Origin of the sequence: Shewanella baltica, assembly GCF_900456975.1 — a bacterium.
Taxonomy (GTDB): Bacteria; Pseudomonadota; Gammaproteobacteria; order Enterobacterales; family Shewanellaceae; genus Shewanella; species Shewanella baltica.
The window spans coordinates 1,268,773-1,730,145 of the sequence record NZ_UGYM01000002.1 but is presented as its reverse complement, the minus strand read 5'-3'; the positions used below and the strand labels follow the sequence as shown (position 1 = coordinate 1,730,145).

Annotated in this window: 381 protein-coding genes, 32 tRNA genes, 3 rRNA genes, 4 pseudogenes and 1 other annotated feature (2 of these 421 cut by a window edge); of the genes and pseudogenes, 181 read left to right on the top strand and 239 right to left on the bottom strand. The window is 46.2% G+C overall.

What is annotated here, in order from left to right:
- Nucleotides 1-905, bottom strand: the start of a protein-coding gene (gene ppsA / locus DYH48_RS07850) for a phosphoenolpyruvate synthase (RefSeq protein ID WP_006081951.1). The gene continues 1,465 nt to the left of window position 1, outside the view; only the first 905 of its 2,370 coding nucleotides appear in the window; it begins with the start codon at nucleotides 903-905; its stop codon lies beyond the left edge, outside the window.
- Between the two features lie 124 nt (nucleotides 906-1,029).
- Between ppsA and ppsR the strand changes: the two genes are divergently transcribed.
- Together ppsR and DYH48_RS07840 are read left to right on the top strand one after the other, a co-directional pair.
- Nucleotides 1,030-1,842, top strand: a complete 813-nt coding sequence (gene ppsR / locus DYH48_RS07845; RefSeq protein ID WP_006081952.1) for a posphoenolpyruvate synthetase regulatory kinase/phosphorylase PpsR — start codon at nucleotides 1,030-1,032, stop codon at nucleotides 1,840-1,842.
- A 182-nt stretch (nucleotides 1,843-2,024) separates the two neighbouring features.
- Complete coding sequence (locus DYH48_RS07840; protein WP_006086250.1) at nucleotides 2,025-3,089, top strand: 3-deoxy-7-phosphoheptulonate synthase; 1,065 nt, start codon at nucleotides 2,025-2,027, stop codon at nucleotides 3,087-3,089.
- A gap of 162 nt (nucleotides 3,090-3,251) precedes the next feature.
- Here the strand turns inward: DYH48_RS07840 and DYH48_RS07835 are convergent, their stop codons facing one another.
- Nucleotides 3,252-6,635, bottom strand: a complete 3,384-nt coding sequence (locus DYH48_RS07835; RefSeq protein WP_115334459.1) for a glycosyl hydrolase family 18 protein — start codon at nucleotides 6,633-6,635, stop codon at nucleotides 3,252-3,254.
- A 367-nt stretch (nucleotides 6,636-7,002) separates the two neighbouring features.
- On the opposite strand from DYH48_RS07835, the gene DYH48_RS07830 reads away from it, so the two are divergent.
- Together DYH48_RS07830 and DYH48_RS07825 are read left to right on the top strand one after the other, a co-directional pair.
- The gene (locus DYH48_RS07830; RefSeq protein ID WP_172481162.1) at nucleotides 7,003-7,491 is read left to right on the top strand and encodes an acyl-CoA thioesterase; all 489 of its coding nucleotides are present in this window, start codon (nucleotides 7,003-7,005) and stop codon (nucleotides 7,489-7,491) included.
- Between the two features lie 195 nt (nucleotides 7,492-7,686).
- Complete coding sequence (locus DYH48_RS07825; RefSeq protein WP_011847015.1) at nucleotides 7,687-8,349, top strand: response regulator transcription factor; 663 nt, start codon at nucleotides 7,687-7,689, stop codon at nucleotides 8,347-8,349.
- Between the two features lie 226 nt (nucleotides 8,350-8,575).
- Here the strand turns inward: DYH48_RS07825 and cysB are convergent, their stop codons facing one another.
- Nucleotides 8,576-9,559 carry an HTH-type transcriptional regulator CysB gene (cysB, locus tag DYH48_RS07820; protein ID WP_006081957.1) on the bottom strand — a complete coding sequence of 328 codons (984 nt, stop codon included), beginning with the start codon at nucleotides 9,557-9,559 and terminating at the stop codon, nucleotides 8,576-8,578.
- Between the two features lie 228 nt (nucleotides 9,560-9,787).
- Here cysB and zomB point away from each other — a divergent pair, with 228 nt between their 5' ends.
- Nucleotides 9,788-10,567: a flagellar motor control protein ZomB gene (gene zomB / locus DYH48_RS07815; protein WP_006086247.1), complete on the top strand. Its 780-nt coding sequence runs from the start codon at nucleotides 9,788-9,790 to the stop codon at nucleotides 10,565-10,567.
- A gap of 226 nt (nucleotides 10,568-10,793) precedes the next feature.
- On the opposite strand, the gene topA is transcribed toward zomB, so the two are convergent.
- A complete protein-coding gene (topA, locus tag DYH48_RS07810; RefSeq protein ID WP_115334458.1) occupies nucleotides 10,794-13,436 on the bottom strand; it encodes a type I DNA topoisomerase in 2,643 nt (880 codons plus the stop codon).
- 330 nt (nucleotides 13,437-13,766) lie between these two features.
- On the opposite strand from topA, the gene astB reads away from it, so the two are divergent.
- Complete coding sequence (gene astB, locus DYH48_RS07805) at nucleotides 13,767-15,101, top strand: N-succinylarginine dihydrolase (RefSeq protein ID WP_115334457.1); 1,335 nt, start codon at nucleotides 13,767-13,769, stop codon at nucleotides 15,099-15,101.
- 107 nt (nucleotides 15,102-15,208) lie between these two features.
- Here the strand turns inward: astB and DYH48_RS07800 are convergent, their stop codons facing one another.
- Nucleotides 15,209-18,838 (bottom strand): invasin, encoded by a 3,630-nt coding sequence (locus DYH48_RS07800; protein WP_115334456.1) that lies wholly within the window; start codon nucleotides 18,836-18,838, stop codon nucleotides 15,209-15,211.
- Between the two features lie 222 nt (nucleotides 18,839-19,060).
- Here DYH48_RS07800 and DYH48_RS07795 point away from each other — a divergent pair.
- The 6 genes and pseudogenes from DYH48_RS07795 to DYH48_RS07770 form a co-directional block, all read left to right on the top strand.
- Nucleotides 19,061-19,276 (top strand): annotated as a pseudogene (locus DYH48_RS07795) (cation:dicarboxylate symporter family transporter); the annotation flags it as partial.
- A 52-nt stretch (nucleotides 19,277-19,328) separates the two neighbouring features.
- Nucleotides 19,329-20,545 (top strand): IS3 family transposase gene (locus DYH48_RS07790; RefSeq protein ID WP_086014843.1). Its coding sequence is split into 2 segments (ribosomal slippage): nucleotides 19,329-19,677 and nucleotides 19,677-20,545, totalling 1,218 coding nucleotides; the frame shifts between segments, so codons are not numbered across the junction.
- Nucleotides 20,546-20,581: 36 nt separating this feature from the next.
- Nucleotides 20,582-21,691, top strand: a pseudogene (locus tag DYH48_RS07785) (dicarboxylate/amino acid:cation symporter); the annotation flags it as partial.
- Between the two features lie 194 nt (nucleotides 21,692-21,885).
- Nucleotides 21,886-22,245, top strand: coding sequence for a hypothetical protein (locus tag DYH48_RS07780; protein ID WP_012587462.1), 360 nt, complete (start codon nucleotides 21,886-21,888; stop codon nucleotides 22,243-22,245).
- 187 nt (nucleotides 22,246-22,432) lie between these two features.
- Nucleotides 22,433-23,107, top strand: a complete 675-nt coding sequence (locus DYH48_RS07775) for a response regulator (RefSeq protein WP_006081964.1) — start codon at nucleotides 22,433-22,435, stop codon at nucleotides 23,105-23,107.
- Entirely contained in the window at nucleotides 23,098-24,447 is a 1,350-nt protein-coding gene (locus DYH48_RS07770; protein ID WP_115334455.1) for an ATP-binding protein, read from the top strand. Before DYH48_RS07775 ends, DYH48_RS07770 begins: the two co-directional genes overlap by 10 nt.
- Nucleotides 24,448-24,544: 97 nt before the next feature.
- Here DYH48_RS07770 and DYH48_RS07765 read toward each other — a convergent pair whose 3' ends face one another.
- Nucleotides 24,545-25,240 (bottom strand): 2OG-Fe(II) oxygenase, encoded by a 696-nt coding sequence (locus DYH48_RS07765; protein WP_107404380.1) that lies wholly within the window; start codon nucleotides 25,238-25,240, stop codon nucleotides 24,545-24,547.
- A 118-nt stretch (nucleotides 25,241-25,358) separates the two neighbouring features.
- Between DYH48_RS07765 and DYH48_RS07760 the strand changes: the two genes are divergently transcribed.
- Nucleotides 25,359-26,624 carry an HD-GYP domain-containing protein gene (locus DYH48_RS07760; protein WP_115334454.1) on the top strand — a complete coding sequence of 422 codons (1,266 nt, stop codon included), beginning with the start codon at nucleotides 25,359-25,361 and terminating at the stop codon, nucleotides 26,622-26,624.
- A gap of 187 nt (nucleotides 26,625-26,811) precedes the next feature.
- Here DYH48_RS07760 and corA read toward each other — a convergent pair whose 3' ends face one another.
- The 4 genes from corA to cobB form a co-directional block, all read right to left on the bottom strand.
- Nucleotides 26,812-27,759, bottom strand: a complete 948-nt coding sequence (gene corA, locus DYH48_RS07755) for a magnesium/cobalt transporter CorA (RefSeq protein WP_006081968.1) — start codon at nucleotides 27,757-27,759, stop codon at nucleotides 26,812-26,814.
- 126 nt (nucleotides 27,760-27,885) lie between these two features.
- Nucleotides 27,886-28,257, bottom strand: a complete 372-nt coding sequence (locus tag DYH48_RS07750; protein WP_006086239.1) for a hypothetical protein — start codon at nucleotides 28,255-28,257, stop codon at nucleotides 27,886-27,888.
- A 358-nt stretch (nucleotides 28,258-28,615) separates the two neighbouring features.
- A complete protein-coding gene (locus DYH48_RS07745) occupies nucleotides 28,616-29,065 on the bottom strand; it encodes an ATP-binding protein (RefSeq protein WP_006086238.1) in 450 nt (149 codons plus the stop codon).
- Nucleotides 29,062-29,793, bottom strand: coding sequence for a Sir2 family NAD+-dependent deacetylase (cobB, locus tag DYH48_RS07740; RefSeq protein ID WP_107947888.1), 732 nt, complete (start codon nucleotides 29,791-29,793; stop codon nucleotides 29,062-29,064). The genes DYH48_RS07745 and cobB overlap by 4 nt, the downstream gene beginning before the upstream one ends.
- Nucleotides 29,794-30,050: 257 nt before the next feature.
- Here cobB and fur point away from each other — a divergent pair, with 257 nt between their 5' ends.
- The gene (gene fur, locus DYH48_RS07735) at nucleotides 30,051-30,482 is read left to right on the top strand and encodes a ferric iron uptake transcriptional regulator (RefSeq protein ID WP_006081972.1); all 432 of its coding nucleotides are present in this window, start codon (nucleotides 30,051-30,053) and stop codon (nucleotides 30,480-30,482) included.
- Between the two features lie 81 nt (nucleotides 30,483-30,563).
- Here fur and DYH48_RS07730 read toward each other — a convergent pair whose 3' ends face one another.
- From DYH48_RS07730 to sdhC, 10 genes are all read right to left on the bottom strand, one after another.
- A complete protein-coding gene (locus DYH48_RS07730; RefSeq protein ID WP_115334453.1) occupies nucleotides 30,564-31,061 on the bottom strand; it encodes a GNAT family N-acetyltransferase in 498 nt (165 codons plus the stop codon).
- Nucleotides 31,062-31,169: 108 nt separating this feature from the next.
- On the bottom strand, nucleotides 31,170-31,577 hold the full coding sequence (rnk, locus tag DYH48_RS07725) for a nucleoside diphosphate kinase regulator (RefSeq protein ID WP_006081974.1): 408 nt from the start codon (nucleotides 31,575-31,577) through the stop codon (nucleotides 31,170-31,172).
- A 424-nt stretch (nucleotides 31,578-32,001) separates the two neighbouring features.
- Nucleotides 32,002-32,874 (bottom strand): succinate--CoA ligase subunit alpha, encoded by an 873-nt coding sequence (gene sucD, locus DYH48_RS07720; RefSeq protein WP_006081975.1) that lies wholly within the window; start codon nucleotides 32,872-32,874, stop codon nucleotides 32,002-32,004.
- The gene (sucC, locus tag DYH48_RS07715; protein ID WP_006081976.1) at nucleotides 32,874-34,040 is read right to left on the bottom strand and encodes an ADP-forming succinate--CoA ligase subunit beta; all 1,167 of its coding nucleotides are present in this window, start codon (nucleotides 34,038-34,040) and stop codon (nucleotides 32,874-32,876) included. Before sucC ends, sucD begins: the two co-directional genes overlap by 1 nt.
- Before the next feature lie 105 nt (nucleotides 34,041-34,145).
- Complete coding sequence (gene odhB, locus DYH48_RS07710; protein ID WP_115334452.1) at nucleotides 34,146-35,336, bottom strand: 2-oxoglutarate dehydrogenase complex dihydrolipoyllysine-residue succinyltransferase; 1,191 nt, start codon at nucleotides 35,334-35,336, stop codon at nucleotides 34,146-34,148.
- Between the two features lie 31 nt (nucleotides 35,337-35,367).
- The gene (locus DYH48_RS07705) at nucleotides 35,368-38,199 is read right to left on the bottom strand and encodes a 2-oxoglutarate dehydrogenase E1 component (RefSeq protein ID WP_115334451.1); all 2,832 of its coding nucleotides are present in this window, start codon (nucleotides 38,197-38,199) and stop codon (nucleotides 35,368-35,370) included.
- Between the two features lie 214 nt (nucleotides 38,200-38,413).
- Nucleotides 38,414-39,121 carry a succinate dehydrogenase iron-sulfur subunit gene (locus tag DYH48_RS07700; RefSeq protein ID WP_115334450.1) on the bottom strand — a complete coding sequence of 236 codons (708 nt, stop codon included), beginning with the start codon at nucleotides 39,119-39,121 and terminating at the stop codon, nucleotides 38,414-38,416.
- 11 nt (nucleotides 39,122-39,132) lie between these two features.
- Nucleotides 39,133-40,899: a succinate dehydrogenase flavoprotein subunit gene (gene sdhA / locus DYH48_RS07695; protein WP_006081980.1), complete on the bottom strand. Its 1,767-nt coding sequence runs from the start codon at nucleotides 40,897-40,899 to the stop codon at nucleotides 39,133-39,135.
- A complete protein-coding gene (gene sdhD / locus DYH48_RS07690) occupies nucleotides 40,900-41,247 on the bottom strand; it encodes a succinate dehydrogenase, hydrophobic membrane anchor protein (RefSeq protein WP_006081981.1) in 348 nt (115 codons plus the stop codon). It lies immediately after the preceding gene.
- Nucleotides 41,241-41,636 (bottom strand): succinate dehydrogenase cytochrome b556 subunit, encoded by a 396-nt coding sequence (gene sdhC / locus DYH48_RS07685; protein WP_006081982.1) that lies wholly within the window; start codon nucleotides 41,634-41,636, stop codon nucleotides 41,241-41,243. Before sdhC ends, sdhD begins: the two co-directional genes overlap by 7 nt.
- Before the next feature lie 415 nt (nucleotides 41,637-42,051).
- On the opposite strand from sdhC, the gene DYH48_RS07680 reads away from it, so the two are divergent.
- The 4 genes from DYH48_RS07680 (at nucleotide 42,052) to DYH48_RS07665 (ending at nucleotide 51,015) form a co-directional block, all read left to right on the top strand.
- Nucleotides 42,052-43,338 (top strand): citrate synthase, encoded by a 1,287-nt coding sequence (locus DYH48_RS07680; protein ID WP_006081983.1) that lies wholly within the window; start codon nucleotides 42,052-42,054, stop codon nucleotides 43,336-43,338.
- Between the two features lie 298 nt (nucleotides 43,339-43,636).
- Nucleotides 43,637-44,701 (top strand): efflux RND transporter periplasmic adaptor subunit, encoded by a 1,065-nt coding sequence (locus DYH48_RS07675; protein WP_115334449.1) that lies wholly within the window; start codon nucleotides 43,637-43,639, stop codon nucleotides 44,699-44,701.
- 12 nt (nucleotides 44,702-44,713) lie between these two features.
- Nucleotides 44,714-47,971 carry an efflux RND transporter permease subunit gene (locus DYH48_RS07670; protein WP_115334448.1) on the top strand — a complete coding sequence of 1,086 codons (3,258 nt, stop codon included), beginning with the start codon at nucleotides 44,714-44,716 and terminating at the stop codon, nucleotides 47,969-47,971.
- The gene (locus tag DYH48_RS07665; RefSeq protein WP_115334447.1) at nucleotides 47,968-51,015 is read left to right on the top strand and encodes an efflux RND transporter permease subunit; all 3,048 of its coding nucleotides are present in this window, start codon (nucleotides 47,968-47,970) and stop codon (nucleotides 51,013-51,015) included. Before DYH48_RS07670 ends, DYH48_RS07665 begins: the two co-directional genes overlap by 4 nt.
- Nucleotides 51,016-51,143: 128 nt before the next feature.
- On the opposite strand, the gene yqfB is transcribed toward DYH48_RS07665, so the two are convergent.
- Nucleotides 51,144-51,461, bottom strand: a complete 318-nt coding sequence (gene yqfB, locus DYH48_RS07660) for a N(4)-acetylcytidine aminohydrolase (RefSeq protein WP_115334446.1) — start codon at nucleotides 51,459-51,461, stop codon at nucleotides 51,144-51,146.
- Between the two features lie 350 nt (nucleotides 51,462-51,811).
- On the opposite strand from yqfB, the gene DYH48_RS07655 reads away from it, so the two are divergent.
- Nucleotides 51,812-52,009 (top strand): DUF2986 domain-containing protein, encoded by a 198-nt coding sequence (locus DYH48_RS07655; protein ID WP_006081988.1) that lies wholly within the window; start codon nucleotides 51,812-51,814, stop codon nucleotides 52,007-52,009.
- Between the two features lie 195 nt (nucleotides 52,010-52,204).
- Here the strand turns inward: DYH48_RS07655 and DYH48_RS07650 are convergent, their stop codons facing one another.
- Together DYH48_RS07650 and DYH48_RS07645 are read right to left on the bottom strand one after the other, a co-directional pair.
- Nucleotides 52,205-53,752: an MATE family efflux transporter gene (locus DYH48_RS07650; RefSeq protein WP_115334445.1), complete on the bottom strand. Its 1,548-nt coding sequence runs from the start codon at nucleotides 53,750-53,752 to the stop codon at nucleotides 52,205-52,207.
- Between the two features lie 48 nt (nucleotides 53,753-53,800).
- Nucleotides 53,801-54,655, bottom strand: coding sequence for an ion transporter (locus tag DYH48_RS07645; protein ID WP_011847031.1), 855 nt, complete (start codon nucleotides 54,653-54,655; stop codon nucleotides 53,801-53,803).
- Between the two features lie 172 nt (nucleotides 54,656-54,827).
- Between DYH48_RS07645 and DYH48_RS07640 the strand changes: the two genes are divergently transcribed.
- The 3 genes from DYH48_RS07640 (at nucleotide 54,828) to DYH48_RS07630 (ending at nucleotide 56,802) form a co-directional block, all read left to right on the top strand.
- The gene (locus DYH48_RS07640; protein ID WP_115334444.1) at nucleotides 54,828-55,340 is read left to right on the top strand and encodes a L,D-transpeptidase family protein; all 513 of its coding nucleotides are present in this window, start codon (nucleotides 54,828-54,830) and stop codon (nucleotides 55,338-55,340) included.
- Nucleotides 55,341-55,522: 182 nt separating this feature from the next.
- A complete protein-coding gene (locus DYH48_RS07635; protein WP_115334443.1) occupies nucleotides 55,523-56,188 on the top strand; it encodes a VOC family protein in 666 nt (221 codons plus the stop codon).
- 353 nt (nucleotides 56,189-56,541) lie between these two features.
- A complete protein-coding gene (locus DYH48_RS07630) occupies nucleotides 56,542-56,802 on the top strand; it encodes a DUF5062 family protein (RefSeq protein ID WP_115334442.1) in 261 nt (86 codons plus the stop codon).
- A 152-nt stretch (nucleotides 56,803-56,954) separates the two neighbouring features.
- On the opposite strand, the gene DYH48_RS07625 is transcribed toward DYH48_RS07630, so the two are convergent.
- Nucleotides 56,955-57,818 (bottom strand): M23 family metallopeptidase, encoded by an 864-nt coding sequence (locus DYH48_RS07625; protein WP_115334441.1) that lies wholly within the window; start codon nucleotides 57,816-57,818, stop codon nucleotides 56,955-56,957.
- A 430-nt stretch (nucleotides 57,819-58,248) separates the two neighbouring features.
- Nucleotides 58,249-59,121, bottom strand: coding sequence for a 6-carboxytetrahydropterin synthase (locus tag DYH48_RS07620; RefSeq protein WP_006081995.1), 873 nt, complete (start codon nucleotides 59,119-59,121; stop codon nucleotides 58,249-58,251).
- A 743-nt stretch (nucleotides 59,122-59,864) separates the two neighbouring features.
- Here DYH48_RS07620 and DYH48_RS07615 point away from each other — a divergent pair.
- The gene (locus DYH48_RS07615; RefSeq protein ID WP_115334440.1) at nucleotides 59,865-60,899 is read left to right on the top strand and encodes a cytochrome-c peroxidase; all 1,035 of its coding nucleotides are present in this window, start codon (nucleotides 59,865-59,867) and stop codon (nucleotides 60,897-60,899) included.
- A gap of 139 nt (nucleotides 60,900-61,038) precedes the next feature.
- Here DYH48_RS07615 and yejK read toward each other — a convergent pair whose 3' ends face one another.
- Entirely contained in the window at nucleotides 61,039-62,067 is a 1,029-nt protein-coding gene (yejK, locus tag DYH48_RS07610) for a nucleoid-associated protein YejK (RefSeq protein WP_115334439.1), read from the bottom strand.
- A 77-nt stretch (nucleotides 62,068-62,144) separates the two neighbouring features.
- Here yejK and DYH48_RS07605 point away from each other — a divergent pair, with 77 nt between their 5' ends.
- Both DYH48_RS07605 and DYH48_RS07600 read left to right on the top strand, forming a co-directional pair.
- Complete coding sequence (locus DYH48_RS07605; RefSeq protein ID WP_011847036.1) at nucleotides 62,145-62,363, top strand: YejL family protein; 219 nt, start codon at nucleotides 62,145-62,147, stop codon at nucleotides 62,361-62,363.
- A 66-nt stretch (nucleotides 62,364-62,429) separates the two neighbouring features.
- A complete protein-coding gene (locus tag DYH48_RS07600; RefSeq protein ID WP_115334438.1) occupies nucleotides 62,430-64,217 on the top strand; it encodes a DUF3413 domain-containing protein in 1,788 nt (595 codons plus the stop codon).
- Between the two features lie 320 nt (nucleotides 64,218-64,537).
- Here the strand turns inward: DYH48_RS07600 and DYH48_RS07595 are convergent, their stop codons facing one another.
- A complete protein-coding gene (locus DYH48_RS07595; protein WP_115334437.1) occupies nucleotides 64,538-65,644 on the bottom strand; it encodes an NADH:flavin oxidoreductase/NADH oxidase in 1,107 nt (368 codons plus the stop codon).
- A 118-nt stretch (nucleotides 65,645-65,762) separates the two neighbouring features.
- Between DYH48_RS07595 and DYH48_RS07590 the strand changes: the two genes are divergently transcribed.
- Nucleotides 65,763-66,629 carry a LysR family transcriptional regulator gene (locus tag DYH48_RS07590; protein WP_011847039.1) on the top strand — a complete coding sequence of 289 codons (867 nt, stop codon included), beginning with the start codon at nucleotides 65,763-65,765 and terminating at the stop codon, nucleotides 66,627-66,629.
- Nucleotides 66,630-66,859: 230 nt separating this feature from the next.
- On the opposite strand, the gene trmY is transcribed toward DYH48_RS07590, so the two are convergent.
- The 25 genes and pseudogenes from trmY to DYH48_RS07470 all read right to left on the bottom strand — a co-directional run bounded on the left by trmY (nucleotide 66,860) and on the right by DYH48_RS07470 (nucleotide 86,458).
- Nucleotides 66,860-67,456: a tRNA (pseudouridine(54)-N(1))-methyltransferase TrmY gene (gene trmY, locus DYH48_RS07585; RefSeq protein WP_006086220.1), complete on the bottom strand. Its 597-nt coding sequence runs from the start codon at nucleotides 67,454-67,456 to the stop codon at nucleotides 66,860-66,862.
- 765 nt (nucleotides 67,457-68,221) lie between these two features.
- A complete protein-coding gene (locus DYH48_RS07580) occupies nucleotides 68,222-69,931 on the bottom strand; it encodes a GTPase domain-containing protein (RefSeq protein ID WP_115334436.1) in 1,710 nt (569 codons plus the stop codon).
- Nucleotides 69,932-69,940: 9 nt separating this feature from the next.
- Complete coding sequence (locus tag DYH48_RS07575; protein ID WP_115336109.1) at nucleotides 69,941-72,046, bottom strand: GTPase; 2,106 nt, start codon at nucleotides 72,044-72,046, stop codon at nucleotides 69,941-69,943.
- A 372-nt stretch (nucleotides 72,047-72,418) separates the two neighbouring features.
- A complete protein-coding gene (locus DYH48_RS07570) occupies nucleotides 72,419-73,675 on the bottom strand; it encodes a Y-family DNA polymerase (protein WP_115334435.1) in 1,257 nt (418 codons plus the stop codon).
- The gene (locus tag DYH48_RS07565; RefSeq protein ID WP_115334434.1) at nucleotides 73,675-74,082 is read right to left on the bottom strand and encodes a LexA family protein; all 408 of its coding nucleotides are present in this window, start codon (nucleotides 74,080-74,082) and stop codon (nucleotides 73,675-73,677) included. Before DYH48_RS07565 ends, DYH48_RS07570 begins: the two co-directional genes overlap by 1 nt.
- 60 nt (nucleotides 74,083-74,142) lie before the next feature.
- On the bottom strand, nucleotides 74,143-74,373 hold the full coding sequence (locus DYH48_RS07560; protein ID WP_115334433.1) for a hypothetical protein: 231 nt from the start codon (nucleotides 74,371-74,373) through the stop codon (nucleotides 74,143-74,145).
- Between the two features lie 425 nt (nucleotides 74,374-74,798).
- Nucleotides 74,799-75,179, bottom strand: coding sequence for a DUF952 domain-containing protein (locus DYH48_RS07555; protein ID WP_115334432.1), 381 nt, complete (start codon nucleotides 75,177-75,179; stop codon nucleotides 74,799-74,801).
- A gap of 57 nt (nucleotides 75,180-75,236) precedes the next feature.
- On the bottom strand, nucleotides 75,237-75,986 hold the full coding sequence (locus DYH48_RS07550; RefSeq protein ID WP_172481161.1) for a trypsin-like serine protease: 750 nt from the start codon (nucleotides 75,984-75,986) through the stop codon (nucleotides 75,237-75,239).
- Between the two features lie 115 nt (nucleotides 75,987-76,101).
- Nucleotides 76,102-76,458: a hypothetical protein gene (locus DYH48_RS07545; protein WP_115334430.1), complete on the bottom strand. Its 357-nt coding sequence runs from the start codon at nucleotides 76,456-76,458 to the stop codon at nucleotides 76,102-76,104.
- 365 nt (nucleotides 76,459-76,823) lie between these two features.
- Nucleotides 76,824-77,012, bottom strand: a pseudogene (locus DYH48_RS23920) (IS91 family transposase); the annotation flags it as partial.
- 2,494 nt (nucleotides 77,013-79,506) lie between these two features.
- On the bottom strand, nucleotides 79,507-79,941 hold the full coding sequence (locus DYH48_RS07535; protein ID WP_115336108.1) for a hypothetical protein: 435 nt from the start codon (nucleotides 79,939-79,941) through the stop codon (nucleotides 79,507-79,509).
- A gap of 81 nt (nucleotides 79,942-80,022) precedes the next feature.
- Complete coding sequence (locus DYH48_RS07530; protein ID WP_006086982.1) at nucleotides 80,023-80,349, bottom strand: hypothetical protein; 327 nt, start codon at nucleotides 80,347-80,349, stop codon at nucleotides 80,023-80,025.
- A gap of 75 nt (nucleotides 80,350-80,424) precedes the next feature.
- On the bottom strand, nucleotides 80,425-80,805 hold the full coding sequence (locus tag DYH48_RS07525; protein ID WP_006086983.1) for a hypothetical protein: 381 nt from the start codon (nucleotides 80,803-80,805) through the stop codon (nucleotides 80,425-80,427).
- Between the two features lie 76 nt (nucleotides 80,806-80,881).
- Nucleotides 80,882-81,265 carry a hypothetical protein gene (locus tag DYH48_RS07520; RefSeq protein WP_115334428.1) on the bottom strand — a complete coding sequence of 128 codons (384 nt, stop codon included), beginning with the start codon at nucleotides 81,263-81,265 and terminating at the stop codon, nucleotides 80,882-80,884.
- 81 nt (nucleotides 81,266-81,346) lie between these two features.
- Nucleotides 81,347-81,667, bottom strand: a complete 321-nt coding sequence (locus tag DYH48_RS07515; protein WP_218565647.1) for a hypothetical protein — start codon at nucleotides 81,665-81,667, stop codon at nucleotides 81,347-81,349.
- Between the two features lie 127 nt (nucleotides 81,668-81,794).
- The gene (locus tag DYH48_RS07510; RefSeq protein WP_256613031.1) at nucleotides 81,795-82,241 is read right to left on the bottom strand and encodes a DUF5086 family protein; all 447 of its coding nucleotides are present in this window, start codon (nucleotides 82,239-82,241) and stop codon (nucleotides 81,795-81,797) included.
- A gap of 86 nt (nucleotides 82,242-82,327) precedes the next feature.
- Nucleotides 82,328-82,624, bottom strand: coding sequence for a hypothetical protein (locus DYH48_RS07505; protein ID WP_115334427.1), 297 nt, complete (start codon nucleotides 82,622-82,624; stop codon nucleotides 82,328-82,330).
- A gap of 91 nt (nucleotides 82,625-82,715) precedes the next feature.
- Nucleotides 82,716-82,976: a hypothetical protein gene (locus DYH48_RS07500; protein ID WP_115334426.1), complete on the bottom strand. Its 261-nt coding sequence runs from the start codon at nucleotides 82,974-82,976 to the stop codon at nucleotides 82,716-82,718.
- Nucleotides 82,977-83,099: 123 nt separating this feature from the next.
- On the bottom strand, nucleotides 83,100-83,552 hold the full coding sequence (locus DYH48_RS07495) for a DUF6985 domain-containing protein (protein ID WP_115334425.1): 453 nt from the start codon (nucleotides 83,550-83,552) through the stop codon (nucleotides 83,100-83,102).
- Between the two features lie 87 nt (nucleotides 83,553-83,639).
- Nucleotides 83,640-84,047, bottom strand: a complete 408-nt coding sequence (locus DYH48_RS07490) for a hypothetical protein (protein ID WP_006086985.1) — start codon at nucleotides 84,045-84,047, stop codon at nucleotides 83,640-83,642.
- Between the two features lie 78 nt (nucleotides 84,048-84,125).
- Nucleotides 84,126-84,563 carry a GNAT family N-acetyltransferase gene (locus DYH48_RS07485; protein WP_028760228.1) on the bottom strand — a complete coding sequence of 146 codons (438 nt, stop codon included), beginning with the start codon at nucleotides 84,561-84,563 and terminating at the stop codon, nucleotides 84,126-84,128.
- 61 nt (nucleotides 84,564-84,624) lie between these two features.
- A complete protein-coding gene (locus tag DYH48_RS07480; RefSeq protein ID WP_115334424.1) occupies nucleotides 84,625-85,140 on the bottom strand; it encodes a hypothetical protein in 516 nt (171 codons plus the stop codon).
- 81 nt (nucleotides 85,141-85,221) lie between these two features.
- The gene (locus DYH48_RS24190) at nucleotides 85,222-85,536 is read right to left on the bottom strand and encodes a MafI2 family immunity protein (RefSeq protein ID WP_502263901.1); all 315 of its coding nucleotides are present in this window, start codon (nucleotides 85,534-85,536) and stop codon (nucleotides 85,222-85,224) included.
- A 107-nt stretch (nucleotides 85,537-85,643) separates the two neighbouring features.
- Nucleotides 85,644-85,976, bottom strand: a complete 333-nt coding sequence (locus DYH48_RS23600) for a hypothetical protein (RefSeq protein WP_147287765.1) — start codon at nucleotides 85,974-85,976, stop codon at nucleotides 85,644-85,646.
- 98 nt (nucleotides 85,977-86,074) lie between these two features.
- A complete protein-coding gene (locus DYH48_RS07470) occupies nucleotides 86,075-86,458 on the bottom strand; it encodes a hypothetical protein (protein WP_115334423.1) in 384 nt (127 codons plus the stop codon).
- A gap of 212 nt (nucleotides 86,459-86,670) precedes the next feature.
- On the opposite strand from DYH48_RS07470, the gene DYH48_RS07465 reads away from it, so the two are divergent.
- Nucleotides 86,671-87,561 carry a tyrosine-type recombinase/integrase gene (locus DYH48_RS07465; protein WP_115334422.1) on the top strand — a complete coding sequence of 297 codons (891 nt, stop codon included), beginning with the start codon at nucleotides 86,671-86,673 and terminating at the stop codon, nucleotides 87,559-87,561.
- Nucleotides 87,558-88,643 carry an IS91 family transposase gene (locus tag DYH48_RS07460; protein WP_115334421.1) on the top strand — a complete coding sequence of 362 codons (1,086 nt, stop codon included), beginning with the start codon at nucleotides 87,558-87,560 and terminating at the stop codon, nucleotides 88,641-88,643. The genes DYH48_RS07465 and DYH48_RS07460 overlap by 4 nt, the downstream gene beginning before the upstream one ends.
- Before the next feature lie 246 nt (nucleotides 88,644-88,889).
- Here the strand turns inward: DYH48_RS07460 and DYH48_RS23595 are convergent, their stop codons facing one another.
- Nucleotides 88,890-89,123 carry a hypothetical protein gene (locus DYH48_RS23595; protein ID WP_147287764.1) on the bottom strand — a complete coding sequence of 78 codons (234 nt, stop codon included), beginning with the start codon at nucleotides 89,121-89,123 and terminating at the stop codon, nucleotides 88,890-88,892.
- Nucleotides 89,124-89,527: 404 nt separating this feature from the next.
- Here DYH48_RS23595 and DYH48_RS07455 point away from each other — a divergent pair, with 404 nt between their 5' ends.
- On the top strand, nucleotides 89,528-90,487 hold the full coding sequence (locus DYH48_RS07455; protein WP_115334420.1) for an integron integrase: 960 nt from the start codon (nucleotides 89,528-89,530) through the stop codon (nucleotides 90,485-90,487).
- A gap of 369 nt (nucleotides 90,488-90,856) precedes the next feature.
- Here the strand turns inward: DYH48_RS07455 and DYH48_RS07450 are convergent, their stop codons facing one another.
- The 11 genes from DYH48_RS07450 to DYH48_RS07400 form a co-directional block, all read right to left on the bottom strand.
- Complete coding sequence (locus DYH48_RS07450) at nucleotides 90,857-91,216, bottom strand: hypothetical protein (RefSeq protein ID WP_006082022.1); 360 nt, start codon at nucleotides 91,214-91,216, stop codon at nucleotides 90,857-90,859.
- Entirely contained in the window at nucleotides 91,206-91,421 is a 216-nt protein-coding gene (locus tag DYH48_RS07445) for a helix-turn-helix transcriptional regulator (RefSeq protein WP_006082023.1), read from the bottom strand. The genes DYH48_RS07450 and DYH48_RS07445 overlap by 11 nt, the downstream gene beginning before the upstream one ends.
- Before the next feature lie 48 nt (nucleotides 91,422-91,469).
- Nucleotides 91,470-92,738, bottom strand: a complete 1,269-nt coding sequence (locus DYH48_RS07440) for a tyrosine-type recombinase/integrase (protein WP_115334419.1) — start codon at nucleotides 92,736-92,738, stop codon at nucleotides 91,470-91,472.
- Nucleotides 92,739-92,963 (bottom strand): hypothetical protein, encoded by a 225-nt coding sequence (locus tag DYH48_RS07435; RefSeq protein ID WP_006082025.1) that lies wholly within the window; start codon nucleotides 92,961-92,963, stop codon nucleotides 92,739-92,741.
- Nucleotides 92,953-93,636 (bottom strand): replication protein P, encoded by a 684-nt coding sequence (locus DYH48_RS07430; RefSeq protein WP_115334418.1) that lies wholly within the window; start codon nucleotides 93,634-93,636, stop codon nucleotides 92,953-92,955. Before DYH48_RS07430 ends, DYH48_RS07435 begins: the two co-directional genes overlap by 11 nt.
- Nucleotides 93,633-94,490 carry a helix-turn-helix domain-containing protein gene (locus DYH48_RS07425; RefSeq protein ID WP_115334417.1) on the bottom strand — a complete coding sequence of 286 codons (858 nt, stop codon included), beginning with the start codon at nucleotides 94,488-94,490 and terminating at the stop codon, nucleotides 93,633-93,635. Before DYH48_RS07425 ends, DYH48_RS07430 begins: the two co-directional genes overlap by 4 nt.
- 150 nt (nucleotides 94,491-94,640) lie before the next feature.
- Nucleotides 94,641-95,363 carry a hypothetical protein gene (locus tag DYH48_RS07420; RefSeq protein ID WP_115334416.1) on the bottom strand — a complete coding sequence of 241 codons (723 nt, stop codon included), beginning with the start codon at nucleotides 95,361-95,363 and terminating at the stop codon, nucleotides 94,641-94,643.
- 165 nt (nucleotides 95,364-95,528) lie between these two features.
- On the bottom strand, nucleotides 95,529-95,855 hold the full coding sequence (locus DYH48_RS07415; protein ID WP_006083868.1) for a hypothetical protein: 327 nt from the start codon (nucleotides 95,853-95,855) through the stop codon (nucleotides 95,529-95,531).
- Nucleotides 95,856-95,860: 5 nt separating this feature from the next.
- A complete protein-coding gene (locus DYH48_RS07410) occupies nucleotides 95,861-96,484 on the bottom strand; it encodes a toxin YdaT family protein (RefSeq protein WP_115334415.1) in 624 nt (207 codons plus the stop codon).
- The gene (locus tag DYH48_RS07405; RefSeq protein WP_147287763.1) at nucleotides 96,481-96,786 is read right to left on the bottom strand and encodes a hypothetical protein; all 306 of its coding nucleotides are present in this window, start codon (nucleotides 96,784-96,786) and stop codon (nucleotides 96,481-96,483) included. The genes DYH48_RS07410 and DYH48_RS07405 overlap by 4 nt, the downstream gene beginning before the upstream one ends.
- A gap of 28 nt (nucleotides 96,787-96,814) precedes the next feature.
- Nucleotides 96,815-97,045, bottom strand: a complete 231-nt coding sequence (locus tag DYH48_RS07400) for a transcriptional regulator (RefSeq protein ID WP_115336105.1) — start codon at nucleotides 97,043-97,045, stop codon at nucleotides 96,815-96,817.
- Nucleotides 97,046-97,152: 107 nt separating this feature from the next.
- On the opposite strand from DYH48_RS07400, the gene DYH48_RS07395 reads away from it, so the two are divergent.
- The 17 genes from DYH48_RS07395 to DYH48_RS07310 all read left to right on the top strand — a co-directional run bounded on the left by DYH48_RS07395 (nucleotide 97,153) and on the right by DYH48_RS07310 (nucleotide 106,017).
- A complete protein-coding gene (locus DYH48_RS07395; protein ID WP_115334413.1) occupies nucleotides 97,153-97,878 on the top strand; it encodes an XRE family transcriptional regulator in 726 nt (241 codons plus the stop codon).
- Between the two features lie 218 nt (nucleotides 97,879-98,096).
- The gene (locus DYH48_RS07390) at nucleotides 98,097-98,858 is read left to right on the top strand and encodes a hypothetical protein (RefSeq protein ID WP_115334412.1); all 762 of its coding nucleotides are present in this window, start codon (nucleotides 98,097-98,099) and stop codon (nucleotides 98,856-98,858) included.
- Nucleotides 98,852-99,724, top strand: coding sequence for a hypothetical protein (locus DYH48_RS07385; RefSeq protein WP_115334411.1), 873 nt, complete (start codon nucleotides 98,852-98,854; stop codon nucleotides 99,722-99,724). Before DYH48_RS07390 ends, DYH48_RS07385 begins: the two co-directional genes overlap by 7 nt.
- Nucleotides 99,725-100,176: 452 nt before the next feature.
- Nucleotides 100,177-100,539 (top strand): forkhead box protein, encoded by a 363-nt coding sequence (locus DYH48_RS07380; protein WP_115334410.1) that lies wholly within the window; start codon nucleotides 100,177-100,179, stop codon nucleotides 100,537-100,539.
- Between the two features lie 140 nt (nucleotides 100,540-100,679).
- Nucleotides 100,680-101,027, top strand: coding sequence for a hypothetical protein (locus DYH48_RS07375; RefSeq protein WP_011847795.1), 348 nt, complete (start codon nucleotides 100,680-100,682; stop codon nucleotides 101,025-101,027).
- A gap of 36 nt (nucleotides 101,028-101,063) precedes the next feature.
- Entirely contained in the window at nucleotides 101,064-101,228 is a 165-nt protein-coding gene (locus DYH48_RS07370) for a hypothetical protein (RefSeq protein WP_012197007.1), read from the top strand.
- Nucleotides 101,229-101,238: 10 nt separating this feature from the next.
- Nucleotides 101,239-101,829 carry an ead/Ea22-like family protein gene (locus DYH48_RS07365; protein WP_115334409.1) on the top strand — a complete coding sequence of 197 codons (591 nt, stop codon included), beginning with the start codon at nucleotides 101,239-101,241 and terminating at the stop codon, nucleotides 101,827-101,829.
- On the top strand, nucleotides 101,826-102,476 hold the full coding sequence (locus tag DYH48_RS07360; RefSeq protein WP_115334408.1) for an ASCH domain-containing protein: 651 nt from the start codon (nucleotides 101,826-101,828) through the stop codon (nucleotides 102,474-102,476). The genes DYH48_RS07365 and DYH48_RS07360 overlap by 4 nt, the downstream gene beginning before the upstream one ends.
- Nucleotides 102,473-102,766, top strand: a complete 294-nt coding sequence (locus DYH48_RS07355) for a hypothetical protein (RefSeq protein WP_115334407.1) — start codon at nucleotides 102,473-102,475, stop codon at nucleotides 102,764-102,766. The genes DYH48_RS07360 and DYH48_RS07355 overlap by 4 nt, the downstream gene beginning before the upstream one ends.
- The gene (locus DYH48_RS07350; protein WP_115334406.1) at nucleotides 102,767-103,045 is read left to right on the top strand and encodes a hypothetical protein; all 279 of its coding nucleotides are present in this window, start codon (nucleotides 102,767-102,769) and stop codon (nucleotides 103,043-103,045) included.
- Nucleotides 103,042-103,272 carry a hypothetical protein gene (locus tag DYH48_RS07345; protein WP_012586784.1) on the top strand — a complete coding sequence of 77 codons (231 nt, stop codon included), beginning with the start codon at nucleotides 103,042-103,044 and terminating at the stop codon, nucleotides 103,270-103,272. Before DYH48_RS07350 ends, DYH48_RS07345 begins: the two co-directional genes overlap by 4 nt.
- Nucleotides 103,269-103,589, top strand: coding sequence for a hypothetical protein (locus DYH48_RS07340; RefSeq protein WP_115334405.1), 321 nt, complete (start codon nucleotides 103,269-103,271; stop codon nucleotides 103,587-103,589). Before DYH48_RS07345 ends, DYH48_RS07340 begins: the two co-directional genes overlap by 4 nt.
- Entirely contained in the window at nucleotides 103,586-103,900 is a 315-nt protein-coding gene (locus DYH48_RS07335) for a hypothetical protein (protein WP_012088954.1), read from the top strand. Before DYH48_RS07340 ends, DYH48_RS07335 begins: the two co-directional genes overlap by 4 nt.
- Before the next feature lie 178 nt (nucleotides 103,901-104,078).
- The gene (locus DYH48_RS07325; RefSeq protein ID WP_115334404.1) at nucleotides 104,079-104,387 is read left to right on the top strand and encodes a hypothetical protein; all 309 of its coding nucleotides are present in this window, start codon (nucleotides 104,079-104,081) and stop codon (nucleotides 104,385-104,387) included.
- A gap of 2 nt (nucleotides 104,388-104,389) precedes the next feature.
- Nucleotides 104,390-104,587 (top strand): hypothetical protein, encoded by a 198-nt coding sequence (locus DYH48_RS07320; protein ID WP_172481160.1) that lies wholly within the window; start codon nucleotides 104,390-104,392, stop codon nucleotides 104,585-104,587.
- 12 nt (nucleotides 104,588-104,599) lie between these two features.
- Nucleotides 104,600-104,827, top strand: coding sequence for a hypothetical protein (locus tag DYH48_RS07315; RefSeq protein ID WP_115334402.1), 228 nt, complete (start codon nucleotides 104,600-104,602; stop codon nucleotides 104,825-104,827).
- Between the two features lie 5 nt (nucleotides 104,828-104,832).
- On the top strand, nucleotides 104,833-106,017 hold the full coding sequence (locus DYH48_RS07310) for a site-specific integrase (protein WP_115334401.1): 1,185 nt from the start codon (nucleotides 104,833-104,835) through the stop codon (nucleotides 106,015-106,017).
- A 160-nt stretch (nucleotides 106,018-106,177) separates the two neighbouring features.
- Here DYH48_RS07310 and DYH48_RS07305 read toward each other — a convergent pair.
- Nucleotides 106,178-106,254: transfer RNA gene (locus tag DYH48_RS07305), tRNA-Pro, on the bottom strand.
- 459 nt (nucleotides 106,255-106,713) lie between these two features.
- Between DYH48_RS07305 and DYH48_RS07300 the strand changes: the two genes are divergently transcribed.
- Nucleotides 106,714-108,948 carry a diguanylate cyclase gene (locus DYH48_RS07300; protein ID WP_115334400.1) on the top strand — a complete coding sequence of 745 codons (2,235 nt, stop codon included), beginning with the start codon at nucleotides 106,714-106,716 and terminating at the stop codon, nucleotides 108,946-108,948.
- Nucleotides 108,949-109,046: 98 nt separating this feature from the next.
- Here the strand turns inward: DYH48_RS07300 and DYH48_RS07295 are convergent, their stop codons facing one another.
- Nucleotides 109,047-110,522 (bottom strand): alpha/beta hydrolase, encoded by a 1,476-nt coding sequence (locus DYH48_RS07295; RefSeq protein WP_115334399.1) that lies wholly within the window; start codon nucleotides 110,520-110,522, stop codon nucleotides 109,047-109,049.
- A gap of 332 nt (nucleotides 110,523-110,854) precedes the next feature.
- Between DYH48_RS07295 and DYH48_RS07290 the strand changes: the two genes are divergently transcribed.
- Nucleotides 110,855-111,397 (top strand): DUF6942 family protein, encoded by a 543-nt coding sequence (locus DYH48_RS07290; protein WP_115334398.1) that lies wholly within the window; start codon nucleotides 110,855-110,857, stop codon nucleotides 111,395-111,397.
- A gap of 202 nt (nucleotides 111,398-111,599) precedes the next feature.
- Here DYH48_RS07290 and nadE read toward each other — a convergent pair whose 3' ends face one another.
- The 10 genes from nadE to dapA all read right to left on the bottom strand — a co-directional run bounded on the left by nadE (nucleotide 111,600) and on the right by dapA (nucleotide 126,024).
- The gene (nadE, locus tag DYH48_RS07285; RefSeq protein WP_115334397.1) at nucleotides 111,600-112,430 is read right to left on the bottom strand and encodes an NAD(+) synthase; all 831 of its coding nucleotides are present in this window, start codon (nucleotides 112,428-112,430) and stop codon (nucleotides 111,600-111,602) included.
- 201 nt (nucleotides 112,431-112,631) lie between these two features.
- Nucleotides 112,632-113,936 (bottom strand): inosine/guanosine kinase, encoded by a 1,305-nt coding sequence (locus DYH48_RS07280; protein ID WP_113940875.1) that lies wholly within the window; start codon nucleotides 113,934-113,936, stop codon nucleotides 112,632-112,634.
- A 480-nt stretch (nucleotides 113,937-114,416) separates the two neighbouring features.
- On the bottom strand, nucleotides 114,417-115,436 hold the full coding sequence (gene hemH / locus DYH48_RS07270; RefSeq protein WP_115334396.1) for a ferrochelatase: 1,020 nt from the start codon (nucleotides 115,434-115,436) through the stop codon (nucleotides 114,417-114,419).
- Nucleotides 115,437-115,547: 111 nt separating this feature from the next.
- Nucleotides 115,548-116,192 carry an adenylate kinase gene (gene adk / locus DYH48_RS07265; RefSeq protein ID WP_006082054.1) on the bottom strand — a complete coding sequence of 215 codons (645 nt, stop codon included), beginning with the start codon at nucleotides 116,190-116,192 and terminating at the stop codon, nucleotides 115,548-115,550.
- 140 nt (nucleotides 116,193-116,332) lie between these two features.
- Nucleotides 116,333-117,196 carry a co-chaperone YbbN gene (locus DYH48_RS07260; protein WP_115334395.1) on the bottom strand — a complete coding sequence of 288 codons (864 nt, stop codon included), beginning with the start codon at nucleotides 117,194-117,196 and terminating at the stop codon, nucleotides 116,333-116,335.
- Between the two features lie 203 nt (nucleotides 117,197-117,399).
- Nucleotides 117,400-119,313, bottom strand: coding sequence for a molecular chaperone HtpG (htpG, locus tag DYH48_RS07255; protein ID WP_115334394.1), 1,914 nt, complete (start codon nucleotides 119,311-119,313; stop codon nucleotides 117,400-117,402).
- A 182-nt stretch (nucleotides 119,314-119,495) separates the two neighbouring features.
- Nucleotides 119,496-122,591, bottom strand: a complete 3,096-nt coding sequence (locus DYH48_RS07250; protein WP_115334393.1) for an efflux RND transporter permease subunit — start codon at nucleotides 122,589-122,591, stop codon at nucleotides 119,496-119,498.
- A complete protein-coding gene (locus tag DYH48_RS07245) occupies nucleotides 122,588-123,670 on the bottom strand; it encodes an efflux RND transporter periplasmic adaptor subunit (RefSeq protein WP_006082058.1) in 1,083 nt (360 codons plus the stop codon). The genes DYH48_RS07250 and DYH48_RS07245 overlap by 4 nt, the downstream gene beginning before the upstream one ends.
- Before the next feature lie 368 nt (nucleotides 123,671-124,038).
- Complete coding sequence (gene bamC, locus DYH48_RS07240; protein ID WP_115334392.1) at nucleotides 124,039-125,136, bottom strand: NlpB/DapX family lipoprotein; 1,098 nt, start codon at nucleotides 125,134-125,136, stop codon at nucleotides 124,039-124,041.
- A 3-nt stretch (nucleotides 125,137-125,139) separates the two neighbouring features.
- Complete coding sequence (gene dapA / locus DYH48_RS07235) at nucleotides 125,140-126,024, bottom strand: 4-hydroxy-tetrahydrodipicolinate synthase (protein WP_006082060.1); 885 nt, start codon at nucleotides 126,022-126,024, stop codon at nucleotides 125,140-125,142.
- A 172-nt stretch (nucleotides 126,025-126,196) separates the two neighbouring features.
- Here dapA and DYH48_RS07230 point away from each other — a divergent pair, with 172 nt between their 5' ends.
- Together DYH48_RS07230 and bcp are read left to right on the top strand one after the other, a co-directional pair.
- Nucleotides 126,197-126,748 carry a glycine cleavage system transcriptional repressor gene (locus tag DYH48_RS07230; RefSeq protein WP_006082061.1) on the top strand — a complete coding sequence of 184 codons (552 nt, stop codon included), beginning with the start codon at nucleotides 126,197-126,199 and terminating at the stop codon, nucleotides 126,746-126,748.
- A gap of 3 nt (nucleotides 126,749-126,751) precedes the next feature.
- Nucleotides 126,752-127,219 carry a thioredoxin-dependent thiol peroxidase gene (bcp, locus tag DYH48_RS07225; RefSeq protein ID WP_006082062.1) on the top strand — a complete coding sequence of 156 codons (468 nt, stop codon included), beginning with the start codon at nucleotides 126,752-126,754 and terminating at the stop codon, nucleotides 127,217-127,219.
- 245 nt (nucleotides 127,220-127,464) lie between these two features.
- Here the strand turns inward: bcp and DYH48_RS07220 are convergent, their stop codons facing one another.
- Complete coding sequence (locus DYH48_RS07220; RefSeq protein WP_006082063.1) at nucleotides 127,465-128,082, bottom strand: LysE/ArgO family amino acid transporter; 618 nt, start codon at nucleotides 128,080-128,082, stop codon at nucleotides 127,465-127,467.
- 125 nt (nucleotides 128,083-128,207) lie between these two features.
- Here DYH48_RS07220 and DYH48_RS07215 point away from each other — a divergent pair, with 125 nt between their 5' ends.
- Entirely contained in the window at nucleotides 128,208-129,143 is a 936-nt protein-coding gene (locus DYH48_RS07215) for a LysR family transcriptional regulator ArgP (RefSeq protein WP_107404355.1), read from the top strand.
- 231 nt (nucleotides 129,144-129,374) lie between these two features.
- On the opposite strand, the gene htpX is transcribed toward DYH48_RS07215, so the two are convergent.
- Entirely contained in the window at nucleotides 129,375-130,238 is an 864-nt protein-coding gene (gene htpX / locus DYH48_RS07210) for a protease HtpX (RefSeq protein ID WP_012089480.1), read from the bottom strand.
- Between the two features lie 286 nt (nucleotides 130,239-130,524).
- On the opposite strand from htpX, the gene pepE reads away from it, so the two are divergent.
- Both pepE and DYH48_RS07200 read left to right on the top strand, forming a co-directional pair.
- The gene (pepE, locus tag DYH48_RS07205) at nucleotides 130,525-131,238 is read left to right on the top strand and encodes a dipeptidase PepE (protein ID WP_115334391.1); all 714 of its coding nucleotides are present in this window, start codon (nucleotides 130,525-130,527) and stop codon (nucleotides 131,236-131,238) included.
- Between the two features lie 518 nt (nucleotides 131,239-131,756).
- Nucleotides 131,757-133,346: a glucan biosynthesis protein G gene (locus DYH48_RS07200; protein ID WP_172481159.1), complete on the top strand. Its 1,590-nt coding sequence runs from the start codon at nucleotides 131,757-131,759 to the stop codon at nucleotides 133,344-133,346.
- A 703-nt stretch (nucleotides 133,347-134,049) separates the two neighbouring features.
- On the opposite strand, the gene DYH48_RS07195 is transcribed toward DYH48_RS07200, so the two are convergent.
- The 12 genes from DYH48_RS07195 to DYH48_RS07140 form a co-directional block, all read right to left on the bottom strand.
- Nucleotides 134,050-134,136: transfer RNA gene (locus DYH48_RS07195), tRNA-Leu, on the bottom strand.
- A gap of 140 nt (nucleotides 134,137-134,276) precedes the next feature.
- Nucleotides 134,277-134,363 (bottom strand) — tRNA-Leu (locus tag DYH48_RS07190).
- A gap of 49 nt (nucleotides 134,364-134,412) precedes the next feature.
- Nucleotides 134,413-134,486 (bottom strand) — tRNA-Cys (locus DYH48_RS07185).
- A 44-nt stretch (nucleotides 134,487-134,530) separates the two neighbouring features.
- Nucleotides 134,531-134,606 (bottom strand) — tRNA-Gly (locus tag DYH48_RS07180).
- A gap of 220 nt (nucleotides 134,607-134,826) precedes the next feature.
- On the bottom strand, nucleotides 134,827-135,375 hold the full coding sequence (gene pgsA, locus DYH48_RS07175; protein WP_006082068.1) for a CDP-diacylglycerol--glycerol-3-phosphate 3-phosphatidyltransferase: 549 nt from the start codon (nucleotides 135,373-135,375) through the stop codon (nucleotides 134,827-134,829).
- A 47-nt stretch (nucleotides 135,376-135,422) separates the two neighbouring features.
- Nucleotides 135,423-137,252, bottom strand: coding sequence for an excinuclease ABC subunit UvrC (gene uvrC / locus DYH48_RS07170; RefSeq protein WP_115334389.1), 1,830 nt, complete (start codon nucleotides 137,250-137,252; stop codon nucleotides 135,423-135,425).
- 103 nt (nucleotides 137,253-137,355) lie between these two features.
- Nucleotides 137,356-138,000, bottom strand: a complete 645-nt coding sequence (uvrY, locus tag DYH48_RS07165; protein WP_006082070.1) for a UvrY/SirA/GacA family response regulator transcription factor — start codon at nucleotides 137,998-138,000, stop codon at nucleotides 137,356-137,358.
- 417 nt (nucleotides 138,001-138,417) lie between these two features.
- Nucleotides 138,418-138,508, bottom strand: a tRNA-Ser gene (locus tag DYH48_RS07160).
- Nucleotides 138,509-139,040: 532 nt separating this feature from the next.
- A tRNA-Ser gene (locus tag DYH48_RS07155) sits at nucleotides 139,041-139,131 on the bottom strand.
- Nucleotides 139,132-139,312: 181 nt separating this feature from the next.
- The gene (locus DYH48_RS07150; RefSeq protein ID WP_115334388.1) at nucleotides 139,313-141,310 is read right to left on the bottom strand and encodes a methyl-accepting chemotaxis protein; all 1,998 of its coding nucleotides are present in this window, start codon (nucleotides 141,308-141,310) and stop codon (nucleotides 139,313-139,315) included.
- Nucleotides 141,311-141,738: 428 nt separating this feature from the next.
- A protein-coding gene (locus DYH48_RS07145) for an IS3 family transposase (RefSeq protein ID WP_115334387.1) occupies nucleotides 141,739-142,967 on the bottom strand; the annotation gives its coding sequence in 2 pieces (ribosomal slippage) (nucleotides 141,739-142,616 and nucleotides 142,616-142,967; 1,230 coding nt in all).
- Nucleotides 142,968-143,522: 555 nt separating this feature from the next.
- A tRNA-Ser gene (locus tag DYH48_RS07140) sits at nucleotides 143,523-143,613 on the bottom strand.
- A gap of 221 nt (nucleotides 143,614-143,834) precedes the next feature.
- Between DYH48_RS07140 and DYH48_RS07135 the strand changes: the two genes are divergently transcribed.
- Both DYH48_RS07135 and fabA read left to right on the top strand, forming a co-directional pair.
- Complete coding sequence (locus tag DYH48_RS07135; protein ID WP_115334386.1) at nucleotides 143,835-145,568, top strand: AAA family ATPase; 1,734 nt, start codon at nucleotides 143,835-143,837, stop codon at nucleotides 145,566-145,568.
- A gap of 74 nt (nucleotides 145,569-145,642) precedes the next feature.
- Nucleotides 145,643-146,158: a bifunctional 3-hydroxydecanoyl-ACP dehydratase/trans-2-decenoyl-ACP isomerase gene (gene fabA, locus DYH48_RS07130; protein WP_115334385.1), complete on the top strand. Its 516-nt coding sequence runs from the start codon at nucleotides 145,643-145,645 to the stop codon at nucleotides 146,156-146,158.
- Nucleotides 146,159-146,281: 123 nt separating this feature from the next.
- Here fabA and rmf read toward each other — a convergent pair whose 3' ends face one another.
- The 5 genes from rmf to rlmKL form a co-directional block, all read right to left on the bottom strand.
- Nucleotides 146,282-146,458, bottom strand: a complete 177-nt coding sequence (rmf, locus tag DYH48_RS07125; protein WP_006082074.1) for a ribosome modulation factor — start codon at nucleotides 146,456-146,458, stop codon at nucleotides 146,282-146,284.
- A gap of 187 nt (nucleotides 146,459-146,645) precedes the next feature.
- Nucleotides 146,646-148,472 (bottom strand): DUF3466 family protein, encoded by a 1,827-nt coding sequence (locus tag DYH48_RS07120; protein ID WP_012089486.1) that lies wholly within the window; start codon nucleotides 148,470-148,472, stop codon nucleotides 146,646-146,648.
- Between the two features lie 28 nt (nucleotides 148,473-148,500).
- Nucleotides 148,501-150,426, bottom strand: a complete 1,926-nt coding sequence (locus tag DYH48_RS07115) for an ABC transporter ATP-binding protein (RefSeq protein ID WP_012089487.1) — start codon at nucleotides 150,424-150,426, stop codon at nucleotides 148,501-148,503.
- A 1-nt stretch (nucleotide 150,427) separates the two neighbouring features.
- Entirely contained in the window at nucleotides 150,428-150,682 is a 255-nt protein-coding gene (locus DYH48_RS07110) for a glutaredoxin family protein (RefSeq protein WP_012089488.1), read from the bottom strand.
- Nucleotides 150,675-152,804, bottom strand: a complete 2,130-nt coding sequence (rlmKL, locus tag DYH48_RS07105) for a bifunctional 23S rRNA (guanine(2069)-N(7))-methyltransferase RlmK/23S rRNA (guanine(2445)-N(2))-methyltransferase RlmL (RefSeq protein WP_115334384.1) — start codon at nucleotides 152,802-152,804, stop codon at nucleotides 150,675-150,677. The genes DYH48_RS07110 and rlmKL overlap by 8 nt, the downstream gene beginning before the upstream one ends.
- Nucleotides 152,805-153,061: 257 nt before the next feature.
- Here rlmKL and DYH48_RS07100 point away from each other — a divergent pair.
- The 6 genes from DYH48_RS07100 to DYH48_RS07075 all read left to right on the top strand — a co-directional run bounded on the left by DYH48_RS07100 (nucleotide 153,062) and on the right by DYH48_RS07075 (nucleotide 153,849).
- Nucleotides 153,062-153,138 (top strand) — tRNA-Met (locus tag DYH48_RS07100).
- A 41-nt stretch (nucleotides 153,139-153,179) separates the two neighbouring features.
- Nucleotides 153,180-153,256 (top strand) — tRNA-Met (locus DYH48_RS07095).
- Between the two features lie 144 nt (nucleotides 153,257-153,400).
- A tRNA-Met gene (locus DYH48_RS07090) sits at nucleotides 153,401-153,477 on the top strand.
- A gap of 47 nt (nucleotides 153,478-153,524) precedes the next feature.
- A tRNA-Met gene (locus DYH48_RS07085) sits at nucleotides 153,525-153,601 on the top strand.
- A gap of 47 nt (nucleotides 153,602-153,648) precedes the next feature.
- A tRNA-Met gene (locus DYH48_RS07080) sits at nucleotides 153,649-153,725 on the top strand.
- Nucleotides 153,726-153,772: 47 nt separating this feature from the next.
- Nucleotides 153,773-153,849 (top strand) — tRNA-Met (locus DYH48_RS07075).
- 184 nt (nucleotides 153,850-154,033) lie between these two features.
- Here DYH48_RS07075 and DYH48_RS07070 read toward each other — a convergent pair.
- The 10 genes from DYH48_RS07070 to DYH48_RS07020 all read right to left on the bottom strand — a co-directional run bounded on the left by DYH48_RS07070 (nucleotide 154,034) and on the right by DYH48_RS07020 (nucleotide 163,959).
- The gene (locus tag DYH48_RS07070) at nucleotides 154,034-154,447 is read right to left on the bottom strand and encodes a hypothetical protein (protein WP_006082079.1); all 414 of its coding nucleotides are present in this window, start codon (nucleotides 154,445-154,447) and stop codon (nucleotides 154,034-154,036) included.
- Nucleotides 154,448-154,692: 245 nt separating this feature from the next.
- A complete protein-coding gene (locus tag DYH48_RS07065) occupies nucleotides 154,693-155,184 on the bottom strand; it encodes a GNAT family N-acetyltransferase (RefSeq protein ID WP_012089490.1) in 492 nt (163 codons plus the stop codon).
- 460 nt (nucleotides 155,185-155,644) lie between these two features.
- Complete coding sequence (gene recR / locus DYH48_RS07060; protein WP_006082081.1) at nucleotides 155,645-156,244, bottom strand: recombination mediator RecR; 600 nt, start codon at nucleotides 156,242-156,244, stop codon at nucleotides 155,645-155,647.
- Nucleotides 156,245-156,256: 12 nt separating this feature from the next.
- Entirely contained in the window at nucleotides 156,257-156,586 is a 330-nt protein-coding gene (locus tag DYH48_RS07055; RefSeq protein ID WP_006082082.1) for a YbaB/EbfC family nucleoid-associated protein, read from the bottom strand.
- Nucleotides 156,587-156,809: 223 nt separating this feature from the next.
- On the bottom strand, nucleotides 156,810-160,223 hold the full coding sequence (dnaX, locus tag DYH48_RS07050; protein WP_115334383.1) for a DNA polymerase III subunit gamma/tau: 3,414 nt from the start codon (nucleotides 160,221-160,223) through the stop codon (nucleotides 156,810-156,812).
- A 37-nt stretch (nucleotides 160,224-160,260) separates the two neighbouring features.
- Nucleotides 160,261-160,812 carry an adenine phosphoribosyltransferase gene (gene apt / locus DYH48_RS07045; protein WP_086010671.1) on the bottom strand — a complete coding sequence of 184 codons (552 nt, stop codon included), beginning with the start codon at nucleotides 160,810-160,812 and terminating at the stop codon, nucleotides 160,261-160,263.
- A gap of 264 nt (nucleotides 160,813-161,076) precedes the next feature.
- Entirely contained in the window at nucleotides 161,077-161,445 is a 369-nt protein-coding gene (locus DYH48_RS07040) for a YbaN family protein (RefSeq protein ID WP_115334382.1), read from the bottom strand.
- Nucleotides 161,446-161,799: 354 nt separating this feature from the next.
- Entirely contained in the window at nucleotides 161,800-162,546 is a 747-nt protein-coding gene (locus DYH48_RS07030) for an HvfC family RiPP maturation protein (RefSeq protein WP_115334381.1), read from the bottom strand.
- On the bottom strand, nucleotides 162,546-163,412 hold the full coding sequence (locus tag DYH48_RS07025) for an HvfB family MNIO-type RiPP peptide maturase (protein WP_115334380.1): 867 nt from the start codon (nucleotides 163,410-163,412) through the stop codon (nucleotides 162,546-162,548). Before DYH48_RS07025 ends, DYH48_RS07030 begins: the two co-directional genes overlap by 1 nt.
- Nucleotides 163,413-163,527: 115 nt before the next feature.
- Nucleotides 163,528-163,959, bottom strand: a complete 432-nt coding sequence (locus tag DYH48_RS07020) for an HvfA family oxazolone/thioamide-modified RiPP metallophore (protein ID WP_115334379.1) — start codon at nucleotides 163,957-163,959, stop codon at nucleotides 163,528-163,530.
- 269 nt (nucleotides 163,960-164,228) lie between these two features.
- Here DYH48_RS07020 and DYH48_RS07010 point away from each other — a divergent pair, with 269 nt between their 5' ends.
- The gene (locus DYH48_RS07010) at nucleotides 164,229-165,182 is read left to right on the top strand and encodes a tRNA-dihydrouridine synthase (RefSeq protein WP_012089496.1); all 954 of its coding nucleotides are present in this window, start codon (nucleotides 164,229-164,231) and stop codon (nucleotides 165,180-165,182) included.
- A 247-nt stretch (nucleotides 165,183-165,429) separates the two neighbouring features.
- Nucleotides 165,430-165,789 (top strand): TraR/DksA C4-type zinc finger protein, encoded by a 360-nt coding sequence (locus DYH48_RS07005; RefSeq protein ID WP_012089497.1) that lies wholly within the window; start codon nucleotides 165,430-165,432, stop codon nucleotides 165,787-165,789.
- Nucleotides 165,790-165,887: 98 nt separating this feature from the next.
- Here DYH48_RS07005 and DYH48_RS07000 read toward each other — a convergent pair whose 3' ends face one another.
- From DYH48_RS07000 to DYH48_RS06985, 4 genes are all read right to left on the bottom strand, one after another.
- Complete coding sequence (locus tag DYH48_RS07000) at nucleotides 165,888-168,548, bottom strand: TonB-dependent receptor (RefSeq protein ID WP_115334378.1); 2,661 nt, start codon at nucleotides 168,546-168,548, stop codon at nucleotides 165,888-165,890.
- Between the two features lie 431 nt (nucleotides 168,549-168,979).
- On the bottom strand, nucleotides 168,980-170,698 hold the full coding sequence (gene ushA / locus DYH48_RS06995; RefSeq protein WP_006086184.1) for a bifunctional UDP-sugar hydrolase/5'-nucleotidase UshA: 1,719 nt from the start codon (nucleotides 170,696-170,698) through the stop codon (nucleotides 168,980-168,982).
- Between the two features lie 363 nt (nucleotides 170,699-171,061).
- A complete protein-coding gene (locus DYH48_RS06990; RefSeq protein WP_006086183.1) occupies nucleotides 171,062-171,733 on the bottom strand; it encodes an alpha/beta hydrolase in 672 nt (223 codons plus the stop codon).
- A gap of 100 nt (nucleotides 171,734-171,833) precedes the next feature.
- Nucleotides 171,834-172,061: a DUF3389 family protein gene (locus DYH48_RS06985; RefSeq protein WP_006082094.1), complete on the bottom strand. Its 228-nt coding sequence runs from the start codon at nucleotides 172,059-172,061 to the stop codon at nucleotides 171,834-171,836.
- A gap of 252 nt (nucleotides 172,062-172,313) precedes the next feature.
- On the opposite strand from DYH48_RS06985, the gene DYH48_RS06980 reads away from it, so the two are divergent.
- A complete protein-coding gene (locus DYH48_RS06980; RefSeq protein ID WP_115334377.1) occupies nucleotides 172,314-174,257 on the top strand; it encodes a M1 family metallopeptidase in 1,944 nt (647 codons plus the stop codon).
- Between the two features lie 239 nt (nucleotides 174,258-174,496).
- On the opposite strand, the gene DYH48_RS06975 is transcribed toward DYH48_RS06980, so the two are convergent.
- Nucleotides 174,497-174,985 (bottom strand): FKBP-type peptidyl-prolyl cis-trans isomerase, encoded by a 489-nt coding sequence (locus tag DYH48_RS06975; RefSeq protein ID WP_006082096.1) that lies wholly within the window; start codon nucleotides 174,983-174,985, stop codon nucleotides 174,497-174,499.
- Between the two features lie 144 nt (nucleotides 174,986-175,129).
- Nucleotides 175,130-176,446 (bottom strand): lytic murein transglycosylase, encoded by a 1,317-nt coding sequence (locus DYH48_RS06970; RefSeq protein WP_172481158.1) that lies wholly within the window; start codon nucleotides 176,444-176,446, stop codon nucleotides 175,130-175,132.
- Between the two features lie 431 nt (nucleotides 176,447-176,877).
- Here DYH48_RS06970 and DYH48_RS06965 point away from each other — a divergent pair, with 431 nt between their 5' ends.
- Both DYH48_RS06965 and DYH48_RS06960 read left to right on the top strand, forming a co-directional pair.
- A complete protein-coding gene (locus DYH48_RS06965) occupies nucleotides 176,878-177,237 on the top strand; it encodes a DUF2750 domain-containing protein (protein WP_006086180.1) in 360 nt (119 codons plus the stop codon).
- 51 nt (nucleotides 177,238-177,288) lie between these two features.
- The gene (locus DYH48_RS06960) at nucleotides 177,289-177,930 is read left to right on the top strand and encodes a hypothetical protein (protein ID WP_012089504.1); all 642 of its coding nucleotides are present in this window, start codon (nucleotides 177,289-177,291) and stop codon (nucleotides 177,928-177,930) included.
- 184 nt (nucleotides 177,931-178,114) lie between these two features.
- On the opposite strand, the gene DYH48_RS06955 is transcribed toward DYH48_RS06960, so the two are convergent.
- Together DYH48_RS06955 and DYH48_RS06950 are read right to left on the bottom strand one after the other, a co-directional pair.
- Complete coding sequence (locus DYH48_RS06955) at nucleotides 178,115-179,059, bottom strand: chemotaxis protein CheV (protein ID WP_012089505.1); 945 nt, start codon at nucleotides 179,057-179,059, stop codon at nucleotides 178,115-178,117.
- 316 nt (nucleotides 179,060-179,375) lie between these two features.
- The gene (locus tag DYH48_RS06950) at nucleotides 179,376-179,990 is read right to left on the bottom strand and encodes a class I SAM-dependent methyltransferase (RefSeq protein ID WP_012089506.1); all 615 of its coding nucleotides are present in this window, start codon (nucleotides 179,988-179,990) and stop codon (nucleotides 179,376-179,378) included.
- A 101-nt stretch (nucleotides 179,991-180,091) separates the two neighbouring features.
- Here DYH48_RS06950 and DYH48_RS06945 point away from each other — a divergent pair, with 101 nt between their 5' ends.
- The 5 genes from DYH48_RS06945 (at nucleotide 180,092) to DYH48_RS06925 (ending at nucleotide 183,730) form a co-directional block, all read left to right on the top strand.
- Nucleotides 180,092-180,643 (top strand): LON peptidase substrate-binding domain-containing protein, encoded by a 552-nt coding sequence (locus DYH48_RS06945; RefSeq protein WP_012089507.1) that lies wholly within the window; start codon nucleotides 180,092-180,094, stop codon nucleotides 180,641-180,643.
- Between the two features lie 145 nt (nucleotides 180,644-180,788).
- Nucleotides 180,789-181,451 carry a sigma-70 family RNA polymerase sigma factor gene (locus tag DYH48_RS06940; protein ID WP_006086176.1) on the top strand — a complete coding sequence of 221 codons (663 nt, stop codon included), beginning with the start codon at nucleotides 180,789-180,791 and terminating at the stop codon, nucleotides 181,449-181,451.
- Nucleotides 181,444-182,175, top strand: coding sequence for a ChrR family anti-sigma-E factor (locus DYH48_RS06935; RefSeq protein ID WP_006086175.1), 732 nt, complete (start codon nucleotides 181,444-181,446; stop codon nucleotides 182,173-182,175). The genes DYH48_RS06940 and DYH48_RS06935 overlap by 8 nt, the downstream gene beginning before the upstream one ends.
- An 820-nt stretch (nucleotides 182,176-182,995) precedes the next feature.
- The gene (locus DYH48_RS06930) at nucleotides 182,996-183,169 is read left to right on the top strand and encodes a hypothetical protein (RefSeq protein WP_006082106.1); all 174 of its coding nucleotides are present in this window, start codon (nucleotides 182,996-182,998) and stop codon (nucleotides 183,167-183,169) included.
- A 300-nt stretch (nucleotides 183,170-183,469) separates the two neighbouring features.
- Nucleotides 183,470-183,730, top strand: coding sequence for a hypothetical protein (locus DYH48_RS06925; protein ID WP_006086174.1), 261 nt, complete (start codon nucleotides 183,470-183,472; stop codon nucleotides 183,728-183,730).
- Nucleotides 183,731-183,822: 92 nt separating this feature from the next.
- Here the strand turns inward: DYH48_RS06925 and DYH48_RS06920 are convergent, their stop codons facing one another.
- Nucleotides 183,823-184,827, bottom strand: a complete 1,005-nt coding sequence (locus DYH48_RS06920) for a pyridoxal-phosphate dependent enzyme (protein WP_115334376.1) — start codon at nucleotides 184,825-184,827, stop codon at nucleotides 183,823-183,825.
- Between the two features lie 285 nt (nucleotides 184,828-185,112).
- On the opposite strand from DYH48_RS06920, the gene DYH48_RS06915 reads away from it, so the two are divergent.
- Entirely contained in the window at nucleotides 185,113-185,520 is a 408-nt protein-coding gene (locus DYH48_RS06915; protein WP_115334375.1) for a YccF domain-containing protein, read from the top strand.
- A 40-nt stretch (nucleotides 185,521-185,560) separates the two neighbouring features.
- On the opposite strand, the gene DYH48_RS06910 is transcribed toward DYH48_RS06915, so the two are convergent.
- From DYH48_RS06910 to DYH48_RS06900, 3 genes are all read right to left on the bottom strand, one after another.
- A complete protein-coding gene (locus DYH48_RS06910) occupies nucleotides 185,561-186,481 on the bottom strand; it encodes an alpha/beta fold hydrolase (protein ID WP_115334374.1) in 921 nt (306 codons plus the stop codon).
- Nucleotides 186,478-187,506 (bottom strand): M14 family zinc carboxypeptidase, encoded by a 1,029-nt coding sequence (locus DYH48_RS06905; RefSeq protein ID WP_115334373.1) that lies wholly within the window; start codon nucleotides 187,504-187,506, stop codon nucleotides 186,478-186,480. The genes DYH48_RS06910 and DYH48_RS06905 overlap by 4 nt, the downstream gene beginning before the upstream one ends.
- Nucleotides 187,507-187,680: 174 nt before the next feature.
- Entirely contained in the window at nucleotides 187,681-188,427 is a 747-nt protein-coding gene (locus DYH48_RS06900) for a substrate-binding periplasmic protein (protein ID WP_006086169.1), read from the bottom strand.
- 270 nt (nucleotides 188,428-188,697) lie between these two features.
- Between DYH48_RS06900 and DYH48_RS06895 the strand changes: the two genes are divergently transcribed.
- Nucleotides 188,698-188,970, top strand: coding sequence for a PGPGW domain-containing protein (locus DYH48_RS06895; protein WP_107948027.1), 273 nt, complete (start codon nucleotides 188,698-188,700; stop codon nucleotides 188,968-188,970).
- Nucleotides 188,971-189,071: 101 nt separating this feature from the next.
- On the opposite strand, the gene DYH48_RS06890 is transcribed toward DYH48_RS06895, so the two are convergent.
- The gene (locus tag DYH48_RS06890) at nucleotides 189,072-190,784 is read right to left on the bottom strand and encodes an AMP-binding protein (RefSeq protein ID WP_115334372.1); all 1,713 of its coding nucleotides are present in this window, start codon (nucleotides 190,782-190,784) and stop codon (nucleotides 189,072-189,074) included.
- Nucleotides 190,785-190,922: 138 nt separating this feature from the next.
- Nucleotides 190,923-191,303 (bottom strand): DUF6508 domain-containing protein, encoded by a 381-nt coding sequence (locus DYH48_RS06885; RefSeq protein WP_006082114.1) that lies wholly within the window; start codon nucleotides 191,301-191,303, stop codon nucleotides 190,923-190,925.
- 277 nt (nucleotides 191,304-191,580) lie between these two features.
- On the opposite strand from DYH48_RS06885, the gene DYH48_RS06880 reads away from it, so the two are divergent.
- The 3 genes from DYH48_RS06880 (at nucleotide 191,581) to DYH48_RS06870 (ending at nucleotide 194,244) form a co-directional block, all read left to right on the top strand.
- Nucleotides 191,581-192,042: an EVE domain-containing protein gene (locus DYH48_RS06880; RefSeq protein ID WP_071939306.1), complete on the top strand. Its 462-nt coding sequence runs from the start codon at nucleotides 191,581-191,583 to the stop codon at nucleotides 192,040-192,042.
- A gap of 90 nt (nucleotides 192,043-192,132) precedes the next feature.
- Nucleotides 192,133-192,477 (top strand): hypothetical protein, encoded by a 345-nt coding sequence (locus tag DYH48_RS06875; protein ID WP_115334371.1) that lies wholly within the window; start codon nucleotides 192,133-192,135, stop codon nucleotides 192,475-192,477.
- A gap of 492 nt (nucleotides 192,478-192,969) precedes the next feature.
- Nucleotides 192,970-194,244 carry an MATE family efflux transporter gene (locus DYH48_RS06870; protein ID WP_115334370.1) on the top strand — a complete coding sequence of 425 codons (1,275 nt, stop codon included), beginning with the start codon at nucleotides 192,970-192,972 and terminating at the stop codon, nucleotides 194,242-194,244.
- Nucleotides 194,245-194,392: 148 nt separating this feature from the next.
- Here DYH48_RS06870 and DYH48_RS06865 read toward each other — a convergent pair whose 3' ends face one another.
- Nucleotides 194,393-195,187, bottom strand: coding sequence for a TIGR00266 family protein (locus DYH48_RS06865; protein ID WP_006086163.1), 795 nt, complete (start codon nucleotides 195,185-195,187; stop codon nucleotides 194,393-194,395).
- Between the two features lie 180 nt (nucleotides 195,188-195,367).
- The gene (locus DYH48_RS06860) at nucleotides 195,368-196,282 is read right to left on the bottom strand and encodes a LysR family transcriptional regulator (RefSeq protein ID WP_115334369.1); all 915 of its coding nucleotides are present in this window, start codon (nucleotides 196,280-196,282) and stop codon (nucleotides 195,368-195,370) included.
- Nucleotides 196,283-196,496: 214 nt separating this feature from the next.
- Between DYH48_RS06860 and DYH48_RS06855 the strand changes: the two genes are divergently transcribed.
- Both DYH48_RS06855 and hppD read left to right on the top strand, forming a co-directional pair.
- The gene (locus DYH48_RS06855; protein WP_115334368.1) at nucleotides 196,497-197,657 is read left to right on the top strand and encodes a homogentisate 1,2-dioxygenase; all 1,161 of its coding nucleotides are present in this window, start codon (nucleotides 196,497-196,499) and stop codon (nucleotides 197,655-197,657) included.
- Between the two features lie 97 nt (nucleotides 197,658-197,754).
- A complete protein-coding gene (hppD, locus tag DYH48_RS06850) occupies nucleotides 197,755-198,795 on the top strand; it encodes a 4-hydroxyphenylpyruvate dioxygenase (protein ID WP_115334367.1) in 1,041 nt (346 codons plus the stop codon).
- A gap of 124 nt (nucleotides 198,796-198,919) precedes the next feature.
- Here hppD and DYH48_RS06845 read toward each other — a convergent pair whose 3' ends face one another.
- Complete coding sequence (locus DYH48_RS06845) at nucleotides 198,920-199,504, bottom strand: sugar O-acetyltransferase (protein ID WP_115334366.1); 585 nt, start codon at nucleotides 199,502-199,504, stop codon at nucleotides 198,920-198,922.
- Between the two features lie 347 nt (nucleotides 199,505-199,851).
- Between DYH48_RS06845 and DYH48_RS06840 the strand changes: the two genes are divergently transcribed.
- Complete coding sequence (locus DYH48_RS06840; RefSeq protein WP_006082123.1) at nucleotides 199,852-200,475, top strand: LysE family translocator; 624 nt, start codon at nucleotides 199,852-199,854, stop codon at nucleotides 200,473-200,475.
- A gap of 121 nt (nucleotides 200,476-200,596) precedes the next feature.
- Here DYH48_RS06840 and DYH48_RS06835 read toward each other — a convergent pair whose 3' ends face one another.
- A complete protein-coding gene (locus DYH48_RS06835; protein WP_115334365.1) occupies nucleotides 200,597-202,009 on the bottom strand; it encodes a GNAT family N-acetyltransferase in 1,413 nt (470 codons plus the stop codon).
- A 108-nt stretch (nucleotides 202,010-202,117) separates the two neighbouring features.
- On the opposite strand from DYH48_RS06835, the gene ggt reads away from it, so the two are divergent.
- Nucleotides 202,118-203,857, top strand: a complete 1,740-nt coding sequence (ggt, locus tag DYH48_RS06830) for a gamma-glutamyltransferase (protein ID WP_006086156.1) — start codon at nucleotides 202,118-202,120, stop codon at nucleotides 203,855-203,857.
- Nucleotides 203,858-204,520: 663 nt separating this feature from the next.
- Here the strand turns inward: ggt and DYH48_RS06820 are convergent.
- Nucleotides 204,521-205,126 (bottom strand): DUF998 domain-containing protein, encoded by a 606-nt coding sequence (locus DYH48_RS06820; RefSeq protein WP_115336103.1) that lies wholly within the window; start codon nucleotides 205,124-205,126, stop codon nucleotides 204,521-204,523.
- Nucleotides 205,127-206,075: 949 nt separating this feature from the next.
- Nucleotides 206,076-207,719, bottom strand: a complete 1,644-nt coding sequence (locus DYH48_RS06815; protein WP_115334364.1) for a dipeptidase — start codon at nucleotides 207,717-207,719, stop codon at nucleotides 206,076-206,078.
- Between the two features lie 409 nt (nucleotides 207,720-208,128).
- Here DYH48_RS06815 and DYH48_RS06810 point away from each other — a divergent pair, with 409 nt between their 5' ends.
- The 4 genes from DYH48_RS06810 to DYH48_RS06790 all read left to right on the top strand — a co-directional run bounded on the left by DYH48_RS06810 (nucleotide 208,129) and on the right by DYH48_RS06790 (nucleotide 212,432).
- On the top strand, nucleotides 208,129-210,333 hold the full coding sequence (locus tag DYH48_RS06810) for a M3 family metallopeptidase (protein ID WP_115334363.1): 2,205 nt from the start codon (nucleotides 208,129-208,131) through the stop codon (nucleotides 210,331-210,333).
- Nucleotides 210,334-210,810: 477 nt separating this feature from the next.
- Nucleotides 210,811-211,287: a hypothetical protein gene (locus DYH48_RS06800; RefSeq protein WP_115334361.1), complete on the top strand. Its 477-nt coding sequence runs from the start codon at nucleotides 210,811-210,813 to the stop codon at nucleotides 211,285-211,287.
- A gap of 311 nt (nucleotides 211,288-211,598) precedes the next feature.
- A complete protein-coding gene (locus DYH48_RS06795; RefSeq protein WP_014615329.1) occupies nucleotides 211,599-212,048 on the top strand; it encodes an acetyltransferase in 450 nt (149 codons plus the stop codon).
- Nucleotides 212,049-212,432, top strand: a complete 384-nt coding sequence (locus tag DYH48_RS06790) for a GCN5 family acetyltransferase (protein ID WP_115334360.1) — start codon at nucleotides 212,049-212,051, stop codon at nucleotides 212,430-212,432.
- Between the two features lie 210 nt (nucleotides 212,433-212,642).
- Here the strand turns inward: DYH48_RS06790 and DYH48_RS06785 are convergent, their stop codons facing one another.
- Nucleotides 212,643-214,787: a M3 family metallopeptidase gene (locus DYH48_RS06785; protein ID WP_115334359.1), complete on the bottom strand. Its 2,145-nt coding sequence runs from the start codon at nucleotides 214,785-214,787 to the stop codon at nucleotides 212,643-212,645.
- Between the two features lie 708 nt (nucleotides 214,788-215,495).
- Between DYH48_RS06785 and DYH48_RS06780 the strand changes: the two genes are divergently transcribed.
- The gene (locus tag DYH48_RS06780) at nucleotides 215,496-217,541 is read left to right on the top strand and encodes a bifunctional 2',3'-cyclic-nucleotide 2'-phosphodiesterase/3'-nucleotidase (RefSeq protein WP_115334358.1); all 2,046 of its coding nucleotides are present in this window, start codon (nucleotides 215,496-215,498) and stop codon (nucleotides 217,539-217,541) included.
- 205 nt (nucleotides 217,542-217,746) lie between these two features.
- The gene (locus DYH48_RS06775) at nucleotides 217,747-218,505 is read left to right on the top strand and encodes a DUF2057 domain-containing protein (RefSeq protein WP_115334357.1); all 759 of its coding nucleotides are present in this window, start codon (nucleotides 217,747-217,749) and stop codon (nucleotides 218,503-218,505) included.
- Nucleotides 218,506-218,808: 303 nt separating this feature from the next.
- Here DYH48_RS06775 and rrf read toward each other — a convergent pair.
- The 6 genes from rrf to gmhB all read right to left on the bottom strand — a co-directional run bounded on the left by rrf (nucleotide 218,809) and on the right by gmhB (nucleotide 225,432).
- A 5S ribosomal RNA gene (rrf, locus tag DYH48_RS06770) occupies nucleotides 218,809-218,924 on the bottom strand.
- Nucleotides 218,925-219,059: 135 nt separating this feature from the next.
- Nucleotides 219,060-221,964 (bottom strand): 23S ribosomal RNA (locus DYH48_RS06765).
- 367 nt (nucleotides 221,965-222,331) lie between these two features.
- Nucleotides 222,332-222,407 (bottom strand) — tRNA-Ala (locus tag DYH48_RS06760).
- 137 nt (nucleotides 222,408-222,544) lie between these two features.
- Nucleotides 222,545-222,621: transfer RNA gene (locus DYH48_RS06755), tRNA-Ile, on the bottom strand.
- Nucleotides 222,622-222,720: 99 nt separating this feature from the next.
- Nucleotides 222,721-224,265 (bottom strand): 16S ribosomal RNA (locus DYH48_RS06750).
- Together the 16S, 23S and 5S rRNA genes with 2 tRNA genes alongside form the textbook arrangement of a ribosomal RNA operon.
- Nucleotides 224,266-224,883: 618 nt before the next feature.
- Nucleotides 224,884-225,432 (bottom strand): D-glycero-beta-D-manno-heptose 1,7-bisphosphate 7-phosphatase, encoded by a 549-nt coding sequence (gmhB, locus tag DYH48_RS06745; protein ID WP_115333712.1) that lies wholly within the window; start codon nucleotides 225,430-225,432, stop codon nucleotides 224,884-224,886.
- Nucleotides 225,433-225,900: 468 nt separating this feature from the next.
- Between gmhB and DYH48_RS06740 the strand changes: the two genes are divergently transcribed.
- Complete coding sequence (locus tag DYH48_RS06740) at nucleotides 225,901-226,572, top strand: GntR family transcriptional regulator (RefSeq protein WP_006082136.1); 672 nt, start codon at nucleotides 225,901-225,903, stop codon at nucleotides 226,570-226,572.
- A 91-nt stretch (nucleotides 226,573-226,663) separates the two neighbouring features.
- Nucleotides 226,664-227,731, top strand: a complete 1,068-nt coding sequence (locus DYH48_RS06735) for a ketoacyl-ACP synthase III (RefSeq protein ID WP_063884811.1) — start codon at nucleotides 226,664-226,666, stop codon at nucleotides 227,729-227,731.
- Between the two features lie 87 nt (nucleotides 227,732-227,818).
- On the opposite strand, the gene DYH48_RS06730 is transcribed toward DYH48_RS06735, so the two are convergent.
- The 12 genes from DYH48_RS06730 to DYH48_RS06675 form a co-directional block, all read right to left on the bottom strand.
- Nucleotides 227,819-228,415 (bottom strand): lecithin retinol acyltransferase family protein, encoded by a 597-nt coding sequence (locus DYH48_RS06730; protein ID WP_115333711.1) that lies wholly within the window; start codon nucleotides 228,413-228,415, stop codon nucleotides 227,819-227,821.
- Nucleotides 228,416-228,659: 244 nt separating this feature from the next.
- Nucleotides 228,660-229,346, bottom strand: coding sequence for an exonuclease domain-containing protein (locus DYH48_RS06725; RefSeq protein ID WP_115333714.1), 687 nt, complete (start codon nucleotides 229,344-229,346; stop codon nucleotides 228,660-228,662).
- 1 nt (nucleotide 229,347) lies between these two features.
- On the bottom strand, nucleotides 229,348-231,195 hold the full coding sequence (locus tag DYH48_RS06720) for a DUF294 nucleotidyltransferase-like domain-containing protein (RefSeq protein ID WP_006082140.1): 1,848 nt from the start codon (nucleotides 231,193-231,195) through the stop codon (nucleotides 229,348-229,350).
- 215 nt (nucleotides 231,196-231,410) lie between these two features.
- Nucleotides 231,411-233,147: a sodium:solute symporter family protein gene (locus DYH48_RS06715; RefSeq protein ID WP_006082141.1), complete on the bottom strand. Its 1,737-nt coding sequence runs from the start codon at nucleotides 233,145-233,147 to the stop codon at nucleotides 231,411-231,413.
- A gap of 11 nt (nucleotides 233,148-233,158) precedes the next feature.
- Complete coding sequence (locus DYH48_RS06710) at nucleotides 233,159-233,425, bottom strand: DUF4212 domain-containing protein (protein WP_115334356.1); 267 nt, start codon at nucleotides 233,423-233,425, stop codon at nucleotides 233,159-233,161.
- Between the two features lie 640 nt (nucleotides 233,426-234,065).
- Nucleotides 234,066-234,686, bottom strand: coding sequence for a thiol:disulfide interchange protein DsbA/DsbL (locus DYH48_RS06705; RefSeq protein ID WP_006082143.1), 621 nt, complete (start codon nucleotides 234,684-234,686; stop codon nucleotides 234,066-234,068).
- 122 nt (nucleotides 234,687-234,808) lie between these two features.
- The gene (locus tag DYH48_RS06700) at nucleotides 234,809-235,672 is read right to left on the bottom strand and encodes an NAD(P)-binding domain-containing protein (RefSeq protein ID WP_006082144.1); all 864 of its coding nucleotides are present in this window, start codon (nucleotides 235,670-235,672) and stop codon (nucleotides 234,809-234,811) included.
- Nucleotides 235,673-235,728: 56 nt separating this feature from the next.
- Complete coding sequence (locus tag DYH48_RS06695) at nucleotides 235,729-236,934, bottom strand: HD-GYP domain-containing protein (RefSeq protein ID WP_115334355.1); 1,206 nt, start codon at nucleotides 236,932-236,934, stop codon at nucleotides 235,729-235,731.
- Nucleotides 236,935-237,159: 225 nt separating this feature from the next.
- Nucleotides 237,160-237,657, bottom strand: coding sequence for a DUF2919 domain-containing protein (locus DYH48_RS06690; protein WP_063884806.1), 498 nt, complete (start codon nucleotides 237,655-237,657; stop codon nucleotides 237,160-237,162).
- A gap of 228 nt (nucleotides 237,658-237,885) precedes the next feature.
- Nucleotides 237,886-239,943 carry an NAD-dependent DNA ligase LigA gene (ligA, locus tag DYH48_RS06685; protein ID WP_115334354.1) on the bottom strand — a complete coding sequence of 686 codons (2,058 nt, stop codon included), beginning with the start codon at nucleotides 239,941-239,943 and terminating at the stop codon, nucleotides 237,886-237,888.
- A 103-nt stretch (nucleotides 239,944-240,046) separates the two neighbouring features.
- Nucleotides 240,047-241,141 (bottom strand): cell division protein ZipA, encoded by a 1,095-nt coding sequence (gene zipA / locus DYH48_RS06680; protein WP_115334353.1) that lies wholly within the window; start codon nucleotides 241,139-241,141, stop codon nucleotides 240,047-240,049.
- Between the two features lie 23 nt (nucleotides 241,142-241,164).
- Nucleotides 241,165-244,581 (bottom strand): chromosome segregation protein SMC, encoded by a 3,417-nt coding sequence (locus tag DYH48_RS06675; RefSeq protein ID WP_037392892.1) that lies wholly within the window; start codon nucleotides 244,579-244,581, stop codon nucleotides 241,165-241,167.
- 221 nt (nucleotides 244,582-244,802) lie between these two features.
- Between DYH48_RS06675 and cysZ the strand changes: the two genes are divergently transcribed.
- Nucleotides 244,803-245,582: a sulfate transporter CysZ gene (gene cysZ / locus DYH48_RS06670; protein ID WP_006082150.1), complete on the top strand. Its 780-nt coding sequence runs from the start codon at nucleotides 244,803-244,805 to the stop codon at nucleotides 245,580-245,582.
- A 173-nt stretch (nucleotides 245,583-245,755) separates the two neighbouring features.
- Here cysZ and DYH48_RS06665 read toward each other — a convergent pair whose 3' ends face one another.
- Both DYH48_RS06665 and DYH48_RS06660 read right to left on the bottom strand, forming a co-directional pair.
- Nucleotides 245,756-246,877, bottom strand: coding sequence for a beta-ketoacyl-ACP synthase III (locus tag DYH48_RS06665; RefSeq protein WP_115334352.1), 1,122 nt, complete (start codon nucleotides 246,875-246,877; stop codon nucleotides 245,756-245,758).
- A complete protein-coding gene (locus DYH48_RS06660) occupies nucleotides 246,874-248,118 on the bottom strand; it encodes an RDD family protein (RefSeq protein ID WP_115334351.1) in 1,245 nt (414 codons plus the stop codon). The genes DYH48_RS06665 and DYH48_RS06660 overlap by 4 nt, the downstream gene beginning before the upstream one ends.
- Before the next feature lie 251 nt (nucleotides 248,119-248,369).
- Here DYH48_RS06660 and cysK point away from each other — a divergent pair, with 251 nt between their 5' ends.
- The 4 genes from cysK to DYH48_RS06640 all read left to right on the top strand — a co-directional run bounded on the left by cysK (nucleotide 248,370) and on the right by DYH48_RS06640 (nucleotide 255,249).
- Nucleotides 248,370-249,338 (top strand): cysteine synthase A, encoded by a 969-nt coding sequence (gene cysK, locus DYH48_RS06655; RefSeq protein WP_006085400.1) that lies wholly within the window; start codon nucleotides 248,370-248,372, stop codon nucleotides 249,336-249,338.
- A gap of 219 nt (nucleotides 249,339-249,557) precedes the next feature.
- Nucleotides 249,558-250,649, top strand: a complete 1,092-nt coding sequence (locus DYH48_RS06650; RefSeq protein WP_006085402.1) for a methyltransferase — start codon at nucleotides 249,558-249,560, stop codon at nucleotides 250,647-250,649.
- A gap of 133 nt (nucleotides 250,650-250,782) precedes the next feature.
- On the top strand, nucleotides 250,783-251,781 hold the full coding sequence (locus tag DYH48_RS06645) for a TDT family transporter (protein WP_115334350.1): 999 nt from the start codon (nucleotides 250,783-250,785) through the stop codon (nucleotides 251,779-251,781).
- A gap of 690 nt (nucleotides 251,782-252,471) precedes the next feature.
- The gene (locus DYH48_RS06640) at nucleotides 252,472-255,249 is read left to right on the top strand and encodes a TonB-dependent receptor domain-containing protein (RefSeq protein WP_115334349.1); all 2,778 of its coding nucleotides are present in this window, start codon (nucleotides 252,472-252,474) and stop codon (nucleotides 255,247-255,249) included.
- A gap of 151 nt (nucleotides 255,250-255,400) precedes the next feature.
- On the opposite strand, the gene focA is transcribed toward DYH48_RS06640, so the two are convergent.
- A complete protein-coding gene (gene focA, locus DYH48_RS06635; RefSeq protein WP_115334348.1) occupies nucleotides 255,401-256,393 on the bottom strand; it encodes a formate transporter FocA in 993 nt (330 codons plus the stop codon).
- A 1,264-nt stretch (nucleotides 256,394-257,657) separates the two neighbouring features.
- Between focA and pflB the strand changes: the two genes are divergently transcribed.
- Nucleotides 257,658-259,940: a formate C-acetyltransferase gene (pflB, locus tag DYH48_RS06630; protein ID WP_115334347.1), complete on the top strand. Its 2,283-nt coding sequence runs from the start codon at nucleotides 257,658-257,660 to the stop codon at nucleotides 259,938-259,940.
- A 63-nt stretch (nucleotides 259,941-260,003) separates the two neighbouring features.
- Nucleotides 260,004-260,744 (top strand): pyruvate formate lyase 1-activating protein, encoded by a 741-nt coding sequence (gene pflA / locus DYH48_RS06625; protein ID WP_063884797.1) that lies wholly within the window; start codon nucleotides 260,004-260,006, stop codon nucleotides 260,742-260,744.
- 37 nt (nucleotides 260,745-260,781) lie between these two features.
- On the opposite strand, the gene yfbV is transcribed toward pflA, so the two are convergent.
- Nucleotides 260,782-261,225, bottom strand: coding sequence for a terminus macrodomain insulation protein YfbV (yfbV, locus tag DYH48_RS06620; RefSeq protein WP_086010619.1), 444 nt, complete (start codon nucleotides 261,223-261,225; stop codon nucleotides 260,782-260,784).
- 141 nt (nucleotides 261,226-261,366) lie between these two features.
- Here yfbV and ackA point away from each other — a divergent pair, with 141 nt between their 5' ends.
- The 5 genes and pseudogenes from ackA to DYH48_RS06590 form a co-directional block, all read left to right on the top strand.
- Nucleotides 261,367-262,566 carry an acetate kinase gene (gene ackA / locus DYH48_RS06615; protein ID WP_115334346.1) on the top strand — a complete coding sequence of 400 codons (1,200 nt, stop codon included), beginning with the start codon at nucleotides 261,367-261,369 and terminating at the stop codon, nucleotides 262,564-262,566.
- A gap of 113 nt (nucleotides 262,567-262,679) precedes the next feature.
- Complete coding sequence (pta, locus tag DYH48_RS06610) at nucleotides 262,680-264,833, top strand: phosphate acetyltransferase (protein WP_071939527.1); 2,154 nt, start codon at nucleotides 262,680-262,682, stop codon at nucleotides 264,831-264,833.
- Nucleotides 264,834-265,314: 481 nt separating this feature from the next.
- On the top strand, nucleotides 265,315-265,749 hold the full coding sequence (locus DYH48_RS06605; protein ID WP_006085408.1) for a nuclear transport factor 2 family protein: 435 nt from the start codon (nucleotides 265,315-265,317) through the stop codon (nucleotides 265,747-265,749).
- A gap of 628 nt (nucleotides 265,750-266,377) precedes the next feature.
- Nucleotides 266,378-266,602, top strand: coding sequence for a hypothetical protein (locus tag DYH48_RS06595; RefSeq protein WP_115334345.1), 225 nt, complete (start codon nucleotides 266,378-266,380; stop codon nucleotides 266,600-266,602).
- Nucleotides 266,603-266,733: 131 nt separating this feature from the next.
- Nucleotides 266,734-266,832: pseudogene (locus tag DYH48_RS06590) on the top strand (N-succinylarginine dihydrolase); the annotation flags it as partial.
- 128 nt (nucleotides 266,833-266,960) lie between these two features.
- Here DYH48_RS06590 and DYH48_RS06585 read toward each other — a convergent pair.
- Nucleotides 266,961-267,878 (bottom strand): class I SAM-dependent methyltransferase, encoded by a 918-nt coding sequence (locus DYH48_RS06585; RefSeq protein ID WP_011847128.1) that lies wholly within the window; start codon nucleotides 267,876-267,878, stop codon nucleotides 266,961-266,963.
- 6 nt (nucleotides 267,879-267,884) lie between these two features.
- Nucleotides 267,885-268,994 (bottom strand): AI-2E family transporter, encoded by a 1,110-nt coding sequence (locus DYH48_RS06580; RefSeq protein ID WP_115334344.1) that lies wholly within the window; start codon nucleotides 268,992-268,994, stop codon nucleotides 267,885-267,887.
- Nucleotides 268,995-269,092: 98 nt separating this feature from the next.
- Here DYH48_RS06580 and folX point away from each other — a divergent pair, with 98 nt between their 5' ends.
- The 3 genes from folX (at nucleotide 269,093) to gltS (ending at nucleotide 272,186) form a co-directional block, all read left to right on the top strand.
- On the top strand, nucleotides 269,093-269,455 hold the full coding sequence (gene folX, locus DYH48_RS06575) for a dihydroneopterin triphosphate 2'-epimerase (protein WP_006082167.1): 363 nt from the start codon (nucleotides 269,093-269,095) through the stop codon (nucleotides 269,453-269,455).
- Between the two features lie 86 nt (nucleotides 269,456-269,541).
- The gene (locus tag DYH48_RS06570; protein ID WP_115334343.1) at nucleotides 269,542-270,435 is read left to right on the top strand and encodes a TIGR01777 family oxidoreductase; all 894 of its coding nucleotides are present in this window, start codon (nucleotides 269,542-269,544) and stop codon (nucleotides 270,433-270,435) included.
- A gap of 527 nt (nucleotides 270,436-270,962) precedes the next feature.
- The gene (gene gltS, locus DYH48_RS06565; protein ID WP_006082169.1) at nucleotides 270,963-272,186 is read left to right on the top strand and encodes a sodium/glutamate symporter; all 1,224 of its coding nucleotides are present in this window, start codon (nucleotides 270,963-270,965) and stop codon (nucleotides 272,184-272,186) included.
- A 119-nt stretch (nucleotides 272,187-272,305) separates the two neighbouring features.
- Here gltS and lepB read toward each other — a convergent pair whose 3' ends face one another.
- From lepB to DYH48_RS06545, 3 genes are all read right to left on the bottom strand, one after another.
- On the bottom strand, nucleotides 272,306-272,968 hold the full coding sequence (gene lepB / locus DYH48_RS06560) for a signal peptidase I (RefSeq protein WP_115334342.1): 663 nt from the start codon (nucleotides 272,966-272,968) through the stop codon (nucleotides 272,306-272,308).
- Between the two features lie 349 nt (nucleotides 272,969-273,317).
- Nucleotides 273,318-275,831, bottom strand: a complete 2,514-nt coding sequence (locus DYH48_RS06550; protein ID WP_006085418.1) for an ABC transporter permease — start codon at nucleotides 275,829-275,831, stop codon at nucleotides 273,318-273,320.
- A gap of 2 nt (nucleotides 275,832-275,833) precedes the next feature.
- On the bottom strand, nucleotides 275,834-276,562 hold the full coding sequence (locus DYH48_RS06545) for an ABC transporter ATP-binding protein (RefSeq protein ID WP_006082172.1): 729 nt from the start codon (nucleotides 276,560-276,562) through the stop codon (nucleotides 275,834-275,836).
- A 79-nt stretch (nucleotides 276,563-276,641) separates the two neighbouring features.
- Here DYH48_RS06545 and DYH48_RS06540 point away from each other — a divergent pair, with 79 nt between their 5' ends.
- Together DYH48_RS06540 and DYH48_RS06535 are read left to right on the top strand one after the other, a co-directional pair.
- A complete protein-coding gene (locus tag DYH48_RS06540; protein WP_115334341.1) occupies nucleotides 276,642-277,199 on the top strand; it encodes an arylesterase in 558 nt (185 codons plus the stop codon).
- Between the two features lie 145 nt (nucleotides 277,200-277,344).
- Nucleotides 277,345-278,412: a DUF3083 family protein gene (locus DYH48_RS06535; RefSeq protein ID WP_006082174.1), complete on the top strand. Its 1,068-nt coding sequence runs from the start codon at nucleotides 277,345-277,347 to the stop codon at nucleotides 278,410-278,412.
- A gap of 95 nt (nucleotides 278,413-278,507) precedes the next feature.
- Here DYH48_RS06535 and DYH48_RS06530 read toward each other — a convergent pair whose 3' ends face one another.
- The 4 genes from DYH48_RS06530 to DYH48_RS06515 all read right to left on the bottom strand — a co-directional run bounded on the left by DYH48_RS06530 (nucleotide 278,508) and on the right by DYH48_RS06515 (nucleotide 285,741).
- On the bottom strand, nucleotides 278,508-279,233 hold the full coding sequence (locus DYH48_RS06530; RefSeq protein ID WP_115334340.1) for an AcvB/VirJ family lysyl-phosphatidylglycerol hydrolase: 726 nt from the start codon (nucleotides 279,231-279,233) through the stop codon (nucleotides 278,508-278,510).
- 7 nt (nucleotides 279,234-279,240) lie between these two features.
- Nucleotides 279,241-281,793 (bottom strand): bifunctional lysylphosphatidylglycerol flippase/synthetase MprF, encoded by a 2,553-nt coding sequence (gene mprF / locus DYH48_RS06525; protein WP_115334339.1) that lies wholly within the window; start codon nucleotides 281,791-281,793, stop codon nucleotides 279,241-279,243.
- A gap of 336 nt (nucleotides 281,794-282,129) precedes the next feature.
- Nucleotides 282,130-283,146 (bottom strand): protease SohB, encoded by a 1,017-nt coding sequence (sohB, locus tag DYH48_RS06520; protein ID WP_115334338.1) that lies wholly within the window; start codon nucleotides 283,144-283,146, stop codon nucleotides 282,130-282,132.
- Between the two features lie 111 nt (nucleotides 283,147-283,257).
- Nucleotides 283,258-285,741 (bottom strand): VolA/Pla-1 family phospholipase, encoded by a 2,484-nt coding sequence (locus DYH48_RS06515; protein ID WP_115334337.1) that lies wholly within the window; start codon nucleotides 285,739-285,741, stop codon nucleotides 283,258-283,260.
- Nucleotides 285,742-286,003: 262 nt separating this feature from the next.
- Here DYH48_RS06515 and DYH48_RS06510 point away from each other — a divergent pair, with 262 nt between their 5' ends.
- Nucleotides 286,004-286,741: a YciK family oxidoreductase gene (locus DYH48_RS06510; RefSeq protein ID WP_006082179.1), complete on the top strand. Its 738-nt coding sequence runs from the start codon at nucleotides 286,004-286,006 to the stop codon at nucleotides 286,739-286,741.
- Nucleotides 286,742-286,886: 145 nt separating this feature from the next.
- On the opposite strand, the gene DYH48_RS06505 is transcribed toward DYH48_RS06510, so the two are convergent.
- The 6 genes from DYH48_RS06505 to rnm form a co-directional block, all read right to left on the bottom strand.
- The gene (locus DYH48_RS06505) at nucleotides 286,887-287,852 is read right to left on the bottom strand and encodes an exo-alpha-sialidase (protein WP_115334336.1); all 966 of its coding nucleotides are present in this window, start codon (nucleotides 287,850-287,852) and stop codon (nucleotides 286,887-286,889) included.
- Between the two features lie 101 nt (nucleotides 287,853-287,953).
- Nucleotides 287,954-288,829 carry a 23S rRNA pseudouridine(2605) synthase RluB gene (gene rluB / locus DYH48_RS06500; protein ID WP_011847141.1) on the bottom strand — a complete coding sequence of 292 codons (876 nt, stop codon included), beginning with the start codon at nucleotides 288,827-288,829 and terminating at the stop codon, nucleotides 287,954-287,956.
- A complete protein-coding gene (gene scpB, locus DYH48_RS06495; RefSeq protein WP_012089553.1) occupies nucleotides 288,822-289,418 on the bottom strand; it encodes an SMC-Scp complex subunit ScpB in 597 nt (198 codons plus the stop codon). Before scpB ends, rluB begins: the two co-directional genes overlap by 8 nt.
- A gap of 3 nt (nucleotides 289,419-289,421) precedes the next feature.
- Nucleotides 289,422-290,210 carry a segregation and condensation protein A gene (locus tag DYH48_RS06490; RefSeq protein WP_011847143.1) on the bottom strand — a complete coding sequence of 263 codons (789 nt, stop codon included), beginning with the start codon at nucleotides 290,208-290,210 and terminating at the stop codon, nucleotides 289,422-289,424.
- A 159-nt stretch (nucleotides 290,211-290,369) separates the two neighbouring features.
- Nucleotides 290,370-290,990: an L-threonylcarbamoyladenylate synthase gene (locus DYH48_RS06485; protein WP_006082184.1), complete on the bottom strand. Its 621-nt coding sequence runs from the start codon at nucleotides 290,988-290,990 to the stop codon at nucleotides 290,370-290,372.
- Nucleotides 290,987-291,847 carry an RNase RNM gene (gene rnm / locus DYH48_RS06480; RefSeq protein WP_041411197.1) on the bottom strand — a complete coding sequence of 287 codons (861 nt, stop codon included), beginning with the start codon at nucleotides 291,845-291,847 and terminating at the stop codon, nucleotides 290,987-290,989. Before rnm ends, DYH48_RS06485 begins: the two co-directional genes overlap by 4 nt.
- 210 nt (nucleotides 291,848-292,057) lie before the next feature.
- Nucleotides 292,058-292,165 (top strand) — a sequence feature (Trp leader region).
- A 98-nt stretch (nucleotides 292,166-292,263) separates the two neighbouring features.
- Here rnm and DYH48_RS06475 point away from each other — a divergent pair.
- The 16 genes from DYH48_RS06475 (at nucleotide 292,264) to xthA (ending at nucleotide 311,018) form a co-directional block, all read left to right on the top strand.
- Nucleotides 292,264-293,958, top strand: a complete 1,695-nt coding sequence (locus DYH48_RS06475; RefSeq protein ID WP_115336102.1) for an anthranilate synthase component 1 — start codon at nucleotides 292,264-292,266, stop codon at nucleotides 293,956-293,958.
- Between the two features lie 9 nt (nucleotides 293,959-293,967).
- Nucleotides 293,968-294,570: an aminodeoxychorismate/anthranilate synthase component II gene (locus DYH48_RS06470; RefSeq protein WP_012089556.1), complete on the top strand. Its 603-nt coding sequence runs from the start codon at nucleotides 293,968-293,970 to the stop codon at nucleotides 294,568-294,570.
- On the top strand, nucleotides 294,567-295,640 hold the full coding sequence (trpD, locus tag DYH48_RS06465; protein ID WP_115334335.1) for an anthranilate phosphoribosyltransferase: 1,074 nt from the start codon (nucleotides 294,567-294,569) through the stop codon (nucleotides 295,638-295,640). Before DYH48_RS06470 ends, trpD begins: the two co-directional genes overlap by 4 nt.
- 4 nt (nucleotides 295,641-295,644) lie before the next feature.
- Complete coding sequence (gene trpCF, locus DYH48_RS06460) at nucleotides 295,645-297,132, top strand: bifunctional indole-3-glycerol-phosphate synthase TrpC/phosphoribosylanthranilate isomerase TrpF (protein ID WP_115334334.1); 1,488 nt, start codon at nucleotides 295,645-295,647, stop codon at nucleotides 297,130-297,132.
- A gap of 188 nt (nucleotides 297,133-297,320) precedes the next feature.
- Complete coding sequence (gene trpB / locus DYH48_RS06455) at nucleotides 297,321-298,511, top strand: tryptophan synthase subunit beta (protein WP_115334333.1); 1,191 nt, start codon at nucleotides 297,321-297,323, stop codon at nucleotides 298,509-298,511.
- 5 nt (nucleotides 298,512-298,516) lie between these two features.
- On the top strand, nucleotides 298,517-299,353 hold the full coding sequence (trpA, locus tag DYH48_RS06450; RefSeq protein WP_115334332.1) for a tryptophan synthase subunit alpha: 837 nt from the start codon (nucleotides 298,517-298,519) through the stop codon (nucleotides 299,351-299,353).
- A gap of 375 nt (nucleotides 299,354-299,728) precedes the next feature.
- Nucleotides 299,729-300,139 carry a glycerate kinase gene (locus DYH48_RS06445; protein WP_115334331.1) on the top strand — a complete coding sequence of 137 codons (411 nt, stop codon included), beginning with the start codon at nucleotides 299,729-299,731 and terminating at the stop codon, nucleotides 300,137-300,139.
- A gap of 250 nt (nucleotides 300,140-300,389) precedes the next feature.
- Nucleotides 300,390-300,674: a DUF2798 domain-containing protein gene (locus DYH48_RS06440; protein WP_115334330.1), complete on the top strand. Its 285-nt coding sequence runs from the start codon at nucleotides 300,390-300,392 to the stop codon at nucleotides 300,672-300,674.
- Nucleotides 300,675-301,521: 847 nt separating this feature from the next.
- The gene (locus DYH48_RS06435; RefSeq protein ID WP_115334329.1) at nucleotides 301,522-303,027 is read left to right on the top strand and encodes a lysine N(6)-hydroxylase/L-ornithine N(5)-oxygenase family protein; all 1,506 of its coding nucleotides are present in this window, start codon (nucleotides 301,522-301,524) and stop codon (nucleotides 303,025-303,027) included.
- Complete coding sequence (locus DYH48_RS06430; RefSeq protein ID WP_115334328.1) at nucleotides 303,027-303,692, top strand: GNAT family N-acetyltransferase; 666 nt, start codon at nucleotides 303,027-303,029, stop codon at nucleotides 303,690-303,692. Before DYH48_RS06435 ends, DYH48_RS06430 begins: the two co-directional genes overlap by 1 nt.
- 9 nt (nucleotides 303,693-303,701) lie before the next feature.
- A complete protein-coding gene (locus DYH48_RS06425) occupies nucleotides 303,702-305,630 on the top strand; it encodes an IucA/IucC family protein (protein WP_115334327.1) in 1,929 nt (642 codons plus the stop codon).
- A gap of 95 nt (nucleotides 305,631-305,725) precedes the next feature.
- Complete coding sequence (locus DYH48_RS06420; protein ID WP_172481157.1) at nucleotides 305,726-307,969, top strand: TonB-dependent siderophore receptor; 2,244 nt, start codon at nucleotides 305,726-305,728, stop codon at nucleotides 307,967-307,969.
- A 141-nt stretch (nucleotides 307,970-308,110) separates the two neighbouring features.
- Nucleotides 308,111-309,241, top strand: a complete 1,131-nt coding sequence (locus tag DYH48_RS06415) for an IucA/IucC family C-terminal-domain containing protein (protein ID WP_115334325.1) — start codon at nucleotides 308,111-308,113, stop codon at nucleotides 309,239-309,241.
- Nucleotides 309,242-309,361: 120 nt separating this feature from the next.
- Complete coding sequence (locus DYH48_RS06410) at nucleotides 309,362-309,907, top strand: septation protein A (RefSeq protein ID WP_012587356.1); 546 nt, start codon at nucleotides 309,362-309,364, stop codon at nucleotides 309,905-309,907.
- Nucleotides 309,907-310,206 carry a YciI family protein gene (locus tag DYH48_RS06405; RefSeq protein WP_006082200.1) on the top strand — a complete coding sequence of 100 codons (300 nt, stop codon included), beginning with the start codon at nucleotides 309,907-309,909 and terminating at the stop codon, nucleotides 310,204-310,206. Before DYH48_RS06410 ends, DYH48_RS06405 begins: the two co-directional genes overlap by 1 nt.
- On the top strand, nucleotides 310,206-311,018 hold the full coding sequence (gene xthA, locus DYH48_RS06400; RefSeq protein WP_115334324.1) for an exodeoxyribonuclease III: 813 nt from the start codon (nucleotides 310,206-310,208) through the stop codon (nucleotides 311,016-311,018). Before DYH48_RS06405 ends, xthA begins: the two co-directional genes overlap by 1 nt.
- A 626-nt stretch (nucleotides 311,019-311,644) precedes the next feature.
- Here the strand turns inward: xthA and DYH48_RS06390 are convergent.
- The 11 genes from DYH48_RS06390 to DYH48_RS06335 form a co-directional block, all read right to left on the bottom strand.
- Nucleotides 311,645-312,502, bottom strand: a complete 858-nt coding sequence (locus tag DYH48_RS06390; RefSeq protein ID WP_115334322.1) for a DUF3800 domain-containing protein — start codon at nucleotides 312,500-312,502, stop codon at nucleotides 311,645-311,647.
- 75 nt (nucleotides 312,503-312,577) lie between these two features.
- Nucleotides 312,578-312,946: a hypothetical protein gene (locus DYH48_RS06385; RefSeq protein ID WP_115334321.1), complete on the bottom strand. Its 369-nt coding sequence runs from the start codon at nucleotides 312,944-312,946 to the stop codon at nucleotides 312,578-312,580.
- A gap of 890 nt (nucleotides 312,947-313,836) precedes the next feature.
- Nucleotides 313,837-315,291 (bottom strand): methyl-accepting chemotaxis protein, encoded by a 1,455-nt coding sequence (locus DYH48_RS06375; RefSeq protein ID WP_115334320.1) that lies wholly within the window; start codon nucleotides 315,289-315,291, stop codon nucleotides 313,837-313,839.
- 104 nt (nucleotides 315,292-315,395) lie between these two features.
- Nucleotides 315,396-315,887 (bottom strand): DUF1097 domain-containing protein, encoded by a 492-nt coding sequence (locus DYH48_RS06370; protein ID WP_006085447.1) that lies wholly within the window; start codon nucleotides 315,885-315,887, stop codon nucleotides 315,396-315,398.
- A gap of 211 nt (nucleotides 315,888-316,098) precedes the next feature.
- Nucleotides 316,099-318,345, bottom strand: a complete 2,247-nt coding sequence (locus tag DYH48_RS06365) for a xanthine dehydrogenase family protein molybdopterin-binding subunit (RefSeq protein WP_115334319.1) — start codon at nucleotides 318,343-318,345, stop codon at nucleotides 316,099-316,101.
- A 1-nt stretch (nucleotide 318,346) separates the two neighbouring features.
- Complete coding sequence (locus DYH48_RS06360) at nucleotides 318,347-318,865, bottom strand: (2Fe-2S)-binding protein (protein WP_172481156.1); 519 nt, start codon at nucleotides 318,863-318,865, stop codon at nucleotides 318,347-318,349.
- Between the two features lie 3 nt (nucleotides 318,866-318,868).
- Nucleotides 318,869-319,606, bottom strand: a complete 738-nt coding sequence (locus DYH48_RS06355) for a nucleotidyltransferase family protein (protein ID WP_115334318.1) — start codon at nucleotides 319,604-319,606, stop codon at nucleotides 318,869-318,871.
- Nucleotides 319,606-320,622, bottom strand: coding sequence for an XdhC family protein (locus tag DYH48_RS06350; protein WP_115334317.1), 1,017 nt, complete (start codon nucleotides 320,620-320,622; stop codon nucleotides 319,606-319,608). Before DYH48_RS06350 ends, DYH48_RS06355 begins: the two co-directional genes overlap by 1 nt.
- Nucleotides 320,623-320,787: 165 nt before the next feature.
- Nucleotides 320,788-321,003, bottom strand: a complete 216-nt coding sequence (locus tag DYH48_RS06345; RefSeq protein ID WP_115334316.1) for a hypothetical protein — start codon at nucleotides 321,001-321,003, stop codon at nucleotides 320,788-320,790.
- Nucleotides 321,004-321,010: 7 nt separating this feature from the next.
- Nucleotides 321,011-322,750: a methyl-accepting chemotaxis protein gene (locus DYH48_RS06340; protein ID WP_012089579.1), complete on the bottom strand. Its 1,740-nt coding sequence runs from the start codon at nucleotides 322,748-322,750 to the stop codon at nucleotides 321,011-321,013.
- A gap of 146 nt (nucleotides 322,751-322,896) precedes the next feature.
- Nucleotides 322,897-323,541 carry an MBL fold metallo-hydrolase gene (locus DYH48_RS06335; protein ID WP_115334315.1) on the bottom strand — a complete coding sequence of 215 codons (645 nt, stop codon included), beginning with the start codon at nucleotides 323,539-323,541 and terminating at the stop codon, nucleotides 322,897-322,899.
- Nucleotides 323,542-323,796: 255 nt separating this feature from the next.
- Here DYH48_RS06335 and DYH48_RS06330 point away from each other — a divergent pair, with 255 nt between their 5' ends.
- Nucleotides 323,797-325,086 (top strand): alpha/beta fold hydrolase, encoded by a 1,290-nt coding sequence (locus DYH48_RS06330; RefSeq protein WP_115334314.1) that lies wholly within the window; start codon nucleotides 323,797-323,799, stop codon nucleotides 325,084-325,086.
- A 205-nt stretch (nucleotides 325,087-325,291) separates the two neighbouring features.
- Here the strand turns inward: DYH48_RS06330 and DYH48_RS06325 are convergent, their stop codons facing one another.
- Nucleotides 325,292-327,409, bottom strand: a complete 2,118-nt coding sequence (locus DYH48_RS06325; protein WP_115334313.1) for a DNA topoisomerase III — start codon at nucleotides 327,407-327,409, stop codon at nucleotides 325,292-325,294.
- 166 nt (nucleotides 327,410-327,575) lie between these two features.
- On the opposite strand from DYH48_RS06325, the gene DYH48_RS06320 reads away from it, so the two are divergent.
- On the top strand, nucleotides 327,576-327,863 hold the full coding sequence (locus tag DYH48_RS06320) for a hypothetical protein (protein ID WP_012089583.1): 288 nt from the start codon (nucleotides 327,576-327,578) through the stop codon (nucleotides 327,861-327,863).
- A 187-nt stretch (nucleotides 327,864-328,050) separates the two neighbouring features.
- On the opposite strand, the gene purF is transcribed toward DYH48_RS06320, so the two are convergent.
- The 9 genes from purF to fabB all read right to left on the bottom strand — a co-directional run bounded on the left by purF (nucleotide 328,051) and on the right by fabB (nucleotide 340,710).
- Nucleotides 328,051-329,565, bottom strand: a complete 1,515-nt coding sequence (gene purF, locus DYH48_RS06315) for an amidophosphoribosyltransferase (protein ID WP_115334312.1) — start codon at nucleotides 329,563-329,565, stop codon at nucleotides 328,051-328,053.
- A gap of 269 nt (nucleotides 329,566-329,834) precedes the next feature.
- Nucleotides 329,835-330,323 carry a CvpA family protein gene (locus DYH48_RS06310; protein ID WP_006082220.1) on the bottom strand — a complete coding sequence of 163 codons (489 nt, stop codon included), beginning with the start codon at nucleotides 330,321-330,323 and terminating at the stop codon, nucleotides 329,835-329,837.
- 115 nt (nucleotides 330,324-330,438) lie between these two features.
- On the bottom strand, nucleotides 330,439-331,191 hold the full coding sequence (gene dedD / locus DYH48_RS06305) for a cell division protein DedD (RefSeq protein WP_115334311.1): 753 nt from the start codon (nucleotides 331,189-331,191) through the stop codon (nucleotides 330,439-330,441).
- Nucleotides 331,184-332,455, bottom strand: a complete 1,272-nt coding sequence (gene folC, locus DYH48_RS06300; RefSeq protein WP_115334310.1) for a bifunctional tetrahydrofolate synthase/dihydrofolate synthase — start codon at nucleotides 332,453-332,455, stop codon at nucleotides 331,184-331,186. Before folC ends, dedD begins: the two co-directional genes overlap by 8 nt.
- 214 nt (nucleotides 332,456-332,669) lie before the next feature.
- Nucleotides 332,670-333,455 carry a tRNA pseudouridine(38-40) synthase TruA gene (truA, locus tag DYH48_RS06295; protein WP_006085461.1) on the bottom strand — a complete coding sequence of 262 codons (786 nt, stop codon included), beginning with the start codon at nucleotides 333,453-333,455 and terminating at the stop codon, nucleotides 332,670-332,672.
- A gap of 102 nt (nucleotides 333,456-333,557) precedes the next feature.
- Entirely contained in the window at nucleotides 333,558-337,010 is a 3,453-nt protein-coding gene (locus DYH48_RS06290) for a FimV/HubP family polar landmark protein (protein WP_115334309.1), read from the bottom strand.
- Between the two features lie 178 nt (nucleotides 337,011-337,188).
- A complete protein-coding gene (locus tag DYH48_RS06285) occupies nucleotides 337,189-338,205 on the bottom strand; it encodes an aspartate-semialdehyde dehydrogenase (protein ID WP_106650935.1) in 1,017 nt (338 codons plus the stop codon).
- A gap of 2 nt (nucleotides 338,206-338,207) precedes the next feature.
- Entirely contained in the window at nucleotides 338,208-339,338 is a 1,131-nt protein-coding gene (locus tag DYH48_RS06280; RefSeq protein WP_115334308.1) for a 4-phosphoerythronate dehydrogenase, read from the bottom strand.
- A 160-nt stretch (nucleotides 339,339-339,498) separates the two neighbouring features.
- The gene (gene fabB, locus DYH48_RS06275; protein ID WP_037391053.1) at nucleotides 339,499-340,710 is read right to left on the bottom strand and encodes a beta-ketoacyl-ACP synthase I; all 1,212 of its coding nucleotides are present in this window, start codon (nucleotides 340,708-340,710) and stop codon (nucleotides 339,499-339,501) included.
- Between the two features lie 138 nt (nucleotides 340,711-340,848).
- Here fabB and mnmC1 point away from each other — a divergent pair, with 138 nt between their 5' ends.
- Nucleotides 340,849-342,975 (top strand): FAD-dependent 5-carboxymethylaminomethyl-2-thiouridine(34) oxidoreductase MnmC1, encoded by a 2,127-nt coding sequence (gene mnmC1, locus DYH48_RS06270; protein ID WP_115334307.1) that lies wholly within the window; start codon nucleotides 340,849-340,851, stop codon nucleotides 342,973-342,975.
- Between the two features lie 94 nt (nucleotides 342,976-343,069).
- Here mnmC1 and DYH48_RS06265 read toward each other — a convergent pair whose 3' ends face one another.
- From DYH48_RS06265 to prmB, 6 genes are all read right to left on the bottom strand, one after another.
- A complete protein-coding gene (locus DYH48_RS06265; RefSeq protein WP_115334306.1) occupies nucleotides 343,070-343,846 on the bottom strand; it encodes an RNA methyltransferase in 777 nt (258 codons plus the stop codon).
- On the bottom strand, nucleotides 343,836-344,120 hold the full coding sequence (locus tag DYH48_RS06260) for a YfcL family protein (protein WP_006082230.1): 285 nt from the start codon (nucleotides 344,118-344,120) through the stop codon (nucleotides 343,836-343,838). The genes DYH48_RS06265 and DYH48_RS06260 overlap by 11 nt, the downstream gene beginning before the upstream one ends.
- Before the next feature lie 5 nt (nucleotides 344,121-344,125).
- On the bottom strand, nucleotides 344,126-345,304 hold the full coding sequence (locus tag DYH48_RS06255) for an ATP-NAD kinase family protein (RefSeq protein ID WP_107948188.1): 1,179 nt from the start codon (nucleotides 345,302-345,304) through the stop codon (nucleotides 344,126-344,128).
- Between the two features lie 99 nt (nucleotides 345,305-345,403).
- A complete protein-coding gene (locus tag DYH48_RS06250; protein WP_115334305.1) occupies nucleotides 345,404-346,579 on the bottom strand; it encodes an MFS transporter in 1,176 nt (391 codons plus the stop codon).
- Nucleotides 346,580-346,670: 91 nt separating this feature from the next.
- Nucleotides 346,671-347,765 carry a chorismate synthase gene (gene aroC, locus DYH48_RS06245; RefSeq protein WP_006082233.1) on the bottom strand — a complete coding sequence of 365 codons (1,095 nt, stop codon included), beginning with the start codon at nucleotides 347,763-347,765 and terminating at the stop codon, nucleotides 346,671-346,673.
- Between the two features lie 124 nt (nucleotides 347,766-347,889).
- Nucleotides 347,890-348,834, bottom strand: a complete 945-nt coding sequence (gene prmB / locus DYH48_RS06240; RefSeq protein WP_107404252.1) for a 50S ribosomal protein L3 N(5)-glutamine methyltransferase — start codon at nucleotides 348,832-348,834, stop codon at nucleotides 347,890-347,892.
- Nucleotides 348,835-348,914: 80 nt separating this feature from the next.
- Between prmB and smrB the strand changes: the two genes are divergently transcribed.
- Nucleotides 348,915-349,445, top strand: coding sequence for an endonuclease SmrB (smrB, locus tag DYH48_RS06235; protein ID WP_115334304.1), 531 nt, complete (start codon nucleotides 348,915-348,917; stop codon nucleotides 349,443-349,445).
- A gap of 114 nt (nucleotides 349,446-349,559) precedes the next feature.
- Here the strand turns inward: smrB and sixA are convergent, their stop codons facing one another.
- The gene (sixA, locus tag DYH48_RS06230) at nucleotides 349,560-350,030 is read right to left on the bottom strand and encodes a phosphohistidine phosphatase SixA (RefSeq protein ID WP_006082236.1); all 471 of its coding nucleotides are present in this window, start codon (nucleotides 350,028-350,030) and stop codon (nucleotides 349,560-349,562) included.
- Between the two features lie 169 nt (nucleotides 350,031-350,199).
- Here sixA and DYH48_RS06225 point away from each other — a divergent pair, with 169 nt between their 5' ends.
- The 3 genes from DYH48_RS06225 (at nucleotide 350,200) to DYH48_RS06215 (ending at nucleotide 358,073) form a co-directional block, all read left to right on the top strand.
- Nucleotides 350,200-352,989: an insulinase family protein gene (locus DYH48_RS06225; protein WP_115334303.1), complete on the top strand. Its 2,790-nt coding sequence runs from the start codon at nucleotides 350,200-350,202 to the stop codon at nucleotides 352,987-352,989.
- A 283-nt stretch (nucleotides 352,990-353,272) separates the two neighbouring features.
- Nucleotides 353,273-357,532 (top strand): EAL domain-containing protein, encoded by a 4,260-nt coding sequence (locus DYH48_RS06220; protein WP_115334302.1) that lies wholly within the window; start codon nucleotides 353,273-353,275, stop codon nucleotides 357,530-357,532.
- A 109-nt stretch (nucleotides 357,533-357,641) separates the two neighbouring features.
- Complete coding sequence (locus DYH48_RS06215) at nucleotides 357,642-358,073, top strand: hypothetical protein (protein WP_006085474.1); 432 nt, start codon at nucleotides 357,642-357,644, stop codon at nucleotides 358,071-358,073.
- Between the two features lie 281 nt (nucleotides 358,074-358,354).
- On the opposite strand, the gene DYH48_RS23915 is transcribed toward DYH48_RS06215, so the two are convergent.
- The 3 genes from DYH48_RS23915 to fadI all read right to left on the bottom strand — a co-directional run bounded on the left by DYH48_RS23915 (nucleotide 358,355) and on the right by fadI (nucleotide 362,466).
- The gene (locus DYH48_RS23915; RefSeq protein ID WP_115334301.1) at nucleotides 358,355-358,555 is read right to left on the bottom strand and encodes a hypothetical protein; all 201 of its coding nucleotides are present in this window, start codon (nucleotides 358,553-358,555) and stop codon (nucleotides 358,355-358,357) included.
- A 474-nt stretch (nucleotides 358,556-359,029) separates the two neighbouring features.
- Nucleotides 359,030-361,150: a fatty acid oxidation complex subunit alpha FadJ gene (gene fadJ / locus DYH48_RS06200; RefSeq protein ID WP_115334300.1), complete on the bottom strand. Its 2,121-nt coding sequence runs from the start codon at nucleotides 361,148-361,150 to the stop codon at nucleotides 359,030-359,032.
- A gap of 5 nt (nucleotides 361,151-361,155) precedes the next feature.
- Entirely contained in the window at nucleotides 361,156-362,466 is a 1,311-nt protein-coding gene (fadI, locus tag DYH48_RS06195; RefSeq protein ID WP_115334299.1) for an acetyl-CoA C-acyltransferase FadI, read from the bottom strand.
- Between the two features lie 262 nt (nucleotides 362,467-362,728).
- On the opposite strand from fadI, the gene DYH48_RS06190 reads away from it, so the two are divergent.
- The 16 genes from DYH48_RS06190 to DYH48_RS06115 all read left to right on the top strand — a co-directional run bounded on the left by DYH48_RS06190 (nucleotide 362,729) and on the right by DYH48_RS06115 (nucleotide 381,342).
- The gene (locus tag DYH48_RS06190; RefSeq protein WP_006082248.1) at nucleotides 362,729-363,685 is read left to right on the top strand and encodes an AAA family ATPase; all 957 of its coding nucleotides are present in this window, start codon (nucleotides 362,729-362,731) and stop codon (nucleotides 363,683-363,685) included.
- Nucleotides 363,686-363,709: 24 nt separating this feature from the next.
- Nucleotides 363,710-364,663: a DUF58 domain-containing protein gene (locus DYH48_RS06185; RefSeq protein WP_115334298.1), complete on the top strand. Its 954-nt coding sequence runs from the start codon at nucleotides 363,710-363,712 to the stop codon at nucleotides 364,661-364,663.
- A gap of 2 nt (nucleotides 364,664-364,665) precedes the next feature.
- Nucleotides 364,666-365,322, top strand: coding sequence for a DUF4381 domain-containing protein (locus tag DYH48_RS06180; protein ID WP_115334297.1), 657 nt, complete (start codon nucleotides 364,666-364,668; stop codon nucleotides 365,320-365,322).
- Entirely contained in the window at nucleotides 365,316-366,338 is a 1,023-nt protein-coding gene (locus DYH48_RS06175) for a vWA domain-containing protein (protein WP_115334296.1), read from the top strand. The genes DYH48_RS06180 and DYH48_RS06175 overlap by 7 nt, the downstream gene beginning before the upstream one ends.
- Nucleotides 366,335-368,434 carry a VWA domain-containing protein gene (locus tag DYH48_RS06170; RefSeq protein WP_115334295.1) on the top strand — a complete coding sequence of 700 codons (2,100 nt, stop codon included), beginning with the start codon at nucleotides 366,335-366,337 and terminating at the stop codon, nucleotides 368,432-368,434. Before DYH48_RS06175 ends, DYH48_RS06170 begins: the two co-directional genes overlap by 4 nt.
- Nucleotides 368,428-370,137 (top strand): BatD family protein, encoded by a 1,710-nt coding sequence (locus DYH48_RS06165; protein ID WP_115334294.1) that lies wholly within the window; start codon nucleotides 368,428-368,430, stop codon nucleotides 370,135-370,137. The genes DYH48_RS06170 and DYH48_RS06165 overlap by 7 nt, the downstream gene beginning before the upstream one ends.
- Nucleotides 370,138-370,209: 72 nt before the next feature.
- Complete coding sequence (locus tag DYH48_RS06160; RefSeq protein ID WP_115334293.1) at nucleotides 370,210-370,773, top strand: sigma-70 family RNA polymerase sigma factor; 564 nt, start codon at nucleotides 370,210-370,212, stop codon at nucleotides 370,771-370,773.
- On the top strand, nucleotides 370,766-371,470 hold the full coding sequence (locus DYH48_RS06155) for a DUF3379 domain-containing protein (protein ID WP_006085484.1): 705 nt from the start codon (nucleotides 370,766-370,768) through the stop codon (nucleotides 371,468-371,470). Before DYH48_RS06160 ends, DYH48_RS06155 begins: the two co-directional genes overlap by 8 nt.
- 157 nt (nucleotides 371,471-371,627) lie before the next feature.
- A complete protein-coding gene (putP, locus tag DYH48_RS06150; protein WP_011847196.1) occupies nucleotides 371,628-373,079 on the top strand; it encodes a sodium/proline symporter PutP in 1,452 nt (483 codons plus the stop codon).
- Nucleotides 373,080-373,432: 353 nt separating this feature from the next.
- Nucleotides 373,433-374,749: an OmpP1/FadL family transporter gene (locus tag DYH48_RS06145; protein ID WP_115334292.1), complete on the top strand. Its 1,317-nt coding sequence runs from the start codon at nucleotides 373,433-373,435 to the stop codon at nucleotides 374,747-374,749.
- A gap of 103 nt (nucleotides 374,750-374,852) precedes the next feature.
- Nucleotides 374,853-375,239 (top strand): VOC family protein, encoded by a 387-nt coding sequence (locus DYH48_RS06140; protein ID WP_011847198.1) that lies wholly within the window; start codon nucleotides 374,853-374,855, stop codon nucleotides 375,237-375,239.
- Nucleotides 375,240-375,385: 146 nt separating this feature from the next.
- Complete coding sequence (locus DYH48_RS06135) at nucleotides 375,386-376,102, top strand: SIMPL domain-containing protein (RefSeq protein ID WP_115334291.1); 717 nt, start codon at nucleotides 375,386-375,388, stop codon at nucleotides 376,100-376,102.
- Nucleotides 376,103-376,273: 171 nt separating this feature from the next.
- Nucleotides 376,274-377,287, top strand: a complete 1,014-nt coding sequence (locus DYH48_RS06130; RefSeq protein ID WP_115334290.1) for an efflux RND transporter periplasmic adaptor subunit — start codon at nucleotides 376,274-376,276, stop codon at nucleotides 377,285-377,287.
- Nucleotides 377,288-377,323: 36 nt separating this feature from the next.
- Nucleotides 377,324-380,566 carry an efflux RND transporter permease subunit gene (locus tag DYH48_RS06125; RefSeq protein ID WP_115334289.1) on the top strand — a complete coding sequence of 1,081 codons (3,243 nt, stop codon included), beginning with the start codon at nucleotides 377,324-377,326 and terminating at the stop codon, nucleotides 380,564-380,566.
- A 42-nt stretch (nucleotides 380,567-380,608) separates the two neighbouring features.
- Nucleotides 380,609-380,821, top strand: coding sequence for a YgaP family membrane protein (locus DYH48_RS06120; protein ID WP_006082265.1), 213 nt, complete (start codon nucleotides 380,609-380,611; stop codon nucleotides 380,819-380,821).
- 104 nt (nucleotides 380,822-380,925) lie between these two features.
- On the top strand, nucleotides 380,926-381,342 hold the full coding sequence (locus DYH48_RS06115) for a rhodanese-like domain-containing protein (protein ID WP_115334288.1): 417 nt from the start codon (nucleotides 380,926-380,928) through the stop codon (nucleotides 381,340-381,342).
- A 339-nt stretch (nucleotides 381,343-381,681) separates the two neighbouring features.
- Here DYH48_RS06115 and DYH48_RS06110 read toward each other — a convergent pair whose 3' ends face one another.
- The gene (locus tag DYH48_RS06110) at nucleotides 381,682-382,173 is read right to left on the bottom strand and encodes a GNAT family N-acetyltransferase (protein WP_006085492.1); all 492 of its coding nucleotides are present in this window, start codon (nucleotides 382,171-382,173) and stop codon (nucleotides 381,682-381,684) included.
- A 1,012-nt stretch (nucleotides 382,174-383,185) separates the two neighbouring features.
- On the opposite strand from DYH48_RS06110, the gene DYH48_RS06105 reads away from it, so the two are divergent.
- Nucleotides 383,186-385,645 (top strand): S8 family serine peptidase, encoded by a 2,460-nt coding sequence (locus DYH48_RS06105; RefSeq protein ID WP_006085494.1) that lies wholly within the window; start codon nucleotides 383,186-383,188, stop codon nucleotides 385,643-385,645.
- Between the two features lie 82 nt (nucleotides 385,646-385,727).
- On the opposite strand, the gene DYH48_RS06100 is transcribed toward DYH48_RS06105, so the two are convergent.
- From DYH48_RS06100 to DYH48_RS06055, 10 genes are all read right to left on the bottom strand, one after another.
- On the bottom strand, nucleotides 385,728-386,273 hold the full coding sequence (locus DYH48_RS06100) for a YaeQ family protein (RefSeq protein ID WP_006085495.1): 546 nt from the start codon (nucleotides 386,271-386,273) through the stop codon (nucleotides 385,728-385,730).
- 159 nt (nucleotides 386,274-386,432) lie between these two features.
- On the bottom strand, nucleotides 386,433-387,344 hold the full coding sequence (locus tag DYH48_RS06095; RefSeq protein WP_012089612.1) for a precorrin-2 dehydrogenase/sirohydrochlorin ferrochelatase family protein: 912 nt from the start codon (nucleotides 387,342-387,344) through the stop codon (nucleotides 386,433-386,435).
- 19 nt (nucleotides 387,345-387,363) lie between these two features.
- Nucleotides 387,364-387,723 (bottom strand): rhodanese-like domain-containing protein, encoded by a 360-nt coding sequence (locus tag DYH48_RS06090; RefSeq protein WP_006082272.1) that lies wholly within the window; start codon nucleotides 387,721-387,723, stop codon nucleotides 387,364-387,366.
- Between the two features lie 128 nt (nucleotides 387,724-387,851).
- Nucleotides 387,852-388,169, bottom strand: a complete 318-nt coding sequence (locus DYH48_RS06085; protein ID WP_006082273.1) for a putative signal transducing protein — start codon at nucleotides 388,167-388,169, stop codon at nucleotides 387,852-387,854.
- Between the two features lie 234 nt (nucleotides 388,170-388,403).
- Nucleotides 388,404-389,351 carry a protein translocase subunit SecF gene (gene secF / locus DYH48_RS06080; protein ID WP_012587306.1) on the bottom strand — a complete coding sequence of 316 codons (948 nt, stop codon included), beginning with the start codon at nucleotides 389,349-389,351 and terminating at the stop codon, nucleotides 388,404-388,406.
- Nucleotides 389,352-389,363: 12 nt separating this feature from the next.
- Nucleotides 389,364-391,214 carry a protein translocase subunit SecD gene (gene secD, locus DYH48_RS06075; RefSeq protein WP_011847205.1) on the bottom strand — a complete coding sequence of 617 codons (1,851 nt, stop codon included), beginning with the start codon at nucleotides 391,212-391,214 and terminating at the stop codon, nucleotides 389,364-389,366.
- Nucleotides 391,215-391,231: 17 nt separating this feature from the next.
- The gene (gene yajC / locus DYH48_RS06070; RefSeq protein WP_006082276.1) at nucleotides 391,232-391,564 is read right to left on the bottom strand and encodes a preprotein translocase subunit YajC; all 333 of its coding nucleotides are present in this window, start codon (nucleotides 391,562-391,564) and stop codon (nucleotides 391,232-391,234) included.
- 26 nt (nucleotides 391,565-391,590) lie between these two features.
- Entirely contained in the window at nucleotides 391,591-392,715 is a 1,125-nt protein-coding gene (gene tgt, locus DYH48_RS06065; RefSeq protein ID WP_115334287.1) for a tRNA guanosine(34) transglycosylase Tgt, read from the bottom strand.
- A gap of 162 nt (nucleotides 392,716-392,877) precedes the next feature.
- Nucleotides 392,878-393,915, bottom strand: coding sequence for a tRNA preQ1(34) S-adenosylmethionine ribosyltransferase-isomerase QueA (gene queA / locus DYH48_RS06060; RefSeq protein WP_115334286.1), 1,038 nt, complete (start codon nucleotides 393,913-393,915; stop codon nucleotides 392,878-392,880).
- A gap of 63 nt (nucleotides 393,916-393,978) precedes the next feature.
- Nucleotides 393,979-394,188 (bottom strand): hypothetical protein, encoded by a 210-nt coding sequence (locus DYH48_RS06055; RefSeq protein ID WP_115334285.1) that lies wholly within the window; start codon nucleotides 394,186-394,188, stop codon nucleotides 393,979-393,981.
- Nucleotides 394,189-394,398: 210 nt separating this feature from the next.
- Between DYH48_RS06055 and DYH48_RS06050 the strand changes: the two genes are divergently transcribed.
- On the top strand, nucleotides 394,399-395,028 hold the full coding sequence (locus DYH48_RS06050; RefSeq protein WP_115334284.1) for an acyl carrier protein phosphodiesterase: 630 nt from the start codon (nucleotides 394,399-394,401) through the stop codon (nucleotides 395,026-395,028).
- A 69-nt stretch (nucleotides 395,029-395,097) separates the two neighbouring features.
- A complete protein-coding gene (locus tag DYH48_RS06045) occupies nucleotides 395,098-395,769 on the top strand; it encodes an RluA family pseudouridine synthase (protein ID WP_115334283.1) in 672 nt (223 codons plus the stop codon).
- Between the two features lie 98 nt (nucleotides 395,770-395,867).
- Here the strand turns inward: DYH48_RS06045 and DYH48_RS06040 are convergent, their stop codons facing one another.
- Nucleotides 395,868-396,308 (bottom strand): hypothetical protein, encoded by a 441-nt coding sequence (locus DYH48_RS06040; protein WP_006082282.1) that lies wholly within the window; start codon nucleotides 396,306-396,308, stop codon nucleotides 395,868-395,870.
- Between the two features lie 351 nt (nucleotides 396,309-396,659).
- Between DYH48_RS06040 and DYH48_RS06035 the strand changes: the two genes are divergently transcribed.
- Entirely contained in the window at nucleotides 396,660-398,039 is a 1,380-nt protein-coding gene (locus DYH48_RS06035; RefSeq protein WP_011847211.1) for a Gfo/Idh/MocA family oxidoreductase, read from the top strand.
- A 192-nt stretch (nucleotides 398,040-398,231) separates the two neighbouring features.
- Here DYH48_RS06035 and DYH48_RS06030 read toward each other — a convergent pair whose 3' ends face one another.
- The 7 genes from DYH48_RS06030 to DYH48_RS06000 form a co-directional block, all read right to left on the bottom strand.
- Nucleotides 398,232-398,756, bottom strand: coding sequence for a CIA30 family protein (locus DYH48_RS06030; RefSeq protein WP_006085503.1), 525 nt, complete (start codon nucleotides 398,754-398,756; stop codon nucleotides 398,232-398,234).
- Nucleotides 398,757-398,830: 74 nt separating this feature from the next.
- A complete protein-coding gene (gene sstT, locus DYH48_RS06025) occupies nucleotides 398,831-400,057 on the bottom strand; it encodes a serine/threonine transporter SstT (protein WP_006082286.1) in 1,227 nt (408 codons plus the stop codon).
- 173 nt (nucleotides 400,058-400,230) lie between these two features.
- Entirely contained in the window at nucleotides 400,231-401,127 is an 897-nt protein-coding gene (locus DYH48_RS06020; RefSeq protein WP_011847213.1) for a chemotaxis protein CheV, read from the bottom strand.
- Nucleotides 401,128-401,267: 140 nt separating this feature from the next.
- Complete coding sequence (locus DYH48_RS06015; RefSeq protein WP_006082288.1) at nucleotides 401,268-401,738, bottom strand: phosphatase domain-containing protein; 471 nt, start codon at nucleotides 401,736-401,738, stop codon at nucleotides 401,268-401,270.
- A 72-nt stretch (nucleotides 401,739-401,810) separates the two neighbouring features.
- Complete coding sequence (locus DYH48_RS06010) at nucleotides 401,811-403,094, bottom strand: DEAD/DEAH box helicase (RefSeq protein WP_011847215.1); 1,284 nt, start codon at nucleotides 403,092-403,094, stop codon at nucleotides 401,811-401,813.
- A gap of 47 nt (nucleotides 403,095-403,141) precedes the next feature.
- Nucleotides 403,142-403,699, bottom strand: coding sequence for a methylated-DNA--[protein]-cysteine S-methyltransferase (locus DYH48_RS06005; protein WP_011847216.1), 558 nt, complete (start codon nucleotides 403,697-403,699; stop codon nucleotides 403,142-403,144).
- 105 nt (nucleotides 403,700-403,804) lie between these two features.
- Complete coding sequence (locus tag DYH48_RS06000; RefSeq protein ID WP_071939597.1) at nucleotides 403,805-405,502, bottom strand: Ada metal-binding domain-containing protein; 1,698 nt, start codon at nucleotides 405,500-405,502, stop codon at nucleotides 403,805-403,807.
- A gap of 172 nt (nucleotides 405,503-405,674) precedes the next feature.
- Here DYH48_RS06000 and DYH48_RS05995 point away from each other — a divergent pair, with 172 nt between their 5' ends.
- Nucleotides 405,675-407,504 carry an ABC transporter ATP-binding protein gene (locus DYH48_RS05995; RefSeq protein ID WP_071939598.1) on the top strand — a complete coding sequence of 610 codons (1,830 nt, stop codon included), beginning with the start codon at nucleotides 405,675-405,677 and terminating at the stop codon, nucleotides 407,502-407,504.
- Nucleotides 407,505-408,096: 592 nt separating this feature from the next.
- Here the strand turns inward: DYH48_RS05995 and DYH48_RS05990 are convergent.
- From DYH48_RS05990 to gltX, 10 genes are all read right to left on the bottom strand, one after another.
- Nucleotides 408,097-408,172: transfer RNA gene (locus DYH48_RS05990), tRNA-Glu, on the bottom strand.
- 212 nt (nucleotides 408,173-408,384) lie between these two features.
- A tRNA-Glu gene (locus DYH48_RS05985) sits at nucleotides 408,385-408,460 on the bottom strand.
- Between the two features lie 118 nt (nucleotides 408,461-408,578).
- A tRNA-Glu gene (locus DYH48_RS05980) sits at nucleotides 408,579-408,654 on the bottom strand.
- 131 nt (nucleotides 408,655-408,785) lie between these two features.
- A tRNA-Glu gene (locus DYH48_RS05975) sits at nucleotides 408,786-408,861 on the bottom strand.
- A 118-nt stretch (nucleotides 408,862-408,979) separates the two neighbouring features.
- A tRNA-Glu gene (locus DYH48_RS05970) sits at nucleotides 408,980-409,055 on the bottom strand.
- A gap of 135 nt (nucleotides 409,056-409,190) precedes the next feature.
- Nucleotides 409,191-409,266: transfer RNA gene (locus DYH48_RS05965), tRNA-Ala, on the bottom strand.
- 104 nt (nucleotides 409,267-409,370) lie between these two features.
- Nucleotides 409,371-409,446 (bottom strand) — tRNA-Glu (locus DYH48_RS05960).
- 131 nt (nucleotides 409,447-409,577) lie between these two features.
- Nucleotides 409,578-409,653: transfer RNA gene (locus DYH48_RS05955), tRNA-Glu, on the bottom strand.
- Between the two features lie 135 nt (nucleotides 409,654-409,788).
- A tRNA-Ala gene (locus DYH48_RS05950) sits at nucleotides 409,789-409,864 on the bottom strand.
- Between the two features lie 104 nt (nucleotides 409,865-409,968).
- Nucleotides 409,969-411,378, bottom strand: a complete 1,410-nt coding sequence (gene gltX, locus DYH48_RS05945; RefSeq protein ID WP_006082293.1) for a glutamate--tRNA ligase — start codon at nucleotides 411,376-411,378, stop codon at nucleotides 409,969-409,971.
- A 615-nt stretch (nucleotides 411,379-411,993) separates the two neighbouring features.
- Between gltX and DYH48_RS05935 the strand changes: the two genes are divergently transcribed.
- From DYH48_RS05935 to DYH48_RS05875, 13 genes are all read left to right on the top strand, one after another.
- Nucleotides 411,994-412,069, top strand: a tRNA-Val gene (locus DYH48_RS05935).
- A gap of 72 nt (nucleotides 412,070-412,141) precedes the next feature.
- Nucleotides 412,142-412,217: transfer RNA gene (locus DYH48_RS05930), tRNA-Val, on the top strand.
- Nucleotides 412,218-412,256: 39 nt separating this feature from the next.
- Nucleotides 412,257-412,332: transfer RNA gene (locus DYH48_RS05925), tRNA-Val, on the top strand.
- A gap of 48 nt (nucleotides 412,333-412,380) precedes the next feature.
- Nucleotides 412,381-412,456 (top strand) — tRNA-Val (locus DYH48_RS05920).
- A gap of 28 nt (nucleotides 412,457-412,484) precedes the next feature.
- Nucleotides 412,485-412,560, top strand: a tRNA-Val gene (locus tag DYH48_RS05915).
- Between the two features lie 28 nt (nucleotides 412,561-412,588).
- A tRNA-Val gene (locus tag DYH48_RS05910) sits at nucleotides 412,589-412,664 on the top strand.
- Nucleotides 412,665-412,692: 28 nt separating this feature from the next.
- A tRNA-Val gene (locus DYH48_RS05905) sits at nucleotides 412,693-412,768 on the top strand.
- A 170-nt stretch (nucleotides 412,769-412,938) separates the two neighbouring features.
- Nucleotides 412,939-413,169, top strand: a complete 231-nt coding sequence (locus DYH48_RS05900) for a hypothetical protein (RefSeq protein ID WP_006082294.1) — start codon at nucleotides 412,939-412,941, stop codon at nucleotides 413,167-413,169.
- A gap of 467 nt (nucleotides 413,170-413,636) precedes the next feature.
- Nucleotides 413,637-414,656, top strand: a complete 1,020-nt coding sequence (locus tag DYH48_RS05895) for a TRAP transporter substrate-binding protein (protein ID WP_006085509.1) — start codon at nucleotides 413,637-413,639, stop codon at nucleotides 414,654-414,656.
- 59 nt (nucleotides 414,657-414,715) lie between these two features.
- Entirely contained in the window at nucleotides 414,716-415,372 is a 657-nt protein-coding gene (locus DYH48_RS05890) for a TRAP transporter small permease (RefSeq protein WP_006082296.1), read from the top strand.
- On the top strand, nucleotides 415,372-416,769 hold the full coding sequence (locus DYH48_RS05885; RefSeq protein ID WP_011847220.1) for a TRAP transporter large permease: 1,398 nt from the start codon (nucleotides 415,372-415,374) through the stop codon (nucleotides 416,767-416,769). The genes DYH48_RS05890 and DYH48_RS05885 overlap by 1 nt, the downstream gene beginning before the upstream one ends.
- Before the next feature lie 129 nt (nucleotides 416,770-416,898).
- Nucleotides 416,899-418,695: a sensor histidine kinase gene (locus DYH48_RS05880; RefSeq protein ID WP_006085511.1), complete on the top strand. Its 1,797-nt coding sequence runs from the start codon at nucleotides 416,899-416,901 to the stop codon at nucleotides 418,693-418,695.
- Nucleotides 418,696-418,699: 4 nt separating this feature from the next.
- Nucleotides 418,700-420,079, top strand: coding sequence for a sigma-54-dependent transcriptional regulator (locus DYH48_RS05875; protein ID WP_115334281.1), 1,380 nt, complete (start codon nucleotides 418,700-418,702; stop codon nucleotides 420,077-420,079).
- Between the two features lie 81 nt (nucleotides 420,080-420,160).
- Here DYH48_RS05875 and DYH48_RS05870 read toward each other — a convergent pair whose 3' ends face one another.
- Together DYH48_RS05870 and DYH48_RS05865 are read right to left on the bottom strand one after the other, a co-directional pair.
- Nucleotides 420,161-420,610: a DMT family transporter gene (locus tag DYH48_RS05870; RefSeq protein ID WP_115334280.1), complete on the bottom strand. Its 450-nt coding sequence runs from the start codon at nucleotides 420,608-420,610 to the stop codon at nucleotides 420,161-420,163.
- Nucleotides 420,611-420,619: 9 nt separating this feature from the next.
- The gene (locus DYH48_RS05865) at nucleotides 420,620-421,054 is read right to left on the bottom strand and encodes a DMT family transporter (RefSeq protein ID WP_006082301.1); all 435 of its coding nucleotides are present in this window, start codon (nucleotides 421,052-421,054) and stop codon (nucleotides 420,620-420,622) included.
- 96 nt (nucleotides 421,055-421,150) lie between these two features.
- On the opposite strand from DYH48_RS05865, the gene DYH48_RS05860 reads away from it, so the two are divergent.
- Nucleotides 421,151-422,089 (top strand): LysR family transcriptional regulator, encoded by a 939-nt coding sequence (locus tag DYH48_RS05860; protein ID WP_011847224.1) that lies wholly within the window; start codon nucleotides 421,151-421,153, stop codon nucleotides 422,087-422,089.
- A 277-nt stretch (nucleotides 422,090-422,366) separates the two neighbouring features.
- Here DYH48_RS05860 and DYH48_RS05855 read toward each other — a convergent pair whose 3' ends face one another.
- Nucleotides 422,367-423,614, bottom strand: coding sequence for an MFS transporter (locus DYH48_RS05855; protein ID WP_071939602.1), 1,248 nt, complete (start codon nucleotides 423,612-423,614; stop codon nucleotides 422,367-422,369).
- Nucleotides 423,615-423,766: 152 nt separating this feature from the next.
- Here DYH48_RS05855 and DYH48_RS05850 point away from each other — a divergent pair, with 152 nt between their 5' ends.
- Nucleotides 423,767-424,648, top strand: a complete 882-nt coding sequence (locus DYH48_RS05850; protein WP_012587291.1) for a LysR family transcriptional regulator — start codon at nucleotides 423,767-423,769, stop codon at nucleotides 424,646-424,648.
- A 97-nt stretch (nucleotides 424,649-424,745) separates the two neighbouring features.
- On the opposite strand, the gene DYH48_RS05845 is transcribed toward DYH48_RS05850, so the two are convergent.
- The 4 genes from DYH48_RS05845 to DYH48_RS05830 all read right to left on the bottom strand — a co-directional run bounded on the left by DYH48_RS05845 (nucleotide 424,746) and on the right by DYH48_RS05830 (nucleotide 431,676).
- Entirely contained in the window at nucleotides 424,746-428,642 is a 3,897-nt protein-coding gene (locus DYH48_RS05845) for a S8 family serine peptidase (protein WP_115334279.1), read from the bottom strand.
- A 734-nt stretch (nucleotides 428,643-429,376) separates the two neighbouring features.
- Nucleotides 429,377-429,778 (bottom strand): YbaY family lipoprotein, encoded by a 402-nt coding sequence (locus DYH48_RS05840; RefSeq protein ID WP_006082308.1) that lies wholly within the window; start codon nucleotides 429,776-429,778, stop codon nucleotides 429,377-429,379.
- Nucleotide 429,779: 1 nt separating this feature from the next.
- Nucleotides 429,780-430,646 (bottom strand): acyl-CoA thioesterase II, encoded by an 867-nt coding sequence (gene tesB / locus DYH48_RS05835; protein ID WP_006082309.1) that lies wholly within the window; start codon nucleotides 430,644-430,646, stop codon nucleotides 429,780-429,782.
- Nucleotides 430,647-430,737: 91 nt separating this feature from the next.
- A complete protein-coding gene (locus tag DYH48_RS05830; RefSeq protein WP_115334278.1) occupies nucleotides 430,738-431,676 on the bottom strand; it encodes an SDR family NAD(P)-dependent oxidoreductase in 939 nt (312 codons plus the stop codon).
- 366 nt (nucleotides 431,677-432,042) lie between these two features.
- Between DYH48_RS05830 and DYH48_RS05825 the strand changes: the two genes are divergently transcribed.
- On the top strand, nucleotides 432,043-432,918 hold the full coding sequence (locus DYH48_RS05825) for a 1,4-dihydroxy-2-naphthoate polyprenyltransferase (protein WP_115334277.1): 876 nt from the start codon (nucleotides 432,043-432,045) through the stop codon (nucleotides 432,916-432,918).
- Nucleotides 432,919-433,097: 179 nt separating this feature from the next.
- Here DYH48_RS05825 and DYH48_RS05820 read toward each other — a convergent pair whose 3' ends face one another.
- Both DYH48_RS05820 and DYH48_RS05815 read right to left on the bottom strand, forming a co-directional pair.
- Nucleotides 433,098-433,913 (bottom strand): DODA-type extradiol aromatic ring-opening family dioxygenase, encoded by an 816-nt coding sequence (locus DYH48_RS05820; protein WP_115334276.1) that lies wholly within the window; start codon nucleotides 433,911-433,913, stop codon nucleotides 433,098-433,100.
- A 61-nt stretch (nucleotides 433,914-433,974) separates the two neighbouring features.
- Nucleotides 433,975-434,457, bottom strand: coding sequence for a DoxX family protein (locus DYH48_RS05815; RefSeq protein ID WP_256613030.1), 483 nt, complete (start codon nucleotides 434,455-434,457; stop codon nucleotides 433,975-433,977).
- Between the two features lie 162 nt (nucleotides 434,458-434,619).
- Here DYH48_RS05815 and DYH48_RS05810 point away from each other — a divergent pair, with 162 nt between their 5' ends.
- Nucleotides 434,620-435,519 carry a LysR family transcriptional regulator gene (locus tag DYH48_RS05810; RefSeq protein WP_115334274.1) on the top strand — a complete coding sequence of 300 codons (900 nt, stop codon included), beginning with the start codon at nucleotides 434,620-434,622 and terminating at the stop codon, nucleotides 435,517-435,519.
- A gap of 155 nt (nucleotides 435,520-435,674) precedes the next feature.
- Here DYH48_RS05810 and gnd read toward each other — a convergent pair whose 3' ends face one another.
- From gnd to DYH48_RS05795, 3 genes are all read right to left on the bottom strand, one after another.
- Nucleotides 435,675-437,201 (bottom strand): NADP-dependent phosphogluconate dehydrogenase, encoded by a 1,527-nt coding sequence (gene gnd / locus DYH48_RS05805; protein WP_115334273.1) that lies wholly within the window; start codon nucleotides 437,199-437,201, stop codon nucleotides 435,675-435,677.
- A 207-nt stretch (nucleotides 437,202-437,408) separates the two neighbouring features.
- Nucleotides 437,409-437,723 carry a quaternary ammonium compound efflux SMR transporter SugE gene (gene sugE / locus DYH48_RS05800; RefSeq protein WP_011847232.1) on the bottom strand — a complete coding sequence of 105 codons (315 nt, stop codon included), beginning with the start codon at nucleotides 437,721-437,723 and terminating at the stop codon, nucleotides 437,409-437,411.
- Between the two features lie 361 nt (nucleotides 437,724-438,084).
- Nucleotides 438,085-440,043 (bottom strand): propionyl-CoA synthetase, encoded by a 1,959-nt coding sequence (locus DYH48_RS05795; RefSeq protein WP_115334272.1) that lies wholly within the window; start codon nucleotides 440,041-440,043, stop codon nucleotides 438,085-438,087.
- A gap of 291 nt (nucleotides 440,044-440,334) precedes the next feature.
- Between DYH48_RS05795 and DYH48_RS05790 the strand changes: the two genes are divergently transcribed.
- The 13 genes from DYH48_RS05790 (at nucleotide 440,335) to DYH48_RS05730 (ending at nucleotide 453,525) form a co-directional block, all read left to right on the top strand.
- Complete coding sequence (locus tag DYH48_RS05790; protein ID WP_006082318.1) at nucleotides 440,335-440,742, top strand: MerR family transcriptional regulator; 408 nt, start codon at nucleotides 440,335-440,337, stop codon at nucleotides 440,740-440,742.
- A gap of 181 nt (nucleotides 440,743-440,923) precedes the next feature.
- Nucleotides 440,924-442,093 (top strand): isovaleryl-CoA dehydrogenase, encoded by a 1,170-nt coding sequence (locus DYH48_RS05785; protein ID WP_115334271.1) that lies wholly within the window; start codon nucleotides 440,924-440,926, stop codon nucleotides 442,091-442,093.
- 116 nt (nucleotides 442,094-442,209) lie between these two features.
- Nucleotides 442,210-443,817, top strand: coding sequence for a carboxyl transferase domain-containing protein (locus tag DYH48_RS05780; RefSeq protein WP_006085530.1), 1,608 nt, complete (start codon nucleotides 442,210-442,212; stop codon nucleotides 443,815-443,817).
- 49 nt (nucleotides 443,818-443,866) lie between these two features.
- Nucleotides 443,867-444,748, top strand: coding sequence for an enoyl-CoA hydratase-related protein (locus tag DYH48_RS05775; RefSeq protein ID WP_012587283.1), 882 nt, complete (start codon nucleotides 443,867-443,869; stop codon nucleotides 444,746-444,748).
- A gap of 14 nt (nucleotides 444,749-444,762) precedes the next feature.
- Nucleotides 444,763-446,805 carry an acetyl/propionyl/methylcrotonyl-CoA carboxylase subunit alpha gene (locus DYH48_RS05770; RefSeq protein ID WP_172481240.1) on the top strand — a complete coding sequence of 681 codons (2,043 nt, stop codon included), beginning with the start codon at nucleotides 444,763-444,765 and terminating at the stop codon, nucleotides 446,803-446,805.
- A gap of 1 nt (nucleotide 446,806) precedes the next feature.
- The gene (locus tag DYH48_RS05765; protein ID WP_115334269.1) at nucleotides 446,807-447,730 is read left to right on the top strand and encodes a hydroxymethylglutaryl-CoA lyase; all 924 of its coding nucleotides are present in this window, start codon (nucleotides 446,807-446,809) and stop codon (nucleotides 447,728-447,730) included.
- 84 nt (nucleotides 447,731-447,814) lie between these two features.
- Entirely contained in the window at nucleotides 447,815-448,519 is a 705-nt protein-coding gene (locus tag DYH48_RS05760) for a CoA transferase subunit A (protein WP_115334268.1), read from the top strand.
- A gap of 126 nt (nucleotides 448,520-448,645) precedes the next feature.
- Entirely contained in the window at nucleotides 448,646-449,302 is a 657-nt protein-coding gene (locus tag DYH48_RS05755; RefSeq protein ID WP_115334267.1) for a 3-oxoacid CoA-transferase subunit B, read from the top strand.
- Between the two features lie 364 nt (nucleotides 449,303-449,666).
- Nucleotides 449,667-450,047: a hypothetical protein gene (locus DYH48_RS05750; RefSeq protein ID WP_006085534.1), complete on the top strand. Its 381-nt coding sequence runs from the start codon at nucleotides 449,667-449,669 to the stop codon at nucleotides 450,045-450,047.
- A gap of 88 nt (nucleotides 450,048-450,135) precedes the next feature.
- Complete coding sequence (locus DYH48_RS05745; RefSeq protein ID WP_106651000.1) at nucleotides 450,136-450,738, top strand: DJ-1/PfpI family protein; 603 nt, start codon at nucleotides 450,136-450,138, stop codon at nucleotides 450,736-450,738.
- Nucleotides 450,739-450,776: 38 nt separating this feature from the next.
- Complete coding sequence (locus tag DYH48_RS05740; protein ID WP_115334266.1) at nucleotides 450,777-451,094, top strand: cytoplasmic protein; 318 nt, start codon at nucleotides 450,777-450,779, stop codon at nucleotides 451,092-451,094.
- A 232-nt stretch (nucleotides 451,095-451,326) separates the two neighbouring features.
- On the top strand, nucleotides 451,327-452,085 hold the full coding sequence (locus DYH48_RS05735; protein WP_115334265.1) for a sulfite exporter TauE/SafE family protein: 759 nt from the start codon (nucleotides 451,327-451,329) through the stop codon (nucleotides 452,083-452,085).
- 219 nt (nucleotides 452,086-452,304) lie between these two features.
- Complete coding sequence (locus tag DYH48_RS05730) at nucleotides 452,305-453,525, top strand: PQQ-dependent sugar dehydrogenase (RefSeq protein ID WP_115334264.1); 1,221 nt, start codon at nucleotides 452,305-452,307, stop codon at nucleotides 453,523-453,525.
- Between the two features lie 338 nt (nucleotides 453,526-453,863).
- On the opposite strand, the gene DYH48_RS05725 is transcribed toward DYH48_RS05730, so the two are convergent.
- The 4 genes from DYH48_RS05725 to DYH48_RS05710 form a co-directional block, all read right to left on the bottom strand.
- Nucleotides 453,864-454,289, bottom strand: coding sequence for an N-acetyltransferase (locus DYH48_RS05725; protein ID WP_012587276.1), 426 nt, complete (start codon nucleotides 454,287-454,289; stop codon nucleotides 453,864-453,866).
- Between the two features lie 57 nt (nucleotides 454,290-454,346).
- Complete coding sequence (locus tag DYH48_RS05720; RefSeq protein ID WP_012587275.1) at nucleotides 454,347-454,934, bottom strand: hypothetical protein; 588 nt, start codon at nucleotides 454,932-454,934, stop codon at nucleotides 454,347-454,349.
- A gap of 856 nt (nucleotides 454,935-455,790) precedes the next feature.
- Entirely contained in the window at nucleotides 455,791-458,868 is a 3,078-nt protein-coding gene (locus DYH48_RS05715) for a transglycosylase domain-containing protein (RefSeq protein WP_115334263.1), read from the bottom strand.
- A gap of 433 nt (nucleotides 458,869-459,301) precedes the next feature.
- Entirely contained in the window at nucleotides 459,302-459,880 is a 579-nt protein-coding gene (locus DYH48_RS05710; RefSeq protein WP_006082333.1) for a thymidine kinase, read from the bottom strand.
- Between the two features lie 542 nt (nucleotides 459,881-460,422).
- Here DYH48_RS05710 and DYH48_RS05705 point away from each other — a divergent pair.
- Nucleotides 460,423-461,373 carry the start of a multiheme c-type cytochrome gene (locus DYH48_RS05705; RefSeq protein ID WP_115334262.1) on the top strand. It continues 1,155 nt past the right edge of the window, so 951 of the gene's 2,106 nt are visible here — the first part of the coding sequence; the start codon lies at nucleotides 460,423-460,425; its stop codon lies off the right edge, out of view.

The following is a 461,373-nucleotide window of genomic DNA, read 5'->3' as shown; positions in this document are numbered from 1 at the left end:
ACAGCTTGTTTTGCCAACTCTTCAACTTCAGCGTCATTGATTGAGAATTGACGGCGTTGCTCGCTTGCAACATCTTCAATTTTCACTTGTTTGCCGTGAGCAGCATCATCTGAATACACCATTTGGATGAGCTTGCTACCGATATTACGGCGCACAACTGCCTTATGACCTAAGGCTAAAATAGGTTTATGAACATAAAATTCATCAGGGTTTACCGCGCCTTGAACAACCATTTCACCCAGACCAAAAGATGAAGTGATAAACACGACATCGTTATTGCCAGATTCAGTGTCCATAGTGAACATCACACCTGAAGCCGCTTTGTCTGAACGAACCATGCGTTGCACGCCAGCAGACAAGGCAACACCGTGGTGTTCGTAACCTTGGTGAACACGGTAAGAAATCGCGCGGTCGTTAAAGAGTGAAGCATAAACGTGCTTGATAGCCGTCAATACAGATTCAAAACCTTTAACGTTTAGGAAAGTTTCTTGCTGACCCGCAAAAGACGCATCTGGCATATCTTCAGCTGTTGCAGAAGAACGTACCGCGAATGACGCTTCGCTAGTTTCAGCGGCAAGTTTATCGTAAGCTTCACGAATGGCTTGCTCTAATGCTGGTTGAAATGGGGTGTCGATAACCCACTGCCTGATCTGTGCACCTACTTTAGCCAGCGCATTGACATCATCTACATCCAGTGTGGCTAGAATGTCATAAATCTTCTGGTTAACTCCGCTTTGTTCAAGGAACTCGTTGAACGCATGGGAAGTTGTCGCAAATCCGCCAGGTACTTGAACACCGGCATTGGCCAGATTGCTGATCATCTCGCCTAGAGAAGCATTTTTACCGCCAACTAAGTTGACGTCACCCATGCCTAATTCTTGATACCAGAGTACGTATTGCTGCACAGTTCTATCTCCGCAAGTTTATTTCAGTGGCCCCTTCACACGAGGGCAGCGGCATTTTACACTCCTGTCGAACACGCGTAAATCTATAATTTTATTTGTAATTTTATTACTACAAGAGGTCAGTATGGCACCAAAAGTATTCTATATCTCCGACGGGACAGCGATCACAGCTGAAGTTTTTGGTCATGCGGTTCTCTCGCAATTTCCATTAGAATTTGAGTCACTTACAATTCCATTCGTCGAAACTTTGACGAAAGCGGAGCAAGTTAAGCGACAAATTAATGATTGTTTTATTACAACAGGTGAGCGGCCGTTAGTATTCCATTCGATCGTAAAAGCGGAGATCCGCGACATCATCTACTCGAGTGAAGGCTTAGATTATGATTTTTTGAATACTTTTGTGGCCCCACTCGAACAACATTTAGGGGTTTCAGCTTCTCCAGTGTTGCATCGCACCCATGGGAAAGCAAATCACGGCTATGAAGCGCGTATCGATGCGATTAATTTCGCCATGGATAATGATGACGGTCAGACCATGAAACACATGGATCAAGCCGATCTGGTTTTACTTGGGGTCTCTCGCTGTGGCAAAACCCCATCGAGCCTGTATTTGTCGATGCAGTTTGGCATCAAAGCCGCGAATTACCCTTTCACCGAAGATGATATGGATAACCTTAAGTTACCCGACGCGCTGAAACGCAATAAGAAGAAACTGTTTGGCTTGACGATTGATCCTGTACGTTTACATGAGATCCGCCAAAGCAGAATGGAGAACAGCCGCTACTCGTCACTCAAACAGTGCCGCTTAGAAGTTAAAGAAGTGGAAATGCTGTTTAAACGTGAACGCATTCCTTATATAGATACAACGAATCATTCAGTGGAAGAAATTGCCACCAAAATCTTGGATGTCACGGGCCTAGAACGCCACATGTTCTAAGCTTGTAGAGCAAAAAGCAGCAAGATAAACCGAGTGAATTTAGCTTAATTGAATCTAACTTGAATCAAATTCATTGCACAGTTGCCGACAATTAACACAATTGGCGCTGTGCAACTCGGTTCGATTCGTTATAATCCGAGGCAATCTGGCGAAAAGCGCCGCACGCAAGCTCGGTATTTTGAATGACCATAAAAACAGACGAACTACGCACTTCCTTATTAGCAAAAGTCATCTCACCTGCGCAACTGGCATCTGAGTTCCCATTAACTCAAGATGCGGCCGATTATCTGGTTCAGCAACGTCGTGAAGTCGAAGCCATTATTATGGGTGAAGATCAACGTCTATTGGTGATCATAGGCCCATGCTCAATACACGATACCAAAGCGGCATTAGATTATGCGCAGCGCTTAGCCGCGTTACATCAAGAATTGAAAGATGATTTGTGTATCTTAATGCGGGTCTATTTTGAGAAACCTCGCACGATTGTCGGCTGGAAAGGATTAATTTCTGATCCCGATCTTGATGGCAGTTTCGAACCAAACAAAGGCTTACGTATTGCTCGCGAGTTGCTGCAACAAATCACTGAATTAAAATTACCTATCGCCACCGAATTCTTAGATATGGTGAACGGTCAGTACATCGCCGATCTCATTACTTGGGGCGCAATTGGCGCACGCACCACTGAAAGCCAAGTTCACCGTGAGATGGCCTCGGCACTGTCTTGTCCTGTTGGTTTTAAAAACGGTACCGATGGCAATATCAATATTGCCGTCGATGCAGTGCGCGCTGCGCAAGTTCCACATATTTTCTATTCACCGGATAAAGATGGCGCGATGGCGGTCTATCGCACCCACGGTAATCCGTTTGGTCATATCATTCTGCGCGGCGGCAAAACGCCTAATTACCACGCCGAAGATATCGAAAAGGCACGGCAACAACTTGCCTCTGTTGGGGTCACTCAACGTATGGTGGTTGATTTCAGCCACGGTAACAGTGAGAAGAACCACCTTAAGCAGCTTAACGTGGCTGATGAAATCATGGCGCAAATGCGGGCAGGCAGCACTGCCATCGCAGGTATTATGGCTGAAAGCTTCTTACAGGAAGGCAACCAGAAAGTCGTTGCAGACCAGCCACTCTGTTATGGCCAAAGCATCACAGATGCCTGCTTACATTGGGATGACTCAGAAGTCCTGCTACGTAAACTAGCAGCTGCTTCCCGCGAGCGAAAAGCATTGTTAGCAAAATAAGCCTAACGCTTGAAAAATATGTCCGAAGCGATATACATTTTCCAATAAAAAAAACCGATCTTTGATCGGTTTTTTTATTAAGAGCGGTTTAATACCCAATGTAATAGCCAGCAACACACTGCGACTAACGCCTTTGCGTTCTTTTATTAAACATAAACAATGTTATAGATTACACACAAACGCCCAATCTGCAGAAGCTCCAGGTGCCGCGTTGGTCCACCACTTAGCTTGGTAAACAGCGCGACTGTTTTTCATCCGATCGCCCGTTGCTGCATGACTTGGATTTCCCTGATAGTCCTTTTGCGGGAAATTTGGATAAGCAGGAATACCCGCAGTATCAACACTCGCCGCTTCACAACTATCCACCACAGGTACTTGGCATTCAGGTAAACTTGGATTTGCAGCACAATCCAAAGGTGGAACAACGGAACTCGCCGCACCAAATCCATATCGAGTGCCATTAAAACTTACAGTAAAGTTTGATGGCATAGAGACAGGCAAATAGTACTTAATCGTGCCGTCAAACGTTGCCCCAGGCGCGAGACTTTTCCAGGTTGGCAAGATAAAGCGCACATGGTGGAAATCATTCTCCAACCCGCCCACGTTATTTCCTGCCACATTGGAACCATCCGTTACCACAGTTAACCCCATACCCGATTGATCGGCAATTTCGGCTGAAGTTGAAGTTGAAATATCAAATTCAAACTCCGCACCGCCGGGTATAGTCACTTGGCTATTATTGGTGATGGTTAAGGTTGGCGTAATCGGATAGTTACTGTCGCCCACTTTATAGCCAGATAAGCTTGCCGTTAAGGCCAATGTTTGTGATGGCATTACCTGATTGCTGGTGCGATTGCCATACGGGGTTGCTTGCGCAAATCCGTTGTACGCAATGCTGGTCATAGTATCACCGACAAAGAACTCACCCTGACCATTGTTACGCTCTGGATACCAGCCGAAGTCACCTGCTAATTCCCAGAACATGACGCCGCCAATGCCGTTATCGACCACATATTTCACTTTGCGCGCCATAGCTTGCTCATCTTCAGTAGACAGATACACCTTTTTGGTCGGGTTCCATAACCATGAAGATTCCGCCACAGCGTCATAGTGGCGCTCATAGGTACCCGTCAGTCGATCGGCGACATTCGTTTGCGGATCTAATCCATAAAGGCTTAAATAACTGCCGCTGATACCGAGCTCCAAGTTTTTAGCATGCCACATAGGGTTAGAGCCTGCGAACATCTCATCGCCACGTACATCACTATCGTGCCAGAGGTTATCAATTCCTTGAGCACCGTAACCACAGTTTGACGCCCCATCACCCGTACCCACAGGACAAGCCGTTTGATCCGGATATGCCGCTAAGCCCCATAGGCCGTTAGTGCCACCACTGACATTTTGCCAACCACGCGTATAGTAAGGAATACCGATATTGATCCGCCCTGCTGGCATAGAACCGCGGAAATAATGGTATGCCCAATCGGTATTGAGATAACCAATGCCGCCATATTGCGCCGTACTATAAACATCCCAATGCGCAAGCTCTGCATCTGTACCAGTGTCAAACAGCGCCGCATTGTGACCGACAAAATCATTCCACGCGCCGTGCAAGTCATAGCTCATAATATTGACGTAATCGAGATAACGAGTCATCTGATACGCCTCCATCCCACGTAACAAATAGCCCGATGCTGGCGCAGCAACGGTCAACATATAGTGCTTACCATCTTGCTTGCTGGCTGCATCGAGTTTTTCACGCAGGGTTTTCATCAGTAGTTCGTACTGTTTAAACAAGGTCGCACGCTTTGGCTCTGACATCGAAAAATCATCAGGATTACCGGATTTAGCCATTGATGTCGCGTACTCATAGTCGATATCCGCCCCATCAAAGCTGTAAGTACGTAAGAACGTCACCACAGAATCGGCAAAGGTTTCAATCCCTTGCGTCGTCTGAGTCATCTCATAGAAACCACCACTGGCAACACGATTACCGTTATCATCAAAATAACCGCCCGTTTCAGCCCAGCCACCAATCGAGATTAAAGTCTTAACGTTTGGATGGCGTTTTTTATACTTATTGAGTAAGTTAAAATGGCCTTTGTAATTAAACTCGGGATCCATCTCAGCGCCTGCAACGCCCGGCCACTCTAATCCTGTTGCCACGTTCGTGACACTATTGGGGTCGCCAATAGAGACCTTGTTATTCGAATCAATATGCGCAAATGCATAATTGATGTGAGTAATTTTATCCCACGGAATATCACTTGCGAGATAACTCGGCTGGCCATTTTTACCCGTGCGCCACGAAGTAAAGTAACCGATAACGCGGCGGGCGTGATCGCTACCCATTTTTTCGCGGCCCTGTTCATCGTACACATCGCAATAGACTGAATCACCCACTAAACCTTCAGGACGGCAAGCCTCATTATCGGTTGGTGCTTGACCTACTCGGCCGATGACAGCGGTTGATAATGTTGTCAGGCCAAGATTATCGATAGCCTCAGCGGTGAAACGAATGTCGCCGTTTTCAAAGGTAGTCCATTGTGCACTGTATGGCGCGGTTGCATCTTCAGCAACGAGCACACCGTTAGCATAAAAGCGCACGCTGGCCACATCGCCATCACTGTCAGTCGCAGTTGCTGCGAGTGATAACACCGTGCCTAAATCTGTTTGAAAGTTGGCCTGCGGCGCGGTTAATGTCACGCTTGGCGCTTGATTAGCTGCGACAACATTGAGTTTGATGATTGCCGACAAGCAACTGGCATTGTGACTATCGTAGGCACGGGTTTGTATTTGATGCTCACCGACTCCAACGGCCTGCGACGTTGCCGAATAGGGTGCACTGTTATCAGTCGCAATCAATTGACTATCAAGATAAAACTCAACTTTAGTAATGCTATCACCCGTATCAGGATCACTCGCATTCGCAGTAATGGTTACTGAGTCGCTAACAGTGACAGCGCTGTCATTGAGAGGTGACAAAATTTCTGTCGAAGGCGGTAAGTTTTCACTCGTAGCATTGATAACGGTTAGCACAACACTTTTCTCGGTCGTCGCACCTTTGTCATCGGTCGCTACCGCTTTAAGCTGAACAATGCCGATCGCATTAGTCGTCCAAGGGCTCGTTACCGCCTGACCATTGGCAAACCAATTTACGCTCGCAACAGTACCGTCAACATCAGATGCATCGGCCTGCAGCACGACAACATCCCCTAAATTCACACTCACATTGTTTTGCGGCTGCAAGATAACCAGTGTAGGCGCTTGGTTTTGCGCTCCATCACACACGCCTTTGTTTTCCCATACGCCCCACTGCCCTGTTTGGCTCGGGTTTTCATTCTGGGTCCACCACTTATTTTGATAGAGATAATTATCGTAGGTTACAGGCGTGACGGTTGCATAGATTTGGCTACTGTTCCAAGCTGCTATGTCTTGGCAACTCACTGCTGCAGCCGTTTGAGAATAACTGAAACCCGCCATAGCTGTGGCCATTAACCACGCGAATCGCTGTTGCTTCATTACCCAAGGTATATTACAGATCATGTTGAAATCCTCTTTTATTATAGTATGTTACCGAAATAGTCCTTTACACGAGCACATACAACGTCAGATGACAACAAAGGGGTTACTGCGGAATATTCAAGGTAGCTCAATGTAAGTAATTTGTTAACCTTTAAAGTGTTATATTAAATAACTAGATATGACAAATTTTAAAAATCACATTACTTTTAATGGCTTATACTTAAACAATGAGTTTAAAATATTATCTGCTATGCATAGCCGCTTAAAAGGTTAGTAATAAACCGACAATAAAATCTGCTAGAGGCTCAAAGTGAAGTGGTTTTCTATCTTTAAGAATTAAAAATCTCTATAATTCAGCCTTATTTGCTGCATTACCTTAGGTTGCTGTATGTCGCTTACGCCCATTTCTCCAAACACCGAAAATACCTCACGAACCGAAACCCCAGAAGCACAATTTCCTGAAGCGATTCAAACGCGAATCGACTCCTCTGAAGCGCGGGTAATCAAAGCGGTATTTCCATCCATCACCAACCATCACAATACGTTATTTGGTGGCGAAGCTTTAGCGTGGATGGATGAAACGGCCTTTATTGCTGCAACTCGTTTTTGCCGTAAAACCTTAGTGACTGTGAGTTCCGATAGAATCGATTTTAAAAAACCTATCCCCGCAGGCACATTAGCCGAACTGATCGCGCGGGTGATCCATGTCGGTAACACTTCATTGAAAGTTGAAGTGAACATCTATGTCGAAGACATGTATCAAGATCACCGAGAGCATGCCATACGTGGTGTGTTCACCTTTGTTGCGGTTGACGAACAACGAAATCCCACTCAAGTGTGGACATACGAGTCGTTTTTTAGACGATGTAAGCTATAGAACGGCCCGTTATCTCGGGCTTTTCATTACTATCGTGCGATTCGAATCTATTTTGCAAAACACCGACCAAAGTCTAACAACCAGAAACATATCAAAATTTTGTCTTTATTCATGAATAAAGCAATAGGATCCTTGATTACTTTTCTGTTACATTGAGTTCAATCTTCACGCGCACCGAACATAATCATAAAAGCCATGAAGCTAGAAAACTTAAATATTATTATCGCAGACGATCATCCATTGTTCAGAAATGCACTACGTCAAGCACTGACCACAGCGTTTGAGCATGCACAATGGTTTGAAGCCGACAGTGCTGACGCACTGCAAGCTGTGTTGGATGTCCGTAGCGTCGATTACGATCTTGTACTGTTAGATTTGCAGATGCCCGGTTCCCACGGCTACTCCACACTTATTCACCTACGCTCACATTATCCCGATTTACCCGTGGTAGTGATTTCTGCACACGAGGATATCAATACCATTAGCCGTGCGATTCATTATGGGAGCAGTGGTTTTATCCCTAAATCGGCCTCGATGGAAACCCTTAAAGAGGCACTGAGTGCGGTGTTATTCGGTGACATTTGGCTGCCTAAAGGCACTGAGATTATTTCTATCGATGACGACGCCGTTGATAAAATGGCCAGCAAATTATCCGATCTCACGCCGCAGCAATATAAAGTGTTGCAGATGTTTGCCGAAGGTTTGTTGAATAAGCAAATTGCCTATGATCTTGGCGTCTCTGAAGCGACCATCAAAGCGCACGCGACTGCCATTTTTAGAAAACTGGGCGTTCGTAACCGAACACAAGCCGTCATAGCTCTTGCTCAGCTTGAGATGGATAAAGTTGATTTATCTTAATTGCATACATCTTAGGATGTGTGATGAGCTTGATGCATGTTTATGCTTTATGAATGCCACATGGCTAGTGTTTTTATTACCTAAATTTAAGCTCCTAGATTTAAGGGATTAGATTTAAGCACTAAGGTTTAATACCTTGATTTATAAATGAAGTTTCAGCTAAACATTATTCCATAAAAATGCCGCTTATATTAGCGGCATTTTTATGTCAGTAAATTATGGCCAATTAACGCATTGGCAGATTTTTATCGGCAAACATTTCATCAATAAGCTGTTGATCCCGTAAGGCGACAGCTTTCTCCACCACGTCACGGGTTAAATGCGGCGCAAAGTGCTGAATAAAATCATACATATAACTGCGCAAGAAGCTGCCCTTCCTGAAGCCAATTTTAGTCGTACTGTGGGCAAACAAATGGCCAGCATCAATCGCAACTAAGTCTTTATCGACATTTGGGTCAATCGCCATGGAGGCAATAACGCCCACACCTAATCCTAAACGGACATAGGTTTTCAGCACATCGGCGCTGGTCGCACTAAAAACAACGCGCGGCTCTAAGTTGGCGCGATTGAACGCTTTCTCAATTTCAGAGGCACGGTCAAAACCAAAGACATAAGTCACTAAGGGGAAGCGCGCTAAATCTTCGATGCTAATCAAATTATTTGGGCTACGGGTCGCAAGAGGATGATCTTTAGGAACGACGATGGAGCGATTCCAATGATAACAAGGCAACATAATTAAGTCGGAATATAAATGCATTGCTTCAGTCGCAATGGCGAAATCCGCATCACCGCGAGCCGCCTGTTCGCTGATCTGCGATGGAGTCCCCTGATGCATATGCAAGTTCACTTTAGGGTAGCGATCAATAAACTGCCGAATGATCGTCGGCAATGCATAGCGCGCCTGAGTGTCAGTCGTGGAAATATTTAACTCGCCTTGATCGGGCTTAGTATATTCCTCAGAAACTTTTTTAATGCTCTCAACTTTACCCAAGATATCATTGGCAATGCTGATCACTTGCAAACCCGCAGGTGTGACATGGGTTAAGTGCTTACCGCTACGACCAAATATTTGGATCCCCAACTCATCTTCAAGCATGCGAACTTGTTTACTGATCCCAGGTTGAGAGGTATACAAGTTTTCAGCTGTCGCCGATACATTGAGGTTATGTTTTACGACCTCAGCAATATACCTGAGTTGTTGCAGTTTCATCTTATTTCCTTGTTTCAAACACGCAAAATGCCATTAACAACTGAGCCCTCAAAGCACTCTCAGCTATAATCAATCGTTATAGTATATAGTAGAACTTAAAGCAAATAGGAATATAGAGCACAAGTCTGCAGATTCATACGACAGAAATGATAACCTAGGCTAAGATAACTATGCTAGTTTATTGATTTATTGTAGCATTAGCTCAATTGGATAAATAATGGAACATCTATGTCATTCACCTTGGTTCTGATCCTCATCGGTGCGCTTTTACTGCTTGTTATCGGAATTAACGTATTACAACAACAAAAAGAACGCGTAGAGGCTGAGCGGCGCATTGAATTTGCCCGTCAAAGAGCAATTATCGATGAAACCGAAGCTGTGTTATCAAACACAGGGATGATGCCTTGTAGCACGAATATTGTGTTGGTTTTGTACCGTCGCGTGCAAGATGCCTTGCAGGCTGCGACAGCTATTAGTAATAGCCAACAACAGTCTGATTACCAGCGCCGACTAGCCGATATCAACAATCAAATAACAACCTTACAGTCTGGTCAACCTCAATCACCACCGATTGAGAATTTCAGACTACCCGATAACGACAAACAAATTTTAGCGCTAGTGCAAACCTTGAAAAAGCTCAAGGCTATACTCAGAGCCGAACATAATAAAGGGAAAGTCGACCCAAGCATTTTTGCTCAGGAAGAAAGTCGTATCGACAGTTTACAGCTCAGGATCAATGTTGATTCCATGCTTTCCCGTGCCAGAGCGGCCAGTTTTATGAAGCAATATGGTTCATCAAAACAAATGGTAACTAAAGCACTATCGACATTGCACGCGATTAAGGCACAAACGCCTAATGACCCTTTCATTGGTCGTAAAGTGGATGAGGCTAAACAATTGCTTGATGAGATTATGGGCGCGCAAAAACAATCTGAACCCAGTGCACCTAGACCTAAAAATGAAGAAGATGATATCGACATGCTGTTTCAACCGAAAAAGAAATGGTGATCAGTTACTGTTTGCTTACCTTTAAGTTGAATTAGCGGCACGTCTTCCACTCGTTCTTCAGTGTTATTGGGCGTGGTGAGTGAGTGCGAGTAAAGCGAGCAACATTTTTGGCTCATTATCTACAGCAACAAATCAGTCTCTAAAGAAAATCGAAACAAAAAAGCCAAGTCATAATTGACTTGGCTTTTTTGTTATTCTCTTGGCGTTAAGCTAGCTTAATCCGCCGCTATGCGCTTTTCTTGGCTTTCTTGGTAGTCTCACTCACCCACTTGCCATTAACGTAATGCGCTGACCAACCAGTGGCTTTGCCGTCGACTTCAGTCGCAACGTATTGCTCTTTCGTCTTACGGCTAAACTTCACCGCAGCTTTATTGCCTTCGTCATCAGTGACGGGCGCATCGGCTAAATATTGATACTTAGGCCACAGCAGCTCGCGGTATTGAACCAGTTCTTCAACCAGAGGTGCACGGGTTTCCCGTGATTTAGGGAAAGTACTGGCCGCTAAGAAGATCCCTGCTGCACCATCACGTAATACGAAATGGGCATCCGATTTGCTGCATTTCAGATCAGGCAAATAGATAGGATCTTCTTTTGGCGGCGCAGCCTCGCCGTTCTTCAGTAATTTACGCGTATTTTTACATTCGCTATTGGTACAACCAAAATACTTACCAAAACGGCCGTTTTTCAGTTCCATGTCGTGGCCACAGCGATCACACTCAATCAGCGGACCTTCATAGCCTTTGATCTTGAATTGGCCTTCTTCGACTTCATAGCCTTCACAAATCGGGTTGTTACCACAGACGTGTAGCTTACGCTTCTCATCAATTAGGTAACTGTCCATCGCTGTGCCGCAAATACTACAGCGGTGCTTCGCACGCAGTGCATCAGTCTCGGCATCTTCACTGTTTTCGCTAATCGCCTCAACGCCAGGCGTAAGGTTCATCGTTGTCTTACAGCGCTCTTTGGGAGGTAATTCGTAACCAGAGCAACCGAGAAAAACACCGGTTGTTCCCGTGCGGATCCCCATAGGGCGACCACAGGTTGGGCACTTGATATCCGTCATCACCATTTGGTTAAGACGCATGCCACCTTCTTCGGGATCGAGCTCCGCTTTTTCTAATTGCTTAGTAAAGTCAGCATAGAAGCCATCGAGCACTTTTTTCCAATCTAATTCGCCACGAGCCACATCGTCTAATGTTTGCTCCATGCTGGCGGTAAAGTCATAGCTCATTAAATCAGCAAAACTGCCGACTAATCGCTCGCTGACAATTTCACCCATTTTTTCGGCATAGAAACGACGATTCTCAACTTTTACATAACCCCGATCTTGAATCGTTGAAATGATGGTTGCGTAGGTCGATGGGCGGCCAATACCGCGTTTTTCTAATTCTTTAACTAAAGAGGCTTCGCTGTATCGAGCTGGCGGCTTAGTAAAGTGTTGCTTAGGTTGCAACTCTTTTAACGCTAATACATCGCCTTGTGCCACAAATGGCAACGTATTGTCTTCTTCGTTTTTCTTCTTGAGTGCTGTTTGCACGCGAGTCCAACCATCAAAACGTAAAGTACGTCCCGTTGCTTTGAGCTCATAGTCACCCGCTTTTACGGTCAACTTAGTAGCATCATATTGGGCTGGCGTCATCTGACACGAGACAAACTGACGCCAAATCAGCTCATATAAGCGCTGAGCGTCACGCTCCATGTCCGATAAGGTCGCCGCTTGGACATGAACGTTCGATGGACGAATCGCTTCGTGAGCCTCTTGTGCGCCTTCTTTAGAACCGTAGCGAATGGGTTCAGCGGGTAGATATTTATCACCAAACTCTTTGGCAATCATATCACGTAAGTTTTCAACGGCTTCTTGACTCAAATTGGTCGAGTCGGTACGCATATAAGTGATATGACCGGCTTCATAAAGTCGCTGAGCCATCATCATGGTCTTCTTCACACCGAAACCTAAGCGAGTACTCGCCGCCTGTTGCAATGTCGATGTAATAAAGGGCGCAGAAGGTTTGCTTTGGGTCGCTTTGTCTTCGCGGGCCAGCACGGTAAAACTCGCCGCCGATAACGCTTGAACCGCCGCCATAGCTTGCTGTTCATTGATAGGATTAAAGGCCGCATCTAAATGCTTAACCACTTCCATCCGCAAGGCTTCTTGGGCTGGCGTACTCAGCTCTGCATGTACATCCCAAAACTCTTCCGGTACAAAGGCTTTAATTTCGCTTTCACGTTCAACCACTAAGCGAACAGCAACCGACTGCACTCGTCCAGCGGATAAACCGCGAGCGACTTTTTTCCACAGCAGTGGCGACACCATAAAACCGACAACTCTGTCTAAGAAGCGACGAGCTTGCTGGGCATTAACCATGTTAGTGTCGAGTGTCGACGGCTTGCTAAAGGCATCTTGAATCGCAGACTTAGTAATTTCGTTGAAAACTACACGTTGATACCGTGAAGGATCACCGCCAATCACCTCTTGCAAATGCCAGGCGATAGCTTCTCCCTCACGGTCTAAGTCGGTTGCGAGATAGATTTGGTCGGCGGAATCGGCAAGTGCCTGTAGCTCTTTAACGACCTTTTCTTTGCCCGGCAAAATTTGATACTTAGCCGCCCAGCCCTTTTCAGGGTTTACGCCCATGCGAGACACCAGCGCTTGCTGATCTTTCACCTTTTTATATTGAGCTTTTTCTTCTGGCGACATTTTCTTAACTTCGGCAGCGGATTTAACCTTTTCATTGCCTTCTGAAGCCGATGATGTCGGCAGATCACGGATGTGACCTACGCTCGATTTAACGATGAATTCTTTGCCAAGATATTTATTAATAGTCTTAGCTTTGGCCGGTGATTCGACAATAACTAGCGATTTACCCATAGTTTAATTTGCGCCAAAAAATCTCAAGAAGGTGGAAATTGGCACCATATATAGAGGGTTGTACTGATAGTTTCAAGTTAATCCCTCTTTTATATGTACCAGCGAGTCACTTTTTAATCAAAGTTGAAAAAATGTAAAAATATAATATGCGTAATTAAAAACTAATATTTCATTATTTGCCAGCAAGCAAGAAATAGTTATGCATTTATCGTGAAAAAGTCGCTTTGAGCACAAAACCGTCCGCTTGTGCACTCGAAAAGCTTCAGTATACTGGGTTCCCTCAGGGACCATATGAACAAATAATAACTTTCCCTATCACAAGGATAAGCAATGAAGCACTTTGAAGCGAATTTTGATGGACTCGTTGGACCAACACACAATTACGCAGGGTTGTCTTTTGGCAATGTCGCCTCACTCAGCAATGCCGCCTTAGTTTCCAACCCCAAAGCTGCTGCGAAACAAGGACTCCAAAAAGCCAAAGCACTTGCCGATATGGGCATGGTTCAAGGTATGTTAGCCCCTCAAGAGCGCCCAGACCTCTATACATTGCGCCGAATTGGATTTTCCGGCTCTGACGCCAATGTATTAAAACAGGCCGCAAAAGAAGCGCCTATGTTGCTTAATGCCTGCTGCAGTGCGTCCAGTATGTGGACTGCCAATGCCGCAACTGTCTCACCCAGTGCCGATACGCGTGACGGCAAACTGCATTTCACCCCAGCAAATTTAGTCGATAAACTGCATCGCAGCATCGAGCCCCTCACAACGGGGCGCATATTAACAGCAACTTTCAGTGATCCCCACTATTTTCATCACCATAGTCACTTACCTGAGCATAATAGCTTCGGTGATGAAGGTGCGGCGAACCACACTAGGCTATGCAACGAGTACGGCCATGCCGGTGTAGAATTGTTCGTTTATGGACAAGAAGCCACCAATCCCAATGCCCCTAAACCGCAAAAGTATCCAGCAAGACAAACCTTAGAGGCATCGATGGCTGTGGCACGCTTGCATCAGCTTGAAGAGGATAATTGCGTCTTCATCCAGCAGAATCCTGATGTCATTGACCAAGGTGTATTCCATAACGATGTTATCGCAGTTGGTAACCAAAATGTGCTGTTCTACCATGAACAAGCCTTCTTAAATACCCAACATAAAATTGATGAAATTAAGCGTAAGCTTGATACAGAACTGTATTTCATTGAAGTGCCCACCGCTAAAGTGGCGATTAACGACGCAGTCAAAAGCTACTTATTCAATACCCAAATTATCACGCTTCCCTCTGGTGAAATGGCCATTATTGCCCCAACTGATTGCCAAGAAAATCCCGCAGTATTTGCCTATTTGAATGAACTACTGACGCTAAACACTCCCATCAAGCAAGTGCTTTACTTCGACGTAAAACAAAGCATGCAAAACGGCGGCGGCCCCGCCTGCCTGCGTTTGCGTGTTGCGATGAATGAGATGGAAGTGGCGGCCGTAAATCAACACACCTTAATGAATGATGCCTTATTTGCGCGTTTAAATCTTTGGGTAGACAAACATTACCGTGACAGATTGACCACCCAAGATCTTGCTGACCCTCAGCTAATCATCGAATCTCGCACTGCATTAGATGAGCTCACGCAAATAATGAAGCTAGGAAGTGTGTATCAGTTCCAGCGTTAGAATAACGCTGGCAATTTATATTTCACACTAACCAAACATAATAAAGAAAAACGCCCGAATGCTAATCGGGCGTTTTCGCTGTACTAACTAAAAACTAGAGTAAATCATCAACCAGCATCTATCACGTTGACAGACACAGCTAATGGTTCACCCAAAGGGGTTTTAACCGTAATCGTTAGCTGTCCAATTGTTTTCTTATTTGGAGATGTTTCTAAACCAATAGTAAAAGGATATAGCAATGGTTTATTAGAGGTATTATTTCCTATTGTATAAGTTGAGGTAACTGAACTTAATACGCCATTATCTGCAGTTCCAGTTATCGTAGTTCCAAACGGAAGCGTATTATTGTTTAAATCTGAAAGGAATAAATAAATGGTTTGTGGTGCATCGACTGTTAAATCAATCGGTTGCACTGGGGTAATATTTCCAGTTACTGCATCTATATTCACCAGTCTCATGAATGGAGTACTGCCAGACATGACTAATGGAAGATTTCTAAATACATTCAACTGAGCTTTAAAATTATCACTCCCAGTATCAGTACAGTTTGCCTCAGAACCTTGCGCACAAAGTAAACCAGTATACTTACCATCTGCACCATCAAAAGAACCGCTTACATTGTAATCAATAAATTCTTCTTTAACCGCTCCTGCAGGTAATGGTGAACCTCGATATTTACCATCTTCGTTATCATCTGTGAACGCTTCAGATAAATCACTAAAATCTTCATCTTTATCAAATAACCCATTTCCATTTAAATCAACAAAACTCTCTTCACCTATCGCGTAAGCCGTAATTGTCGTTCTACCTGGACGTGGTTCTGCAATAACGGAATTAGTACCGTCAAGATAGCGAGCATAACTATTACCCGTACATGGGGGAGTGATAATTCCATTAAACCCACCATTAGGGCAAATCACTGTAGTCCCTTTGAAAGGACGTGAATCTTGACTTCGCCAAGTCACAGAGCAACCGCCATTAGGAATTAATATACCTGCACCATTATCCTTGGAGCCAGTAACACATGAACTATCAATACCACCTCCCTCAGTTCTAAAACTGATTCGAGTACCAGAAGGAACAAGGTTGTTAAAATGATCCGCAGCTAAAACATTAATTATTGATTGCTCATTGTCGTGATCCCATCCTTCAGGATTAAGAATAGTTGCAGATAAAGAGAAACTATCATTATCAGCAAGTCCTGTAGATACAACTAACTCATCTGAAATATTAGAAATAGTTGCGTCATGACCATTGCCAGTACTACCAGACCATAAAGCAAATACTTTTACAGGTGTAGGAATATCACCAGCTTTTACCGTAACTGAAACTTGGCCAAATGCATCCGTGTAAGCCACAGCATATTTATTCGGTAGGCTCAGATCTGAAGGGTACTCAGCATCTCCAGGTTGAGGCATATTGCTACATGCTAAATAATCCTCAGCAAGAGGTGATGGCGATAATGTCATGCCTCCTACTTCGGTACTCAATTCAAAACAAACTCTTTGCTGGCTAGCTGGTTGACCAATTTCATTTAATAACTTGAATTGAACAACAGATGTCTCACTACGTGCGCCTACTCCTGCAATTCCACCAGTGCCACTCAGAGCCAACTGATTAGGTGTTGCAGAAACAAACTCAATAGCTCCAACTTTTACTGTATCAACTGTAATTTGAGTTGTCTTAGACACTGAGCCGCCACCAGTAACAGCTGAAACAGATATTGTATCTAATCCACTACATCCTGTTGAACGATAAGTCGAATAACCTTTACCAGCGTTAGTGACTATAGGCGAATCAATGACAGCTTTACCAGCAGCAACACATTCTGATGAAAATTCTAGAGTGAAAGGTTGACCTGTCGATAATGAACCATCAGGATTGAAAACCGTAACTTCAACAATGGTAGACCCACCTGCTGGTAAAGAGTTGTTGCCTACACTTGTTTTTATATCGAGGCTAATATTTACTCTACCAATTTCAAATGCTTTAGTTGAGGTAGCATCTTTCACTTTTAAAGAGACTTCACCTGCCCCAACGTTACCATTTGCGTACAAATCAAGAATCGCTTTACCATCAGCATTCGTGATGGCGGTCCCCGAATTAGGGCTAATAGCTCCTAAGGTTGTTGCGGCAGTAACAAGTACTTGCTGTAGGGCTTGCGTACTGCCAGAACGCGTAACTTTAGCACCAATAATACCAGGTTTATCGTTTGTAATATTGTCGGTTATCTTACAAACTTCAAAGTTCTTTAGTGTCTTATCCCATGCAGCTACACCATTACAATCATATATATCAAAACTGATTTCAGGGCTTGCTTCTATAGGGTCTATATCATCACCAGCGGTTACAAAACCGACAATAGCCTTCGCAGTACCATAACTTGCCGTGACTTCACCAGCACCTTCAATACTACCTGCGGTTAAAGTAATAGAAGCTCGGCCAATTGAATCTGTTAAAGCGGTTCCTTTCGTTGGAAGGAAGTTTCCTAAGGAACTACTAAAACTCACCACTTTACCAACCAATGGAGTGGCATCTTTATCAACTAAAGTAACCGTTACTTTGCTCGGTTGTGCTGCACTGACATTAGTGGTTGGCAAACCCGTCTGGCTATTTGTCAATTGAATTGATAAAGAATTAGCCTCGCCATTTCCACCAGGTGCATCGCCAGCAACTTCAAAGTTGAAGCTATCCGTTATTGTTTCATTATCAAGGGAGAAGCTAGCAGTAACCGACCCTGCACCAGCATTTGTTCCGGTAATTAAAGTCACAGAAGCATGACCATTTAAGTCCGTTAATGCCGTTCCCGAAGAAGGATTTAATGTACCTTGTCCCGTCAAATTGAATACGACTGTTTGATAGCTAGTCGGAGCACCGTCTTTCAATAAAGTTGCAATTACAGTTCCAGGAACAACATGACTAATATTTCTTAATTCTTGGCCCTGTGAATCAAAAATTGTTAGCGCAATGCTATACGCATCAATTGGCTTAACAACAACTTCATCACCTGATGTCTCAAAACCAAGTGACTCAATATTTTCATCAACTTTAGCAATAATATTACCAGCCCCAGCAACTGAACCAGCAGTAATTGCTATTTTAGCAAGTCCTTGAGCATTGGTAAGTGCAGTGCCTGATTGCGGTGAAAATTTACCTAAGTTTGAAGTGAAAGTGATAACCTTACCGGCTAATGGTTCATCTGAACCATTAGTATAAATAGCACTAACAGTACCAGGTACTGCAGAACTGATTTTTGTTACAGTTTGTCCTTGGGCATTTTGTAGTGATAGTTTTAGTTTATTCCCCGTTCCAGGCTGAACAACACCATCTCCTTTTGAATAAAAGCCCTTGGTTATGGAAGCACCACTCGCAACACTCGCAGTTACATTTCCAGCACCCGCTAAAGTTGCAGTATCAAGCTTAACCGTTGCAACGCCAGATGAGTCCGTTAATTGCGTCCCCGTTGAGGGAGTAAAAGAGCCTAAAGCGTCATTATCTAATTTAAATGAAACTACAACACCTGCTAGAGGTCCAGTCTTGGAATCCACAACCGTTGCTTTAACTTCCGCAGGTGTAGCGACAGAAACACTATCGCTATTAGAAATACTGAGAGTAACAGTGACAACACCAGGCGTCGGCGTTGTACCACCATCATCGGAGATGCTGCCTCCTCCACCACATGCAATTAAAAAAAATGAACACAATCCTGCGAGAAAAACCTTATACGCTGACTTCATTGTCAGGCTCCCTGTTACTCTGATGATGATACTTAAGCTAGACGCTTATTACTTATAGGCTAACATTACACAATTTTCACCAATTTTACTCACTAGAACCTTATTTTATTTCACAAATAACATAAATACTTTAACGCTATTTGTCATTTCATCTTCGCCGTTTTCTTGCTAGTCTTGTGAGCGCCAAAAAATAGAATGTATAAAAAACACACAGGACTCCCCATGGCAATTTCGATAAAAAATAAACTCGGCCTTACAAGTAAAATTCTGATCGGTATGGGAACAGGCATTGCCTTAGGTCTCTTACTCCGCAATGCCTTTCCAGAAAGCGATATCGTAAAAGACTATATTACCGAAGGTTTCTTACATGTTATCGGCACCATTTTCATCTCCAGCTTAAAAATGTTAGTGGTTCCTTTAGTCTTTATTTCATTAGTCTGACCCGTCCTAAATAGCGTTGACACTTTTCAAACTCATTTTGGAGAGTGTAATGACTTCAACAATTAAACGAACTCAACGTGATTATTCCCTCGCTTTTAAATTGGCCGTTGTCGACCAAGTGGAAAAAGGCGAGCTGACTTATAAGCAGGCCCAAGACAAGTACGGTATTCAAGGTTGTTCCACCGTGTTAGTTTGGCTTCGCAAACATGGAAAACTGGATTGGTCCCAAGGAACACCATCTACATCAATGCGAGGACATTTAATGACTGAGCCCACCACACTCACTCCCGAGCAAAAGATAAAAGCACTCGAAGCCGAACTTGAAGATACCCGCATGAAAGCCGCGTTCTTCGAAGCCATTGTCGAAAAACTTAGAACTGACTACGGGATTTCTGTCGTAAAAAAGCCACGAGCGAAACGCTCCAGGAAAAAACGGCCATAGGTTATCGCGTCACCCAATGCTGTCGCTACCTCGGGATTAGCCGTCAGGCGTATTATCAGCAATGTCAGCGGCAAAAAGTATCAGAGCAGAGGGAGCAACACGTGTTGCAAACGGTGCAATATGAACGGTTATTTCAACCACGAATAGGTACACGCAAGTTGCAGTATTTACTGAATAAATCACATCAAATAGTGATTGGGCGAGACCGGTTATTTAGCAGCCTCAGAGCGCATCGTTTGTTGGTCGCACCTAAACGGGCGTACCACAAAACGACTCACAGTCATCATCGATTTAGGTGTCATCCCAACTTGCTTAAGCCCAGTGAGCAACAAGTGGACATCACTCGCTCAGAGCAAGTCTGGGTGGCTGATATTACCTATCTGCCACTGCAAAATAATGAAGCCTACTTAAGCCTGGTGACCGATGCCTGGTCACGAAAAATCGTGGGCTATCATGTTGATGATAATCTCAAAACAGATGGTGTGCTAACAGCGTACAAACAGGCACTGAGGCAGCGGCAAGACAAAGATAAACCGCTGATACACCACTCAGATCGAGGAATACAATACTGCTCAAACGCTTATCAAGCGGTTCACACACATCATGGTGTGACATGCTCAATGACAGACGGATATGACTGCTATCAAAATGCATTAGCAGAACGCGTAAATGGCATATTGAAGCAGGAGTTTTTAACACATAAGCCAGCAACGCTGCAGGAGGCGCGACAGATGGTGGCAGAAGCGGTCGCCATATATAATCAACGACGGCCACATTTGGCCTTAAAATATAAAACGCCCGATGAGGTTCATCAGGCGTTTTAGGTAGAAATAAGTGTCAACTTATTTCAGGACGAGACAGTCTGTGGAACTTGCTCACTGAGTGAGCCTTCAAAATTGGGCCGTTTAGGGGGCAAAACCCTCGCTTTCTATTTATTCACCACCGCTATTGCTCTCGTGGTTGCGATTGTCAGTGCAGTCCTTATACATCCTGGGAACGCTTCGCTGGCTACAGAGAAAATGGAGTACATCGCCAAAGAAGCGCCAAGTCTTTCAAGCGTGATTATCAATATAGTCCCCACCAATCCGATGCAAGCATTGAGTGAAGGCAATATGCTGCAAATCATTATTTTTGCGGTAATTTTTGGCTTTGCTATTGCCCATATTGGTGAGCGAGGTAAACGCGTTGCGGCTTTGTTTGAAGATTTAAATGAAGTCATCATGCGCGTCGTGACACTGATCATGCAGCTGGCACCTTATGGGGTGTTTGCGCTGATGGCAAAACTTGCATTAACGCTCGGTTTAGAAACCTTTGGTAGCGTAGTTAAATATTTCTTCGTGGTTCTCGGTGTATTACTGGTCCATGCGTTTATTGTTTACCCTACACTTCTAAAACTTTTCTCTGGCCTCAATCCGTTAATATTTATCCGTAAAATGCGTGATGTGCAGCTGTTTGCCTTTTCAACAGCAAGTTCAAATGCCACTTTGCCGATTACCATAGAAGCCTCTGAGCATAGATTAGGTGTCGATAATAAGATTGCCGCCTTTACGCTCCCCTTAGGTGCAACCATTAACATGGATGGCACCGCAATCATGCAAGGTGTGGCAACTGTATTTATCGCTCAGGTTTTTGGCATTGAACTCTCGCTCACTGATTATGCCGCCGTTGTTGTGACAGCGACATTGGCATCAATTGGTACCGCAGGCGTACCGGGTGTCGGACTTATCATGCTGGCCATGGTATTGAATCAAGTTGGTTTACCGGTTGAAGGTATTGCACTGATTATCGGTGTTGATCGCCTACTCGACATGGTACGTACTGCAGTAAACGTCACCGGTGATTGTGTGGCGACCGTGGTCATTGCGAAATCTGAAGGTGAATTTAACGAGCAAGTGTTTAACGACACTCAAGCGGGTAAGGTTGCTAGAAATTTTGATGAGCAAGTTCATCATTCAAATAGCTCTAACTAGCCTTAGTTAAATACCCATCACGCCCAGCCTCTGTGTTGGGCGTTTTTGTTTACGCTTTTTGTTTACACTTTTGTCTGTACTTAGCCCAATTAATTTTTCTACAATTAGCAAAATGTGAACATGCCAATAGTATGGCAGTTTGTTTTTAGCTACATTGTGTTTACTATTTTAATACGTTAAATGGAGCTAAATAAATGTGGTGGAGAAGTCTTTGGATCCTGATAGCTTGCTGGCTATTGTGTGCCCACTTTGTACGTTATGAACAAATTAGCTTTGCCATCCCCTTTGCAATTGCGCCCTTAGTTTTATTCTTTAACTCGGTTTACTTACTGCGTTTATTACAAACTTTATTATTTATGAGTGTCTTTACCGTCTGGGGCGTCACGACGATTGAAGCGATACAAATGCGTTTAGCGCAAGAAGCGCCTTGGTTGAGATTGTCTTTTATTATGATGGCGGTGATGTTATTTACCTTAGGTGCAATTATCTGTGGTAACGGTATTTTGCGGATCAGAAAACAAAAGTCTCCTTGGGGAAATTCACCGATACGCTAGCACTCCATCGGCAAAACTTTCATATTCAACAATAAATGAGTACTTATTTTGACCACAAGTTCTGCTCGGTCAGCAAAGGTTAAGTTCAACTAAGATATGCTGATACTCTATTTGGTTATCAGTGTGATTTTGCGTAGACTGCTTTGCTAACTAAGGCTTAACTCATCCACTTTAAGGCATGTATATTATGAGAATTTTGGTTGTTGAAGACGATCCTATTTTATCCCACCACTTAAAAGTGCAATTAAGCGATCTCGGCAATCAAGTTCAAGTGGCGCTCACTGCCAAAGAAGGTTTCTATCAAGCCACGAATTATCCCATCGATGTGGCTATTGTCGATTTAGGTTTACCCGATCAAGATGGCATTAGCTTAATTGAACAACTCAGAGAAGCGGGTCTTAAAGCGCCGATATTAATCCTCACGGCCCGAGTTAATTGGCAGGATAAAGTCGAAGGCCTTAATGCTGGTGCCGATGACTATTTAGTCAAGCCCTTTCAAAAAGAAGAACTCGTCGCTAGGCTCGATGCCTTAGTACGCCGCAGTGCAGGCTTTGTTAAACCGGTAATTTGCAGTGGAGAATTAAAACTTGATCTCGCCGCGAAACAAGTCACTCTGAGCGATGAAATCATGGAAGTCACTGCCTTTGAATATTTGATCCTCGAATATTTAATGCGTCATTGCCACGAGGTGGTTGCCAAACAACGTTTGCTCGATGTGATTTACGGCGATAAAGAAGGCGATCCGAATACGATTGAAGTGATGGTCAGCCGCCTGCGCAAAAAACTGACCCGCGATGGGATAGACAATCCCATCGTCACCATTCGCGGCCAAGGATATAAATTTAACCTGCCATGCAACTAAGATTAAAATTTAAGAAACGTCTACTGACGCGGATGTTTCTCACCTCGCTATCGATTATTGCCTTAGTGGGTTTTGGTCTCGCATGGATGGTTAATATTCTGCATGCGCAAAATAGCTATAACGAAGAAACCGCACAACTCATTGCCGAAATTCCCCAAGTCGCCGCCGAATTGCGGGAGCACGATCTCATCCCCGATACCAGTGCGTGGCTGGAGGAAAATAATAAGCAAGAACGTTATGTGATTGCGAGTTGCGATGATAAATTTAAACAAGTTTGGACTTCATCCCTCGCAGTAGACCGCGGCTTATTTGATACTTGCGAGCGTTTTAACGAAATTCGCAACGATTCTCCGCCCTATTATCTTACTATGGCCGATGACAGAGGTTACTTCGTCTATTTGCTCGCGGTGGAAATTGCTAGCGTACATTACAATTTACTCGTCCTCAAAGATGCCGCCAAACTCGAGCAGGAATACAGTAAGTTCAGTAAACGCACTTATATTCGTTTAGCCATGGTATTAGCCTTAGCGTTAATTCTATTGGTCAGCGCCGCCTATTGGGGAATGCGCCCCTTAGTACGGATGCAGAATGAACTGCAATCGATTAACCAAGGTAAGAGTAAATCACTTTCAGAAGGCTATCCTGTTGAACTCGAAGGGGTAACCCAAGCACTCAACCAAATGCTGCAACAATCGAGCGCCCAACAACAGCGCTATCAAAATGCTATGAACGACTTAGCACACAGTCTTAAGACCCGCTTAGCGGCTGTGCATGCCATCACAGATGACGCCAGTTTGAGTAAACAATCGGCGAGCGAAAAGATCATGGAACAGGTCAGCCAGATGGATCAGCTGGTCAAATATCAATTAAAACGCGCCATGTTAGGCCGCCAAGGCCTGAAGCAAGAACAGACTGTGATTGCGCCCTTAGTCGATCAATTAGCGCAAATGTTATTTAAAATTTACCGCGATAAGCAAGTGCAGTTCTCAGCGAGCATTTCCCCTTCCTTAATGTTCCCCGGCAACAAGGGCGACTTGATGGAGCTGTGTGGTAACCTGATGGAAAACGCTTTCCGCTTATGTATCAGCCAAGTGCATGTATCGGCTAAGATTAATTCACAAGGTGAGTTTGAACTTATCGTCGAAGATGATGGCCCAGGTGTCGAAGAAAGCCTTAGACAGAAGATTATCCAACGCGGCGTGCGAGCCGATACCCAGTCACCAGGACAAGGTATCGGATTAGCCGTATGTGATGAAATCGTTCACAGCTACGGTGGTAGTTTAAAAATTGAGGAAAGCCGCTTAGAAGGTGCACTCTTTAGGATCCGTATCCCTGTTTAAGGACAGGGATAGCTCACAACAAAGATAGCTAAATACAAAATAACCAAATACAAATAGTTAAAACAAGGATGTGTAACTATATGGATACTCATACTTATCAGGCAATCACAGCGTATAACTGCTCTGCTCGATTGAACATGATCCAAGAGGTGGCAATGTATTTGTCACCACTCACAGGTTTATTACCCCTATGCGTATGAGTGAATCCCGCTGGTGCTATCACCATAGTGCCTTTTTTCGGGGAAATTTTACGCTGCTGATAATAAAATTCGGTTTCACCGCCCGCTTCCACATCATTTAAATAAAACATATAAAGCACGACGCGATGCAAGGCTTCATTGTGACCATTCTGCGGGAATTGCTCCGAATGCCAGTGGGGATAACCGCCTTTATTCTGCTGATACTTTTGAACATTAATACTGCCACTGCGATACAAATACTTCACTAAACCATCGGCTCTAGGCGCACCCAGCGCTGCAAAATTAGCAGGGGTTAGCGTCGCGGGTTGGCCTTGTTCATCACTCACAGACACAGCGACCGCGCCCATTAACGCCATTGAATACTTTGTGAAATAATCTACCGCGCCCTTTAAGGTATAACCTAAGAGTTCGTTTCTGAGGGGCTGCAAGTCGGCGAAACTATCTAAGGTCAAATCGCGGCTGATCTTCTTCTCCAGATCAACGCCATTGCCCGTTTGTCCGTCGACAACGCCAGCATGTTGCTCAAATGCCAGAATGAGACGGTCACACAAGTCGTTTGGCAACGCATTAGGGTATACTTCAATAAAGTCCATACTTCCTCAATGGATTGGCTACTTTCTAGGCTTACTATGCTGACATGTTAGTTAAGTAATTGTAAAGCAGCATCATTGAGATAAAATAACCCACATTAGGCTTCACGATAACAAGAATATGAAAAAAAGCTGTAAAGTCTCAGTCCATCAACTTCAAGTCGGCAACTTTGTGCGTTTGCCCGTGGCTTGGAAAGATCACCCCTTTTTATTCAGTAGCTTTCATATTAAACAAGCTGCGCAAATCGAGTTGATTAAAAATCTGGGCATCGAACATGTCATCGTCGATTTAGAACGCAGTGAAGTCGCCCCGATACATGCTGATGCGGTCAACCCAATCAAATTACCGCCAAGTGCTGAGATCAATGTGCTTAAAAACGACATGGATCAGTACAAGGCCGAACAAATCGAAGTGCAAAAGAAATTACGCCGCGACATTCATAAAACCGAGCAAAACTTTACCCGCTCGGTCGCCATGATGCGTAGCCTCATTTCTAAGCTGCGTAATCGCCCCTTAAATGCGGTCGATGACGCTAAAGATTTGGTGCACACCATAGTCGAGCAGCTGCTCAACTCAGATAACTTAGTGCTGCATTTGATGAGCGATGCTAAGCAGGATGAAAGCATTTACTACCATTCTTTGAACGTCGCGATTCTTTCTATGTTAATCGCCAAAGAACTCGAATGGGATAGAAGTGAGATTGAAACAGTGGGTCTCAGTGCCCTATTCCACGACGTGGGTAAATTAAAAGTCCCACCACAAATTCTTAAAAAATCGACCCCTTGGTCAGCGCCAGAGCTTAATTTCATCAAGCAGCATCCGTTACTTGGGATAGAACTGCTCAAATTAGCCGATAATTTCCCACAAGCGGCCTTGGCTCCCATCACCAATCACCACGAGTGTCTCGATGGCAGTGGTTATCCCAAAGGCTTAAAGGAAGAGGCGTTAGACAAAGTATCGCAACTGATTGCGGTAGTGAACGAATACGATTCCCTGTGTTACCCAAGCCAACAGGGCAAAGCCAGAATGCCCTATGCCGCTCTGGGGCATTTGTACAAGCAATACAAGACTAAGCTCAATCAAGAATATATTGGCAAGATGATCAAGATGTTAGGCATTTATCCTCCTGGCAGTGTGGTGGAATTATCCAGCGGTCAATATGCCATGGTGATGTCAGTTAACTTAAGCAAGCTGCTATGCCCTAAGATATTGGTTTACGATGCGTTAGTCCCTAAAGATCAAGCGCCTATCGTTGATTTAGAGATTGAAGGGATCAGCATAGTGCGCTGCTTACCGCCTGCGGCGCTTCCCGAAAAAGTCCACGAGTACCTGAATCCCCGCGAACGAGTAAGTTACTACTTTGGCGGCGATAGTCGTAAACAGTGATTTAGTTAATAGGCTCAGCGATTCATGCCTAACGGATTTCACGCATTTATTCAAAGTCATCGAGTCAAACTCTTTGGTAAAAGTCATTGAATAAACGTGATTAAATAGCAGTGATAAAAAGAAGGGTCGAATATTGCATTCGACCCTTCTTTTTTAATTTGAGAAACCAACGCTACTAGCGCCTGGCTTACAACCAATGCTTACGTTTAAAGAAAAAGTAAGTACCGGCGGCACTGGCTAACATCATCACAATCGCCATAGGGTAACCGTATTGCCACTCAAGCTCAGGCATACTGGTAAAGTTCATCCCATAACTACTGGCAATCAGGGTCGGCGGCAGAAACACCACAGCGGCAACCGAGAATATTTTAATGATTTTGTTTTGTTGCAGACCACTGAAACCCATGGCCGCATCAAGCAAAAAGTTTAACTTATCGAAAATAAACTGACTGTGGGGCATCAGCGACTCGATATCAGACAACATTTCCCGCAAGTCCTTCAAGTGCTCATCGGATAGCTGGCCACGATAGTAACGCTGCATATAACGCAGTGAACGCTGGGTATCGAGCAAACTCAAACGGATTTTACCATTGGAGTCCTCTTGCAGAGTGATAAGCTTAAATACATCATCAAGCTCATCGTTATCAAATACTTGCTCACCGACATTTTCGAGAACTGTGTAAACGTCTTCGATTAAGTCAGACAGATAATCCACTTTCAGATTAAATAATTCGAGAAACAGTTCCTGCGGCGTCGACACATCTAACCGGCCCAAACGTAAATAGTTACGCAGCAAGCGGATAAGACCCACGTCTTCTTCACGGATTGTCAGTAAAAAATTGGTGCGAAGGTTGAAGGACACGTTAACGCCACGCACATCTTGGCCGACACGCTGGGGGAATAACGAATTGATATGCAGGCCATCGCTGTTTTGATAAAAACGTGCCGAGGCCTCAATTTCATTGATATCTTCTTCGTCAGGCACTTCTTCAACAGAAAAATGACTTAACCATTCTCGCTCCGAATCATCGGGTTTATACAGATCTAACCAAATGGTCGATGCGGGAATACTGTCCAGTATGCCGAGCTCTGTCACGGTAAGGTGACGATTTTCATACACATAAGCAGTAATCATTTGTCCTCCTGAAAAAAACTTAAGTTAACGATCCCACTTAAGTGCAGGCTAAAAAATTGTCGCTAGTTTACCGCATAAGTTGGCAATGAAAAGGCGCGAAAGATAATTTAGTAAAATAAATATGCCTTAATCGGTCTCGATGATTGCCAGCCGTTCTTGGGTCGAAAAGCGAATATAGATGCCATCGAGCGTCACCATTTTCGAGTCTGAAATATCGCCTTTGCGCACGCGATACTCGCCGTTATTGTCGGCATTGGGTGACACGATTCTAACCGTGACTATTTTGTGCTGATCGCGCCAATACCAAACACTATAACTGAGCACACTCAGTCCGAGCACCACAAACACGCCTGTGAGTAAATAACGACGCCACAGGGGTTCATTTAAACGTTTAGTGCTGATATTCGCGGCCTGAGGCACAATTTGTCGCTGGCGCTTCATCAGCAAAAACCAAGCGCCAGCAATGACTAAGACTGTCAGTAAAATTTTAGTGAGCATGGCCCCTTCCTTTGATGTACTTAGCCTGCGCGCAATAATTAATATAATGCCAACTACAATCGAGCATTAACTCATCAATGCCACACATAAGCTCGCGCATTATACATTGACCATCATACGCTGACTTAAGTGGATAAACTGTCTTTGGGATCAAGCTTAAGGCTCATGGTCAAAGAGAGAAGGAAAATGGTGAGTGACATTATGCAAAAGCAATGGTTTGAAACAGCGTACAACAGCCTTGTTACAGGACGAAAAGTGACAGTACGAAAACATCGCAGGCCATAGGTAAAGTAAAGGGCCTAATCAGATTTACTGCGACAAAAGCGTCACAGTACTCATGATGACTAAGCGCCTTATTTTAAAAATCCTCAAATACCTTTGCCATACGTTGAATTTGCGCCAAAGGCACGCCATGACGATTACGTTTTGCGCATTCCAACTGATGGGCAGGATTGCTCGGTTCGCCTATCAGCATAGTTCGGACTTGATAACCTAAGGCTTTTGCCGCCGCTTCATAGGCCATGTATTCCCAGCGGCACAGATTAGTGTTATCGCAAATCACCACGGGCTCGCCTGAAGACAGCGCCTGAATAAACCCCGCCAAATTACATTGATGGTACTCAGGTAACTTCTTGGCATCGAAGCGGTATTCATCTTGGTGATAGAAAAAGCTATCGGTCGAAAATACGCCGCGTTGGCGCACGCTGATGGCTTTTTCTAAAGGAAGGGAAAGAATATAAGTTTCAACCCAATGTGACTTACCACTGCCCGGTAAACCACGCATAATTATCGCGATTTTATTACTCATGCATTCGACTCACTGCCAATCACTCGGCCCGCTAAAATAGTCTCGACCAACTGAGGCACTAACTCCCCCGCTTTGCCCGTCAGATGATACTGGAACTGACTGTGTCTATCGGGTGCCATCATATTCACTTCTACTGTTTGCGCGCCGTGATGGTTAGCGGTATCCACAAAGCCCGCGGCAGGATAAACAGTACCAGAGGTGCCAATGGCAATAAACAAGTCGCAGTTATCCAGCGCATCGTGGATACGATCCATCCCTAAGGGCATTTCACCAAACCACACCACATGGGGGCGTAAACGCTGGGCAGGAATACAGCAGGTACAACAATTATCGACACCAAAAGGCTCACGCAGAATAAAGGTCTGACGTGAGCGCGGGCATCGCCCTTTGGATAGCTCGCCATGCATGTGCAGCAATCGACGTGAACCCGCACGCTCATGCAAATCATCAATATTCTGGGTCACAACCAATAACTGGCCTTGAAATTCTGCCTCTAACTTTGCCAAGGCAAGGTGCGCCGCATTGGGCTCAACTGTGCCACTGTGCAATTGCTGCCAACGACTATTGTAAAAACGTTCCACAAGCTCAGCATCACGTTCATACCCTTCTGGCGTAGCCACGTCTTCAATATGATGCTCTTCCCACAGACCATCTTGATCGCGAAAGGTGCGTAATCCCGACTCAGCAGAGATCCCTGCGCCGGTTAACACCACAATTTGCTGGTACATGCCGATTCCTTATTATTTTATTTATTTGAATTATTCTCACTGACTTTGGCGGCCGTGAATATTATTCCTTGGTATAACCATACAAAAACTATGCTTGAATTGCCGTAAAATATTGTGATTTAACGCCTATTGACACAATTTATCTGCATATCGCCCCATAAAGCCAGAACAAAGGTTTAAGTTTTCAACCTGAGCCCCTATAATGGCAAACACTATCCACGGATGAACCTATTGGTTCTGCAATCAAGAGATTAGCAATGACAGATGGAAATCAAGCGCTAAAAAAAGCGGGTTTGAAAATTACCCTGCCACGAGTCAAGATCCTAGAACTGATGCAAGGGCCTGAAAACCAACATATCAGCGCAGAAGATTTGTACAAGAAGCTGCTCGATTTGGGTGAAGAAATTGGTCTAGCCACCGTCTACCGTGTGTTAAACCAATTTGATGATGCAGGTATTGTCAGTCGGCACCATTTTGAAAGCGGTAAAGCCGTTTTCGAACTCTCGACTCAGCATCATCATGATCACTTAGTTTGCCTATCATGTGGCAAAGTAATTGAATTTTCTGACGATATGATTGAACGTCGTCAAGATGAAATTGCCATGAAACACAACATTAAGCTGACTAATCACAGCCTATATTTGTATGGCACTTGCACCAATGATACCTGTGAGCATAACGACGCTTAGTCGACTTCAGCTTTCATCAGCGTGACACAAAAAACCAGCCTGAGGCTGGTTTTTTATTGGATGATGTGAACAGGCAAACCGCTATAACACCTTGGCGTAGATATTCACTTTATGCCCCATAAACTCATTTTGCTCACGCCAGTGCATGCCGACGCGCTTAGCCACACCTTCGGAGCCGAGATTCCCTTCTAAGATAAGTGCAATCGTCTGCTCAATCCCAAAGCGCTTAAATTCGGCTAATGCAGCGGATGCAGCCTCTGTACCAATCCCAGTACCCCAATACTCAGGGAAATAACGATAACCTAACTCGACTTCATTAAATTCTGGGATAAATTTCGGGCCACAAAATCCGATCACACGCTTGTCGGCTTTATGTTCTACCGCCCAACGGCCAAAACCATGTTGCTGATAATCGCCTTGGATCACCTGGTGAAATAACTCAACCGCCTGCTCGCGAGACGTAAAAGCGGCAGTGGGAATGTATTTCAGCATCGCCGGATTACTGTTCATCAAATACAGGGCTTCACAATCTTGCTCGGTAAATGGCCGAATAATTAACCGTTCAGTTTGGGTTATCATTTTTACTCCTTCAAAAATGGATCGCTTAACGCATCAACCAATCGTTCGCATGGTGATCACTGGCGTAAGGTCAACGACACTACGCCAGTGTATGCCCAATGTAGATGCTTAACGGTGGAAGTCACCGCTGCGCTCAGGCTGATACAGGATTTCTTCAATTCGCACTTTTACCATGGAACCACCAGGGCCTGGCCATTCAATCTCATCGCCTTGGGACAGCCCTAATAGAGCACTCCCCACTGGCGCCAAAATTGAAATCGTGCCCGCGCCGTTTACGTCTTTTGGATACACTAACCGTAAACAGAAGGTCTCATTACTGGATGAAACGCTAAATTTCACTTCCGAATTCATGGTCACCACATTCGCTGGCATCTGCGACGCAGGCACGATATCGGCTCTGTCTAATTCAGCCTCCAATGCCGCTTTGCCAGGAAACGCATTTGCCGGCAGTGACTCTAATAATCGCTCTAGTCTTTCTAAGTCGATTTCCGAAATAATGATTTTAGGTGTTTTCACAGTCTTTCCCTCGTAAATAAACGTGATGTTCAAGCCGTTACTGTGGCTAACATCGACTCTGTGGCTTACCCTCCCCCAATGCGGTAAGCCCCATAATACAAATACGCTCGCAGCGAAAGGCTGCAACCGTGTGATATAAATTTGAATTAAAGATATTTTGCAGAAACAGCACTGAAGCCATAAGCACTTGGCTCATGGTTAATGGTCCTACTCACGCTATGCTCGCCCATGGCGCAGGCGACTGCCGAGCAGAGAAGCATCAATCTAACCCGTAGAAGAAAAAATATCTAGTCTTCATGGTGTTAGCTCAATCCCATTCCTATCATTTACTGTGTTTTGCAGCTTATACCTATCACAATCCGATTAGTATTTTACAGCCAATAAAAAAGGCGCCTTAGGCGCCTTTTATAATAGTAAGGTTAGCTTACCAACCTGTACGAATACGCAGCGCTTTGCCGATATCAGCTAGCGAGCGGACAGTCGTCACGCCAGCTGCTTCTAATGCAGCAAATTTGTCTTCTGCAGTACCTTTACCGCCAGCGATAATCGCGCCAGCGTGGCCCATACGCTTACCAGCAGGTGCAGTTACACCAGCAATGTAAGACACAACAGGCTTAGTCACGTGTGCTTTGATGTAAGCAGCCGCATCTTCTTCAGCGTTACCACCGATTTCACCGATCATCACGATCGCTTCAGTCTGTGGATCGTTTTGGAACATTTCCAATACGTCGATGAAGTTAGTACCTGGAATTGGGTCACCACCAATACCTACGCAAGTAGATTGGCCGAAACCTTCATCAGTCGTTTGCTTAACCGCTTCATAGGTCAGAGTACCTGAACGAGAAACGATACCCACTTTGCCTTTTAAGTGGATGTGACCTGGCATGATGCCGATCTTACATTCACCTGGGGTGATAACACCTGGGCAGTTAGGGCCGATCATGCGAACGCCAGTTTCTTCAAGCTTCACTTTAACTTGCAGCATGTCCAGTGTAGGAATGCCTTCAGTGATACAAACGATAAGCTCAATGCCACCGTCGATAGCTTCAAGAATGGCATCTTTACAGAAAGGAGCCGGTACATAGATCACCGAAGCAGTCGCGCCAGTAGCAGCTACAGCGTCTTTCACAGTGTTAAACACTGGCAGACCTAAGTGAGTTTGACCGCCTTTACCAGGAGACACACCGCCCACCATTTGCGTACCGTAATCGATAGCTTGTTGTGAGTGGAATGTACCTTGACCGCCAGTGAAACCTTGGCAAATTACCTTGGTATCTTTATTGATTAAGACAGACATTATTTGCCCTCCGCAGCTTTAACAACTTGCTCAGCCGCATCAGTCAGACTGGTAGCTGCAATGATATCAAGACCTGATTTAGCTAATACTTCACGGCCAAGTTCAGCGTTAGTACCTTCTAAACGAACCACAACGGGTACTTTAACGCCCACTTCTTTAACAGCGCCGATGATACCTTCTGCGATCATGTCACAACGTACGATACCGCCGAAAATGTTAACCAGAACCGCTTTCACATTGCTGTCAGACAGAATGATTTTGAATGCTTCTGCTACACGTTCTTTAGTCGCGCCGCCGCCTACGTCTAGGAAGTTCGCTGGCTTGCCACCGTGCAAGTTAACGATATCCATAGTCCCCATAGCCAGACCTGCACCGTTCACCATACAGCCAACGTTACCGTCTAACGCTACGTAGTTCAGTTCGAACTTAGCAGCGTGAGCTTCGCGGGCATCATCCTGTGATGGATCGTGCATGCCCTTGATTTTTGGTTGACGGTAAAGTGCATTACCGTCGATACCGATTTTACCATCTAGGCAGTGTAGGTTGCCTTCAGTGGTAATAACCAGTGGGTTGATTTCAAGCAATGCGAAATCATGATCGACGAACATAGTCGCCAGACCCATGAAAATCTTAGTGAACTGCTTCATTTGAGTTGGGTTTAAACCTAACTTGAAGCCAAGATCACGTGCTTGATAACCTTGTGGACCAGTCAAAGGATCGATGATTGCAGTGTGGATGAGTTCTGGCGTTTCTTCTGCCACTTTCTCAATTTCAACACCACCTTCAGTCGACGCCATGAACACTACGCGACGAGTCGCGCGGTCAACAACGGCACCTAGGTACAGTTCGTTAGCGATGTCGGTGCAGCTTTCTACTAAAATTTTAGCAACTGGCTGACCTTTCTCATCAGTTTGATAAGTCACCAGATTTTTGCCTAACCAGTGTTCGGCAAAGGCTCTGATTTCTTCTTTATCGCCAGTGACTTTAACGCCACCCGCTTTACCGCGGCCGCCAGCGTGTACTTGACACTTAACAACCCATAAATTTCCGCCAATATGGCCTGCCGCTTCTACAGCTTCTTGGGCTGTATCACATGCAAAACCTTCTGACACTGGTAAACCATATTCGGCAAATAAGGATTTTGCCTGATACTCATGCAAATTCATGATGATCTATCCGTATACTTCTAATCAAATCCAACTGGCCCGTTTGGGCCAGTCACGAGGGTATGTCTGGCTATTTCTTTAAGCGCAAACTCTTAGCGAGTTGGCTTATAGATCAAGCAGCAGACGAGTTGGGTCTTCTAGGAAGTCTTTAATCGCCACCAAGAAACCAACAGACTCACGGCCATCAACAATACGATGGTCATATGAGAGTGCCAGGTACATCATGGGCAGGATTGCAACCTGACCATTGACTGCCATTGGGCGATCTTTAATGGCATGCATGCCTAAAATCGCGCTTTGTGGCAGGTTAAGAATCGGTGTAGACATCAATGAACCGAAAACGCCACCGTTAGTCACAGTGAAGTTACCGCCAGTCATGTCAGCCACAGTCAGCTTACCGTCACGGCCTTTAAGGGCTAAGTCACGAACTGCTTTTTCGATTTCAGCTAAGTTCATGGTATCAGTGTCACGTAACACTGGTGTTACCAGACCACGTGGCGTTGATACTGCAATGCTGATGTCGAAGTAGTTGTGATAAACGATATCATCGCCATCAATAGACGCGTTGACTTCTGGGAAACGTTTCAGCGCTTCAGTCACGGCTTTGATGTAGAAAGACATAAAGCCTAAACGGATACCGTGGCGCTTTTCAAAGATATCTTGGTATTGCTTACGGATATCCATGATTGGCTTCATGTTCACTTCGTTAAACGTCGTGAGCATAGCGGTAGAGTTTTTCGCTTCTAACAAGCGGTTAGCGATTGTCTTACGCAGACGTGTCATTGGCACGCGCTTCTCGCTACGGCCAGCCGCTAACGGAGCTACAGCAGGTGCTGCTGGCGCCGCAGCTTTAGGCGCAGACTTAACAAAAGCTTCAACGTCTTCTTTAGTAATACGACCACCCACACCTGTGCCTTTTACTTTGCTGGCATCAACATTGTGCTCAGCCAGTAAACGGCGTACAGATGGGCTTAACGCATCACTGCTTTCATCGCTGGTTTCAGCTACAGGCGTAGCCGCTTCAGCTTGCGCTTTAGTGACTTCTTTGCCCGATACAGCACCGGCGATGAATTTAGCGATCACTTGTTCACCCAGAACAGTGGCGCCTTCTTCAAACAAAAACTCGCCAATGTGGCCATCTTCTGGCGCAACCACTTCAAGAACCACTTTATCGGTTTCAATATCAACCAGGTTTTGATCACGAGAAACTTGCTCGCCCACTTTCACATGCCAAGTGGCAATCGTGGCATCGGCAACAGATTCTGGTAGTACGGGTACCTTGATTTCGATACTCATGAAAAACTATCCTTTTATAAAATGTCTATTACTACAGTGTGATTGTAAGTTTCAGGGCACTGTTCACTAAAGATTCTTGCTGATGTGCGTGCAACTCAGGGTAACCACATGCTGGCGCAGCTGACGCTTCACGACCGGCATAAGTTAACTGTGCACCTGCAGGAACCGCGGCCCAGAAATGGTGTTGACTAGAGTACCAAGCACCTTGGTTCTGTGGCTCTTCCTGACACCAAACAAAATCTTTAACATGTTGGTAATCAGCCAAAGCAACGATCATTTCATCATGTGGGAACGGATATAACTGTTCGACACGGATTAACGCTACGTTAGTGATATTTTCTCTACGACGTTTTTCCAGTAGCTCGAAGTACACTTTGCCACTACAGAAGACAACTCTGTCAACCTTGCTCGCTTCCAACGTATCGATTTCACCAATCACGTTTTGGAAACTACCACAGGCTAAATCGTCCAAGCTTGAAACGGCTAATGGATGACGTAGCAATGATTTAGGCGACATGACGATGAGTGGTCGACGCATAGGACGCACCACTTGACGGCGCAACATATGGTAAACCTGTGCCGGCGTAGAAGGCACACACACTTGCATGTTGTGGTTTGCACACATTTGCAAGAAACGCTCTAAACGGGCGCTTGAATGCTCAGGGCCTTGACCTTCATAACCATGGGGTAACAGCATAGTCAGACCACATAAACGGCCCCACTTCTGCTCACCCGATGACAAGAACTGGTCGATAACCACTTGGGCACAGTTAGCAAAGTCACCAAACTGCGCTTCCCAAATGGTCAGGCCGCCGGGTTCTGCTGTCGCATAACCATACTCAAATGCCAGCACTGAGGCTTCAGATAATACAGAGTCAGTAATATCAACTGGGCCTTGCTCATCGGCGATGTTGCGCAGTGGCATGTAAGTCGTGCCATCGTTTTGATTGTGCAATACCGCATGACGATGGAAGAAAGTACCACGGCCTGAATCTTGACCCGTAATACGTACGCGCTTGTTGTCTTCCAGAATCGAAGCATAAGCCAATGTTTCTGCAAAGCCCCAATCGAGTGGCTTCTCGCCTTTCGCCATTGCTAAACGGTCGCTATAAATCTTAGCTACGCGTGATTGCAATGGATGGCTTTCAGGCACATAACTCATTTTGTCAGCAAGACTTTGTAAACGCTCAGCCGACATAGAGGCTTGATACGCTTCGTCCCACTCACGACCGATATACGGTGTCCAGTCAACAGAATGCAGCGTCATTGGGCGCCATTCTTTCACCACACAATCACCTTGATCTAATGCATCACGGTAATTATTGATAAGACCAGTCACATCATCAGCAGCCATCACGTTTTCAGCGATTAGCTTATCTGCATAAATCTTACGTGGCGTTGGGTGTTTCTTGATCTTGGCATACATCAGCGGCTGAGTTGCACTTGGCTCATCGGCTTCGTTATGGCCATGACGGCGATAACAGACTAATTCAACCACCACATCACGTTTGAACTCGTTACGATAATCAACAGCTAACTGCGACACAAAAGCAACGGCTTCTGGATCATCAGAGTTAACGTGGAAAATCGGTGCCTGAACCATCTTAGCGATGTCAGTACAGTATTCAGTCGAACGAGTGTCCGCATGGTTAGACGTAGTGAAACCAACTTGGTTGTTCACTACGATGCGAATGCTGCCGCCGACGGTAAAACCGCGAGTTTGAGACATGTTGAATGTCTCTTGTACTATCCCTTGACCCGCAATTGCAGAGTCACCGTGAATAGTAATAGGCATGACTTGTAAGCCATCCTTACAACCACGACGGTCTTGACGGGCACGTACAGAACCAATCACCACAGGGTTAACGATTTCAAGGTGCGATGGGTTAAAAGCCAGTGCTAAATGCACATTGCCGCCCGGCGTTTCGAAATCAGAGGAGAAACCTTGGTGGTACTTAACGTCACCAGAACCGTGGGTATCAGCATGCTTACCCGCGAACTCGTCAAACAGTTCAGCAGGACGCTTACCTAATACGTTCACTAACACGTTCAGACGACCACGGTGAGCCATACCGACAACGATTTCTTTAGTACCCGCTTCACCTGCACGATAAATAATTTCGCGCATCATAGGCACTAACGCATCACCGCCTTCTAACGAGAAACGTTTCGCACCAGGGAATTTAGCACCTAAGTATTTTTCAATGCCTTCTGCGGCGTTTAAGCCTTCAAGAATGCGTGTCTTAACACTTTTATCGTAGTTAGCTTTACCTAAGGAAGGTTCGAGACGTTGTTGGATCCAGCGTTTCTCATCGGTATCGGTAATATGCATATATTCAGCACCGATAGAACCACAGTAGGTGGCTTTCAGCGCTTTTACCAAATCCGCGAGCTTCATGGTTTCGCCACCATGAGCAAAAGAACCTGTATTAAACTCACGATCCATGTCTTCTTTAGTCAGGCCGTGGAAGGCAGGATCTAAATCAGCAACGGGTTCGCGTTTCCACAGTTCAAGCGGGTCAAGGTTAGCACCTTGGTGACCACGGAAACGATGGGCGTTAATTAACTGCAGGACTTTAACTTGCTTAGCATCCATTTCAGGATCCGTCACACGAGCAGAGCTCTTATGGCGTCCTTCTAACGCTAAACTGCGAAAATAATCACGTACTTTTGAGTGAGCAGCTTCAGGCGCATCAACAGAGGCACCGTTCACAGGAGGGAGATTATCAAATACCGCACGCCAATCATCAGCGACTGACAGTGGGTCTTCTTGATAGGCTTCATACATCTCTTCTACGTAGGTCGAATTTGCACCACTTAAGTGAGATGATTCGAGCCAGGCTTTCATGATGCCTTGGTGCATTTCTATTCCTTTCAAACTTTATACACGTGCTTAGCCATAGTATTAAATATGCAGTCTGTAGAGATTACCTTCGACGCATAATTTCTGCCGCCCCTAGATGTCCAGATATACGGCGCGTTGTCTTCCATTACATACGCAAAAGAGTCACCTTCTGCTACCAGAAAGTGACTCTTCAAGAGCTATATTATTATTGGTTTCAGCTCGGGTTCTCGCATTACACTGCTCGCTTCAACAGCATGGACTTAATATGACCAATTGCTTTAGTCGGATTAAGACCTTTTGGACAAACGTCAACGCAGTTCATGATGCCGTGGCAACGGAACACGCTATAGGCGTCGTCCAGCTCAGATAAACGTTCTTCTGTTGCTGTATCGCGACTGTCGATCAAGAAACGATATGCGTGAAGCAGACCGCTTGGACCGATAAACTTATCAGGATTCCACCAGAATGATGGGCAAGCCGTAGAACAACAGGCACACATGATACATTCGTACAGACCATCTAAATGAGCACGCTCTTCAGGTGATTGTAAGTGTTCACGGGCTGGTGCTTTCTCATAATTGATGAGGTAAGGCTTGATCTTCTCATACTGCTTATAGAACTGAGTTAAATCAACGACTAAGTCGCGAACAACTGGCATACCTGGTAATGGACGTATTTCTAATTTCTTGCCTTTAAAGGTTGAAATTGGGGTAATACACGCCAGACCATTTTTACCATTCATGTTCACGCCGTCAGAACCACACACACCTTCACGGCATGAGCGACGGAATGACAGAGTCGGATCTTGCTCTTTTAACTTGATCAGTGCATCGAGCACCATCATGTCAGAGCCTTCAGCCACTTCTAAGGTGTAATCCTGCATATACGGTTTAGTATCTACGTCAGGATTGTAGCGATAAACTGCAAATGTCAATTTCATCTTTGCAACTCCTAGTAGGTACGTTTCTTCGGCGGGAATGCTTCACGTAACTTAGGTGCCATGTTCACTGCACGACGATCCATCGTTTCAGTGATTGGGTCAAATAAGCTGTGGCATAACCAGTTCTCATCATCACGCTCTAAATAATCTTCACGTGAGTGAGCACCGCGACTTTCAGTACGGAAGTTAGCCGCATAAGCCGTTGCAATCGCCGTTGCCATTAAGTTATCTAACTCTAAGCATTCAATACGTTGAGTGTTGAATTCACGAGAGTTATCAGACAATTTAGCATTTGCAAGACGTTCGCGAATCACTTTCAACTGCTCTAAACCTTCAGCCATAGCATCGCCACGACGGAATACAGAGAAGTTTAATTGCATACACAGTTGCAGATCCTTACGGATTTGCGCTGGATCTTCGCCATCTTTGTTGCTTTCCCAACGATTCAGACGCGCCAGAGATGCTTGAATATCCGCATCGCTTGCGTCTTTTGGATCGTCAGTCTCATCCAAAGCTTTACCTAAATGCTGACCCGCTGCGCGGCCAAAGACCACTAAGTCGAGCAATGAGTTACCACCTAAGCGGTTTGCACCGTGAACAGATACACAGGCAATCTCACCCACAGCAAACAGACCGATAACATCGTGTTCAGTGCCGTCTTCATTCTTACGAATAACTTGACCACTGACCTTAGTTGGCAGACCGCCCATCATATAGTGACAGGTTGGTAATACTGGGATTGGACCATCGGCCGGATCGATATGAGCAAAGGTACGAGACAATTCACACACGCCTGGTAAACGTGCTTCTAATGTTTCTTTACCTAAGTGATCAAGCTTGAGTAAACAGTGTGGACCTAATGGACCGTCTAAACCACGACCTTCGCGGATTTCAGTCATCATTGAACGTGCTACCACGTCGCGTGATGCCAAATCTTTCGCGTTAGGGGCATAACGCTCCATGAAGCGCTCGCCGTCTTTGTTCAGCAGATAACCGCCTTCACCACGACAACCTTCAGTCACAAGTACACCCGCGCCGGCGATGCCAGTAGGGTGGAATTGCCACATTTCCATGTCTTGCATTTGCACGCCAGCACGCATTGCCATACCGACGCCGTCACCGGTGTTGATATGTGCGTTAGTGGTCGAAGCGTAAATACGACCTGCACCACCTGTCGCTAGAATCGTTGCCTTGGCTTTGAAATAAACGATATCGCCTGTTTCAATTTCAATCGCAGTACAACCCACAACGGCGCCATCATCGTTTTTAACGAGATCTAATGCATACCATTCTGAGAAGACTTGCGTCTTATGCTTAACGTTTTGTTGGTATAAACAGTGCAGCAAAGCATGACCAGTACGGTCGGCAGCTGCCGCAGTACGTGCAGCCTGCTCGCCACCAAAGTTCTTAGATTGACCACCAAACGGACGTTGGTAAATCGTGCCATTTTCGAAACGAGAGAAAGGCAAACCCATTTGCTCAAGTTCAATAACGGCTTCAGGACCGGTTTTACACATGAACTCAATCGCTTCTTGGTCACCGATAAAATCGGAACCTTTCACGGTATCGTACATATGCTGTTCCCAATGATCTTCATGGGCGTTACCTAACGCAACGGTGATACCACCCTGCGCAGATACGGTATGAGAACGAGTTGGGAATACTTTTGATAAAAGCGCACAGCTTTTACCTTCTTTGGAAATCTGCAGCGCTGCACGCATACCAGCGCCACCGGCACCGATCACTACAGCATCAAATTCGCGTACTGGAATACTCACTTAGACACCCCACACAATAACAATGCCGGCCGCTAAATAACAAAATACGGTAACGACAAAGGTGAACTGTAAAACACCACGTAACGACGTGCACTTGACGTAATCTGTCAGCACTTGCCATACACCAATCCAAGCGTGTACGAGTAATGCTACCAGCGCCAGAAGTGTAAACACTTTCATCGGCAGAGCGCTAAAAAGGCTATGCCAGACGTCGTAGGTGAGAGGGGAACTACATGCAATAAAGCCAACCAAGAAAATGGTGTAACAGGCGAGGATCACTGCACTAGCGCGTAGTAGAATATAGTCATGAACACCACTGCGTCCAAAACTTGCTGCATTGGTTACCATACCCAAATCCCCGCTATGATTGAAAAGGCTACCGTTAAGGCAAATACAGCTTTCGCTGATGCGGCACCCGATGACAATTCTTCCCAACGACCGGTATCCATTACTAAGTGGCGCAGGCCACCAAACAAGTGATACGCCAGTGCAGTCATAATGCCCCACATGATGAACTTCATAACGAAGTTATCGAATAGAGATTGTACGCCAGCGAAACTTTCAGCTGATGCTAAAGATGAATTTAGCAACCAAATGAGAATGCCAACTGCGAACAGCATGATGACACCGGAAACACGGTGAAGAATTGACACAATCGCTGTTGCAGGAAAGCGAATGGTCTGCAGATCTAAATGGACAGGTCTTTGCTTTTTCACGTTCTGCTCACTCAGCTCCATTGAGCATTTTTTTTGTTATGTGAACCGCTTTTGTACAAACTTTAAACTGGGATGTGAATCACGGCAAAAGTAAACACAAAAGCAAAGTTTAAACAAACAGTTAACTATCTGAGCACGCACTCATTTAACATGTAAACAAAGGGTGCTTTATAATCGTTGTTTGCGGCCCTTATTGGGCGAGGCAAGTATACTCGCGGCAAATGTCAAATACAAACATCACAGAATGCAAATTATGTTTTTTTGACGATTTTTTACTGTAAGTGCCAGTTCCGCATGGGAAAGTAAAGGCATTTATACCATGGTCTAACAAATTAAAACGCTTATTTAAATTGAAATGTGATCTAGAATGGCTGTAAAGTAATGGCGGTTTGACATGCCGCACTCACAGATAAGAACTAAGTAAGGAGAACGGGGTATGGCTGATTTAAAAGCCAAATTAGAATTACCAGGGAACGACTCGATAGAATTGCCAGTAAAGCAGGGAACCGCTGGTTTTGACGTAATCGACATCAGTAAACTTGGCAGCAAAGGTTACTTTACTTTTGATCCAGGTTTTCTTGCGACTGCCTCCTGTGAATCTGCAATTACCTATATTGATGGTGATCTGGGTATATTGTTACACCGTGGCTATCCAATCGATCAACTAGCCGTTGACTCCGATTACCTAGACCTGTGTTATCTGCTGCTTTACGGTGAACTGCCGACGAAAGCGCAATATACTGAGTTTGTACATACAGTTAAAACCCACACTATGGTTCACGAGCAGCTAGCCTTCTTCTTTAGAGGTTTCCGTCGTGATGCTCATCCTATGGCCATGTTATGTGGTGTGACGGGTGCATTATCTGCATTTTACCAAGACTCTCTGGATGTTAACGATCCACGTCACCGCGAAATCGCCGCTTATCGCTTAGTCTCAAAAATGCCTACGATAGCAGCCATGTGCTACAAGTATTCTTCAGGCCAGCCATTCGTGTATCCACGTAATGACTTAAGCTATGCGGGCAACTTCTTAAGCATGATGTTTGCTGTGCCATGTGAAGAATACATCGTTAACCCTATCGTTGAACGTGCAATGGACAGGATCTTCATTTTACATGCGGATCATGAACAAAACGCATCGACTTCAACCGTACGTTTAGCCGGTTCTTCAGGTGCTAACCCATTTGCGTGTATCGCAGCGGGTATCGCGTCTCTTTGGGGCCCTGCACACGGCGGCGCTAACGAAGCCTGTTTGCAAATGTTAGAAGAAATCGGTTCAGTTGACCGCATTCCTGAATTCATTGAACGTGCTAAAGACAAGAACGATCCATTCCGTCTGATGGGCTTTGGACACCGTGTTTACAAAAACTTTGACCCACGTGCCAAAGTTATGCGTGAAACCTGTCACGAAGTGCTGAAAGAACTGAAAGTTAAGGATCCACTATTGGATGTGGCAATGGAGCTTGAGCGCATTGCGCTTGAAGACGAATACTTCATTTCTAAGAAGCTGTATCCAAACGTCGACTTCTACTCTGGCATCATCATGAAAGCCATTGGTATTCCAACCAGTATGTTCACTGTGCTATTCGCACTGGCACGTACTGTAGGCTGGATTGCACACTGGAAAGAAATGTTAGATCAACCAGGCCACAAAATCAGCCGTCCACGTCAGTTATATACTGGCGAAACTGCGCGCGATTTCGTCGCACAAGACAAACGCTAAGTCCCACGACTTACGCATTAAAAAGCGCCTGAGGGCGCTTTTTTCATATCAAAAAATCCCCTTTGACACTCCCCTTGTTAGACAAAATACATTGTTGCAATTGCCTACTTGCGTAACCGCTGTTAACCGCCTTTAGTTATTCTCATCACTTTTTAAACTTTTTAGCTACATTTAGTGAAATTCGCACATTAGCCTTAACTTAAATATAGCTTAACTATATGAAATTAAGCTATATTTAATATTGGCACGGTTTCTGCTATCAAATGGCATCACAATAAAGACAACAGGTAACACACTTATGGAAAAGTCAAACATTGCTAAATTCGCCCTACCCCTGCTAATGATTTCAATGCTAGCAGCCTGTGGTAAGGAAGAAGTGGCTAAAAAAGAAGAAAAATATGCCATTCCCGTCGAAACCACCACAGTGATGCAAGGAAACGTTTCATCTTTCTACAGCACAACAGCCACCTTAGAAGCGCCTCAAGAAGCCAATGTCGTCAGCCGCATTTCTGGACTCATTGAATCACTAGCCGTTGAAGAAGGTGACCGCGTGCAGAAGGGTCAAGTGCTCGCCGTTATCGATGCCAAAAGACAGCAATACGATTTAGACCGCTCAGAAGCCGAAGTTAAAATCATTGAGCAGGAATTGAATCGTCTGAAGAAAATGGGCAACAAAGAATTTATCAGCGCAGATTCGATGGCCAAACTTGAATATAACTTGCAAGCCGCCATCGCCAAGAAAGATCTTGCCGAGCTACAAGTCAAAGAAAGCCGCGTACTGTCCCCTATTAGCGGTGTCGTCGCTAAACGTTATGTGAAAGCAGGCAACATGGCGAAGGAATTTGGCGATTTGTTTTATATCGTTAATCAAGATGAACTCCACGGTATAGTCCATCTGCCAGAGCAACAACTTGCCAGCTTAAGACTCGGCCAAGAAGCACAAGTGTTCAGCAATCAACAAAGTAAAAATGCTATCCATGCCAAAGTGCTGCGGATAAGCCCGATTGTTGACCCACAAAGTGGCACGTTCAAAGTGACATTAGCCGTACCGAATCAAGAGGCGCGCCTAAAAGCAGGGATGTTTACCCGTGTTGAGCTTAAGTATGACACCCATGAAAACGTGATTACCGTTCCCTATAGCGCCCTGATTAACCAAGATAACAGGCAAGCTCTGTATGTTATCGATGGCACTAATGCTAACCGCCGTGAAGTCGAAATTGGCTACCGTGAAGGTGACTCTGTAGAAGTGATTGCAGGCATTAACCCAGGTGAACAAGTCGTGACCCGTGGCCAGCAAAACTTGAAAGACCAATCCTTAGTCGAAGTGATCACCCCACTCGATCTTGCTTCCGCTAAGAACTGATAGGAGCCTTTCATGTCAATTATCAGCACTTCCGTTAAACGGCCAGTCACGGTGTGGATGTTCATGCTGGCGGTGATTTTATTCGGTATGGTGGGATTTTCCCGCTTAGCGGTGAAGTTACTGCCAGACTTAAGCTATCCCACATTAACCATTCGCACTATGTATGACGGTGCGGCGCCAGTAGAAGTTGAACAGCTCGTCTCTAAACCGATTGAAGAAGCCGTTGGCGTGGTCAAAGGCTTACGTAAAATCAGCTCTATTTCGCGCTCAGGCATGTCAGATGTAGTGCTCGAGTTTGAATGGGGCACCACAATGGACATGGCGAGTTTAGATGTGCGCGAAAAACTCGACACTATCGCCTTGCCTTTGGACGTTAAAAAGCCATTATTACTGCGTTTTAACCCTAACCTTGACCCAATCATGCGTCTCGCGTTGTCTGTGCCCAATGCCTCAGAAGCCGATCTTAAGCAAATGCGCACCTACGCAGAAGAAGAGCTTAAGCGTCGCTTAGAAGCGCTTTCTGGGGTCGCCGCCGTGCGTTTATCCGGTGGTTTAGAGCAAGAAGTACACATTCAGCTCAATCAAGAAAAACTATCGCAACTTAATCTCAATGCCGACGACATTAAACGTCGTATTAATGAGGAAAACATCAACCTCTCTGCCGGTAAAGTGATCCAAGGTGATCGCGAATACTTAGTGCGGACACTTAATCAATTCAATTCATTGGATGAACTTGGCCAAGTGATCGTCTATCGCGACGAGCAAACCTTAGTACGTTTATTCGAAGTCGCTACGATTACGGATGCCTATAAAGAGCGCAGCGATATCACCCGTATCGGTAGCCAAGAATCGATTGAACTGGCGATTTATAAAGAAGGTGATGCTAACACTGTCGCCGTCGCCAAAAAACTGCGCGATGAGCTTGTCAAAATCAATCAAGATCCTAAGCAAAACAAACTCGAAGTGATTTACGATCAATCCGAGTTTATCGAAAGTGCGGTCAGTGAAGTCACGTCTTCGGCGCTGATGGGTAGTTTATTATCTATGCTGGTGATTTACCTGTTCCTGCGTAACATCATCCCAACGCTGATTATTTCCATCTCGATTCCCTTCTCGGTCATCGCCACCTTTAACATGATGTATTTTGCCGATATTAGCTTAAATATCATGTCATTAGGCGGTATCGCGCTGGCCATTGGTCTATTAGTCGATAACGCCATTGTGGTATTAGAGAACATTGACCGCTGTCGCAGCGAAGGCATGAGTAAGTTAGACGCCGCAGTCACTGGAACTAAAGAAGTAGCAGGCGCGATTTTCGCCTCCACACTGACGACCCTTGCGGTGTTTGTGCCCTTAGTATTTGTCGATGGGATTGCCGGCGCTCTGTTCTCTGACCAAGCGCTGACGGTCACCTTTGCCCTGTTAGCCTCGCTATTAGTCGCCTTAACCTCTATCCCTATGCTGGCATCGCGCGAAGGCTTTAAAACCTTACCCGCACTGATAAAAACCACACCTAAGGATAAACCCACCACTAAAATGGGTAAGTTTAAACACTATAGCGCGACTGTGTTCTCCTTCCCTATTCTATTAATGTTTAGTTACTTACCAAGTGCATTGTTGACCTTAGTGCTGATTTTAGGCCGCTTCTTCTCGTGGCTCATCGGTCTAATCATGCGTCCTTTGAGTTCAGGATTTAACTTTGTCTATCACAGTATCGAGAAGGTTTATCACAAGCTGCTGGCCTCGGCGCTGCGTCAACAAATGACCACGCTACTGCTCACCATTGCGATAACGGGCGCATGTATTAGCCTGTTACCTCGCCTAGGTATGGAGCTTATTCCGCCAATGAATCAGGGCGAGTTTTATGTAGAAATCCTACTGCCACCAGGTACGGCGGTGAGTGAAACCGACAAGGTTTTGCAACAACTCGCGTTGTCTATCAAGGACAGACCCGAAGTCAAACATGCCTATAGCCAAGCCGGTAGCGGTGGTTTGATGACTTCAGATACTGCCCGCGGTGGTGAAAACTGGGGCCGTTTACAAGTGGTACTGACTGATCACAGTGCCTATAACGCGATCACTCAAGTGCTGCGTGATACCGCGCGCCGCATTCCTGAACTTGAAGCAAAAATTGAGCAACCTGAGTTATTCAGCTTTAAAACGCCACTCGAGATTGAGCTCACAGGTTACGATTTGAACTTGCTCAAGCGCAGTGCCGATAGTCTAGTCAAAGCATTATCCGCATCAGATCGTTTTGCTGACGTGAATACCAGTCTGCGTGATGGTCAACCTGAGCTGAGTATCCGTTTCGATCATGCAAGGTTAGCAGCGCTCGGAATGGATGCACCAACGGTTGCGAACCGTATTGCCCAGCGCGTTGGCGGTACTATTGCCAGCCAATACACGGTACGTGATCGTAAGATTGATATTTTGGTGCGCAGTGAACTCGCCGAGCGCGATCAAATCAGCGATATCGATGCCTTAATCATCAACCCGAACAGCAACCAACCTATTGCTTTAAGTGCGGTTGCCGAAGTGTCATTACAATTAGGCCCCTCGGCGATTAACCGTATCAGCCAGCAACGTGTGGCACTGGTGTCGGCTAACCTCGCCTACGGTGACTTAAGCGATGCGGTGGCACAGGCGCAGCAAATACTGTCGCAACAGGTGCTACCGGCATCGGTACAAGCCCGCTTTGGTGGTCAAAATGAAGAAATGGAGCACTCATTCCAGTCACTCAAAATTGCCCTTATCTTAGCGATTTTCTTAGTGTATTTAGTGATGGCGAGTCAGTTTGAGTCACTGCTACATCCCTTGCTTATCCTCTTTGCCGTGCCTATGGCATTGGCGGGTAGCGTGCTGGGTCTGTATATCACCCAAACCCATTTGAGTGTGGTGGTGTTTATCGGCCTTATCATGTTGGCGGGTATCGTAGTGAACAACGCGATTGTGCTTGTGGATCGCATCAACCAACTGCGTAGTGAAGGTGTTGAAAAACTCGATGCTATTCGCGCCGCCGCTAAATCGCGCCTACGCCCCATTATGATGACAACGCTCACCACCACCTTAGGCTTATTGCCGATGGCGCTGGGGTTAGGCGATGGTTCAGAGGTGCGTGCACCTATGGCGATTACAGTGATCTTTGGTCTGAGTTTATCCACTTTACTGACCTTAATTGTGCTGCCAGTGCTCTACGCCCTGTTCGACCGTAAAGTGTATGACGTTGCAGCCACAGATATCGCGCATGACGTTGAGGAGGCTCGCCCATGAACCTCACCCGTTTAGCCATTAAGCGTCCCGTGACCACCAGCATGTTCTTCTTTGCTATCTTGCTATTTGGTCTCGCCTCGAGTCGTTTGTTACCGCTGGAAATGTTCCCCGGTATCGATATTCCGCAGATTGTGGTGCAAGTGCCCTACAAGGGCTCAACCCCCGCTGAAGTAGAGCGCGATATCACCAAAGTGCTGGAGGAATCCCTCGCCACTATGGGTGGGATTGATGAGCTCGAATCAGAATCTTCCCAAGAAGGTTCTGAAATCGAAATCAACATGAAGTGGGGCGAGAACGTTGCGACTAAGAGCCTAGAAGCGCGGGAAAAAATCGATGCGGTGCGGCATTTATTGCCAAAGGATGTTGAGCGAGTCTTTATCCGCCAATTCTCCACCGCCGACATGCCTGTGCTCACGATACGTATATCGAGCGACCGCGAGCTGTCAGGCGCATTCGATTTACTCGATAAACAGCTTAAACGTCCGCTTGAACGTGTTGAAGGTGTCTCTAAGGTCAGCCTGTACGGCGTTGAACAAAAGCAGATTGAAGTGCGTATCAATGCCGACCGTCTTGCCGCCAGTGGATTTTCAGCCACCGACTTGCAAGCCCGCCTCGGCAGAGAAAACTTTGTGATTAGCGCTGGCACACTCAGGGCCAGTAACATCGTTTACCAAGTGTCGCCGAAGGGTGAGTTTAGAAACCTTGAAGATATCAAAGCACTGGTGCTGATCCCAGGATTGACCTTAGGCGATATTGCAGATGTGCAGTTTGCCTTGCCAGAGCGTATCGAAGGTCGCCATTTAGATCAGCACTATGCTGTCGGTTTAGATGTGTTTAAGGAATCAGGCGCTAACTTAGTCGAAGTGTCTGAACGCGTACTAAAAGTCATCGAACTAGCGAAGCAAGATCAACAATTCCAAGGTATTCGGCTGTTTATCATGGAAGATCAAGCCTCTGGGGTAAAATCATCCCTGATGGACTTACTGTTTTCGGGTTTAATCGGCGCCCTGCTGTCCTTTGTGGTGCTGTACTTGTTCCTGCGTAATCTGAAAATGACCTTAGTGGTCGTGTCGTCTGTGCCGATTTCCATCGGTATGACGCTCGCCGCCATGTATTTACTCGGTTACAGCTTGAATATCCTGTCTATGATGGGACTCTTGCTCGCCATTGGTATGTTAATTGATAACGCTGTGGTGGTGACCGAGAGCGTGCTGCAGGAGAAACAAGGCAAATCACCCAAGGATAATGAAGAGTCAGTGATGACTGGGGTCGATAAAGTGTCCCTCGCCGTATTGGCGGGCACTATGACCACTGCCATCGTATTTTTACCCAATATTTTTGGCGTGAAAGTGGAGCTGACAATTTTCCTCGAGCATGTTGCCATCGCGATTTGTATCTCGCTTGCGGCATCGCTACTGGTTGCGAAAACCTTGATCCCTTTGATGTTGACTAAGTTCCACTTTGACATCGCGCCCGAGAAGGATGCCGGTAAGTTACAGCACTTCTACAACAATACGCTTAACTGGGTATTGCTGAGGCCTTGGCGTTCAGGCTTTATTGCGGTGGCCATTCTCGCGTCCACCGCCCTGCCGCTGTCTATGGTCAAACAGGATCAAGAAGACAGCCAGAGCAAGGAGCGGATTTACATCAACTATCAAGTGGAAGGTCGCCATAATCTCAATGTGACTGAAGCTATGGTCAATCAAATGGAAGAGTATCTTTATAAAAATAAAGAGGAATTTCATATTGATTCTGTCTACAGCTACTACTCATCCGACGATGGTTCATCAGTGATATTGCTGAAGAAAGACTTGCCTATGCCACTGGATGAGTTGAAAAAGAAAATCCGCAGCGGCTTCCCTAAGTATTCGATCGCCAAACCGCAATTTGGTTGGGGTAATGACAACTCTGGTGTGCGCGTGACGCTCACAGGTCGCTCAACCTCTGAGCTGATTAACTTAAGCGAACAAGTAATCCCTTTACTGCAAAATATCAAAGGAATGCAAGATGTTCGCTCTGAGCTTAACGGTGCGCAACAGGAAGTGGTTATCCGCATCGATAGGCAAATGGCGGCGCGGTTAGATTTAAAACTCAATGAAATCGCTTCGAGTATCTCTATGGCACTGCGCGGTTCACCGCTGCGATCGTTCCGTCACGATCCTAATGGCGAACTGCGCATCGAAATGGCCTATGAGAAAGAGTGGCAAAAGTCGCTCGAAAAACTCAAGCAGTTACCGATAGTGCGCATCGACCAAAGGGTGTACACCTTAGATAACTTAGCGAAGATTGAAATCCAACCTCGCTTCGATACGATCAAGCACTTTAATCGCCAAACCTCTTTGTCGATTGGCGCTAACTTAGAAAACCTCACCACGGAAGAAGCGCAAACTAAGATCAAGCAAGTGATGGAAAATATCCATTTCCCTAATGGTTACGACTATTCATTACGCGGTGGATTCGAGCGTCAAGATGAAGATCAGAATGTGATGGCAACCAATATGCTATTGGCTGTCGCGATGATTTACATCGTGATGGCGGCGCTGTTTGAGTCTCTGTTATTACCGACGGCGATTATCACTTCAATCCTATTTTCTATCACAGGTGTATTCTGGGCGCTGTTCATCACGGGCACGCCTATTTCTGTGATGGCCATGATAGGCATCTTGATTTTAATGGGAATTGTGGTGAATAACGGCATCGTTCTGGTGGATCAAATTAACCAGATGACGCCGGATCTCGACAAATTGTCCGCCACCATTCGAGATGTGTGTATCACGCGTTTGCGCCCAGTATTGATGACAGTGGGCACCACAGTGTTGGGCTTAGTGCCACTGGCGATGGGTGAAACCCAAATCGGTGGCGGCGGCCCGCCGTATTCGCCCATGGCAATCGCCATTATTGGTGGCTTGTCGTTCTCGACTTTGACTAGCTTGTACTTAGTACCCTTGTGCTACCAAGCCTTGTATCGAATGCGCCATCGTGCCGCCATTCGTTTAGGCCAAGCCGACCGCGTAGCTCAAAAGCTACTACCTTGGACAGTGTAGCAAGCTTCAACAACTGAATATGCTTTTGAAGCAAGTGACATTAAAACAATAAACAAAAAGGCTGCAGCGCAGCCTTTTTTATTTAGAATTGAGCGAGAATGTCTCACTGCACATTTTACTGTGACAGATTACTGCGACAAAATCCTGAAGCGGATCATAAACAATTGCTCAAGGCCGGGATAAATCTCTGCAATCACATCGCGTAACTGTGGCAGAGTCATATTCTCTTGTTTAGCATGCACCTCGGTAAGCTCAGTTAACTTTACTGGCGTGACATCGATAATCTGGATATCACAAAACCAGCGGTCAGTTTCGAAGGTGGACACAGGCAGAATTTGCCCCGCTATCACATGGGATTCGGCTTCATCGCGCAGGGTAATGGTTTTCGTGCCACTTAAGATATCGTGTTCAAAACGCTCGAAAAAAGTGATTTTAGTGAGTAACACAGCTTATCCTCAGATTGTACATGAGCAATAAAAATGACATTAGCGTCAGTTTATTGAACTAATAATGCGGGGCAATATAATGGCTTTTAACGCCTACTGACAGCAGGTAGCGCAAAATACTCGACATCGATTGCACTCATCCCTGTACTGCCCATTGAGTCAAACTCCCGTGAAAACGCGCTATTGCAAAATTGACCGCCAAAAAGTTGCGGTTCTTTTCGACAGTTTTCAGTAAAACAATTCAGCAAAACATAGTCAGTTAGCTCAGATTGAGTTAGAATCCGCCCTCAATTGAGCCCTTGGCCTCATATTCCTGCGCATAGCGGGTGCGAAACGAAATTAGAGACGTCATGAACAAGAAACAAAAGATCATCAAGAAAATAGCTAAGCGCGCTAAGGCCAGACTGAATAAAGTCGATCCCGTGACTATCGGCTCACCAGCGAAATCAGGTTACATCTCTAAGGCCGATCGCGCAAAAATGGCGGCAGTAGAAGCCACGACTGAACAAGTCGAAGGCCAACAAGACGCGCCAAGCATTGAAGAATAAGCAGTACTGAAGAATAAGCGTACCGCAGAATAACGCTTTCTAGCGGCGTATTGTTGTGCATTGTTAACCCGACTAGATTAACTGCAGACGCCGCTTCAAACAAAAATGCCACAAGCAATCTTGTGGCATTTTGTTTTTCTGTGTTCCTAAGTTCGCGCTGCTAGCCGGCTTTGGCAAACCACATAGCCTCTAAAGTCAGTTCGGCTTTTTACCTTCTTCCAAATACGTTATCGGCAATACCGACTCACTCTCTTGCTCCTCGGTTAATTGCGCCATCTGCACGCAGGAGGATGAAAGCGGATTAGTCGCGCTCGGCAAGTTCTCCGCCACACAGTTAGCGATTTCTTCTTCCTCAGTCAGCGCAACATTGCGGGGAGCGGCATTGATGCCACCGACATTCGCCATCGCGGAAAACTGTGCCTGCGCCGCCACTTTATCCACTAAACGATAAGCAACCCACACACCTAAGGTACCAAACAAAATAGACCCTAATATTTGCCCAATCAATACGCCGTAAACTCCGCCCCAGAGTGCACCAAAATACACAAAAGGCACTGTGCCTAAGGTGGCTTTACCGACGTTAAACAGGGTGGAATATTTAGCCTTACCGAGGTTATTAAAGGACGCATTCGCCACAAATAAAATCCCCGAAAAGATAAAGAATACCGCGATATAACTGCAGAAGAAGTGGATAAGATCGGCGCTGTCACCCTTCATATCAAACACATTGACCAAATGCGACTTAAGCACAAACAGCAACAGAGACATCACCAACACATACACAGTACAAAACTGGATGGCGCGGGTTAAACTCTCGCGCACTCGGTCAAACTGCCCCGCACCGAAGTTTTGCCCAACAATAGGGCCAATCGCGCCCGAGAGCGCAAAGATCATCCCAAAGGTCACAGGGATTAAACGCCCTAATACCGCCCAGCCCGCCACGTAAGCGTCACCGAAATCGGCAATGGCTCGGGTCACAAAGGCATTACCGATAGGCGTCGCCACATTGGTTAACATCGCGGGTCCCGCTATGGCAAAGATGGGTTTTAGATCGGCGATAAAATGCGCCTTATCGAAATGACCTAACAACTTATGCTTAACTACAACGCCGCGGCCAGCAATTAAAAATACCGCCACCCGCGCTAAGACTGATGCCAATGCCGCGCCTTCAATCCCCATGGCGAACAGGAAGATAAAAATCGGGTCGAGTACAGCATTAACGCCGCCGCCCGCTAAGGTCGACATCATGGATAACTTAGCATCACCCACGGCGCGCAAAGCCCCGCCGAGCGCCATCGCAAGACAAATAAAGGGCAAGGAAGGCACTAAGATATACAAGTAGCTGGCAGCGAGCTCAGCCGTATGGCCACTTGCGCCCACTAAGGCAACCAACTCAGGGATGAAAGTAGTGACCACGGCGGCCACCAGCACGCTAATCAGCGTTGTCACCACTGCGCTATTGAGCAATAACCGCTTTGCCAGCACCACATCTTTTGCACCAATCGAGCGAGACACTAAGGCGCCTAATGCAATTGATAGGCCTATCCCAATGGACGTAGTGAAAAAGGAGATACTGCCCGCATACCCCACAGCCGCAGCAAGCTCATGCTCCCCTAATAAACTCAGGAAAAAGATATCCAGTAAATCCACCACAAATAAGGCAGAAATCCCCACCGCGGCGGTCGAACTCATCACTAAGATGTGGCGTAATATGGGGCCTTCAACAAACTTGGCTTGCGTCATACGTGTGTTTTACCTGCAAAAAATAATAAGTGTCAGCCAACGCTATGACTAAGCGCCTTTTTCAACGGGGGCATCTAGGCTATCTAACTCGCATCCGCAGCGGCTACAGTACATGGCATCAAGATCGTGACCGGTTTTATGGCATTGATTGCACGAGCGTAAATCTCGATGACGCCCTACTTCTTGGGAAATTTCCGCAGTTAAAATCCCCGTAGGGATCGCGATAATTGAGTAACCAATCAGCATAGTAAAAGCCGCAATCGCCTGTCCTAATCCCGTTTTCGGGGTGATGTCGCCATAACCGACAGTGGTAATCGTTACAATCGTCCAGTAGACAGATTTTGGAATTGAACTAAAGCCATTATCAGGCCCTTCAACCACATACATTACCGCACTGAGCACCATAACGATCAAACTGACCGAGAAGAAAAACAAAAATACCTTACGGCTCGACTGCATCATCGCCCTAAGCAGCACATTTCCTTCACTCAAATAACGCAGTAATTTGAGTACGCGGAAAATCCTAAATAACCTCAGTATCCGGATGACTAAGGTAAAGTTGGCGCCAGGGATCAGCAACGCCAGATAACTTGGCAATACCGATAATAAATCGACGACGCCATAAAAACTGCGGGCATATAACACAGGATGAGTCGCACAGTACAAACGTAGACCATATTCAATGGTAAAGATGACAGTAAAGACCCATTCCAAGACGCGAATAATCTGCCCATATTCACGATGGAACATTTCCACCGTATCGAGGAACACCAAACCGACACTCAGCACAATGCACACCATTAAGGCGATATCAAAATAGCGGCCAGCGGGGGTATCAGTGCCAAAAATAATGGTACGTAATTGACGTTTTAATGGACTTTCGGATTCGATATTTTCAGACATACAAACTTTGACTTCCTTGCAACAAACTAAGTAACACTCGGATTACACCATAAATATCCCACGAGTCTGCCATGCAATTGCACTCAGCTCAAAATTATCTACTCACAGCCAGATAAAATTGCGGTATGATGCCGAAAAAAGCCAACAACTAGTGTTAATTTTCGAGGACTTCATGCGCGCCACCCTACTTTCCACATTGACCACCCTCACTGTGACTATCGCGGCACTCGTTTCACCCGTATTACATGCCTCTGGCATGGGTAAAGTGGATCTTGTGGTGATCACAAAATCCGAATCCAGTATGGCTTTATTGCGCGATGGCAAAATACTCAAACAATATCGCATTGCCATGGGTGACTTGCCCGCAGGACACAAATTAAAGGAAGGCGATCAACGCACACCACAGGGGCGTTATACCTTAGATTATAAAAAGCCCGACAGTGCCTATTATAAATCGATCCATATTTCATATCCCAACGAAGAAGATAAACTCAGAGCCAAAGCTTTAGGCATTAGACCCGGTGGCATGATCATGATCCACGGTCAGAACCCTAAGTCGCCGCTGCCGCCAGAACAAGCCCAGCAATACAACTGGACCGACGGCTGTATCGCCATAACCAACGCCGAAATGGATGAAGTGTGGAAAGTTGTCGATGAAGGAACGCCGATTGAGATTTGGCCGTAACTTTAGCCAACTTCCCGATGGCAACACGCCAAATAGATAATTGCACGATATCAAACACGCCCAGCTTAATGGGCGTTTTTATTTAGCATTTAGCCATTTACATCATATCGTTAGCTGTATTATCCCCGTTATTTGTGTAAGGGATAAAAACTGACGGCAATAATAAATAACTTGGAGTCTTTATGTCATCATCCAATGAAGCTGCCGCGCCGCAGAGCACAAGCATCAGTTATGAGCTATTAACCCAAAGCTGGCCCGCCTTCGAAGCACAGATTTTAGCCTTGCTTGAAACCTTAGGTTTAGCGGATAAAGCACTGGTTTGCGATCATGTCGCGCTGCGCGTTAATTCCATCGCCAGTGCCGATGCCCTGCGCGATGCCTTTGCCTGCGTCGGTAAGATCATTTCAGACAATATTATCAATGGCCGTACGATTCTGATTATCGAACTGGATACCCCACTCACGCTCGGTCAATTCAGCATTGCCTGTGTTGAACTTCCCTACCCCAGCGACAAAGTCTATCCGCAGGAAGGCTGGGAACACATAGAACTAGTCATTGATTCAAAAGCGACAGAGTGCGATACCCTGAGCCAAGATTTGCTCGCCCTGTGTCCAAAACTCAGCGCTTTACTGCCATCTGAACAGGCTGCTGAGCCCGTTCAGTCAAGATCACCAGACTTGAGTTCACAAGGCTTAGCATCCCTTGCTGGGATAAAAATTAAGATGAGCTCGCCCAAAGGAGATAAAGAGCGTTTAGCCAATCCGACTATCGCCTTTAAACGCGATGATGTGTGCATTAAAGTGCATCCCCATGGCATAAAAGCGGTGATCGCCAGCGAGCAAACGTAGCGGGAATATTTTAGGCGGGCTTAAAATCAGAAAGAAGAAAACACTGAGCTTAGATTTCCATTGGCACTTGCCGCACTCGCCTTAGCGAATACCTGAGTTAAAATCTGAATTAAAAACTAAGTCAAAATCGAAGATAATGCCTAAGTGATGACCTGAGTTGATGACTATTTAATCAGACTCAGTGTTCAGATTATTTTTAGGCCCGTTTTTTGGTGGTTTTGTCAAAAATTGCCAAAATTAAATCTAGAAAACAGCATATTTAGCGTAACTTAGGACGTATAACTCGCAGATGCCATCAGGCACACATTATCGAGTCCACTTGATGGATTCGATGTGCAAACAGAGGATCGCCAATGAAGCCACACAAGAACGAAGCGCAAATATTGAAGTTCGCCATGGAAATAGGTGTTGGATATGCCAAAAAGCGCGGATATGCGGACTTCGACAAGGGCATCTCGCCCAAAGACAAAGTGGAATGTATTTACCGTTTATTGGTCACCGACAACTTAATCCAGCCACTGGCCAAAGATAAAGAAGATGGGCCAAACATGAAGCACAAACTGATTTTGTGGATCACCCGCCAGCTACCCGTCGATCATCCATTGTTGAAGTAATTTTTTTAAGCTAATCGGTTGAAACTCATTATCTGCAAGCGGACAGTTGAAACGAGTCTAGAACAATCCAACTCACTGAGTGCTAACGATAATAATCATAAAAAATGGCGCATCATTGCGCCATGTTAGTGTGCAAGAACTGTATATCGAATCTAGCCCTTTTTAGCCGCTTTGTTGGCTTTCTCATTCGCCAGCACAGTTGCCATGGGTGGCACTATGGTCGTGGGATCGAGGCGCATTTGATACCAGTTTACTCGCCAATCTAAATGCGGGCCATTAGCACGGCCTGTCGAACCCACCTCTGCCACGGCTTGACCTTGCTTAACCACTTCACCCGCATTGACGTACAGCTTACTCAAGTGCAAAAAGCTCGAACTCACGCCATAACCATGATCGATCACCATAGTCCCGCCCGAATAAAACATGTCGGGCACAGACAGGCTGATCACACCATCGGCGGGCGCCACCACTACAGTGCCCGTTTTCGCCGCCACATCCACACCAAAGTGCGGATTACCGGGTACGTCATTATAAATACGTTGGCTGCCGTAAACACCGGAAATACGCCCAGTCAGAGGCCAAATAAACTCCTGTAAAAAGGCCGTTTGCTCGCTAAATGTTGCCCGCGCCGCTTTGACCTGCGCCGTATCTTTCGCTGCTCTTTCCTGCGCGACGGGATCGGGCTTCATAATCTTCGAGCTAATGCCCTTCACACTTTGAATGTTGTACTCACGCTTGGCCAAAGTTAAAGGCTTAACCTCAGTCAAACCATCGGGATAAACCAAGGTTAATTGCTGACTCAGTTCGCCATCGCGATCAAAACCAAAGGCAAAATGACCGTCGGGCGTAACCTTGATGGCTTCACCATTTAAGCTAATCTGAGTGCCCGCTGGCGCTTGACCACGCATTAATGCGCCTTGCTCTAGCTTGCCTTGCAAAGTCACCGCTGCTTGCACCTGAGGCGCTATGAGCACTAGGCCCAAAGTGAATAATGCCGATAAACGATTTCCCAACATCTTATTTCTTCCCGAAACGTTTCCCAAACCAATAGGTTCCAAAATCTGAGTTCCTAATATTCTATTATCGGGCATCTTAGCCTCGAACATCATAGCCATAAACATCTTCACAAAAAATCTTCTCGATGGTCAACTTGGTCCAAGGCCAATTGAATGCGTTCTGCACGACACTAACGCATCACCAGCACACCACTAACTCATCGCTAACACTGAATCACTAAACTCTGACCGATTAAACCCATGCGTCACGTTAACCTAACCCGCCATAAAAATCGATCCACAGCGGCGCAAATACCTAATGATGTATTGCATACAATAGCAATCGCGCTTTATCTAAGGTTATGAAGACACAAAAAAGCCCCGACAATCTGCCGAGGCCCATTGAGCAAGTCATTTAATTCTACTCGACGCCATTACTCAAACTTAGCGCTTATCCCTTAGACACAATCGCGCCTTTACCCACACCTTCAAATGCCACCACTTTAAACTGACTTCCGGGCACTTTAGCGACGAGTGTCGTGGCAATATAGTCGGCTAACAACTCAACCGTCGTGTCGTGGGGAATTAAATCACAGCCTTCCTTTGGCATCGCCAATTGGAAATCCCCTTGGGGCGCTTGGTAATGGAAACCATAATGACTGTCATCGGTGATCCGCGTTTGCGACGATAAATTCAGGGTGTCAACAGAAACCAAATCCTCTTCACTGCCTAAATAAATATCGTGCCAGCGCTTGGCCCAATACTCATCCCACTTTGGTGCTGGGCTGCCATTCTCAAACACATGAATTGGGCTACGATGTCCATGGGCGATACGCTGGCAATTACCATCATGTTTACGTAAACCATGGCTGTAATGATAATAAGGCGTATCGAGGATTTCATGTCTCAAAGTGAGCGTGATCCCTTCGACATTCTTAGGTAAGGCTTCGCGTAACGCTTTCTGTAAAAAAGCATTCACGCTTGGAATATCAATTTGTTCGGTCGGCACTAAGGCAAAGGCTTGGGAAGGACAGGCCAAATGGATTTCACCTAACTGGCTATCAAAATCCATCCACACTCTATCGCCCTGTTGCTGCCAACGCACACTGCTGCACGCTGTAGGTACGAGTAAACGATGATCGGCCACCGCATCTATGGTCTGCTTGATGGTACGTTTCACCTTAGCAAAATCGAGCACCATGTTTTGCTCGTCTAATCCGCCCTCAAGCAGAACATCGACAATCCAACTCTCCCCCACCATGCCGCGCTTTGGGCACAAATAGGAAAAATCGATCACAGTTAAATCTTTGACAAACAGTTGCATTAACGCTCCTCGGCAGAAAAACAGTCCACCTACTTAATTTGAAAGCACCACTTAGCGATGGCCGAGCGTGCTAACTTGAGTACCCAAAACGAGTAAACTCAACATGAATGGAGATTCTAATCAATTCCGCCGCTTGTCGCGACAAATGAATCAGCTCTGCCGCAAATTTGTATTAGGTTGAGTCTCTATTTTTGTATCAGGTACGCAAAAATCCAGCAATGATACTTAATGCTTAGTTTAGGAACCCGTTTTTGGTTCAAACCCCGAGCAGCATTCTGATCCTGAGTTGTATTAAAACGCATTAAAACTTACCCCTGCACTCAATCCGAGTATTGCATTAACTCTAACAAAAAGTGCATTTGCCCAAAAATGAGTCCGCCATTTTCAACGCTAACGCTGCCAATATCCTAGCCTTAACTCACCCGCGTCCACGATTTTACTTGTTTGAGTTTATCACTACCTTAATCGTGCGAGATATTAATCGAGAAAATAGAGTAATCATCAGATATTGATAGACAAAAAAGTCACAATGCATCGACCTTGCCGATTAACAGATAAAACCCTAACCGAAACAGGATTTAACCTAGCAAAATAACACAGTGAAAACAGCGAATGAGATCGCAAAAGCTTAATCCGTAACAGCGATAGACCCAATCGAAACAAGGTGTTATCAATTGTTAACATTAACCTCTACCATCCCTTTGTAAACCACAATTTAATTAAGGTTATACAGGAAAAACAAGATGACCAAACTCACATCTATTGCTATTTTCATTGCGGGTATTTTCGCCAGTGTCCATGCCATCAGTGCTGAACCCATTGAAGTGATAAAAGCGGTGAAAGTTACCGAACCGGAGAAAGTTGAACTCGGTAAAATGCTGTTCTTCGAACCAAGACTATCCAAATCGGGCTACATCTCCTGTAACTCTTGCCATAATTTAGCCACTGGCGGAGTCGATGCCCTACCAACCTCTGTTGGCCATAATTGGCAACAAGGCCCGATTAACTCGCCCACAGTGCTCAATGCCAATTATATGCTGGCGCAATTTTGGGATGGCCGCGCCAGTGATTTACAAGCACAAGCCGCTGGCCCTATCGAGAATCCTAAGGAAATGGGCTATAGCCATGCACTCGCGACACAAACTATTGCCTCTATGCCGGCCTATCGGGCGCATTTTGCCAAAGTCTATGGCGATGAAAACGTCACGATTGATCGCTTAACAGATGCGATTTCCACCTTTGAAAAAACCTTAGTCACGCCAAATAGTCCGTTCGATCAATATTTATTGGGTAAGCAAGATGCGATCAGTGTGGATGCCAAAGCGGGTTACCAACTGTTTAAGAGCAAAGGGTGCGTAAGCTGCCATAACGGTCCAGCCGTCGGTGGCACTATGTATATGAAGATGGGATTGATTAAACCTTTCCACACCAATAATCCCGCCGAAGGTCGTATCGCCGTCACAGGTAAAGAAGCCGATAAGTTTGTCTTTAAAGTGCCGACACTGCGCAATATTGAACTCACCTATCCCTACTTCCACGACGGCAGTGTCTGGACCTTAGAAGAAGCGGTGAACACTATGGCCGATATTCAATTAGGCCAAAAACTGTCGGACAAAGAAAATCTAGAAATGGTCGCCTTTCTCGTCTCGTTGACGGGGGATCAACCTCAGATCACCTTGCCGATTTTACCGCCATCCAACAAGAACACACCGCGCCCAGTGCCTTTTAGCCATGATCCAATGAGTAGCAAGCCAGTTAGCAGTGAGCTATTAAAGTAGTAACAGTCACTAAGTAGTAATAGTCACTAAATCGACAACGCTATTTAGGACGGAACAGACCCAACAAAAAGGCCAAGAGTAGACACTCTCGGCCTTTTCACGTTCATTACCTTGATTAAACCAACAGGTTTATCGCGGTTTATTCGCCTTTAAGACGACGGTCAAGCTGATCTTTTAAGTTTGCAGGTACACCTTTGATTAAAATAGTGTCCGAGATAGGATCGTAAATCACCCGTTGACCCAAGTGGCCGCCATCAAAACTTAACGTCACGCCGCCGCCAGTACCTGAAAACTTCTTCAATTGGCGCAGGGTTGATTTGTCGGCCGGAAACTCTTCATCGAGCTCATAACTGCCGCCACGGGCAAAATCGTAGAAAGAGTCCATACCTTGGTCGGCTAACTCATCGGCCAAGTCTTTGATCTCGATGTCAGCGCCTTCATCGAAGCGCTCACTGCAATATTCAAACACTTTATTACGGCACTGCTGACGCTCGTCTTTCGTCAACTCACTGCTGGCAACAAAATCTTCAACTGCATTCATTAAGGTTTTGTTTTGCGCCTTAGTGTTGACGCCTTCGACGCAGCCCATAAAGTCGAGGAAAAAGTCAGCGACTTTGCGTCCCGCACGGCCACGGATAAAGGAAATGTATTTACGCGATTCTTTATCGGCTTGCCACTCGGTCAAATCGATACGTGCCGCCAGTTGGATATTGTTTAAATCCAAATGATTATTTTGCGACAGTTCCATATCGTCTAGCACAGTCATCGATGACTTAGCACTTAATAAAGCGACAAACAGATAATCGCTGGTGATGCTGGTGTAGCAAGACATCAGCAAAAAACCGCCTTGACTGAAATCGTATTTCGACAATTCTTCTTGCAGTAATTTACTGGCATGGCCAGAAAATTCCACAAATCCTAAATCGCCGCCACGGTATTGAGTTAGCGCATTGGCAAAAGCAGGATTGGCCTCACCGTCGTCGCCATGGATACCAAAATAGCCAAAACCTTTACCGGCCTTTCCCGTATAAGTTTGATGCAACTCGTCGAGCATCACCTCGACCGCCTGACCGTTCAGCAGAGGTTGAGGACGCAAACGGCAGCGTAATTGCCCCTGACTGTCCTGAGAAATCTCGTGAATAATTGCGTGTTCGATGTTAATACTCATAAGCCCTGATAGTGATACTGGGATAAATCCGCTATTATATGCCGCTAATCCATTCCAAAGTGAAACATTTTTTGATTATGGCAATCCAATCGAAATACTCAAACACCCAAGTTGAATCATTAATCGCCGAAATATTGGCTGTGTTAGAAAAGCATAAAGCACCGACTGACCTGAGCCTGATGGCATTGGGTAACTGCGTGACAAACCTGCTAGAACGTAAAGTGCCAAGCGAATCGCGCCAAGCCGTGGCCGAACAATTTGCAAAAGCACTCGCACAATCGGTTAAATCCCAGTAAGTTAACTGGGTAATAATCGTCAAAAGAATATAAGATACAAGGTCTTTTAGGAATAAGCGGATCACTATGGTCGAGCGAAAAAAGCAAATGAGCCGCGATCGGGTTTCCCGGCTCATCAACTGGGGACATTGGTTCGCCTTCTTCAATGGCATATTAGCCATGATAGTCGGCAGCCGATATCTTGGCAGCGTGGGTTATCCAGAAACTTGGTATGGCTGGGTTTATCTAAGCGTCAGCACTATTGGTCAGTTTAGCTTTCTCGCCTTTATCGCCTATTTGATCTGTCTGTTCCCACTGACCTTGATATTGCCTTATTCGAAGATATTAAGAGGCGTCGCGGCGGTGATCGCGACCCTAAGTCTCTGTATCTTATTGTACGATACTATTGTTTACGCCGATTACGGCATGCACTTGAGCCCCTTCGCCTTCGATTTGGCCTGGGCGGATCTCAATGCCCTGCTCCACGGCACTTCCTATATCGTCACGCCACTCGCCATTATTGCTATTGAGCTTACGGCAGCGAACTTTTTGTGGAAGCGAATAGAGAAGATCCAAAAGCTGAATTTAGGCAATAAAGTCATCACCTTAGTGGGTATCTGTTTTGTCAGTAGCCACTTGATCCACATTTGGGCCGATGCCGCCGATATCACTGAAATTACCCGTTTCGATGATACTTATCCTTTATCATACCCTGCGACTGCGCGCTCCTTTATGGAAAGTCACGGTATTGATGGCTCGTCACAAGGTGACGATGTCAATCACAATACCAGTGTACTCAATTATCCAGAGCAGCCACTGACCTGCCAAGCAGACACTAAAATCAATGTGTTGATGATCACCATCGATAGTTTGCGTGCCGATATGGTCGATGGCAAAAGCATGCCATTCTTGCAGCAATACACTGAAAGTAATCAGTCTTTTACCCAGCATTTCAGCGGCGGCAACCAATTTAGAACCGGTATGTTTTCGCTACTCTACGGCCTGCAAGGCAGTTATGGCGATGCGCGAATTTTTAATAGCACCAGTCCGCTAATGACCAGAAGCTTCCAGCAAGCGGGTTATGAACTGGGGCTTTTCCTGCCTGAAACCAATCTTAATTTGCGTTCGTCACAGGCAATGTTTAATGACTTTAATCCTGTGATTGCTAAAGAAACCAATGGCAGCGCCGATGCCGACTTGCACACAGTGGCCAGTTTTAACGAGTGGCACAGCATCCAAAATAAACCTTGGTTTGCACTTGTTAACTTAAAAGCGCCGGAAAATTTCGATACTCCCGTGGGTTTCCTTGGCATTGAAACGGTAAAAGCCGATCCCGCCCTAATGCCAGCGCAAAAGGTACTGTTTAATCAATATCGCCAATCACTATATTTTGTCGATCAGCAACTTAAGGCAATGCTGGCCAATGTGCCCAAGGATACCTTAGTGATTATCACAGGGGTGAATGGCAAGATGTTCACCAGTAACAGTGACGAAGCGAATCGCAACCTGTCACCACAGAGTGTCAAAGTGCCCTTAGTGATCCACTGGCCCAATACGGGCGCGTCTAAGGTCAAATACCGCACTAGCCATTACGGCATCGCGCCGACCCTGATGACCCATGTGCTCGGTTGTACCAATAACACCACTGAATACAGCGCTGGCCGCAGTCTATTGCAGCCGAGTAAAGAAACGTGGATCTATATTGGTGATAGCCGCATCTTCGCTATCTACCAAGAAGCGGAAGTGACAGTGATTGACCGCCACGGCAAATACCGTATTTACGATGAAAACTATGAACATAGGCTCAATAAGAAAATGAGTGCGCCTGAGTTGATTGAAGTGATGCGCGAAGGTCGACGTTTCTATAATCACTAACCTTCATCCTCTGCTTGAAGAAGCCCCACTCCTAGCGGATTGGGGCTTTTTTATTCCCTAGCGGTAGGATGAGTGCACTAAAACTCAGTGTTCAACTCAGAATCCCACTAAAAGTCCAACTCAGAGTTCAATATAAGAGTCTGATATAAGCGATCAGCCTTGCGGCGCCTTCAACCTAAGTATGGTGTATTCACAAAGCAAAAAGCCGCTATCCATGGATAGCGGCTTTTAAAACTTAGGCAGAATCTAGAGGCTTGTATTTACCTTGTACACAATCAAGCCAGTACGATAACTAAGTCAGCTCACTCTCAAACTCACAATCAATCGGCTTTAACCGTGGAGTAACGCTCTAACCAATGGGCGTAGGAAGCGGGTAATACCCAAGATGGGCGCGCAATCTTTAAGGTTTGTGCCGCTTGATATGGCCAATGTGGATTCGCTAAAAAGGCTTTACCTATCATCACTAAATCCATTTGTTCATCTTCAATGGCCGCATTGGCATGGTGTGGATTATCCATGCCCCACGACGTCGCAATAGGGAAACCTACTTCTTGGCGAACCCGCGCAGCAATAGGCGCCAAGAACGCCGGACTCCATGGAATATTTGCCGTCGGCGTAGAGAAGCAAATGCTGACGTTTAACATATCGAGCCCAGCTTGTTTAAATTGCTTCACCAAGGCGATTGATTCAGTTAGCGTTTCTTCATCTTTATGGTCGAATTCAATCACACCAAATCGCGCCGTTAAGGGTAAATGCTGTGGCCAAACGTCTCTTACCGCTGCAACCGTTTCGAGCAAAAAGCGTCCACGCCCTTCGGCACTGCCACCATATTGGTCGGTGCGTTCATTGGCATAGGTTGAGAAGAAACTTTGGGCTAAATAACCGTGGGCGAAATGCAGCTCTAACCATTCAAATCCTGCAGCTAAGGCCCGTTTTGCCGCCGCCACAAAGTCTGCTTTAACGCGCTCAATGTCCTCAATCGTCATAGCAGTTGGTACTTTAGGTAAGTTTGCACCAAAAGCAACGGCAGACGGCGCAATCGGTTGCCAGCCTTGTCCTTCACCATTGGGAATATGATCATCGCCTTCCCACGGGATATTGGCACTCGCTTTACGGCCCGCATGACCAATCTGAATACCAGCCACTGCGCCGGCATTTTTAATCGCTCTGGCGACCTTAGCTAGGCCTTGGGCTTGTTCGTCATTCCATAGTCCAAGGCATTTGGGGGTAATGCGTCCTTCAGGAGAAACTGCAGTGGCTTCAACTACAACAAGACCCGCTCCGCCACGGGCAAGGCTAGTATAATGCACCTGATGCCAGTCGTTGATGAGTCCGTCCGTAGCTTGATATTGGCACATGGGCGCAACGGCAATACGATTTTTGAGGGTAATGTCTTTAAGTTTGAAGGATGAAAATAGATCGGCCATAGGTGTTTCCTGTGTCAAATAGAATCAAAAAGGAATGGAATAGTGAATGACGACAGACTAGCCTTATCGTGTCATAATTAAAAGCACGCACAGATTATAGAGTTGATAAAGTTTGCTTATGATAAATCCACAGTGGTTACACACCTTTGCTGTTCTGGTCGAGAAAGGTAACTTCACCCGAACCGCCGAAGCCATTGGTATCACCCAAGCGGCCGTGAGCCAACATATCAGTCGCTTAGAAGAGGAATACGGCACACTGTTTTTACGCCGCCCCCGTCAACTTGAAATCACTCCGATTGGCGAAAACCTGCTGACCTACGTTAAAGACGTCGAATGCGCGCAAAAACGCTTACAGCAGAAACTGATCCATGATGATGCTGAGGTCGGCGACATTAGCCTTATCACTCCGGGAAGCATTGGTTTAACACTCTTTCCGTTGTTAATCGAACTTCAACAAGCCTTTCCGGCATTAAACATTCGCCACCGTTTTGCCCCTGACAGTGAAATAGTCGCCTCGGTATTAGCCAATGAACATGAAATCGGCATGGTGACCTTAAAACCGTCTGATCCTCGCATTCACAGCACTCATTTCACCGAAGAGCCGCTTGAGCTCGTCGTACCTGCGTGCCACAAACAAAATGAATGGGTTGATTTACAACGGCTAGGGTTTATCTCCCATCCCGATGGCGAGGCCATGGCAACCCGGTTACTTAGCCGAAAATATCCAAGTAATCCCGGTATTCAAGACATTCCCTGTAAAGGATTTACCAACCAAATCAGCCTGATCCTCGAACCTGTCGCGAAAGGACTAGGATTTACAGTTATACCGCAATACGCCCGCAAAGCCTTTGAACGACAACAAGATATCTATGTTGTGGAATGTGGCAGCCAAGTTGTAGACACCATTTGGCTTATCCACCGCGCGGAATGGCCCTTGTCACGCAGAGCCCAAAAAGCGATTACATTTTTAAAGGGGAAGATATAAAAGCCTTATATTACTCTCCTCCTTGTACGGATAAAGTCCTTATAAAACCCAAGCCACTGTCAGTGTCAGTGTCAGTGTCAGTGTCGCAATTTAAAGCAACTCATTAAAAACGCGATGCCAAGGTGTTACCTGTAGCTAAAAAACAAAAAAGCCCCATTCAAAAGTGGGGCTTAATACGAGCTGCAACACGAGAATCGTCAGCGTTAGCGGCGAGACATAAGGCTCAGCGGCTACTGATTGATATCCAATTCATTATGGATCAACACCACGCACTGGGAAGCAAACAGCATCTTAGGCCCAAGGCTGATCTTTTGCGCACCGAGTCGTTTCAAGGTATTAAAACTTTTCTTCGGCATAGGAATATGATCGGTCAGCAAAAAGCACGGATTACCCACAAACTCCTGCTCACGGATAGAAGTGCCCTTCTTATCCATCATAAACAATTGATAATCCACCGCGAGGTCCTGCACCAGCTTTTCAAAACTGATGGTGCTCACAGTTATGCCCTCATCCACAACGCGAGTTTGCTCTTTCGTCATGCCCCGAGAAATATCTAAGGCCTTGGCAATTTTCGTCAGCAAAGCTTGTTCGTGAAAACCGCCAATATGGCAAATATTTCGGGTATCAAAGCAAATAGTGCGGGAAAAATCATGGGTACTTTCTAACACTAGATAAACGACAACATCGTTTCGATGGGACTGAGCCACAAAGATAGTGTTCATTAGGGTATGAGCCAAAATCTCGGTGTGTGCCTCTTGGCCGACAGAAGCCAAAAACAACTGACTGTCAGTAGGTGCTGATCTTGCTCGTAAAACAAACGCGCGCATAGGTAAATGTCCTACTCAATAATGTCTTAAATGCTAAATGGCGAATGCAAATATCGGTGTGAAACGTGTCATTTCACGTTGAGGATTTTTGTCTTAGCTGTATCAATGACGTCGATCACTCGAGCTGAAACGATTAGCGTTAGTCCTCATGACTACAAAAAAGATATAAAAAAACAAAACCCCGTATAGCAATGCTACCACGGGGTTTTGTTTTTACTTAACTGTCACTTATCTTAATAATTAAAACAGCCTAACAATTAAGTATTTAATTTGGTCGGTATGAGAGGATTCGAACCTCCGACCCCTGACACCCCATGATTGACCTTTAAAAAACCTTAAACCATTGATGCTAAAGAATTTAACTAAAAATACCCTACAAAAATTAGCCTAGGACAATGCCTATTTTAAACCTAGTTTGCGTTTTTTGCACTCTTTGTTTTCATAGACTTACAAAGAGTTAGTCCCCTAATTATAGAGTAAATTTCTTCCTAGTAATTCTAATGCGTTTCTTTATTCTTGGAACAACCACTACAGCATTATTAATTCGACGATAATATGGTCATTTTTCAGAATCAAACGAGTCCACATGCATTGCGATGAGTTTAATGAACTTATTCATACCATCACAGATAAGCGCCAGTCGGCAATCTCGAACTGAAAATGTTGGTATTGAAATAGCTAACGCCGCGCGCTGCGACAAATTTGCAGTGCAGCGAATAATTTGTCCGACAGCAGCGCTTTGTTAGCAGACCTCGCAGCATTAGCTCAATATAATGATTGTATTTCTTCGCGAAGCATGACTACACCTTCTAGTTGCAAGCGCAGCGCATTAACGCTATCTGACTTACCCTCAGCCTGTGAACGTATTTCTTGAAGGGCCTCATCGATATTCGTAATAGGCAGATCAAAGCCGGTATCAAGTAGTTTCTCGAGCTGGGCGTCGATACTCTTACGCACGTCATCACTGTACTCTTTGAAGCTTTTGCGAATATCCCGCTTTATTTTAAGAATCATTTTTGCATGCTCGGACTGCTGATAGTCGTCATACATCTGCATACCAACCCCAAAAATCGCCATGGCTGGACCTAGAAATCTCGCGCCCTTACCTATTTTGTCCGCTATTTTCACGGCCTCCCAAGCCTTGAACTTGTAGCCAAAAAAGCCGCCAACCTCTTTAATAGCACTGTGTAGAGTACTACCCGATACTGATTTGAGTCCTGTTTTAGATGCATCGCCAACAGCACTTTTTGCAAGGAAGGAGAATCCTTTTTCTGCGGATTTCGTCATACTCTGGCTGATGGCACTGTTAAGCTTCACGGGATCATCCTTGGAGAAGCTGCCGACTTTCCCATTTTCAGCATCAGGATTGAAATTCTTTGCAGTATCCAAAGCTTCATTTATCTTCAAACTAGCAGGAGTATTCGCTAACTCGACTAACTCAGCCTCAAGATCTGATAGGCATTCGCTCACAGTGACCTGCAGATCTTCCAAGGCAGAGTTTATGAGTCGTTCACATTCATATGTTGAACTGTCCTGTACCTTTTCAAATTCTTCCTGCTCTCCACCCAAAGCATCGGCAAGCTGATTTCCTTGCTCAACAATCTGGCCGTTAAGCTTGTCTAGGTCCGCTCCGACCTTTTTGATGAGGTCTCGTTTATTGGCTTGAAAAACGCGCTTGTTTTGCATGAGCAGGCTAACCAAGCCCTTTTGCAACGGATCAGATATGGTCAGTTCGTCAATTTTTGATTCCAGCGTGATTTGAAGCTGCTGGAGCGGCGTCGTCAGTCTGGCGTATAGACCCCGTTGCGCTACAAAATCATCAATTGCTTTGGTGAGCCCTTCAGCATTGGAAAGCGCCAATAACTCTCTGCGCTCTTGCTCGTCTTCCTCATCCAATGAATCGAAGAATGACTGGGCGTCAGTGAAGACGATGGGAAAGTCCTCTGGAATTTTGGGTTCAAGCACCTGCGTGATGCCCTCGACCTTGGTCTCTTTGTCAGCCGAGTCACTTTCAAACTTGTTGATAACGATCATCATCTCCTTAGCGCGACCTTGGATAAAACAAAGATCGCGAAAGGCGGCACCCACGATATCGTCGAACAGTTCATTAGTAATTACGTAAATCAGCAGGTCTGCTTTCGCTATGGCCTCAAGCGCTTTTGCATCATGTTGCTCGCACTCACCCGCAAGGATACCAGGGGTATCCCAGATATTTATCGATTTATATTGGTATTGAGTGACCACATCTGTTGTTACGCCAGCCCCTATCTTAATATGCTCAATACCTGTCAACATTTTAATTAAGGAGGACTTACCAGCACTGTACTGGCCAGCAAAAACAAGATTCAAAGGCGCTACATGAATATCAAACTCTGCCTCCGATGCCTTGAAGTTGCTAGCGTTCCATAGCTCATTAGAACGCTGGTAAAGGCTTGCTACCTTTTCTTTGAGAGCACTGTAACCAATTTCAGTCATGATTCATCCTTAAATGGGAATGAGGGTAATTTCACAGGAACAAAGTGCAGCCACCATTTTTATTCGGCGGTGGTCTTTTCCAATGATCTTGCTAATATTTCGCTTCTGAGCAAACACGGACACTTTATCTTTTTCGGAAAGCTCGATTTTCTCTACAAGCCCCCTATAAAGATGGGATATTTTTTTATCCAAGCTAGTGTCATACACTAAAATAATTTTCTCTCTCATGGCTTTGCCCATAGCCCGAAGAAGTTCAGAATCTCGAAAATAATCAGAGGTCAGAAAATAACAAGCATAGCCAGGAAGCCTCACAATCTTTAACACTTTCGGCATGACAAAATGCTGTTTTTTGATGATATAAGAAACTCGATTAAGTAGGCGAAAATTAATATCATGCCTTAGAGAATAGAGCTGACTATCAGTGCTATCCATCTCACTTATAAAACCATTAAGCGCTTGACAGAGAAGAGATAGGTTGTGTTCTACAGGCAAAATAACTGCTCGATAGATACTTATGTCGAACCAGCTTTCTAAACTAGCTTTTATTTTTTGCTTACTTTTCTCTATATCTTCAAGCAAAGCCTGACGCTGTTTAGACTTAGCCTCTTTGAGTTTCTTAGCACGACTATCGGAAAATAATGAAAAAATTGTGAACAAAATGCCGACACCAGCCGCCACCCAGCCGACAGGGTTCCATGAGTTAAAAAAGGCAATTGCGGTTACAACCCCAGCTATAGCGGAGCCCCAACCGTTTATACGCTTGAAGTCGAATTCACTGAAGTTCCGCCCATCGTGAGCAACCTCGAAAGACAAGGTAATTTCCAAGCCCTCATTCATTTCTCGATTGAAATCTTGAAGTTCTTCTACCACCTGTTCTGCCAAAGCTTGTACCGATCGCTCTACCTTTTTTGTAATTTTAAAACTCTTGTAATGACGCTCCCAAGCTACTGCTGCATTCTCATCCTCAATGTGGTCATCAACAAAATCTGCAACAGAGTCAACTAGTGGTTTAAAAGCAACATCCACTTCCTTAGAGAGCAACCGCGGCGCATCACGAAGAGTTTTTACCTTCCATTGGTAAATACGGGTGAGACCGCTTTCATACTGTTGCAAGAGCTTGGTGAGCCGATCCCTTTGGCTTAAAATTAGCAAGCTCTGTTCCTCAACATGATGAAGGCTTGAATCGAGAAACGTCTGGACCCTACGGATCGGCCCGTTACCTTCAACCTCATCAATGAGCGCATTAAGAACCTGATCTATTCGGCTCAGCTCATGTAATTGTAAGCCTTCTTCCCCCGGCATGACGGTTGCCAAGAATGCGGCCTGGGCATGAATTGGGATGATTCGGACTGTGCTTGGATTTATGCCTGCACGGCTGGCAAGGTTGTTTAAACGGTCAGTATGCTCCTGAATATCTTCTTCTTTAAAAATATATTTTTCTGGACTCCTCAATGCCCGGCGCCGGTTACCTTCATTCTCTAGATCTTTTTTTATGTTCAAAACGAAGATCAAGGGCTTGTTAAGTTTATGAACATAGTCAAGCTCAATAAAGGTTGACTCTTGGATGCTGTCGCTGTTGAGCATGAACAGCACGACGTCTGACTGTTCAAGAATCTCATGCGCAATCTGCGTGTCCTCTTGACCGTTATATGCTCCGAAGCCTGGGGTGTCGATTATCCTCAAGTTGTTCCATTCGTACTCTTTAACGTCGCGCGTAGTTCTTTGCGCTCCTTTACCAATGGTCTGACCATCCCCGCGAGTGATAGCCTCACGAATAGTGCTCTTGCCAGCCATCGTTCGGCCAAAGAGCATGACATTGAAGCAATCTAGGCTTCGTTTCAACTTGGCGAGATTGGCGTTTCGTTTCGAGAGAAGCCTTCCATAGTCTCTCTCAAGATCCTGCAGCATGTTGGTCAGACCATCCTCCACCATTTTGTTTTCGGATAGCGCCTTACTGCCATGTTCAATCACGCCCTGCAGTTTTTTTCTCAGAGCTTCAATAATGGTATCGCAGCTCTCAAAATAAGCTTGTACGGCTGTATATTCTTCTCTAGCAACTCGATTACAACTCTGTAGAGATGATAAATAAGGAGTATCGTCTACTGCTTCTTTCATTCTTTCTCCGATTTTTATAGGGCCCATAGATTACACCCAAGATCGAGCTTTTGATTTTTCTGCTAATATTTTATTCATGCGCATAGGTGTTTATCTCGTTGGAGCAGTGAAAACGCGCACAGTTAACTATCTGTATGTAAAGAACTTATCAGTTTTCTATCAAATACTCTATCTGGAAAAACGTGCATGCACTTTTCCCAAACCTATTATCTACTGAAAAAAGATATAACTAACTAATTTTAATGCTATTTTAAAAAGAAATGAGTAAATACGCACGAGTAGAGGATAAAAATCGTTCTAAATACTGAGATTTTGAATACGACTGTATGCTTATCTAGCCGTTTGATAGGAGTTAGCGAATGACAAAGATGTTTAGCAGTTAATGATGGGAACATCTAACCAATTGGTGGTGTACTGTGGGGTGAGTAGATCACGGCGCATGGCCCATTTTTGCTCGATACCTTGGGCAGCAATGAATAAGGTATCTGTGCCATAACGTTGATTAATGCCATCAAGAGTCTTCATTAATGCTGGTTTGGCTTTTGAAGCATTGAATAAATCTAACTGGCCATGCTGGGTGCTGACCAAATCAATCAGACCTACACCGACTTTATAATAACGTACACCGGCACGGAAAAGTTGAGATGCTGCTTGTGTCATACCTTGAGTGAGTTCAATGCTGCAATCGGTGGCACAAGCAAAGTGCACTAAGGTCTTAAAGCCTGTTGGGCGTTCATCGTAGGGAGAATTGCTAGCAAACAACAACATGGTTTTACAGCTTGAACCTTGCTTGCGCGCTTTCGCTGCAGCAATCGCCACATGTTTACTTAAGGCTTGCAGTAAATCTTCATACTCGGTAATACGCTCGCCCACACTACGAGTTGAGAATATTTGTTTCTTATCCGCCCTCGCCTCGTCCCACACTTTGCACGCTTGCCCATTAAGTTCACGCACAGTGCGTTCTATTTCAATACTAAATTGCTTCCGCGCTAAACCTGCAGGGATTTTGGCTAAGTCATAGGCGGTCTTGACGTTCATCAATTCAAGTTTTTTGCTTATCCTGCGCCCAATGCCCCAGACATCATTCACATTCATTGATTGTAAAATTGAAATCCTGTCTTGTTCATTATCAATAACACACACACCCTGATAGCCAGGTAACTTCTTTGCCGCGTGATTGGCCGCTTTAGCCAGTGTAAGTGTTGAGCCTATGCCGACACAAACCGGTAAACGTGTCTCTTTCCAAACCGCTTTTCGAATCAACTGGCCTTGGGTTTGTAAGCACTTAATGGCGGGATAACAATTTTTAAAGGAGAGAAAGCTTTCATCAATGGAATAGACATGCTGCTCTGGTGCAAATCGGCCAATGATATTCATCATCTTTGCAGATAAATCGGCATAGAGTTCATAGTTACTTGAACAAACAATGACACCTAATTTCGTACACAGGTCTTTGACTTGAAAGTATGGCGCAAACTTAGGAACACCCCGTTCTTTCGCTTGCTTGTTTGCCGCTACGATGCAGCCATCATTGTTGCTCAACACAATCATTGGCTTACCACGCCAATCAGGTCTAAATACCTGCTCGGCACTGCAATAAAAACTGTTGGCGTCAACCAAGGCAAACATCAGATATCCGCTAATAATGGACTTTGGCGATGACAACGAACAGAACGAATAACAACACCTTCAATGGTAAAGTTATCGTAATCATGAATAGGCTGAGGTAGGTGCTGTTCATTCGATGACAGCAGCATGCGATGCGTTTTATCGAGGATTTTACATACAAATTCACCGTTGAAATTGGCAACAATCACATCACCATGACGCGCAGTTTCCTGACGGTCAACAATCAATATATCGCCATAAAAAATGCCCACGCCCTGCATTGAGTCACCTTTTGCGACACCAATAAAAGTCGCGCTAGGATGCACAACTAACAACTCATCAAGGCTGAGACCCAGCTGACTATATTCAGCTGCAGGGCTTTCGAAGCCGGTGATACCGGCACTGGCATAGATAGGGATAATACGCATAGTCAACACCACTGTTTTTATATACAGTAATTATAGGCGTTGTTAGCTAACTGGCAAGAATTATTGTGATGTTTCGATGTAACACCATTGGTTCTTTTCTTTATCAAACCCCACGTCAAAATTCACCGCGGTGGTGTCACCCGTCTGGTGTATCTTTGCAACGACATCTTTTAGTTCAGATAAATCATCAACACAGGTAGGTTCCGACAACTGCACCAGAAACAAGATTAAGAAGCTAAAAGCGGTTAAAAGTAATGTTGTGACAAAGACTCGCACTGGTCTGAAGAGCATGGTTCTGCTTTCCTTTGCAAATAAACAACCTATTCTGCTACGTTGAAATGTAGTAACTGCGGGTCAAAAATGCAAAATCAATCAAGATGACCCATTTTTCATTGAACCTGTTCTAATGTCTATCTTCAATAATACTCAATTGGCTCGATTTACTCTGCTGTAATCCCTGCATAAACAAAGACATTAGCTTTACGGCAGACAAGGAATTAACAGTCTATGACTGATGAATGATACTCATCTTTCTCACTGCCAAAAAAGAAGAAATAGATCGATAAAAACAGGAAGGTCGTTTATGGGAGATACATTAAATGCACCATAAGCATCAAGTTCTTATTAGCTGCCCCCGAAATAGTCTGAAAAATAGATATTCACCCGACCCTCTTTTTTAATTTAGCGTCGCGCAGAGAGTGTGCTCCAATGCTTAGTTAGAATACAGACTCCTCAGACAGAGCTTTTCCAATCCGAAACGAGACAGCACCTTCGTCATCTGGCCTTGCGTCTAACGCAAAAGCTCGAACCACATTCTCAACTGGTACGCCCTCAACATAGAGATTTGGCCAGGTACCCAAAGGCTCCTCAGTCCTCTCCTCCCATTTCAGATATTCCGCCACCCCAGAAACATCAATCTCAAGAACGACAGGATCTTCCTCAACAGAAAACCATCTGTTCGCGACAAGCTCCACATCCTTCAATTCGTTCAGATGAACTCTGCCCCGCCGTTTATCTGCCTGACATCGAGGGACACGCCCGCAACGCTGAGCCTCAACCCAATCTTCTTTAGGAACAACTCTATACAAATGATTCACATCGATGCTTCCTATCTGTTTTATAGCCGTGTGCTGTCGTTTGTAGCCAGCATTATGTTACAGTTGTACAGATATGAGGCCTTGTATCCATTTTTGGTAATGACTTAACCGGACATTACAAGTGATCTGACCATATTGCCCAAGTGTTCTGTTGGCACTTTGCGCATCAGTCCAAGAAGCAAGACCGGCTAATTGCCACTCGGTTTTACCCTCAATCAAGACTGGACCACCACTATCGCCACTCCCAGAACCTCCTTCAAGTGCTAAAGACTCTGTAGAATTGTCAAACAGATAACAGAGCCAGCGGCCATTCGCGCTGGTGATTTTGTTGAAGGCTTGGCGTATTTCAGTGCGATGAGGGGCGCTGAATTCATAGCCACTCACGCCATTCCCTGTGGCGCCTTTTCCGATAATTTTAGCGACTTGTCCGAACTCGCTATTGCTACTAAAAATAGACACAGGTGCGACATCGGTAATGGGCTTTGCTAATTTCACCAGAGCGATATCATCCGATGAAGCGAGTAGAACCCTGAACAGCGTCCAATCCCAAGTCACCAGTGCTTGTTCGAGTAGTTGTTTGGGGGGCGCTTTATAACCAGGATGTATCTCAATACGCTCAACGGCTCTGGGGAGACCGCCCACCATAATTTGTTTGATTTCAGGTTGCCATGTGATCGCATGAGCGGCGGTTACAATCCATTGCGACGCAATTAATACGCCATGCCCCTCAACAGGCATGTCAGCGAGAGCTGGAAACTCTGCAGCCTGAATTCGATACTTTAAGTCGTCAACGTCGTGTCGAATCACGATGGCGCTTGAGCTGAAAGAGAGGAGAAGCAATATGCAAAGCAAAACTCGAGGCATTTATATTTCCTTTGATGTTCTCTTCGAATGTTAACGCCGCAGCATAGGCCGTAGGTGACTATTGCCTGAGGTCCAGCCCAAAGGGCGAGCATGCTTCCACTTGTTCTATTTTGCCTGCATATAAGTCATGAAGTTGCTTACATCCTTGGCCTGAAATTTTATTGTTACCTGCACTCGCCTCTATGGGACAAGAGTTATCTGGGTGAACTCCATCCATAATCTCAAGCAGATTAACAATGCCATTATCTAATGCCTCAGTAACGATCTCTCGTAAGAAAGCTTTCTCTTGAATGGACAAACTGGATTGCCAATCTTGAGCCTCTTTAGTAACACCAGAGTTATCTCCCTCAGCCCAATCAATAGTAAAGTCTCGAGAATGCTTTTTGATTAGATTAACAAATGCTTCGTTATTCATGCGACTTCCAAAGAAATATAACGTCTTAGTATTTATGCGCTGCGCTGTTTGCAGGGCATAAATCGCTTGTTGGACTTGGCCGCTGCCACATCCGTGTAAATGGGTATAAATGATGCTATAGGAATTTTCCTTTTTGCGGTAGCGATTTTTTATACAGTTTGATGGGTAATCACTTGATATCGTTTTAGCTTTCTCATTCTGCCACGCTCATTTTCGTCTAATTATTGACCTTGGCTGACAGCATTGGGGCCCACATTCAGGCTGCCACTCACACCCTAACCCCATAAGGCTGGCTGCTTCTCGCTGTCGGTCATTACGCTACATCTTGAGGGAGTGGTTATCCTGACATGCGTACTAGCAGTACTTTAAGTGTTAATCATCACTAGTCCCTGTGGTCTTATCAGCCTAATAAACTGCAAATGACCTAGCTGGCATTGCGGACATGACCACAAACAGTCCTCCTTAATCAAAGGACTCGCCAATACCACCAATGGTTTGTTTGATTGCAAGTTGATTAGTGCGAGCTTTTTGCAGTGGCAAGCATTGATTAAGTACTGCATAAAATAACAGTCATGACATACAGCACTAACCGGTGAGTAAATTTGGAATGATTTAGTTATCAGTTAAGTGATTTTGGGATAAAGCTAGAACGAAACGCTATGCCTAGGTGGTGGCACTCAGATGTGTTCAAACTAAAGGTAGGTTTCTCCCCTCCCTGTTCTCCGCTTTATAGTGACTCGCTTACCAAGAGACGCAAAATATCGGCCCATTCAACAAAGATCAAAGGATCACAAAATCGATCTGTTGAAGTTGGTATATCAGAGCACACCTATTTTTTGAACTCCTGAGGAAATAGGAATAATAAGCAAATAAAATCAACGCCATAAATAGCGTTCAAAATTATGAACGCCCCCTAAAAGCCCGTTAATAAAACAACAACCAAGCCCTCTAAAATCCTCATATGTAGTGAAGCACTGCGTGTCGCCGCCCCCGCAATCAACCGCGCCGGAAGGACCCGCGATGATAATGGTTCGCATCTACATCGAGTTGAGAGCGATTCTCATCATCATAAAGTGTCGCGTTCGGTTTCAATCAAACCGTGAGCATCAGCGAGACACAAAATCCGCCCATCTGAAAATCAAAATTCCTCATAATTGCACATGATCATCGCTCCATTCCTATCCATGCAGGATGACTAATATAGGTAAAGATAACGAGTCTGGCACTCGGTTAAAATGAGCCTAGTCCTAGACAGAAGCAATTCACCTAAAACCGTCTAAAACCGTTTAAAACCTTGGCTTTTACCCTCTTCACCCCATTGCCATCATTTAACACCAAAGCAACAAATGCACGCTATTGCATCCTTCCTTAGGGTTGATGCAATGACTCGTCTGTAGCCTTACTGCTGCATGGGCTAGAGTGCTCCCAACTTTTTGAGGCTATCTAGGGATTATCTAGGCCGCATCAAAAAACGGTTGAACCATATTGGTGCAAGACACTGAACAACACCTATTGAATAGAAACATATCACTAACAATTCAGATTAAGGCAGCATGAGCCTAAAAACGCGTTCAATCACCCAGAAACAGTGTGCAGATCATCCCAGTTCACCTGCTTTCGATGACTAAAAACGGGGAGCTGATAACGCCTTCGCAGGATGAGGCCGCGACCGAAACAGTGAGCCGAATAGAAGGATCCATTTAGGCGCCATCAATTCACCCAGAACTGCCAAAAAACTCACCTTTTACCCTACCCTTTACGCCCTTCAAGCGTTAACACAACAGCAACAAAAGCGAGCCGTTGCATCCTCCTGTAGGGTTGATGCAACGACTCGCCTGTAGCCCTACTGCTGCATGGGTTTGAGTGCTCCCAACTTTTTGAGGGGATCTAGGGATTATCTAGGCCGCATCGAAGCACTGTTGAACCCTAATGGTGTAATGGACCTATATAAATAAAACATATTAGTAACAAATTAACCTAAGGAAACGTGCGGTATTCTCCCTCGTCATCGTCACACAACACGCCTATATCTGCCCTAACATTGCCGGCTTCACCCACAGACATGAGTAAATGCCTGAACGACTAACGCACCTGCAGGTAAAGCCGCTTACAAACGTAAACATGCACATTAATGCTAGGCATCGGCCCTATCCATCCCTTTATCCCAACAAGCAATTAGCCAGCATAAAATTAGCAGACACACTTGCAGTGTTAACACGCGGCAGGAACATAGGAACAACACGCTTACGTACCGGCCATCATCGATCACCGGCATTAGTGCATTACTGCCCACGGCTCATTATGTGTATTGGGATTGGTTAAAGCTGACGACAGGGCATGAAGCGTAATGTTATCGGGTGACACGTATGAAGGTGAAAATAGTGGTCTAAGAACAGGTCGAACTGAACACACGATTGAACTGGATTAGTGACTTAACCTGCCAATATTCAAATCACGATGCAAACAGATTCGACTGGCTGCTTTAGTTCACTTCTGCCCCATTATGAGTTAGTGCGAACTCCCCATGACACCCGCACAACCCGCAACATAGACCGTGCAGGATAAAAACAAAAACAGTCGATGTGCGATCATGTTTCGAAACCTAACATTTGGTTAAGGGGCGGGGCTCATCCCAGTGAACGAAGCGAGCGATTTGAACCACTAGTTAGGGGCCTGTACGCTTGGTTCGGAATGTAAAGTACATGGCTGCAAATGTTACTGGCCACCACGTAAAAATTAATATCAAGGCTTCTGCGATATGTACATTGCCTTGGCTGTGCTTTGTGAATATGAAGTCAGTTATTGATTGGAGCACGATGCCGCCATTCCAGATGCGAGCCTTATGAGCAGGCCATGATAAAAAACGCCATAAATTTCCATGCGCTAAATCGTAAGAAAAAAAAGCAGCAACCAGTAATACTATTGTTGCCAATAAGCTGAACAGTAACAGTAAATTGATTCTTATGAGTGGCATATAGCAAAGGATCCTAACGCAAAGCACACTGGCGACGAGGCGCAGCGGTCGCAGGCCGCAAGTGATGCGTATTATTATGTTCCATTTACTAGGGCCGCTTTTGAACCCACATTATTAATTACCGATATCCGAGATAAGCCACCTACAAAACGATCAAATACGGCTGGTTCCACCTTAAATGAGAATGAAGCTACAAAACATACCTTTTCTCGGGGATAACGGGTATCTCTGGATACAATTTGTATAGTCGCCAATATGCGCCCAGAATTATCGGCGCAAGAGAACACAATATCGAAATGAGACAACTGATCACTCTCACCAGAGTAAAACCGAACGCTATCCTCTCGTTTCTTGGGAAAGCCAATTAGTTGAGTGCAAAACTCTTGAAATTGGTCTTCGTTAACGTAGCAATCGGCTATACCGGCAAATCCACTACTTTCGCCTTTCACTCTTAGTTTCAGCAGATCATCTATTTCGGATAATCGCTCAAATTCCAAATATTCACTCATGACTGTCCTGAAACATAACGCTTTAAATATGGGGCGCGTGCTGTTTTCGCGTCCCAGCCCAGCTTGCTGGGCGAACATAATTTACTTGTTAGTACGATATACCGCACCAACGCCTAACGGGTCTATTTCAATCTGCGACGTAAACCTTACGTCTGCTATTTTAACTACACCGTGCTTAACAAACTGGGCAACTATTTCGAAAGCTTCAGAAGCTTTCGCTTCAGTGACATTGATTGAACTTTGATATATCAGAACGATGTCGGATTGAATAGTATCTTTTAGGAGTTTACTAAACTTCCGATCGTCCAGTTCTTCACTATCATTAAAAACCCGCACCCAATTACCACAAGGTCCTATTCTGCCGTGTGATAGCTTGTGCATGAGAGTGATAATTTCTCGATTCGTCATTTATCGTACTAACGCCCCAAGCAGGGGATTTTATGAGCGTTTTTCAGCGAGTAAAATTTCCGCTGAATTGGCTTGTTAACTGCTTTTGCAAATACCATGAATTTCCTTTGTATCAACGGACTTTTGCACTTGAGACCAGTTTTGACCGTCATAATAATTAACGACTACGCCATGCTTATATACATGAATCGTAATATCGTCTGATTTATAAAAATAACCAGGAGCAGCAGTTGCTACATAGTTTTGCCAACTTGAGTTATTCAGTTGTAACCATTTATTAAGCTGAGCATATTCAACTGAATCCTTGTTGATTTTTCCGTTGCATGTAACCCAAGCATCAGGATGGTAAATGGTAAAATCTATATCTTTTGAGCGGTCAAACCACAAAAGCAATGCACCAACTATGACCACTCCTCCAATAAGAACATATGCAATTACTTTCAGAAACTTGACCATGCTAATCCATGCAGTTAACACCTAAAGCACCGGCAGCAAAAACAGAGCGAAGCGACGGTTTTGATGTCCGGTGCCTTTACTTGTTAGCTGCATACGCATCGAGCCTAGTTATGGTGAAAGCTATACTCTCACCCGTGATGGTTGTTTCGAATGGTGCAGCCAATTCACATAAACCTACATCGACTAGGGTTTCATTTTCGATGCTGGTTACAATCCCAAATGCTCGATATGACCAACTTCGTTGGTGCTCTAATTTTTTCACACCATCAACGTTGCTATCTAACATCGAGTTTTGTTCTTCATCCTCATAAGCGAGTCCCACAGATAACTCAATATCAACAGTATCTCCGGGCTTGAGTTTGCTACCACCAAATTCATCCATAGCAATAATCTCTTGGCCGTTTATTTCTAAAGTGGCCTCTAGATAATCACCTTCTGTTCTCTTGAATATTGCTTCCATAATTCTCTAGGCAGCTAACAATGCCCGCAGCGGCGAGCGTAGCGAGTCCAGCAGCCGAAGGCTGCGTGCTGCCGGGCCTTGTTATGCCAATTGCCGAAGCCAATCATTGAACCACTCCTTGGGCATTTGCTCGGCCTCAAAGTCTTTGGTCCGGAGCTCTTCAAGCGTATATGTGTTTGCCAGATAGAGATCCCACTGAGTTTCCACATCTGTGAGAACAGGGAGCAATCTCTCAATTTCTGGAACGGCATCAACATCGAGATACTGACACCAGAACCTATCGCACCATTCTGCGATCTGCCTGTGCGAGTATGGGGATGCTTCTGGGGTTGCGCCCCATCCAAGCATTTGTATCACTGATTCTCGCGTAAACGGCATTTCCGCTGGCGCACTTGGTTTCATAGTTCGGAGCACCTACTCACTAAGGCATAACGCCAAGTTCAGTGGTGGCCGGAACGGAGTGCCTACTTGCACATTGTGCAAGTAAGCGCACAGTGTCGGGCATCCACTGCAACGCCTGGTTATGCATTTACATGCACTCTATTAAGGATGTGTCGCAAATTGCCCCACCCTTGCCATTGTTTTCTTTCTGCCAAGACGAATAAGCATTGTCAAAAGATTCAGGATAAACACCGCCTTTATTCAGAGAGTCTTTAACACTGGCCTTCAATACTTTTTCTGTGATTGCCATATGGCGAACTAAGCGCTCGACTTGCCAAGCAGCATTGCCATGTTTTCGACCAATCACTTCAATATGAAATACACCGGTAGTCGCTGCGCTCTCAAGGTTATGAATGATGACCCACCGACTCATATTTTCGGTAGATTCAATAGTCCAGATTCCGGCCTTGTGTGTAGCTAGATCTGAAGCAAATGCGCTACTTGCAAGCAGACCAGAGATCAACCATAAAATTCTGTGCACATAAACCTCAAAATGCATAACGTTGAGCGCAGGGGCGCGTTGTAAGTTGCGCATGTGCGATAAACTTCGCGCAGCGATTCGCTAAATGCGCGACTTACAAAGCATCCAGCAAACGAAGTTTGCGAGCCTGGCGCGATTTGTTATAGCAGCACAAGAGCACCGCTTTCCAAAACTTGGTAACTTAGATTTTCTTTGAAGTCCACAACTTTCGCTGGTATTAAGCCATCACCATTGCGAGGTAAATCCATTAAATATGTGGAAATATAATAGTGTAAGTCTTCTTTCTTGAAAAAGGTTTTGGCAATCAACTTTGGCCTCTCAAGGTCATAACGTATTACCACTAAATGAGAAGCAGAGTTCCTACCAAAACCAATAGGAATATCTATGCCTTCTTTTTGGCAAAACTCATAAATAATTTTTGTGTACTTTCCTTTCATTGCAGTCCTGTAGCTATAACGCCCGCAGCACGCGCGGCCTTGTAGTGGAGGCGAAGCCGCAACGAAAAAGCCGTCGCTGTGCCTGCGCTTGTTAACTGTGGCTGGCAACCAACTTGGTGCATTCATCGATAATTTCCGGAACGCAGCTTTCTACTGTGATGCCTATGTTCTCATGGTCGTATTGTTCGTGTGCAAGAAGACCAAATGCTGCCAGCTCAGTTGGCCAATCAAGATCACGGTTGATTTCTCCGAGCTTGGCACAACCAAGGTTAGGATCAATATCACCCGCCAATATTTTCTTAGCGATGCTCACCGCATCAGCTAACATTTCGATTTTCTCGGTTTCTTCCATAGTTTGCTTTTACAGTTAACGCCGCCATATAGGGCGCACAAATGCTTGGCTAAACTTAGCGACGAAGGAGCGCAAGCCAAGCGTTTTGCGTCCAACTACCATAATGGCCTTGTTATAAATCGATTACTCTAAGCCAACCCTTAATATTTTTCCGTTTTTAATTACGACTCTCAAACCATGCTCTACATCGAAGGTACACTCATACTCTAAATGAAGTTCTCCACCTTCATCTTCAGGAAACATGAACACTCCTGGTTCGGTGATATAGTTCCACACTTCATTAGGTGCGAATAGCTTTGGCATTAGCTCGTCGGCATACTCCCCTAAACCAAGATGATAATCAGGTAAGACTCTCTGGTAATATTGGAAAATTGCTTCCTCAATTTTAGGGAACTCAAGTTCGATATTATTGTAAAGCCAGTTGATAGAATCTTTATGCGACTGCTCTATTTCACCAGAACCAGATAACCCTATAGTAAACAAAACACTTTCACCTAAAGCAGGAAAAGATATTTCCCCCTCTAAATCGTGTCCCATTAATTCTAATTGATCAATTATTTTTTCGGCTACTTCCATATTTACCTAGATTTATAACGCTTTAAACAGCGGAAAACGCGAACGTTTTGGCGCAGCCAGTGAGCGGTTTTCCGATGATTTAACTTGTTAAATGCCATTTTTCTCGCGCTCAGCTTGTTTTTTGATTTTGGGCATTTGTATTTGTAGTAAAACAAATGCTGGCACTAATGGTACAAACGCTAGCCAAGATTGCATTTGAAAAGCCCAAAAGTAAATGAACCAACCTTGGCTAATAATTAAACCAGAAATTTTTAACCAGCGCGAGAAAAGCATAAGATCTCCCATGGCCGCTAGAAGTAACCCAAAGCAAAGCGCACCGAAGCCATACAACCAAAGGTTAAAGTTCAGAGATGAATTAATAGCCCCTACATCGATGGCAATTCCAAATAAAAATGGAACCAAAACCAAGATCATGGCGACAGTAGAAAAGCGATCATTACTCTGCTGCTTCTGATGAGCTTTATTTTTCTGTGCGAGTTTCTCTAATGTGTCCATGGCATTTAACGCTCGCCTAAACGGCGAGCAGCTTGTTGCGAGTCCAGAGGCCGCGATGTTTAAGGCGATTGTGAGAGCTCACAGCTTGATGACTGCCAACATATCTTCACCATCTTCATCCAAACCCACTTCCTGAAAGCCAAAACGTGAATAAAAATCTTTGGCCACCGGGTTTTCAGGGTCATAGCAAATTTCTATTTCTTTTACTTTGTCACTGGATTTGATTTCATTGAGCGCCAAATTTAGTGCAACTCTGCCAATACCAGATTGTTGATAGCGTTGATCCACCATAAAGCGCCAGATAGAAACTTTTTCAGGCGTTTCAGATACCCACATGAAAAAACCGACAGGCTTATCGTTCTGATAGATAGCTCTGCAGGTATGCCCTTGGCAGTAATGTGATTCAACCAAAGACCACATATTGCTCGCAACATATTCCTGTTGCTCATTCGTGACATCTAAGTCACATACGTCTTCATAATTTGAACTTGTAATCTCTTCCAATGTGATACTCATGACTTTCCTTAGCTCTAACGCCCAAAGCAGCTGCGCGGTACGTGTCGGCAGGCTTTTCTTGTTAGCAGTTGATTGCCAGCATTAGTGTTTTTGTCACTTTTTTGTATTCTATTTCTGAAACTTTAAAAGGCACTTTATTTACCATAGGTATTGGAGGCAATATTTTTACTTTAGAAGCACCAATGAGCGATTCAAACTCTATATTCAAATGGTAGCTTCGATAAGATTTACAGTTAAACGTACTAGTGAAACCACCACAAGGCTCTCTAATTCGATCACTTTGTATTAAATCCTTGGCTTTTTCAGTGAATTTTTCATTATTTACCTGAACACTTATTTCATTGTTTTGCCATTCAACACTACTACCATCTACGACTTCGACTACCAAATAAACAGAATTGTTACCTAAATTAACTTTAAAACTGGCCCCTTCCATTTCATATCGAAAAGTTGATGGGATTTGTGCGCAGCCATTTATAATGACGTCACCACCAAGTCCTTTTGGACTCATAAAAGTGGCCGTATTTGGCGCACATCCAGCAATCAATATAAAAAGAACAAGTATTAGATTACGCAAATTTTATCCTTAGCTAACGCTTTTGGAAGGGGCGAATTTGTGGCGGAGCCACGCTTAAATTTGTCCCGCTTACCAAACTTGTTAAGTGTTTTTGTACTGTTTTGACCATGAGTTCCAATCGTCTTCGTTACGTAGGTAGACCAGCAATGGAAGATGCTCCATTCTATTGGGATATGGAACAGCCAACATCTCCTCTGAATAACTACGATGGTTGTTAGAATAATTTGCGAGGATATTGGTTAGTACAACACTAGCAACTTCCTTAGATTCTTCACTGGGTTCGCCATCGAATATAAAACGTGCAACAAAGTCTTCACCGTCTAAGGACAACTTGAATGATACAGCCCTAAAGGATGGAGCAACTTCACCTAGAAGTGCATTCTGGGCGTACTGCATTAATTTTATATCGTGCTCAGTTCTCATAGACACTTAACGCCGCAAACAGCGGCCGAACGATAGTGAGGTCCAGCACAGGCGCTTTTTGCCTGTGCACCGCTGCTTTGTTAGGCATTTTGAACAACCACTGTTTGCGAGCTTGGTGAACTGTACTGCCATGCTTCAGGCCCGCTACAAGCTTCTGTAACAACAAACTCCGCCCCACCTTGAAATCTAAGTGACAACAAGGGCTGACTTGAAGCTGATGTTAACGGTAAACCGATAAGACTTACCAATGCATCACAAAAACCAAACTGCCCTTGCAGTAACAAATTTCCGTCCTGCTTTAGTTCAGCTGTGTTGTAAATGCTAAAACAAGCATCCTGAAACACCAACTGAATGTAGTCATGAACGAACACGACCTGGGACAATGGCGCTACTGGTAGGATATATGGACTCATAATGATGAATGCCTAACGCCAGCAGCACGCGCGGCTTTGTAGTGGAGGCGAAGCCGCAACGAAAAAGCCGTCGCTGTGCCTGCGATTGTTAGGCATTTCTACTCCCTACCTCTCGAGATATAGTCAGCATATTCGTCTTGAATCATTAGCTCATTCAGTAACTTTTCAGATGATCCAGTGAATCGCTGCTCAATAAATTCGATCGCTTGTCCAAATGAAGCGAACGATATGTCTTCATTTGCTTCTTCAAGCTCCAGGTCTGGATCAAGCGGACCAAATTCATAAATATCAAGGAATGACTCATCACCCAAGTCGGCTGTTTCGTAAACCGAGACATCTATTTGGGGGCCGGCCCCCCGAATGCTTAGCCACTTTATGCCGGCACGGCCATCCCGTTCGCATCCGCCAAGGAAGCACTCAACTGCTTTTCCTCGTTTAAGCGCCGATTCGGCTTCCTGAAGATTGAGATATCTACGGCTCATTGTGTATGCCTAACGCCGCCTTAACCGGTGAGTAATAGTTGGCTAAACTGTGAAGCGAAGCGGAACCGAGCCAACTGTTACGAATCCGACTTTAAGGCCTTGTTGAACGAAGCCGCTTTGCGGCAGGAACAAGATAAAGCCATCCTTTTGCCCCTCATCCTAAATACTTGCTAGACGCGACCTGCTTCGGTCGCAAACCTAGGAGTATCATCATGGACATTCACGAACAACAACGCTTTGATTTACTTTATGAACAACATCTTACCAACTTAACCTTGCAAGGCAAGCGGCCTGCAACCATTGATGCCTATAGCCGAGCTATACGCCGTATTGCGGCATATTTTGACTGCTGCCCCGATACCCTGACCACCGATGATTTAAAACGCTATTTTGCTGATTTGATTGCCTCACATTCATGGAGCACCGTCAAACTCGATCGCAACGGTTTGCAGTTTTTCTACTTTCACGTCCTCAATAAATCTTGGCAGTGGCTTAATATTGTTAAGCCACCACAGGTGAAACACCTGCCCGATATCCTGACGCCCTGCGAGGTCGCGATGGTTATCAGCCTCACGCGTCAACTGCGTTATCAGGTTTGTTTCTTAACCCTGTACAGCATGGGATTGCGCCTTGGTGAAGCGATTTCATTGCAGGTCGGGGATATTGATGCAGGACTCATGCAGGTGCATATCCGTGATGCTAAAGGTGGCAAGGATAGACTGGTGCCGTTACCTCAACGCACCTTGTTAGCTTTACGCTATTATTGGCGCACCCACCGTCATCCTCGTTTGTTGTTTCCGGGTAAAGATAATCAACCTGATTCACTCATGGACAGAGGCGGGCTCCAAAAAGCCATGAAGCAAGTCATTTCCGAGTGCAACATTCATAAAGCCATCAGCCCGCACAGTCTACGCCACAGTTATGCCACCCATTTACTGGAGCAAGGACTCGATTTGCGCTCAGTGCAAACACTGCTTGGCCATCACAGCCTGAATACCACCGCCCGTTACACGCGGCTCACTGATATCACCCGTAAAAATACCTGTGAGGCAATTAACCAACTGACCAACGACTTAGCTTTGAGGTGGGAGTGTGGGTTATGAGCCAGTTTATCGATATTTTACGCCAACATCTGGCGGATTTTCGGCGGCGTTATGCCCATCAAATCACCCCAGAAATACATGCTGCTATCCATGCCATGCTCAGCTGTCGTTGCAACACGGCGAGGGTGAGTTGCTGGGATTGTCAAACCTGCGAGCAACAGCTTGAGTTTCCGCTCTCTTGTGGTCATCGTAGTTGCCCACAGTGCCAACACGGCACCACATGTGACTGGCTGAGTAAACAACAAGCCAAGTTATTACCGGTGAATTATTTTATGGTGACCTTTACCTTGCCGTTTGAATTAAGAGCCATAGCGAAGTCGCAACCCGAGCCGTTCTATCACGCCATGTTTACCGTGGCAGCGAGTGTACTCAAAGACTTTGCCGCACGCTCCCCTAAGCTCAGTGGTGACATCGGCTTCACCGGCGTACTGCATACTCACAGTCGGCGCAGAGACTACCATCCACATCTGCACTTCATTATCCCAGCAGGGAGCTACCACTCAGGCAAGCGGCAATGGCGCAAGTGTCAAACCCATTACTTATTTAACGCCTTTAATCTTGCCAAGGTGTGGCGAGCACGTTTACTGGCTTATCTGAGTGACACGCTTCAGCTTAAACTGCCACATCAATCCCAGTCGAAATGGGTGGTCGATTGTCAGTTCGTCGGTAAAGGTGCTCCTGCACTGCAATATCTGTCGCGCTACCTTTATCGGGGCGTTTTACCCGACAGCAGTATTTGTCGTCATGTCGATAATCAGGTGAGCTTTACCTATCAAGACAGTCAGACTCGCTGCCAACAAGTACGCAGCTTGCCCGCGGTCGAATTTCTGTGGTTGATATTACAACATGTGTTACCCAAAGGATTACGGCGAGTACGAGACTATGGCTTACTGCGAGGCAATGCCAAAAAGCTACGGCAACAAATCCAACTAATGTTGGCTGTCGCAGGTGCAGTGTTCCCCATGTTACCTGAGGTCAAACGTACCTTAGCCGTGCGCTATTGCCCTTGCTGCCATCAAGCTATGCATTTTATGGGTGTTCATATGCGTCATCGACCGACAGGCGCTAATATCACCGCTTAAGGCGAGAAGTATAAGGATAACGGGTTAACCAAACAGAATGAGGACTCGATAACAGCTTGATGAACAAGTGATAAAAATATTAGCTCGTTCGCTAAGGGCGGGTCATGTCTGCAAAAAAGTCTCTTTCAAAGTACGACCTTAGCACCCTCAAATTCTCAATCAGCTATTTGCATAATAAAGTGTCAACAACCAGCATCGGGCTTGTTCAACACTTGGGATAAGGTCGCGGCTACGCGCGGCCTATCCTTATTTGTTAGGGCACTTTATTTCAAAAACATATGCTTGATTTGGTGATTCGCCGCAACCACCAGACCGACATTCATAGCTAATGACAACGATCATGTCATCTCTCAGGGTAACTTCATAATTGCTACCACAATAATTACCCGAAAATTTATTTATTTCTTTTAGATAGAACGAATAACTTCTAGAAGGATAAGAGATTACTTGAGCCAATATCATTTCTCCATTTTGGCTCATTATTACAATTCCTTCACCTGACTCAGTCCCATCTATCACTTTCAGGCTAGATGAACAGCCCACAGTAGCGATGATTAAAAATATGGCAAGGAGTCTCATAGTGCCCTAACATTTTATTAGTGCGCATGCGCGTTTACCTCATTAGACCAGTAAAAACGCGCACTGTTAATTACTTGTAATAAAAGGAACTTATCAGCTTTTTTCAAATACACCATCTGGAAAAACGCGCATGCGCGTTTCCCAAACCTATTATCTCAAACCATCAAAAAATAACTTATTGATAATTAATACAATATATAATTTAACATAAGTGTAAACGCGCAAAAAAATTTACACTCTTCCTTGATTTAAGCGATTTCTAAATAATACTGTATATATAAACAGTAAAAGCAAGGATTGCTATCATGAGTATAAAAAGCCCTTTTTTAAGCGGTGTTCAAGAAGAAATGCGCATGCGTGGTTACAGTATTAGAACAGAAAAATCCTACCTGTATTGGATAAAGGCGTTCATTAACTTTCACCACAAGCGTCATCCTGAAACGATGGGAACAGAGGAGGTCGCACAATTCTTAACCTTCCTTGCCAATCAACGGAATGTGGCTATCAACACTCAAAAAATTGCACTGAACGCGTTAGCCTATTTGTACCAGAAACATTTGCATCATGAGCTTGGAAACTTAGGTTTTTGCTATGCCACTAAACAACGTTATTTACCTACAGTGTTATCCCCTTCAGAAATCTCACTAATACTAAATGAGCTTGATGGCCGCGATAGGCTAATAATAGAACTACTCTATGGTAGTGGACTTAGAGTTTCAGAATGCCTCAGGTTACGTATCCAAGATATTGATATTGAACAAGCTTCGTTGACTGTGAGGGATGGTAAAGGTCATAAAGATAGACAAACAATCCTTAGCCATAAATGTGCCATTAAACTCACAGCATATATTAATAAGGCAATGGAGATTCAACACCGTGACAACCAACAAGGGATCGGCCCTTCCCTACCCAATGCGTTAGAGCGTAAGTATCCAAATGCCTTTAAGCAACACGGATGGATGTTCATTTTCCCTTCAACCACAACCTGCATTAATCCTTATACAGGAACGCTTTGCAGGCATCATCTTCATCAGAGTGTTATTCGTAAAGTGCTCGGCAATGCGGTGCGTAACATCAAAATAACTAAGCGTGTTACCTGTCATACATTTAGACATAGCTTTGCAACCCATCTACTTCAATCGGGCAGTGATATCAGAAGTGTTCAGGAGCTACTTGGCCATAATGACGTTAGTACAACACAAATCTACACCCATGTGCTTGGCCAACATTACGCAGGGACAACGAGTCCATTAGATAAGTTATAAATTCTAAGTAATAAAGCAATCTCGATTGCCTCTAGTAGTCTTACTAATTCAGGTCAACTAACACTTAACTTACAGAGTGTTTGGATAGCCCCGTAAAACACTTGGGGGTAACTGGCGTTAGCCCAAACAAATGCATAAAGGCGTATTGCGGCAAGAGCACCAGAATGATAAACCCACAAAACAATCATTTGTAAAAGCCTAGTTTCATTGTGATCAATATAGAGATCACACCTAAGCTCAGTGCATCATTTAATCGCGAATGATTTTGCATAGGTATCTGTCCGAACCTTTGATAAAATCCTGTCAACGGGTTAGCAGTCTTGGTGGACAACCGGCTAACCCGCCAGCCCTCGCAAGAGGGCGTTCCTTCTAATTCATCCTATCTAGCAGTGCCATTTCGGCTTTTCTTAGCCAGAAGATGTATGACTTTTTACTGTCAAATCCCATTAAGGCCCATTGCTCTTTGCACAGGTAATGGGCACGAATGGCGCGTTTACAGTTAATGGATAACTGCTCAACGAGGTGGTCAAAATGGGCGACGTGGGCTGGCACGTTGAGTTCGTGCTTTAGGTTGCCACCGCCCAAAGCTTCACCTAAACGGTCGCAGGCGCTGCGGTTTGAAAACCCCTTGCCCAACTCTTGGTACACCCAATAACGGCCCCAGCGATACAGCCCTAACCGCAACGCCTTAATGTTCATCCTCTGCTCGGGTTCATCGCTAAAGCCCATTGGCCACCTCATTTATCTTCTCGATGGAAAGCTTAAACACATCAAGGCATATCGATGTCACATCGTCATAGGGCGCAGTCGTACGGCCATTTTCCCAACGTTGGTAAGTGTTGCGGCTAATGCCGTAAATCTCAGCCACTTCGTCTTGGGTCATGCCCCGTAAACGGCGCCCTACTTTCAATACATCCGCGGCGCGATTAGCCATAAATCCTCCTACGTGAAGTCCATAACCTAGTTGTTCTAATTGTCATCGTCATAACCACCCCACTAACATTGGCTCGTCTGGCTCACTCGTCTCAGTGGTCGATTGGCGCATAATCTCGGGCGCCACATCGTCAAACCCCAGTGTGATTAAGTGTGCGTGGTAGGCATCTAATGCCATCAACATGCCTTTATCTAAGGTGCTGTTAACGTACGTGCGCAGCAGTAACGGCAAGGTGTGATTCAATATTCGCTCACCGACCATGGTATCTACGCCCATATCGGCAATAATGGTGCGGCACAGTTTGCGCAGTGCGTGGGAGGTAAACGCCTTAAATCGAATCGTTTCACTCCAATATTGCGCAGTGCGAATGCTCACCGGCCCTACTTCGCCTGGGAACAAAAACGCCCGCTTGCCCACATGCGTGTATTGCCATTGGGCGTAATGGGTAATGAGCTTTTTGGCTGTCGGCGTCATAGGTAAGCGATGCTCTTGGCGGTTCTTGGCATTCTCAGCCGGAATAAACCAGTAATCGCCGGCAAAGTGGTCCCAACGTGCTAAGCGGGTTTCACCTATGCGGGTACCGAACATCAGCATTAGCACAAACAACATGGCCACCGGTCTTGCTGCATTCCGTAGGGCACTGAATAACGGGCCCACATCCGACTCGCTTAATTGCGTGCCCACCAAAGGGGGCATCTTCAAACTCATTTGCACCCGATACCCCGCCAAGCTATTGCTGTCTAACACCCGTAAATCGGCGGCAACCGATAACGCCCGTTTTAACACCTTCACCGCGGCTTTGATGTAATTGGCCGAGTAGCCCTGCGCCAACATGGGTTTGATTAAATAACTGTCCACTGCGATAAAGTTCAGCTCATTGAGCGGTAACTCACCAAAGCAACCGCTGAGATGTTTACTCACTAACGATTTACAGTTACTGCGCCAGCTGTTGCTTAAAGTGCGATTGCACTCCACATGGGTGACAAACCACGCCAGCAATTGCACGACCGTGGTAAATTCGTTGCTGATTACCGTTTGGCCCATGCTGCGTTTGGCGAGCAAGCTAGGTAACTCGGTTAAAAAGGTCTTTAAGCACATCACTGGCCACACGCCCTGCTTTTGCCACACGGTTTTGCCCGCTTCGTTCATCACTAAATACACCGAGGCTTGGCGTCTATCGGTCGAGGCCCGTAACCGCACCGCCGGAAATTGTGTATCCCGAAAGTCCCGCGTTATCCCTGCCCGCAACCAACGGCGCAACACCGCATCGTTTAACTTGCCTTGCTCTACGCCTGTGGCTGTCATCACCTGTGCCATCTAGCCCTCCAACCGATATTCAAAGGTGTGATGGGTACCCGAGCGTATGCGTTTTACCCGCTGATTCATCGGCATATCCCGAAACCGCGCACTTAACGCTGTCTCGCTGTCGTGAACCCCAAAGCGGTTAAAGCTCTCTTGCTGGATTTCAAACAGGGTCCAAAACCGTTTCCCTGTGATGATGCGCATTAAGCGTTCGCGCTGTGTCAGTGGTTTAGTCGCCATCGTTTGCCCCCTTAAGCCCAAGGTTGGTTCGTAAATTGGCAATAATTGATTTCGCCTTTGCCGCCTCAGTGGGCCGCGTCACCGTTTCAGGCAGTGCCTTAGGCAACTCAATATCGGTCAACTCGCCACGGCTAAAGCGCCTGCATAGCACTTTGTAATTGCGCTCAAACGTCATCAACACATCCTTTTCAAGCCCTGTGGCAAACATCCAACTGCCCGTCTCGCGCACCGCTAAACGCACTACATCATGGCTCCACGTATGTTTGTCAGGGTGATGGTAATGGCGGGTTGCCTCCTTAAACGCCGCCTCTAACTTGGGCAGCCCCAAATCACAGGCTGTCGGTTGGCACCACAAAGCAAACTGGCGTGGTGTCGGCCAAAACTGCCTGTCGCCCTGCTCGCGTCTGGCGCGATTCAGCCCCGCTTGCACTTGCTCGCGGCTGGCAATCCCCTGCGCCGCCAAGGTTTTAAGCCACTCGGCTTTGTGGGTCGCTTCATCCTCAGGCCGCGGCGCACTCACCGGGAACAACACCCGCAATTTGCTAAACACGCTGTCCACAATTGCCATGTCCATTGCCGTGGGCTCAGGTTGACTAACACGCCCTTGCCCAACCAGCGGCTGGCGGATTAAGGTCTGCAGTGATTTCATGCTCGCATTTTGATTAGCCGTCATATCAAGGGGTCCTCTGGGTCATACACCGCATAACTCCAATCCACTTGCCCAACTGCCGCGGCCATTGGTCTTGGCAACGGTGTTAGCCAGTGGCGTTCGCGGATAAACTTGGTAATACCGAGCACAAACTGGCCGTTCGCGCTAAAGCCCCAACTCGTATCCAGCGCCGCAGCCTCCTTCAACCACGTCACCGCCAACACACAATCGGCGTCGGTCAGCTTTTCGGCCTTCCACGCTTTCCACGCAGCCGAATCCGAGCCGCCTTTGCGATGGGCGGGATAGGCTTTGAAAAACGCATTGAAAACCGACTTAGCACTCGTTGCTGGACAAGAGTCTTTTAAAGATTCATTGATAGGTTCAAAAGAGTGACAGATTCTGGGTGCAGCTCCTGCACCCTCAGAGGGTGAATCTCCTGCACCCATGGGTGCATTTGCTGCACCCTCAAAATTGGCTAGGGGTGAATCTGCCGCACCCCCAATATTTTCTAGGGGTGAATATGCTGCACCCTGAGTATTTTCTAGGGGTGAATTTGCTGCACCCTCAGTAAAAGGTAGGGTTTGAGCAGGTTTATCACTCAGAACACACGATGAAAAGTCCAAAATATACAGGTTAGATGTATTGCGTTTATGCTCACTCTTGCGGGTAATTTTGCGCACCAGTCCGACGTCAACCAGCGCATTAATGTGGTTAATCGCCGACCGCTCGCTTATCTCACAAGCCTGCGAAATATACTCGTAACTCGGCCAGCATTCGCCTTGGTCATTGGCGTTATCAGCAAGCTTGATCAACACCAGCTTGCGCAGTGGATTACCCACCTTGGCCTTCATCGCTTTTACCATCAATTCCATGCTCATAAGTCACCCCCAAACAGAGCAACCCACAAACTCGAATTGACGCAAACCCCATGCTTCAGTAACATGCTATTGCCTCACTTTAGGTATAGGTATTAAGCCCGCATCGGTCGCCAAAACTTCAGCGGGCTTTCTTATGTCTACAACAACGGGTCAACTGCAATGTGCCCCGTTGCCCTCCGCTCGCTCGCCTTCACTGCCAAGCAAGTAAACCTTGTGCGCCAAGTTACTGCGCAACTGGCTAAAAAAATCACGCCGTTTAATGTGCACGTTGCGGCTTTTCGCTATTGCACTCATATCAGCCGCACTCGCATCAGCCGCGCCTACATCCGCCGCCAATAGCGCAATAGAACGCTCCGCGCGTTGTTCTTCCATCAGCAGATAATTCATAATCCAATCGATGCTCACCGTCGGCAGCAACAACTGCTTGCTACTACCCAGCAACGCCTTATCCACGATGTCGGTCGCGATAACCGCCCAACGCTCGGGGCGACTATGCTGCAATTCATCGCAGTTCCTTAACACCTCAACCATTCGGCCCACCTGCGTTCGCTTAAACAACTCCGCCGTGGTATGCCCATGAAAACAGGCAATGTCTTTGCCCATGTTCACGCCACTTAACGCTGCCCGTTCAGAGGTTGCCGCGCTAAGCTCAGGCACATTAGGCTCAGTGCTATTAGGCATGTTCGACTTAGATTTAAGCGCCATCGCCTTAAGCATTAACTGCTTTGCTTGCATCATGAGTAACGTCACTTGCGCGGTTTCCATCTCGGTAAGCGCAGCCACGGCAGGCCCATCAGCACGGCCAACTTGCCCATGTACCGAACACGCGGCGCCGCCCTCCAAACAACAAATTAAACATTCAGGATCAAACATCGTTATCCTCCTCACTTCATGATCTTAGGTATCAAGCCCGCATCGGTCGCCAAACTGTGGCGGGCAATTTGATAACGGCGTTTTTTACGCGCCCAGTTATCACTTAACTGATTTGTGAACATGTCATTCACTCCTTCTTTCATTTCAACAGCTCATTCCAACAAGTCATTTCAACAACTGCCACTTATGCCCATTGGCACACACGGCGCGTTTTGAGCCCGACTTGGTTTGCTTTAAAGCCAAACCGCACTGGCCACACGGCACATCAGCTACCCGCTTAAGCATCACCGCATTAATCTGTGCGCTGTGATTCGCGCGTTTTGGCCGATAACCTAACGCCCGCGCCACTTTTACATATTCTTTCGCAATCCATTTGCCATCGGGTTCTAAGTGCAAACCGTCGCCGATCATGTCGCCCAAGCGGATCAACTGCTGATGCAGCTCAGTCTTAGCACTGGCGATAACATTGATGTTAAGGTTCGATTGCGGCATCGCTGTCACTTCTCGGCCGCGTATTGCGCCGCCTTACCGCCATGACTCGCTAAATACGGATACGCCAGCTCTAACGCTGCCATACTCGCTTGCGTGGTTGCCGCCGACTCTTTTAACTCGCGGTGCGCCGCCACTAACTGCTCGCGCTTCGGCGCCGGACCCAAATGGATCACCGCCACTTGCGCCTCGGCGTTCTCTTTGGTTAACGATGCCGCCATATCGGCCACATGCAGCACATGGCCATCATTCATGCGGTCCGCTATTACCGTCACCCCAGTGCAGCCAAATACATCGTTGAGATACTGCACTCGCAATTGCTCGGGCAATGCCGCCACCAGTGCTTGCTCAACATGAAACAAGCGATCCGCCTGCGGATGTTGGCCCTCGTACTGGCCAAGCCAACGGAACAGCTTTTGGGCATTAATTCGCGCATCGTTGTGCACGTCTTGCGTGCTCGCAAAGCTAATGCCCTCCGCCGCTAATACCTCACTCAGCCCAAGGCGCTCAACTGCCGCAACAAAATCAATCGCCAGCGCAAAGCGCGTCATCTTGGGTAACTCCAACACCCGATGAATCGTTTTCATCAACAAATTCAAACGGCTATCTTTTTTTCGTGAATGGGTTTTCATGCTAATAAGCCTCTCTCTGTTAATTTACAGTTGTAGGAAGTACAAATGAGTTTGGATTGGTAGTATTGACGGTCTGATAGAGTCGCTTTTAAATTCAAGTGGTTGCCTATGGTGTGAACAAAATAAGTTGCATCACGTAGCTGTAAGCAACCATTGTCATTTTCAGATTTAACTTTGCTAAAGAGTGCAAAGATCTGTTTAGACATGGTTCCTGAATGCATACCTACTTCATGCTTTCGCACATCAGCATAAAACTGACGAATAACTGAGAGTATTTGATGAATAAAGATAAATATTTTCATATAGTTACCACTATTAAGCATGAAGTGATTACGCAGCTTCATTTGGATGTGGAAATAAATCGACCAAGTCAGGGCGGATCTTGTATGCAGGAACGGCTCCATGAGTTGCCTTTTCAATTCGTTTCGCATTTTCTGCTGAAACTTTTTTCCGGCCATGAAGCCATGCACAAACTGATGGCTGCTTTACGTTGCAGGCATCAGCAAGTTTCTGCTGACTTCCTAATACATTTATAGCCTGTGCAATAGCTTTTACAGCCATAAAATACCTCCACTCATTTAAATTAACCAAATAATAGCCAAAGGTATTGCCAATGTAAATAGCTTTAGATATTTGACGAGATATAACTATGGCTATAAATTTCACTTATGAATAAAAATGAATCTTTTGCGGATAGATTAAGAACGGCCATGGATGAGGCTGGTTACACTCAAGCATCACTAGGTGAGGCTATAGGCATGGCGCAACCAAGCGTCTGGAAACTAACAACAGGTAAAACTAAAAACACCAGAAAGCTTTATGAAATTGCGAAAGTTTTGAGAGTGAGTCCTGAATGGCTTCTCAATGGGCACGAACCCATGAGGTTGGGTGAACTCTCAAACAAACAACAACAGATTCCTGATAAATCAGAATGGGGTACCCTTGAAGCTTGGGATGATTCAACCCCAATTAATAGTGACGAAGTTGAAGTGCCATTCTTACGAGACGTTGAATTTGCCTGTGGTGATGGAACCTTTAATGATGAGGATTACAATGGCTTCAAGCTAAGGTTCTCTAAATCAACTCTACGTAAAGTTGGAGCTAATACGGATGGTTCTGGAGTGATTTGTTTCCCTGCCAGAGGAAACAGCATGGAGCCATACATACCTGATGGAACAACTGTTGCTGTAAATACAAACGATAAAAAGATTGTTGATGGGAAAATTTATGCCATCAATGAGAATGGATGGAAACGCATTAAAGTACTTCGCCGTTCTTCACCAGATAAGCTAAATATTTTGAGTTTTAATAGTGATGAATATGAGCCCGAGGACAAGCCTGCTGAATCAGTAGAAATAATCGGTAGAGTTTTCTGGTATTCAGTTATTGTGTGATCAAATTGAACTGGCTGATATTGGTTCTACTTCTTCGACAATCAGTTGCATCATTAAGAACTATTCAAGAAAAACAGCACTGTGGCAGTGGTGGTTAATGTATAGCAAATGGTAAACGTTTACTTTTTATAATCGAACGCTCATGATGTGAATTTAGACATATCAGCATTTATAAAAAGTAAGTATTTTTAGTTTATCAAATTTAAAAGGATTTTTACGTGATAAGAATAGGAAGGCTTCTCCCCGGTTGCCAAAAGATTCGTGAAGGTCAACACCAAGCTCTAAAAGGGTTTGCATCATTAATGACTTCTAATGGTGATTATGAAGAAGTAGTCGTATTTGCAAAAGAATTATCCTCCCGTGAAATTTCTACTGAAGTAATATGTGCAGCTTTAGGCCGTGCACTGTCAATCCCAATACCTGAGCCAGTTGTACTTTTTGATGAAAACAACAAGCTTTTCTTTGCTAGTGTTGATGCAGCTTATCCCAGTCTAGCCCAATACGTTATTGACTCAACAGATAGCACTGTAATGGAAAAACTTACCAATTGGCCGATTTTAAGAGACGCGGCTCTTTTTGATGAGTTAATCGCAATGGGTGACAGGCACGATGGTAATTTACTCTTTAATGGTGAAGACTTCATATTGATCGACCATGAAAATGCTATTCCACCTGGGCTAGGCTTTGACCAATGGGGGGTAGATTACTATTTAAATCAATTGTTAGATGTTGTTAAATCAAACATTGATCCACACAATGAAATTGCTCTGCAAGCTACAGTTAAGCATTCTAGAGATTGGGCTGATGCCAAAAAGCATATTGTAGTCGATGGGCTAAAAGATCAAATTCCCGATTCATTAATCGACGCCAAGACACAACATCAGATGCTAAACTTCTTAGCATTACGAATCGGAGTTATAAGTCATTTGCTCTATCAGCAGATAAAACCAATGCAGACACAGATGAATTTCCCATGCTAAACATTGATTTTATTCTTAAAAACGTACCTCCATTGCCTTCCATCAAAGCAAAGTGGGTATCTATATATTTAGAGCCTATCTTGGGTTCAGGCGAACGTTTGACTATTATCGTTGCAACAATAACTTCCACTGGCAATGTATTAGTAAAGCCTGCTATCAGGAAAGAAGTTGTTGATGCCATGTATGATGCTAAAGCTCCATCATTTAATAAGATGGTCGAGATGATAGCTAATAGCCTTGAACAGCACTTAAAAAGAACTGGAGAATTTCATAGTTGGGTTGCTCCAGTTTCTGGTATAACACTTGGTATCGAAAGAGCAGCAGCCTCAGCTACAACAGCAGGCATCTTACGCCAAGCTGTATCATTATCATCAAGCTTGTCATCATTACATGATGAAGCTGAGAGCATCGCACTAAAATCAGACATTGGAAAAGATAAATGGTCTACCCAGCTAATTGATGCAGTACTTAGTAAAGACCCCAGAAGGCAGATTTTTTTCAATCAAAACTATAGTTTTGAAGATGGACATCGACCTGCCAAAATCTTCTACCTAAGTGATACGGCGGCTATTAATACAGGGAAGCTTTTTCCCCAGAATTTAAACACTTTAGTTATTGATAGTAAGGCAAAAATTAGCGATTTATCACTCATAAAAAAACATGGGAACTTTTTTGAGCGCGACAGTCATGAGATGCTAATTTTCCGCCCGACGGATGATGACCCGGCATACAGTGATAAGAATATTCAGACAATACACAGTGCTTTTTTAACACTTCAAGATTTAGCTGATACTTATGATGTAAAAATTCAACCCGTTTACTCTATAGAAGAAGCTGCGAGCATCATTTTAAGCACTGCTGCATAAACGTAATATGTATAAAAACCTCTATGGCGGTTTTTATACATCCCCCTGCTGTGTTTTACGGCCTAATTTTTTAAATCGTAAAACTGACATCAACTCACCACCACCTCTTCCATAAAATTCATTACCAAACGAAAAATAAATCACTTTTTAGGACAAACAATAATACCCAAAGCAATATTTATTGCTTTGGGTATTTACACCTCGAATAGCTTTAGCTATATTATTATGGAGATTACCAATAAGATTTAACCAATCAGAACCAAAAGTGGCTTAACTGTGCAAGTGATCAGTAATACGTTCAACCATGCTCCGTTCTGACGGCATTGACGGGAACTGTTTTAACACTGCCATTTGTCAAATTTTGCTTGAACACAAAGCTAACCGAATGATTGGTATAGCTAAAACTAATCTAGATCAACACAACTTAAAATTCGACAGCCGAGGACAAGGAAATGATTCTAGCGAAAGTTCACACCACACCTAAGCAACGCGATGAGTTTCGTCTACTGGTTGCAATACGTTTTGCCTGCTTGATGGCGCTAGCCAAGGGCCACACCGACCCGATGGATTGCCCACGGGTGCAAGTCCGTTGCGCCGAGCTGGTCAAGCATTTTGCCTATCACCACCCTAGCCCTGCCTTTTACCGCCAGTTTATTCGCCACACGGGCGAACTCGGGCTGAACTTCTGCCTGCGCTTTACTGAGCCCCAACAAGGTTTGTACGGCAAGGTGATGGTGTGGCGTAACGACTCGCAAGCCGTCACTAATGTGCATCCGCTGCACACGATGACGACAGCCACGCCCGTCGGCCACTAACGCAGTAGAGCCGCAGAGCCGCCGCGAACATTCACGATTTAGGCTATCTAAGCAAAGCAGCCAAAGCAAAGCAACCAAGGGGTGATGGTCCATATCCCGATAACGATAACGGCGACAGTTTCACCTTGTTGGAGGCATTTATGTTTTTTGTTTACGGCGTGTCCATGACCTTAGCGAAAAATCAAGCGGCCAAAAAGTGCAGCACCTCAGTGGGCGCGCACCCTAACCGCCGTCAACTGAGCCCCGACGAGTACCAAGCTAAGTTGAATGATATGGCGCAGCACTTGTTTGAAACCATGAAGCCACAACGCCTGTCGCATTCGTTATCGACGCCCGCGCTGTGCCAGCAATATATCGTGTTAGCCATGACCCAAGAAGCCCACCGCGATGTGCATATTCGCTATCACAAGCTGTCGGACAAGGTGAACCCCAAAACCAAGAAACCCATCATCAATCTGGTGGTGTTTAACGGCGAAGCCGCAGCTTAGCTCGGCTGAGTGTGATGACGAGAGAAGGAAAGCAGCATGTTAACTGATGACAAACCGCTACACAGCGATATCAAAATCGGCGTTGGCCATATCGTCGCGTTTAAGGAAGGTTGGATGTTGCCCGGTGGCAAGTTTACCACCGACCGCACTGTCGCCATTCGTGCCGCCAAAGGTTTGCACCGTTTCTTGGTTAAAAGATAAGGAAATCAGCATGAGCCAACACATCGAAATCCCCGCATTCTTGCTTGAAATGTCTCAGCAAATGCACCAACAAGATAATCGCATTACTGCGGAGCCAATCTGGCAAGTGCGCTGCAAGCGCTATTTGCTCACCGAAAAAGACTACAACGAACATCACTGGGAGATTTTTTACGGGGAAGATGGTGATTATTCAACGCTCTATCGCTCTGATGATGGCGATAAAAGTAACCTTGCTGAATGGTTGCTAGAGCATGATGCCGAATGGTGCAAAACGTGGTTATTCGAGAACGACAAGATCGAATCTTATCACGATGAAATCGAATCATTTGCCGACGTATTCACTCAAGCGTTTATCGAAGATTTTGATGTTGATTCAGATCATTACGATTTGCCATCAAACCTCACCAAACTTCACTTTCAAGAAATTGAAGAGGTCATTAAATCCTGCCTCACCGAAGCCGATGCGAATTGGTTTATCAGGCGTAAGCAACATGATTACCCACATCTATATACCTATGTCGCGTCAATGTATTTGTGCCCTCAAATGATTGAGCTACGCAACTGGATCCTGTCACTGACTAAGGCAGAGGTGAAAGCATGAAACAGCGCCCTATTATCTTCAACACCGAAATGGTGCGCGCCATTCTTGATGGCCGTAAAACCCAAACGCGGAGAGTGTTTAAAGCTCAGCCGCATGATGAATGGGCGCCATTTTCTACAAATGCCGAATGGTATACACCGACAGTCATTGATAAGCGCGGATTCTATCAACCCGCAAATGATGATGTTTTTGGGGTTAGCAGTGAAGATTGCGCGTTTGTTTCACCGTTCGGCACGCTTGGTGATCAGCTGTGGGTGCGTGAGGCAATGACCAAAGCACACTGGCCTGATTTGCATTATGTCTGTGGCGGATTAACAGCGGGCACGGGTGATGAAGACTTTGATTATCGTGGCGCTGAGTATCGCGGGTTTATTCCGTCTATCCACATGCCACGCTGGGCGGCGCGCATTCTGCTTGAAGTCACTGCCGTTCGGGTTGAGCGATTAAATGAGATCTCAGAAGACGATGCCATAAAAGAGGGTTTTGATCATTCATGCTCTGCCGCGGCGAAATCGGCGGGCTGGTATGAGAAGCCGCGCACCGCATTCCTGCGCACTTGGGAGCAAATCTATCACAACGTTGATGCTAACCCGTGGGTGTGGGTGGTCGAGTTCAGGGTGATCAGTACCACAGGCGGTGCAGCATGAACCACTTACTCCCAGGCTTTGAATCACAAGAGCGCGTTGCGTTATTGCTATCGCTTACCCGCATTAGTTCACCCGAGGTGATTGCCGCGTTAACGCTGCATTACACCAGCGCCCTGCCCGCCGAACGTGCGGCGGCTCGCCACGGTATTGAACTGTCGAACTTTATGCGCGGGCAAAAGAAGCTAGAGCAAATCGCCGCTACGGTCGAGGCCATTAAAGCCATCGACTGGGCCAAGCTGCAATTAAGCCCTTTGCAAACAAGCCCTTTGCAACCGAAGCAGGTGGCCTAAATGACTCAATCAGCGGCGTTTCGCCATCTGCTAAATCATTATCGCAGCCATAAGTTAAGCCTGTTACTCAAGGCCAAAACGGGCGACAGCATCAAAATCGCGCTGGCGCTCGGCGCGTTAGATTGCCTGTACTGGCAAGCATTGGGCAACGGCTTAACCAACTTAGCCAAGGGCATTAGCCGCACCATAGTGTATTCGTACCGATATCACCCTATGCGCCTACCCTGCCACCAACCTGTCAGCCAAGCAAGCGACAACCAAAACAAGGAGGCGGCATGAATACGTTTAGCACTAAAGATGGCGTGGTCACGTTATCTAAGCCCTACTCCACCTTGATGTGCGATCAGCAACAAATCGAAGTGAAGTACACCCCCAACAATTACCACGGCTGGGGCATTTGTAAGTCTTTTAACGCCATCGAGTGCAGCGACTTCGGCCAAGCCGACGCCGAAGTATTCGCACTCAACGCAGAATCAAAACTCAGGATAAAAGGAGAAGCAGCATGAACCCAATACAAGCAGCAAGCGTAGAACGTGAAGAAGGTTATTGGACCCATCCCGATTTGCCCGAGTGGGATGAAGGGGTAACCCGTGTTGAGTGTGAAGCATGGGCGGCACGCCAAGGCGGCGAGTTTGTGGCGATTTGGTTTGAACTCGATGCCCCTGAAAATCTGATCGAGCGCTACTTTGACGAGGGCGACACCGATATCAGCGATTGGCAACCCGTTTGCGACAAGGCCGGCTCATTCTTGCTGAGTATCCACGACACCGAAGATGGCCCCGTCGCGCTGTTCTTCGCTCCGAAAGATAAGGAAGCAGCATGAAGCAGCTTTCACTATCTGAACGGCTAAAGCAGTTCGCTACAGATCAAGATGACTTATCTCGTCGTGGTGAAAAGGCTCTTGCGGCTGAGGCAGCGCAAGAAATTGACACTCTAACAGCTGAGCGCGGCCAGCTGGCGATGCAGGTGGATAAGCTCAAAACTTTCATATCTACACAAGCACTGCCAAACCTATTTGTATTAAGTAATGACTATCCACAGTGCCTAGGAATCGAGAGTGCAATAACTGATGCGAACGAGCTTCTAAAAATTTGCGGCCAAGAAAAAAGCGTTACAAATGGTGGTAAACAATGAAGAAGATGGCAAAGCCTGCTGGGCTAATAGTTTCATGTCCACACTGTGGCGGTGAAAATACGATTTACGCATCAGATCTATGCGAAAACGAATTTGTCTGTTCATGGGCGCATTGCGAAAAGGAGTTTGCAACGTGTGGCGAGGATGATTTTCATCGTTATATTGAGGATGGTAAGCAATGAGCTGGTCAAATTGTGGTGAGGATAGTAACGGCAGACCCATTGGTTATGCCTTCGAAGCAACCTGTGATCATCCGGGTTGCCACAAACAAATCGACCGCGGCCTTTCTTATGCGTGTGGTGGTATGCATGGCGAAGATGAGATCAGCTGCGAGGGTTATTTCTGTGAAGCGCATAGACCAACCTTTGTCGAACATTGCGGCAGTACCCATCAGATTTGCAGTCAATGCACCAAAGCATTAATCGACTCAGGTGAATGGCAAGAAGATGAGGATGAAGGTTGTTTAACGCAGGTAGGTGCAGAATGACGATGAATGACAGACTTAACCTAGCTATCGCTGAGAACATTGAGATTAAAGCCAGAATTGTCGAGCTCGAGCAACAAGTGGCAATGCTGAGTAATCGCCCTGAGTTTGATCTATCAACTGTTCAAGTACGTGAGCAAGCAGTGATTGCTCGATTAGATAGGATGAGTTTAAAAGCAGATAACCTTAACGAATTGAATTAAGTGGAGTTTAATATGTCATTTAAAAAACCTTCCAAACTAATGAGGGCCAGTGAGTGGTCTGAACGTGAGTTTGCAGCCAATTCCGCGCCTCAAAATCGTACCATTAAAGGTTGGATTTTACGTGGAGTGATTCGCGGGCTCATTGTAGATAACAAGGTCTATGTTTACGAAGACCAGCACTTTGGTGTGGCGCCCGCCGTTAGCAGCGCGGTGTCTGATTTAATTGCAGCCTCAAGGTAATTAACATGGTACGCCCAAAAAAGTCGCATAATAAAAATCTGCCTCAGCATCTAATGTTTGATAGCTCCAAGGGCACTTACCGCTTTACGCTGGTAAATGGTGTTCGCAAAACATTAGGTAAAGATAAAGTGCAGGCGATTCAAATTGCGGTTGAGTACAACCGCATTATGCGACCTACCGTTGGGTTAACGGTGGATCAATTGATTGAAGCCTCATGCGCCTCACCTCAAGCTGATGGACTGTCCTTTGCCAGCCATGTGGACCGCCTTTTAGAGTTGATATTTAAAGAGGAAGCGCCAAGTAAGCAACTGGGCAGCACTATGCGCAACGATGCCGAACGGGTTAAAACCTATTTTGCTGAGGTTAGCAGCCAAGATATTAGCCTTGAGCACATCAACGGCTATCTAAACCAATACCATCCTGATGCCAGCCCCAATGTGCATAACCGCAAACTTGGATTTTTGGAGAAACTGATTAACTACGCGATCGACCAGTCCATCATGTTAGATAATCCGGCCTCTCGAAAGATGAAAAAACGCAAAACCAAAGGTAAGGAACGCCAACGCTTAAGCTTTGAAGTGTATCAACAAATCCATGCTGCTGCGCCACTGTGGTTACAAACGGCGATGGACCTTGCTTTGCAATCAACCCAAGCACGCCTTGAAGTATCGCGGATAAAATACAGCATTAAAAAACCTAAGGAAGGCCAATGTGGTTGCCTATGGTTTGATGAACCTGTCGATGGCATTTACGGCACATTATTTATTCATCGCCAAAAAGTGGAAGAGCAAGAAGCCAGCCATGTGGCAATCCCTATCGGTGAGGTATTAAAGGCCGTTATTGATAAAAGTCGTGATGGAGTGCTTTGTCCTTATGTGGTTCATCGCCGACCAGACAAACACAATAAGCAAAGTGAAGCGACTGATCACCGCTATCAGCTCGATCCTAATTATCTCAGCAGAGCGTTTTCAGCATTAAGGGATGAGTTAGCGTTGTTCAATCATTTAGAAATGAGCCAGCGGCCTACCTTCCACGAGATCCGTGCGCTTTCCGCCAGATTGTTTTCTGATATGGGTGTTGATCCTCAAGGCCGAATGGCTCACACCGATGCTAAGTCCACCAAAATCTATGTGCGGGATCATCTGCAATGGACCGAAGTACCTCACGCTGAAATTAAATTCAGCCATTAATAAAACTAATGCAACCAGCGCACTTGACCACTGTAATTCTGAAACCCGTTTCACCCCCATTTCACCACAGTTTCACCACCTCTAAGCAGTAAAAAGCCAAATTATAGACACAAAAAAGCCCGCAACTGATTAAGATTGCAGGCTTTTTTGTTTATGAATTTGGTCGGTATGAGAGGATTCGAACCTCCGACCCCTGACACCCCATGACAGTGCGCTACCGGGCTGCGCTACATACCGAAATTTTTTAAGTGAATGTATTATCAGTGCTGATTTAGTCCGTTATAACTTAGTGGCTATTTCAAGCTAATTTTTTCAATCACTCATCACTTAAGATACTGTTTATGGGGTTTATCTTAAGTGAGCCAGAACTGTAGCAATTGCCTTGCAACTGCGCAAGGGCTTCATTACATCTCTTTGATCGACTGGTTAGTTTATGTTCTGAATGACACAATTTTCGTCGATAACCGTTCGGAAATGGCCTCATCCATTGACCCTGCTAATCATCAGTCTGTTACTGACCAGTAATTCAGCCTATGTTTACCTAGATAAAGCAGTGGCACTATTCGTCTCAATAATTCATCCCAATAACTAGTTTCTTTAATCCGTTCCCAGAATCAGTTTCTACAAATTCATTTCTGTTATGGCTTTATATTGGGGGCTCCAATTGAAGATCTGGGATAGAGGCATTGGGTTTATTTGTGCCATAATCACAGACAGTTAACACAAGCAAATTTTCAAAGGGACTTTTCTTTGCATTTACCCGCCTTCCAAACCGCCCATCTCAGACTGGCCATTATTCTGGGTGTATTCGGCTTAGTCCTGAATCTTTTTCCCATCCCTTTATTCGCTAATGTGCAATTGATTCTCGGCAACGTGGCCGTGGTGATAGTGGCAATACTCTTAGGACCTTGGTATGCGTTGATCACCGCCCTATTTACCGCAACGGGACTCATGATCGTGTGGTCGAGTCCACACGTGTATTTACTGTTTTTACTCGAGGCATTATGGCTTGGTTTGGCAAGGCGCCGAGACATTCAAATACTCTATGCCAGTGTGAGTTATTGGGTATTATTGGGGATCCCGCTGTTAGCCATTTATGTGGCTGTCATTGCTAAAATGCCCGCCAGCCATATTCCTTTTACTGCGATAAAACAAGCCGTTAATGGCATGATTTACGCTGCAATTGGTGAACTCTGTGTGGTTGCTATTCCAAGCCTATGGCATTTTAAAGGCAAGCTGACCAATCTTAACCGGCGCACTTTTAGCTCGCAGCTCAGTTACTTGTTTACCTTAATCATTACTGTGAGTTTATTAGTTTCGTCCTTAGCCTTTAATCACTTTTTCATTGATAAACAACAGGTGTTGATTAATCGCAATCTGGACGATACGGCAACCCATTTGAGCCATGCAACCGACAACTATCTCGCTTACAACACCCAAGTCATCTCTAGCACAGCCAAGTTTTTGAGCCTGTCGAATGCAGATATCAATGAGTGGCAGGCATTACTGTCGAGCGTACACGATAGTAATCAAGGCTTTAAAACCATGTTACTAGCTAATGAGCAAGGCAACTTACTCGCTGCCAGTCCGATGGCCAATATAGTAAAATTAGACAGTCTCTCTGACATTTCTTCGGTGAGCGATAGGGAGTACTTTATCCAAGCGTTTTATAACCATAAAACTTTTGTATCACCTGCGTTTATCGGCAGAGGTTTTGGTAATGACGTGATCGTTGCCATTAGTGCCCCGATTTTTAGTCAAAATGATCCCAATCAAGCCAGAGGGATCGTCGAAGGCAGCTTAGATTTACGCTATTTTTCTAGCATAGATAAACAAAACCTGCACCATGAGCAGCAATCTATTTTACTGACAGATGAGAACAATAATCTGATTTATGCCTCCGAAGGGTTAGGACTAGCACCGCTCACCCCCTTGTCATTCAGCAAAGGCAGTGAGATTTATCGCGCCCGGCTTCAACTGATGAACCTGCATAACCTAGATTCAAATACTCCTGAGTATATCTATGCCCAGCATAAGTTAAACAATGGGTGGCAACTCTATGTTTTAGAACCTTTTGTGCCGCTTCTAAAACTGGCTGAGCGCCAATATGTCAACACGGTAATTTTGCTGTTTTGCTCCTTAGTCGGTGCCTTTTTTATTACTAAAGCCATCAGTAAGTTACTGACCGAACCTCTGTCGCTTTTAGCGCAGCATTTCGGTCCCGCTAAGCAAGAAAAAGCCAGTGACGAGAAGTTTGAGCATGATCTACTCGATAAAAGCACCCCTAAAGAAATCTATAGCTTGTATGAAAGTTTAGCCTCGAACCAACAAGCCTTACTCGAACACCAACAAGAACTTGAACAAAAAGTACAGCAGCGCACCCAAGATTTAGAGGCCGCTAATGTGAAATTAAAGGATTTAGCCGAGCGCGATCCGCTGACGAATCTCTATAATCGCCGCTATACCGAACACCAATTCCCGCTCATCCAACAGATGTGTGAACGGGGTCAAGATGCCATGACACTTGCCATAATGGACTTGGACCACTTCAAACAAATCAATGATACTTATGGTCATTTGGGCGGCGACGAGTGTTTAAAAGTGGTTGCTGAACTCTTAACCTCGCTCTTCAAGCGAGATATTGATTTGATCTCCCGCTACGGCGGCGAAGAGTTTCTACTGATTTTGCCTATGTGTAATGCCCTGAAAGTCGAAGCACATCTTAATGAATTTAAACAGCAACTCGCTGATACTGTGATCATCAATCCGCAAGATAATCGAAGCTTCAATGTCACGGCGAGTATTGGCGCTGTGATTGCCAATGCCACCTATAGCGACTCTTTAGAGCACTGGCTTAAGCAAGCCGACAATAACTTGTATCTTGTAAAGGAACAGGGGCGTGATCGGGTTGTTTGCAGCCTGATTGTTTAACTGGCGCTTGTTTAGGAGAAAGCTGTTGAAGAGGCAGTCGTTCAAAGGTAAAGAAGGTTTAGGCCAGATTAGCTGAGCGGTTAATCAAGCACAAAATCCTAGTGCATATGCGCGAGTCGATACTCATCCATGCGCTCGAGTAGATACGGGAAGAAGGGATTCCATTTCTGGCGCAACATTTCCGATGCCGACACGCTATATAAACCGCGCTCCCCCCGCGAAGCTGAGGCTCCAATTTGGATCCGATGTAAATCAGGCTGAATAACTGCGCCATAGAGGCCATCATCCACACCAAAGGGGAGCGCAACATGGGACAAGGAATACACGCCAGCGGGCCAATACAAATCTAATGCGCGCACTTCCTTACCTTCTGTGACCACTTTACCTAGCGCATCTAAACCAAAGCTGCGCGCTTGAACTTGCGTGGTTTCATGACTGATATTTTCCACCACAGTGCCACGATAATGCTGCGCAGGGCTATTGATGCTCGACAGCAAGCCTGCTAACGGATCATTGGACACCATTTTGGTATTCACATCGAGTCGGTTCATATCGAACAGCACGAGCTCATGGCCTTTTTCTGGTAACGTTTGATACAGATTATTCACCACCGCCGAAGTTGAAACGGTTGCATCCACGACCGACTGAAAAGTGAGCATCGATGGGATTTGTGCCCTTTGCGGCAAAGTTAACCCAGCCAATAAACCTTGGTTACGTAGCGCTAATTGATACACCACATCGCCCGCATTGACCGCAAAAGAAGTATATTTAAACGGATCGTACTCCACTTGAATGCTGTTCCACTGCAGTTTATCCAGTTCTAGCAATCGGCCTATCCAACTCTGCCAGCGCGCGGCCGCCGCTAATGGCGCTAGCCCTATGGCGGGAGAGATAAAAATCATCCCAGCATAATCTGGGGTTTTATCTTGACTAATACGCTCTAACTCATGGTTTAGTGCTATGGCGGCACCGGTCGAAAAACCCACAACAAATAGCGGTTTACCCTCCAGTGTTTGCCGCATATGCGCCGTCGCTAAATTTACCGCGGCGACGAGATCTTGCCAATAAACCTCTGTTAAGCCACTCGGAATCGTGCCATGTCCTGGAAGTCTTAAACCCAGAACATGGGCTTTACCTTTAAAATGCGCTGCCACATTGGATAAGGCATAGGGCGAGTCTGACATGCCGTGGAGCAGCAATATCCCAAACTCGGCATCGGCTTTGGGCCATTCATAACTGCGATTCCAATTTTGGGGCCAATGGGCAGGATCGGATAAACTATTTTTGACATAGCGGTTCACGGGAGAAAATTCATTGGCAGGAATTTTTTGGACGACTTTGCGCTCAACTTCGGCGAATAAGCGCTCTTCTAGCGCTAAGTACTCATTAAAATTAGCGAGTTTAGTATTGTAATGGAACTCATTTTCTAGCTCGACCGTATGCCAAAGTGACAATTCGGGACGCGCATTGAGAAAGTAAATCCCGGTCGCGAGTAACGCCAGCGCTATGCCAATGCTCGCATACAATGCGGCTAAGAATAGGTGTTTTGTCGAACCTATGATGATGGCCTTCATGGCTGTTCCTAGAAAACAATAAGATAAAATGAGCAAGCCAATTATACGGTTAGAAAAAAACATCCTTCAAACTTTTTACCACAATAATATCCACTGCCATAAGCCCACAATGTTGTCACCTCAGCTTAATCACCTGAATAGAGTCACTTAAACTTAATCACCTAAACAGTGTCACTTAAACTCAGTCACTCTTATTCAATTTCAACCCAATGACATCGCTAGCAAATTCAGTCACTCGCAAGATATCCGCCGCGCAATTTTATTAGCCGCATAGACCTTAATCGGGTTAGGATCCAAAGCAGTCTTATTCCAACGAAACTTATACGCCCTCGATGATTATCGGTAATCCACACGCTACATTCGCCTACTATCTTCCTACAGCGCCACTAATACCTGACAACTGGCATTACACTCAGCCAGACGCTGTCGGGGCTCTCATAGCGTTAAATGGCAATCATTGGCGTAAGATCTTCACTATTATGGCAAAAATCAGCGCGGTCGGAGAGGATTGGCGCAGCTATCGTGACCAAGTGTTACTCAAGCAAGATGAACTGATCTGCATAGGCGGCACTGAGTTGATGGCAAACACGAAGATCCATCTCATCGCGGGGCAAGTGGCTGCAAAGTGTTTAGGACTCACCATGTCTGCAAGCGATACTCGTGCACAGCATTTAACTGCCCAAAACAAATCCATAACCGCGATGACGCTTCCATCTTCGCAGGGGCAGCATTGTTTACTCACGCCCTATTTGGATTATCGCCAGTACCCAAACCAACTGATCGCCCTGACACGCCAACACTTAGCCGTTCCATTATCCCTACAACAAGATGCCGCTGCTAAATGTTGCGACCAGATGCCACTGTCACAGGTCTAAGCAACATTCCTCTGCAACATCCCTCTATGAGATGCTTCAGCAAGATAGTCAGCTTCAATGAACAATCGCTACCAGTTTCCTAGCTACAGCGACGCCAACAGCTGTAAAGGCTGCCGCAAGCTCAGTCACTAGGTAAGAAAAGACACAAAAAAGCACTCGTGAACTGAGTTCAAACGAGTGCTTATTCGTGTACGATTTAGCGTTAGTCGTAGATCGTTGGGATAGGCTTACGCTTATGCTGCGTCGCCTTATAAATACCAATCAACTTGTCTTCAACCGCCTTGTCGACATCTTTACCCTCAAGGAAATCATCGATTTGGGCATAGGTTAGCCCAAGTGCGACTTCATCTTCGAGTAACGGTTTATTATCTTCTAGATCCGCGGTCGGCGCTTTATGCACTAAAGACTCTGGCGCACCAAGATACGCGGCGAGTTGGCGAACCTGGCGCTTGTTAAGACCAAATAAAGGCGCTAAATCGCAGGCACCATCGCCCCACTTAGTGTAAAAACCTGTGATGTTTTCGGCGCTGTGATCTGTCCCAACCACAAGCCCGCCCACGAGTCCAGCGAGTTCATACTGGGCGATCATCCGCATACGAGCTTTAACGTTACCCTTCACAAAATCCACTTTCGCCACATCGGGCAAAGGCAATCCGGCTTCGGCTAATGCGGCGACGGTAGCGCTGTGCACGCCATCGACACCTTGATGAACATTCACTGTGACCAATTTAGAGGGCTGAATAAACTGACAGGCTAATTGCGCCTCATGCTCATCTTTTTGGATCTGATAGGGTAAACGCACGGCGATAAACTGGTAACCGCCTTGGCTATTTTCGTGGTTTAAACTGTCCACCGCCAACTGACACAAACGCCCAGCGGTAGAAGAATCCACCCCACCGCTGATCCCTAATACCAATGCCTTGCTGCGCGCTTCTTTTAGTTTGGTTTTAATAAACGCGACCCGACGTTGCACTTCGAACTCTGGCTCTATGGCCGTGAGTACCTTCATTTCTCTTAAGATTTGCGCTTTCACCGAAAATTCCACCTTAAATAATCGCTGTATTTGGACTATCTGAACCCGACTAACGTTAACATTTATTCGCAACTGCCTGTAGTTAAAATTAGCGCTTGGCCGATTGATTGTTGATAAACGCCATAAAAATAAGGGCAACAACGGTTTGCCGTTATTGCCCTAGCGTAAATCAGTCAGCTTAATACCAATACAGGTACTGGCTTATCTTTCCCAGTAGGATTCTTCTAAGCTGTCTTCGCGCTCAGGTAAACCACGGGATAAACGCGGACTATGCTGGGCTAATACTTCATAGGCGACGCGGTTAGCGTACTTACATACTTGAGAAAACGAGGAATAACACAGGCCATCGCGCTTATGTTTGCTCGAACCTGGCACGTTAGTCTTGTGGAAAGTATTAGCCGCCAGATCGTGCAATAACGCCGATAATGCACCATCACCTGCCCCATTAGTATTCCCAATTTTTTCTGGACCGCCCATATAAGGTGAAATGTGGGCAAACACTTTGATTGGTGTTTCACAGTCATTCTTAAGCTTTGGACGGGAGAACTCATAACGGTTAAATTCAGGAATCGCGCCCGGCAACAGGGTATGAACGGTTTCGCGCTTTTCAGAATCTTCAGTATAACCCGCAGTATAAAGCCCGATTGGACCCGCTGTGGTTAATACCATGTCACACCATTCCAAAGCTTTTTCACTGGCGAGCAGAGGATCCCGTGAACCGGTTAGGGCTTCACCTTCATCTTCATTCATCGCCAAAATGGTGACATGTTCTTTGATGAAGTTTTGCCACCATTGCGGGTCTTCTTCAATCAAGAAACGCGTGCCTAAGGTTAATACCACGGGCACTTCGGCAGCTTTTGCATATTCGATAGCGCACATGGCCGCATCGGTAATACGGTCGCCATCGCTGGCGCGCATTAAGTATGCAGTCAACACTAAGGCTGAACTGCCCTGCACTACGTCTTTATCGATAAATTCAGGTGTGAGTTTATCCATCGCGCCTTTGCTAATTGCAAATGTTCGCTCGCCGCACTCAGAAATCAGGGTAAAACAGCGACCGATAGGACCATCTACAGGTTGTAGAAAGTTAAGGTCGACTTTAGAAGAGGTATTGCATAAATAGCGGTAGGCGTAACTGCCCACTTCGATATTCTGGCTCATTACCCCAAACAGCACTGAACGGTCATCGGCCAGAATAGAATAATTGTGCACTGTGTTGCCAATAGTGCCACCAGCAAATTCATCGCTAATCAAACCATGAATTTTTAACTCAGTGTAGAGTCTGTGAGCCTGTTCATCATTGATCAGGGTCGAATTGCCTTTGGGTAAGCCATAACGGCTCAGCAATTCGTCCTCCACTTTCGCTTCGATATCCACTAAAGTTTGATCAATACCGCTGATATAGGTCGCAAACGGCTGAGGCTGTTGAGTCAGCTGTTCAAGCAGCGGATCTCGGGTTTTAACCGGAAAATAATGTTTAGATTTACGCTGACCGGGAAACTTCATAGTGGCTCTCTTTTCCTGGCATCCATGCTAATTGGCGTCTGCCGAGGCGGTCAAGCCAAGCAGCATCCTAAAAATATTGAGTCTAGGCTAGCGAGACAAAAAAACCACCCCTTAGCCGGAAGGGCGCAGATTCTATCACAAAATCAGTTCGAAGCCAGTGCTCCAATACCCAAACAACCTGAAGATGTAGGATTCAGCGGCTGAAGTTAACGGAATGGTTTAGGCAAGGCCATTTATTGCTCCTGCATAAATGTCATTCACGCCATCCATGGCGATTGCGGTTATTTGCAGACCTAGTGGGCTAAGTTAAAAATAGTCAACACAGTATAAAGTGCGTTACCCCCGTGAATAACATCAGCCGCCGGGACGGAACGCCTAGGGCACTCCACTTCCGTGTTGCATCAATTCAAAAGGTGGCCGACATTCTGTCATTGATGCGCCTTGAATTGAATCACCCTAGGCGCTCTGAAACTCGACTCTTCAGGTGGCTTGGGTATGGGCCCAAGATACCGCTTGTTCTTGGATTAATTGCCGTAATAATTCAATGTGTAACTCATCGTCGTTCAAACAAGGGATAACCCGATAGTCGCTGCCACCCGCATGTAAAAAGGTTTCCTTAGCACCGATGGAGATTTCTTCTAAGGTTTCGAGGCAATCGGTCGCAAACGCAGGGCAAATCACATCGACACTTTTGATCCCTTGCGCAGGTAACTCGGACAGTAATTTATCGGCGTAGGGCGTTAACCATTCTTCGCGGCCAAAGCGCGATTGGAAGCACACTTGCCACTGCGACTCGCTCAGCTCAAGTTTTTGCGCCAACAGTTTAGCCGTGACAAAACACTGCTCGCGGTAAGGATCGCCCTCTTTCACATAACGCAGTGGAATACCATGAAATGACAAGAGCAACTTATCGGCCTGCCCATGGGTTTTCCAGTGGCGCGTCACACTGTGTGCCAGCGCCGCTATATAAGCATCATGGTCAAAATAGTCTTTATTAAAGCGAACCTGAGGTATGTCACGCACGGTTTTAAGATAACGGGCAACGGCATCAAACACACTTGCCACAGTCGAGCAGGAATACTGGGGATACAAAGGCAGCACAACAATGCGCTCAGCCCCTTGGGCTTTCAAGTGTTCAAATCCCGCATCGATGGAGGGATTGCCGTAACTCATGCCCAGTTCAACCGGGATGGTCTGGTTAAACGTGGCGCTTAAGTCCACCGCCAGCTTTTGTGCTTGGCGTGCACTTATCACCATCAAGGGTGAGCCTTCCGGCGTCCACACGCTTTGGTAGAGTTTGGCGACTTTAGCCGGACGGGTGTTGAGGATAATGCCGTTCAGCAGCGGTTGCCAAATCCACGGTGATAAATCGACGACACGCGGATCACTTAAAAACTGCCTTAAAAATCGTTTTACGGCCTTAGGGCTAGGTTCATCAGGCGTGCCGAGGTTAACCAATAACACACCAAAAGCAGGGGAAGGATTCAACGTTAGGCTCATGGTTAATGAAGTTCACTTGGAGGCTAACATTCAGATGCTCATAAAAAAAGCCTGCATCGGCAGGCTTTTTTCTAATATGAGAACTCGTTCTCGTAAATTAAGCTTTTTAGGTTATTTCAACACGCTGGCAAGCTGCTCACTCACGGCCGCAACCGATTGAGTACCGTCAAACTTGTTGTATTGAGTTTGACCAGCTGCAGCCACTTTACCGTAGTATTCAACCAGCGGCTTAGTTTGCTCGTGGTAAATCGCAAGACGTTTACGCACTGTGCTTTCTTCGTCATCTGGACGAATAGCTAAATCTTCGCCCGTCACGTCGTCTTTACCTTCCACTTTAGGTGGATTGAAAACCACATGGTAAACACGGCCAGAACCTGGGTGAACACGGCGACCGCTCATGCGCTTAACGATTTCTTCGTCTGGCACATCGATTTCAATCACGTGATCAATGCTAATACCGTTTGCCGCCATCGCATCCGCTTGTGGAATAGTACGTGGGAAACCGTCTAACAAGAAACCTTTAACACAGTCTTCCTGTGCGATACGCTCTTTAACCAGACCGATGATCAGATCATCAGAAACCAGTTGACCAGCATCCATCACTTTCTTCGCTTCCAAACCCAGTGGAGTACCGGCTTTTACCGCGGCACGTAACATATCACCAGTGGAAATTTGTGGGATACCATACTGTTCCATAATGAACTGGGCCTGGGTACCTTTACCGGCACCTGGGGCGCCCAATAGGATAATGCGCATCTCAAGAGTCCTCTTTTCGCATTGATATTCTTCTTAGGGCGGCGATCTTCGCACATCTGGCCGCCATTGAGAAGGCTTTTAGCTTCGACTTTAGCCTCAGAAACCGCAAATAAACTGCCGTTCCTTAGGCATTTTTATCATTAATAGAGCAAGGTATAGAGTTTACGGCGGTATTGATTGGCTATGGGATTACCTTGGCCAAGTGCCGTTAATACTTCCATAAATACTTGTTTTACTGTGCCATTTTCAGCACCTAAATCTTTACTGAGCACACCGAATAACAGATCTAATGCTTCATCATCGCGGTGGGCGGCATGCAATGCCTTACTCAGTTCGAGTAATAACACTAAATCTGTTGGATTTTGCTCAAACTTTTGCTGTAAATCGCGAATTTCAGGGGTATCCGCCGCATCAAGGGCAAGTGCGAGCTTAGCTTTTAAACTCTGGTAGTAACCATCTTGGTCGGCAAGCCCGACTTTCTCAAGCATGGCTTGCGCTAACACTAATTCGCCCTGCATCAGATACACATCGGCGAGCACTAAACTCACCTCACCCGCCTGATTTGAGCCTACATGCGCGTCTTTAAGCAACACGGCAGCAGTGGCAAGATCCTCTGCGCTCACTTGACTAAGGGCGAGTAATGCTTTGGCCTGTGCTAACTGTAACTGCCACATAGGCGGCAAATGTTTATCCAGCATGGCTGTGACTTGCGCCGCATCTTGCAGGCCAGCAAAACCATCGACAGGCTGACCTTTATCCAATACTAACGTGGTCGGTAGACTTTGAATGCGAAAGTAATTGGCAATTTCTAATTCTGCTTCACAGTCAACTTTAGCGAGCACGAATCGACCCGCATTTTGCGCGGCAATTTGCTCTAAGGTGTGCAGCATAGCCACACTTTGTTCCTGCGGCTGTGCCCAAAATGCTAACACCACGATCTGCTGCATCGAGGCATCAACCACTTGCTGAATATTGTCTTTAGTCAGGCTGAGGATATTGTCCATAGTATTCCCTTAACGTTTAAGGCCTCAATCATGGGAGGCCTTATTCTTTTAAAACGAAGCGCTAGTACTGAGTGTTAACGCGCTATTTTAAAATCGTTGTCTTAACCGCTTGTATTTGAATTGAGTGACAGGCTAGGCGCAAACCACTCTTCCTGCACTAGAAACAATATCGGGGCCGTTCAAAGAAAGGCCCCGATAGTCATTTAGTTCATGTTAGCCAGTAACATTTGGTTCATCAGCTTGATAAAGGCCGATGGGTCCGCAAGGCTACCTTTTTCAGACAATTGCGCCTGTTGCAGCAGCAGATTCGACCAATCCGCGAAGGCGGCTTCATCTTGAAGATCATTTAAGCGCGACACTAATGGGTGCGCTGGATTGATCTCAAATGTCGGCTTCACTTCTGGCACAGGTTGACCGGCAGCTTGCATCAGCTTGATCATCTGAGTCGACATTTCGCCTTCACCCGCCACGACACAGGCTGGGGTGTCGGTTAAGCGTGACGTGACTTTCACATCCGCAACAGTCGAGCCTAATGCCGCTTTAATGCGTTCAACTAAAGCTACCGATTCTTGCTCAAGCTTTTCTTGCGCTTCTTTTTCAGAGGCATCTTCCAGCTCGCCAAGCTCTAAGTCACCACGGGTCACTGAGTGCAGTTGTTTCTCTTTGTACTCAGTTAAGTGGTTGATTAGCCACTCGTCGATACGCTCTGACATCAGTAATACTTCGATGCCTTTCTTACGTAGCAACTCTAAATGTGGGCTGTTAGCGGCGGCTTCATGGCTGTCGGCAACGATGTAATAAATCTTAGTTTGGCCTTCTTTCATGCGGCTGATGTAGTCATCGAGTGACACAGTCGGCGCAGCACTGCCCGTATGGGTCGAGGCAAAACGTAATAAGCCAGCGATACGTTCACGGTTGGCGAAATCTTCCGCTGGCCCTTCTTTCAGCACTTGACCAAATTCAGCCCAGAACTGTTGATATTTTTCCGCATCGTCTTTCGCCAGTTTTTCCAGCATGCCAAGCACACGTTTGGTGATACCAGTACGCATCGCTTTGGTCACGTGGTTATCCTGCAGAATTTCGCGGGATACGTTCAGCGGCAGATCGTTTGAGTCAATTAAGCCCTGCACAAAGCGCAGATAAGATGGCATAAATTGCTCAGCGTCATCCATGATGAACACACGTTGCACAAACAGTTTCAGGCCGTGCTTACGGTCGCGGTTCCACATATCCCAAGGTGCTTTTGCAGGAATATACAATAGGTTAGTGTATTCTTGCTTACCTTCTACCCGATTATGGCTCCACAGTAGTGCGTCGGTATAATCGTGGGAAATGTGTTTGTAAAATTCTTGATACTCTTCGTCACTGATGTCAGCTTTGCTGCGCATCCACAAAGCAGTCGCTTTGTTCATGACTTTCCATTGACCTTCGGTCGCAGGAATTTTTTCGCCATCTGGACCATCACGCTCTGGCGAACCCTCTTGCCACATTTCGACTGGCACAGAGATATGATCTGAGTATTTAGTGATGATCGAGCGCAGGCGCCAATCATCGGCAAATTCTTTTTCTTCATCACGCAGGTGCAGGGTGATTTCAGTACCGCGGCTCGCCTTAGTGATGGTATCAACGGTGAAGTTACCCTCGCCTTCTGATTCCCACAATACGGCTTCATCGGCCTTATGACCGGCAGCGCGAGTGCGAACCGTGACTTTCTTGGCCACGATAAAGGCTGAATAGAAACCGACACCGAACTGGCCAATTAACTGTGAATCCTTTGAAGATTCGCCCGATAGATTCTTAAAGAAATCAGCGGTGCCCGACTTAGCAATTGTGCCTAAATGCTCAATTACGCCGTCACGGGTCATACCCACGCCGTTGTCTTCGATGATCACAGTGCCTTTTTCTTTATCGGCACTGATTCGGACTCGCAGTTCACCGTCGCCTTCGTACAGAGCGTCATTGGTCAACGCCAGATAACGCAGCTTGTCCGCTGCATCCGCAGCGTTGGAGACCAGTTCACGCAAGAAAATTTCTTTGTTGGAATACAAAGAATGGATCATCAAATGCAACAGCTGTTTGACTTCTGTTTGAAAACCATGAGTTTCTTGTTGTGACATGAAATTTTCCTTTATTTGTTACGCAATTTGGTAAAAGTAACGCTTAGTGTTTACTTAAATGGGGCTCCAAATTTGCTTTTCAAGGGCAAGGGCTAAAACGAGGTTCGAATGGCGAAAAATAAGGCGCTTGATGAATACCAAGCGCCTATATGTATGCTTCCAACATCAACCTGCACGAGGCGTTAGTCTTGGGCTAATTCTTTTTCTAACTGTTGGGCGATAGCTTCGGGCGATCCGCTGTTGCGGGCAAAGAGTCCATAAGCGGCTGGGATCACGAAGATAGTGAATAGGGTTGCCAGTAAAATCCCCGATAGCACAACCACACCAATCACAAAACGAGTTTCAGCACCCGCGCCTGCGGCCATGACCAAAGGTACGGCGCCAGCGGCGGTGGTGATGCCAGTCATCAGAATAGGTCGTAGACGCTGCGCCGAGGCTTGGATAATCGCCTTATCAAAATCAACGCCTTTATCCCGCAATTGGTTCGCAAACTCGACAATCAAGATGCCGTTTTTGGCCGCCAACCCGACCAGCATAATAATGCCTATCTGACTGTAAATATTAAGACTCTGCCCCGTGAGCCACAAACCAATTAAGGCGCCCACGGTCGCCAGCGGTACAGTCAGCATGATGACCATAGGGTGAATGTAACTCTCGAACTGCGCCGCGAGCACTAGGAACACAATCCCCAGCGCGAGCAAGAACACGAAGTACATAGAGCTACCCGACTCTTGATAATCGAGGGATTGGCCCTTGTAGCTAATGACCGCTTCTGCAGGTAAATAAGCACGCGCTAATTGATTCATATAATCAAGGGCTTCACCTAGGCTATAACCATCTTCTAAACTGGCTTCTATGGTGATCGCGCGCATACGGTTGTAACGGTTAAGCGAACTGGCGTCGGCAAACTCTTCCACCGTCACTAAGTTCGACAGCGGGATAAGTTCTTGAGTCCGCTCGGAACGCACGTAGATATTTTGCAGATCCGCTGCGGTATTTTGATTACCGCGCTCGCCTTCAATGATCACATCGTATTCTTCACCGTCACGCATAAAGGTCGTGACTAAGCGTGAGCCCAACATGGATTCCAGCGTACGGCCAATATTTGAAATCGACACCCCAAGGCTTGCCGCTCTGTCTCTGTCGATGACGACGCGAAGCTGCGGCTTAGTCTCTTTATAGTCGTGATCTAAGCCAAGTAATTTAGGATTCTGTGCCGCCTTTTGCATCATGATATCGCGCCAGCGGGCCAGCTCTTCGTAGCTTGGGCCGCCAATCACAAACTGCACGGGTTTACCGACGCCACGGCCAAAGGCTTGGCGCATCACAGGAAACGCTTGCACCCCAGCGAGATCGGCGAGACGTTTGTTAATGTCTGCGATCACTTCTTTCACCGGGCGACGTTTACCCCAATCTTCCAGCACGACAATGGCCATACCGTTAGAGAAATCCGCCGAACGGCCAAAGCCACGGGGAGCACGGATCAGCAGACGCTTAATATCACCCGTGTCGACCAGCGGCATCAAGCGGTTTTCCACCTCATTCATGTAGGATTCTATGTATTCGTAACTCGCGCCTTGCGGTCCGTTGACCATCAAGAATAACGAGCCTCGGTCTTCCTGCGGCGCAAATTCCTGCGGTACTTTTTGGACCAAATAAGCGCTAGAGCCTAACGCGATCAACACCAAAACCGACATCAATAACGGGTGGGCCATGGCGGATTTTAACGACAATTGATAACGGTTTGACACTTTAGTCATGATGCCGTCGACCTTACGCACCAACCAAGAATCCTGCGAGCTCGGCTTGAGTAACTTAGAACACATCATAGGCGTGAGCGTTAGCGCGACTATGCTTGAAAACAGCACCGCTGCACTCATGGTCACTGCAAACTCTTTGAATAGTTTACCTAAGTCGCCCTCTAGGAAAGTGATTGGCATAAACACTGCCACCAAGACTAAGGTGGTGGCGATGACCGCAAAGGCCACTTCACGTGCACCGAGGAAAGCGGCTTTGAGCGGTGAGTTCCCTTCTTCGATACGTCTATGGATGTTTTCTAGCATCACAATCGCATCGTCCACCACCATGCCGATGGCGAGGATCATCGCCAACAAGGTCAAGAGATTGATGGTATAGCCAAGCGCATACAGCACAATAAAGGTGCCGAGCAAGGATACAGGCACAGTGATCGCGGGGATCAACATGGCGCGCACACTGCCAAGGAACAGATAAATCACGATAATCACTAAGACCATCGCAGTGAACAGGGTTTGGTACACTTCTTTAATCGAGGCTTCGATGAACACTGAGCTATCGTAGCTGCGCTTAATGGACATGCCCGCTGGCAAGGTTGGGTTAATTTTATCAACCAGCGCATTCACCGCACGCGCCACTTCCAAGGTATTGGCGGTTGACTGCTTAGACACGCCTAGCCCTATCATCGCCTCTTTGTTACCACGGAACATAATCCGCTCTTCTTCAGAGCCTATTTCCACCCGCGCGACATCACCCAATTTAACTAAGTAACCGTCTTCCCCTTGGGTGATCACTAAGTTCGCGAAATCTTCTGCGGTGCGATAACCCCGCTCGAGCCTCACCGTAAAGTGCCGCTCCTTAGATTCAATCGAACCTGCGGGTAACTCAACGTTCTCAGCTCTAAGCGCAGCCTCTACATCGGCCACCGTTAAACTGCGCGATGCCAAGGCTTGTCTGTCTAGCCATATCCGCATCGCATACACTTTGCCGCCGCCGATACGCATCCGCGCCACACCATCGACCACAGAAAAGCGGTCGGCTAAATAACGGTTGGTGTAATCGGTCAATTCGAGGGTGGTCATTTGATCCGACACCAAATTGAGCCACATGATCACTTCATCGCCGCCATTGGCTTTTTGCACTTCTGGGGGATCGGCTTCCTCGGGTAAATTGTCGAGTAAGCCAGAAATACGGTCGCGGACATCGTTAGCCGCATCTTCAATATTGCGGCTAATATCAAACTCTAAGGTGACGGATGAACGGCCATCACTGCTCGATGAGCTCACGTGCCGAATGCCTTCGACGCCGCTGATCCTGTCTTCAATCAATTGGGTAATGCGGCTTTCTACCACGGCGGCACTGGCGCCGCGGTAGTTAGTGTCGATAGATACTACAGGAGGATCGATGTTTGGGTATTCACGCAGGGGCAGCTTATCAAAGGAGACAAGCCCGAAAGCGACCAGCAGCAAGCTGATCACTGAGGCAAATACGGGACGTTTTACCGAGAGATCAGTCAGGATCATACACTTGGCTCCGCGCTCGTATCAGCAAGATAACTAAACTTTTCCGCGAACTCCGTTTGCACTTTATCGCCAGGGTGGACTTTCAATAAGCCACGGATCACCACGTTTTCACCCAAGGCTAAACCGTCTAAAATTTCCACCCAACCACGGGTACGAATCCCGATAGTGACTTGTTTACGCTCAATCACATTGTCGGCATTAACACTGTAAACAAAGTGATCATTTTGGATCGGGATAATGGCAGATTCTGGCAACATCAGGGCTTCGCGGCTACGTTTGATGAGTTTGACCTTCATCAACATGCCCGGTAATAAACGCAGCTCAGGATTGGGGATTTCGGCACGGACAATCACAGTGCGCGTCGTTGGGTTTACGCGGCTATCAATCGATGTCACCACGCCTTTGAAGGTAAAATCAGGAAAGGCCACGGCTTTAGCTTCAACTTTCTTACCTGGGGCTAAATCTTGAATAAAACGCTCAGGCACTGAAAAATCGAGTTTAATCTTAGAGATATCATCCAAGGTGGTGATCGCAGTGCCGGGCGACACTAGGCTGCCGACACTGATTTGGCGTAAACCTAAACGGCCATTAAAAGGCGCCAGAATACTGCGATCATTGAGTGATGCTTGCGCCTGTTCAAGCTCAGCGCGGGTGGTATCGATAAGGGTTTGTAATCTGTCGCGTTCTAACTCTGCCACAGTGCGGCTGGTGACTAACGAACTGATACGGTTGAATTCACGTTGATTATCACTGACTTTAACTTGCGCGGCTTTAACCTTAGCGATTTGCTCGGCATTTTGCAGTTGGACTAGCAAGTCGCCCTTTTTCACTATGTCGCCATCATCAAACTTAAGTGCTATCACCATGTCGGTAACTTTAGGGGTTATGGTCACAGATTCTGCGGCTTTATTGGTGCCGATGGCCTCCACTTCATCGCGAATAGGTGCCATGGCGGCGGTGGCAATCACCACGTTAGGCATGAGTTTCATTTGCGCGGTGGCAATCTCTTGCGGTTGCATGGCTTGATATCCAAACCATGCCGCGGCCAATAGGGCGATTATTAGAATAATTTTTTTCATCGGGCTTCCAAGGGATGACTCGCATTAATGACGGCTAGTTTACTCACTCACATCATCGCATCAATACGTTTTACTTTTTCTTACAAATTACGCCAATAGCGCAAAATATGTGTGATTAAGTGTCTTTGGCGATATACATGGCAGAATAGCCAGAATGCAGTACGATAACGAGGTTGGTTAGTGATTAATTCTAAAAATGATAATCCAGCGGAACTTATTGCTAAAACCATTCAAAAAATATTGATATGTAGATAATTAAATCCTAAAACACCGTTTGCTTAGATAAGCATCAAAACCTGATCCATAGCGCTAAATCGCAGCCAATAAAAAAGGGCGATAATTCGCCCTTCTCTTATCAACCGTTGAAATTAACGCAGTTTGCGTTCTTCTTTCATCAGGTTTGACAGTGACTGATACACATTGGTAACGACTTCATCGCTCAATGGCTGATCTTCAGCATCGCGGAGGAAGATCTTAGTGTCTTCAGGCGTATCGCCATCTTCAAGCAGTAAACGGTAGCTGCCTTCTTTTAGCGCTAACTTATCTTCGCCCCACAATGAACTCCAGAAACCTGAGTTATCGTCAAACTTGATAAAGTACAATCCTTTCGCGCTATCCATATCGGCAATTTCGAAGCCCATTTCTGGCAGCACGATACGCAGACGATCCCACACTTGTTTGTAAGGGGCTTTAGCAGACCAGAAGGCTTTGCCTTCTTCTGGTGTAACTAAGTCAACATTGATGCCTAAGGTTTGCTTCAAACGATTCGCTTGAATAGATTGGTCACGTTTAACGCTGATGTAGGCAATCGCACTGTTCAGCATATCAATCGTGTATCTTTGCTTATCTTCGCCGCTTAATAACACGTCTTGTGCTTTATCGTCGTAAAACTCTTCGTGTTCAACTAAGTGAATAACGATATTGGCAGTGCGACCATGTGGACGTGTTTCCACATCGAAACGGTAGCGTTGGCGCAGCAGATAAACTTTATCTGAACCCCACATGTTTGATTCGATCACTTCGCGACTTTCGATCCAATCGGTTTCTATGTTGCCTTTATCAAAATCACGGCTACGAACAGCGATACCTTTTTGGGCCAAGAAACCATCTAAGTTGCTAAAGATCTCTTGTTTCAAGTCCACGGTATTGTCGATAGATTCGACCACGATTTTAATGTTATCGCTGCCCTCTTCCACGTGAGTACCTTCAGCCATAGGCAGTACTTGCAGTGGCGGACGGATATCCAAATTTTTACCGTAGACAGTCGCATTGGCTTTAGGGCCCAATGCTGGCACATCGAATTCTTTATTGTAGGGCGGTGTTTTTAATCCGGCAGGGATCTTAAGCAAAGGCGCTTGCTCAGCCTGAACATAGTCTTCAGTACCATTCGCTTGACGGCGATCAAGTGGCGAACTACAGGCTGCAACGGCAGCAACTAAGATCAGTGGGGTGACTTTCTTTAACATTAATTATTTAACCTCTATCTGGGCACGAGTCATTGCTTCTATCAACAGACCATGACATTGCTCAGAAAGTTCAGTCAAAGGTAAACGAATATGGCCACATTCAATCAAACCCATGCGATGGGCAGCCCATTTAACCGGGATAGGATTGGCTTCACAAAAGAGTGTGCTGTATAAACCGCGCAGTGGTGTATCTATGCTCAGCGCAAGCTCAGCATTGCCGGCAAGCGCCGCATCACACATAGCTTTAAAGGCTTGTGGCACTATGTTGTTCGCCACTGAAATCACGCCATTGCCGCCTAAGAGTAAGAACTCTCTGGCAGTGGCATCATCGCCGCTATACAAAAGGAAATCGTCGCCGCACAGTTCGCGCAGACGTTTTACACGGGATAAGTCACCGGTCGCTTCTTTTACGCCAATAATGTTGCTAACGCTGACTAACTCGGCAACGGTTTCTGGCAACATATCAACGGCAGTACGGCCAGGGACATTATAAAGAATTTGTGGAATATCTGTGCTGGCAGCCACGGCTTTATAATGCGCAATCAATCCCTTAGGCGTTGGCTTATTATAATATGGCGTTACGCCAAGCATAGCGGCAACACCCACCTTAGATAAGGACTTGGTGAGCTCAACGGCTTCAGATGTGGCATTGGCACCATTGCCACCAATGACAGGAACGCGGCCCGCAGCAAATTTAACGGTTTGTGAAACGACCGTTACATGCTCAGACATAGGCAGAGTTGCTGACTCGCCAGTAGTACCAACGGCCACAATGGCATCTGTGCCTTGGTCAATATGGAATTCGACTAACCTTTCAAGACTTGCAAAATCTACTGAGCCATCACTGTTCATTGGCGTGATTAAGGCTACGATGCTTCCGTTTATCATCTGACTTTCCCCAAGATTTCAGGATTCGCTATGGTACTGATGCCAACCACTAATGACAAGCATTAACGGGGCTCTCAAATTGAATTAGTTATGGTAGCATTACATCCCGCACAAAAACTCAGCTTCAACCCTGAGTTTTCGCTCTATGATATCGAAAAAGTGAGGAAAATTCATGACCAATTTCCTGGTCGTAACAGCGATGGGTCTCGACCGTCCTGGACTCGTAAGTAAACTAGCTCGTCTTGCCAGTGACTGTGACTGCGATATCGTCGACAGCCGTATGGCATTATTTGGTAACGAATTTACCCTTATCATGATGTTGTCAGGCTCGTGGGCATCAATAACGAAAATTGAAAGCATGCTCCCCAGTCTCTGTGTCGAATTAGAACTGATGACAGTGATGAAACGTACCTCTAAACACACACCACAAAATTACCTTTCTCGCCTTGAAGTTCGCTTCACGGGTAAAGACCAGCGCGGCACGATAAAACGCATTACCCAGTTCCTTGCCGACAGGTCATTAGATCTGGCTGCAGTGCGCTCTTTCTCTGAAGAATTACCTGACAGTGAGCAGACGCAAAACGTGTCGCTGACCATTAATATTCCTGAAAAAGTTGAACTAGAAAAGCTCGAACAGAGTATCTATCAACTCGCCCAAGATATGACCTTAGATTGCACTATTCGTCGTATGGAAGGCACAGCCATTTTAGAGGACAGAGGATAATAGATGAATACCTTAACGGCTGGGGCAAAAGCGCCTCAATTTACCCTGCAGGATCAACATGGCACGTCAGTTTCACTGGCCGAGAGCCTTAAGCAAGGTCCTGTTTTAGTGTACTTTTACCCTAAAGCAGCGACGCCGGGTTGCACAGTGCAAGCCTGCGGTCTACGTGACAGCAAAGCCGCGCTCGATAGCCATAATGTGACGGTATTTGGCATTAGCCCAGATCCTGTGGCTAAGCTGGCCAAATTTGCTGAAAAACAAGCGCTCAACTTTACCTTATTGAGCGATGAAGACCACAGTGTCGCCGATGCTTTTGGGGTCTGGGGTGAGAAAAAATTCATGGGTAAAACCTATGATGGCATCCACAGATTAAGCTTCCTTATCAATACCGATGGCACTATTGCCCACGTGTTCGATAAGTTTAAAACCAAAGATCACCATGAAGTCGTACTCGCGCAAATCGCGGGTTAATGGCTGATATGACGACGAATAAGATACGTCAAGCTGCGGCTTTAATCGGCAGTAAAGTGTAAACGTCGTCAGTTGATGTCGGTAGGCTGAATAAATAATCGGCAATCGATAACGAAAAGGTCCTGAAATCAGGACCTTTTTCATGAAAAATTTTCACTTTCATATCACAACATACTGTCTAACCGCGCAAAAAATCCGCAAAAGCATTCAGCTATGCCCACATGTCATGGCATCTCAGCACCAGTTTATCCTGCCACATAGGGCCAAATAATCGCGGCGGCAATACTCCACATGGTTAGCCATATAAAACGGTCAAGGTAACGCCATGCCGCTGGGCGAGTAAAAATAGGCGCCAGCAAACGCGCACCAAAACTTAAGCCGAAGAACCAAATAAACGATGCCAACACGGCGCCTGCGCCAAACCAAGGTCGATGTAAATCATCAAATTGAGTGCTGATACTGCCGAGTAAAACCACAGTGTCGAGGTACAAATGCGGATTAAGCAGACTGATCCCAAGCGTGGTCAACACGGCCTTTTTGAAGGTATCGGCATTATCAGCCTGCTCCATCTCAATGCCCTTGGCCACAAACGATGCCTTAAGCGCATTTGCACCGTACCAAAGCAGAAACGCGGCGCCACCGAAACTCGCCACATGCTTAATCGTCGGGAAAGATTCAATAATGTGCCCCAGCCCCGCCACACCCGCAGTGATCATCAGCGCATCAATCATAGAGCAGAGCAAGGCAATCGGTAACGTGTACGAGCGCTTAATGCCTTGCTTGAGCACAAAGGCATTTTGCGCGCCTACAGCAATAATCAAACTGCCACCAATTCCCATACCTTGTATAAATGCCGCTTGCATAACCACCTCTTATGTTCGAAGAAGGCGCTAGCATAGTCAAAACAACAAAATTAATATAACTAATGTTTTTTATGTATCATAAGTAAAATTAATAACCATCAAACACAGATCGATTAAGGATGATTATGCTGGAATACGCCAATCTCAAAGCCCTCGCCGTTGTCGTCTCGGAAGGCGGTTTCGATCGCGCCGCCAAAGTGCTGCACATCACCCAGTCGGCGGTATCACAACGCATTCGGCAGCTTGAGGAAAAAGTCGGTCAGTCATTACTTATTCGCTCCAATCCCGTGGTCGCCACCCCCACAGGCAAACGCCTGCTGCGCCACTATTCACAGGTGCAATTACTTGAGAGTGAATTAAGAGCCGAGATGGACGCCGACGATCCCAACCATCCAACCACTGTGCGCATCGCTGTGAATGCCGACAGTTTAGCCACTTGGTTTTTACCGGCGCTGGCAGGCATGTTTAGTCGCCACGCTTGGTTATTGGAATTGATTGTCGATGACGAGTCTTACACCCATCATCTATTGAAAAACGGTGAAGCGGTCGGCTGCGTCACCACAACCGAAGTGCCGATGGCGGGTTGTAGCAGTGAGTTTTTAGGCACCATGGAATACCTGTGTGTCGCCACGCCCGAATTTGCCGCGCGCTATTTTGGTGAGCCGAGCGACACTCAGTCACTTAGCAACACTCAGCTGTTTAACGGCATTAGCCAAGCTCAGTTAGCGAAGGCGCCAGCAGTGGTGTTCTCCACCAAAGATAAGCTGCACGAGAAGTTTCTCGCCCAATATTTCAATATGACGCCAGGGCAATGGTGGCAACATACAATCCCCTCTTCAGAAAGTTTTTTAGAAGCGATTAACTTAAGCTTAGGTTATGGACTCGTCGGTCATCTGCAAGCTAAGCCATTAATCGATCGAGGGATACTGATTGAGCTCACGCCAGAGCGGCGCATGCGCGTGCCACTGTTTTGGCAGCATTGGAATATCAAGGCGAAGCAAACGACACTGGTCTATCGCGCCCTTGCAGCAACCGCGCAACACAATTTACTGCAGGTATGATTTGTTGCAGCAATAATGAACGCACAACCCGCATGAATCTTCAGCGATTTACCCGCGATGGTGTTTAACGCGGAGTGATGATTCTCATAGCGGCGCCTTTTTGCTTCATCAAATGTGAGTTAAATGGCAGGCATAAAAAAATCGGGCTCAAACCAAAGTTTGAGCCCGATATTGAGAGTCATAGATCTAATCTCAAGTGAGGCTTAAAACTTAAACCTAACTCTCTCTTTATTAGCTTGCTCTTAACGCTGCAATACGTTTTTCTAATGGAGGATGACTCATCATCATTTCCGCCATTGAACGTTTGCCGTTAATACCAAAGGCAGACATTTGTGCAGGCATTGCCGTGCTTTCTGGACCTTGGCGTAAACGCTCAAGCGCAGCAATCATCTTGCCTTTACCCGCTAAACGGGCCGCGCCTTCATCGGCTTTGTACTCACGAATACGTGAGAAGTAAGCGACGATGATTGAAGCCAAGATACCGAATAGCATATCCAACACGAAAACCACGGCCATGTAAGCAAACATGCCTAAACCTTCGCCTTCTTCATCATTGCTCGACACAAAGTTGTTGATAATGCCTGCAACTACACGGGCCGCGAAGATAACGAAGGTGTTAACCACACCTTGGATCAGTGTCAAGGTCACCATGTCACCGTTAGCAACGTGGCTCACTTCGTGGGCCAATACGCCTTCGATTTCATCTTGGCTCATGCCATATAACAGACCCGTACTCACAGCCACTAATGAATTGTCTTTGCTTGGGCCTGTAGCGAACGCGTTCATGTCGGATGATTGATAAATCGCCACTTCTGGCATTTTAATCCCCGCTTGTTTAGCTTGACGGGCAACCGTCTCTACTAACCAACGTTCGGTACTGTCACGTGGGGTGGTGATCACTTCACAACCCATGGTCTTTTTCGCCATCCATTTTGAAATGGCTAAGCTGATAAAGGCCCCACCGAATCCAAAAATGGCAGCGAACACCAGCAGTCCACCCATAGTAGACGTGTTCACGCCTAGAATAGACATTACAATTGAGGCTACTAGCAACACAGCTAGGTTAGTCGCAATCAATAAAAATATACGCTTCATTTCAGCTCCTTTAGGGCAAGAATGTGCCATTTAACTTTGTTCAAAGACATAATATGTCCAAATCATCGAAATTCAAGTGGTAAAAGAAAAGAGTTTTTAAATTAGGTTATCTTTCTCGTATAAAGGCACTGTCTTTCATGGATCGAGAGTCTAGGGTCACTATATTAATCGAAACTTAAATCTAGCAGCTATCGGCGCTACAGCGCAATTCTGCTTTATTTCTCTATGTTTATCGGGATTAATCTTTGTTAACATGCCTGCACACTCCGAGATTTCAGGATACAAAATGACAATCAATGCCCTACTACTGAGCAGCTCTCGTGTCGGTGATACACCTTATCTTGCCCACGCGATCCCTTTTATTAAACCGCTTACCACCAACGCGCAAAAATGGATTTTTATCCCCTATGCTGGCGTCAGCATGAGTTATGACAATTATTTAGCATCTGTAGTGACAGGATTAAGTGAGCTTGAACTCGATATCAGTGGCATTCATCAGCATCCCGATCCTCAACAAGCGATAAAAGATGCCGATGGGATTTTAATCGGCGGCGGTAACACTTTTCATTTATTGCACCAACTATATCGCTATGATCTGGTTACGCTAATTGGTGAGCAAGTCGCCCTTGGTAAACCTTATATCGGCTGGAGTGCGGGTTCTAACGTATCGGGACTGAGCATTCGCACCACGAATGATATGCCCATCATCGAGCCGCCGTCGTTCAAAGCATTAAACTTAGTGCCGTTCCAGCTCAATCCGCATTATTCCAATTACCAAGCACCGGGCCACAACGGTGAAACCCGTGCCCAGCGGTTATTAGAATTCACTAAGGTCGACCCATTAACCCCAGTGGTCGGCATCGTTGAAGGCTCAGCCCTGTGGCGTCAGGGAGACAAACTCTCACTCTTAGGTGACCAACCGGCGTATTTGTTCTGCGGAGAACAGCAAGAAATCCCTATCCCTGTGGGCAGCGATCTGTCGCACTTACTCAAGGCCTAACTTACTCAACAAGCTAGCAACCGCATAGCGCATCTAAATAGGCTCACAGGAAAAACGGTGAGCCTAAGTTATTACTTCCTATAGCTTGAGCCCTAATACGCTTATCTGTTTTCTTACCATCCTGACGTTTACGGCGCTACGTCTATGTAGCAACGCCACTCGATTGAATCAGTGCTAAGTTAACTTAGCCAAGCGCGTTGTCACCACGCTCTTTATTGCCACTGAGCTATTTATTACCACTGAGCAATTACTACCGCCGAGCACATTCGCGATTACTGTTATTGATAACTAAACAACACAGTAAAGTATCCAGAGCAGCACCTAAATAGCACTAATCATAATTTATGTTACAAATATCCTGCTACACAGGTAAAATTACCGCTCACCTCAGCGAGTCAGATCCCACAACTGAGGATTTTGTAGCAGACAAGTTATTAATATTTAGGGATTAGATAGACTGAAGCATATATTGTGCCTATGAATCAGCGTCATTTTAGTAAGGAGTTTCCATTTTGCGAATGAATCATACGATGAATTACCCTACCGGTTATCCGGCATTACTCAAAAAACTACCTTTTTTCATCTTGACCGCCATCGTCTACGTCGTCGGCATGAATAACGTCAATGCCGCAGCCGCAGAGACAACCGCAGCATCCGCGCCTGTACCAGAAAAAAAATCTAAAAATTTTACCCACGATACTGTGGTCGAACTCGCGCAACAACTGTCGCAAAAACCATTTAAAGAAGCCAAGAAAGCGCCTCAAGAACTGATCGATCTTGATTTTGCCACCTATGGCAAAATCAATTATCAAGAAAATGCCGCGATTTGGGGCGGTACACCCACTAAATTTTCGGTACAGCTTTTTGCTCCGGGTTTTCTCTATAAAAACCTCGTCGACATCGACGTGGTCGAAAACAGCAAAGCGATACCGATTGAACTCACTGAGGCCTCGTTCGATGTACCCAGTGACGCCATCGAAAAACTCATCACCCAATTGGGTCAATATGCTGGCGTGCGTTTGCATTACCCCATCAATGACGATGAAGTAAAAGATGAATTCATCATGTTTCAAGGCGCAAGCTATTTTCGCGTTCTGTCTAAAGGGCAAACCTATGGCCTGTCGAATCGCGGTTTAGCGATAGATGTCGCCCAGCCTAAAGGCGAAGAATATCCATTGTTTAAGCGTTTTTGGGTTGAACGACCATCCAAATACCAAACGGCGATTGTGGTGCATGCCCTGCTCGACAGCCAAAGTGTCACGGGGGCCTATCGTTTTGGTATATACCCTGGCGCACCATCACGTGTCGAAGTGGATGTAACCCTGTTCCCACGCAAAGATATTCAACATGTTGGCCTTGCACCGCTGACCTCTATGTTCCTATTTGGTGGATTAGATAACTCGGATAAACCCGATTACCGCCCAGAAGTACACAACTCCGACGGTCTGCAAATCGATCGCGGCAATGGCGAACGTCTATGGCGCCCCCTAAATAATCCCAACAAACTGCAAGTCAGCGCCTTTGCCGATGAAGATATTAAAGGTTTTGGTCTGATCCAGCGCCACCGTAAATTCGAAGACTATCAAGATCTGAGTGCAAACTATCAACTTCGTCCTTCCGCGTGGATTGAGCCACTCAATGATTGGGGCAAGGGCCAGCTGGTGTTGATTGAAATCCCATCGAGTGCTGAAACCAACGACAACATAGTCGCTTATTGGGAGCCTCAAGGCGGCCTGAAGAAAGATCAACCCTATAAATATTCCTATCGTATGACGGCGTCAAACGACAGCCCTTCAATCGCGTCAAAGGCACGAGTGGTCCGCAGTTCGAAGGGGCAAGTGCTCAGCAAGGGTAAAGAGTTACTCGTCGACTTCAGTAATATCAAGTCACAAGATATTGATAAGATTAGTATCGATGCCAGCATCAACAAAGGCAAAATCCTGTCTACTCGGATTGTTGCCCACCCTGATATCAATGGTGCACGGGTATTTGTCAGCTTCGAACCAGAAAGTACCAATGTAGCCGAGCTGAGATTACAGTTGAAGAAAGACGACAAACCCCTCGCAGCGACTTGGTTATACCGCTGGAATAGCGACGATTGGCAATAGAGCTTAATTAGTTCCCTTGCTTAGCGAGCATAAACCGACCCTATAGCGTTAATAAAAAGGTAGGGTTAATAAAAGCGTCAGTCTTTACTGGCGCTTTTTTATGCCTAGGATTTTATCGATAGGTTTTCTATTCCTAGGTTTATCTCAAGCATAAATAGGTTAAACCAAGGCAAAAAACTCACGACCTGCGTTTCAGCCGAAATAATCTCACGCCTTATCGCTCTGACTTCTCTGCACAAAGAGTTACATCAACATAGCTACTGGCTTGCTTCAAGCTGATGCTATCAGCTTGAAACGTACCGCTGTTACGTGATGCAATGGTTTTCAGCACTCCGCCCCATGACTAGCCCGCAGCAAGAAGCCCTGCTAACGAAAGCTAGCGAGACTAGTCCAACACATTGATAGCCATATCTTGTATTGGAAACTGCGCACCCAGCGTGACAGTCAAGCTTAGCCTTAAACATATGTGAAGAATGATAACCAAAAGTAGGATTCTAGATTCAAAAAGGCCTCAACTTTCGTTGAGGCCTTATGCTATTCATACAGAATACTAGCATCCGAGACAAGACCTAAGCTGGTAACGGCAGCGGCACGCCAAGCGTGTCAGTCAAGTTTGGCCTTAAACCTCTCGCGAACAATACTGACTAAATGTGGGAATCCAGATGCAAAAAAGCCTCAACTTTCGTTGAGGCTTTTTCTTTTTTGGTACCCGAGGCCAGACTTGAACTGGCACGCTGTTACCAGCGAGGGATTTTAAATCCCTTGTGTCTACCGATTCCACCACTCGGGCAAACTCTGAATATCAATGACGGGAATCATGTCAAAAATATTATTAACTCTATGTAGCTAACGCTTAATACAACAATCAGATCTTTAATAAAAACCTATTTAAGCTTAGGATTTTATTTTTACCATTATCATCAAAAATAATGGTACCCGAGGCCAGACTTGAACTGGCACGCTGTTACCAGCGAGGGATTTTAAATCCCTTGTGTCTACCGATTCCACCACTCGGGCAAACTCTTTATATTAACGACGGGAATCGTGTCATTAATACCTTAATCTATGGAGGCGCGACCCGGAGTCGAACCGAGATCGACGGATTTGCAATCCGCAGCATAGCCATTCTGCCATCGCGCCATAGTTGCTAACCCGGATTAACCAGAATCAGACTTCAAGAATATTGGAGCGACATATCGGGTTCGAACCGATGACCTATACCTTGGCAAGGTATCGCTCTACCAACTGAGCTAATGTCGCATTTTGTTTTACTATTTACTCAAGTAAATAAGGTATCGTATTTCACCTTATCAGCTGAGCGAATATCACATTTCAATATTCAGTAGCGTTAAGATTTTGTTTTCACATCGTCTCTTGTCTACGGGGTGGCATTCTACCGATTTACCACCCAGTGTCAACCGCTGTTTTATCGATAACTTACTGCTTGCACACTAAATAATCTCTTTGATTTTTTATTGCACTATTCAGCAGTCAGATCTTTCCAAGCGGCTAAAATGTAACTCATCATTGACCAAAAAGTTAATACTGCGGCGATATATAACAGCACAAACGCAGCATTTGTCATTAAAGGATTGTATTGCCAAATCAGGCCAATAATCGCCACCATTTGCGCGGCAGTCTTATATTTACCAATCCAAGACACGGCGACAGTGCCACGTTTACCAATTTCAGCCATCCATTCTCTCAACGCTGAAATGACAATCTCGCGACCTATCATAAACAGTGCTGGCATCGTTAGCCAGATATTGGCGTATTGATCGACTAACAGCACTAAGGCTGTGATCACCATCAACTTGTCAGCGACTGGATCGAGGAAAGCACCAAAACGGGTTAATTGCTTCAATTTACGGGCAGCATAACCATCTAATGCATCCGTTAACGCCGCGAGCCAAAAGGTAAAGGCGGCAACAAAAGGGGTCCAGTCGTAGGGTAAATAAAACAGCACCACAAAGATGGGCAGTAAAAAAAGCCTGAAAAGAGTTAATGCTATAGGTAAGTTAAACGGCATGATCAAACCAGTTAGTCAAAAGCAGCGCCAATCTTGCCTTAATTTTATCACCCTCGCAATGCATCATGAATGGTTTGTGCCATTTCTATGCTGATCCCTGGTACTTTGACTAATTCCGCCACACTTGCCCCTTTCACTTCTTGCAACCCACCTAAATGCTGTAACAAAGCTTTACGGCGTTTAGGGCCAATTCCTGGAATAGATTCCAATGTGGAAGTATTGCGGGTTTTCTGGCGACGATTACGATGGCCTGTTATCGCGAATCGATGGGACTCATCGCGAATATGTTGAATAAGGTGCAACGCAGGCGAATCACCTTCGAGGGAAAAGCTGGTTTCGGTATCCCCTAAAATCAAGGTTTCGAGCCCAGGTTTACGGCCCTCACCTTTCGCCACCCCAATGAGCTGCGGTGCTTTATCTAAATGGACAAACTTTTCATCCACTATCTTCTGGGCGATACGCAACTGCCCAAGCCCACCATCGATAAACAGAATGTCAGGGATTTTACCGCCCGCCTCAATCTTATCGAAGCGTCGGCTCACCGCTTGCTTCATTGCCGCGTAATCATCGCCCGGTGTAATACCCTCGATATTATAGCGACGATATTCACCTTTATGCGGCCCTTCCCGATTGAACACCACACAGGAGGCAACTGTGCTCTCCCCCATGGTATGACTGATATCAAAACATTCCATCCGTTGAATAGGCGTACTCAATTCAAGGATTTCTTCGAGTAATACAAAACGCTGCTCGACCGTATTTTTATGGGACAAGCGCGTAATCACGGCATTCGTCGCATTGGTCACCGCTAACCGCAAGAAGCTTGCCCTATCGGCGCGCACATTGGTCTTAATCGAAAACTTTTTATCTAACGCCGCTGAAATTGCCGCTTCGAGTTCATGTAATTCTTCAAAGTTGTGGCTAATCACCACTTCCTTTGGGATCGTGCGTTGAATATCCGCATTTAAATAAAACTGCAGGATGAAAGAGCGCAGCACTTCGTCCATATCGGTTTGGGCGGGTACGGAAGGATAATAGCTGCGACTGCCAAAGATTTTACCCTCGCGGATAAACAGCAAATGGAAACAGGCGATGCCCGACGAATAATGCACACCGATGACATCCATATCGCCTTTATTATTCGATACTTCCTGTTGTTCGGCGACTTTACGCAGCGCCATGATCTGATCGCGAAATCGTGCAGCTTGCTCATAAGCTTGTCGCTCGGCCGCAAGCTCCATTTTGTCAACCAAGGCGCTGATCACTTGCTGATCTTTGCCCTTTAAAAACAGGCTGGCGAGTTTCACTTGCTCGTCGTAATCGGCGTTGCTGACTTTACCCACACAGGGCGCGCTACAACGGGAAAGTTGATATTGTAAACAGGGGCGTGAGCGAGACTTGTAGTAAAGGTCGTCACATTGACGAATCGGAAACAGCTTCTGCATTAAATGCAGGCTTTCACGCACGGCGCCGCCGTTAGGATAAGGGCCAAAATAGTGGCCTTTTTCCCGCTGCGGACCACGATGGTAAGCAAGCCTTGGGTGTTCGTGCTGGCTTAACAGTATGTAAGGATAAGATTTGTCATCACGCAATAACACATTGTATTTTGGCATGTATTGCTTGATGTAATCATTCTCAAGCAACAGAGCATCGGTTTCGCTGTGGGTCAGCGTCACATCAATATGGTGAATATGCGAGACTAAGGCTTGGGTCTTAACATTAGCGAGGTTTTTACGAAAATACGAGGTAAGCCGTTTTTTGAGATCTTTGGCTTTACCCACATAAATGACGTCATTCTTGACGTCATACATGCGATAAACCCCAGCGGAGGATGAAACCGTACGTAAAAAACTTTGGGCGTTAAATTCATTCGACATCATTTACACCCACAGTTTTGCAGACTTAACACAGACAACATGGCAACATTTAACCCACGAACTCACTCGACTTAAACCATCGACCAACGAAATTCACTTACTATTAAAAATGGCCAGCATCCAACATTTTATAGCGAATAGCTAACCGCGTTAGCTCGACATCACCACTGATCCCCAGTTTGGCAAATAGGCGGTAACGGTAGCTGTTAACCGTTTTAGGGCTCAAGTTCAGCTGCTCAGAAATATCGTTTACCTTCTCGCCGTTGGTGATCATCAACATGATCTGTAACTCACGTTCAGACAAAGACTTAAACGGGTTTTCATCGGCGGGATTAAACTGACTCAGCGCCATCTGTTGGGCAATTTCAGGGGATAAATAACGCTGACCGCGAGAAACCTGACGTATTGCCTGCAATACTTCCGGCGGCGTCGCCCCTTTCGTCAAATAACCCGAAGCGCCAGCCTGCATGACCTTGCTCGGAAATGGATCTTCCGTGTGCACAGTCAACACAATAATTTTAGCATGGGGTTGATAACGCAGAATTTTTCGAGTGGCTTCCAGTCCGCCCATCCCAGGCATATTCATGTCCATTAAGATCACATCGGCTTCGTTTTGGCGAGCCCACTGCACCGCAGTCTCACCATCAGGGGCTTCGCCCACCACTTTGATCCCACGTTCATCTTCCAAGATGCGGCGGATCCCAGTTCTCACAAGCTCATGATCGTCAACCAAATATATCGAAATCAACTTAACCCACCTTTTACAATTTACAGCTCGATCCGCGCGTTAAACAAAGCAACACAGCAGACGGATAACGAGTTCATAAGGCTAATTTAGCCCAACAACCCCATTTCGCAAAGCATAAATTCAACATTGTTAACTAGATGATATTTAAAGAAAGGATTCCAGAATAGCATACTCATAAAAAGCGTTTAAAAACGAAGCAATAACCCAAGCATTATCAGCCTAAAACCCTTGTTGAATCGATAGTAAAGTATTTAGCAAATAGGCTGTCATTTCTTGAATAAGCAAAAAAGCCATCGATGCAGATGGCTTTTCCGTGAAATATGGCGGAGGAGTTGTGCCTCGAATCAGGAACCTAGGGTTCAAACTGCACAAATGCAAAAACGCCGCTAATAAATTAGCGGCGTTTTTGACTAAATATGGCGGAGGAGTAGGGATTTGAACCCTAGGTGGGCTATAAACCCACGCCGGTTTTCAAGACCGGTGCATTAAACCACTCTGCCACCCCTCCGAACGAGCGAGATAATAGCGATCTCTACTGCCACTGTAAACTTAAATTTATGCTTAATCGTGTTAATTGACTATTTCATATTCACTTAGGTCAAAAGCAGTTAAACAGTAAAGGGCTTGAATGGATACACGACGACTCACATCAAGCTTTATATATTTTGCTCAATCACACTGCCTTATAAATAAAGTAGCAGATTGAAGTCAATCAACAACAAAGCACTCTCAGGAAGGATATACCCGCGATAAATAAAATCCAGTCAGCACACGTCAAAAAGACATACAGATGAGTACTGGATCAACTAACTTAAATGCAAATAGGTAAATAGGTAAATAATTTATGAGTCGCTGAATAGCGTTAAAAATGAAGTGTTGGGACGAGAAGCCCAAGGTGACAACTGCATAAACGGAAAAGGGCATCATTGCTGATGGCCTTTTCCGTGAAATATGGCGAAGGAGCTACGCTTAGAATGAGGAGTCTGGAGTTCAAAATGCAAAAAAGCCGCTAACAAATTAGCGGCTTTTTTGACTAAATATGGCGGAGGAGTAGGGATTTGAACCCTAGGTGGGCTATAAACCCACGCCGGTTTTCAAGACCGGTGCATTAAACCACTCTGCCACCCCTCCGAACGAGCGAGATAATAGCTATCTCCTACTCCGCTGTAAACCCTTAATTTAAAAAAGCAATCTACATGGTCAATCTACATCCAATCCGCTTAAAAATATCGCATTCTTTAACTTATCTTTGAGTCCCTTGCCGGTTGAAGCGCCACTTCAGGGTGACCCACTATTTATTAGGATATTAGGATTAAGCTCGATTGATATTGATTAAACGGTCGGATAATTTTTGCATCTCAAGGCTTAACGCATCGAGCGCGGTCGCATCGAGAGAGTTATCTTCACTGATGCTATTAATCCGCACCGCCAACTCATTGATCTCCTGAGTCACTTGGCTTTGTTGCTGAGCGGCTAAAGCAATTTGCTGAGCTCGCTGCGAAATATCATCGAAACTTTGTACAGTACTCGATAAAGAACTGGCCGCTCCCTCAGCCTCAGCAACTGCGTGGACAGTGCGGGACTCACCTGTTTGCATCGCTTGTACCGCAAGCCGCGAAGCCGATTGCAAAGCGTTAATCATGGTACTGATTTCATTGGCGGAATCTTGAGTTCGCCCCGCAAGAGTCCGTACTTCATCGGCTACAACCGCAAAACCACGACCCTGATCCCCCGCCCTTGCTGCTTCTATAGCCGCATTTAACGCTAATAGATTAGTTTGCTCAGAAATCGCCTTGATCACATCTAATACGGCGCCCACTTTCTGGCTATCTTGAGCCAACTGGGATATCACCTTGGTTGCATTGGCGATTTCCCCCGCTAATGCCTCAATGGAAGCATTGCTGGATGCCACTCGGGTTTGCCCTTCTCGCACCACAATTAAAGAAGATTGCGCTGTTGCAGCACAATCATTAGTGTTATTTGCCACTTCCATCGCGCTTGAAGACATTTGTGTTATCGCCGCGGCGAGTTGCGCACTCTCAAGCCGCTGTTGTTCAGCACGTTGGGCTAACCTATGACTGAGACCACTTAATTGCGTTGCCTCAAACTGAACTTTCTTCGCCTCTTGGGTGATCAAATCTAACATTGCCCTCAGTGTACCCGCATAGGTATTTACTGCTCGACGCAAAGCGCCAATTTCATCATCCCGCTGAATTTGCAGCTCGACATTGGCGCCCAAATTACCGCTCCCAAGGGAAGCAATTTGATCTGTGGTTTCCTCAAGTTGCGCCAACAGTTTTTTACCCGACAACCAAGCCAAATAAAGTAAAATGGCGAGCAAGGGCAATAAAAACAACAAAATATCAAAGGTCAACTCACGGGCAAGCCCTGTGACTCGGGTCTTTGGCGTCACAAGACCAATCACCCATCCGGTATCAGGCATCACAAAAAGGCTTACTTCGCTCGCCTGATTGAGTCTTTCATCCTTATCTAAACTCACTGAAATAACGTTATTAATTGAGGTTTGTTTAAGCGCAGCTTCCACGGGGGCAAGCCAAGGTAACTGCCCGACGAGATCCGTGAAGCGCAGCATAGTGTCGGACTTATTCGCTTCAGGAAAATGTAAGATATTACCCGCTTGATCTAAAGCAAAAGCATAGCCGTCAGTTACATTGCCATGTTCTGTTAGAAATTTTGCTAAATCATCAAGTTTCAAATCTATTGTTGCGACCCCGGCAAATGTCCCCGTGAGACGATATGGCACACTGCATGTCACCATAGCCACTTTCGTAACGGTATCCTGATAGGCTTCAGACCATAAACACTGAGATACAGAACTTGTGCGTGCCCCTGTATACCAAGGATCATTGTGATACCCAGGGCCAGATTGCGCATTATAGTCATCTGAATAAGCCAGCAAATTATCGCTACCACGGGCCCAGAAAAAACTATGGCGGGTGCTTCCAGCGACAAATTTATCCGGCTCAGGCCAGATCCCGCCGCCAGCGATAGTGAGATCGCCATTGTTATCAATTAGATTGGGTAAGGAATTAAGGTAAAGAGCTTGCTCGTGGGGCAACACTTCTGCGAGGTGTGCAAGGCTTAAGGTAATGCCCTCAATACTTGCAAGCTTGAGCGCGAGTTGCCTCACGATACTGCTACCGGTTTGCTCGATTAACTCTTGACTCGCCGCCACTACTCGAGGTTGCCCCCTAAGTGACATCACACCAAAAACGGCAAGTCCGGTCAGTAAAAGCAGCACTATGCTGCCCATAGTGAGCCGCTGCGAAATACGTGTTGGTAACAACATAGCTTTCTCTACTAAAAATAAGTCACCCAGATGGGAGAATTGCTCGGCCGTATGATCCTAGGCAATCGAGAATCATACGTCGCACCATCCTAGTGCAAATTTTAAAGACCATAAAAACCATAAACTTGGTCACTGAGATGAGTGTAGACCATAAACAAGAAAATCGGACATAAAAGACAATCTCTCCTTCCTGAAGCAGAACTTAGAATAAGCAACCTTGGTTCAAATTATACAAACCAAAAAGGCCATCATTGCTAATGCCCTTTATCGTGAATATCGCGGAGGAGCCGTGCCTCGAATCATTATTCAAGGTGTTAAACTGCAAATAATTAGCAGCTTTTTTGACTGAATATGGCAAAGGAGCTGAGCTTAGAATGAGGAACCTTGGTTCTAATCATATGTCCCGTCCTAAGATAGGTTGACAGTTTCTAGGCCAGCTCCAGTAGCTGGCCTTTTCTATTATGCACCTGATTGGGTGTTTCCATATCCAAACTCAGGTGCGGTCTCATTTCGTTGTATATCGCTATCGATTCTCTAACAAGTCTCTTCAGCTCTTCCAGCGTTTTACACCGGTAGAGTAAAAACTCCTGCTTCAGGATCCCGTTTACTCGTTCTGCTAACGCATTTTGATAGCAATCATAACCGTCTGTCATCGACGGCTGAATATGGTTGGCCTGCAGTTCATCTTGATAAACAGCTGAGCAGTATTGCGAACCTCGGTCTGAGTGATGGACCGTATTAGCGCTATAGCGCTTATCTTTGACCGCCATTTTCAGTGCTTTCACTACGCTTTCTGCTTTCATGTCCGAACTCAAGTGATGACCGACTATCTTACGTGTCGCGGCATCGGTCACCAGTGACAAATAGTGCACGCCTTGGTCTGATTCGAGATAGGTAATATCGCTGACCAGTACATGCTCGGCATCGTGTAGTCCCTCTTCCTTCAGCAGGTTTGGATGTTTCTTCATCCAATGCTTGCTGAATGTCGTTTTTGTGAAGCTTCTCTTGGACTTAACTAGCAAGCCTTCACTTCTCAAGTAGGTAAAGAACCCGTCTCGCCCGAGTTTGATATCATGTTCAACCAGCTTAGGCTGTATCAAAGTATAGAGCTTACGCGTCCCCAATCGTGGCATATAGTTACGCCAATATTGGACCCAGTCTTTGATGACCGATAGCTCAGCGCTTCGGCTCGCCATTCGAGCGACAGCCTGATAAATACCTTGCCGTGAAATACCGACAGCGCGACACGCAACGGCAAGGTTTATTTTGCTTTGGGTTTTGGCTTGCCTGAGATACCGGATAAGTACTTTTTTCTGAGGCCGGCTCCGTATTCATTGTCCATGATATCGACCATACCATTGAGAATTTGGTTACGCAGTTTCGCTTCGGCTAACTCACGCTCAAGGCGCTTGATAGTTTCGGCTGGAGTTTCTTTTGAATGAGGCATAAGGGGATGCTGAAAGAGTTTCGACCAATCGAGTTTACCATGCTTTCTCAGCCAGACGAGTACTGTTGTTTTACCCTGAATGCCAAAACGAGTCTGCGCTTGCTTGTAAGTCATTTCGCCTTTTTCAAAACGTTCAACAACACCTAATTTAAAGGCTAAGGTGTAATCGCGTTGAGTACGCTTACGGCTTGAGTTACTTGATGTTGTCATAAAGAAGTCCTCTTTATGTCAACGTATTTCAGGACGGGACAATACAAACAAAAAAGGCCATCATTGCTGATGGCCTTTCTAGTGAATATGACGGATGAGCTGCGCCTCAAATCAAGAACCCAAGGGTTCAAACTGCATAAATGCAAAAAGCCGCTGATTGCTTAGCGGCCGTTTGACTAAATATGACGGAGGAGCTGAGCTTAGAATGAGTAACCTTGGTTCAAATTATACAAACAAAAAAGACCATCATTGCTGATGGCCTTTCTCGTGAATATCGCGCAGGAGCTGCGCTTAAAATCAGGAACCCAAGGGTTCAAACTGTATAAATGCAAAATACCACTAATTGCTTAGCTGCCTTTTGACTAAATATGGCGGAGGAGCTGAGCTTAGAATGAGGAACCTTGGTTTAAATTATACAAACAAAAAAGGCCATCATTGCTGATGGCCTTTCTCGTGAATATGGCGCAGGAGCTGCGCTTCAAATCAGGAACCCAAGGGTTCAAATTGTATAAATGCAAAATGCCGCTAATTGCTTAGCGGCATTTTGACTAAATATGGCGGAGGAGCAGGGATTTGAACCCTGGGTGGGCTATAAACCCACGCCGGTTTTCAAGACCGGTGCATTAAACCACTCTGCCACCCCTCCGAACGCCGAAAATAATATAAGCATACCGCTAGCTTGTAAACCTCAATTTTTAATTATTGAGCCAAATGCTCAACTTATGTTCACCACGATGTTTTTTACGGCAAATACATCGCTAGTTTCAACGAATAATCGGGCAAACAGACGTAAAAACACCTATACAGTGAGAGACTTGTCGTCTTGGTATGGTAAAATCACTGTAACTTTTCACGGTAAATGCTTATATGAATTCACTCTTGATACCCACGTCTTCACTCGCACCTGAATTTAGCCTGCCAACCCTTTCCGAAACGGCTGCCAATCTAAGCGCATTGCTCTTAGGGCAAGAGCGCACTGTGGACGCGTTTAAACTCCACCAAGCTATTGTCGATCAACACTTGTATCTGGCCGATTTCCCGAGCATTGACCGCCAGTTAATGATCAAAGCCTGTATCGATAACCTTGCACCTTTGTCCCCTGCGTATTTAGTGGCGACACGTCCGATTGATAAGGCGGTAACATTTCAGTGGCAGTCCGATAAGCCACTGGAAAATCAAGGAAGTATTGCCGAGAAAACAACTCACTATTGCTACCTGAGTGGTAATATTCGCCGCGCTGATTTAGTTGGTCGTATGGTGCAAACTGGGACAACGAGTCAGTATAAAGCTGGCGCCCTAGCCCAATGCCATTATGTATTCATTTGCGCCGAGTCACTGTGGAAACGTGAAGGTTTATGGGAATTAGTGATGCAAATCCTTACCCATAAAGAATATCAAATTAGCAGCAGCCTAAGTCCTATTCCACTGAACTGTAAGATTGTCCTCGTTGGTGCTGGGATGATTTATAGCCAAGTCAGAACAGAGGATTGGCAATTTCAACGTCACTTTACACTACTAGCAGAACTCGCCAGCGAAATCGACTTGGTGCGTTATAAAGAGTCACAATACGTCACATGGCTGCAAGCGGTTGCCCAAAGCGTGGATGTCACGCTTGAACAATCCAGTTTAGCGCCACTCTTTCGTTATAGTGCACGGTTAACCGAACATCAACGTCGTCTCAGTTTGTCTATGCTCGAGTTTGCCCAACTCATGGTGCAAGCAAAAGCCTACCGTGGTAAACCAAGCATCAATGCAAGCAGTATTGAGCACGCGTTAACCCAAGCCAACTATCGGCATAACAGTTCGGAAGAATATTCAGGCCAAAGCTTCGATGACAATTTCATAAATCTGCCAACTTCGGGTGCTATGGTTGGCCAGATCAATGGCTTAACTGTGATTGATGCTATTGATTATAGCTATGGTGAACCAGCGCGTATCACGGCATCTGTTCACTACGGTGATGGTGAAGTAGCCGATATTGAAAGAAAATCTGAACTTGGCGGGAATATACATGCCAAAGGCATGATGATCCTTTCAGCCTGTTTGTACCGTATCTTTGGACGAGATGCGCCATTACACCTGAATGCCAATATCGTTTTCGAACAGTCTTATCAAGAAATTGATGGCGATAGTGCATCACTCGCAGAGTACTGCTGTTTGATGTCAGCGATTGCCGAACAACCCATTATTCAATCACTGGCGATTACCGGCGCATTGGATCAATTTGGTAATGTGCAAGCGATTGGCGGCATCAACGAGAAGATTGAAGGCTTTTTTAATCTGTGTGAACGTCGCGGACTTACGGGAGAACAAGGCGTTATTATGCCGAAGTCAAACGTATTACAGCTTAATCTCAATCCCAAAGTGATTACAGCTGTAGGCAAAGGCCTGTTTCACATCTATGCCATAGAGCATATGGACCAGGCGGTTGAGCTATTAATGCAAATGCCAGCGGGTGTTGCCGATGAAGATAATGATTTCCCACATTATTCGTTATATGGTCTAGTTCAGGAACGATTAGACAAGCTCGCGGGAAATGGGGAGGAGGAAATCGGCCTAATCACGAGATTACTCGCAAAATTGGGATTTTTTCGCCGCTAATTAGCTGATCGGAGTTGTTTAGCTTACACGTGTTCGCTAACCTTGGCGGCTCTTATTGCTGGAGTAGTAAAACAATGAATAAAGCAAACAGTTTCAATAAAGAAGAACTCATCGCCTGTGGCCATGGGAAATTATTTGGTCCAAATTCACCTCGTCTGCCTGTCGATAACATGCTGATGATGGATAGAATCGTCACTATCAATGGTAATGGCGGCGAGTTTGGCAAAGGTGAAATTGTCGCTGAACTCGATATTAATCCAGACTTGTGGTTTTTTGACTGCCACTTCATTACCGATCCAGTAATGCCAGGCTGTTTAGGCCTAGATGCCATGTGGCAACTCGTGGGCTTCTATTTAGGCTGGGAAGGCGCTGAAGGTAAAGGACGTGCACTGGGTGTAGGTGAAGTGAAGTTTACCGGCCAGGTATTACCAGGCGTGAAGAAAGTTACTTACAAACTCAATATCAAGCGTACTATTCACCGTAAATTGGTGATGGGTATTGCCGATGCAATCCTTGAAGTGGATGGCCGTCAAATCTACAGTGCAACCGATCTTAAAGTTGGTGTCTTTAGCGATACCTCAACATTCTAATCCGTCTGACTCCAAGACACTGAAGCTATAAGTACTGCAGATATAAAAATGCCCTCATCTGAGGGCAATATGCTGCATTACTTTGCTTGTTCTGGACTATTTAATTAATGAGTTAAAACTCAATTATTTATTAAATAGCCCATTAACTCGGCCATCCACACCTTCACGCCAACCGCCTAACCACTGCGATCGCGAATCAAGATTTGCATAAGGACAGAGCTCCTTAGAGCGCCCACCCACACCAGCTTGGAATCCTTTTGAAAAAGCTCTGTCTAAACGATCTCGTTTTTGTCTTTTCATGCAAGCGTCCTCTGTTCTACATAAAATAGAAGCAAAAGCTTCACCCATAGAAATAGTGCTTTTTGACGCCAAGATCAATCAAAAAATCGGCTATTATACTGACTATTTATTAAACTATTGAGATCCTAGCGAAAAAAAATCGAGGCATTTAGCCTCGATTTTTTTAGTCTGAATTCAAGCTTAAAACTTAGCGAATTCGACGACGGAACCACACTAATGGTAAAGCAAATAACCAAGCTAAGGTTGCAGCACCAGAACGCTCAAAATTACCCGTATCGGTATTATCCTCAACAGTACAAGCCTCACCACTGCTAGCAGGTTTAAGCACGACCATACGCGGGATATAGGCAGTCACTGGATCGCCACTGCCACTCAACTCAAATAAAGGTAAACCATTTTCACCAATCACTATGTTGCCATCTTTATCAAATTGATAAGAAGGTTTACGGATAAACGCCGTCCCTACAATAGTGCCATCTTCATTAATACTCGAACCTTCAACCACTAAAATATCGGCGTTATATTGAAGGATTTTACCCGAGCCATCTTGAACTTCGACTTGATGACGTGCCCAGCTACCATCACTGGCTTTTTCATAACCCTTAGACTCACAGGTCAACAACTTATTAAGATTGTTAAACTCACCGGTTGATTTTTCATATAGGAAACCCGCTTTAGGACGTGGCTTCTCTTTATCGTATGTTGTCTCAATATAACCAACAACTTGACCTTTATTGTTAATATCTTTTGGCTTACTCGAAAGATCCGTTGTCGTTGAAGCAAAATCATTCGGGGTCACATAGGCAACTTCCGGGGTATTGGTATCAAAGACGAAAAATTTATCACGTAAGTAACCTTGGATATAGCTGCGATAGCTACCAACAAGAATCCCACTGTCGTTAATATCATAGGCGATAGAGCTTGAAATCGAATCACCCATAGGGATCCAGTGGTATTGGTATTTACCTTCAGTATCTTTAGACCAATAAGCTGCATCTTGACGCAGCTTATCAGTGTTGTTATTACGATAAACATGCGAACGACCAACAACGACACCATTGTTATTCAAGCCAAGTGCTTGAGCGGTAAAGGTCAAGGTATTGTCAGTCGCAGGCGTTAATCCTAAAGGCAACTCTGTTCCTGTAGCCGTATCATTATCGATTTGCCATACATAGGCACGAGTTTGATACTGAATATTACGTGTACCTGTACTATTTGGGTATTGCTCACGTTGCACACAAATATCCAACGGCAAGGTATTATCCGTACCTAAACAATAATTAACTCTATCACTACCATATTTACTGATAGCTGTGCTGGCATAACCTGCAGCTAAGTTATTGTTATTAATAGAGGTTGCAGCAGACCATCCGCCCAACTCAACCGTTTTATCATCTTTAACATATTGCGTATAAGGAGGGGGGAGCGGGATCTCTGTGTCACCGGACTTGGCCACACCGCGATATTCATAGTCGCGGTAATACCAATAATCATCAGCGACATCAGTAGTTGCTGTATTCTCTGTTTTCTTTTCAGGCGCAGTCATGCTACCCACTTTGATACCTGCATCGTTAATACCGTAATAAAAGGTATCAACAGAGTTAATCACAGCAGTATCACTTGGGAGTGTAGTACCATTAATGCTGTCGAATGTCGGTAACCAGGCTCCCGCGGCACCATTTTGCGCGGCAACAAAGGCAAAGTTATTGGCAATGATGGCTTTTTCTATCGAATACGTAATGGTTTCTTCCGGTGCGATACCATCAGCAACATCAATGACGCCACCTTCGACATCTGAACTACTGAGCTTTTTCTTACCCTTTGAGATACCGACTAACTGATCATTGGCATTCACGCCTAGAGCATAGCCGTTACGAGTACCTTCAAGCGTACCTTGCAGATCATAACTATCGATATTAACGATTTCATAGACAGGTGCAGCATGGGCACTGTTTAATACACCAAGGACACCTAAGGCAACCAAGGAAAGGGCTTTATCCAACTGTAACTTCATTAATTCTATTCCCATTTTTATTATTGGTTTACTTCAGTGACTCAAGCTCTTCCCATCGCTCGAAGCAAACTTCCAATTGCTTTTCTTTATCCGCCAACTGGCTCAATACCTGATTGACTTTATCCTGCGCCTGACTATAAAAGTCTGAATGTCCAATGGTGGTCTGCAATGCAAGAATATCGGCCTCTAATTGCTCCATCACAGTGGGTAACGACTCTAACTCACGCTGTAACTTATACGACAGTTTTTTTACCGCTTTCGCAGGTTCTGCAGCCTTAATTTCAACGGCTTTAGTTTCAACCGCTGGAGCTTCGACCGCTTTTTGCGAACTAGGTTCCTCTGAATAAAACTTTGCCCCCTGATTCACTGCGTCTTGATAACCACCAACATACTCGCTCCAATGGCCATTACCCGCATACCACCAACTACTGGTGACGGTATTATCGATAAATGCCCTATCATGGCTCACCAACAAAAGTGTGCCTTGATATTCGGTTAGCAGCGACTCTAACAATTCTAGGGTCTCAATATCAAGATCGTTGGTCGGTTCGTCGAGTATGATTAAGTTTGCAGGGCGAATTAAGAGCTTAGCCAGTAACAGACGGTTTTTTTCACCACCCGACAGCGCTTTTACTGGCGTTCTGGCGCGCATAGGCGAGAACAAGAAGTCTTGCAAATAACTTAATATGTGGCGGTCTTGACCATTAATCGTGATGGTCTTTTTACCTTCACCAACGTTATCTTCAACCGTTTGCTCAGGATCTAAGGCTTCGCGATATTGGTCGAAATAAGCAATTTCGAGCTTAGTGCCGACTTTAATTTCGCCCGATTGCGGTTGCAGCTTCTCGATTAATAGTTTGATCAAGGTCGATTTACCACAGCCGTTCGGGCCAATCAGCGCAATGCGGTCACCGCGGATCACTGTGGTATTGAAGTTCTTAACCAGATTTTTATCGGGCAGATTGAAGTTAAGATCTTGAACATCAAATACTAACTTACCAGAACGTTCGGTATCCGATACCGCCATCTTAGCGTTGCCTTGACGATTCAAACGTTCACTGCGCTCATCACGTAGCGCTTTAAGTGCGCGCACTCTGCCTTCATTACGGGTACGTCTGGCTTTAACGCCTTGACGGATCCACACTTCTTCATCGGCGAGACGCTTGTCAAACAAGGCATTTTTCTCAGCTTCAACGCGCAGCCATTCTTGCTTACCATCAAGATACATTTGATAGTTGCCCGGCCATGAGGTCACAACACCACGGTCTAAATCGACAATCCGCGTCGCCATACGGGCAATAAAGCCCCTATCGTGACTGATAAAGACGATAGCACCTTGATAATCAAGTAAAAACTTTTCAAGCCATTCAATCGTGTCTATGTCTAAATGGTTGGTAGGCTCATCGAGTAACAACAGATCTGGCTCGCTGACCAGTGCTCTGGCTAACGCCACTTTACGCTGCCAACCACCGGATAACTCGCTCAACGATTTGTCAGGGTCGAGGCCTAACAACTCGCAGTTTTGTTGAATGCGAGAATCTAGCTGCCAACCATTGTAGTGATCTAAGGTTTCTTGCAGACCTTGCATCTCATTTAACATACGATCCATTTGCTCTGGATCGGCATGGGCGACATCGTGGGACAGTTGATGATAACGCTCAAGCGCCTCACCCACTTCCTTTAATCCTGCCGCGATATACGCGTATACCGTGCCTTGCTCAGCTTTTGGCGGATCTTGCTGTAAACGACTAACACTCACATTACCGGCAATGTTGAACTCGCCTTCATCCAGCAGCACATCGCCGGATAACACTTTTAATAAACTCGACTTGCCGGCACCGTTACGGCCAACAATACACACGCGCTCGCCGCGTTGAATAGTAAAATCCGCTTTTTGTAACAACGGAGTGTAACCATAGGCTAAAGAGCCACTATTGATACGAACCAGACTCAAACTAAGCTCCTGTAAACTCTTGTAATTGCGTTGCGTTAAATGGCCAATGTAATTCCCTATCATCCCAGGCTTTAAGCACTGGAATCGATACGCCATAACGCTGCGCGAGGTATTCATCGTCACATATATCTATGGCTCGATAGCCAATATCGGCCGCGTCCAGTAACGCCGCGGCCAGTTCACACAGATGGCAGCCATCGGTGTGATATAGCAGATAAGTCCTGTTATCCCCCTCTGCTTGAGTCAACTCAGGCATGGGTGATAAGCCAGGTGTTATGGATATGTGGATTACGTTTGTAGTCCATAGGTAAAGTCACGTCATCAATGTTTGTCACATTAATGTTCATCTTTGTCAGCGTCTCTATGTCCATCTTAAACTTACGTTTATTGTTAGAGAACACTAGCTCGCCCGTTGGGCTGAGCAGTTTCACTAAGGATGACAGTAAATTCACATGATCCCGTTGCACATCAAACGAATCTTCCATGCGCTTAGAGTTTGAGAAGGTCGGCGGATCGATAAAAATCAGATCGTACTGTTCATTACAATCCCTAATCCACTGCATGCAGTCAGATTGAACAAACTCATACTGCTTACCTTGCAGGCCATTGAGCGCAAAGTTGTCCTTCGCCCAAGCGATATAGGTATTAGACATATCAACTGTCGTTACCGACTTAGCACCGCCAAGCGCTGCGTGTACAGAAGCAGAACCTGTGTAAGAGAACAAGTTTAGTACGCGACGACCTTTAGACTTTTGACCGACTAAACGACGTGTCAATCTGTGATCGAGGAACAAACCAGTATCCAAATAACCGGTTAAGTTCAACTTGAACTTAGCACCATATTCGGTGGTAATAAGCTCTAACTTACGCTCATCCAGCTTTTGATATTGACTCGTGCCCTTTTGACGCTCACGGGTCTTCATGATCATCTTGTTAGGATTGATGCCAATGGCCGATGGCAGTGCTAATAACACATCGCTTAAACGGCGCTTAGTCACGGCTTCAGGTATGGTCGCTGGCGCCATATACTCTTGAATAATCACGTAATCTAAATACTTATCTACTGCGACGTTATATTCAGGAATGTCGGCATCGTAAATACGATAGCTGTCGATGCCTTCTTTCTTCGCCCATTTCTCTAATAACTTTGTATTCTTCTTAATGCGGTTAGCAAAAGCTGGGGCAATATCAGCAATGTCGACGCCATCTGGTAGCTCTGGCGTATCACGGCGAGTACTGTTGGCATGTAAGGTATAGATGTTAAAAGCACATTCAAGTGCGCCGTTAAACATCTTCATCTGTTTATCGGCTTTAAGCTTTAGCGATGACACCAGTTCGATATCACTACACAGCATGGCCACTTTCCAGCCGCCAAACTCTTTCTTAAACTTGTCGCCCAGCTGATAGTAAAGCTGCAATAACTCAGACACATTGCCTAAACGCTCACCATAAGGTGGGTTCGTGATCAAATAGCCACTTTCCGCAGGCGGCGTTATCGTTAAAGCATCCGCAACTTTAAACTCGATTAACTCCAGTACACCGGCATTTTCGGCATTACGTTTCGCTAACGCGACTAAGCGCGAATCGATATCAGAACCGTAGAATTTAATCTCGCAACGTTTCACGCCTAATGAAGCACGCGCTTTCGCTTCTTCAACGATTTCTTGCCACACGGCTTTATCATGGCGACGCCAATGTTCAAAACCAAAACGGCTACGTTGCAGACCAGGGGCAATATCGGCTGCCATTAACGCCGCTTCAATCAGCACTGTACCGCTACCACAGAAAGGATCGAGCAAGGTTGAAGGCGCCGCTTGCCAGCCACTGCGTACGAGCATGTTAGCGGCTAAGTTTTCCTTCAATGGCGCTTCACCTGTGGTCGAACGATAGCCACGTTGATGAAGCGATGGACCCGAGAAGTTCATCGCAATCGTGATCACGCCATTACGGAAATGCGCATCGACTTTAAATTCAGCATCAACGCGAGATACATTCGGACGCTCAATATCATCGTCACGGAAACGATCGACAATCGCATCCTTAATCTTCAAGGCGCCAAACTGGGTATTATTAAGAAAACCACCCGTACCATGGAAATCGATACTAAAAGTACTTTTATTGGAAAAGTGTGCCGGCCAATCGACACAATAGGCTGCATTATAGAGTTGTTCTGCCGACTCGCAGCTTCCTTTATAGATAACCAACACAATGCGGCTGGCTAAACGTGTCCATAAAGTGATGCGATACGCTAAAGCTAAAGAGGCCGTGAAATACACACCAGCAACACTCTCTTTTACTTCAGTCGCACCAAATTCTGTCAGCTCTTGGGCTAAGCTATATTCAAAGCCCTTAGGGGCGGCGGCAAAAAAATTAAGCATGGGATAATCAGTACGCAGTCAAAATCAAAGCGACATTATACCTGCTCGGATACATAAAAGATAAACAGTTATTAGCCAAAGCCCTATTTAGTCACTGTCTTGGCCTAAGAGAATCGACGAAAAATCCCCAACTTATACGTAAATCGTATGAATGCCGCCCATCCCGCTTTATATTTAAGCGTTCACCACCTTTTTCAATCTTCGTCCTTGCATTGCAAGGGCACTGCCGTTATAGTCTGCCCCGCTTTGAAGACGGACGCGGGATGGAGCAGCATGGTAGCTCGTCGGGCTCATAACCCGAAGGTCGTAGGTTCAAATCCTGCTCCCGCAACCAATTTAAAGCAAAATAGTAAAGTAAAACAGATAGATATCGGACGCGGGATGGAGCAGCATGGTAGCTCGTCGGGCTCATAACCCGAAGGTCGTCGGTTCAAATCCGGCTCCCGCAACCACTTTCTATATGTGTTTATAACGAGAAACAGCTCATCGGGCTCGACTCATTATAAACAACAGGCGAAGGTCGTCGGTTCAAATCCGGCTTCGGCAGAAATTCTTAAATGACAGAATTAAAATAGTTATTCATAGCAACAATCGGACGCGGGATGGAGCAGTATGGTAGCTCGTCGGGCTCATAACCCGAAGGTCGTCGGTTCAAATCCGGCTCCCGCAACCAATTCTTAAATGACAGAATTAAAACAGTTATTAACAGCAACAATCGGACGCGGGATGGAGCAGTATGGTAGCTCGTCGGGCTCATAACCCGAAGGTCGTCGGTTCAAATCCGGCTCCCGCAACCAATTCTTAGATGACAGAATTCAAACAGTTATTAACAGCATTAATCGGACGCGGGATGGAGCAGTATGGTAGCTCGTCGGGCTCATAACCCGAAGGTCGTCGGTTCAAATCCGGCTCCCGCAACCAATTCTTAGATGACAGAATTTAAACAGTTATTAATAGCAACAATCGGACGCGGGATGGAGCAGTATGGTAGCTCGTCGGGCTCATAACCCGAAGGTCGTCGGTTCAAATCCGGCTCCCGCAACCAATTTAACCAGCATATGCTGGTTTTTTTGTATCTAAAATCAGTAATAACCTTCTTTAAAATCCTTACCAGATCAAAATTCTCCCTCGTCGGACTCAACTCTCTATAAATAGCGATCGAAGATCGTCAGTTCAAATCCACTTCAGCAACAGCATTCGAACTAAAAATTTAACCTGATTAGCTGACATCAATGCGTTTTTTGGATTTCAAATTTCGCCATGAAGGTGTCGGACAATATGACTCCTGCCATAGCACCAAAGGAAACGGTGAAAATCATGATGAAAGGTAGAGGTTTCAAATAAGCGGAAGTGAGAACACCTTGACCGAACCAGTGCAGCAAAAGACCAAGGATCATGACGCCAAAAGCGAGCTTATTCGCAGCAAAAAACATCGGAATTTCGAACGCCCACAACGCTTTATTTTCCTTAAATTGAGCGAAACCGAAATAGAGATAAAGCAGTAATGCCACCATAGCGATCGCACAAACGCTGAGTGTATAGCTTAATTGAGATGTCCCTGCCAAGACTTGATAGCCGATACGAATGGCATAAATACCGACACCCAACCAAAGTATCAGTAGTGGCAATAAAATGAGTCCCATTTTTTATCCTTAAAAGTTGAGATAGACACACACTTAGCACCTAAAGCGAGCTCTGAAAATGAGCGCTTAATGCTATCCCAGACCTCGGTTTGTGAAGTGAGCACTTGAAGTAAGTTCTTAGATTGAGCACTTAGCGTCAGATCATATAGTTATGACTTAAAGTTAGGACTTGGAATGAGCGCTTAGAGTCCATTCTTAAAGTAAATGCCTTAAGCAACCGTTAAAATAGTGCCAAGACCAGCATGCTATTTTATCCGCGCCATATGATACACACTGACAAACTCACCATTTCTAAAGGCAAAATCCTTCGACTCACCTTCCATTACAAAACCAAACTTTTTATATAGACCAATGGCGGCATGATTGTCGGTATAAACCGTTAATTCAATTCGTTTTATATTCATCCATTTATCGGTAAGCTCAAGCATAACGTTAATCAAGGCGCTACCAACACCGCGGCCTTGGTAGCTGTCTTTTACCCCCATTCCAAAGGAGGCAACATGCCTACGACGGGGTTGCTCATACACCTCAAAACCCAACTCGCCGACAATTTCACCGTCAATCTCTGCGACATAGCGACTAATATGATTCGATGTTGCCGCAAGGCGTGACTCCCATTTATCGGTCGATGGCCAAGGGAGTTGTAAGGTACCAGTATAGGCATTTGGGCAGGCATATACGGCTTGAATGGCTGCGGCGTCACGCTTCTCTGCATGCCTAATCGTAATCTTTTCCAATGAGTCCCCTCCATGGTTTTCTAATAAAAAATACCTGTCCGGTTCAACGTACACAGAGCTAAGCACACAGATCTAAATCCACGAATTAGCTTAGGCACAAAGGCACGAACACTGTGGTAAATCGCAACTTAGCCCGCTTCTTATCAAACCGACTTTACGGATGAAGCTCGCATAAGACAAGTATGAAATTTAAAAAACTATTGATAAACCTAGTTTTTATATGGGTAGATATCAATTGAAATGAGGATTGAAGCACAGCGCTATCTCCACGGCCCTATCACCACAACCCAGCCTCGACATCTAGGTTAAAACACTGGGCAAATAAAAACCCGCTCAAGATAGGTTCTTGGCGGGTTTAAGGGATATCGCGACAATTGAGTCGAGTCGAACAGTTCAGCATTTAAATTAAGCTAATATAATCAATCGCATTACACTAACTAAACTGAGTCACTGTGTTCTGTTAAAGCGGTAAACGGCCATTGAATGACAAGGCTAACGTCGTGCTATCCACATATTCAAGCTCGCCACCAACGGGCACGCCGTGGGCGATGCGACTGATCATCACCTTATGGCGTCTGGCCATATCAGCAATAAAATGCGCTGTTGCCTCGCCTTCTACCGTCGGATTGGTCGCTAAAATCAACTCGGCCACATCACCCGAAGCCAAGTGGCGCTCGAGTAACGCTAAACCTAGCTCTTCTGGCCCAACACCATCGAGTGGCGATAAATGACCTAAAAGAACAAAGTAGCGACCGGTGAAATGTCCACCCGCCTCAATGGCTAACACATCGGCCGGCGTTTCCACCACACAAATGGTGGAAGACGTACCGCGTTTATGGCTAGCACAAATCGGACAGAGGGTTTCTTCAGTGTAGGTTCGGCAAGACTGGCAATGACCGACGTCACTCATCGCACTGGACAGCGCACTGGCTAATTTAAGCCCTGCTTTTCTGTCGCGCTCGAGTAACTGAAACGCCATACGTTGCGCCGATTTAGGCCCAACCCCAGGTAAACAACGCAGGGACTGAATTAACTCATCTAACAGTGGACTAAATTTCATCGGCTATCTCAATTAAAATGGCATTTTCATGCCTGGAGGTAATTGCATACCACCAGTGACTTCGGCCATTTTAGTTTTTTGGTTTTCTTCGATTCGACGGGCAGCGTCATTACAAGCCGCAGCAATCAAATCTTCCAGCATTTCTTTGTCGTCTTCCATCAGGCTTGGGTCGATTTCAACTTTACGCACTGTGTGCGCGCCAGTCATGGTGACTTTCACCAAACCTGCACCAGATTCACCCACCATTTCCATACGGGCGATTTCTTCCTGCACTTTGGCCATTTTTTCTTGCATCATCTGGGCCTGTTTCATCAGATTGCCCATACCGCCTTTTCCAAACATAGTCTTTTCTCTTCTATTAGGGTTAGTCGCAAGCATTAACGCGGCTAATCTTACTTAAATAAATGGGATTGGCAATCAATGCCGTTATCTTGTTAATAAACTTATGATCTCGATGCCGAGTTTCTCAGCAGCATCACTATAAATATGCACTTCAAGCTCAAATTTAAACCACAAGGTTACAAATTAACGACGAACATTTTACCCAAGGGCTCGTCAATAATGGTTAACTCGCCGCCTCAGTTAACTCAGGTAACGCTTGTATTTGCTGACTGCGTAAATTCAACAACTCGGGCGGATACACTAAACTGTCGGCATCGAGTTCGGCGCCCATACGTTGGATCAACCATTGCACATTGTCATCATGGATCAGTGATTGATGCGCCTGTTGCAGCAACTCTTGGTGGAAACGTTTACGTAACTCTAAAGGCGTTTCCCGCTGCGCATCGATTCCTATGACCACTTGTACCCGTCTTGGGTTCCCAAGCGCAGCACTTAAGGCTTGCTCAAGCTGTACTATGGCGACATCGGCCGCAAGATGTTTCTGATTTGGCTTAAGCAGCAGCGGCAAAGGATCGCTCTGGGTTTGGCAAACGGAATTAACCGCCAGTTGCCGTACTCGCCCGCCGATCTCTAAGCTCGCCATCAACTTGTACCAATGCAAATCTAATGGATGACCGCTGATCGGAAGTGTACTAAGCGCGACTTCCCTCTCCTGCGTGCGCTCAACAGCGCTAGCCGTCTGAGTCAGTGCAGTCGTGCTAGCCGGCGTTAATGCGGTAGCTTGCACTTTATCTTGATGCCTTGCTTGAGTTTGAAGCGCTTGTGACTTCGAACCTGAATCCTGCTCAGCACTCCGGGAGTCATTGCCATATGCCGCATTATTCTGTCCGTCATTGGCAGTGTTGCTAGTCTCTAAAGATCCTTGGCAACTGCTGGCAGAGTCATCATTTATATCAGAGCCTTGAGCCATCACAGCATCAGCGATATTAGTATTGCCGCTATCAACCTGAGTCGTTTCGATAAGCTCAGCTGTTGACGCTACTTCTGGCGCAGCCTCCCAAGGTGGACGATCATATGTTGCCGGTTTGACTGGTTCAGCAGGGACAGAACCTGATGCGCTTGCAGCCGAAGGCACTGATTGATGCAGAGCAATTGGCTCAAGATCTAAGTCAAAATCATCATCGAAATCTATTGTTAAATCGGGATCTAAATCAGCGGCGGGATCGGCAGAGAATGACGCACTTGTCTTACTTGCATCACTTTTACTGGCAGGTTTTGATAAACTGATCCCATTGGCTTTACTGTTTGGTGTCTTTAACTTTGAGTCCAGTGACGACTTTTTTTCATCACCGTCCTTAACACTTAAGGCGTCGAGATCCGATAACAGTGAATCTCGCGCAGCCAACACAGCCGAGAGAATATCATCATCGGCTAAGGATGCGGAGGCTAGTGTTGGAATTGAAATTGGAGTTAGTGTCTGAGGAGACACTTGAGCCATTGCAGCTGACTGACTATCAACAGAGCCTTGCATGCCTAAAGCACTTTGAATACTTGCTGCGCTTTGAACATCAGCAGAATGTTGAACACTATCTGAGTGTTGAACATTAGCTGAGTGTTGAACATCATCAGGCACAGCATGAGACTCAAAGCTGTGATGAAAATCGTCATCATTGTAAGAGCCGGAAGAGAATTCAACATAAGCATCTTGATAGGAATCGAGCGGTGCTGACTCTTGGGCATAAGCTTCCATCGCTGGATATGAATGCTCGGCTTCAGTTCCATAGGGGCGATGTTCATCAAGCCCCTTTTGCTCAAGCGTGTTGTTAGCGGTGGGATTGTTATCCAGTGTGTTCTCAGCTGCGCTGTTGTTATCAGCAGGTGTTGAATCAACAACCATTTCAGCCGCAGCTGGATTAACAATACTCGACTCGGCAGTTGCCCCAATTAATTCAGGAACTTCACTATTATGAGCATCAAGACTGGCAACCGATGCTTCAATGTCAGCAACGGGTTCAGAAATGTGTATAGAAGGCGCTTGAGCGGTTGATACTGTTTGAGTTTGAGGCTCTACCTCAGCATTAACTGTGTCAGCGTTTAAGCTGTCAGCGTTAAATCCCTGACTCTGAGCCTGACTTAAAATCACCGCCTGTTCGGCAATTAATGCCGCATCCGCTTCGAGCTCAGCATCAAGCGCCTGCTCTACAGCATCTGCTGGCTCAATTGACGCTTCAGCCGTTGTAACGGCGACCGCTTGCGCGGTTTCAACTTGCTGGTTAGCGCTTGCTTGCTCAATTAATGCTGTTTTTTTTTCAGCAAGCACTTTTTCAGTGGTATGCGGTGCAGCAGTATGAGTTTCTGCACACTGTTGTTCATTTGCATGGGGAGCTTGCGCTGCAGCAGTTGCCGCAACGGGCGTTTGCCCTTCGGGTAAACGGATCTCAGCGACCGCATCAGGCTGCCAGCGCTTTACCGGCTTTTCTGGCACAAAGGCAACAGCCCGTAACAGCGCCATCTCAAGACCCGATTTAGGATCTGGTGCATGGGGTAAATCTTTGCGGCCCGTTAATAAAATCTGATAATAAAGCTGCACTTGCTCCGGCGTCAGCTGCTCAGCAAAGGCGCGAATTTGCGCGCTATATAAAGATTGCTGCGCGCAAACTGGGGCAAATTGAGTCAAAGTAATTTGATGTAACAGCTCAAGCAAACTGCGCAGCACTTCTTGGGCATCGGCGCCGTACGCCAGCACTTGGGCACAGGTGTGCATTAACACGCCAATATCGGCATCGGTTAAGGCTTTAAGCAAGGCAACCACATGCTGCTCATCAATACTGCCAAGCATAGTTTGCACTTGAGTGAGCATCACATTGCCGCCACCAAAGGCGATCGCTTGATCGGTCAAACTCAAGGCATCACGCATACTGCCGTTGGCGGCTTTGGCAAGAAGCTTTATGGCTTCAGCATCAAAGGGAAACTGCTCTTGGGTCAAGATATGATTGAGCTGAGTGCCAATTTCGCCTTGGGTCAGACTTTTTAAATTGAACTGCAAACAACGGGATAACACAGTCACGGGCAGTTTCTGTGGGTCGGTTGTCGCCAGAAGAAATTTAACGTGCTCGGGGGGTTCTTCTAAGGTTTTTAGCAGTGCGTTAAAACTGCTGCGCGACAGCATATGCACTTCGTCGATGAGATAAACCTTAAAACGGCCACGGGTCGGACGATACTGCACATTGTCTAACAGCTCACGGGTGTCATCGACCTTAGTGCGGGACGCGGCATCGACTTCAATTAAATCGACAAAACGGCCTTGGGCGATTTCCACACAGCTACCGCAAACACCACAGGGAGTGGCTGTCACGCCTTGTTCGCAATTTAAGCCTTTGGCAAAGAGTCGCGCCAAGCTGGTTTTACCGACACCGCGCGTTCCCGTAAACAGGTAAGCATGATGTAAGCGCTGCTGGCTTAACGCATTGGTCAAGGCATGCAAAACATGGCTTTGGCCAACCATTTGATCAAATGTGGCAGGGCGCCATTTTCTGGCTAACACCTGATATGACATGGAACTCCCCAGAGTATGTGATACAAGAGCGGGAGCATGCGCCCCGAGAACTTTGAAAGATAACATGTCATGATTTGACATGCCATCAAACTATCCCAAGGCGCCTTTAGCTGCAGATTTATTCGCCTTCAAACTCACAAAGTTTAACCAACTCAAGCCCTAAAGCGGTTAAACGTGCTTCACCACCTAAATCAGGTAATGAGATCACAAAGGCCGCATGTTTAACTTCACCGCCCAGTTGGCGAATGAGTTTAACGGTCGCTTCGATAGTACCGCCAGTCGCGAGTAAATCGTCAACCACTAGCACTTTGTCATTTGGATTAATCGCATCGGTATGAATTTCTAGGCTATCGTGACCGTATTCCAGTTCATAGCTTTGGCTGATAGTCGCACGCGGTAATTTACCCGGTTTACGCACAGGCACAAAACCCACACCCAATTCTAAAGCCAGCGGCGCGCCGAATAAGAAACCACGGGCTTCAGTGCCCACAATTTTGGTAAAGCCTTGGCCACGATAATGTTCAACTAACAAGTCGATGGTCGCTTTATAGGCGGCTGCATTCTCAAGCAAACTGGTGACATCTCGAAATAAAATCCCTTCCTTAGGATAATTAGGAATCGTTTTAATGCTTTGCTTTATCAAGGATAAGGTTTCTGTATTCATAGCCATCATATTTACTTAATAAGTTACTTAATCAATTCACCAACCTAGCGTTGGCGGTATAAAACAAAACGTCCACACTGGGTGGACGCATTGTCGAAAGTCGGACAAAGCTTATGCCGCTTTAGTTTTAGTTGCAACAATCACAACGCACAAGTGATGGAAAGGTTATCAATTTGTGCCTCAGATCAAACCCTGTCGACACAGTGTTAAATCACCTCAACCATGACGCGACGAAAACTATCTGTCATGCATTGAATCCACAGTGTCGCTCTATTCCGCTATTTCAGGGATCCCTTTGAGATACCAGAGTAAGACGAGTGCCATCACGAGCAGCAAACCTTTTACCCAAAGGATGGGCACCACAATAATGCTCACACTAAAACTCAGCGCGCTGACTATCATAGCTTTGCGTTTCAATCCTTTACGCATTGCTCGCTGCTCTTGCCACTGGGTTAAGGCATCGGCAAACCATGGGTGAGTCATCAACCAATAGTGTAAACGTTCACTGGAGCGGGCAAAGCAGAAAGCGGCAAGCAAGATAAACGGCACGGTCGGCAGCAAGGGCAGCACGATACCGAGTAAACCTAAGGCTAACGCGGTTAAACCTAACAATAAAAATAATCCGCGCTTTAATACCATAGATTAACTTACCCTTTATCGGAAAAACAAAAGCCACTCTAAGAGTGGCCAATAGTCTATGCGCTCGAGATTAACGCTCGCTTAAATTAGACCTAAGTGCTTTAACCAAGACAGGCTTGCTGGCAGAGTCGGCAACAGTAAAACTAAAATAAAACCAATAAAATACAAAAAATTAAATGGGTCTTTAAACGGCTGACTACTCATTACAGCTCCTCTAGTATGTGCAAGTATAAGTGCGCAGGAATCGTACAGTGATTGAGATCACAAAACGGCCGACATTGTAGCGGTTTGTCAAATTAATAAAAACCCTCTAAATGTAGGGTTATTGCATTTATTTCGGCAATAATCCCAACCTTAAGACTGACGTCCGCGCACTATCCCTTTGGCCGCTAATTGCTCGAGCAACTGGCTACAACCTTGCTCAATAACTTCTGGCACCATTTGAGGGTAAGTGATTGTTAACCAATCAACTATCTCTTGAAAACCCGCTTGGCCTTGAGCTTGAAGAAATGCCAGCACCTGCGCACTTAAGGGGTTTAACTGTAAGAAACACACTTCACAATCGGCATCTTGATAGAGACAAAAAAACACTGGCGCATCGAGTTGTTGCTGCGGACGATAATCCTGACGAATGTGCTGCACCTCAAAATGATACTGCGCTACCCTCGCCGTCTTCGATAAACATAACGCCTGCGTCAGAATTTGCGCTGGGCTAAGTTGAGATTCATCCCCACTCACCTGTGCGACCGCAACGGCCAACTCCAGCCATTCATAGTGCGCTAATTCGAGCATAAAAACAGGATCATTTGCCGTGGGCTGATATTCCTGCTGTAAAAAATCTAAAAACTCGCCCGCGATGTCGATAAAAATCGGCGATTGGCAATCGTGCTGGCTAAAAAAGCTCTGCACCAAAGCTAACCAGTCTTCCTCAGAATACAAACTTTTCAGCACGGGAAAGCCGTTCGACACAAATCCCAGCACATTATTAAAAAATAACTCGCGGTAAACCTGCATGCGCCGGACATCAGTATCCGCAGGCAATGGCGAAGAGGGATCGCGGATATAATCGATAAAGGATTGCTGCACTTGCTTAAAATCCATTAGGCGCTCCTCTTTACAGCATGAGTGCTATTTTGAATTTGGGAACTGACCGCTGCTTGATAAGCGTGGATTTGATTTAGCTCGAGCAACAATTCAGCGGTTGTCGGCAGATTAAAGTCACGCTCAAGCAAGGTCGGCTTTACCCCATGCAAGGCATAGCAACGTTGCAACAATGCCCACACGGGATCGTTAATTGCAGCGCCATGGGTATCAATGAGCAGATCTTCAGCTTGTTTGTAGTGCCCAGCAATATGCAGATAAGCGATGCGCTCCGTCGGCATGGCCTGTAAAAAGGTATCGGCATCGTATTGATGATTTATCGAGTTCACATAGATGTTGTTCACATCGAGTAGCAGCTTACAATCGGCTTCTTGCAGCACAGCATTGACGAATTCAAGTTCACTCATGTGCGCGCCGGGGGCGGCATAAAATGACACATTTTCTAAAATAAGTGGCCGCTCTAAAATATCTTCGACCTGCTTCACCCGCGCCGCCACATGTTTTACCGCTGCGTCGATAAAAGGGATCGGCATGAGATCGTATAAGTGACCTTGGCCTGAGCAATAACTTAAGTGTTCGGAATAGACTTGGATTTGGTGTAAATCCATAAAGGTTTTGATGTTTTTTACAAACGTGAGATCTAAGGGTTCAGGGCTACCAATCGATAAGCTCAAACCGTGGCAATAGAAACTATGTTGCTCGGTCAGTTCACGAAATTGACGGCCAAACTTACCGCCTAAGGTCATCCAGTTTTCTGGTGCCACTTCAAAAAAATTAATAGCTTCAGGCACCTGTACACAAAACTCACTGAGCATTTCTCGCCGTAAGCCCAGCCCTACCTGCGCCGCATTTTTTTGATCATTCATAGAACCTCACGAACGCTTGCTGTCATCGCTTTAGGATAAAACAAAAGAGACCAGCGCGGGCTGGCCTCTTTTGACTCAATAACCCCCATCACTGCGGGAATCAGTGCAGTCGGATTTATTTCATTTCTTTTTTAACGGCTTCGACTTTAGCGTCAACTTTCTCAGCGGTTTTCTTCATATCCGCGCCACATTTCGCTTCACCACACTTACCTTCGTGTGCTTTCGCCATCGCGGCTTTTTTCACATCGGCACCGCATTTCGCTTCGCCACATTTGCCTTCATGGGCTTTATCTGCGGCCGCTTTTTTCATCTCGGCGCCACATTTAGCTTCACCACATTTGCCTTCTTTGGCTTTTTCAGCGGCGGCTTTCTTCATATCCGCGCCGCATTTGGCTTCACCACATTTACCTTCTGAGCCGACAATTTGATAACCCGCATCCATTGCTTCAAAACCAAACGGGCTGGTTTGGGCATTGACAGCAAAAGCTGAACTCATTACGACTGAACCTAAGGCTACTGCAACTGCTGTTTTTTTAACTGAATTCATAAATAATTCCTTCTTGTTTATTGAGTAATGTTGACCAACAACAGTAGAAGTAGCTGGCTTACTGCAAAAGACCTGCCCTGTTTCAATTCTATTGCAAAAAAATATCACTAAATCACAGAAATGGTCAAAATATCCTGCTAGGACAATCAGTTTAGCGTGGATTTTATTTATGAGTGCGCCTATTAATCCGCATTCACTCGACCACTTTGTAACTTAAGGCCGATAAGGTAGAATGCTCGCCCTTTGCAAATAGATATGGGTTTACTGCAGTGCGTGTGATTTTGGCTCCAATGGAAGGCGTAGTAGACGCTTTGATGCGTGACATTCTATCGACCATCAATCCCTACGATTTGCTCGTCACCGAATTTGTGCGTGTGGTTGACCAACTGCTGCCTGAGAAAGTCTTTCTCAAACTTTGTCCTGAGCTGCTCAACAAGGGTAATACTCCTTCGGGTACGCCAGTGCGAGTGCAGTTACTCGGCCAAGAACCCCAATGTATGGGCGAAAATGCCCTGCGGGCGATTGAACTCGGTTCACACGGTGTCGATGCCAACTTTGGTTGTCCAGCAAAAATCGTTAACCGCAGCAAAGGTGGCGCCGTATTACTGCAATATCCTGAGAGTGTGCACGATATTGTCAAAGCCATGCGTCAAGCGGTACCGAAAGAACATGCCGTGACCGCTAAAATACGTTTGGGCTACGAAGATAAGTCACTGTTCATGGAGAATGCCATTGCTGTGTATGAAGCCGGAGCAACTGAGCTTGCCATCCATGCGCGTAGTAAAGTCGACGGCTACAGACCGCCAGCCTACTGGGAATACATCACAGAAGTACGCAAACGTTTGCCGATCCCGGTGATCGCCAACGGCGAGATTTGGAACAGCGATGATGCTAAGCGATGTATCGAAGTCACCGGCTGCGACAGTATTATGATCGGCCGCGGGGCGATTTCATTGCCGAACTTGGCCGATACCATCAAGACAGGCGCAACCCCTTATACTTGGGCGCAAACCTTAGGGCTGATGCTCAGTTATACCCAAAGGGAACTCAATGGCCGCAAGAGCGACTATTATCCCGCCCGAATCAAACAGTGGTTTACCTACCTCAATCGTCAATATCCCGAAGCCGATACCTTGTTCAGGGAGCTGCGCGTGTTTAAAACCACAGAAGAAATCGTTGCTGTATTAGAAGCTGCGCAGCGAAACTTAGGCAACGAATCATAAAAGAGTGAGCAACCACAGAACGACGGCCAACCATAAAACTGTTAGAAATCGAGATTCAATGCGCGGCAATGTGAGCCATGAAAGGGACTTAGCGATAGCACACATAATGCGATAGGAATGAAGTACTTTTTCGATTTTTAACGGCGGAAAAACCTAAAATGTGGCAGATACTTGATCTTTATCATAGTCGTTGGTAGTGGAACTATTAGACTGGACGCCTAGAGTCAAATGAAATAGGCGATTTTACGTGAGCACCACCCATATCAGACATGAATTGTCAGAGCTTGAAGCTAATCTAAGGAAAGAACTCGGCGCGCTCCCTCCGTTCCTCGAAGTCATAGGGGAGCATTATGCTAGCCTGAGTCTGACAGAGTTAATTGATACATTGGCGCAAACGCCACTGGCCGATCACCCGCTATTTTGCCAGCTGAATAAACTTGATGCCGCCTTTTGTCAGCTCGACTTAGGCCTCTACGGTCTTTGCTCGGATTGTGAGGCAGAAATCGAAACCGAACGCTTAAACCAAGATCCCACTGAACAACGCTGCGCCTCCTGCGCCGAGCATTATCAACACGAACATCGCCACGAGCTGCGCCTCACACATTGACAGCGCTGATCCGATAAGCAACCTGAAAAGCAGGCAAAAAAATAAGCAAAAAAACCTCCGCAAGCGGAGGTTTGAGTTATCCAGGGAGGGCGGACAACCTAAAACTTCTGGTTTATTCTCAGGTAATACGTTCTACCTAACACATCATATAAACCCACATTCACATCGCGATAATCGGCGTAGGTATAATAGTTTGGTGTTTCAGCATCAAACACATTATTCACCCCTACTGTGATAGAGCCGTTATAAGCATGGGTATAACCAAATTGGATATTGTGTTTAAAGTAATTATCGTAATCGACATAACGGTCGGTTTTTTCTAACTCGTTGAAATAACTTGCTGATTGACTACCAATATAGACGACTGTCCATGCGGCAGAGAAATCATCGTATTTCCAACTTGTCGCAAAGTTACCGCGCCAATCGGGTGAGTCTGTCGTTCCTGCGTAATCGATCATCTCTGATTCGGCATTATCCTGCTTCTTAAAATCAAGCACGTGAGTCAAATCCAGTTTGAAATTGAAATCACCAAAACCTGTCTCTAAGTTATAAGCCGTTACAAAATCGATACCTGAGGTCTCAACTGTGGCTAAATTACGTATTCCCGCCTCAATATACTCAATCTTGCCATCTGGACCACGGGTCACATAGGGAGACGATCCATTCTTGATTTCATCGCGCAGGATATCATCTACATCAATCGACTCAATTTTATTGTCGTAGGTGATTGAGTAATAGGATAACTCCAAGTTCCATGCATCAGTGACATTCCAAACGCCGCCAAAGGTTAACGAGTTACCTTCTTCAGCTTCTAGATCTGGGTTACCACCAAACCAAGTTTTATGTTGGTTATTGGTAGCGCAATATATGGCATCCACATTACCGGGTTCATTACACCATAATGAGTCAACGCTCTTCTCAAAACTCAAAGATTGAGACGAGAACATTTCACTCATATTCGGCGCGCGGAATGAGTCACCATAGCTAGCACGCAGTAATAGCGTGTCTATAGGACGCCAGCTTAAACCAAACTTAGGCACCACGGCATCGAAGGTCGATGAGTTAACCACCTCCCCTTGAGGCCCTGTGAGAGTTCCTTCCTGCTCATAGCGCTCATAACGTACTGCGGCAGAGAACTCAACGTTGGCAGGTAAGCCAACTTGGAGTTCCAAATAAGCGGCGCTACGGTCACGCGTGGCATCCACATCATCACCACCCGAACCGCCGGAGATAATACCCGCGGCCGATTCTGGATCACTGGTTTGCTTAAACTTGATCATTTCATATTCAAGACCGCCGACCATAGCGACCGAAAAATCACCGTCATCGAGCAGTAAGGTCGAAGCAAGACCATCCAATTGAGTACTTTCGAATTTACCCTGATAAACCCCAGTATGTGCAGCTTTGCGATACAGATCTGTCATCTGTTGGTCCCACTGCTCATAACTCATGCCAGAGGTATTGAAAATATCATATTGCTCTGAATCAATTTCTTGCTGAATAATATCGTCATTAAGTAAATTGTAGTTAAAACTGTTTGTTGTTGAGGTCGCATGCTGGGCATTTAATTCCCAGTCGATACCATTACCTGAATCTATCGTGCCAACAAAGCCACCAAGAATATCAAAATTGTTGGTTTCAGTTAATGTATCTCGCTCGCCAAGTTGCGCGCCTCGCATAGAAATAACTAATTCTTCGCCAACTGGGTTGTACTTATTATCGGCACTCATCACAGGGGTATTAGTTGATACTGGCGTACCGGCATAACGGGTTTCAGTTTCAGCTAATGAAGCAGAAGCTCGGCCTCGAAATTTTATATTTTCTGAAATCTCATAGGAGAAATTAGATAACAGCGAATTACGGGTTTGATCGCCAAATAATTTGGTGACATTACCATGATTATATAAACAACGACCATCACCTGAGTCTATGGTATTTTCCGTTTTTTCACATATATCTGAATTACTATACCAGCTACCATTGCCTGGTCCATATTTACCGTTTGGTACTGAGCTATATCCGCTATAGGCGTTATAACTTGAATCATCCACTCGCCAAATATCACGGTCCATTACCGCTTTTGTATCATAATATTCATAGGTGAGAGTGATATTGCCTTTATCTGTATTAAAGCCAGTTGCGAGCGATAAACGGTTAGCATCGCCCCCTTCTACGCTTGGTTGCTCTGTACTGTAATCAAGCTGAAAACCTTCAAACTCTTTCTTAGTGATAATGTTTATCACGCCCGCAACCGCATCGGAACCATAGACTGCTGAAGCGCCATCCCGCAGGATTTCAATACGCTCCACGATAGCCATAGGGATAGAAGATGTATCTGCCACTGAGCCAGAGCTCGAACTCGTCCCTGGCATACGGCGTCCGTCTAATAACACTAAGGTCGCAGACGATCCTAAACCGCGTAAATTGACATTGCTGGTAGAGCTTGCACCAGATCCATAACCTGAAATACCACGCCAAGAACCAAAACTGTTTATCGCAGAGTTATTCAATACGTCAGCAACGGTCTTTTCCCCCGTCATAGCAATATCCGCAGCATTAATGACTGTCACGGGTGAAACAGTTTCCATATCAACTTGTTTAATACGAGAACCCGTCACTTCAATGCGTTCAACTTTGGTATTTTCTTCTGCTGCATTTCCCATTGCAGAAAAGCCTAATCCCGAAAAAACCACACTGCTTGTCGCCACTGTAATTAAACTAGCACGAACGGCTTTGGCCGTTAAACTTAAATAGCGCATTAATCTCTCCTTGAGGTAAACAAAACTTTTGTTTGTTATTTTTATATTTAGCCAGCGAACTCTATTTCGCTGTAGGAATAATGTTAATGCGCAACATTTAAGTCAACCATTAAAACAAGTTAATTCAAAAATAAAACAAATTGATACACGATAAAGACATAATACCTAAAATTGTGATATCGAATAATGGATATACATCATGCAGTTAAGGGATTTTTACTAGTTAAATATATTAAATAAGCAACTTGATACAATAAAATCCAATTGTTAACTAAAACCACCCTGAGAAACTAAAGGTCACAGATGAATCAAAATTTATCAAAAATAAAACGCTGAATATTAATTTACACTTAATTTAATATTAATTAGTAATAAAAATGCCACTCAATTGAGTGGCATTTATATTTAAACACTGAGTAGTGATTGATTACTTAAAGTTGACAACCTTCAACACTGTTTGAGTTTTCATAAACGATATCGCCTATCGGACTGTAGTCAGCAGCTTTAATCGCTTGTTTCTCTTTCAAGAAAGAATAGAGTAAATCAGCATCAACAAAACCCGTTTGAATTGGGCTTTCTAGCTTAGGATAACCGTCACCACCTGCAGCGTTAAAGCTAGGTACAGTGAACTTATAAGTTCCTGTTGGGCTGAAGTTCTCACCATTAATCACACTGATATTGGCAGTCTTAGCCGTACAGTCAATGGTCATTTTCACGCCCGTGATTTGTGCATAACCACCTGAACCAATTTGAAGACTAGCTACTGCGCCTAAATAAGCCGCAACTTCAGTGCCTGTCATTTCGTTCAGAGTCACCATGTTACCGAATGGCTGAACAGTCAGCACGTCACGGTAAGTGATATTACCAGGCTGAATAGAGGCACGTACACCGCCCGAGTTCATCACGCCAAAATCGGCTTTGACTTTATCACTTTGTGCCATCGCTAACATACGGCCTAAGTTAGTTTGCTTGTTACGCACGTTTGCACGCTCGCCATCTAACAGGGCATCCGTTGTTGCTATGACTTCGTCTAACTTAGCTTGACCTTTCTCTTGGTAGTAAGACAGCAGCTCTTTTAACTCAGCATCAGGTTCAATCTTAGTACCAGCTAAATCAGCTGTCTTCTTGCCTGCGTCATCCAATTTACGCATATTCACAGGCACAAGCTTGTAGCTTGCTAAATGAAGTTCACCGTTAAAGTATTCAAAATCTGCACGGCCAACATATTTACCCCATTCATGGGCTTGCATGATCCAAGTACCATTTTGTTTATCTGGAGCACATTCATCGCCTGGTTTGAAGTCAGCGTAGGCTTTGTTGTCAGTACCCGGTTCCATACACACTGGGTTTTGTGAATGACCACCAATAACCACTTGCAGATCGCCTTCTTTCAGTGCGCGAGCCATAGCCACGTCACCAGGGGCGTTACTACCGTTATGGCCGTCAGCATAGTGACCCATGTGCGTGGTAGCGAAAATAATATCGGCCGCTTTGGCGTCTTTAATTTCTTTAATCACTTTAGCGACTTCAGTCTTTGGATCGGTGAACTCCAGGCCACTGATGAATTCTGGATTACCAATCTTAGCCGTATCTTCGGTCGTTAAACCTATTACAGCCACTTTCAGACCGTTTATGTCGAATACCTTATAGGCATCAAAGTAACGTTCCCCTAGATTGCCATCTGCATCTTTATGGTAAATATTCGCCGCTAACATAGGGAATTCCGCAAGGCGGCGCTGCATATCAACAACGGATAATGGATTATCAAACTCATGGTTACCAACAGCCATAGCGTCGTAACCAATTTTATTCATACCCGTGAAATCTGGGATCGCATCTTGTAGATCCGATTCTGGCACGCCAGTATTAATGTCGCCACCAGACAGCAATAATGTTTGACCACCATTCTTACTGACTTCTGCACGAATGCTGTCAATTAAGGTTTTACGCGCAGCCATACCATATTCGCCGTCACTGTTTTCCCAGAAACGGCCATGGTTGTCATTGGTGTGTAAAACGGTAAATGTTGTGCAAGCGCTTCCCGCTTCAGCACACGTTGTTGGGACTTTATCGTCATCACTATTATTACAACCCGCAAGCGCAGCGACAACAGCAGTTGCAACTAGTCCTTTAATAAGCATATGTCTCATTACATCAACCCCTTGATTTTAATTATTTTATCATAGAAAGATTGCCGTGAACTCCATCAAGTTCAGCGTCACGGATAATAACAAAGAATAAAGATAAATTGTGTCATTTTTATTAAAAACTTGACATTTATAGGGGAATTCGCAGGCGTTTTAAGACAGATTTGTTTCATATAAAAAATAAGCTGAATGACTGATTTCTATATATTTAGAGAATTAAAAATAAAAATGAAATAAATTAATTTAAATCGTTCAGTATAAATGACTTAGAAAACATTACAGAAAACAGTGATTGTTCCCATAAAAAAACAAGCATGGGCAATTTTCAATTTACCGCATGCTGTTTTTATCAGCAATTAGACTTCTCTACATTTCAAATCGCTGTAATAACCACTTAGAAATCTCTTTTAACTGCGCAGGGATCACTGAATGCGGCATAGGATAAGTCTGCCACACAACATTATAACCGCCCGTAATTAAGGCTTCTTTGGCTAATGTTCCAGCGGATAATGGCACTACATCATCCTGTAGACCGTGTTGCTGTAATATGGGTGTATTACGATTCGCTGCACTTAATTCAGCGGGTAATACATCGCCCGTCGGTAAATAGCAAGACAGTGCCATAATCCCTGCAAGTTGCTCGGGGAAACGCAGTCCAGAGAATAAACTCATAACTCCGCCCTGACTGAATCCTGCTAATACGATACGCTCGCTCGCAATACCCGCCGCGATTTGTTCATTAATTAATGCAGCAACCCTTTTCTCCGACTCAAGCACGCCTTGCATATCAGCTCTGTCGTGCAAATCCATGCTTTTAATATCGTACCAAGCGCGCATGACGTAGCCGCCATTGATGGTCACGGCTTGCTCCGGTGCATGGGGGAAAATAAACCGGATAGCATGATCGGCAGGCAAACCTAATGCAGGCACTACGGGGGCAAATCCGGCACCCGAATCCCCTAATCCATGTAACCAAATGACCACGGCTGTAGCTGGTGTCTTAGGTTCAACGACAATACGCTCGAGAGAAACTGACATACTAAAAAATCCCCAATTCGATATTAAACACTCATCAACTAAAAACTGATGATAAATCTATAAGTTAACCACTATGCACTATGCACTATGCAGGCGTACTTTATTCCGCGTCCATTCCCAGCACATCTTGAATCGCACGTAACTGGGCATTTGAGTCCAACACTAAGCTCCAACGCACACCGCCACCATCGGCGATTAACATAGGTGGCTGACGTCTCAAACCGATATCCTCAGCACTCGCTTGCAGCACGATACTGGCAACATTGAGCCGCACTTGCACTTCGAACTCAGTGACGATTAACTTACCCTGCGAAAAATCTAACACCATTTTGATAACCGCCCTATGTGAAAACGCCGACATCATAGCAAACTTGTGGTCTTTTACCGATGGCATTTCCTTGCCGTCATCCAAGCCATTAAAGTTTGATTACATTTGAGCAAACAGTGAGATAACAAATCCACTGGATTATCAGGTAAACTTTTGCCCTATATAGATAGAGCCGATAGAAAACCAAGCAGCATTGATGCTGTTATCGGCCCAAACTCGAACCAAAATACTTTATCATTAGGCTGTTAAATAATGCTTTCACTTCGCCGTAACGTCCTGAGCAGTGCCCTACTTTTTGCGCTGCAACTCCTTCCTAGCACTGATGCCAATAGCGCTCCAAATACGTTAGCCGCTGAGCCGACTGCCACTGTTGTACAAGCACAGACGCAGCAGAACCAAGATGCACTGACCTACGCCAATTACACTGAGGTCAGCGTGAGTCATGTTGAACTAGCCCTTGCCGTCGATTTTAAGCAAAACCGCTTATCCGGTGACGCCACCCTCGATTTGGCTTGGCATAAACCGAGGAAACAACTCATCTTAGATACTCGAGAACTGACGATTAACAGTGTGAGTGCTTTGAATAGAAATGGGAAATGGCAAAGCGTGCCCTTTACCTTAGCCAAAGCGGACGCTGTAAAAGGCGCGGCGCTGACCATCAAACTGGCCGATGAAGATACCCAAAAAGTTAAAATCAATTACCACACGTCGAATAATCCATCCGGTATTCAATGGTTAACTCCAGAGCAAACCCAAGGTAAACAGTTACCTTTTATGTTCAGTCAGAGTCAGGCGATTCATGCTCGCAGCTGGATCCCACTACAAGATACCCCAGCCGTGCGCCAAACCTATAGCGCAACGATTACTGCCGATAAAGCCATTACTGTTGTCATGAGTGCCGATCGTAAAACCCTGTCGAGCACGCAGACCCAATTCACTATGCCGCAGGCGATCCCAGCTTATTTAATCGCCATTGCAGCCGGGCATTTAAAGTTCGCCCCTTTAGATAACATCTCGGGCATTTGGGCTGAGCCAGAAATCCTCGACAAAGCCAGCAAGGAATTTGCCGACACGCCGGAGATGATCAAAATCGCCGCTAAACGTTACGGCGATTACCGTTGGGGACGTTATGACTTGCTTATTTTGCCGCCAAGCTTCCCCTTCGGCGGGATGGAAAATCCTCGACTTTCGTTTATTACGCCAACGGTGATCGCGGGTGACAAAAGTTTAGTGAGTCTGATTGCCCACGAACTTGCTCACTCGTGGTCGGGTAACTTGGTGACCAACGCCACTTGGCGCGATCTCTGGCTTAATGAAGGTTTTACGACCTATGTTGAGAACCGCATCATGGAAGATCTCTACGGCCGCGACCGAGCTCTGATGGAGCAAACCATCGGCTATTCAGAGCTGCTTGCCGAGCTTGCAGAACTCACGCCTGGCGATTCAGTGTTGCATGTGGATCTTGGAAAGCGCTCACCCGACGAAGCCTTTAGCGGTGTCCCTTATGTTAAAGGCCAGTTGTTTTTAATCTTTTTAGAGCAGAAATTTGGCCGCGAGCGCTTCGATGCTTTTGTGAAAAGCTACTTCAATCATTTTGCATTTCAAAGCATTACCACGGCGCAGTTCCGTGAGTATTTATCTTTGAATCTATTAAACAAATATCCCAATGTTGTCAGTGAGGCCGAAGTGGATACTTGGATTGAAGGTCAAGGTTTGCCGTCATTTTTAGTGCAGCCCAATTCCCACGCCTTCGATGATATCGATGCCCAAAGACAAACTTGGCTCGACGGAAAACTTAGTGCAAGCGAGTTGAAAACCAGCACTTGGACAGTGCACCAGTGGTTAAGGTTTATCAATGAAATGCCAAGAGTCAATCTAGACCAAGCCAAACTTGCCGAGCTGGATAAGGCGTTCCATTTTACGGGCACAGGTAACAGTGAAATCGCTTTTGCATGGTATTCACTCGCCCTAGACAACGGCTATTACACGGTACTACCCGCATTAAAACAGCACTTGACCCATATTGGTCGCATGCGCTTAATCGTGCCGTTATATCAAAAGCTTGCAAGCACAGATCAGTACGACTGGGCCAAGAGTGTCTATCTTAGGGCTCGCAGCGGCTACCATCCACAAACCCAAGCAAGTCTAGATATGATGTTTGCCGACAAACCACTCGAGCATGAACACAGCCATTAGCCAGATAAAGAGCTATTAGCGGTATAACAAATCATTAGCGAGATGAAGTGCCATTGCCATTAGCTGTTGCGCTAACCATTAAGCCATTAGCACCATAAAAACAAAAAAGCCCAAACCTAGGTTTGGGCTTTTGCTATTCAATCTTCTGCCTCGACTCATTCAACTTCTTCTGAACTTATATTCATCTCACATTGAGTCAGATAAAAGCCAAGTTCGAAGCCGAGTCCGAAGCCTGAAAATTAGTGGTGATGACCACCAGCGCCATGGGCATGGCCGTGGGCGATTTCTTCATCACTCGCGTCACGGGCACCAACGACTTCGATATCAAATGTCAGTTCGCGGCCCGCTAATGGATGGTTTACATCCACAGTCGCCATAAACTTACCCACTTTAACGATAGTCACTTGGCGTTGACCTTGGTCAGTATTGACCACAGCAGTCATACCCGGTTTCCACGCAGTCGCGCCCAATAAGTGCTTAACCGACACACGTTGGTGCGCATCCGCATCCGCTACACGCTCACCGTATGTTTCAGCAGCAGGTAAAGTCACAGTGAATTTTTCACCGATGGCTTTACCATTGATCGCGTTTTCTACACCTGGCATCATGTTGTCATGACCGTGTAAATAGGCAATCGGATCGCGACCTTCGTTCGTCTCAATCACTTCGCCTTTCTCGTCACGCAGTGTGTAGTTAAACTGCACAACCATATCGTCTTTAATGCTCATCGAATATCCTTTGATTTTCTTCGATTTCAATTGTGGGCCGAGCTTAACAAAACTGAGCTTTTCACTCCACTTTTTTATCCGGCCTAAAAGCGCTTAAAACCCGCAGCGAGCGCTCTTTGGCTACAGTGACTACAGTGACAGTGGCTACAGTGATAACCCTAAAGCGCTAAACACCTCTGGGCTTGGGAAGCCATCGGCAATCATCTGTTTGCTCCGTTGAAAGGCTTGCAGCCCTGCCACAGAGTTACGCCCCAACACACCATCTGGCTTGCCAACATCAAATCCGGCCTCATTCAGTTTTGCTTGCAGTTGCTTAACTTGCTCGCGACTTAAGCGTGGCTGTTCTGGCGGGCTCACTGTCAAAGGTAACCCCCCATTAATGCAATCGGCTAGATGCCCCACTGTGATGGCATAATACTCGGAGCGATTCCAACGCATGATCACATTGAAGTTCTCATAGCCTAAAAAGGCAGGCCCTATATGGCCTGAAGGCAAATACAACGCGGCTTGAATATCCACGGCGGGCAAAGGTTGACCATTCGCTTGCGTGACATTGAGCGCAGCCCATTCCGATAAGGCCAAGGGCTGCTTTGCACCTAAATGGCTGTAACTAAAATCCTTTGGCAATAAGACTTCACGGCCCCAGCGTTCATTTCGCTGCCAGCCTAAGTGCTGTAAAAAGTTCGCGGCGGAAGTCAGCGCGTCAGTGGTGCTATTCCATAAATCGGCTTTACCATCGCCGTCACCGTCGACGGCATATTTGGCATAGGCCGACGGCATAAATTGCGTGTGTCCCATGGCGCCAGCCCATGATCCCACCATAGTGTCATCATCGAACTGATACTTTTCTTTCAGCTTTAAGGCTTGCATCAGTTCTATGGTGAAATAATTGCTACGGCGTGGTTCACAGGCCAAAGTCGCGAGCGAATTTAATACTGGCATCTTGCCTTTATAGGAACCGTAGTTCGTTTCAAGCCCCCAAAAAGACAAGATATATTGCGGCGGCACGCCATATTCTTTGGCTAGTTGATTGAGTAAAACGCTGTGTTTTTTCAGTAAGCGACGGCCTTCGTTGACGCGCCATTCAGTGGCGCGCTTACTGAAATAATTATCGAAGGTCTGGCTGAATTCAGGTTGTTGCTGATCGAGCTCAATCACCCGAGGCACAAATTTCAAATTTGCAATGGTCGAGTTAATCGTCGCCTCTGACAGCCCTTCGGTGCGCGCCCGCGCTTGTAGCCCAGTCACACAACTTGGAAATGCCTCGGCATTCGCTTGTACGCTAGCACTGATATCGGGCATTGGGTTGGCTTCAGCGACTATGCCACTTGCGTTGCTACTGCTCGCGTTAGTGCTTGCCTTAGTACTGGCACTCGCCGCTGGCACGCTAGAACAGGCACTCAGACTGACACAGGCGGCAATACTCGCAAACAGATAAGTTAACCCTTTAATTTTAATCAAATCAACAACTCCAATATTTGATTTCACAACAATGACACAGTAATCACACTGCTGTGGCTAAACACGACAATCTTCCTTCTTCGAGAAGGCATTGCCCTAGAGAGATATTCGCCTTGGCATAACGAGTTAAAGGTTCTACTACAAAAAAACCTTTAACGGCCAAGGGCATAGAAGACATGTTTCTCCCCCACGGAAAGCCTCTATCTGAGCCACACTTGAACAGTAAAGCACACTGCATCAAGGCTTATCATTGCCAATAATCCTGACCCATAGCGACAGGTAACACAATCCTTATCGCCATAAATACCTTGTGGCACCGGCTTATTGCTCAGTTATCCAACACAAGAAAAATCTTAACAAAGAATCCCTTGGTATCGCAGCATGTTACCGTATAATGGATAAGTTAACAGCACACATCAAAGAGACCTATCATGACTGAAATCAATGCGGCTTTGGCTGGCTTTATCAAAAATGTAAAACAACATCAGACGCTTTGGGGTCTAATGGATGAAACTGGCGAAGGCTGGGTCGTTTGTGACTCTTCAGAATTTGAAGACACAGATGTGATGCCATTGTGGTCAAATGAAGCCACTGCAAAATCCCATTGCAGCGACGAATGGCACGACTACCAACCGGTTGCTATTTCATTAGAAGAATTTCTGGAATATTGGGTGTCTGATCTCAACGACGATGGTGTATTGATCGGTGTGGATTGGCAGACTGATGAAGATTGCCTTGAACTTGATCCTATTGTTTTAGCAAAAGATTTGGTTGATGTTGAAGAAGTTTAATCCCTTCAATATGCCATTAGTGACATCAAGGACTGAGGTGCTCATTCCTTGATGTCTGCTATCCCGCTTATCGATATTCCCTTCGACCAACGTCATACCTGTTGGTTTTGTGGCGAACCGAGCAATCAACACTTCGAATATATTGCCCACACACATACGCCACATCCTTCATTAGCCGTGCCCGCCTGCAACGAATGCTTACGATTAGCTAAACAACATCCTTTGAGCTCAATATGGGATTGTCGTATGGCCGTCAAAGATGCACTGATGCGCCTTTATGCAAAACACCTCGCGATTGGAATTAATTGGACCGAAGAAGAACTTGCCGAGTCTGAATTTTCCTGCAAAGTGTTTGAAGGCTTTAAGAAAAGTGCTTGGATGATGTACCAGATTGCCCGCGACCGTATCAACGCACCCGGCTGGCCACTGGTATTAGAAGGCGAAGAAATTGACGACCAAGGATATAACGCAGGTTTCGAATTTGATGGCGTGACCTTTAACTCAGTTAATGCTGCAATCCAGTACTACTCGACGCAATTCACCTTAGATCCTCAGTTTTTTGCCGAACTGGTACGCCTCGTCGGCCGAGCAAGATTCAACTACGCCCTACGACTCGCCCGCATCCATATTGCCGCCGCCAAAGAAATGAAACGCCAAGTATTACAAGATGTAGAAGCCGAATTCGCCTCGTAATCGAGCGTTAAATGAAAAGGTAATTTGGTAGGATTTGCACAGAAGCGATGGAAAGGTTGCAATTGAAGGGCTGATATTAAAAGTCTGATATAAACAGGCCACATTTAAAAGCGGTTATTAAAAGCGCTGAGTCTACCGATGACCAACACAAGGTCAATCACCGATAGTTCGTATCTCAAACTGCTTAGTGATTAATCACTTGTCTTAATCTTTCTTGTACCACTTCCACCAGCAGATCCGGCTGGAACTTAGAAATAAACTTATCACAGCCCACCTTTTCAACCATGGCATGGTTAAAGCTGCCGCTCAGTGAAGTATTCAAGGTAATATATAGATCTGACATAGCTTTATCACCGCGGACTTCAGACGTCAGCTTGTAACCGTCCATCTCGGGCATTTCGGCATCAGTAATCATCATCAGTAATTCTTTGGACACTTGCTTGCCTTCATCACGCCATTTTTGCAATAACGTTAGCGCCTGCAAGCCATCAGAAGCCTCAATGATTTCTATGCCTAGTTGGCTTAAAGTCTCACGCACCTGACGCCTTGCGGTCGATGAATCGTCCACAATCAAGATTTTTCTGCCTGGCATTTCATGGACTAAGGTTTCATCGAGCACACCTTCAGATAAACTAATATCGTAGTGAATGATCTCCGCCAGTACTTTCTCTACGTCGATAATCGACACTAATTGCGATTTGCCTTGATGTTCGATGCGGGTAATTGCCGTCAGATAATTATTGCGCCCCGCCGTTTTCGGCGGCGGCATGATATCGCTCCATGTCATGTTGATAATGTGCTCAACCTTGCCGACTAAGAAGCCCTGCACGCTGCGGTTATATTCTGTGATGATCATATTAGCATCATCATCTGGCGGCACAGGTTTAAACCCAATAGCCGAACGTAAATCGATCACAGGGATAGAAATGCCGCGAATATTAGCAACACCATAAATATGAGGATGACTCCCAGGCATGGCATTAAGGGGAGGAAGCTTAACCACTTCTTTGACTTTAAAGACGTTGATGGCAAATAACTGCGTGGAATTAATGCTAAAGAGCAACAACTCGAGGCGGTTCTCACCCACGAGTTTGGTACGCTGATCTACGGTTGCAAGTACGTTTGCCATAATGCTGCTTCTCTACTCTTGAGGAAAATCCTTTCCTCACATGCGACGGATTAGCTCAAATTATAGCGGTAAACTCCCATGAAGAACCATGCCGAGGTGCTATTTTATCTAAAAATTACAACCACTCTCGCAAAATCATGCCGCTAACTTGATTTACTCAACCCCCGAATATCAATGGCGCTGTCGGCTCATGTCTGTGCTCAAGCGGCGAAATAGCCAAAACATTTGGCTTTGGCATAAGTATGAATATTAGTAAAAGCACGAATATTCAATCCATTCACAACGAACATTCAATTTGCGTCAGCGGCGCTGCCACCTAACGCTGCACTTTCTGGGCAAGCACCATGCCCGCAAGATCCAAGGCATTTCTGTCGCAGACTATCTCAAACCCAGCTTGACGCAACACAACTAACCACTCGCGGTGATTAAAGCGATTTTGCTGTGGATGCTCAAATAGGCGTCGACTCAGTGGATTACAAATCGCAGCGCGATATAAATCCTCTACCACAAAGTAACCGTTTGGTTTCAGTACTCGTGCAACGTCCTTGATGGCCGCCTGCCAATCTGGAATATGGTGGAATACGGCAAAATCAAACACCATATCGAACTCGCCATCGGCAAAGGGAAGACAAGAGGCGTCGGCAACCGAGAAACTCAGCCCTTTCAAACCTTGTGGCCGAGCTTGCCAGCGAGATTGCGCCGCTGCGACCATTTCAGGGTCGATATCCACGGCCGTGATATGTCCTGCGCCAAAATGCTCGCGGATCAACTGAATACCATTACCAAACCCACAACCAATTTCTAATGCACGCTCGCAGCGGGCCATAGGTTTAGGCATCATAGACGTAAGCAAAGGCGCTTCGACATGATTTTGTAGCCAAAAACGTATTGGATGCTGAACGAGCTTTTTCTCAAATGGATTTAATTTCATGCCATCCTCTAAATATGGGTAAACTATTGTTGAATAATTTTACTGATCGAACTGCCACTATGGTACGTAATGATAGGAACATAAGTTCACCAGAGGCCACGATGAAATTACCTCTTTTTCCACTACCCATTTGTTTATTGCCCGAAGGTTACACACAACTGCGGGTATTTGAACCTAGATATAAGCGTTTAGTCGCCGAATCGTTAAAGTCAGGCGAAGGCTTTGGCTTATGTATGCTCGAAGAGGATGGCAAAACCATTCAGCCCATAGGTACCTTAGTGCATATTATTGATTTTGAAACCCTACCCGATGGACTATTAGGGATCAGCATTCAAGGTTCAAAGCGCTTTAAAGTCAATGAAATCAGTATCGAAGACGATGGATTAAAGCGCGGTGATGTTAGCTTTATCGACAACTGGCCTGCGACACGTATTGCGACCGATGAGCGTTACTTGAGCCAAATGTTACAAAATATCCTCAAGGAATATCCACAACATCTCAAGCACTATCAAGCGGAACAATTTGAAGACATTGCTTGGGTCTGCCAACGCTGGCTAGAAATATTGCCCGTGCAAGCCTCAGAAAAGTACAACTGCATTAATACCTTAGATCATATTATGACCCGAGACCTATTGCGGGCCGTGATAAAATAATCCTGTGAATGATCCTTTATTTAAGCCACTCCGTATTGATTGACAGTTTGACAGTAAAACTGGGCTCAGAAGTGAAACAAGCCTCTCAATTTTGTCGTTACTGATCTCAAACTTAGCACTAACGACTGGGATAAGAGCGAAAATAATGGAAAATATTCAATCACAAAGCAGGCAAAATCGGTATCATGGCCCTATCACGTCTCTGACTCATTCGGCTATGGATAACGACATTCCCGCTCTCAAAACCTGCGAGCCTCAAGCGGATACTTTGATCACGTTTATGCTACAAGTAGCTGACAAACGGGACAGAGCCGCCTTTGGGCATTTATTCCAGCATTTTATGCCCAAGATCCGCGCCTTTGGTTTACAAAGACTGAATCAACAAGGCTTAGCCATGGATTTAGTTCAAGAAACCATGACCAGCGTGTGGACTAAGGCCCATCTGTACAATGCAGAGAAAGGCTCAGTGACGACTTGGGTATTTACCATAATGCGTAATCAGTGTTTCGATATGCTGAGACGAGTACAACACAATAAAGAAGATACCTTTGGCGATGATATTTGGCCGCTGTGCGATGCGACCATGGCTCAAGACACACTCACTGATCATAAATTGACGGCGAAACTCCTCCAACATCTTGATGCCCTTCCCCTAGCACAAAGACAAGTCGTGCAAGGTATCTACATGCAAGAACTCACTCAACAAGAGCTAGCCGATGCCCTCAAGGTGCCAATAGGCACCATAAAGTCACGATTAAGACTCGGGCTAGAAAAGTTGAAAAGTTTCTTGGAGACACACAATGATTAAGCATCATCCCCAACAAGATTTACTCGTGAGCCATGCGAATGGGGTCTTACCTTTATCGATGGCCATCGCGGTATCAGCACATTGCGCATTGTGTGAGACGTGTCGTGAGCAACTAGCCCTGTTAACCGAGCAAGCTGCCAATTCGGCATTAAATCCAGATGGCGCTCATGCTCATGCTGCAAAGCATCATATAGACCAAGAGTCGATTCACACTGCGCATATTGATACTGGAAACACTCAAGCGACTAATGTACCAGTGATGGATATTGACGCTATGCTGGCGCAAATCATGGCCCAGCCTGCGGCAACGGATGTGCCTAATAATGCTCCTCTGGATGTTCAAGTAAAACAACAGCATTACACAGTGCCGTCGGTGTTTCGCCAGCATTTGGCCCGTCCTTGGCAAATCTTAGGCAAAGTCAGTCGTATGCGTTTTGATGTCGATGAAATGAACACCCGCGCGAGCTTGTTACACATAGATGCGCAAGGTGAAATCCCCCAACATACCCATAAGGGCTATGAGTTAACCCTATTGTTAGCGGGAGCGTTTTCGGATATTAACGGTGACTATGTGCCAGGTGATTTTATTGTGCTCGATAGCCAACATCACCACTCACCTAAAACCGTTGACGGTTGCTTATGCTACACAGTGTTAGATGCGCCGCTGCATTTTACCAAAGGCCTAAGCAAGTTGCTTAACCCCATAGGTGAACTGATTTATTAAGCCTGTAGCCAGTGCTTTAACATGACTTATTTACTCCGTTTTAAAATGAGTCCGCTGCTAAATTTTCAATTACTGAATCTTCAGTTACTAAATTTTCAGTTACTAAATGACGGCCATTAATCCCATTGAAATAACCTATTTCTGTGGGATTTTTTATTCTATTTGCATGAGTTTTTTATTCAGTTTGCTAGAATTTTTAATTCAATTGGCTAACAGTAGCCACATCCTATTCGCCTAAAAAGCCGTAATATGGACACTCAGCATTGCAGCTAAATACAAGATAATGACATGTTCCATGCTAAGCTTTATGCTTTAAATCAAATGAATAGCCAGAAACAATTCACGTTAACTCAACATCAATCAACAAATAATCACATTGAATAAAAATTAAACTTGCATAAGCTATTTTTATTGATATACTGCACGTCGTTTTGAGAAACACCTTGTTGTTTACCTTTTTAAACCAGCCTGACTATTAGCAATCAGAGTTCGGTCCTCATAAAGAAAGCCTACTACAAGCAAAACCCCATAAGCTCAAGCATTCGATACCACTAAAATCATGTGGTTATGTCTGTGAACTTACTGTTCTCCACACTGTCATAGTATTGTCATTAAGCTATGGTCAACTGGCAGAATCAAGTTAGTCCATTGGCATAATCGACAGCATGTATTATTTATCGATTAAGCATCTCTTGATTAATGAATCAAAGATGGGGTAACCTCGATACTCAATAGAACGAATCTTTCGCAAATTGCTAAGGATATTTTATAGTTACAACTATCTCACCTATGGGTGAATTAACAAAAAGGAGTGTGGCATATGTCATACAAAATTAATGGACATGAAATTACAGTGAACTTCCCTGTAGATTCAATCTCAGTAAATAAAACCTCAATTGCTTTTACCGATCGTCAAGGTAAAAACAGACAGACTTTTTCAAAGCGTACAGAAGCCATCAGCTTTATGAAATGGTTATTGTCCGCAAACAAATAAGTCAAAAAATAAATTAGACGATAAGTTAGAAATAAGTACTGTAATACCCCGTTTGCTCAAGTGTATTTAATCGGTTTCCATTCTCTTCGCAGTACCGAGCACTTAAGTAAACTGATAGCCGAATGTCACGAACACGCTATCCTTTTTTACGTCATCATGACGAATACATTTGGTTCAGGCTGTATCTCTCTCACACAGATACCTGCCGAACCAAATGAGTCAAATCCAGCTTAGCTCACCTACTTCCACTGCAGCATCCGCTAATATTCATCCCCATGAATACTGTACAGCACCTCACCTATGCCAAAACCCAATACCCAAATCGCCATGCAAAGCTTGATAAGCCAGATCAAAGCGACAATTCCGCTCAATTTAACGGAAGCACAACTGTGCCAAGGACAATGTTTAGGTTGTTCGAAAAAAATGCTGGAAATGTTAGATGCTGAAATCAGCTATTGGCAGTTTAGCGATGTAATACCTAGCCTAAAAGATTTAAAAAACCTCGAGAATATAGGCCAACGTACCTATAAAATCCTTAAGCGAAACCATCTACTATCTTAAGAAACTATCTACTGTCTTAAGAAACCATCTGCCGTCTTAAAAAAGCGGTCTTAATCTATTGCGCTGGTTATATTACTATTCTTTGAAAATTCTCATACTCCAGAAAATTTACGCTGATAACGCGGCAACATGGTCTCATTCCCTAATATTCCGCCTTGATGCAAATACATCACATGACCTAATTCACTACGCTGTAAGTAATCCTCAAGCACAATAAAACCTAAGGGATCGTAGAGTAGTTCAAATTGAATACCTGAGGCACAAACGCGCTGCCACATGGCATAAAATTCTGGGTAGAGTTTACCAAAGTGATATTTTTTGCCGACATTCACTATCTGTGGATGCTCGAGAGTATTTGGATTAAGCATAGAGAATTGCAAACGTAAATAATCATCGCCGCCCACCACGGCGCAAGTCACGATGCGAATCGCCGTTTGCTGACGAATAAAGTACTGATTTAAAAATAACGCCGTCGTCCCCGTCCCCGACGGTAAAAATACTGTTAAATCGACTAAATCATTCGCCTGCGCAAATTGCACTATTTCTTGCGCCAGTCTATTTACCCCGTATTCAGCGTAGGAACAGCGACCGCCCTCTGGGATAAAAAGCGCCGTAGGTTCATTCGCGAGTATCTGAGTCTCGATATACTCTTGGCAACTCAGTCGCGCACCACCCGTTTGCAAAGCAGGTTCACAACTAACATTGTGGCCAGATAAAACCTGAGGTTCACCCTGCGACTGAGTAAACGCCAGCTTTTGCGCCATTAACTCACTTAAGTCGATAATATTGGCGCCATTTGCCAATGCCGCAGCGTAATTCCCCGTGGGATGCTTAACAATCTGGCTGGCAATATGGTCAACATAAAAATCACACTGCCAGCCTTTCATCTTGGCCAATGTAGATAGGGAATACAAAGAGTTTGCTAAGGGTGAGCCATGACCTATCACCTTGTTGATGCCTGCAAACTCATGATCTAAAAAGTAGCCGAATTTACGCGCTTTATTGCCGCTAAACGCTGGATGCAATAAATCATCACGTTTTAGAAATATTTCTCGACCAGCAAAGGCAAAAATATCGACGGGGTAATTTGCAAACATCAGGCTACTCAAACGATTAAATACTCAGGCTTTTAAGCCATTGGATGGAATGGCTAGTGTAACGCCGCCTTTGCTCTTCTGCTCTTAAGAAATTAGCAATTTAGCGAAGAATTAGTAAAAATCACAAATGAAGCTTAAACAGGTGGATGTAAGACATTGATTTTTGAAAATAAAATAATTGGCACGTTTCTCGCTTAGTCATTGGCATATATTCAGTTTATCAAAGCTAACGGCATTCATTACAGCTAACGATAAAGGCTAAAAAAGTAACATAAGGAGTTTTCAATGGCAGTATTACGCTTAATATTCAACATCGCTTGGTTTGTACTCGGCGGATTTGTGATGGGACTCGCTTGGTGGCTCGCAGGTATTCTGTGTTTTATCAGCATTATTGGTATTCCCTTTGGCCGTGCCTGCTTTGTTATCGGCGAAATGACCTTCTGGCCCTTCGGTCAAGAACAAATCAACCGTCGCCACTTAACCGGTCGTGATGATTTAGGTACGGGTGTCCTAGGCATGATGGGAAACATTATTTGGTTCTTGCTGTTTGGGATCTGGTTAGCCATAGGCCACTTGGTCCATGCCTTAGCCTGTTTTGTGACTATTATCGGTATTCCCTTTGGGATACAGCATCTTAAATTGGCGTTACTCAGCCTAACCCCGATCGGCCAAACTGTAGTGGCTAAAGCCTAATCGATAGTGAGTTAACCGCCTTAGCGCTGTTCATTCTCAGTTATTTACTGTCGAGAGTGGATAGCGCTTTTTTATCCCATGCTGAAAATATCGCCTCGTTGAAGGTCATTTCTTCCTCCAGTAAATCGTTGCAACTATATTGAGTATGGGCATATTGAGCATGGGCATATTGAGCATGGGCAGGTTCATCATCCTCTTGAACCTCTGCTTGCGGCTTAGTCGGCGCAACAATAGCCAACAGATAATGTGCCAGTTTTGCAGGGGCATCTATGGCCGCATCATGGCCGCAATAAGCTAATACGATCAAATTAGTGCGAAAGTGCAGTGCTAAGGCTTTGCTCGATGCAATGCTCACCAACGCATCACGGTCGCCACAGAGTACACTTATCGGCACTTCCACGGTCAATGGGCATTGATATCGGAAAGCCGCCCACAGTTGCCGCCAGGCGTTACGGATAGTTGGCGACGATTGGCGGCGAAACTCACTCCATTCGGCAATTAAACCGCAGTCTCGCCGATGACGAAAACTGGTTAAACGCACTATCGTCGACTCGATGGGATGTAAAGCTTTACCCCGAGCCCGCAAGAAAAACGCCTTTAATGCATTGAGTGGATTAAATCTTTGATACCACGCCGATAAATTAGCCGCACTGCTGTTTAGTACAAATACATGCCTTATCTGCCAAGGTCGCTGGCGCGCCATTTCTAGCGCTAACATACCGCCCATAGACAAACCGAGAAGGTAAATGGCTTCTCCATTTTGCACCTGCTCATCCAATTGCTGCCACACGGCATGGGCATAGTCAGCAATCTTAAGCGGACTGGCCTCGGTTGATAGCGTTCCGTTGCCCGGCAAATCAGGTGTCAGTACTCGCAATCCCTTTTGTCGCAGTCGTTGATCGAAACCATTCCAGTGGCGTTGATCACGCATTAATCCCCGCAGTAACACCCAAGTTGTCATGACTGTGGCTCCCGATACCAATACTGCCGCGCGCACTCGGTTAGCTCAGACAAACGTTCAGGCGTTAACTGTTCTAACGATTGGGCGTAGGCAGCTTCCATTATAAATTGCATCAGCACTGTGTGCCTGCGTAAAATCCTGTGGTGCCGATGTGTTTTTTGCGGATTGAAAAAGCCTGCAAAATTAAAGATTTGTCTGGGATTTTTCTTTATCCAAGCCCACGATCCCATTTCTAATGTCAAGGGCAAAAACGGCACCTGAGCATGGGGATCAGCCACTTGATGCTGGCGATAGAGGTAATCCCAAATATCCCCATGGGTGCGATAAAACTGACTCTGGGGTGCGAGCCTATAATGGCCATGATGGGGATAACTTTGTTCAAATAATTGTTTTAGATGAAAAATATAATTGGCATTTTCGAAGGCGGTACGCGTATGGGCGTAGGGAAACCAGATATGATCACTCAATCCAAAGCCTGAGTGCGCATCGAGGGAAATCAAACTGGTGCTGCGGCTCAGCAATTGCTGTACATAGGCAACTAAGCCGGTGGTTTCAAGCTCCATTCCCCCCATGCCGCGATACCAAGGCAGCCGTGACGATATACGCTGTCCTCCCACCATAAAAGAGACTTTTTCGCTGGATTCTATCGGGGCGTTACGCATCAAATCCACTTGATTGCCATTGCCCCGCGTTCCCATAAATAAACCAACGGGATTCACCACAGGCACAAAAGCTAACCGCACGCCCGTTAACATCTGTTGTAGGTGCTTATCCCACACCAGCCGCTGCAACAAACTGTTCAGCAATGCCAAGATGACTTGAGAGCCAATACGTTCAACCCCATGCACGCCGCCCACAAAGAGTACTGTCGGACAGGGCTTCTCTCCTCCGCCCAGTTCAACACTGTAGAGAGGAAAATGTTCGTGACGAAATGGGATGTCAGCAAGAATTTGATACTGCAACTTAAGATGATGAGTATCAATGAGTTGTTGCAGCGTATCTAACTCAAAGGGAAGTTTATTCATGTCACCTTAATCAATAAAATGAGAAAGCAACTCATGCCGTTAAGGTGATGCTAATAGTGAACAAAGACAGAATGATGACAAGCGGAATATCTGATGTAATTTTGAGAGGAATTGGCTGAAAATAGAGGAAAAAATAAGGGGGAAAATTGAGAGCACACTAACCTAAATTATGCATTAGTCTTCACGATACAGTAGCTCTCCGATGATGGTTTCGACATCAATTTGCGCCAAGCCTTGATCAAAAATATCCCGCCAACGTCGGCCTTCTTCGGTATTACGAAACGCAATATAAAGCTGCTTATTCGCTAAAATTTGGCGGTTGATTTGCAGTTTGTCCGCCAATGGCTGCAAGGGCTTTTGCTTAAGTAAATAGTGCAGCACGTTGACATCGATTACCGCCGCATCAATACGGCCTGCGGCCACTTTCTTAATATTGTGCTCATCTGAAGTCACCGCTTCAGTCGGCTGAACGCCTGTGGCAATCATGCGATCTAACGCCTGAGTATTCACGTAATCTTTCACCACACCTAAGGTATAGCGATTCAGATCTTCGACATAATTCCAACTCACAGGATGGGCTTTTTGCTCCACCAGTCCCAAAGGACCGTCGCCAATCGATTTAGAAAAAACAAACTTTTCAGTCTCAAAGTAATACTCAGGGAAATAACCCAGATAGTCAGAATTAGGCATACTGGCGAGCTTTACAGCGCGGCTCCATGGGTAAAAATCCACTTCTAATTGGTGCCCCATCACTTTGAGCGCCGCCCGCGCCACAGCAATACTCGCGCCCTGCTCGGCTAATTGCTGCCCCGAATAAGGCGGCCAAAGTAAGGATGTCAGCATTAAGGTATCCGCCTTCGCTGTGCTCAATCCCATGGAGGAAAGGCAACACGCAAGGAGCATTGAACGCCATCGAACCATTTGGGACTCCTTAGCCAGCAGAATGGGTTGACTAGTAAATCATCGACAAATTGAGCTTTAGTTTTTATCTGCCAAGATTTTTTCTCTGGTTTTAGTATAGCCATGAAGCCACTGCGGGGAAGTGAAGTTTTGTTACAATTAGGCTAACGACATAAGCTGCCAATAAATGAGCAAAGGATTAGACTGAAAACTGATATACAGTTAGCACACAACTGATAGTCAGCTGACAGTAGATCTTGATTCAATTAACTCACCATGAGGCCAACTCCTATGCGCAAAGTTACCTTTTTCAATCTCGCGCCGTCCTCCCATGCAAAAGGCGCGATAACTAAAGCAGGGATCACTGTGATTGGCGCAGCTTTAACCTTGCTCGGGCTGGTCTTTTTACTCTTACCTGGCCCAGGTTTACTCTTGATTATCTTAGGATTGGCGCTGCTCAGCACACAATATGCCTGGGCAAAGCTGGCGCTACGTCGCAGCCAGCGAAAGTTAACTCAAAGTGCGGCTTGGCTTGATGGCATGACTCGTCGACTCTTCCGTTAACTCGTTAACTTGTCGGTTAAACGACACCTATAGACTGAATAAAATTCAAGCCGCATTGTGCGGCTTGAAGTCAAAAAAGCAGGCTCGCCAAATCACATCACTTAAGCATTAATATCTTCATATAACTCTTGATACATCAGCTCACGCATTTTGAATTTCTGAATTTTCCCCGTTACTGTCATTGGGTACTGATCCACAAACTTGATGTAACGTGGCACCTTGAAATAGGCAAACTTCTCGGTGAGGAAATGGCGAATATCTTCCTCGGTAATCGTCGCGCCAGAGCGGACTTTAATCCAAGCACACACTTCCTCCCCGTATTTATCGCTTTGAACGCCAAAAACAGCCGCATCCTGCACATCTTTATGGGTGTAAAGTTTCTCTTCAATCTCACGGGGATAGATATTCTCGCCACCGCGAATGATCATATCTTTAATGCGACCCACAATTTGCACATAACCTTGCTCATCCATTTGGCCGATATCACCAGAATGTAGCCAACCCGCACTGTCTATGGTCGCCGCTGTTTTTTCGGGATCGTTCCAATAGCACTGCATTATGCAATATCCCCGACTACAGACTTCACCGGGTTGATTAATTGGTAACACTTCACCAAATTCATCGACAATTTTCACTTCGGTATGGGGCAAAGCACGGCCAACAGTGAGCACCCGTTTCTCAACTGGCGAATCGATTTCAGTAATATGATTGAGCGGACTGCACTCAGTCTGACCATAACCAATTAGTACTTCCTTCATATACATGAGATTTTGTACTCGGCGCATCACTTCTTCTGGGCAAGTTGCCCCCGCCATCACGCCCGTTCGTAAAGAACTCAAATCAAAACGCGTAAATTCAGGATGCTCAAGCTCGGCAATAAACATGGTCGGTACGCCATGTAAAGCGGTGCAACGCTCTTGCTCAATCACTTGCAATGTCGTCAAGGGATCGAAGGATTCGCCGGGGAACACAGCCGCGGCGCCTTTGGCTAAGCAAACTAAACTGCCGAGCACCATGCCAAAGCAATGATATAAGGGCACAGGAATACAGAGTTTATCGTGACAGGTAAACTTCATCGCCTCTGCGACTAAATAACCATTATTCAAAATGTTATGGTGGGATAAGGTCGCACCTTTTGGGCTACCCGTGGTGCCAGAGGTAAACTGGATATTGATTGCATCGTACGGGCTTAATGCTTTGCCGATACTCTCGAGTGCCGCCTTGTCATCGGCGGTCACATCGACGAGCAGGTCATCAAAATTCAACATGCCGACGGATTTTTCAGCGCCCATACGGATCACAAACTCGAGATCAGGAACAGCCTTCGCCTGTAATTGACCCGCAGGGCAAGAAGTTAGCTCAGGCGCCAATTCGTATAGCATTTCGAGGTAATTGCTGGATTTAAACTTGTCGGCACAAATTACCGCGCGGCACCCCACATTACTCAGCGCGTATTGCAACTCTTCAGGCCGATAGGCAGGATTAATACACACCATGATGGCGCCAATTTTAGCGGTCGCATATTGGGTTAAACACCATTCAATATTGTTGGGTGACCAAATGCCCACCCTATCGCCGGACTTAATACCGAGTTTTAATAATCCTGTGGCGAGCGCCTCGATTTGAGCGAGATATTGACGGTAATTCCAGCGGATATGTTGATGATGTACGACAACCGCTAATTGGTCGGGATACATTGCCGCAATCTCATCAAGATACTGACCTATGGTTTTCTCAACGAGTTTCGGTGATCGCACACCATGAAACTCGCTAACGTTGAGCGGACTGATAACTTGGCTTGTTGGAACTGACATTAAGGCCTCCGTGCATTTATTATTATGGTTAGCGAGGTCCAAACTAACCAATCCACGGATCATGTCACAAGCAAAAAAGCACTTTATTAGACTAAAGAGTAAGATAATCGATTAAATAACAATCCATTAAAGTGCGGGTTAGCGGCTGATAAATTCAAGATGAGTACTCGACTTAGGCACATTTAAGCTTTGCAAGCGCTCAACAATGGCCAGTAAAATCCCTTGGCGACGCATATTCTCTAACACGCCAGGGCTAAAGACCTCAAGTCGCGTCATGGCGGTCAGCAGCAACTTGCATTGTGCTATGCTCGCTTCACGAATGTAGGCGGGTTTATCGACTAAGTAACTGTTGTTATACCAATAGTCCCAAGTGAAATTTGCCAATAACCAACCTTGTGTAGTCAGGTCATTAATAAATTCCAGCATCCGCTCATGGCTTAGGATCACATCACCCGCTGTAAAATCCTTAAGATATTTAGTGTATAAACCACAGTCGGACGTCATTGTTGAAGTTCCCATAACACACCTCACAGGTTTTGATTGCCACTGCTGCCACAACTTGTATGGCACCAATCACAAACCGAGATCGAATTTGACGCTTTGCCTTAGTATCGAGAATCTGCATAAGGCATACCAAATAAGATTGCTGCCCACAGGCTAAGCCACCTTATCTGAACCGAAACTTAATCAAACTCACAATGCTTGATATGAGTGACAAACTGGGGTGTTCGACTAAATTAAGATAAACTCAGGGATATTGAAGCGCTTAACGGCAACTATGAATAAAGGAAACAAGATGAACTACTGGCTTATGAAATCGGAACCCGACGAATTCAGCATAGATGATCTTAAGGCTTGCCCGAACCAAACCGAAGCTTGGCATGGGATACGTAACTATCAGGCGCGTAACTTCATGCGCGATGAGATGCAGATTGGCGATCAGGTATTTTTTTACCATTCAAGCTGCAAAGTACCCGGTATTGTCGGTATCGCTGAAGTCGTGACAAATGCGTATCCCGACAGCACAGCCTTCGATCCCGAATCTAAGTATTTCGACCCTAAGTCAGATCCAACCAAACCGAGATGGCTACGAGTAGATATCCGCTTTGTTGAAAAATTTAACGATATTATTCCTTTAAGCCTGATTAAAAACCTGCCGCAATTGGCCGACATGTATTTAGTGACTAAGGGTTCAAGGCTGAGTATCCAACCTGTGACCGCCGAACAATGGCAAGCTGTGCTAATGTTAACCCGTTGAGTCAAGCATCTCGACTCAGTAACGTTCAGCTAAGGTTCATTTAAGATACACTATCGTCACAGTATTAACTCAATGCCCTTTGGAGCACAGATGAATAAATCAACGTCAGTGGTTATCGTAGGACTCGTGCTCAGCTTAATGGCGCCTATCTCAGTTTTTGCTAAAGATGGCCATGAACACGAGCACCACAAAAAAGAGAAAGGCTTACCACCTGGATTACAGAAAAAGGTCGACCACGGTGAACGTTTACCACCCGGTTGGCAGAAAAAACTCCATCGTGGTGATGTGCTTGAGCATGATATTTATGACCGCGGTCGTATCATTGTGCCCTTAGACAGAGATGGGATTATTAGCATCCAAGTCGAAGGCGCATTGATCAAACTCGATAACAACAGCCGTAAAATCCTCGATATCGTCAATATCATTACCGAATAACGCAAGACATTCGTGAGATGGCTAATCACGGCAGTTTTATTAGCACGCCCAGTTCTTATTAGGGCGTGCCATCATCCCAAATCATGATGCTTGCACAACCCTATCCCTTGTCTGTACTTCTATTTATCCCACAATTTCTCGCGAGTGAATGACTACAGTTACAATTAAGCAACATGCTGATATTTATCATATCTTTACTATCTGATGCTTGGTCACCTATCGGCTGAATGCTAGACTCAGCCAGTGCTAATATGCGTATAAACTTAAATGAAATGTCTTCGGCGGTACTCAAGGTTTTAGCCTGAACAGAAGGCTAAGCCCCTGACATCAAAGCATTGGTATCAAGTTCTTTGCATAAAGTTATAGCATCGAACCGAATCAGATAAGCGTTATCAAAAGGTACTCACGCAGCCAAAGCAGCGACTAAAGCAAAACCTTAACGACACCCATAGCATCCCTATAATAACCGCAGACTAAAGCTGGATTTTGACAATGGAACACACCACATCACTTCAACGGGTTAAGCAGGCGATTATTGCGGGATTCTGGGCATCACTCGCCAGTATTTCTGTGGGTTTTCTCTTTAAGCTTTGGTTAGCACAATGGGTTGCTAAAGCAGATCTGGCTCTCTATCACACGGTTATCGATATTATCTCACTGTCGCTGATCCTGATGACAGGATTTCGCTCCTCTATGGTGGTGACTTACTCCCAGACCAAGCAAGATGTGGATATCACCAATATATTCCGCTACAGCTTGATCGCTATGGTGCTGCTGACATGGGGCTTAGTCTTGCCCTATATCAAACACAAACTTCACCTCAATGTAGAATATTTTCAATTGGTTGGCATTGTTTTGAGCATGGGGCTCAAGGTGTATTTTACCAATCAAATCGCTATGTACCGGCTATATGCCATCTCCAATCGAGTGACTTGGCTGGAACCGATAGCGCAAGTGACCAGCTTTTTCTTGTGTTTCTATGGGCTAAAACAAACGGCCATAGCCTCACTCTTTTACAGCATGACACTGTCATCACTCATCGTTGCCTTATATATGTACTTAAAACGGCGCAAGGATATCGCCACGCCGCCCTTAAGTGCAGTGCATTTTGATACGGGTTTACGCAGTTTTATGAAGAAAAGCCTGACAGCGTCCATGGAAGCGGGTGCCAGTATCTTGATGATTTACATCACAGTACTGCTGACTATTGCCTATTTCAGCATAGATGAACTGGGTGATTTTCAAGTGGTAGTCCGGCCGATGATCACTTACCTCACCCTGCTGTTTGTCTTCCCCATCTACCGCTTTGTGCTGCCCGAAGTGGCAGTGTGTGTACGAGAAAAACGCTTTGACGAAGTGCAACAAATCAAGTCATGGCTGACTAAAGTCTCCCTGTGGATCAGCGGGGTGTTTTTCGTCGCTATGATTTTCGCGAGCAAGCCATTGGTGGCTTGGTTATTCCCCGAGCAATACATTAAAGCGGCCCCTGTATTAATGCATTTCTCTATGTTTTTTATATTTATGATGCTCAACGGCTATCAGTTAGCCTATATCAAAGCCCACGGCTATTTTACCCAAAGCCTGCTCATTCGCCTTGCCGGTATCGCAGTACTGGTCGGTACTTTCTACGCTTACCGCCTATATACCGAGAATGTCGTCGCAGTAATTTTAGCCTTGGGCACAGGCTATTTGATGATGTATCTAATATCTAAACTAGTTGAAAGACGCATTCAGCAAAGCCTTAACAACGGCCAAACACAGCTTTAATAGCAGCGAAATATGCTGAAAACAATTTAAGGAAATAACACCTTGCAACTAAAAAGGCATCCCAGAGGATTATCTGGAATGCCTTAAGAAGAGAAAGCATGATTGCAAAATGGTGCTGTGATTGACTTACATCGATTGAGCTTAGGGCTTAACGCCCGTCGAGCATGCGGCCAAGACCACCAAGTACTGAACCTTCACCGCGATCACTGCCACCCGCAGATGGGGCATGGGCGATAATGCGGTCTGCCATTCGTGAGAACGGTAAACTTTGCAGCCAAACCGTGCCGTGGCCTTTTAACGTCGCTAAAAATAAGCCTTCGCCGCCAAATACCATAGACTTTAACGAACCAGCGCGCTCAATGTCGTAATCTATCCCTGGTGTAAATCCAACCAGACAACCAGTATCAACCCTTAAGGTTTCACCTCGCAGTTCTTTCTTCACTAAGGTGCCGCCCGCATGGATAAAAGTCATGCCATCGCCTTGTAGGCTTTGCAGAATAAACCCTTCGCCACCGAAAAATCCCGTGCCTAAACGGCGATTAAATTTCATTGTAACGCGCGTACCTAAAGCCGCAGCTAAAAAACTGTCCTTCTGGCAGATAAGCTCGCCGCCATATTCGGCTAAGTCGATCGCAAGGATTGTGCCCGGATAAGGTGCAGCAAAGGCGACTTTACGCTTTTGGTTGCCTTGATTGGTAAAGTGGGTCATAAAAATGCTCTCACCCGTCAGCGCCCGCTTACCTGCGCCCATCAACTTGCCAAAAAAGCCGGACTCAGGCTCTGAGCCATCGCCCATTTTGGCCTCAAAGCTAATGTCTTGCTCTAGGTAATTCATCGCGCCTGCTTCGGCAACCACGGTTTCGTTAGGATCGAGCTCCACTTCAACCAACTGCATACTGTGGCCGATGATTTCATAATCCACTTCATGACAACGTCTAGACATACTGTTCCCCTTAACTGTCAGTTCCTTGTTACTAGCCTTTAGATTGACCCCGATGGACGACTCTTTATCTATCGCAGTTCAATGTCACTCTCAATCTAGCACTTAACTTATGACATAAAATGTCAAAATGCGATTGTTTTATGCGGTAACTTGTATCAAAAGATGACAAACGGCGACTTATCAACCTAAACCCACGCCATTAAACTGCTCAGCCTTAGCAAACTCCTCTAATATCAACTCGGTAAAAAGTTGTCCTGCACGGCCTAACGGTCGCTCTAAGGTCGAGACGAGCTGTGGAATAAAAGTAAAGCGGCTGCCACCGACAAAGTCGATTTCAACTAACTCCCCCTTCGCCAACTCTTCTTGCACGAGAAAGTCCGGCAACCAGCCAAAACCTAAACCTTTTAACAAGGCGTTCTTTTTCATGATAAAGCCTGAAAGATAAAACACTTTATCGCCGCCAAATTGCATTTCATCGCGGTAACTTTTATTGGGCGAAGAGTCTTCGATAGTCAATTCCACGTGTTGCTGCAGTTCAGACAAACTAATTTCGCGAATAAAAGACAAAGGATGCGAAGCACTTGCCACCAGCACACTGGTGATGGCTGGCAAAGGTTGCGGATGATAATAGGGGCCAGTGCGATAATCTTTCACTAACATCAAGTCGGCATTATCCCGCTCGAATCTATGTTGTACGCCGCCTAAAAATTCCATATTGAGCTGAATTTTAGTGGGGATTTGATGTTCAGCCATACGCTTTAAAGCCGTCATAATTGGCTCCATCGGCAAGGCTCCGTCTATCACTAGCTCTAGCTTTGGCTCCCAGCCTTCACTGAAACGGCTGGCAAGATGTTCAATGTTTGCAAGGTGTTGCAGTAATCTTTGTCCCTCGGCCAAAATCACGCGGCCCTCTTGCGTCAGCTCAGCACGATATTGTTCACGGCTAAAAAGTTGCACACCTAAGTGCTCTTCTAACTTTTTAACTTGATAACTCACCGCCGATTGCGCTTTGTGTAATCGCTCCGCCGCCTTGGCAAAACTGCCCTCTTCCACCAGCACTTGCAGCACATTAAAAGCATCAATATCGATGCGCATGGTCACTCCTTGGCTCTAATGAACATGTCACGGAAACACTACGATTCGTAAAGATTAGAATACCATCTAATTTTTAGATTGAGATAACGGATTTATTATTCTTTTTTTTGTTCATTCAAGCAACTAAATTGATAACAAGATCACACTAATGCAACTTGCAGCATAACGACCAGCGATGTAGGTAACCCTGCAACGCAATATTGAAGGAATAACCATGCCATTTTATGTGAAACAAGGCCAGATCCCCCATAAGCGCCATATCGCATTTGAAAAGGAAAACGGCGAGCTTTACCGTGAAGAGTTGTTCTCAACCCATGGTTTTTCCAATATTTATTCCAATAAATATCACCACAACATGCCAACCAAAGCGTTGGAAGTAGCACCTTACAGCCTAGGCCACGGTGCCAATTGGGAAGATTCGCTGGTCCAAAACTATAAACTCGATTCCCGCGACGCCGACCGTGAAGGTAATTTCTTCAGCGCCCGTAACAAGATTTTTTATAACAATGACTTAGCACTTTATACCGCCAAAGTCACCGCCGATACCGATGAGTTTTACCGTAACGCCTATGCCGATGAAGTGGTTTTTGTCCACGAAGGCGAAGGCACACTCTACAGCGAGTACGGCACGATTAAGATCCAAAAGTGGGACTATCTCGTGATCCCACGTGGCACCACTTATCAGCTTAAATTCAACGATTACAACAATGTGCGACTTTTCGTCATCGAGTCATTCTCTATGGTGGAAGTGCCTAAGCATTTCCGTAACGAGTATGGTCAGCTATTAGAATCAGCACCTTACTGCGAGCGCGATTTGCGCGTGCCCACATTGCAAGATGCAGTGGTTGAGCGCGGCGCCTTCCCCTTAGTGTGTAAGTTTGGCGATAAATACCAACTCACCACACTTGAATGGCATCCCTTTGATTTAGTGGGTTGGGATGGCTGTGTTTACCCTTGGGCATTCAACATTACCGAATACGCGCCAAAGGTAGGCAAAATCCATCTGCCGCCTTCTGATCACTTAGTCTTTACTGCCCATAACTTTGTGATTTGTAACTTCGTGCCGCGCCCTTACGATTTCCACCCGAAATCGATTCCAGCGCCTTATTACCACAACAACATCGATAGCGACGAAGTCTTGTATTACGTCGATGGCGACTTTATGAGCCGCACGGGCATTGAAGCGGGTTACATGACCTTACATCAAAAAGGTGTGGCCCACGGACCACAACCGGGTCGCACTGAAGCCTCGATTGGCAAGAAAGAAACCTATGAATACGCAGTGATGGTGGACACGTTCGCCCCACTTAAATTAACCGAACATGTACAAAATTGCATGAGCAAAGACTACAACCGCTCTTGGCTAGAAGACTAGCCCTAAGCCACCAGCGCACCGAAAAGGTTGCGTATCCCAAGGTAATAAAAGGGATAAAGAGTGTCGGCGGTTGAACTAAAATAATGAGGAAAACATCATGGCAAGCGAACTAAATCCACTGGGCTTATTAGGTATCGAATTCACTGAATTCGCCAGCCCTGATACTGATTTTATGCACAAAGTCTTTATTGACTTTGGTTTTTCACTACTGAAAAAAGCCAAGAACAAAGACATCCTGTACTACAAACAGAATGATATTAACTTTTTGCTCAACACTGAACGCGAAGGTTTCTCTGCTAAGTTTGCTAAATCCCACGGCCCAGCCATTTGTTCTATGGGCTGGCGGGTAGAAGATGCTGGCTTTGCCTATCGCGTTGCCGTCGAACGTGGTGCAAAACCCGCCGATGATGCCAATAAAGATCTGCCTTATCCTGCGATTTACGGCATTGGCGACAGCTTGATTTATTTCATCGACACCTTTGGCGCAGATAACAATATCTATGCCGTTGATTTTGAAGACTTAGACGAGCAAGTCATCACTCAAGAGAAAGGCTTTATCGAAGTCGATCACTTAACCAACAACGTCTACAAAGGCACAATGGAACATTGGGCTAACTTCTATAAAAACATTTTTGGTTTTACTGAAGTGCGCTACTTTGACATCAGCGGCGTACAAACCGCGCTAGTGTCCTACGCCCTGCGCTCGCCCGATGGTAGCTTCTGTATTCCGATTAACGAAGGTAAAGGCAGCGATAAGAACCAAATCGATGAATACCTGAAGGAATACAATGGCCCAGGTGTGCAGCATTTAGCCTTTAGAAGTCGCGATATCGTAAAATCTCTGGATGCGATGGAAGGCAGTTCAATCCAATGCCTAGACATTATCCCTGAATACTACGACACCATATTTGAGAAGTTGCCGCAGGTGACTGAGAATCGTGAGCGCATCAAACATCACCAAATTTTGGTGGATGGCGATGAATCCGGTTATTTACTGCAGATTTTCACTAAAAACCTGTTCGGACCGATTTTTATCGAAATCATCCAACGCAAAAATAACTTAGGTTTTGGCGAAGGCAACTTTACTGCTCTGTTTGAATCGATTGAACGGGATCAAATGCGCCGCGGCGTACTGTAAGTTTTTATCCTGCTAATAAAAAACGGTACGCACTGCGTACCGTTTTTGTTTCTACGACTATCTAAATCGTCATCTAAATCAGCATCAGCATTGACGCCAATCACTCGGCATCGACCTTCCTGCATTATTCCACATTGATGGGTTTGATAACCTTGCAAGGGTTGCCAGCCGCCACACAGTTAGCCGGAATGCTCTTATTCACTACGCTGCCAGCACCGATGACACAATTATCGCCAATGGTCACACCGGGCAACACTGAGACATTACCCCCAAGCCAGACATTATTGCCGATTTGAATTGGCGCGCCGTATTCCGTCGTTTGCCGTGCGATGGGATCGATAGGATGCGTGGCGGTAGAAATCATCACATGGGGACCAAACATCACGTTATCGCCAATCGAGACAGAGCAAACATCCAATATGGTTAGATTATGATTAGCATAAAATTGTTTACCAATATGGATGTTATACCCGTAGTCACAAAAGAAGTTGGGCTCAATATGGGCGCAATGTTGAATATCAAGCAGGCCACGAAGATGCTCCATACGCGCATCAAGCTGAGTCGGTTCGGCAAGATTAAACTGATGGCAAACTGATTTCGCCCGCATCCGCTCAGCCAATAACTCATCATCCCAAGCCTTATAGGGCTGACCCGCTAACATTTTTTGTTTCTCTGTCTGTTTTATTTCAATCCCTTCACTTTCAACCATCATGCATCCCCTGCGATTATTTCATGCTGTCACCCTACCAAACCTCAGCATTCAAGCTCAAGTGGCTAAAGCGACAAAAGCGACAAACAGAAAATATGACGATGTTAATCTCTCATCTATCGCTAATACGGCGCACTTTGTACCGCAAAGATGGGGATCAGCTGGGTAAACTCGATAGATGAATAGCAAGGTCTTGTGGTGATTGCAGAGTAAACATCCCAAAAAGCCGAGTTGTTTACATACTAAGTTACAGTTACGCATCGAAAAAAACGGGACGCAGATTGGCTAAAACCGCGGTTTTCATTACACTATCGGCCTTCACATCTTCACCCAAGACAGACCAAACCATGCCAGATTTTGCTTTACTTGCAGTGTTTATCCCGACCTTCTTCTTTGTTTCTATCACGCCAGGCATGTGCATGACGCTCGCCATGACACTGGGCATGAGCATAGGTGTGCGCCGCACCCTGTGGATGATGCTGGGTGAACTGGTAGGCGTAGCGTTAGTGGCGACAGCCGCCGTGATGGGCGTTGCCAGTATCATGCTCAACTATCCCGAAGTCTTTCAAATCTTTAAATGGGTTGGCGGAATTTATTTAGGCTTTATCGGCGTACAAATGTGGCGCGCCCGCGGTAAGATGGCCATGTTAAGCGATGACGACACTAACCCCAGAGCCAGCAATTTAACCTTGATCTCCCAAGGCTTTATTACCGCCATTGCCAATCCTAAAGGTTGGGCATTTATGGTGTCGCTACTGCCGCCTTTTATCAATGCCGAGCGCGACGTTGCGCCGCAGCTGCTCGCACTGCTGAGCATTATTATGGTGACCGAGTTTACCTCTATGCTCGCCTACGCCAGCGGCGGCAAAAGCCTGCGTATTTTCCTAAGCCGCGGCGATAATATTCGCTGGTTAAACCGCATTGCAGGCAGCCTGATGATAGGCGTGGGCGTGTGGTTAGCCATGAGCTAACATTCATAGCTAACCATTTGAATTAACAGCTTAGTTTTAAAAATATTAGATTAATCTGCTTGGATTAAAAATACACGACATAAATGAGAGCCCAATAATGTCCCGTTAACTCGGTCTTTTATTAGGGCTCTTTTTTGTAGGGCAAAACAGCTCGCATCTGTGCCATATATTGCTGCATTTGCTGTGCTTCTTGCTCAACAAAATCGGCAATCGCCGCCCTAAATCCTAAGTGGGCGATATTATGGTAGGAATACATTTCAACAGGTTCAAAGCCGCGCAGCACCTTATGCTCGCCCTGTGCGCCCGCATCAAACATCTGGAACCCATGTTCAATACAGTATTGAATACCTTGGTAATAACAGGCCTCAAAATGCAAGCCGTCGAGCTCAACCGTTGTGCCCCAATAACGGCCATATAAGCATTTCTGCCCTAAGGTATTCTCGCCTTTGAGATACAAGGCGCCAGCTACCATCTCGCCCTTGGCATCTTCGACCACCAACAGTAAGACTTGCGCAGCGAGTTGTGCCCCCAACTGCTGAAAAAACTCGGGCGTTAAATAGCCGCGATGACCGGAGCGTTTAAGGTAAGTTAATTGATAACACTGAATAAACGTCTGCCATTGTGAAACGGTAATGTGTTCACCTTCGACAAAGTGAAACTTAAGATTAAAAGGCTGTAACTGCGCCCGCTCCTTCAAGATATTCTTACGTTTGCGCGAACTAAAACCCGCCAGAAAATCATCAAAGTCACGATAACCGCGATTATGCCAATGGAACTGAGTCCCTAAGCGTTTTAACAGCGGATTGGGCGAGCCTGCAAATAACGGTGTTTGGCTTGGAGTAACAAACAAGCTATGCCATGAAGAAATTGGGCTGTCGCCCAGCTCTTTAGCGCTTTGTACTGATCCATCAAGATCAGCTTCATCGACAACGGGTTGATTAAGCTCTGACTCATCAAAAACCGAATCACCTTGCTCTAACACACAGGGCTCTGACGCAAACAGCTCTGATGTTAGCCGGCGATTCAATGTCAGCAGCAGTAATTGCGCCACGCGCAGTTGCTCAACGCTATCGAATGCAGGATGAATGCCCATCCTTCGCCCTTGCACTGGGGTAAAAGGAATCGCATTCACCCATTTAGGATAATAATCGAGTCCATGGCGCTCATAGGCTTCGGCCCACGCCCAATCGAACACATACTCACCGTAGGAGTGAGACTTTTGATACAAGGGCATCACCGCCACCAGCGATAATGGATTGAAGTGCTTAGCCGCTTGCCGACTTATCAGTGCCCCTGCAGCCAAAGGCGACAGGCTTTTATCGGTACTTACGACATCATTTAATCTGTCACCCATATCAAACACGCATAAATGCCGCGGCGTCCAACCCGTTGCAGCGCAGGCCGAATGGCTTTGCTCTAGTGCCAACAGAAACTCATGGCGACAGAAGGGATTCGCCTCACCCATAACGGCATTCCACGCACAGGCCGATATGTCCGACATTGAGCTCGCAAAGGCCAAGATAAGCTGTCTCATTGGGTAAATTCTCGTCCTTTACGGATCTTAACTAATATACAAGGTTGCAATTAAGCCTAATTCTCGGCACATTGCATAGCCATAATGAAAATAAATTCAGGATTGAGTATGCGTCCAACAAGACCTTTTAGACCTCTTATTCTCGCCATTGCCATGGCGCTTCCCCTACTATCATCACCCAGTCTGCTTGCCGAAGAATCGTCAATTTTCAGCCAGATGGCCACAGCACAACCTGTGTGGGCCAAGCATGGCATGGTTGCCAGCCAAGAAACACTCGCCAGTCGCACTGGCGTTGAGATCCTAAAACAAGGCGGCAATGCCGTTGATGCGGCTGTGGCCGTGGCCTTCAGTTTGGCAGTCACTTTACCGCGTGCTGGTAATATCGGTGGCGGCGGTTTTATGCTGGTGCATATTGCTAAAGAAAACAAAACCATAGCAATCGATTACCGCGAAATGGCGCCGTCTAAAGCCAAAAAAGATATTTTCCTCGACGAGAATGGCGATGCAGTTGAGAAGCTGAGCCGCGAACACGGCCTTGCCGTGGGTGTCCCTGGTACCGTGATGGGCATGAGCTTAGCCCTTGAAAAATATGGCACTATGACACTCGCCCAAGTCGCTGCACCCGCAATTAAAATGGCGCAGGAAGGCATTAGCGTCACGCCAGATCTTGCCGAATCTCTTGCAGGCCTAAAACGCCGGATGACCCAATGGCCAACCACGGCTGCTATCTTCTACAAAGCCGACGGCAGCGACTATCAAGTTGATGATATTCTTAAACAACCTGAGCTTGCCCATTCATTAAGTCTGATCGCTGAAAAAGGCACCAAAGGATTCTACGAAGGTGAAACCGCCACTAAGCTTATCAATGCGGTGAAAGACGCTGGCGGCATTATGACCTTAGACGACCTTAAAAATTATAAGGTTGTGGAACGCGAACCCGTCCGAGGCGAATACCGTGGCTACGAGGTTGTGTCTATGCCACCACCATCATCGGGCGGCGTGCACATCATAGAAATGCTTAATGTGTTGCAACAATTCCCGATTGATAAACTCGGCCACAATACGGCGCAGACGATTCATTTGATGGCAGAAACCATGAAGCATGCCTATAGCGATCGCAGCGAATACTTAGGCGATCCCGACTTTTATAAGGTGCCCGTCAAAGCCTTAACCAGTAAGGACTACGCCCAAAAAATCGCCAGCCAAATCGCGATGAATAAAACAACGCCAAGCGCCGAAATCAAGCCAGGTAAACTCGCGCCCTATGAGAGCGACCAAACCACTCACTTCTCGGTAGTGGATAAATGGGGCAATGCGGTTTCAAACACTTACACCTTAAACTTCAGCTACGGCTCAGGTTTAGTGGCCAAGGGTACTGGCATTTTGCTCAATAACGAGATGGATGATTTCTCGGCCAAACCCGGCGTGCCAAACGGCTACGGTTTAGTTGGCGGTGATGCCAATGCGGTCGAAGGCAATAAGCGCCCATTGAGCTCCATGAGCCCAACAATAGTGATGAAGGATGGCAAACCCTTCCTCGTCACTGGCAGCCCGGGCGGCTCACGCATTATCACCACCACACTGCAGATCATCATGAATGTGATCGACCATGGATTAAACATCGCCGAAGCCAGTAATGCGGCGCGGGTACACCATCAATGGCTGCCCGATGAACTGCGAGTCGAATCCAGCTTAAACCGCGATACCATTTCCCTGCTCGAAGCCAAAGGCCACAAAGTGAAAGTACAGTCCGCTATGGGCAGCACACAATCAATCATGGTGACTGAACAAGGGATTTTTGGCGCGTCTGACCCGCGCCACTCAGGTAGCGAAGCCATCGGCTACTAGCATCTCCATGATGCCAATGTTAGTGAAAGAGATGAATGTAAAGAGATGAGTGAGAGATAAGTAAGAGAAATAGGTGAATGAGATAAAAGGATTTATGACCTATTCGATCTAGGTCATAAATCCTGAGTAAAGCTTTTTATTCCGCTCAGTGAATGCAATCTCTCGATTAAAAAAGCCCTGCTATACATCACTGTATAAGCAGGGCTTTTTATTGTGTGGAAACAAGTAATCGTACTGAACATAGCTGACTTGTAGACCTAATAGTTTAGGCAAACTGTACTGGGTGGCCTGTTATTTCAGTCGTTAGGATCGTAGCGTTGGCTGGTATCCACTCATATAGGCTTGCCATGGCATTCACTCTCCGACACGCAGCTAGTCCGTCCTTGGATGCTCGACCGCCCCGTCCATGGGGCGGACGGTCGTCTCGCAAATCACCATGGCTCACCTTTTTGGCACTAGTGTAACCTGTCTGTATGAAGGAGATACCCAGCACGCTTTTGGACAAAAGCATGTTAGATTCCTAACTCTAATTCATGAATTTCGGATTAAAATTTCTATGGGTAACGCCCAAATAATGCGCAAATATCAGTTGGTTAAAATAAGCGACGCAGGAGCAAAAACCAACTGTTATTTGTCCTGATTAATTTGCTTGTTAGTTTACAATTACGCCAATACTAGTGAAAAAGCACTTAGCCAAATTAGCTGAAAGCCATATGAAATACGCTGATGGATGCCAGGATTGCTTTGGGATTTTACAGCTTTAGCCATTGCGAAAAGAAAATAAACAGCAGCGACAACAGAAACCAATGAAAAAATGCGGAAATATAATGGAATAATTTCAGTTGTTGGACTGATAGCAATTAATATTGGTGCTACAACTAATGAAAGCAACATGATAAAACCTGCCCAAGAATGTACCTTACAATTAAAAGTTGGATTCTTAGTAAATGGATCGGCGTCCATTGGGAAGTAACCGGCGACCCATGTACCAACACCATGAGCTATAACTAACCAACCAGCAATATTCACTAAAGTTGAAACATTTGAGAGTTGAGCCAGATACCAACCGAAAAAGCAAAATAGAAAACCAAGAGGATAATTATTAATTAAAGGAGACAATTTTTCAGTTGGGCTACCAGTCGCACCTAACTCACTACAAAATTGCTTTGAATGGCTGTAACCAGCATAAAACCTACTTGCTACATTAACACCAATGAATATCCAGACTGTTGCAATTAATCCTGAATAGATCGCAATACTCTCAAACACCACCAAACTCCCTTTGTAAACTAACATTTTATTAGTGCGCATGCGCGTTTACCTCATTAGACCAGTGAAAACGCGCACACTTAACTACCTGTATGCAAAGAATTTATCAGATTTTTATCAAATACACCAACCGGAAAAACGCGCATGCGCGTTTTCCAAACCTATTAACTAATTTTAGAAAAGTATATACAAATAATTTTAAAGGGTTTTGTTAAGTTTTGACTGGATAAACGCGCAAACTCATGAGTTTAAAAACACTCAAAAGCATCTAAATTTAAATACGACTGTATACCTATGCATTGTTAGTCACTTTACGGTAGAGCCAAACATTAGGCCAATAGATGAGATTTTGTAGGGCAACTCGTTAGTCCTTTTTCGATTCACTAAACAAGTGCTAGCAAACTTTGGGGCAAAAGCTTTTTAGGATGGACTTATGAATTAGGGACTTAGTTAAGATTGGCATTGTTGCAACAGTGACCGTTGGCGACATGGATGTCGCCGTCGAGCCCTCAGGGATGAGTTTACGGCGTGTCACTGGGAAAACAATGACAATTAATGCTGCGTAACTCAGTTGTCTTGCTTTGGGGCAATAGCTTTTTAGCTAAACGAACAGCGAAAGGGGCAGTGAGGATTAGCATTGTTGCAACAGTGACCGTTGGCGGCATGTTAAGTAGAGCCCTCAGGGATACTTCTTATTAAATGAAAGGGGGCGAGTCACTGGGGAAACAATGACAATTCATGCAGCACAATTGACGATATAACTCACAAGCTTTGAGCTTTTGAGCTTTTGAGCTTTTGAGCTTTTGAGCATTTCAAGTTGGAATGGCGGAAATCTAAGATTTAACCGCCATAGTTCTATTAACCCTTAATGCTTAGCTTAATACTTGATACAGACTTTATTTCTACCCAACACTTTTGTGCCATCCCAAAATCACTTTCACAAAGAGCGCTATTTAACCGCCGATAGCTCGATAAACGCTGCGGTGTACATTTTTAGATTCAGCATAAATTGCTTATGGGTGATGAACTCTTTTTCAGTATGGCCAGTGTATTCCACGCCCGGCATGGCAGGGCCAAAACTTAAGGCATTGGGGAATAATTTACTGTTGGTTGAGCCGCCGATTGCAACGGGTTTAGGGTCGACTATGCCAGTGAAGTGGGCAAACACGTCGAGCAGGGTTTGTTGCTGCGGCGCACCTTTCATCACCATAGGCTCGCCCCAATAACTTTCGATATCAGCAAGTTGCACTTGATGTTTCTCCTGCCACAGGGCTAAGGCTTCACGGGCTTGCTTAGTGAGTAACTCTGGTGTTTTGCCGACGGGACGACGCAAGTTAATGGTCACCTCAGTGCCCTTCTGAGTTTGCACCACCACAGTTGGGGCTAAGGTCAGCGGTCCCATAAAATCATCTTTATAGGCTAAGTCACCAAACTGCTCGGCATAAATGCCTAACCCCACCAGCTCGTTCATGGCGGCGACAGTTAAGGATGCGCTAGTTTTCGGCCAAGGTTTATCATTCAATTCGGGACTTAACAATGCCGCCAAATGGGTCACAGCATTCACTCCATCTTCAGGAGTGGATGAATGGGCGGCTTTACCGTCGGCAAAGATATGCAAGTTGCACTGTTTATCGACGCAATGGTTTTCAAAACGATATTTCATCCCCTGCTGCGCGGCGGCTCTGGTCTGTAACTTTGTCAGTAATGCGGGTGAAACCGCCTCAATTTCTGCTTCAGCCTGCTGCGGTACTTGGCTGGCAAAATAGCCACCAGAGAAAGCCGTTAACGTGGGCGCTTGAGTTGAAGCCTCTGCTTTAGCTTCTATATTGGAGATCGTAATATTGGGCACAGTAAAGGTAATCTTGCTCCAACCTTTCTCGGCGGTAACCACGGGGTATTCGGCATCGATAGTAATGTTCATGTCCGCTGGCGTGTAGCTGGCTAAAAAGGTTTTCAGTGGTTCCCAGTCGGACTCTTCAGCAAGATAAACCAAGAGTTCAATGCGTCTATCTCGCTTAATGTGTTTATCTTTAATCGCCTTCATCGCATACATGGCGGTAACGATGGCGCCCTTGTCGTCCTCTGTGCCGCGACCAATCAGTTTGCCCGGTTCCGATTGAGTATCAAGCAGATAAGGGCTCTTCGCCCACAATGCAGGATTAGCTGGTTGCACATCGCCGTGGGTGACTATGCCTAACTTTTTAGATTCATTGTTTACAGCCGAATTGGCATCTAAGCCAATCAACACAACATAACCATGATCGGCATAATCTAACCCGAGATCCTGACTGAGTTGCTTTAAACTCGACTTGAAGCCCACAAAGGCGGGATTGGTATCTGGCGTTTGCCCTTCAACCGCTTGGGTATTAAAACTCACCAACTGAGTCAAACTCTGCACCATAGCCGCATCGTATTTTGCGACCGCGTAATCGGCGACCTTTAGTGCATTTTGGCTTAACTGGGGGACGTTTGTGTGAGCCGCTGTTGTTGCTGGCGCTGCAATACATTGCGGCATAACCCAGCTGGACGCAGTCAGTAATGCCAAGGATAACGCTCGACGCACGCGAGCATGTTGAATACCAGATTGAGACATAGAAGATCCTATTATTGTTATTCGTGTTTTAGGACCGTACTGCAAGAGACGGTTGAAAATGGATTAAGCTGGTTTACGGCAACGTGTTGCTTATACCAGTCATCTGCGACGTGTTTGCGGCTATTATCTTCGACTGCAGCCTTGAGCAATGATGTTGCCAATAAAGCGGCGAGACGCGATAACAAGCCTCAGCTAGTTTGCCATATTATTTTGCTTAAAAGCCTGAAACAAAACATTTGTTACAAACTAAACACAAAATTGATGGAACCCCTAGTCCGATACATGTTAAACAGTCACATTAAGATAAATTAATGGTTTTAGCCGCGCGTAGACTTCAATTTTTGCTGAAATCCATGGCCATCATCAAACAATCACCCATAACAATAATTGACCTAACGGGGAACAAATAATGAAGGGACTAACCCTTAAACCGCAAGCCCGCACGGCTAAGCTCACGCTAAGTGCCATCGCTTTAGCCTTAACTTTGGGCGCATGTAGCACACAACAACCCGAAGCCAGTGTTCAAGCCAACGCGGCGCCCAATGCCGTGTCAGCGCAGATTATCAGTCAGAATGCGACCAATCCATTCTTCAAACCCTATGATACGTTTATGGAAATTCCGGCCTTTGATAAGATCAAGCCAGAGCATTTCCTCCCAGCCTTTAAAGCGGGCGTAGCTCAGCAACACGAGCAAATTCAAGCGATTGTTGATAATAAAGCCAAACCCACCTTCGCCAATACCATTGAAGCCATGGAATTTTCTGGCGATCTAGTGACCCGCGTTTCTAACGTCTTCTTTAACCTGACAGGCGCCGATACTACGCCAGCATTGCAAGCACTCTCCAAAGAAGTGTCGCCTATGCTATCGTCGGCCGAAGACGATATCCTGCTCAATGACAAACTGTTTCAAAAAGTCAAAGCCGTTCACGACGCGAAAGACAGCCTAAAACTCAGCACGGCCCAAGCCAAATTATTGGAAGATACCTATAAATCTTTCACCCGTGGCGGCGCTAACTTAAGCGAACAAGATAAAACCAAACTGCGCGCATTAAACGAAGAAATCGGCAAACTCAATTTAGCCTTTGGTGACAATCTATTGGCCGAAACCAATGCCTTCGAATTAGTGGTTGATAGCAAAGCCGATCTCGCCGGTTTACCCGCAGATGTGATTGCGACCGCCTTTGAAACCGCCAAAAAACGTGGCCATGAAGGCAAGTGGGTATTTACCACGTCTCGCCCTTCTATTACGCCGTTTTTAACCTATGCCGATAATCGCCAGTTACGTGAAAAACTCTACAAAGGCTATATCGAGCGCGGTAACAACAATAACGCCAACGATAACAAGATTATCCTCGCGAAGATTGCCGCCCTGCGTGCTGAACGTGCTCAACTGATGGGCTATAAAACCCATGCGGATTTCGTGTTAGAAGAACGCACAGCTAAAACGCCAGAAAACGTCTACGGCTTGCTCAACAAAGTATGGCCAGCGGCATTGGCCCAAGCCAAAACCGAAGTGGCTGATATGCAAGCCATGATTGACGCACAAGGTGGTAAATTTAAGCTGCAAGCGTGGGACTGGGATTACTATGCTGACAAAATTCGTGTCGCTAAGTACAGCTTTAACGAGCAACAAACACGCCCGTATTTCTCTCTCGACAGTACACTAAAAGGTGTGTTCTACACGGCTAACCGTTTGTACGGTTTGACCTTTAAAGAACGTACCGACTTACCCAAATACAATGCCGAAGTCCGTACTTGGGAAGTTTACGATAAAGACGGCAAGCTGATGGCCATCTTTATGGGTGACTATTTCACCCGCGACAGCAAACGTGGCGGCGCTTGGATGAATTCCTTCCGCAAACAATACAATATGAATGGCGTTGATTCTAAACCTATTATTGTTAACGTATTGAACTACCCTCGCCCAGCGGGCAATGAGCCAGCGCTGCTGACCTTCGATGAAGCCAGCACCCTATTCCACGAATTTGGCCACGCCCTACACGGCATGTTATCGAACGTGGAATATCGCTCACAGGGCGGCACTGCCGTACCTCGCGATTACGTTGAGTTCCCATCGCAAGTGAATGAAAACTGGATGACTCAGCCAGAAGTGTTAGCCCAATTTGCCAAGCACTACAAAACCGGCGAAGTGATCCCGCAAGAGCTAGTGAAGAAAATCCAAGCGGCCAGCAAGTTCAACCAAGGCTTTGCCACCGTTGAATACATGGCGGCAACTAAGCTCGATTTAGATTGGCACACATTAACCGACACCACGCCAAAGGATGCGGCCAAGTTTGAAGCAGACTCGTTAGCGGCAATGGGACTGATTGAAGAAATCAGCCCACGCTATCGCAGCACTTACTTCTCGCATATTTTCGCGGGCGGGTATTCCGCAGGTTATTACAGCTACCTGTGGTCGGATATTTTAGGCGCGGATGCTTTCGAAGCCTTTAAAGAAAACGGCATTTTCGACAAAGCCACTGCGGATTCCTTCCGTAACAATATCCTGTCGAAAGGCGGCAGCGATGATCCTATGCTGATGTATAAAAACTTCCGCGGTAAAGAAGCTGGCATAGAGCCGCTACTGCGTAGCCGTGGATTACTGGCAGAGTAATCGCTAATCATTTGCCAAAGGCAAGATAAACAACGGGAGCTTCGGCTCCCATTTTCTTATAATTTTATTCAGCAACTTCTACAATAACCTATTAATTGGCTCAATATTTTAGTACTGTGTTGCCGCATATAAGGATATTTTTAAAATTATCAATGGAAATGATTATGTCTAATGCCCTACTAAGCTCTCCATTTCAAGCAAATAAAGAAAAACTGCTCACACTGCGATTACAGAACGAACTCAATACCACTCGAATATTCAAAGCTCTGGATGCTTCCCCAAATACAATTGGTGCCGAAGTGGTTTTTATAGACTATGAATATTCCCTATGATTCCTTTATGCCACTAATATCCCATTCGATTAATATTACGAGAATGTAAAGATACAGTAAGTACCAGCTTTAGCTTTAGCAATAAGGCGCACCGGTGGAAAAATCAACAACCTAACAATAGTCAGCTATAAGGAATTCAGAGTCTATGTCAGATAATTTTTTTGAGAAACATGACTTATCTATTGGCGTGTTTGTCGTTGGTATTGCAGTAATTATGTTCCTTATGTTTGGTGCGGGCGCTATCGGCCCTTTACTTTTCCTTACGATTGAAACGCTATTCGGTAAATTAACACACGAAGAGTTTGGTATCCTTTTCGCATCAAGTATAGTGATCATGACCCTGAGTATTGTTATACCAAACGTATTAATTATACGAGGTAGACCTAGAGCAGTTAAAATCAATAAAATAAACGTCTATTTTCAACTCATTTGTTACTTACTGTTTTTATTAGTACTTGAACACCCAAAAACCTGGATTTTCCTCTGCTTTGTTATTTTTCCGTTATTAGCGAACTGGTTAATGTCGTCTGCTAAATATCTAACCTTCCTTGCCTTTTACGAAACTCTACGCAAGGATCCAATCGTGTTTAGACAAAGCTTAGCAAAAAGAATATTTAAGTAAGCACAGTAAATACAAGCTCTATTATCTGATATTAGTTTAGGTATGTTTATCATTAGAAAACATTAACAACACGCCATAATATAACCCAAAAAAGATAATGGGTGACGATGAGTAATTAGGTATCGATGTCAGATAAATTTTGAAAAACATAACTTTTCTATCATAATTATCGACAAGGTTACTGCGGATCTCGTCCGTAATCATATCCTTTTTAAAGGCGGATTCGTAAAGGTTGGTACGTTTCCGCTTTACATTTTAACCCACTTTAATTCACCGCTTAGGCGACATTAAATCTTCAATAGAGTTATATGATGAATATTGAGATGGTAGAAAAAGCAGATCATCTTAGTCTGCTCGATATTTGGGAAGCCTCGGTGAGAGCAACCCATGACTTTTTAGCAGAAGAAGATCTACAACAATTAAAGCCGCTGATCCTCGAACAGTATTTTGATGCCGTTCACTTAAAATGCGCTAAAAATGACAATGGAGAAATACTCGGATTCTGCGGGATACATGATGGCAATATTGAAATGCTGTTCATCTCACCTGACGCGCGCGGAAAAGGGATTGGTTCCATGCTAGCGACACATGCCATTAAAGAACTGGGAGCCACAAAGGTGGATGTTAATGAGCAGAATCAACAAGCATTAGGTTTTTACCAGCATATTGGTTTTTCAGTAACGGGTCGCTCACCCGTTGATGGACAGGGTAAACCTTATCCGTTGTTGCATATGAAGTTATATTCCATTGAGGAATTGTAGATGTATCCTGATTCAGTCGATGAGAATAGGGTTGGAGAGTATCCGGCGGAAACAAAATCAGGCGGCGGTTATTTCTATGATCAAGTCCTAGAATATCGTGTTTGGTGTCGCCCTTGGCAAGGTGCTCCAGATGAATTTGATGGTGAAATCTACTATTACGCATTTCATACTTATAATGAAGCACTTAAGTTTTCAAATGAAACTGATGGTTCTGAAGCGCCTTTAGTACTTGTTAAACAGCTTGAATGGATTGATGAACCTGAAGCAGGAAAATTCATTCATAAAACGGGTGAGCGCCTAACAGAATGGAGGGTTGAGTGGCTATTAGAGAGTCAACGTAAGGAGGACACTATTGCTAACTTTATAAGCGACAATCAAACATAACAATTTAATCAATAAAAAATAGTTTAAGACTGCCTTTCACCAACATTTCAACAAACTATTTTGAAACTGTGATTAGCGCGTTATCGGTAGATTTCCCCGTCCTCTAACTTCCTGTCTTGAAAAAATGATGAATAAATCCACCCCGACGTCAATAAAAAAGGCTTGCTAGGTTTCCCTAACAAGCCTTTGGGCCTTTTTACAACGAATCGATTAGTCGACTAAACCGCGGCGCTTTAAAAGTGCATCTGTTGTCGGTTTTTTACCGGTAAAGTGAATGTAATCTTGCATGAGATCTTCACTGTTACCTTTAGATAAGACTTCTTTACGGAATTTGTCACCATTATCGGCTTTCAATCCACCATGCTCGCCCATGTAGGCAAAGGCATCGGCGGCAAACACTTCGGTCCACAAATACGCGTAATATCCAGCTGAATAACCACCGGAGAAGGCATGGCTAAAGTAGCTCGATTTATAACGCGGTTGTATTGGCGCAAAATCGAGGCCGTGTTTAGCTAACACTTGGTGTTCAAACTTCTCTACATCGCTAATTTGAGTATCGGCGCTGATAGAGTGCCATTCCATATCTAACAAGGCAGCTGACAGATACTCAACGGTATCAAAACCTTGGCCAAACTTATTTGAGGCTAAGATTTTATCGAGCAGTGCCTTAGGAATTGGCTCACCCGTTTTGTAGTGTTTGGCATAGTTAGCAATCACAGCTGGGTCGATATTCCAATCTTCGTTAACCTGGGATGGGAACTCAACAAAGTCACGTGCGGTTGATGTGCCAGCCACGCTTGGGTATTTCACCTGCGAGAATAAACCGTGAACCGCATGACCCATTTCATGGAACATAGTGGTCACTTCATCGAAGGTCATTAACGTTGGGCCATCGGCTGGCTTAGGAATATTCAGCGCGTTATAAACAACGGGCTTAGTGCCAAGCAGACCGCTTTGGGTGACGAACTCATCCATCCACGCGCCGCCGCCTTTGCCTTCACGGGCATAAGGGTCAAGGTAGAATAAGCCAATAGAGCTGTTGTCTTTATCGAAGACTTCAAAGGCTAAGACATCGGGATTCCACACGGGTAAATCGGTACGCGCTTTTAAGCTGATGCCATACAATTTATGCATCGCGAAAAACAGCCCGTCTTGCAGCACAGTATTAAACTCGAAATAAGGCTTGATGCTGCTTTCGTCGAGATCGTATTTCTCTTTACGCACTTTGTCGGCGTAATAAGCCCAATCCCAAGGTTGAAGCTCGAAATCACCGCCTGCCTTTTTGATTTCAGCTTGAATATCAGCCGCTTCCACTTTGGCACGTGCTAAGGCTTTTGGTGCTAAATCGTCGAGGATTTCATACACAGCGGCTGGGGTTTTCGCCATTTGATCGGCAACCGCATAGGATGCCCAAGTATCGAATCCCAATAAGTTAGCTTTTTTAGCCCGAATTTGCGCCATTTTAACAATCAATGGGCCATTAGTTGCAACAGCTCTGTGCGCCGAGGTTTCCCACACTTTTTGGCGTAGTTCACGGTTGCTCAGACTAGAAAGCACAGGTTGGCGAGTCGTGTTCACTAAGGTAATCAAATAGCCCTCTTTTCCAGCAGCTTTGGCCGCTGCGGCTAAGGTGGCGATTTCGCTGTCAGATAAACCGGCTAACTGGGCTTTATCGGTCACAACAATTACATCATCTTTAAATGATTTTAAGCTGTTTTGTGAAAAGTCCGTCGCTAAGGTTGCAAGCTCGGCGTTAAAGTCGCGCATTTTAGCTTTATCTTCAGCCGACAATTTCGCGCCAGCGCGAACAAACTGCTCATAGTAGTATTCAACTAAACGCTGATCTTCCGCATTTAAGCTGCTTTTTTGTTGATATACCGCTTCAACACGGGCAAATAACGTTGGATCGAGATAAATATTATCGCGATGGGCAGATAGCTTAGGTGCAAGATCAGCTTCGGTTTTCTGGAAATCATCATCAGAAATCAGACCGGCGAGATTAAAGAAGGTCCGCGACACCCGCGTTAATAATTCACCTGAGGTTTCCATCGCCAGAATGGTGTTGTCAAAACTGGCCGCTTGCTTGTTATTCACAATGGCAGCGATTTCAGCATCATGGGCTTTAATGCCTTGCTCGAAGGCAGGAGCATAATCTGCAGTATGGATAAGGTTAAATTGTGGCGCTTGATCCTGCAGTGGACTCTTGCTCAGCAACACATTGGTTGCTTGCGCTTTAGCAGCAGTTTGAGTCGCTACGGCATTTTTAGCTTCATTGGCACTGGCGGCTGGCTTGTCTGAACAAGCGCCAAGTAACAAAGCCGCGGCCACGGCTGTGGTTATAACGGACTTACGCATATTAACTCCCTTGGATGTTGCAGCCCTTTCGTTTGTATTTTTAAGGTGAAAGGTGCGCGCTAACGGATTTTGGCTTTCAGTTTAAAACAGTCTGAGTCAACGAACGCTTGTTGCTACGGTCGTTAATTTCGATGAACTACCTTAACAAGTTACGCGCATTTCAGCCAAGTTTTACCCCGCCACTGCGGCGCTAATTTGTATCACTTTATGTGTATTTCGAGTCTATATGTGCCTATGCCAACGCTTAGCTACACCTAAGGCGCAGCAATCAGTGTTAAGCGCTTGCAAGCAGAAATGATGAGGATTAGCTAAAATTCAATGTAAAAAGAATTATTTAAAACAATCCAATTGGATTTTTTAAGCCAAATATTTTCAACATAGAAAGCAGCATAAGCAAATAAAACACCGTTTCTATAACAAATATTAATTCTTCTTAATAAACTTTTTGCTGTGATTATTTAAACCTCAATGTAACAAATACACAGGCCAAATGGCTCATTATTTAGGCAGACGCACTCTGGGTCACAATTTGAAACAGCTTTTCTCCGATTAATGTCACATTCAGATCATCAAATGTCTTTATAATTCCCGCTCGTTAACTTAGCGACAAATTAACCTAACAGTTAAATGACGCTGAATTAACGGGATGATGGGCATGCTCTTGACGGAACATGCGTTGGGGTCAAATAAATATAAATAGAGATAACTATGTTAAATAAGAAAATACTCGCAGTGATGATCACTGCCGCCCTTGGTGTCAGCGCCTGTAATTCTGATGACGACAAAGTCGTTCAAGCCGATTTACGGGTACTCGAAACCACAGATCTGCACACAAATATCATGGATTTCAACTACTACAGTGGTAAAGACGATCCCACAATCGGTCTTGCCCGCACTGCAAGCTTGATCCACGCTGCACGCAACGAAGCCAAGAATAGCGTCCTCGTTGATAACGGCGATCTACTGCAAGGCAGCCCTATGGGCGATTATATGGCCAAAGTTGGCCTGCAAATGGGCGATGTTCACCCTGCTTATAAAGCCATGAACCTATTAGATTATGAAGTCGGCAATATCGGTAATCATGAATTTAACTATGGTTTAGATTTCTTAAATAAATCCATTAGTGGTGCAGATTTCCCTTATATCAACTCAAACGTTTATTGCGCCGACGATAATGGTTGCTGGAAAGAAGTTAAAAAAGGTGAGCATTTATTCACCCCTTATATCATCAAACAAAAAATTATTATCGACAGCGAAGGCAATAATCAAACCATTAACATTGGTTATATTGGTTTTGTGCCACCGCAAATTCTATTGTGGGATAAACAAAATCTGACGGGAAAAGTGACGGTTGAAGATATCGTTACCACCGCGAAAAAATATGTCCCAGAAATGAAAGCCAAAGGGGCCGATATCATTATCGCCATTCCACACTCTGGCATTGGTTCGACGGAAAATCCTGGCGATCCTATGGCTGAAAACGCCACTTACGCTTTGACTTATGTTGACGGTATCGATGCGATTCTATTCGGCCACAGCCACTCTATCTTCCCAGATGCTAAGTATGCCGACTTACCCAATACCGATGTCACTAAAGGCCTACTGAACGGCGTCCCCGCAGTGATGCCAGGTCGTTGGGGTGATAACTTAGGGGTGGTTGACTTTAAACTTGAGCGTAGAGATGACAAGTGGCATGTCCTTAGTGCCAAAACGCAAGCTCGACCTATATATGATGGCGCAAATAAAGCCCCATTAGTTGAAGCGGATGCTGCTATTCACGATGCTGTCGCAGCCGAGCACCAAGGTACCCTCGCCTTTGTGGATGAACCTATCGGTGTCGCCGCGGCGGACATGTATAGCTTCCTTACCTTAGTGCAGGACGACCCAACGGTACAAATCGTTTCAGATGCGCAAATCGCTAACGTGAAAGCGAAATTACCTGCAGCATTAAAAGGGCTGCCAGTACTGTCAGCTTCTGCTCCTTTTAAAGCGGGCGGTCGCCACGGTACAACCAGCGATGCCGATCAATTTGTGCAAGTCGATAAAGGTCCACTGACCTTTAAAAACGCCGCCGATCTGTACCTGTATCCCAACACTATGGTGGCAGTCAAAGCGACGGGCGCCGAATTGAAAGATTGGCTTGAGTGCTCAGCCAACCAGTTCAATCAAATCGACCCAGCAAAAACCACCCCACAAGGGTTAATCAACTGGGATGGTCATCCAACCTATAACTTCGACGTACTCGATGGCTTAACCTACAAGATTGATGTCACTCAACCGAGTAAGTTTGACCGCGATTGCGCCGTCGTTAATGCCAATGCGAACCGTATCGTTGATTTAAGCTATAAAGACGAAAACGGTAAAGTCATCACAGGTGAAGAATTTGCCGCGAAAGAGTTTATCGTCGCCTCAAATAACTACCGCGCCTTTGGTGGTAAGTTTGCTGGTACGGGTAGCGACCATGTCGTGCTTGAACTGCCCGATACCAACCGTGAGGCGTTAGCGGCTTATATTACAGCGCAATCTCAGTACAACGAAACCACGGGTAAGTACGAAGGTATGGTCAATCCAAGTGCCGATTACAACTGGGATTTCAAAACCATCACGACCAACGTCACATTAGACGTTCGCTTCGAAACCCAAGACAGTGACAAAGCCGCTGCCTTTATCGAAGCCAATAAACAACGTGAAATGAAGAAGATCAGCAAGGATGAACTGGGTTTCGCCGTTTATAGCATCAACCTAACCAAATAAGCGTTCAATCCCGAAATATCACCTCAAAAGGCTCCTCGTGAGCCTTTTTTATTCCCTACAGATTAAATTAACGCTAATCTGCGCGCTATAAACAGTGTGTCGCCATTTAGTTCATCTTGCTCCACACTAAAGGTTAAACCTGCTTTGTGTCGTCAGAAATCTACCTTATTATTTAGCGGCGTCCTCGCAACAACAGAGAAAGCTTATGAAATATCAATCAATCTTATGTGCCACCGCGTTAATACTGGGCGCTGTGCAGCCAGCAACAGCCGATGTTAATCTCAATCTGCCTAAAAATGCTGAAGTGTTAACGGTCAATGGCAAGCCAGCAGTAAAGAGTAGCAACCTTGTTTTAGCCGATGGTATCAATCAAATTGCCTTCCGTTATGCCGCGCAATACAGGCAACAAGCTGACTCAGTGCATTATCTATCCGACGTGCTCATCGTCCGTTTTGATGCGTCAGCACAAACACTTACCCTGACACTTCCCGCCATCAACTCAGCCAGAGATGCCAAGAAATTTGATGAGTCACCCAAGCTGGCACTATCAAATACTCAAGATGAAGCGGTGAGTTTTACCAGCGATAAATTGATTAAGAATGGGATCCAACTGGGACGGGATTTCGAACACGAGATACTGCAGTACAACCTTAGCAATCATCCGGCTTCATTAAATCTCACTATGAATACCGCGACAACACAACCAAACGACGCCATTGCACCAGTATTGGCAAGCCAACCACAAATACGCCAAACAGCAGCAGTCACATCCACGAACTTGATAGCACCAGCAGTAATGTCGTCAGCAACCACAACAGTCAATGACAAGAGTCAACCAACCACTTCAGTGACTTCTACAACCGAACCTAGCCAAGCTGAAATTAGTCAACTGCTTGATTACTGGTACAAACAAGCTAACGACAATACCAAAGCCAGCTTCAAAGCCAAAATCAATAAAGAGTGATCCATAAAGCACGCTCGCGTTGTAGAGGATATTTGTCCTCCAACCATCAACAACGCTTCGGCTATCTATTTCAGACCGCCAGCTTAGTGTCACATATGAACTGGCGGCTCTATTCAGTTCGTAAAATTAGAACTTAGTAAAACTTAAGCTCATTAAAAAAGCGCCCAGTAACTATTCCCAGTTCACAACTTAATGTCATTTAAACAATGAAACGGTTTCAAAACGCTAAAAAATGTAAATTCTAGACGCAAAAAAGCCAGCTTATTCAGCTGGCTTCGTTACATCTCAATGAGATAATTAGGCGCTTGGCGATGACCTACTCTCACATGGGGAGACCCCACACTACCATTGGCGCGTTTGCGTTTCACTTCTGAGTTCGGGATGGGATCAGGTGGTTCCACAAGGCTATTGTCACCAAGCAAATTCTGTTTATTACCGTGCCCATCTCTGGCTCACGCTAATAATAATTCGGAAAGCTGATTTGCTTTGAGTCTTTAACTTTATCAAGTGTCGATATTCTGTCTAAGGCTTTCAGTAAAACCCATCTGGGTTGTATGGTTAAGCCTCTCGAGTCATTAGTACATGTTAGCTCAACGCCTCACAACGCTTACACACCATGCCTATCAACGTCCTAGTCTCGAACGGCTCTTTAGAGGAATTAAATTCCTAGGGATGACTCATCTTAGGGCTCGCTTCCCGCTTAGATGCTTTCAGCGGTTATCGATTCCGAACGTAGCTACCGGGCAATGCCATTGGCATGACAACCCGAACACCAGCGGTTCGTCCACTCCGGTCCTCTCGTACTAGGAGCAGCTCCCTTCAATCATCCAACGCCCACGGCAGATAGGGACCGAACTGTCTCACGACGTTCTGAACCCAGCTCGCGTACCACTTTAAATGGCGAACAGCCATACCCTTGGGACCGACTTCAGCCCCAGGATGTGATGAGCCGACATCGAGGTGCCAAACACCGCCGTCGATATGAACTCTTGGGCGGTATCAGCCTGTTATCCCCGGAGTACCTTTTATCCGTTGAGCGATGGCCCTTCCATTCAGAACCACCGGATCACTATGACCTACTTTCGTACCTGCTCGACGTGTATGTCTCGCAGTTAAGCTGGCTTATGCCATTGCACTAACCGTACGATGTCCGACCGTACTTAGCCAACCTTCGTGCTCCTCCGTTACTCTTTGGGAGGAGACCGCCCCAGTCAAACTACCCACCAGGCACTGTCCCTAATCCCGATAAGGGACCTAGGTTAGAACATCAAAACTACAAGGGTGGTATTTCAAGGACGACTCCATCATGACTAGCGTCACAACTTCAAAGTCTCCCACCTATCCTACACATGTAGGTTCAATGTTCAGTGCCAAGCTATAGTAAAGGTTCACGGGGTCTTTCCGTCTAGCCGCGGGTATACGGCATCTTCACCGCAATTTCAACTTCACTGAGTCTCGGCTGGAGACAGCGTGGCCATCATTACGCCATTCGTGCAGGTCGGAACTTACCCGACAAGGAATTTCGCTACCTTAGGACCGTTATAGTTACGGCCGCCGTTTACCGGGGCTTCGATCATGAGCTTCTCTTGCGATAACCCAATCAATTAACCTTCCGGCACCGGGCAGGCGTCACACCGTATACTTCCTCTTGCGAGTTTGCACAGTGCTGTGTTTTTGATAAACAGTTGCAGCCACCTGGTATCTGCGACTCCCGTCAGCTTAGAGAGCAAGTCTCATCACCAACAGGAGCGTACCTTCTCCCGAAGTTACGGTACCATTTTGCCTAGTTCCTTCAGCCGAGTTCTCTCAAGCGCCTTGGTATTCTCTACCCGACCACCTGTGTCGGTTTGGGGTACGATTCCCACTAACCTGAAGCTTAGAAGATTTTCCTGGAAGCATGGCATCAACTACTTCAGTCCCTTAGGACCTCGTCATCAGCTCTCAGTCTGCACACTAAAGTGCGATTCCCCGGATTTGCCTAAGAAATCAACCTACCACCTTAAACGCGGACTACCAACGCCGCGCTAGCCTAGCCTTCTCCGTCTCTCCATCGCAGTTAGCGGAAGTACAGAAATATTAATCTGTTTCCCATCGATTACGCCTTTCGGCCTCACCTTAGGGGTCGACTCACCCTGCCCCGATTAACGTTGGACAGGAACCCTTGGTCTTTCGGCGAGGGGGTTTTTCACCCCCTTTATCGTTACTCATGTCAGCATTCGCACTTCTGATACCTCCAGCGTGGGTTACCCCTTCACCTTCAACGGCTTACAGAACGCTCCTCTACCGCGCATCTCTAATGAAATGCACCCGTAGCTTCGGTGACTAGCTTAGCCCCGTTACATCTTCCGCGCAGGCCGACTCGACTAGTGAGCTATTACGCTTTCTTTAAATGATGGCTGCTTCTAAGCCAACATCCTAGCTGTCTAAGCCTTCCCACATCGTTTCCCACTTAGCTAGTACTTTGGGACCTTAGCTGACGGTCTGGGTTGTTTCCCTTTTGACGACGGACGTTAGCACCCGCCGTCTGTCTCCCGAGTAGTACTCATTGGTATTCGGAGTTTGCAAAGGGTTGGTAAGTCGGGATGACCCCCTAGCCTTAACAGTGCTCTACCCCCAATGGTATTCGCTCGAGGCGCTACCTAAATAGCTTTCGAGGAGAACCAGATATCTCCCGGTTTGATTGGCCTTTCACCCCCAGCCACAAGTCATCCGCTAATTTTTCAACATTAGTCGGTTCGGTCCTCCAGTTGATGTTACTCAACCTTCAACCTGCCCATGGCTAGATCACCGGGTTTCGGGTCTACACCTTGCAACTAAACGCGCAGTTAACACTCGGTTTCCCTACGGCTCCGCTATTCGCTTAACCTCGCTACAAAATGTAAGTCGCTGACCCATTATACAAAAGGTACGCAGTCACGGTCTCAAGAACCGCTCCCACTGCTTGTACGTATACGGTTTCAGGTTCTATTTCACTCCCCTCACAGGGGTTCTTTTCGCCTTTCCCTCACGGTACTGGTTCACTATCGGTCAGTCAGGAGTATTTAGCCTTGGAGGATGGTCCCCCCATATTCAAACAGGATGTCACGTGTCCCGCCTTACTCGTTTTCATCAATGGTTAGTTTTCATGTACGGGGCTATCACCCTGTGCCGCTGTGCTTTCCAACACATTCCACTAACACCCCACTGACTTAAGGGCTAATCCCCGTTCGCTCGCCGCTACTAGGGGAATCTCGGTTGATTTCTTTTCCTCCGGGTACTTAGATGTTTCAGTTCCCCGGGTTCGCCTCGCAACACTATGTATTCATGTTGCGATAACAGCTTATGCTGCTGGGTTCCCCCATTCGGACATCGTTAGCTCAAATGCTTGTTACTAGCTCGCCAACGCTTTTCGCAAGTTACTACGTCCTTCATCGCCTCTGACTGCCAAGGCATCCACCGTATACGCTTAGTCGCTTAACCATACAACCCAAATGAGTTTCACTCACCTGAGTCGCATTGCGACCAGCTTGGTTTTACTTGTCTCACTTCTGACCAAAGAAGTGGACGCGCCTTAGACGTAAACTATTCAATAAAGAATAATTTACTTTTGAATATTCAAGACACTTAATAAAGTGTTTGAGAACTCATGATGCAAACGTTTCCACGTTTACATCGGTTTGTAAGTAACATGACGACAGACATCATCACGTTACATACTATCAGCTTTCCAAATTGTTAAAGAGCGGGCTTAAAAAAGCCAAAGATAATTTTTAAGTTTATCTTTGGCATCTCTATCCATAGTGCATATGCCTTATTACTTTGTAATAAAGTCAGAATAAGGTGTAAATGGTGGAGCTATGCGGGATCGAACCGCAGACCTCCTGCGTGCAAGGCAGGCGCTCTCCCAGCTGAGCTATAGCCCCATTTACATGCAGTGCGAGTAAGTAAGATGTTCCAAACCTCTAAAAGGATTGGTTTGCCAATCATTTCTTATCAAGGCGGACAGTGGCGACGTTTAGTTCACTAAACGAGTCACTTTCCAACGCTGAGAAGGAAGGATTGGTGGGTCAGAGTGGACTTGAACCACCGACCTCACCCTTATCAGGGGTGCGCTCTAACCAGCTGAGCTACAGACCCATCTTTGATAAACCTATTTAACTAGGTCCATCTTTTACTCTTTCTTCTATCAAGCAAATCTGTGTGAACACTCAACAAACATTAAGTTAGTCGTATAGGTAAGGAGGTGATCCAGCCCCAGGTTCCCCTAGGGCTACCTTGTTACGACTTCACCCCAGTCATGAACCACAAAGTGGTGAGCGCCCCCCCGAAGGTTAAGCTACCCACTTCTTTTGCAGCCCACTCCCATGGTGTGACGGGCGGTGTGTACAAGGCCCGGGAACGTATTCACCGTGGCATTCTGATCCACGATTACTAGCGATTCCGACTTCATGGAGTCGAGTTGCAGACTCCAATCCGGACTACGACGAGCTTTGTGAGATTAGCTCCACCTCGCGGCTTTGCAACCCTCTGTACTCGCCATTGTAGCACGTGTGTAGCCCTACTCGTAAGGGCCATGATGACTTGACGTCGTCCCCACCTTCCTCCGGTTTATCACCGGCAGTCTCCCTAGAGTTCCCACCATTACGTGCTGGCAAATAAGGATAGGGGTTGCGCTCGTTGCGGGACTTAACCCAACATTTCACAACACGAGCTGACGACAGCCATGCAGCACCTGTCTCACAGTTCCCGAAGGCACACCTGTATCTCTACTGGCTTCTGTGGATGTCAAGAGTAGGTAAGGTTCTTCGCGTTGCATCGAATTAAACCACATGCTCCACCGCTTGTGCGGGCCCCCGTCAATTCATTTGAGTTTTAACCTTGCGGCCGTACTCCCCAGGCGGTCTACTTAATGCGTTAGCTTGAGAGCCCAGTGTTCAAGACACCAAACTCCGAGTAGACATCGTTTACGGCGTGGACTACCAGGGTATCTAATCCTGTTTGCTCCCCACGCTTTCGTGCCTGAGCGTCAGTCTTTGTCCAGGGGGCCGCCTTCGCCACCGGTATTCCTCCAGATCTCTACGCATTTCACCGCTACACCTGGAATTCTACCCCCCTCTACAAGACTCTAGTTCGCCAGTTCGAAATGCAATTCCCAGGTTGAGCCCGGGGCTTTCACATCTCGCTTAACAAACCGCCTGCGCACGCTTTACGCCCAGTAATTCCGATTAACGCTCGGACCCTCCGTATTACCGCGGCTGCTGGCACGGAGTTAGCCGGTCCTTCTTCTGTAGGTAACGTCACAGTAATAGCGTATTAAACTATTACCTTTCCTCCCTACTGAAAGTGCTTTACAACCCGAAGGCCTTCTTCACACACGCGGCATGGCTGCATCAGGGTTTCCCCCATTGTGCAATATTCCCCACTGCTGCCTCCCGTAGGAGTCTGGGCCGTGTCTCAGTCCCAGTGTGGCTGATCATCCTCTCAGAACAGCTAGGGATCGTCGCCTTGGTGAGCCATTACCTCACCAACTAGCTAATCCCACCTAGGTTCATCCAATCGCGGAAGGCCCGAAGGTCCCCTCCTTTCCCCCGTAGGGCGTATGCGGTATTAGCAGTCGTTTCCAACTGTTATCCCCCTCGACTGGGCAGATCCCTAGGCATTACTCACCCGTCCGCCGCTCGCCGGCAAAGATAGTAAACTATCTTCCCGCTGCCGCTCGACTTGCATGTGTTAGGCCTGCCGCCAGCGTTCAATCTGAGCCATGATCAAACTCTTCAATTAAAGTTTTTTGCTTCCGTCTTGCGACTTCAGCGGCTCAACGAATTCTGTTCGACTTCTATTTATTCGAAAATAAGTAGTAAGTCTTTGTACATATTGCTATGAACACTCATCACTCTCGTGAAAGAATTGGTTGATTTAAATTTTTGACTGCCAACCCGAAGGTTAAGCAGTTTCGATTAACTCAACACCTGTGAGTGTCCACACAGATTTGCTTGATAAATTGTTAAAGAGCATGGTTAGCAGCTTATTCAGCGTTTAACCGTTGACCCCGCTGGGTCAGTGGATGCGCATTATAGGGATGTCAGATTTTACCGCAACCCCTTTGGCGCGAATAATTACGAAAAACGATTCAAGCGCACACTTTTTAAACTAAAAGTGTGTTTTAACGCCAATATTCTCGAATTTTTGCTGGATTAAGGCAAAAGATGAGGTTAACCCAGCGCTAGAAATGACAAGAGCCAACCTATTAGTTAGCTCTTTATTAAATGTTGGATCGCTTTTAACGCAAACTCTCATCCAACAAGAGCGACAACTCGCGCTACTGGTTACTATGATAGTTGCTGCTTGAGATGAACTTATCAGCAAATGTTTATCTGTTTATAAGTAGTAGCGTAGCAACTAGCCTAGGCTTTTTAAGTAAGCTGGCACATCGGCAATACTGCCCAGTACCACTGTGGCATCACTGTCATCAGCAATAACCTTACCACTGCGCACTAATATACGTGTGGTCACGCCAGCCGCTTTCGCTGCTTGCATATCTTCAGCTTTGTCGCCAACCATGACTGAGAGTGCTAAGTCGATTTTCAAGAATTGCGCTGCATCATTGAGCATACCCGGCTTAGGTTTGCGGCAATCACAGTCGACCTTATATTCCCCTATGCCATTTTCAGCATGGTGCGGGCAATAGTAGATACCATCGAGTTCAACGCCTTTGTCCGCAAAGTTCCAATCCATCCACTCAGTTAAGCTGTGGAATTGATCTTCTGTATACATACCACGGGCAATACCAGATTGATTAGTGACGACAACTAACTTGTAGCCCATTTCCTTCAAAGAGAGGCAAGATTCAAACACACCTTCGATATATTCGAAGTCATCCACTAAGTGGACATAACCATGATCTTTGTTAATCACGCCATCACGGTCTAAAAATACTGCTCGACTCACTGTAATACTCCAAAATCGCCTAAGGCGTTATCGCGCTATTATTCCATTCATTATCAAAAATTGCACCGCGAAGTTGTGCTTTTAGCGCTAAATTGAGCGTTAGTGATGCTTATGACGCGATGCGGATAACACCTTGCCCCAAGAGTCTCAATGCAAGATAGCCCTTATCGTGCGAAATCAACGCTCTCAGGTAAAATGTTTAACTGTTAAGCCTAATTTAATCGTCGAGTCGAAGTACTTCATTGCAGCAGATAAACAGCGCACTTAGGAAAATGATGGCTGTCGCATTAAAGATTGTTTCCGAGAAAGGCGCATAATTGAGAGAGCTAAAACCATCAAAACCCTCGCCGTTTGGGCATTGTTAATCCCTAAGATGCACCACTCAATCAAGCATTCCCCTTTATTTGTGGTGTTTTTAACGGTAATCTTGGGCAGATAACGAGAAAATACCCGAAATAGACGGAAATAATGAGTCGAACTACGCCTATAGTCCACAAAACCCGCACCCAGTTAGTTGTTGAAGTGCTCAGAGAGAGAATTCTTTCAGGTGACATAGCCGCAGGAGAACCACTCAGACAAAGTGCGTTGGCTGAAGCGTTAAATGTCAGCCGCATTCCGGTGAGAGAAGCCTTATTGCAACTCGAAGCCGAAGGACTCGTTAAGTTTGAGCCCCATAAAGGTGCAACGGCGACCGTGTTATCCGTCGAGCAAGTCACCGAACTTTTTGAATTACGTGCCATGATCGAAACCGATCTGCTCGCTAAGGCGATCCCACTGCTTCAAGAAGCTGATTTAGAAAAAGCAGAACGTGTACTCGAACAATTGGAGTCGGCCTTCAAACATGAAGATGCCGTTGCTAGTTGGAGCGAGTTGAATACGCAATTTCACACTTGCTTATATCAGGCGGCTAATCGCCCACACACCCTTGAGGTTGTTCACGGCCTCAATACTAATTGTGATAGATACATTCGTTTGCAGTTATTGCTCGCGGGGGGGATTCCTGCTGCAGAGCATGAGCACAGAGCTTTGCTCAACCACTGCAAACTGAGAGAAACAGAAAAAGCGACGGCGCTACTGCGTCATCATATTCTGCATGCCGCAATGACAATTCGAGATCTTGTCGCCAAACAGGTGGTCTAGATCACGGACGGCCATTAGAGTTGCCGATAAGCTTTGTTGTCGATTCAAGGCAGCGCTCAGGTTCTGCCTTTTTTATTTGAGAGAAACCACCATGCAGTACGCCACTATCACAGGTTGGGGCAAATGTGTTCCACCAGCCACGCTGACCAACGATGATCTTGCGACCTTTATCGAGACATCCGACGAATGGATTAAATCTCGCACCGGCATCAGCCAGCGCCATATCAGTCATGTTAACACCTCTGAACTCGCTTCAGTTGCAGCACAACGCGCGCTCGCAGCTGCCGGTATCGATGGCAGTGAAATCGACATGATTATTCTGGCTAGCGCCAGCCCAGACACTTTGATCCCGAATATCGCATCAACTGTACAAGCTAATATTGGCGCCAGTTGTGCCGCGTTCGACATCAATGCTGCCTGCAGTGGCTTCTTATATGGCTTAGGTTTAGCCAGCTCACAAATCAAGAGTGGCCAGAGCAAGAAAGTATTGGTGATTGGTGCCGAGCGTCTCTCTTTCTATTTAGATTGGTCACGCCGCGAAACTGCCGTGTTATTCGGTGATGGCGCAGGTGCCGTTGTCGTTGAAGCAACAGATGTTGCCGGTGGCGTGCTCGGTTATGAGCTGAATAACGATCCTGAAGGTCGTGACATTCTTAAAGCTGGCTTTGGTACGGCGATGGACAGATTCTCTGCCGAGTCATTGGATTTCTTTATTGAATTCGATGGCCAAGAAATCTTCAAACGCGCGATTAACGGCATGAACAAGTTAAGCACTAAAGTGCTTGAAAAATGTGGCGTTGATAAAGATGAAGTGGATCTTGTGATCCCGCATCAAGCCAACGAGCGCATTATCGATACCTTAGTCAGCCGGATGAAAATTCCGAAAGAAAAAGCCTTCGTTAACATTGCCAATTATGGCAATACCTCGGCAGCAACCATTCCAATTGCGATTTGTGATGCGTTAGAGCAAGGCGTGATTAAGCCGAATCAAACCATACTCTCTTGTGCCTTTGGTGCCGGCTTAACCTCTGCCGCACTCTTGCTGCAATGGGGCGATCGCGTGACGCCTATCACTATCAGTGATGCCGAGTTACCGCCTTGCGATAAAACGGGCATAGAGTTAGTTAAACGCGCTGTGGATTATTTTTGTAAGCCGTAAACGGTTTCTGCAAAACGATAATATCTTGTTTTACTAAAACAAAAAGCCATCTTAATCGATGGCTTTTTTAGTTTATGACGACAAAACTTATTCATTCAGCTTGGTCATGATCATCTCATCCCAATAAATACCTTGATTAAAATGCTCGGCGAGTTTTTGATTTAACTCATTAAAACCTTTAACCACCTCTTCGCCCTTTTGACTAATACAAGACCAGACAAATCTATGGCAGTTATTGTCAAATAAATCGTACTCACGATATTGATAAATCGCCTGCTCGGCGCGGGTCAACACAGCATCGGCGATGAGCGGTTGATGCAGATGATTACAGGCAAGATAGATTTGGCTGCCCGTTCGCCCCGCCAAGAAACGCTTTACCGACACTGCCCGCACCAACCCTGAACCGTGTAACTCCACTAAGCAATCGTCACCCAGCCAGATACCCGTATGTTCAATTACGCCAAAAACATAACAACAGACGATACTGCCTGGGATTGGCGCAACTTGTTTTAATCCCTTTTGCCATTGACTCGGCGCCGCCACCATAGCGCGATTGGCAACGGGATACTTAGGAGCCTTACCGAGTACTCTGTCGCGCTCAAGTTGCTGACGCTTCTCGCGCTCATCGGCCAACACAACCGCGCCAATGACGGCACTGCCCATCCAAAGCAAAGGTAACGGCATCATGTTCTCCTACACACTCAGTTTATTAGAGTGAAGTACAAGTTGGTTGGATTGCCAAGTTGGCGGCATTGAATTTAAGCTTTAAAGTTAAGCTTAGGATTAGGTTTCAAGTCTAGCCTGTCAGTAATTAACCTAAGATGAAATCAGAGTGAAATCAGAGTGAGATTAAAGTTAAATCAGCGTAAAACAGCATCACCCCAACTCGATTAACTCATCCACAAAGAGTGAGTTAAAACTGAAACAGCTAAGTCGATTGCCGCAATAAATCTGCCACAGTTAGTTGCCCCGCCCCGCCCATGGCCGCCATTTGCGCCAATAATAATTCTCCGCAAGCTAAGGCATCGGTCAACGCACTGTGGGCAGTATAAATGGGCAAACCGTAACGTTCGCGGCAAGCGCCAAGGCGCAAACTGCCCTCTTTAATCACTGAGTGTTCCCGTAGCAAACGATGCCTTTCAAGCAAGAGTGTATCAATGGCGGGTAGGACAAGGGCTTGATGATAAATCGCCAATAAATCATGCTGCAGAAAGCGACAATCTAGCGGAGCATGATGCGCGACCAGCACTCGACCATAGGTTTGATTGATAAACCAGTCCATAGCTGCCTCAATCGTCACCGCCTGCACCAGATGATTATCGAGGATCCCGTGGATCGTCGCGCTTTGGCCAACACTACCGCGAATTTGCACTAACTTTTGTTCGGCGCGCGCCAAAGGGATCTCGCCGCGCTCAATCGGCACTAAGCCAATACTGAGAATTTGATCTTGCTGCGGATTGAGACCTGTCATCTCTAAATCCATCGCCACCAAAGGTGCTTCGGATAACGGCATCGCCAGCAGAGGTAATAGCGATTGATAATAGCCCTTAAATAACTGATGTTGGCAACGTAGCGCCCGCCAATTAAGTTTCGTTTTCAGCAGCAGTGTATTCATATCAAAAACTTCGCATGAACTTCATCTTCATCCCCGCCTGCGCCTCATGTACCACTTTAAAGGCATCACGTAGCTGATGGCGAACCAGCGAAGATAAATGCGCGGGTAGCAGATAATTACTCACCTCTAGCCCGAGATTATGCTGATAACCTTGGTTCGATAACCGCATATGGGCGATAAACTCGTGGGCATCGGCAAGATTAAGCGCATCTTTACGATTGAGAATGTTTGCGTCCATCAAGGCACGGATACGTTTCGCAGTATTCACTTCTTTGATCCCTGCCGACAGGGCATAAACACGGGCAATATCATTGATTAAAGCATTGCCCTTATGCTTCAAATCTATGCCTTTGACTTCGCTGCCATCACGTTCGAGGACAAATTTGCGGAAAAAGCCCAGCGGTGGCGACTCCACCAGCGAATTACCTGTCATGCCCGCGAGGAAAATATCGTTATCACGGGTTTGAGCCAAGACTTTATCCTGCAGCGCATCAAATAAGGTTTGTGGGCCGTACACCGAGCGCATGTCGAAGAAGATACTGGCGTGCAGTAACGCCTTAGGCTCGGGCGTTATTACCCATTTTTCAAATACTTGTTGCCACTGTTTAAGCGACATTCGCCACTGTGGGTTTTGCGCCATAATGTTGCCGGGGCAAAACTCATAACCGCATTGGTCAAGCCCAGCGCACACCGCATGGGTTAAGGCATCGAAATAACCTTTGGCAAAATCATCCATCTCTTCTGCGACTAACAGGCCATTATCTTGATCTGAACACGCCGCTTGATCTTGGCGCCCCTGTGAGCCAAACGCCAACCAGCAAAAAGCCATGGGCGGCTCGCCGAGCAATTGTTGATTGAGCACGATTAATCGCCGTGTCAGCGCATCGGTGACTGACGTTAATACTCGGCCAATTTCTTCGGCTCTGGCATCGGCACTGATCAAATTTTGCAGTAACAGCGGAATTTGCTTACTGACGCTAATTAAACTGGCAAGATCCTGCTGGCGTTCAATCTCGCCAATCAACAGCAGCGGTTGCGAGCCCTGCCCGCGCAAGATGTCAGTACTGGTCACCATGCCGATAGCTTTATCTTGGTCGATAATGGGTAAGTGATGAATGTTATGCTCACTCATCAGCAACATGGCTTCAAAAATCAACGCATTGGATGAAATTGAGATCGGCGAAACTGTCATGGCTTGATGCACTGCGATATGGCCGTCGAGCCCCGCCGCTAATACCCGGTTACGCAAATCCTTATCGGTTAAAATCCCAACTAGCTTGTGATTATCCGTTACCAACAGGGATGACACTCGGCTGTTTCGCATTAAGAGTGCCGCCTGCGTCACGCTCGCGTGGGCATCAATAACAATAGGCGCGGATGACATTAACGTGCTGATCCGGCTAGTGGTTGTCAGATCTTTCGCCTTAAAGCGAGCCTCATGACGTAAACGTTTAGCAAATGCGCGGGTAAAAAACTTATCGAAGTTGCGGCTCTCGCTTCTGAGATGATCGAACAAGCTTTGGGGCAAATGATAAACCAAACCGTCTTCGAGAATAGCGACCTTGTTGACGACTTTCTCCCCCGATAACAAGGTCGAAAAACCAAAAAACTCCCCCTCGCCGACTCTATCGACCAGCACGCCTTCAGGATCGCGCACCTCAAAGGCGCCGCTACGCACCATATACAACTTGGGCGAATTAGCATCGAAATTGACATAACCAGAGGCTTTACTGTAATACCCGACAGTGACAGCCTTAGCACAGCGCACCACAACATCTTCAGGCAGAGTATCAAAAGGCACTAGCCCTTGTAGAAATTGCACTACGGGTTGTAACTCACTGGCATTCATAGGCAACACCTTCTGTTAGGCGAAACTTTTACTTATATGTCATCACTATAGCCTGCATTGTCGCTGCGCTACATTCGACTAAAGTCAGCCTTAGGATGCTCCCGTTAACTCCTCAATAGACTCATTCAACTACTGGACAAAATACTTTCCAAATGCGCAATAAAAAAGAGCGCCGAAGCGCTCTCTTATGTTGATGCAATGATTAAGCGATGAGCTTAGTGACCGCTCGCTTCACCCGAACCTTTAGGGAAACGAATCGATTCGACCATCTCCTGAACATGTAATGGCGTTGCCGTAGTCACACGACTCACTAACGCCGCCACACCGAAGTTCACTAACATACCCACCATACCGATACCTTCTGGTGAAATACCGAGGAACCAGTTAGCGGCAACGTTACCCGTTGGGTCAACAAACTTGAAGTAGATGATATAGCTGGCTGTAAACAGTAGACCCGTTAACATACCGGCAATCGCGCCTTCTTTGTTCATTGTCTTAGAGAAGATACCCATGATGATCGCAGGGAACAGTGATGATGCTGCTAACCCGAAGGCGAACGCCACCACCGCGGCCACAAAACCTGGTGGATTTACCCCAAAGTAACCCGCAATCACAATGCCCACACCCGCCGCTAAACGAGCAAACATCAGCTCTTTTTTATCGGAGATATTTGGCATCAAGTTTTTCTTGAGTAAATCGTGTGAGACCGAGGTTGAAATCACCAACAACAAACCCGCAGAAGTTGACAAGGCCGCCGCTAAACCACCCGCTGCAACCAAGGCGATAACCCAAGCTGGCAAGTTAGCAATTTCTGGCGTAGCTAATACTATGATGTCGTTATCGATCTTCATTTCGTTTTTACTAGCAGGATCTTCCATCTTACCAGCTGCGTAATAAAGTTTGCCGTCGCCGTTTTTGTCGTTCCACTTGATTAAGCCGGTTTTTTCCCAGTTTTTAATCCACTGCGGCGCAGACTCATAAGCCACACCTTGCGAATCAGCACCGTTAATGGTTTCAATCATGTTGACGCGAGAGAACGCTGACAACGCAGGTACTGTGGTATACATGATACCGATGAACACTAACGCCCAACCCGCAGAGATACGCGCATCTTTCACTTTAGGTACAGTAAAGAAACGCACGATAACGTGGGGTAAACCCGCAGTACCCATCATTAATGCGCCAGTAATACAGAACACATCAATCATGCTCTTAGAACCGTCGGTGTAAGGGGCAAAGCCAAGTTCAGTTGACACATTGTTGAGTTTTTCAAGCAAGTAAACACCACTATTATTACCGGCGGCATCGAGCAATTCAGCACCGAAACCCACTTGTGGAATAATGTGGCCTGTCATCATCACAGATAAAAATATGGCTGGCACCATGAAAGCGAAAATCAATACACAGTACTGAGCAACCTGAGTGTAAGTAATCCCTTTCATACCACCGAGTACGGCGTAGAAGAACACGACTGCCATACCGATATACACGCCCGTGTCGACTTCCACTTCTAAGAAGCGCGAGAACACCACGCCCACACCGCGCATTTGCCCTGCAATGTAAGTAAAACAGATAAAGATGGCACAGATAACCGCCACTGTGCGTGCGGCCTGTGAGTAATAACGCTCACCAACGAAATCTGGCACAGTGAACTTACCAAACTTACGTAAATACGGCGCCATACACAGGGCCAACAATACGTAACCGCCCGTCCAGCCCATTAAGTACACGCTACCGTCGTAACCGACGAAAGACACAATACCTGCTAGTGAAATAAACGACGCCGCCGACATCCAGTCCGCCGCCGTCGCCATACCGTTAACAACTGGGTGAACACCGCCACCTGCAACATAGAATTCTTTGGTTGAACCCGCTCGGGTCCAGATTGCAATCCCAATGTAGAGCGCAAACGAGAGCCCTACGATAATATACGTTAGTGTTTGAACATCCATCTCAACGCTCCTTAGTCTTCTTGTACGTTATATTTTTTATCTAAGGCGTTGGCTTTTGCCGCATAGACAAAAATAAGCGCAACGAATACATACATAGATCCCTGCTGTGCAAACCAGAAACCTAATTTGAATCCCATGAAATGGACTTCATTGAGTACATCAACCAATAAAATGCCGCATCCAAAAGAGACTGCCGCCCAAATGGTTAATAAGCTCAGAACGAGACGAATATTCTCGCGCCAATAACCTTTTGCCTTGTCATTGTTTTCAAAACCCATAGTGACTCCCCTGTGCTGTTTTAATTTTAAGTCTTGTTTAATCTAGCAACAGCTGGTGTGAGCACAATCACGACTTTCGTCTAACTCGTGATTCAAAACACTGTCCATTAATAGTGAATAGAAATAAATTCAACGAGTTAACAATGATTTTACATTTAGATACAGTTTCAACTTTTTCAACAGGTTAGACCAATGTCGAACAAGAATGAGTGGGATGTAGGTAGATAAGGCGGAAAAACAAGCAAGAAAAAGGAATAACGTGTTGTCTGAGCAGGAAAATTTAGAAGTTGAATCAGCCTTAAAGATGACTTTAGACTGACTGCACGTCACTTGATTTAGGATTTTCAGTGCTGAGGATTGATGAGATATCAGCATTCGTTCTTCAATCAATAGGCAATTTAAATCACTCATCCAAGTCGCGCTAGGCTGGTAGCAAAGCCGTTTCATTTCAGCATTTCACTTAATAGTTATCGCGTAGTTTGATTCACAATTGCTGTTTCAATTTCAGGCATAAAATAACCCAGCCTAGACTGGGTTATTAACGCTAGATTAGCGAATAGCGGGATAAGTTTCCCACTGCGGCTCGCAAGGCGCTTATTCGTTAGCCGCGATGAACCTAGTCTCCATTTATTAAACGCGGTTACTTCGCGGCTAAAAACTTAACTAATGCCGCCAACTCTTCTGGCGTGTGCGCGGTCGACGTCAGCATATAACGGCCATTAACCAGTAATGAGGGTACGCCCTTGATCCCAGCAAGCTCAGCTTGAGAGTCATAATTCATTAGGGTGAATTTGGCATCGACGGAATTCATTGCGGCATTAACATCATCCACCTTAGCGCCTTGGGCAACAAAGAAGGCTTTAACCTGTTCAGGCGCAGTAAATTGCTCACCTTTCTCATGGATTTGCTTGAAAATAGCGCCATGGGTTTGCTTGGTCATCTTTAATTTTTGCGCCACATAGTAGGCAAGCTGGCTCAGTTCCCAAGCAGGACGGCCAGCGCCCACAGGGGTACGCTCAAAAGCCACATCTTTGCCGAGCAGTTGCACTGTCAGGTCCATAAGCGGTTCTTGCTTATAGCAATGTGGGCAGTTATAGGAGAAAAACTCTCGTAGCACTGGCTTTTGTGCTTCGGTAATCCCCGCCACAGTGACGTAATCTTTGCCTTCTTCGAAACTTGCGGCCTGCAGTGCAAAGCTGGCACTCAACATTAATCCGCACGCCAATGCGGCTATAGGTCGAACTCGATTAAACACGCTCATTATATTGTCTCTTTTTATTCGTCATTGGTTTAAATAAGGATGACACATTCGCTCAAGCAAAACTTGGAACCCAAAGATAACCTAAAAGTTCGGCTTTTACCTTTAACAATAATTAACCTTTCTCAACATGCCGCTAGCATATCCAGCGGAGAAGCATACTGATATCGAAAGCCTAAATCTGTGACAATTGCGTCACCTTGGATGACTTTACTCGGCATGGATTGTTGATTAAATTCGGGCGCGACTAAACCAAGGGACTCGGCGGCGGCTTGATAAAACTCAGCTTTAGTGGGGTGTGTCGGCGCGCAAAGGTTGTAAATCGGTGCCACTGATAATCCTGAACCCGTTGCCGCGAGAATCCGACTTACCGCGCTGACACAATCACTTAAGTGGACTAAATTCACTGCCACATTGGCGCCACTGACATCGGTTTTTCCGGCAAGAAAACGTCCAGGATGACGTTTGGGGCCTACGAGTCCAGCAAAGCGGACAATACAGGCATGGGGCAAGACTTGGAATAAAGCTTCTGCATCTAATAGCACTTGGCTGTCGCTAGATTCTGCCAAGGCATCGGCTTCGGTCATCACTTTATCTTTGGCCGGATACACGCCCGTAGTGCTGATAAACACAATCTGCTGATATTGCCAGCCTTGGGTTAATGCGATGAGTTGTTGCAGTTCTTCAAGATACGCGGCGTTACCACGCTTTAATCGGGGAGGAATATTGACCACTAAATAATCGGTTTGAAATAAACCGCTTAACGCCTGAGCATCGGGGGCAGAGGGTGCTTCGCTACCCAATTGCAGCGGATAGGCTTCAATCCCGACCTCAGTTAATGCCGATAATTCGTCGGCGCTGCGCTTACAGCCTGTGACTCTATAGCCCTCATGGACGAGCTGCTTTGCTAAAGCAAAACCAAACCATCCACAACCGACTAAGGCAACACTGGATTTTACTGCGCCATTTTCTGCTTTTACATTCGCCATATTAGCCCTAAGGGAATCATATCAGCGGATAGAATACGGAACTTAGCGCATAAGATTCAAGTTTGTAGCGAACTAAAATAAAAACTAACCCCTTTATCGACTTGCAAGGTACGAATAGCGCCCTCGGACAATTCTTCCGCTTTGATGGCTTTTTGCACTGTCACGCCTTCATCACTTAAGAAACGCAGCGATGCTTCACTCCCGTCCTCTTTACAAGCCCACACTTGGGGCTGACTCACTTCTTTGGTGGTCATGATCACTTTCGCAATACTGTCATCGGAGAGCTTTACTATAGTTCCAGGAGGATAAATGCCGAGAATTTTAACCAACACAGAAATCAGTGATTCTGAATGTTTACTCGCACGGTTTTTAAACAAATAACCTAATGCCACTTGAGGAGATGTCACTTGCTGACCACTGAGTTGCTGATCGTAATCATTTGCTAAACTCACGATCTGCGTAATGATTGGGATCTTATGCCCCGTCAATCCATCAGGAAACCCTGAACCATCAACAAATTCATGGTGATGCAAAATGACATTCAACACCTCTTTAGGGAATAATCCCGACCGATTCAGCATGTCAAAACCAAAATTAGGATGCATTTGCAAATAGCTGGCTTCGTGTGTCGTCAGCGCGCCACGCTTTCGGCGGATGACATCGGGCACTTTAAGCTTACCAATATCATGCAGCAAACTGCCAAGAGCGATATCACGCAACTCTCTTGGGGTTAAATCCAGTGCATGACCTATCATCATTGCCAACACAGCCACAGAGACGCCATGTTGGGTCACACTCACATCTTTCTCATCCATCCCAACCAAGGTAAGGAACGGTGTTTCAACTTCCTGCAAATGGCTTAGCAAGTCTTCGACCAGTGCCGCCGATAATCGATAGGCGCCTTCAGGATCGCTGACTATTTTGCCAAACACATTACGGGAGTTATTCACATTCATTAGAAAACGCTTCTGACTCAAACGCATCGCCTTACGGGTATCGGCCTTGAGATCCCGTTCGGGTTCGACTGCTATCTCGTCTTCAATGTCATCGTCCTCTTCAACAATATCCAGTTCGGCATTCGATTCCGATAACAAAAACACATAGGGAACGCCTAAGCCACGGATCATTTCGATTTGAGCGGCACTGCTGATATCAACGCGGTTAAATAAAAAGGGGTGATTCGTCCATGACAAGGGCAACTTGACTCTCATGCCAAGTTGAATTTCTGATAGTGATAATTTTTTTTGAGATACTTTTGCCACGCAGTATGACTCCTTTCAAATGTGATGCAGGACATAAACAGATGACCTCATCTGCGTATCCAACAGGGCACATTCAAGCTAAGTACATATAACTATAGATGATTCAAAGCGTTCGATGCAGAGTACAAATGAAAAATCCTTATCAAACTGAGGCATAAGACACATTAATTTGTGCCCTGCGCCTCAGAGTTAAATAAAGAGACTAAATAACAATAGGATAGGATCTTAAGGCTGAAGCTCTTTTTGTTCTATTTTTGGCTCTTCTTTTGGCCAGTCACGGAGATAATAACTGAGTCGCTTCGATTTAATGAGATAAATGCCCGACCAGAACAAGACTAACGCATCTAAAGCGAGGCTCCAATGGAACAAGAACTGACCATGGTTCAGCCGCTGCCCCAGCAAGACACCATCAATCATCAGCAGCAACCACAGACCCCATTTTAAATGCACAAAAATAGGTCTTAACCATTGAGGCGAACGGCGACGTTCTGCAATCACCACAAGATAAATCAAAACCGCGCCAAGTCCCGCCCCGAGTGCTAGCAAAAAATCTGACTTTTCAGGGTAGAAAATCCGCACTAACTCAGAACGGTCACCCATCTGGGTCAGCGAGGCGATAAAAATGCACCAACCGCGCGCAAGATAGGCCAAGAGTGCATATAAAAAGATCGGCGGTTTAATATGGCCTTTATCATCGAGCCAAGTGATGTGACTGAAATTCAAATAGGTTTCCAATTAGCAAAATCTAAAACAGCATATCAAGGAGATGGTGCCAATCGCGACTAATTCAATAGCCAAAGCAGACTATCTTTCCATGTCGTCATTTTTGCTGCGGCAAATAAAAATAGCGCCTTGGGCAAGGCGCTATTTAATGCTCACGATTCAGTGGTTTTTAAACTGTAAATGCAAAACGCCAGACCAAAGCCAACAGCCTATTTCAACCCACAGCAATCAAGCGTTCGCGGCGAGGAATGCCAATAACTCATCCTCATCCATCACTTTAACGCCAAGCTCCTGCGCTTTCGCAAGTTTTGAACCTGCCGCCTCACCTGCCACTAAGCAATCGGTATTTTTCGACACACTGCCAGCAACTTTTGCCCCCAGCGCCTGCAGCTGCGCTTTAGCATCGTTACGATTGAGTTGATTTAAGGTCCCGGTCAATACCCAAGTTTGACCTTTAAGCGGCTGCGCCTCTGCACTTGGCGCTTCAATGGCCGGCCAATGCACACCAGCGGCGATTAAGGCATCGATAACCTCAAGGTTATGCGGCTGAGCAAAAAAGTGGGCCACATGCTGGGCCACCACGGCGCCAACATCTTCCACTTCAGTTAACTGCTCCACAGTTGCTACCCGCAGCGCATCTAAACTGGCAAAGTGCGCCGCAAGGTTTGCCGCTGTCGCCTCGCCCACTTCGCGAATGCCCAAGGCATATAAGAAACGCGCAAGTGTTGTGGTTTTGGCCGCTTCAATCGCCGCCGCTAAATTGGTTGCCGACTTCATCCCCATGCGGTCGAGCATAGTCATCATAGAGGCGGTGAGCTTAAACAGATCCGCAGGACTTTGGACGAGTTCTTTATCAATCAATTGCTCGACGACTTTGTCGCCCATGCCATCGATATCCAAAGCCTTGCGGGATGCGAAATGCTTAATCGCTTCTTTACGCTGCGCTTCACAAAATAAACCACCGCTACAGCGCGCCACTGCCTCACCTTCAAGACGCTCGACTAAACTGCCACACACAGGGCAATTATGCGGAAACACAATGTCAGTCGCCGTTTCAGGACGTCTTTCGGGCACTATGGCAACAATTTGTGGGATCACATCGCCAGCGCGGCGGATGATCACAGTGTCACCGACTTTAATGCCTAAGCGGGCAATTTCATCGGCATTGTGCAGCGTCGCATTCGATACCGTCACGCCGCCAACAAACACTGGCTTTAAGCGCGCGACTGGCGTTACTGCCCCTGTGCGGCCCACTTGGAAATCAACCCCTTCGAGCAGGGTCATTTCTTCCTGTGCGGGGAATTTATAGGCAATCGCCCAGCGGGGAGATTTAGCCACAAAACCTAAACGTTGCTGCTGGGCAATGTCGTTAACTTTCATCACTACGCCATCGATTTCAAAGGCTAAATCGCCGCGACGAGTAAGAATGTCTTTATAGTAGTCATAAACTTGGCTTAATTCAGCGCAGATTTTGATTTCGCTACTAACGGGTAAGCCCCACGATTTAAGCTGCTGTAACTGCTCGAAATGGGTTTTAGCTAACGGATGAGAATCCGGCTCAACGACCCCTAGCGCATAGGCATAAAAAGCCAATGAGCGGGCGGCGGTAATTTTACTGTCAAGTTGACGCAAGCTACCGGCTGCAGCGTTACGGGGATTAACAAAGAGTTTTTCATCCTTGGCGCGCGCCCTGTCGTTCAGCGCTTCAAAGGCGGCTTTCGGCATAAAGGCTTCGCCGCGCACTTCAACAAGTTCAGGGAAATCTTTACCGCGCAGTTTAAGCGGTATCGATTTAATGGTTTTAACGTTTTCAGTGATGTCTTCACCCACTGAACCATCGCCGCGGGTCGCAGCGCGCTCAAGCACGCCATGGCGATACAAGATACTCACGGCAAGGCCATCAAGTTTAGGCTCGCAGCAAAAACTCACCTCACCGACTTTATCGGTGACACGTTTGTGGAAAGCACTGAAATCAGCCTCATCGAAGGCGTTATCCAGACTTAACATAGGCTTAAGATGAGTGATCTGATCAAACTTGGCGAGCGCCAATCCGCCCACCCTTTGAGTCGGTGAATCAGCCACAATCAAATGGGGATATAACGCCTCAAGCTTGAGTAAACGCTGCATCAGCCTGTCGTACTCAGAATCGGTAATGCTCGGCGCATCGTCCACATAGTAACGAATGTTGTGCTCGTTCAGTGATTGGCTGAGCGCCTGCATCACCTGCGATGCGTTTTCTGAGGTAACGTCTTCAGACAGAAGTGTATCGAGTTGAATGTCTTGCATATTCTTTATCCAGAATGCTTTAGATCACAAAAAGTAGATCACAAAAAATGAGGCCGCAATTAGCGGCCTCATCAATATATAAACCGCCAAATTGCGGCGTCGGCTAAGCGTTAGCGCGAATGCGGTGTAAATAATCTTGCTTTGTAAACTCACCCCAAGGCAGACGTTGACCGTCGAGCACCACGGCATCGATCTCCTCAGCGAGTTGGCGCGCAGAGTTAAGCATAATCGAGAAGTTCATTAAGGCATCGCCGTAGCAAGGTAAAGTCATAAAAAACACCACACCTTGGGTACTGAACTGCTCCATGTTATCAGGGTCAAATACGCCAGGTTTCAGCATGTTAGCAATAGAGAACAAGACTTTACCATTGCCTGCATTATCCACATGGCGATGGAAAATGTTCATATCGCCATATTTAAAATTCAAGGTTAAGAAACAAGGTAGCAGTTCGGCGCCGTTCAGCTGTTGGCCATCTTTTGCGACCACATGTAAAACCAGCACGTCGCGTGGCTCACCTAATTCATCTTCAGCGGCTTGTTCGACAAACGCCTCTTCTTGATGGTCTGCTTGATGTTCATTTTCTTCAAACAAGGCGGTTTGCTGCGGCGCGGCGCGTAGCGCCTGTTCTTGCTCTGCGGCTTTTTGCGCCACGATAGCAGCATGGGATTGACCCATTTGCGGCGCTGGAGTGCTAGTGTGAACATTCGTGTAAGTGTTCGCTTGTGTGCTCAAGACAGGCTCATGGCGCGAAACTTTAGTACCACGGTGTTGCTCTTTTGCAACAGGTGGCTGCAAGCTAAAATCAGGCTGAGCAGGAATAGGCTCGTGTTTCGCTTCTACTTTTAGCTCTGGTTTAAGCCCTTGTTTAAGTTCTGGCGATGTCAATTCTTGCGGCTTAGTCTCTAGCTTCACTTCCTGCTTCAAATAAGGATTGGCCGCGGGAGTCTCGTTGTTAGGCGCAAGTTCGCCAGCTTTACGCACTCGCACAGCGCCAATACCGTCGGCATCAAATCCTTCGGCATCAATTCGCTTAGGGCTCGACTCACCTTTCTCTGCCTGTTTCTTATAAAAATTGCCCATTGGACTATCTTTCAATGACTTAGGTTGTTGTCTTCTGATAGACCAAAATCCATGCACCAGCACAGCAACTATGGCTATGGCGCCTAAAACAAACAATACTAGTTGCAAATCTTCCATTGGTTACCCTGTCTTTGTTCTAGTTATCCAGCGTCAGCCATCGCCACCGCTTGCTCTATGTCTACCGCGACTATACGAGACACACCGGGCTCGTGCATAGTCACGCCTATAAGTTGATCAGCCATTTCCATGGTTATTTTGTTATGGCTGATATAAATAAACTGTACGCTCTGTGACATTTCTTTCAGTAATCGACAGAAACGTTCTACGTTAGCATCGTCTAATGGCGCATCCACTTCGTCAAGCATACAGAAGGGAGCAGGATTCAGCCTAAAAATTGCGAATACCAATGATAAAGCGGTTAAGGCTTTTTCACCACCCGAAAGAAGATGGATTGTGCTGTTCTTCTTACCTGGCGGCTGCGCCATGATAGTGACGCCGGTTTCCAGCAAATCATCGTCCGTTAACGCTAAGTAAGCTCGACCGCCACCAAACACCTTTGGAAATAAGCGTCCGAGATCTTCATTGACTGAGTCAAATGTCGTCTTAAAGCGGCTTCGGGTTTCTTTGTCTATCTTACGGATCGCTTCCTCTAAGGTCGCCAGTCCCTTATTTAAATCGTCATCTTGATGATCAAGATAGGATTTTCGCTCACTTTGCTGTTCAAATTCTTCGATAGCCGCAAGGTTAATCGCACCTAAGCGAACAATTTTCTGCCGTATTTGATCTAAATCACTCTGCCACTTGTCAGGCATGCCCTTCGCGGGCAGGTTTCCAAGGATTTCAGACAGAACAATTTGCTGTTCCTGTAAGGCTTCCAGCTGACTATTGGCTTGGCCTTTTATTCCTTCACGACGTAACTTTAACGTGCTCAGGCTTTGAGTCAAGCCCTCAAGCTTACCAAGCTCTTGTTTTTGCTTTATTCCTATACTGTTTAATGTCTCAGTGAGCCCACTTTGCTGCTGACGGACGTTTTTTAAGCCCTGTTGTTGCTCATGTTGTTGCTGCAATAACTGCGTTAACTGCTCAGTCAGCTGCACACTATTTTGTACGCCACTCAATTGGGCGACTTTGGCAAGTTCAGCTAACACTGACTCACGAGTGTGGATAAGTTCATTGACACGCACTTGCTGTAATTCAATTTGTTCGGTACTGACGGCCATGCGCATCGTTACAGCTTGTAAGGCAGAAGCTGTGGTCGATAACTGACGTTCAACCTCAGTAATACGCGCTTTCAATGCTTGATGGCGCACGCTATCGGCCTGCGTGTCTTGGGTGAGTTGTCGCTGAATATCAATACTCGCCTGCAACGCATCATCAAGCTCTGTTTCTTGCTCTGTCAATACTTCGCATTGCTCGCTCAAGCGCTCAAGGTCAATCAAGCTCGCGCTTAATGCCGCTTCAAGTTTGCTCTGCTGCTCAGCGCGCGCCTTCACTTGCTCAGTTAAGCCACTGAGCTGCATCGACTTTGTCGCTTTATCCAACTGTAATTGATGCAATTTTTGCGCGCCAGCAGTCAATTGTTGTCTTTGCTGCTGCAAGGTAGCCGCAAGTGCCGTCATCTTATCTTGCTGTAGGTGCAAGGATTGCTGCAAATCGAGGATGTTTTGCGCTAACTGGGCTTGCTCTTTGCTGAGCTGTACCAGTGACTGAGCGCCCTCTGTCTTAGTGATTAAAAAACCTTGCCCGAGGAGATACCCGTCGGCGGTGACAATCCGCTCATCGGTCTTTAACTGCGGCAGTAGCTGTTTTGCCGCGTGAATATCTTTTGCCCACTTAAGCCCCGCTAACCAAGGGGCAAGATTCACCTCAGCCTGTAAGTACTCACTCTGAGAGGATTGCGACGTTAACGCTTGAAACCCCATTTCGGTTTCAGTGACGCCAACGGGCAAGGTCAACAAACCATTGAGGGCGAGTTCGGCCGCGGTTTCCCAACCATTTTCAACGGTTAGACTCTGCCATAACTGCGGTTTATCACTTTGCTGTTCCTGCTTAGTCAACCACTGTTCAACCAGCTCATGGCGCGCTTTAGTCGCGGTTAATTGCTGCTGAATGTGCTCGGCGCTATGGCGGGCGTCATCCAAAGCTTGCGTGCTTGCGCTAACAATTTGTTCTTGCTGATGATTAATCTCGGTTTGTAGCCTAGTGGCGTCAGCAAGAGACGCTATTTCTTGTTGCAGTGATGTGATGTTTGAGGCGAGGTCGCTGTCCACTAAAGCGACGAGCTGCGCTTGCTGCTCACTGCTTTGCTGCTGTTTATGCTGTAATAATTGCTGCTGATGCGCTAACTGACTGCGGCGCAGTTCAAGCTGTAACTTATGCTGCGAAACATCCACGGCCTGTTGACGCGCAACTTCAGCCTGCTGCTGGCTGCGCTCTATGCTCATTTCCCATTGGGATTGCAGCTCATCCATGATTTCTTGCTGTTCATCATGCTGCGGCCCAAGCTTAGCAAGCTCAAGTTCTAACTCGCTAAGTCTCGCTTTATAGCCGTTGAGCTTATCGGTGTTTTGCAGGATCTGCTCTTTCACTTGCGCCAACTGGGTTTCGAGCTGGGCATCACGCTGCTTTTGATTCTGTAACTGTTGTTCTAACTTAGCGATTTCGGTGCCCGTCAGATAATAGGCTTCGACTGCGCGTTGTTCTTGCTCCGCTAATTGGGCGAGTTGCACTTGCAATTCAGTAGTTTGCAATTCATCGGTTTGCGCCAGCGACTGCGCCGCCGCTTGCTGCACTTCGATGGCGCGGATTTGCTCAGACAGACTCGCCATCTGATCTTGCAAATCTTGATAGCGCATCACGAGGAGTTCAGCATGGGTCTTGCGCTCGGCCTGTTTAAGCTCGCGATATTGCTTCGCGGCCTTGGCCTGCTGCGCCAGTTTATCTAACTGTTTGCCGAGTTCACTGCGAATATCGCCTAAACGCTCGAGGTTTTCGCGGGTATGGCGGATACGATTTTCGGTTTCGCGGCGGCGTTCTTTATAGCGAGAAATCCCTGCGGCTTCTTCAATAAAAGTGCGCAAGTCTTGGGGTTTAGATTCGATAAGGCGGGAAATAGTGCCCTGCTCAATAATGGCGTAACTGCGCGGACCAAGGCCTGTGCCCATAAACAAATCGGTAATGTCTTTACGGCGACACTTCTGACCATTAAGAAAATACCAAGACTCACCGTCTCGGCTCACCTGACGCTTAACGGCGATTTCTTCGTAACTGGCATACTGACCCGCGAGGCGACCATCTTTATTTTCAAAAATAAGTTCAACACCCGCCACAGACACAGGTTTTCGTGCGCTTGAGCCGTTAAAGATCACGTCGGCCATCGAATCACCGCGCAGATGTTTCGCCGAACTTTCACCCAATACCCAACGCACGGCATCGATCACATTCGATTTACCGCAGCCATTTGGGCCAATAATGGCGGTTAATGCCTGTAAAAAAGGAATTTTAGTGGGATCGACAAACGACTTAAAGCCGGCAAGTTTTATCTGTTTTAATCTCATGGTGCCAGTTAGCGCGTCTCTGAAGTCTGGCCCGAAAATGAGCCCAGTGGTGCAAATGCATTCTGCTGGCAACTTTAACAAAGCAGGCAGCATTTTGTAACGCTTTTTATTGAATTCATGCGGCTTTTAGCTTGTCATCTGCCCATGAGTTGATCACAATCGCAGTTATCTTTATATCAGGCTGTCTCTCAAGCTGTAGCCCAACTTTTTGGAAAGACGATATGACACAGAAGAAAACCTTGCCCTTCCCAGCCAAAAGCGGCGTTAATTATTTTCTCGATGGCTTTGGTTTAATTACACGTAAAGGCCTGCGCACTTTCGTATTTATTCCCTTGATGATCAACCTGCTGCTGTTTGCAGGCGTCATTTATGTAGCAATAGGCCAGTTGGACGCCATGTTCACTTGGATGAACGCCCAGCTGCCTGACTACTTAAGCTGGTTAAACTTTTTACTTTGGCCGCTCGCAGTGACCACTATGCTGGTTATGCTCGCCTTTGTATTTAGCTCGGTAATGAACTGGCTCGCCGCCCCCTTTAATGGTCTGTTGGCTGAAAAAGTCGAGCAGCTATTAACTGGCAAGCCGTTGAATACCGGTACTGGCATCGATTTAATCAAAGACTTACCGCGTATCCTTGGGCGTGAGTGGATCAAGCTCAAATACTATCTGCCCCGCGCGCTAGTATTTTTGTTGCTGTTTTTAGTGCCTATGGTGGGCCAAACGCTGGCGCCAATTTTATGGTTCCTGTTCAGCGCTTGGATGATGGCAATTCAGTACTGCGATTACCCCTTCGATAATCACAAGGTCAGTTTTAAGGATATGCGCTTTGCCTTGAATCAAACCCGTGGCACGAGTTTTAGCTTTGGCGCTACAGTTACACTGTTTTCGATGATCCCTATCGTCAACTTTATCGTGATGCCTGTGGCGATTTGTGGCGCAACGGCCATGTGGGTCGACAAGTATCGTGAAGCCTACCGCAATCATGCAATCGCACCAGAATAATTAAAGATACAAATACTTATCTAAAATGATGTGGGTTTGATATCGATTCCTGCAACATAAAAACAGCCTCAATTGAGGCTGTTTTTATTGATAGGCTTTTTATTAAAAAATTTTCTATAGAGAGATTTTTTATTGATAAAGATCGCAGAACAATCTGCGCTGCCAAGTTCAGCTTAGCACTTCTGCAAAATCACACTGCCGATGGAATATCCCGCGCCAAAAGAACTTAATAAGCCTAAATCACCCGCTTTAAAGTCGCTGGAATACTTATGAAATGCAATCACAGAGCCCGCAGATGCGGTATTGGCGTACTCGTCTAATACGACAGGCGCTTGTTCTGCTGACACATCATCCCCAAGCAGCTTTCTCACCACAAACTGATTCATGTTGATGTTCGCTTGATGCAACCACAAACGCTTGAAAGACTGCGGTGTTAACGCTTGTTCGGCCAGATGTTCATCCAAATGTTGATAAATCATCGGCAGCAGCTCTTTAAACACTTTGCGCCCTTGTTGGTGGAACAGTTTATCGGCTTGATGGGCAGCACTGGGATCGCAGCGATTCAAGAAACCAAAATTACTGCGAATATTATTCGAATAATCGGTAAAACAGCGGCTTGAGAGAATTTTAAACACATTGTCAGATTGAGCTAGGCTTTGCTCTTCCAGTACCAGTGCGGTCGAGACATCACCAAAGATAAAATGGCTGTCACGGTCGCGGTAGTTCACCTGCGCCGAACAAATCTCTGGGTTGATGACGAGTACTCTTGAAGCTGAGCCCGTCGCAATCGCATTGGCAGCGGCAACTATTGCAAAGGTTGCCGATGAACACGCCACTTGCATGTCGTAACCATAACCGCGCGTACCGAGTGCACGTTGAATTTCAATTGCCATCGCAGGATAGGCACGCTGAGTATAAGCACAGGCAACAATCACCAGATCAATCTGTTCGGCTTTGATATTGGCATTGTTAAGTGCCATCAATGCGGCTTCAACCCCAATTTCAGCCTGCATAGATAATTCGTCGCTGCTGCGCTCTGGAATTAACGGCATCATGACTTCGGGATCGAGAATGCCCTCTTTCACCATCACATATCTGTGCTTGATGCCTGAGGCCTTTTCAATAAATTCGCTTGAAGAATAGGACAAAGCCGCGACATGGCCTTGCTCGATTAAGCCTGCATTTTCAATATTATAAATATCCACATAGGCATTGAAGCTCTCAACTAAGGCTTCATTAGAAATACTGTGGGGCGGCGTAAATAAGCCACTCCCCGAAATCACGACCTGTTTCATAGGTGCTCCGAACGGGTGCTTGTTGTAAGGTGAGCAGAGGCGGCATCATCACTCGTAAGCGCTGGCGCTAACTCACTTTGCCCCTGTACTTGCTGCTCTAATCGTTGCTTTTTATGCATTTGTGCTAAGTCTATCACGACTGTTGAAGATATTTTATCTTGGATCCCCTGCCGATTGGCATCCCAAAATATTTGCATAAAGCCAAGTAAGCCAGTGGTGAAGCCTGCGGCGTAACCACCATAACGGCCAAAGGCGGCCCATAAACTGATTTTAGCGCCATCGAGCTGGATCACCCGAATGCCAAGCATCTTCTTCCCTAAAGTTTGACCATCAAACCGCGCGGTAAAGACGGTAAAGTAAAACGCCGCCCAACCAAAGCCCAATCCCATATCACTCATAAAGCCTTTAACCCAAGCGATAACACTGTGGGTGGTGGATTCATCGTCATCATCGACGCTTTTCACTCTTGTGCTTGGCGAAGGTACTGTTTTGGTTGTACCTGTCGTTTCGGTTACTTTTGCAGTGTTAGCCGCAATACCTTGCGCGGGGTCAGTTGGTTCAATATTTTCAATGGCTTGTGTCGACTTAGGCTCAGACTGAGTATCAAGCGTTGGCAGCTCAGCTTGGGGCGCGATAACCGGCCACAAGGTGCCATCAAGGACTTCCATCTGGAGCTTTTCGCTGTCTGCGGCAGACAAACTACTGTTGGTTATGGCGCTTAGGACTATCTCCCGTCGCTCAATCTCTGTCATGCCCTTTGATGCTGAAGCATTTTCTATCACCTCGCGCAGGGATTGAACTTGAGTTTTACCACAAGCGTAATTATCACAAAGGCTCAACGAAATGATGGCCGGAAGCGAGGTAAGAATTTGTTTCCCCAATGCTGCCCCCTCTACTACCTGCTCATTATCGGTATTGTTTGAGCCATTAACATTAAGCAGGTTATCGGCGGTCGTGAGCAGCATAAAAGCCAACATCGCGGCATATAGTCCCCATTTGAGTAAACGACCCAATTTATGACTGCGTTTCTCAATATAAATGATACCGACCACCAGCAATACAAACATCCAATCCATCTGCTCCGCTAACACTGTGATCAGCAAGCCATCAATCAACATGGCTAAAGCGCGTTTTAGCGGCGCCGCCAATGGCGTATAAAGCACAGTGTCTGCAATGGTAAAAGCATGGGGAGTCACCATAGTTTTTGGGTCTTTGCCCAAATCCGTTTGCTGTTGTTTCATGTTTGCGTCTTATCCGATACGAGTGATAGGCTTGTTTTACGATTGATACATCAAGAAGTTATCCTTGCGAATGCAACAATCTTTTCTATGTTAGCAAGAGGTTAACACAGTTAAACTGGCTGCCAATCAGGGTTTGCGAATAACAGCACATCCTTTAATAACCAAATCGAATAAAGAAGAACAAACAATCACTTCTAAAAGCGCCACAGCAGATTATGATTCAGTAGTGCCAACATAGGAGCAAGCAATCCATGAGCAAAATTTTCGAAGACAATTCATATACTATTGGTAATACCCCGCTAGTACGTTTAAACCGTGTTAGCCAAGGTAAAGTGCTGGCCAAAGTCGAAGCGCGTAACCCAAGTTTCAGTGTTAAATGCCGTATCGGTGCCAATATGATTTGGGATGCCGAGAAAAAGGGTCTACTGACTAAAGATCACGAGCTGATTGAGCCGACGTCTGGTAACACAGGTATTGCGCTGGCGTATGTTGCCGCGGCCCGTGGTTATAAGCTTACCCTGACGATGCCAAATACCATGAGTTTAGAGCGTCGTAAACTGCTCAAAGCCCTTGGCGCAAATCTCGTGCTGACAGAAGGCGCGAAAGGCATGAAAGGTGCGATTGATAAAGCGGAAGAAATCCGTCAATCGGCTCCTGAAAAATACATTTTGTTACAGCAGTTTAATAACCCTGCTAACCCAGAAATCCACGAAAAAACCACAGGTCCAGAAATCTGGAATGATACCGATGGCGAAGTGGATGTGTTTGTTGCCGGTGTAGGTACGGGCGGTACGATTACAGGTGTCAGCCGTTACTTGAAAAAAGTAGCAGGCAAAACCATTACCTCAGTGGCGGTTGAACCAGCAGATTCTCCTGTGATTGCGCAAACCTTAGCGGGTTTACCGGTACAACCTGGTCCACATAAAATCCAAGGTATTGGTGCAGGCTTTATCCCTGGTAACTTAGATTTAGAGTTGATTGACCGCGTAGAAGCTGTCACCAATGATGAAGCCATCGACATGGCCCGTCGCTTAATGCAAGAAGAAGGCATTTTAGTGGGTATTTCATCGGGTGCCGCCGTTGTCGCCGCAAACCGTATCGCTGAATTGCCAGAATTTGCGGGCAAAACCATTGTGGTAATTTTGCCATCGGCTGCCGAACGTTACTTATCTTCAGTTTTGTTCCAAGGCCAATTCGGCGACGAAGAAAACATTCAATAGTCGACGTTAGATTCCCCTTTAAAATACCCAGCCCTTTAAATACCCAGCCTCTGCTGGGTATTTTTATTTGTGACATTGCATTAATTAGATCCCGACTGCAGAGCGCAAACAAGTTCCGGCTCAAGTTTGGATGCAGCTCATAGTTCTCAGTATCACCAGTAGCATTAGCGGCTCAGTGAGTTATAAAGAACGGATATTCTCGTCAATCCATTCCTTTTTATGCCTTTTTACCGCACTCCAAGTCATATCAGCGCCTTTAATGCTAAGTTTGAAGCGCAAAAAATCGCCTTTGGCCCCATTAGTTTCCAAGTCGCCCACTGCCTGCTCAAATTCGATGTGTTAGCGCAAATAGATAGCGCGGCTGAACGTGGTATCACTGCGGCCGAGTTAAGCCAATCGACACCACTGAGCGAGTACGCCCTTGGAGTCTTGCTGGATATGGGGCTCAGCATGGGGCTCGTTTGGCAGCATGAGTCTGGCTATGTGCTCGACAAAACGGGGCACTTTTTACTCCATGACGACATGGCCGCCATCAACCTTAACTTTGTGCAGGACGTTTGTTATCAAGGCCTTTTTAGCCTTGATACCGCACTACTCGAAGGCAAGGCCGCAGGACTTAAAGTTTTCGGTGACTGGGATACTATCTACCCCGCCTTGAAGGATTTACCACCCAAAGCGAAACAGAGCTGGTTTGCCTTCGATCATTACTATTCGGATCATGCCTTTCCACAGCTTCTGCCGTTAGTGTTTGCCCATAAGCCAAGCCATTTAGTGGATATAGGCGGCAACACAGGCAAATGGGCGCTGAGCTGCTGTGACTATGACGCCAACATTGAAGTCACGATCATGGATTACCCAGGACAACTTGAAGTGGCGACGCAAAATGCCATCGCACGGGGCGTTGCCGCGCGAGTCCATACCTTTGCCACCGATCTGCTGGACGACACCCTGCCTTTTGTCGATGGCGCGGATACTTACTGGATGAGCCAGTTTCTAGATTGCTTTTCAACAAGCCAGATCCTGAGCATTTTACAACGCACGGCAAAGGCAATGACGCCAAACAGCCAACTCTTTATCGTCGAAACCTTTTGGGATAGACAGCCATCGGCCGCCTCTGCCTACTGCGTAAATGCCACTAGCCTCTATTTCAGCGCCATGGCCAATGGCAATAGCCGCATGTATCACTCTAAGGATTTATTGGCCCTGCTTCACCAAGCGGGACTGTATGTGGATGAAGATACAGACAATCTTGGCCTAGGGCACACGCTACTGCGCTGTAAACTCAAACCTAAGTTTAATGGCAACCATTAAGTAAATAAAATTTACTTAATGAATAAAATTAATCAAATTTATTTATCATTGATACCCGCAGTAAACTGAGGACATCAAAACAGCGCCCCAAAAAAGCGATGTTAAGCATTGTCAGTATTGAGAGGTATTCAACATGACTTCAAAACGCAAACGCTGGACATCCCACGCAGCTAAACTTCCCAGCCCTATGGCAGGGCTGGCACTTGCCATTGCCAGCTTAGGTTGGACTTGGGAGAACATGACACCTTCACTTAATGGCGCAGGACAACTCACAGGCGCCATCATCGCCTCTGTGTTGCTGTTACTGCTCATGGGTAAGTTTATGCTGCATCCGACTATTCTAAAGGACGAACTCAGCCACCCAGTGATTGGTAGCGTGATCCCCACCTTCGCCATGGGGCTGATGGTCGTGTCTAAAACACTCGGCGATTATTTCCCCCAAGCTGGCTTAACCCTGTGGCTAGTGGCCATAGGTATACATGTGATCTTCTTAAGCGCGTTTATCTACTACCGCGCCATCGATTTTAAACTCGAGCACATGGTACCAAGTTGGTTTGTGCCACCGATTGGCATCATAGTCGCGGCGGTGTCTTTCCCTGTATCTGACTACCAATGGCTAGCAAACGCCATTTTGGTTTTTGGGATGTTAGCTTACTTAGTCATGCTGCCTTTAATGCTCTATCGCCTCATTTTCTGTCAGGCGATACCTGATGCCGCTAAACCAACCATCGCCATTCTCGCGGCGCCCGCCAGTTTATCACTCGCTGGCTATCTGACCGTTTGCGAGCAGGCGTCAATTCCCTTAGTCGCCTTACTGCTGAGCATCGCCATTTTGATGACGAGCATCATCTACTTGGCCTTCTTTCACCTGTTAAAGCTGCCCTTTAGCCCAGGATACGCCGCCTTTACCTTCCCAATGGTTATCGGTGCTACCGCGCTCTTTAAAACCTCCGCTTGGTTAACCCAGTTCAATAACATGGGTGAGTTAGCGATATGGATAAAATACTTAGCAGAATTCGAGCTTGTGATCGCCACCTTAGTGGTTGTCTATGTTGCTCTACGCTATTTAGGACACTATTTTCCAGTACGCTTTAAAGCGATAGAACAAACAACCATACTTGAGAGTAAATAAACAGAATTACAGTTTGTAAAATGTATTCGTTTAACATGAGAGATTATTTTCAAACTAGACCATAAACCAAAAGGAAGGTGAATATATATTCACCTTACTTTTATATTTAAGCGATTACACTTTTGATATTAATTTTAACAAAAGATTACTTATTAACCTTTACAAGATTGAGTGCTGTAATTATTGAGTCCATCACTACAAATCGTGGATAACAAAATTACATTAAATTAAACCGCACAAAAAACCTTATACCACCTAACACTTAAAGCTTTTAATTCCAAATATATAGAATGGCAAACCATATATTAATCAGCTTTTATCTTTTTTACATGAAAATAATTAAAAAATATTATTTTCACAACTCAACACTCGATCCAAAATAAAAAACAAAAACAAAACACCTCATTAACAAAGCGCGCAAGAACAAGAAACAAAAAGAAGTATCACAAACAAATTCCTCAGTAAATACACAAAACTTCCATGTTTATTGGCTCAAGACAAATCTACTTACAAACTTTAAATGATTTAAACTAACAAATTAACAACAAAATCCATTAAAGCTCAGTGTTGCACTTGTTATTTTCTTGTGGTTATATCCTGAGCTTAATTAAATGAGTGCTTATTCTTTACATAAGTAACCATTTAAGAAAAATAAAAATAAACATACAACATGTGTTAAGGGAGAATAAAATGCGCACAAATTCTACATTAGCCAAAGCCGTTCGCTTTGCATTAATAGGTGGAGCAACTACTGCAGCTTTATCAACAACAGCGGTATTTGCTGCTGAAGACGGCGCCAAAGTTGAACGTATTGCTGTAACAGGCTCTCGTATTCAAAGAACTAACTTAGAAACATCAACACCAATAACTATGTTTTCTGCAGCAGACATAGAAAAAACAGGGTTCTCTACCGTTTCTGAGTTTTTAAGAACTAATGCTGCGTCTGGTGGATTTAACGAATCATCAACCTTAAGTCAGGCAGCTGGTGCTTCATCAATTGGTGTAAAAGGATTTGATTCAGATTATACACTTATTCTATTGAACGGCCGTCGCATCGCAAAAAATACCGCAGGCGGTATTTTTACTGACGTAAACCAAGTGCCTATGGCAGCCGTTGAGCGAATCGACATTCTTAATGATGGTGCTTCTGCAATTTATGGTTCTGATGCCGTTGCTGGTGTAATTAACATTATCACTAAGAAAGACTTCGACGGTGTAGCATTGAGTGCTAAATATGGCGCAGCATCTGACCATTGGGATGGGAACGAATTATCCACATCAATTGTTGCTGGTGCAAGTAACGAAAAAACTAGCATTTTATTCTCAGCAGAACATTTTGCACGCGATGTAATACAAGGCTCCGATCGTGAGTTTGGTAGAACTTCATTCATTGAAGGACATGAAGGTGGTGAAGGCCGTTCTCCTTGGGGTATCCCTGGCTTTACCAATATTAACTCAGCACTAGTAGATGGTAAGCGTTTAGATAATGCTGCAAAAGGTCAAGGTGAAGCCCCTTGGTCTAGTTGCCCTCCTGAAAGTATTTCTGGTACTCGTTGTTTATTTGACACATCTTCTTTATACCAACTACAACCTAAGTCAGAACGACAGTCAATTTTCACTAGTATCAATCATGAGATGAATGATGACCTAACGTTTAATGGTCAATTCCGTTACACTCGTGCATATACTAAAACCTCTAATGCTCCGGCTCCAGGTCAAGTCGATGTATCTAACAGTCCATTCCTAGCGGATTTTTTACGAAATGACCGTTATAAAGATGACCAAGCAAAAGCTGAAGAAATTATCCGTTTAGTTGAAGCGGGTGAAGCCAACGTTATTGTCGGCCGTCGTTACCTTGATTTTGGGAATCGTGAAAAAGACAATACAAACGAAACATTCGAAACTGTTGGTGGTTTAAATTATAACATCGACGATAATTGGGGCTTAGACTTTGATATTGGTTTTTCTCGTTTAACCAACCGTCAAATTGGCTCAGCGGGTCAATTATTATCCGCAGGTGTTGCAGATGCATTCAATGATCCTAAGTCAAAACTGAATCCATTCGTTATTAATAACTGTAATTCAGCAGAATTAGCTGATACATGCCGAGATCTACAAGCATCAATTCATCGTACAGGCGAATATACAGTCTCTTTCTCTTCTCTTGTCTTATCAGGACTGCTCCCAGGAATTGAGTTACCTGGTGGTGAAATTGGTTTAGCTACTGGTTTAGATATACGCCAAGAGAAATATACCGACCGCTCAGATCCAGCCTCTGTAAATGGTGAAGTGATCGGCGGTGCAGGTTCAAACGGTGGTGGTAAATTTGATAACCTTGCAGGTTTCATCGAACTTTCATTACCCGTACTTGAGAATCTAGAAGTCAGCCTAGCTGCTCGCCAAGATAAAGCGGATTGGGAACTAGCGGATGCAAGTGATACGACTTATTCAGCCAAAGTATCATATCGCCCTATTGACGACTTATTGCTACGAGCATCATACGGAACAGGCTTTAAAGCACCAAACCTAAGCGATTTATTCCTATCAACATCGTTTGGTGTTACTAAAGCTATTGATACTAAGCTGTGTAATGCTGCTGGCAATGTTCAAAGCCACCCAGATTGTCAGCGCATCGAGTTAAACTCGAAAAGCGGTGGCAATCCAGAGCTAACACCTGAAACATCAAAATCTTACAACTTAGGTGCGGTTTATCAGCTAACAGACAACTTATCACTATCTGTCGATTTCTGGTCACTTCAAATAGACGACGTTGTAGGTAGCCTTGCTATTCAAGAGGTTCTGGATGAAGAAGCAAAAGGAAATTTGACAAACTTAGTCGTACGTAACTCAGAAGGCCGTCTAACGGACTCAGAAAGAAACGGTTATGTTCAAACTAACAGACAAAACCTGACAGAACAAAGTGCAACTGGCTTAAACTATGATCTTCAATATAGCAGTGAGTTCTCATTTGGTACTTTGAAGTCAAGCTTACAAGCAGAACAGTTCCTAAGCTATAAAACACAATCTTCAGCGGTACAACCTTTATGTGATGATATTGCTGATAATTCAATGCGCGACTATCGTATTAACGGCAGCATTTCATTAGAACAAAATGATTTTGTAACCTCACTTAATATGCGTTACCTCCCTGGGTACGAAATGTATGATAAGCGGAATACAGGTAACAAGTCTTGCCAATTAGTTGGTTACTACGACGTTGGCGCTGAAGTTAATGCTAATGGTGATTTAGTTAACCCTGGCAGAAGTCAACATGTGGCAGCTTATGTACAGTTTGATTTAACAACGGCTTACTATTTTGCGGATGACAATAAAGTTACCTTAGGGGTTCGTAACTTACTGGATAGACAGCCATCATTCAGTCAAGTAGATAAATGGCCTTTCTATGATCAAGGTGTCTATGACAATATCGGCCGCTTCGTTTATCTACAATATGATGTGAAGTTCTAATATCGTCTTTATCAATTAGAACCTAACCCAAAAACGGCATCTTCGGATGCCGTTTTTATTTGCTTCATTTACGAAGCCCAGTAAATAAGCATAAAAATGCCCAGCGATTTGCCGGGCATTTCTTATCCTTCAACGGGTCATTTAAAACATTCTAGGAATGCTTCGTCAGCTTGATTTCACTCGCATGTTGAGGTTTTTCGGTATGTGAATGGGGCGCAGAAAAGTGCTCATGGTGAGCTTTGTGTGGATCGCTTGATGTCGTTTTCCCCTGCTCTATCCACCAATAACCTAAACCCACAATCACACCGCCGCCGACAATATTACCTAGGGTGACTGGGATTAAGTTGTTGAATATAAAATTAGTTACAGTTAAATCGGCAAACTGCTCTTGAGTCACACCTAAAGATGCAAAGAATTCTGGGCTGGCGATAGATTGGATCATCATCCCCATAGGCACCATAAACAGATTAGCGATACTGTGTTCAAAACCGCTGCTGACGAACATGGCCACGGGTAAGATCAACAGTAGGGATTTAGTCAACACATCACGGCTGGCGAAGGTCATCCACACGCCTAAACACACCAACATGTTACACAAAATGCCTAAGCTAAAGGCTTGGATCCATGTGTGATGCAGTTTGTGCTGCGCCACTTTAAGGGCATTTAATCCCCAGTTACCACCATCGAGTTCATACATGCCCGCGGCGGTGATCAAACAAACCATCAGTATAGCGCCGACAAAATTGCCCGCATAAACCCGGCACCAACATTTGAGTAATTCAGCGCCAGAGACTTGTTTTTGTGCCCAGGCGACGGTACTGAGTACTGAACTGGTGAACAGCTCGCCGCCGCAAACGACCACTAAAATCAGGCCTAAACTAAAGGCTATCCCACCAACGAAGCGAACTAACCCCCAAGACGCATCGCCAGCACCTGTGGTCACTGTCAGATAAAATACAAAGGCTAAGGCGATGAAGGCGCCAGCAAACACAGCCAGACCAAAGGATTGCCAAGGCGCTTTAACCACTTTGCTGGTACCGTAAATTTCCGCCTGATTATAACAACTAAAGTGCGCTGAAACCTGTGGTGCTTCGTGGGCACTGTTTGTCACAGTGGAGGTTGATGATGGATTTGGGCTTTTCATTGCATGACTCCAACTTCAGATAAACAGACTTGAATGCGTAGCATATATCTCTCCTGCAGCGCCGTTGCGCAGATAGCACGAATCAAAACCGAGATGTTGATTTGCTGAAAATGATGATTCACTAAAGTCTCGCTTTGTACCATACAACGCGCTAATGCTGTGAAGTAGATATTGCTAAAGCGTGATGTTATTCACACCAAAAATGTGAAAACTTTGAAGCCAAAAACACAAAAGGTTAATTGGTCTTACCAATATCGGTCAATTTTAGCCATCAGAATGACATGCTATTTAGGTTGTCCATAACACCAAAATGGCTCGTATCCAGCTAATTCAACTCTCAAGTACACTCGTTATCAAACTCGCTATCAAACGGTTCACAAAATCAGCTTCAGTAAACTCAGATCTACTCAGTCGTTAAGCATTGCTTTGGCAGTAAAGCATAGATGTGGCAATAGATTGACTCGCACACTTCAATATCGACTGGAGTGACTCCGCCAGCGCTCCACGCCTCAGTATTGACAGTTTGGCCCAGCAGCAAGCGACAACATGCCTGATGAGTAGCAAAAGCCTTACTCAGCCACTCTTTTATGATTTTTAGCGGAATTCAGGTATTACCGTTTGGCCTGTGGGGAGAACCCTATGCCACTCCCTAAACATCAACGAGATTAGCGAATAAACTACAATTAATACAAATAGCTAACAATGAGCTTGTTTCCACGTCACGAACACAACAGCCACTGCTAAACCCTGCTTATCCGGCCATCACGCCACCCCAGCAAAAATCAATCTATACGAGGATAGATTTCTCCTAGAGAAAGGTGGACAGTAAATCACAACAACCAAAGGTTTAGTGATTTAAGGAGTGATAGGTTTGAATGTCACACCAAGTTGAAAAGCGTGCTGTATTCCTAATTGTGGTAAAAAAATGCTACCTAGCTAGCAAATTTGGGATTAAGCGAGCACAAACCAATCCGTTTAAGATGCGATAGCGACAGACCTATGTTAATATGCTTGTGGACAATTGGTCTTACCAATTACAAAAGAGATTGATCGGTAGCCGATAATCAAAGTAAGCGAATATTTGTCATCTTATCGGGTATCAATAGACAGACTTTTGGAGTGACAGCACTTCAAAATCCAGTTCCCATCATAGGGCGTCATCATGAAGGGAGCTTTATTTCAGGAATTAGCTATTGGCTTATACTCAGCATCGCTTCACGCTGATCGCCAATAACCTTTATCTCAACCAGAAGGTATTAGTACGATGACCGAAAAAACTGAACTGTTTGCCAACGCATGGGAAGGCTTTACCCCTGGCGATTGGAAATCTGAAGTCAATGTACGTGACTTTATCCAACAAAACTACGCGCCTTTTGAAGGCGACGAATCATTCCTTGCCGGTGCCACCGAAGCGACCACAACCCTGTGGGATAAAGTCATGGAAGGCATCAAACAGGAAAACCGTACCCACGCGCCTGTTGATTTCGATACTAAGATGGTTTCTACCATCACTTCCCACGACGCTGGCTACATCAACAAAGAATTAGAAACTATCGTTGGCTTACAAACAGATGCGCCGCTAAAACGCGCTATGTTGCCTAACGGTGGTATTCGTATGGTGGAAAGCTCATGCGCTGCCTACGACCGCGTGCTAGATGAAGACGTTAAATACATCTATTCAGAACTGCGTAAAACCCATAACCAAGGTGTATTCGATGTTTACACCCCAGAAATTATGGCTTGCCGTAAATCAGGTATTTTAACCGGTTTACCTGATGCTTATGGCCGTGGCCGTATCATTGGTGACTATCGCCGTGTTGCACTTTACGGTATCGATTACCTGATGAAAGATAAGTTTGCCCAATTCACTTCACTGCAAGCGCAGTTCGAAGCGGGTGAAGAATTATCAAATGTTATCCAATTACGTGAAGAAATCGCTGAGCAACACCGTGCACTAGGTCAAATGAAGAAAATGGCTGCCAAATATGGCTGCGATATTTCTCGCCCAGCAACCACTGCACAAGAAGCTATTCAATGGACTTACTTCGGTTACTTAGCCGCAGTGAAAAGCCAAAACGGCGCGGCGATGTCATTAGGCCGTACCTCTTCATTCCTCGACATCTATATTGAACGCGATCTGAAAAATGGCACCTTAACTGAGCAACAAGCTCAGGAAATGATTGACCATTTCGTGATGAAACTGCGTATGGTACGTTTCCTACGTACTCCAGAATACGATGAATTGTTCTCTGGCGACCCAATTTGGGCGACTGAGTCAATTGGCGGTATGGGCTTAGATGGCCGTACGTTAGTGACTAAATCAAGCTTCCGTTTCTTGAATACCCTTTACACTATGGGTCCAAGTCCAGAGCCAAACATCACAGTATTGTGGTCAGATAAACTGCCCATCGGCTTCAAAAAATATTGCGCCAAAGTGTCTATCGACACTAGCTCAATCCAATATGAAAACGATGACCTAATGCGTCCAGATTTCCAATCAGACGACTATGCTATTGCCTGTTGTGTAAGCCCAATGGTTGTGGGTAAACACATGCAGTTCTTCGGTGCCCGCGCCAACTTAGCTAAAACTATGTTGTATGCGATTAACGGCGGCGTTGACGAAAAACTGAAAATCCAAGTTGCCCCTAAAGCCGACCCTATCACTGACGCCGTATTAAACTACGACGACGTGATGAATCGCTTAGACGGTTTAATGGATTGGTTAGCGACTCAATATGTCACAGCACTGAACTCAATCCACTTCATGCACGACAAGTACTCTTACGAAGCCGCGCTAATGGCACTGCACGATAGAGACGTACGTCGCACTATGGCTTGTGGTATTGCGGGTCTGTCTATCGCAGCCGACTCACTGTCTGCCATTAAATTCGCCACAGTAAAACCTGTTCGTGATGAAAACGGCATTGCAGTTGATTTCGAAATTAGCGGTGACTATCCAAAATTTGGTAACAACGACCCACGTGTTGATGATATCGCCTGTGATTTAGTTGAACGTTTTATGGCGAAAATTCGCGACCGTAAAATGTATCGCAATGCGATCCCAACTCAGTCAATTCTGACCATCACCTCAAACGTGGTTTATGGTAAGAAAACCGGTAACACACCAGATGGTCGTCGTTCAGGTGCGCCATTTGCACCGGGTGCAAACCCTATGCATGGCCGTGATGAAAAAGGCGCAATCGCTTCTTTAACCTCAGTGGCAAAACTCCCATTTGCCCACGCTCAAGATGGTATCTCTTATACCTTCTCAATCGTGCCAAATGCACTGGGTAAAGATGATGATGCTCGCCGTACCAACTTAGCGGCATTGATGGACGGATACTTCGACCACAATGACAAAAAAGAAGGTGGCCAACACTTGAACGTCAACGTGATGAACCGCGAGATGCTCGAAGATGCCGTTAAGCATCCAGAAAAGTATCCACAGCTGACCATCCGTGTTTCTGGCTACGCAGTGCGCTTCAATTCACTGACACCAGAGCAGCAACAAGATGTGATCACGCGTACATTCACCAAAGGTCTGTAAGCTAAATTAGTCAAGGCTGTAGTACACTGTGCTACAGCCTCACTTATTTTAACAGGAGTCACAATGGCAGTTATCGGTCGGATCCACTCAGTGGAATCCTTTGGCACAGTCGATGGTCCAGGCATACGATTTATCACCTTTATGCAAGGCTGTTTAATGCGCTGCCAGTATTGCCACAACCGTGACACTTGGGATCTTGATGGCGGAAAAGAAGTTCTGGTCGATGAGTTAATGAGTCAAATCATCAGCTATCGGCCTTTTCTCGATGCCAGCAATGGTGGTGTTACGGCCAGTGGTGGTGAAGCCATTTTACAGGCAGAATTCGTCGCCGAATTATTCACAGCCTGTCAGCAAGAAGGTATTCATACCTGTTTAGATACCAATGGTTTTGTACGTAAGTACACGCCAGTGATTGATGAGTTACTCGACCACACTGACTTGGTCCTGCTCGACATCAAACACATGGATGATGAAAAACATATTGAGTTAACCAAAGTCAGCAACCATAGAACATTGCAATTTGCGCAGTATTTGGCAGAGCGTAATCAAGCAACTTGGATACGGTATGTGGTGGTGGGCGGATTTACCGACGATGAAGCATCGGCATTACAACTGGCCGAGTTTATCAAGCCCATGAAAAACATTGAAAAGGTAGAATTACTACCCTATCACGAATTAGGTAAACACAAGTGGGAAGCCATGGGCGAAAGCTATCAACTCGATGGCATATCACCACCGAGCCGAGAAACCATGGAAAAGATCAAAGCCGTATTTGTTGGGCAAGGGATTAACGCGATTTATTAATCCACAGTAATAGAAAAGCCAAAACAGCGGCAACGGCCTAAAGTTCTTCCCAATAACTGGCATCTAAACGCTCAAAGGCTATTTTTAAAATCAGGGCCATATCGAGATAACAGGCTTTAGCGCCTAAAGTTTGGCAATTGATACCCATGGACGACAACTTCGCACTCAACTGGTTACTCCAGTCGAACAGCGTTAATGGTAATGGATGGCGCGCTCGCCAACCTAACCACAGCAGCCCCTGTAACGGTAAGCTGATGAAAAATAAACCGAGAGTGACAGCTTGGGGTAGAAATGCCCAACCGTGAATATACAGCTGGCTCATACTCACAAAAAACGCCAACACTGGCATCACCAGTATGGCAAGCTGAGTAGCTCGGACGACCCGATACTCAGGGAAATAAAAACCCAGTTGTCTAACCATAGGCCAAGTCTTCATATATTGATGACCATCACCTAAGGTTTTGAGGATCTTAATGCTCAATTTTAGACACCAACTACAATGGAATACTGCTTTTACCATAGCACAATCTGGCGAATCGCCCCAAGACTGTTATGGTAAAAACACCGCAGATCCTAATTTTTTTGAATCGTTATATTAAACACAATGGCAAAGGGTTTACACATGTCAAATAATCTGGTTTTAGTTCTCAATTGCGGTAGCTCTTCTCTCAAATTTGCCGTCATTGACGCGCAAACAGGTGACGATCAAATTTCTGGCTTAGCCGAATGTTTTGGTTTAGAAGACTCGCGCATTAAATGGAAAATCAACGGCGAAAAACATGAAGCGGCCTTAGGCGCATTTACGGCTCACCGTGAAGCAGTTGAATACATTGTTAATAAAATCCTTGCGGAACAACCTGAATTAGCAGCGAAAATTCAAGCTGTTGGCCACCGTATCGTTCACGGCGGTGAAAAGTTCACTCGCTCTGTGATCATCGACGAAAGCGTGATCAAAGGTATCGAAGATTGTGCTTCACTAGCCCCCCTGCACAATCCTGCTCACCTTATCGGCATCCGCGCAGCCATTGCCTCTTTCCCTAAATTGCCACAGGTTGCTGTATTTGATACCGCATTCCACCAAAGTATGCCAGACAGAGCTTATGTCTACGCCCTGCCTTACAAGTTATACCGTGAACACGGTATCCGCCGTTATGGCATGCATGGCACGAGTCATTTATTCGTTAGCCGTGAAGCAGCAAAAATGCTCAACAAGCCCATTGAAGAAACTAACGTTATCTGTGCTCACCTAGGCAACGGCGCGTCAGTGACTGCCATCAAAGGCGGCAAAAGTGTCGACACTTCTATGGGTTTAACCCCATTAGAAGGTTTGGTCATGGGCACACGTTGTGGCGATATTGACCCTTCAATCATCTATCACTTAGTTCATCAACTGGGTTACACCTTAGAAGAAGTGAATAACCTGATGAACAAGCAAAGTGGTCTGCTGGGGATTTCCGAGCTGACTAACGATTGCCGCGGCATCGAAGAAGGTTACGCCGACGGTCATAAAGGCGCGACCTTAGCCTTAGAAATCTTCTGCTACCGTTTAGCCAAATACATCGCCTCTTACACTGTGCCACTGGGCCGTTTAGATGCAGTCGTCTTCACCGGCGGCATTGGTGAAAACTCAGACTTAATCCGTGAAAAAGTGCTCAACATGCTGGAAATCTTCAATTTCCATGTCGATAGCGAACGCAACAAAGCGGCGCGTTTCGGTAAGAAAGGCATCATCACTCAAGATAAAGGCACGATTGCCATGGTGCTCCCAACGAACGAAGAATGGGTAATCGCCGAAGATTCAATTAAACTGATCAACAAATAAAAAATGACCTAAGCCGTTTGCTCACCCAAACGGCTTTACGCTTTACATAGCCATACTCACAAGCAAATTTGCAGAAACTCTTCTGCCAAAAACCATCGAAACTAGAGGTTTTTATGTCTCGTAATATTATGTTAATCCCCATAGGTACCGGAGTCGGCCTGACCTCCTTAAGCCTTGGGATGGTTCGCGCACTGGAGCGCCACGGAGTTAAAGTTCAGTTCTTTAAGCCGATTTCCCAACTTAGACCTAATGATAACGGCCCAGAACGCTCAACCACTATTCTGAGTAAATCGCCGACGGTAAATCCGTTAGAGCCCTTCGACATGGCCCATGCCGAAGCCTTAATTCGTGCTGACCAAACCGACGTATTAATGGAGCAAATCATTGCCCGTGCGTCCGATTGCGCCAGCAACACTGAGACCTTAATTGTTGAAGGTTTAGTGCCAACCCGTAACCATCCCTTTGCCGACGATGTGAACTATGCCATCGCTAAAGCCATGGATGCAGACGTGATTTTTATTGCCACGCCGGGTAGCGATACTTCAACTGGGTTGATGAATCGCCTTGAAATCGCCTACAACTCTTGGGGCGGAAAAAAGAACAAACGCCTGATTGGCGCTGTGATCAACAAGATTGGTGCCCCCGTTGACGACGAAGGTCGCGCGCGCCCTGATCTCTCTGAAGTCTTTGATCACCAAGGTGTTCAACGCTCAGATGCGGCCAGCATGTTCCAACTGCCGGGTAAGAGCCCACTGCGTATTTTAGGCAGCGTGCCATACAACCTCGATCTTGTCGCGCCACGTGCCTCGGATCTGGCGAAGCATTTAAGCGCACGCATTCTTAATGCCGGCGAAATGCATACTCGTCGTCTGCGTAAAGTGACGTTCTGTGCCCGCAGTATCCCTAATATGGTGACCCATATTAAGACTGATTCACTACTTGTGACCTCAGGCGATCGCTCAGATGTCATCGTTTCAGCCTGTCTTGCGGCCATGAACGGCGTGAAAATTGGTGCCCTACTGTTGACGGGTAGCTACGAGCCAGAGCCAGAAATTCTTAAGCTGTGTGAACAGGCCTTTGAAACCGGTTTACCTGTGTTCTTAATCGACAGCAACACTTGGCAAACCTCGCTCAACATTCAACGTTTCGACCATGAAGTACCTGTCGATGACGCGGTTCGTATTGATCTGGTGCAGGATTATGTGGCCAGCCACATCGACCAAACTTGGATTGAAAGCGTAACTAAAAACTCGCCCCGTGAGCATCGCCTGTCACCACCCGCTTTCCGTTACAAACTCACGGAATTGGCGCGCGCCGCCCACAAGACTGTGGTGCTGCCAGAAGGTGATGAGCCACGTACCATTAAAGCGGCGGCCATTTGTGCCGAACGCGGTATCGCTCGCTGTGTGCTTTTAGGTAAAAAAGATGAAATCCTGCGTATCGCCGCACAGCAAGATGTGGTGCTTGGCGAAGGCGTGATCATTATCGATCCAGAAGAGGTGCGCGACCGTTACGTAGAACCTATGTTGGAACTGCGTCGCAGCAAAGGCTTAACGGAAGTCGTTGCCCGTGAACAGTTAGAAGACAACATGGTGCTTGGCACTATGATGCTGGCGCAAAACGAAGTTGACGGTATTGTATCTGGCGCGGTTAACACCACAGCTAATACCATCCGCCCACCACTGCAATTGATCAAAACGGCACCGGGCTCAAGCCTTGTTTCGTCCATCTTCTTTATGTTGATGCCAGATCAAGTGCTTGTTTACGGTGACTGCGCAATTAACCCAGATCCAAATGCGGAGCAATTAGCCGATATCGCCATCCAATCAGCGGAATCAGCAAAAGCCTTCGGTATTGAGCCAAGAGTGGCAATGATCAGCTACTCAACCGGTAACTCAGGCACAGGTTCAGATGTGGATAAAGTGCGTGAAGCGACCCGTATCGCCAAAGAAAAACGCCCAGATCTGATTATTGATGGTCCATTACAATACGATGCGGCGGTTATGCCAAATGTTGCTCGCTCTAAGGCACCTGATAGTCCTGTCGCTGGCCAAGCCACCGTTTTCGTGTTCCCAGACCTCAATACAGGCAACACGACTTACAAGGCTGTACAGCGAAGCGCGGACCTGATCAGTATCGGTCCTATGCTGCAAGGTATGCGCAAACCTGTGAACGACTTATCTCGCGGCGCGTTAGTCGATGATATCGTCTACACTATCGCCCTAACGGCAATTCAAGCAGCACAAAACGACGCAGCTAAAGGCTAACACAGCGAAATCTGCATAGCGTTACGCACAACAAAGCACTGGTACTTACCGGTGCTTTTTTTATGCTCAAATTTAGCTTAAGCAAGGCTATAGCGCTGCGATAATGGCTCAATAGCAAAGCCAATATGGCAAAATAAGCAGACTAAATACGAGGAAAAACGAATTAAGCGGTGTGAATAAGGTGAGTGAACGGCGAAAAATATCCACAAGTGAAAGTGGAACATGGCGGAAAACTGAAAAGCGTCACTTTTTAACCAGCAAATAAAGCAAGACAATATCAGTGACTTACAAAGTATCACTGAAGTCTTCAACATAGTTTTCCACAGTTTCTGTGGATAACCTTTTTATATGCCTCCTAACTATATGCCACACTCAATAGGCTTGAGTCAACGCATTTCCCAATAGATCGCAAATAACGACAGAACTTGTGCATTAGGGCTAAAATCGCGATACTCAGAACAAATTCCAATAACTAAAACTTATGCGAACTCTATTTTTTATCTCCCTGCTGTTCCTCTTTGGTTGTGGCGATCCCTCGACGGAAAATCAACGCCAGTTATCGCCCGAAGAAGTGAGCTTAGGCTTTTTTAAAGCGATTTATGTCGATCGAGATGTTGAACAAGCCAAGCAATTTGTCGATGAACCAATTAAACAAGTGCTCACCCATTACTATATTGCCGCCGCGGTGCAGCGCAATATGCTCGGCCTGTCGATGACCAATGTTGAAATGGAAATTGATGATATCGATATCGACTTTTTCCGTAAATTTACCAAAGACGTCATTGTCGTGATCAAAATGAAAGGCCTTAAAGGCGGTCAGCCGTGGATTGATGACAGAACCATACGTCTTCACAAGATTGGCAGTAAGTGGACTATCGTCGAGCTGATGCCAGAAAAGCGCAAAGTAAACGGCTAATCTCCCTTCCCGCTCGCCACTTTTATTGCGCATGTCTTCTCATGCGCTCAATTCTAGCGCCGATTTCAGCCAAAAAAATAGCAACCCTAAGGTTGCTATTTCAATGTGCTTGTTTTGTTACGTCCGACTCATAAGTACCGTCAGTCTAATCGTTATCGATTAAGCCTGGATCACTTCTTCTTCGCTTTCAGCAGGTAAAGACGTCAGTACATCGTCTTTCACTTGATAATAAGCATTTTCGTATTCATGAACTTCCATAACAACTCCTGCTTGATTGGGTAAGGTCGCAGAGGCATGTCATTCTATGCTGACATTTTGCCTATGAGGAAAGGGATATATTTCGTGGGCAGGAGTATAACAAAGTCAAAACTATAATTACAGAAAACTTTCAGTTTTGTTTCTTCTTCAATGACATTTAAGGCGTGTTATCACTTATAAAGCTCAAAATCTGTCCAGAAAACTGAAACCCTTTCATCTTTACAGATGATATTTAGCCGCCCATGACGCCATTTAATGCTGCCCTATATGCACAAACGCTATTAACAGAAATCGCTTACAAACAATGAATCTAGGGAAGTGCGACGCTAGCTGCTATCAATTAAGTAATGACGCGAGTAGGAGGTAAGATATGAACGCACTTATTGAGCTTGAAGCCACCACACTAACGACATTATTTAGCCACGGCGATGTATTAGGGATCCGCATGTTTATGGAACACATGAATATGCCATTAGATGTTCAGGACAGGCTTTATGATGAAATTTCCGCCCTCAAACACTTAGACCAACATCAAGTCTGTAAAGTGATTGAAACCTTTGGACAATCGCAGCTCTCTGAACGATTAAGCTACTGACGGAGCGTTTAAGCTAATGATTGGGCGATTATATGACTGAGTGATAATGTTCTGAGTAGCCATTTGCTCAGTAACATTTTGCTCATAAACAAGTGACCGCGTAGAAAGCTAAACACTTAACCTAATCTAACCAAAAAGCCAAAGCACTTGCCGATATGGGCATGGTTCAAGGTATGTTAGCCCCTCAAGAGCGCCCAGACCTCTATACATTGCGCCGAATTGGATTTGCAAGCTTGCCTTGAGTTTACATATCCATATTTGTTGCACTTTTAAAATCAGCAATTAAATTTTCCATTTAGCTTCATTAAAAACCGACAAAAAAGGCCAGTTAAAACTGGCCTATTAAGCTAAATCAAGACTAGGTTTGAGCCGATAAACGGTAACGCAGCACCTTAAGCGACTTCTCTTCAGACACATCCATAAATGCTGGCGGATTGGCTAAGCGCTCTATGTATTCGAGTGCTGGCGCCGCATCTGCGACCTGCTGGCGTAGGAAAGTGGTATCGAGCTCGGGTGCATTGAGGCAGAGTAACACTTCACCATTATCGGCAAGTAACTCAGGTAAGCGCCTGATTAAACGTACATAATCCTTAGTCGCGACAAAACTGCCCTTTTGATTGCTCGGTGGATCGGCCACAATAATGTCGTAGGGACCGAGCTTTTTCAGTTTGCCCCAAGATTTAAAAATATCATGGCCTAAAAAACGTGCTCCCGCACTAAAGCCATTCAGCAAATGATTCTGTTTGCCTATGCCTAATGCGCCTTTGCTCATGTCCATATTGACCACTTCATCGGCGCCGCCTTGCAATGCCGCGACCGAGAAACCACAGGTATAGGCAAACAAATTAAGCACTTTTTTATAGCGGGCATTTGCTCTCACCCACTCGCGGCCGTTAGCCATATCGAGGAATAAACCGTGGTTTTGTCCGCGCATTAAATGCACCTGAAAGCGTGCGCCATTTTCACTAACAATATGCGGCTCAGGCACTTCGCCTTGCAGCACTTGAGTAAAGGTCTCGCCCGCACTGCGGTATTGGTAGACTAAATTCAGTTGGCTATCAGGACGAATGGCCTGCCAACGCGCCGCAATGGCCTGCTGGCATGTGGCTAAATCGTCATCGGCTAAGGGAGTGAAACTGGTCAGCAATAGCACTGGCGCAAACCAATCTAAACATAGGTGTTCACAACCCGCGTAGTGTCCTCCGCGGCCGTGAAATAACCGCACTGCATCATCACCTAATTCAATTGTCGCTAGCGCTTGTATAAAACTTTGCATCTTCTATTACTTACTCTCTGTTGTACTTATATCGGCGTCATCGCCATCGGAACTTGAGTTTTCCGTGTTGCTGGCCACGAACTTATCTTCAACATCGTCCGATAATAAAATTGCTAACCAGTTACCACTTTTACTCGATTCGAGGGCAATTTTAACCACCATAGTCAGCGGCACCGACAGCAACATGCCGACAGAACCTAGCAACCAGCCCCAAAAAATTAACGATAAAAACACCACTAAGGTCGATAAGCCTAAGCCGCGGCCCATAAATTTAGGTTCAATCATATTGCCCATCACCATGTTGGCACCGACATATAAAAGTGCAGTACCGCCCGCTGCCGCAGGGCCAAGCTGAATGAAGGCTAATAACACCGCAGGAATGGCGGCGATGATAGAACCGATATTGGGAATGTAATTAAATAGGAAGGCGATCACCGCCCATAGCATGGCGTAATCCACACCAATAATGGTTAAACCGACACCGACGATAACCCCGGTCGCTAAACTCACTAGCGTCTTGATCACCATGTACTGATTAACCGATTGCAAAAAGCGGTCAATCTGCTTGAGGCGCATATCGGGATCGTCCAGCGCCAGATGCAATTTTTTTGGCAACGATTGGGCTTCAAACAGCATAAAGACGATGGTTAAGATGATCAGAAATAAATTCGCCATCACATTGCCAACACCCGACAGCATATTCGTCGTCATAGACAAGGCCATGCCAGGGTCAAAATACGCTAACACTTGATCCTTCGAAATCTGAATATTGAAGGAATTTAACTTATTTAATATCCAAGCAAATTGCTCGACTAACTGCACCCGATATTGGGGTAATTGCTTGGAGAACTCATTGACTGAACTACCGACAACCGAGGCTAACCAGAGGCCCATCAACACAATAAATCCCATCAAGAGGATCACCGCCAGCCATTTAGGCACACGGAATTTGGTCATTAAACCAATCGCGGGATTACAAATCACCGCCAGAAAACTGGATAGCACAAACGGCACCACAATCGGGCTCGCCGCCTTAATCCCTGCCAAAATAATCACTACAAAGGCCATAACCGCAAAGCCACGGTAAGCAGCAGAGGGCGCATTAGGTCGCGTCATTTATTAAAAATCCTTCTTGATCTTAGATAAAATTGTTAGGCTAACCCGAGAACACACTTAACCTCAGAAACCTTAGCTTAAGATAGCCATTTGCCATTATGAAACCAGAAACCGCGATTATACGCATTAAAAACTTAAGACTTCGTACTTTTATCGGCATTAAAGAAGATGAAATTCAAAATCGCCAAGACGTGATCATCAATGTCGTGATCCATTATTGTGCCGAGCGTGCCCGTAACAGTGATAATGTTGAGGATGCACTCAATTACCGCACTATCACCAAAAAGATCATTGAGCTGATTGAGAATAACCGTTTCTCATTACTCGAAAATCTTACCAGCCAAACGCTGGCCATCGCCAGTGAGCATCCTTGGGTTGAATTTGCCAGTGTCGAAATCGACAAACCCCATGCCCTGCGCTTTGCTGATTCAGTTTCTATGGAGTTGTGTTATCAGAAATAATCTCGCTAGAAATACCCAGACTAAGTGATCGTTGCACACCGTATTTCGGTATATATCCTCAGAGCTCAACCGATAAGAGAGGTTCCATGAATATACTGATCACTGGCGCAAGCGGCTTTATTGGCCGCCAATTAGTCGAACGATTGGCGCCCCATCATCAACTGACGTTATTAACGCGCTCAGTGCAACAAACGCAGAGAATACTCGGTAATCAGCACCATTACCTTGAGAGCCTCGATGCGCTGAGCGACCTGAATCATATCGACGCCGTAGTGAATCTTGCGGGCGAGCCGATCGTCGCTAAGCGCTGGAGCAAAAACCAGAAGCAGCGGATTTGTGATAGCCGTTGGGATATCACGGCAAGATTAACTCAGCTAATACAGCAGAGTAGTAATCCGCCTAAGATCATGGTGAGTGGTTCGGCAGTGGGTTATTACGGTCGACATGATGATAAATTGCTCGATGAATCCAGTGGTGCCCATGTTGAGTTTAGCCATGACATCTGCCGAAAATGGGAACAAGAAGCGCTTAATGCAAACACTGAGCAAACCCGCGTCTGCATTATCCGTATCGGGATTGTGTTAGGAAAAGGCGGCGCATTAGAGAAAATGTTACCACCCTTTAAGCTCGGACTCGGTGGCCCAATTGGTCATGGACGTCAAGGCATGAGTTGGATCCATGTGCAAGATCTCATCTCCCTTATCGACTTTTTACTCAGCCAAGAACATTGCAAAGGCGTATTCAACGCCACGGCCCCCAACCCAGTCAGTAACGCTGTGTTTACCAAAGCACTTGGAAAAGCACTCAATCGCCCCGCCCTTATCACGACCCCGCCGCTTGCATTACGCTTGGCTATGGGTGAAATGTCGGAGCTGTTGACCGAAGGACAGTTTGTTTATCCTAAACGCGCCCTCGAAGCCGGTTTTCAGTTTCAATTCAGTGACCTCGACAATGCCTTAACCGACGTGTTAGCCAAATAGGCTAGCACGCTGCTGCTAACAATCCCGCGGAATCTTGCATTAAACATCGACATATTCGGGCGCTAATGCGCACGAATTTCGGTGCTAAGGCTTGCTAGATGTTGACGTAAGCACAAGCGCCACTTTAGCAACACTAGAAAAACAATATCATAACATCATGATTTGTAATGTGATTTAGCGACAGCGCGACACTTTTCTGCTAAACTCGCCTCCATTCGGTCATAGGAGGCACGCATTAATCGCCTCAACCTTGACCACAGATAGACTCAGCAACACCTCATAAATAGACAGTTATTTATGCTCAAGAACAGGCTATTTAATCTGCTGTTCTTGGCCTGTAAACCATAAAACGATACACTTGCGCTCACTCATCCTTTAAATTTTTATCGGATTGACAATGATCTGTCCTCGACATCAAGCGCTTAACATCCAGCATTAGCAGGTACTTAATAACAAGATGGGTGACTCCTCAATGGGCATTGTGCTCACTGAAATGCCCACACTAAGACAGTTTGTAAGGAATTTTCATGCACACGACCTATACGATTGGCGAGCTAGAATCATTTTTAATTGCCATTTTCGTGCTGTTTATCGGCCACTCCATCAATCGCCATGTACGTGTCTTTAGGCAATATAATATCCCCGAACCCATAGTGGGTGGCCTCGTTGTCGCTGCGGGTGTCGCATTTCTTCACTTTCAAAATATCAGTCTCGACTTCAGCTTATCGCTGCAAAATACCTTAATGCTGATGTTTTTCAGCACGATTGGCCTCTCGGCAAACTACAAGCTGTTACTCAGCGGTGGTAAAAAAGTCTTTATCTTTCTGGGTGTTGCCTCGATTTATATTGTTATCCAAAATGCCGTCGGCGTGAGTTTAGCTAATCTGTTAGGGCTAGACCCGATTATGGGCCTTATCGCAGGGTCAATTACCCTGTCGGGTGGCCATGGAACGGGCGTCGCTTGGTCACAAACCTTTGCGGAAAACTACGGTATCAACACTTTAGAGTTTGCTATGGCCGCTGCGACCTTTGGCTTAATCATGGGCGGAATTATAGGTGGCCCCGTTGCGCAGCGATTAATCGGTAAACATAATCTTGTTTCTCGCTATGGGATTGGTCGCAAGCATCACAGTGAACATCCGCATTTAGTGACTTACGATCAGTTAGAAGAAGATCAAGTCACAGCCAAAACCATATTAGAAACCCTGTTTGTACTGCTGCTGTGTGTTGCAGGCTCAAAATGGCTCACGCTGTGGATCAGCCAATCGGGCATAGCTTGGCTCAAAATGCCCGACTTTGTTTATGCTCTCTTCCTTGGCGTTATCATCGCCAATATCACCGAACTCACCCGCGGCTATAAGCCCCATACTGAAAGTATCGATGTCATAGGCACAGTCGCTTTGTCACTGTTCCTTTCTATGGCTTTGATGACCTTAAAGCTATGGGAGATTTTTGATTTAGCCATCCCGCTGCTCGTCATCTTACTGGTGCAAACCGCAGTACTGGCGGTGTTCGCCTATTTCGTGACATTCAAAGTGATGGGCAGTAATTACGATGCGGCGGTGATCACTGGCGGCCACTGCGGCTTTGGTATGGGCGCAACACCAACGGCGGTAATGAACATGGGCGCGCTCGTCTCGCGCACAGGGCCGTCGCCCCAAGCCTTTATGGTTGTGCCTATCGTCGGGGCTTTCTTTATCGACATCGTTAACTTGATTGTCTTGCAGGGCTATCTGAGCTTTATGAAGTAGTCGCTTTTGAAGACGTTGCTTAAAGTAAAGCATCATTGAATCAACCAGCTAACAAAAGGGCGCCTCATTCGGCGCCCTTCTTTATGGTACAACATCACGTAGACTAGAATCCGTGCATGCTAAAACTCGCGCATAAGGCGCTCAGGTCGAGGCAAGTAATGATCAGCATAATCAAGGGAGAAAACCACTGAGCTTGAACGGCCTACAATCTCATCGCGTGGCACAAAGCCAATGACCCGAGAATCAGCGCTGTTATCTCGATTATCACCCAGCGCTAGGTAATGCGCGTCTGGCACAGTGACAGGTCCAAAATTGGCGAGCTTTGAGGGGACAGGATTAAGGCGAATACTGTGGGCCATACCGATTAAGTTCTCCTGCATTTCGGTGACATCAGCGGGAGCATAAGGACTCAATGCTTGGGATGAGTAACTAAGGGGTTCGCCATTCAAATACAAACGATTATCCCGCATCATCACAGTATCGCCTGGCACAGCAATCACCCGCTTAATGAGTTTTTTATCGGCCTTTTTCGAATCGAACACCACGATATCACCGCGGGCGGGATCCGCAAGTTTGACTAAGGCGATATGGGTAAATGGCACCCTAAGATCGTAGGCTATCTTGTTTACCAGAATGCGATCGCCCTCGACGATAGTCGGCAGCATAGAACCCGATGGCACTGTATTCCAATCGGCCACAGCGCTCCTGAACACTAACATTAAGCTGATAAACAGAAAAAAGGAGCGGTTCTCCTTAAGCAGTTTGGTTATTCCTTTGAACATATATTTCCTCTCTATGGCATGTATAAGCTAGTCGCTGTTCTCAGTTAAATAGACCCATTGCGTTACACTAAGTTCTGTTGCTACCTGCTTAAGCACAGATCAATTTGTAAGCCGATGTAAAGACGCATGTTCATATTCATATTCATATTCATATTCATATTCATATTCATATTCATATTCATATTCATATTCATATTCATATTCATATTCATATTCGAGTCATGCTCAAACTCAGCAGAATCAGCAAGACAATAAAAAAGCACTGAGCTTATGCTGCATCAGTGCTTTTTATTGTTAACGCTGTCTACTTAAGTCATAAACTTATAGTGTTAGCCCATGCAAGCAACCACTAGCTGCCCGCCTTTAATAGCTCAGAGCAAGATTGGCTAAGCAATTGTCGGCAACGCCACACCCCAAGTAAGGCCACGATTAAGGCGCCAGAAACAGGGGCGATTCCCCACCAAGGCCAGTGCATATACACATTAAGCTCAAACACTTGCGTCTTAAGTAGATATAACGCAAATTCGGCCACTATGACGGCTAACACGCCTGCAATACCGCCAAGCAAGGCAAACTCTAAACCCGTTGCACTGCGCAATAGCCATCCCGAAGCGCCAAAGGTACGCAGCACCGCCAGTTCCCGCTGCCGAGTTGCCATGCCGGCTTCAGTCTGTGCAATCAAGACTAACGCACTGGCCAGTAAAACTAAGGCCAGCACTAAGGTGAGCGACAGCGACACTTGCTCTATGATCTGCCGTAACTGCCCCACCATAGCGCCCACATCGATGATCGATATGGTCGGGAATTGCTGAATAAGCGCAAGGATCACAGCATCCTTAGGCGTACCATCGGCACTCAGCGCTTGGCCGTTTGTTGACTGGTCATTCGTAGCTTGCTGATCATTCAGATAGAAACTCGCCATCGAGGTATAAGCAAAGGGCGCGAGAGCTTCTTGGGTGAAAATCATAAAGAAGTTCGGCTGTAGCGTTTCCCAGTGCACGGCACGAATACTGGCAACCTTAACTGTGAGCTCTTGATTATCAATCACATAAGTCAACTTATCGCCAATGCCAATACCTAAACGGTCCGCCACGCCAGATTCCACCGACACTTCATCGGCAGCTTGATTAAAATGCCCCTCTAACAGTTCGTTATTGGCTGGTAGCGTATTGCGCCACGTTAGGTTTAACTCGCGGGAAATACCCACTCGGCCCTTTTCACCCGCTTCAGACTGTTCATTCGAAATCAGCGCTTCACCGTTAATTTGAGTTAAACGGCCACGGATCACAGGATAAATGTCCGTCGCAACAATGCCCTTAGCCGTCATAAAATCATTTAAGGGCTTAGCATCGTCGGGGGCGATATTAACGAGGAAGTAGTTAGGTGCATTTTCGGGCAACTGTTTTTGCCACTCGTTGAGCAAATCTTGTCTTAATGCCAGAATCGTCAATAACAATACCAGTGCGGCGCTAAATCCCACCAATTGCACCGCATTTTGCCGCGCACGACGTCTGAGCCCTGCCAGTGCCAACTGTAAGGGATTGGTGGTCTTCATACCGACACTGTGGCCTAAACGTATCATCACAAAGCCAAGCACACTTAACAGCACACCGAGCAGCAACACGGCCGCGACCACAGTCAGGGTCAAAGCCCAACTTTGGGAATACAAATAGCCCAGTAACGCCATCGCCCCTAAGCTCAAAAGTAGATGCAGCCACATCCCTAGCTGTAAGCCTTCTAACTGACGCTGTAGCACTCGTAGTGGCGGAATAGCCAGTAAGCGCATCAGTGGATAAGCCGAAAACATAAAGGCGCTGATAAGTCCTGTGCTTACACCAAGCAGTAATGGCCGAGTGAGTGGCGGCGAATAGGCGGCAATTTCGGGCGGCAATAAATAACTGATCCCAAAATCGAGTAACACACCACCGATAATGCCAAGCACAATCCCCATTAACGTCACTAAAAATAAGTGAGTGCCGAACAACAACCGAATTTGCTTTGACGAGGCGCCAAAGGTTTTCAGCATGGCCACCACATCGTAATGGCGCTGACAATAACGCTGGGCGGCAATGCCTATCGCGGCGCAGGCCAGTGCAATGCCCATCAAACTAGCTAGCAGTAGGAAGCGCTCAGCTCGCTTAACTGCTCCCGCAATCGGCGAGTCACCGGATTGCACATCGACCCAGCGCTGGGTGCTATTGAGAAGCGGTTTAACACTTTGCTCAAAGGCCGTAAGCGAGGCTTCATCGCCAGCAAATTGATACAGATAGGTCACGCGGCTGCCCGGTTGAATCACTCCCGTTTTGGCGACATCTTCCATGCGCATCAATACCACGGGCGATGAAGCAAAAGGATTAAAGCCCGCGTCGGGTAAGCGGCTTATTTCATTGCTGAGCACAAATTCGCTGTTACCTAGTTCGATGGTTTTAGGATAACCGAGGAGTCCACCTAAGCGAGTCTCAAACCAGATTTCACCCGCTTGAGGTAAAGCCTTGGTTTTACCGCTGGTGAGTTCAATGTCACCCTTGAGTGGATAACCCGTTTCAACGGCGCGAACTGTGACTAACTGAAACTTATCACCCGAATAGACCATGGAATTAAATTGCATGTTCGTCACATGCTTAAGCCCAAGATCTTCGGCATTGGTTAAAATCGCCACATCAATTTTAACCGGCGAATCGATAATCCGATCGGCGGCAATAAACTGTGAAGCTTGGCCAGTGATCGCCACTTGCAGGCGCTCACTCACCCGCGCTAACCCACTCACAGACAGTACCGCGAGCGTAATAGCGAGGATAATCAATAACAATTGCCCTTGCTGTAACTCGCGCTTAAACAGGCGCCATGCCAGACTTAACTCCATTGTTAAGCCTCCTTAGCATCGGCGAGCGGTGCTGTATGCGCCGTATCTTCCTGTAAATGGCCGTTATCCATAACCAGCTGCCGCTCACAACGCTTGGCCAATAGTAAATCGTGGGTGACGAGGATAAGAGTGGTGTGGCTTTCTTGATTCAGCTCAAACAACATATCGGCAATTTTATGGCCGTTAACGCTGTCCAAGTTACCCGTGGGTTCATCGGCAAACAGCACTGTGGGCTCACAAATAAAAGCACGGGCAATCGCCACCCTTTGCTGCTCTCCGCCCGATAGCTGTTTGGGTAAATGGGTCAAACGATGGGATAAACCGACCCGCACCAGCATGGCTTGGGCTTTTTCCTTGGCATTGCTCACGCCCGCAAGCTCGGCGGGTAACATAACGTTCTCCAGCGCGGTTAAGGTATCCACTAACATAAAGGATTGAAAAATAAAGCTGACCTTCTGTTTACGCAGCGCGGCTTTTTGCTCTTCATTCAGTGGGGATAACGCCACACCATCGAGCCAAATTTCACCAGAGGTAGGCGTATCAAGTGCCGCAAGCAGCCCGAGCAGGGTAGACTTGCCCGAACCCGACGGGCCAAGAATAGCCACACTCTCACCTTGCTTGACATCTAAGTTAATGCCCTTGAGGATAGTGAGCGTTCCTTCCTGAGTAGTCACTGATTTTTCGAGGTTAACAACATTGATGGCACTGTTTTTTAAGATGACGTTAGACATAGGATCCTTCTTATATAAATCGTTCTGGTATCAATCGAGAGCGAAGACCCTGGGGGCATTCATCCTATTGAGTGTATTCATGGCCACGCCAGCGCACGCGGCAAAGGTGTTGATCCTCGGCGACAGCTTAGGCGCTAGCTACGGCATGGCAGAGCAGTCAGGCTGGGTGGCGCTGCTGCAAAAAAATCTGCCCGAACATCAATTTACAAATGGCTCAGTGAGTGGCGAAACCACAGCGGGCGGCTTACGCCGATTACCCGCCTTACTCGATTCCGTCGCCCCCGACCTTGTGGTCGTTGAACTGGGTGGTAATGATGGTTTACGTGGATTCCCCCCAACGCAACTTAAAAATAATCTAATCCAAATCATTACCCTAGCCAAAGATAGCGGCGCAAAAGTGCTGCTGACCGAGATCATGGTACCGCCTAACTATGGCCCTCGCTACACCCAAAAGTTCACCCAAGTGTATCAAGACATATCCAAAACACAGGATATCGTGTTGATCCCCTTCTTTATGCAGGATATCGCGCCCCATCCAGAATTAATGCAGCGGGATGGCATTCACCCCAACGAAAAGGCGCAGGCGCAGATAGCAACTTGGATGCAACCATGGATAGAAGATGCGTTAACCCAATAAAATAGCTGCTATTTTAAGCTGTCGAACCGCTTACTTAGCTAAACTCATGCTCAACGGATAAAAACGTGTTCTAACGCAAGATTAACCCTATAGATAAACAGTAAAATTCGTGTTAGCAAATGGTTAACTCAAACAAGGAGTCAATATGTCCCTTAGCCATCAGCAAAAAGTGTACATACCCAAGGAAGCCCGTACCAATCAATACATCACAGCCGAAATCAAGGTGACGGATGAACTACTGAGTCAATATCCTGATTATCAAAGCTGTTATCAAACCTTAAGCCGTTTGATATTTAATTTGGCAGAACAACACGATCTGCGTAATGTCCACGTGATCACTAACGATAAACTGCCTGTTGTCCGTTACCACACCGAAGCCTATTGCTTCCAAACCACTGAACAAATTCTATTTTTTTATAATCCAGCCTACCACGAAGCCCAAAATTTATTCTCGCAAGAAAACTATCGCGCCCGTAAACTGCGCATTGTCTTCCTTGCCACAGGTGAAGATATCCGCAGTAATTCCGCCAGTTTCCACATCAGAGTGCGCGAATTACTGACAGAATTGATGCCTTTAATGCCGATAAGCGATCTTAAAGTGAAGGTCCGCGACCATCAGCATTTATCCTATGATCTGTTCGCAAAAGCCAAGGGCTATAAAGAAACCTATGGCTATAAACTGCGTGCCATCGGCCCAAGATATAAAGCCAGAAAGTGCGAATTACCAGAGAACGTCAGCTCTCTCACTTATGTGACAGTCAGCTTGCCACTGAGCCGCAAACTCAAACAGGGTTTATTACCTGACTCGGCAACCGACTTTACGCCTTTATATCAACACCTTGAAGATTGCTTCCTCAAAGCGGCAGCCAACAGACAATTGACGCGTCTTGCCATGATAGCAAACGGCTTAACACCGCTGGTGCGTAACAGTAAATTTGAAAAACTCGACAGCAAAGCCGAAGTACAAATGATAGGGTTCGATCCTAATGCGACTGAGCAACAAGTGATCCGTCGCTGGAATGCCGATAACTTAGTCGAAGCCGCGCACTTCACCATAGTCGCGGGCACCAAAGACTGTGATGATTCAGGCTTCGGACGCTTTATGAACAATGTCGAAACAGCCCTGAAGGCCTTCGCCGCGGATATCGGTGTCGACCCAGAGCGTGAAGATCTCGTCGTACGCTTCCATCAACATATCAGCTATCAAATCTGATTAACGCGACATTCGATTCGCTAAAACCCAAAGGGCGCATTCAGCGCCCTTTCCTTTCTGAATGTATTCAAGCTGATATCGGTGATGGGTATAACTTAGCTTTTCAACCAATGCTTTATGATAGTCACCACTTTATCGTAATCATCATCAAAGCTATGGCCACCGTCTAACTCCATCACAGTCACATTCGGCTGTTTTACTACTGGGCACAAATGCTTAGGGGCATCATCGTCTTTGCCATATAAGCACAGCATAGGCACTGTCGTCTGCTTATTCACCTCGGGCAACGTAAGATAACTTGCGGACTCATTGCTAGACGTGACGATTTCACTCACATGCACTTCAAAATCCGACGTCTGCGAAGGTGACAATAACACCCCGCCGAGGATCTTATGTCGATACTTGAGTGGCAGATCATTTAGCACAAAAGGAATGATTTCGGCGCCAAAAGAATAGCCAACCAATACCACCTTTTGTGTGCCAAATTCGGCCTCGTACTTATCGATAATGGCCATAGTATCTTGAGTCACATTCTTGGGATCTTTTTGTTTCCAGTAGTATTTTAGCGAACTCCACCCCACCACTGGCCAGCCCTGCTGTTGCAATAACTGGCTCACACCTTGATCTAAATTAGCCCAGCCACCATCGCCACTCATAAAGATGACTAAGGGCGGCTTTTTCGCACTCGCTTTGTCATTTGCGCTATTAGCGACCGGCATAAGTGTCAGGCCGAGTGAGTCTGCAAAGTCATCGGCTAAGACACTAAAGCTACAGCAAAACATCATCATAAGGCTTAGTATTTTCACAAAGGATTTATTCATCGTTCACCTACTTTTTAAATACACCGGTTGCACCACGACTCGTTAATGTCACTAAACTGCCCACCACAATTGGTAGAGATAATCCGCCATAACAAATCAAATACTTGGCCTCCCACGTTGGATTAAATTTATCCTTGTATCTTCTAAGCCCCTGAAAGTTATAAAACTTATTGCCCTTCTTATACACAACCTTCGCCAACTTAGTCCAAAATGGCACCAACGCTCTGTCGGTCAAGCCTGACATAGGCGCCATCCCGAGATTAAACCTCTGATAGCCTTGCTGTTTTCCCCATAGCAATAGCTCAGTAAACAGAAAATCCATGATGTTACTGCTCGATAATTTAGGCTCGTAACGCATCAGATCGACTGAAAATTCAACCTGAGCGGCACTCGCCCAAATATTTGAAAACGCCACGAGTTCGCCGTTTGCATACACTAATGCCATAGGTGTCGAGCACAGATAGGCGGAAGAGAAATAGCCTACAGAAAACCCCTTTTCGCGCCCTTGCTTCGCCTTCAGCCAAGTCGATGATATGGCTTCTAATTGCGGCAGTATGGCCCTCACTTGACTCGCCTCAATCACAGCAAAACTCAAGCCTTCACGCTGCGCCTTGGCATGACTCTGGCGCAAACTCCGATAGCGACTCGACGGTAAGTCAAATTGGTCGAGCTGAACAATCGCCTCCTCGCCTAATTTATATAAACCTAATCCTTGCTCTAAAAAGCTCGGCAGGTATTTTTGCGTCACTTGATAAAACACCGGCCAACCATCGTAGGCATCGCATAACTCCCTAAACTGCCACAATAAATCATCAAATTTATGTTGATTACCAATTGGATCGCCCATTACCACCCAGCAATGTCCAGCCCTTGCATACATAAGAAAGGCGTCTTTATCCTCGTTAAATAGGATTGATTTATCTTGCACTAAGGCTAAATAGCCATGACTGCTCGGCGACTGCGCGACAATCTCCATCGCCTGCTTTAATGAAGGCGTGTTCAGTTGTGGTGATTTAAGCTGAGTACGAGACGAGAAATAGCGCACGGCAAAGGTAAGCACGATAAAGATAGCAATCGCTCCTCCTCGCAATGCTCGTGATACATGGCTATCGGGGGAGAAGGTAAACCAGAGTGAATGATCATAATCAACATCTTGATAGGAGAAAAATAATACCCAAATCATCAAGAATAAGGCGGCAGAAAGTGATAACAGCCAACCCAAAGAGTATTTAATCCCGACGACTGAACCCTTTCGATAAAACAAATTCTCACATGGCAACATCAATGTGTAAACTAATCCGATCGCGAGTGATATTTCCCATTCCGCGCCCTTAAGCATAATAAATAACATGCCCACCAACAGCAGCTTTTTCGTTAATTCAAAGGCATTATGGTAGCGTTTAAATAACCCATGGGATAACAACAATAGCAAGACACCACTCACACTCAAAATGATGCTCGATATTTCGATGATCGGCAGCGGTACTAACTCGCCCAACCAGTGATACTTATGAATAATAGAATGGTTAACCACTGACAAGAGTAATAATAAACCTGAGCTAAATACACTGATACTCAGTAGCGGTGGTAACAGTTGGCGGATAAATGCAATTCGAGTATTTAATTTTACAATTTTATCTTTATTTGACCGCGCGATCGTAATAACAAAGTATGCCAAAGAGATTAAAAATGGAATAATGTAATAAATGATCCGATAGATAATAATGGCGCCGAGGATTTGCTCAACCGGTAAATATTGCGATAAGGCCACAGTCACGACGGACTCGAACACCCCAATACCACCCGGCACATGGGCAAGCACCCCAAGCGCATTCGCAACAAAGAAAATACTTAAGACCTGTATATAGCCCAAATTTTCTACCGCGGGCAGTAAGCTATAAAACAAGGTTCCTACGACAATCCAATCAAGTGAAGACACCAACAACTGTCTTAAAGATACAGATAACAGAGGTGGCGTAATTTCAAAGCCACGAAAGTTAAATGGTTTTTTCCGCAGCACACTCATCAGTAAATAGCCTAATACACTGAGCAGCATGCCAATACCGAGCACTGTCGTTAATGAAAATAGCCATGTTGGCAAAGGTAAGGCTGATAATTGTTCAGAGGGAAAGCATACCAGTGCAATACCACAAATAAAAAAGAGTCCGAGGAAGAATGTCACTGAACATGAAATGACTATTTGAGTGATTTTATTACCACTTAAGCCAAGTTCGGAATAAAACTTATATCTTATCGACGTCCCCGTTAACAGAGAGAACCCAATAGTATTGGAGAACGTAAAACCCAGAAAAGAAATAGGGACTATTTTACGATAAGGTATCTCCTTATCGATATTCCGAACGGCAATAAAATCGTACAAGGTTAATAAAGAGTAACTTTCCACTGTGAGTAGTGCTGCACATAACAACTCAACAAATGAAAATCCTTTAACCTCTTTAATAATGTCACTTAATTGATATTCTTGCTCTAAATTATAAAGCAAGAGTAATGAGACAGTGAATATTATAAGGCTAATAAACACCCGCACTCGTCTCCCCATGTTAATCTCCAGCACCTAAGACTGATTCAGCTAAGGTTATTTAACGTCAACATTGAAACAGCATTAAAAATTAATTAACTTTAGTTTAATTTGTAACACCACTTTATCGACGGGATTTTTAACATAGGGATTTTTCATTCGCAATGGATTTACGCATTTGCTGCATGACGTTTTATTAATGTGCTTAACAAGCTGATAGCAATAGTGAGTTAATGATTTTAAATTGAGGGGGGGATAATATAAAAGCCAAAAAAATCTGCAATAGATACGCAGCTTTGGGCGTTAAGCGAAACAAAAAAGTGTGAATACTCAAAAAAGTATCCACACTAGATTCCGTTACATTGGACGGTTTTTCTCGATAAGACGATTAAAAATGGCATTCACAGATAAAGATGCGCCATGGGCAATTTTATCGGCAAGTTTCTTTCTCACCTGATAACGCATCTTATACACAGTGCGCTCTGCGGCAAGTGACATAATTACATCATCACTGGTCGAAATCGCATCAACTAACCCTAATTCAATGGCTTGCTGGCCGTACCAATGCTCGCCCGTGGCTACTTTCACTAAATCCAACTCAGGGCGATATTTACCGACAAACGCTTTGAATAAGATGTGGGTTTCTTCGAGTTCTTCTTGAAACTTCTGTCTTCCCTCATCGGAGTTTTCACCAAACACTGTCAAAGTGCGTTTAAAATTACCGGCGGTATGTTGCTCATAATCAATTTCATGCTTTTTCAGCAAACGATTAAAGTTAGGCAGTTGAGCAACAACACCAATTGAACCAACAATTGCAAAAGGCGCAGCATAAATTTTATTCGCAACACAGGCCATCATATAACCGCCACTGGCAGCCACTTTATCAACGCAGACTGTTAGCGGAATATCGGCTTGGCGTAAACGGTCAAGCTGGCTGGAGGCTAAACCGTAGCCATGCACCATACCGCCACCACTCTCGACATTAACAACCACTTCATCGCCTTTTTCCGCGATAGCTAAAATGGCACTAATTTCTTCACGCAGTGACGCAACCTCAGCGGCATCGATACTGCCCTTGAAATCGATCACGAACACTTTGCCCGTGCTAGTATCATCAGCAGCTTTGTCTTTCGCCTTTTCTTCTGCCTTTAATTGCTTTTCATAGGCTTTGAATTGCTTCTTTGAAAGGAGTTCTTCTTTTAAGCCATGCTTCAGTTCTTCTAACTCTTCAGACAGGTTAGTGATCCTCAGCTCGCCCTTATCTGACTTATGTTTAACAGTGGAAGCCAACACCACAACAATAACCGCAACGATTGCGACCACTATAGTGACGGCTTTCGCCAAAAACATTCCATACTCGTATAAAAATTCCAAAGTGCTCTCCGTTAGGGCGTTACATCAATCAGTCAATTGCGCGCTATTCTAACAGCCTAAAGGCCCATAAAAAAACCCAGCATTCGCTGGGTTTTTCCGATTAAGCGCAGATTAGTTAGGACAAGTCGCAATGACATCACTGTTTGTCACTAAAATCGTCGCATCGCCTTTACCTGCAGTCGCAGCATAGGTTGCTACTTGAGTCTGCATTTCAACGGTAGCAGCGGCAGCCATACCATCTGTAGCGTCCGTTTCACCTGGGCTCACAATCGAACTATGGTGACCTTTAGAGAAACGCACTACGCCATGACCTTTACTGGTACTATCGACACATGGTAGGCCAATAGCAGAGATCAGCGGCTCAGTGCCCGATAACGGGAAGTTATCTACACGGTTCGGTAACACTTGATCAGGTAAGTTACCGTTGCCATCACCGGCTATTTCAATTAAATGAACAGGTAGACCCGTCGCTTTTAACGTAGCGGCATGGTTAATTGGATCAGCAGAATCCACAGCCGTTTGAACCGCAAAGGCAAACGTTGGAATAAACTGGGCATATACTGCCTGCACCAGTGCAGCATATTCAGGACTCCCCACCTCATACCCTGCTGTATTAGCCTTATCGACCAGCGCTTGGAAAGTCGCAGATGCCTTGATATTGCTAAACAGCACTGGACCAAAGGTTGCTGAACCCGCAAATGATCCTGCTAATCCCCCCGCTGGCGCGGCTAAGGATACGGCCTTGATGCCATATGCATTTGGCAAGGCATCACCCGTTGCTGGGTTCTTCATGCCAGTGCTGGCATAGGTAGCAAAATCGGTGCCGACAATGGCGCCTAAACTCAGACCTTGAGCACTGATTTTAGATACATCAAATACTTGTGGCTGACCTGCTTGTGCTAAGCCCTGTGCTAATCCTGTTAGAGCAAGACGAACACCTAAATGGTCCATCGTCGCTTGACGGAAATTATCACGCACCGACAGAGTGCTAGAGATATTCACGAATACCAACGGATTACCATTTTTAAATGCGTCTGGTGTACCGACTACAGCCCCAAAAGAAGGATCGGTCGCAGAGACTTCATAAACCCCATCGCCGTTAGCATCGAATGAACGCGCCCCATGCAGTGGCATATCGATAGCAATAGTTGCAACGCCCATGGCTGCGTAAGAGCCCGCATAGGCCAGTGACATTTCTTTGCCGCCACCTAAACCGTGCAGTGCGATTGTGGTTGGCCAACCCGCTGTCGGCGGAGTAAAGGGAATACCTTGTTGCTGATAAAAGTCCGCTAATCTTGCCGCATTAGGCATAGAAATCAGTACAGGTACGGTTTCATATCCTTTAATCGCTGGAATTGGGTTGAACTTAGTCAAATGCTTAGTTTTATCTACCGCTGTACCATCGTCTAACAACCAAGTTTTACCCGCCATTAGAGACGGATTGGCTAACGCATCGGCAGGGTTCGCAATACCATTGGCCACGGCTTGCATACCAAAATTATTTTGGCTGAGTGTGCCCGCTTGCAAAGCTAATAGTACCGAGACTGGGCTATCGCCTTGTGCTTTCCAATGACCATTAATTAATGGTTTTCCTTCTGCTGATAAACAACTGACCGAAGAGCAGTCACCGTAAATCGGCAGTTTAATTTTGGCGGTATACACATCGGCTAAACTTGATACCACGTAGGCAGCTCCAGCAGCCGGTGTTAAGCCCGCAGCTTGTGCAACGGTATAACCGGCAGGCGTTGGCATCTGAGCAAAGCTGGGGGCATAAGGCGCGCCCTTTGCCATCAGTAGCTTAGTCGTTTCATAGACGTTAGCGACAGACTGAGTCGTAAACAGCCCAGAGTAACTTATGGTCGAAGGATCGACATTATGGGCCGCAGCAATGCCTTTTTCATAGCTGTTCACTAAGGTTTGCAGCATCAATTGATCGGGTGTTTCTAAAGGTAATGTAGTGATGTCCAGCTTCAACAAACCATAAGTAGTTGAAGGCGCAATACCACGACCTTCAGAATCTTGAATAAGATTAGTCGTCGCATAAATATACGACTGTCCAGCTTTGAGTGGCTTAAGCGGCACGATCACCACTTTATTGCCTGATGCGGTGGATACAAAGTCAACGCCAAACTGAAGTTCTGCTCCGACTTTACACGCTGAAACTGACGGTTTAGCAGTACAATCAGCATCAGAAGACAATGGACCACCCACAGTGGCCTCAAACATTCTTACTGCGCCAGGTTGTGCAACCGATGCCGCCATTAAGGTCAGCGGTGTGCCGTCGTGTTTTTTCGCTAAATCGATATCAATAGAAATCGGTGATGTTGTCGACCAGCCATCTAACGCCCCAAGTGCTATTTGTGGATCAACATAATTGCCAGAGCTTTCACCCGGAATCGATAATGTGCCATCCTTGGTACCACTGAATAGCAAATCATTCGGTAATGGTACTTTTGAATTAGCAGGGTCGAACACCATGTGCGATTCAGGGACGAGCGGTTCTGTCTTATCCTTGAGTTCGTTATAACTGTCCTCACCACATCCTGTGAGGCCCAGTGCAGATGCAATCGCAACACCCAAAATGAGTCTTTTCATCTTTTTTCCCCAAATCTTGTTGTAATAGTTTTGTTTTCCCCAAGAAATTAGTCACAATAGCTTTTAAATCTGTGACCAATAGGGCTTATGTTAGCCCCTAACTCATTTCAAGTTAACGTAAAAATATTGAGTTAGCCACAAGTTTGTCACAAACATTTTAGCTATTTATAACAAAGTTTCATTCATTTGTTTGAAACATGCGTTTATCACTTCGGCGACTCTAGAAGTGGCGGGCATTCTCGCCAAGAGGAAAAAGAGACTCATGTTGGAATATCAAGCAGCAAAAGATTTACTCAAAGGCAAAACAATTTTAGTGACAGGCGCTGGCGCAGGCATAGGTCGCACCGCTGCCATTGAGTTTGCAAAGCACGGCGCCACTGTGATTTTACTCGGTAAAACAGTGAAAAAACTAGAAGCGGTTTACGATGTCATCGAACAAGCCGGTTATCCAAAACCTGCCATAGTGCCATTAGATCTTAAGGGCGCGACGGAGCAAAATTATCGCGATATGGCCGATACCATAGCCGAGCAATTCGATCATTTAGACGGCTTATTACATAACGCGAGCCTGCTCGGTGCCCTAGGCCCGTTTGAACACATAGATATTCCATCACTCGAAGACGTACTCAAAGTGAACGTCACGGCCCAAGTTATGCTAACTAAAGCATTACTACCTGTGATGCGCCAAGCGCCCAGTGCATCGATTATCTTCACGTCGAGCAGTGTGGGTCGTCAAGGCCGCGCCTACTGGGGACCTTATGCCTTCTCTAAGTTTGCCACCGAAGGCATGATGCAAGTCCTCGCCCATGAGTGCGATGGCACCTCGGTTCGGGTCAACAGTATCAATCCAGGTGCAACCCGCACTGAGATGCGCGCTAAAGCCTACCCAGCTGAGAATCCATTGGATCTCAAAACCGCAGAAGAGATCATGCCGACCTATTTATATTTGATGGGTCAAGATGCTAGCGCAGTGAACGGTCAGCAGTTCAACGCTCAGTAATCGCATCGCTTGTCGGTTTTTGGCAGTATGATTCAGCAATAATAAAGGGCCTATTGATGGCCCTTTATTATTTTAGATATTAGCAAGATGGAACTCTGTATTAATCCATGGCAATAAGCAGCATAAATACGCCGCACAGCTAATGTTAACTCAACAGAATTTTTGCAAAATAAATCATTGTTTTAGCTTTAGCGGCTCTGCTTGATTCATCAAGCGAATTTTGCGTATCCAGCTGTGAGTCAGCTAACTCATGGCTTGAGTAATAACTTACCCACAACTCATTTCCGTCAATCACAACGCCAGCATAACTGGTATCGCCCTTCGATGGCAGTGTCAGTAATTCTTGAACTACGCCAGTATCTGAATGAATTTCAACTAAAGCCGTTCGAACTTGTTCATCGTATAAGCGCACCACTGCCAACAGGCGGGATTGATACATCAACATCACTGGCCCACCAATGCGCTTATCGAGTTCTTGCCATTGCCAATCGATGAATGGCGCGCGACTTTGACCGAGTAAACCAACAAATTCAGGGCCCCAAACGGGATCGCGCCTCAAGAGACAAAAGCCGCTGTCTTGATCAAAAACAATGGCTGTTTCGTTGACATAACCTTGATTATTAAACACCTTTAGCCAAGTCTTGAACTGCACGCCATCATCACTCTTATACAACCGAGTGTCACCATCAGGTCCTGGGCGATAGCCCACACCATAGAGCGTATTTTGATGTTCGGTTAAGCGCCATAACCAATAGCCCTTATCTGCTACCTTTAGCGCATCTGACCACGATCGCCCATCGGCTGAGCGCCAAAAATGTGATTGAAGACCCGACTTATTATGTAAGGTCCCGCCACCGAGTAAAAGCAATTCCCCTTGATATTCAATTAGTTTACCGTCGCGTAAATCAGCTTCATCCGAACGAATAAGCGCCACGCTTTGCCACGTCTCGCCGCCATCCACTGAACGTAGAATACGCAAAGCGCCATCGGGTGACACATGGGCAGTCCCTTCACGGAAAACACAAAAAAGTGCTTCCTGAAACGCGATTAAATCGGTAAACGCATTATGGGCAGCTTGCTCCCAAATCCGTCGCACTGAAATTAGCTTCATCCATTCACTCCTCAATCCAGCTGACTCTTGTTATAACATAGCTGCAAATAACAGAAAGCAAAAAGGCCGCTAAGCGGCCTTTTTCATTAGGATAAAACAACTTAGCTGCGCTGACGCGATGGCTTAGGTTTTCCCGAACCGGTTACTTTATGCTTACGTACGGCGCGGCGAATTTTTGCACTCTTCACCTGAGCACGGGCTACGCTGTGTTTATCGGCAGCAAGCATAGTGCGGGTTTCTGGTTCTAAACCTGCCAATTTACGCAAGTAGTTAACTTGCTCCATTGGCAATTCAACCCAGCCACCCCGTGGCAGTGATTTTGGCAATTCAACCATACCGTAACGGATACGGATCAAACGGCTCACTTGCACTTCTTGGGATTCCCACAGACGGCGCACTTCGCGGTTACGACCTTCGCGTAAACACACATGCCACCACTGGTTCATGCCTTCGCCGCCCGCTGGTTTGATGCTATCAAACTGCGCAGGGCCGTCTTCTAACATCACGCCGGTACGCAAACGTTGCACTGTCGCTTCAGGGATTTCACCGAAGGTACGCACTGCGTATTCGCGGTCGACTTCGTTCGATGGATGCATTAGACGGTTCGCTAATTCACCATCTGAGGTAAACAGTAATAAACCTGAGGTGTTGATGTCTAAACGACCTACCGCAACCCAGCGTGAATCACGCACTTTAGGTAAGCGATCGAATACCGTTGGACGGCCTTCAGGATCTTTACGACTACAAATTTCGCCTTCGGGTTTATGGTATGCCAATACTCGACAGATCACGTCTTCGGCAGACTTTAACGAAATGGCTCTGCCATCGATACGCACTTTGGCATCGGCTTCAATCCGATCCCCAAGGCTAGCAATTTCACCATCAATACTAACTCGGCCTGCAGCAATCCATGCCTCCATCTCACGACGGGAGCCATGGCCTGCACGGGCCAAGACTTTCTGCAATTTTTCACTCATTAGTATTTTGCTCTTCTGACTGTTCCGGCGTTAATTTCACACTTGAAAAAACCGCCTGCAATGACTCAGTATCCGACAGCGGCGGTAAATCCGCTAAGGTGTCTAAGCCAAAATATGCTAAAAATTCTAAGGTAGTGGCATACAACGCGGGTCGCCCCGGTACTTCTTTATGGCCAACTACTTTAATCCAATGTCTATCTGACAAACTTTTTATGATGTGACTACTAATGGCCACACCGCGCACCTGTTCAATATCGCCGCGAGTCACAGGTTGACGATAAGCAATCACCGCCAAGGTTTCTAATGTCGCACGCGAATATTTAGGCGCCTTTTCTTGCCACAGGGGCTGCAAAAAAGGACTCAAGACTTCTAATGTCTGGAAGCGATAACCCCCAGCGACTTTCACAAGTTGCACACCTCGGTCTTGATAATCCTGCTGCAGCTCATCCAATGCAGCTTTTATTTTGTCTCTGGAAACCGTGAAATCCACCAATACCGTGTCTTTCAACATTTTCGCCGACAAGGGTTTCCCCAATACAAACAAACTCGCTTCAATAAGCTGTTTTAATTGAGTCGGATTTATCTGCATCAATTAATAGGCCTTAACGTAAATAGTTGAAAACGGTTCTGTTTGGTACAATTCAACCAATAATTCTTTGACTAATTCCATCAGTGCTAAGAAGGTCACGACCACGCCTGCACGGCCTTCTGCTACGGTAAATAAACGTTCAAATGCCGTAAAATCTTCCGAGTTCAGCATGGCTAAAATCTGGCTCATGCGCTCACGCGTCGATAACTGTTCACGCTTAACGTGATGATCTTCATTGGCATCGATACGTTTGAGCACATCGCCAAAGGCACGGGCAATTTCAAACAACGAGACTTCTGGCGGGATCATTAACGGCTTAATGTCAGGTGCTGCCACTGCTTTGGCTTGAAACACATCCCGCTCGAGCCGTGGCAAATCATCGAGTTTTTGCGACGCTTCTTTAATCACTTCATAGGCTTTCAACTGACGGATCAATTGCGCCCGAGGATCTTCCTCAACCTCATCTTCAGCCACCATACGCGGTAGCAGCAAACGGGATTTAATCTCGGCAAGCGTTGCCGCCATCACTAAGTAATCGGCGGCAAGTTCAATTCGAGCCTGAGTCAGCAACGTAATATATTCTAAATACTGCGCGGTGATTTGCTGAATGGGTAAATCGACAACGTCTAATTTTTGCTTACGGATCAAATATAAAAGTAAATCCAATGGGCCTTCAAAGGACTCAAGGAACACTTCTAATGCCTCCGGCGGAATAAACAAATCCAGTGGCATTTCGGTCATTGCCTGACCACGAATAACGGCTAAGGGTAAACTCTGTTGCGTGCCCTGCATCCGCTATCTTGCTCCGTTAACGCTGCGCGAGCCAACTTAGGCTAACGCCAAACGCGCGATTATACCTGTAAATCTGCGGCGATAAAACTGCCAAATGTTCACTGCCGCTCGCCGCATCGCTCACTCGCATCCACTACAGATAAATCTATTGCGCTGGATTTAGAGAAAAGGCGTGATATCACCCGCGCCTTCACGCAAAATTTCGGCGCCATCTTCAGACATATCAATCACTGTCGTCGGCTTTTCGCCTAAATAACCGCCATGGATAATCACATCCACTTGATGCTCGAGCAAATCGCGAATTTGTTCAGGATCTGACTCGGCAAATTCTGCATTCGGCATCACTAAACTGGTCGACATCAGCGGCGCATCTAAGGCTTCAAGCAACGCCAGTGCGATCACATTGTCGGGCACGCGAATACCTATGGTCTTTTTCTTGTCATTTTGCAGACGACGCGGCACTTCTTTGGTCGCTTTAAAAATGAACGTATAAGGCCCAGGCGTGCAACTTTTTAGGATGCGATACGCCTGATTATCCACTTTGGCGTAGGTCGCAAGCTCGGATAAATCACGGCACATCAATGAAAAGTTATGATCGTTCTCGATTTGACGAATTCTCGCCATCCGCGTCATCGCGTCTTTCTCACCAATCAAGCAGCCTAAGGCATAGCCCGAATCGGTGGGATAAACAATCACACCGCCCGCTTTTAAGGCGGCAACAGCTTGACTGATAAGGCGTGTTTGCGGATTTACTTCATGTACATAAAAAAACTGACTCATGGTCGTTCCACCCAAGATTCCGATTGCCAGACCCAATCAATACCTTGGGGCTGATACAGATTTTTACCTAATTCGATCCAATTACTTGGAAAGTGAAAATCACTCCCTATCGATGCAAGCAATTGATTTTGTAAGCTCAAGGCCACAAGGTTGGCCCTGTCGTCTAATGTTTGCTGGCCAAGTACCACTTCCATGGCATCTCCACCCGCTTCTTTATATTCGCGCACTAAGCGCTTAAGCCACTTTGCCGATAACTTATAACCACTGGGATGCGCCAACACAGCTAATCCACCCGCGTTATGAATGATATCGATGGCGCTGGCCATATCACCCCAATTATTGGGGACATAGCCGGTTTTACCGCGGGCAAGATAGCGTTTAAATACGCTCGGCATATCCACAGCATGACCATTTTCAGCCATCCAACGGGCGTAATGTCCACGGCTCAATGCCGCTTCACCCGCCAACGCCTTGGCACCTTCGTAAGCGCCTTCAATACCGGCCTTGGCTAATCTATGGCCAATTTCTTGAGCGCGTAATTCACGTAACTCACGCTGGTTTTCTAAAAATGCTAATAACGCAGGATTATCCGCATCGAAGTTAAGCGCAACTATGTGAATATCATAACTGTTCCAGCGAGTAGAGATTTCTACGCCAGAGATCAATTTCAATGGTTCTGCTTGCGATAGATTAAAGGCACGGGCTTCGGGTAAACCTGCTACCGTGTCGTGGTCAGTAATCGCAAATAACTGCACGCCCTTTTCAAGGGCTCTAGCCACCAATTCAGACGGAGTTAACTGACCGTCGGATGCGGTCGTGTGGCTGTGCAGATCAGCCAATATGCTTTGAGTATTCATGGGGCTATTGTACGTGAATTTGTTAATAAATGCGCTGCTATCTCGCATTTTGTGGCTGTGTGACTTAAATTTTCTGCGTCATTAAAGTGAATAAATCGCAGAAAATGAAAAATATTCAATTGACATTCGACCCCAGCTAAGGTTTTCTATACACCAATAACTGAATTAGCGAGACCCTTTTGAATGACACACATTAACGCTTCATTAAACATCATTTGGTGGTGGCACTTCCCAACTTAGCGGGTGGTGTGAAGCTCTGTGCTCATTTGAAAGTGACCAGAATCAACAAGAAGCCCGCAGAAATGCGGGCTTTTTTGTTAGGTGCGAAAAATGTCGGCAGACTCGGGTAACAAGATTAAGAAAGCGAGATAACTCATGATGTTAAAGACATTTTATAAGGTAGCTGGAGTATGAACATGCCCAAACAGACATTCGCACGCTCAAGCACACTCAAGGCGGCATTAACCTACCACAGCGATCCACTGCGCTTGTATCAGCACATTACCCAAGATGCGCCCCATACTATGTTGTTGGAGTCGGCCGAAATCGACAGTAAAGATCACTTAAAAAGCATGGTGATGACCCATGCTGCCATGATGATCCGCTGCGACGGTTATCAACTGACCTTTACCGCACTGACCGACAATGGCGCGAGCTTACTTGCCCCAATCGAAACCTTCTTCAGCGCGAGCGGCGATCGTGCTGATATGAGTGCCAGTCTAGTCCGTGATAACTTGACCTTAGTGGTGACGCTGCAAAAAGACACTAAGCTGCAGGATGAAGATGCACGCTTAAAATCGACCTCGCCACTCGATGGCCTGCGGATGTTTATCCAGCAGATTGATTGTGGCGCTCATACTGACAGCCAAAGTAAACCCGCCTTTGAGGATCTGTTTTTAGGTGGCGTACTGGCCTACGACTTGATTGATACCGTCGAACCGCTGCCAGCCGTACCGAACCGCGATAACGATTGCCCTGACTACTTATTTTACCTCGCAGAAACCTTAATCCTTATCGACCATAAACTGAAACAAGCCGACATCATTACCCATAATTTCAGTCGTGATTCCGCCCAGCATACCGCCATCACCGCAGCGCTGAGCGAGCGAGTTCAGCATCTAAGCACACAATGTAAAACCCTCGGTAATTCACCTGCCGATGTGCCGACACTGGTCGCCATCGACGCAACTGAGCAAGTCAATATTTCCGATGAGGTGTTCAAACAAACCGTTATCGATTTGAAAGAACACATTATTGCGGGCGATATTTTCCAAGTGGTGCCATCGCGTAGCTTTAGTTTGCCTTGCCCGAATACCTTGGGGGCTTATCGCGCCCTGCGTCTAACTAACCCAAGCCCTTACATGTTTTATTTCAGGGGCCAAGATTTCACGCTTTTTGGTGCCTCACCAGAAAGCGCGCTTAAATACGAAGCCAGCAGTAATCAAGTCGAAGTCTACCCGATTGCCGGCACCCGCAAACGCGGTAAAACCGCCACGGGCGAGATTGATTTTGACTTAGACAGCCGCATTGAACTTGAACTGCGCTTAGATAAAAAAGAACTGTCAGAACACTTAATGCTGGTCGATTTAGCTCGCAACGATATCGCGCGTATCAGCCAAAGCGGCAGCCGTAAAGTCGCCGAATTATTGAAAGTTGATCGCTATTCCCACGTGATGCACCTCGTAAGTCGCGTAACGGGTCAACTGCGCCAAGATTTAGATGCGCTACATGCTTATCAGGCTTGTATGAATATGGGCACATTAGTGGGCGCACCAAAAGTACGTGCATCACAACTGGTTCGCCAAGCGGAAAAAGCACGCCGCGGCAGCTACGGCGGCGCTGTCGGTTACCTTAATGCTCTTGGTGATATGGACACCTGTATTGTGATCCGCTCGGCCTTTGTCAAAAATGGCACCGCCTTTATTCAAGCGGGCGCGGGCGTCGTGTTTGATTCGGATCCCCAAAGCGAGGCAGATGAAACCCGTCAAAAAGCTCAAGCCGTGATTTCGGCAATCAAAATGGGTGCAGGACTGCGAGTCAATGAATCGCCAGTAAATGACGCGTCAGCTCAATCGACTTTTGTGCTATCCACTTCAGTACAATCTAAATAGGAGCCAAACATGAAACTCTATCTACTCGATAACTTTGACTCCTTTACCTACAACTTAGTGGATCAATTTCGCAGCCTTGGCTGTGAAGTGGTGATTTACCGCAACGATGTTGCCGCCGACTTTATCGCTGAAAAACTGCTTAACGAACAAGAACCCGCAGCCCTAGTGTTATCGCCAGGTCCTGGTGCGCCCCATGAAGCAGGCTCTATGATGGCGCTTATCGCCAAAGTCGCCGGTAAAGTGCCTATGCTGGGTATCTGCCTTGGGCATCAAGCTATGGTGGAATATTACGGCGGCACAGTGGCGCGCGCGCCTTTTGTGGTGCATGGCAAGGCAAGCCCGACTTTCCATGATGGCACTGGCGTATTTGCCGGTTTGCCCTCTCCCCTCCCCGTTGCCCGTTATCACAGTCTCGTTGCCACTCACGTGCCTGATTGCTTGCAAGTGATCGCAACCACTGACGCTATGCCGATGGCGATTCTGCACCCTGAGCACAGAGCCGTTGGCTTTCAGTTCCACCCAGAATCGATTCTGACCACCTTAGGCAGCACACTGCTCATTCAAACCTTAGCCTTTCTTACCCAAGACATGACAACAGGAGTAAGCGCATGAGTACCAACCCTATTCAGCCTTTACTCGACGTTTTATACCAAGGTAAAAGTTTAAGCCGCGAGCAAACCGCCGAACTTTTTGGCGCGTTAATTCGCGGTGAGATGAGTGAAGCAGCGATGGCGGGAATGTTAGTTGCGCTGAAAATGCGCGGAGAGACTATTGATGAGATCAGCGGCGCTGCCGATGCCATGCGCGCCGCTGCCAAACCTTTTCCTTACCCTGAGCGAAACAACAATCCGCTTCATAATGGCATAGTTGATATTGTTGGCACGGGTGGCGATGGCTTTAATACCATTAATATTTCCACCACTGCGGCCTTTGTTGCCGCGGCGGCAGGCGCTAAGGTCGCCAAACACGGCAATCGTAGCGTGTCGAGTAAATCAGGATCATCGGATCTTTTGGCGCAGTTTGGCATCGACTTAACTATGTCGCCAGAGACAGCCAGTCGTTGCCTCGACGCATTGAATCTGTGCTTTTTGTTTGCGCCCCACTACCATGGCGGGGTAAAACATGCGGTGCCCGTAAGACAAGCACTGAAAACGCGCACTTTATTCAACGTGTTAGGGCCGCTTATCAACCCTGCAAGGCCTGAGTTTATGTTACTTGGCGTGTATAGCCCTGAGTTAGTCTTACCGATAGCGAAAGTATTAAAGGCGCTTGGCACAAAACGCGCTATGGTAGTGCACGGCAGCGGTTTAGATGAAGTCGCGCTGCACGGCAACACCCAAGTTGCTGAGTTAAAAGACGGCGACATCATAGAGTATCAACTCACGCCCGCCGATTTAGGCGTGCCTTTAGCGCAAATATCAGACTTAGAAGGGGGCGAGCCCGCGCAGAATGCCTTGATTACCGAGGCGATTTTAAAAGGCGGTGGCACTGAAGCACACGCCAATGCGGTCGCCATCAATGCCGGCTGTGCTTTATATGTCTGTGGAATTACTGATTCAGTCAAAGCCGGAACCTTACTTGCGCTCGCTACCATTCAAAGCGGCAAAGCCTTTGAATTGTTAAGCCAGCTCGCAAAAGTCAGCGGTGAAGCCCTAGTCAACGGTCAAGAAAGAGGAAGATAAGCGAATGTCTCAAGTAGAAGTGACTCCAACAGCAATGACTCAAGACCTGCGTACTCAGCCAGAGGCAGCCACAAACGCTATGCCAAAAAGTAATGTGTTAACCCGTATCGTCGATACCAAAGCGGCCCATATTGCCGCCCTGAAACTGCGTTTTCCTGAGGCGAATCTGTCGCCAAAAATCTCTGACCGCAGTTTATTTGCCGCACTCAAGGCACCCAAGGCGGGTTACATTTTAGAATGCAAAAAAGCCAGTCCATCCAAAGGACTTATCCGCGATGTGTTTGATGTAGAAGCCATCGCCGATATTTACGGTAAATATGCGGCGGGCATTTCGGTATTAACCGACGAGCAATTTTTCCAAGGGGATATGGACTATATCCCTAAGGTGCGCGCTCGGGTCAACCAACCAATTCTGTGCAAAGATTTTTTTGTGGACGAATACCAAATCAAACTCGCCGCCCACCAAGGCGCCGATGCGATTCTGTTGATGCTGTCCGTACTTGATGATGAACAATATCAAGGTCTAGCGAAAGAAGCCGCTAAGTATCAACTCGATGTACTGACCGAAGTCAGTAATGAAGAAGAACTTAAGCGCGCCATCGCATTAGATGCGCCGATTATCGGCATCAACAACCGTAACTTAAGGGATTTGAGTACCGATCTCGCTACCACAGAAGCGCTGGCGCCACAGATTGGCAGCGACCGCGTGGTGATCAGCGAATCTGGCATTTACAACAATGAGCAAGTGCGCCGTCTGAGTCCGCTGGTTGATGGCTTCCTCGTTGGCAGCTCGATTATGGCCGAGACAGATATCGATTTGGCCTGCCGTAAATTGATCTTCGGTCACAATAAAGTCTGCGGCCTCACCCGCGTGGAAGATATTCGCGCCGCAGCAACAGCAGGTGCTGTCTATGGCGGACTGATTTTTGCTGAAAAATCCCCACGCGCCTTAACCCTTGATGCAGCAGAACAACTGCTCAGGGAGTATCGCGCATCCGATGCCCCCGCCATTGAATTTGTCGGCGTGTTTGTTAATGCCGCGCCAAGTACTATTACCGATATCGCCGCCAGTTTGCAGTTATCTGCCGTACAGCTGCACGGCACGGAAACAGAACTTGAAATCGCACAGCTCGCCGAGCGACTTGAGCAAGCGGGACTCACTACCCAAATTTGGAAAGCCGTCAGCGTCGATGCGCAAACGGGTGAGCTTGGTTACATACCTCAGGGAGCACAGCGTTATCTCTTTGATAGTAAAACGGCAGGTCAATTTGGCGGCTCGGGCCAAGCCTTTAATTGGCAAAATATTGATGTGAAGTCCTTAGGCCAGCAAAAGGCCCATGCCATGTTGGCGGGCGGACTCAATCCAGGCAATGCGGCAAGTGCCAATGCCCAAGGATTTTACGGTTTAGATTTTAATTCTGGCCTAGAAACCGCCGCAGGGATTAAATCGGCGCAACTTATCCAAATGGCTTTTACCCATTTACGTCTTTAGCCTATCGCGCTAAGCAAGAAGCCCTAGATGCAGTTGGTGCTCGACAAGCGTGATGCTCGACAAAAAATATGAACCTATTAATGCCAGTGACCAAATAGATAACGGCTCAGTTAACACGTTTAACACCAAAACGCTGTTAGCACCATCGAAGCCACTGACAAACTGATTGATAAGATAAGGAAAAAGGTATGTCAAAGTTAAAGCTTAACCCTTATTTCGGCGAATACGGCGGCATGTATGTGCCACAGATTTTAGTGCCAGCCCTTAAGCAATTAGAAACTGCCTTTGTGGAAGCGCAGGAAGATGACGACTTTAAAGCCGAATTTACCGATTTACTAAAGAACTACGCGGGTCGGCCAACGGCGCTCACCTTAACCCGCAATCTAAGCCCCAATCCTATGGTAAAAATCTACCTCAAACGAGAAGATTTACTCCACGGCGGCGCCCATAAAACTAACCAAGTGTTAGGCCAAGCACTGCTTGCTAAACGCATGGGCAAAAAGGAAATCATTGCTGAAACTGGCGCAGGACAACACGGCGTTGCCACCGCCCTTGCCTGTGCGCTATTAGGCTTGAAATGTAAAGTCTATATGGGCGCGAAAGACGTTGCGCGCCAATCACCTAACGTATTTAGAATGCGTTTGATGGGCGCGGAAGTCATTCCTGTCACCTCAGGTTCTGCCACCTTAAAAGATGCCTGTAACGAAGCGATGCGCGACTGGTCTGGCAGCTACGAAAAGGCCCACTATTTGCTCGGCACAGCTGCGGGGCCACATCCGTTCCCAACCATAGTGCGTGAATTTCAACGCATTATTGGCGAAGAAACCAAGAAGCAAATACTGGAACGTGAAGGTCGTCTGCCCGATGCGGTTATCGCCTGTGTGGGTGGCGGCTCTAACGCTATCGGCATGTTTGCTGACTTTATTGACGAGCCGAGTGTCGAACTGATTGGCGTCGAACCTGCGGGTAAAGGCATAGACACGCCAATGCACGGCGCGCCGCTTAAACACGGTAAGACAGGTATTTTCTTCGGTATGAAAGCGCCTTTGATGCAAGATAGCGAAGGCCAAATCGAAGAATCCTACTCAATTTCAGCTGGATTGGACTTCCCATCCGTTGGCCCGCAGCATGCGCATCTTAATGCCACAGGCCGCGCCCGTTATGAATCGGCTACCGACGATGAAGCGCTAGAAGCCTTCCAACAACTGGCTCGCTGTGAAGGGATTATCCCCGCATTGGAATCGGCCCATGCTATCGCCTATGCAGTGAAAATGGCGCGCGAGTGCACTAAGGAAACCATTTTAGTGGTCAATCTTTCCGGTCGTGGCGACAAAGATATTTTCACCGTTTCTGACATTTTGAATGGTAAAGAGGTATAACGAACATGAGTGATACATTGACTAACCCAGGCCTTTACCAAGCGGCCCGTTACCAAGCCACCTTTGCCAAACTCAAAGCCGAAGGCCGTGGTGCTTTTGTCCCCTTCGTCACTCTTGGTGATCCTAGCCCTGAGTTATCGCTGAAAATTATCGATACCTTAGTGCAAAACGGTGCCGATGCCTTAGAACTGGGCTTTCCGTTTTCCGATCCCTTGGCCGATGGCCCTGTGATCCAAGGTGCTAACCTGCGTTCTTTAGCGGCGGGCACGACTCCAACGGCGTGTTTTGAATTACTGGCGCAAGTGCGTGCTAAATATCCTGAACTGCCAATCGGTTTGCTGCTGTATGCGAACTTGGTGTTTGCTAATGGCATAGATGCGTTTTACGCCAAAGCGCAGCAAGCGGGTGTGGATTCAGTGCTTATTGCCGACGTACCCGTGGAAGAATCGGCGCCCTTTAGCGAAGCGGCTAAAGCCCATGGTATTGCGCCAATTTTTATCGCGCCGCCCAATGCCGACAGTGAAACCCTTGCACTGGTTAGCGCCAGCGGCGAAGGTTACACCTATCTCTTATCCCGCGCAGGGGTGACAGGCACAGACACTAAAGCTGGCGTTCCGGTGGAAGAAATTCTATCCAAATTGAAAACTTTTAACGCGCCGCCACCGCTACTCGGCTTTGGCATTGCCGAACCCGCTCAAGTAACCGCCGCAATCAAAGCAGGCGCAGCAGGGGCCATTTCTGGCTCTGCCGTTGTGAAGATCATCGAAACCCACCAGCACGATGAAGCTAAGCTACTGGCGACACTTGGCGATTTTACTCGCGCCATGAAAGCGGCGACCTAAGTTAATCAAGATTTCAATCTCTGAGATAAATTACTGATTGAAATTGATAAACTAAGTCACTGATTTAAATTGATAGCCTAAATCGCTAGCCTGAATCGCTAGTGCTTAAGACGCGATGAAAGAGAAAAATCAACAGAATAAGTGGGGCACATTCGCAGCCTCACTTATTTTGCTTTAGATTGACCGACTCCTATGTTTACCCTGCCTTGCTCACCTCACTGTTGGTGTTCTCTTACGGCTCTTATCTTTATCAACAATCACGCCTCCCCCTACCGTGACAAGAAATCAAACTGATAGCTTAGCGGTTATTTAGTCGCAGTTATTTAGTCACAGTTCCTCGGTAGCATGTCAGTATCGAAATGAAATGGACTTTATATGCAGTATCGGATCTATATACTCGAGCTAACTCCATGTGGCAATGATGTTGAAGGTGAAGTCGCAGGTAAATGCGACAATGGCGCGCCGATTTGGTTTTATTACCAAGGCAGCGCTCAAAAGGCAAGAATGCGCTTTCCGGTTAACCAATGGGTGACGGCTGAATTACTCGGCCAACTAGCAAGTGTTCAAGTTGACATCATTGAGCAAGCTCCACGCCTACCAATTCAATTGAACTTTGAAACTTCAGGACAAATCGTCGACATCAGCCAAACACCCGAAGATACGATTTACCTGTCGCACTCAAACCTTGCACTCCCCTTTGATAATGAACTTGGCAAATCCCCTATTTCGCTCGGTCACTGGGTCAATGTGACGGGCGAGCTTTGGGTAACAAATGGAATGAATTGAGAGTTGATCCCTGCGCTAACTGTGAACGTACAGATAGGCTAGCTTTGGCTTTAATGATTGGGCTTTAATGATTGCGCTTTATCGGTGCAATACCTAGAATGTCGCCGCGCGGGCTAAACTTCATCAATCGCTTAAATACCTTGCTTCCGCTATTGAACCCAATTGGGAAAGCAAATGAAGTCGATAGCGGAATTGACAGTGTTAGCCTGTGATAAATCATTCGCCTGATGAATTTCCAATAGAGGATCCGATGACTATTTCTAAATCTTTGCCCGATGACAAACCTCGTAATTTTTTGGGCACGCCTAAATTACCAGCCAAGTACGCCACGGTTGTAATGCCATTTTTTCTTTCTATTCTAATGAGTTGTATCGTTTCTGGGATCAGTACTTTCAATGGCGTTGGCGCTTCACCGCAGTTTATCGAACTCTGGCTCGGTGCTTGGCTGATCTCATGGGTGGTCGCCTTCCCGACACTGCTGATGGTGTTGCCATTAGTGCGGAAAATTACCGGACACTTTGTCGATTTACGCTAGCTTTACGATTTAGCCTTTCGAACTTGCATTCTGAGTTAACAGCCACATTTCAAAGCCGTCTTAGGACGGCTTTAGCTTAAGTTCATGCCCTTAATAAACGCGCACAGCCGCTATCCATGCCGAGATAACCGTCCTATTTACAGCTCCAGCCAATAGCAGTTTTAAGCGAATGGTAGTTTTAAGCGAATAGCTCTGTGAGAAAATACCAAGCTAAGCGAATACATCTGGGGGCAATGCCTCTGAACTCATTCATCAGAGCTAATCCATTTAAACTTAACCCACACCCGACTCATTTTACCCAGTGCCTTCAGCGAAGCTCCAGCCTGCGCTTTACAATGGATTTACACTGACTGTTTAGCGGCACCTATCCCCATTGGACTCAGCCGACATTGCCGCAATCTAAATCAATACCCCTCGATTAACAAACCAACACAAATATCGATATAACCACTTGTATTTATAGATGTAAAAGTCAAATTACTCGTAATCAACTCGATTATACACCCCTTAAGTTTAGCCTTTTTGCCAGCCAATTATCTTGCCGTCACATACGTTATTAACCGTACTTAGCCCGCTTATCCGTAAGTTAAAAGTATTAACCCTCACCACCACCCAAATGAGAATGGTTTGCATTTAAATATTTTCACGTGCTAATTTACTCGCCGTTGTCGGGACAGAGGCAGCAGGAAAAATGGCCTAAGGACTGCGCTAAACATAGCGAATTAACCACAGCAAGATAGATAGCTAAACAGGCTATTTTGACAGCCGCATTAACTTGGTTTGCGTCCTTAGGTAACTGATTACTGGATCGGCAACACGCAACAGCATGCTGCCAAAGGAGGCGTAAGTGACTACTCAACAAAGGGAAATGGATCGCGAAATCTTTGATCTACTCGGCATCGGCATTGGCCCATTCAATCTTGGCCTCGCCGCCTTATCAGAACCTATCGACGGCTTTAACTGCTTATTTTTAGATGCTAAAACCAGCTTTGACTGGCATCCAGGCATGCTACTCAAATCCTCAAGACTGCAAACCCCCTTTATGTCAGATTTGGTGACTATGGCCGATCCCACCAGCCGTTACAGTTACCTAAATTTTGCCAAAAAGACGGGTAGACTTTATCCCTTTTACATTCGTGAGAATTTCTTTTTACCCCGCCACGAATACAACTTGTACTGCCAATGGGTAAGCCAGCAACTCAGCAATCTAAAATTTGGCTTTAAAGTCACTCAAGTAGATTACAACGCCGGTGAAAGTATTTATCGAGTCACAGGTTTTGATAGACGCAGTGGCAAAACCCATACCTATCAATGCCGAAAGCTAGTGTTAGGCACAGGAACAGAGCCTTATCTGCCAAAGGATTGCCCCATTCAAGATGCGCGGGTCATGCATACAGCCAGCTATATGCAGCAAAAAACCTACCTGCAGAGTCAGAGCGCCATCACTGTCATTGGCAGTGGCCAAAGTGCGGCGGAAGTGTTTTACGATCTACTGCAAGACATTGATACCTATGGCTATCAACTGAATTGGATGACGCGCTCAGCACGTTTCTATCCCTTGGAATACACTAAGCTGACGTTGGAGATGACCTCGCCAGATTATGTCGATTACTTCCACGAATTAGCACCGGAAAAACGCTGTGCTTTGATCGCCAGTCAAAAATCGCTCTACAAGGGCATTAATGCAGAGCTTATCAACGACATCTATGACTTGTTATATCAAAAGCGCTTGATTGCGGATTTCCAGTGCCAATTAATGACCAATGTGGCGTTAACCCGTATTCAAACTGACCCAGATGCACTCAAATTACATTTTCAGCATCAAGAGCAAGATACCCCTTTGAGCCAAACCACGGGTGCTGTGGTATTAGGCACTGGTTATCACTACCGTTTGCCTCAATTTATCAAAGATATAAAGCAACATATCGAGTTCGATAATGCGGGACAACTTGCGGTACAACGCGACTACAGCATAGATATTCGCGGGGATATTTTTGTCCAAAATGTGGGTTTGCATACCCATGGGGTAAGCTCACCGGATCTTGGCATGGGCTGTTATCGCAACGGCATCATCTTAAAGGCCGTGCTTGGCTATGCGCCCTACCACATTGAAGAACACATCGCCTTTCAAACCTTCGATCCGGCCAAACTTGCCAATCATCAGCACTGCGGCGCCAATGCGATTAACACACTGAATCTTAACCCTAAACATTTCCCTAAGACGTCTCCGCACAGCAATAACGCTGATGCATCGGCGCATCTCTACCCAACCCAAACGCCGACTTCGAGTATGAGCGCAGGCGCGGGAACCAATATGTCGGTCTTGATGGCGCCAAACCAGGAGGCGCAATAATGGCGAGTCAATTTAGCAGCCATTGTTTAACGCAGCTATCAGCTATTACAAGCATCAATGGTTTCCAGTTCAGAGCGTTAGATCTCAAGCAAGACTTGCCAACACTACAGTCTTGGTTTAACCAAGAGTACGCGCAGTTTTGGGGCATGCAGGGCTTGAATCTCACCGCCATAGAGAACCTTATGGCAGCAACGCAGCATAAGTTTGCCTTGATAGGTGAGTGGCAGGGCAAATCACTCTTTATGGTGGAGCTCTACGATCCCGCCCACGATGAAATCGGTCACCACTATCGTGTTGCACCGGGGGATTGCGGTATGCACCTGATTATCGCGCCGCCCGATGGCAGCCCAATCAACGGCTTATCCTTCAAAGTGATGGATGCGATAGCGCAGCTCGTGCTTGAAAAATTGGCCTTTAACCGCCTAGTGGTTGAACCCGATCAACTCAATAGCAAAATTCATCGCTTAAATAGCCGAGTGGGCATTCGCTATGAAAAAGCGATTCAGTTAAGCACTAAAGCCGCGTTCCTCGGATTTTGCACTGCGGCCGATCGCCAGCTGGCATCGAACACACCCTCTTCGACAGGCTTAGCCCAGACAACCTCAGCGCTGCCAAGCACGCTCGCAGCGCCCGTAACCTCTCCCATGACATTATCGACTCTTTAGGTGAACTAGATGAACTTACCCACAAAAGCCTTACTAATGGATCCATTGACAACGCAGGATCATCAAACTCACGCAGCGGCGACTCAACTCACCCCTTCGCTATCGACAACCTCAACTTCTATGCCGGAGCACTTGACCCCCGCCTATTGGCAAGCGGCTAATCGGCATTTAGTGAAGAAAATTCTCTGCGAATTCACCCACGAGAAAATCATCACGCCGACCCTATACGGGCAAAAGGCGGGGCTTAACCACTATGAACTGCGGCTCAAAGACAGCACTTACTATTTTAGTGCGCGGCACTATCAGCTCGATCATCTTGCTATCGATGCAGATTCCATCCGCGTTTCAGTCGCAGGACAAGAGCAAGCCCTTGATGGGATGTCGCTGATCATTTCCCTTAAAAATGACTTAGGGATCAGCGAAACCTTACTGCCCACGTATTTAGAGGAAATCACTAGCACCCTCTACAGCAAGGCGTACAAGTTAGCGCATCAGGCGATCCCCGCCGCCACGCTGGCGCGAGCCGATTATCAGAGCATAGAAGCGGGTATGACTGAAGGCCATCCGGTGTTTATTGCCAATAACGGCCGGATTGGCTTCGATATGCAGGATTACCGCCAATTTGCCCCAGAAAGTGCGATGCCGATGCAGTTAGTCTGGCTTGGCGTGCGCAAGAGTAAGACCACGTTTGCCGCCCTCGAAAACTTGAGTCACGACGCGTTACTCAAGGAGGAGCTTGGCCAGCAGTTCACTGATTTTCAGCAGCATCTTAAAACCCAGCAGCATGATCCACAGGACTTCTACTTTATGCCTGTGCATCCTTGGCAGTGGCGTGAAAAAATCGCCCGCGTCTTTGCCGGCGACATCGCCCGCGGCGATCTGGTTTACCTTGGCGAAGGTAGCGAACAGTACCAAGTACAGCAATCGATACGCACTTTCTTCAATCTTTCATCGCCACAAAAGTGCTATGTCAAAACCGCGCTTTCCATCTTAAATATGGGCTTTATGCGCGGCCTATCGCCCCTATACATGAGCTGCACACCGCAAATTAATGCGTGGGTGGCGAACTTGGTTGAGAGCGACCCTTACTTTACTCAGCAAGGGTTTGTGATCCTTAAAGAAATTGCCGCCATAGGTTACCACCACCATTATTACGAGCAGGCACTCACCCAAGACAGCGCCTACAAAAAAATGCTCTCTGCCCTATGGCGCGAAAGCCCACTGCCGCACATTGCGCCTAAGCAAAATCTGATGACCATGGCCGCCCTGCTGCACACAGATCATGAAGATAAAGCGCTGATTTCGGCCTTGATAACGGCCTCAGGCTTGTCAGCAAAAGACTGGCTGAACCGTTACCTCAACTTGTATTTATCGCCCTTATTGCACGCGTTTTTTGCCTACGATCTGGTCTTTATGCCCCACGGTGAAAACCTGATCTTAGTGCTGGATGAATATGTGCCGGTCAAGATTTTAATGAAAGACATAGGCGAAGAAGTCGCGGTACTGAATGGCACCTCGCCGCTGCCTGATGATGTAAAACGCCTTGCGGTAAGCCTTGAAGAAGATATGAAGCTTAACTACATCTTACTGGATATTTTTGACTGTATTTTCCGCTATTTAGCACCGCTGTTAGATGAGCAAACCAGTGTCAGTGAAAGCCAATTCTGGGAATTAGTGGCGGACAATGTACGTGACTACCAAGCTCAACATCCACATTTGGCCGCCAAGTTTGCCCAATACGATCTGTTTAAGGACAGCTTTGTACGCACCTGCCTCAATCGTATCCAATTGAATAACAACCAACAAATGATAGATCTAGCCGACAGGGAGAAAAACCTACGCTTCGCTGGCGGTATCGACAATCCCTTGGCGGCCTTTAGGCAAAGCCATGCCTTTAAGCGCCCCAAACTTGGCAGCGCTGAGTCGAAAACACGTTAACGCGCAACAAAACGCATAGACCCGACACTTTCTGAAACTTGACGAAACGTTTGTGTGGGCCACTTGTTGGCCCGCTTTATTTAACCCCAACCTAAATGGAATTAAAGATCACCATTATGAAGACTTTCCCTCTCTCCAGCATCGCACTCGTCTGCAGACAAGCCATCGTTAACCCAAAGCTATTGCTGTGCTCAGCCATGTTAGCCAGTGTGCCCCATGCCGTAGCAGACACTGTGGATGCGGATGGTAAAACCAAGAAGCACCAAAAAGAGATTGAAATCATCAATGTCATTGGCGCTAAGGATTTACACGACAATCGCTATAAAACCCAAGCGATGAACACAGCGACAGGGCTCGATTTATCCTATTTAGAAACGCCGCAGTCGGTCACGTCTATCACCCGCCAAATGATGAACGATCAACAGCTTAATAGCGTGATTGATGCCATGACCAGCGTTGCCGGGATTAATGCTCGCCCTATGGATAACGATAGATACAGCATTAGTGCCCGCGGCATTGCCGTGACCAGTATACTGTACGATGGCGTACCCACCACCTACGACACCCGCTTCAACTATGGCGATAACCTTATCGACACCGCCATCTATGAACGAGTTGAAGTGGTACGCGGCGCGACGGGACTCATGACGGGAGCCGGTAATCCATCGGCGGCCATTAACCTTATCCGTAAGCGCCCAACTCAAGAGTTTATGGGCAGCACATCGGTAAGTGTGGGCTCATGGAATAATGTGCGCGGTATGGTCGATCTTTCGAGCGGCTTAAATGACTCAGGGTCGGTGCGCGGTCGCGTAGTAGCCGCCTATCAGGATAAGGATTCGTTCCAAGACAGATACGAGCAACAGCGCACCACGTTATACGGCATAGTCGAAACCGATATTGGCGATAGCACCTTGTTCACCCTAGGGGTTGATTACCAAGATGCCACACCGAGCGGTACTATGTCGGGCGGTTTACCGCTATTTTACAGTGACGGCAGCCGCACTAACTATGATCGCGCCACTTCAACGGCGCCCGATTGGGGCTCGGCGCATACCCAAGGCCTCAACACCTTTGCAAGTCTCGAGCACAGATTTGATAATGGCTGGAACCTAAAAGGGACTTACACCTATGGCGATAACTCATTGGAGTTCGATGTGCTATGGGCCATGGGTTATCCCGATCCTGTAACCAATATAGGCGCAACAGCAGGCTCTATCGCCTATGTCGACGGCAGTCGCACCCAACACAATGTGGATTTACGCGCCGAAGGACAATTCCAACTCTTTGGTCAAGAACATCAATTGATGTTTGGCTGGAATGGTCAGCGACAAGAGTTCGCCAATCCCTATTATTACCCCACTGCTGCAGTACCACCACTAGGTGATTTTCGCGATCCGAACTTCCAGTACCCTAAACCTCAATGGCAAGATACCTCAGACACAGGCTCATCTGGCGAAACCAAACAGAGTGCAGCCTATGTGGCGACGCAGCTTAATCTCAGCGACGCCTTAGCAGTCCTCGTCGGATTACGCCTCAATGAGTGGGAAACCGACCAAGATAACTTTAAAAGCCTATACAATTTCAACATCAGCAACGAACTCACCACTTACTTCGGCCTCACATACGCTCTGACCGAGCAATATTCGCTTTATGCCAGCTATACCGACATTTTTGCGCCGCAAACTAAACAAAGAATCGATAAAAGCTATCTAGATCCGGTCAAAGGGAAAAACTACGAAGGTGGGATTAAGGCGAGCCTATTCGATGAGGCTTTAGATATGTCGTTGTCGGTGTTTGAGATCAAGCAAGATAACATAGGCGTAGACACTCGCACACGCATTCCTGGCACCACCATCCCTGTGTACAGAGAAGTCGATGGTACGAACACTCGAGGTTTCGAGTTCGAAGCGACGGGTAAAATCACTGATGACTGGAATGTTTACTTAGGCTACACCCAGTTCACCACCGAAGATCCTAAGGGCAAGCGCATCAATACCACGTCACCACGTCAGCAGTTAAAACTCTTCACCACTTATACCTTTGGTGGTGATTGGCATAAATTGCAAATTGGTGCAGGGGTTAACTGGCAGAGCCGCGTCTACCAAGATGCCGATAAACCTGTAGGCAATGGTATAGACACGATTAGAGTCGAAGTCGAGCAAGGCTCCTATGCACTGGCGAGTCTGATGGCAAGTTACGCCTTCACCGAGCAACTTAAGCTTAGCGCCAACCTGCACAACGCCTTAGATAAAAGCTACTACAGCCAAGTCGGTCAATACAGTCAATTCCAATACGGTACGCCGCGCAGTGCCAGCTTAACCTTGGACTATCGCTTCTAAGTCAGACTTTTATTGAGAAAGTTCGAAAACCCTTGTGAGCCCAAATCTTGGGCTCACAAGGTCCTCATCTATTGGACTTATCAATAATAGCGGGGCTTATCAATCACAGCGGCAATCAATCACAGCCATTAAGGAGTCATTATGGCAAGCCAACGAGGAGACACTAGACTGCAACTCTTGCGCGATACCTCGCTCAGCCACGACGGTTTGAATCACACCATTTTGACACTCAATCAGCTGTTACATCAGCGGGCGCCCTTTTATGGCGAGCACCTTAATGCAACGTCCTCACCCACGGGACTCAGTTTCGATGAGTGGAGCTGCGCCGATACCTATCAAACACTGCTAGCGCGTTTTGCCATAGCGCACCCTAGCGCCAAAACGCAGACTGAAACTAAAACCGAAACCGAGACGGATAAAACTGCTGCAACCAGCCGAGCCACTGCTTTCGCCAGTAAAAGCGCTTTGGTCAGTAAAAACGCTGCGGCCAGCAGAAAAGACACTCGTAAAGCGCTGCATTCACTTTGGGGCCAATGGTATTTCGGCCTCTTAGTCCCGCCTATGATGGAATGGATTTTCAATGCCCCACAAACTGACTTAGAATCCATCCACTGGCAGCCACAGTCCATTTTTATGCAGGTACACCCCAGTGGCCGAGTGGCCAAATTTGAATGTAACATCGCAAAACACCAGCCAAATACCGCTTTGACCTTTAAAAAATACCACGGCATCGTGCCACTTTGCCAAACCAACACTAAGTCAAGTTTCAAGACAGGCACTAAGGTACACTCGCCATTAACCTCATATAAGCCGCCAGTTGATAAAGAACTCGCCCTACAAGGCCTTATCTTAAACTTACTGCAACCGAGTGTTGAGCGCCTGCTCACTCTGAGCCCCGTGCCCGTTAAATTATATTGGAGTCATTTAGGCTATCTGATCCACTGGTATCTTGGGGAGTTGGGACTCACTGAGCAGTACAGCCAGCAACTAAAACAAGCCCTGTTTCGCCGCACGACCTTTTTAGATGGCAGCACCAATCCGTTGTATAACAGCATTAACTTACTCATCGAACCTGAGCAAGACAGCGCAACACCGAACACAGTTGCGAGAATAGTAACGAGTACAGCATCGCGCTCAAAACCGAGTCCCAAAATCCACTGCATTCGCCGTACTTGCTGCTTGAGGTATCAACTCGCCAACACAGGCCAATGCCACGATTGCCCGCTGTTAAGTCGTGCAAAGGTTAACGTCAACGCCGCCAAGCAAACGTGAAGCTAGCTTATAAGATTAAATCGGTTTAATGGGCAAGATCGCAATCCTAGGCCCATGATGCTTTTGCCCTTATGTTGCACATGCTACACTCAAGCCCATGTCTCTTTAACACGATTAATTATGAAACAACTGCTTGATTTCCTGCCCCTCGTCATCTTTTTTGCTGTCTATAAATTTTTCGATATTTATATCGCCAGCGGCGCATTGATCGCAGCCACCGCGCTTCAATTAATCGTGACCTATGCGCTATATAAGAAACTTGAAAAGATGCACTTAATCACCTTTGCTATGGTGACAGTGTTTGGCACACTCACTTTAGTGTTTCACGATGATTCTTTTATCAAGTGGAAAGTGACCATTATCTATAGTTTGTTTGCTATCGCCTTAGGTGTCAGCCAATTGCTCAATAAATCGATATTAAAGTCGATGTTAGGCAAAGAAATGCAAGTAGAAGACAAGATTTGGGCTCGCGTAACTTGGTATTGGGTCGTCTTCTTCGCCAGCTGTGGCCTAGTCAATATCTATGTCGCCTTTAGTTTGCCATTAGAAACGTGGGTCAATTTTAAAGTGTTTGGTTTAACCGCTTTAACCTTAATTAATACTGTCCTGACCGTATTTTATCTTTATAAACACCTTCCCGAAGATCAACGCAAGGAACTCAAATAATGTGGTATATGATTTCAGCTCAAGATTTTGAGAACAGTTTAGAAAAACGTTTAGCCGCTCGCCCTGCCCATTTAGCTCGCCTGCAAGCCCTCGCCGATGAAGGTCGTTTACTGATCGCTGGCCCACATCCAGCCATTGACAGCGAAAACCCAGGTGATGCTGGCTTTAGTGGTTCACTGGTTGTCGCCGATTTTGAATCCTTAGTGGCAGCAAAACACTGGGCCGATGCCGATCCTTATATCGAAGCGGGCGTGTATAAAAGCGTGGTCGTTAAACCTTTCAAACGAGTCCTGCCCTAATGAAAATAGTGTCCTTTAACATCAATGGTCTGCGCGCGCGCTTGCATCAATTACAAGCCTTAATCGACAGCCACCAGCCCGACATTATCGGCCTGCAAGAAACCAAAGTGCACGACGAAGCGTTTCCATTAGCCGACGTCGAAGCCATGGGATATCAAGTGCATTACCACGGCGGCAAGGCCCACTATGGCGTTGCTATGTTGTCTAAAGTCGCGCCAGAAAAGCTGCAAAAAGGTTTTCCAACCGATGACGAAGATGCCCAGCGCCGCATGATTATCGGCACTTTTGCCCAAGCGAATGGTCGTCCGTTAACCGTATTCAACGGCTATTTCCCCCAGGGCGAAAGCATAGACCACCCAACAAAATATCCTGCTAAACGTAAGTTTTATCAGGACTTAATGCACTACTTGCAGACAAATCACAGCAACGATGAAGATATCGCCATCATAGGTGATATCAATATTTCGCCGACCGATTTAGACATAGGTATTGGTGAAGTCAATCGTAAGCGATGGCTGAAAACGGGTAAATGTAGCTTCCAACCGGAAGAGCGTGAGTGGTTAAAAACCTTGCAAGACTGGGGTTTAGTCGACACTTTCCGTCAATTACACCCAGAGCGCATCGAACGTTATTCTTGGTTCGATTACCGCAGCAAAGGTTTCGATGACAACCGCGGCCTGCGTATTGATGTGATTTTAGCAACACCTTCACTGGCAGCACGTTTAGTCGAATCCGATGTCGATTACGATCTTCGCGGCATAGATAAACCCTCAGACCACGCGCCCATTTGGAGCAAGTTTAAAGAGGCCTAATCAGCTAAAGTTCGACCATCTTAGTAGATATGAAACATCGGCTTAGGCCGATGTTTTTGTTTGAGAGTGACTTAAGCAGAATGAGATTGGCACAAGTAAGTTAAAAATGAACAGCATACATCGCAAAAAAGTTGTGAGCTTAGCTTCAGCCACAGATTAATCGTGAGCCATGGCATTCACTCATCGACGCGGTGAATAGAAACCTAGGGTTTCTGAGCTTATGAACGAGAGCCATGGTCGTTCTCATGCATCCCTGCATTGCACGACATTCAGGCGTCCTGCCTATCAGATAGCGAACTGGCAGTTAAACAGGGACGTTGTTCAAGTCCATCCTTGGATGCAGGGCCGCCCGTCTGATGTGAATGGATTCACGAATGCCGCGATGGCATGGACGTCAAAGAGCGGCCATGGGGCGGACGGTCGTCTCGCAAATCACCAAGACTCACCTGTTTAGCATCGGCGAAGCCTGTTTGTTTTAAAGAAATACATAGCAAGCTTTTGGACAATTTCGAGTTAAAGCCTTAATTCTAACTCGTCAGTTTCGGATTAAAATTTCTATGGGTTAACGCCCGCATTTACGGCTGGTTTGGAGCGCAGCGGAAAACCAGTCCGCCAACATGCGCTTGTTAGTTGCGCTGTATGCCATATGCACGCCGCCATTGTGTTCTTGGCTTACACTGACATCTAGATAAATGATCATTTAGATGATTCAGATTTCTACCAGTTCGCTCAATTATATTTTTACTTTTAACCCTTTTATCAATTAGGTTGTAGCACTCCGAATAGAAGTTTTTTACAACATCAGGAGTATTTGGCTTATATCCTTTTTCAATCTCCAAAAATCTTCGAATACAAAGCACTACAAGATCAGATAACTGAATCATTGGATTTTTACGAGAGTCGATTGGGTGGCTAAACTCAACAATCCACTTTACCTTTTGGTTGTTTGGGACTTCAAATCGACGATTTTGGATGATTGCCTCAACGCTTTCGTGATGCTCTTCTTTCTCATCAAGTACAATCATACCTCTCGCAGATTGCCCAAGATTCTCTTTTACATGCCAATTCATGTAAGTAATTAAATAATCGAACGACAGCAGATAGGGATGCTTTGTATCGAATACTGCTTGGTATTGGCACTGAGATTGATCAAGGCAGGATTTCTCTACTGCAAAGAAGTGCACTTGGTGTCCAAGCTCTTCGACTAACCCCAGCAATGATCTTACGAGCGCCAAACGATCATTTATATGGTGGCCAGCAAAGAATCTTTCCCCATTAGGTGAAAGTAACTCATGAGAGTGAACTTCAAATCCGGCAGGAATATTCCCATTAAAATAATCGCTGATAATGGCATCTAGCCTTTCTTTGGTGTTATTCCATTTTTTGTCAGCGACGCTCAAGCCACCCAACACAAAAATTGGTTGCTGTTGATCATTGAGATTCGCTCCTGAATCCCCACTCTCGTCTAGGTAAAAAAAGTGCATCACTCAATTCCTTGCCGCGACTTACAAACTGTCCAGCGCACGAAGTGCGCGGGTTGGAGCACTTTGTTGGGCCTTTTAAATAATAACCGAAGGTAATGAATCATTCGGATAGTAAATTTGCATAGATTCATATTGTTCTGAACTATCATGCAACTGCAATACGAGATCATTTTTAAAATGAATTTCTATTAGTCTTGTATTTGGAAGTAATACACTTTCAACGGACTGGTTGAATAGCTTTTGAAACCCCAGAGATGACCAATTATTTTCTTCACTCCATACAGCTATTTCAGTACCACGTTGCAGAACGGATGCCATTCCTTGAAGGCAGATTGTGGCACCTGCGTCAAAACTAAATTGAACATCATAGCGCCCCTGACTGATCATATTCAGGTCAGAACCTAGAATTATAGAAAGGTCAAAATTTTCTGGGATTCCGTACATTTATATGCCTAACCTTTATTCGTGCGCATGCGCGTGTACCTCGTTGGACCAATGAAAACGCGCACGATTAACTATCTGTATGCAAAGAACTTATCAGCTTTCTACCAAATACACTATCTGGAAAAACACGCATGCGCGTTTTTCAAACCTATTAACTAATTTTGGGAAAGCTTATACGGATGATTTTTAAGGGTTTTATAAATTTTAGGCTGTATAAACGCGCAAACTAATGAGTTTAAAAACACTCAACATCATCTAAATTTAAATACGACTGTATACCCATATATTGTTAGTCGCTTTACGGTAGGGCCAAACATTTGGTAAATAGATGAGATTTTGCAGGGCAATTCATTCGTCAGTTTTCAATTCACTAAATGAATGCTAGCCAGCTTAGGGGCAATATTTTTTTAGCTAAACGAACAGCAGAAGTGTTAGTTAAGATTGGCATTGTTGCAACTGTGACCGACTAAAACAGGATGTTTTAGTAGAGCCCTCAGGGATACTTCTTGTTGAATAAAGGGATGGCGAGTCACAGGGGGAAACAATGACAATGAATGCTACACAACTGACGATACAATTATCTTGCTTTGGGGCAATATCTTTTTAGCTAAACGAACAGCGAAAGGGTTAGTTAAGATTGGCATTGTTGCACCAGTGCCCCTCTAAAATAGGGACATTTAAGTAATAAAAGGAGGTCGTAATATTGGGGAAATAGTGACAATTAATGCTAAGCAACTCAGTTATCTGCTTTGAGGTATTTCGATAATGAAATGGCGGAAATCTACGATTTCCGCCATTTTCGGATGATACGCGAATACTTAACATGAGACTCAGTATCGGGCGTTATTACTCAACAACCCATGCAGACGACTCACATTAAAGGTGAAACATTAGCTCGTGCGGTACTGCTTTAAAATGCCATCTAACTCGACCGAGGCATGGTGCAGATCATTGGCTAAGGTCACACTGCGCTGGGCCGTTTGTTTGATGGTTTCCGACTGATGGCGGATTTCATTCAATTGTCCGGCAATATCGCGCGCGGCGACACTCTGCTCTTCCGCCGAAGCGGCAATTTGGCTGCTCATATCAAATACCGCATTCACCGATTGCGCCATACCTTGAACATCGTCACCGACGGCGATAATCGCGCTGCGGCCTTCATCGGCCTGATCGACTATCTCCATGGTAATGCTAGATAAACGACTCGTGCCAGACTGTAAGCCTTCAATCATAGACTGAATTTCTACCGTGGCCTGTTGAGTTCGACCCGCTAAGGTGCGCACTTCATCGGCGACTACGGCAAAACCACGCCCCTGCTCACCGGCACGGGCCGCTTCAATGGCCGCATTTAGGGCTAACAAGTTGGTTTGCTGCGAAATACTGTTAATCGTCGTAACCACGGCATCGATACTCGCCGCATCCTTAGACAATTGTTCCACCGATGAAAACGCTGCGCCAATCTTAGTTGAAAGTAAGCCAATACTGTCCACTGTGTGGCTAATGCGCCCACGGCTGGCCGACATTTGGGTTGAGTTTTCTTTAGTCTGCAGCGAAGTGTTGCTCGCGTTGATAGAAACTTCTTCAATCGCTGAAGTCATTTGCGCCATCGCCACAGCAACGGAATCGAGGAATTGATGCTGGAAACCAATCAGCTCATCACTGGTGGCCGCCTGTTGATTAAATTCATCGGATGCTAATGACAAGGTTTGTGCATTTTTACCAATGGCCGACACCATTTCACTCATGTTATCGGCGCAGCGGTCAATTTCGCGGGCAATCAAACTGAAATCGTCAGTGCCAAAGAAGTTTAATCTAAAGCTCAAATCACCATCAGCTAAGCGTTTGATGGCTAAGTACATATCCCACAAGCCACCGCCGAGTGAGGTTGAAATCCAATAGCTCAGTTGGAATAAGGGCAATAATCCCACTAATGCTAACCAAAACATAAAGTTAGCATCGCTGCGCGCATCGACTTCCCACTCATGGACATTCTGCGTCAGTTGTAAGGCTTGCATGCCTGACACGCTGGCGCTGGCCGTCACTTTATCCCCTTGACGCTGCGCTTCACTTTGCCTTGAAGTCACGGTTAAACCGTATTGACTGGCAAATTGTGATAAGTCATCAGCCTCTAGCTTTTGCGCCGTGGCAACTTGCGCTAAGGTATCGACGCTTGCTTGAACGCGGGCAATAGAAGCTTGCTCGACGTTTCGGTGCGCGTGTTGATAGTTGACGAGTGCCACGGCGGCCGTGATCAACGCCACCATAGAACACACTACCCAAAACTTTCCGTTGAGACTGAACTTGATCAATATGGCATCAATGGTGCGAAACTGGATTTGTTTCATCTTGATAATTCCTAAGAACAAAATGCTATTTGGCACTAAATCAGCATTATAGCCCAGATCGCTTCGACAGCTATGTCAGTAATAAGATCTGAGCAGGTATTATGCTAATCCGCGCTAGCCACTTGACTACGCGTGGCGGCAGACCACTTTTGTGTCAAGCTAACCAACTGCCCCGTTAACAGGCTCATGCTAAAACCTAATAAGCCACCAATGATCAACGACGGCACGACATTGGCCACATCACCCGCCATAGCAAAGGTAGTGCAACAGCCAATAAATGCGCCGGGAATAAAGCTAAGCTTTTGATAACTAGCCTGTAAACACATGGCCGAAGTGGCTATGCCGGTAAAAATATACCCAAATACGGGTGAGATAAAAAAGCTGCTACCCGAGATAATGAGCCAAGCCCAAAACACACCGGACAGATTCGTGCACCACGCCATCATCACGCCTTGAAAACCAGCCTTGGGTTGAGCGAAAAAAGTGCTGCAACCTAAAAAGCCAATCCAAGTGACCAGATGAAAGGCATCTGCGACGCCACACCAAATAGCCGCCAATAGGCCGGCAGAAATAGCGACTTGCCAACGATTTTCCATGGATGACCCCTTTATAATTCTATTCACGGAAGTTTATCTGTTAGTTAAATTACCTCTATTCTGGTAACAAAAACCTGATCTATTGCTAATTTTCGGCATTAATGCCCGTAAAATCGCTAACAAGCAAATTTTTTGTGGTAAAAAAACGAAAAAAGCGCTTATTAGGCGCTTTTTTGTTCAAACGGCGTTCAGTTAACTCTCTTGCCGTCACTTACACTCGCAATAATTTACTCACGGGAAGGTCGCGGATCCTCTGCCCCGTCGCCGCAAAAATTGCATTGGTTAAACTCGGCGCCACGGGCGGTACACCCGGCTCACCTACGCCCGCAGGCGCAGCATCGGACTCGATAATGATGATCTCAATATCGGGGGTTTGAGGGATCCGCAGCAAAGGATAATCGTGGAAATTCGATTGCTGCACTTTGCCCTCTTTGTAAGTGATTTCACCCATCAAGGCTAAACTCAGGCCAAACACAATTGCGCCTTCAGTCTGCGCTTTTACCCTATCGGGGTTAACGATCGTGCCCGCATCGATAGCAGCGATGGTATTCAGCACTTTAAGCTGTTTATCCTCGCTCACCTCCACCAGCATGGCCACGGCGACATAACTGACAAAACTACGATGCACGGCAAAACCCCAGCCCTGATTTTTACCGGCCTTGGGCGCCTTAGCTTGGGCTTTTTCGACCGCGTCGATTACTCCAAAATAGCGGCTCACGTCCACGGGGTGACGGCTGAGATCTTCACCATAGTTGCCGTATTTAAAACCTTGATCGCTAAAGGTCTCGCGCCTTGCTTCCCCTAGCAGGCTACGCCACATCTCAAAGCAAGAAACCTGGGACCTATGGGCCATTTCATCGACAAAACTGCCGACACTAAAACCGTGCTGAATGTTACACACAGAGCGCATCCAACCAATGCGGCTATGCGCCTGCGCTTTTACCGCTTCGTATCTTAAATTCGGCAAAGCAAAGGGCACATCTACAAAGCCTAAATCCAACTCACCGCCAGAGGGATATTCCACCCCTTCGGCAAAGGTTGAACTGATCGATGGGAATCCCGTACGGGCTAAAAGCGCGGTCGGTTTATTGTTAGCATCGAACAACGCCTGATAGGACTGGGCGCTGATAGCATGGTAGTAACCGTTTTGGATCTCATCCTCGCGGCTCCAACTCACTTTAATTGGACGCTTGAATTGCTTCGATAACAGCGCGGCTTCAACGCTAAAATCAGGTTTAGATTTACGCCCAAAACCACCACCCAATAGGGTAACATTCACTTTAATCGTATCTTCTTCCATACCCAGCGCAGCGGCCACATTTTGCTGTGTGCTTTGCGGCGTTTGGGTCGATGCCCAGATTTCACAGCCCTTTTCAGTCACATGGGCGGTGGCAACGGGCGGCTCGATAGAAGAATGAATTAAATAAGGTACGGTATAAACCGCCTTTAACGTATTCGCCTCGGGCCAGTTTTTGATTTCATCACCAGCTTGGCGCACAACGTTACCGCTTTGCTGTACCCGCTCGACAAGCTCCTTTAAATAAAGACTTGAATCATGCTGACTGTTGTCGGCCTGAGTCCAAGTGACTTTTAAGGCTTTGCGGCCTTCGAGGGCACTCCAAGTGTTTGTGGCGATAACAGCAACGCCGCCCAAAGCCTGAAACGCGGGTGCGCCCTTAGCGGCGGGCAAACGATACACACCCACTACCCCGGCCACTTTACGCGCCGCGGTATCGTCCAAGCTTGCCACATCGCTCCCAAGCACAGGCGGACGCATAATGCTGGCGTAGAGCATGCCATCGAGTTTGATATCGTAACCATAAATCGCGCTGCCGCTTAACATGGCGTCCATATCAACAATTTGGCGTGATGCGCCAATCTGCTTGAAATCTTTAACCTCTTTAAAGGTTAACGACTCAACAGCGGGGACGGGCTGCTTTGATGCGGCTAACGCTAACTCGCCGAACTTGGCCGAGCGGCCAGATTTCGCATGCAACACTTTATGGTCGGCGGTATGCACCTCGCTCACGGGGACTTTCCAGCGCGCAGCGGCGGCTTGCTCTAGCATGATTCTTGCCATTGCCCCCATCTGACGCATGCGGTCGTAATTTTCGCGAATACTGCGGCTACCGTCAGTGTTTTGGCTGGCATAACGTTTATCGGCTAAGCCTTGAATGGGGACGATTTTATCCCAATCCGCTTCTAACTCTTCGGCTAAGACTTGCAGAATACCAGTTCTGATCCCTTGTCCCATCTCGGAGCGATGGCAAGTGAGGTACACTTTATCGTCTTCACCAATGGCAATAAACAGATTCAGCCGTGCTTCTTTATCCTGCGCCAGCGCCATGGGGCTCCAAGTTAATCCACTCGCCCCTAATGCTAATCCGCCACCCACTGCGCCAAACAGTTTTAACACGTCGCGGCGGCTGATATTTTCTACGGCAGTAAAAGTACTCATATTAGCCCTCCTGTTTGGCATAGTTTTGCAGTGCCGCTTTAATCCGCGGGTATGTACCGCAGCGGCAGATATTACCCGACATGGCCGAGTTAATTTGTTCTTCAGAAGGTTTCGGATGCTGCGCCACCAACGCCGCAGCCGACATCAGTTGGCCCGCCTGACAATAGCCACACTGTGGCACGTTATGTTCGGCCCAAGCATTTTTAAGCTTTTGATTATCTAGCCCTTCAATTGTTGTCAGTCGTTTTCCCTGTGCCTGCCCCAAACTGGTTAAACAGGCGCGTACGGGTTGGCCGTCTAAATGCACTGTGCAAGCACCGCATAGCCCTGCACCGCAGCCATATTTAGTGCCCGTGAGCCCTAAAATATCCCGTAGTGCCCACAGGATTGGCATTTTAGGATCGGCATCTAAGGTAAATGATTTACCGTTGATGGTCAGTGTCTGAGCGGAAAGTGTCTGGGTGGAAGAGGCGGTATTCGCTTCCTTGACGACTGCTTTGGTTGATAAAACTTCTGCCATAACTCACTCCTTAAGTGCCAACCACGACGCAAGATCGGCTTGGGTATCAATATCAATTGCGGCGCGGGGTAGTGTTATAGCGACTAACGCTCCCTGCTGTGCTTGTTGTTTTAAAATAGATTTCGCCCCGCGATCACCACTCAAATGAGTGAACAAAGGCAATGTAGAGGCATTAAAAATAGCAGGTACACCTAAATCATCCAAATAATGGGCGGCAACGTCTTTACCCGTTTCATGCCATGTCAAAATCAGTTGGCGATAATCATCGGCGCTCAGAGCCACTTGGTCAGCGAGCGTTAGCAGCATGGCATCAAAGCCTTGCTCCTTGGCATAACTTGCCGCCAAACTCACAGAGGAGGCCAAACCCGTGTGCCACTGCGGATTAATCAAAATATCAAAGGGGTGGCGGGAGTTAAGTTCAGCCAATAACGGTTGCAATACGTGCTGGTGAGCACCGAGTATGACTAACAAAGGCAAATGCTGGGGCGAATGTGTGTCTTGGCGCTCCAAATCTAAATCTTGGCAATGAAGCTGTTGTAAAAGCTCAACATGGGTGCAAATGATGGCTTGTTCGCGAGTTTCTGTGGCGCTAAGTGATGGTATAAGCTGCGCTAACTTAACTCCCTCAAAGCGCTTACTTTCACCAGCCGCAAGTACCACGATCAACAGCCGCTTGGATGAACGTGGCGTTTGCTCTGCCAACGCTAGCTCTGCCGACTTTGGCACTGGCGGCAATGTCATCAACGCATTATCTCATCGAGATGTTGTAAGGTCGCGCCATGGAGTACGCCGTGGCATTGGGCCAAAATACTTAACGCCACTGCGCTCGGTAACTCGCCGCCAAGGGCAAGCCCTGCGGGGGCAGAAAACACCCCAGAAAATGATTCAGTACTCAGCCCTGCCATCCCAAGCACTTTATCCCGTCGATGGGCAGGGCCAAGCAAGGCGATATAGGCGAGTGGATGGGCTTGAATGACCTTCAATGCCGCAGCATCTAAGCCCAAGTTATGATTCATCACTACGGCGCAATCCAATTGGGCGATATGATTCGCGGTTAATTCCCCTGCGGTAAGTTTCACGATATGGGCATGGGGGAAATCCGCCGCTCTGGCATAGGCGGTACGGCCATCAAAAACCGTCACTTGCCAGCCTAAAGTATCGGCCATGGCGGCAATAGGCTTAGCGTCGATGCCACCACCAAAAATCCCAAGGTGGAATCTCGGTCTCAGCGGAATAATCAGCGATTCTCCCGCCTCTTGGGTGAAGACGCCTGTGCGGACAAAATCGCTGGCGGGGAACGGTGTCAACGCTTCGGGGTAGAAAGCGGCCTGATATTGGCGCGCATCCGTCCCTGCTTTGACTAATGGCAGTTGATAAAAACCCGACCGACCGTGGCGAAATGCCTGTACTAGCTCAACCAAACCAAGATCATGATTCTCTTTTAAGAGTGGGATCAACATGATATCCACTATGCCGCCACAGCCGAGTCGATAGCTGGCATCGGACTCATCGCTCGCGTCGTAGGTCACGCACGTGACTTGCTTTGTCTGCATGGCCTTTTGGGCATGGCGGCGGAGATCGGCTTCTAAGCAGCCGCCACTTAACATACCCACGCCTTGACCGAACTCATGAAACAACATCATGGCGCCGGGTTTGCGATAGGCCGAGCCTTGAATTTGGGTGATCACCGCAAGCACCCAAGCGTCATCCGCCAGCGGTAACCAATGCTCTAGTAAATCTTCGATTTGGTGATCCATCCGCAAGGACTCCATTGGGTTAGGGATATTTGAAAAGACTTAATGCACTTTTTACTGTCGACACTATCGAAACAAATAACCGTCGAAACTACAAACTGTCAAAACTAAAAAATCGCTGGTTAAGATCGCTGATGAATATCACAGCTATCGACGTCTATTTTGTTATCAAGGTTTGATGCGAGTTTCATTTGTCGATAAAAACAGCATCGCCAAACGCTCGGCATTAAACACTTGGGCAACCAAGTTAGCAAAGGCGTGTACGTATTGAAAGGAGTAATAGATGTCAAAAAGTGTCGAAGCAGAAAATATGTTCAGGGTATGTTCAAAGGGGGAAGGATTGACATCCGTGTCTTGAGTGGCGTGTGCTCGTAAATCAACCACATCTCATCTAAAACTGATATTCCCCCGCCTTAGTGCGCAGTATCTGGGATTGATTATCTAGGCTAATAGAGGTCGATTCTATCTGCTCGATAATCTGTGATACTTCACGGGAATTATCGCGGATCACCATCATACTCGAAGCGATTTCTTTAGAAACCAAGGACTGTTCCTCGGTTGAAGCGGCAACCTGAGTATTGATCCCATGAATTGCTTCCGTACTGTGGCGAATATCCTCAAATACAGCCACGATACGTTGCAGCTCTACCCCCGCCTTTTGCATAAGCGTCGCGGCTTGAGTCACAGATGTACCCACTTGATTCGTACGACTTTGAAGGCTTGCGACAATATCGTCGATTTCCTTGGTGGAATCTTGGGTGCGCTGGGCTAGTGATCGAACCTCATCGGCCACCACAGCGAATCCTCGCCCTTGCTCACCGGCCCTTGCGGCTTCAATCGCGGCATTCAGTGCCAGCAAATTCGTCTGCTCTGCAATCGCCTTAATCACACTCAACACATTACTAACTTGGGTACTTTCGTTCACTAAATGCGACATAGAGTCTTGAGTATTGGTAAACTCAGTTTCCAATACCGACATGGCTTTCAACGCTTCCGATACCGTCTGTTTACCCACAGTGACATGCGCTTCATTTTCAGCGGCGCGGCTTTCAGCGTTCGACGTACTCTCACTCACATGCACTAACGTCGTGGTCATTTCTTCCATCGCACTGGCGCTGGCGTCCAGTTCTCTCGCCACCCGATTTGAGCTTTCACGCGAAACTTGAATTGATGCCTTGGTTTGCTTCGCTAAATCAGCGACCTCTTTTGCAATACCATCCGTTGTCGATAAGGAACTGGCAAGGGAAGAGATAAACAAGTTAATTTGATTAACGATTTCGCCAATCTCTCCCTGAGTGGTGACAGAGATCCGCCGCGCAAGATTTTTAGAGCGCTGAATGTCGAGCAACTCACTACAGGTCTGCACTAAGGGAGTCACAATTCGGCTCTTAACGATAATGAATCCACCAACGGCCGCAAGAATCACGATGAACAATACGAACTGAGACCAGTTTAATGCCGCATGTAAGGAGTCGAGTCGACCATTAACCTCACCATCGGTACGTTTATCCAACGCCGTAAAGAACTCATCAATCGGCTGCATGATCTTGGCTTTTTCTCTATGGTATTGGTCGCTATGTAATAACTCCCTCGCCATGGTTAAGTTCGGCTCGCCTTTGATCGTGTAGGTTTGGGTGTTGGGGTCCATAAAGATACCTTTGACGGCATTCATGGCTTTCACTTCGAGGGCGACTAACGCATCTGAGTTTTTTTGGGCTTGTTCGAGGTAACGGAATTCTTCATCGGAAAAACCAAGGGACTTCATTTGCTCTTTTATAGCAATTCTCGCGCCGTCTGGCTTTGGCTTATCGCCATAACTCAGCACCAAATCCCAATAAATCTGATGATATTTTTCGGGTCTGGGTTTCTCACCATTACGGATAGCCAAAATATCCATATACATTTTTTCGTATTTTTCATCACCTGTGACGGCGTAGGTACGGGCGAGACGTGTTAAGTCATCGGAACCTTGCCTTAATTCATCGGCAAGTTGATAGGACTGATATCGGATGCTGGCGGCATCATTAAAGAGATCGATTTTAGACTTCACATTGAAGCTCAGTGCCGCAGAAATCACGGCACTCGCGACTATGGTCGAAAATACCACACTCATCATGGTTTTTGTTTTCATACTTACCCCAATAGACGGAAGAACTGCTTTAAGTCTAGAAGGAAAATCAGAAAACATCGGTAAAAGTGGGACAATCAATGGAAATAATCATTTGATTTGCGAGTGATTATCGCTCACAAATCAAACAGTTCTTAATGACATGACACTTAGAGTAAAAGTTGATCCGCGACAAAGGGATTATGCTCGCGCTCTTCACCAAAGGTCGACATAGGACCATGCCCCGGAATAAATTCGACGTCGACACCTAAGGGCCACAGTTTTTCGGTGATCGAGTGAATTAAATCCTGATGATTTGATTGAGGAAAATCGGTGCGGCCGATTGAACTTCTAAACAAAATATCCCCCACCCACGCCAACTTAGATTGGGCAGAGAAAAGGGCAATGTGTCCCGGCGTATGCCCAGGGCAATGCAGCACAGACAAGCTTTGTTCACCCACTTGCACGTTATCGCCGTCCTGCAGGTATTGATCCGGTTCAAAGGCATCGCAATGGGGAAAACCGAAGTTTTGGCTTTGCTTAGGTAAGTTATCAATCCAGAATTTATCGGCGATATGCGGGCCAATAATCGGCACATTAGTGGCTTGCGCTAAGGCTTTTGCCCCACCGACATGATCGATATGCCCATGGGTAAGGATAATTTTGTCGAGGACGAGTCCAAGTTTCGTCACTTCGTTTTGGATCCTGTCAATGTTTCCACCAGGATCCACGACCGCAGCTCGCTTGGTTTTTTCACACCAGATCAGGCTGCAATTTTGCTGAAAAGGTGTCACTGGAATAATCTGATACTTCATAGCTTCAATCTCGTGTTATCCATAAGCGATAGATTACGCTAAGAAACTCATCATGGCTCAAATTTAAAATGGAAAAATTGATCTTCACCAAAAGCTAATCAAATAATCCTAGCCTGCTGCATAAACTATTTGGTCTATACCCAAGGTAGTTGAAGATACGAGTTTCAACTAGCCTAGGTTGCTGCATCTTCAGGTTATTTGGGTATACAATCTGTCAATCACAATAACATGAGCCTCTGCCATTAAGGTTGTTTGATGAAACCCGATATTATTCTCGCCGGAGTGCTGGCGAAGAAACATACTTTTACCTTGCCCCTCAACTATCAAAATCCGATTGCAGAGCAAATCCAAGTTTTTGCCAGAGAACTCTGTAGCCCAGAAAACAAAGATAAAAAGCTACCTTATATCGTGTTTTTCCAAGGCGGCCCCGGATTTGCGGCCATGCGCCCCGCCAGCAACAGCGGCTGGATCCGCCGCGCATTAAAAGAATATCGGGTGTTATTACTCGATCAGCGCGGCACAGGCTTATCAACACCGATTAATTACCAAAGCCTGCAACACTTAGAGCCCGCAGCTCAAGCTGAGTATCTAAGCCATTTCAGGGCTGACAATATCATTCGTGATGCCGAGACGATTCGTGCCCAACTTTGCCCCGCCGATAAATGGGCGATTCTTGGCCAAAGTTTCGGGGGATTTTGCGTATTACATTATTTAAGCGCCGCCCCTCAAGGTGTCAGCGAAGCCTATATTACAGGTGGCATACCGTCATTAACCCGCAGCGCCGATGATGTCTATCTTGCGACTTATCAACGCGTACTGGCGAAGAATAAACAATTTTTCCAACGCTTCCACGATGCCCAACATTTAGTCACTCGCTTAGCAAAACACTTGCTTGAAAACGAAGTGTATTTAGCAACGGGAGAACGCCTCACTGTTGAAATGTTGCAGCTGCTGGGTATTAATATCGGAATGGAGCAAGGTCCTGAATCGGTTTACTATTTACTTGAGCAAGCCTTAATCAACACGGCTTCAGGGACAGTCGTGAACCCGTTATTTTTAAATCATTTCGGTCAAATGCTCGATTACAACACTAACCCGATTTTTGCCCTGCTGCATGAGGCCATTTACTGCCAACACTCGGCTTCACAATGGGCGGCACACAGAGTGAGGCAACAATTCCCCGCCTTTAACTATCAGCAAGGTAAGCCGTTTTTATTCACCGGCGAGATGATTTACCCTTGGATGTTTGACCAATTCAGTCATTTAGTACCGCTTAAAGCCGCGGCAGAAATCCTTGCCCATAAATCAGACTGGCCTGCACTGTATAGTCTTGAACAACTGGCGCAAAACCGCGTCCCCGTTGCCGCAGCCATTTACAGTGAAGATATGTTTGTCGAGATGCAATACAGCCTAGAAACCGCGCAACAGGTCGGCAGGCTAAAGTATTGGCTAACGTCAGAATATGAACACAACGGCATTCGCATGGATGGTGAGCACATACTGGATAAGCTCATCAGCTTAAACCGAGGCGATACCTTAAGATAAAGGTTAATTTTAAGGGCTAATTAAGTTAACGCTGACATTATAAACCTGCTCCTCATCTATTGAGTGATTTTGGCAAGTTTCAACGACCTATTTCCGTATGAGTAAACCGTTTTGGTTTACTCTTTTTTTTACCAAAATTTAGGGCTATTTCCAGCTATTGTTTAATGGTCGGAAATGCCCCTAAAACCAATTATACTCGTGCCTATCAAACCTCAGCAGCCACTTTGCGTGTTCGACTCCGAGTCCCTGAACTCGCACTCGACTTTTTCGCACTGCTACTTGTCGTTGTACTTGTTTTAGCGGTACTTGCCGTGCCAGTGCGTTTTGTCGAGCTAGAGGCTTTGCGGTAAGGCGACTTGCGATAACCGGATTTATTCCCAGCCGTTTTACGATAACCTTGGCCTTTTAAGCCATTAAGCGCGGTGGGCAGTTGTGCTCCTGCATTGTGAATAAGCGTGGACAAGGTGCCTAGCAGCGGTAGCATAAAGGCTTGATAGGAGGTTTCTTTATGGCAAATACCGTTCAAGCTTGCTTCCCAAAGGGCTGTCATGTCAGGCGTTGTTGCACTCGCGGGTAAGCTGTTAATTAATCCCTTACCCACATCCGTCGAAACGATAGATTTACCTAAGCGTTGTAAAAAACCGCGTTTAAACAGTAATTCAATAATGCCTGCACGGGTGGCTTCAGTACCTAAGCCATCGGTTTCTTTGAGAATTTTACGGATCTCAGGGTCGGTTACGTAACGGCTTATCCCCGTCATAGCACCAAGTAAAGTGGCATCGGTAAAGGCTTTTGGTGGCTGAGTATTTTTCTCCAGCAACTCGCCTCGAGTACAATGCAAAGCCTGCCCTAGTTTCAGAGGCGGTAATTGGCCGATAAACTCGTCATTCTCCTCATCGTCCTTGCCCGCGCTTTCTTCCATCGACTTGTTGCCACTCGCCTTACTGCCATTTGGCTCTTGGCGGGCAAAGAGTTGCTTCCAGCCAAGAGATTTATCCTGACGCGCCTTGGTATTAAATAAGCCGCCCTCAATTGTCACTTGTACTGTGGTTTCACTGTAACAATAGGCCGGATAAAACTGGGCTAAGTACTGGCGGGCAACATGAAGATATAACTGCCTCTCACGCTGACTTAAGCTGGATAAGTTAGCCGTTTTCTCGGTAGGAACGATGGCGTGGTGGGCATCCACTTTTTTATCATCCCATGCCTTAGATTTAAGCCGTGGATCGGGGGCATCGGCGCCTTGCAGTAACTCAGCGGCACCGCTGCTAATCGCCTTAAGAACCGACGGCGCTAGGCTATGTTGCTCGACGGGCAAATAACGGCTGTCGGAACGGGGATAGGTAATGAGTTTATGGCGTTCATACAAACTCTGGCAGGTATCAAGCACATCCTTAGCACTCATGCCAAACCGTTTTGCCGCATCAATCTGCAACGCGGATAAGCTGTAGGGCAATGGCGGATTCTGTTTCTTGTCCTTAGCCACTAATTGAGTCACTAAGGCAGGTTTATCACTGATGCGACTCACCACATTTTGCGCTAACCCTCTGGCTAGTACTCGCCCTTCTTCGTCCATGTACGGCTGACAAGCTTCGCTGGGTTGCCACTTAGCGCTGAAGGTTTCCTGCTTTTCAGTCGCCAAATGCGCTAGCACTTCATAGAAAGGTTTAGATTGAAAATTGGCAATCTCTTCATCACGGCGCACCACTAGCCCGAGTAAAGGCGTTTGCACTCGCCCGACGGACAATACGCCTTGATAACCAACCTTTTTACCTTGGATGGTATAAGCGCGCGTCATATTCATGCCGTAGAGCCAATCGGCACGACTACGGGCTAAGGCCGATGTGGACAAAGGAATAAATTCGCGATTACTGCGCAGCTGCGTTAGCGCCCGTTTTACGGCTTGTGGGTTTAAGTCGCTGATCAGTAAACGCTGAGTTTGATGTAACTTGTCACCCCTCACGCCAAGATAGGCAATCACTTCATCCACGAGTAACTGCCCTTCACGGTCGGGATCGCCCGCATTGACCAGCATGTTGGCTTGTTTGACTAATCGTTTTAGCACTGTGAGTTGACTGCGAGTTGCGGCCTTAGGTTTTAGTTGCCACTTGTCTGGAACTATTGGCAAGTGCTCGAATTTCCACGACTTAAATTCGGGATTATAGGCATCAGGTTCTGCTTGTTCGAGCAAGTGACCGACACACCAAGACACGCAATCGCCATTGGCGGCTTCGATAAATCCATCGCCTTTTTTATGGGGTTTAGGCAATACATCGGCAATGGCCCGCCCTAGGCTAGGTTTTTCTGCGATATAGAGGATCATACAAACACCAAGCACTGGATATAATTACAGTATAATTTAGCCCAAACGCCCGTTGAGTGCAAATTTCTGTGACAAACCGAGCTTAAATACCAACGATCAAGTGTAAATTCAATTGCGAATAGTTCTCAACAACTACTAGAATGCACTAAATTTTAGAGGAGTGGCTATGAGACAGTTTGCAATAAATGCGCGGCAGGCGATGACAATCAGTCCGGCATTGATACTAAGATTTAATCAGTTACTGCTATTTCATAGCCTGATGTTACTTGCGATAAGCATGCTCACCAGCACTTGGCTGGGACAAATGAAAATCATCAACATGCCTTTAGCTTGGGGATTCATGCTAGTAATGCCCATTGCGGTGAGCTTATCGCTACTGCTAAAACATCAAGTCACCCGCCATAGCTTAAGCAGCTTATTCGGGGTGTGGATGCTGCTGTGGATATGGGGATAAACACGACAAAACCTATGGCTGAAAAGATCAGCAGCCTCGCATGCGGATGTCGAGAACAAACACTCATAGATGTTCCCCCTCGCCCAATCGCGATACCTTTCCCAAGTGGCGGTTAACGCTCCATAAAAAAGCCATAAAAAAAGCCAATGACATTATCACTGGCTTTTTATCCGCCTAACGTTTCACCTTATGGGTGACAGACGTTATGCAGTTCTAAGTTAGTACCTATATCTTTGTTACGATCCGCTTTAGCATCGTCATTACGCAGTTGCGTCAAGTGATCTAAATACGCTTGATCTACATCGTTAGTGATGTAATGACCATCAAAAACAGAGGTTTCGAAACGCTTAATCGCTGGATTTTCCATTCTTACCGCTTCGATTAAATCAGGTAAGTCTTGGAAAATAATGCCATCGGCACCAATTAACTTAGCGATTTCATCGGCATCACGGCCATGGGCGATCAACTCGTTTGACGTTGGCATGTCGATACCGTACACGTTCGGGAAACGAATTTCCGGCGCGGCAGAGGCAAAGTACACTTTCTTGGCACCCGCTTCACGGGCCATTTCGATGATTTGCTCAGACGTCGTACCGCGAACGATAGAGTCGTCCACCAACAAGACATTTTTGCCTTTGAATTCAGTGTTAATCGCATTCAACTTGCGACGCACTGACTTCTTACGTTCCTGTTGACCCGGCATGATAAAAGTACGGCCAATATAACGGTTTTTCACAAAACCTTGGCGGTACGGTAAGTCCATGCAACGGGCAATTTCCAGCGCGATATCGCAAGAAGTTTCAGGAATAGGAATCACCACGTCGATGTCGTGATCGTACCATTCTTTCTTAATCTTCTCGCCAAGCTTAGCGCCCATGTTTACGCGACTGGCATAAACAGACACTTTATCGATAGTCGAATCTGGACGGGCAAAATAAACGAATTCGAAGATACAAGGTGCGTAGCTAGGTTCTGCAGCACATTGACGGGTATACAGCTGACCATCAATTGACACGTAAATCGCTTCACCTGGCGCCACATCACGCATCACTTCAAAACCGACGGCATCGAGTGCCACGCTTTCAGAAGCGACCATGTATTCAGTACCCGTTGGCGTTTCGTGCTTACCTAACACCAGAGGGCGAATACCAAATGGGTCACGGAATGCGACTAAGCCTTGGCCGATTATAATAGCCACAACCGCGTAGGCACCACGAGCTTGCTGGTGTACGTTAGCGACCGCATCGAACACTTCTTCCGACGTCAGGGTCAAGCTAGTGGTTTTTTGCAGTTCGTCGGCCAACAGGTTAAGCAACACTTCAGAATCCGAAGTGGTGTTCACATGGCGACGTTTTTTGATCAGCCCTTCGGCTAATTCGACTGTATTGGTTAAGTTGCCGTTGTGGGCTAAAGAGATCCCAAATGGCGAGTTAACATAGAAAGGCTGCGCTTCAGATGCGCTTGAACTGCCCGCAGTTGGATAACGCACATGGCCAATACCTGCATTACCTTGTAGGCGTTGCATGTGTTTGACTTCAAAAACGTCTTTGACCAGACCATTGGCTTTACGCAGTCTGAAAGCACCACGATCAATGGTCACAATACCTGCCGCATCCTGACCTCTGTGCTGCAACACTGTCAGTGCATCATAAATGGTCTGATTAACCGATGATTGGCCAACTATTCCGACGATACCACACATGGGTAAGCTTCCTCATTGTAAGATGTTCTATGCCCTTTCATGTTGAAATATAAGCAAATGATAAAGTAAAACTCTAGCCTTTCGGCTTAAGTGCTACCTATCGGTCGCCAAGGTATCCCGTCACTAATCTGTTAATCGCAATCGCACGCATAAACTTGCGATTGCGCTCACAGTTACCCTGTTTTTAGGCATAAGCCCTTGAACAGGAGTGACGTACATACCTAAGCGATTACTACTTTCCATCACTTAGGATTAATTAATTTTCTTTCTTATAGTTTGGGTACAAAGCTGGAGGTGTTTTCCAAATAGTCAAAAAACCATTGAATGACAACGCCAAATTCGGGCACTAGCACAGAGTCCTTCCACCATTGGGTGTTGGGTGAACCTGTGAAAGCATCCATAAAAAACAGCAAGGCGCTCACAATTAGCGCGCCTCGAATAGCACCGAAACACAGGCCCAAGAGCCTATCAGTGCCAGATAATCCAGTTTTGACAACAAGTTGTCCGAGAATATAGTTAACTAAGGCGCCGAGTACCAAAGTGGTAATAAAGAGGATGGCAATAGAAACGCCATTACGCAGCATCTCATCGTTCATTTGAGTTAAGTGAACGGCAAGATCTTGGTAAAATTGGCTGGCAACAAAGAAAGCCGCGAACCATACCACTAAGGACATGGCTTCTTTGGCGAATCCGCGGATTAGACTGATGAGAGTCGATAATCCGATGACGAATATGATAGCGTAATCAATCCAAACCATTGAGATGGCTTTCCGACATAGGCTTTAAGACGGCGCGATTCTACCAGAGACTGAAACGATTCTCACCCCTAGAGAGGTAAATAAATCATTTTCAGTCGCTGATCTTATATCACCATTAAGATTCTAAGGGATTAAAAGGAACAATCCAGCCCTTAAGACGCGTGAGGTTTTCCACCTCAATTTGTATTTTCTTCAGCTTTGCCTCAGACACATCTGGCCCGACAAACACTTTGGTTAATACGCCATCTTTAGGATTTTCAGGGATAGTGTATGCTTTAAAACCACTCTTGCGTAGCTGTGCAATCAAGGCTTTAACATTGGTTGCATTGTTAAAACTGCCGAGCTGCAAGGTAAAGCCACTTTTTAAGCTGTCACGGCTGGCAGCACTGGCTTTTGGCGTTTCTGCTTTGGGCTTTTCAGTCTTAGCGACGGTTGGCGCTTTAGTCTCAGCTTTTTTAGCGGGCTCCGTTTTTACCGTCGCCTTAGGTGGCTCTTTTTTAGGTTCTGGTTTCGCTTCCGGCTTTTTAACTTCTGCTTGCTTAACCTCTGGCTTTTTCACCTCGGGTTTAACGTCCGCCTTAACGTCTTGCTTAGCGATGGCAGATGACTTGTCACTGTCGGCATTATTGCCTGTCTCAGCTAAGACGACATCAGCACCACTCAGCGCGGCAGCATCTTCGGCCGACAAGACTTCAAACATATCATCGTCGGCTTTTTGCTGCTCAATCACAGTCGGACGCAAAGGTATTTCGGAAAACTGCTCTTCTTGGCGATCTTTTTTGCCATCCAAAATATCCGGCAAAAAAATCACTCCAAGCGCAACCAGCACCACAGTGCCGACTAAACGATTATGAAACTGGCTAGACAAAACGGACTTCCTGCATAAATTGAGACTTAAAACCTGCCACAGTGTAAAAGGAGCCAAACACAATTACCACATCATCTGGGTTAATTTGCGCTTTTAATGCCGACCATGCCTCAGCTATGCTCTCAAACTCAAATGCGCTGGCCTCGGGTGCTAAGGTTTTGCGTAGCATGGCAGAACTCGCGCCACGCTCACCATGAAGACTCACTAAATACCAAGTGTCGACCAGAGGATGGATCACAGGCAACACGCCCGCAATATCTTTATCCTTCAACATGCCACAAAGGGCAAATACGCGTTTACCTACAACCATTGGCGCTAATTGCTGCACCAAAAAACGCGCCGCATGGGGATTATGCGCCACATCGAGTAGTACTAACGGCTGCTCACTCACCCGCTCTAATCGACCGGTTAACCGAGCAGTGCTAATGCCCTGGGCAATAATAGCGGGCGCGATATCCGGCCAACCCTGTTCAATTACGGCCAATACCGTGGCCGCATTAGGTAGCGGCAAGGTCGGTAACGCTAAATCGTGTAGTTTGAGCACTTGGCCCTGAAAACTCCACAGATTGCCATGGACTTGGTAACTGAATTCGTTGCCGACGCGATACAAGATGGCGCCAACCTCATTGGCAACATCATTGACGGTATGCGGCAAGTTGGGCTCGCCGACAATTGCAGCTTTACCACGGCGGAAAATACCCGCCTTTTCACGGCCGACGAGTTCACGGGTATTCCCCAGATAACTTTCATGATCTAAATCGACCGAGGTCACCACGCTGATATCGGCATCAATAATATTGGTGGCATCTAACCGTCCACCTAAACCGACTTCTAAGATGACTACATCCAGCTTAGCGGCTTTAAACAGTATCAGGCCCGCAAGCGTGGCGTATTCAAAAAAGGTCAGGGAAATCTCGGCGCGCGCGGCTTCAATTTGCTCAAAGGCGGCGACAAAGGCGCTATCACTAGCATCGCTACCATTAATACGCACTCGCTCGTTGTATTTCAGCATGTGCGGCGAGCTGTATACGCCCACAGTCAAACCCGATAAGCGCAGAATATTTTCCAGCATAGCGCAAGTCGTGCCTTTACCATTCGTCCCTGCCACTGTGACTATCTTGCTTTGGCCTAAATCTAATAGGCCAAGGGTTTGCGCGACCTTAGAAACACGGGTTAATCCCATATCGATTTCGGTTGGATGTATGGATAACAAATAATCCAACCACTGTTCCAATGCTGCATTTGACGCTGGCGCTGTTAGCATGTCCGTACATCCTCGTATTCGATGCCATTTAATCGTTTAACTACACTATTGGCGTTTTGCGGACAGTCTTAGGCAGACTGCCGCGCCATACTAAACTCAATGATAAAGCGAAGTTCACGCGAGATAAATTAAGCTAGGCTCGTGTTTGATTCAGCAGCTTTTTTAATCCAACAATTCTGCTCATCCAACCGCTCTTGCTAATCCAACAACTTTTTTAATCCAACATGAATAATGGCCCAAGGGCGAGTTTAGGCAATTGATATTGTTCTGGATAAGTCACATCAACTAAATAAAGCCCATGAGGTTTAGCCGTTGCTGCGGCTTGGTTTCTGTCTTTTAACGCGAGCAAATCACCCATCCACGTCAGCGGCTGATTGCCTAAACCGATTTCTAATAATGAACCGACGATATTGCGCACCATGTGGTGTAAAAAGGCGTTGGCGGCGATATCAACAATCACATACATGCCTTGGCGCGTAACATTGACGCAATGTACATTACGAAACGGCGTTTTTGACTGGCACTGGACTGCGCGAAAGCTGGTAAAATCTTGCTCGCCTAAGAGTGCCTGCGCCGCTTGATGCATTCTATCGGCATCAATATCGCCGTGATAATGGCTGACACCATGGCGTAAAATCCCAGGGCGAAAACTGTGATTGTAAATCACATAACGGTAGCGTCTGGCGGTAGCCGAAAAGCGCGCGTGAAAACTGTCGTCGACTTCTTTAACCCAACGCACGGCAATATTGTCGGGTAAATTGGCATTTACCCCTAAGGTCCATGCGCCTTCATTACGAATGGCATTGGTTTCAAAATGAACCACTTGTCCCGTGGCATGCACGCCCGCGTCGGTACGGCCAGCGCAGAAGACGCCGATAGGCTCGTTGGCCACTATCGATAACGCCCGTTCTAATTGCGCTTGTACTGAATCGACTTCGGCCTGACGTTGCCAGCCAAAATAACCATTGCCGTCATATTCAATACCTAATGCAATCCGCATCCACTTTTCCTCACAATTGATTTAGCGGCGTATTTTATCACAGCAGCCCATAAAAAAAACGGCGCTGAAGGCGCCGTTAGGTTGAAACTCTCTCAATCGGGATTAACTCATCTCTTTGAGTAAACGTCCGGCTTCATCTTGCTGGCGCTCATTACCATCAATTTGCACTTCTTTGAGCAGGGCTTTGGCGCTGTCGCTGTCGTCAATTTCGATATAAGCGCGAGCTAAATCCAGCTTAGCGTTGACTGAGTTTTCTTCATCATCGACATCAATCATAGCGGCATCGCCGATTAAGGCTCCGACATCACTCATTTCCACATCGACTTCCGAATACAAATCGGTATCAGTGCCGTCTTCATCGGCATCATTCAACAACTTGTCGATGTCGATAAAGCCGTTTTCATTTTGGAAATTCGTTAAATCATGCTCAGGAACAAACTTCTTCTGTGCTTTACGCGACTCTTGAGCATCGAGTGCAGCTAACGCTTCATCGACTGTGAGATCATCGACGAGCGAGAAACTGTCTTCCGACGTCAGTACATCTTCATCGTCATCAAAATCGGTATTGGCCGTGAAAGCAGCGAGTACATTGTCGTCGCTTAAATCGAGGCCTTGCTCAGAATCGTCAGCATCCTCATGGGTATCGAGTTTAAAATCTTCACTAAAATCAAGATCGTTACGCGTCGCCTTAATCGGCTTCTCTTGAGTCGCATCATCCGGAGCCGGCGTATCAGCTAGCGAAGCATCGGCATTAGGCTCGACATCATCGACATCCGTTTCAGCGGCGGCATCGGCTGGCGTCGCAGCAGGTTTGGCCTTAGGCGCAAAATCAAGCTCTGAGTCCCAATCGAGCACGTGGGGATCTTTGCTCTTATTGGCTTTTAAATCATTAAAGAAAGAAGACTCTTTTTCCTTAACACTCGCTGCGGCGGTAGCGGCAGCTAAAGTGGCTGCAGCCGTAGTCAGGGCGTCAGAATCATCATCTTCACCCAACTCTTCGACTAACGAGAAAGTATCATCAGTGCCGTCAATCGAGTGAGATGCACCAATACCTTTGAGTAAATTGTCTTCATCTGTGGCGTTATCGTCCGCATCAAGCTGCGCCGTTTCCATATCGAAGTCGAATTCATCTTCATCGGCATCGAGTTGTTCTGGCACATCAAATTCAGCTAACAGCGCATCTAAATCTTCATCGCCTGACGCTTCGCCTTTTATATCTTCCGGTAACGAAGCTTCTAGCTCTGCGGCAATTTCTGCACTGATCGCATCATCTTCGGTATCGTTTTCGGCATTGTCTTCAGCATCAACTTTGATTTCAGGCTCAGCATCAAAACTCGCCAACAACGAATCGATATCATCGGATTCATCTACGCCTAATTCATCCAATTCATCGTCTAACTCGGCGGCGATTTCAGCGCCAAGATCAGGTTCAGCTTCGGGTTCTGCTGGTTTATCGAAATCAGCTAACAGCGCATCGATATCGTCAGTGTCTTCGACGCCAAGCTCATCAAGCTCTGTATCTAACTCGGCGGCAATCTCAGCACCCAGATCAGGCTCTGCTTCGGGTTCAGCTGGTTTATCGAAATCTGCTAACAGCGCATCGATATCGTCAGTGTCTTCGACACCCAGTTCATCCAGCTCTGCGTCTAACTCGGCGGCAATTTCAGCGCCAAAATCAGGCTCAACTTCAGGTTCTGCTGGTTTATCGAAATCTGCTAACAAGGCATCGATGTCGTCGGTATCTTCTACGCCCAGCTCATCAAGCTCTGCATCTAACTCGGCAGCAATTTCAGCGCCAAGATCTGATTCGACTTCAGGTTCTGCGGCTGGCGTTGGTTTATCGAAATCGGCCAATAGGGCATCGATATCATCAACCTCTTCGCCGCCCAGTTCATCATCTAGCTCATCATCGAGTTCTGCGGCGATGGCGGCACTGAGATCTTCATCGTCAGACTCCATAGATGCTGTTGCAGGTTCTTTTGCCGTTTCTGGATCTTCAGCAGGAACACTAAACTCGGCAAGTAAGGCATCAAGATCATCGTCATCGGCGACGGCTTCATTGGCAGGTTGAGTATCTTCTACTTCAACGTCTTCTTCAGCTAAATCGCTAGCAAAGTTTCGCTCTAATTCACTTAAATCGTCTTCAGCTTCAGTGTTGTCTTCTGAAGTATTGTCTTCTGAACCTAGGCCCGCTAATAGCGCATCGAGATCGGCTTCCTCAAGAATATTGTCAGATTTAGGTTTTTCCTCAACAATATCCTCTTCCTGATCGCCCATGGCTTCGGCCCACAGGTCATCAAGAGATTGCCCTTCGTCTTCAACCTCAGGTTCGGCAGAGAGACCCGGATCGACAAAAATTTCAGACGCCATATCCATCTGATCGTTTGAGTCAGTCAAATCTTGCTCAGGTTGTAAATCGACGCTGCCCATATCAAGCAAGCTATCGATAGAGTCGGCATGGTCGGTATCTAAATGCACCGCCATATCATCTAAATCGTCATCATCCATGTCCATGATGGCAGTACCGGCAACGCCAGCGGCACCCGCAGCCATTACCGCTTCTTGCGCCTGCATTTCACGACGTTCTTTATTACGTTTACGGCGCAGCAACCAGAACACCGCCAGTAACAAGAACAAGGCAGGGATCACAGCAGCAGCAATCATTAACACTGGACTATTAAGGATATTACGCCATAAATCATCGGGCTCAGCGGCGACCTCAGCATCTGCTTCAGGAGTATCTGTTGCCATCTCTGGCATTTGGGCAGCTTCGACTTCGGCTTTTAAAGCTTGGTTTTGCAATTTGCTGGCTTGCAGAGTTTCCTCTAGCACGGCAATGCGTTGATTCAACTCTTCAACTTTCACTTTTAGCGCTTCAACATCTGAAGTGCGGACAGTGAGTTGATCTTGGGTACGAGCTAATTCATCGGTTAATGACAGGTTTTTACTTTCGGCCGCTTCTAAACGCGACGTTACATCAGAGCTCAGCATCTTAGGCTTGTCTGGCGCCGGCGTTTCTACCACTGGCGCTTTGGGCGGCGTCACTTTGGTTTCAGTGATTTTAGTTTCAGCAATCACGGCGGGAGCCGTCACAGGTGCTTGCGTAGTGACTTTCACAGCAGGTTTCTGCACCGCTTTCGCTGGCGCACGGGATTGTCTGTCGCTTTGCTCTGCTCTTGCTATCGCCATACTATTGGGAATCGACAGCATGACTTCTTTAGACGGGATCAGCAGGATCATGCCACGTTCTAAACTGTTGTAGCTGGAAGAGTTAAACGCATGGGGGTTAGCATCATATAGCGCGGCCATCACTTGATAGACGCTGACACTGGCATCGGGACGGACTTTTTGCGCTATGCTCCAAAAAGTGTCTCTGGATGTCGTTGGGCCATATTGATGATTAACTTGACGGATCTGTCCGTCTGGACCCATGATTTTTAAGGGTTTTAATCTTGGCGTATCTGCTGCAACGGCGGGATCAATAAAATAAGCGGTAGAAGAAACAGCTAAAACAGTGGCCATTAGACCCACAAGATACGAAGTGCGAAATTTCATCAATCCTTCCCTTTGAAGCGCTATAAAGTTATCTCGCTGATAACAGGCTTTAGGCAATTGTATTTATTGAGATTACTATAAACCAGAAATCCCTGCCCTGCTACTGTTCACAATTGTAAAACAAAAAAAGCCTGCTGACAGCAGGCTTTTTCAATGGGCATAAAATGCAATCTCGTGCTTAGTAATAATCTCTCACTAAGATCTCGGCAATTTGCACACTGTTCAAGGCTGCGCCCTTACGAATATTGTCTGACACCACCCACAGGTTAATTCCGTGAGAATGAGAGATATCCTTACGAATGCGGCCAACATAAACCGGATCGGTACCAGCACCATCGGTTACAGCCGTTGGATAGTCATCATCTGACTCAAACAATACCACTCCTTCGGCATTACGCAGTAAAGCTTTAACGTCTTCTGCATCGACAGGCTGACGAGTTTCGATATTAATGGCTTCCGAGTGACCATAAAACACAGGTACACGTACCGCGGTTGCATTCACTAAAATCTCATCGTCACCGAAAATCTTCTGGGTTTCCCAGACCATTTTCATTTCTTCTTTGGTATAGCCGTTATCCATAAATTTATCGATTTGCGGCAATACGTTAAAAGCAATTTGCTTTGGATAAACTTCAGCGTCAGCAGGTAAACCTTGCAGTAATTTAGTGCACTGATGCGCTAACTCTTCAATGGCTTTTTTACCTGTACCCGAAACTGACTGGTACGTTGCCACGTTAATGCGGCTGATACCATAGGCATCATAAATAGGCTTAAGCGCCACCAGCATTTGAATCGTTGAGCAATTTGGGTTAGCAATGATATTGCGATTGCGAAAATCAGCAATAGCATGGGGATTCACTTCGGGTACGACTAAGGGAATATCGATGTCGTATCTAAAGTGCGAGGTGTTATCAATCACAACACAACCTGCTTCAGCGGCAATCGGGGCCCATTTGGCGGAAACATCACCCCCTGCGGAGAAGAAACCAATTTGAGCTTGGGTCCAATCGAAGGTTTCTACGTCGAGAATGGTAATTTGTTTGCCATGAAAGCTGACCGTTTCACCGGCGCTACGGCTACTGGCTAAAGGGTACAAATTGGCAACCGGGAAATTACGCTCTTCGAGGATCTCTATCATTGTTTGACCCACTGCGCCCGATGCACCTAAAACGACAACATTAAATTCCTGTGACATAGCTACTGACCGACTCCTGAAAAACCTAAATTGGACAACCAATCTACCTCAGATTGACCGTCATAAGCCAGCGCCAATGCACTAAATTCGCGTCTATGTTGGTGATTTTTTCTCATAGTGTCGAAGCCATTCTCATTTAAGAATGTATTTCTGAACATCTTGTCATCGTCGCGCAAATCATAGACAAAGCGCGCAAGCTGTAATAAGGCTTTTTCATTCGGCGCTGCCGCAAGTTCGACCGCCTTAATGTTAAAGCTTGGCAAGAGATCCAGCAGGCTTTTATCGGCTGCCACATTCAGCAACTGACACAGGTTTTGGTAAAGCATAAAAGTGCCGCGCGCCTTACCTTCTAAGCTGTAACCTGCAATATGCGGGGTGGCAAATTCAGCCAGAGGCACCAGTTCAGGCATCGGTGTTGGCTCGCCTTCCCACACGTCGAGCACTAATTTAAGATCGTCACGTTGCTGCTTCACTTTAATAAGCGCCTGATTATCTATCACATCACCGCGGCAGCAATTCACTAACCATGTATTGGGTTTGAGTGCCTTTAAGCGCGCCTCATCGAACAAATACTTGGTTTTATGCTCGCCAGTGCGCGTGATGGGCACATGCAAACTGATGATATCGGCCTGCGCCATGATGGTTTCTAAGCTCACAAAACTGCGCGGATCGCCCTCTGCAGCTTTGATGGGATCGTTAAGCAGTACTTTAATACCATAGGCTTGCAAACATTTTGCCGTCGCAGTGCCAGTGTTGCCCGCGCCCACTATGCCGACGACCTTGCCCTTAAGTGGCGAATTAAAGCGCTGTGCTAACTCCAGCATAGCGATAAAAGCAAACTCCCCGACCGCAGTCGCATTGCAACCTGGTGCATTAGAGAAGGGAATATTACGCTCAGCAAGATAGGCTAAATCCACATGATCTGTGCCTATGGTGGCACTGCCGACAAATTTCAGCTTGTTATTGCCTGAGAGCAACTCGGCATTCACTTTGGTGACCGAGCGCACTAATAGCACATCGGCCTCGCGCACTTGCTCTGCGGTTAACGTGCGGCCGTTAACAGGAATAATGTCCCCGAGATCGCCAAATAGCGGTTCAACATAGGGCATATTTTCATCGACTAAAATCTTCATGGGCACCTGATCGGATAAAAGTGGGAATGGAAGGCATCAAGATGCTCGGTATTCTAACAAGACTAATGGGATAAATCCCTGCCTATGCAACAGGTTCACATAAAACGCCCATAAAAAAGGGAAGCCTAAGCTTCCCTTCTATCGCGTTTGATAAACAAACTTATTTGAATTTACGCATCACTAGCGTGGCGTTTGTACCGCCAAAACCAAAGCTGTTACTCATGACTGTATTCAGCTCAGCATCGCGATATTCACGAACGATAGGCATATCTTTCGCCGCGTCGTCCAGATTTTCGATATTGATGCTTGGGGCAATAAAGCTGTTTTCCATCATGATTAAGCTGTAAATCGCTTCATGTACGCCTGCGGCGCCTAATGCATGACCTGTCATAGACTTAGTCGATGCAATCGGTGGGCACTTGTCTTTGAAGACTTCACGTAGCGCTTCTAATTCACGCACGTCGCCCACTGGCGTTGAAGTGCCATGAGTGTTGATGTAATCGATTGGGGTATCGACATCCATCATCGCCATTTGCATACAACGCACAGCGCCTTCGCCAGATGGCGCTACCATGTCATAACCGTCTGAAGACGCGCCATAACCAATCACTTCAGCGTAAATTTTTGCGCCGCGAGCCAGAGCATGCTCTAACTCTTCAACCACTAAAATACCGCCGCCGCCAGAGATCACAAAACCATCACGGTCTGCATCATAGGTACGAGAGGCTTTTTCTGGTGTGGCATTATACTTAGTTGACAGTGCGCCCATAGCATCAAAGCCCATGGTCAGCGTCCAATCCACTTCTTCAGCACCACCGGCAAACACCATGTCTTGCTTACCCATTTGGATAAGTTCAACGGCGTGACCAATACAGTGGGCGCTGGTTGCACAGGCTGAACTGATAGAATAGTTCATGCCTTTAATTTTAAATGGCGTAGCCAAACAAGCGCTGGCCGTGCTCGACATGATGCGAGGCACAATATACGGACCAACACGTTTAACGCCTTTTTCACGCAGTGTATCGGCAGATTGCACTTGGTTAGACGATGATGCACCGCCTGTACCGACAATCAAACCGACGCGCGGATCTGAATATTGCTCTTCAGTTAAATTGGCATCGCTAACGGCTTCTTGCATCGCAATGTAAGCATAGGCAGCGGCATCGCCCATGAAGCGTAGCGCTTTACGATCGATATGCTCAGCTGGGTTTAACTTGATGTCACCCCATACGTGGCTACGTAACTGCATCTCTTCAAACTGAGCTGAATGCGTAATACCACTGCGGCCCGCTTTCAGTGACTCGGTCACTTCTTGCTTGTTATTACCGATACTTGAAACAACACCCATTCCGGTGATCACGACTCTTTTCATTTTATTGCTATCCATTGTGTACATGTCAGTACCTACTTTTCGCTGAGCCAATAGTATCTGTTTTGACTCAATTAAGTGGTCAGCTTTCCATAAAGGCGAGTAAAATAATGCCAATTATGAGACCGAGAGTAAATTTCTTTGACTGCAGAGCCCAATAAACCTTGCCAAATTAAGCGTGATTACCAGCAATTAATCAACCTTTATCCCGCAACCGCTGACACTGATGCACACTATCTCAGCAAGTTGAGCATTTATCAGCAGCGGGTATTTGAGGCTCATTCACAGCAAAAACTCTTAATATTAGGCCAAATTGGTTTAGGTAACGGGCTTGAACTCTTATCTTGGTGGCGCACTCAGGCGAATCCTAGCCAACGTTTACTCCTTAAGGTGTTCGAACCCAATCCGATTAATGCGTACGAACTTAAATCACTTTGGGATCAATCACTCGCTCTTGTGAAAGAAACCCCATTCGAGCCAAATCTTGAATCAAAGCAAGCGTCAGCGTTGGAGTGTAAATCTGAGCTCAGCCAACTTGCTCAAACCTTACTCGATGCTGAGCCGACGGCTATTATAGGTTGCCAGAGATTAATTTTTGATGACGGTCGTACCACTATCGACCTGCACTTTGGTGATATTCAAACCCAGCTCAGTTCACTCAGCCATTCGCCAATGCATCCGGTTCAACACTGGTTGATATTGCCCCATCTGCTACAGGCGCTACATCATCAAAGCCACTGGCAGATGGCAAAACTCAGTGACGATAGCGCGACCATTGCCACGATTGGATTAAGCGAATCAAGCGGATTAAGCGAAACAACAATCAACCGTTTCCAAGCCTGTGGCTTTACTGTGAGCGATATCAATGAGCTTGCTACCAAAGCTCTGGGTATCCATCAGCCAGTCACACTGATTAACCACCAGCCTGACGCCGTACTGCTTCACGAGCGCCAAGTCCTACGTCAGCAAGACGCTAAAGCCTATGCTTTTAATCCTATGGCTGCAATCTTATCCTCGGCGACGCAAAGCTCAATTGCCATTATAGGCGGCGGCTTAGCCTCGGCGCATTTGGCGCTGTCTTTGGCTGAGCGCGGCCAAGGTGCACAGGTATTTTGTAAAGATGCCGAGCTAGGCCAAGGCGCATCGGGCAATCGCCAAGGAGCCATTTATCCGCTGCTGACCCCAGAAAATGACGAACTGAGCCGCTTTTTCCAACAGGCATTTTTATTTAGCCGACGTCGAGTGCAGGCGCTGACATCCGCCCCCGCCGGCAATCAGACGCCGATTTCCCATGATTTTTGCGGCGTATTGCAAACCGCCCACGATGAACGCAGCCAATTACGACTCGATAAAATCATCCAAGGCCAACCCTGGCCAAGTGAAATCGCCTACGCCGTTGATGCTGAGCAAGCCAATGCCATTGCCAAAATCAATCTCGATAAGCCAGGCTTTTTTTATCCCTTAGGTGGCTGGGTTTGCCCATTTGAATATGCCGACGCTGCGATACAAAAAGCGCTGCAGCTTACCGAGGTTAAACTCCATTTGGAGACTGAAATCCTTGAAATTGAGTATCAAAGTGAAGGTTGGTATTTAATCGCCACCAAGCATCGCTTTGGCCCCTTCGCGCAACTTGTACTCGCCAATGGCGCTGAATTGACACAATTTGATGCCAGTAACAAATTACAAATTAGCCCCTTTCGCGGTCAAGTCAGCCATGTGCCCGCTCAATTTCAATTGAGTCAGCTCGCAACTGTGCTGTGCGCAAACGGTTATTTAACGCCAAGTTACCAAGGACTCCACTGCCTTGGCGCGAGTTACGTTAAAGAACCCGAGCATTTAGACTTTTGCCCGCAGGAACAACAAGAAAACCTCATGAAAATGCACGAGAGTTATCCGAACCAAAGCTGGCTTGAAGATATCAACATGAATGGCAACAATGCCCGCGTCGGCGTGCGTATGGTGACGCGGGATCATTTCCCTATGATGGGCTGCGCGCCCGATGTGGCGAAAATTCTTGAGGATTATGAGCAACATCAACACACTAAAGAAAGTCGCCACTACTGGCAAACCACGCCAGCGCCGGTGCATCAAGGACTGTATATTCTTGGTGGGTTAGGCTCACGGGGACTCAGTTCTGGGCCACTGGCCGCCGAATGTCTCGCGGCGCAGCTTTGCGGCGAGCCAATACCGCTCGATAAAGAAACCCTGTGTAAACTCAACCCCAATCGCATGTGGCTGCGAAAATTGCTCAAGGGTAAAGCGCTCTAGGCAATCAATCGCTAGAAAAATAACGTTTTGAGCACTATAAAAAAGGGATTAAGCCATGGCTTAATCCCTTTTTTAAATGTTTTCTGTAAACCACTTAAGCGGCTGTGATGACGATAGAGCTATCAATGCTGCTAGGCTCCACTTTGCTAGACTCAAGACTGCTAGCTTCAGCATGTCGAGGTTTTCGCGGCGCTCTGGGCACTTTTACCCGAGTACGATTGTTGTTATCGCGACTCTGACGAATAAGCGCATCACCGCTAAGACTGGGTACTAGGCTCGATGTCAGGCTTGCAGCCTCACGGTGAGATTTCGCCAATCTGTCGTATAACAACACATTGACCGACGCAGCAAGATTCATACACCCGACCGTTGGCACATACACTACGGCATCGGCTTTATCGATAATCTCTTGGCCAATGGTGCCATCTTCAGGACCAAACACATAAAAGGCCTTCGCGGGATGGACAAAATCCGGCAGCGGCGTCGCGCCAACCACCAAATCCACACAAATGAGCTTAGTGTCCGCCGGAATCGAGGCGAGTAATGAAGTCACGCCGGTGAGCGGAATGCGCTCTCCAGCATCCTTAGTATCGACATGGTATTGCACTGCACCCGAACGCGCGGCTAACTCGTAGCGCCTGCCTGTATAAAATACCCCGTCAACGCCATAACAACCCGATGCGCGCATAATACCGCCGACGTTAACGGGCGTTTTAGGATTCACTAAGCCGATAAATACTGCGCTGGCATCTAGCGTTTGCTCACTGGCTAATTCAGCACTTGGCATTTCTGTACTCGTTACTTCGGTACTAGTCACTGCAGTATTAGTCACTTGCTCGTTGTCAGTCATAGGCATAACGCTAGGCAACATCAAATTCGCCTACAATCCTTGCATGCAGCTGTGCCCATGCCTGTTCAACCAAGGCATAATCGGCATCATTTAATTCTTGGCGCGCGAGTGCTAAACAATCGGTCATTTTCAACATAAGGGCATCGAGATCGGTTGCACCCTGCGCTTCAAGTTGTGATAACACAACGGCGACATGGCCCTGTAAATAGCCACAGGCAAACAAAGCATCGTCATCACCATGGCTGACTACACTGGCGATCCACTGTTCTAATGCGTCTTCGTAATGCTCTAACATTGGGTCTAACTCTCCATTAATACTGGATTGGCCGACACATCTGCTGCGACCAATAAATCTGGATTGGCCACCTGATACATGACGTAATCATGGTAGCCCGTCGTCACTTTATAATAGCCGCCAAGCTCGCTATCTAATTTAGGGTCGCCACTATCCACAATTAGTGGTCGTCCATCAAGTGCTTTTAGCTTAGTTTTTGTGGCGAGGATAATAATATTGTCTTTTCCGATGCGCCGAATGAGCTCTGGCGACAACTGTTGATTGCCGCGTCCTAAGATATGGCCTTGACCGCCAATCAGAGTGATCACCAACTTAGTCGGCTTATCTTGGGTCAGTTCAAGCAATTCATTCGCGGTTAAGTCACTGCCAACAAGGTTTTTATCTTGAATGAGATCAACACCGAGCAGGGTATTGTCCAGAGCTAACTCTTCCATCACAAAGGCAACCGTACTGCCAGAGCCCATGATGTACAGTTCATCTTCCATTTGATTGATCACATCGGCGGCGATATCGGCCAGCACGAGTTCATCGACTTCCTTGCCGCCCATCTTCACCGCTTGCACATAACGCGGCTCGGCGGGCACTAAAAGCTCACCAAATCGTTTGGCGCGCACTGTGCCTTGGCGAAAAGCCACTTCGTCGATATCCATCACATCGGCGGACATCAAACTAACGAGTTCGCCATCGAGCAACATTTTGACCACCATGCCAGAGGCATGGGGCGTAATACCGTAAACGCCGGAATGAATTTTCACGCCAGCGGGCACACCAAGCACGGGTAATTTGTCATCGATAGTGGCTTGCTCAAACACGGAGTAAACGTCGCGTGCCGTGCCATCACCACCGGCAAAGAGCAGTAAATCCAGCGGTTCATCCAGCAGCGCACGCACAACGGCCTGCGTATCCAGTGCCTGTGTTTTATCCGGGGTTTGATACACCACTCGCGTGGTAAAACCCAGTGACTTTGCTGCGTCTTCACCCATGATGCCCGAAGCGGTAATAACCTCGATGTCATCAGCATAATCACGGATAACCTCAAGGGCCTGCATCATACGCAAAGCGGCTTTGGGTTCGGCGCCCAAGGCAAGCGCCTCTTCGGCAACGCCATCGCTGCCCTTAAGGCCAACACTGCCACCTAAGCCAGCCAGTGGATTGATCACTAACCCTAAACGAAACCGAATCACCTTTTACCTCACTTAACGCAATCTTGGAGTTTTTATCTTTATATTTTAGTATCTTAATAGATGCTTTTAATCGTGATTGATATTGCTAGATTGACATTGTTAGGCCGCATGGGCGGCAACGCCAGGTTTATCCCTAGGAATAAAGAATACCGCCAGCATAGCGGCAAAGGCGCATCCTGCTGCAAATACCCAAGACCAAACCGCCCCGCTACCATCGCCCCAAATATAGCCGCAAATCCAAGTACCGAGCGCGCCGCCAACCCCAAAACTTAAGCTGGCGTATAGGGCTTGACCTTGGCTTCTGTGACTCGCATCGAAATGCCTGTGCACAAATTGAATCGATGCCGCGTGGGTTAAGCCAAAGGTAAAGGCATGTAATAATTGACTAAAACCTAGCCACAACACGCTATCAACCCCAAAGGCGACCAACAACCAACGCAAGCAAGTCATGCCGATACTGACAATCAATAGGGTATTAACACCATAGCGGCCCAGTAAACGCGGCGCGAACATAAACATCACGATTTCGGCCATAGCGCCAAGGGCGACAAATATCCCCGCTGAAGATTCTGAGTAACCCGCTTGCTTTAAATATAAGACGAAGAAGCCGTAGAAAGGTCCCGCGCTCATTTGCAGCAACATGGCCGAGAGTAAGAACCAAATAATCGCCCTATTCCATTGTAATGGCGGCCGCACTTGACTGGTGTCACGCACTAAACGATTTGCTGGTAATGGCAACGCACTAGCTAACATGCCAATAAATAATGAGAAACCAATATAAGGCAGCACTTCTGTGCCCCACTGGCCAATCGCAAAGCCCGCACCGACAACCAGGCAGATATAACCGACACTGCCCCAACTGCGAATTTGACCGTAGCGACTGGCATTCTCGCCTAAGGTTTCTAAGGTGATCACTTCAAGCTGGGCAAGGATTGCGTTCCAAAAGAAGGTATAGAGGGCCAGACTCAGCGCCATATACACAAAACCGCCATGGTAGAAGAAACTCAAATACGCCAGCGCGGCGGCTCCCGCCCCCATTTTGATAAGCTCGGCACGCATCCCGGTTCGGTCAGCCACTTTGGCCCACACATTCGGGGCAACGATGCGCGTCGCCATCAGGATGGCGAGTAAAAAGCCAATTTCTTGAGGATTAAAACCGCGCTTTTCGAAGAAGACCCCAAGATAAGGGACCATAGTACCAAGAATAGAAAAGAAGAAAAAATAGCAGGCACAAAGCCAGCGTAATTGCCGGCTTGTGCTAGAAGAAGTTGACATTAACGCATTCCCTTTATCTCATGCCACTTGTTGTATCGTTATCGCATACCATCTATCACATGCGCCTATCTCATACCCCTATTTCATGCGCCTATCGCATACCAAGCACGGGCGTGTGACTGCGTACATCCTGATTTTGCGCTCTGTGTCTTAGCAAGTGATCCATCAACACAATAGCAAGCATAGCTTCGGCAATCGGTACAGCGCGGATCCCAACACAGGGATCGTGACGACCTTTAGTGACAACTTCGGCCATTTCACCCTGCGCCGTCATACTTTGGCCCGGCACACTGATGCTTGATGTGGGTTTTAAGGCAATATGGGCAATGATCGGCTGGCCCGATGAAATTCCACCGAGCACACCGCCCGCATGGTTAGATTCAAAGCCTTGAGGTGACATTAAGTCACGACCTTCGGAGCCCTTTTGAGTCACTACGCCAAAACCATCACCAATCTCAACACCTTTAACGGCATTGATGCCCATCAGCGCGTGGGCGATATCGGCATCCAATCGATCAAATACTGGCTCACCTAAACCCACTGGTACACCTGTCGCGATAACCGAGATTTTCGCGCCTATGGAGTCACCGGATTTTTTCAGCTCACGCATGTATTCATCAAGCGCTTCCAGCTTGCTGGCATCGGGAAAGAAAAAGGCATTTTGCTCAATTTGGTCAAGATCAATAGTCTGCGCACAAATAGGACCCAGCTGGGACATAAACCCATAGATCTCGATACCATGAACTTGCTTCAAATACTTTTTAGCCACCGCACCTGCCGCAACGCGCATCGCGGTTTCACGGGCAGACGAGCGGCCACCACCACGATAGTCACGCATACCGTACTTTTGCTGGTAGGTATAATCGGCGTGCCCCGGACGGAATAAATCTTTGATATTAGAGTAATCTTGACTGCGTTGATCGGTATTTTCGATCAAGAGTCCAATTGAGGTACCCGTGGTTTTACCCTCGAAAACGCCGGATAAAATCCGCACTTCGTCTGGCTCACGGCGGGCCGTGGTATATCGGGATGTCCCTGGGCGACGGCGGTCAAGATCATGCTGCATATCGGCTTCGGTTAATTCAAGCCCTGGTGGGCAACCATCAATAATGCAACCCAGTGCAACACCGTGACTCTCACCAAACGTCGTCACTACAAAATTTTGACCAATACTGTTTCCAGACATCCGCTTTGTACACCTTAGGTTATTTGTTCATCGCTCCGTGTCCAGCGACCACTGGACAATTTATTTTCCCGCTGCAAGCCTAACTGGCAGCGGGAAAAGTCTCAACCTAATTTGCTATCTTAGGTTATTCTGCGTCGCGATAAATGCCGAACACTGACTGATTTTCGACCAGTTGATCGCGGGTCAATACAAATACGCCATCGCCGCCATTTTCAAAGTTAATCCAAGTGAATGGCACTTCTGGGAATTGCTCAATCAAATGCACCATAGAATTACCGACTTCAACTACGAGTAACCCCGTTGACGTGAGGTATTGTGCGGCATTGGCCAGTATGCGTTTGGTTAAATCTAACCCGTCGCGACCTGAGGCTAAACCGATAGCTGGCTCATGGTGATATTCATCTGGCATGTCGCCAATGTCTTCAGCATCCACATAAGGTGGGTTTGAGACAATCAAATCATACTGAGGACCTTCAGGGATTGCCGAGAACAAATCCGATTGCATCGGGAATACTCGGTCCATCACGCCTAAGGTTTCGATATTGATTTGCGCCACATCTAAGGCATCTTCGCTGATGTCAAGCGCGTCAACTTCGGCATCTTCAAATTCGTAGGCACAGGCAATCGCGATACAAGCGCTGCCAGTACATAAATCTAAAATACGCGTTACTGGTTTGCCATATAACCAAGGGCTAAAACGATTGGCGATCATTTCGGCAATCGGTGAACGTGGCACTAACACACGCTCATCGACGTAAAATTCAAGTCCGGCAAAACGCGCTTTGTTGGTCAGGTAAGGCACAGGTAGGCGCTCTCTGACACGGCGAATAATCAACTCGACAATTTTATGCTTTTCACTGCTGGTCAAGTTGCTTAAAATCACTTGCTGGCCGATTTCTTCGGGTAAGTGTAAAGCATGGAAAACTAAGGCGATGGCTTCATCCCACGCGTTATCAGTACCATGACCATAATACACATTGGCGTCGTTAAAACGGCTCACGGCCCAACGTAACATATCGCCAATAGTGCGTAATTCTGTCACAGCTTCATCTACAAAGATCTTATCCAAAACGTGCTCCCGCTAGTTTGTTCGCGAACATTGTAACTGAACTCTATTCAGAAACCATAGGATTCAATAGAATACCCGCCATGAATAAAAACGACGACAAAGAAGGCTTGGCGATGTTCTCAGCGCTTATCGATGGTATTAAACCCATCACGCAAAATAAGCGACACTTTCGCACGCCCTTAAAAACCAAACAGGAAATAGAACTGAAAGAGCAGCAACTGCATGCTAACAGTTATTTCTCAGATACTTATCAGCCACTACTGCCAGTACAAGGGCCGATGCGTTGGTTGGAGGAAGGTGTTGATAGCCTAGAACTCAAACGCCTGCGACGTGGAGATTACCAGCCAGATTTGCTGCTGGATTTGCACGGCTATCGCCAATCGGAAGCCAAACTTGAGCTAGCGGCACTGATCCAAGCCTGCGTTAAACAGCAAAGCCTGTGTTGCTGCATTATGCATGGTTACGGCAGTGGCATATTGAAACAACAAGTCCCCATGTGGTTAGTGCAGCATCCTATGGTGAAGGCTTTCCATCAGGCTCCTAAAGAATGGGGCGGCGATGCGGCATTATTAGTGCTGATTGATATTGGTGAGCAGCCGCATAGACGTTAACTCACTATCGGCTTTAAAGATTAACGTTTCCGATTTGGCGATTTAGAGATTTACCGAAAACAAACGGCCCACATTCAGTGGGCCGTTTGTTTGTAAAAGGGATATCAATCAAGACTAGCTAATGCTGTGGGGCGCGTGCTGCCATACGATTGAAGCTTGCTCGGCATGTTTATCAATGAGCGTAATGCCCGAAGTGGCAAATAACGGCGGCTCAACACCCGCCACTAACTCACTGACTAAATAGCCCAATAACGGCATGTGAGCAATCACTAGCACTTTATCCGCCTTGTATAACTCAGCGTAGGCTACAACTAACGCGGCTACATTGGCGGGATCGCCAGAAGGAACAAGATCATCAGCGACTAACCACTTACGCGGCTCAGGAAAATGCTGACTCAGCTCCTGCCAAGTTTGCTGTGCACGTAAGTAAGGACTCACCAAAACAAGATCGAAATCAGTCACACTGCGAGCCAACCAGTTGCTCATCAACACAGTATGGTGCCTTCCAACATCGGTCAGTGTTCTGTCTCTATCAGACTGAGCATTAAATCCGGCGTCACCATGTCTCATCAAAAATAGCTGCATACTTCTCTCGCGACTCAAACTTGTTTTTGTTTTATCCCAATTGTAGCCCTAAAATCCATTTCAACAAACCTTGTAAGACTTAATCTTTAGTCGATAAACACAAGAGATATTTGCTAAAAACCATTAAGACTATCAATATATAACAAGCTATCGTTATCGGAGTGTCTCTTTGCAAGCCTCTCAGTCCATTTATAAAAGTCCAAACGATCACCGTCAGTATCGTTATCTTGTGTTAGATAATGCGCTTAGGGTGTTATTGGTTGAAGATCAAGATGCCAGCCAAGCGGCCGCATCTATGGCTGTAGGCGTGGGTCATTTTGATGATCCCGCAGATAGACCCGGCATGGCGCACTTTTTAGAGCATATGCTCTTTCTTGGTACCGAAAAATTTCCCGACTCAGGCGAGTACCATGCCTTTATCAACCAACATGGCGGCAGCAATAACGCTTGGACGGGCACAGAGCACACCAACTTCTTTTTCACCATCAATGAAGACGTGTTTGCCGACTCCTTAGACAGATTCAGCCAATTTTTTATTGCGCCTAAATTTGACTTAGAACTGGTCGATAGAGAACGCCAAGCTATTGAATCTGAATTTAGTTTAAAACTGAAAGACGATATTCGCCGTACCTATCAAGTGCTCAAAGAGACAGTTAATCCACTGCATCCTTTCTCAAAATTTTCAGTCGGTAACTTAGTCACCTTAGGCGGAGAGCAAGCACAGGTACGTAGCGAATTACTCGATTTCTATCAAAGCCACTACAGCGCCAACTTAATGACCTTGTGCTTGGTCGCGCCGCTTTCCCTCGACGAATTAGAAGATTTAGCCTGCCATTATTTTAGCGGGATCCAAAACTTGAACTTAGTGAAAAACTATCCTCAAGTGCCGCTGTTTTCAGAAAAGGAGCTGTTAACCCAAATTGATATCGTACCGCTTAAGGAGCAAAAACGCTTAAGCATCAGCTTTAATTTCCCTGGCATTGACCACTACTACAAACGTAAGCCTTTGACTTATATCAGCCATATTTTAGGTAATGAGAGCCATGGCAGCCTTTTGTCCTATCTTAAAGAGCAGGGACTTGTGAATAACTTGTCCGCGGGCGGCGGCGTAAATGGTTATAACTTCAAGGATTACAGTATCGGTTTACAGTTAACCGATAAGGGACTGGCGAATCTTGATGAGATTATCAGCTGCAGTTTTGAGTATATTGAGCTCATCAAAACCCAAGGTTTAGATGAATGGCGTTATTTAGAACGCGCAAACCTGCTCAAAATGGCATTTCGCTACCAAGAGCAAGTTAAATCACTCGATTTAGCCAGCCACCTCAGCATCAATATGCATCATTATGAAGTCGAAGATTTGGTCTTTGGTGACTATCGAATGGATGGGCTGGATATTCCAGAAACCATAGCCCTACTCGAGCTAATGACGCCCCACAATATGCGTCTGCAGCTTATCGCGCAATCGGTTAAAACGGATCGTAAAGCCAACTGGTATCACACACCCTATAAAGTGCGCCCTATTGCGCCTCAATCACTTGCTCGTTGGCAAGTGAGCAGTATTCGCCCTGAATTACAATTACCTGCTGCAAACCCATTTATCGTCGCCGACTCCATTCCTCGACCAGATAAGAGCGATGTCGAGGTACCAGTGATCGTTGCAGAATCGACGGGATACCGTATTTGGCACAAGAAAGACGATGAGTTTAATGTGCCCAAGGGCCACATGTATTTGTCGCTGGACTCAGAACAGGCGAGTAAAACACCTAAACATGCCGCCCTCACCCGCCTGTATGTTGAAATGCTGCTCGATTATCTGACTGAACCAACCTATCAGGCCGAAGTTGCGGGCTTAAGCTACAATATTTATCCGCATCAAGGCGGCATTACCCTGCATTTATCGGGCTTTACCGGTAATCAAGAAACCCTGTTGGCCTTGTTAATCCACAAAGCCAGAGAGCGTAATTTTACTGAAGAACGTTTTGCCCTAATTAAATCTCAACTACTGCGCAGTTGGCAGAATCTAGCGCAGGCTAAACCTATTTCACAATTGTTTACTAGCCTCACTGTCACGCTACAAAAAAGCAGTTATGAGCCTGCCCGCATGGCTCAAATGCTCGAAGACATAAGCCTTGAAGATTTGCATAACCATGTACGCGCCTTTTACGAGAAGATCTATCTTGAAGGATTAGTTTATGGGGATTGGTTAGTCTCTGAAGCGCAAGCTCTCGGTAAACGCTTAGAGCACATTTTATCCTTGGTTTCGACGCCAAGCGCAGAGTCCACCAGAGAATTAGTCAATTTAACGGGTCAAGGCACCTTACTTAGAGAACTTGCAATAGATCATCAAGATAGCGCGATCATTGTGTATTACCAATCCACAGTAGCAACGCCAGAAAAAATGGCACTGTTTAGCTTACTAAATCATACTATGTCGTCCACCTTCTTCCATGAACTGCGAACTGAAAAACAGTTAGGCTACATGGTTGGCACAGGTTATCTGCCGCTCAATCGCCATCCAGGACTCATTTTTTATATCCAGTCACCTACGACTGGACCACTGCATTTATTAGAGGCGATAGATGAGTTTATTGCCGACTTTAATTACGCCGTGATGCAAATCACCAACGAAGAATGGGAAAGCACTAAGGTCGGTCTTATTAGTCAGATCATGGAGCACGATGCAAACCTCAAAACTCGCAGCCAACGATATTGGGTCAGTGTCGGCAACAGAGATTATCAATTTAATCAAAGAGAACTGGTCGTAGACGAAATCACTAAGCTCACCCGCACTGATTTACTCAAATTCATGATGCGTAAAATGCGCACCAAACACAGTGACCGCTTAGTCTTATTTAGCACGGGTGAACAGCACAGAACTCAGGCAGCGTTGCAGTCAGAAAAGATGATCACAGATCTCAAAACGTTTAAGCAAACGGCAGAGAAGTTTAATTTCTAAACAAAAACACTTTTACACACACATTTGTTCACAAAGTTGGACAAACAAACAAAACCGCTACAAATTGGCCCAACTATAGTTGTATCTATCACGGTTGGGCGTAATACTAATGTAAAACATGGCTAGTCCATGTTCTCCCCCTTCTACTGCGGACAATTTTGCTGCATCTACATGCTGTTAAAAGGATTTTTAGCCGCCTCCTCTTTGACAAAGCCCTCACTTTCTGGAAAAGTGATGTAACACAATTGTTTCATGGCATCCTCGGATAATAAGAATAAACACTATGCCTAAAGCACTCTTTAAAATCGTCTTGCTCGCTTTCTTTGGCTTGCATGCATTCGAAGACGTAAACGCATCTCCCTTTTCTGATAAATCTCCAATTATTCTCCAATCACAATCTTTTGGTGTCCCACAAGGACTTTCCCAAAGCACAGTTACGTCTATAGTCCAGGACCATGATGGCTATCTATGGATTGGAACATTTAATGGACTTAATCGATTTGATGGGAAAAACTTTAAGCATTTTTATGCTAATGATGCCAGAACAGGCCTTCCCAGTTCTTTTATCAGAAGTTTACTCATTGATGAACAAGGCGTGTTATATGTTGGAACCGATAGTGGTCTAGTCGTATATGATAAACTGCAAGAATCATTTTCTCATTATGGCCTATCGGTAAATGACTCCCCAGTCTGGAGCCTCAACTCAAGTGATAAGAGTTTAATTGTTGGAACCAACAAAGCAATTATTGATATAAGTAACAAAGAGCAAACTTATGAACTGTCAAAGAAAGGCCTAAGTGAAATTAAAAAAACTATAAAAGTAGGCGACGATTATTATATAAGAGACTATGCAGGTACATTATTTGAACTAAGCGGGAGTGAGTTAAAAGAGATAGCTCGAAAAACAATGGATTTCGAGCAAAAGAATGACACGACAATGCTAATATCATTCAGTGATGGATTATATGAATACGAAGGCAATGAAATAGTAAAAGTCGATAATCGAGCGTTTTCATTACTTACAAAATACAAAAAAAACATATATGGCTTCACAAATGAAAATATTGTTGATATTTCCAACAACACTACTATTGGACTTTTATCTCCAGATAGACCTGACAAAACGTCTTCATTTTTTGCAACCGAAGATATGTTTATATTAGGAAGTATTGATCAAGGCATCACTATTGTTAAAAAAGTAAATAATTTAGTGCAAAAAACCAACTTGACGACAGATAGCACATGGCATCTTACAAAAAATACTAAAGGTTTTCTGGTTTCATCTGACGCTGAAAAAATAAAACTTTTTGATGAAAATCTAAACCTAATAAAAAGTTTCAACACTCATACTCAAGGATACAAATACGCAGTTCTAAGTGACGATGGGCTTTATTTTGGTACTAATACAGGGTTGTTTTTACAGAAAGATGATTCATCCAAGTTGATTAGCAAAAATATAATATCATCACTCTCTATTAATGAAAATAGCTTGACAATTGCTGCTGGCACACCTGACGGTAAAGTTTTAATCATCAAAAATGGTGAAATTACTAACAGCATTGATACAAAAAAGAATGAGCCAATTTTTGACGTAGAGTTAACATCTGACAACCTAATATATATAGCTGGACAAGATGGACTAAAAAAATATGAAAATGGGTTATTAGAAAGCTTAAGCAATGAAATAACTTACAGCATCGAAAAAAGTGATAATGGAATTTACTTTGGAACATCAACATCACTGATGCTTTATAATGATACCAATAAAAAAATTTCGAGAATACTCTCTAACAATAAAGAGATCTACGCTATTGTAGATAATGATGGTTTTATAACAGCCTCATCACTAAGTGAAATCATTATTTTTGATAAAAACAGTAAAGTATCTTATACCTTAAAAACATCAAATGGGAGTCAATATGAGTACAACGCTCCCAATGGTATCAATATAAACGGTAATACTCTACTTGCGGGGATTAGTGGAATTAGTCTAGTATCACCTAAAGATGTTGTAAGTTATGTAAAGAAAAGCAAGGTAAATAAAACAGAAATATCAGATTTCTTAGTATTTAATATAGTTCAAAATCAAGAAAGCAACTATCTAGTACAATCAATCGCAGCATCTAATGAAATATCATTGAAATACTCTGACTATCCATTTTCGTTCAATTTTATATCTCCCATGTCAGACGACTCATCAACTAACTACTACTATAGAATGTTCGGTCTTTCTGATATATGGATACCTGCAAATGGAACAAACTCAGCAACATATACAAACCTATCTCCAGGAAATTATACTTTTCAAGTTTATTCTGTTAATTCACTTTCCGGTGAAAAAGCAGTAACAAAAGAGCTTACTGTCATTATAACACCTCCTTGGTGGTCATCATTTCAAGCAAAATCTATTTATGCTGCTATTGTATTATTTATTTCCTACCTTGTGACAAAAGCCATATTACGTCGTAGAGAAACACAAAGACAGATTGTACTCAGTGAAGAACGATTAAAACTATCACTATGGGGAAGTGGTGATGAAATGTGGGACTGGGATATAGAAACTGGCAACATTTTCCGCTCAAATATCTGGGGAGCACTTGAATTCCCCCGTGATGGACACCGTTCTGGTAAATCAGATGAAGAGAGCAATATACATCCAATGGATCAAGAGCGTGTTCGAGAAGCGCTCAATAAGCATTTTTATGGTGAAACAGATCATTTTGAAGCCGCATACCGAGTAAAAGGTAAAGACGACAATTGGGTGTGGATCTTAGACCGCGCCAAAATTGTAGAACGTGATGAAAAAGATAATGCCCTGCGAATGACTGGAACGATTAAGAATATTAGTCAATTTAAACAAAAAGAAGAGCAACTAAAACTCTTTGAAAAGGCTATTGAAAATATTTCGGAAGGCATGTTTATCCTCGACAGCGAATACCGTTTTGTCGAAGTTAATGAAGCTTGCTGTAAGATTTCATTACGTAACCGAACTGATTTTATTGGTAACTTACTCACATTTGATTTATATCCTGAAACCTTCTCCACCCAAATCAGGACCATGTTGAAACAACAAGGTCGCTGGGCAAATGAAGTCGAAGCAGCCAGAGGAGATAAAAGTCACTTCCACATGGAGCTCACTATCGATGCTATCTATGATGAGTTAGGTGAATTGTCACACTATGTCGGGGTTTTTTCGGATATTTCGAGACGAAAACAGCAAGAAGAAGAACTTAGAAAACTAACCAATAATGATCTTTTAACCGGACTACCTAATCGCTCCAACTTACAAGTGACCTTAAGTAACTTAGTGAATCGAGAAATAGCTCATGCGCTAATGGTGCTTGACCTTGATAATTTTAAGCGTATTAATGATTCATTAGGTCACCAGATTGGAGATACATTATTAAAGCTCGTTGCTGCCCGCATTAAGTCCTTACTTCCTAAAAATACCAGTATTTACCGTCTAGGCGGAGATGAATTCGCCATTGTATTAGATAAAAACTCAGATATAAGCGCCAGTGCTGCCATCGCTAACCGTATTATCGAAGGGTTAAAACCCGCTTTTGAAGTGAGTAATGAGCAACTAGTCCTAGGATTAAGTATTGGTATAGTGCTATTCCCAGAAGATGAGCAAAGCGAGCAAGCATTACTGAGGAAAGCAGATATTGCCATGTACCATGCTAAGTCAGCGGGAGGTAATTGCTATCAGTTTTATTCAGAGTCATTAAATCAGCATGCGATTAGGCAGTTAGAAATAGAGAATCTTATCCGTGAAGGCTTAAAAGATGATCTATTTGAAGTTTATTATCAGCCTAAGGTTGATCTTAAGCGTGGTAAAATTGCAGGCATGGAGGCTTTGGTCAGATTAAATCATCCAATACATGGTTTGATACCCCCAAATGATTTTATTCCACTTGCTGAGGAAAACGGCTTAATTGTTGAAATTGGTGAAATCGTCTTACGCAAAGCCTGTTTCGCAGCGCAGAAATGGCGTGAACAAGGAATATTCAGCGGCAGAGTCGCCGTCAATTTATCGTCACGTCAATTTGCACTCCCCGATATTCAACAGCGAATAGAGTCGATATTAAGACTCACCAAACTCCCCGCATGTCATCTTGAATTAGAAATAACTGAAGGTACTGTCATTAAGCAGCCGGAAACGGCGATTGTTGTCATGCAGCAACTGGCGAAAATGGGCGTTAGCTTGGCACTCGATGATTTCGGCACTGGGTACTCATCCCTTTCATACTTAAAACGTTTCCCGATTCATACTTTAAAAATTGATAAAGCTTTTGTTGACGATATTGATAAGTCTGATCGCGATCTCAAAATGGTCGATTCTATTATCACTATCGCCCATAACATGGGGCTTTCTGTTGTGGGTGAAGGAGTAGAACAGACTGCGCAACTAAACATTTTACGAGCACTTAACTGTGAAGAGATCCAAGGCTATATCTTTAGTAAGGCTATAAAAGAGACCGAGTTTACCCTGCTACTCCAAGAAGACATGATAAAGCCAAACACCCAAAGTAACATTAATTAATCATTTAAATCTCAATTTGATTGCGGTTTACAACATTGGCACAACAAGTGCAGTAGCACTATCAGTGTCAATAATAAATCAATATCAACTACCCTGAGAGAGAATTAGAATGATGAAAGGAATCCTTGCCGCCGTTACTTTATTATCTTCAATTGGTTTTGCAGTAAATACTTATGCACTTGAAGATAACACAAAATTAGAACCAGCAGCTAAGTCAATTACTTCAGAAGAACCTGCAGTTAAACTTGCTCCAGTAGAAGTAGCTGGGCATCCATATGTGAAGTTTAAGCCTTTCGAAATTGCTGGACATCCTTACGTGAAGTTCAAACCTTTCGAAATCGCTGGACATCCTTACGTGAAGTTCAAACCTTTCGAAATCGCTGGACATCCTTACGTGAAGTTCAAACCTTTCGAAATCGCTGGACATCCTTACGTAAAGTTCAAGCCTTTTGAAATCGCTGGGCATCCTTACGTGAAGTTCAAACCTCTCGAAGTCGCAGGACATCCTTACGTTAAATTTATTAACTCTGAAGTTGCATAAAATTAATCAGGTTAGGGAGAGTGACTATGCTAAATTCAATCAAAAAAGCACTCGGTTTATCCAAGCCAGCGCGTAAAAAAGTTAAGTTGCCAGAAGGCATAAACCACCTTGAAGTGATTTCTGCGAAAGGTTGGTGGAATTAATTTAAGTCCTGTAGCCATGAGTCTAACTCGTGCACTGTGATGGAAAATTAGGCTAGAAACAATAAAGGGAGCATTAGCTCCCTTTAGTTTTACATAAGTAAAAAAGTATGAAAATACATAGCATTACATATTGATAGATTAGCTATTTAATATCCCTTCCTCACTACAACGGATTTTCCTCAAAGCTAAATGGCGGTGTGTCGTAAAGAGCGGATAAGCCAAAGGCCCGAGCACAAAACCCAGTAATGTCCAATGCGTAACAGAAAGGCCTGCGGTAAATGCAGCTAAGCCGAAGTACCAAGCAGAGATTAATGCGATAAAGATAACCAGCAAAACCACAAAACACCTCTTTGAAAACAACTAAAAATCATAAATGTAGAGAAACTAATTCCCCATCAAAATGCGGATACGACTCGCTTAATTTTGCTGATTGATGCACATGTTAAATACGCCGTTTTAACAGCAGGATAAATGTACTCCGCACAGTGCAGAAAAGAGCAGCACTCATTCATAGCTACGCTCTCAGCAGTGAGCACTGAGCACTGAGCACTGAGCACTGAGCACTGAGCACTGAGCACTGAGCACTGAGCACTGAGCACTGAGCACTGAGCACTGAGCACTGAGCACTGAGCACTGAGCAATACACTCTCGATCAAGGGCTCGGATTATACAAGATCCACATCTAAGTTATGAACATTTTTTAGGCAAAAACATGCCTTATGGCAATAAAAAAAACGGCAATAATCTGCCGTTTTTTTGTTCAACCCTGATTGACTAACACCTAGATTAACTAAGACTTAGATTTACTAAAACTTAGAAAAAGTGCGCGTTTTCCTGAGCCATGGTTTTTAAGCGCTCACAAGGTTCGAATCTGTCACCTAATTGACTTTGATAACCTTCAAGAATTCGCACTAAGTTCGCGGCGCCCAAAGTGTCAATATAATGGAATGGGCCACCGAGGAATGGTGGGAAGCCAATACCGAAAATGGCGCCAATATCACCATCTCTTGGCGATGCGATAATACCATCATCTAAACAACGCACCGCTTCGTTGAGCATTTGTACGACACAACGCTCGGCAAGTGCTTTTGCGTCTTTATTGGTGCCTGGCTTAATACCTAACACGCCATAAACACTCTCATCGACAGCTTTAGCTTTCTTACTCGATGCGCCGTATTGATAGAAGCCTTTACCATTTTTACGGCCTTTACGATCGTCACCCAAAAGCTTGTCAAAAGCCGCTGGCGCTTTAAAACGTTCACCCAATTCTTTTTCGAGGATTGGTGAAATCTTAGCGCCCACGTCGATACCCACTTCGTCGAGTAAAGTAATGGGACCCACAGGGAAACCAAACTTAACCAGCGCTTTATCCAGATGTTCAACACTTTGGCCTTCAAGTAATAATTGCGCGGCCTCGTTCATGTAGAGCGCAAGAATACGGTTAACGTAGAAACCCGCACCGTCTTGCACCACTATCGGTGTTTTACCTTGCTTACGGGCAAATGCGACCGTGGTCGCAATGGTTTCTGGTGACGTTTTAGCATGGGCAATCACTTCCACCAGCGGCATTTTTTCCACTGGCGAGAAGTAATGCAGACCAATCACGTTCTCAGGACGTGTCGCCGCCTCGGCGATTTGGCTAATAGGCAAAGATGAGGTGTTTGACGCAAAAATGGTGTGCTCACCACACTCACGCTCGATGTCTTTCACCATTTGATGCTTAAGCGCTAGGTCTTCAAATACCGCTTCCACAACGATGTCGGCATCTTTAACGCCTTTATACTCAGTCGTCGTGGTCATCAGTGCCATTAGATTGTCACGGGCAGCAGGCGTCATATGACGGCGCTTAACCCCTTTATCCAACAGCTTGTAGGCGTAAGCTAATGCATTACTTAAACCTTTTTCGCTGATGTCTTTGACACGAACAGGGATTTTAGCCTTGGTCGTTGTGACAGATGCGATACCGCCCCCCATTAAACCGCCACCTAAGATCACCGCTTTTTTCACTTTACGCGGGCTCGCACCTTCAGCGCCGGTTTCTTTCTTCATTTCTGTGGTCGCGAAAAAAATACTGCGCAGCGCTTCAGACTCTTTCGATACCACTAATTCGGCAAAATGACTGGCTTCGACTTCTAGCCCTTTTTGCATGCCCTTAGCAATTCCTTGGCGCACGCAATCAATGATCTTGGCAGGCGCAGGATAATTACCTTGGGTTTTCTTTTCGACCTGTTTTGTCGCTTGATCGAAAATAATGTTACGGCCGAAACTCGTGCCTTCAAGCACTTGATTAACGAGTGACTTTTTAACTGGTTTCGGTGCACGTTTACCCGCAAGCGCCATCTCAACTGCGGTTTGTAACAGAATCGTCTGCGGCACAACATCATTCACTAAGCCCATTTTCAAGGCTTGTTTAGGACGAATTTGTTTACCGGTCAACATCATATCTAAGGCTGTCGTAATGCCGACTAAACGTGGCAAACGTTGAGTCCCGCCGCCGCCTGGCAATAAGCCAAGTTGGACTTCCGGAACGCCGAGCATAGTCTTGCCATCGTCGCTACATACTCTTTGATGACAAGCTAAGGCTAACTCTAAACCACCGCCTAAACAGGCACCATGGATTGCGGCAACCACAGGAATCGTTAAGGCTTCTAGCTCATTAAAAACCACATGGCCTTGCTGGGATAAGGCTTTGGCATCGCCCGCCGTTTTACAGGCATCGAGCATAGAAATATCTGCGCCCGCGACGAAAGAATCTTTTTTGCCTGAGATCAGCACTAAACCGCGAATGCTCGAATCACTTTTGATCTCGGCCAGAATCTCACTGATTTCAGGGCCAAACTGCGCTTTTAGGGTGTTCATGGTTTCGCCAGGAACATCCATAGTCAAAATAGCAATGCCGTCGTCGCGGCGGGTTAAATTAAAGGTCTTTTCCATGCCGACTACTCCACTTCTAGTATCATAGCCACACCCAAACCACCAGCCGCACAGGCTGTTGTTAGGCCAGTTCCACCACCACGGCGCTTAAGCTCGCGACACACCTGCGTGATCAAACGGGTTCCCGTTGCAGCAAAAGGATGACCATAGGCAAGCGAGCCGCCGAGCACGTTAAACTTGCTCATGTCGATTTCACCAATGGCGCGGTTACGACCGAGTTTTTCTTCGGCAAATTTTTTCGAAGCAAACATCTGCATATTCGCTAATGTCTGCGCCGCAAAGGCTTCGTGCATTTCAATCAGAGTAAGATCTTCTAGCTCCATTCCAGCACGTTTCAGCGCCAGTGGCGTCGCGTAAGAGGGCCCCATCAGCATGTCTTGCCACACATCAATGGCGCTAAAAGCATAGCTCTTAATGTAACCAATTGGTTGATAACCTAAGGCTTTCGCTCGACCTTCGCTCATCAGGATAATCGCTGACGCACCGTCAGTCAGTGGCGTACTGTTTGCCGCCGTCACAGTTCCATGCTGTTTATCGAATGCAGGACGCAACTTAGCGTATGACTCCAGTACCGAGTTTTCGCGGATATTGTTATCGCGATCGATAAACTGTTTATACGGTGGCACATGGGCAACCATCACTTCGTCACGAAGATGGCCCGAAGCCCAAGTTTCACTCGCTAAGGTGTGCGAGCGGTGCGCTAAAGCATCTTGATCGGCGCGGCTAATATTGTAGGTTTTTGCCATCTGCTCAGCGGTTTGTCCCATAGACAAGCCCGTTGAGTACTCGGCAACCGCAGGCGGTACAGGTAATAAATCTTTAATGCCTAAACGACGGAAAATTTGTAGTTTTTGCCCAAAGCTACGGGCTTTATTCAGATCGACTAACGCATGGGCTAATTTTTTCGACACGCCGATAGGCAAGACAGAAGAAGAGTCGGCGCCGCCCGCAATACCGATTTCGATATTGCCCGTCATCATAGATTCGGCCACGTTGACGGCAGATTGAAAGCTAGTCGCACAGGCGCGAGTGACACTATAGGCATCGGTCGACACATTCATGCCAGTACCGAGTACGATTTCACGGGCGATGTTAGGTGCAGCGGGCATTTGCACCACTTGTCCATAGACCAGCTGCTCAATCAGCTTAGGGTCCAGTTCAGAGCGCGCCAATAATTCATTGACCACCATTTTGCCCATATCGAGCGCCGATACACCGTGAAATGCCGTGGCTTGTTTTGCAAATGGCGTTCTTAAACCCGCTACAATTGCGATACGCTCGCCCTTGGCGTTCGTAACCTGTTGTCTATCACTCATTTGTCACCCTCTTTATGTGCGCAATCGCTGAGAGATTTCAGGCGGCGCTAGCTATTTCCGTGTTTGACCCATTGTTTTACGGCGAAAAACGCCCAATAACAGGTCTGACCATTAAAGTGTGATCTGATTCTAACTTCTTGTCAGCAAGTTTTAAACACCTGTTTGTTTTTTTAACACTAGCCAAACCCTAAGGGAATTCTTTACCATATCCGTTGTCTACAGCCCACACACGCATTTTCAACATAATAAAACGAGTAGCATCATGCCTTTGAGTCGCTTCCATGCATTACGCACTTACCTAAATAAGGTTGTTTTAGGGCAGCCAGTATTGACCGAAAATCTGCTCATTGCCTTAATTGCCAATGGCCACTTATTAGTTGAAGGTCCACCGGGACTGGCCAAGACCCGTGCGGTGAAAGCCTTATGTGACGGGGTTGAGGGCGATTTCCACCGCATTCAATTTACCCCAGATCTGCTGCCTGCCGATTTAACCGGCACAGATATTTATCGCTCGCAAACCGGCACCTTCGAATTTGAAGCCGGACCGATTTTCCACAATTTGATCTTGGCGGACGAAATTAACCGCGCCCCCGCCAAAGTACAATCGGCCTTATTAGAAGCCATGGCCGAAGGTCAAGTTACCGTCGGTAAGCACAGTTATAAGCTGCCACCGCTGTTTTTAGTGATGGCAACCCAAAATCCATTAGAAAACGAAGGCACTTATCCCCTGCCCGAAGCACAGCTGGACCGTTTTTTAATGCACTTGAATCTTGATTACCCGAGCGGCGAGACTGAAATCGAAATTCTGCGCCAATCCCGTAAAGAAGCACTCACCCACGAATTGCCGACCACTGAGCCGATTGCTCAGGCCGATGTGTTTGCCGCCCGTGACGAAGCCATGGAAATCTATCTCGCCGAACCACTCGAAAAATACATAGTCGAAATTGTTATGGCGACCCGCGAGCCTTTGCGTTACAGCGAAGACTTAGCGAAATGGCTTGAGTACGGTGTCAGCCCACGCGCCACTATTTCATTAGAACGCTGCGCCCGCGCCCGCGCTTGGCTGCACGAGCGAGACTTTGTTTCACCGGAAGACATTCAAGCCGTTGCGCCGAATGTGTTAAGACACAGATTATTACTCAGTTACCAAGCGCAAGCCGAAGGCGTCAGCCGCGATCAGGTGATCAACCACATCTTGAGTCAAGTTGCAGTACCTTAACGGTAAAGATAAAGGTGAAATAAGATGAGTAACACTGCGCGACTCTCAGCCTCGGCCGATGGCTTGCCGCTGTTTGCCGATGGCTTGCATTTAACCGAGCAAGAGCTGCTGGCGTGCCAAAATATCGCCCGTGCTATGCCTGAACGTTACAGCCGTGCCCGCGCTAATTTAGTGGGCCATCGCAGCAGCTTAATCAAAGGCCGCGGGATGGAGTTTGCCGAGGTGCGCCACTATCAACAGGGCGACGATGTGCGCACCATTGATTGGCGTGTCACCGCTCGCACGGGCAAAACCCACACTAAGTTATTTGTCGAAGAACGTGAGCGCCCTATTCTGTTATTGATCGACTTGAGCCAAAGTCTCTATTTTGGCTCAAGTTTATTGCTGCAATCGGTGCAAGCAGGACACCTTGCGACCACCTTAGGTTGGAATGCCATTAACCATGGCGATAGACTCGGCGCCTTGATCGCATGCGAGTCTGAGCATTTAGAGCTCAAACCCCGCAGCCGTCGTCAGGGCATATTGCAATTGATCTCAGGTCTGCGCCGTGTGCATGAGAATCAACTCAATCATGTTGGCAGTGGCCAGCGCGATCCTGATCATATTCTGCGCGCTTGTCAGCGATTACAACGCATCGCCAAACCCGGCTCCTTGGTTTGGATAGTGACCGATGGCAGCCATTTTAGCCCCCAATGTATTGCGCCATTAACCGAGCTTAAACGTCATTGTGATGTGGGCGCCTACCTGATTACCGATCCCCTGCGCCAAGGGACACTGCCGTTACCGCACAACTTTAGTTTGCCGGTACGGGATGGGGATGAGGACTTAGTGCTCACCCGCCACAGTTATCAGGCTTGGCTTGATATCCAGCTGCGTCAGCAAAGGGACTTTATCGCCATGATGCAGCAACTGCGCGTGCGCACCCAGCTCATCGATGCGGGTGCTCCCCTAGCCCATCAATTGGAATTATTGCGTTAACTATGGATCCAGCAACAGTGAATTCAGAAATAGTGACACCAGTGATAGCAAATGCACAGCCTGCGGTCCCTATGGCTACAGCGCCAAACCCAGCGCTAGCGGATCTGCAGGATATCATTCATCCCGATCCAATCGGCGCTTGGCCTTGGGCAATCGGTTATTGGTTGGTCCTCGCGCTAGTGATTGCTCTCATCACACTCTTAGTTATCTGGCTAAGAAAACGCGCCCGTGACTTCGCGCCGAAAAAAGCCGCGAAACAGTTACTCTGTCAGCTTGATAGACAAGCGCCGTCCTATGTCTCTGACGTCAATAGCCTATTAAAGCGTACCGCCATGAGTTACCTCAGCAGAGATGCAATAGCCTCCTTAGATGGTGAAGCTTGGGCGACGTGGCTAGACAGCTATTTACCCGCGCCTAAACGCCAACGTATCGGCCACTTGTTGGCCAAACGTCACCAGCCAACGCCGTTAACCTTAGCTGAAGCCAATGAGTTACATGAACTCGCACAAGCTTGGTTGGCATCGAAAGCAACACTGAGTGCGCCTGAGCCGACTCTTGTTCAAGAGAAGGGCTACGTTCAAGCTAGTGGCGACGCTCAAGCTAAAAGCCAAGCGCCAATTCAGCCAGCTGACACCAAACAACCGGAGGCACAATGTTAACAATTGCATGGCCTTGGCTATTGATATTACTGCCTTTACCTTTGATTTTTTGGCGCCAACAAACCGTACAAGTGGATGGTGGCCGGCTACAACTCCCCGGAATAAGCCAAACAGGCAAACAAAGCTTAGCGGCCAACACGCGCCAGAGTCGCAAACGCTACTGGCTGATCTGGTGCCTATTAGTGCTCGCTATCGCCCGTCCGCAATGGCTTGGCGAACCTATCGAACTGCCGAGCCAAGGCCGCGATCTGATGATGGCGGTGGATTTATCCGGCAGTATGCAGATTGAAGACATGGTGGTAAATGGTAAAACCGTTGACCGTTTCACTTTAATTCAGCACGTTGTCAGTGACTTTATCGAGCGCCGCAAAGGCGATCGTATCGGTTTAATTCTCTTTGCCGATCACGCCTATTTGCAGGCGCCGCTCACCCAAGACAGACGTTCAGTGGCGCAATTTTTAAAAGAAGCACAAATCGGCTTAGTCGGTAAACAAACCGCCATAGGTGAAGCTATCGCGCTGGCGGTAAAACGTTTCGATAAAATGGACGAGAGTAACAGAGTGTTGATTTTATTGACCGACGGCTCTAACAACGCGGGCAATATTGAGCCAGAGCAGGCGGCGCAAATTGCCGCTAATCGTAAAGTTACTATTTACACTGTCGGTGTCGGTGCCGATGTGATGGAGCGCCGCACACTCTTTGGCCGCGAGCGGGTTAATCCTTCGATGGATCTGGATGAGAACCAACTTAAGCATATCGCCGACGTCACTCACGGCCGCTATTTCCGCGCCCGTAACAGCCAAGAGCTCGACCAGATTTACCAAGAAATCGATAAACTCGAACCAGTGAGTCGCGATCAATTAAGCTATCGTCCGCAGGCAGATTTGTTCTATTGGCCGCTGGCACTGGCCTTACTGACGAGCCTGTGGATTGCCTTAGGTCAATTACCATTCTTTGCAGCGCGCCGCGTTAAACCCTCTGTCGCAACCACTTCACAGGGGAACATTAAATCATGAGCCTACATTTTATTCGCCCAGAATGGCTACTCGCCCTAGTGCCACTGGCTTTAGTGTTGTTGAGTTTATGGCGACAACACGAGAGCCACAGCGCGTGGAATCGGTATATTGCGCCGCACTTAGCCAAAATATTGGTCACCCAAGGCAGCAAGAAATCCCGCCGTCCGTTGCATTTATTAGCTTTCACTTGGCTGATTGCGACTTTTGCGCTCGCCGGACCTGCGGTTAATAAACAGTCCTTACCTGTGTTTGCCGCCGAGCAAGGCCGCGTACTGGTGATGGACATGTCTGTGTCTATGTTCGCTACCGATCTGGCGCCGAACCGTTTAACCCAAGCTAAATTTAGGGCTACGGATCTGCTGCGTAATCTTAAAGAAGGTGAAACAGGTTTAGTCGCCTTTGCTGGCGATGCCTTTACTATCAGCCCGTTAACGCGCGATACCGGCACGCTACTCAATTTATTGCCGACCTTAAGCCCTGACATCATGCCCGTTCGTGGCTCAAACTTAGCGGCAGGTTTAACCCAAGCTAAAACGCTACTGGCTCAGGGTGGGCATATTCGCGGTGATATTATCCTGATGACAGATGGCATAACCGCAGCCCAATTTGATGACGCTAACTCGGCATTAAGTGGCACGCAATATCGACTTGCGGTCGTCGCTTTTGGTACCAGCCAAGGCGCGCCAATTCGTCTACCCGATGGACAATTGCAGCGCGACAGCAGCAACGAGGTCGTTGTGGCCAGCACTGACTTTGGCCTGCTGCAAAAACTGGCAGCGGATAACAAAGGCGTGTTAATCCAAAATCGCACCGACGGCAATGATCTGGCCCAATTACAAGATTGGTTAAGTGATACGGGCGATGCCAAAGCCACAGATCTTGACGGTGAAACCTGGCAGGATCTCGGCCCTTATCTCGCCCTGCTGTTACTGCTGCCCGCCCTTTTCAGCTTTAGGCAAGGAATCGTGGCAAGCGTTGGATTTGCCACTCTCATTGGCGGCTTACTGCTCGCGGCCGCGCCTCAGTCTGCCCATGCCAGTGTGTGGGACAATGCCTGGGACAATGTGTGGAAAACGACAGATCAGCAAGCGATGCAGGCCTATCAATCCCAAGATTATGCCAACGCCGCTAAGCAGTTTGAGTCACCCCAATGGCGTGGCAGCGCCCAATATAAGGCCGGTGATTATGAGCAAGCGCTGAAAACCTTCGAGCAAGATAGCTCTGCCCAAGGCCTCTACAATCAAGGCAATGCGTTGATGCAACTCGGTAAACCCGATAAGGCAAAGGAGCGCTATCAAGCCGCACTTGAAAAACAAGCCGATTTCCCTGCGGCAAAGGCCAACCTTGAACTGGCTGAAAAGCAATTGAAACAACAGCAAAAGCAGCAAGGTAAAAACGATCAACAGGATAAGAACCAAGATCAACAAGGCGATCAGCAGTCCGGTGATTCCAATTCAGGTGACCAACAATCTGGCGACCAACAATCCGGTAATCAGCAGTCGCAGGATAAACAACAATCTGACCAAGATAGCGCTCAGAAAGATAAGCAAGATCAAGCGGGACAAGAGTCTCAGGATCAACAGGACAATGCCAATCCTGAGCAAAGCTCTGAGCAGCAAAAAGCGGATAAGCAAGAGTCAGAGCAAGATAAGCAAAATGGCAATGCTCAGGACAAGCAAGATGAAGCTCAGCAAGATCAAGATAAAGCGCAACAGGATCAACAAGCCAAGCAGCAAAATGCCGAGCAGGATGCAAAGGAAAATGAGCCTGTAGACGATTCACCAGCGGATAATGAAGCTAAGATGCAAGCGCAGGCTAACGCCGATGCCGAGGAGGAAAAATCCGCTGAGCAAGCCAAGCAAAGCGTTGGCGCCAAGGAAGCTCCTGAGAAAAATGCGCAAGATAAACAAGAAGCCGCTATGAGTGAATCTGTCGAAGCGCCGCCAACCAATAGCGAACCGCTTCCCGCAGAAATGCAGCGAGCGCTGAGGGGCGTGAGTGAAGACCCACAAGTGTTACTTCGCAATAAAATGCAGTTGGAATATCAAAAACGCCGTCAAAATGGCCAAATATCAAAGGATAACGAACAGTGGTGATCAGACAATTTTTTATCCTGCTACTCCTTGCCATCGGAGTGGCCCATCCCGCCTTTGCACTCAGCAAAATTGAGGCATCGGTCGATCGTAATCCTGTGATGGAGGGTGAATACTTTGTGCTCAACATCAGCGTCGATGATGAAATCGATACTGGCAAGCTAGACACGTCCGCCCTGCTGAAAGACTTTATTGTTGGCCGCACCAGCGTGAGTCGCAGCACACAGATCATGAACTTCGATGCGGTCAAAGAGACTCGCTGGCAAGTGTTGCTCGCGCCAAAACAAAAAGGCCAGTTGACCATTCCAGCCTTTACTATTGATGGCATCAGCTCGGCGCCGATCCCACTCAAAGTGGTCGAAACGGGCAGCCAGCCCGCGCAAATGAACAACCTATTCATCGATGCCAAAGTGTCAACTGACGAGGCCTATGTCGGGCAGCTCATTACCTACAAGGTGAAACTCTATCTAGCGGTAGAATTACAAAGGGGCGTATTGAGCGCACCAGTAATCGAAGGCGCACAGATCAAACAAATTGGCGAAGATAAGGATGGCTCAGAGATAGTCGATGGCCGCCGTTACCGCGTGATTGAACGCACCTATGGCATCATTCCCGACTTACCCGGCCAAGTGAACATCAAAGGTGCAACCTTTGCGGGCGATGTGTTAGTTGAATCCCAACGCCGCGGCGGCATGTTTGGCTTTAATGAAAGCCGCCCAATGCAAGCGGGGGCGCCCTCACTCACAGTGCAAGTGAATCCTGCACCGACAAACTTCCAAGGCCAATGGCTGGTTGCCGATTTAGTGGTGTTAAAAGAGAACTTCCCTGAGGATATTAAAGAATTTACCGTCGGTAGCCCTATCACTCGCACTATTACTTTGTTGGCATCCAATGCCGATGAAAATAGCCTGCCAGATATAGTGCAAACCCTGCCTAATGAACTGAAGTCATACCCAGAGAAACCTCAGCGACAAACCTTTGTACGCGATGCACAAATTGTCTCCCAGTACAGTATTACGTCGGCAATCGTTCCCAGCAAAGCGGGAACATTTATCCTGCCCGAAGTCAAAGTGCCTTGGTGGAATCCGCACCTTAAACGTCAAGAAACCGCGACGCTCCCCGCACGCACCATAGTGGTAACTGGCGGTGCCGTCACAGATGCGCCCGCCCAAGCCTCTTGGCAAGCAAATTCAGCGGCCGACAACAATGACTCCTGGATGATTAAGGTGTTTGCTGCGCTATGGCTGATCACTCTCGTCGCTTGGATCATCACTTTAATCGCTTGGCGCCGCGCTTTAAAAAACCAATCGGCCGCCCCGACAGCAATTAACGCTTCAATGAGTTCAGCACAATCAGTAAATGTTGCGGGCTTACAAGGATTGGAGCAAGCCTGCGCAAGTGGCGATGTGAGCCGCATTATGTTGCAGTTACAGCGCTACTTCAGCGAGTTACAGCAAGCGCCTATGACACTCGATAAAATTGCCGAGCAGTCGCCGCAACTCGCACAGGCGATACAGCAACTGCAAATTGCCGCCTATAGTGCGAAGGCCGATGCCAACAGTCATACTGACAGTGCGAATACTAACAGTGCGGATACTAAAAAGCTGACCCTAGAGTGCGCCGCATTGCTTAACGCGGTTAAGGCTTGTGAGCATAAACATTCAAACCCAAAATCGGCGCCATTAAGCCCACTGAATCCTAAGTAAATTAAGGATTTAATGAGAGAGAAGCGAGCTCAACTATGCTAAACATTCAGCCAACAAGCCGAAAAAATAAAAATGTTTGCTAACTGGCGTAAGAAATCCGTCGAGCCCGCGGTCTCTTCTGACATGCTAAGTAAACAACGACGATACAACAGCCTAGTCAAGGCGCTACATGCAGACATCTTCCGCTACGCCTACTGGTTATGCGGCGATAAACACGTGGCTGAAGACATTACCCAAGAAACCTTCTTGCGGGCGTGGCGCTCTTTGGATTCCCTCAAGGATGATAAAGCGGCGAAGGCATGGCTGATCACGATTCTTAGGCGTGAGAATGCACGGCGTTTCGAGCGTAAACAGTTCGATTATTCCGACGTTGAGCAAGATACCTTAGAAGACAATATCTCCAATAGCAGTGAAGAGCAGACCGAGCAATACCTGATCCGTCGGCAAATTGGCAAGCTGGATATCGAATACCGCGAGCCACTCTTACTGCAGCTGATTGGTGGTTTTAGTGGTGACGAAATCGCCGAGCTGATGGAGCTCAATCGCAACACCGTAATGACGCGTTTATTTCGGGCGAGGAGCCAATTGAAAGAATTTCTTGAGAAGAATGATGTGAGAGGTCAATCCAATGGATGAGCTTAAATTTAGACGTCAAGCTTATGAAGATCCTCATAATCAAGATGCTGATTTTCTGGCGCAAATTAATGCTAAGCCAGAAAACCAAGCCTTAATCAATGAGCTCAAAAACCTTGATGCCAAACTGACAAATGCATTGAAAGTAGAGGTGGCGGACGATCTCGCCGATAAACTGATTTTGCGTCAGCAGTTGCAACAACACCATAAACACCGCCGTCAGACGGGCTTTTTAGTGGCCATGGCGGCCTCGGTGGCATTTGTGGTGGGGATCAGTTTTAGTCTATTACGTTTAGGGCCAATCGATTTAGCCGAACATGCACTGGCCCATGTCTACCATGAAGGTGTTGCCTTACAGGTGGATCAAAACGTCAACTTTAATCAGGTCAATGCGCAGCTCGCGTCGATGAAAGACTTTGGCAATGCCAAGTTCACCCAACAACCGGGCAAAGTGTATTACACCTCCTATTGCGATTTTCAAGGGGTGAAAAGCCTGCACTTAGTGCTACAGGGCGAGCAAAGCAAGGTCACACTCTTTATCGTGCCACTCGAAAAACGTATGGTGTTAGACAAAACCTTCGCCGATGGCAAATACCAAGGAATGGGCTTTGAAACACCCGATGCGTTTATTTTGCTTATAGGTGAAGATAAAGCAGACCTTAGCTATGTAAAAGACGAAATCAAGAATACCTTTATCTAACCCGATCTTATCTCGGCTATTTTTAAATTAACCTCCGATATTTTCACGCGATCGGAGGTTAGATTTTAATCACACTTCTATCTGCTAATGGGCGATTGTTCAAACATCTGGTAGCATGCTTGCCACTTTTAATAATAACAAGATGGGAAAAGGCAAGATGACGATTGAAACCCCGATTTTAATCACATTTGTTGGTTACTTAGTATTGATGATGGGCATAGGTTTTTGGGCTTACCGTGCTACCGATACTGTTGATGATTATATTTTAGGTGGCCGCAAAATGGGCCCCGCTGTGACCGCACTCAGTGTGGGTGCATCCGATATGTCAGGTTGGCTGTTACTGGGTTTACCCGGCGCAGTTTACTTAGGCGGCTTAGGTGAAGCTTGGATTGGCATAGGATTAATTTTTGGCGCTTGGCTAAACTGGCTATTTGTCGCCAGACGACTGCGTATTTACACTCAACTCGCCGATAACGCCCTCACCTTACCGGATTTCTTCGAGAAACGTTTCCACGATACCCAGGGCTATCTCAAGCTCGTCTCCGCAATCACTATTTTAGTGTTTTTCACTTTCTATGCTTCCTCAGGCATGGTCGGTGGCGCGATTCTATTTGAAAAAGTCTTTGGTCTCGATTACACAGTGGCGCTGGTGATTGGCTCAGCCATCATAGTCGGTTATACCTTTATTGGTGGCTTCTTTGCTGTGTGTTGGACAGACTTCTTTCAAGGCTGTTTGATGCTTGTCGCCCTCTTAATCGTCCCCTTTGCCGTTTTCTCTCATCCTGAAAGCCACGCCGGAATTGAAACTATCGATCCTGCGATGTTAGCCTTGGTCAGCGACAAAACCACAGTGATAGGCATGTTGTCTTTACTCGCATGGGGTCTTGGCTATTTTGGTCAGCCGCATATTTTGTCGCGCTTTATGGCGATAGGCAGTGCCGATGCCCTGCCCTTATCGCGCCGTATTGCCATGAGCTGGATGGTCTTATCTTTAATTGGCGCTTTAGCCACAGGTATTGCCGGTTCTCTGTATTTCGCTAACGCCCCACTAGCGAATTCAGAAACGGTATTTATTCATTTAGCCCAAGCCGCGTTTAATCCTTGGATTGGGGGTCTACTTATTGCGGCCATTTTGTCGGCCATCATGAGCACTATCGATTCACAGTTGCTGGTGTGCTCAAGCGTGATCACTGAAGATTTCTACCGTAAATGGTTACGCCCTCAAGCGGATGATCGCGAGTTGATGATGGTCGGTCGCATGGGCGTGCTGGCGATTGCCGTGATCGCAGGCATCATTGCCCTCAATCCTGAAAGCAGTGTATTAAGCCTTGTGAGTTATGCTTGGGCAGGCTTTGGTGCGGCCTTTGGTCCTGTGGTCTTGTTATCGCTATTTTGGAAGCAATACAGCCGTAATGGTGCCATCGCCACTATTATTGTCGGCGCATTAACAGTCGTGATTTGGAAGCAACTTACGGGAGGGATTTTCGAGTTATACGAAATCCTGCCAGGATTTGTATTTGCCACATTTGCCGGTATTTTGGTGAGCAAATTGTCTGCACCGAGTGAAAATGTAACAACAGAGTTCGAACAATTTAAGTCTGCACTCTAGTTTTGACACGCTTGTATAACTTAAAAAGCGCACACTTGTGCGCTTTTTACATTTTGTATCCTTTTAAATACTCAACACACAATTACAAACCGTTAACGTCAATTGAAACCTACCGTTAAACCCAAAGCCCTTCATATCAAGCATCTGGCCAGACCATTCAAGCGTACTAAAGTTCAACCTCTGTTTTAAAGGTTTTTAATTAACTGAAAATTAACAATTTTCACATCTGGTCGGACTTGTTGAGGTTAGGTTCAGTCCATAAGATGCCGAAGACTAATAAATGGATTTAAAGACTTTCGGCTGACTAGGACCGAATAAAAATCCAATACTTATAAAAAATAGAGAGAATTATAATGAAAACATTCAACAAGACACTCATTGCCGTTTCTGTCGCATTAGCAAGTACTCAAACCTTAGCTTCAGGTTTTCAACTCAACAGTCAATCAGCCACAGGTATGGGCCGTGCATTTGCTGGTGATGCGGTTATTGCCGATAACGCTTCTGTGTTATCACGTAACCCTGCTGCTATGGCATTATTCGATAAAGATGCGATCTCATTCGGCTTAACTTATGCCGATATTACTGTTGATGTTAAAGACGTTAACTTTGCCGGTGGTGCCGTTGACTTAGGCAGCATCGATGATGCGGGTAGCTCTAAAATTATCCCTAATATTTTCTACATCCACCCAATCGACGATAAGTTCGCCGTGGGCTTTGCTGCGTTTTCTAACTTTGGTACCGGTACCGATGCCAGCTCACTTTCAAAGAGTTTACCTGCAAACTCACCAGCACCTTATGATTTACTCGGCGAAACAGAAGTCACAACGGTTAACTTTAACGCCAGCCTTTCATACCGTATTAATGAAATGTTCAGTATCGGTGCGGGTGTGGATGCCATCTACGGTGAAGGTCGTTTAACCCGTAACATGGGCACTACGCCTTTGGTTGACGTCGACGCTGACGGCTGGGCCTTCGGTGGTATAGTGGGTGCCACTATTGAGCTAGATAAAGATAACCGTTTCGGTATCAGCTATCGTTTCAGCCCAACAGTGAATGTTAAAGGTGATATCAACACGATCAGCACTAAAGATTTATCTGCCGTTGGTTTAGGTTCAAAAACAGCCCTAGCGACCAGCTTTGACAGCTTAGACGTACCACTAGCCGATATTTTCCAAGTTGCAGGTTTCCATCAGCTCACTACTAAGTTTGCAGTGCACTATACAGCGCAGTACACCCAGTGGGGCAACTTTGATCAAATCACCGCTAAAGATGGCGTCGCCACTATTATTCCAGGTCAAGCGGGTGCGGGTACTCAACTGCAAGCTGGCGACGTTGCCCTGAAAGAATACCAATGGAAAGATTCATGGTTATTCAGCCTAGGTGGTACTTATACTATCAACGAACAATTCACCGTTCGTGCAGGTTATATGCATGACCAAGGTGTTGTGGACGAAATTAGCTCAATTTCATTCCCAGACTCTGACCGTAACTGGTATACAGCGGGTATGAGCTACCACATCAACCCACAAAACACCGTTGACTTTGGTATCGCTTATATTAAAGGTGAAAAAGTTCACCTGATCGAAAACAGCGCAATCGCTGGCCCTGTGAATGCAATTACTGAATCAAGCGGTATGTACTACTCAGTTCAATACAGCTATCAATTCTAAGCTAAATGCTTAACCCCAAAAGCCGCATTTTTTGCGGCTTTTTTGTATCTTAAGCATTTATTGCCTAAAGTTAATTCATACTCCTGTAAACGCAGCTACGGCTATGGCTAAAGTCATTGGACTCGGTGGAATTTTCTTTAAAAGTGCAGATCCCGTTACCTTGGCAACTTGGTATAAAACCCATCTTCAGGTCCCCATTGAAAACTGGGGCGGCGCGGCGTTTTATCACACAGATAAAGCGACACTCGGCTACCATGTTTGGACGCCCTTCGCCCATAGCACTGACTATTTTGCGCCTTCAGATAAGAGCTTTATGTTTAACTTTATCGTTGATGATCTGGCCCAAGCGCTCACACAGGTCGAACAAGGTGGTGGTCAGCTCGTGGGTGGCATTGAAGATTCAGAGTTTGGCCGCTTTGGCTGGTTTATCGATCCCGACGGCAATAAAGTCGAATTATGGCAGCCAAGTGTTATTCCTCCGGAAAAATAGCCCGTCTCAATAAAGCGACATCAAGCTGATATCGCCAACTTGTCTCCCTCAAATCTTAAGCGGCATCTATCCCGAATAAACCCAGTGCATGACTTAGGTTTATTGGGTATCGTAGGCTGAGTTTATCTAATCAAGAGATTCTTTTTATGGAAAAAAATAACATCCTTCCTGCCCTGCTGCTGGGCGGTTTCCTTTGTGCTGGGCTTGTGTATGTTGGACAGACAGCAAGCACAGCGTTATTGCAGATGAAAGCCATGGAACGCACAGTGACAGTCAAGGGCTTAGCGGAAAAAGAAGTCAAAGCCAACGTGGCAATTTGGCCAATCAATTTCACTGAGGTCGATAATAATCTGCCTAAACTCTACGAGACGGTTCAGCAAAAAACCGACCGCGTCGTGGCGTTTTTAAAGGAACAAGGCTTTAGCGATAGCGAAATTACGATTTCATTACCTTCAATTGAAGATCGCCAAGCACAAGGTTATGTCGACCCCAACGTCAGATACCGTTACTCGGCAAAGGTGAACCTATCGGTTTATACCCCGCAGATTGATTTAATGCTCAATACTCGTAAGCAGATGATTAGCTTAGTGAAGGAAGGCATAGCGATCGCCAGCCAAGAGTATGACAATCGCACCGAATTCCTGTTTACCGATCTCAATTCAGTCAAACCTATGATGGTACAAGAAGCCACTCAAAATGCTCGTGAAGTAGCGGAAAAATTTGCTAAGGATTCAGATTCTCGCCTCGGAAAAATTAAAACCGCTAGCCAAGGCCAGTTTACTATTTCGGATCGCGATAACAGCACGCCTTACATTAAACAAATTCGCATTGTGTCCACACTCACCTACTATTTAAATGACTAAATCTTAGGCTTAGTCAGAACTCACTGAAACGATGGGAATAAGGCACTTATGGGCCTTATTCCTAAATTAGGGAAATACACTATATTAAATTTTTCTAATAAATATTGATTGCCTATTGAAAACAACTCCATTAGAATTTACTCATGAATTACATCTGGGATGATATTAATTATGACGTCAATTTCTCGCGTTCTTTTCTTACTGCTGGCGCTTGCCAGTACTCAAGTTCAGGCTGCCTCAGTCGAAACCATCGAAGTCTTAACTAAACCCTACGCCAATTGGGTCACCTTAGATGCCACCATAGAAGCAGTAAAAGCGGCGACTGTGTCAGCGCAGACCTCTGGTCGTATCGTCAAACTCAACTACGATGTTAACGATGTTGTCCCCGAAGGAGCCGCCCTACTGGAGATCACCAGTAAAGAACAAGGCGCTGAACTGGCAAGCTTTGAGGCCGATTTAGCTAAAGCCAGAGCCTTGAATGTTGAAGCACAGGCGCAATACAAACGTTATAAAGAGTTATTCCCCCAAGGCGCGATTTCTAAGGGCGCGATGGATGAAGCCACCGCCAATGCTAAGGCCACAGAGCAAGCCGTAACCGCAGCGCAAGCCCGCGTCATCAAAGCCAGCGAATCCTTAAAATACACTGTGGTATCAGCGCCTTTTAGTGGTGTAGTCACAGAACGTTTTGTCGAACTGGGCGAAACCGTGAGCCCAGGACAAGCACTACTTTCAGGGTTTTCCGCGAGCCAAATGCGCGCCATTACCCAAGTGCCACAGCGTTACATCAACCAACTGAAAAACGCCCCCGAATTCCTCGTCCGTTTAAGTGATGGCCGCGAGTTAACCTCAAAGGATCTCACTATTTTTAGTTTTGCCGATCCCGTCAGCCATAGTTACCAAGTGCGCATTAATCTGCCTGAAAATGAAGCGAATCTTCAACCCGGTACTTGGGCAAAGGCTTCCTTTAAAAATGGCGAGCGAGAAAAAATCCAATTGCCCACCTCTGCGCTACTGACAATGAACGAACTGAGCAGCGTTTACCTTAAAAAGGGCGAAGAATTTGTACTCACCCAAGTCCGTGTCGCTAGTCCCTTAGATGGCGAGGTCGAAGTGCTGGCGGGCCTTAAGTCGGGCGACAAGGTTGCCGTTGATGCCTACCAAGTGTTGCTCAACAAAAAGCAATAAATTCCCTAGCGACTTAAGTTTTGTCGAGGTTGTTTTATGAAACATGCTCCAGTACCACAGACCACACTTGGGATTTCCGGTCGAATTGCCGCCGCCTTCCAAAATAGCGCCATCACGCCGCTATTAGCGCTTCTCGGACTCTTACTCGGCTTATTTGCTATTTTGGTGACGCCAAAGGAAGAAGAGCCGCAAATTGATGTCACCTTTGCCGACGTGTTTATTCCTTTTCCCGGCGCGACACCTACCGAAGTTGAAAACTTAGTCACCTTGCCTGCGGAGCAAGTGATCTCCGAAATCAAAGGCATAGATACCCTATATTCGTTCTCCCAACCCGATGGCGCGCTGATTATCGTCATCTTTAAGGTCGGCGTCGCGCGCAATGATGCCATCGTCAGCCTGTACAACCAGATTTATTCCAACATGGATAAATTGCCAAGGGGCGCAGGGGTGGGTGATCCACTAATCAAACCCCGCGGCATCGATGATGTGCCCATTGTCAGTTTGACCTTGTGGTCAAAGGACAGACAAGTCTCTGCCGAGCAACTGACCCATGTCGCCCTTGGGTTAGAAACCGAAATTAAGCGCATTCCCGGTACCCGCGAAATCTATACCGTTGGCCAGCACGACATGGTGGCCAACATACGTATCGATCCCGCCAAGATGAACAGCTTTAATCTGACCTACGACAAGTTAAGACAGAGTCTAAATGACAATAATATGGTCTCTATGCCTGCATCCTTAGTGCAAGGTAATCAAGAGATTAAAGTTCAGGCTGGGCAATTTTTACAATCCATAGACGATCTCAAACAACTAGTTGTCGGTGTCTATCAGAATAAACAAGGCAAGCATATTCCGATTTATTTGGCGGATATTGCCGAAATCAGCTTAAAAAGTGATATCCCTAAGCAGAGTGTTTGGCACGCGGATAAAACCGACATTTATCCCGCCGTCACTATCGCAATTGGTAAACAAGCGGGACAAAATGCCGTCGATATCGCCGACAGTGTGATTGAGCGGATTGCTAAGGTCGACAATGTATTGATCCCCGCGAATGTCGAAGTCACAGTGTCACGTAACTATGGCGAAACCGCGGCGGATAAATCTAACACCCTTATTTTAAAACTGATTTTTGCCACCAGCGCCGTAGTCGTACTGGTCTTTTTAACCATGGGCGCACGCGAATCCTTAGTCGTAGGTGTGGCCATTATTATAACGCTGGCGATCACCCTTTTCGCCTCTTGGGCGTGGGGATTTACCCTAAACCGCGTGTCCTTGTTCGCCTTGATTTTCTCTATCGGCATCTTGGTCGACGATGCCATAGTCGTGGTTGAAAACATCCATCGGCACATGGCGCTCGGCAAAAAGTCCTTTAGTGAGCTTATCCCTGTGGCGGTCGATGAAGTCGGTGGCCCGACGATTCTGGCGACGTTCACTGTTATCGCGGCACTGCTGCCGATGGCTTTTGTATCGGGCTTAATGGGGCCTTACATGAGTCCGATCCCCATCAACGCCAGTATGGGCATGTTGATTTCTCTAGTGGTTGCCTTTGTCGTCACCCCTTGGCTCAGTCGTAAACTGCTGAAACACAATGACAAGCACGATAGTGCCCAAGCCTCACACGAGGATGAAGCCGAAACTAAGATGGTGCGCCTCTTCACCCACTTAATTGGTCCTTTCCTGCTGGGTAAAAATGCCCGTAAGGCAAGAATGGGACTGGCTGCCGGGGTATTTGTGTTAATTGGCATCGCCGTCGCGCTCCCCCTGGGTCAGCTTGTAGTGCTAAAAATGCTGCCCTTCGATAACAAGTCCGAGTTTCAAGTGATGGTAGACATGCCCGAAGGCACTCCCGTAGAGCAAACCCAGAGAGTGCTACAGGATTTGAGTCGCTATCTGACGACTGTCCCTGAAGTCGAGCATCTGCAGTTGTATGCGGGCACTAACGCGCCAATGAACTTTAACGGCTTAGTGCGTCACTACTTCCTGCGTCACAGCCAAGAGCTTGGCGACATTCAAGTGAACCTAGTCGATAAAAAACACCGCAAACGCGACAGCCACACCATAGCGGTATCGGTGCGAGACGAACTGCAGCAAATTGGCGAGCAATATCAAGCCAATATCAAAGTCGTTGAAGTGCCACCTGGACCGCCAGTGTGGTCGCCGCTGGTTGCCGAAGTGTATGGCCCAAGCCCCGCAATCCGCGAGCAAGCCGCTTACGAGATGCAGGCGCTGTTCCATGAAACCAAAGATGTGGTCGATATCGATATTTTCTTGCCCGCTGCCCAGCAAAAATGGCAGGTGATGATCGACCGCAGTAAAGCCAGCCTGATGGCCGTGCCCTACAGCAATATTGTCGACTTGATTGCCACCTCCGTTGGCGGCAAAGATGTGAGTTATTTACATCAAGCCCAGCAAAAACAACCGATACCGATCCGCCTGCAATTAAACGAAGGCGCGAAAGTCGATTTAGAGCAAGTGCTGAATATGAAGTTACTGAGCCAAACGGGGCAATCCGTGCCTGTGTCTGAGCTAGTTACCATCAAACGCGGCAAAATCGATGCACCGATTATCCATAAGAATATGATCCCTATGATCATGGTCGTCGCCGATATGTCGGGGCCACTGGACAGCCCACTCTACGGCATGTTCGACATGGCGGGCAAAATTGATGGCGCCGATGGCTTAGGGTTTGATCAGCATTATATTCACCAACCCACAGGGCTAGACTCGGTCGCCGTGCTGTGGGATGGCGAGTGGAAAATCACCTACGAAACCTTTAGAGACATGGGCATCGCCTATGCGGTCGGCATGATCGCCATTTATCTCTTGGTAGTGGCGCAGTTTAGATCGTATCTCGTGCCGCTCATCATCATGGCGCCAATCCCATTAACTGTGATTGGTGTAATGCCAGGCCATGCCCTGCTCGGAGCGCAATTCACCGCGACGTCCATGATAGGCATGATAGCGCTGGCGGGGATTATTGTGCGTAACTCGATATTATTGGTCGATTTTATCAATCAAGAAACTGCATCCGGCGTGCCCTTTGAGCGGGCAGTGATCCACTCGGGTGCCGTGCGAGCTAAACCCATTATGCTCACCGCATTAGCGGCCATGATAGGGGCGCTGTTTATCCTTGATGATCCGATTTTCAATGGCTTAGCGATCAGTCTGATCTTTGGTATTTTTATCTCGACCATACTGACCTTAGTTGTCATCCCAGTGCTGTACTACACAGCAATGAAAAACCGCATGAATACTGTTCAGATACAGACACAAAACTAACCACAACAAAGGCCATTACAAGATGGCCTCAAGGAGTAAGGTATGTCATTAGAACGCAGCATTATGGCTTTTGCCGGATTTATGGTGTTACTGTCACTGGTGTTAACCGCCTATGTGCACCACAACTTTCTGTGGTTAACCGCATTTGTTGGCGCTAACCTGTTCCAAAGTGCTTTTACCGGTTTTTGCCCTGCCGCCATGGTTTTACGCAAATTGGGTGTAAAATCAGAGGCTGAAATTGCCAAGCAAAGCTAAGCCACACAAAGTCACTACTTAATAGTTAAGACTTAAGAGTTAGGTAAGCAAGTAACCGCTTGGCTAAAACAAGCTTGCCCAAAAGATCGTCAAGGAGAGATAAAGTGACCCACAACCTAGTAATCCGTGGCCAAAGCCTAATGCGCTTAGCCCTGTTAAGCCTGCAGTCGCTGGTACTCATGCCACTGCTACTAATGCCCATGATGGCCAGCGCCACCAACCAAGATCCTGTAATCGCATGGGATAGAATTGCCGCTGGCGCTATGGTGCTCGATGTCAGAACGCCTGAGGAGTTTGCCGAAGGTCATCTAGCCAATGCGGTAAATATTCCCTTTGAGCAAGTGGCAGAGGAGTTTGCTAAGCGCGGCATCGCCAAAGATGCCCCTGTTGTCTTGTATTGCCGCAGTGGTCGCCGTAGCAGTGTCGCAACCGAAGCCTTAGTCGCTGCAGGATACACTCAAACCTATAATGGTGGCGGTTACCCCACCTTAGTTGAAGCGCAAAAAACGCCCGCTAAGTAATTCACAGCCATCGAATAGGCTCTAGTGCGGGGAAGCAAGCGTTAATCACTTAAGCACTGTCACCTCGCTCTAGTCATTCAAGGTTTAACGGCTAAAAGCGCCCTAAGGCGCTTTTTTATTGTCTAAGTGAATAAGCTTACTTTAAGCAATAGCCTATCAATCAACATTGCTTTATATAAAAAGCTTTTTATCCACCCCAACATTAGACTTCTAAGATAGCGGGTGAATGGCGAGATATTGAAGTATCTTATTAGCGTAAATCGATTCAGATAAAAATTAATAATCGTTTTCGCTGCTACACAAGTAACATCAATGATCCGATGTATGGCAAAAAATTAACTATCTAACATGTTCAAAACGTAGATGACCTTCATTAACGCCAGTCTCACTAAAACCATTGGAAATCAAAGCCCTTTTTGATGCTTCATTTTCCGCTGAAGTATGAGCAATAATGTTTTTTGTTTTCTCAAAAGAGTAAGCATGGGAAACGAGTGTATTAACAATTTCAGTAGCATAGCCACGACGCTGCCACTCAGGTAGCACTGAATAACCAATTTCAACCATCCCATGACTATCTGGAGGTCCAAAATAACCACCAGAGCCAACTAGCGTTCTCTCTCCTGAAACAGGATTAATATCAACTGCATACCAGCCATACCAACCTTGGGCTGCTTCACCGCCATTTTCATAGCAAGCAAGGAAAAACGCCATTGCATCACAATCGTATTCGCCACAAGGCCAAGCATTTGAAACAATTGCATTTAATTTTTCAGCAAGTAACTGTGGTGTTTCAAGCTCTATATGAAGATGATCAGCTGAAGAAGATATCAATACGATCCGCTTAGATGTTATATTTTTTATAATTTTTATTTACTCCAATTTAGGATTTATAGTGCACAGCCTTAAATTCGTGCACTCACTCGCTTAAACCATGCCACAAGAAAACACTTAACCTCATGAATTAATTTAACTTACCACCCATCCAATAGACACGCTATTAGGCAAAATGCTTATATGCCAAATTTTGTAAAAATGCGAAAAATCAAACTTATATATGCAGATTATTAGAAGTAAAGCGCCACACTAATGGGCGTTATGATTATTTAAATGAATATATTTTTAGACTGTTCTAACGATGAAAAATAAATAAGATTATTTAAAATTTTTAATTGAAAGTTACCGACATAATTAGCCTCACAAACATAATTGAAGCATGTACGAGTTTACAGTGGTAGCTCATCTCCTGTAACGCTATTTTGGATAATGTACACTCAGCATTTACCGTTAACTGCCACATCGCATGCTTTCACTTCTCGTTTTGCCGCTCACATTCCCCTTCAAAAAACACCTCAACAAATTAGCGTGAATGGCTTAGCCATCGTCAATGAATTGGCAACCGCCACTCCCTTGACAGAGTTTTGCAACAATTTCGCATAATCAATCACTTGAGGAAATCTCATTATTATCCTTAAACTTTAAAGTTCAATTTAGTTATTTGTAATCACTAAAAAATATATGCATAAATTTCAATGCCATGAAAACAAATAAATCAATATAAAGTACTCATATTGACCGTAAATTCGCATTCGCTTATTCATTTTTACCACATAAAAAAACAAAAATTTGAATAGAATTTTGTTACAACTCGTTACATCTTGAATTTATATTCACATTAACTGATTATAAAGCCTGGGTTTTTACAAGCGGCCATACCATTAACAATTGGTTTACAAATACTTTAGTCGCAGATAGATTCACTAACCGAGTAGCATCTGAGTCGTAGTTATTCTTATGAAACATAAAATAATAATGATTAACACTAAATTGACCATGGAAGAAGAACATGACAATCAACAGAACCACTAAAATAGCGTTAAGCCTTTCAAGCTTAGCTATTGCGATCTCAGCCGGTGTACAAGCAGCACCACAAGCCCCAGGTTTTGCCGCAGCATTACAAGCACAAACCTCTCCACTGCCAAAGCGTTACATTGTGAAATTTAAAAACGCCGATGCAGCGGCCATTATGTCGGCCAGCAATGTGCAATCAATGAGTGATCAGCAATCGAGCGACGCGACAACTGACGCGCTGCCAAGCACGATGAATTATCAGCCACAAATGGCGGAAATCAGTGCCCAGCACACTGCATTGAACAAAGTGCAAGCGAAGGAAATGAAGCGTATCGGACGCAGTAACAGCTACTCGGTCAAACTCGATGCTAACGGCATCAATACCTTAAAAAAACGTGCCGATGTGGAATATGTTGAAGAAGACATGCCGCGTCACTTACTGAGTGAAAGCACACCCTGGGGCCAAACCTTTGTGGGGGCGACTCAGCTAAGCGATAGCCAAGCGGGCAACCGCACGATTTGTATTATCGATTCTGGCTACGACCGTAGCCACAGCGAATTAGGTGGCAATAATGTCACGGGTACCAATAACTCAGGTACAGGCAACTGGTTTGAGCCGGGCAACAACAACGCCCACGGTACTCACGTTGCGGGCACGATTGCGGCGATTGCTAACAATGACGGCGTGATCGGCGTAATGCCAAATCAAACTGCCAATATTCATGTCGTAAAAGTGTTTAACGAATCGGGCTGGGGTTACTCTTCATCCTTAGTGGCCGCAGTAGATACTTGTGTTGCCAACGGCGCTAACGTTGTCACTATGAGTTTAGGTGGCGCGGGTTCCAGCACCACTGAGCGTAACGCTCTGGCTGCACATTATAACAATGGTGTGCTCTTGATTGCCGCTGCGGGTAACGCGGGTGACAGCACTCACAGCTACCCTGCATCCTACGATGGCGTGATGTCTGTTGCCTCTGTGGATAATCATAAAGACCACTCGGCATTTTCCCAATACACCAACCAAGTGGAAATATCTGGCCCAGGTGAAGCGATTCTGTCGACGGTTACCCGTGGCGAAGGCCGTTTAGCCGATATCACTATCGGTGGTCAGTCTTACTTTGATTCAGGTGTCGTGCCACATAATCGCCTTATTTCATCGGGCGGCAGCTATGTTCCTGCGCCATACAATGGCACAGCGACAGCCACACTTGCCGAATGTAGCGTCAGCGGAACTAGCTTCAACTGCGGCAACATGACCAATAAAATCTGTTTAGTGGAGCGTGTTGGCAATCAAGGCACAAGTTACCCTGAAATCAATGCGGCTAAAGCCTGTAAAAATGCTGGTGCCAGTGCGGCGATTGTTTACAGTAACGCGGCATTACCGGGCTTACAAAACCCCTTCCTTGTCGATGCTAACAGTGAAATCAATATGGTTTCCGTGTCTGTGGATCGCGCAACAGGTTTAGCACTACGTAATCAATTGGGCGCGACAGCAACAGTCAGCAACCAAGGTAATAAAGATTACGAGTACTACAACGGTACTTCGATGGCGACGCCACATGTGTCAGGTGTTGCAACCTTAGTCTGGAGCTATCACCCAGAGTGTAGTGCCGCGCAAGTTCGTAACGCATTGAAAATGACCGCCGAAGATCTTGGTACTGCGGGTCGTGACAACTACTATGGCTATGGTTTAGTCAATGCAGTTGCCGCGAAAACCTTCTTAGATGCCTCTTGTACTGGCCCAACGGGTCCGGTTGATCCAACACCAACCGATGGCGTGTTAGTTAACGGTGTGGCTAAAACAGGCTTAGGCGGCGCAGCGAGTGAAGAACTGCACTTCTCCTTTGACGTACCACAAGGCGCAACTAATTTAGGCTTTGTAATGAACGGTGGTACAGGTGATGCGGACTTGTATGTGCAATATGGCGCAGCGCCAACTACAGCTAACTATGATTGTCGTCCGTATAAAAGTGGCAATAGCGAGTCTTGCCCAATCACCAATATCCAATCAGGCACTTACTACGCCATGCTGAAAGGCTACTCTGCCTTCACTGGTGTGTCGTTAACAGCAAGCTACACAGCATCTAGCGGCGGAACGCCACCGACTACGCCAGCAAGCTATAGCAACACTGATAACTACAACATCCCTGATAACAAAGCAGCAGGGATCACTAGCCCAATCACAGTCACTCGCACAGGTGATTCAGGCACTGTGACTGCGGTAGTGAACATAGTCCACCCTTATATTGGTGACTTGAAAGTGCAGCTGATCAGCCCTTCTGGTAAAACAGTTACATTGCATAGCAACACAGGTTCAGGTGCTGCCAATATCAACAAGAGCTATACCGCTGATATGACGGGTGCTAATTCGAACGGCGTATGGAAGTTAAAAGCCGTAGACAGTGGCCGTGGTGATGTGGGTTATATCGATAGCTGGGAGCTGAGCTTCCAATAAATCCAAATCGATACGCTTACTGAGAAATGAAAGTAATAAATGAAAAGAGCCTGCAATCGCAGGCTCTTTTTTACAAGACATGTTATGCAATATCTTTGAGGATTTCAGGTTCGATCAACACGCTGGTCTCATTATCCGATAGCCAAATTTGGCCTTCGCTGATAGAAACCTGCAATGCCATATTGCGCCCAACAAAGGCTTCCATCGCCGTGACCGACTCTTCGGCAATATTCCACACGGTTAAATTCTGGTAACGCTCTAACGCCTGCTGATTCTGTTTCCACCAAATGGGTACACTACGGCCACCATAGGTAAATAACTGCACAACTTTGGCACGACCACTGGCCTTTCGCAGCCATTTCTCATCGGCCTGACCAAACTCAACCCACAGATCAATTTCGCCTGATAGGGTTTTGTCCCACAACTCGGGCTCGTCATCGACGCACAAACCTTTACTGAAACTTAAGGTTTCGCTGGCATTCACAATAAACGCCAGTAAACGCACCATCATGCGGCCATCGGTTTCGGAAGGATGCTGGGCAAGCGTCAATTGATGGTCTTGGTAATAATTCCGATCCATATCGGCTATCTGTAAATTGACCTTAAACACGGTCGCTTTGAGGGCCATAGTCATCCTAAATGCAGAGTGAAATCCTGAAACAGCGAAATCCTAAAATAAGGCTGCCGAGTCTACCTGAGACTCGGTATTAGCTCAAACGAACAATAGGATACGTCCATCAAATCGAACAGAAAGTGCAATCGGACAGAAGTCAGAATCGATAAGAGGTTAAATCGCGCCGGGTCGCAAATGCTTAGCCATGGGGAAATGCGCCTTCAACAGACTGATTTTTTGCGTATCGGCCACCAGCAACATGCGAGTGCCCTGCTCGTACTGCTGACTTAGTTCACTGAGTGCGGGTAACTCACCACGATTGGCGTCTCGACGCACTAATTCTGCCAATTCGTCGCTCAAATCGCCTTGGCTATAGATCCAATCGAGGCGCTGCAGTAACGGCATGGCGGCGAGCGGCAGTAAGTCGACAGAGGCTGAATCATCCAGCAAAAGGATTTCGCCGCGGCTAACTAAATTATTAAACGCATTATGGTAATGCTCGGCGGTACGACTATCGAAACGGTCGCCATTGGTATCGAAAAAACGCTCCCAAAATAAGCGACGTTTCGAGGTTGAATCGAGCTTGTCTTGCACTTCGACGCGTCTATCGGCGACAAAGTCGAATAAAGGCTTGAGTGATTGCGGTAGGCTGGATTCTAAGCGCGAGCGAATCGTGCGTGCAAATACCGGTGCCGCGCCCGCAGTGCTGATCGCGACCACTAAACGGCCTCTATCGACAATCGAAGGCGTAATAAAGCGACAAAAAGCTGGATTATCAACGGCATTAACCCAAATACCGCGCGCGGTGGCTAGAGTCGCCAACTCGGCATTAAGACTGTCGTTTGCCGTGGCTAAATACACCAGATCATAATTTTGAATATCGGCGTGGACCACTTCACGCTGGGATAGCAGAATTCGGCCCGTATCGGCATAACGCTGCACTTCAGGATTCACTTCAGGGGCTATCACATGAATACTGGCTTCGGTACGTGTCAGCAGCGCCAGCTTACGGCTCGCCACATCACCCGCCCCCACCAGCAAAACATTTAAGTTAACCGTATCGACAAACATGGGGAAATATTGCATTAAATGAGATCCTAAACGCTTAATCCTGCACGACTGGCAGTTGACGCTGTACCCAGCCCTTATAGCCACCAATCAAAGAGGCAACGCGGGTGTAACCCATGAGTTGCAGATTATGGGCCGCCAAGGCTGAGCGTGCACCACCTGCGCAATAGAGTAATATGGGGGTATGTTTATCGGGGAAACGTGCTTCGATATCACGCTCTAAAATACCCCGGCTTAAATGTTTCGCTTGGGGTAAATGATCCTGCAGCCACTCGCGATCCTCACGCACATCCACAAGATGCCAGCTGTCATCGGCCTGATAGGCTTCAATGGTCACTTCGGTGATGTTAGGCAGAATTGCGTCAACAAGGGCGGAAAAAGCACTGGGATGCGGCATCACTGACTCCTAGATAAGATATTGAATGACATGATGAATGTCAGCTTATCAGCAAAGTGTAATCTTCTCATCCAGTAGACGCAATCTTTCAGCCACAGCACAAAGCGGAAGTGATTGCATATCCAAGGCTAATTGTGGCTTTCGCTGCGCTCAGAGCTGCATTGCCAGCACAGCTCAAAACTGCCTTCATTGGTTTCATGGCACTGCACACATTGCCATTGTGGGCTTTCGACATCCAGCGCATTCAGCTGCACTTGCGCCGACGCATGTTGGGACTCGCCCACCCACAACTCGACGTTTTGCATCCCTGTAGGAAGCTCACCAATCCCGCCCAATAGCGCTTCACCTCTGAGCTCAACATGAATACCACAGGCCTCTAATAAACCTTTCCATGTGTGGGCTTGCAATAAATTACCACCAGCAACTAACACTTTACGTTCTTCCATGCGACATCCTACGGCTACAACTCTCTGGAATATGGGTTGCCGACATCCTACTGCTAAATAGCCGAGCCTGTCGAGCGCTGATTTTTACACCAGTTGTTAATTTAATTAACATTCCATTTTTACAGCATAAGTGACTATAACTTTGTGAGTTTGCTAGCAGAATGTCAGATCCACCTCAAAAATGAGGTAAAAAAAAGCCACCTCGTCGGTGGCTTTTTAACTCGAATGTAACCTTTAAGGCATCATAGGAGGTTGGTCTGCGCCTTCTTTCTCAATCTCAACTGGCATCATGTGTTCACGATTGATACCCAGTTTAATGGCCAAGAAACTCGCCACATAGATAGAAGAATACGTACCCACAAAAATACCCATCAGCAATGCAGTCGCAAAGCCATGGATCATAGTACCGCCCTTAAGGAACAAGGCTACTACCACCACTAAGGTTGTACCTGTAGTGATGATAGTACGGCTCATGGTCTGAGTAATGGAAACGTTAACCACTTCTTCAGGGTCGCTTTTACGCATCTTAAGGAAGTTTTCACGGATACGGTCAAATACCACGATAGTATCGTTGAGTGAGTAACCCACAACCGTCAATAGACCCGCCAGTACGGTCAAGTCGAATTCCAATTGGAATACCGAAAACACACCTAAAGTCACGATCACGTCGTGCGCCAGTGCTGCCACTGAACCAAATGCTAGGCGCCATTCAAAACGGAATGACACGTAGATCATGATACAGATAAGCGCAACTAATACCGCTAAACCGCCTTGCTCAGCCAGTTCTTTACCCACTTGTGGGCCAACGAACTCAACACGCTTCTGCTGAACTTGTGGATCAACTTTCTGCGCAGCTTCCATGACAGACTTAACTTGCACGTCACTCTTAACGCCTTCTTTCACCTGTAAACGTACTAATACGTCACGGCTAGAACCGAAGTTTTGCACAATCGCGCCTTCAGAATCAGGCGTCGTCAGTTGCACCCGCAGAGCGTTTAAATCGACCGGATTAGTGAACTCCATTTCAACGACGGTACCGCCAGTGAAATCAAGACCCCAGTTGATGCCATTGGTCGCGAGCGAAACCAGCGAGCCCAGCACCAATACAGCCGACATAATACTGATAGGCAGTGCATGACGGAGGAAGTTTACCGTATGTTTTAAAGATAAAATTTCAAGCATTGTCACTTCCCCTTAGATAGACAGAGTCTTCACGCGCTTACCACCCCAAATCGCGTTAACGATTGAGCGAGTACCCACGATTGCGGTAAACATGGAAGTCGCAATACCTATCATCAAGGTCACCGCGAAGCCTTTAACAGCGCCTGTACCTACGGCAAACAAAATCAGCGCCGTTAGGAAAGTGGTGATGTTCGCATCGGCGATGGTGGAGAATGCATTGCCATAGCCTTCATGGATGGCCTGCTGGACGCTACGGCCAGCACGTAATTCTTCACGGATACGCTCATAGATCAGCACATTACCATCAACCGCCATACCCACAGTCAACACCATACCGGCAATACCAGGTAGGGTTAACACTGCGCCAGGGATCATAGACATTACGCCCACCACCATGACTAAGTTTGCGGTTAGCGCTATGTTGGCGATAAGACCAAAGCCACGGTAGTAAACCAGCATAAAGAGTAAGACAACCGCCATACCCCAAACCATAGCTTGCACACCATTTTGAATGTTTTCAGCACCTAAGCTTGGACCAATGGTACGTTCTTCCACAATCGACACAGGGGCAATCAAGGCACCGGCACGCAGTAATAGCGCGAGGTTTTGTGCTTCACCATGGCTTAAGCCAGTGATCACAAAGTTACGGCCTAAACGCGCTTGAATGGTCGCAACAGAAATCACTTCTTGGATTTTCTGCATCTTAACGCTGCCGTCGGCATTGCGCTCACCACTGTCTTTATATTCGATGAACAATGTCGCCATAGGCTTGCCTATGTTGTCTTTGGTCACGTCAGAGAAAATGGTGCCGCCTTTCGCATCAAGGTTGATGCTAACCTGTGGACGACTGTACTGGTCAAAGCTAGGTTGTGCGCCCGTGATATGATCACCGGTCAGCATAACTTCTTTCTTCAATATCACAGTGCCACCTTCGCGGCGCTGGTACACTTCAGAACCTGCAGGTAAACGGCCAGATTGCGCAGCATTAGGATCGGCTTTGTCATCGACCATGTGGAATTCAATCGATGCGGTTGCACCTAAAATTTCCTTGGCGCGAGCCGTATCTTGCACACCTGGCAGCTCAACGATAATGCGCTCGGCACCTTGACGTTGTACTACAGGCTCAGCCACACCTAACTCGTTTACACGGTTACGAATGGTAGTAATGTTTTGTTGCAGTGCTTCTTCTTTAATCTGCTTAAGATACACGTCACTCATCACTGCTTGCAGGGCAAAATCTTCGCCACGGCTAGCATCAGTGAACACCATATCTTTACTGCGAGACTTAAGGAAACGCTCGGCACTCGCGAGACTTTCAGCATCACGGAACTTGATTTCGATACCTGTGGTATTGCTACGAATACCAGCATAACGAATTTTCTCTTCGCGTAATTGCGAACGGAAATCGGCAACTTTAGCCTCTTCCATCTTGCGAATCGCTTCGCCCATGTCCACTTCCATTAAGAAATGCACACCGCCGCGAAGGTCGAGACCGAGTTTCATTGGGCTGCCGCCCATAGACTCGAGCCATTTAGGCGTCGCTGGGGCTAAGTTGAGCGCCACAGTGAACTTGTCACCTAAGCTGTCAGCAATTAATTCTTTCGCCAGTAGCTGTTGATCCGCATTTTGCACACGGACCAACAACTGACCTTTTTCAAGCTCAGAGCGCTTTACCGCAATGCCCTTACTGGCTAACAGCTCGTTCACACTGGCTTGGGTTGATGCTGTGACTTCAGCACCTCGAGTCGCCACCACTTGCACCGCGTGATCTTCACCAAAAAGGTTCGGTACGGCATAGAAACAACCTATGGCGATGACGAGCATCACCATAATGTTTTTCCACATTGGGTATTTATTTAACACGCCTGAGCCCTCTTGGCTTACAACGACTGGATAGAGCCCTTAGGCAATACAGCTGCAATATAGTCTTTTTTGATCGTGATTTGAGTCGTGTCGTTTAAGCTCAGTAACACGTAATCGCTTTCGTCGCTGATTTTTGCAATCTTGCCTAAAATCCCGCCACTGGTCAGCACTTCGTCGCCTTTGCTGATTGATGACATCAGGTTTTTGTGCTCTTTAACGCGTTTTGATTGCGGACGGAAAATCATGAAATAGAAAATCAGGCCGAAAATTGCCAGCATGAAAATCAATTCCATCGTGCCGCCACCTTGTGGTGCGCCGGCAGCGCTTGCGTATGCATTTGAAATAAACATAGTTTTCTCTTCTTATTAGCAAAAAATCAATCGACTAACTCTGGTACTTCGCGACCTTGACTGGTATAGAAGTCCGCCACAAAGGCGTCTAATGTACCCGTCTCAATCGCACCGCGCAAACCTTCCATTAACATTTGATAGTATCTCAAGTTGTGAATGGTGTTTAAACGCGCACCCAGAATCTCATTACAACGATCTAAGTGGTAAAGGTACGCCCGTGAATAATTTTTACAGGTATAACAATCACACTTAGTATCAAGTGGTGACGTGTCATCTCTATGACGCGCATTGCGTATTTTGATCACACCTTCACTCGTAAACAGATGACCGTTGCGGGCATTACGGGTTGGCATCACACAATCAAACATGTCAACACCACGACGTACACCTTCAACTAAATCTTCTGGTTTACCGACCCCCATCAGATAGCGAGGTTTGTCTGCAGGAATTTGCGGGCAAATATGCTCAAGAATGCGATGCATATCCGCTTTAGGCTCTCCTACGGCCAAACCACCGACGGCATAACCGTCGAAACCTATATCGACTAAGCCTTTTAAGCTTTCGTCGCGTAAATCTTCATACACACCGCCCTGAATAATACCGAACAGAGAGTTAGGGTTCTCTAAACGGTCAAATTCATCACGTGAACGTCTTGCCCAACGCAGAGACATCTGCATTGACTTGCGCGCTTCGTCTTCGGTTGCGGGATATGGCGTACATTCGTCAAAAATCATCACCACATCACTGCCCAATGCATCTTGGATTTGCATTGATTTTTCAGGATCTAAGAAGATTTTCTCGCCATTGATTGGCGAACGGAAATGCACACCTTCTTCGGTGATCTTACGGATATCGCCAAGACTGAATACTTGGAAACCACCCGAGTCAGTTAAAATAGGACGCCGCCAGTTCATAAAATCATGCAAGTCACCGTGCTTACGCATGATTTCTTCGCCTGGGCGCAACCATAAATGGAAAGTGTTACCGAGCAGAATGTCTGCGCCTGTAGCACGCACTTCTTCTGGCGTCATACCTTTAACTGTGCCGTAGGTTCCCACTGGCATAAATGCTGGGGTTTCTACAGTGCCACGGTCAAAAATCAACCGACCACGGCGCGCACGGCCGTCGGTAGTATCTAATTCAAATTTCATAATTCACCTCGCCAGATAAACAGTCTGACTACATTTTTAATGGCTAATGCCATTTTGATTAACAATAGAGATGGGGACAGCGTTAAAAGGTTCAACCTTTTGACGAAAAAAAGTTGCCGCCCATACTCACTTTGGGCGGCTATTTTAAAACAAAATCTTGGTCTAGTGGGCTTTTTTCGTCACAAACATGGCATCGCCATAGCTAAAGAAGCGATATTTTTGCGCGATAGCATGTTGATACGCCGCCATAACATGATCAAAACCCGCAAATGCACTGACTAACATGATGAGGGTCGATTCAGGGAGATGGAAGTTCGTCACCATGGCATCGACCACTTGGAATTGATAGCCGGGATAAATAAAGATGTCGGTATCACCGCTAAAGGCTTTGAGTTCACCTTGGCTGGCGCGCGCCGCACTTTCTAAGGAACGTACAGATGTTGTACCAACAGCCACGACACGTTTACCCGCCGCTTTGGTTTGCACGATTAAATCGACCACATCCTGCGGCACGTTGGCCCACTCAGAATGCATCTTGTGCTCAAGAATGGTATCAACACGCACCGGTTGAAACGTTCCCGCGCCCACATGCAAAGTCACAAATGCGATATTCACACCCTTGGCTTTTAATGCATCGAGCATGGCATCGTCAAAATGTAATCCAGCCGTTGGCGCGGCAACGGCGCCTGGGTTTTGGTTATACACAGTTTGATAGCGCTCTTTGTCAGCATCTTCATCGGGTCTGTCGATATAAGGCGGTAGCGGCATGTGCCCTACGGCTTCGAGCACCTCTAGAATGGTCAACTCGGATAACAGCTCAAGTTCAAACAAAGTATCGTGACGGGCGACCATCTTCATTTGATAGCCACCGTCGAGCAGAATGAACGAATCGACTTTTGGGGATTTAGAGCTGCGAACATGGGCGAGGATGCGCTTATCATCGAGCATACGCTCAACTAAAATCTCTAACTTGCCGCCGCTGGCCTTTTGGCCAAACATACGCGCGGGGATCACTCGGGTATTGTTGAACACCATTAAATCGCCGGGATTAATCATCCCCAGCAGATCGGTAAACTGTTTGTCGCCTAACGCGCCAGAATTGCCGTCTAAGGTTAACAGACGTGATGCATTACGCTGCGCCATAGGATAACGAGCGATCAGCTCATCGGGGAGATCGAAAGAAAAGTCTGCAACGCGCATGATAGGCCTCTAGGTAGCTTAGAACGGCGGCTAGTCTATGGTTAGAGGCCAAGAATATCAAGATTACTTATTGCCAGCGTCCACTTCTTGCTCTGGATCCACAGGATTGACGCCATCTTGGGGCTGATTGTCATTGGCATCGAATTTAAGCCGCGAACGGCTGAAATCATCCATGCTAAAGCGGTGTTGTTCAAAGGGGATTTCTACCAGCACTTTTTTGCGCTTCGGCTGCTCGTCTCTACCAAGCATTTTGGTGAACCAGTTCCACATCATCCATGATCCTAAAAAAGGTTATTGATTTTATTTCACTTTCTCTCATATTGATGGCTAGAACAGCGTTAACGCTGACGAGGATTATTCGCGATGAACAAACACCCGCAATCAATAAAAAGTGAAAAAATACTGCATTTTTGGCTTCCGCGCTTTCCTAAGCGCGCTTGTGCATGATACCGTGAACCGACGTGGTTAACCAAGCGCAAAATAATGAACTTTCTTACACACTTACATCTCGCCGACATCAGTAAAACACACCTTGCCGCCAATGTGGCGGGTAACTATATTCAAGCGCCAGTTGCACAAGCTCCAGCTGAGTTACGCCAAGCGTTATGGCTAAACCAAGAGATTAATACCCTCTGCGCCAGCCACGAACTCACGATTGAATTAATGGAAGCTTTCCCTGCGCCCTTAAGAAGCATAGCAGCAGAACTCATGGCTGTAAGTTTCGATCACTATTTAGCTTACTATTGGGAAGAATATCATCACCAACCCTTGGATGAATTCAGCAGCAAGGCCTATGACGCGTTAGATACTTTCGCCGCCCAAGGTATAGATCAGTTCCATCCAGAGGCACTATTAAAACTCTTGCCCACAATGCGCAGCGCTGATTGGCTAGGCAGCTACACCACGGAAAAAGGCTTACAACACGCCTTAGCACAAGTGGCAAAACAGCATCCGCAAGCTGCACTGTTTAAAGATGCCCACAAAGTCGTCAATAAAATGCAGATAGAAATCGAAACCGCGTTCCGCACTTTTTATCCGCAGCTGATGGCTTATACCCGTATTTGGAGCCGTAAGACGCCTGCAGAATATTTGCCCTCCCCCCTCTCGCAATAAGCGAGCATGAGATTATGCTGTGTGCCTGCGTAAATTTTGCTAGTATGGCCGCGCAAAAATGAGGACAAAATGCATATATTTGATTACCAGCCCCCAGCAGTTCCTTGGTTAGACATCCGCTATAAAGATAGAGATCTGATTATCATCAATAAACCTTCGGGCTTATTGTCTAATCCGGGTCGAGCGGCTCACACCTTCGATTGCGCATTAACCCGCTTACAAACCCTTTATCCAGAAACGATTTTAGTGCATCGGCTCGACTGCGCGACCTCGGGTATTATGGTGTTCGCCCGTAATAAAAAAGCCGAGTCACATTTAAAAACGCAGTTTCAAGATAGGCAGAGTAAGAAAGTCTATATTGCCGAAGTGATGGGACATGTGCCGCAGGAACAGGGCATGATTGACCTCGCGATTGCGCCAGACACTGAGCATCCGCCCTATCAAAAGACGCTACAGGCAGGAAAGACTGGCGGTAAAAGCGCACTCACCTACTACCGTGTACTAGAACGCAGAGAAAACAGCACCTTAGTCGAGCTTTCGCCAGAAACAGGCCGCACCCATCAATTGCGTGTGCATATGCTTGCCCTAGGCCATGCGATTTTAGGCGATGAGTTTTACGGTGATGCCGAGGTTATCAAAGCCGCACCGCGTTTATGCTTACATGCACAAAGCTTAAGTCTGACCCATCCCTATTCGGTTAAACCGCTCTTTTTTAGCAGCAAACATCCCTTTAGCGAATAACTCAATCCAATAGCTGCAACCCCATAAAAGCAAAAGGTCGCGACTTAGCACTGAGCTAAAATGCGACCTTAGTTATTTACGGATTCGACTGTAGTCGTTTAAGCGACGCGCATGCCTTGAGCAAAATCGGCATCGGCGGCTAATTTATCCGCTTGGAAATAACAGCCCTGCTCATTACAAAATTGTAATTGCTGTGACTGTGTCACGATAAAGAATTCACCGAAGAAATTACCGCCCACATCTTCCAGCTTATGGCCTTCTGCGATTTGCGACATATAGACTTCATCTAAACTATGGCAGCCATCGCTAAACCAAGTTTCTAAAAAATATTTTTCGTCTTCTTTATAGAGGGTAATTTTATCACCCAATAAAGGACGCCCATCTAACCAACGACCTATAATTTCACGATTTTGCATATCTGTCTCCCGCCAATGAAGGCGACGGCGTTTTTCAATCCCAGACATCCTGATATCCTTATGCAATACCCAATCACCTAAAGTGAATGTCAGTTGTGGTAGTACATTAAGCATAGAACCCATTTAACGCTTTACTCCCCACTACAGCAAATTACTTCAAACCGCCCGTCAAATGTAACTTTATGGTTAATTTAAATTTGCTAAATGTTTAAAATATAAAAGATAAATACCTTTGACTAATTAATCGGCAGTGTAGCTCAATCTACAAATAAAAACGCGATCTTTATCACTATTTACTTATCGCTAAAGTAAAGGCAGCTAAAAGACTTATCTAGCGAGTTGAATGAGCTTTTTACATCTTTTATTGCCAATTTAAATGGGGTTTCTGATATAACCCATAAGTGAATTACCGTATAAATAAGACCAAGTGATATTTCAATATCCCTACAAAACAAAAATAAAGCAGGAAGCGCTATGCATAACATTCATCGTCGTAATTTTCTTAAGGCCGCAGGTGCCGCCACCGCAGGACTCGTTACTGCCAATATTGCTCTCAATGCCTACGCCAGTAGCGTTGCCCCTAAACCGCAAGCCGGTAAATCCGTTATCGGACTCATAGCACCTAAGATGGACGTGGTTCGAGTCGGCTTTATCGGTGTTGGCGAGCGGGGGTTTAGCCATGTCGAGCAATTCTGTCATTTAGAAGGCGTTGAACTCAAAGCCATTTGTGATACCCATCAAGCGGTGCTCGACAGAGCCGTAGATCATATCGTTAAACAGAATCGGCCCAAACCGGCTGTCTATACTGGTAATGATCTGAGCTATCGCGATTTGCTGAGCCGCGATGATATCGATATTGTGATTATTTCGACCCCGTGGGAATGGCACGCGCCTATGGCAATCGAAACCATGGAGAGCGGCAAACATGCCTTTGTTGAGGTGCCAATGGCGCTCACGGTTGAGGAGTGCTGGCAAGTTGTAGATACCGCTGAGCGCACTCAGAAAAACTGCATGATGATGGAGAACGTCAACTACGGCCGCGAAGAACTGATGGTGCTCAACATGGTGCGCCAAGGCGTGTTTGGTGAGCTACTCCACGGCGAAGCTGCTTATATCCATGAGCTACGCTGGCAGATGAAAGAGATCGATCATAAGACAGGCTCATGGCGTACTTACTGGCATACCAAACGTAACGGTAACTTGTACCCTACCCACGGTTTAGGGCCAGTATCCCAGTATATGAACATTAACCGCGGTGACCGATTCGATTATCTTACCTCGATGAGTTCCCCCGCCCTTGGCCGCGCGCTCTATGCTAAACGTGAATTTCCCGCCGATCATGAGCGTAATCAGCTCAAGTACATCAATGGGGATATCAATACCAGCCTGATTAAAACCGTTAAGGGCCGAACCATCATGGTCCAGCATGACACGACGACCCCAAGACCTTACAGTCGCCACAATTTGATCCAAGGGACAAATGGCGTGTTTGCCGGCTTCCCGAATCGGATCGCCGTCGAAAATGGTGGCTTTGGTCAAAGTTACCACGAGTGGGATATGGACATGCAAAAGTGGTACGACAAATACGATCACCCACTGTGGCAACGCATAGGCAAAGAGGCTGAAATTAACGGCGGCCACGGCGGCATGGACTTTGTGATGCTATGGCGCATGATTTATTGCCTACGCAATGGCGAGGCTTTAGATCAGGATGTGTACGATGGCGCGTCTTGGTCGGTGGTGAATATTTTAAGTGAACATTCACTCAATGATCGCAGTAACTCTGTCACCTTCCCTGATTTTACCCGCGGCGCGTGGCAAACCGCCAAGCCATTAGGGATTGTCGGCGCTTAAGCAGCGGCTTTCGCCAAGTTCTCTATTTGGCACCGCAACCATAAGGATAAGTGCCTCGGCCTTATCCTTTTTCTTACTGTTAAATTAAGCCTTGAGATGACCCGCGCCATTAGCAACAAGCCATCTGCCATAGGCACTTAGCGGTAAGAAACTCGCGACAATAAATTCACCATAAGAAACTCACTACAAGCGCTAGTAGTAGCCGATTTCTCTGATTTTCAATGAAAAGTCGCCACTTTGCTGGGCGCCAATCACTAACCCTAAGCTGCACAACTGACTCAATACTATATTCGGACGGGAAATGGGTTTACCCCGACATTGGGGCTTGAAATCACTGAAGGGAATTTCTATCCGCTGCCAATTCAACACTCTGGCACTACTCACACCAAAGGTTTGGTGAGTTGGCGTGGGCATAGGCGCTTGATATACCGTACTTTGCGGTGTGTCGACATCCTTTAAATTCACTTTATAGTCTTTAGTTCGGTCGCCATCGAGTTCGAGGTAAATCCCAGTAAATTCACTGACATCTATGGGGCTAAACTCACAACGCACTGAGGCAAACCCACCGCCATTTGCCAGCGACACATGGCCACTAAACTCACCATAACCTAAAGGTGAAACCGTCATTTTACTGCGGGACAAACCGCCCATCACAGTGTCATTTATTCCATACCAGGGCTTTGCAGCATCTAACACGCTAAAATCAAAAAAGATCATAACGACTCCCATAAAAAAGCAGCCACCTAAGTGACTGCTTCCATAATACTTTTCTATACGAATAACAGCACTCGTTAACTCAGTTTAGCTTTATTCTCAGCGGCTTCACAAGCGGCAGCGGTAAAGATAACGTCAGTTGAGCTGTTCAGTGCAGTTTCGGCTGCATCTTGAACCACACCAATAATAAAGCCAACAGCAACCACTTGCATGGCAACATCGTTAGAAATACCAAACAAGCTACAAGCCAGTGGGATCAATAATAATGAACCACCCGCCACACCCGATGCGCCGCAAGCTGAAACAGCAGCAACAACACTCAGTAACAATGCGGTCAGTAAATCGACTTGAATGCCTAAGGTATGCGCCGCAGCTAAGGTCAATACGGTAATAGTGATCGCCGCGCCGCCCATGTTAATAGTGGCACCTAAGGGAATAGAAACGGAATAGGTGTCTTCATGCAGCTTTAACTTTTCACACAGCGCCATATTGACCGGAATGTTTGCCGCGCTCGAGCGAGTAAAAAACGCCGTCACACCACTTTCACGCAAGCATTGAAATACCAGCGGATACGGATTACGTTTAATCTTCACGTATACAATCAATGGATTAACGACTAAAGCAATAATAGCCATCGCGCCTAATAGCACGGCCAATAACTGGGCATAGCCTGCAATCGCCGCAAAACCTGTTTCGGCAAATGTCGCCGCAACGAGACCAAAAATACCGATAGGCGCTAAACGGATAATAAAACGCACCATCTGTGAAATACCGTGGCTCATATCAGCAAACACTTGCTTAGTCGAATCGGTAGCATGATGTAGGGCTAAACCTAAGCCCACACCCCAAGCGAGAATACCAATATAGTTGCCCGTCATTAACGCATTCACTGGGTTATCAACCAGTTTGAATAACAAGGTATGGATGACTTCACCTATGCCCTGTGGTGGACTGGTGCCTTCCACGCCGGCCACTAAGACTAAATTAGTCGGGAAAATCGAACTCAGGAGCACTGCGGTTAATGCGGCCGCAAAAGTGCCGAATAAGTACAGCACCACAATGGGACGCATATTGGTTTGGGTATTCTTCTTTTGGTTGGCAATCGATGACGCCACTAAGATAAATACTAAGATGGGAGCAATCGCTTTCAATGCCCCAACGAATAAACTGCCTAAGAAGGCGATATCTTTCGCGCTACTCGGTGAAAAACTGGCTAAGACCACACCAGCGATTATCCCCAAAAAGATTTGTATTACGAGACTGCCATTAGCCAACTTAGCTAACAATGATGATTCTTGTTTCATGGTTTAACCTATCGTTATTATATTCGGTTGAGATCCCCAACGCGCACCTTCGGAAATGAGGCCAATAAGGTTTTTATAGGATGTGACTGGACTTGTCTAGTTTTGCGGGGAAATAAGCTAACTAAATTACCCTAGCCCCGCAAAAAGCATACAAAAAACTAACAAGCGCCAGATTAGCGCTTGTCTAAGGCGAGATCGGCGCCCCGTAACATGGCGTCGATTAACTCGTGGGCATCGAACTTAGTCAGTGCTTCATTTGCCCCAACTTGATGGGCCTGACTCACGCTAATTTCGCTGGATAAAGAAGTGTGCAAAATAATGTAGGCCTTGGCAGTCAGTGGATTATCACGCACTTCAAAAGCCAGTTCGTAACCATCCAGTCCCGGCATCTCGATATCACTCACCAGAATATCTATCGGGTGATGTTCCAGTGCCGCTTGCTCCATCATGACTAGCGCTTCTTTACCGTCGGCCGTGACTCGATAAGGAATGTTAATCATATCAAGGGCGTCGGATAACTGCTTACGTGCCACCTTAGAATCATCCACTAAAAGAATATTCATAGGTTTGAGTTTTTCACGTTGTACGTCGGTCAAAATAGCCCGATTCGCCTTTGGATTATCGGGGAAGATTTTCGACAATAACAGTTCAACGTCAAGCAACTGTACCAGTTGGTCCTCAAAACGTGTCACGCCGGTCAAATAGGCATTTTTACCCAAACTAGACGAAGGTGCTTCGATATCACGCCAGTTGCATTCGATAATCTTATCGATACCACGCACTAAGAAACCAATGATCATCCGCTGACAATCCGTGATGATGATGTAGCACTTTTCACGCTCTTCTGGGGCAATCGGCCGATAACCAATCGCCGCCGCCATATCTATGATAGGAATCGTATGACCACGGATAGTTGAAGCACCCAGAATCGTCGGATGAGATTGAGGGATTTTACTGAGACGTGTGTACGGCACCAGCTCACGCACTTTCAACGTGCCTAAGGCAAACACTTGAGTCTGTGATAACCGAAACAGTAGTAATCCCTGTGACTGACTTGCCTTACTTTTCATAATTAGATAGATAACTCACTAAAACCAACCTGCGGATAGCTTAACCTTAACACAGTAAAAATTTGATGACTAAGGTCAAACGAATGAAACTATTATGCCTATTAATGAATAGGTTCGACTCTCTGACGCCTAAAAAAGGCTTAGTCTTGTAATGCGTACAAAACGTCAAAGGCGAATTGATCCCAGCCATCGGCAGTAAAGGCGATATCGCGAATACTGCGAACTTGGCTGACAGCGTGTAATGGCGCAGCACCATTGACCATCAAGTAATAAGCCATGATGAGACTAGTGCGATCCTTACCCGAGCGGCAATGGATCACCACAGGTAAGCCATCGGCTTCACACTGCTGGATAAAGGCTAATGCCTTAGGCAATTGAGCGACACAAATCGCCACATCCCCATCTTGGGGCGGCACATTGCGCGAAAAGGGAATACATTCGTAACGTAAATCGAGCTTTTTAAAGGTGCTAGGCTCACAGCCTTCGCCCCCATTGACCGACAGGATGGCACCAATACCGGCCTCTTTAAGCGCCTGCAAATCCCAAGGATCTTTATTGGGACCACTGCGCCCTGCGACTTTACCTTCAACTAACCAGAATAAGTGTTGCATAAACCTTACCTACGACAAGTGAGATGACAAGGGACGTCAGAGATAAGCTAAGAATAGCTTGTTTCCAACGACTTAAGATTTTTTACCCCAAAATTCAGCATTGGCAGGTGGTAACTGTTTACGTTTTTTTTTACCCGTACCTTCGGGCTTGGCGACAGGTTTAGCTTGTTCTAACAGTTCGGCTGGCATTTCGTCATCGGCTTCAAAACCGACAATTTGCTCACGCACTAACTTAAGCTTGTTCTTTTTCTCTATCACGCCAAAGTGGTGATAATCCTCATGGGAAATCAAGGTCACAGCTAAGCCAGCTTCACCGGCGCGGCCACTACGGCCAATGCGATGCATATAATCCGCAGGGCTTCTTGGTAAATCAAAGTTGATCACCACAGGCAGTTTATCGATATCGATACCACGGGCGGCAATGTCAGTGGCGATTAACACACTGATCTCACCATTTTTAAAACCATCGAGCACCCGCGTACGTGCGCCTTGCGCTTTATCGCCATGGAAGACTTCGGCACTGATCCCACGTTTAGACAACTTTTGCGCTAAATGATTACAGGTATTTTTGGCACTCACAAAAATCAACGCCTGTGACCACTGATGTTCTTTAATCAGATGCGCCAATAATGCGGTTTTCATCGGACGATTAACGGTGATCACCCGCTGATGAATCGTGCTTTCTTGTTCACTTTGAAATTGGTATTCAAGCGGATCATTCAGCAGTTTTGCCGTTAATTCACGGACTTCTTCTGGAAATGTCGCTGAGAATAATAAGGTTTGTTTCTTGGCGGGCAACGCGTCGAGCACTTGGGCTAATTCTTCTGTAAAACCAAGGCTTAACATACGGTCAGCTTCATCGAGCACTAAGGCGCTAACGCGGTTAAGTTTGATGGCATTGCTGGACAACAGATCTAACAAACGACCCGGCGTTGCCACTAATACATCAGCACCAGCGCGTAGGCTCTGCATTTGCGCATTGACTGACACACCGCCAAACGCGGCAACGATTTTTAGCTTGCCATTCAAATGCGAGGCATAGGACAGAAAGCTGTCTGCGACTTGCTGGGCTAATTCACGGGTTGGTACTAAGACCAAACAACGAACATAAGCGCCTGTCTTATCGTCTGTTTTTGCTTCAACAAGTTGCTGCAACAGCGGCACGGCAAAGGCTGCCGTTTTACCCGAGCCCGTATTGGCGCCGGCTAACACATCCCGCCCAGCGAGCACAGCGGGAATCGTCGCCGCCTGTACTGGTGTGGGCGAAACATACGCTAATTCGGTTAGTCGATTTAGCAAAGGTGCAATAATGCCGAGTTGGGCAAAGCTTGCCGCAGAGGAAGAAGCCTGAGTCATAGAAAGTTTAACTGCTCACCAATATCTTAATAGGCGGCTATTCTAGCTTAAATATCGAGGCAGTGCTTGTCAGTTTCCAGCGTTAACAACTGCTGTTTCATCGCAAGCCCGTAGGCGTAACCCGTTAACTTGCCATTTTTGCCTATTACTCTATGGCAAGGCACAATAATCGCGATTGGATTGGCGCCATTGGCCGCGCCCACGGCGCGCACTGCCTTAGGCCGACCGATTTGCTCGGCAATCTGCCCATAACTGCAGCTCTGGCCGTAATCTAAATTGAGCAAGGCTTGCCATACGTCGCGCTGAAATTCAGTGCCCTTGGGCGCGAGTTTTAAATCAAATTCAACCCGCTCACCCGCAAAATAATCCGCAAGCTGCGCCTGAGTTTCGCGAATATGCGCCTTAGCATGATTGAGGGCATCCTCACTCGCCTTGGCAAGCGTAATCTCAGTGCGATCCGAGCCGACAACCGTTAAATGACTCAGTCCATAGGCATTGGCATTTAACTGCAATATTCCAACAGGACTGATAAACGTACCCACGGCGCAGGGCTGATATTCTGCAATGCTTGGTGCTTGGCTCAATTGACGAATCGCATGTTTCATAATCTGTCTCTTTATTTGACCTTAATTTGATTCTTAAATTGGCTCTTAACTTAACGCTAAAATCATCTTTTTAAACTGGCAGTTAAATATGAGGCAGCTTGATGGTTATTGATGCCAGAGCTGAAAGGTTAAGTAACTGCCCCACGGGGCAATTTGTTGACTCAGCTGCTCGCACAATTGGGGATAGCTCACTGCCGCAGCGGCCGTTTCATCCAACCTATTGTTCTTGATATATAAGGCCAATAAATGCTTTTTAACAATCAAATCCGAATGCAAAAACACGTTTGGATCGCCCAAGCCACGAAGCTTGGCATACGCTATCGTCCAAGGACCTATGCCTTTAACGCTGAGCCAATCATCGACACTTGCCTCAGGATGTTCGCAGATAAACGCCGCGAGCGCATTGAGGGCTAATTTACGGGCGCCCGGCATTTTAAGCTCAGTTAAACTCGCCTCACGAATCGCCTCGGGTGTTGGGAATAATCGATACTCGCGGCCATTGAGACTAAAGCGCTCGCCATAGGCTTCAACCAATATATTCAGTAGCTTAGTCGCCTGCACGACCGTCACTTGCTGACCCAAGATCGCGCGGCAAACCGCTTCAAACAAAGATCCTGCGCCAGGAATGCGCAATCCCGAAAACGGCATTAAACCTAAACTCGGCAGCGTACTTAAACCTTGCTCAATCTGCTGCATATCCGCATCGAGATCTAAAATGCGTCGCACCTCAGTGACCAGCAATTGCAGCTCATCGACGGAGGAATCTTCGGTCAAAGCAATCGCAAGTTTGAAGCGATTCAGCTTAGGCTCATGGATAATTTGCACTGTGCCGCGCATCTTGCCGATGGCAAAACAGCGACCATATTCGAGCCCGTTATCGTCAGCTTTGGCTTCTGCTGAAACATTGGTCTCATCTGCAATTTGAACTGCATCACTCGCTTGTGGATGACTGACTTGCGGCGTGAACCACTCCATTCCTGTCACTGCACGTAAGCGATAAAATGCCAGCTGCGATGCCCAATCCAATGGGGGTCGATAGTATTGATATAGGGTTAATCCATAGTGCGGCACAAATTCACCCAAAGTATCAATTTCACCGAATCCTGTTGATGAATCAATATCCTGCTCCTTTGCCGCCTTGGTTAACGCGGTCTTTCTTAATTGCGTTGGCGTCAATTGTAAGGTTTGCTTAAATGCCTCATTGAAACGGCGAATACTGTTGAAACCCGCCGCCAACGCGACTTGGGTGATAGGTAATTGGGTTTGATGTAGCAGTTGTTTTGCAAACAGTAACTGCCGGTATAAGGCATATTGTTTAGGCGAAGTGCCAAAACCTTCGGTAAAGAGCTTATTGAGATAACGACTACTGATCCCTAATCTGTCAGCCAATTGTGTCACAGTCGAGGCTGGCTCTCCCGATGATTTCCCCGCTAATGCACCCGCTTCAATTAAACTAATGGCCCTCGCCAACGTTGTGCCAGTGCCTTTCCACGGATTTGAACCTGGCGCACTGTCGGGCCGACAACGCAAACACGGGCGTAATCCAGCTTGTGCGGCTTTCACGGCCGAATCAAAATAACGCACATTCTGCTCTTTTGGCGCGACGGCAGGACACACGGTACGGCAATAAATGCCCGTCGTTAATACGCCCACAAAAAACTTACCATCAAAACGCGGATCGCGGCTCATCCTCGCCTCACGGCAAATAGACGCAGAAAGTAGCCCAGCACTTGACTCCAGTGAATGCACTGAGTCTATTTCATCACGCTTAATCGCACTCTCAGACGCTATATCTGTACTCATTTTTCACTACGCCCGACAATATTCGCTCACAATTAATTTCTTGTTCATTACTTTACGTAAAACTAGCATGTAGCACTAGCGGAAAACGGAACTCAATCATTTCAATGCTTTTAGGGAATGAAATCCTATATGCTATACGCGACTATTTTTTATCTCACCATAGAGTTAATTCATGTTTAAACGATTTGAATCTTGGGTTGAAGCCCTCCCCGATGATGAACCGACTAAGCCACCCACAGGGGTTTATGCTTTTTGCCGCCACTACACTAAAGGCTACGAACTGCCGCTGATCTTAATGTCAGTGCTAACCGCTTTGTTGGCGATGCTTGAAGTGTCGCTGTTCGGATTTATGGGCCAATTAGTGGATTGGCTTGTGAAAAAAAATCCCGAAACCTTATTTCAAGACGAAGGCATGACCTTAATGCTGATGGGGGGCATGGTGCTGATTGTGATGCCAATCTTGGTATTACTGCATGCGCTTATCATGCATCAAACCTTGCTCGGCAATTATCCTATGTCGATCCGTTGGCTCGCGCACCGCTATTTGCTAAAGCAAAGTGTGTCATTTTATCAAGATGATTTTGCCGGCCGAATCGCCACGAAAGTGATGCAAACGTCCTTAGCCGTGCGCGAAACTGTGATGAAGTTGCTCGATGTATTGGTATACATTTTGGTGTATTTCACTTCTATGTTAGTGATGATCGCCAGCGCCGACCTGCGCTTGGTGATACCTATGCTAGTGTGGCTTGCACTGTATGTTGGGCTGCAATGGTACTTTGTGCCTAAGCTGAAAAGTGTCTCTACCGAGCAAGCCGATGCGCGCTCAACCATGACAGGCCGTATCGTCGACAGCTATACCAACATCACCACAGTGAAGCTATTCGCCCACACGCAAAAAGAAGCCGAATACGCCAAATCCAGTATGCGGATATTTTTAGACACGGTTTATCGCCAGATGCGCTTAGTCACGGGCATCAGCGTCAGCGTGCAAATCATCAACTATATGCTCGCCTTCAGCATTGCCGCGGTAGCGATTGCTCTATGGACTGACAGCGCGATTACTATCGGCGCCATTGCCATTGCGGTCAGTTTAGCACTGCGTTTAAACGGCATGTCACAGTGGATCATGTGGGAAATCAGTTCGTTATTTGAAAATATCGGCACTGTCACCGATGGGATGAACACCTTATCGAAAACAACGATCATCCAAGATGAGCCAGACGCCAAGGCGCTGGTCGTCAACCATGGCAAGATTGATTTCAAGCAAGTGTGTTTCCATTACGGCGAGCAGACTGGGGTGATTGAAGATCTGAATCTGAATATTAAGGCAGGTGAAAAAGTTGGCTTAGTTGGGCGTTCTGGCGCGGGTAAGTCGACCTTAGTGAATCTATTAATGCGATTCTACGATGTCGAAAAAGGTCAGATTAATATTGACGATCAAGACATTAAGACGGTTATGCAGGATTCACTGCGCTCGCAAATCGGCATGGTGACCCAAGATACATCACTGTTGCACCGTACTATCCGCGAGAATATTCTTTACGGCAATCCAACGGCCAGCGAAGAACAGCTCGATAGCGCCATTAAACAAGCTCAAGCCTATGACTTTATTAAGGATCTAAGTGACCCTCACGGTAATCATGGCTTAGATGCCCAAGTGGGTGAACGTGGTGTAAAACTTTCTGGTGGCCAAAGACAGCGGATCGCTATCGCGCGGGTTTTATTAAAAAATGCGCCGATTTTGCTGCTTGATGAAGCCACTTCAGCGCTGGATTCTGAAGTCGAAGCCGCCATTCAAGAAAGTTTATATGAGTTAATGCAAGGTAAAACAGTAATTGCAATCGCTCATCGACTTTCGACCATTGCAGCAATGGACAGGCTAATAGTGTTAGATCAAGGCCGAGTCGTCGAACAAGGCACGCATCAAGAACTCATTGCTGCTGGCGGCATTTATGCCCAGCTATGGGCACACCAAACCGGTGGATTCTTAGGCGTAGACTAAATTAAAAGTTAAATGACGAAAGGCGACACTTAGCAATGAGTGTCGCCTTTTTTATCTCAAATAAGTCTCCGCCTAATTCTGCCCTCTTCCCGCAAGGCTTCACTCTTACACTCGCCCTCATATTCACCGCAACGATACGCTATTCAGCTATTACAATAGCTACCGTAAGAACGGCTCACTTCAAATTGCGATCGTTTAGCGATTGGAAGCATGAGATAAATCGCGATTAACGGTTCAACTTATCAGTATTGAAAGTAGCAGCATTCAAAGTGCCAACACACTGAATAATCCGAAAGGTAAGTTTTAGCTATGGGTTAACGCAAGGTTAAGCAGGAAAACACTTAAATAATTCTTATCACACAATTGGACAGAATGACTTCACCACACTAAGTATGCCTCTCGAAGCATTATTTATCTTAATGTGGATGGTTTGATTGGTGGGTAAATTCGGCTTAGGCAAATAACTCGAGGCGTATGACTCGTAAATGAATCGGGGAGATCTCGATTTAATATTCAAAATTCAGACACAAAAAAACCACCTTTAGGTGGTTTATTGTCTTTAACCAAAGTTTCGATAAACCTTGATTAAAATTGGTATCCCCTAGGGGATTCGAACCCCTGTTACCGCCGTGAAAGGGCGGTGTCCTAGGCCTCTAGACGAAGGGGACCCGGACATATTAATTTGAACGTATTGTTCCCGTTTAACATCTACGGTGTCCTAGGCCTCTCTTCTAAAAAATGAAGGGGATCCGGACTTATGATTTAACTCGTAACCGAGCTTTGTAACACATTCACTTCAGTAGGCTAGGAAGTAAATGCTTTGTTCTTACCAAACAACTCGTTAGTTATTTGCTAGGAACCACTCTCTATAAAAAATAGATGGTATCCCCTAGGGGATTCGAACCCCTGTTACCGCCGTGAAAGGGCGGTGTCCTAGGCCTCTAGACGAAGGGGACCCGGACTTATGATTTAACTCGTAACCGAGCTTTGTAACACATTCACTTCAGTAGGCTAGGAAGTAAATGCTTTGTTCTTACCAAACAACACGTTAGTTATTTGCTAGGAACCAAAATTTGGTATCCCCTAGGGGATTCGAACCCCTGTTACCGCCGTGAAAGGGCGGTGTCCTAGGCCTCTAGACGAAGGGGACCCGGACTTATGATTTAACTCGTAACCGAGCTTTGTAACACATTCACTTCAGTAGGCTAGGAAGTAAATGCTTTGTTCTTACCAAACAACTCGTTAGTCATCTGCTAGGAACCACTCTCTATAAAAAATATATGGTATCCCCTAGGGGATTCGAACCCCTGTTACCGCCGTGAAAGGGCGGTGTCCTAGGCCTCTAGACGAAGGGGACCCGGACTTATGATTTAACTCGTAACCGAGCTTTGTAACACATTCACTTCAGTAGGCTAGGAAGTAAATGCTTTGTTCTTACCAAACAACACGTTAGTTATTTGCTAGGAACCAAAATTTGGTATCCCCTAGGGGATTCGAACCCCTGTTACCGCCGTGAAAGGGCGGTGTCCTAGGCCTCTAGACGAAGGGGACCCCGGACATATTAATTTGAACTTATTGTTCCCGTTTAACATCTACGGTGTCCTAGGCACTCTCTTCTAAAGAACTAAGGTAACCTCAGACATATTAATTCGAACTCACGTTCCTGCTTAACATCTGCAGTAAGTTTGGTGGAGCTACACGGGATCGAACCGTGGACCTCTTGCATGCCATGCAAGCGCTCTCCCAGCTGAGCTATAGCCCCAAATTTTTGTCGACACTGCTAACTTTAATAGTATGCGTATCAGCAGAAATTTAGATTTTGTTCATATCAAACAACTCGTTAGTTATTCGACAGGAACCAATACTTGGTATCCCCTAGGGGATTCGAACCCCTGTTACCGCCGTGAAAGGGCGGTGTCCTAGGCCTCTAGACGAAGGGGACCCGGACTTATGATTTAACTCGTAACCGAGCTTTGTAACACATTCACTTCAGTAGGCTAGGAAGTAAATGCTTTGTTCTTACCAAACAACTCGTTAGTTATTTGCTAGGAACCACTCTCTATAAAAAATAGATGGTATCCCCTAGGGGATTCGAACCCCTGTTACCGCCGTGAAAGGGCGGTGTCCTAGGCCTCTAGACGAAGGGGACCCCGGACATATTAATTTGAACTGATTGTTCCCGTTTAACATCTACGGTGTCCTAGGCACTCTCTTCTAAAGAACTAAGGTAACCTCAGACATATTAATTCGAACTCACGTTCCTGCTTAACATCTGCAGTAAGTTTGGTGGAGCTACACGGGATCGAACCGTGGACCTCTTGCATGCCATGCAAGCGCTCTCCCAGCTGAGCTATAGCCCCAAACTTATTAAACTACATTTAAGTGCACTACAAGCATTTGCTCGTCTGTGTCTCAACTGCGTGGCGCATTCTATGCAGCGCACCTAAAAGTGTCAACTCGTTTTTTAGGAATTTATTCTATCTGCTACAAATTCAATCGCTTTGGATATTCTTTGCTCAGAACGGCTTCTTCCGATTAAAAATAATGTGATATCAAGGCCTGGTGACTGCCCTGCCCCTGTTACAGCGACACGTAAAGGCATACCAACCTTGCCCATACCCACATCTAATTCTGTTGCAGTGTCTTCAATCGCCTGATGGATAGCTTCTACAGTCCACTCAGTTAATGCGGCTAATTTTTGTTGAACCAGTTGCAATGGCTCTAACGCAACACCACGTAAATGCTTTTTCGCTTGGGCCTCATCAAACTCTGCAAAGTCTTCATAGAAATAGCGGCTAGAAGCCGCTAACTCTTTTAGTGTCTTAGCGCGTTCAGCTAATGCCGTAACCACTTCCGCTAATGCTGGGCCGTTTGACAAATCAATTTTTTGATCGTCCATGTGCCATTGTAAGTGTGTCGCTACATATTCTGGGGCAAGACTCTTTATATAGTGTTGGTTCAACCACACCAGTTTATCGGTATTAAAGGCAGAAGCGGCTTTATTGATATCACCGAGCTTAAAGTATTGCTTCATTTCTTCTAAGGAGAAGATCTCTTGGTCGCCATGTGACCAACCTAAACGCACTAAGTAGTTCAACAGTGCTTCTGGCAAATAGCCATCGTCACGGTACTGCATTACGCTCACTGCGCCATGACGCTTAGATAATTTCGCGCCATCATCACCGAGAATCATAGAGACGTGAGCATATTCTGGGATCGGCGCCCCTAATGCTTTAAGGATATTGATTTGACGCGGCGTATTGTTGATATGATCTTCACCACGAACCACACAGGTAATTCCCATATCCCAATCGTCAACGACCACACAGAAGTTATAGGTTGGCACACCATCGGTACGGGCGATGATCAAGTCATCTAATGCATCGTTTGAAAATTCGATACGGCCACGAACATGGTCATCAAATACCACTGAACCGCCGATAGGATTTTTGAAACGCACGACAAATGGCTCATCAGTATCACGAGCGGGTAAGTCACGGCAGCAACCATCGTACTTTTGTGCTTCACCGTTGGCGGCTTGTGCTTCTCTTAACGCATCAATGCGCTCACGTGAGCAATAGCATTTGTATGCAGTGCCCTTTGCTAACATTTGGGCAATGATTTCGTTATAACGATCAAAACGCTTAGTTTGGTAATACGGGCCCTCGTCCCATGTCAAACCTAACCAGTTCATACCTTCTAAAATCGCATCGCAGGCGGCTTGAGTCGAACGCTCAATATCAGTGTCTTCAATACGTAATACAAACTCACCGTTATTGGCACGAGCTTGTAACCAAGAATAAAGTGCAGTACGGGCACCACCAACATGTAAGAAACCAGTAGGACTAGGGGCAAAACGCGTCTTAGTTGTCATAATGGGACACTAACCTATATAAAGTCGTCTAGATAAAGACAATCACGATAAAAAAGTGGGCTTATTCTAACAGTCAAAGCAGGCGCTGCAAATGGGACAAGCTCTGCAGTATCACTTATCTAGTAAAATCGTGACGCTAAATCCCCTCCTTATATAGAGAAGCCTATATAAAGGTGCGCATATAAAGTGATGCCACAGCTATCACCCGCAAACCTGTGCCCCATTTATCTGACTTAAGACTCATGGATTGATTTTCGCTACGCTTAGATCCCTGCCCTACTTTTGCCCCTATCATGCTTTCAGCTATAAATAGTGTGTCTTTGGCGCAACGCCTATACACCGCTATCCACTCAATCTCTAACATCTAATCATTGTGAGTCACTCACACCCTGTCATTTTATCGTCCGAAATACTCACGAATGACATGAGTCTAGCTATCGCGGCATCCCAAACACCCAAATTGCACGCCATTGACAGGCGAATAAACTAACACTTTGATCGGCGGCGTGATTAGCATTAAGCCAATGCGAACAAAAATAGCGCGACCAATGCTTTTTTCACTAAAAAGCGTTGACACTAGATCGAACCTCCCTATAATACGGCTCCACACAGCGAGGTCGATTAGCTCAGCTGGGAGAGCACCTCCCTTACAAGGAGGGGGTCACTGGTTCGAGCCCAGTATCGACCACCATTGTTTTTATAGATATATTGTTTTTATACATAATTTGTAAAGAAAATGGCTGTACAAAATAGTTATATCCCAGGTCGCTTAGCTCAGCTGGGAGAGCACCTCCCTTACAAGGAGGGGGTCACTGGTTCGAGCCCAGTAGCGACCACCATATAACTTAATGTGCCTCATTGTGTGAAAGTCATTCCCAGGTCGCTTAGCTCAGCTGGGAGAGCACCTCCCTTACAAGGAGGGGGTCACTGGTTCGAGCCCAGTAGCGACCACCATTCTTCAGTGAATAATGACTTAAAAATTGTGTAATATCAGAATGCCCAGGTCGCTTAGCTCAGCTGGGAGAGCACCTCCCTTACAAGGAGGGGGTCACTGGTTCGAGCCCAGTAGCGACCACCATATTCTGCAATACACAAGATATATCCCAGGTCGCTTAGCTCAGCTGGGAGAGCACCTCCCTTACAAGGAGGGGGTCACTGGTTCGAGCCCAGTAGCGACCACCATATTCTGTAATACATAAGTAATATCCCAGGTCGCTTAGCTCAGCTGGGAGAGCACCTCCCTTACAAGGAGGGGGTCACTGGTTCGAGCCCAGTAGCGACCACCATATTCTGCAATACACAAGTTACATCCCAGGTCGCTTAGCTCAGCTGGGAGAGCACCTCCCTTACAAGGAGGGGGTCACTGGTTCGAGCCCAGTAGCGACCACCATATTTATCCCCCCAATAAACTTTACCAACACGCTGACTCAACTATGCTTGATCTCAATCAGCGAGTGCTAAATTTTACTATTTCGCCTTTTATAATCCGTAAAATACCAAGCTCTATCGACACTCAGCGTGATTTCATTCTGCTTTTAGCATTGTTTGGAGATCAACATTATGGCCAGCGTCAGTCAATCCGCTTCTCTTGCCAATATTGCCGCTTATTTAAAGCATACCCACGCTTGCGATGAGCAAACGGCACTCAAGGAAGCACGGGAAGTCATGCATAATCTCGTCAGTATGCGCCAAAAGGGCTTTATTACCGGTTGGTACTTTGACGAACAAGGCCACTTAGAGTTGTTGCCTAGCGATGCGATCCTAAAACGTATCCTTTTAGATGATGATTAACTGCGCCAACTGACTCCTTGTCTTGATTGACGACAAACACCATCGACTTGACCACAATTAACCACACAATCAGCCTACACTGCTTATCCCAAAATAATCCATCACGCATGTTTCAGCGTAGCGCATACTTTTGCGGCATTTTTTGATCTCAAAATAACTAAGTTTGTTTAATAAACCTGCACCGCCAAGGGCTATCTATTTGAGGCAGATCCGCGCCATGGGTGGGTTCCCACCCAAATACAAAATCACTGTGAGCGAGATCTCACCCACAAAACTAAAAGTGTGACAAACATCAAATGAACTACACTTTAGTAACCAAACACTTACAGAAGTCAGTGTAAGTTGGCGTGGTATTTGCCTTTAGTAAGACAGACCTCAGGGAAATCAAGGCTGTATTCCTACTCAAACTTGGTAACAAACTAACCAAGACTGAGGACAAATCCTAACAACAGAAAAAGGAACTCAAGATGACATTGAATCAACAAACTGGATTGACCCGTCCACTCAAAACCTTAGTCAAAATGCTCGCCGTTGCCTCCGTGTTCGCAACCAGCTTTAACGTATTTGCAGAACCTATTGAAATTAAGTTTTCGCACGTTGTGGCAGAAAATACGCCCAAAGGCCAAATGGCACTTAAGTTTAAAGAACTCGTTGAACAACGTTTACCGGGTGAATACAAGGTCAGTGTATTTCCTAACTCACAGTTATTTGGGGATAACAACGAGTTAGCGGCACTACTGTTAAACGACGTGCAATTTGTTGCGCCGTCACTCTCAAAATTTGAACGTTACACTAAACGCCTACAAGTATTCGATTTACCTTTCCTCTTCAATGATATGGATGCGGTAAACCGTTTCCAACAAGGTGAAGCAGGTCAAACACTGCTGAACTCTATGACCCGTAAAGGGATTGTCGGTCTAGGCTATTTACACAATGGTCTGAAACAGTTCTCGGCTAACACGCCACTTAAAAATCCTGCTGATGCAAAGGGCTTGAAGTTCCGCGTAATGGCGTCTGATGTTTTGGCGGCTCAGTTTGATGCTGTCGGCGCTATTCCAGTGAAAAAACCTTTCTCTGAAGTATTTACCCTGCTGCAAACCCGCGCTATCGATGGTCAAGAAAACACATGGTCAAATACTTACTCACAAAAGTTCTATGAAGTGCAAAGCCAAATCACTGAAAGTAACCACGGTGTGCTCGACTATATGGTCGTGACCTCTGACACTTTCTGGAAAGGCTTACCCGCTGACAAACGTAAGATCATCAAAGAAGCTTTAGATGAATCTATCGCATTAGGTAACAAAATTGCCGCTGAGAAAGATAACCAAGACAAACAGTTAATCCTAGATTCTAAACGTTCACAGTTAGTGACTTTAACGCCTGCTGAACGTCAAAAATGGGTCGATGTGATGAAACCAGTTTGGGCTAAGTTTGAAGAGCAAATCGGTAAAGATGTGATTGATGCTGCTGTAGCTGCAAATAAATAATAATGATGATAGCCGCTTAATCTCAACCGAGGTTAAGTGGCCATTTCAGCGAGGGGATTATGGCTGTGATATCGCGAATATTTGGTTATTTTGAAGAAGGTGTGCTCAATTTATTGATCACTCTGATGACGTTGTTAGTGTTTTCAGAAGTCGTCGCACGCTTCTTCTTCAATACGGGTTTTCTGTGGATCCAAGAACTCACACTGACCTTTTGCGGTTGGTTTGTGTTGTTTGGTATGTCTTATGGGGTAAAAGTTGGCGCGCACATTGGTGTCGATGCCTTCGTTAAAAACTTAGCGCCTCGGGCCAAAAAGATAACGTCCCTCGTTACCGCCTTTGTCTGTATCGTCTATTGCGGACTGTTTTTAAAGGGCAGTTGGGATTACTTAAGCCAGATGTATCAAATTGGTGTGCCTATGGAGGATATTAATTTCCCCCAATTTTTCTTAAAAAGCCTCGATCCAGACTTTGCTTGGAACACCTTACGGATTGATGTTGAAGATGGCGCGGTACCGATTTGGTTATCCCAGAGCATCTTGATCATTGGTTTTTCGATGTTAACTTGGCGATTCGCCGAACTCTTTATTGCCATCCTACGTGACCAAGTCACTGGCTTCCAATTTGCCGATGAAGCGAAAGAAAGTATGCATTTAATCGATGAAAGCGTTAAAAACGCCAATGAAGAACCCGTCTCTGACGAAAAGGAGACTAAATAATGGCGATTGCAACCCTATTTACCGCTCTATTAGTGTGTATGTTTCTCGGTATGCCTATCGCTATCGCGTTAGGTTTTTCCAGCATGCTCACCATTTTGTTTTTCTCGAATGACTCCTTAGCCTCAGTGGCACTCAAACTGTATGAGTCTTCATCGGAGCATTACACTCTACTCGCTATCCCCTTCTTTATTCTGTCATCCGCCTTCCTCTCAACCGGTGGCGTCGCGAGACGGATTATCGATTTTGCCATGGACAGTATTGGACATGTCCGTGGTGGATTAGCGATGGCATCTGTTATGGCCTGTATGCTGTTTGCGGCGGTTTCAGGCTCATCACCCGCAACCGTAGCGGCAATTGGTTCAATCGTGATTGTGGGCATGGTTAAAGCGGGTTATCCCGAGAAGTTTGCGGCGGGGGTTATCACCACCTCAGGCACACTTGGTATTTTGATCCCACCGTCCATTGTGATGTTGGTGTATGCGGCAGCGACCGAAGTGTCCGCAGCAAGAATGTTTATGGCAGGTTTAATCCCAGGCTTAATGATGGGATTAATCCTGATGATCGTTATCTACATTGTCGCCCGCTTTAAGAACCTGCCTTCGCGTCCTTTCCCAGGCTTTAAACAACTGGGGATTTCAAGCGCCAAAGCTTTGGGTGGATTAGCACTCATCCTTATCGTACTCGGCTCTATCTATGGCGGCGTTGCGAGCCCGACTGAAGCTTCGGCTGTGGCTTGTATGTATGCGTACTTTATTGCGGTATTTGGTTACCGTGACATTGGGCCATTAAAAGAGGTGGCTTGGCGCAATCAAGGTGAAAGCTTACCTAAAGCCGCTGCACGTAACTTAGGTCACATGTTCCTAGGGCTAATTAAAACGCCTATCGACAAAGACATACGTAACGTAGTGCGTGATGGTGCTAAGGTCAGTATCATGCTGCTGTTTATCATAGCTAACGCTATGTTGTTCGCGCATGTATTAACCACTGAGCGTATTCCACATATTATCGCTGAGCATATCGTTAACATGGGCTTACCCGCTTGGGGCTTCCTGATCATCGTTAACTTACTGCTGCTTGCTGCCGGTAACTTTATGGAGCCGTCGGCAATTGTACTGATTATGGCGCCGATCCTCTTCCCTATCGCGACTCACTTAGGCATAGATCCTATACACTTAGGTATCATCATGGTGGTGAACATGGAGATAGGTATGCTCACGCCGCCGGTGGGGCTCAACCTCTTTGTTACCGCGGGGATCACGGGTAAGAGTATTGGCTGGGTCATTCAATCGGTTCTGCCTTGGTTACTGCTGATGTTAGCCTTCTTAACCTTGATCACTTACGTGCCACAGATTTCGCTCTTCTTACCTGAATGGTTGGATTCGATGCGTGGTTATTAATCTGCAATTCAAGGTTGTGAGATTACCCCTTGATTACAGTTAGTTTTTAAGCGAGCCTAGTCAGGCTCGCTTTGTTTTATGATGCACAATCTCAGTGATTGATACCGTCGCTTTATCAGGATAGCCACCATGTTGCCCATGACGCCTAAGGCCAAGAAACGCCTCTTTCTCACTGTAGTGTTACTTGCAGGCCTATTTGCAACGCTTAAACTGACCTATTGGGTGCATTTGCATCAAGGTAAAATCGAGATCCAAACCCAATCGGAGAAACAACTGAAGGAGTTAGTCAGCTTTCTCGATGGTGCATTATCGCGCTACGAAAGCATTCCCCACGTGCTCTCGACGAACCCTATGCTCGCCAATGTACTGAACGACCAACAAAACCCCGATAAAGTCCAAGAACTTAATTTATATCTCGAAGAAATCCAGCATGTCACTGAGGCGTCCGATATTTATCTGATTGATGCCTTAGGCATCGCGATTGCCGCCAGTAACTGGCAACAAAGTTTCTCCTTTATTGGCAAGGATTATTCCTTTAGACCCTATTACACCGATGCTATTTCGGGCAATTTAGGCCGTTATTATGCCGTGGGTACCAGCTCAGATAAGCGTGGGTTTTACTTTTCTTACCCTATTTATCAGCAAGGCGGCAAAGGCATACTCGGCGCTATCATAGTCAAAGTGGACATTAGCGGTATCGAGCAGCAAAGCACGAGCATTGCCATTGCGGGTCAATACCAATTCCTTATCAGCGACCCTGAAGACATTGTTTTTATCTCCAGCGTCGATGAGTGGCGCTTAAAGTCACTCACTCCACTTACCCAAGCCAAACAATATGCGCTTAATGCATCAAAGCGTTACGCGGAACGCCCCATAGGTGAACTGTTGATGAAACCTCCCTATGAGAGTGGCAGCCAAGCCATGCTCTACCAATTGCAAACGGGCAGAGATCATGAGCAATACATGGATAATCACCAGTTAATGGCCAAAGCTGGCTGGCGGGTGCACATCTTAGCGCCCATCAAACCCTTGCTGTCGTCTTTACCTGCATTGATGTTACTGTCAGCCAGCATTTATCTGTTGCTGGCGCTCAGCATCTTGTTTAGCGCCGAGCGGCGCCGCAACCTACAGCGTATGCAGCTGGCACAAAACCTGTTAGAGCAGCGAGTCGAAGAACGGACTCAGGACTTGCAGCAGGCGAACCATCAGCTTAAAGATACTCAGGATGAACTCATTCAAGCGGCAAAACTGACTGTGATCGGCAGTTTATCCGCCAGCATTAACCATGAGCTTAATCAGCCGCTTGCAGCACTGCGCAGCTACGCCCAAAATACTCAAACCTTTCTAGCCCGTAATATGCAAGATAAGGCACTGGATAATATCAAGATTATTATTGAACTGACCGATAGATTGGCCGATATTGTCGGCCAATTTAAAAGCTTCACTCGCAAGAGCCAAGGCACGGATAGCGCTACCGATATTGGCCGCTGTATCAAACAAGCGCTGACCATAGTTCAGCCCGCAATAGACAAGCAAGGCGTTGAACTCGATGTGCAGTTACCCAATGGCAACTATCAGGTTTGGGGCGATAAAGTCCGATTACAGCAAGTGTTTGTCAATATCATGAGCAACGCCATTGTCGCTATGCAACAATCGGTTAAACGCAGCTTGGTCATCCGCGTGACCAGTGAAGATAAGTTCTGCATCAGCATCCAAGATTCAGGCCCAGGCGTGCGTGAAAGCCAAATGGAAAAAATCTTCGAACCTTACTTTACCACCAACGAGCGCCACGGACTGGGGCTGGGCTTATCGATTTCACAGCGTATTATCGAATCCATGCAAGGCCAAATTAACGTTGCCAATGCCGAAGAGGGTGGCGCCATTTTCCAGATTATTTTACCTATTTATTTGCTTGAGGAACGTTAGTCTCATGAGTGTGCCCAATTCAATCCAAGATTATTCTGTTCTCATCATCGACGATGAGCCGCACATAGGCACAGTTCTCGTTCAGCTATTTGAACTTGAGGGCATTAAGGCGCTCGCCACCACAGAGCCTAAAGGGATTGCTAAACTCCTACATAAAGATTGGGCGGGAATGGTGATATCGGATGTCAACATGCCGCAATTAGATGGCATCAGCTTAATGCAACAAATCCGCCTGCAGGACCCCGACCTCCCCGTTGTGCTACTGACCGGGTTTGGGGATATCGCCATGGCAGTCAATGCCTTAAAGCAAGGTGCCTACGACTTTCTCGAAAAGCCCTTCAATAACGAACATATACTCGATGTGGTGAAGCGCGCTTTAGATAAACGCAGCCTGACCCTAGAGAACCGTAAGCTTAAAAAGGATCTCGAAAGTCAGAGCGTACCAGGCCCTCGCATTTTGGGTAACAGCGTCGGCATCAACCGTATGCGCCACATCATAGATCAAGTGATAGATACCCCAGCTGATGTGTTAATCGAGGGTGAAACAGGCACAGGTAAAGAGCTCGTCGCCCGCTATTTACACGATCACAGCAGCCGCAGCCAAGCCAACTTTGTCGCCATCAACTGTGGCGCGATCCCCGAAAACTTAATTGAAAGTGAGCTCTTTGGCGCCGAAGCAGGTGCCTTTACCGGTGTCGATAAGATGCGCATTGGTAAATTTGAATACGCCAACGGCGGCACATTATTTTTAGATGAAATTGAAAGTACGCCACTGTCGCTGCAAGTAAAGCTGCTGCGGGTACTTGAAGATCGTAAAGTTGAACGCTTAGGATCAAACAAAAGCATCAGCCTTGATATACGGGTAATTGCCGCCACTAAGGTGGATTTAAAAAGCCTGTGTGACACGGGGGAATTTCGCCAAGACTTGTTGTATCGCTTAAATCTGGTGACTGTGCCTATCCCTCCCCTGCGGGATCGCCGTGAAGATATTCCTTTGCTGTTCCTGCACTTTGCCCGGGTTGCATCGGCACGCTATCACAAAGCGCTTATCGCCTTAAATGCCGAGCAAAACGCCATACTCACTTCCCACGACTGGCCGGGCAACGTGCGTGAGTTACGTAATCTCGCCGAACGCTTTGTACTGCTGGGCGGAGAAGCCGCCTTTGCTGGCACTTTGGGCAACACCCCAAGCCTGCACTCGAGTATGTCCTTACTGCAACGAGTCGAGTTTTTTGAAAGGGTATTGATTGAAGAAGCGCTTAGCCACAATAAGGGCAGCATTAAGCAAACAATGGAGCAGTTGGAACTGCCCCGTAAAACCCTCTACGACAAAATGCGTAAATATGATTTAGACCGCAAGCAGTACATTAACTCCGATGACTAGCTCATTTCGATGACAAAAAAGTGCGACCCCAGCTTGAGCTGGGTTCGCTATCACAGCATAAAAATGAGTCTGAATCATCTATTACGCCGATGTTTTATTACTTGAATGTATAAAATAAAGTGCGATCGCCAAACAGATTACGGCTGCGATTCGACTTGTAGAAAAGTGAATCGTTTCATTGCCAAACCAGCCAAAATTATCAATCAACATACTCATTAGTAGCTGTCCAAAAATAACAGCCACGGTTGCGACAGCTGTACCTATCCGCTGAACGGCTAACACCATGATGACGATATAAGGCACGCCACACATTGCACCTAATAACTGCCATTTAGGCACATCCAACAATGTCACAGCTTGAGGTGGTTCAAAATAAAAAATTAACAATCCAGTGATCAAAGCTCCAGTCGAAAAAGTTAAAAATGCACTGCGAAACACCCCCACTTTACTCCCCAGTTGTCCATTTATCGCCGCTTGCATGCTCAAGGTAGCACCGCCAATCACAGCCAACATAATCATAATCAATGTCATAACTCGCCCTTAACTTTGCGCCATCAGCACTAATGCTGCAACGATAAATAGCAGTGCCACAATACGTTTGGTATCAATTCGTCTATGTGCTGTACCAAATAAACCGTAGTGGTCAATCAGCAAACTCTTCGCAACTTGGCCCGCTAAAATACCGATCATTGTCATAGCAATCCCAATTGCTGGTGTCGCGATAGTCAGTATCACCACATAAATAGGGCCCAGCACGCCGCCCGTTAATGTCCAAGAGGGTTGCGCGAAAAATGAGGGACTATTTCGAGGACTGAAAAACAGCATCAAGATAAAGGTGAGTGCTGCACCGACACCGAAAATGCTAAAGGTTGCCCATAACTCCCCGACTTCAGCACCTAAAGGTCCTAGGAGGCCCGCTTCAACGGATAATCCCGCCCCTCCTAGCACAACAAAAAATATCATTAAAAACTGCATACATAAGCTCCTGTGATTAAGGCCAGCAAGAGTACCCTAGTCGATAAAACCAATAAATGAGACAATACAGGAAACACCTGTGCAGAATTTGCAAAAATGAATGATATAAACTCAATCAATATGCGAGCGTTAAAGTTTTTTATCGGCGTTTATGACAGCAAAAGCTATTCTGTTGTGGCTCGAAAGGAAGGGGTCTCTCCCTCGATGATTTCTAGAGTCATCAGCCAACTAGAAGATTCTCTGGGACAGCAGCTGTTTTATCGAAATACCAGAGCAATCATACCCACGGAATCGGGCAGGATTTTCATTGAATATGCGCGTTCCATGGCAGAGCAACTGAATGAAGTCCGCAATGAATTATTAGATAGGACGATAGAACCTAAGGGATTGATCAGAATTAATGCCCCGGTTTTTTTCGGGCAGCGACATATTGCGCCTTGGTTAGCGGGGTTTTTAAGGCGATATCCGCAGGTACAAGTGGAACTCACACAAACAGACGATTATATCGATCCGCATGTTAGTGCCGCCGATATTATCTTTCGTATTGGCACTTTGGTTGATTCATCACTCCACTCAAGAATACTGGGAAGCCAAACCTATCATCTTGCGGCATCCAAAGCGTATATCGCACTGCATGGCATGCCCACTGAACCCGCCGATCTCAAAAACCATCAATGCCTAGTCTATAGCGGATCTTCGGGTCAAAATCGCTGGTTTTTTAACAAGAACAAGACGACATGGCTGCATCAGCCTATCACCCCAATCCTCACCTCAAATAATGCGGAAACATTACTCATAGCCGCATTAAATGATATGGGAATCGTCCTCTTTCCAGACTGGTTAATCGGTGACTCTCTTAAAAATGGACAACTTATTTCATTGCTCACGGACTGCGAATCAGCGATAAAAATTGATCAGCATTATATTACTGCGATTTACCCAAACTCCCGTACTCCCTCATTGAATGTCCGCGCCGTAATTGACTACTTTCTTGAGGTGTATGGCAATCCGCCCTATTGGAAATATCAAGGTTAATAAATCGCTACACTTAAACCGCAACAGATGCATTAAATCAGGGCACTTAATGAGGGAGCTTAAATATCGACCATAAGACTCAAGGCATGAAACTCAGCTTCCAATTTAGGTTAACCAGTAAGGTTTGCTGGTTTGAGTCAACTTATCAAACGACCCACACCAAAAATAAAGGCCAACAGTTGATGTTGGCCTTTATTCATTTGATTTAATCAATTGATATAATAGCTTAGCGATTTTTTTACTTTTATTGCTTTAACAACAATAGCCCTGTCAAAGCCTATGCAAGCGCACGAACGTCATTGGTTTGATGGTAATGTAAACGAGTGATGGCCAAGGCAATCAAAGCCAGTAAGGTTAACGACCCCATAACCACACCGCGCCACTGCGCCTCATGCCAAAACATCATTAAATAAGGGCCGCCTATCGCCGCGCCTAAGTAGTAACAGCATAAATACAGTGATGTCGCCTTAGCCCGATCGCGACTGGCGCGCATCGCGACAAAGGAATTACAGCAACTGTGGGTGAGGAAGAAACCACAGGCCGTCATCAAAAAACCTAAGCTAATGGTTAAAGTGGTATCAAACAGGGTCAGTAAACTACCCAGCAACATCACGCACCAAGACCACTGATATAACTTATGTTGGCCAAATTTAGCGAGCCATTTCGCGGTGAAATACGACGCAATAGTGCCGCTGGAATAACACAGGAAAATCAAGGTTGCTTGAAAGCGACTCCATTCATAGGGCGCCGCCATCAAATGCAGCTGAATAAAGCTAAATTGATTCACCATCATCATAAAGGTCAGGCCACCGATCGCGTAGACCAAGCGCATTTGCGCATCGGTCAAATGGTGGCTAAAGCCATGAAGATCTTGGGCTAAACGGGCGCGTTTTGATAAAGAAGGCTCGGTTTTGCTCTTTGACATGGCCTGCGCATCGGCAAGTGAAGGAAGCAAATAGTTCACTAAAGCCACGCCCGCTAAGGTGACTAAAAACAACAGCCACATGGATTCTTGCCAAGATAAAAACTGCGACATAACGCCGCCGAGTAAACGGCCAACAATGCCACCAATGCTATTCGCCATAATGTAAATGCCCGCGGCTTTGAGCATAGTGCTCGGTGACAACTGCTCTTTAAAGTACGCCATCGCAATTGCTGGCACGGCAGCGAGTAACGCACCTTGCAGCAATCGCACTAGCACTAGCCCGTTAAAGTCCGGTGCCCAAATTAACAGTAAGTTAGATAGCGCCAACAACCACAGGCTGACAATAATCGGTGTGTGTCGACCGATACGGTCTGACAGTACCGCATACAAGAGCAATGAAAAGGCCAAGGAAAAACTGGTTACCGATAGGATTAACGTCGCTTTAGACCCTGATACCGCAAAATGCTCCGCAATTAGCGGCAGCATGCCTTGCATCAGATACAAGTTGATATACACCACCACAGAGGCAACACATAGCGCCCACATCAGTCGGGTATCACGCTGTTTATGATCAATCATAGTATCTAACACGGCTTGCACAGGAGCCTCGACAAAGCATCACTCATAGGATAGACAAAGGTTATCACTGGGCATAACATAACAATAATAGATAATATCTATCGCTATCATTGATTTTTGTTATAGCCACAAAGCACCGACCTTGCCACTATTCAACAGTATGGGCCCGATTGATGGATATCCGCCAACTCAAACATTTAGATGCCCTTGCCAGTACTGGCAGCTTTACCGCCGCAGCCAAGAAACTGAATATGGCTCAACCGGCGTTAAGCCAAAGTATCAAGCGCTTAGAAGTCGCACTCGGCGTGACTTTAGTCAATCGTACGAGCAACAAGAATGACAAGCTGCTCGCACTCACGGCCGAAGGTTTAGTCTTGCATCAACATGCCACTTTGATCCTGAAACAGATTAAGCAGGCCGAAGCGCAAATCCGTGCCATGGCCAATCTCACCTCGGGGGAAGTCCGCATTGCCGTGCCGGGCATGCTGGGGTCTTTCTACCTGCCCTCGCGCTTAATGGCTTTTCGGCATAAATACCCCGAGTTGAAACTGTCACTGTTTGAAGGCGGGACGCGCGACGCGTTGCGTATGTTGCAACAGGAAGAAGTGGATATTGCGATCATTACCGCCCAAGACCTACAACCCGAATTTGATAGTCAGCTGTTGATCCGTGAGCAAATGGTGATCGCTATGGGAGCCGAACATCCTTTAGCGGAACATAGCGCCGTCAGTCTCAATGATTTTTTCGACCATGAATTAGTGATGTTCAAGACAGGTTATTTCCACCGCGAGTGGATCTTATCGCAAGCCAAGGATCTGGGGAAAAAGCCCAATGTCGCCTTCGAGACTAATCTGATCAACCTTATCAAACAGATTGTTTCCCAAGGATTTGGGATAACCAGCGTGCTCGAAATGGCAATAAGTTCAAAAGATGACATTTTAGCTAAGCCCTTCGATCCACCAGTATTTTTGAATCTGCACATCGCATGGAAAAAACAACGCCCGGTGAGTCAAGCAGACCGCGCCTTTGTCGATTTTTTAATGTCAAATCGCTGACCTAAACCGATTAAAACAAAAAGGGCTGATATCAATATCAGCCCTTCTCTATTTACTATTAAATTACTGTTAAACCTTTCGATTTAACACTGAGCGATTAGCCTTGTTTACGACGACCAAAGGCAAATGGTAGCAATAACAAGCTTAACCAACCTAATGAACCACCATCATCTTTCTTAGCTGGTGTTTCAGTCACAGACACAGACACGACACTTGAATCTTTATTGCCATGGTTGTCCGCTACAGTCAGTTGGAATGACACTGTTTGAGCTGTACCACTCACTTCTGGCGCCACGAGATTAAGCTTGGCTGCATTAGCGTCAAAGTTAAAGCTCGCACCGCCTAACTGAGTCCATTTGTAGGTTAATGGATCATTGTTGGCATCGGATGACTTGCTCGCATCGATAAACAGTGGTTTACCTTCTTGAACAGATACCGGTGCTTCAATCACTGCCACTGGCGCCACTTCTGGAACATCAAATTGATATTCTTGCTTCAAGATTTCAGCCGACTCGTTGTTCACTTTGTTGGTCAAAGTCACAAGGTTGTCTTGGCTTGCCTTACGTGGCACTAAGTCAAACGTCACATCTTGTGCCGATGCACCAGAGACCATCTCGATAGTCCAAGTGATCTTATTACCCACTTGTGTACCTTGATGGCTGATATTAGCCACTTCGTGACCTTCTGGTAATAACGCCTCTAAAGTGTAAACGCGGGTTTCTTGCGTTTTGTTCGCTTCGACACGGGTCTTCATCATTTTAGCGGCGCCTGGCGTTAACTCGCCAGAAACAGTGCTACCTAGAGGCGGTAAAACATCATCACTGACGCGCTCAAATATAACCGGAATTTTAACCGGTGCGACTTTGTCATCAGTAGTGGTCAGAGTCAGCATTGCCAAGCCAGCATCGCCCACTAACATCGCTTGTTTCCAAGCTAAGTTGACGTTGAAATCTTTATGATCACCGGTAAGATTTGCCGTTAAGTTATCACCCGCTTCATCGTATAAGGTCACTTGTTTCAAACTAAAAGCATCATCCGCATCGGCTGCAGATGCCTGATAGTTTTGTATCACGACAATATACTCACCTTTCACTGGGTCCTTAATAGACACACTTTCTTTTGAACCACCAAACGCAGAAGATGCCGCGATAGAAAGCTTACTACCATCTTTCTTATCGAGTATCACAAACATATCTAAGTCAGGAGAGGTGGTATTACCGATTGATGCATTGAAATATAACGCTTTGTCTTCAACGTTAAAGCTAAATACTTTTACGCCATCGGCTAAATCATCAAATGCACTATCGGTATTTGAATCCTGTTTCACACTTGATTCATAAGTAGCGCTTAACTTAAGTTCAGTCACTGTCGCCGCAACACCCGGTAGATCAATTGCTTTCAAGTGAGCCAAATTGCGCTCATCGGCATCACGTGAGGCTGAAACATTAACAACCGCAGGTAAGTCGCGTTTAGCAATCTTAGCCACGATCGGCATGTTAGCCGTTGGGAAGGCTTCTGAAGCTAATACTAAGTTACCAAAGCCCCAACTTGCACCCACGTCAGTCACATCAGCAGTCACTGTGATAGTTTGGCTCTCACCTTTTTTCAGGTTGAAGCTTTCTGGCATCACAGTTAACGCGAACTTATCGGTTGCGGAAACACCTTTTGCAGTCCAGCTACCGTCAGCCGTTGCAGTAACAGTACGTGTCCAAGTACAAGTATCGATACAACGTGAATCAGCCATGCTTGGAATGTTTAGCTTACGTGGATCGCCACCTGTTGTAGGGTTAGCAATCTCGTAGTTTAAGGCACTTTCATCCATCACTAAGCCAGATTTTGCCGCTAAATCCACACGAATACGGCCTGCGCCTACGTCAAACGGATCTGCAACGGTTTTACCATCGGCTTTTTTCATGGCTTGGGCTGTCGTTGCTGTCATCATTAGCGCAGAACGAATGTTATCTGGGGTCCAATCTTTATGCAGTGATTTAAGTAACGCGCCAGCACCGGCAACGTGAGGACTCGCCATCGAAGTACCTGACATCAACGTGAAATCAGCAGGATCAGTCCCCGCCTTATCATGGCCGAATTGTTGATCTGAATAAGCAGCGTAGATATCACTACCCGGTGCAGCAACATAAGGCACCAGTACATCATTAGTTAGGTTAGGTCCAATCAAGGAGCTGGCTGATAAAACATCCGCTTCTTTACTGACGACTTTAGGAGTTGGAGACAGCGTGATTTCAAGCGCTGGATTTGCTGCCATAGCAGCAATCAGTTCTAAGCCATCGATATCGCCAATAAATACCGCTGGAATATCCAATTTATCTAACCCAGACATGATCAGGCGCGCATTATTTTCACCATCTCTATTGAAAACAATCACACCCTTAGCGCCAGCTTTCATCGCCGCTGCCACTTTAATATCGAATGAACAACCACCGCGTCTTAAAACAGCGATCTTATCTTTAAAAGCATCAGCAGCGAATGGTTTACAGGCTTCAAAATTGGCCACATCAATTGTGCCTGCATAAACAGGCACACCTTTGAGCACTTCAGTTTGAACAGGGCCAGAGCCAGCAGTGTAGTGGTAGTTTTTACCATTAAATTCAACGGCGCGTACTATGTCGCGATTGTGGGTCGAGTTAGCAACCGACGTATACCAAGGCGCATTTTTAGGCGTTGAGTAAGGTGTTTGATTAATAGCAGGGCTAGTGTTTGTCGCGGCACGTGTGTTACCCGCAGCGACTGCAGCAAAAATACCCGCATTACGCGCAGCTAAGAAACCTTGTTCTGTTGCACTATTCCACGGATTTCCACCACCGCTGATTGAAAAGTTAATCACATCGACGCCATCTTTGATTGCATCGTCTAACGCTTTCAAGATAGGTGCAGTCGGGCAGCCAGAATAAGTGTCGCCCGCATTACCCGGATTACAAATTTGATAAGCAATGATGTTTGCATGTGGTGCAACACCTGAGATTTGCGCAAATTCAAGACCTGTCGCAATACCATCACCTTCTAACTTACCGGTTTCACCTTGCACGTAAGGGACATTAACTAAAATGTTACCCGCTGCTGTACTGGCAACGTGCGAACCGTGTCCGCCGTAATCCTCACCATTTTTAGCTGGAGGGTTATCACCATACACTTTTACGTCATCAAAGTTATTGGTGATTTCTGGATAGCTACGGACACCGATCAGTTTGTCGTTACACATGCTGGCGAAATCAGTTTTACAGTCACCAATATAGATGCCTTGACCTAATGGGTTTGTGTGGTCATAACCATCTTGGCCAACATCCGCAAATGAAGCATGGTCAGAGTTAATGCCTGAGTCGATGATACCGACAATCACACCTTCACCCATGGCTTTCGTGCCCGTTGCACTACCATCCCATACATTTGGAGAACCGATAAGCGCTTGGCTGACGTCGGTTTCCATTTGTTCCATGCGCTCGCGCTCAACAAACGCAACCTCAGGTAACTCAGCCATTTTCTTCGCTTGAGCTTGAGTCATGCGAACTGCCATACCGTTTAACGCATACTGATAGGTCGTTAATGGCTGCAGATTGGTACCAATAGCCGCACTCGCGTTAGCTAAAAATCGGTTTTGTTTGACTTTCAAATAGCTAACATAACTTTTAACTTCAGGTCTTGAAGCATCGAGCTTGCCATTCACAGCGACTTTTGAAGTGCCACTTGTCTGCACTCTCTGTGAGCTAGTCGCTTTAAAGCCAGGAGTCGTTCCTTGATAATTGGCGACTGAACTGTCACGTAAACGAACGATATAAGTAAATTCACCCTCGCCTAAATCCGCTTCTGGTACAAACTTAACTTCAGCCCCGGCAGCATTACCGCGTAATGATGTGGCTTGTAGTTCACTTGGAATATCTAACTGCAAGGTTTCACCCGTAGGTGATAAAACTGTTTGCGCATTTGCCGCCGACGATAGCAGCGCCATAGACACTGCTAGTGCTATTTTAGTTTTCATTGTGACTTCCCTAATTCTTATAAGTTGTATGATTTATAAAACTCAGGTTGGTGGCATGAACACACTGCAACAACCAAGAACGTCACCTGTAACTGACATTTTTTATGAATAACCATTCAATTTACTGTGATGATGATCACTGAGTTTTATCGCGACAATTTGTAACACGCAAAGATACAAATTAAAACATTAAGTTAACGGAACGCTATTCAGTAAATCGTATATCAGCTTCTATTTATCTTAAAAAAGATAAATAGATTGTTTCGCGGGTTGAATAGTCGGTAAATTAAAGCTCATAAACAAAAATGCGAAATATAAATAGTTATTTAAAATCATCATATTAACTTGAACACTTAAATCTTGGAGCACCAAGATAGCGCACTAAAAAACAGAACGAGTGACCGTAAAAATATTGTTATTCGCAAAAACCTTTCGTTACAAACCAAACATTTCAACAAATAAAATTAAACAAATTTAAATCAAACCAATAACAATATTTAAACCAGTTTTTAACATTATCGGTAAAGATATCTTTTACAAAATGGCACTCCTTATAAATAGAGACTAACTTATGCATTAATATTCTTAGCTCTGTGTAAAGCAAAATCATATTTGATTTTACATTTACAGCATGAATACCCGAATATTAACCAAAAAAAGCCCTTGCAATATAAATTGAAAGGGCTGCATCTTCAGCAATACAAAAATAATGCGCAGGCAATAATTAGGAGTGATTAATTCGCCATGACCGCCTTCATCAACACTTCTGTCGTGAACTTATCATTATTGACGACAGGGAACCTGTCATAGGTTTGGAAGATCACTTGGTCTTGAAACTTGATCATCGCCACTACGCCATATTGGATACTCTTATCGATCGATTTTGCAGGCAGCGTAAATTTAAACGGCACTGGCGCTCTGGCGATATTAAAGGTTTTCTGTGCGACGATAATACCCGGGGTATTCAAATCAATGATTGCAATGGTGATTTGGCAACCTTGAGGCAAGGGAATTTTCTCTAAATAACCCGCTGCGCCATTGATGATAATCGGGGGTTCAGGTTTCACCGTCACGCAGCCATTGAGCAGAATTGCCATGAGCGAGAACAATACAAACGACTTTATTTTCAGATACATATTAACGTCCTTTTACCATGCGGATCAGGCCTTCTTGGGTAGAAGAAGCCACTAATTCACCTTGTTGATTGAAAAACTGCCCTCTGACGTAACCTCTGCCACCGCTGGCATTGGGGCTATCAATACTGTAAAGCAACCACTCTCCCATATTAATCGGGCGATGGAACCACATAGCATGATCTATCGTCGCCATGCGCACTCCAGGACTTAAAAACGACACGCCGTGGGGCTGAGCCGCTGTCACGAGAAAGTTAAAGTCCGAGGCATAGGCGAGTAAATATTCATGAATATGGGCGTCATTTGGCATGGGACCATTGGCCCTCATCCACACATGACGGTACGGCTCAGTTTCTTTAGGCGCAAAGGGATGTAATGGATTAACCAGTCGCATCTCAATGGGCGCATCGGCCATAAACTTTTCGAGTATGCTCGGCGGCACTTTATCCCGCATCGTTAGCGCTAATTCCTGCTGATTCAATAAACCTTCAGGTCCAGGTACTTGCGGCATCATCGCTTGATGACTAAATCCTTCTTCCGGTTCTTGGAAGGAACAGGTCATGTGGAAAATCGGTCGACCTTTTTGAATTGCACTCACGCGGCGGGCACTAAAACTGCCGCCATCCCGCATATTTTCGACTTCATACACAATCGGTAACTTCTCGTCACCTGCACGTAAAAAGTAGGAGTGTAATGAGTGGACCTTACGCTCAACGGGGACGGTTTGTTTAGCGGCGCTGAGCGCTTGCCCCATCACTTGACCACCAAACACATGCCCAAATCCCAGATCTTGGCTCTGACCACGAAAGAGGCCGATTTCAATTTGCTCAAGGGAAAGTAATGATAAAAGATCGTCTAATACCTGACTCATGGGATCCTACTGCATAATTAGCCATTAATGCTAAAGGGTAACTCAGTTCGCCTTTAGCTGACCAGTCTTCTATCGATTATTCACAATCAAATCAATCAATTTTAATATGGTGTTCTAGCGCGCTTAACTGAGACCAAGACAAGACTTTATCCTCACCACTGGAGTGCAAAGTAACTGGAAAGGATTGGTATAGCTGGGGCCACTGCTGCGCGAGATTATCAGGCGTAAAAAGCCCCTCATTAAAATACATCGGCTGAAACTCGACAAACATGCCATGGCTGACGCTGCCCGCACCTGCGAGCAAGTGTTGACCATTGGGCGCCTGTTCACTCACCAAAAAAGCCGTTGTGGCGGTTAATGACTCAAAGGAAAATAACGGCTGAATCGCACTTGCTAAATGTTTGGCTGTCATCGCTGTGACGGCCTGTGGGCATAAACTATTGACGCGAATATTATGAATTTCTCCTTCTATCGATAAGCAATTTACCATGCCCACCAGCGCCATCTTACTCGCGCTGAAACCGACTTGATGCAAATCACCAAACAAGGCCGAAGCCCCCGTCGTCATCATGATCCGACCATAATCCTGTTGTTGCATATAGGGCCAAACGGCTTGCGTCAGATAAAAACTGCCATTGAGATCGACATCCAATTGCCGTTGCCACTGCTCAAGCTTAATGTGCTCGAACGGACAAGCACCGTAGACCCCCGCGTTATTAATCAAGATATCAATGCGATGCCAACGTAGGATCACTTCTTCGACCATGCGGTTTACTTCACCCCGCTGGCTAACATCAAGCACAAAGTAGAGACAGTCACCGCCGAGTTTAATAATGCTGCAGTAGGTTTGCATCAATGCTAAGTTGGCCGGAATTGTTTGAGCACCATAGGTAGAAATAGACTCGGATGACGATAACGGCTGATCAACGAGCACCACCTTCGCGCCCCGCTCAGCCAACATGATGGCATAGGCTCGACCTAGCCCTGCTCCCGCCCCAGTGACTAACGCCACCTTATTATCGAAACGCATCCAAATATATCCTTATCGGCATAACAGTAGCGGCAAAACGCAGCCAATGAATGCTCAAAAACAACCCGCATAAGGCGACTAGCACCTGTGGTATTTCCAGTTGAACATAGGATTTAGCGTTACGCCTATGTCTTGGGCGGTGCAGCGTCTCCAACAACATCAGCTATAGAAACACAGACTTTTTTGATTTTCTTTGAGCTTGACGACAAATCTCCGCCTACATCAGTGAACATATGTGCGCCAATTCAAACTCTGTTAAATGCGTTTATTAGATAGTGCTCACTTTCGTGTTAAATCTTGTTATGCTATGCGCTAATTGAGCCCTTGCTCGATACCATTCCCATTTACCAATAACGACTGGACGCCATGAATCCTTGGATTTTAGCTATAAGACCCCGTACGCTACCCGCGGCCATAGGTCCCCTATTGATAGGCAATATTCTCGCCCTGCATCTTGGGAGTTACAGCTGGTTAATCGCTGCCACTTCTATGCTGTGCGCTGTGCTATTACAAATTGCCGTCAATCTCGCTAACGACTATTTTGACTTTAAAAACGGCATAGACACAGCCGAACGCTTAGGACCCGTTCGCGTGACACAAAGTGGTTTAATTTCACCAACGAGCGTCCGCAATGCCATGATATTTTGCCTATTAATGGCGCTTGCAGTGGGTTCCTATTTAATTTGGCACGGAGGCTGGCCTATCGCGATTCTCGCCGCGGCCGCCATTTTAGGTGCACTCGGTTATAGTGGTGGCCCCTATCCCCTCGCTTCCCATGGGCTGGGCGAAGTCGCGGCCTTTATCTTTTTTGGATTGGTCGCCGTCGTGGGGAGTTATTATCTGCAGGCGGGCGATACCACAATCAATGCTTGGTTATTAGGCTGCGCCATTGGGCTGTTCAATGCGGCTATCATGCTGGTGAATAACACCCGCGATATTCGTACCGACACCCAAGCTGGCAAACACACTCTGGCAGTACGTATCGGCGAAGCACAATCAAAAGTGTTATATCAAGCGCTGATTTACCTGCCCTTCGGCTTAGTGATTGCAGGCTTTCTACTGGGTATTTTACCTGGGTTACCAGTATTGCTCGCGGGGTTGTCACTGCTTATCGCCCGTAAACTCAGCAGCGATTTCTATGCGGTGTCTGGTGAAGCGTTAAATCCGTTACTCGGCCGCACGGCTAAGTTAACCATGATATTCAGTACCTTGTTTAGCGTGGGTTTAGTGTTTACCGCATAAGAGTAAAGCCGCTAGGCTAATGCTATAAGCCGCTAAAAGCTTAATACTGAATACAAAAAAGGTTCGTATCTGTCGAGGATACGAACCTTTTTTATTGGCTGAATATGCTTAATCTTAGGTTTACTGCCATGTTCGATGACACAAATCCAACATCAGATTATTGCCAGATTATTGCCAGATTATTGCCAGATATAGCCTGAGATCAGAGTATTTAGCAAAATGCCGTTAAAGTTACATAGCGCTTGGGATGAATCACTGTGACCAGCGCCGAAACACACATGAAGTGGCAATAAATGTTCTTCACGCGGATGACTAAACCGCGCCTCAGGAGCCGCTTGCCAGTGAGTCAATGCTGTTTTGGCCTCGGCAGTGTTCACGCTTGCGGTTAATGTTTGCGTCAGCCAATAGTCAAACTCTGCGCTGCGACTTTGGACCGTGGGATCGCTTGAGAAAAACGCCCGCATATTGTGAAACGACATCCCTGAGCCCACGATCAACACCCCTTGATCCCGAAGCGGCGCTAAAGCTTCGCCAATAGCTATATGGGTTTCAGGATCGAGACTGTGGACTAACGACATTTGCACTACTGGAATATTCGCCTCGGGATACATCAACTTAAGTGGTACAAAGGTGCCGTGATCAAATGCTCGCTCGCTATCTAAGCGGGCGGCGATACCTTTATCCGCGAGCATATTCGCAATCTGTGCCGCTAATTCTGGCTGACCCGATGCAGGATACGTCAGCTGATACGCTTCGGGTGGAAAACCATAGTAGTCATATAAAATACCGGGCTTAGGGCTACTCGACAAGGTCACCACAGATTCTTCCCAATGGGCGGTGATCAGCACAATCGCCTTAGGGGTTTCAATGGGCGCGGTCACTGAGGTTAAAAAAGTACGCAACTCTTTATGATTGGCATCATTTAGCAAAGGCATTGGGCCACCACCGTGGGGCACAAATAGCACAGGCATACGACTCGCGTTAACTTGCATCATGGCTTTCTCTTGTTGATTAACTTATATCGGTACGACTGACTTCAGACTCTATTTTTATCACTTAAAATGCGGAGCGACTTAGCGCCAACTGCCGCTGAAATTGCACTAAACGCTCAATAATTTCATCCAGTTTGATAATCAGAAAAAGTCCAGCCGATAAACTCAATGCAGGCAGTGCATTAATCGCCGCTTCATAGTTAAAGTGGAAATAAATCGCCCCCATCATAATCGCCAGCAAACCGCTCGCCGATAGCACTCGGTAGTCACGTAGACACAATCCAAGAGCGCCAATCACTTCCATCAAACCAATAAAATAGCCAAATCCGGTGGGAAGATTCATCAGAGTAAACGGAACATGGAACATAGGCACGCCAAATAACTTGGCAAATCCTGAGATAAAAAACACTATGCTCATCGCCAGTGTAACGGTTGCGGCGGCGCGATTGAGTGTATTGGCACAAAGGAATAGCTTCTGCGTATCGGCCTCAGCAACTAAGCCATTGATACTTGAGCCCTTAGCACCACATAAGTTTGAAAATCGCATCGCACACACCCCATTGATCTTAATATTGCCGTCAGTCTTGGGCATAAATCCGCAGACCACTAGCGAGAATGGAGTAGATTATGAGCCGATAAAAGATAAATAAATATGGAATAAAATCTAATATCTCATAAACTAATACTTTATTACTTGCGAGTAATCCCAGTGACCTTAGACCAACTGCTGATGTTTAAAACCGTGGCTGAGGCGGGCTCACTCAAAGCCGCCAGTGACAAGCTACATAAAACCCAACCCGCCATTAGTCAAAGTATCAAACAGTTAGAATCTCAACTCGATCTCATCTTATTTAACCGTGAAGGTTATCGACTCGCCATCACAGAGCAAGGCCGAAAACTGCTGCAACATACCCAGCGGGTGCTGAATGAAGCGCAGGAAATGAAACAAGTGGCGAAACATTTAGCCAAAGGCAACGAAGCGAGTATCACCTTAGCTTTTGAAGCTTCTTTCAATCTCGCTCGAATTCTACCGATTTTAGAACTGACTCAAAATGAGTTCCCCTATACTCAAATCATTCTCAAACAAGAATTTTTAACCGGTGCACTCGAAGCGTTGAATCAAGATAAAGCCGAAATCATCATCTCAGCTGGCGGAATTGAGCCTATACGTTCGAGCCATTTAGAATTAGCCTATCTATTTTCCGGTAGCCTGCTCGATGTCGCTGCGCCGCGCATGCTTGAGCGCCATCCGACACTGAGCTACGCACGAGAGCTCGTTAACGAATACCAAATCGTGATCCAAGATACGGGCTCAGGCACTGCGAATATTGAGTTTGGGGTACAGGCGGGGCAACGACGTTGGTATGTTAATGATTTTTATACCAAGAAAATGCTTATTCAAAGTGGCATGGGCTGGGGCAAACTGCCGCACTATATGATTGAAGATTCACTCAAACAAGGTGTATTGATTGCATTGGATCTACGCGAAAGACAAAACAACATTCAACTCGATTACTATGTGATGCGAAAACCCCACTCACCTTTGGGCCCTGTCGCACAAGCACTCTGGCAAAAGCTGATCGCCTTTTCATCTGAACTGAATGCTTAGGACTTCAAGCTTTAGATTTAACTTAGTGACTTAAAGTGAAATGAAGCCACCAAACTATAGGCCATTATGAACTCTCGAGCATAAACAAAACGCCCCTCGATAAGGGGCGTTTTTCATTTTAATAACAGGCTAAACCTGAGATTTAAACCTTAGACTTAAACCTTAGCTAAGGTGCGCTCTTTGGCGCTCCAATCTAAGTGATATTTCTCGCCAGCTGGTGTATCGATACGCTCAAAGGTGTGTGATCCGAAAAAGTCGCGCTGACCTTGGAGCAAGTTCGCTGGTAATGTTTCGCAGCGGTAACTGTCGTAGTAAGCCAAAGCTGAACTAATACAGGGAGCAGGAATGCCTTGCATTACCGCGGTTGCTACCGCAGTGCGCCATAGGCCTTGCTTTTCAGATAAGGCAGACGCAAAACTGTCGGCCATTAACAGATTGCTAAGCTCGGCATTGTCTTCATAGGCTTGAGTGATTGATTGCAGGAAAGTGGCGCGAATAATACAACCCGCACGCCAAATTTTTGCAATTTCAGCAAAGTCTAACTGCCATTTTTGTTCATGGGCCGTCATTGCCATCAACTGGAAGCCTTGCGCGTAACAACACACTTTCGCGCAATATAACGCACTTTCAAGGGCTTCAATCAACTGCGCTTTTTGCGCCTCATCGATAGCAGGTGCATTTGGCCCAGCCAATTTCTGGCTAAGTTGTAAACGTAAGGATTTTTGGGTACTTACGGCGCGAGCATATACAGCTTCAGCAATCGTCGGTGCCGGACAACCAATTTGTAAACTGCTTACGGCCGTCCACAAACCCGTGCCTTTTTGGCCCGCTTTATCTAAGATCATTTCCACCAACGGTTTACCCGTTAATGGATCGGCCTGTTTTAAGACTTCGGCACTGATCCCCATCAAATAGCTGTTTAAGCTACCTTTGTTCCAGCGTTCAAACACATCGCCCACTTCTGCAGCGCTCATGCCTAAACCGTCATGCAGCATTTGATAGGCTTCGCAAATCAACTGCATATCTGCGTATTCAATACCGTTATGCACCATCTTCACGTAATGGCCAGAACCCGCAGGACCAATATAAGTCGTGCATGGCTCGCCTTCTGTCACTGGATTACCCGGTTCGAAGCGCTCTATGGGTAAACCTGTACTTGAATCAACCTTAGCGGCAATAGCTTTCCAAATAGGTGCCACGTGATGCCATGCATCGATATCGCCGCTTGGCATAAGTGATGGACCGAAACGCGCACCGACTTCACCGCCCGAAACCGCAGAACTGAAAAATACAAACTGACCTTTGTAGCGCGCTTCACGCTCAACAGTGTCAGTCCATAGGCTGTTACCGGTATCGATAACGATATCATCGGACTCAATTCCGGCAGAAATCAAAGCACTACAGACACCATCGACGGGTGCGCCCGCGGGAACAGAAAGCACAAGAATGCGGGGTTTTGTGAGACTGGCTAACATTTCGGTAAGATTAGCACAGCCAAGAATGCGAGGTTCGAGTCCAGCGCGTTCCTGTTTTTCTTGCTGTATAACACCATTAACTTTAACAGGATCGAGGTCAAATGCGCTGACGTGATATTGGTTATCCGCGATGTTTAGCGCTAGGTTTTTACCCATAACGCCAAGGCCAATTACGCCGATATCATTAAGATTGCTGTGGTTTTGCATTATATAATTCCCACGGGTCACAGAGGTTAGAGCTAACCAATTTTGAGGGGTAATTATACCGATCTTTGTAACTTAATTACCAGAGAGAAAAGGCGATGCATACGATTGGCAATCTCGATTACAGTGAGATTGCCAATCCCGTATTGCGAAACGGGTTAGTTAGGACTTAGCCCAAGTGATACTTGTATTGGCACGTTTATCGACAACTTAGTTTGCGAGTTTAAGCCCTAAAACGCCCAGTAATATCAGTATCAAACTGGCAATCTTAAGTAAGCTAACTCCTTCTCCTAACAGGATAATTCCCGCGATAGCGGTGCCCATAGCGCCAATGCCGACCCACACGCCGTAAGCCGTACCGATAGGCAGTTGCTTAACCGCGAGTCCTAGTAGCAACACACTCACGGCCATCGACGCCACTGTAAAGATACTTGGCCACAAACGTGTAAAACCTTCGGTATATTTAAGCCCTATGGCCCAACCAATTTCGAATAAACCCGCAAGGACTAATAAGAACCAACTCATAGTGAACTCCTAATTAGGGGTCGTCCCCTACCAAATTAAGGCATGTTTAGGGTCGTCCCTAAGCCGGTGAGAATACAAAGTCGTCAGTGATGTGTATCCAAAATCTCCATAGATACACATTGCTTCTAGTGGTGGTTTAGTTGAATGAATTAAACAATTGCTAATGTTCAATTCCCGCATATAAACAACTCAAAATAATGCAATTGAGTAGCAAAAACATTCAATAAATACGCGGCAAGAATAGCAAATCATAATGGACTATTGCTCAAATTGAGCGGGGATATTTGTTTCAATTCGCAACAGCAAGCGATTTTTAGAATGGGAATTTCCTACATGAAATCCCCATTCACTAAACGCAAGCTTAGATTAAGGCATCGGCATAACCCATGCGAGTGAGCGCGGTACGCACTAACTCTAAGGTCTGTGGATCTTCTATGGTCGCTGGCGCGGTATATTGCTGATTATCGGCAATTTTTCGCATAGTACCACGTAAAATCTTACCAGAGCGCGTTTTGGGCAATTTTTGAATCGCACTGACTAACCTAAAGGAAGCGACGGGACCAATCTCTTGACGAACTAAGGTAATAAGCTGTTTATGCAGCTCTTCATCACTGATCGTCACGCCCTTTTTCAGCACCACTAATCCTAAAGGCACCTGACCTTTAAGCTGATCATCCACACCAATCACAGCCGCTTCGGCCACATCAGGATGTTGACACAAGACTTCTTCAAAACGTCCGGTCGATAGCCTGTGCCCCGCCACATTTATGATGTCATCGATACGACTCATAATGTAGAGATAACCGTCTTCATCGGTATAACCTGCATCGCCAGTTAAGTAATAACCTGGATACATCGACAAGTAACTGTCTTGATAGCGTTGATCATTTTGCCACAGTGTTGTCAAGGTTCCCGGCGGCAAAGGCAGCTTGATCACCACATTCCCCGAGGTATTGGGCGCAACTTGCTCACCCAATTCATCCACCACTTCAACCGCATAACCAGGCACAGGTAAAGCGGGTGAACCCGGCTTAATGGCGACGGGCGCTGTGCCCATCAAATTTGCCGCGACAGGCCAACCCGTTTCAGTTTGCCACCAGTGATCGATAACAGGTTTAGCGAGTTTAGTGTGTGCCCAAACTAAAGTGTCGGGATCGCAACGTTCACCTGCCAAAAACACGTTTTTAAGACACGCTAAATCAACACCTTGTAGATACTCACCATCAGGATCTTCACGCTTGATTGCGCGAATGGCCGTCGGCGCGGTGAAAAAACTTTTGACTTTATATTTTGCAATCGTACGCCAAAAAGCACCGGGATCGGGCGTACCGACAGGTTTGCCTTCATACATTAAGGTTGTAGCGCCCACCAGCAGCGGTCCGTACACTATGTAAGAGTGACCCACAACCCAGCCCACATCAGACGCGGCCCAAAACACATCGCCCGCTTGAATATCGTAAATATGCTGCATCGACCAAGCCAGTGCCACTGCATGGCCGCCATTATCGCGCACCACACCTTTAGGCTGACCCGTGGTGCCTGAGGTATAAAGCACATACAAGGGATCTGTAGCATTAAGAGAAACACAATCGGCCTTAGGCGCAGTCGCTAATGCGGCTTGCCAATCTAAGTCACGGCCCTCCTGCAAATCGGCTTGATACTGGCTGCGATTTAAAATCAGGCAATGCTCCACCTGATGAACAGCATGTTCCAATGCTTTGTCTAACAAAGGCTTATAAGGAATGACGCCCGAGGGCTCGATTCCGCAGGATGCCGACAATACCAATTTAGGCTTGGCATCGTTAATCCGAGTCGCGAGTTCATTAGCGGCAAAGCCACCAAAAACCACCGAATGAATCGCACCTATGCGAGCACAGGCCAGCATAGCGAAGGCGGTTTCCGGCACCATAGGCATATAAATCACCACACGGTCGCCCTTCTCTATCCCAATGGATTGCATAAAACCCGCGAGTCGGCTTACTTGAGCCTGTAACTCCGCGTAGCTAATGCCGTATTCAGTGTCTGTCACTGGGCTCACATATTGGATCGCCACTTGATCACCGCGTCCGGCCAACACATGGCGATCAACGGCGTTATAACAAGTGTTCATCTCACCATCGGCGAACCAGTGATAAAACGGTGCCTGCGACTCATCGAGTACAGTGTGCGCAGGTTTAATCCAATCGAGCGTCTTCGCCGCTTCTCCCCAGAATTCGGCTTTATTAAGCAAGGATGCTTGGTGCAACGCTTGATGTTTTTGTTGGTTCTGTTTTTGATTTGCGGCTTGCGCTACAGATGCATTTTGCTGTTCGGTCAACATATGTCCTCCAATCAGGACTGCGGCTAAAATCGTCAGCCGCAATAACTACCCCTTCCAACAACCATTATTAACAGGGGGGCATCAAGCCCACTATTAGACGTTAGCCTATAACCAGAAAAGATTTGTGGTTTTATGTGAGAACACTAATTTAAAGCACTCGTTTTAATCTCGCTGCACAGGCTGATGGCAATTGGGATTGACACTTTTTTGCCAACAGAATAAAAGCCAAAATCTTTACCTTTACGTAAACTTCATATATCTTGCTTAAAACTGATTATTTAGGGTGCATGAATGAGCGCAACGAACACACCACAAACGACTTACTCGATCAGTGATCTCTCAAAAGAGTTTGATATCACTACTCGTAGTATTCGTTTTTACGAAGACCAAGGTTTACTTAAGCCTAAACGCCGCGGCCAAACCCGTATTTATAGCCTCAAAGACAGAGTGCGCCTCAAGCTCATTCTTCGCGGTAAACGCTTGGGCTTTTCTTTGGCAGAAACCCGTCGTTTGTTCGAATTGTACGATGCCGACAAGAGCAGCACCTCACAGCTCAATACCATGCTGGCGCTAGTGGAAGAAAAGAAATCCGCCCTACAGCAGCAAATGGACGACATTAAAGTCGTGTTGATGGAACTCAATTCCGCCGAGCAGCAATGCCGCTTAGCCTTAGAAGATAACAAAACGGCAAAAGCCTAAATCCCAGTGACAACAAGATCAAGTCAATATGATTGGCTCGCGCATCTCAAGACGCAGGATGTTAGCACTAGGATTAAATACAAGATTTAAAAGACTCAAGCACCTAAAAATCATAAAAACTATAAATTTAAACATCAGAGTTTAACCATCTGAAATTAGAACATCTGAAAGGACACAAGCAATGAACTCTCTCTACACAAGTCTGAATTTTGGCCTAGGCGAAGACGTCGACATGCTGCGCGATGCGGTGCAAGATTTTGCCACTCACGAAATCGCCCCGATTGCCGCGAAAGTGGATCACGACAACGCCTTCCCCAATGAACTTTGGCCTGTGCTGGGGAGTATGGGACTGCTCGGCGTGACCGTAGCTGAAGAATTCGGCGGCGCGAACATGGGCTACCTTGCCCACGTCGTGGCGATGGAAGAAATCTCCCGAGCATCGGCCTCTATCGGCCTAAGCTACGGCGCCCACTCAAACCTGTGTGTGAATCAAATCAACCGTAACGGTAATGCCGCGCAAAAAGCCAAGTATCTGCCCAAACTGGTGAGCGGTGAACATATTGGCGCACTCGCCATGAGTGAGCCAAACGCAGGTTCTGACGTAGTTTCAATGAAGCTACACGCCCGCAAAGAAGGCGACCGTTTCATCTTAAACGGCAACAAGATGTGGATCACTAACGGTCCCGATGCGCACACCTATGTGATTTACGCTAAAACCGACTTAACCAAAGGCGCACACGGTATTACCGCCTTTATCGTTGAGCGTGATTCGAAAGGTTTTAGCCAAGCGCAAAAACTCGACAAACTCGGCATGCGCGGCTCTAACACCTGCGAACTGGTGTTTGAAGATGTGGAAGTGCCAGAAGAAAACATTTTAGGTGGCCTCAACAACGGCGTTAAAGTGCTGATGAGCGGCTTAGATTACGAGCGCGTCGTGCTTTCTGGCGGCCCGCTGGGGATCATGAACGCTTGTATGGATATCGTTGTACCTTACATCCACGAGCGTGAGCAATTTGGTAAATCGATTGGTGAATTCCAACTGGTACAGGGCAAATTAGCCGACATGTACACCGGCATGAATGCCGCCAAATCCTACGTGTATGCCGTAGCAAAATCCTGCGATCGCGGTGAAACCACCCGTAAAGACGCCGCGGGCGCCATTCTGTATAGCGCAGAACTCGCCACCAAAATGGCACTGGATGCAATCCAACTGCTCGGCGGCAATGGTTATGTTAACGAATACGCCACCGGCCGCTTACTGCGTGATGCCAAGCTGTATGAAATCGGCGCTGGCACCTCAGAAATTCGCCGCATGCTGATTGGCCGCGAACTGTTCAATGAGTCGAAATAACGCGCGTTCAAATAATCTCTCACAAGTGAATGGGTAGCCCCTCACTGTAATTTACAGTTTGCGCCACCCATTCGAGCAAGGTGATACCGAGTTTCCGCTTTATAAGGACAATCAAAGTGACGCAAATAAGCAGTCGTATCAACGCCCGTAGCGATGAATTTAAAGCAAAATCCGACGATATGGCCGCCCTAGTGGCCGATCTTAAAACTAAACTCAATAAAATCGAACTCGGCGGCGGCCCTGTGGCGCTGGAGCGCCATTTATCTCGCGGTAAATTACTCCCACGTCAACGGGTTGAAAAGCTGCTCGATGCAGGTTCACCCTTTTTAGAACTGTCGCAATTTGCCGCGTTTGAAGTCTACGACGAAGAAGTGCCCGCAGCGGGCATTATCGCTGGTATCGGCCGTGTGAGTGGCGTGGAGTGCATGATCATCGCCAACGACGCCACAGTGAAAGGCGGCACTTACTACCCGATTACCGTCAAAAAACACCTTCGTGCCCAAGATATTGCCAGCCGTTGTCACTTGCCTTGTATTTATTTAGTCGACTCGGGCGGCGCTAACCTGCCCCGTCAAGATGAAGTTTTCCCCGACCGCGACCATTTCGGCCGCATCTTTTACAACCAAGCGCAAATGTCCGCCAAAGGTATCCCACAAATCGCAGTGGTCATGGGCTTATGTACCGCGGGCGGCGCTTATGTGCCCGCCATGGCGGATGAATCCATTATCGTAAAAGATCAAGGTACGATCTTCTTAGCAGGCCCGCCATTAGTGAAAGCGGCCACTGGCGAAGAAGTTAGCGCCGAAGAACTGGGCGGCGCCGAAGTGCACACAAAAATTTCCGGTGTGGCGGACCATTTAGCGCAAAACGATGAGCACGCGCTGGAGCTTGCCCGCCGCGCCGTATCACGCCTGAATCATCAAAAAGAAATCAAATCACTGCTGAGCCCAGTCAAGCCACCAAAATTCGATATCAGCGAACTGTATGGCATTGTCGGCACCGACTTGAAAAAGCCCTTTGATGTCAAAGAAGTGATCGCCCGTATCGTCGATGATTCTGATTTTGATGAATTTAAAGCCAACTATGGCGCAACCTTAGTGTGCGGTTTTGCCCGAATTCACGGCTATCCTGTCGGCATTGTCGCCAACAACGGCATTCTGTTCTCTGAGTCAGCGCAAAAAGGCGCGCACTTTATCGAACTGTGCTGCCAGCGCAAAATTCCACTGCTGTTCCTACAAAATATCACCGGCTTTATGGTGGGTAAAAAGTACGAACACGAAGGCATAGCTAAACACGGCGCTAAAATGGTGACCGCGGTTTCTTGCGCCAATGTGCCTAAATTCACTGTGATTATCGGCGGCAGCTACGGCGCGGGTAACTACGGTATGTGTGGCCGCGCGTTCGAACCGACCATGATGTGGATGTGGCCTAACGCCCGTATCTCAGTGATGGGTGGCGAGCAAGCGGCTGGCGTACTCGCCACAGTGCGTCGCGACGGTTTAGCCCGTAAAGGTGAAGAATGGTCAGCTGAAGCTGAAAAAGCCTTTAAAGCGCCGATTGTCGCCCAGTACGACAAAGAAGGTCATCCGTATCATGCCAGCGCCCGTTTATGGGATGACGGCATTATTGACCCAGCGCAAACCCGCGATGTAGTCGGCCTTGCCCTATCAGCGGCGTTAAATGCCCCTATTGAAGACACCCGCTTTGGTGTGTTCCGTATGTAAAGGCACATGTGAAAAACATATGTCACACAAGAAGATAGGGGAAAGAATAATGACCGACAGATTAAACAGCACTAGCGGCACAAAGGATTTAAGCAACTTGCAGCACGTCACTTATGCGCTCAATAACGGCGTTGCCGAGCTTATTCTTGACCGAGCAGAAGTACACAACGCCTTCGATGAAGTGATGATTAGCGAGATGATTAGCGTCCTTAGCTATTTTGCTGAGCACAAGCAATGCCAAGTGCTGGTACTCAAAGCGAACGGCAAAAACTTCAGCGCCGGCGCCGATCTCAATTGGATGCGCAAGCAAGCCAAAATGGACTTTGAGCAAAATCTAAATGATGCCAAAGCCTTAGCAAAACTGATGCAGGATTTAGATACCTTTCCAAAACCCACCATTGCATTAGTGCAAGGCGCAGCCTTTGGCGGCGCACTGGGGCTGATTTGCGCCAGCGATATCGCTATCGCAACGACGCGCGCCAGTTTTTGTTTGAGCGAAGTCAAACTTGGATTAATTCCTGCGGTGATAAGCCCTTACGTTGCCCGCGCTATGGGTAACCGCGCATCGCGCCGCTACATGTTAACGGCTGAGCGTTTTAGTGCAGACACCGCATTAAAGCTTAATGTCATTCATGAGATCAGCGATGACTTAGATGCCGCCGCAAAGCCGATGATTGACGCGCTGCTGGCCAATAGTCCGCAAGGCATGGCATGGGTAAAAACACTGCTGTCGCATCTTGAAGATGGCGTGATAGACCAAAACACCATTGATTACACTAGCGAGCGTATCGCCCGCATTCGGGTATCAACCGAGGGCCAAGAAGGCTTAAACGCCTTTTTTGAGAAACGTCTGCCTAACTGGCAACAAGCGCACTCCGCCCCCTCTCCTACGCCCACGCAAAAGCCAAGTGATACCCAAGGAGCCCTTTGATGTTGACCAAACAGATGTTAACTAACCACATGTTTACCAAGCTATTGATTGCTAACCGCGGTGAAATCGCCTGTCGCATCATCAAAACCGCTCATGCCATGGGCGTTCGCACCGTTGCCCTATATTCCAATGCCGATAAAGAAGCGCGCCATGTCGCCATGGCCGACGAATCTTTCTATCTAGGTGGCAGTGCGCCGGCAGACTCCTATTTAAAGGGCGATTTGATTATCGATATCGCCAAAAAAGCCGGCGCCCAAGCCATTCACCCTGGGTACGGTTTCTTATCTGAAAACGCCGACTTTGCCCGTAAATGTGAAGCCGCAGGCATCGTCTTTGTTGGCCCAGGCAGTGATGCTATCGATGCCATGGGCAGCAAAAGCGCCGCTAAATCTATTATGACGGCGGCAAACGTGCCCTTAGTGCCCGGTTACCACGGCGATGACCAAACCGACGCGACCTTAAAAGCCGAGGCACTGAAAATCGGCTTCCCTATGCTGATTAAAGCGGCGTATGGCGGCGGCGGTAAAGGCATGCGTATCGTCGAGAATGAAGGCGAAATCATGGAAGCCGTTAACTCGGCGCGCCGTGAAGCGGCCTCTTCTTTTGGTAACGATAAGTTATTGATGGAGCGTTATTTACGCCAGCCGCGCCACGTCGAAGTACAAGTGTTTGCCGACACCTTTGGCAACGCGATTTACTTATCGGATCGCGATTGCTCGATTCAACGTCGCCACCAAAAAGTGGTCGAAGAAGCGCCGGCACCGGGCTTAAGTGATGCCCTGCGCGCCCAAATGGGTGATGCGGCCGTCGCGGCAGCTAAAGCTATCGATTATATTGGCGCGGGAACGGTAGAGTTTCTGTTAGATACGGACAATAGCTTCTATTTCATGGAGATGAACACCCGTCTGCAGGTTGAGCATCCCGTTACTGAAATGGTCACAGGCCAAGATTTAGTCAAATGGCAATTGCTGGTCGCCAGCGGTCAGCCACTGCCCCTTAAGCAAGATGAAGTGCGTATTCACGGCCATTCCTTTGAAGTGCGTATTTACGCCGAAGATCCGCAAAATGAGTTTTTACCCGCCAGCGGTAAGCTCAACTTTTTGCGTGAACCTGAGCAAAGTAAGTTTGTCCGTATCGATTCGGGTATTCGCGAAAACGATGTGATCAGTAACTTCTATGATCCTATGATTGCCAAGCTTATCGTCTGGGATGAATCGCGCCCGCGCGCCCTGCAGCGTTTAGTGCATGCCCTAGAGTCGTATCAAATCAGCGGCCTTAAGCACAACATTGAGTTTTTGGCGAACATTGCCGAGCACCCAGCGTTTGCCAATGCTGACTTTAGCACTGACTTTATTGGCCGTTATGGCGACACCTTAATTGGTACAGCTTCAAGTGAAGCCGACACTGCACTCGCCTTTGCCGCGCTGTATCAAGTACTTGCCCGTAAAGAAGCCGCCAAAGCGCAAGCTGTCAACAGCGCCGATCCTTACTCACCTTGGGGTCAAGTGAGCGGCTTTAGACTCAACAGTTGTAGCCAACACAATATTGCACTGCTTGATGACGCCCATGAATTACAGCAGTTGGTGATGCTCGATTTAGGCGGCATGTATCAGTTGCCACTGCACGGCCAAGATTGGTTGCTAAATGGCGAACTGAAACAAGACTTACTGCTCGCCGAAATCAACGGCCATAAGAGTAAAGTGCCGGTTAGCGCACAAGGTGATGACTTTACGCTATTTTTATCCTCTGGCAGTTACCACTTTAAAGCAGTGCAAACGCTAGTGGTCGAAGAACAAGCTAGCAATGCTGACAAGTTAAAAGCACCGATGAACGGCACTGTCGTGACCCATTTAGTCGATGTCGGCGCACAAGTTAAAGCGGGCCAAGGTTTGCTAGTGATGGAAGCCATGAAGATGGAATACACCATCGAAGCGCCCTTTGATGGCATAGTCAGTGAATTCTACTTTAAGGCGGGCGAGCTGGTGACCGATGGCGCAACCTTGCTTAACGTTGAGCCGTTAGAGACAGACGAGCCAACCGCGATCAAGGAAGCCTAAGATGTCTTTAGTCAATCTAAGCCAAGCAGCGGACGCCAAAGACAGGGTCAGCATCTTCGAGATGGGCGCGCGCGACGGCCTGCAAAACGAAGTCGCTGTGCCGACGGCAGCTAAAATCGCCTTGATTGAATCGCTGGCTGATGCAGGGCTTAAGCGCATCGAAGCCGGCAGCTTTGTGTCACCTAAATGGGTGCCACAAATGGCCGATTCTGCCGATGTGCTCAAGCAAATACAGCGTCAAAGCGGCGTGGTGTATAGCGCGCTCACGCCCAACGTCAAAGGCTTTGAACTGGCACTGGATGCAAAAGCTTCCGAAGTAGCGATATTTGGCGCCGCCTCACAAAGCTTTAGTCAGCGCAATATCAACTGCTCGATAGAAGAGTCGATTGAACGCTTTATCCCTTTGATGGAATTAGCAAAAGCGCACAATATTCCGGTGCGCGGCTATGTGTCCTGCGTGCTCGGCTGCCCCTACGAAGGTGAGATAGCGGTCAGTGAAGTGGCTCGCGTGTCTGAAATCCTTTACAAAATGGGCTGTTACGAAATATCACTCGGTGACACTATCGGTGTAGGCACGCCGCAAAAAGCCCGTAGAATGCTGCAAACTGTGAGTGAACGAGTGCCTATTGAGAAACTGGCGCTACACTTTCACGACACCTATGGCCAAGCATTAGCTAACATTTTGGCCTGCTTAGACTTAGGTGTGCGGGTGTTTGACTCCTCGGTTGCGGGTCTTGGCGGCTGCCCCTATGCCAAAGGCGCGTCGGGCAATCTTGCCACCGAAGACTTAGTGTATATGCTGCACGGCATGGGATTAGAGACAGGTATCGATCTCAACAAGCTAGCGTTGGCAGGGCAAGCTATCAGCACACAGCTGAATCGCAACAACGGCTCGAAAGTGGCCACGGCCCTGTTAGCAAAATAGAACAACAATAATTAACGACAACAACCGTTATTGAAAACGCGCGTTATTTCCCGCGCGTTTTATACAGCATAAAAGGACATCACAATGGCAGGACTCAATAAAGTCGTCAGCAGCTATGAAGAAGCGTTAAACGGCTTATCAAACGACATGACCATTATGGTCGGCGGCTTTGGCCTGTGCGGCATTCCCGAAGGCTTAATCAATCAAATGGTTAAGATGGGCGTTAACGGTTTAACGGCGATATCAAACAACGCTGGCGTTGACGACTTTGGCCTTGGCTTACTGTTAAAACATCGCCAAATCGCCACTATGATCGCCTCTTACGTGGGCGAAAACGCCACTTTCGAGCAACAAATGCTCTCTGGCGAACTGAACGTAATTTTAACGCCCCAAGGCACATTAGCGGAAAAAATCCGCGCAGGTGGCGCAGGTATTCCGGCATTTTTCACTGCAACGGGTTACGGCACGCCAGTCGCTGATGGCAAGGAAACCCGCGAAATCAAAGGTCGCCATTACGTGTTAGAAGAGTCGCTGACCGCAGATTTTTCCTTAGTGCGCGCATGGAAAGCCGATACCATGGGTAATTTGATGTTCCGTAAAACCGCTGCCAACTTTAACCCTATGATGGCGACCGCGGGCAAAATCACTGTGGTTGAAGCTGAGTTTATTGTTGAGCCGGGCGAGCTAGACCCAGATCATATCCACACGCCGGGCATCTATGTTGACCGCGTTATTCAAGGCACGTTCGAGAAACGTATCGAGCAGCGCACGGTAAAAGCCGCGAAATAAAAGGCGCTGGCAAAACCTTGAAACACAGTTAACGCAATTGGCACTTAGCTCCCTAAAGTAAAAACTAAGGGTAAAACCTAAGAGTAAAGACCAAAGCGTCAAAGCCAAATAGAAAGGATAGATATCATGGCATTATCAAGAGAACAACTGGCTCAGCGCGTCGCCAAAGAATTAAAAGACGGCTACTACGTCAACCTTGGCATAGGCATTCCAACACTGGTCGCTAACTATATTCCCAGCGGCATAGAAGTGATGCTGCAATCGGAAAATGGTCTACTCGGCATGGGTGAATTCCCTACCGAAGACACCATAGATCCGGATTTAATCAATGCGGGCAAACAAACCGTTACCGCAGTCAAAGGCGCGTCATTTTTCTCATCGGCGGAAAGCTTTGCCATGATCCGTGGCGGCCATGTGGATTTAACCGTACTCGGCGCCTTTGAGGTCGATGTGAATGGTTCTATCGCCTCGTGGATGATCCCAGGCAAACTCATCAAAGGCATGGGCGGCGCGATGGATTTAGTCGCCGGCGCCGAAAACATTATCGTGACTATGATGCACGCCGATAAATACGGTAATTCTAAGCTACTGCCAGTATGCGAATTGCCGCTGACTGGTTACGGCTGCATTAAACGCGTCGTCACAGATTTAGCCTTTATCGAAATCAAAGATGGCGCTTTCCATCTACTAGAGCGCGCCCCAGGCGTCAGCGTAGAAGAAATCGTCAGCAAAACCGCCGGTAAGTTAATCGTGCCAGAGCATGTACCAGAAATGGTGTTTTAAGCGTTCTCTAACCTAAGAGTTTAAGTTTGCTTCTTAGCATCAATGCTCAAGTTTGATGCACTAAGTTTTATACCTTAAAAGCCCAGAAGATAATTCTGGGCTTTTTGTTTATCTAGCAATTAGCTAGCGCTGCGACTTGAGAGCTAATCCTAGTCAATTGCACCACTCATTCATTAGTATGAATTACCTGATTAACTCGTTAGATTTGAGCAAATTACCTCTTTAAAAAGCGATAATACGCGGCAAATTGTAGGCTATGGCTCATTGCAGATCGTGATAAGGATGCTGAACGAATACCTTATTTGTCGTTCGCAAACCGTTCGTAGCGATAAAAGTTTAGGTTATGGGTAACACGGAGAGCGGTATGCGGGCATGGAGGATCTATTTCTGGTTTTGTGTACTGCAATTAATCATGAATTACCGCGCAGCTATGATGTCCACTGTCGCTTGGTACGATGTTATCAATTGGCTGGTGATGTTGCAGGGATTAATTGGCCTTCAAGGCCAAGTCTATAAATTACGGTTTTTCTCACAAAAAGTGTGGCAACGATTCTTCCCCATATTCTGCGTATGGAGCTTGATGTATGTAGGCATCAATTGGGCCAGTAATACGACAAATCCACCAGACATAAGCTCAAACATCGGCTATGTGATCATCCTAATGCTGACCATTCCGCAGTGTTTAGCCCTATATCGATACGCTGTTAATTGGCATCACTTACCCGCAAAATCGAAAAAGCCTTAACCCTAAAAATCGCCAAATAATGGTATAAATTACACAATTCAAGAAGCGTATCTAAAACAACTATCAGCACAAAGCCAAAGGAAAGCTTCTGTACCAGATTGCGATTGTGATATTTGATGAATTTACCGATATCGATTTCTTCTTAATGCGCGATATTCTCGGCCGTACAAAAACCGATTGGACAGTAAAAGTACTCGGGACAAAGCCTAGCCACAGGTCGAGTTTGGGGATGACGGTTGCAACCGATGGTCATGTGGCCGAAGTCGCTGATGCAGACGTGGTGTTATTTAGCAGTGGCTACAAAGGCGTACCTGCCGCGCTTGCTGATACTGAGTTTATGTCCGCCCTTAAATTAGATCCCACACGGCAATTGCTTGGCAGTATCTGCGCGGGGTCATTCTTCTTTGCCAAATTAGGCTTACTCGACAATATCTCGGCAACGACTCACCCCGATGCAAAACCCGCATTAGTGGCCATGGGCGTCGATGTAGAAGACTGTGCTCTGGTTATCAATGGCAATATTGCCACCGCGGGTGGCTGCCTGTCCTCACTCTACTTAACCGGCTGGGTCGCTGAGCGCTTATTCGACAGTGCAAAACGCCGCGAAATTCACAGACAGCTTATTCCAGCAGGTCAAGCTGATATTTATGAGACGCTGATCCAATCATCAATAGCAGCTGCAATTCGCTAGCGAGTGGTTCAGGTTCGCAGCCAGAAGCAAGGGACTGCGTGATTACACTGAAAAATCTTCTCGGGACAGTAAAAGCCGAGCACCAGATCACCACCCAGAGTGAACTTGCAGCTTTGCTGTCGCAAAATGAATTACTCGTTCAGCAAATCCAAACTGCCGATGCGCAGCATTGGGTGCATTTTGCCAAGAATACCTTCGATGGTTGGTACTGTATTCAAACACCTATGCTCAGTACCTTTGAAGTTTACTATCAAGAACGTGGGCAAAACTGCTGGGGAGAAGATGTTTTTACCGAGCAAAGTGTAGCCATAGCTACAGTTATTTTTATGTCTGGTGTTTGGGATCAAGTCCCCTAGCACTAAGCAAGTAAAAGCCTGTTCACTCATTCTGTGTGTTCACATTTACGAATGGCAGTGTGACTATCCATTACGCGACTTTCGATTATGTAACGAATCATTGCTCGACTTTCAATATCGAAATCATCCTGTTAGGGTGACGTACTTAGATTGACTCACGAGAACAGACTCATTCTTAGCACTCAAATAAACTCTCTGTTTAACTCTCTCATTGCCCAAAGGAGCGGTATCTATGGACTGGCTTATTATTGCACTCGCTGGCTTTTTAGGCGGCATGCTCAATGCGGTTGCCGGTGGTGGCAGTTTTATTACCCTTTTGGCGTTAGTGTTTGTCGGGGTTCCACCGATTGCGGCGAATGCAACGGGGACTGCCGCGCTACTGCCCGGGTATATCGCCAGTGCTTGGCGCTTTAGAAAAGATATCGAATATCCGGCGAGTCTTAGCCTTAAGCATCTGATCTTGATTGCCCTTATCGGCGGCAGTATTGGCGCAGGTATTTTGCTGACCACCAGCGAGCAAGTCTTCGCAAAACTGATCCCTTGGCTGATTTTACTGGCCACCGCGGCCTTTATTGTTGGTCCTTGGTTACTCAAACGAAGAATCGCTGAGCAAGGCGAAAACACCTCTACGCCAATGTTAAGTCCGATGACAGCACTGATAATGCTGTCGACTGTGTGTATCTATGGTGGTTATTTTAATGGTGGCTTAGGCATCATACTGCTCGCGAGCTTTGGGCTGATGGGCCAGACCAATCTACATGGGATGAACGGTCTTAAAAATCTCATTTCTGCCCTGCTCACCGCCATCGCCGTAGTGGTTTATGCCGCGGGCAATGTTATCGATGGGCAATATCTGTTGCTGCTTGCTGTGATGGCGATTATCGGTGGCTATGTGGGCGCGGCGCTGGCCTATCGTATTTCACAGCCCTTGCTGCGCGGCTTTATTGTGATAGTGGGTTTAGCGATGGCCTTAGGCTTTTTCATACGCTGAGCTGTTCATACGTGAAACAAGGTTTTCATGTATTGAGCTTTTAATACGCTAGTTTTTTAATACGTTAGCCTTTTAATGCATTACCAACGCAATAATCATGGACTCAAGGGAACAAGACTGGTGAGTTTCGATACAAGGTCACATCGAGAAATTGCCCTTAGGTTGCTGGCTTGTTACTCTGAGCCATCATTTAGGAAAGCACTGTGACTAAGGATAGCGATGAAACGGATCACCTTTAAACTATGCAGCTTGAAGAAACTATGCGGCTTGAAGCTAAAGACCTTGAAGCTGAGCACCTTAAGTCTTGCGCTGTGTCTTGTTGCAAGCTCGCCCGCTATTTACGCGCAAACTGCTAGCGCAGCAAGCATTAGCGTCAAAACGGAAACGGGTAACATTCAAGTAAAAACCATAGCCCAAGGGTTAGAAAATGTCTGGGGTATGGCATTTTTAGCCGACGGCAGCATGCTCGTGACTGAACGCGCCGGCAGAATGCGTATTGTCAGCGCCGCAGGTAAAGTAGGCGAACCCTTAAAAGGTTTACCGCCGATGTATGCCAAAGGTCAAGGTGGTTTACTCGATGTGGTGCTTGCACCAGATTTTGCCAGCAGCAAAAAAATCTATTTCAGTTATTCAGAACCCGCTGAAGGTGATGCAAGTGAACTCAATAGCACTGCGGTGAGTTTTGCTGCTCTCAATGGCAACAAGCTTGAAAATCTCAGCCGCGTTTTTAGTCAGCAACCCAAAATCAACAGCGGCCACCATTTTGGATCTCGTTTGGTGTGGGCGCCTGACGGCACTTTATTTATCACACTTGGCGATCGTTACAGCGAAAAAGATAGCGCCCAAACATTAGACAATCATTTAGGCAAAGTGGTGCGGATTAATGCCGATGGCTCAGTGCCTAAGGATAACCCCTTCATCAATACGGCGGGCGCTTTGCCCGAGATCTGGTCTATTGGTCATCGCAATATGCAAGGCGCGGCCATTAATCCCACCAGCAAAGTATTATGGACTGGCGAGCATGGACCGCAGGGCGGCGATGAACTCAATATTGATGAGGCGGGCAAAAACTATGGCTGGCCTGTGATTACCTATGGTGAGAATTACGGCGGCGGCAAAATCGGCGAAGGCACCCATAAGGTGGGAATGGAGCAACCCGTCTACAAATGGGTTCCCTCTATTGCCACGGCGGGCTTTATATTTTACACGGGTGACAAATTTCCGCAGTGGCAAAATAATATTTTACTCGCCAGCCTAAAGGAAAAAACGCTAGTGCGTTTAGTGCTTGATGGCGACAAGATTATTAAAGAAGAACGGCTGCTGAAAAATGAATTGGGGCAAAGATTACGCTCAGTCGTGCAAGGGCCTGATGGGTTGATTTATCTTGTGACCGATGAAGCGAAATCAAAAATTTACCAGATCTCACCGCAGCAATATTAAGCACTCGCTTTAACCACAGCTTTTAACCAGTGCAACAAGCTCAATGGTGGGAGAGGAATAAAGTTCGATATTGAATCGTCACATGTGCTTGATTCTACTGCACCCGATTGAATACGTGGCAAAATAAAGCATCATACTCAAGATAACTCATTTTTGGACATTTCCGAGTCAGACTTTTAGCTCGAATGAGTGAGTTTCTAATTAAAATTTCTATGGGTTAACACCCGCCTAAGGGGCTGGCAACGTATTACCACTGAACCAAAACACAACAACCGTAACCCCCGCGGCTCAATGAGACTGGAAACGCCACGCGTTAACAGTCCCTCTTGAGGCGTTTGTTACGTGCCTGAACTCATTGTGTATTCTGGATGCCCCGTATGTTCATCTAACTGCTCGCTGACCACGTTAAAACCTTGGGACAAGTAGAACTGGTAACTGGCCTGATTTTCCTTATATACGGAAAGAGTCAGAATCGATCTTTGATTTTTTGCGTGATTCAGCAATTGCTTACCGATACTTTTACCTTGCAGCTCGGGAGCTACAAATATGGCAGCTAAACGACTTTCATACAGAGCGAAAAATCCAATAACTTTAGAGTCTATTTCGTAAACGTAGACCTCTGAAGCTGGGATATAAATATTACGCATGCTCTCTACTTGAGATTCCCAAAACTCAGCCAAGATAAAATCATGAGCTTTAATCGACGCATTCAGCCAGATTTCAAGAACTGAATCCAAGTCATTTTTGTTGTACTTTCTTATCATTTTTAGACTCTGAGTTGTCAAATTTATCAGGGGCAATATAACGTATTAGTATTTATGCTAATTTCTATCAACTACCCTAGCACGACTAAAACCACTACCTCTATGAAAGTCTATAGAACCAAAGAAATTCGGTGACTGTACAAACCAAACAGTATCCAAGAACTCCAAAGCTTTTTTATAGCTTTCACAATTTTCTAAAGACCTTTGAGCCATGAAATCTTTTTCGTGCTTTGGAGGCTGTACAAACCTGTCTCCAAACTGCTCAAGACCGATTAGTTTTCTTTCTTCCTCGAAATCAATGCTTTTAGAGTGAACCACAGAATTCCTAAATGAAACCATATCAGCAATAGTTTCACGGTGAGGCTCAACCAATTCTTCGGCATCAACTCCAAGTCGAGAAAGTAGCCAGTCGAATTTACCTTGAATAGTTGCGTTACTATACAGTTTTAACTCTGATTTTTTAGTAAACACTTCTTTTCCAAAGGTATTTAACTTTGATTCCATGGCAAAACAATAAAATGTCATTGCAGGGACTAGCTTTTTGAAACGATATCCGTCCTTTTCAACTTTTGCTTCATTGTATAAGGCTATGGCGATCGACTCCAAATAACGGTCGTTTACAATCGAGCCTTCTATTTTATTCATTGCCTATACTTCCTCGATTAGCCTTACACTTTATAGACATAGACGGATTTCCCCCGCATTTATATTTCGTCAATTTTGTAATTAATCATTATTAAACTCAAGTAATATCAGACTATTACGTGTGAGTTGAAGATGCATTACAGGAAGAATGTACCGAAGACTTCCATATAAGTTCTTAATGCATTGATTAGAAAATGTCGGGCAACATGAACACGCTCGATTCGTTAAGTGCATCTACTTTAAATGGTTTTGGGGCACTTTTTAGCAGAACGAACAGCAGAAGTGTTAGTTAAGATTGGCATTGATGCACCAGTGACCTTCTAAAACATGTTTTAGTAGAGCCCTTAGGGACGAGTTTATGGCGAGTCACTGGGGAAACAATGACAATAAATGCTACACAACTGACGATACAATTATCTTACTTTGGAGCATAAAAGCTTTTTAGGGTGGACTTGTGAGTTAGGGAACAAGTTAAGATTGGCATTGTTGCAACAGTGACCGTTGGCGACATGGATGTGGTCGTCGAGCCTATAGGGATACTTCTTATGAAATAAAAAGACGGCGAGTCACTGGGAAAACAATGACAATTAATGCTGCGTAACTCAGTGGCCTTGCTTTGGGGCATTTTCGAGTCAAAAAATGCCGTTAATCAGCCCAAATTACTGCTATTTAGGCGGACAATTTAATTATTCATAATAAATCTTTATCGTTTGGTATGAGACGTTATAACTCTCCTACAAGAATCGGTAGAGAATTTAAGCCTTAAAACGACAAAGAGTGTTCATCAGGAACACTCTTTGTCGTTAGTGGGCAGTTGCTAGATTGCAATTGCTAGCACGGCTCTAACCTGCTGTCTTTATTCGTTTACCACGCACATACCCTGCTCGGTTTTCACATAGGGAGACAGAATAGGCATCATGCCTTTCATCACTTGTAATGGCAGCGCCGAAGTAAAACTAAAATCATCGGATTTACTGCCGGGCACGAAGGCCGTCAAAGTGCCGAAGTATTTATCCCCCAGATAAAACACGAAGGTCGCGGTGCGGTTCATGGCAGTCGTCGCCACTTTTTTACCTTGCTGCATCTGAGTCACGATACGGTTATCACCGGTGCCGGTTTTCCCGCCTATGGCTAACATCTCGCCTTTTTCATCGGTAAAAATACCCTTCAAACGACGGGCAGTACCGTTTTGCACTACGTTCGCCAGTGCAGCTTTTAGGGCTTGCGCGACTTCATGGCGCATGACTCGCTCACCTTGGGTGTTCTGATTCTCCAGCGTCACTTCGTATGGTGTATCCGCGGCAAAATGCAGCTGATTGATACGCACGGTAGGCAAACGATAACCATCATTCTGAATAATGCCCATGAGTTCGGCTAAAGCCGCAGGTCTATCACCCGAGCTGCCGAGCGCCGAACCTAAGGATGGCACCATAGCATCAAAGGGGTAACCTAAACGGGCCCAACGCTGATGTATGTCGAGGAAGGCTTCCACTTCAAGCATCACTTGCACTCGAACGTCACGGGCGTTTTTATGTCGCGTCCTAAATAACCAACGGTAAACCTCTTGGCGTTGTGCTTCACTCGCCTGTTTCACATCGTTCAAATTCGCATCGGGATTATGATTAAGATAATCCAGCACCCACAATTCCAACGGATGCACCCGTGCGATATAACCTTGATCCGGCAGGTTATATTTATCAGGGCCGTACTTGTTATATAAGCTCTTAATACGACCATCTGTATAACTCACCTGCGGCAATCTTTGCTGCAGAAAAGCCTTAAATGCCGACATAGGTTCATCGGGCAAGAGGTAGCGATACGCCGACGTTAATTGTTGCTCCGACTGGGATAAACCGTCGAAGAACATCCCAAAACGCTCATTCGCGGCCACTTTTTTATACTTGCGATAAAACTTAGTGACGAAGGTATTACCCTCTCTATCGGCAAATACCCGCAGGTATTCGTCGCGGCGCGGATCTTTATCATTACGCAGCAACTGGGCCATATTGCCCTCATTTTGCATACTGCTGCTGTAATTGACTATGTCGCGCATGAGGCGCACAAACGGCAAGTTAATCGAATCCTGCAAAGCTTGATAAAGTGTCGGAGTCTTAACATCTTCCGATTTTTTAAAGTTATTAAACACATGCAAACCACCACCGGTAAAGAACTGCTCACTGGTTGAGGCAGAATATTCCCGCTGTAGCGCTGCATCTAACATGCGATCTAAACGTCTATCAGGATTCACAATCAAGTAATCAATCGCCCAGCGGGTTAAGTGATCCCTAGGTTCGATAATGATAGATTCCAGTTCAATACCATGTTTTTTCGAATATTTTTCGTGGATCTCAGCGATGATTTCTAAGTAGGTCGCCATCACCCGCAATTTAGCGGTTGAACCCAGTTCCAACTTACTGCCTTCGTTGATATCAAAGGGTTGGTCGGTACTGTCGGTCTGCACGCGGACTCGGTTGGCGGTGTCGGTACGCTCGTAAAGCGTAAAGCTATACAGCACGTTTTGCAGTTGGCTTGGCTCGAGTAAACGCTCGCCCAATAAACCCACTTGCTCAGCGGTCGACACTTGCGCCAGGCTGCGTAAGTAGTGACTCACTTGCTGCTGTAAATCACTGTGTAAGCTACTGTTTACTGTTAAGTCGAGTCGGTCTAAATCGTACAGCCCCACATTTAACATGCCCGCGGTACGAATACGCACTGTATTCACGCCCTTATCGGCGCCCGATTGCGTATTTCGTTGCGGCTTAGTGACCCTAAACTGCAATTTCTGCGCGAGTGCGGCATCACGCAGACCGCGGTCAATAAGGTAATATTGGCCGAGTAAGCGGATATGGCTATCGACTAAATTTTCAAGATCTTCATGACCTTGCAATAAATAGTATGAAGGGCGACGCTGGGCGATCATCAGCGCAACCACTTGGCGGAATACTTGTCCACGCTTGGCGGCATTCCCCTTGATTTGTGGCGATGCTAACAGCTTGTTTGCGGTATCGAAATCGGTGCCAAACCAAGCCCACAGCCCATCACCAATACCATGCACTTCACCATGATTTGGCGCCGAGGATAATGGCACTGTGTTTAAATAATCTTGGACGATGCGCTTACGAGCGGGTTCGGTATTCTCACCTTGCTGGTACACGCGCACACTGGCCGAGCCAATTTGCAGTAACTTATCCTTGATGCTTAAGGTTAAGCCTTGGGAAGAATGGCGGAATTTTTCAATCTGAGTCGCCAGCGTACTGCCACCGGCGGTAGACACATTCATGCCGACCATCTCTGCAATTTGGCTCATCCCCGCCACCACAAAACGTGGCCAGTCGATCACGGGATTGAGTTTATCTTCCGTGGTCCATAACTCGCGGTTTTCAATAAACAATAAGGTATTAACGATTTCATTGGGGATCTTATCGTCGTCCTGATAAACCCGCTTAGGATAGGCGAACTCGTACAAATCGGTATTGCGACAATCAAGCAACGTTAAGCCAGATTGTGCCTTTTCGTGATAAGGCGGGAAAAATCCCAGCTGCGCGTATTCCTGCAAGGCAGGCGAAAACGCCACTTGCTGCGTCACCTGAAAATTCCGTTGCATTAATCGGTCGATATACAGGGGTAACTTGCTATAGCCATGGCGCTCATCGAAAGGGCCATAACTTGGATAAATCACCGCTGTGCTCGGTGAGTTTTCTAATTCATAGGTGAGCGTCTTAGCATATTGATTGATATATTTGGCTTGATAAAACGAGGTTTTCACTTCAAGGCCAATCAATAATGCGATACAGCAAATCAAAATAAAAAATAAGAACCAGACTCTGCCCTTTGATCTGGCTTTACGCGGAGTCTTAACCTTTACCTTAGGTTCAGGTTGTGGTGGACGAGGACGATAATTTTCGAACTTCATCTCTGACGGGGAATTAGGCAAAACAGCTCCAAAAAAACACTAAAATAAATATCTTTCATGCAACTCAGCAAATCCGTTGCCACTCAGTAAAGCAAGACATCAACTCATTAAGCCATTACGTTCATTAGGCCTTAGCTATCCGTTCTATATAGTGGAATAGTATATCCACACTTTCTCAAACCTTGTTTCACCCAAAAGAGTGGTATCCATAATCCACAACCGCCACTCACTCACGCTAATGTAATGTTAAGCTGGCCACTTATACTATTTTTAAGCAAAGAGTAAATTTCACCCAGTCTTAATTTGTTGATACACAGGTATTTTCAACGATTAAGCTCGCCGACATTGTAACTCAGCAGCAATGTGGCTCATAAACACTGTGACTCAGAAACAGAACGGGCCAATAAGCCACACAAAAAATATTTAGCAGCCAACAACACCCAGCTAGCAAAGACTAATCCCAGATAAACTCACGAAAATGTTTACGGCAAACGGACTCATAGCTTTCATTACCGCCAATCGCCACTTGCTCGCCCTCGCGCATCACTTTGCCGTCACCGTCGAGGCGCACCACCATGTTGGCTTTGCGGCCACAATGGCAAATGGTTTTCAGCTCAACCAACTTATCGGCCCACGCTAATAAATAATGACTGCCGCTAAAGAGTTCACCTTGGAAATCGGTTCTTAGGCCATAGCAGAGTACGGGAATATCAATATTATCGACCACATGCGTCAGCTGCTTTACCTGTTCTTTACTTAAAAACTGGCACTCATCCACCAACACACAACTTAATGGCGTGGCTTGATGCACATCGCTAATCATCTGAGTCAGATCATCTTGGCTACTAAAAACCTGTGCTTCGGTTTCAATGCCGATACGCGAAGCCACTTTACCTTTGCCATATCTGTCATCTATGGAGGCTGTCATCACCAAGGTATTCATACCGCGTTCTCGGTAGTTATAGGATGACTGTAATAGGGAAGTGGATTTACCCGCGTTCATCGACGAATAATAAAAATACAATTGAGCCAAGACTTATACCCTTTAAAAAACGTTAACGCTTACGCGTCTGCCACCAGAGCCAAATTGGGCGCTAGTCTAACATTGCGCTTCACATCAGAACACTAGCAGCCACTAAGCTTTTATCATGAAATTCTGCATCGGCGCCGACTTATACAGCGTTTTACTCCCCCATCGTCGAGTTAAACATCTCTAGCCCACTTTATTTAATGCTCTCCACGATAAAAACCATCACCAGCAGCCAAATGATTAAATTTTGTTAACTTAACCTTAATTTAACCTTAAATACTGTTTTATAAGGAAATAGTGAACAAAGCTAAATTTCAAAAGTGAGATCTACCTCCAAAGTATTAGGTGTTAATGGGGTTGCGCTCAAAAAACAAACATAACGTTAACAGTAGTATTTCATTCGAGACAAAACGTGCTCAATTTAAAAAAAGAAAGTATTCGATAGCTTGCAAATTAAAGCTAACGGTCAAAGCACTAATCTACCCTGCAAACTTTAGTGCTCCACTCCGTCCTTTATGCGCATATTGGATCAAATGGAGATAATGATGAGAATTTTCACCTCTAGAAAACTGGCATACTTAGTGGCTTTAGCACTAACTGGTGCCCTTGTTGGTTGTGGCGATGATGGCAAAGATGGTGTCGATGGCGCACCAGGAACGCCCGGTATTCCGGGAACCCCAGGTACGCCTGGCACACCCGGGGAACCCGGAACACCGCCCCCAGTTACTAGCTCAACGCTGACGAACGTCAAAGTGATCAACTACAGCTTTGGCGAAGGCAGTATCAGTTACGAATTTGAAATTACCGATGAAAATAATAATCTAATCAACGGGCTGCAAAACGCAGAGGCTAAAGTCGCGGCGTTAACCGATAAAGGTTTCATCAATAACCGTACCGAAAGTGATCTTAATGGCGTTGCAGACAATGTGCATATTGGTGGCGCGGCAACTCAAGCGACAGAAGGCGCCACACTGACCTCTTTAGGCGACGGTCACTACACTTTTGTGGCCCCAATGTTAGGGGTAAACCCGAGCACTGAAGGTATTGTGTGGTTACGCGTTGGCGGCAATAGCGCAACAGGTATCGCACGTTCAGCCCCCTTAGTTGTCAATAAACCCGAAGGCACTCATTCCACCACAACCGATAGTTGCTATTCGTGTCACGTCGATTACGCAACCAGTCCTCGCCGCCATGCAAGCTATGTTGCAACCGGTATGGACGGTGAAGTCACTTTCGTAGAAGGCTGCTTAGCATGTCACGGCTCAGTGAGTCGCGGCGCTGTCAATGCGGAAGGTTTCTCTGTGGGTGGCTATGCAACTAACACCCTGTCTAAGATTGGCCATGTTAATCACCAAGATTTTACTAAAGACTTTTCAGTACAAAACTGTACATCTTGTCACGTTGAAGCTCCAACTAACATCAACGTAGCAGGACCCGGTTGTATCGATTGCCATGATAGCGGTGGTGTGCCAGGTGTCATCATCCCAAGTAATGGT

Coding starts and splice junctions, on each gene's coding strand:
- ppsR (WP_006081952.1), top strand. CDS start 1,030: ATGGCACCAAAAGTATTCTATATCTCCGACGGGACAGCGATCACAGCT.
- DYH48_RS07840 (WP_006086250.1), top strand. CDS start 2,025: ATGACCATAAAAACAGACGAACTACGCACTTCCTTATTAGCAAAAGTC.
- DYH48_RS07835 (WP_115334459.1), bottom strand. CDS start 6,635: ATGATCTGTAATATACCTTGGGTAATGAAGCAACAGCGATTCGCGTGG.
- DYH48_RS07830 (WP_172481162.1), top strand. CDS start 7,003: ATGTCGCTTACGCCCATTTCTCCAAACACCGAAAATACCTCACGAACC.
- DYH48_RS07825 (WP_011847015.1), top strand. CDS start 7,687: ATGAAGCTAGAAAACTTAAATATTATTATCGCAGACGATCATCCATTG.
- cysB (WP_006081957.1), bottom strand. CDS start 9,559: ATGAAACTGCAACAACTCAGGTATATTGCTGAGGTCGTAAAACATAAC.
- zomB (WP_006086247.1), top strand. CDS start 9,788: ATGTCATTCACCTTGGTTCTGATCCTCATCGGTGCGCTTTTACTGCTT.
- topA (WP_115334458.1), bottom strand. CDS start 13,436: ATGGGTAAATCGCTAGTTATTGTCGAATCACCGGCCAAAGCTAAGACT.
- astB (WP_115334457.1), top strand. CDS start 13,767: ATGAAGCACTTTGAAGCGAATTTTGATGGACTCGTTGGACCAACACAC.
- DYH48_RS07800 (WP_115334456.1), bottom strand. CDS start 18,838: ATGAAGTCAGCGTATAAGGTTTTTCTCGCAGGATTGTGTTCATTTTTT.
- DYH48_RS07780 (WP_012587462.1), top strand. CDS start 21,886: ATGTGGTGGAGAAGTCTTTGGATCCTGATAGCTTGCTGGCTATTGTGT.
- DYH48_RS07775 (WP_006081964.1), top strand. CDS start 22,433: ATGAGAATTTTGGTTGTTGAAGACGATCCTATTTTATCCCACCACTTA.
- DYH48_RS07770 (WP_115334455.1), top strand. CDS start 23,098: ATGCAACTAAGATTAAAATTTAAGAAACGTCTACTGACGCGGATGTTT.
- DYH48_RS07765 (WP_107404380.1), bottom strand. CDS start 25,240: ATGGACTTTATTGAAGTATACCCTAATGCGTTGCCAAACGACTTGTGT.
- DYH48_RS07760 (WP_115334454.1), top strand. CDS start 25,359: ATGAAAAAAAGCTGTAAAGTCTCAGTCCATCAACTTCAAGTCGGCAAC.
- corA (WP_006081968.1), bottom strand. CDS start 27,759: ATGATTACTGCTTATGTGTATGAAAATCGTCACCTTACCGTGACAGAG.
- DYH48_RS07750 (WP_006086239.1), bottom strand. CDS start 28,257: ATGCTCACTAAAATTTTACTGACAGTCTTAGTCATTGCTGGCGCTTGG.
- DYH48_RS07745 (WP_006086238.1), bottom strand. CDS start 29,065: ATGAGTAATAAAATCGCGATAATTATGCGTGGTTTACCGGGCAGTGGT.
- cobB (WP_107947888.1), bottom strand. CDS start 29,793: ATGTACCAGCAAATTGTGGTGTTAACCGGCGCAGGGATCTCTGCTGAG.
- fur (WP_006081972.1), top strand. CDS start 30,051: ATGACAGATGGAAATCAAGCGCTAAAAAAAGCGGGTTTGAAAATTACC.
- DYH48_RS07730 (WP_115334453.1), bottom strand. CDS start 31,061: ATGATAACCCAAACTGAACGGTTAATTATTCGGCCATTTACCGAGCAA.
- sucD (WP_006081975.1), bottom strand. CDS start 32,874: ATGTCTGTCTTAATCAATAAAGATACCAAGGTAATTTGCCAAGGTTTC.
- sucC (WP_006081976.1), bottom strand. CDS start 34,040: ATGAATTTGCATGAGTATCAGGCAAAATCCTTATTTGCCGAATATGGT.
- odhB (WP_115334452.1), bottom strand. CDS start 35,336: ATGAGTATCGAAATCAAGGTACCCGTACTACCAGAATCTGTTGCCGAT.
- DYH48_RS07705 (WP_115334451.1), bottom strand. CDS start 38,199: ATGCACCAAGGCATCATGAAAGCCTGGCTCGAATCATCTCACTTAAGT.
- DYH48_RS07700 (WP_115334450.1), bottom strand. CDS start 39,121: ATGAAATTGACATTTGCAGTTTATCGCTACAATCCTGACGTAGATACT.
- sdhD (WP_006081981.1), bottom strand. CDS start 41,247: ATGGTAACCAATGCAGCAAGTTTTGGACGCAGTGGTGTTCATGACTAT.
- sdhC (WP_006081982.1), bottom strand. CDS start 41,636: ATGGAGCTGAGTGAGCAGAACGTGAAAAAGCAAAGACCTGTCCATTTA.
- DYH48_RS07680 (WP_006081983.1), top strand. CDS start 42,052: ATGGCTGATTTAAAAGCCAAATTAGAATTACCAGGGAACGACTCGATA.
- DYH48_RS07675 (WP_115334449.1), top strand. CDS start 43,637: ATGGAAAAGTCAAACATTGCTAAATTCGCCCTACCCCTGCTAATGATT.
- DYH48_RS07670 (WP_115334448.1), top strand. CDS start 44,714: ATGTCAATTATCAGCACTTCCGTTAAACGGCCAGTCACGGTGTGGATG.
- DYH48_RS07665 (WP_115334447.1), top strand. CDS start 47,968: ATGAACCTCACCCGTTTAGCCATTAAGCGTCCCGTGACCACCAGCATG.
- DYH48_RS07655 (WP_006081988.1), top strand. CDS start 51,812: ATGAACAAGAAACAAAAGATCATCAAGAAAATAGCTAAGCGCGCTAAG.
- DYH48_RS07650 (WP_115334445.1), bottom strand. CDS start 53,752: ATGACGCAAGCCAAGTTTGTTGAAGGCCCCATATTACGCCACATCTTA.
- DYH48_RS07645 (WP_011847031.1), bottom strand. CDS start 54,655: ATGTCTGAAAATATCGAATCCGAAAGTCCATTAAAACGTCAATTACGT.
- DYH48_RS07640 (WP_115334444.1), top strand. CDS start 54,828: ATGCGCGCCACCCTACTTTCCACATTGACCACCCTCACTGTGACTATC.
- DYH48_RS07635 (WP_115334443.1), top strand. CDS start 55,523: ATGTCATCATCCAATGAAGCTGCCGCGCCGCAGAGCACAAGCATCAGT.
- DYH48_RS07630 (WP_115334442.1), top strand. CDS start 56,542: ATGAAGCCACACAAGAACGAAGCGCAAATATTGAAGTTCGCCATGGAA.
- DYH48_RS07625 (WP_115334441.1), bottom strand. CDS start 57,818: ATGTTGGGAAATCGTTTATCGGCATTATTCACTTTGGGCCTAGTGCTC.
- DYH48_RS07620 (WP_006081995.1), bottom strand. CDS start 59,121: ATGCAACTGTTTGTCAAAGATTTAACTGTGATCGATTTTTCCTATTTG.
- DYH48_RS07615 (WP_115334440.1), top strand. CDS start 59,865: ATGACCAAACTCACATCTATTGCTATTTTCATTGCGGGTATTTTCGCC.
- yejK (WP_115334439.1), bottom strand. CDS start 62,067: ATGAGTATTAACATCGAACACGCAATTATTCACGAGATTTCTCAGGAC.
- DYH48_RS07605 (WP_011847036.1), top strand. CDS start 62,145: ATGGCAATCCAATCGAAATACTCAAACACCCAAGTTGAATCATTAATC.
- DYH48_RS07600 (WP_115334438.1), top strand. CDS start 62,430: ATGGTCGAGCGAAAAAAGCAAATGAGCCGCGATCGGGTTTCCCGGCTC.
- DYH48_RS07595 (WP_115334437.1), bottom strand. CDS start 65,644: ATGGCCGATCTATTTTCATCCTTCAAACTTAAAGACATTACCCTCAAA.
- DYH48_RS07590 (WP_011847039.1), top strand. CDS start 65,763: ATGATAAATCCACAGTGGTTACACACCTTTGCTGTTCTGGTCGAGAAA.
- trmY (WP_006086220.1), bottom strand. CDS start 67,456: ATGCGCGCGTTTGTTTTACGAGCAAGATCAGCACCTACTGACAGTCAG.
- DYH48_RS07580 (WP_115334436.1), bottom strand. CDS start 69,931: ATGACTGAAATTGGTTACAGTGCTCTCAAAGAAAAGGTAGCAAGCCTT.
- DYH48_RS07575 (WP_115336109.1), bottom strand. CDS start 72,046: ATGAAAGAAGCAGTAGACGATACTCCTTATTTATCATCTCTACAGAGT.
- DYH48_RS07570 (WP_115334435.1), bottom strand. CDS start 73,675: ATGTTTGCCTTGGTTGACGCCAACAGTTTTTATTGCAGTGCCGAGCAG.
- DYH48_RS07565 (WP_115334434.1), bottom strand. CDS start 74,082: ATGCGTATTATCCCTATCTATGCCAGTGCCGGTATCACCGGCTTCGAA.
- DYH48_RS07560 (WP_115334433.1), bottom strand. CDS start 74,373: ATGCTCTTCAGACCAGTGCGAGTCTTTGTCACAACATTACTTTTAACC.
- DYH48_RS07545 (WP_115334430.1), bottom strand. CDS start 76,458: ATGAATAACGAAGCATTTGTTAATCTAATCAAAAAGCATTCTCGAGAC.
- DYH48_RS07535 (WP_115336108.1), bottom strand. CDS start 79,941: ATGAGTGAATATTTGGAATTTGAGCGATTATCCGAAATAGATGATCTG.
- DYH48_RS07530 (WP_006086982.1), bottom strand. CDS start 80,349: ATGACGAATCGAGAAATTATCACTCTCATGCACAAGCTATCACACGGC.
- DYH48_RS07525 (WP_006086983.1), bottom strand. CDS start 80,805: ATGGTCAAGTTTCTGAAAGTAATTGCATATGTTCTTATTGGAGGAGTG.
- DYH48_RS07520 (WP_115334428.1), bottom strand. CDS start 81,265: ATGGAAGCAATATTCAAGAGAACAGAAGGTGATTATCTAGAGGCCACT.
- DYH48_RS07515 (WP_218565647.1), bottom strand. CDS start 81,667: ATGAAACCAAGTGCGCCAGCGGAAATGCCGTTTACGCGAGAATCAGTG.
- DYH48_RS07510 (WP_256613031.1), bottom strand. CDS start 82,241: ATGCGCAACTTACAACGCGCCCCTGCGCTCAACGTTATGCATTTTGAG.
- DYH48_RS07505 (WP_115334427.1), bottom strand. CDS start 82,624: ATGAAAGGAAAGTACACAAAAATTATTTATGAGTTTTGCCAAAAAGAA.
- DYH48_RS07500 (WP_115334426.1), bottom strand. CDS start 82,976: ATGGAAGAAACCGAGAAAATCGAAATGTTAGCTGATGCGGTGAGCATC.
- DYH48_RS07495 (WP_115334425.1), bottom strand. CDS start 83,552: ATGGAAGTAGCCGAAAAAATAATTGATCAATTAGAATTAATGGGACAC.
- DYH48_RS07490 (WP_006086985.1), bottom strand. CDS start 84,047: ATGGACACATTAGAGAAACTCGCACAGAAAAATAAAGCTCATCAGAAG.
- DYH48_RS07485 (WP_028760228.1), bottom strand. CDS start 84,563: ATGAGTATCACATTGGAAGAGATTACAAGTTCAAATTATGAAGACGTA.
- DYH48_RS24190 (WP_502263901.1), bottom strand. CDS start 85,536: ATGCAGTACGCCCAGAATGCACTTCTAGGTGAAGTTGCTCCATCCTTT.
- DYH48_RS23600 (WP_147287765.1), bottom strand. CDS start 85,976: ATGAGTCCATATATCCTACCAGTAGCGCCATTGTCCCAGGTCGTGTTC.
- DYH48_RS07470 (WP_115334423.1), bottom strand. CDS start 86,458: ATGAGCCGTAGATATCTCAATCTTCAGGAAGCCGAATCGGCGCTTAAA.
- DYH48_RS07465 (WP_115334422.1), top strand. CDS start 86,671: ATGGACATTCACGAACAACAACGCTTTGATTTACTTTATGAACAACAT.
- DYH48_RS07460 (WP_115334421.1), top strand. CDS start 87,558: ATGAGCCAGTTTATCGATATTTTACGCCAACATCTGGCGGATTTTCGG.
- DYH48_RS23595 (WP_147287764.1), bottom strand. CDS start 89,123: ATGAGCCAAAATGGAGAAATGATATTGGCTCAAGTAATCTCTTATCCT.
- DYH48_RS07455 (WP_115334420.1), top strand. CDS start 89,528: ATGAGTATAAAAAGCCCTTTTTTAAGCGGTGTTCAAGAAGAAATGCGC.
- DYH48_RS07450 (WP_006082022.1), bottom strand. CDS start 91,216: ATGGGCTTTAGCGATGAACCCGAGCAGAGGATGAACATTAAGGCGTTG.
- DYH48_RS07445 (WP_006082023.1), bottom strand. CDS start 91,421: ATGGCTAATCGCGCCGCGGATGTATTGAAAGTAGGGCGCCGTTTACGG.
- DYH48_RS07440 (WP_115334419.1), bottom strand. CDS start 92,738: ATGGCACAGGTGATGACAGCCACAGGCGTAGAGCAAGGCAAGTTAAAC.
- DYH48_RS07435 (WP_006082025.1), bottom strand. CDS start 92,963: ATGGCGACTAAACCACTGACACAGCGCGAACGCTTAATGCGCATCATC.
- DYH48_RS07430 (WP_115334418.1), bottom strand. CDS start 93,636: ATGACGGCTAATCAAAATGCGAGCATGAAATCACTGCAGACCTTAATC.
- DYH48_RS07425 (WP_115334417.1), bottom strand. CDS start 94,490: ATGAGCATGGAATTGATGGTAAAAGCGATGAAGGCCAAGGTGGGTAAT.
- DYH48_RS07420 (WP_115334416.1), bottom strand. CDS start 95,363: ATGTTTGATCCTGAATGTTTAATTTGTTGTTTGGAGGGCGGCGCCGCG.
- DYH48_RS07415 (WP_006083868.1), bottom strand. CDS start 95,855: ATGCCGCAATCGAACCTTAACATCAATGTTATCGCCAGTGCTAAGACT.
- DYH48_RS07410 (WP_115334415.1), bottom strand. CDS start 96,484: ATGAAAACCCATTCACGAAAAAAAGATAGCCGTTTGAATTTGTTGATG.
- DYH48_RS07405 (WP_147287763.1), bottom strand. CDS start 96,786: ATGAAAATATTTATCTTTATTCATCAAATACTCTCAGTTATTCGTCAG.
- DYH48_RS07400 (WP_115336105.1), bottom strand. CDS start 97,045: ATGGCTGTAAAAGCTATTGCACAGGCTATAAATGTATTAGGAAGTCAG.
- DYH48_RS07395 (WP_115334413.1), top strand. CDS start 97,153: ATGAATAAAAATGAATCTTTTGCGGATAGATTAAGAACGGCCATGGAT.
- DYH48_RS07385 (WP_115334411.1), top strand. CDS start 98,852: ATGCTAAACATTGATTTTATTCTTAAAAACGTACCTCCATTGCCTTCC.
- DYH48_RS07380 (WP_115334410.1), top strand. CDS start 100,177: ATGATTCTAGCGAAAGTTCACACCACACCTAAGCAACGCGATGAGTTT.
- DYH48_RS07375 (WP_011847795.1), top strand. CDS start 100,680: ATGTTTTTTGTTTACGGCGTGTCCATGACCTTAGCGAAAAATCAAGCG.
- DYH48_RS07370 (WP_012197007.1), top strand. CDS start 101,064: ATGTTAACTGATGACAAACCGCTACACAGCGATATCAAAATCGGCGTT.
- DYH48_RS07365 (WP_115334409.1), top strand. CDS start 101,239: ATGAGCCAACACATCGAAATCCCCGCATTCTTGCTTGAAATGTCTCAG.
- DYH48_RS07360 (WP_115334408.1), top strand. CDS start 101,826: ATGAAACAGCGCCCTATTATCTTCAACACCGAAATGGTGCGCGCCATT.
- DYH48_RS07355 (WP_115334407.1), top strand. CDS start 102,473: ATGAACCACTTACTCCCAGGCTTTGAATCACAAGAGCGCGTTGCGTTA.
- DYH48_RS07350 (WP_115334406.1), top strand. CDS start 102,767: ATGACTCAATCAGCGGCGTTTCGCCATCTGCTAAATCATTATCGCAGC.
- DYH48_RS07345 (WP_012586784.1), top strand. CDS start 103,042: ATGAATACGTTTAGCACTAAAGATGGCGTGGTCACGTTATCTAAGCCC.
- DYH48_RS07340 (WP_115334405.1), top strand. CDS start 103,269: ATGAACCCAATACAAGCAGCAAGCGTAGAACGTGAAGAAGGTTATTGG.
- DYH48_RS07335 (WP_012088954.1), top strand. CDS start 103,586: ATGAAGCAGCTTTCACTATCTGAACGGCTAAAGCAGTTCGCTACAGAT.
- DYH48_RS07325 (WP_115334404.1), top strand. CDS start 104,079: ATGAGCTGGTCAAATTGTGGTGAGGATAGTAACGGCAGACCCATTGGT.
- DYH48_RS07320 (WP_172481160.1), top strand. CDS start 104,390: ATGAATGACAGACTTAACCTAGCTATCGCTGAGAACATTGAGATTAAA.
- DYH48_RS07315 (WP_115334402.1), top strand. CDS start 104,600: ATGTCATTTAAAAAACCTTCCAAACTAATGAGGGCCAGTGAGTGGTCT.
- DYH48_RS07310 (WP_115334401.1), top strand. CDS start 104,833: ATGGTACGCCCAAAAAAGTCGCATAATAAAAATCTGCCTCAGCATCTA.
- DYH48_RS07295 (WP_115334399.1), bottom strand. CDS start 110,522: ATGAAGGCCATCATCATAGGTTCGACAAAACACCTATTCTTAGCCGCA.
- DYH48_RS07290 (WP_115334398.1), top strand. CDS start 110,855: ATGATTATCGGTAATCCACACGCTACATTCGCCTACTATCTTCCTACA.
- DYH48_RS07280 (WP_113940875.1), bottom strand. CDS start 113,936: ATGAAGTTTCCCGGTCAGCGTAAATCTAAACATTATTTTCCGGTTAAA.
- hemH (WP_115334396.1), bottom strand. CDS start 115,436: ATGAGCCTAACGTTGAATCCTTCCCCTGCTTTTGGTGTGTTATTGGTT.
- adk (WP_006082054.1), bottom strand. CDS start 116,192: ATGCGCATTATCCTATTGGGCGCCCCAGGTGCCGGTAAAGGTACCCAG.
- DYH48_RS07260 (WP_115334395.1), bottom strand. CDS start 117,196: ATGGACAATATCCTCAGCCTGACTAAAGACAATATTCAGCAAGTGGTT.
- htpG (WP_115334394.1), bottom strand. CDS start 119,313: ATGTCACAACAAGAAACTCATGGTTTTCAAACAGAAGTCAAACAGCTG.
- DYH48_RS07250 (WP_115334393.1), bottom strand. CDS start 122,591: ATGATCCTGACTGATCTCTCGGTAAAACGTCCCGTATTTGCCTCAGTG.
- DYH48_RS07245 (WP_006082058.1), bottom strand. CDS start 123,670: ATGAAAAAAATTATTCTAATAATCGCCCTATTGGCCGCGGCATGGTTT.
- bamC (WP_115334392.1), bottom strand. CDS start 125,136: ATGTTAAAGAAAGTCACCCCACTGATCTTAGTTGCTGCCGTTGCAGCC.
- dapA (WP_006082060.1), bottom strand. CDS start 126,024: ATGATAAACGGAAGCATCGTAGCCTTAATCACGCCAATGAACAGTGAT.
- DYH48_RS07230 (WP_006082061.1), top strand. CDS start 126,197: ATGACCAATTTCCTGGTCGTAACAGCGATGGGTCTCGACCGTCCTGGA.
- bcp (WP_006082062.1), top strand. CDS start 126,752: ATGAATACCTTAACGGCTGGGGCAAAAGCGCCTCAATTTACCCTGCAG.
- DYH48_RS07220 (WP_006082063.1), bottom strand. CDS start 128,082: ATGCAAGCGGCATTTATACAAGGTATGGGAATTGGTGGCAGTTTGATT.
- DYH48_RS07215 (WP_107404355.1), top strand. CDS start 128,208: ATGCTGGAATACGCCAATCTCAAAGCCCTCGCCGTTGTCGTCTCGGAA.
- htpX (WP_012089480.1), bottom strand. CDS start 130,238: ATGAAGCGTATATTTTTATTGATTGCGACTAACCTAGCTGTGTTGCTA.
- pepE (WP_115334391.1), top strand. CDS start 130,525: ATGACAATCAATGCCCTACTACTGAGCAGCTCTCGTGTCGGTGATACA.
- DYH48_RS07200 (WP_172481159.1), top strand. CDS start 131,757: ATGAATCATACGATGAATTACCCTACCGGTTATCCGGCATTACTCAAA.
- pgsA (WP_006082068.1), bottom strand. CDS start 135,375: ATGCCGTTTAACTTACCTATAGCATTAACTCTTTTCAGGCTTTTTTTA.
- uvrC (WP_115334389.1), bottom strand. CDS start 137,252: ATGTCGAATGAATTTAACGCCCAAAGTTTTTTACGTACGGTTTCATCC.
- DYH48_RS07150 (WP_115334388.1), bottom strand. CDS start 141,310: ATGTTGTTACCAACACGTATTTCGCAGCGGCTCACTATGGGCAGCATA.
- DYH48_RS07135 (WP_115334386.1), top strand. CDS start 143,835: ATGAATTCACTCTTGATACCCACGTCTTCACTCGCACCTGAATTTAGC.
- fabA (WP_115334385.1), top strand. CDS start 145,643: ATGAATAAAGCAAACAGTTTCAATAAAGAAGAACTCATCGCCTGTGGC.
- rmf (WP_006082074.1), bottom strand. CDS start 146,458: ATGAAAAGACAAAAACGAGATCGTTTAGACAGAGCTTTTTCAAAAGGA.
- DYH48_RS07120 (WP_012089486.1), bottom strand. CDS start 148,472: ATGAAGTTACAGTTGGATAAAGCCCTTTCCTTGGTTGCCTTAGGTGTC.
- DYH48_RS07110 (WP_012089488.1), bottom strand. CDS start 150,682: ATGCCTGAGTTGACTCAAGCAGAGGGGGATAACAGGACTTATCTGCTA.
- rlmKL (WP_115334384.1), bottom strand. CDS start 152,804: ATGCTTAATTTTTTTGCCGCCGCCCCTAAGGGCTTTGAATATAGCTTA.
- DYH48_RS07070 (WP_006082079.1), bottom strand. CDS start 154,447: ATGGGACTCATTTTATTGCCACTACTGATACTTTGGTTGGGTGTCGGT.
- recR (WP_006082081.1), bottom strand. CDS start 156,244: ATGAAATTTAGTCCACTGTTAGATGAGTTAATTCAGTCCCTGCGTTGT.
- DYH48_RS07055 (WP_006082082.1), bottom strand. CDS start 156,586: ATGTTTGGAAAAGGCGGTATGGGCAATCTGATGAAACAGGCCCAGATG.
- dnaX (WP_115334383.1), bottom strand. CDS start 160,223: ATGTCAAATCATGACATGTTATCTTTCAAAGTTCTCGGGGCGCATGCT.
- apt (WP_086010671.1), bottom strand. CDS start 160,812: ATGGCTATGAATACAGAAACCTTATCCTTGATAAAGCAAAGCATTAAA.
- DYH48_RS07040 (WP_115334382.1), bottom strand. CDS start 161,445: ATGGTATTAAAGCGCGGATTATTTTTATTGTTAGGTTTAACCGCGTTA.
- DYH48_RS07030 (WP_115334381.1), bottom strand. CDS start 162,546: ATGGATTTTAAGCAAGTGCAGCAATCCTTTATCGATTATATCCGCGAT.
- DYH48_RS07025 (WP_115334380.1), bottom strand. CDS start 163,412: ATGAATGATCAAAAAAATGCGGCGCAGGTAGGGCTGGGCTTACGGCGA.
- DYH48_RS07020 (WP_115334379.1), bottom strand. CDS start 163,959: ATGAATTCAGTTAAAAAAACAGCAGTTGCAGTAGCCTTAGGTTCAGTC.
- DYH48_RS07000 (WP_115334378.1), bottom strand. CDS start 168,548: ATGCGCTATTTAAGTTTAACGGCCAAAGCCGTTCGTGCTAGTTTAATT.
- ushA (WP_006086184.1), bottom strand. CDS start 170,698: ATGAGACATATGCTTATTAAAGGACTAGTTGCAACTGCTGTTGTCGCT.
- DYH48_RS06990 (WP_006086183.1), bottom strand. CDS start 171,733: ATGTCAGTTTCTCTCGAGCGTATTGTCGTTGAACCTAAGACACCAGCT.
- DYH48_RS06985 (WP_006082094.1), bottom strand. CDS start 172,061: ATGGTGTTAGATTTTTCGCAGGGTAAGTTAATCGTCACTGAGTTCGAA.
- DYH48_RS06980 (WP_115334377.1), top strand. CDS start 172,314: ATGCTTTCACTTCGCCGTAACGTCCTGAGCAGTGCCCTACTTTTTGCG.
- DYH48_RS06975 (WP_006082096.1), bottom strand. CDS start 174,985: ATGAGCATTAAAGACGATATGGTTGTGCAGTTTAACTACACACTGCGT.
- DYH48_RS06965 (WP_006086180.1), top strand. CDS start 176,878: ATGACTGAAATCAATGCGGCTTTGGCTGGCTTTATCAAAAATGTAAAA.
- DYH48_RS06960 (WP_012089504.1), top strand. CDS start 177,289: ATGTCTGCTATCCCGCTTATCGATATTCCCTTCGACCAACGTCATACC.
- DYH48_RS06955 (WP_012089505.1), bottom strand. CDS start 179,059: ATGGCAAACGTACTTGCAACCGTAGATCAGCGTACCAAACTCGTGGGT.
- DYH48_RS06950 (WP_012089506.1), bottom strand. CDS start 179,990: ATGAAATTAAATCCATTTGAGAAAAAGCTCGTTCAGCATCCAATACGT.
- DYH48_RS06945 (WP_012089507.1), top strand. CDS start 180,092: ATGAAATTACCTCTTTTTCCACTACCCATTTGTTTATTGCCCGAAGGT.
- DYH48_RS06940 (WP_006086176.1), top strand. CDS start 180,789: ATGGAAAATATTCAATCACAAAGCAGGCAAAATCGGTATCATGGCCCT.
- DYH48_RS06935 (WP_006086175.1), top strand. CDS start 181,444: ATGATTAAGCATCATCCCCAACAAGATTTACTCGTGAGCCATGCGAAT.
- DYH48_RS06930 (WP_006082106.1), top strand. CDS start 182,996: ATGTCATACAAAATTAATGGACATGAAATTACAGTGAACTTCCCTGTA.
- DYH48_RS06925 (WP_006086174.1), top strand. CDS start 183,470: ATGCCAAAACCCAATACCCAAATCGCCATGCAAAGCTTGATAAGCCAG.
- DYH48_RS06920 (WP_115334376.1), bottom strand. CDS start 184,827: ATGTTTGCAAATTACCCCGTCGATATTTTTGCCTTTGCTGGTCGAGAA.
- DYH48_RS06915 (WP_115334375.1), top strand. CDS start 185,113: ATGGCAGTATTACGCTTAATATTCAACATCGCTTGGTTTGTACTCGGC.
- DYH48_RS06910 (WP_115334374.1), bottom strand. CDS start 186,481: ATGACAACTTGGGTGTTACTGCGGGGATTAATGCGTGATCAACGCCAC.
- DYH48_RS06905 (WP_115334373.1), bottom strand. CDS start 187,506: ATGAATAAACTTCCCTTTGAGTTAGATACGCTGCAACAACTCATTGAT.
- DYH48_RS06900 (WP_006086169.1), bottom strand. CDS start 188,427: ATGGTTCGATGGCGTTCAATGCTCCTTGCGTGTTGCCTTTCCTCCATG.
- DYH48_RS06895 (WP_107948027.1), top strand. CDS start 188,698: ATGCGCAAAGTTACCTTTTTCAATCTCGCGCCGTCCTCCCATGCAAAA.
- DYH48_RS06890 (WP_115334372.1), bottom strand. CDS start 190,784: ATGTCAGTTCCAACAAGCCAAGTTATCAGTCCGCTCAACGTTAGCGAG.
- DYH48_RS06885 (WP_006082114.1), bottom strand. CDS start 191,303: ATGGGAACTTCAACAATGACGTCCGACTGTGGTTTATACACTAAATAT.
- DYH48_RS06880 (WP_071939306.1), top strand. CDS start 191,581: ATGAACTACTGGCTTATGAAATCGGAACCCGACGAATTCAGCATAGAT.
- DYH48_RS06875 (WP_115334371.1), top strand. CDS start 192,133: ATGAATAAATCAACGTCAGTGGTTATCGTAGGACTCGTGCTCAGCTTA.
- DYH48_RS06870 (WP_115334370.1), top strand. CDS start 192,970: ATGGAACACACCACATCACTTCAACGGGTTAAGCAGGCGATTATTGCG.
- DYH48_RS06865 (WP_006086163.1), bottom strand. CDS start 195,187: ATGTCTAGACGTTGTCATGAAGTGGATTATGAAATCATCGGCCACAGT.
- DYH48_RS06860 (WP_115334369.1), bottom strand. CDS start 196,282: ATGCGCATCGATATTGATGCTTTTAATGTGCTGCAAGTGCTGGTGGAA.
- DYH48_RS06855 (WP_115334368.1), top strand. CDS start 196,497: ATGCCATTTTATGTGAAACAAGGCCAGATCCCCCATAAGCGCCATATC.
- hppD (WP_115334367.1), top strand. CDS start 197,755: ATGGCAAGCGAACTAAATCCACTGGGCTTATTAGGTATCGAATTCACT.
- DYH48_RS06845 (WP_115334366.1), bottom strand. CDS start 199,504: ATGGTTGAAAGTGAAGGGATTGAAATAAAACAGACAGAGAAACAAAAA.
- DYH48_RS06840 (WP_006082123.1), top strand. CDS start 199,852: ATGCCAGATTTTGCTTTACTTGCAGTGTTTATCCCGACCTTCTTCTTT.
- DYH48_RS06835 (WP_115334365.1), bottom strand. CDS start 202,009: ATGAGACAGCTTATCTTGGCCTTTGCGAGCTCAATGTCGGACATATCG.
- ggt (WP_006086156.1), top strand. CDS start 202,118: ATGCGTCCAACAAGACCTTTTAGACCTCTTATTCTCGCCATTGCCATG.
- DYH48_RS06815 (WP_115334364.1), bottom strand. CDS start 207,719: ATGTCTCAATCTGGTATTCAACATGCTCGCGTGCGTCGAGCGTTATCC.
- DYH48_RS06810 (WP_115334363.1), top strand. CDS start 208,129: ATGAAGGGACTAACCCTTAAACCGCAAGCCCGCACGGCTAAGCTCACG.
- DYH48_RS06800 (WP_115334361.1), top strand. CDS start 210,811: ATGTCAGATAATTTTTTTGAGAAACATGACTTATCTATTGGCGTGTTT.
- DYH48_RS06795 (WP_014615329.1), top strand. CDS start 211,599: ATGAATATTGAGATGGTAGAAAAAGCAGATCATCTTAGTCTGCTCGAT.
- DYH48_RS06790 (WP_115334360.1), top strand. CDS start 212,049: ATGTATCCTGATTCAGTCGATGAGAATAGGGTTGGAGAGTATCCGGCG.
- DYH48_RS06785 (WP_115334359.1), bottom strand. CDS start 214,787: ATGCGTAAGTCCGTTATAACCACAGCCGTGGCCGCGGCTTTGTTACTT.
- DYH48_RS06780 (WP_115334358.1), top strand. CDS start 215,496: ATGTTAAATAAGAAAATACTCGCAGTGATGATCACTGCCGCCCTTGGT.
- DYH48_RS06775 (WP_115334357.1), top strand. CDS start 217,747: ATGAAATATCAATCAATCTTATGTGCCACCGCGTTAATACTGGGCGCT.
- DYH48_RS06740 (WP_006082136.1), top strand. CDS start 225,901: ATGAGTCGAACTACGCCTATAGTCCACAAAACCCGCACCCAGTTAGTT.
- DYH48_RS06735 (WP_063884811.1), top strand. CDS start 226,664: ATGCAGTACGCCACTATCACAGGTTGGGGCAAATGTGTTCCACCAGCC.
- DYH48_RS06730 (WP_115333711.1), bottom strand. CDS start 228,415: ATGCCGTTACCTTTGCTTTGGATGGGCAGTGCCGTCATTGGCGCGGTT.
- DYH48_RS06725 (WP_115333714.1), bottom strand. CDS start 229,346: ATGAATACACTGCTGCTGAAAACGAAACTTAATTGGCGGGCGCTACGT.
- DYH48_RS06720 (WP_006082140.1), bottom strand. CDS start 231,195: ATGAATGCCAGTGAGTTACAACCCGTAGTGCAATTTCTACAAGGGCTA.
- DYH48_RS06715 (WP_006082141.1), bottom strand. CDS start 233,147: ATGGATGTTCAAACACTAACGTATATTATCGTAGGGCTCTCGTTTGCG.
- DYH48_RS06710 (WP_115334356.1), bottom strand. CDS start 233,425: ATGGGTTTTGAAAACAATGACAAGGCAAAAGGTTATTGGCGCGAGAAT.
- DYH48_RS06705 (WP_006082143.1), bottom strand. CDS start 234,686: ATGAGCGTGTTTAATCGAGTTCGACCTATAGCCGCATTGGCGTGCGGA.
- DYH48_RS06700 (WP_006082144.1), bottom strand. CDS start 235,672: ATGGCGAATGTAAAAGCAGAAAATGGCGCAGTAAAATCCAGTGTTGCC.
- ligA (WP_115334354.1), bottom strand. CDS start 239,943: ATGCAAGACATTCAACTCGATACACTTCTGTCTGAAGACGTTACCTCA.
- zipA (WP_115334353.1), bottom strand. CDS start 241,141: ATGGAAGATTTGCAACTAGTATTGTTTGTTTTAGGCGCCATAGCCATA.
- DYH48_RS06675 (WP_037392892.1), bottom strand. CDS start 244,581: ATGAGATTAAAACAGATAAAACTTGCCGGCTTTAAGTCGTTTGTCGAT.
- cysZ (WP_006082150.1), top strand. CDS start 244,803: ATGACACAGAAGAAAACCTTGCCCTTCCCAGCCAAAAGCGGCGTTAAT.
- DYH48_RS06665 (WP_115334352.1), bottom strand. CDS start 246,877: ATGAAACAGGTCGTGATTTCGGGGAGTGGCTTATTTACGCCGCCCCAC.
- DYH48_RS06660 (WP_115334351.1), bottom strand. CDS start 248,118: ATGAAACAACAGCAAACGGATTTGGGCAAAGACCCAAAAACTATGGTG.
- cysK (WP_006085400.1), top strand. CDS start 248,370: ATGAGCAAAATTTTCGAAGACAATTCATATACTATTGGTAATACCCCG.
- DYH48_RS06650 (WP_006085402.1), top strand. CDS start 249,558: ATGCCTTTTTACCGCACTCCAAGTCATATCAGCGCCTTTAATGCTAAG.
- DYH48_RS06645 (WP_115334350.1), top strand. CDS start 250,783: ATGACTTCAAAACGCAAACGCTGGACATCCCACGCAGCTAAACTTCCC.
- DYH48_RS06640 (WP_115334349.1), top strand. CDS start 252,472: ATGCGCACAAATTCTACATTAGCCAAAGCCGTTCGCTTTGCATTAATA.
- focA (WP_115334348.1), bottom strand. CDS start 256,393: ATGAAAAGCCCAAATCCATCATCAACCTCCACTGTGACAAACAGTGCC.
- pflB (WP_115334347.1), top strand. CDS start 257,658: ATGACCGAAAAAACTGAACTGTTTGCCAACGCATGGGAAGGCTTTACC.
- pflA (WP_063884797.1), top strand. CDS start 260,004: ATGGCAGTTATCGGTCGGATCCACTCAGTGGAATCCTTTGGCACAGTC.
- ackA (WP_115334346.1), top strand. CDS start 261,367: ATGTCAAATAATCTGGTTTTAGTTCTCAATTGCGGTAGCTCTTCTCTC.
- pta (WP_071939527.1), top strand. CDS start 262,680: ATGTCTCGTAATATTATGTTAATCCCCATAGGTACCGGAGTCGGCCTG.
- DYH48_RS06605 (WP_006085408.1), top strand. CDS start 265,315: ATGCGAACTCTATTTTTTATCTCCCTGCTGTTCCTCTTTGGTTGTGGC.
- DYH48_RS06595 (WP_115334345.1), top strand. CDS start 266,378: ATGAACGCACTTATTGAGCTTGAAGCCACCACACTAACGACATTATTT.
- DYH48_RS06585 (WP_011847128.1), bottom strand. CDS start 267,878: ATGCAAAGTTTTATACAAGCGCTAGCGACAATTGAATTAGGTGATGAT.
- DYH48_RS06580 (WP_115334344.1), bottom strand. CDS start 268,994: ATGACGCGACCTAATGCGCCCTCTGCTGCTTACCGTGGCTTTGCGGTT.
- folX (WP_006082167.1), top strand. CDS start 269,093: ATGAAACCAGAAACCGCGATTATACGCATTAAAAACTTAAGACTTCGT.
- DYH48_RS06570 (WP_115334343.1), top strand. CDS start 269,542: ATGAATATACTGATCACTGGCGCAAGCGGCTTTATTGGCCGCCAATTA.
- gltS (WP_006082169.1), top strand. CDS start 270,963: ATGCACACGACCTATACGATTGGCGAGCTAGAATCATTTTTAATTGCC.
- lepB (WP_115334342.1), bottom strand. CDS start 272,968: ATGTTCAAAGGAATAACCAAACTGCTTAAGGAGAACCGCTCCTTTTTT.
- DYH48_RS06550 (WP_006085418.1), bottom strand. CDS start 275,831: ATGGAGTTAAGTCTGGCATGGCGCCTGTTTAAGCGCGAGTTACAGCAA.
- DYH48_RS06545 (WP_006082172.1), bottom strand. CDS start 276,562: ATGTCTAACGTCATCTTAAAAAACAGTGCCATCAATGTTGTTAACCTC.
- DYH48_RS06540 (WP_115334341.1), top strand. CDS start 276,642: ATGGCCACGCCAGCGCACGCGGCAAAGGTGTTGATCCTCGGCGACAGC.
- DYH48_RS06535 (WP_006082174.1), top strand. CDS start 277,345: ATGTCCCTTAGCCATCAGCAAAAAGTGTACATACCCAAGGAAGCCCGT.
- DYH48_RS06530 (WP_115334340.1), bottom strand. CDS start 279,233: ATGAATAAATCCTTTGTGAAAATACTAAGCCTTATGATGATGTTTTGC.
- mprF (WP_115334339.1), bottom strand. CDS start 281,793: ATGGGGAGACGAGTGCGGGTGTTTATTAGCCTTATAATATTCACTGTC.
- DYH48_RS06515 (WP_115334337.1), bottom strand. CDS start 285,741: ATGAAAAGACTCATTTTGGGTGTTGCGATTGCATCTGCACTGGGCCTC.
- DYH48_RS06510 (WP_006082179.1), top strand. CDS start 286,004: ATGTTGGAATATCAAGCAGCAAAAGATTTACTCAAAGGCAAAACAATT.
- DYH48_RS06505 (WP_115334336.1), bottom strand. CDS start 287,852: ATGAAGCTAATTTCAGTGCGACGGATTTGGGAGCAAGCTGCCCATAAT.
- rluB (WP_011847141.1), bottom strand. CDS start 288,829: ATGAGTGAAAAATTGCAGAAAGTCTTGGCCCGTGCAGGCCATGGCTCC.
- scpB (WP_012089553.1), bottom strand. CDS start 289,418: ATGCAGATAAATCCGACTCAATTAAAACAGCTTATTGAAGCGAGTTTG.
- DYH48_RS06490 (WP_011847143.1), bottom strand. CDS start 290,210: ATGCAGGGCACGCAACAGAGTTTACCCTTAGCCGTTATTCGTGGTCAG.
- DYH48_RS06485 (WP_006082184.1), bottom strand. CDS start 290,990: ATGAGTCAGTTTTTTTATGTACATGAAGTAAATCCGCAAACACGCCTT.
- rnm (WP_041411197.1), bottom strand. CDS start 291,847: ATGAATACTCAAAGCATATTGGCTGATCTGCACAGCCACACGACCGCA.
- DYH48_RS06475 (WP_115336102.1), top strand. CDS start 292,264: ATGCCCAAACAGACATTCGCACGCTCAAGCACACTCAAGGCGGCATTA.
- DYH48_RS06470 (WP_012089556.1), top strand. CDS start 293,968: ATGAAACTCTATCTACTCGATAACTTTGACTCCTTTACCTACAACTTA.
- trpD (WP_115334335.1), top strand. CDS start 294,567: ATGAGTACCAACCCTATTCAGCCTTTACTCGACGTTTTATACCAAGGT.
- trpCF (WP_115334334.1), top strand. CDS start 295,645: ATGTCTCAAGTAGAAGTGACTCCAACAGCAATGACTCAAGACCTGCGT.
- trpB (WP_115334333.1), top strand. CDS start 297,321: ATGTCAAAGTTAAAGCTTAACCCTTATTTCGGCGAATACGGCGGCATG.
- trpA (WP_115334332.1), top strand. CDS start 298,517: ATGAGTGATACATTGACTAACCCAGGCCTTTACCAAGCGGCCCGTTAC.
- DYH48_RS06445 (WP_115334331.1), top strand. CDS start 299,729: ATGCAGTATCGGATCTATATACTCGAGCTAACTCCATGTGGCAATGAT.
- DYH48_RS06440 (WP_115334330.1), top strand. CDS start 300,390: ATGACTATTTCTAAATCTTTGCCCGATGACAAACCTCGTAATTTTTTG.
- DYH48_RS06430 (WP_115334328.1), top strand. CDS start 303,027: ATGGCGAGTCAATTTAGCAGCCATTGTTTAACGCAGCTATCAGCTATT.
- DYH48_RS06425 (WP_115334327.1), top strand. CDS start 303,702: ATGAACTTACCCACAAAAGCCTTACTAATGGATCCATTGACAACGCAG.
- DYH48_RS06420 (WP_172481157.1), top strand. CDS start 305,726: ATGGAATTAAAGATCACCATTATGAAGACTTTCCCTCTCTCCAGCATC.
- DYH48_RS06415 (WP_115334325.1), top strand. CDS start 308,111: ATGGCAAGCCAACGAGGAGACACTAGACTGCAACTCTTGCGCGATACC.
- DYH48_RS06410 (WP_012587356.1), top strand. CDS start 309,362: ATGAAACAACTGCTTGATTTCCTGCCCCTCGTCATCTTTTTTGCTGTC.
- DYH48_RS06405 (WP_006082200.1), top strand. CDS start 309,907: ATGTGGTATATGATTTCAGCTCAAGATTTTGAGAACAGTTTAGAAAAA.
- xthA (WP_115334324.1), top strand. CDS start 310,206: ATGAAAATAGTGTCCTTTAACATCAATGGTCTGCGCGCGCGCTTGCAT.
- DYH48_RS06390 (WP_115334322.1), bottom strand. CDS start 312,502: ATGCACTTTTTTTACCTAGACGAGAGTGGGGATTCAGGAGCGAATCTC.
- DYH48_RS06385 (WP_115334321.1), bottom strand. CDS start 312,946: ATGTACGGAATCCCAGAAAATTTTGACCTTTCTATAATTCTAGGTTCT.
- DYH48_RS06375 (WP_115334320.1), bottom strand. CDS start 315,291: ATGAAACAAATCCAGTTTCGCACCATTGATGCCATATTGATCAAGTTC.
- DYH48_RS06370 (WP_006085447.1), bottom strand. CDS start 315,887: ATGGAAAATCGTTGGCAAGTCGCTATTTCTGCCGGCCTATTGGCGGCT.
- DYH48_RS06365 (WP_115334319.1), bottom strand. CDS start 318,345: ATGAGTACTTTTACTGCCGTAGAAAATATCAGCCGCCGCGACGTGTTA.
- DYH48_RS06360 (WP_172481156.1), bottom strand. CDS start 318,865: ATGGCAGAAGTTTTATCAACCAAAGCAGTCGTCAAGGAAGCGAATACC.
- DYH48_RS06355 (WP_115334318.1), bottom strand. CDS start 319,606: ATGACATTGCCGCCAGTGCCAAAGTCGGCAGAGCTAGCGTTGGCAGAG.
- DYH48_RS06350 (WP_115334317.1), bottom strand. CDS start 320,622: ATGGATCACCAAATCGAAGATTTACTAGAGCATTGGTTACCGCTGGCG.
- DYH48_RS06340 (WP_012089579.1), bottom strand. CDS start 322,750: ATGAAAACAAAAACCATGATGAGTGTGGTATTTTCGACCATAGTCGCG.
- DYH48_RS06335 (WP_115334315.1), bottom strand. CDS start 323,541: ATGAAGTATCAGATTATTCCAGTGACACCTTTTCAGCAAAATTGCAGC.
- DYH48_RS06330 (WP_115334314.1), top strand. CDS start 323,797: ATGAAACCCGATATTATTCTCGCCGGAGTGCTGGCGAAGAAACATACT.
- DYH48_RS06325 (WP_115334313.1), bottom strand. CDS start 327,409: ATGATCCTCTATATCGCAGAAAAACCTAGCCTAGGGCGGGCCATTGCC.
- DYH48_RS06320 (WP_012089583.1), top strand. CDS start 327,576: ATGAGACAGTTTGCAATAAATGCGCGGCAGGCGATGACAATCAGTCCG.
- purF (WP_115334312.1), bottom strand. CDS start 329,565: ATGTGTGGTATCGTCGGAATAGTTGGCCAATCATCGGTTAATCAGACC.
- DYH48_RS06310 (WP_006082220.1), bottom strand. CDS start 330,323: ATGGTTTGGATTGATTACGCTATCATATTCGTCATCGGATTATCGACT.
- folC (WP_115334310.1), bottom strand. CDS start 332,455: ATGCTAACAGCGCCAGCGTCAAATGCAGCATTGGAACAGTGGTTGGAT.
- truA (WP_006085461.1), bottom strand. CDS start 333,455: ATGCGGATTGCATTAGGTATTGAATATGACGGCAATGGTTATTTTGGC.
- DYH48_RS06290 (WP_115334309.1), bottom strand. CDS start 337,010: ATGAAATTTCGCACTTCGTATCTTGTGGGTCTAATGGCCACTGTTTTA.
- DYH48_RS06285 (WP_106650935.1), bottom strand. CDS start 338,205: ATGTCACAGGAATTTAATGTTGTCGTTTTAGGTGCATCGGGCGCAGTG.
- DYH48_RS06280 (WP_115334308.1), bottom strand. CDS start 339,338: ATGAAGATTTTAGTCGATGAAAATATGCCCTATGTTGAACCGCTATTT.
- fabB (WP_037391053.1), bottom strand. CDS start 340,710: ATGAAAAGAGTCGTGATCACCGGAATGGGTGTTGTTTCAAGTATCGGT.
- DYH48_RS06265 (WP_115334306.1), bottom strand. CDS start 343,846: ATGTTGCCTAGCGTTATGCCTATGACTGACAACGAGCAAGTGACTAAT.
- DYH48_RS06260 (WP_006082230.1), bottom strand. CDS start 344,120: ATGTTAGAGCATTACGAAGACGCATTAGAACAGTGGATCGCCAGTGTA.
- DYH48_RS06250 (WP_115334305.1), bottom strand. CDS start 346,579: ATGTCAACTTCTTCTAGCACAAGCCGGCAATTACGCTGGCTTTGTGCC.
- aroC (WP_006082233.1), bottom strand. CDS start 347,765: ATGTCTGGAAACAGTATTGGTCAAAATTTTGTAGTGACGACGTTTGGT.
- smrB (WP_115334304.1), top strand. CDS start 348,915: ATGAATAAAAACGACGACAAAGAAGGCTTGGCGATGTTCTCAGCGCTT.
- sixA (WP_006082236.1), bottom strand. CDS start 350,030: ATGCAGCTATTTTTGATGAGACATGGTGACGCCGGATTTAATGCTCAG.
- DYH48_RS06220 (WP_115334302.1), top strand. CDS start 353,273: ATGCCTAAAGCACTCTTTAAAATCGTCTTGCTCGCTTTCTTTGGCTTG.
- DYH48_RS06215 (WP_006085474.1), top strand. CDS start 357,642: ATGATGAAAGGAATCCTTGCCGCCGTTACTTTATTATCTTCAATTGGT.
- fadJ (WP_115334300.1), bottom strand. CDS start 361,150: ATGGAAAAGACCTTTAATTTAACCCGCCGCGACGACGGCATTGCTATT.
- fadI (WP_115334299.1), bottom strand. CDS start 362,466: ATGAGTGATAGACAACAGGTTACGAACGCCAAGGGCGAGCGTATCGCA.
- DYH48_RS06190 (WP_006082248.1), top strand. CDS start 362,729: ATGCCTTTGAGTCGCTTCCATGCATTACGCACTTACCTAAATAAGGTT.
- DYH48_RS06185 (WP_115334298.1), top strand. CDS start 363,710: ATGAGTAACACTGCGCGACTCTCAGCCTCGGCCGATGGCTTGCCGCTG.
- DYH48_RS06180 (WP_115334297.1), top strand. CDS start 364,666: ATGGATCCAGCAACAGTGAATTCAGAAATAGTGACACCAGTGATAGCA.
- DYH48_RS06175 (WP_115334296.1), top strand. CDS start 365,316: ATGTTAACAATTGCATGGCCTTGGCTATTGATATTACTGCCTTTACCT.
- DYH48_RS06170 (WP_115334295.1), top strand. CDS start 366,335: ATGAGCCTACATTTTATTCGCCCAGAATGGCTACTCGCCCTAGTGCCA.
- DYH48_RS06160 (WP_115334293.1), top strand. CDS start 370,210: ATGTTTGCTAACTGGCGTAAGAAATCCGTCGAGCCCGCGGTCTCTTCT.
- DYH48_RS06155 (WP_006085484.1), top strand. CDS start 370,766: ATGGATGAGCTTAAATTTAGACGTCAAGCTTATGAAGATCCTCATAAT.
- putP (WP_011847196.1), top strand. CDS start 371,628: ATGACGATTGAAACCCCGATTTTAATCACATTTGTTGGTTACTTAGTA.
- DYH48_RS06145 (WP_115334292.1), top strand. CDS start 373,433: ATGAAAACATTCAACAAGACACTCATTGCCGTTTCTGTCGCATTAGCA.
- DYH48_RS06140 (WP_011847198.1), top strand. CDS start 374,853: ATGGCTAAAGTCATTGGACTCGGTGGAATTTTCTTTAAAAGTGCAGAT.
- DYH48_RS06135 (WP_115334291.1), top strand. CDS start 375,386: ATGGAAAAAAATAACATCCTTCCTGCCCTGCTGCTGGGCGGTTTCCTT.
- DYH48_RS06130 (WP_115334290.1), top strand. CDS start 376,274: ATGACGTCAATTTCTCGCGTTCTTTTCTTACTGCTGGCGCTTGCCAGT.
- DYH48_RS06125 (WP_115334289.1), top strand. CDS start 377,324: ATGAAACATGCTCCAGTACCACAGACCACACTTGGGATTTCCGGTCGA.
- DYH48_RS06120 (WP_006082265.1), top strand. CDS start 380,609: ATGTCATTAGAACGCAGCATTATGGCTTTTGCCGGATTTATGGTGTTA.
- DYH48_RS06105 (WP_006085494.1), top strand. CDS start 383,186: ATGACAATCAACAGAACCACTAAAATAGCGTTAAGCCTTTCAAGCTTA.
- DYH48_RS06100 (WP_006085495.1), bottom strand. CDS start 386,273: ATGGCCCTCAAAGCGACCGTGTTTAAGGTCAATTTACAGATAGCCGAT.
- DYH48_RS06095 (WP_012089612.1), bottom strand. CDS start 387,344: ATGCAATATTTCCCCATGTTTGTCGATACGGTTAACTTAAATGTTTTG.
- DYH48_RS06090 (WP_006082272.1), bottom strand. CDS start 387,723: ATGCCGCATCCCAGTGCTTTTTCCGCCCTTGTTGACGCAATTCTGCCT.
- DYH48_RS06085 (WP_006082273.1), bottom strand. CDS start 388,169: ATGGAAGAACGTAAAGTGTTAGTTGCTGGTGGTAATTTATTGCAAGCC.
- secF (WP_012587306.1), bottom strand. CDS start 389,351: ATGCTTGAAATTTTATCTTTAAAACATACGGTAAACTTCCTCCGTCAT.
- yajC (WP_006082276.1), bottom strand. CDS start 391,564: ATGTTTATTTCAAATGCATACGCAAGCGCTGCCGGCGCACCACAAGGT.
- tgt (WP_115334287.1), bottom strand. CDS start 392,715: ATGAAATTTGAATTAGATACTACCGACGGCCGTGCGCGCCGTGGTCGG.
- queA (WP_115334286.1), bottom strand. CDS start 393,915: ATGCGCGTTGCAGACTTTTCTTTCGATCTCCCCGATGAGCTGATCGCT.
- DYH48_RS06055 (WP_115334285.1), bottom strand. CDS start 394,188: ATGATGTGGAACTGGTTCACCAAAATGCTTGGTAGAGACGAGCAGCCG.
- DYH48_RS06050 (WP_115334284.1), top strand. CDS start 394,399: ATGAACTTTCTTACACACTTACATCTCGCCGACATCAGTAAAACACAC.
- DYH48_RS06045 (WP_115334283.1), top strand. CDS start 395,098: ATGCATATATTTGATTACCAGCCCCCAGCAGTTCCTTGGTTAGACATC.
- DYH48_RS06040 (WP_006082282.1), bottom strand. CDS start 396,308: ATGGGTTCTATGCTTAATGTACTACCACAACTGACATTCACTTTAGGT.
- DYH48_RS06035 (WP_011847211.1), top strand. CDS start 396,660: ATGCATAACATTCATCGTCGTAATTTTCTTAAGGCCGCAGGTGCCGCC.
- DYH48_RS06030 (WP_006085503.1), bottom strand. CDS start 398,756: ATGATCTTTTTTGATTTTAGCGTGTTAGATGCTGCAAAGCCCTGGTAT.
- sstT (WP_006082286.1), bottom strand. CDS start 400,057: ATGAAACAAGAATCATCATTGTTAGCTAAGTTGGCTAATGGCAGTCTC.
- DYH48_RS06020 (WP_011847213.1), bottom strand. CDS start 401,127: ATGAAAAGTAAGGCAAGTCAGTCACAGGGATTACTACTGTTTCGGTTA.
- DYH48_RS06015 (WP_006082288.1), bottom strand. CDS start 401,738: ATGCAACACTTATTCTGGTTAGTTGAAGGTAAAGTCGCAGGGCGCAGT.
- DYH48_RS06010 (WP_011847215.1), bottom strand. CDS start 403,094: ATGACTCAGGCTTCTTCCTCTGCGGCAAGCTTTGCCCAACTCGGCATT.
- DYH48_RS06005 (WP_011847216.1), bottom strand. CDS start 403,699: ATGAAACATGCGATTCGTCAATTGAGCCAAGCACCAAGCATTGCAGAA.
- DYH48_RS06000 (WP_071939597.1), bottom strand. CDS start 405,502: ATGAGTACAGATATAGCGTCTGAGAGTGCGATTAAGCGTGATGAAATA.
- DYH48_RS05995 (WP_071939598.1), top strand. CDS start 405,675: ATGTTTAAACGATTTGAATCTTGGGTTGAAGCCCTCCCCGATGATGAA.
- gltX (WP_006082293.1), bottom strand. CDS start 411,378: ATGACAACTAAGACGCGTTTTGCCCCTAGTCCTACTGGTTTCTTACAT.
- DYH48_RS05900 (WP_006082294.1), top strand. CDS start 412,939: ATGGCCAGCGTCAGTCAATCCGCTTCTCTTGCCAATATTGCCGCTTAT.
- DYH48_RS05895 (WP_006085509.1), top strand. CDS start 413,637: ATGACATTGAATCAACAAACTGGATTGACCCGTCCACTCAAAACCTTA.
- DYH48_RS05890 (WP_006082296.1), top strand. CDS start 414,716: ATGGCTGTGATATCGCGAATATTTGGTTATTTTGAAGAAGGTGTGCTC.
- DYH48_RS05885 (WP_011847220.1), top strand. CDS start 415,372: ATGGCGATTGCAACCCTATTTACCGCTCTATTAGTGTGTATGTTTCTC.
- DYH48_RS05880 (WP_006085511.1), top strand. CDS start 416,899: ATGTTGCCCATGACGCCTAAGGCCAAGAAACGCCTCTTTCTCACTGTA.
- DYH48_RS05875 (WP_115334281.1), top strand. CDS start 418,700: ATGAGTGTGCCCAATTCAATCCAAGATTATTCTGTTCTCATCATCGAC.
- DYH48_RS05870 (WP_115334280.1), bottom strand. CDS start 420,610: ATGACATTGATTATGATTATGTTGGCTGTGATTGGCGGTGCTACCTTG.
- DYH48_RS05865 (WP_006082301.1), bottom strand. CDS start 421,054: ATGCAGTTTTTAATGATATTTTTTGTTGTGCTAGGAGGGGCGGGATTA.
- DYH48_RS05860 (WP_011847224.1), top strand. CDS start 421,151: ATGAATGATATAAACTCAATCAATATGCGAGCGTTAAAGTTTTTTATC.
- DYH48_RS05850 (WP_012587291.1), top strand. CDS start 423,767: ATGGATATCCGCCAACTCAAACATTTAGATGCCCTTGCCAGTACTGGC.
- DYH48_RS05845 (WP_115334279.1), bottom strand. CDS start 428,642: ATGAAAACTAAAATAGCACTAGCAGTGTCTATGGCGCTGCTATCGTCG.
- DYH48_RS05840 (WP_006082308.1), bottom strand. CDS start 429,778: ATGTATCTGAAAATAAAGTCGTTTGTATTGTTCTCGCTCATGGCAATT.
- tesB (WP_006082309.1), bottom strand. CDS start 430,646: ATGAGTCAGGTATTAGACGATCTTTTATCATTACTTTCCCTTGAGCAA.
- DYH48_RS05830 (WP_115334278.1), bottom strand. CDS start 431,676: ATGCGTTTCGATAATAAGGTGGCGTTAGTCACTGGGGCGGGAGCAGGG.
- DYH48_RS05825 (WP_115334277.1), top strand. CDS start 432,043: ATGAATCCTTGGATTTTAGCTATAAGACCCCGTACGCTACCCGCGGCC.
- DYH48_RS05820 (WP_115334276.1), bottom strand. CDS start 433,913: ATGATGCAAGTTAACGCGAGTCGTATGCCTGTGCTATTTGTGCCCCAC.
- DYH48_RS05815 (WP_256613030.1), bottom strand. CDS start 434,457: ATGCGATTTTCAAACTTATGTGGTGCTAAGGGCTCAAGTATCAATGGC.
- gnd (WP_115334273.1), bottom strand. CDS start 437,201: ATGCAAAACCACAGCAATCTTAATGATATCGGCGTAATTGGCCTTGGC.
- sugE (WP_011847232.1), bottom strand. CDS start 437,723: ATGAGTTGGTTCTTATTAGTCCTTGCGGGTTTATTCGAAATTGGTTGG.
- DYH48_RS05795 (WP_115334272.1), bottom strand. CDS start 440,043: ATGTTGACCGAACAGCAAAATGCATCTGTAGCGCAAGCCGCAAATCAA.
- DYH48_RS05790 (WP_006082318.1), top strand. CDS start 440,335: ATGAGCGCAACGAACACACCACAAACGACTTACTCGATCAGTGATCTC.
- DYH48_RS05785 (WP_115334271.1), top strand. CDS start 440,924: ATGAACTCTCTCTACACAAGTCTGAATTTTGGCCTAGGCGAAGACGTC.
- DYH48_RS05775 (WP_012587283.1), top strand. CDS start 443,867: ATGACCGACAGATTAAACAGCACTAGCGGCACAAAGGATTTAAGCAAC.
- DYH48_RS05770 (WP_172481240.1), top strand. CDS start 444,763: ATGTTAACTAACCACATGTTTACCAAGCTATTGATTGCTAACCGCGGT.
- DYH48_RS05765 (WP_115334269.1), top strand. CDS start 446,807: ATGTCTTTAGTCAATCTAAGCCAAGCAGCGGACGCCAAAGACAGGGTC.
- DYH48_RS05760 (WP_115334268.1), top strand. CDS start 447,815: ATGGCAGGACTCAATAAAGTCGTCAGCAGCTATGAAGAAGCGTTAAAC.
- DYH48_RS05755 (WP_115334267.1), top strand. CDS start 448,646: ATGGCATTATCAAGAGAACAACTGGCTCAGCGCGTCGCCAAAGAATTA.
- DYH48_RS05750 (WP_006085534.1), top strand. CDS start 449,667: ATGCGGGCATGGAGGATCTATTTCTGGTTTTGTGTACTGCAATTAATC.
- DYH48_RS05735 (WP_115334265.1), top strand. CDS start 451,327: ATGGACTGGCTTATTATTGCACTCGCTGGCTTTTTAGGCGGCATGCTC.
- DYH48_RS05730 (WP_115334264.1), top strand. CDS start 452,305: ATGAAACGGATCACCTTTAAACTATGCAGCTTGAAGAAACTATGCGGC.
- DYH48_RS05725 (WP_012587276.1), bottom strand. CDS start 454,289: ATGATAAGAAAGTACAACAAAAATGACTTGGATTCAGTTCTTGAAATC.
- DYH48_RS05720 (WP_012587275.1), bottom strand. CDS start 454,934: ATGAATAAAATAGAAGGCTCGATTGTAAACGACCGTTATTTGGAGTCG.